This window comes from Pseudomonas phoenicis (assembly GCF_047302395.1).
GTDB lineage: Bacteria > Pseudomonadota > Gammaproteobacteria > Pseudomonadales > Pseudomonadaceae > Aquipseudomonas.
Window position 1 is genome coordinate 4164719 of record NZ_CP154852.1, and the last position, 454370, is coordinate 4619088.

391 protein-coding genes, 6 pseudogenes and 3 riboswitches are annotated in these 454370 nt (G+C 64.0%); of the genes and pseudogenes, 211 read left to right on the forward strand and 186 right to left on the reverse strand.

All coding sequences use genetic code 11. The features are described from left to right. Positions 1–578 precede the first annotated feature (578 nt). The 4 genes from AA0Z93_RS18975 (at position 579) to AA0Z93_RS18990 (ending at position 5128) form a co-directional block, all read left to right on the forward strand. Positions 579–797, forward strand: coding sequence for an antitoxin Xre/MbcA/ParS toxin-binding domain-containing protein (locus AA0Z93_RS18975; protein WP_313739293.1), 219 nt, complete (start codon positions 579–581; stop codon positions 795–797). 532 nt (positions 798–1329) lie between these two features. Next, positions 1330–1767 carry a pyrophosphatase gene (locus AA0Z93_RS18980; RefSeq protein WP_313739292.1) on the forward strand — a complete coding sequence of 146 codons (438 nt, stop codon included), beginning with the start codon at positions 1330–1332 and terminating at the stop codon, positions 1765–1767. Next, on the forward strand, positions 1764–2927 hold the full coding sequence (locus tag AA0Z93_RS18985; protein ID WP_413047437.1) for a hypothetical protein: 1164 nt from the start codon (positions 1764–1766) through the stop codon (positions 2925–2927). Before AA0Z93_RS18980 ends, AA0Z93_RS18985 begins: the two co-directional genes overlap by 4 nt. After that, a complete protein-coding gene (locus AA0Z93_RS18990; protein ID WP_413047436.1) occupies positions 2927–5128 on the forward strand; it encodes a hypothetical protein in 2202 nt (733 codons plus the stop codon). The genes AA0Z93_RS18985 and AA0Z93_RS18990 overlap by 1 nt, the downstream gene beginning before the upstream one ends. Before the next feature lie 857 nt (positions 5129–5985). Here AA0Z93_RS18990 and AA0Z93_RS18995 read toward each other — a convergent pair. From AA0Z93_RS18995 to AA0Z93_RS19005, 3 genes are all read right to left on the reverse strand, one after another. After that, positions 5986–6276, reverse strand: a complete 291-nt coding sequence (locus AA0Z93_RS18995) for a hypothetical protein (RefSeq protein ID WP_413047435.1) — start codon at positions 6274–6276, stop codon at positions 5986–5988. Positions 6277–6552: 276 nt separating this feature from the next. Beyond that, a complete protein-coding gene (locus AA0Z93_RS19000) occupies positions 6553–7884 on the reverse strand; it encodes a tyrosine-type recombinase/integrase (protein WP_413047434.1) in 1332 nt (443 codons plus the stop codon). Positions 7885–9888: 2004 nt separating this feature from the next. Continuing rightward, positions 9889–10293 carry a DUF2251 domain-containing protein gene (locus AA0Z93_RS19005; RefSeq protein WP_413047433.1) on the reverse strand — a complete coding sequence of 135 codons (405 nt, stop codon included), beginning with the start codon at positions 10291–10293 and terminating at the stop codon, positions 9889–9891. 343 nt (positions 10294–10636) lie between these two features. Between AA0Z93_RS19005 and AA0Z93_RS19010 the strand changes: the two genes are divergently transcribed. Beyond that, the gene (locus tag AA0Z93_RS19010) at positions 10637–11545 is read left to right on the forward strand and encodes a LysR family transcriptional regulator (protein ID WP_413047432.1); all 909 of its coding nucleotides are present in this window, start codon (positions 10637–10639) and stop codon (positions 11543–11545) included. Here AA0Z93_RS19010 and AA0Z93_RS19015 read toward each other — a convergent pair. From AA0Z93_RS19015 to AA0Z93_RS19035, 5 genes are all read right to left on the reverse strand, one after another. Then, positions 11531–12310 (reverse strand): substrate-binding domain-containing protein, encoded by a 780-nt coding sequence (locus AA0Z93_RS19015; RefSeq protein ID WP_413047431.1) that lies wholly within the window; start codon positions 12308–12310, stop codon positions 11531–11533. The two genes, AA0Z93_RS19010 and AA0Z93_RS19015, sit on opposite strands and share 15 nt — an antisense overlap. An 18-nt stretch (positions 12311–12328) precedes the next feature. Next, positions 12329–13627: an MFS transporter gene (locus AA0Z93_RS19020; RefSeq protein WP_413047430.1), complete on the reverse strand. Its 1299-nt coding sequence runs from the start codon at positions 13625–13627 to the stop codon at positions 12329–12331. A 562-nt stretch (positions 13628–14189) separates the two neighbouring features. Beyond that, complete coding sequence (locus AA0Z93_RS19025; RefSeq protein ID WP_413047429.1) at positions 14190–14513, reverse strand: DUF6555 family protein; 324 nt, start codon at positions 14511–14513, stop codon at positions 14190–14192. A gap of 143 nt (positions 14514–14656) precedes the next feature. Continuing rightward, positions 14657–15829, reverse strand: coding sequence for a zinc-dependent alcohol dehydrogenase (locus tag AA0Z93_RS19030; protein ID WP_413047428.1), 1173 nt, complete (start codon positions 15827–15829; stop codon positions 14657–14659). A gap of 102 nt (positions 15830–15931) precedes the next feature. Next, the gene (locus AA0Z93_RS19035; RefSeq protein ID WP_413047427.1) at positions 15932–16141 is read right to left on the reverse strand and encodes a general stress protein; all 210 of its coding nucleotides are present in this window, start codon (positions 16139–16141) and stop codon (positions 15932–15934) included. A gap of 312 nt (positions 16142–16453) precedes the next feature. On the opposite strand from AA0Z93_RS19035, the gene AA0Z93_RS19040 reads away from it, so the two are divergent. Then, a complete protein-coding gene (locus tag AA0Z93_RS19040) occupies positions 16454–20584 on the forward strand; it encodes a CheR family methyltransferase (protein WP_413047426.1) in 4131 nt (1376 codons plus the stop codon). A 56-nt stretch (positions 20585–20640) separates the two neighbouring features. Here AA0Z93_RS19040 and AA0Z93_RS19045 read toward each other — a convergent pair whose 3' ends face one another. After that, a complete protein-coding gene (locus AA0Z93_RS19045) occupies positions 20641–21192 on the reverse strand; it encodes an ATP-dependent Clp protease proteolytic subunit (RefSeq protein ID WP_413047425.1) in 552 nt (183 codons plus the stop codon). 344 nt (positions 21193–21536) lie between these two features. Here AA0Z93_RS19045 and AA0Z93_RS19050 point away from each other — a divergent pair, with 344 nt between their 5' ends. The 3 genes from AA0Z93_RS19050 to AA0Z93_RS19060 are packed head-to-tail and all read left to right on the forward strand — an operon-like array spanning position 21537 to position 24504. Beyond that, positions 21537–22322, forward strand: a complete 786-nt coding sequence (locus tag AA0Z93_RS19050; protein WP_413047424.1) for an endonuclease/exonuclease/phosphatase family protein — start codon at positions 21537–21539, stop codon at positions 22320–22322. Then, positions 22319–23542, forward strand: a complete 1224-nt coding sequence (gene clsB, locus AA0Z93_RS19055; RefSeq protein WP_413047423.1) for a cardiolipin synthase ClsB — start codon at positions 22319–22321, stop codon at positions 23540–23542. Before AA0Z93_RS19050 ends, clsB begins: the two co-directional genes overlap by 4 nt. Continuing rightward, positions 23542–24504, forward strand: a complete 963-nt coding sequence (locus AA0Z93_RS19060; protein WP_413047422.1) for a lysylphosphatidylglycerol synthase domain-containing protein — start codon at positions 23542–23544, stop codon at positions 24502–24504. Before clsB ends, AA0Z93_RS19060 begins: the two co-directional genes overlap by 1 nt. Before the next feature lie 27 nt (positions 24505–24531). On the opposite strand, the gene AA0Z93_RS19065 is transcribed toward AA0Z93_RS19060, so the two are convergent. Beyond that, positions 24532–25224: a tRNA (adenine(22)-N(1))-methyltransferase gene (locus tag AA0Z93_RS19065; RefSeq protein WP_413047421.1), complete on the reverse strand. Its 693-nt coding sequence runs from the start codon at positions 25222–25224 to the stop codon at positions 24532–24534. Between the two features lie 150 nt (positions 25225–25374). Here AA0Z93_RS19065 and AA0Z93_RS19070 point away from each other — a divergent pair, with 150 nt between their 5' ends. The 3 genes from AA0Z93_RS19070 to AA0Z93_RS19080 all read left to right on the forward strand — a co-directional run bounded on the left by AA0Z93_RS19070 (position 25375) and on the right by AA0Z93_RS19080 (position 30136). Next, positions 25375–25755, forward strand: coding sequence for a RidA family protein (locus tag AA0Z93_RS19070; RefSeq protein WP_413047420.1), 381 nt, complete (start codon positions 25375–25377; stop codon positions 25753–25755). 98 nt (positions 25756–25853) lie between these two features. Beyond that, a complete protein-coding gene (locus tag AA0Z93_RS19075; protein WP_413047419.1) occupies positions 25854–28001 on the forward strand; it encodes a TonB-dependent receptor domain-containing protein in 2148 nt (715 codons plus the stop codon). A 131-nt stretch (positions 28002–28132) separates the two neighbouring features. Then, a complete protein-coding gene (locus AA0Z93_RS19080) occupies positions 28133–30136 on the forward strand; it encodes a peptidase U32 family protein (protein WP_413047418.1) in 2004 nt (667 codons plus the stop codon). 181 nt (positions 30137–30317) lie between these two features. Here the strand turns inward: AA0Z93_RS19080 and AA0Z93_RS19085 are convergent, their stop codons facing one another. The 3 genes from AA0Z93_RS19085 to AA0Z93_RS19095 form a co-directional block, all read right to left on the reverse strand. Then, positions 30318–31607: an NTP/NDP exchange transporter gene (locus AA0Z93_RS19085; RefSeq protein WP_413047417.1), complete on the reverse strand. Its 1290-nt coding sequence runs from the start codon at positions 31605–31607 to the stop codon at positions 30318–30320. A 4-nt stretch (positions 31608–31611) separates the two neighbouring features. Beyond that, complete coding sequence (locus AA0Z93_RS19090; protein WP_413047416.1) at positions 31612–32523, reverse strand: aldo/keto reductase; 912 nt, start codon at positions 32521–32523, stop codon at positions 31612–31614. A 276-nt stretch (positions 32524–32799) separates the two neighbouring features. Then, complete coding sequence (locus AA0Z93_RS19095) at positions 32800–33258, reverse strand: beta-carotene hydroxylase (protein ID WP_413047415.1); 459 nt, start codon at positions 33256–33258, stop codon at positions 32800–32802. A gap of 402 nt (positions 33259–33660) precedes the next feature. Between AA0Z93_RS19095 and AA0Z93_RS19100 the strand changes: the two genes are divergently transcribed. Then, on the forward strand, positions 33661–34374 hold the full coding sequence (locus AA0Z93_RS19100; protein WP_413047414.1) for an MgtC/SapB family protein: 714 nt from the start codon (positions 33661–33663) through the stop codon (positions 34372–34374). Between the two features lie 101 nt (positions 34375–34475). On the opposite strand, the gene AA0Z93_RS19105 is transcribed toward AA0Z93_RS19100, so the two are convergent. Continuing rightward, positions 34476–36041: a diguanylate cyclase domain-containing protein gene (locus AA0Z93_RS19105; protein ID WP_413047413.1), complete on the reverse strand. Its 1566-nt coding sequence runs from the start codon at positions 36039–36041 to the stop codon at positions 34476–34478. Positions 36042–36261: 220 nt separating this feature from the next. Between AA0Z93_RS19105 and AA0Z93_RS19110 the strand changes: the two genes are divergently transcribed. After that, entirely contained in the window at positions 36262–36528 is a 267-nt protein-coding gene (locus AA0Z93_RS19110) for a hypothetical protein (RefSeq protein WP_413047412.1), read from the forward strand. Between the two features lie 18 nt (positions 36529–36546). Here the strand turns inward: AA0Z93_RS19110 and AA0Z93_RS19115 are convergent, their stop codons facing one another. After that, positions 36547–37575, reverse strand: coding sequence for a DNA-binding protein (locus AA0Z93_RS19115; RefSeq protein ID WP_413047411.1), 1029 nt, complete (start codon positions 37573–37575; stop codon positions 36547–36549). A gap of 377 nt (positions 37576–37952) precedes the next feature. Between AA0Z93_RS19115 and AA0Z93_RS19120 the strand changes: the two genes are divergently transcribed. From AA0Z93_RS19120 to AA0Z93_RS19130, 3 genes are all read left to right on the forward strand, one after another. Beyond that, complete coding sequence (locus AA0Z93_RS19120) at positions 37953–40301, forward strand: putative bifunctional diguanylate cyclase/phosphodiesterase (RefSeq protein WP_413047410.1); 2349 nt, start codon at positions 37953–37955, stop codon at positions 40299–40301. Positions 40302–40367: 66 nt separating this feature from the next. Then, the gene (locus AA0Z93_RS19125; RefSeq protein ID WP_313739265.1) at positions 40368–41318 is read left to right on the forward strand and encodes a site-specific integrase; all 951 of its coding nucleotides are present in this window, start codon (positions 40368–40370) and stop codon (positions 41316–41318) included. 64 nt (positions 41319–41382) lie between these two features. Next, positions 41383–41565, forward strand: coding sequence for a hypothetical protein (locus AA0Z93_RS19130; protein ID WP_413047409.1), 183 nt, complete (start codon positions 41383–41385; stop codon positions 41563–41565). A 72-nt stretch (positions 41566–41637) separates the two neighbouring features. On the opposite strand, the gene AA0Z93_RS19135 is transcribed toward AA0Z93_RS19130, so the two are convergent. The 3 genes from AA0Z93_RS19135 to AA0Z93_RS19145 all read right to left on the reverse strand — a co-directional run bounded on the left by AA0Z93_RS19135 (position 41638) and on the right by AA0Z93_RS19145 (position 44997). Next, positions 41638–42648: an alpha/beta hydrolase family protein gene (locus AA0Z93_RS19135; protein WP_413047408.1), complete on the reverse strand. Its 1011-nt coding sequence runs from the start codon at positions 42646–42648 to the stop codon at positions 41638–41640. Between the two features lie 197 nt (positions 42649–42845). Further along, positions 42846–43454: an FMN-dependent NADH-azoreductase gene (locus AA0Z93_RS19140; RefSeq protein ID WP_413047407.1), complete on the reverse strand. Its 609-nt coding sequence runs from the start codon at positions 43452–43454 to the stop codon at positions 42846–42848. A 199-nt stretch (positions 43455–43653) separates the two neighbouring features. After that, positions 43654–44997, reverse strand: coding sequence for a hypothetical protein (locus AA0Z93_RS19145; RefSeq protein WP_413047406.1), 1344 nt, complete (start codon positions 44995–44997; stop codon positions 43654–43656). 255 nt (positions 44998–45252) lie between these two features. Between AA0Z93_RS19145 and AA0Z93_RS19150 the strand changes: the two genes are divergently transcribed. Further along, positions 45253–46182 carry a LysR substrate-binding domain-containing protein gene (locus AA0Z93_RS19150; RefSeq protein ID WP_413047405.1) on the forward strand — a complete coding sequence of 310 codons (930 nt, stop codon included), beginning with the start codon at positions 45253–45255 and terminating at the stop codon, positions 46180–46182. Between the two features lie 32 nt (positions 46183–46214). Here AA0Z93_RS19150 and AA0Z93_RS19155 read toward each other — a convergent pair whose 3' ends face one another. After that, positions 46215–46562, reverse strand: coding sequence for a DUF1294 domain-containing protein (locus AA0Z93_RS19155; RefSeq protein ID WP_413047404.1), 348 nt, complete (start codon positions 46560–46562; stop codon positions 46215–46217). Between the two features lie 172 nt (positions 46563–46734). Beyond that, positions 46735–47565, reverse strand: a complete 831-nt coding sequence (locus AA0Z93_RS19160) for an undecaprenyl-diphosphate phosphatase (RefSeq protein WP_413047403.1) — start codon at positions 47563–47565, stop codon at positions 46735–46737. 286 nt (positions 47566–47851) lie between these two features. Between AA0Z93_RS19160 and pnuC the strand changes: the two genes are divergently transcribed. The 3 genes from pnuC to AA0Z93_RS19175 all read left to right on the forward strand — a co-directional run bounded on the left by pnuC (position 47852) and on the right by AA0Z93_RS19175 (position 51303). Further along, a complete protein-coding gene (gene pnuC, locus AA0Z93_RS19165; protein WP_413047402.1) occupies positions 47852–48418 on the forward strand; it encodes a nicotinamide riboside transporter PnuC in 567 nt (188 codons plus the stop codon). Continuing rightward, positions 48415–48945, forward strand: coding sequence for an AAA family ATPase (locus AA0Z93_RS19170; protein ID WP_413047401.1), 531 nt, complete (start codon positions 48415–48417; stop codon positions 48943–48945). The genes pnuC and AA0Z93_RS19170 overlap by 4 nt, the downstream gene beginning before the upstream one ends. Before the next feature lie 147 nt (positions 48946–49092). Then, on the forward strand, positions 49093–51303 hold the full coding sequence (locus AA0Z93_RS19175; protein WP_413047400.1) for an LTA synthase family protein: 2211 nt from the start codon (positions 49093–49095) through the stop codon (positions 51301–51303). A 59-nt stretch (positions 51304–51362) separates the two neighbouring features. Here the strand turns inward: AA0Z93_RS19175 and AA0Z93_RS19180 are convergent, their stop codons facing one another. Further along, on the reverse strand, positions 51363–52661 hold the full coding sequence (locus AA0Z93_RS19180; RefSeq protein ID WP_413047399.1) for an ATP-binding protein: 1299 nt from the start codon (positions 52659–52661) through the stop codon (positions 51363–51365). Between the two features lie 6 nt (positions 52662–52667). After that, positions 52668–53369 (reverse strand): response regulator, encoded by a 702-nt coding sequence (locus AA0Z93_RS19185; RefSeq protein WP_413047398.1) that lies wholly within the window; start codon positions 53367–53369, stop codon positions 52668–52670. 158 nt (positions 53370–53527) lie between these two features. On the opposite strand from AA0Z93_RS19185, the gene AA0Z93_RS19190 reads away from it, so the two are divergent. From AA0Z93_RS19190 to mobA, 3 genes are all read left to right on the forward strand, one after another. Beyond that, positions 53528–54703, forward strand: a complete 1176-nt coding sequence (locus tag AA0Z93_RS19190) for an efflux RND transporter periplasmic adaptor subunit (protein ID WP_413047397.1) — start codon at positions 53528–53530, stop codon at positions 54701–54703. 11 nt (positions 54704–54714) lie between these two features. Further along, on the forward strand, positions 54715–57819 hold the full coding sequence (locus tag AA0Z93_RS19195) for a multidrug efflux RND transporter permease subunit (protein WP_413047396.1): 3105 nt from the start codon (positions 54715–54717) through the stop codon (positions 57817–57819). Between the two features lie 81 nt (positions 57820–57900). After that, positions 57901–58470 carry a molybdenum cofactor guanylyltransferase MobA gene (gene mobA, locus AA0Z93_RS19200; protein ID WP_413047395.1) on the forward strand — a complete coding sequence of 190 codons (570 nt, stop codon included), beginning with the start codon at positions 57901–57903 and terminating at the stop codon, positions 58468–58470. 30 nt (positions 58471–58500) lie between these two features. Here mobA and AA0Z93_RS19205 read toward each other — a convergent pair whose 3' ends face one another. Both AA0Z93_RS19205 and AA0Z93_RS19210 read right to left on the reverse strand, forming a co-directional pair. Continuing rightward, positions 58501–59700, reverse strand: coding sequence for an aromatic amino acid transaminase (locus tag AA0Z93_RS19205; protein WP_413047394.1), 1200 nt, complete (start codon positions 59698–59700; stop codon positions 58501–58503). Positions 59701–59817: 117 nt separating this feature from the next. Beyond that, the gene (locus tag AA0Z93_RS19210; protein ID WP_413048401.1) at positions 59818–60810 is read right to left on the reverse strand and encodes an Ldh family oxidoreductase; all 993 of its coding nucleotides are present in this window, start codon (positions 60808–60810) and stop codon (positions 59818–59820) included. Positions 60811–61134: 324 nt separating this feature from the next. Here AA0Z93_RS19210 and AA0Z93_RS19215 point away from each other — a divergent pair, with 324 nt between their 5' ends. The 8 genes from AA0Z93_RS19215 to AA0Z93_RS19250 all read left to right on the forward strand — a co-directional run bounded on the left by AA0Z93_RS19215 (position 61135) and on the right by AA0Z93_RS19250 (position 66719). Then, positions 61135–61548 (forward strand): hypothetical protein, encoded by a 414-nt coding sequence (locus AA0Z93_RS19215; RefSeq protein WP_413047393.1) that lies wholly within the window; start codon positions 61135–61137, stop codon positions 61546–61548. Positions 61549–61924: 376 nt separating this feature from the next. Then, positions 61925–62737: a gamma-glutamyl-gamma-aminobutyrate hydrolase family protein gene (locus tag AA0Z93_RS19220; RefSeq protein WP_413047392.1), complete on the forward strand. Its 813-nt coding sequence runs from the start codon at positions 61925–61927 to the stop codon at positions 62735–62737. Positions 62738–62914: 177 nt separating this feature from the next. Continuing rightward, entirely contained in the window at positions 62915–63253 is a 339-nt protein-coding gene (locus AA0Z93_RS19225; protein ID WP_413047391.1) for a hypothetical protein, read from the forward strand. A 231-nt stretch (positions 63254–63484) separates the two neighbouring features. Continuing rightward, a complete protein-coding gene (locus AA0Z93_RS19230; RefSeq protein ID WP_413047390.1) occupies positions 63485–64369 on the forward strand; it encodes a DMT family transporter in 885 nt (294 codons plus the stop codon). A 198-nt stretch (positions 64370–64567) separates the two neighbouring features. Next, positions 64568–65404 (forward strand): bifunctional allantoicase/(S)-ureidoglycine aminohydrolase, encoded by an 837-nt coding sequence (locus tag AA0Z93_RS19235; RefSeq protein ID WP_413047389.1) that lies wholly within the window; start codon positions 64568–64570, stop codon positions 65402–65404. Positions 65405–65636: 232 nt separating this feature from the next. Continuing rightward, the gene (locus AA0Z93_RS19240) at positions 65637–65846 is read left to right on the forward strand and encodes a hypothetical protein (RefSeq protein WP_413047388.1); all 210 of its coding nucleotides are present in this window, start codon (positions 65637–65639) and stop codon (positions 65844–65846) included. Between the two features lie 161 nt (positions 65847–66007). Then, a complete protein-coding gene (locus AA0Z93_RS19245) occupies positions 66008–66256 on the forward strand; it encodes a cytoplasmic protein (protein ID WP_413047387.1) in 249 nt (82 codons plus the stop codon). A 76-nt stretch (positions 66257–66332) separates the two neighbouring features. Further along, on the forward strand, positions 66333–66719 hold the full coding sequence (locus tag AA0Z93_RS19250) for a VOC family protein (RefSeq protein ID WP_413047386.1): 387 nt from the start codon (positions 66333–66335) through the stop codon (positions 66717–66719). Between the two features lie 11 nt (positions 66720–66730). On the opposite strand, the gene AA0Z93_RS19255 is transcribed toward AA0Z93_RS19250, so the two are convergent. The 3 genes from AA0Z93_RS19255 to ptrR form a co-directional block, all read right to left on the reverse strand. After that, positions 66731–67603 (reverse strand): Ku protein, encoded by an 873-nt coding sequence (locus AA0Z93_RS19255; protein WP_413047385.1) that lies wholly within the window; start codon positions 67601–67603, stop codon positions 66731–66733. 95 nt (positions 67604–67698) lie between these two features. Next, positions 67699–67881 (reverse strand): KGG domain-containing protein, encoded by a 183-nt coding sequence (locus tag AA0Z93_RS19260; protein WP_413047384.1) that lies wholly within the window; start codon positions 67879–67881, stop codon positions 67699–67701. Between the two features lie 159 nt (positions 67882–68040). Next, on the reverse strand, positions 68041–68913 hold the full coding sequence (gene ptrR, locus AA0Z93_RS19265) for a putrescine utilization regulator PtrR (RefSeq protein WP_413048400.1): 873 nt from the start codon (positions 68911–68913) through the stop codon (positions 68041–68043). A gap of 105 nt (positions 68914–69018) precedes the next feature. Between ptrR and AA0Z93_RS19270 the strand changes: the two genes are divergently transcribed. After that, complete coding sequence (locus AA0Z93_RS19270; protein WP_413047383.1) at positions 69019–70404, forward strand: aldehyde dehydrogenase family protein; 1386 nt, start codon at positions 69019–69021, stop codon at positions 70402–70404. A 16-nt stretch (positions 70405–70420) separates the two neighbouring features. On the opposite strand, the gene AA0Z93_RS19275 is transcribed toward AA0Z93_RS19270, so the two are convergent. Together AA0Z93_RS19275 and AA0Z93_RS19280 are read right to left on the reverse strand one after the other, a co-directional pair. Next, positions 70421–72334: a hypothetical protein gene (locus AA0Z93_RS19275; protein ID WP_413047382.1), complete on the reverse strand. Its 1914-nt coding sequence runs from the start codon at positions 72332–72334 to the stop codon at positions 70421–70423. Between the two features lie 88 nt (positions 72335–72422). Further along, positions 72423–74894, reverse strand: a complete 2472-nt coding sequence (locus tag AA0Z93_RS19280) for a UvrD-helicase domain-containing protein (protein WP_413047381.1) — start codon at positions 74892–74894, stop codon at positions 72423–72425. Positions 74895–75115: 221 nt separating this feature from the next. On the opposite strand from AA0Z93_RS19280, the gene AA0Z93_RS19285 reads away from it, so the two are divergent. The 5 genes from AA0Z93_RS19285 (at position 75116) to AA0Z93_RS19305 (ending at position 83115) form a co-directional block, all read left to right on the forward strand. After that, positions 75116–75814, forward strand: a complete 699-nt coding sequence (locus AA0Z93_RS19285) for a pirin family protein (RefSeq protein WP_413047380.1) — start codon at positions 75116–75118, stop codon at positions 75812–75814. A gap of 169 nt (positions 75815–75983) precedes the next feature. Beyond that, on the forward strand, positions 75984–77225 hold the full coding sequence (gene mexE, locus AA0Z93_RS19290; protein WP_413047379.1) for a multidrug efflux RND transporter periplasmic adaptor subunit MexE: 1242 nt from the start codon (positions 75984–75986) through the stop codon (positions 77223–77225). 12 nt (positions 77226–77237) lie between these two features. Then, on the forward strand, positions 77238–80420 hold the full coding sequence (locus tag AA0Z93_RS19295; protein ID WP_413047378.1) for an efflux RND transporter permease subunit: 3183 nt from the start codon (positions 77238–77240) through the stop codon (positions 80418–80420). Beyond that, positions 80417–81832 (forward strand): efflux transporter outer membrane subunit, encoded by a 1416-nt coding sequence (locus AA0Z93_RS19300; RefSeq protein ID WP_413047377.1) that lies wholly within the window; start codon positions 80417–80419, stop codon positions 81830–81832. The genes AA0Z93_RS19295 and AA0Z93_RS19300 overlap by 4 nt, the downstream gene beginning before the upstream one ends. A gap of 278 nt (positions 81833–82110) precedes the next feature. Beyond that, positions 82111–83115: a FecR family protein gene (locus AA0Z93_RS19305; RefSeq protein WP_413047376.1), complete on the forward strand. Its 1005-nt coding sequence runs from the start codon at positions 82111–82113 to the stop codon at positions 83113–83115. Between the two features lie 3 nt (positions 83116–83118). Here AA0Z93_RS19305 and AA0Z93_RS19310 read toward each other — a convergent pair whose 3' ends face one another. Next, on the reverse strand, positions 83119–84438 hold the full coding sequence (locus AA0Z93_RS19310) for a Na+/H+ antiporter family protein (protein ID WP_413047375.1): 1320 nt from the start codon (positions 84436–84438) through the stop codon (positions 83119–83121). A gap of 657 nt (positions 84439–85095) precedes the next feature. Between AA0Z93_RS19310 and AA0Z93_RS19315 the strand changes: the two are divergent. Further along, positions 85096–86115: pseudogene (locus AA0Z93_RS19315) on the forward strand (HAMP domain-containing protein); the annotation flags it as partial. 102 nt (positions 86116–86217) lie between these two features. Then, positions 86218–86973, forward strand: a complete 756-nt coding sequence (locus AA0Z93_RS19320) for a methyl-accepting chemotaxis protein (RefSeq protein ID WP_413048399.1) — start codon at positions 86218–86220, stop codon at positions 86971–86973. A 348-nt stretch (positions 86974–87321) separates the two neighbouring features. Here the strand turns inward: AA0Z93_RS19320 and cysS are convergent, their stop codons facing one another. Then, complete coding sequence (gene cysS / locus AA0Z93_RS19325) at positions 87322–88704, reverse strand: cysteine--tRNA ligase (RefSeq protein ID WP_413047374.1); 1383 nt, start codon at positions 88702–88704, stop codon at positions 87322–87324. Positions 88705–88713: 9 nt separating this feature from the next. Next, a complete protein-coding gene (locus tag AA0Z93_RS19330; protein ID WP_413047373.1) occupies positions 88714–90417 on the reverse strand; it encodes a glutamine--tRNA ligase/YqeY domain fusion protein in 1704 nt (567 codons plus the stop codon). 230 nt (positions 90418–90647) lie between these two features. Between AA0Z93_RS19330 and AA0Z93_RS19335 the strand changes: the two genes are divergently transcribed. Both AA0Z93_RS19335 and lpxH read left to right on the forward strand, forming a co-directional pair. Next, on the forward strand, positions 90648–91148 hold the full coding sequence (locus AA0Z93_RS19335; protein ID WP_413047372.1) for a peptidylprolyl isomerase: 501 nt from the start codon (positions 90648–90650) through the stop codon (positions 91146–91148). Beyond that, entirely contained in the window at positions 91145–91888 is a 744-nt protein-coding gene (gene lpxH / locus AA0Z93_RS19340) for a UDP-2,3-diacylglucosamine diphosphatase (RefSeq protein WP_413047371.1), read from the forward strand. Before AA0Z93_RS19335 ends, lpxH begins: the two co-directional genes overlap by 4 nt. Here lpxH and AA0Z93_RS19345 read toward each other — a convergent pair. Further along, positions 91885–94191: an acylase gene (locus AA0Z93_RS19345; RefSeq protein WP_413047370.1), complete on the reverse strand. Its 2307-nt coding sequence runs from the start codon at positions 94189–94191 to the stop codon at positions 91885–91887. The two genes, lpxH and AA0Z93_RS19345, sit on opposite strands and share 4 nt — an antisense overlap. Positions 94192–94396: 205 nt before the next feature. Here AA0Z93_RS19345 and AA0Z93_RS19350 point away from each other — a divergent pair, with 205 nt between their 5' ends. Continuing rightward, complete coding sequence (locus AA0Z93_RS19350; RefSeq protein WP_413047369.1) at positions 94397–94762, forward strand: fe2+ zn2+ uptake regulation protein; 366 nt, start codon at positions 94397–94399, stop codon at positions 94760–94762. Positions 94763–94799: 37 nt separating this feature from the next. Here the strand turns inward: AA0Z93_RS19350 and AA0Z93_RS19355 are convergent, their stop codons facing one another. Beyond that, positions 94800–94991: a hypothetical protein gene (locus AA0Z93_RS19355; protein WP_413047368.1), complete on the reverse strand. Its 192-nt coding sequence runs from the start codon at positions 94989–94991 to the stop codon at positions 94800–94802. 365 nt (positions 94992–95356) lie between these two features. Between AA0Z93_RS19355 and AA0Z93_RS19360 the strand changes: the two genes are divergently transcribed. Then, the gene (locus AA0Z93_RS19360; RefSeq protein ID WP_413048398.1) at positions 95357–95725 is read left to right on the forward strand and encodes a transcriptional regulator; all 369 of its coding nucleotides are present in this window, start codon (positions 95357–95359) and stop codon (positions 95723–95725) included. A 123-nt stretch (positions 95726–95848) separates the two neighbouring features. On the opposite strand, the gene AA0Z93_RS19365 is transcribed toward AA0Z93_RS19360, so the two are convergent. The 3 genes from AA0Z93_RS19365 to AA0Z93_RS19375 all read right to left on the reverse strand — a co-directional run bounded on the left by AA0Z93_RS19365 (position 95849) and on the right by AA0Z93_RS19375 (position 101970). Then, on the reverse strand, positions 95849–99466 hold the full coding sequence (locus AA0Z93_RS19365; protein WP_413048397.1) for a translocation/assembly module TamB domain-containing protein: 3618 nt from the start codon (positions 99464–99466) through the stop codon (positions 95849–95851). 65 nt (positions 99467–99531) lie between these two features. After that, complete coding sequence (locus AA0Z93_RS19370; protein WP_413047367.1) at positions 99532–101274, reverse strand: autotransporter assembly complex protein TamA; 1743 nt, start codon at positions 101272–101274, stop codon at positions 99532–99534. A gap of 51 nt (positions 101275–101325) precedes the next feature. Then, positions 101326–101970, reverse strand: coding sequence for a GNAT family N-acetyltransferase (locus AA0Z93_RS19375; RefSeq protein ID WP_413047366.1), 645 nt, complete (start codon positions 101968–101970; stop codon positions 101326–101328). Between the two features lie 148 nt (positions 101971–102118). Here AA0Z93_RS19375 and xthA point away from each other — a divergent pair, with 148 nt between their 5' ends. Next, positions 102119–102934, forward strand: a complete 816-nt coding sequence (gene xthA, locus AA0Z93_RS19380; protein WP_413047365.1) for an exodeoxyribonuclease III — start codon at positions 102119–102121, stop codon at positions 102932–102934. A 426-nt stretch (positions 102935–103360) separates the two neighbouring features. On the opposite strand, the gene sodC is transcribed toward xthA, so the two are convergent. The 3 genes from sodC to AA0Z93_RS19395 all read right to left on the reverse strand — a co-directional run bounded on the left by sodC (position 103361) and on the right by AA0Z93_RS19395 (position 105480). Next, entirely contained in the window at positions 103361–103882 is a 522-nt protein-coding gene (gene sodC, locus AA0Z93_RS19385; RefSeq protein ID WP_413047364.1) for a superoxide dismutase [Cu-Zn] SodC, read from the reverse strand. Positions 103883–104020: 138 nt separating this feature from the next. Next, positions 104021–104968, reverse strand: a complete 948-nt coding sequence (locus AA0Z93_RS19390; RefSeq protein ID WP_413047363.1) for a FecR domain-containing protein — start codon at positions 104966–104968, stop codon at positions 104021–104023. Beyond that, positions 104965–105480: a sigma-70 family RNA polymerase sigma factor gene (locus AA0Z93_RS19395; protein ID WP_413047362.1), complete on the reverse strand. Its 516-nt coding sequence runs from the start codon at positions 105478–105480 to the stop codon at positions 104965–104967. The genes AA0Z93_RS19390 and AA0Z93_RS19395 overlap by 4 nt, the downstream gene beginning before the upstream one ends. 81 nt (positions 105481–105561) lie before the next feature. Here AA0Z93_RS19395 and AA0Z93_RS19400 point away from each other — a divergent pair. The 4 genes and pseudogenes from AA0Z93_RS19400 to AA0Z93_RS19415 form a co-directional block, all read left to right on the forward strand. Next, a pseudogene (locus AA0Z93_RS19400) lies at positions 105562–105880 on the forward strand (glyoxalase superfamily protein); the annotation flags it as partial. 170 nt (positions 105881–106050) lie between these two features. Continuing rightward, positions 106051–107628 carry an ATP-binding cassette domain-containing protein gene (locus AA0Z93_RS19405; protein WP_413047361.1) on the forward strand — a complete coding sequence of 526 codons (1578 nt, stop codon included), beginning with the start codon at positions 106051–106053 and terminating at the stop codon, positions 107626–107628. Between the two features lie 169 nt (positions 107629–107797). Beyond that, positions 107798–108247 (forward strand): type II 3-dehydroquinate dehydratase, encoded by a 450-nt coding sequence (aroQ, locus tag AA0Z93_RS19410; RefSeq protein WP_413047360.1) that lies wholly within the window; start codon positions 107798–107800, stop codon positions 108245–108247. A 5-nt stretch (positions 108248–108252) separates the two neighbouring features. Next, positions 108253–109095: a shikimate dehydrogenase gene (locus tag AA0Z93_RS19415; RefSeq protein ID WP_413048396.1), complete on the forward strand. Its 843-nt coding sequence runs from the start codon at positions 108253–108255 to the stop codon at positions 109093–109095. Positions 109096–109136: 41 nt separating this feature from the next. Here the strand turns inward: AA0Z93_RS19415 and AA0Z93_RS19420 are convergent, their stop codons facing one another. Together AA0Z93_RS19420 and quiC are read right to left on the reverse strand one after the other, a co-directional pair. After that, a complete protein-coding gene (locus AA0Z93_RS19420) occupies positions 109137–109808 on the reverse strand; it encodes a TetR/AcrR family transcriptional regulator (protein ID WP_296268170.1) in 672 nt (223 codons plus the stop codon). Between the two features lie 108 nt (positions 109809–109916). Beyond that, on the reverse strand, positions 109917–111824 hold the full coding sequence (gene quiC / locus AA0Z93_RS19425) for a 3-dehydroshikimate dehydratase QuiC (RefSeq protein ID WP_413047359.1): 1908 nt from the start codon (positions 111822–111824) through the stop codon (positions 109917–109919). A 507-nt stretch (positions 111825–112331) separates the two neighbouring features. Between quiC and AA0Z93_RS19430 the strand changes: the two genes are divergently transcribed. Then, a complete protein-coding gene (locus tag AA0Z93_RS19430; RefSeq protein WP_413047358.1) occupies positions 112332–113705 on the forward strand; it encodes an MFS transporter in 1374 nt (457 codons plus the stop codon). An 81-nt stretch (positions 113706–113786) separates the two neighbouring features. On the opposite strand, the gene AA0Z93_RS19435 is transcribed toward AA0Z93_RS19430, so the two are convergent. The 4 genes from AA0Z93_RS19435 to AA0Z93_RS19450 all read right to left on the reverse strand — a co-directional run bounded on the left by AA0Z93_RS19435 (position 113787) and on the right by AA0Z93_RS19450 (position 118685). Further along, positions 113787–114665 carry a DMT family transporter gene (locus tag AA0Z93_RS19435; RefSeq protein ID WP_413047357.1) on the reverse strand — a complete coding sequence of 293 codons (879 nt, stop codon included), beginning with the start codon at positions 114663–114665 and terminating at the stop codon, positions 113787–113789. Between the two features lie 452 nt (positions 114666–115117). After that, complete coding sequence (locus AA0Z93_RS19440; protein WP_413047356.1) at positions 115118–117220, reverse strand: putative bifunctional diguanylate cyclase/phosphodiesterase; 2103 nt, start codon at positions 117218–117220, stop codon at positions 115118–115120. A gap of 194 nt (positions 117221–117414) precedes the next feature. Next, a complete protein-coding gene (locus AA0Z93_RS19445; RefSeq protein WP_413047355.1) occupies positions 117415–118167 on the reverse strand; it encodes an anti-sigma factor family protein in 753 nt (250 codons plus the stop codon). After that, positions 118164–118685, reverse strand: coding sequence for a sigma-70 family RNA polymerase sigma factor (locus tag AA0Z93_RS19450; protein WP_413047354.1), 522 nt, complete (start codon positions 118683–118685; stop codon positions 118164–118166). The genes AA0Z93_RS19445 and AA0Z93_RS19450 overlap by 4 nt, the downstream gene beginning before the upstream one ends. A 125-nt stretch (positions 118686–118810) precedes the next feature. Between AA0Z93_RS19450 and AA0Z93_RS19455 the strand changes: the two genes are divergently transcribed. The 6 genes from AA0Z93_RS19455 (at position 118811) to AA0Z93_RS19480 (ending at position 128429) form a co-directional block, all read left to right on the forward strand. Beyond that, complete coding sequence (locus AA0Z93_RS19455) at positions 118811–119857, forward strand: catalase family peroxidase (protein WP_413047353.1); 1047 nt, start codon at positions 118811–118813, stop codon at positions 119855–119857. Positions 119858–119865: 8 nt separating this feature from the next. Beyond that, complete coding sequence (locus AA0Z93_RS19460) at positions 119866–120396, forward strand: cytochrome b (protein WP_413048395.1); 531 nt, start codon at positions 119866–119868, stop codon at positions 120394–120396. A gap of 144 nt (positions 120397–120540) precedes the next feature. Next, entirely contained in the window at positions 120541–121086 is a 546-nt protein-coding gene (locus tag AA0Z93_RS19465; protein WP_413047352.1) for a cupin domain-containing protein, read from the forward strand. Positions 121087–121129: 43 nt separating this feature from the next. Then, positions 121130–121396, forward strand: a complete 267-nt coding sequence (locus AA0Z93_RS19470) for a hypothetical protein (RefSeq protein WP_413047351.1) — start codon at positions 121130–121132, stop codon at positions 121394–121396. Between the two features lie 112 nt (positions 121397–121508). Continuing rightward, positions 121509–126392: an NEL-type E3 ubiquitin ligase domain-containing protein gene (locus tag AA0Z93_RS19475; protein WP_413047350.1), complete on the forward strand. Its 4884-nt coding sequence runs from the start codon at positions 121509–121511 to the stop codon at positions 126390–126392. Positions 126393–126719: 327 nt separating this feature from the next. Then, complete coding sequence (locus AA0Z93_RS19480; protein WP_413047349.1) at positions 126720–128429, forward strand: amidase; 1710 nt, start codon at positions 126720–126722, stop codon at positions 128427–128429. 170 nt (positions 128430–128599) lie between these two features. On the opposite strand, the gene AA0Z93_RS19485 is transcribed toward AA0Z93_RS19480, so the two are convergent. Continuing rightward, positions 128600–129115 carry a GNAT family N-acetyltransferase gene (locus tag AA0Z93_RS19485; protein WP_413047348.1) on the reverse strand — a complete coding sequence of 172 codons (516 nt, stop codon included), beginning with the start codon at positions 129113–129115 and terminating at the stop codon, positions 128600–128602. 119 nt (positions 129116–129234) lie between these two features. Between AA0Z93_RS19485 and AA0Z93_RS19490 the strand changes: the two genes are divergently transcribed. Next, a complete protein-coding gene (locus AA0Z93_RS19490; RefSeq protein ID WP_413047347.1) occupies positions 129235–129726 on the forward strand; it encodes a hypothetical protein in 492 nt (163 codons plus the stop codon). A 132-nt stretch (positions 129727–129858) separates the two neighbouring features. Here AA0Z93_RS19490 and AA0Z93_RS19495 read toward each other — a convergent pair whose 3' ends face one another. Beyond that, positions 129859–130314: an NUDIX hydrolase gene (locus AA0Z93_RS19495; RefSeq protein ID WP_413047346.1), complete on the reverse strand. Its 456-nt coding sequence runs from the start codon at positions 130312–130314 to the stop codon at positions 129859–129861. Between the two features lie 166 nt (positions 130315–130480). Here AA0Z93_RS19495 and AA0Z93_RS19500 point away from each other — a divergent pair, with 166 nt between their 5' ends. Continuing rightward, complete coding sequence (locus tag AA0Z93_RS19500; RefSeq protein WP_413047345.1) at positions 130481–131506, forward strand: UV damage endonuclease UvsE; 1026 nt, start codon at positions 130481–130483, stop codon at positions 131504–131506. 40 nt (positions 131507–131546) lie between these two features. Continuing rightward, positions 131547–132014, forward strand: coding sequence for a hypothetical protein (locus tag AA0Z93_RS19505; protein WP_413047344.1), 468 nt, complete (start codon positions 131547–131549; stop codon positions 132012–132014). Positions 132015–132068: 54 nt separating this feature from the next. Here AA0Z93_RS19505 and AA0Z93_RS19510 read toward each other — a convergent pair whose 3' ends face one another. Together AA0Z93_RS19510 and AA0Z93_RS19515 are read right to left on the reverse strand one after the other, a co-directional pair. Next, complete coding sequence (locus AA0Z93_RS19510; RefSeq protein WP_413047343.1) at positions 132069–133388, reverse strand: LLM class flavin-dependent oxidoreductase; 1320 nt, start codon at positions 133386–133388, stop codon at positions 132069–132071. Then, complete coding sequence (locus tag AA0Z93_RS19515; RefSeq protein WP_413047342.1) at positions 133385–134368, reverse strand: ABC transporter substrate-binding protein; 984 nt, start codon at positions 134366–134368, stop codon at positions 133385–133387. Before AA0Z93_RS19515 ends, AA0Z93_RS19510 begins: the two co-directional genes overlap by 4 nt. Positions 134369–134656: 288 nt before the next feature. Here AA0Z93_RS19515 and AA0Z93_RS19520 point away from each other — a divergent pair, with 288 nt between their 5' ends. Next, positions 134657–135265: a cysteine dioxygenase gene (locus AA0Z93_RS19520; RefSeq protein ID WP_413047341.1), complete on the forward strand. Its 609-nt coding sequence runs from the start codon at positions 134657–134659 to the stop codon at positions 135263–135265. Beyond that, entirely contained in the window at positions 135262–136845 is a 1584-nt protein-coding gene (locus tag AA0Z93_RS19525) for a rhodanese homology domain-containing protein (protein ID WP_413047340.1), read from the forward strand. The genes AA0Z93_RS19520 and AA0Z93_RS19525 overlap by 4 nt, the downstream gene beginning before the upstream one ends. A gap of 222 nt (positions 136846–137067) precedes the next feature. Here AA0Z93_RS19525 and pgm read toward each other — a convergent pair whose 3' ends face one another. The 3 genes from pgm to AA0Z93_RS19540 form a co-directional block, all read right to left on the reverse strand. Next, entirely contained in the window at positions 137068–138705 is a 1638-nt protein-coding gene (pgm, locus tag AA0Z93_RS19530; RefSeq protein ID WP_413047339.1) for a phosphoglucomutase (alpha-D-glucose-1,6-bisphosphate-dependent), read from the reverse strand. An 82-nt stretch (positions 138706–138787) separates the two neighbouring features. Further along, positions 138788–141049, reverse strand: a complete 2262-nt coding sequence (locus AA0Z93_RS19535; RefSeq protein ID WP_413047338.1) for a helicase C-terminal domain-containing protein — start codon at positions 141047–141049, stop codon at positions 138788–138790. Then, entirely contained in the window at positions 141046–142698 is a 1653-nt protein-coding gene (locus tag AA0Z93_RS19540) for a VRR-NUC domain-containing protein (protein ID WP_413047337.1), read from the reverse strand. Before AA0Z93_RS19540 ends, AA0Z93_RS19535 begins: the two co-directional genes overlap by 4 nt. A 354-nt stretch (positions 142699–143052) precedes the next feature. Between AA0Z93_RS19540 and AA0Z93_RS19545 the strand changes: the two genes are divergently transcribed. Both AA0Z93_RS19545 and AA0Z93_RS19550 read left to right on the forward strand, forming a co-directional pair. After that, the gene (locus AA0Z93_RS19545) at positions 143053–143610 is read left to right on the forward strand and encodes a DUF1523 family protein (protein ID WP_413047336.1); all 558 of its coding nucleotides are present in this window, start codon (positions 143053–143055) and stop codon (positions 143608–143610) included. A gap of 90 nt (positions 143611–143700) precedes the next feature. Further along, entirely contained in the window at positions 143701–144957 is a 1257-nt protein-coding gene (locus AA0Z93_RS19550; protein WP_413047335.1) for a VWA domain-containing protein, read from the forward strand. A gap of 44 nt (positions 144958–145001) precedes the next feature. Here AA0Z93_RS19550 and AA0Z93_RS19555 read toward each other — a convergent pair whose 3' ends face one another. From AA0Z93_RS19555 to AA0Z93_RS19625, 15 genes are all read right to left on the reverse strand, one after another. Further along, the gene (locus AA0Z93_RS19555; RefSeq protein ID WP_413047334.1) at positions 145002–145580 is read right to left on the reverse strand and encodes a TerD family protein; all 579 of its coding nucleotides are present in this window, start codon (positions 145578–145580) and stop codon (positions 145002–145004) included. A 30-nt stretch (positions 145581–145610) separates the two neighbouring features. Then, positions 145611–146186, reverse strand: a complete 576-nt coding sequence (locus AA0Z93_RS19560; protein WP_413047333.1) for a TerD family protein — start codon at positions 146184–146186, stop codon at positions 145611–145613. A 31-nt stretch (positions 146187–146217) separates the two neighbouring features. Beyond that, a complete protein-coding gene (locus AA0Z93_RS19565; RefSeq protein ID WP_296268208.1) occupies positions 146218–147252 on the reverse strand; it encodes a TerC/Alx family metal homeostasis membrane protein in 1035 nt (344 codons plus the stop codon). An 11-nt stretch (positions 147253–147263) separates the two neighbouring features. Continuing rightward, the gene (locus AA0Z93_RS19570) at positions 147264–147713 is read right to left on the reverse strand and encodes a tellurite resistance TerB family protein (protein WP_413047332.1); all 450 of its coding nucleotides are present in this window, start codon (positions 147711–147713) and stop codon (positions 147264–147266) included. A gap of 42 nt (positions 147714–147755) precedes the next feature. Then, a complete protein-coding gene (locus AA0Z93_RS19575) occupies positions 147756–148949 on the reverse strand; it encodes a TerD family protein (protein WP_413047331.1) in 1194 nt (397 codons plus the stop codon). Further along, entirely contained in the window at positions 148946–149533 is a 588-nt protein-coding gene (locus tag AA0Z93_RS19580; RefSeq protein WP_413047330.1) for a TerD family protein, read from the reverse strand. The genes AA0Z93_RS19575 and AA0Z93_RS19580 overlap by 4 nt, the downstream gene beginning before the upstream one ends. Positions 149534–149535: 2 nt before the next feature. After that, complete coding sequence (locus tag AA0Z93_RS19585; protein ID WP_413047329.1) at positions 149536–150291, reverse strand: HAD family hydrolase; 756 nt, start codon at positions 150289–150291, stop codon at positions 149536–149538. After that, entirely contained in the window at positions 150288–151241 is a 954-nt protein-coding gene (locus AA0Z93_RS19590; RefSeq protein ID WP_413047328.1) for an HpcH/HpaI aldolase/citrate lyase family protein, read from the reverse strand. Before AA0Z93_RS19590 ends, AA0Z93_RS19585 begins: the two co-directional genes overlap by 4 nt. Further along, entirely contained in the window at positions 151241–152332 is a 1092-nt protein-coding gene (locus AA0Z93_RS19595; RefSeq protein WP_413047327.1) for a cysteine protease StiP domain-containing protein, read from the reverse strand. The genes AA0Z93_RS19590 and AA0Z93_RS19595 overlap by 1 nt, the downstream gene beginning before the upstream one ends. Beyond that, entirely contained in the window at positions 152325–153083 is a 759-nt protein-coding gene (locus AA0Z93_RS19600) for a trehalose phosphatase (RefSeq protein ID WP_413047326.1), read from the reverse strand. Before AA0Z93_RS19600 ends, AA0Z93_RS19595 begins: the two co-directional genes overlap by 8 nt. Next, positions 153073–154194 (reverse strand): phosphoribosyltransferase domain-containing protein, encoded by a 1122-nt coding sequence (locus tag AA0Z93_RS19605; protein ID WP_413047325.1) that lies wholly within the window; start codon positions 154192–154194, stop codon positions 153073–153075. The genes AA0Z93_RS19600 and AA0Z93_RS19605 overlap by 11 nt, the downstream gene beginning before the upstream one ends. Positions 154195–154258: 64 nt before the next feature. Beyond that, a complete protein-coding gene (locus tag AA0Z93_RS19610) occupies positions 154259–155392 on the reverse strand; it encodes a trypsin-like peptidase domain-containing protein (protein ID WP_413047324.1) in 1134 nt (377 codons plus the stop codon). A 48-nt stretch (positions 155393–155440) separates the two neighbouring features. Next, complete coding sequence (locus AA0Z93_RS19615; protein ID WP_413047323.1) at positions 155441–156460, reverse strand: ATP-grasp domain-containing protein; 1020 nt, start codon at positions 156458–156460, stop codon at positions 155441–155443. A gap of 303 nt (positions 156461–156763) precedes the next feature. Next, a complete protein-coding gene (locus tag AA0Z93_RS19620) occupies positions 156764–158119 on the reverse strand; it encodes a hypothetical protein (protein ID WP_413047322.1) in 1356 nt (451 codons plus the stop codon). Positions 158120–158345: 226 nt separating this feature from the next. Beyond that, a complete protein-coding gene (locus AA0Z93_RS19625; RefSeq protein WP_413047321.1) occupies positions 158346–159371 on the reverse strand; it encodes a zinc-dependent alcohol dehydrogenase family protein in 1026 nt (341 codons plus the stop codon). 210 nt (positions 159372–159581) lie between these two features. Between AA0Z93_RS19625 and AA0Z93_RS19630 the strand changes: the two genes are divergently transcribed. Together AA0Z93_RS19630 and AA0Z93_RS19635 are read left to right on the forward strand one after the other, a co-directional pair. Beyond that, positions 159582–160496, forward strand: coding sequence for a LysR family transcriptional regulator (locus AA0Z93_RS19630; RefSeq protein WP_296268228.1), 915 nt, complete (start codon positions 159582–159584; stop codon positions 160494–160496). Positions 160497–160649: 153 nt separating this feature from the next. Further along, positions 160650–161918 carry a tyrosine-type recombinase/integrase gene (locus tag AA0Z93_RS19635; RefSeq protein ID WP_413047320.1) on the forward strand — a complete coding sequence of 423 codons (1269 nt, stop codon included), beginning with the start codon at positions 160650–160652 and terminating at the stop codon, positions 161916–161918. 429 nt (positions 161919–162347) lie between these two features. On the opposite strand, the gene AA0Z93_RS19640 is transcribed toward AA0Z93_RS19635, so the two are convergent. Further along, positions 162348–163516 (reverse strand): IS3 family transposase gene (locus tag AA0Z93_RS19640; protein ID WP_413047319.1). Its coding sequence is split into 2 segments (ribosomal slippage): positions 162348–163255 and positions 163255–163516, totalling 1170 coding nucleotides; the frame shifts between segments, so codons are not numbered across the junction. Between the two features lie 265 nt (positions 163517–163781). On the opposite strand from AA0Z93_RS19640, the gene AA0Z93_RS19645 reads away from it, so the two are divergent. Both AA0Z93_RS19645 and AA0Z93_RS19650 read left to right on the forward strand, forming a co-directional pair. Next, complete coding sequence (locus AA0Z93_RS19645) at positions 163782–164483, forward strand: glutathione S-transferase family protein (protein WP_208937558.1); 702 nt, start codon at positions 163782–163784, stop codon at positions 164481–164483. Positions 164484–164727: 244 nt separating this feature from the next. Further along, positions 164728–165291 carry a TetR/AcrR family transcriptional regulator gene (locus AA0Z93_RS19650; RefSeq protein ID WP_413047318.1) on the forward strand — a complete coding sequence of 188 codons (564 nt, stop codon included), beginning with the start codon at positions 164728–164730 and terminating at the stop codon, positions 165289–165291. Between the two features lie 234 nt (positions 165292–165525). Here the strand turns inward: AA0Z93_RS19650 and AA0Z93_RS19655 are convergent, their stop codons facing one another. After that, complete coding sequence (locus AA0Z93_RS19655; RefSeq protein ID WP_413047317.1) at positions 165526–166368, reverse strand: LysR family transcriptional regulator; 843 nt, start codon at positions 166366–166368, stop codon at positions 165526–165528. 102 nt (positions 166369–166470) lie between these two features. On the opposite strand from AA0Z93_RS19655, the gene AA0Z93_RS19660 reads away from it, so the two are divergent. After that, positions 166471–166860: a tautomerase family protein gene (locus tag AA0Z93_RS19660; RefSeq protein ID WP_413047316.1), complete on the forward strand. Its 390-nt coding sequence runs from the start codon at positions 166471–166473 to the stop codon at positions 166858–166860. Here the strand turns inward: AA0Z93_RS19660 and tnpC are convergent. From tnpC to tnpA, 3 genes and pseudogenes are all read right to left on the reverse strand, one after another. Further along, a pseudogene (tnpC, locus tag AA0Z93_RS19665) lies at positions 166821–168472 on the reverse strand (IS66 family transposase). The gene AA0Z93_RS19660 and the pseudogene tnpC sit on opposite strands and share 40 nt — an antisense overlap. Positions 168473–168533: 61 nt before the next feature. Next, positions 168534–168869: an IS66 family insertion sequence element accessory protein TnpB gene (tnpB, locus tag AA0Z93_RS19670; protein ID WP_413047315.1), complete on the reverse strand. Its 336-nt coding sequence runs from the start codon at positions 168867–168869 to the stop codon at positions 168534–168536. Beyond that, positions 168866–169198: an IS66-like element accessory protein TnpA gene (tnpA, locus tag AA0Z93_RS19675; protein ID WP_413047314.1), complete on the reverse strand. Its 333-nt coding sequence runs from the start codon at positions 169196–169198 to the stop codon at positions 168866–168868. Before tnpA ends, tnpB begins: the two co-directional genes overlap by 4 nt. A 439-nt stretch (positions 169199–169637) precedes the next feature. On the opposite strand from tnpA, the gene AA0Z93_RS19680 reads away from it, so the two are divergent. After that, the gene (locus tag AA0Z93_RS19680; RefSeq protein WP_413047313.1) at positions 169638–170126 is read left to right on the forward strand and encodes a hypothetical protein; all 489 of its coding nucleotides are present in this window, start codon (positions 169638–169640) and stop codon (positions 170124–170126) included. A gap of 560 nt (positions 170127–170686) precedes the next feature. Here the strand turns inward: AA0Z93_RS19680 and AA0Z93_RS19685 are convergent. Continuing rightward, positions 170687–171823, reverse strand: coding sequence for a hypothetical protein (locus AA0Z93_RS19685; RefSeq protein ID WP_413047312.1), 1137 nt, complete (start codon positions 171821–171823; stop codon positions 170687–170689). Positions 171824–172616: 793 nt separating this feature from the next. Between AA0Z93_RS19685 and AA0Z93_RS19690 the strand changes: the two genes are divergently transcribed. From AA0Z93_RS19690 to AA0Z93_RS19705, 4 genes are all read left to right on the forward strand, one after another. Continuing rightward, a complete protein-coding gene (locus AA0Z93_RS19690; protein WP_413047311.1) occupies positions 172617–173222 on the forward strand; it encodes a DMP19 family protein in 606 nt (201 codons plus the stop codon). A gap of 103 nt (positions 173223–173325) precedes the next feature. After that, a complete protein-coding gene (locus AA0Z93_RS19695; protein ID WP_413047310.1) occupies positions 173326–173817 on the forward strand; it encodes a DUF1543 domain-containing protein in 492 nt (163 codons plus the stop codon). Positions 173818–173921: 104 nt separating this feature from the next. After that, positions 173922–174785 carry a glucose 1-dehydrogenase gene (locus AA0Z93_RS19700; RefSeq protein ID WP_413047309.1) on the forward strand — a complete coding sequence of 288 codons (864 nt, stop codon included), beginning with the start codon at positions 173922–173924 and terminating at the stop codon, positions 174783–174785. A 113-nt stretch (positions 174786–174898) separates the two neighbouring features. After that, a complete protein-coding gene (locus AA0Z93_RS19705; protein WP_413047308.1) occupies positions 174899–175402 on the forward strand; it encodes a CinA family protein in 504 nt (167 codons plus the stop codon). A gap of 53 nt (positions 175403–175455) precedes the next feature. On the opposite strand, the gene AA0Z93_RS19710 is transcribed toward AA0Z93_RS19705, so the two are convergent. After that, positions 175456–175899: a DNA methylase gene (locus AA0Z93_RS19710; RefSeq protein WP_413047307.1), complete on the reverse strand. Its 444-nt coding sequence runs from the start codon at positions 175897–175899 to the stop codon at positions 175456–175458. A 285-nt stretch (positions 175900–176184) separates the two neighbouring features. Between AA0Z93_RS19710 and AA0Z93_RS19715 the strand changes: the two genes are divergently transcribed. Further along, a complete protein-coding gene (locus AA0Z93_RS19715) occupies positions 176185–176694 on the forward strand; it encodes a GNAT family N-acetyltransferase (RefSeq protein ID WP_413047306.1) in 510 nt (169 codons plus the stop codon). A gap of 43 nt (positions 176695–176737) precedes the next feature. Here the strand turns inward: AA0Z93_RS19715 and AA0Z93_RS19720 are convergent, their stop codons facing one another. The 5 genes from AA0Z93_RS19720 to cobW form a co-directional block, all read right to left on the reverse strand. Further along, a complete protein-coding gene (locus AA0Z93_RS19720) occupies positions 176738–177175 on the reverse strand; it encodes a PACE efflux transporter (protein WP_413047305.1) in 438 nt (145 codons plus the stop codon). Positions 177176–177463: 288 nt separating this feature from the next. After that, positions 177464–178069 (reverse strand): vWA domain-containing protein, encoded by a 606-nt coding sequence (locus AA0Z93_RS19725; protein ID WP_413047304.1) that lies wholly within the window; start codon positions 178067–178069, stop codon positions 177464–177466. A gap of 62 nt (positions 178070–178131) precedes the next feature. After that, entirely contained in the window at positions 178132–179133 is a 1002-nt protein-coding gene (locus tag AA0Z93_RS19730) for an ATP-binding protein (RefSeq protein WP_413047303.1), read from the reverse strand. A 1-nt stretch (position 179134) separates the two neighbouring features. Further along, positions 179135–182896 carry a cobaltochelatase subunit CobN gene (gene cobN / locus AA0Z93_RS19735; protein ID WP_413047302.1) on the reverse strand — a complete coding sequence of 1254 codons (3762 nt, stop codon included), beginning with the start codon at positions 182894–182896 and terminating at the stop codon, positions 179135–179137. 3 nt (positions 182897–182899) lie between these two features. Beyond that, positions 182900–183970 carry a cobalamin biosynthesis protein CobW gene (cobW, locus tag AA0Z93_RS19740; RefSeq protein WP_413047301.1) on the reverse strand — a complete coding sequence of 357 codons (1071 nt, stop codon included), beginning with the start codon at positions 183968–183970 and terminating at the stop codon, positions 182900–182902. A 97-nt stretch (positions 183971–184067) separates the two neighbouring features. Beyond that, a riboswitch (cobalamin riboswitch) is annotated at positions 184068–184276 on the reverse strand. Positions 184277–184348: 72 nt separating this feature from the next. After that, a riboswitch (cobalamin riboswitch) is annotated at positions 184349–184579 on the forward strand. Positions 184580–184670: 91 nt separating this feature from the next. Between cobW and AA0Z93_RS19745 the strand changes: the two genes are divergently transcribed. The 7 genes from AA0Z93_RS19745 (at position 184671) to AA0Z93_RS19775 (ending at position 192771) form a co-directional block, all read left to right on the forward strand. Continuing rightward, positions 184671–184856 (forward strand): CbtB domain-containing protein, encoded by a 186-nt coding sequence (locus tag AA0Z93_RS19745; RefSeq protein ID WP_413047300.1) that lies wholly within the window; start codon positions 184671–184673, stop codon positions 184854–184856. 10 nt (positions 184857–184866) lie between these two features. After that, positions 184867–185556, forward strand: coding sequence for a CbtA family protein (locus AA0Z93_RS19750; protein ID WP_413047299.1), 690 nt, complete (start codon positions 184867–184869; stop codon positions 185554–185556). Further along, the gene (locus tag AA0Z93_RS19755; RefSeq protein ID WP_413047298.1) at positions 185549–185950 is read left to right on the forward strand and encodes a cobalamin biosynthesis protein; all 402 of its coding nucleotides are present in this window, start codon (positions 185549–185551) and stop codon (positions 185948–185950) included. The genes AA0Z93_RS19750 and AA0Z93_RS19755 overlap by 8 nt, the downstream gene beginning before the upstream one ends. A gap of 30 nt (positions 185951–185980) precedes the next feature. Continuing rightward, complete coding sequence (gene cobM / locus AA0Z93_RS19760) at positions 185981–186727, forward strand: precorrin-4 C(11)-methyltransferase (RefSeq protein WP_413047297.1); 747 nt, start codon at positions 185981–185983, stop codon at positions 186725–186727. A 238-nt stretch (positions 186728–186965) separates the two neighbouring features. Next, positions 186966–187580, forward strand: coding sequence for a response regulator (locus tag AA0Z93_RS19765; protein ID WP_413047296.1), 615 nt, complete (start codon positions 186966–186968; stop codon positions 187578–187580). A 7-nt stretch (positions 187581–187587) separates the two neighbouring features. Next, positions 187588–190863, forward strand: a complete 3276-nt coding sequence (locus tag AA0Z93_RS19770) for a transporter substrate-binding domain-containing protein (protein WP_413047295.1) — start codon at positions 187588–187590, stop codon at positions 190861–190863. A gap of 357 nt (positions 190864–191220) precedes the next feature. Next, complete coding sequence (locus tag AA0Z93_RS19775; protein ID WP_413047294.1) at positions 191221–192771, forward strand: sensor histidine kinase; 1551 nt, start codon at positions 191221–191223, stop codon at positions 192769–192771. A 129-nt stretch (positions 192772–192900) separates the two neighbouring features. Here AA0Z93_RS19775 and AA0Z93_RS19780 read toward each other — a convergent pair whose 3' ends face one another. After that, a complete protein-coding gene (locus AA0Z93_RS19780; RefSeq protein WP_413047293.1) occupies positions 192901–193920 on the reverse strand; it encodes a LacI family DNA-binding transcriptional regulator in 1020 nt (339 codons plus the stop codon). A 210-nt stretch (positions 193921–194130) separates the two neighbouring features. On the opposite strand from AA0Z93_RS19780, the gene AA0Z93_RS19785 reads away from it, so the two are divergent. The 3 genes from AA0Z93_RS19785 (at position 194131) to AA0Z93_RS19795 (ending at position 196599) form a co-directional block, all read left to right on the forward strand. Continuing rightward, positions 194131–194670 (forward strand): gluconokinase, encoded by a 540-nt coding sequence (locus tag AA0Z93_RS19785; RefSeq protein WP_413047292.1) that lies wholly within the window; start codon positions 194131–194133, stop codon positions 194668–194670. Between the two features lie 106 nt (positions 194671–194776). Then, positions 194777–196129 (forward strand): GntP family permease, encoded by a 1353-nt coding sequence (locus tag AA0Z93_RS19790; RefSeq protein ID WP_413047291.1) that lies wholly within the window; start codon positions 194777–194779, stop codon positions 196127–196129. A gap of 143 nt (positions 196130–196272) precedes the next feature. Further along, positions 196273–196599 carry a hypothetical protein gene (locus tag AA0Z93_RS19795; protein ID WP_413047290.1) on the forward strand — a complete coding sequence of 109 codons (327 nt, stop codon included), beginning with the start codon at positions 196273–196275 and terminating at the stop codon, positions 196597–196599. Positions 196600–196616: 17 nt separating this feature from the next. Here AA0Z93_RS19795 and xerC read toward each other — a convergent pair whose 3' ends face one another. Then, positions 196617–197531, reverse strand: a complete 915-nt coding sequence (gene xerC / locus AA0Z93_RS19800) for a tyrosine recombinase XerC (protein ID WP_413047289.1) — start codon at positions 197529–197531, stop codon at positions 196617–196619. Positions 197532–197969: 438 nt separating this feature from the next. Here xerC and AA0Z93_RS19805 point away from each other — a divergent pair, with 438 nt between their 5' ends. Continuing rightward, positions 197970–198230 (forward strand): DUF1652 domain-containing protein, encoded by a 261-nt coding sequence (locus AA0Z93_RS19805; protein ID WP_296268260.1) that lies wholly within the window; start codon positions 197970–197972, stop codon positions 198228–198230. Between the two features lie 10 nt (positions 198231–198240). Here the strand turns inward: AA0Z93_RS19805 and AA0Z93_RS19810 are convergent, their stop codons facing one another. The 6 genes from AA0Z93_RS19810 to AA0Z93_RS19835 form a co-directional block, all read right to left on the reverse strand. Beyond that, positions 198241–199743: an efflux transporter outer membrane subunit gene (locus tag AA0Z93_RS19810; RefSeq protein WP_413047288.1), complete on the reverse strand. Its 1503-nt coding sequence runs from the start codon at positions 199741–199743 to the stop codon at positions 198241–198243. Beyond that, a complete protein-coding gene (locus tag AA0Z93_RS19815; RefSeq protein WP_413047287.1) occupies positions 199740–202847 on the reverse strand; it encodes an efflux RND transporter permease subunit in 3108 nt (1035 codons plus the stop codon). The genes AA0Z93_RS19810 and AA0Z93_RS19815 overlap by 4 nt, the downstream gene beginning before the upstream one ends. Then, a complete protein-coding gene (locus AA0Z93_RS19820) occupies positions 202844–205942 on the reverse strand; it encodes an MdtB/MuxB family multidrug efflux RND transporter permease subunit (RefSeq protein WP_413047286.1) in 3099 nt (1032 codons plus the stop codon). Before AA0Z93_RS19820 ends, AA0Z93_RS19815 begins: the two co-directional genes overlap by 4 nt. Then, positions 205939–207195: an MdtA/MuxA family multidrug efflux RND transporter periplasmic adaptor subunit gene (locus AA0Z93_RS19825; protein WP_413047285.1), complete on the reverse strand. Its 1257-nt coding sequence runs from the start codon at positions 207193–207195 to the stop codon at positions 205939–205941. The genes AA0Z93_RS19820 and AA0Z93_RS19825 overlap by 4 nt, the downstream gene beginning before the upstream one ends. Before the next feature lie 209 nt (positions 207196–207404). Further along, positions 207405–207905, reverse strand: coding sequence for a thiol peroxidase (gene tpx, locus AA0Z93_RS19830; protein ID WP_413047284.1), 501 nt, complete (start codon positions 207903–207905; stop codon positions 207405–207407). 161 nt (positions 207906–208066) lie between these two features. Continuing rightward, the gene (locus AA0Z93_RS19835; protein WP_413047283.1) at positions 208067–209341 is read right to left on the reverse strand and encodes an HAAAP family serine/threonine permease; all 1275 of its coding nucleotides are present in this window, start codon (positions 209339–209341) and stop codon (positions 208067–208069) included. Positions 209342–209553: 212 nt separating this feature from the next. On the opposite strand from AA0Z93_RS19835, the gene alkB reads away from it, so the two are divergent. The 3 genes from alkB (at position 209554) to AA0Z93_RS19850 (ending at position 212373) form a co-directional block, all read left to right on the forward strand. Continuing rightward, positions 209554–210228 carry a DNA oxidative demethylase AlkB gene (gene alkB / locus AA0Z93_RS19840; protein ID WP_413047282.1) on the forward strand — a complete coding sequence of 225 codons (675 nt, stop codon included), beginning with the start codon at positions 209554–209556 and terminating at the stop codon, positions 210226–210228. A 96-nt stretch (positions 210229–210324) separates the two neighbouring features. Further along, positions 210325–211254, forward strand: coding sequence for a LysR family transcriptional regulator (locus tag AA0Z93_RS19845; RefSeq protein ID WP_413047281.1), 930 nt, complete (start codon positions 210325–210327; stop codon positions 211252–211254). Between the two features lie 63 nt (positions 211255–211317). Further along, the gene (locus AA0Z93_RS19850; protein WP_413047280.1) at positions 211318–212373 is read left to right on the forward strand and encodes a tetratricopeptide repeat protein; all 1056 of its coding nucleotides are present in this window, start codon (positions 211318–211320) and stop codon (positions 212371–212373) included. 60 nt (positions 212374–212433) lie between these two features. On the opposite strand, the gene AA0Z93_RS19855 is transcribed toward AA0Z93_RS19850, so the two are convergent. After that, on the reverse strand, positions 212434–212892 hold the full coding sequence (locus AA0Z93_RS19855; protein WP_413047279.1) for a nucleoside deaminase: 459 nt from the start codon (positions 212890–212892) through the stop codon (positions 212434–212436). 212 nt (positions 212893–213104) lie between these two features. Here AA0Z93_RS19855 and AA0Z93_RS19860 point away from each other — a divergent pair, with 212 nt between their 5' ends. Then, positions 213105–213905 (forward strand): CSS-motif domain-containing protein, encoded by an 801-nt coding sequence (locus AA0Z93_RS19860; protein WP_413047278.1) that lies wholly within the window; start codon positions 213105–213107, stop codon positions 213903–213905. Positions 213906–213927: 22 nt separating this feature from the next. Here AA0Z93_RS19860 and hppD read toward each other — a convergent pair whose 3' ends face one another. Both hppD and AA0Z93_RS19870 read right to left on the reverse strand, forming a co-directional pair. Further along, positions 213928–215004 (reverse strand): 4-hydroxyphenylpyruvate dioxygenase, encoded by a 1077-nt coding sequence (hppD, locus tag AA0Z93_RS19865; protein ID WP_413047277.1) that lies wholly within the window; start codon positions 215002–215004, stop codon positions 213928–213930. Continuing rightward, a complete protein-coding gene (locus tag AA0Z93_RS19870) occupies positions 214997–215143 on the reverse strand; it encodes a hypothetical protein (protein ID WP_413047276.1) in 147 nt (48 codons plus the stop codon). The genes hppD and AA0Z93_RS19870 overlap by 8 nt, the downstream gene beginning before the upstream one ends. A gap of 163 nt (positions 215144–215306) precedes the next feature. Between AA0Z93_RS19870 and AA0Z93_RS19875 the strand changes: the two genes are divergently transcribed. Continuing rightward, on the forward strand, positions 215307–216893 hold the full coding sequence (locus AA0Z93_RS19875) for an EAL domain-containing protein (protein WP_413047275.1): 1587 nt from the start codon (positions 215307–215309) through the stop codon (positions 216891–216893). 30 nt (positions 216894–216923) lie between these two features. Further along, the gene (gene rarD, locus AA0Z93_RS19880; RefSeq protein ID WP_413047274.1) at positions 216924–217808 is read left to right on the forward strand and encodes an EamA family transporter RarD; all 885 of its coding nucleotides are present in this window, start codon (positions 216924–216926) and stop codon (positions 217806–217808) included. Here the strand turns inward: rarD and AA0Z93_RS19885 are convergent. From AA0Z93_RS19885 to AA0Z93_RS19910, 6 genes are all read right to left on the reverse strand, one after another. Then, entirely contained in the window at positions 217774–219342 is a 1569-nt protein-coding gene (locus tag AA0Z93_RS19885; RefSeq protein ID WP_413047273.1) for a TerC family protein, read from the reverse strand. The two genes, rarD and AA0Z93_RS19885, sit on opposite strands and share 35 nt — an antisense overlap. Positions 219343–219603: 261 nt before the next feature. Continuing rightward, on the reverse strand, positions 219604–219981 hold the full coding sequence (locus tag AA0Z93_RS19890) for a response regulator (RefSeq protein WP_413047272.1): 378 nt from the start codon (positions 219979–219981) through the stop codon (positions 219604–219606). Between the two features lie 44 nt (positions 219982–220025). Beyond that, positions 220026–221252, reverse strand: coding sequence for an ATP-binding protein (locus AA0Z93_RS19895; protein WP_413047271.1), 1227 nt, complete (start codon positions 221250–221252; stop codon positions 220026–220028). Next, positions 221246–221821 (reverse strand): chemotaxis protein CheB, encoded by a 576-nt coding sequence (locus tag AA0Z93_RS19900; RefSeq protein ID WP_413047270.1) that lies wholly within the window; start codon positions 221819–221821, stop codon positions 221246–221248. Before AA0Z93_RS19900 ends, AA0Z93_RS19895 begins: the two co-directional genes overlap by 7 nt. Beyond that, positions 221818–222639: a CheR family methyltransferase gene (locus AA0Z93_RS19905; RefSeq protein WP_413047269.1), complete on the reverse strand. Its 822-nt coding sequence runs from the start codon at positions 222637–222639 to the stop codon at positions 221818–221820. The genes AA0Z93_RS19900 and AA0Z93_RS19905 overlap by 4 nt, the downstream gene beginning before the upstream one ends. After that, positions 222636–226109, reverse strand: coding sequence for a response regulator (locus AA0Z93_RS19910; RefSeq protein WP_413047268.1), 3474 nt, complete (start codon positions 226107–226109; stop codon positions 222636–222638). Before AA0Z93_RS19910 ends, AA0Z93_RS19905 begins: the two co-directional genes overlap by 4 nt. Positions 226110–226364: 255 nt before the next feature. On the opposite strand from AA0Z93_RS19910, the gene AA0Z93_RS19915 reads away from it, so the two are divergent. Then, on the forward strand, positions 226365–226718 hold the full coding sequence (locus AA0Z93_RS19915; RefSeq protein WP_413047267.1) for a response regulator: 354 nt from the start codon (positions 226365–226367) through the stop codon (positions 226716–226718). Positions 226719–226724: 6 nt separating this feature from the next. Here the strand turns inward: AA0Z93_RS19915 and cobF are convergent, their stop codons facing one another. Continuing rightward, positions 226725–227474: a precorrin-6A synthase (deacetylating) gene (gene cobF / locus AA0Z93_RS19920; protein WP_413047266.1), complete on the reverse strand. Its 750-nt coding sequence runs from the start codon at positions 227472–227474 to the stop codon at positions 226725–226727. A gap of 284 nt (positions 227475–227758) precedes the next feature. Between cobF and AA0Z93_RS19925 the strand changes: the two genes are divergently transcribed. From AA0Z93_RS19925 to AA0Z93_RS19935, 3 genes are all read left to right on the forward strand, one after another. Next, positions 227759–228121, forward strand: a complete 363-nt coding sequence (locus AA0Z93_RS19925) for a histone-like nucleoid-structuring protein, MvaT/MvaU family (RefSeq protein WP_413047265.1) — start codon at positions 227759–227761, stop codon at positions 228119–228121. 225 nt (positions 228122–228346) lie between these two features. Further along, positions 228347–228868 (forward strand): lactoylglutathione lyase, encoded by a 522-nt coding sequence (gloA, locus tag AA0Z93_RS19930; protein WP_413047264.1) that lies wholly within the window; start codon positions 228347–228349, stop codon positions 228866–228868. 101 nt (positions 228869–228969) lie between these two features. Continuing rightward, positions 228970–229218, forward strand: coding sequence for a hypothetical protein (locus tag AA0Z93_RS19935; RefSeq protein WP_413047263.1), 249 nt, complete (start codon positions 228970–228972; stop codon positions 229216–229218). A 55-nt stretch (positions 229219–229273) separates the two neighbouring features. Here the strand turns inward: AA0Z93_RS19935 and AA0Z93_RS19940 are convergent, their stop codons facing one another. Beyond that, positions 229274–230101, reverse strand: coding sequence for a shikimate 5-dehydrogenase (locus AA0Z93_RS19940; protein ID WP_413047262.1), 828 nt, complete (start codon positions 230099–230101; stop codon positions 229274–229276). A 175-nt stretch (positions 230102–230276) separates the two neighbouring features. On the opposite strand from AA0Z93_RS19940, the gene AA0Z93_RS19945 reads away from it, so the two are divergent. Further along, positions 230277–230669 (forward strand): hypothetical protein, encoded by a 393-nt coding sequence (locus AA0Z93_RS19945; RefSeq protein ID WP_413047261.1) that lies wholly within the window; start codon positions 230277–230279, stop codon positions 230667–230669. A 407-nt stretch (positions 230670–231076) separates the two neighbouring features. Further along, on the forward strand, positions 231077–232006 hold the full coding sequence (pbpG, locus tag AA0Z93_RS19950) for a D-alanyl-D-alanine endopeptidase (RefSeq protein WP_413047260.1): 930 nt from the start codon (positions 231077–231079) through the stop codon (positions 232004–232006). A gap of 66 nt (positions 232007–232072) precedes the next feature. Here the strand turns inward: pbpG and AA0Z93_RS19955 are convergent, their stop codons facing one another. Both AA0Z93_RS19955 and AA0Z93_RS19960 read right to left on the reverse strand, forming a co-directional pair. Then, a complete protein-coding gene (locus AA0Z93_RS19955) occupies positions 232073–232729 on the reverse strand; it encodes a CoA transferase subunit B (protein WP_413047259.1) in 657 nt (218 codons plus the stop codon). Positions 232730–232762: 33 nt separating this feature from the next. Next, positions 232763–233461 (reverse strand): CoA transferase subunit A, encoded by a 699-nt coding sequence (locus AA0Z93_RS19960; RefSeq protein WP_413047258.1) that lies wholly within the window; start codon positions 233459–233461, stop codon positions 232763–232765. A gap of 111 nt (positions 233462–233572) precedes the next feature. On the opposite strand from AA0Z93_RS19960, the gene AA0Z93_RS19965 reads away from it, so the two are divergent. From AA0Z93_RS19965 to AA0Z93_RS19975, 3 genes are all read left to right on the forward strand, one after another. Beyond that, the gene (locus AA0Z93_RS19965) at positions 233573–234478 is read left to right on the forward strand and encodes a LysR family transcriptional regulator (RefSeq protein ID WP_413047257.1); all 906 of its coding nucleotides are present in this window, start codon (positions 233573–233575) and stop codon (positions 234476–234478) included. After that, complete coding sequence (locus tag AA0Z93_RS19970; RefSeq protein WP_413047256.1) at positions 234466–235287, forward strand: aldo/keto reductase; 822 nt, start codon at positions 234466–234468, stop codon at positions 235285–235287. The genes AA0Z93_RS19965 and AA0Z93_RS19970 overlap by 13 nt, the downstream gene beginning before the upstream one ends. Before the next feature lie 92 nt (positions 235288–235379). Then, positions 235380–236042, forward strand: a complete 663-nt coding sequence (locus AA0Z93_RS19975) for an HAD family hydrolase (protein WP_413047255.1) — start codon at positions 235380–235382, stop codon at positions 236040–236042. Between the two features lie 10 nt (positions 236043–236052). Here the strand turns inward: AA0Z93_RS19975 and AA0Z93_RS19980 are convergent, their stop codons facing one another. Further along, positions 236053–238224: a response regulator gene (locus AA0Z93_RS19980; protein ID WP_413047254.1), complete on the reverse strand. Its 2172-nt coding sequence runs from the start codon at positions 238222–238224 to the stop codon at positions 236053–236055. A 192-nt stretch (positions 238225–238416) separates the two neighbouring features. On the opposite strand from AA0Z93_RS19980, the gene AA0Z93_RS19985 reads away from it, so the two are divergent. From AA0Z93_RS19985 to AA0Z93_RS19995, 3 genes are all read left to right on the forward strand, one after another. After that, complete coding sequence (locus AA0Z93_RS19985; protein ID WP_413047253.1) at positions 238417–238812, forward strand: MerR family transcriptional regulator; 396 nt, start codon at positions 238417–238419, stop codon at positions 238810–238812. Positions 238813–238834: 22 nt separating this feature from the next. Further along, entirely contained in the window at positions 238835–239746 is a 912-nt protein-coding gene (locus AA0Z93_RS19990; RefSeq protein ID WP_413047252.1) for a hydroxymethylglutaryl-CoA lyase, read from the forward strand. Positions 239747–239832: 86 nt separating this feature from the next. Next, a complete protein-coding gene (locus tag AA0Z93_RS19995) occupies positions 239833–240108 on the forward strand; it encodes a hypothetical protein (RefSeq protein ID WP_413047251.1) in 276 nt (91 codons plus the stop codon). Positions 240109–240436: 328 nt separating this feature from the next. Here the strand turns inward: AA0Z93_RS19995 and AA0Z93_RS20000 are convergent, their stop codons facing one another. Further along, entirely contained in the window at positions 240437–240964 is a 528-nt protein-coding gene (locus tag AA0Z93_RS20000) for an MgtC/SapB family protein (protein WP_413047250.1), read from the reverse strand. A gap of 146 nt (positions 240965–241110) precedes the next feature. Here AA0Z93_RS20000 and AA0Z93_RS20005 point away from each other — a divergent pair, with 146 nt between their 5' ends. Both AA0Z93_RS20005 and mapR read left to right on the forward strand, forming a co-directional pair. Next, complete coding sequence (locus tag AA0Z93_RS20005) at positions 241111–241350, forward strand: DUF3203 family protein (RefSeq protein WP_413047249.1); 240 nt, start codon at positions 241111–241113, stop codon at positions 241348–241350. Positions 241351–241482: 132 nt separating this feature from the next. Further along, the gene (mapR, locus tag AA0Z93_RS20010; RefSeq protein ID WP_413047248.1) at positions 241483–242892 is read left to right on the forward strand and encodes a GntR family transcriptional regulator MpaR; all 1410 of its coding nucleotides are present in this window, start codon (positions 241483–241485) and stop codon (positions 242890–242892) included. 12 nt (positions 242893–242904) lie between these two features. Here mapR and AA0Z93_RS20015 read toward each other — a convergent pair whose 3' ends face one another. From AA0Z93_RS20015 to AA0Z93_RS20030, 4 genes are all read right to left on the reverse strand, one after another. Then, on the reverse strand, positions 242905–244440 hold the full coding sequence (locus AA0Z93_RS20015) for a DHA2 family efflux MFS transporter permease subunit (protein WP_413047247.1): 1536 nt from the start codon (positions 244438–244440) through the stop codon (positions 242905–242907). Further along, positions 244437–245651: an HlyD family efflux transporter periplasmic adaptor subunit gene (locus tag AA0Z93_RS20020; protein ID WP_413047246.1), complete on the reverse strand. Its 1215-nt coding sequence runs from the start codon at positions 245649–245651 to the stop codon at positions 244437–244439. Before AA0Z93_RS20020 ends, AA0Z93_RS20015 begins: the two co-directional genes overlap by 4 nt. 29 nt (positions 245652–245680) lie before the next feature. Next, positions 245681–246154: a MarR family winged helix-turn-helix transcriptional regulator gene (locus AA0Z93_RS20025; RefSeq protein WP_413047245.1), complete on the reverse strand. Its 474-nt coding sequence runs from the start codon at positions 246152–246154 to the stop codon at positions 245681–245683. 230 nt (positions 246155–246384) lie between these two features. Further along, positions 246385–246816: a hypothetical protein gene (locus AA0Z93_RS20030; protein WP_413047244.1), complete on the reverse strand. Its 432-nt coding sequence runs from the start codon at positions 246814–246816 to the stop codon at positions 246385–246387. Positions 246817–247023: 207 nt separating this feature from the next. Between AA0Z93_RS20030 and AA0Z93_RS20035 the strand changes: the two genes are divergently transcribed. The 14 genes from AA0Z93_RS20035 to AA0Z93_RS20100 all read left to right on the forward strand — a co-directional run bounded on the left by AA0Z93_RS20035 (position 247024) and on the right by AA0Z93_RS20100 (position 260450). Then, positions 247024–248358 (forward strand): lysine N(6)-hydroxylase/L-ornithine N(5)-oxygenase family protein, encoded by a 1335-nt coding sequence (locus AA0Z93_RS20035; protein ID WP_413047243.1) that lies wholly within the window; start codon positions 247024–247026, stop codon positions 248356–248358. Positions 248359–248544: 186 nt separating this feature from the next. Further along, a complete protein-coding gene (locus tag AA0Z93_RS20040) occupies positions 248545–249756 on the forward strand; it encodes a PepSY-associated TM helix domain-containing protein (protein WP_413047242.1) in 1212 nt (403 codons plus the stop codon). Next, positions 249753–250292 (forward strand): thiamine pyrophosphate-binding protein, encoded by a 540-nt coding sequence (locus AA0Z93_RS20045; protein ID WP_413047241.1) that lies wholly within the window; start codon positions 249753–249755, stop codon positions 250290–250292. The genes AA0Z93_RS20040 and AA0Z93_RS20045 overlap by 4 nt, the downstream gene beginning before the upstream one ends. Further along, complete coding sequence (locus AA0Z93_RS20050; RefSeq protein WP_413047240.1) at positions 250289–250609, forward strand: hypothetical protein; 321 nt, start codon at positions 250289–250291, stop codon at positions 250607–250609. The genes AA0Z93_RS20045 and AA0Z93_RS20050 overlap by 4 nt, the downstream gene beginning before the upstream one ends. Beyond that, positions 250606–251175, forward strand: coding sequence for a DUF6162 family protein (locus AA0Z93_RS20055; RefSeq protein WP_413047239.1), 570 nt, complete (start codon positions 250606–250608; stop codon positions 251173–251175). The genes AA0Z93_RS20050 and AA0Z93_RS20055 overlap by 4 nt, the downstream gene beginning before the upstream one ends. Positions 251176–251190: 15 nt before the next feature. Further along, positions 251191–252108, forward strand: a complete 918-nt coding sequence (locus tag AA0Z93_RS20060) for a metal ABC transporter solute-binding protein, Zn/Mn family (protein ID WP_413047238.1) — start codon at positions 251191–251193, stop codon at positions 252106–252108. Beyond that, positions 252105–252851 (forward strand): metal ABC transporter ATP-binding protein, encoded by a 747-nt coding sequence (locus AA0Z93_RS20065; protein ID WP_413047237.1) that lies wholly within the window; start codon positions 252105–252107, stop codon positions 252849–252851. The genes AA0Z93_RS20060 and AA0Z93_RS20065 overlap by 4 nt, the downstream gene beginning before the upstream one ends. After that, entirely contained in the window at positions 252851–253750 is a 900-nt protein-coding gene (locus tag AA0Z93_RS20070; RefSeq protein ID WP_413047236.1) for a metal ABC transporter permease, read from the forward strand. Before AA0Z93_RS20065 ends, AA0Z93_RS20070 begins: the two co-directional genes overlap by 1 nt. A gap of 2 nt (positions 253751–253752) precedes the next feature. Continuing rightward, positions 253753–254694, forward strand: coding sequence for a metal ABC transporter substrate-binding protein (locus AA0Z93_RS20075; RefSeq protein WP_413048394.1), 942 nt, complete (start codon positions 253753–253755; stop codon positions 254692–254694). A gap of 267 nt (positions 254695–254961) precedes the next feature. After that, a complete protein-coding gene (gene lpxO, locus AA0Z93_RS20080; RefSeq protein WP_413047235.1) occupies positions 254962–255861 on the forward strand; it encodes a lipid A hydroxylase LpxO in 900 nt (299 codons plus the stop codon). An 82-nt stretch (positions 255862–255943) separates the two neighbouring features. Further along, complete coding sequence (locus AA0Z93_RS20085; protein ID WP_413047234.1) at positions 255944–256510, forward strand: N-acetyltransferase family protein; 567 nt, start codon at positions 255944–255946, stop codon at positions 256508–256510. Between the two features lie 478 nt (positions 256511–256988). Further along, positions 256989–257927, forward strand: coding sequence for a hypothetical protein (locus AA0Z93_RS20090; protein WP_413047233.1), 939 nt, complete (start codon positions 256989–256991; stop codon positions 257925–257927). Positions 257928–258657: 730 nt separating this feature from the next. Further along, positions 258658–259983: an MFS transporter gene (locus AA0Z93_RS20095; protein WP_413047232.1), complete on the forward strand. Its 1326-nt coding sequence runs from the start codon at positions 258658–258660 to the stop codon at positions 259981–259983. 104 nt (positions 259984–260087) lie between these two features. Next, positions 260088–260450 (forward strand): hypothetical protein, encoded by a 363-nt coding sequence (locus AA0Z93_RS20100; protein ID WP_413047231.1) that lies wholly within the window; start codon positions 260088–260090, stop codon positions 260448–260450. 109 nt (positions 260451–260559) lie between these two features. On the opposite strand, the gene AA0Z93_RS20105 is transcribed toward AA0Z93_RS20100, so the two are convergent. From AA0Z93_RS20105 to AA0Z93_RS20130, 6 genes are all read right to left on the reverse strand, one after another. Next, positions 260560–261660, reverse strand: a complete 1101-nt coding sequence (locus AA0Z93_RS20105) for a DUF1615 domain-containing protein (RefSeq protein WP_413047230.1) — start codon at positions 261658–261660, stop codon at positions 260560–260562. A gap of 140 nt (positions 261661–261800) precedes the next feature. Continuing rightward, the gene (locus AA0Z93_RS20110) at positions 261801–261950 is read right to left on the reverse strand and encodes a hypothetical protein (RefSeq protein WP_413047229.1); all 150 of its coding nucleotides are present in this window, start codon (positions 261948–261950) and stop codon (positions 261801–261803) included. Positions 261951–262020: 70 nt separating this feature from the next. After that, positions 262021–262740 carry a thioesterase II family protein gene (locus AA0Z93_RS20115; RefSeq protein WP_413047228.1) on the reverse strand — a complete coding sequence of 240 codons (720 nt, stop codon included), beginning with the start codon at positions 262738–262740 and terminating at the stop codon, positions 262021–262023. A gap of 9 nt (positions 262741–262749) precedes the next feature. After that, the gene (locus AA0Z93_RS20120) at positions 262750–262971 is read right to left on the reverse strand and encodes an MbtH family protein (RefSeq protein ID WP_296268318.1); all 222 of its coding nucleotides are present in this window, start codon (positions 262969–262971) and stop codon (positions 262750–262752) included. A 129-nt stretch (positions 262972–263100) separates the two neighbouring features. Continuing rightward, entirely contained in the window at positions 263101–263502 is a 402-nt protein-coding gene (locus tag AA0Z93_RS20125; RefSeq protein ID WP_413047227.1) for a hypothetical protein, read from the reverse strand. Positions 263503–263598: 96 nt separating this feature from the next. Continuing rightward, positions 263599–264309 (reverse strand): NUDIX hydrolase, encoded by a 711-nt coding sequence (locus tag AA0Z93_RS20130; protein ID WP_413047226.1) that lies wholly within the window; start codon positions 264307–264309, stop codon positions 263599–263601. A 142-nt stretch (positions 264310–264451) separates the two neighbouring features. On the opposite strand from AA0Z93_RS20130, the gene AA0Z93_RS20135 reads away from it, so the two are divergent. Then, the gene (locus AA0Z93_RS20135) at positions 264452–265102 is read left to right on the forward strand and encodes a nicotinamidase (protein ID WP_413047225.1); all 651 of its coding nucleotides are present in this window, start codon (positions 264452–264454) and stop codon (positions 265100–265102) included. Beyond that, on the forward strand, positions 265099–266310 hold the full coding sequence (gene pncB / locus AA0Z93_RS20140; RefSeq protein ID WP_413047224.1) for a nicotinate phosphoribosyltransferase: 1212 nt from the start codon (positions 265099–265101) through the stop codon (positions 266308–266310). Before AA0Z93_RS20135 ends, pncB begins: the two co-directional genes overlap by 4 nt. 211 nt (positions 266311–266521) lie before the next feature. On the opposite strand, the gene AA0Z93_RS20145 is transcribed toward pncB, so the two are convergent. Beyond that, positions 266522–267457: a LysR substrate-binding domain-containing protein gene (locus AA0Z93_RS20145; protein WP_413047223.1), complete on the reverse strand. Its 936-nt coding sequence runs from the start codon at positions 267455–267457 to the stop codon at positions 266522–266524. A 115-nt stretch (positions 267458–267572) separates the two neighbouring features. Between AA0Z93_RS20145 and AA0Z93_RS20150 the strand changes: the two genes are divergently transcribed. Genes AA0Z93_RS20150 through AA0Z93_RS20165 form a run of 4 tightly spaced genes read left to right on the forward strand, consistent with a single transcriptional unit; the run spans position 267573 to position 271871 of the window. Then, positions 267573–268466, forward strand: a complete 894-nt coding sequence (locus tag AA0Z93_RS20150) for a sugar phosphate isomerase/epimerase family protein (protein WP_413047222.1) — start codon at positions 267573–267575, stop codon at positions 268464–268466. Positions 268467–268468: 2 nt separating this feature from the next. Next, positions 268469–269242 (forward strand): SDR family NAD(P)-dependent oxidoreductase, encoded by a 774-nt coding sequence (locus AA0Z93_RS20155; protein ID WP_413048393.1) that lies wholly within the window; start codon positions 268469–268471, stop codon positions 269240–269242. 55 nt (positions 269243–269297) lie between these two features. Further along, positions 269298–270605: an MFS transporter gene (locus AA0Z93_RS20160; RefSeq protein WP_413047221.1), complete on the forward strand. Its 1308-nt coding sequence runs from the start codon at positions 269298–269300 to the stop codon at positions 270603–270605. A 51-nt stretch (positions 270606–270656) separates the two neighbouring features. After that, entirely contained in the window at positions 270657–271871 is a 1215-nt protein-coding gene (locus AA0Z93_RS20165) for an aldose 1-epimerase family protein (RefSeq protein ID WP_413047220.1), read from the forward strand. Positions 271872–271934: 63 nt separating this feature from the next. Here the strand turns inward: AA0Z93_RS20165 and AA0Z93_RS20170 are convergent, their stop codons facing one another. Next, on the reverse strand, positions 271935–273455 hold the full coding sequence (locus tag AA0Z93_RS20170) for an MFS transporter (RefSeq protein WP_413047219.1): 1521 nt from the start codon (positions 273453–273455) through the stop codon (positions 271935–271937). A gap of 108 nt (positions 273456–273563) precedes the next feature. On the opposite strand from AA0Z93_RS20170, the gene AA0Z93_RS20175 reads away from it, so the two are divergent. Both AA0Z93_RS20175 and AA0Z93_RS20180 read left to right on the forward strand, forming a co-directional pair. Further along, the gene (locus tag AA0Z93_RS20175) at positions 273564–274454 is read left to right on the forward strand and encodes a LysR substrate-binding domain-containing protein (protein WP_413047218.1); all 891 of its coding nucleotides are present in this window, start codon (positions 273564–273566) and stop codon (positions 274452–274454) included. A 376-nt stretch (positions 274455–274830) separates the two neighbouring features. Further along, positions 274831–275157, forward strand: a complete 327-nt coding sequence (locus AA0Z93_RS20180) for an AzlD domain-containing protein (RefSeq protein ID WP_413047217.1) — start codon at positions 274831–274833, stop codon at positions 275155–275157. 83 nt (positions 275158–275240) lie between these two features. On the opposite strand, the gene AA0Z93_RS20185 is transcribed toward AA0Z93_RS20180, so the two are convergent. Next, positions 275241–276653 carry an amino acid permease gene (locus tag AA0Z93_RS20185; protein WP_413047216.1) on the reverse strand — a complete coding sequence of 471 codons (1413 nt, stop codon included), beginning with the start codon at positions 276651–276653 and terminating at the stop codon, positions 275241–275243. A 642-nt stretch (positions 276654–277295) separates the two neighbouring features. Between AA0Z93_RS20185 and AA0Z93_RS20190 the strand changes: the two genes are divergently transcribed. Further along, positions 277296–278720 (forward strand): PLP-dependent aminotransferase family protein, encoded by a 1425-nt coding sequence (locus AA0Z93_RS20190; protein ID WP_413047215.1) that lies wholly within the window; start codon positions 277296–277298, stop codon positions 278718–278720. Between the two features lie 109 nt (positions 278721–278829). Here the strand turns inward: AA0Z93_RS20190 and AA0Z93_RS20195 are convergent, their stop codons facing one another. Continuing rightward, a complete protein-coding gene (locus AA0Z93_RS20195; RefSeq protein ID WP_413047214.1) occupies positions 278830–279321 on the reverse strand; it encodes a hydrolase in 492 nt (163 codons plus the stop codon). A gap of 273 nt (positions 279322–279594) precedes the next feature. On the opposite strand from AA0Z93_RS20195, the gene mrdA reads away from it, so the two are divergent. The 3 genes from mrdA to AA0Z93_RS20210 all read left to right on the forward strand — a co-directional run bounded on the left by mrdA (position 279595) and on the right by AA0Z93_RS20210 (position 284075). Beyond that, positions 279595–281475: a penicillin-binding protein 2 gene (mrdA, locus tag AA0Z93_RS20200; protein ID WP_413047213.1), complete on the forward strand. Its 1881-nt coding sequence runs from the start codon at positions 279595–279597 to the stop codon at positions 281473–281475. A 154-nt stretch (positions 281476–281629) separates the two neighbouring features. Next, a complete protein-coding gene (locus tag AA0Z93_RS20205; RefSeq protein WP_413047212.1) occupies positions 281630–282643 on the forward strand; it encodes an XdhC family protein in 1014 nt (337 codons plus the stop codon). 301 nt (positions 282644–282944) lie between these two features. Further along, positions 282945–284075, forward strand: coding sequence for a GAF domain-containing protein (locus AA0Z93_RS20210; RefSeq protein ID WP_413047211.1), 1131 nt, complete (start codon positions 282945–282947; stop codon positions 284073–284075). Between the two features lie 40 nt (positions 284076–284115). Here the strand turns inward: AA0Z93_RS20210 and AA0Z93_RS20215 are convergent, their stop codons facing one another. Then, positions 284116–284346, reverse strand: a complete 231-nt coding sequence (locus tag AA0Z93_RS20215; RefSeq protein WP_413047210.1) for a hypothetical protein — start codon at positions 284344–284346, stop codon at positions 284116–284118. Between the two features lie 79 nt (positions 284347–284425). Further along, complete coding sequence (locus tag AA0Z93_RS20220; protein ID WP_413047209.1) at positions 284426–284602, reverse strand: hypothetical protein; 177 nt, start codon at positions 284600–284602, stop codon at positions 284426–284428. A 224-nt stretch (positions 284603–284826) separates the two neighbouring features. On the opposite strand from AA0Z93_RS20220, the gene AA0Z93_RS20225 reads away from it, so the two are divergent. Further along, positions 284827–285351, forward strand: coding sequence for a GAF domain-containing protein (locus AA0Z93_RS20225; protein WP_413047208.1), 525 nt, complete (start codon positions 284827–284829; stop codon positions 285349–285351). 79 nt (positions 285352–285430) lie between these two features. On the opposite strand, the gene AA0Z93_RS20230 is transcribed toward AA0Z93_RS20225, so the two are convergent. After that, a complete protein-coding gene (locus tag AA0Z93_RS20230; RefSeq protein WP_413047207.1) occupies positions 285431–285664 on the reverse strand; it encodes a hypothetical protein in 234 nt (77 codons plus the stop codon). Positions 285665–285874: 210 nt separating this feature from the next. On the opposite strand from AA0Z93_RS20230, the gene AA0Z93_RS20235 reads away from it, so the two are divergent. Then, the gene (locus AA0Z93_RS20235) at positions 285875–286198 is read left to right on the forward strand and encodes a hypothetical protein (protein ID WP_413047206.1); all 324 of its coding nucleotides are present in this window, start codon (positions 285875–285877) and stop codon (positions 286196–286198) included. Between the two features lie 66 nt (positions 286199–286264). Here the strand turns inward: AA0Z93_RS20235 and AA0Z93_RS20240 are convergent, their stop codons facing one another. Continuing rightward, a complete protein-coding gene (locus tag AA0Z93_RS20240) occupies positions 286265–286399 on the reverse strand; it encodes a hypothetical protein (RefSeq protein WP_296268336.1) in 135 nt (44 codons plus the stop codon). 112 nt (positions 286400–286511) lie between these two features. Next, on the reverse strand, positions 286512–286754 hold the full coding sequence (locus AA0Z93_RS20245) for a hypothetical protein (protein ID WP_413047205.1): 243 nt from the start codon (positions 286752–286754) through the stop codon (positions 286512–286514). Between the two features lie 347 nt (positions 286755–287101). Between AA0Z93_RS20245 and AA0Z93_RS20250 the strand changes: the two genes are divergently transcribed. After that, positions 287102–287284, forward strand: a complete 183-nt coding sequence (locus AA0Z93_RS20250; protein WP_413047204.1) for a hypothetical protein — start codon at positions 287102–287104, stop codon at positions 287282–287284. 28 nt (positions 287285–287312) lie between these two features. On the opposite strand, the pseudogene AA0Z93_RS20255 reads toward AA0Z93_RS20250, so the two are convergent. Together AA0Z93_RS20255 and AA0Z93_RS20260 are read right to left on the reverse strand one after the other, a co-directional pair. Beyond that, positions 287313–287597 (reverse strand): annotated as a pseudogene (locus AA0Z93_RS20255) (methyl-accepting chemotaxis protein); the annotation flags it as partial. Beyond that, positions 287586–288608, reverse strand: a pseudogene (locus AA0Z93_RS20260) (PAS domain-containing protein); the annotation flags it as partial. The pseudogenes AA0Z93_RS20260 and AA0Z93_RS20255, both read right to left, overlap by 12 nt. 317 nt (positions 288609–288925) lie before the next feature. Here AA0Z93_RS20260 and AA0Z93_RS20265 point away from each other — a divergent pair. Continuing rightward, entirely contained in the window at positions 288926–289435 is a 510-nt protein-coding gene (locus tag AA0Z93_RS20265; RefSeq protein ID WP_413047203.1) for a hypothetical protein, read from the forward strand. 108 nt (positions 289436–289543) lie between these two features. Here AA0Z93_RS20265 and AA0Z93_RS20270 read toward each other — a convergent pair whose 3' ends face one another. Beyond that, positions 289544–290470 carry a LysR substrate-binding domain-containing protein gene (locus tag AA0Z93_RS20270; RefSeq protein WP_413047202.1) on the reverse strand — a complete coding sequence of 309 codons (927 nt, stop codon included), beginning with the start codon at positions 290468–290470 and terminating at the stop codon, positions 289544–289546. Positions 290471–290629: 159 nt separating this feature from the next. Here AA0Z93_RS20270 and AA0Z93_RS20275 point away from each other — a divergent pair, with 159 nt between their 5' ends. Both AA0Z93_RS20275 and AA0Z93_RS20280 read left to right on the forward strand, forming a co-directional pair. Next, on the forward strand, positions 290630–291061 hold the full coding sequence (locus tag AA0Z93_RS20275; RefSeq protein ID WP_413047201.1) for a DMT family transporter: 432 nt from the start codon (positions 290630–290632) through the stop codon (positions 291059–291061). A gap of 10 nt (positions 291062–291071) precedes the next feature. After that, on the forward strand, positions 291072–291548 hold the full coding sequence (locus AA0Z93_RS20280; protein WP_413047200.1) for a DMT family transporter: 477 nt from the start codon (positions 291072–291074) through the stop codon (positions 291546–291548). A gap of 189 nt (positions 291549–291737) precedes the next feature. On the opposite strand, the gene AA0Z93_RS20285 is transcribed toward AA0Z93_RS20280, so the two are convergent. From AA0Z93_RS20285 to glnT, 5 genes are all read right to left on the reverse strand, one after another. After that, a complete protein-coding gene (locus AA0Z93_RS20285; protein WP_413047199.1) occupies positions 291738–293039 on the reverse strand; it encodes an ammonium transporter in 1302 nt (433 codons plus the stop codon). 59 nt (positions 293040–293098) lie between these two features. After that, complete coding sequence (locus AA0Z93_RS20290; RefSeq protein WP_413047198.1) at positions 293099–294424, reverse strand: FMN-binding glutamate synthase family protein; 1326 nt, start codon at positions 294422–294424, stop codon at positions 293099–293101. 15 nt (positions 294425–294439) lie between these two features. Next, positions 294440–295114 (reverse strand): protein glxC, encoded by a 675-nt coding sequence (locus tag AA0Z93_RS20295; protein ID WP_413047197.1) that lies wholly within the window; start codon positions 295112–295114, stop codon positions 294440–294442. A 22-nt stretch (positions 295115–295136) separates the two neighbouring features. Further along, complete coding sequence (locus tag AA0Z93_RS20300; RefSeq protein WP_413047196.1) at positions 295137–296042, reverse strand: class II glutamine amidotransferase; 906 nt, start codon at positions 296040–296042, stop codon at positions 295137–295139. A 111-nt stretch (positions 296043–296153) separates the two neighbouring features. After that, positions 296154–297488 carry a type III glutamate--ammonia ligase gene (gene glnT / locus AA0Z93_RS20305; RefSeq protein WP_413047195.1) on the reverse strand — a complete coding sequence of 445 codons (1335 nt, stop codon included), beginning with the start codon at positions 297486–297488 and terminating at the stop codon, positions 296154–296156. Between the two features lie 258 nt (positions 297489–297746). Here glnT and AA0Z93_RS20310 point away from each other — a divergent pair, with 258 nt between their 5' ends. The 7 genes from AA0Z93_RS20310 (at position 297747) to AA0Z93_RS20340 (ending at position 305361) form a co-directional block, all read left to right on the forward strand. Continuing rightward, positions 297747–298340 (forward strand): helix-turn-helix domain-containing protein, encoded by a 594-nt coding sequence (locus AA0Z93_RS20310; protein ID WP_413047194.1) that lies wholly within the window; start codon positions 297747–297749, stop codon positions 298338–298340. A 212-nt stretch (positions 298341–298552) separates the two neighbouring features. Next, on the forward strand, positions 298553–299419 hold the full coding sequence (gene purU, locus AA0Z93_RS20315) for a formyltetrahydrofolate deformylase (RefSeq protein ID WP_413047193.1): 867 nt from the start codon (positions 298553–298555) through the stop codon (positions 299417–299419). Further along, on the forward strand, positions 299416–300327 hold the full coding sequence (gene folD / locus AA0Z93_RS20320; RefSeq protein WP_413047192.1) for a bifunctional methylenetetrahydrofolate dehydrogenase/methenyltetrahydrofolate cyclohydrolase FolD: 912 nt from the start codon (positions 299416–299418) through the stop codon (positions 300325–300327). Before purU ends, folD begins: the two co-directional genes overlap by 4 nt. After that, the gene (locus AA0Z93_RS20325; protein ID WP_413047191.1) at positions 300309–301550 is read left to right on the forward strand and encodes an FAD-dependent oxidoreductase; all 1242 of its coding nucleotides are present in this window, start codon (positions 300309–300311) and stop codon (positions 301548–301550) included. The genes folD and AA0Z93_RS20325 overlap by 19 nt, the downstream gene beginning before the upstream one ends. Before the next feature lie 15 nt (positions 301551–301565). Then, the gene (locus AA0Z93_RS20330) at positions 301566–301871 is read left to right on the forward strand and encodes a sarcosine oxidase subunit delta (RefSeq protein ID WP_413047190.1); all 306 of its coding nucleotides are present in this window, start codon (positions 301566–301568) and stop codon (positions 301869–301871) included. Next, on the forward strand, positions 301868–304771 hold the full coding sequence (locus tag AA0Z93_RS20335) for a 2Fe-2S iron-sulfur cluster-binding protein (protein WP_413047189.1): 2904 nt from the start codon (positions 301868–301870) through the stop codon (positions 304769–304771). The genes AA0Z93_RS20330 and AA0Z93_RS20335 overlap by 4 nt, the downstream gene beginning before the upstream one ends. Positions 304772–304773: 2 nt before the next feature. Beyond that, positions 304774–305361 carry a sarcosine oxidase gene (locus AA0Z93_RS20340; RefSeq protein ID WP_413047188.1) on the forward strand — a complete coding sequence of 196 codons (588 nt, stop codon included), beginning with the start codon at positions 304774–304776 and terminating at the stop codon, positions 305359–305361. Positions 305362–305806: 445 nt separating this feature from the next. Here the strand turns inward: AA0Z93_RS20340 and AA0Z93_RS20345 are convergent, their stop codons facing one another. The 3 genes from AA0Z93_RS20345 to AA0Z93_RS20355 all read right to left on the reverse strand — a co-directional run bounded on the left by AA0Z93_RS20345 (position 305807) and on the right by AA0Z93_RS20355 (position 308455). After that, positions 305807–306166: a hypothetical protein gene (locus AA0Z93_RS20345; RefSeq protein WP_413047187.1), complete on the reverse strand. Its 360-nt coding sequence runs from the start codon at positions 306164–306166 to the stop codon at positions 305807–305809. Between the two features lie 179 nt (positions 306167–306345). Next, positions 306346–307602: an AGE family epimerase/isomerase gene (locus AA0Z93_RS20350; RefSeq protein WP_413047186.1), complete on the reverse strand. Its 1257-nt coding sequence runs from the start codon at positions 307600–307602 to the stop codon at positions 306346–306348. Beyond that, positions 307595–308455 carry an SDR family oxidoreductase gene (locus tag AA0Z93_RS20355; protein WP_413047185.1) on the reverse strand — a complete coding sequence of 287 codons (861 nt, stop codon included), beginning with the start codon at positions 308453–308455 and terminating at the stop codon, positions 307595–307597. Before AA0Z93_RS20355 ends, AA0Z93_RS20350 begins: the two co-directional genes overlap by 8 nt. Before the next feature lie 242 nt (positions 308456–308697). On the opposite strand from AA0Z93_RS20355, the gene AA0Z93_RS20360 reads away from it, so the two are divergent. Together AA0Z93_RS20360 and AA0Z93_RS20365 are read left to right on the forward strand one after the other, a co-directional pair. Further along, a complete protein-coding gene (locus AA0Z93_RS20360) occupies positions 308698–309840 on the forward strand; it encodes an L-dopachrome tautomerase-related protein (protein ID WP_413047184.1) in 1143 nt (380 codons plus the stop codon). Then, positions 309837–310820 (forward strand): LacI family DNA-binding transcriptional regulator, encoded by a 984-nt coding sequence (locus tag AA0Z93_RS20365; protein ID WP_413047183.1) that lies wholly within the window; start codon positions 309837–309839, stop codon positions 310818–310820. The genes AA0Z93_RS20360 and AA0Z93_RS20365 overlap by 4 nt, the downstream gene beginning before the upstream one ends. Positions 310821–310991: 171 nt before the next feature. Here AA0Z93_RS20365 and alaE read toward each other — a convergent pair whose 3' ends face one another. Next, positions 310992–311432 carry an L-alanine exporter AlaE gene (gene alaE / locus AA0Z93_RS20370; protein WP_413047182.1) on the reverse strand — a complete coding sequence of 147 codons (441 nt, stop codon included), beginning with the start codon at positions 311430–311432 and terminating at the stop codon, positions 310992–310994. A 277-nt stretch (positions 311433–311709) separates the two neighbouring features. Between alaE and AA0Z93_RS20375 the strand changes: the two genes are divergently transcribed. Further along, complete coding sequence (locus AA0Z93_RS20375) at positions 311710–312315, forward strand: DJ-1/PfpI family protein (protein ID WP_413047181.1); 606 nt, start codon at positions 311710–311712, stop codon at positions 312313–312315. Positions 312316–312464: 149 nt separating this feature from the next. Here AA0Z93_RS20375 and AA0Z93_RS20380 read toward each other — a convergent pair whose 3' ends face one another. From AA0Z93_RS20380 to AA0Z93_RS20395, 4 genes are all read right to left on the reverse strand, one after another. After that, positions 312465–313739 (reverse strand): Y-family DNA polymerase, encoded by a 1275-nt coding sequence (locus tag AA0Z93_RS20380; protein ID WP_413047180.1) that lies wholly within the window; start codon positions 313737–313739, stop codon positions 312465–312467. Continuing rightward, positions 313729–314157, reverse strand: coding sequence for a LexA family protein (locus AA0Z93_RS20385; RefSeq protein WP_413047179.1), 429 nt, complete (start codon positions 314155–314157; stop codon positions 313729–313731). Before AA0Z93_RS20385 ends, AA0Z93_RS20380 begins: the two co-directional genes overlap by 11 nt. Positions 314158–314549: 392 nt before the next feature. Then, on the reverse strand, positions 314550–314789 hold the full coding sequence (locus tag AA0Z93_RS20390; protein WP_413047178.1) for a hypothetical protein: 240 nt from the start codon (positions 314787–314789) through the stop codon (positions 314550–314552). 49 nt (positions 314790–314838) lie between these two features. Then, on the reverse strand, positions 314839–315099 hold the full coding sequence (locus AA0Z93_RS20395) for a hypothetical protein (protein ID WP_413048392.1): 261 nt from the start codon (positions 315097–315099) through the stop codon (positions 314839–314841). Between the two features lie 204 nt (positions 315100–315303). Between AA0Z93_RS20395 and AA0Z93_RS20400 the strand changes: the two genes are divergently transcribed. Continuing rightward, on the forward strand, positions 315304–316218 hold the full coding sequence (locus AA0Z93_RS20400; protein WP_413048391.1) for an alpha/beta hydrolase: 915 nt from the start codon (positions 315304–315306) through the stop codon (positions 316216–316218). A 187-nt stretch (positions 316219–316405) separates the two neighbouring features. Here AA0Z93_RS20400 and AA0Z93_RS20405 read toward each other — a convergent pair whose 3' ends face one another. After that, positions 316406–316693: a hypothetical protein gene (locus AA0Z93_RS20405; RefSeq protein WP_413047177.1), complete on the reverse strand. Its 288-nt coding sequence runs from the start codon at positions 316691–316693 to the stop codon at positions 316406–316408. Positions 316694–317088: 395 nt separating this feature from the next. On the opposite strand from AA0Z93_RS20405, the gene AA0Z93_RS20410 reads away from it, so the two are divergent. Then, positions 317089–318675 carry an ABC-F family ATPase gene (locus AA0Z93_RS20410; protein ID WP_413047176.1) on the forward strand — a complete coding sequence of 529 codons (1587 nt, stop codon included), beginning with the start codon at positions 317089–317091 and terminating at the stop codon, positions 318673–318675. Between the two features lie 224 nt (positions 318676–318899). On the opposite strand, the gene AA0Z93_RS20415 is transcribed toward AA0Z93_RS20410, so the two are convergent. Beyond that, complete coding sequence (locus AA0Z93_RS20415) at positions 318900–320276, reverse strand: L-serine ammonia-lyase (RefSeq protein ID WP_413047175.1); 1377 nt, start codon at positions 320274–320276, stop codon at positions 318900–318902. A gap of 146 nt (positions 320277–320422) precedes the next feature. Here AA0Z93_RS20415 and AA0Z93_RS20420 point away from each other — a divergent pair, with 146 nt between their 5' ends. From AA0Z93_RS20420 to AA0Z93_RS20430, 3 genes are all read left to right on the forward strand, one after another. After that, positions 320423–321382 (forward strand): LysR substrate-binding domain-containing protein, encoded by a 960-nt coding sequence (locus AA0Z93_RS20420; RefSeq protein ID WP_413047174.1) that lies wholly within the window; start codon positions 320423–320425, stop codon positions 321380–321382. Positions 321383–321581: 199 nt separating this feature from the next. Next, a complete protein-coding gene (locus AA0Z93_RS20425) occupies positions 321582–322412 on the forward strand; it encodes an AraC family ligand binding domain-containing protein (protein ID WP_413047173.1) in 831 nt (276 codons plus the stop codon). A gap of 50 nt (positions 322413–322462) precedes the next feature. Then, on the forward strand, positions 322463–323044 hold the full coding sequence (locus AA0Z93_RS20430; RefSeq protein WP_413047172.1) for a LysE family translocator: 582 nt from the start codon (positions 322463–322465) through the stop codon (positions 323042–323044). 30 nt (positions 323045–323074) lie between these two features. Here the strand turns inward: AA0Z93_RS20430 and AA0Z93_RS20435 are convergent, their stop codons facing one another. After that, entirely contained in the window at positions 323075–324286 is a 1212-nt protein-coding gene (locus tag AA0Z93_RS20435) for a sugar transporter (RefSeq protein ID WP_413047171.1), read from the reverse strand. A gap of 305 nt (positions 324287–324591) precedes the next feature. Here AA0Z93_RS20435 and AA0Z93_RS20440 point away from each other — a divergent pair, with 305 nt between their 5' ends. From AA0Z93_RS20440 to uvrA, 3 genes are all read left to right on the forward strand, one after another. Then, on the forward strand, positions 324592–326718 hold the full coding sequence (locus AA0Z93_RS20440; RefSeq protein WP_413047170.1) for a TonB-dependent siderophore receptor: 2127 nt from the start codon (positions 324592–324594) through the stop codon (positions 326716–326718). Between the two features lie 276 nt (positions 326719–326994). Next, a complete protein-coding gene (locus tag AA0Z93_RS20445) occupies positions 326995–327534 on the forward strand; it encodes a WYL domain-containing protein (RefSeq protein ID WP_413047169.1) in 540 nt (179 codons plus the stop codon). 178 nt (positions 327535–327712) lie between these two features. Next, positions 327713–330238, forward strand: coding sequence for an excinuclease ABC subunit UvrA (gene uvrA, locus AA0Z93_RS20450; RefSeq protein ID WP_413047168.1), 2526 nt, complete (start codon positions 327713–327715; stop codon positions 330236–330238). 89 nt (positions 330239–330327) lie between these two features. On the opposite strand, the gene AA0Z93_RS20455 is transcribed toward uvrA, so the two are convergent. Next, a complete protein-coding gene (locus AA0Z93_RS20455) occupies positions 330328–330633 on the reverse strand; it encodes a DUF1652 domain-containing protein (protein WP_413047167.1) in 306 nt (101 codons plus the stop codon). A 720-nt stretch (positions 330634–331353) separates the two neighbouring features. Here AA0Z93_RS20455 and AA0Z93_RS20460 point away from each other — a divergent pair. Next, positions 331354–332826, forward strand: coding sequence for a methylenetetrahydrofolate reductase C-terminal domain-containing protein (locus AA0Z93_RS20460; RefSeq protein WP_413047166.1), 1473 nt, complete (start codon positions 331354–331356; stop codon positions 332824–332826). A 74-nt stretch (positions 332827–332900) separates the two neighbouring features. On the opposite strand, the gene AA0Z93_RS20465 is transcribed toward AA0Z93_RS20460, so the two are convergent. The 3 genes from AA0Z93_RS20465 to AA0Z93_RS20475 form a co-directional block, all read right to left on the reverse strand. Then, positions 332901–335288, reverse strand: a complete 2388-nt coding sequence (locus tag AA0Z93_RS20465) for a TonB-dependent siderophore receptor (RefSeq protein WP_413047165.1) — start codon at positions 335286–335288, stop codon at positions 332901–332903. Between the two features lie 112 nt (positions 335289–335400). Continuing rightward, positions 335401–336342 carry a FecR domain-containing protein gene (locus AA0Z93_RS20470; protein ID WP_413047164.1) on the reverse strand — a complete coding sequence of 314 codons (942 nt, stop codon included), beginning with the start codon at positions 336340–336342 and terminating at the stop codon, positions 335401–335403. Then, entirely contained in the window at positions 336339–336803 is a 465-nt protein-coding gene (locus tag AA0Z93_RS20475; RefSeq protein ID WP_413048390.1) for a sigma-70 family RNA polymerase sigma factor, read from the reverse strand. The genes AA0Z93_RS20470 and AA0Z93_RS20475 overlap by 4 nt, the downstream gene beginning before the upstream one ends. Before the next feature lie 613 nt (positions 336804–337416). Here AA0Z93_RS20475 and AA0Z93_RS20480 point away from each other — a divergent pair. Continuing rightward, positions 337417–340377 (forward strand): PAS domain S-box protein, encoded by a 2961-nt coding sequence (locus tag AA0Z93_RS20480; RefSeq protein WP_413047163.1) that lies wholly within the window; start codon positions 337417–337419, stop codon positions 340375–340377. Positions 340378–340413: 36 nt separating this feature from the next. On the opposite strand, the gene AA0Z93_RS20485 is transcribed toward AA0Z93_RS20480, so the two are convergent. Continuing rightward, a complete protein-coding gene (locus AA0Z93_RS20485) occupies positions 340414–341628 on the reverse strand; it encodes an acyl-CoA dehydrogenase (RefSeq protein ID WP_413047162.1) in 1215 nt (404 codons plus the stop codon). A gap of 142 nt (positions 341629–341770) precedes the next feature. Between AA0Z93_RS20485 and AA0Z93_RS20490 the strand changes: the two genes are divergently transcribed. Continuing rightward, positions 341771–342715, forward strand: coding sequence for a LysR family transcriptional regulator (locus AA0Z93_RS20490; RefSeq protein WP_413047161.1), 945 nt, complete (start codon positions 341771–341773; stop codon positions 342713–342715). A 19-nt stretch (positions 342716–342734) separates the two neighbouring features. Here the strand turns inward: AA0Z93_RS20490 and pssA are convergent, their stop codons facing one another. Then, positions 342735–344060 carry a CDP-diacylglycerol--serine O-phosphatidyltransferase gene (pssA, locus tag AA0Z93_RS20495; RefSeq protein ID WP_413047160.1) on the reverse strand — a complete coding sequence of 442 codons (1326 nt, stop codon included), beginning with the start codon at positions 344058–344060 and terminating at the stop codon, positions 342735–342737. Between the two features lie 278 nt (positions 344061–344338). Here pssA and AA0Z93_RS20500 point away from each other — a divergent pair, with 278 nt between their 5' ends. Beyond that, positions 344339–345322: an SMI1/KNR4 family protein gene (locus AA0Z93_RS20500; protein WP_413047159.1), complete on the forward strand. Its 984-nt coding sequence runs from the start codon at positions 344339–344341 to the stop codon at positions 345320–345322. A 321-nt stretch (positions 345323–345643) separates the two neighbouring features. Here AA0Z93_RS20500 and katG read toward each other — a convergent pair whose 3' ends face one another. From katG to tam, 5 genes are all read right to left on the reverse strand, one after another. Further along, positions 345644–347902, reverse strand: coding sequence for a catalase/peroxidase HPI (gene katG, locus AA0Z93_RS20505; RefSeq protein ID WP_413047158.1), 2259 nt, complete (start codon positions 347900–347902; stop codon positions 345644–345646). A gap of 265 nt (positions 347903–348167) precedes the next feature. Then, positions 348168–349580, reverse strand: a complete 1413-nt coding sequence (locus AA0Z93_RS20510) for a DOPA decarboxylase (protein ID WP_413047157.1) — start codon at positions 349578–349580, stop codon at positions 348168–348170. 83 nt (positions 349581–349663) lie between these two features. Continuing rightward, complete coding sequence (locus AA0Z93_RS20515; protein WP_413047156.1) at positions 349664–350608, reverse strand: LysR family transcriptional regulator; 945 nt, start codon at positions 350606–350608, stop codon at positions 349664–349666. 192 nt (positions 350609–350800) lie between these two features. Next, complete coding sequence (locus AA0Z93_RS20520; protein ID WP_413047155.1) at positions 350801–351511, reverse strand: YebC/PmpR family DNA-binding transcriptional regulator; 711 nt, start codon at positions 351509–351511, stop codon at positions 350801–350803. A 114-nt stretch (positions 351512–351625) separates the two neighbouring features. Then, on the reverse strand, positions 351626–352402 hold the full coding sequence (gene tam / locus AA0Z93_RS20525) for a trans-aconitate 2-methyltransferase (RefSeq protein ID WP_413047154.1): 777 nt from the start codon (positions 352400–352402) through the stop codon (positions 351626–351628). Between the two features lie 233 nt (positions 352403–352635). Then, positions 352636–352807, forward strand: a riboswitch (yybP-ykoY riboswitch). Positions 352808–352815: 8 nt separating this feature from the next. Here tam and mntP point away from each other — a divergent pair. The 3 genes from mntP (at position 352816) to AA0Z93_RS20540 (ending at position 355707) form a co-directional block, all read left to right on the forward strand. Further along, the gene (mntP, locus tag AA0Z93_RS20530; protein WP_413047153.1) at positions 352816–353382 is read left to right on the forward strand and encodes a manganese efflux pump MntP; all 567 of its coding nucleotides are present in this window, start codon (positions 352816–352818) and stop codon (positions 353380–353382) included. Positions 353383–353514: 132 nt separating this feature from the next. Beyond that, complete coding sequence (ppnN, locus tag AA0Z93_RS20535) at positions 353515–354888, forward strand: nucleotide 5'-monophosphate nucleosidase PpnN (RefSeq protein WP_413047152.1); 1374 nt, start codon at positions 353515–353517, stop codon at positions 354886–354888. 168 nt (positions 354889–355056) lie between these two features. Continuing rightward, positions 355057–355707 carry a TIGR04211 family SH3 domain-containing protein gene (locus AA0Z93_RS20540; RefSeq protein ID WP_413047151.1) on the forward strand — a complete coding sequence of 217 codons (651 nt, stop codon included), beginning with the start codon at positions 355057–355059 and terminating at the stop codon, positions 355705–355707. An 8-nt stretch (positions 355708–355715) separates the two neighbouring features. On the opposite strand, the gene AA0Z93_RS20545 is transcribed toward AA0Z93_RS20540, so the two are convergent. From AA0Z93_RS20545 to AA0Z93_RS20560, 4 genes and pseudogenes are all read right to left on the reverse strand, one after another. After that, positions 355716–356339: an SMI1/KNR4 family protein gene (locus AA0Z93_RS20545; RefSeq protein ID WP_413047150.1), complete on the reverse strand. Its 624-nt coding sequence runs from the start codon at positions 356337–356339 to the stop codon at positions 355716–355718. Positions 356340–356489: 150 nt separating this feature from the next. Beyond that, a complete protein-coding gene (locus tag AA0Z93_RS20550; RefSeq protein WP_413398601.1) occupies positions 356490–356996 on the reverse strand; it encodes a methyl-accepting chemotaxis protein in 507 nt (168 codons plus the stop codon). A gap of 30 nt (positions 356997–357026) precedes the next feature. Continuing rightward, positions 357027–357803 (reverse strand): annotated as a pseudogene (locus AA0Z93_RS20555) (PAS domain-containing protein); the annotation flags it as partial. 42 nt (positions 357804–357845) lie between these two features. Next, positions 357846–359627 carry an EAL domain-containing protein gene (locus AA0Z93_RS20560; protein WP_413047149.1) on the reverse strand — a complete coding sequence of 594 codons (1782 nt, stop codon included), beginning with the start codon at positions 359625–359627 and terminating at the stop codon, positions 357846–357848. Between the two features lie 26 nt (positions 359628–359653). On the opposite strand from AA0Z93_RS20560, the gene AA0Z93_RS20565 reads away from it, so the two are divergent. Further along, complete coding sequence (locus tag AA0Z93_RS20565) at positions 359654–359932, forward strand: hypothetical protein (protein ID WP_413368412.1); 279 nt, start codon at positions 359654–359656, stop codon at positions 359930–359932. 569 nt (positions 359933–360501) lie between these two features. Here AA0Z93_RS20565 and AA0Z93_RS20570 read toward each other — a convergent pair. Continuing rightward, positions 360502–360888: a termination factor Rho gene (locus AA0Z93_RS20570; RefSeq protein WP_413047148.1), complete on the reverse strand. Its 387-nt coding sequence runs from the start codon at positions 360886–360888 to the stop codon at positions 360502–360504. 200 nt (positions 360889–361088) lie between these two features. Between AA0Z93_RS20570 and yghU the strand changes: the two genes are divergently transcribed. Then, entirely contained in the window at positions 361089–361925 is an 837-nt protein-coding gene (gene yghU / locus AA0Z93_RS20575; protein ID WP_413047147.1) for a glutathione-dependent disulfide-bond oxidoreductase, read from the forward strand. Between the two features lie 262 nt (positions 361926–362187). Here yghU and AA0Z93_RS20580 read toward each other — a convergent pair whose 3' ends face one another. Beyond that, the gene (locus tag AA0Z93_RS20580) at positions 362188–364158 is read right to left on the reverse strand and encodes a BCCT family transporter (protein WP_413047146.1); all 1971 of its coding nucleotides are present in this window, start codon (positions 364156–364158) and stop codon (positions 362188–362190) included. 425 nt (positions 364159–364583) lie between these two features. Between AA0Z93_RS20580 and AA0Z93_RS20585 the strand changes: the two genes are divergently transcribed. Continuing rightward, positions 364584–364916, forward strand: coding sequence for a hypothetical protein (locus AA0Z93_RS20585; protein WP_413047145.1), 333 nt, complete (start codon positions 364584–364586; stop codon positions 364914–364916). Between the two features lie 195 nt (positions 364917–365111). Here AA0Z93_RS20585 and AA0Z93_RS20590 read toward each other — a convergent pair whose 3' ends face one another. The 3 genes from AA0Z93_RS20590 to AA0Z93_RS20600 all read right to left on the reverse strand — a co-directional run bounded on the left by AA0Z93_RS20590 (position 365112) and on the right by AA0Z93_RS20600 (position 366821). Beyond that, complete coding sequence (locus AA0Z93_RS20590; RefSeq protein ID WP_413047144.1) at positions 365112–365411, reverse strand: hypothetical protein; 300 nt, start codon at positions 365409–365411, stop codon at positions 365112–365114. A gap of 140 nt (positions 365412–365551) precedes the next feature. Beyond that, complete coding sequence (locus tag AA0Z93_RS20595) at positions 365552–365872, reverse strand: YbjQ family protein (protein WP_413047143.1); 321 nt, start codon at positions 365870–365872, stop codon at positions 365552–365554. A 55-nt stretch (positions 365873–365927) separates the two neighbouring features. Next, positions 365928–366821 carry an EamA family transporter gene (locus tag AA0Z93_RS20600; RefSeq protein WP_413047142.1) on the reverse strand — a complete coding sequence of 298 codons (894 nt, stop codon included), beginning with the start codon at positions 366819–366821 and terminating at the stop codon, positions 365928–365930. Between the two features lie 179 nt (positions 366822–367000). On the opposite strand from AA0Z93_RS20600, the gene AA0Z93_RS20605 reads away from it, so the two are divergent. After that, entirely contained in the window at positions 367001–368320 is a 1320-nt protein-coding gene (locus tag AA0Z93_RS20605) for a substrate-binding domain-containing protein (RefSeq protein WP_413047141.1), read from the forward strand. A gap of 78 nt (positions 368321–368398) precedes the next feature. On the opposite strand, the gene AA0Z93_RS20610 is transcribed toward AA0Z93_RS20605, so the two are convergent. Further along, positions 368399–368692: a DUF1330 domain-containing protein gene (locus tag AA0Z93_RS20610; RefSeq protein ID WP_413047140.1), complete on the reverse strand. Its 294-nt coding sequence runs from the start codon at positions 368690–368692 to the stop codon at positions 368399–368401. A gap of 71 nt (positions 368693–368763) precedes the next feature. On the opposite strand from AA0Z93_RS20610, the gene ribBA reads away from it, so the two are divergent. The 9 genes from ribBA to AA0Z93_RS20655 all read left to right on the forward strand — a co-directional run bounded on the left by ribBA (position 368764) and on the right by AA0Z93_RS20655 (position 377639). Further along, the gene (gene ribBA / locus AA0Z93_RS20615) at positions 368764–369876 is read left to right on the forward strand and encodes a bifunctional 3,4-dihydroxy-2-butanone-4-phosphate synthase/GTP cyclohydrolase II (RefSeq protein ID WP_413047139.1); all 1113 of its coding nucleotides are present in this window, start codon (positions 368764–368766) and stop codon (positions 369874–369876) included. 309 nt (positions 369877–370185) lie between these two features. Further along, positions 370186–371211 (forward strand): polyamine ABC transporter substrate-binding protein, encoded by a 1026-nt coding sequence (locus AA0Z93_RS20620; RefSeq protein ID WP_413047138.1) that lies wholly within the window; start codon positions 370186–370188, stop codon positions 371209–371211. Continuing rightward, complete coding sequence (locus AA0Z93_RS20625) at positions 371208–372113, forward strand: ABC transporter permease (protein WP_413047137.1); 906 nt, start codon at positions 371208–371210, stop codon at positions 372111–372113. Before AA0Z93_RS20620 ends, AA0Z93_RS20625 begins: the two co-directional genes overlap by 4 nt. Positions 372114–372119: 6 nt before the next feature. Further along, positions 372120–372929, forward strand: coding sequence for an ABC transporter permease (locus tag AA0Z93_RS20630; RefSeq protein ID WP_413047136.1), 810 nt, complete (start codon positions 372120–372122; stop codon positions 372927–372929). Between the two features lie 33 nt (positions 372930–372962). Beyond that, on the forward strand, positions 372963–374111 hold the full coding sequence (locus AA0Z93_RS20635) for an ABC transporter ATP-binding protein (RefSeq protein WP_413047135.1): 1149 nt from the start codon (positions 372963–372965) through the stop codon (positions 374109–374111). Positions 374112–374294: 183 nt separating this feature from the next. Further along, positions 374295–375008 carry a histidine phosphatase family protein gene (locus AA0Z93_RS20640; protein WP_413047134.1) on the forward strand — a complete coding sequence of 238 codons (714 nt, stop codon included), beginning with the start codon at positions 374295–374297 and terminating at the stop codon, positions 375006–375008. 53 nt (positions 375009–375061) lie between these two features. Beyond that, positions 375062–375379, forward strand: a complete 318-nt coding sequence (locus AA0Z93_RS20645) for an SCP2 sterol-binding domain-containing protein (RefSeq protein ID WP_413047133.1) — start codon at positions 375062–375064, stop codon at positions 375377–375379. A 405-nt stretch (positions 375380–375784) separates the two neighbouring features. Beyond that, positions 375785–376852, forward strand: a complete 1068-nt coding sequence (locus AA0Z93_RS20650; protein ID WP_413047132.1) for a phosphotransferase family protein — start codon at positions 375785–375787, stop codon at positions 376850–376852. 19 nt (positions 376853–376871) lie between these two features. Further along, on the forward strand, positions 376872–377639 hold the full coding sequence (locus AA0Z93_RS20655; protein ID WP_413047131.1) for an SDR family oxidoreductase: 768 nt from the start codon (positions 376872–376874) through the stop codon (positions 377637–377639). A gap of 28 nt (positions 377640–377667) precedes the next feature. Here AA0Z93_RS20655 and AA0Z93_RS20660 read toward each other — a convergent pair whose 3' ends face one another. Further along, complete coding sequence (locus tag AA0Z93_RS20660) at positions 377668–378018, reverse strand: hypothetical protein (protein WP_413047130.1); 351 nt, start codon at positions 378016–378018, stop codon at positions 377668–377670. Positions 378019–378129: 111 nt separating this feature from the next. On the opposite strand from AA0Z93_RS20660, the gene AA0Z93_RS20665 reads away from it, so the two are divergent. From AA0Z93_RS20665 to AA0Z93_RS20685, 5 genes are all read left to right on the forward strand, one after another. After that, positions 378130–378438, forward strand: coding sequence for an RcnB family protein (locus AA0Z93_RS20665; RefSeq protein ID WP_296268495.1), 309 nt, complete (start codon positions 378130–378132; stop codon positions 378436–378438). A gap of 337 nt (positions 378439–378775) precedes the next feature. Then, positions 378776–379240 carry a hypothetical protein gene (locus tag AA0Z93_RS20670; RefSeq protein WP_413047129.1) on the forward strand — a complete coding sequence of 155 codons (465 nt, stop codon included), beginning with the start codon at positions 378776–378778 and terminating at the stop codon, positions 379238–379240. 179 nt (positions 379241–379419) lie between these two features. After that, complete coding sequence (locus tag AA0Z93_RS20675) at positions 379420–381249, forward strand: SLC13 family permease (RefSeq protein ID WP_413047128.1); 1830 nt, start codon at positions 379420–379422, stop codon at positions 381247–381249. A 163-nt stretch (positions 381250–381412) separates the two neighbouring features. Further along, on the forward strand, positions 381413–382813 hold the full coding sequence (locus AA0Z93_RS20680; protein WP_413047127.1) for a diguanylate cyclase: 1401 nt from the start codon (positions 381413–381415) through the stop codon (positions 382811–382813). A 212-nt stretch (positions 382814–383025) separates the two neighbouring features. After that, positions 383026–383424 carry a VOC family protein gene (locus tag AA0Z93_RS20685; protein WP_413047126.1) on the forward strand — a complete coding sequence of 133 codons (399 nt, stop codon included), beginning with the start codon at positions 383026–383028 and terminating at the stop codon, positions 383422–383424. A 92-nt stretch (positions 383425–383516) separates the two neighbouring features. Here the strand turns inward: AA0Z93_RS20685 and AA0Z93_RS20690 are convergent, their stop codons facing one another. The 4 genes from AA0Z93_RS20690 to AA0Z93_RS20705 form a co-directional block, all read right to left on the reverse strand. Continuing rightward, on the reverse strand, positions 383517–383807 hold the full coding sequence (locus AA0Z93_RS20690) for a hypothetical protein (protein ID WP_413047125.1): 291 nt from the start codon (positions 383805–383807) through the stop codon (positions 383517–383519). Between the two features lie 221 nt (positions 383808–384028). Further along, complete coding sequence (locus AA0Z93_RS20695; protein WP_413047124.1) at positions 384029–384232, reverse strand: hypothetical protein; 204 nt, start codon at positions 384230–384232, stop codon at positions 384029–384031. Positions 384233–384629: 397 nt separating this feature from the next. After that, positions 384630–385001, reverse strand: a complete 372-nt coding sequence (locus tag AA0Z93_RS20700) for a ligand-binding protein SH3 (protein ID WP_413047123.1) — start codon at positions 384999–385001, stop codon at positions 384630–384632. 89 nt (positions 385002–385090) lie between these two features. Next, positions 385091–385417, reverse strand: coding sequence for a hypothetical protein (locus tag AA0Z93_RS20705; protein WP_413048389.1), 327 nt, complete (start codon positions 385415–385417; stop codon positions 385091–385093). A 660-nt stretch (positions 385418–386077) separates the two neighbouring features. Between AA0Z93_RS20705 and glgA the strand changes: the two genes are divergently transcribed. The 7 genes from glgA to AA0Z93_RS20740 all read left to right on the forward strand — a co-directional run bounded on the left by glgA (position 386078) and on the right by AA0Z93_RS20740 (position 397956). Next, complete coding sequence (glgA, locus tag AA0Z93_RS20710; protein WP_413047122.1) at positions 386078–387637, forward strand: glycogen synthase GlgA; 1560 nt, start codon at positions 386078–386080, stop codon at positions 387635–387637. 15 nt (positions 387638–387652) lie between these two features. Next, a complete protein-coding gene (treZ, locus tag AA0Z93_RS20715) occupies positions 387653–389395 on the forward strand; it encodes a malto-oligosyltrehalose trehalohydrolase (RefSeq protein WP_413047121.1) in 1743 nt (580 codons plus the stop codon). Then, positions 389392–391461, forward strand: a complete 2070-nt coding sequence (malQ, locus tag AA0Z93_RS20720) for a 4-alpha-glucanotransferase (RefSeq protein WP_413047120.1) — start codon at positions 389392–389394, stop codon at positions 391459–391461. Before treZ ends, malQ begins: the two co-directional genes overlap by 4 nt. Next, on the forward strand, positions 391458–394235 hold the full coding sequence (locus AA0Z93_RS20725; protein ID WP_413047119.1) for a malto-oligosyltrehalose synthase: 2778 nt from the start codon (positions 391458–391460) through the stop codon (positions 394233–394235). The genes malQ and AA0Z93_RS20725 overlap by 4 nt, the downstream gene beginning before the upstream one ends. Before the next feature lie 20 nt (positions 394236–394255). Further along, complete coding sequence (locus AA0Z93_RS20730) at positions 394256–394639, forward strand: DUF2934 domain-containing protein (RefSeq protein WP_413047118.1); 384 nt, start codon at positions 394256–394258, stop codon at positions 394637–394639. Positions 394640–394948: 309 nt separating this feature from the next. Next, positions 394949–397096: a glycogen debranching protein GlgX gene (gene glgX, locus AA0Z93_RS20735; protein ID WP_413047117.1), complete on the forward strand. Its 2148-nt coding sequence runs from the start codon at positions 394949–394951 to the stop codon at positions 397094–397096. 65 nt (positions 397097–397161) lie between these two features. After that, a complete protein-coding gene (locus tag AA0Z93_RS20740) occupies positions 397162–397956 on the forward strand; it encodes an endonuclease/exonuclease/phosphatase family protein (RefSeq protein WP_413047116.1) in 795 nt (264 codons plus the stop codon). Positions 397957–398195: 239 nt separating this feature from the next. Here AA0Z93_RS20740 and AA0Z93_RS20745 read toward each other — a convergent pair whose 3' ends face one another. Continuing rightward, positions 398196–399101, reverse strand: a complete 906-nt coding sequence (locus AA0Z93_RS20745; RefSeq protein ID WP_413047115.1) for a LysR family transcriptional regulator — start codon at positions 399099–399101, stop codon at positions 398196–398198. 153 nt (positions 399102–399254) lie between these two features. Between AA0Z93_RS20745 and speB the strand changes: the two genes are divergently transcribed. From speB to AA0Z93_RS20775, 6 genes are all read left to right on the forward strand, one after another. Further along, on the forward strand, positions 399255–400214 hold the full coding sequence (gene speB / locus AA0Z93_RS20750; RefSeq protein WP_413047114.1) for an agmatinase: 960 nt from the start codon (positions 399255–399257) through the stop codon (positions 400212–400214). Further along, entirely contained in the window at positions 400211–400612 is a 402-nt protein-coding gene (locus tag AA0Z93_RS20755) for a YybH family protein (RefSeq protein ID WP_413047113.1), read from the forward strand. The genes speB and AA0Z93_RS20755 overlap by 4 nt, the downstream gene beginning before the upstream one ends. A gap of 170 nt (positions 400613–400782) precedes the next feature. Beyond that, complete coding sequence (locus AA0Z93_RS20760) at positions 400783–402276, forward strand: purine-cytosine permease family protein (protein WP_413047112.1); 1494 nt, start codon at positions 400783–400785, stop codon at positions 402274–402276. A gap of 76 nt (positions 402277–402352) precedes the next feature. Beyond that, positions 402353–403732, forward strand: a complete 1380-nt coding sequence (locus AA0Z93_RS20765; RefSeq protein ID WP_413047111.1) for a sodium:solute symporter — start codon at positions 402353–402355, stop codon at positions 403730–403732. 76 nt (positions 403733–403808) lie between these two features. Next, complete coding sequence (locus AA0Z93_RS20770) at positions 403809–405407, forward strand: 5-guanidino-2-oxopentanoate decarboxylase (protein WP_413047110.1); 1599 nt, start codon at positions 403809–403811, stop codon at positions 405405–405407. Between the two features lie 327 nt (positions 405408–405734). After that, positions 405735–407168 (forward strand): aldehyde dehydrogenase family protein, encoded by a 1434-nt coding sequence (locus AA0Z93_RS20775; RefSeq protein WP_413047109.1) that lies wholly within the window; start codon positions 405735–405737, stop codon positions 407166–407168. 194 nt (positions 407169–407362) lie between these two features. Here the strand turns inward: AA0Z93_RS20775 and AA0Z93_RS20780 are convergent, their stop codons facing one another. From AA0Z93_RS20780 to AA0Z93_RS20790, 3 genes are read right to left on the reverse strand one after another with little or no spacing between them, the layout of a single operon-like run. Then, positions 407363–408280 carry a biotin-dependent carboxyltransferase family protein gene (locus AA0Z93_RS20780; RefSeq protein ID WP_413047108.1) on the reverse strand — a complete coding sequence of 306 codons (918 nt, stop codon included), beginning with the start codon at positions 408278–408280 and terminating at the stop codon, positions 407363–407365. Next, the gene (gene pxpB, locus AA0Z93_RS20785) at positions 408277–408981 is read right to left on the reverse strand and encodes a 5-oxoprolinase subunit PxpB (protein WP_413047107.1); all 705 of its coding nucleotides are present in this window, start codon (positions 408979–408981) and stop codon (positions 408277–408279) included. Before pxpB ends, AA0Z93_RS20780 begins: the two co-directional genes overlap by 4 nt. After that, a complete protein-coding gene (locus AA0Z93_RS20790; RefSeq protein WP_413047106.1) occupies positions 408978–409727 on the reverse strand; it encodes a 5-oxoprolinase subunit PxpA in 750 nt (249 codons plus the stop codon). Before AA0Z93_RS20790 ends, pxpB begins: the two co-directional genes overlap by 4 nt. Positions 409728–409864: 137 nt before the next feature. Between AA0Z93_RS20790 and AA0Z93_RS20795 the strand changes: the two genes are divergently transcribed. The 5 genes from AA0Z93_RS20795 (at position 409865) to AA0Z93_RS20815 (ending at position 414881) form a co-directional block, all read left to right on the forward strand. After that, positions 409865–410770: a LysR family transcriptional regulator gene (locus AA0Z93_RS20795; RefSeq protein ID WP_413047105.1), complete on the forward strand. Its 906-nt coding sequence runs from the start codon at positions 409865–409867 to the stop codon at positions 410768–410770. Between the two features lie 184 nt (positions 410771–410954). Beyond that, complete coding sequence (locus AA0Z93_RS20800) at positions 410955–411797, forward strand: transporter substrate-binding domain-containing protein (RefSeq protein WP_413047104.1); 843 nt, start codon at positions 410955–410957, stop codon at positions 411795–411797. 15 nt (positions 411798–411812) lie between these two features. Next, entirely contained in the window at positions 411813–413315 is a 1503-nt protein-coding gene (locus AA0Z93_RS20805; protein WP_413047103.1) for an amino acid ABC transporter permease/ATP-binding protein, read from the forward strand. Further along, complete coding sequence (locus tag AA0Z93_RS20810; RefSeq protein ID WP_413047102.1) at positions 413312–413977, forward strand: GntR family transcriptional regulator; 666 nt, start codon at positions 413312–413314, stop codon at positions 413975–413977. Before AA0Z93_RS20805 ends, AA0Z93_RS20810 begins: the two co-directional genes overlap by 4 nt. Before the next feature lie 37 nt (positions 413978–414014). Beyond that, positions 414015–414881, forward strand: a complete 867-nt coding sequence (locus AA0Z93_RS20815; RefSeq protein WP_413047101.1) for an urea carboxylase-associated family protein — start codon at positions 414015–414017, stop codon at positions 414879–414881. A 138-nt stretch (positions 414882–415019) separates the two neighbouring features. Here AA0Z93_RS20815 and glgB read toward each other — a convergent pair whose 3' ends face one another. The 4 genes from glgB to AA0Z93_RS20835 form a co-directional block, all read right to left on the reverse strand. Next, positions 415020–417251 (reverse strand): 1,4-alpha-glucan branching protein GlgB, encoded by a 2232-nt coding sequence (gene glgB, locus AA0Z93_RS20820; RefSeq protein WP_413047100.1) that lies wholly within the window; start codon positions 417249–417251, stop codon positions 415020–415022. Then, positions 417248–420562 (reverse strand): maltose alpha-D-glucosyltransferase, encoded by a 3315-nt coding sequence (gene treS, locus AA0Z93_RS20825; protein WP_413047099.1) that lies wholly within the window; start codon positions 420560–420562, stop codon positions 417248–417250. Before treS ends, glgB begins: the two co-directional genes overlap by 4 nt. A 258-nt stretch (positions 420563–420820) precedes the next feature. Beyond that, positions 420821–422839, reverse strand: a complete 2019-nt coding sequence (locus tag AA0Z93_RS20830; RefSeq protein WP_413047098.1) for an alpha-1,4-glucan--maltose-1-phosphate maltosyltransferase — start codon at positions 422837–422839, stop codon at positions 420821–420823. Positions 422840–423355: 516 nt separating this feature from the next. Next, on the reverse strand, positions 423356–425032 hold the full coding sequence (locus tag AA0Z93_RS20835) for an AMP-binding protein (RefSeq protein ID WP_413047097.1): 1677 nt from the start codon (positions 425030–425032) through the stop codon (positions 423356–423358). A 301-nt stretch (positions 425033–425333) separates the two neighbouring features. On the opposite strand from AA0Z93_RS20835, the gene AA0Z93_RS20840 reads away from it, so the two are divergent. From AA0Z93_RS20840 to AA0Z93_RS20855, 4 genes are all read left to right on the forward strand, one after another. Next, positions 425334–426497 (forward strand): isovaleryl-CoA dehydrogenase, encoded by a 1164-nt coding sequence (locus tag AA0Z93_RS20840; RefSeq protein ID WP_413047096.1) that lies wholly within the window; start codon positions 425334–425336, stop codon positions 426495–426497. 161 nt (positions 426498–426658) lie between these two features. Continuing rightward, complete coding sequence (locus AA0Z93_RS20845) at positions 426659–428263, forward strand: carboxyl transferase domain-containing protein (RefSeq protein WP_413047095.1); 1605 nt, start codon at positions 426659–426661, stop codon at positions 428261–428263. 4 nt (positions 428264–428267) lie between these two features. Continuing rightward, positions 428268–429086: a gamma-carboxygeranoyl-CoA hydratase gene (locus tag AA0Z93_RS20850; protein ID WP_413047094.1), complete on the forward strand. Its 819-nt coding sequence runs from the start codon at positions 428268–428270 to the stop codon at positions 429084–429086. Further along, entirely contained in the window at positions 429083–431005 is a 1923-nt protein-coding gene (locus tag AA0Z93_RS20855) for an acetyl/propionyl/methylcrotonyl-CoA carboxylase subunit alpha (RefSeq protein ID WP_413047093.1), read from the forward strand. Before AA0Z93_RS20850 ends, AA0Z93_RS20855 begins: the two co-directional genes overlap by 4 nt. An 86-nt stretch (positions 431006–431091) precedes the next feature. Here AA0Z93_RS20855 and AA0Z93_RS20860 read toward each other — a convergent pair whose 3' ends face one another. Further along, a complete protein-coding gene (locus tag AA0Z93_RS20860) occupies positions 431092–431760 on the reverse strand; it encodes a LexA family protein (protein WP_413047092.1) in 669 nt (222 codons plus the stop codon). Between the two features lie 131 nt (positions 431761–431891). Here AA0Z93_RS20860 and AA0Z93_RS20865 point away from each other — a divergent pair, with 131 nt between their 5' ends. The 6 genes from AA0Z93_RS20865 to AA0Z93_RS20890 all read left to right on the forward strand — a co-directional run bounded on the left by AA0Z93_RS20865 (position 431892) and on the right by AA0Z93_RS20890 (position 439900). Continuing rightward, positions 431892–432200, forward strand: coding sequence for a DUF6124 family protein (locus tag AA0Z93_RS20865; protein WP_413047091.1), 309 nt, complete (start codon positions 431892–431894; stop codon positions 432198–432200). A gap of 420 nt (positions 432201–432620) precedes the next feature. Continuing rightward, the gene (locus AA0Z93_RS20870) at positions 432621–433136 is read left to right on the forward strand and encodes a DUF4880 domain-containing protein (protein WP_413047090.1); all 516 of its coding nucleotides are present in this window, start codon (positions 432621–432623) and stop codon (positions 433134–433136) included. 41 nt (positions 433137–433177) lie between these two features. Next, complete coding sequence (locus AA0Z93_RS20875; protein ID WP_413047089.1) at positions 433178–434356, forward strand: M14-type cytosolic carboxypeptidase; 1179 nt, start codon at positions 433178–433180, stop codon at positions 434354–434356. 404 nt (positions 434357–434760) lie between these two features. Then, positions 434761–437019, forward strand: coding sequence for an ATP-binding protein (locus AA0Z93_RS20880; RefSeq protein ID WP_413048388.1), 2259 nt, complete (start codon positions 434761–434763; stop codon positions 437017–437019). Between the two features lie 15 nt (positions 437020–437034). Next, a complete protein-coding gene (locus AA0Z93_RS20885) occupies positions 437035–437496 on the forward strand; it encodes a response regulator (protein ID WP_296268545.1) in 462 nt (153 codons plus the stop codon). A 10-nt stretch (positions 437497–437506) separates the two neighbouring features. Next, complete coding sequence (locus tag AA0Z93_RS20890) at positions 437507–439900, forward strand: response regulator (protein ID WP_413047088.1); 2394 nt, start codon at positions 437507–437509, stop codon at positions 439898–439900. Between the two features lie 135 nt (positions 439901–440035). On the opposite strand, the gene AA0Z93_RS20895 is transcribed toward AA0Z93_RS20890, so the two are convergent. From AA0Z93_RS20895 to AA0Z93_RS20930, 8 genes are all read right to left on the reverse strand, one after another. Next, complete coding sequence (locus AA0Z93_RS20895) at positions 440036–441184, reverse strand: PQQ-dependent sugar dehydrogenase (RefSeq protein WP_413047087.1); 1149 nt, start codon at positions 441182–441184, stop codon at positions 440036–440038. Positions 441185–441271: 87 nt separating this feature from the next. Then, complete coding sequence (locus AA0Z93_RS20900) at positions 441272–441598, reverse strand: hypothetical protein (RefSeq protein ID WP_413047086.1); 327 nt, start codon at positions 441596–441598, stop codon at positions 441272–441274. A 176-nt stretch (positions 441599–441774) separates the two neighbouring features. Further along, positions 441775–443166 carry a siroheme synthase CysG gene (gene cysG, locus AA0Z93_RS20905; protein ID WP_413047085.1) on the reverse strand — a complete coding sequence of 464 codons (1392 nt, stop codon included), beginning with the start codon at positions 443164–443166 and terminating at the stop codon, positions 441775–441777. Beyond that, positions 443167–444447 (reverse strand): serine--tRNA ligase, encoded by a 1281-nt coding sequence (serS, locus tag AA0Z93_RS20910; RefSeq protein ID WP_413047084.1) that lies wholly within the window; start codon positions 444445–444447, stop codon positions 443167–443169. It abuts the gene before it with no gap. A 29-nt stretch (positions 444448–444476) separates the two neighbouring features. Continuing rightward, on the reverse strand, positions 444477–444851 hold the full coding sequence (gene crcB, locus AA0Z93_RS20915) for a fluoride efflux transporter CrcB (protein WP_413047083.1): 375 nt from the start codon (positions 444849–444851) through the stop codon (positions 444477–444479). Continuing rightward, entirely contained in the window at positions 444848–446173 is a 1326-nt protein-coding gene (locus AA0Z93_RS20920; protein ID WP_413047082.1) for a replication-associated recombination protein A, read from the reverse strand. Before AA0Z93_RS20920 ends, crcB begins: the two co-directional genes overlap by 4 nt. Positions 446174–446185: 12 nt before the next feature. Further along, positions 446186–446809: an outer membrane lipoprotein chaperone LolA gene (gene lolA, locus AA0Z93_RS20925; protein ID WP_313740218.1), complete on the reverse strand. Its 624-nt coding sequence runs from the start codon at positions 446807–446809 to the stop codon at positions 446186–446188. 63 nt (positions 446810–446872) lie between these two features. Then, positions 446873–449389, reverse strand: coding sequence for a DNA translocase FtsK (locus AA0Z93_RS20930; RefSeq protein ID WP_413047081.1), 2517 nt, complete (start codon positions 449387–449389; stop codon positions 446873–446875). 353 nt (positions 449390–449742) lie between these two features. Here AA0Z93_RS20930 and aat point away from each other — a divergent pair, with 353 nt between their 5' ends. The 3 genes from aat to infA all read left to right on the forward strand — a co-directional run bounded on the left by aat (position 449743) and on the right by infA (position 451515). Continuing rightward, complete coding sequence (gene aat, locus AA0Z93_RS20935; protein ID WP_413048387.1) at positions 449743–450435, forward strand: leucyl/phenylalanyl-tRNA--protein transferase; 693 nt, start codon at positions 449743–449745, stop codon at positions 450433–450435. Positions 450436–450485: 50 nt separating this feature from the next. Continuing rightward, entirely contained in the window at positions 450486–451193 is a 708-nt protein-coding gene (locus tag AA0Z93_RS20940; protein ID WP_413047080.1) for an arginyltransferase, read from the forward strand. Positions 451194–451296: 103 nt separating this feature from the next. Further along, positions 451297–451515, forward strand: a complete 219-nt coding sequence (gene infA / locus AA0Z93_RS20945; RefSeq protein WP_002553999.1) for a translation initiation factor IF-1 — start codon at positions 451297–451299, stop codon at positions 451513–451515. A gap of 88 nt (positions 451516–451603) precedes the next feature. On the opposite strand, the gene clpA is transcribed toward infA, so the two are convergent. Both clpA and clpS read right to left on the reverse strand, forming a co-directional pair. Then, positions 451604–453874 carry an ATP-dependent Clp protease ATP-binding subunit ClpA gene (gene clpA, locus AA0Z93_RS20950; protein ID WP_413047079.1) on the reverse strand — a complete coding sequence of 757 codons (2271 nt, stop codon included), beginning with the start codon at positions 453872–453874 and terminating at the stop codon, positions 451604–451606. A gap of 30 nt (positions 453875–453904) precedes the next feature. Next, positions 453905–454267, reverse strand: a complete 363-nt coding sequence (clpS, locus tag AA0Z93_RS20955; protein ID WP_413047078.1) for an ATP-dependent Clp protease adapter ClpS — start codon at positions 454265–454267, stop codon at positions 453905–453907. Positions 454268–454370 lie beyond the last annotated feature (103 nt).

A 454370-nucleotide genomic window follows, 5' to 3' on the forward strand; every position in this document is an offset into this window, starting at 1 on the left:
TGCTGGACTCAGGGGTGGCAATCCGGTTCAAGGGGCTAAATTTGATGCGATGGCCTCAAAGCGGGCAGGGCATTCCAGGCATACTAAGGGATGCGGTGACGGTGGATGTCAGATCATCTGGGGACGCGTCTGCGCGACTCCATGCACCCATGGCTGTCATCTGCGGCTCATCAAGCCCGCCTGATCCGTGCCAGCGGGCTCACGCCACGGGTGGTGCGCTGGAGCTCCCCGTAGTGCCATGTTAGGTTGCTTTTTTGAATGCATGGTCGCCGTTGGATCAATCCGACGCCGATCGACCAGCCGCATACAAGGAGTCGCCGTGACGCCAGACAGACTGCCCGCGCTTCTCACTGACGAAGAATTTGCGTGCATGATGCGAGACTTCGACACTGCAGGCCACTGGATGCGGGAACAGTTGGTATTGAAGCGCGGAACCCCAAGCGCTGCAGCTCAGAAGCAAACCAGCGCTGGGGAATCGCAAATGGCAGCAGACGCTCGCCCAACGGTCGACCATAATCACAGCTCGACGCAGCCACATGCCCGGCGTGAGGCATAGCCAAAGCGGAGCGCGCTTTCACATGAGCACTTTGTCCCCTGATCAACACGACCGTTACCTAGAAGTGCTCGAAGCAGCTATGCGACTGTATAGCGGCGATCATGATGCGGCGATGCGCTGGATGTCTCACCCAGTCAAAGCGCTTGATGGGAAAGCTCCTGCCAGCATGGTCACAACCAGGCTGGAGACCGACACGGTGATTGAGTTCATCACGCGCTTAGAGCATGGGTTTGTCGCCTGAGTGACCTCGAACTGGCCTCTTTTGCCCGCAATGCTGTCTTGGCCGAGGGTTTGGTGCTCATCAAAGGTATACACCAACGCTCAGACTGGATCGGTCACGCGATCGAAATGTCGACCGTTCTCGACTACGGAGGAGGGTAACCGCCAAATTTCCGCAAATGTGGCTCGATGTTCTTCAACTGGCGCCTCTGGATTTTTGGTTTGGCCGCATGCGCACGCTGTTTGTTTAAGGCTCGCCGCTGTTCGAGCTCTCCAGTATGCTTTCGGGATCTTGATTTCTTAACTGGCGTCCTGGGCTAACGGAGTAGTGAGAGACAATGAGTTTTCAATCGCAAATGGATTGCCCAGACGCCCAACCGCTCCCAGCCCATTCCCAGCGTGACCTCTCGGCCTCAATGCCAACCAGGCATCCACGCGCCTGTCCAACTCTCATGTCCCGTCATCGCGACGCTCAAGCCGCTCCTTTGATTTTTTGCGTGTTGCATCATGCAAAGCGGACTCACCACTTTTGACTTATCGAGAAGGAAGCATTCATGAGTAAGCCTTTCAAAGACCGCATTCATGCCATGAATAAAATGTATAAGCTGCCGATCAACAGCGCTCCGACGCTTCTCGCCGATCCTGCGGACAAGCTCAGGAAGTTCAAGGCCACGCTGATGGCTGAAGTCCATGAGATCGATGAAATCGTCGAGAAGATCGAGAAAGGTGAAGCCGAGATCGATATCAAGGTTGCCATTGCCGACCTGCTGGGCGATGTGATGGTTTACTGCCGGTCTGAGGCCCTGAAATACGGGTTGCCATTGGAGGACGTCCTGGACGTCATCATGGACAGCAACGAAAGCAAACTGGGAGCAGATGGAAAGCCTATCTACGACGAGAACGGGAAGTTCCTCAAAGGCCCGAATTACTGGAAGCCAGAGCCCAGGATCAAAACATTGCTTCTTGGCACTGGGGACAAAGCGGACGTTTGATTGGAGAGACAGGCTTGAAACCTATCAACCTCGGCAAGACGCGTACGCTCAAAGACATCGAAGCGGCCATTCGCAAGATCTGCGACAGCCAGGGTGAGAAGTTTCTCATTCAGGCAAACATGCTCAGTGCGCGGCATGGCGCCATGCATGACGCCGCACGCCTGCAACTGATCGTTACCCTGGCCCGGCAGCAGTTGCAGAGCGACTACCTGGATTTCAACCCGCAAGCCGATGCTCAAGCCTTGCTGCACAACCTCGCTAACTGTTCGCCGGGTATTGCAGCCTTGCGCCTTTCCAAGGGTATCCGGCTCGGCGAGCAGACATTCAATCGCCGAGAGGTCTTTCAGGAGTCGGTCGAACGAATGCAGGCTATGGACGCCGGCAGGTACGAGGACGTCGTCAACGGCCGAGTCGTCGATCTGATCTGTGTTGCAGGATCGAAGGTTCAGCACCTGCGACCGCTTTTTAGCGCGGAAGGCAAGGTGAAGCCTGCGTCTGAAATGACCACTGAGATGCGCAGACTCATTGATTTCGTCAACAAGCAGAGCGGGGGTACCAGTGTTCCGGATTCTCTCCTCGAAAGCTTGGGCTTGCTCTGTTCTGAGCTTGTATCCAACACTCAGGAACACGCGACTTCAGACCATTTGGGCCAGCCGTATTTCGCCCACGTAGAAGGCGTCATGGTCGGCTGGAAGCGACTTGAGGACGAGATTTTCGCTGAAGACTTTGACGGCAGTGAGGACTTGCGCCGTTACTGGCAGCGAGAGTCGTCCACCACCGACAACAACAAGACCAGCCTGCGCGCATTGCACATCAGCTTCTTCGACTCAGGCCCCGGATTCGCCTCCAGGTTTAGCGGCAGGGTGGTGCAAGAGATGTCGCTCCAGGAGGAGCGAGACTACCTGCTCAAATGCCTGCAGCCACGCCAGTCCAGCAAGACTTTGGACGCTGCGGGCATCGGCCTGCCTGCCATCCTGAACGAGCTTCGCAAGGTAGGTGGATTGATCCGTATCCGTTCCGGTCGGCTGTGCATCTACAACCAATTCGAAGAGAACGACCAGCACCGTCATCCTGACGATTTCAGGGATTGGGACACCACCGATTTGGCGCCCGTTGCAGGGGCCGTTGTCACCATCATGATTCCATTGAGGGGCATGTAATGGAGCGTTTCTATCAATGGATGTCCGCTGTCAGCGACCCCAGTGGCAGTCATGAAGCGTTGGTCGTCTGCTACAACGATTCCGAGCTCTCGGTTCAGCATGTCTTCACTGACATCGAGGTGGCTCTCAAGGCCCAACGGCATCTACCCGACTGCGTCTACATCCTGGGGACGCCTGATCAGCTATCCGTGTTCAAGAGCGGTTGGGCTGACGACCAAGACCGCCTGGCCAACCTCCTGAAGCGTGGCGAGAAAAACCCGCGCGTATGTGTCCATGAATACGTGTTCTTGGAGTGGAATGGTGCGAGCTTCACCCCTCATGTGCTGGGCGGCAAAGAGCTTGTCTACCGTCATGATCCGAGCGCTCTCTTGAGGGATGGTTTGAGAACGCTGATCGAGAAGAACAACGTCATTCATGCAGCGCCATCCGCGCATTCCTTCAAGCACCCCTCCGGCACACTAAACAACGTGTTCATCCAGACCAGGGAACTGGCGAGCGATGAGGCCGAGGTGTGTGTGGTCGGGTATGCAATTGCACTCGAGTATGGTGCCAGGCTGCGCCAGGCTGGCAAGGTGTACATCGACACCATGGGCATCTATGCATTCGTGAAAAATGCGCTCGCTCGCTTGGACTGCAAGGCTGAAGTCATGAGCTTCCACTCCTACGAACGGCTCAAGACCATCTACCCGCCGGAAGGTGAGTATTTCTGCGTGGTATCAGCCTCCACATCTGGCGGTATGGCCAAGCAGATGGGTGAGCAGGGCTTCGCAGAGGAGTGCGTAGCCACACTGGTCGATCGCACGGCGGATAGCCGATACGGAGGTGTACTGGTCGCTCTGGACGACGTTGACTACCCTCTGCCAGTCAAGGCGGAGGAAGGCTGCACGCTGATTGAGATTATAGGAGAGAACTTCTCGGCGAAGTCCAAGCCACCCAAGTCGATCACGATATCCTTGAAGCATGACCCGAAGCGGCTGGCCAAATTCCACAAGTACTTCGGTATGGGGGGAATTGATGGATTCAACAAGTCGAGCAAGCCCCGCAAGCTGTTGACACTCAATCCTGATGAGTTGCTGGCGGACGCTGCCTTCAGAAAATGGTTGGCCACTGAAATTGACTGGTCGGTCTCCATGGCGACAAACCTGATCGTCTACGCCGACGATGACGGGTCGAAGAAACTTGGCGAGGTGGCCCGTGAGATGCTCAGCGAGAAATGGGGCGCGACCAAATCAATCCGATGCGTGCCTTACAGCGAGCTTGATCAAGTCAATTTCGAAACTGTCTCCGGGGCGCTGGTCGCGACAGTGGTTGCGCGCGATGGCGGTATCCTGAGAGAGATCAGTCGTGATCTGCGGGCCTACATGGAAGCGACCGTGCCGCGCAGGTTCCTTGCACCGATCGGGATTCCACAGAGCGCGAGAGCCTGGACACTTCTCAAAACTTTCCTGATGAAGAACCCCACGCCCCGGGACTATGGCTTCTCTAACTGGCTGTGCCTGCCCATCGGAGATGACGGGAAAGAAAACGCCTGGAGTCGGTTAACCAAGGTTACCTCTGCCGGGCAGGTCGATGACGTCGGCTTTACGCCTGCAGTCTCGGACAAGGTTCGTCATCAGGCTCTTGATGAAGCCGCTGAGCTGGTTATCGCGAACAAGCACAGCTTCCTGCCAAAACATGACGGCAGCGCGCTCGCCTTATCCGATGGATTTCTGTTCTTCGACGCCTCAAGCAATGTGGGCAAAGACTGTCCGAACGTACCGCAAAGCACGGTGTTCTTTACGATTGCTGCCGTCCTGCAGTTCGCTCGGGAGCACGAAGATCATGAGTTGCGCCTGCAGCCGACGGGGTATGAGTCCGTGGTGTTATCTCCGGAGTGCTTCCTCAGGTTTAACGACAACGTCCTGCAGGCGTCATTCCTCCGGGCTTGCCTTCCTTCGGAGCTTGATTACTCAGCAAGCCCGGAGCTGAGCAAGCTGATGAAGGAGTTCATCGCCAAGGTATTTGCCCGCTGGGAGCGGACTTACGGCGATGCCGCCTTGGAGTTTGCCGCCGCACTGGCCACCGGTACGCTGAAGCTCACGCTGGAAGATGCCCGGGCACTGCTCGAGGAGGCTATCGAAAACCGTAGGGACAACGCCTCCAGCCTGCTGGGGTTGCTCCTGCTAACCCAACGGGCGCTGTTCCCTGCCTCTCAAGGGTAGTGAAGAGGCTGTAAACCAATTTTCTATACTGTTAACCGCTGTGGTTTACAGTGCAAAAAGTTGGTTTACAGCTAGCTGTGAGAGGCGTCAGTAACGGGAGTACTCCCTGAAAACTAAGGTTTACCTTAGTGTTTGCAGATTTTTGGGCGGTTGGCTTGAGAAGCTAAGCTTTAGCTTAGTTTTCCCCTGGCTGCGCAAACCGCCGACGCTTGTGCGGAACAGGGCGAGGGCAGGGTGCCCGGTGCAGGCGTGGTCGGCCGAATACTGTATATGCATACATATTTATCTGTAGCCCCAAGAATCTGGCATATGGATGTCCTGATTAACGGTGTCGACCATGGTGGTGATCGCCAGTGGAGAATGGCTACAGCCCTCGTGCCACGGGCTTTTGAGTCTCAACAGAAACCCAGCACGGGGGTAACGGTGCACTTGGGGCCTCAGGGGTGCCGTATTTTCCCCGAACTGTATATAAATACAGTTCGCGATGCCCGGCTGGGCCAAGCAATGCGCTACACAGATGGAACCGCGAAGCAGCGCATGACTCGCAGTGACCCCAGGATGGCCAGGTGGGCTTATCATCGGCGCTGTTCCTGATCCTGAAGACTCAACAATCAGATGAGCAGAGCCGCCCGTTGCACCTCGATTCTATTGTGCGAACTGGAGGGGAATTCGAGGCGATTGGCCTACGAATCTCACGATTTCAAACTGTGCGTGATCAGGTTCGCCCGTGGAGTGATTGGCCAGCCACGCTTGAGCACGGTCTTCCCAGTCGGCTTCGTAGAAACGCATGTCGGGCCAGAAGTTGTGGGCTCCGTCAGCAATCAGTTGCTTGGCAAGCTCTCGCTCGCGCGTACCGATCAAGCACCAAGCCACGAAGAATCTCTCATCCCAGTTAGCAGAGCATATAGATGTATTGGGGCGTCAGTTCCGATGCCCAGTTGATCAACTTCGCGGTCGAAACAAAACATTCCGTTCAATTGATCCAGCAAGGATCCTTCCGCGATGATGTCGACGGCCTTGAAAAACCAACCAATTGCTTGGAATTGGCTAAGCCTTACAAGTTTCTTCTGGGCAACAGATAATGGGCGGGTGCCAAACCATTTTTTGGTTCGAGCGCGAGTGCATGAGATGGACTTTTTGCCGGGCATTTAAATGCCTCCATTATTGTTATTTTACACATATTGACATATTACGTATGGAGCATGCGTACGCGCAACCTGATGATTAGGATGCACTCAACAGTGCTGAATTACGGGTCTATGCACCAATGCCATACCAAGCAGCGCAGCTTATCCCTTAGCAACTTGGCACTGATGTATTCAACTGTTTGAAGTTGGTTAGCACAGTCGCGACTGACTGTGTTCGGCTGATTTAGGCTCCAATGCCGCCTGGTAAAGATAAGTGCTATGGACGCGATGGGATTGTTAACCCCTGTCGCGCATGCCCACGCCACGCACAGAGAGACTACGTTCTTGATCGTGCGAGTGGTAATAGACGTTCTGAGTGGTGCTGAGACTGCTATGGCGCAAGTCCATCTGCAGATCCTTTGGACTCCGCAGCGGCGCGTCAAAAGTTGCAGAAGTATGCCGCAGCCAGTGCGCAGACGCTGCACGCAGGCTATTCATCTCGTGTTCTTCGCGCTCCTCATCGCGCATTCGCGCGACGGCGTTATCGAACACTGATTGGAGGAGGGCGCGTACTTGTCGCCCCGACAGCCCTGAGCGACCTCGAAGAGTAATAAGCAGAGGCGTCTGCTCGTTCCATTCCGGCAACGGCGAAAGGCCAACAAACCGGCGGTAGCGCTTCAGGTACTTGGAGACGTACTCATCCCTGACTGCGACCTTACCGGCCTTGTTGCCTTTCCCGATCACGTGGTACCACCAGTTGCCCTCTGGATCCTGGCGAAAATCACCCATGACCGGGTGCCAGTTCGGCCGGCCAACGATGTCGGAGACCCGGAGATACATGGCAAACAGTGTGGCGACGATGAATAGAGTGCGCTCGTGTCGCTCAGGCTCATCCTGGGCCATCCGTTCAGCGGTCTCCAGCACATAGTCCCACTGCAAGGGCGTCAGGGCGCGATTCGAGCCTTCCTCTTGTGGCGTTCCACGGTTGAGGGTGCGCTTCTTTATCATCCGGAAAGGGTTCGCCGCAGCTGTCCCGTCTTCGATCATGTACTCAAAGAACCGGCTGCAGATCGTGTAGATCTGATTGAGGGTACTCGGAGAAGGCTTGTACCGACTGACGCTCGCAGCCACGCAAGGCTCTGCATCCTTGGAGGTAGCGTCTGGCCCTGACTTCAGCTCATTCAATGAGTCCTTGGATTGCTTCAGGCTGAATGGCCTCCATTTCTTGTTGGGCATGACACGATCACCCCAAGCGGATTCGGTCTGATCGCTGGTCACGAAACGGCCGCGTACGACCGGGCCAATCCAGTCTGCTGGAGGATTACGGCAGAACTCCAGGTAGTCTTCCGCATCCTGGCGTTTGAGCTGGTCAAAAGGCTTCTGCTTGATGATGAGAGCCCACAGCAGCAGCCGCTCAACATGGGTTCTATAAGAAGTGAATGTCAGGCTGTTATCCGAGAACGCTCTCAGAAAGTCACGGGCTGTTAGGTAGCCCTTGATGGCGTCTACTGAAGCTGAAAATTTCTCGATGTATTCACGAACGCAAGCCATACCAGGTGTACGCAAGCTAAAGTCCAAATCAATGAAGATCTCATAGGACTCGAAAAGAGGCATTGGCTGCGTAGACATTGTGTGCGTTACCGTATGGTTTTGCTGTAGTAAGAAACTTCCAGTAATGGAAGTAATTGGAAGTTAGGGCAGGGTGGTTGCATCTGCTTGTGTTTTTGCTTCTGCATTTTTCGGCTCCCCTAACCTAAACTGATTGACATTGATCGATGTTAGCCCTTGATGGTCTTTGTTGCAACTTTCCCTGCTCAACGGCAAGAGTTCCAGTTATCGCTTAACAAATTTTTAGCATGACTATTTGGTCGCATGGTTTTTCCACTAATTATTCTTTGGGTATGGTTTTGGTTTTTTGGTTTTGGGTTCTAGTTTTTGTTTTTTGTTCTTTGGGTTGAGTTAGGCGTTAATTGTCATGCCTCGATCACTGACACTCCGTGTTTTGGGGTTTTGGTCTATATAGGCATTTAAGTAAATATTGGCTATTGCCCGGTTTGGGCCGGCGCTTCGAGCTTGGCAGGGGCTCTGGTATAGCCGGGCTTTCTGGTCGCTGCTTTTTTTGCTGGTTGCTGGAGTGTGTTGAAGTCGCTGGTGGTGCCGGTTCGAGGCACACGCTGAGTACCAATTTTTGGAAAACGCAGGTGAACGTTTGAAGGCCTCACTTGAGAGCACCGATCTAAAGAATGAGTGGAAAATCGCGAATGGTTTTTCCATTCAAAGATTTAAATGGAAAAACCATTTGGAATGTCCACTCATTTCTTTGGATTTTGGGAAGTGCCCGGTTTCCGGAGGCTTCAGGGCTTTCTTGGTGAAATGGGCGTATGGATTTTCCTTTCATTGTTTTAAAGGATGGCCGCAAAAATCTCAGGAAACGCCGATCGGCCGTACGGCGTTCTCGCCTTGATTTGCATTCAATTGAGCGTGATTTGGATCAGCAGGAACGCCGGCGAGCATTGCTGTGCGCAATTAGGTGGATAATGTGCAGGCCAGGAGCCACAGGGGTTTGAGGGGATCTAGCAGCTGCGGATAACTCCGGTTCAGGGCGTTCTGTTTGTTTCTGTCCAGGGCTGCCGATTGCTAGATAGAGCATGTCGGGCGGGTCGGTGTTTTGATGGAATGTCCACTCATTACGTCTCAGGGATTGGTGGGTCGGAATGTCCACTCAAACCTTCAAATTGCCCTGGAACCCTTGTCCTACGCGGGCTCCAGGATTGGTGAGGTTTCGTATCGTCAAAACTGATTCCACTAATTCCTCCTTGGGCAAGGGAGCTATTCCATTTAGAGCGATTTATTGAAAAGTTATATAAATCAGCAGGTTAGGATTTCGTGGTGGAGGAATTTTTCCACTCATTTCGTTGAAAGAACCGGCCAGATCAGAGAGTTGGATGTGCTGAGGCGCCCGGAATGCAAGGGCTTGAGGGTGCTGGAGGGGACTTTCCACTCAAAACGCGATTGGCGCAATTGACGCGGTGTTCGACAGCAAGGCCTAAAACTAAATGACCGGGGAGAAGAACGAAATAATACCCTATTTAACATAATGCACATTATGCGCATCCGGCGATTGTGCTTTAGGCAAGTGTGAGTAGACCGCGTAAACCAGCTATCACCCTTAACCAGACCCAACGCTATAACAGCATCCACCTAACGAAGCTTTGCCTACTCCTGCAGGTGCCCAAGTAATCAGATGCGACGCAGGCCCCAAGATTGATCGCCCCAATCAGAAATCCAACCGTTGCAAAACTTTCAAGGCTTCCTAGCAGAACTCACGCCTCGTTCATCGAGCGAATCCCATCATTCACTGGAGCTCACCATACCTGGCTACGCCAGCAACCATCAGGACCCATCCCCGAACTGAATACATTGGCAGCTGGATTTCAGCGACAAAGCCTCAGGCTCAACCTACAGCGTCAGCCAAGTCATACGAGCAACGTTAGCGCTCGAAAAACTCAAAACCGCCGAGTCTTAACCAACCAATCCTCAATTCAGCCCGCCCAAAGCGCGTCGAAGCCTCTCGTTAGCGTTGGCAATCGAGCCTTCAATCCGCATGCATCCACCAGACGACTGCCGATTGCCTTACTCGAACAAACCCAGTGCCTCATCCGTCCATTGATGTCCCGACCGCGACCACAACGTACCCGACGCCTCCGGAAATCCACTGCGGCAATATCCACGCTTGCTCTCGAAATCGAACACGGCATGGGGATAATCGTTGATCAACAACACTGCTTTACGATGATCCTCCGACCAACCTACACGCAGATTGGAAGGCCTATCCCGATCTGAAATCTGCTGCACATCGTAAATGTGCAAGGCATCTTGGATAGGCTCATTGTCGTTGGTCGCATCGAGCGCATAGAAATAGGCGGTTTCGCCGTCGTCTTCGAATACCACGGCGTTCGGGCCTTCAGTCGCTGGAGCTTCAACCACCAGCGCAGTGCCAGGCAGGAGTTCGTGGTCGGCAGCCAGATAAATGGGCATGAAAAGTATCCTTTACTAACGTTCGTGGCTCGATAAAGGCTGATCGAACCTGTTTGGGCGCGGATCTACAACGGGTCTTGAGCTGGCCTCACTCTCTCCGCCCAACAAGGTATCCACGGCTAACTCGACTAAATATTCATTTAGTCGAATTAACCTGTATGTGCCCAAGGTGCAGTCAATACGTCTCGACGCGTTTAGGCGCATCTACCCTAGCCTTTTATCCAACGTCCCACCACCGCAATACCGTTCGGCACCGACCTGCATTGGCCCACGATGATCAACTCACGTAAAGTCGGCCCCCAACCTCGAGCCCTAGGCTCACTCCCAATTCGTGGGCCCCCTTATGTCCCTCAATTTCGATCTCAACGACCTCCTGGCCTTCCGCGCCGTCGTCGAACACGGCAGCTTCCGCAAGGCCGCCGAAACGATCTCCATCACCCAGCCGGCGCTGAGCCGGCGTATCGAAAAGCTGGAAACCGCCCTGAACGTCAAGCTCCTGGTGCGCACCACGCGCCGGGTCGACCTCACCAGCGTCGGCCGCGCCTTCCTTCCACGCGCCGAGCGCATTCTCGATGAAGTCGACAGCGCCTTGATGACCCTGGGCGACAGCAGCTTCATGATGACCGGCAAGGTCACCATCGCCTGCGTGCCCTCCACCGCCTATTACTTCATGCCGACGGTGATCAGTGCCTTCCACCGCGCCTACCCCAACATCAACGTGCGTGTGTTCGATGCCAGTGCCAACGACGTCAACACGGCCGTGGCCTTCGGCGAGGCGGATTTTGGCTTGAGTTTCACTGGCAACCTGGCGCCGGAGCTCGAGTTCGAACGCCTGCTGCACGAGCGCTATGTGCTGGCCTGCCGCAAGGACCATGCCTTGGCAAGCTACGACAGCGTCACCTGGGAAGAGATGTTCACCCATGACTACATCGGTCTGGACAACACCTCCGGCAACCGCCTGCTGCTCGACCAGGCACTCTCGACCCTGCGCCCTGCCCGCCCCAGCGTGTGCATGACGCGGCACGTCACCACCATGCTGGGCTTGGTCGAAGCGGGTCTTGGCGTTGCGGCAGTGCCATCGATCGCCATGCCCATCGGCGATCACCCGATGCTGGTGAGCGTGCCGCTGGTAGAGCCGCAGGTGTACCGCGATGTGGGAGTGATCAAGCGCCGGGGTCGAACGCTGACCCCGGCGGCATTGGAGCTGGAAACGCGGATCCGTGAGATGCAGCCTACTTCAGTGGGGGACTGAATCCAGGCCGGTGGCTTGCACGGTAGGCTGTACGGCAGGGGACGCCAGGTAATCGAGCAACGCTTTGGCCTGCTTGGGATGGTCGGCGTTGACCGGGATGCCGGCGGCGAAACGGGTCACCGATTGCAGGTCTTCCGGGATCTTGCCCACGAAGGACGCCCCTTCCACCGGAAGCAGTTCCGCGACCTGCTGGAAACCGAGCTGATAGTCGCCCTTCGCGACCACCGAGCCCACAGGCGTACGTTCGATCATCTTGCTCTTGGGCTTGAGTTGCGCCTCGATGCCCAGCTTCTTGAACAGCTCCCTCTCGATGTACACGCCACTGGCACTGTCCGAATAGGCCACCGACTTGGCGCCGAGCAGCACTTGCTTGAGCTCGGCATCCGTGGCGATCGACGGCTTGGGCGCGCCGGCCTTGACCGACATGCCGATGCGCGAATCGGCCAGCTCCACCCGCGACGCGGGGTCGACCTTGCCTTGCTTGATCAACTCGTCCAGCGCATAGCCGACCATGATCACCACGTCGGCGTGCTCGCCACGGGCCAGGCGATTGGGGATCGCCTCGGCGGCCTGGCCCATGGAAGGCCCTGAAATCGTGGTGAGCGTGTCACCCGATTGCTTGGCGTACTGTGGCCCCAGGCGTTGATAGGCGGCAGAGAAACCACCCGAGGTCATGACGTTCAGGGATTCGGCATGCGCCGTTCCGGTAAGGGCTAAGCAGGCCAGGAAGAAGGTGGCCAAAGGTGTTTTACGCAGTGCGTGCATAAATGCTTTTCCTGATGATCAAACGGCGAGACGGGGTTGCGCGGCCAGCCGGCGGTACAGAACCAGCGTGGCGCACAAGGCGCAGGCGGCGGCGAATGTCACCCAATAGGCAGGCGCTGCCTTGTCGCCGGTCAGATGGATCAGCCAGGTCGACATGGCTGGGGTAAAGCCGCCGAACAGTGCGGTCGCCAGGCTATAAGCCAGGGAAAAACCGGCCACCTTCACTTCCGGCGGCATGATCTCGGTGAGTGCCGGAATCATCGCGCCGTTGTACATCGCATACAGGAACGAGAACCACAGCAACACTTCGAGCATGTGCGAGAAACTTGCGGCCTGGGCCAGGTACGACAACGCCGGATACGCGGTGAACACGGTCATCACGGTCATGGCCACCAGCATCGGTTTGCGGCCGAAACGGTCGCTGAGCATGCCGCCGATGGGCAACCAGAAGAAGTTCGAAACGCCGACCAGCAACGTCACCAGCAAAGCATCGGTAGTGCTGAGGTTGAGCACGGTCTTGCCGAAGGTCGGCGCGTATACGGTGATAAGGTAGAACGCGCTGGTGGTCATCGCCACCATCAGCATGCCAGCCAGCACGATGCCCCAGTTGCTGGCGAGAGTGGCCATCACCTGTCTCATGGTCGGGCGATGGGTGCGCTTGGCGAAGGCTTCGGTTTCCTGCAGGTTGCGGCGCAGCAGGAAGATGAACGGAATGATCATGCAGCCTACGGCGAACGGGATACGCCAGCCGCCTTCGCTGATCTGGGTCGGCGTCATCCACTGGTTCAAGCCATAGCCCAACGCGGCGGCGACGATGATCGCCACTTGCTGGCTACCGGACTGCCAACTGGTATAGAAGCCCTTGCGTCCAGGCGTGGCCATTTCCGACAGATAGACCGAGACGCCGCCCAGCTCCGCACCGGCCGAGAAGCCCTGCAGCAGCCGGCCGACCAGGACCAGTGCCGGTGCCCACAGGCCGATGCTGGCATAACCGGGCACCAGCACGATCAGCAGCGTACCGCTGGCCATGATCGACAAGGTCACGATCAACCCTTTGCGCCGGCCGACATCGTCGATATAGGAACCCAGCACCACGGCGCCCAGCGGCCGCATGAGGAACCCTGCACCGAAGACGGCGAAGGTCATCATCAACGAGGCGAACTCGCTGGAAGCTGGAAAGAATGCGTTGGCGATCTGCGTGGCGTAGAAGCCGAACAGAAAGAAGTCGAATTGTTCGAGGAAGTTGCCTGAGGTGACGCGGAACACAGCTGCGGCTCGGGATCGGGCAGAACCCGCAGCGGAAGGTGAAGCATGCATGGTCGTTCTCCAGCGATATTCTTGAAATGCTTGTTACGCTTGATGCTGAAGTATGAATGACACATCTTGAAACGATTAGTGCTAGTTTTTCATGGGTTGATGCATGCTGCTTATCAATTACTGCCTGAGGCTAGCTTTGTTTCCTCTGTTCTCAGCTGCAATTGGGACCACTGCCCTTACCTCCCATTGCCTCTCTTCACCTGCAAAAGCATCGAGGACATGCGCAAATTCAACCTGACAAGCTCGACAGTTGGCTCAGGCCGGCCTTCCGATAGGCTCGAACGCTCGCTGTGTGGAGAAAGTGACGAGCACAACGGTTCCGCGCCTTAACTTGATGCGGCGTGGTTAAGGACCAATCTCATTCGAGCGCAGCGTTCACGCTAAGGCAGGCTGTGGGGTAGCCACAAGATCGTTGTACTGCGTCAGGGCAGAAAAACCGGAAGAGATGAAGAACGATGCACGTAAGACGTTGCGTCAACGGCATCGAGATACTTGAAGCATCAGGCCCCTGCCAAGGCGGAAAATATGCCGGACATGCGCATACCCGCAGAGGCCGGTGACATCAGGCCAGAACGGTCGTTTCGCCGCCGCTCGATACGTCTTCCCCACCACCGCGCTTGTGCGACACAGGGGCTTGACCGCCTGGCTGGGTTTCACGGCTACCGGACAGACGCCAATGCACCTCGGTAATGCCATAGCGCTCGGCCATCGGCCGGCTCACTTTGCGAATCTTCTCACGACCGAACTTGGGGATGATCCCGATCCCGGCGTCACAGCTAGCCCAATGCCACGCCTCTGCATTGTCCATACGCTCAAGACGGATAATGAAACTGCGCTCTTGGTCATGCAGTCGGTAGTCGATGATATAAAGCTGTGGAGCTGGCATCGAAGGGCCCTCCTAATTCTCCATGGATGACGTGTGGTTGATCGACGGAGTTCGGGAAAATTCAAAAGAAATCGACGCGCCTGTACCAAAGGCCTGATGGCGATGTGCCGGTTATCAGGCCGTGGTCTGGATCAGGAGAATGGTCAGCTGCCCAACTGCAGCACCACCTTGCAGCAACCATCGCGTTTTTCGTCGTACATCTCGTAGCCGCGCACGGCATCTTTGAGCGGCAACCGGTTGGTGATCAGCCTCTCGGGATGCAGTTTGCCGGCCAAGAGGTGCTCGCAGAGTTCTGGCAGATGCTTATGGACGTGGGTCTTGCCCATGTGGAACGACAGACCTTTGTCGAACGCCGCCCCCAGTTGCAGGCTGTGCATCAACCCCGAATACATGCCCGCGACACTGACGATGCCGCCACGGCGCACGGCTTCGATACATTGGCGCAGCGCCTTGCCGCTGCTGCCCTCGAAACCGAACATGTTCATCACCGACTCCAGCGTGGTGCCGCTGGCTTCGAAACCCACCGCGTCGATGACGGCGTCGACGCCACGCTCGCCCTCGGTCTGTTTGAGGATGGTCCGCGCGGCATCTTTGTCGTGATAGAAGTTGATCGGAATCACGCCATAGGTATCGGCCGCGAACTTGAGCCGGTAACTGTATTCGTCCACCAGAAAGATCTGCCCTGCGCCCAGCATGCGCGCGCATTCGGCTGCCAACAGGCCGACCGGCCCGGCACCGAAGATGGCCAGCGAAGAGCCTTCGCCGACCCTGGCATTGAGCACGGCCTGCCAGGCGGTCGGCAGGGTGTCGGAGAGCAGCAGTGCCGCCTCGTCGGAGATGCCGTCGGGTACCTTGAAGGCGTTGACGTTGCCCTTGGGCACGCGCACGTATTCGGCCTGTCCGCCTGCCACGCCGCCGTACAGGTGCCCGTAGCCGAACAGCGCGGCCCCGCTGTGGGTGGGGTGCTCGCCGGAAATGATCGTGGGTGTGGGGTTCGTGGTTTCGCAGGCCGCGTACAGCTGTTGCTTGCAGAAGTAGCACTCGCCACAGGCGATGATGAACGGCACCACCACCCGATCGCCCTCGGCCACGGCGGTCACTGCACTGCCGACTTTGACCACGGTGCCCATGAATTCGTGGCCGAGAATGTCGCCTTTCTGAACGCTGGGAATCTTGTCGTGGTACAGGTGCAAATCCGATCCGCAGATACCCGAGAGCGTCACCCGCACCAGCACGTCATCGTCCTGCTGAAGGACGGGGTCCGGCACCGACAGCAACTGCAACTCACCTGCGCCTTGGTAGGTCAATGCGAGCATCGTGATTCTCCTTCAGACGAAAAAGAAACGACCCCACGGGGAAACAGATCCACGTGGGGTCTTCCATCCAGCCTAGCAAAGGCTTGGACGTTGCGTAGGCGACTACTGCGCACCACTGCCCCGATGGCTGTTCTGGCCGCCCTTGCGTCCGGCTTGAGAAGCGCGTTGCGGGTCGTTGGCGAAATTGCCACCCGAGACCTTGCCGCCTTTCTGGCCCGCGCGGGCGGCGCGGTCCGGATCGTTGGCGAAATTGCCGGCATTGGTCTGCTTGGTGCCGCCGCGTTGGCTGGGCTGCTCGGTATCGCGCGCCATGGTGTTCTCCCTACTGGCTATGAGGTCGAAGGCAGCGTCCCGGCTGCGAACGCTGTACACACTGTGAACGCGGTGCGAGCGGGATGATTGCATGACGCCTCAGGTCAGCTGACAAACGGTGCGAAGCTTCTTGCGCAGGCTGGTCGAAACGGGAAATTGCGTGCCCTTTGCCAAGATATCGAGTCCCGGCCAGGTTTGTGGCTGATGTTTACCTTTGACTGTCGTAGATCCGTCCGCAACAGACCTATACTCGCAGTCCTTTTACCTGGTGACTGCTTCCAGGATCTTTTCAGCTCGTCCAAGGCACTGCCGATGACCCCATGCTCCCCAAAGCCCACCGTTGCGGGCCCGAAGAATAAATACCTGAGCCCCAGCCACCTGGACTTTCCAGTGGTGGGCATCGGCGCCTCGGCCGGCGGCCTGAAAGCCATCTGCAGTTTTTTCGAGCACACCCCCCCCGATACCGGCATGGCCTTCGTCGTGGTCCTGCACCTGTCGCCGGACCACCACAGCCAGGCCGATCTGATCATCCAGCGCTGTACGTCGATGCCGGTGCGGCAGGTCACCGAGCCAGTGCCGATTCAAGCGAACCACATCTATGTGATCTCGCCCGCCAACCGCCTCTCCACCAACGATGGTTACCTGCGCGTACGCCGCGCCGAACGGTATGGCAGCACGCACACGGCCATCGATCTGTTCTTCCGCGACCTGGCCGACGTGCACCAGGAACACGCGTTTTGCGTGGTGCTGTCGGGCAATGGCAGTGACGGAGCCGTAGGCCTCTCACGAATAAAGGAACAAGGCGGTGTGACGCTGGTCCAGAGCCCTGACGATGCCGAATTCGAAGGCATGCCGCGTGCTGCGCTGGAAACCGGACAGGTGGACGTGATTTTGCCGGTAGCGCAGATCCCTCAAAAACTCATGGAGCTGTGGCGCACTGCGCGGCAGGTGAACTTGCCCAGAATCGACGACGATCAACGCCCTCCCGCCATGGGGACCGAGCAGGCCGACCCGGAACGCGCCGACCCCCTGCTCGACGACATCCTCGCGCAGTTGCACAACAGCACGGGGCACGACTTCCAACACTATAAGCGCGCCACCGTATTGCGCCGCCTGGAGCGGCGCCTGCACGTTACCGGTCAGACCGACCTGCGTGGCTATCTCAGCTACCTGGAGGGCCAACCCGAGGAAGCCCAGGCCCTGCTGGCCGACATGCTCATCGGCGTGACCAACTTCTTCCGCGACCGTGAAGCCTTCGAAGCGCTCGAGCGGCACGTGCTGCCCGCGCTGGTCAGCGACCGCGACGACCCGCTGGAGCATCACGAGATGCGCATCTGGTCCGCCGGCTGCTCGTCGGGCGAGGAGGCCTACAGTGTGGCCATGATGGTCATCGAGCAACTGGCCGTGGAGCAGCGCAGTGCCAAGGTGCAGGTGTTCGCCACGGACCTCGACGAGCGTGCCATCGCCCAGGGGCGCGCCGGGCTGTATACCGAGTCCATCGCAGCCGACGTCACGCCCGCACGCATTCGCCAGTTCTTCGTCAAGGAAGACCAGCACCTGCGGGTGCGCAAGGAAGTGCGGGAAAAGGTGCTGTTTGCCCGGCACAATCTGCTGTCCGATCCGCCGTTCTCGCACCTGGACCTGGTGGTCTGCCGCAATCTGCTGATCTACCTCGACCGCGACGTGCAGCGCGAAATTCTGCGCATGTTCCATTATGCGCTACGCCCGGGCGGCTACCTGTTCCTTGGCAGTTCCGAATCGGCCGACGTCGCCGCCGAGCTGTTCACACCCATCGACAAGCGCAACCGCATCTTCCGCGCGCGCAAGGTACAGAGCCGTGCGCGGCCTACCAGCCAGCTGCCTGCGTCGAGCGACAGCCCAGTCAGTACCGAGCCGGCCAAGGCCAAGGGCCGGCCGGGGCGCAAGCTGTCCTACGCCGAAATCCACCACCGCGCTCTGGCCCGGCGCACTCCGCCAAGCCTGATCGTCGACCCCGATGGTCATATTCTGCATATGAGCGAGGGCGCCGGGCGCTTCCTGCGGCACATGGGCGGCGAGCTTAGCCGCACCCTGCTCAACCTGGTCCTGGCGCCGCTGCGCCCAGCGCTGCGCAGCACGCTTCTGCAAGCCCAGCACACCGGACAGGCGGTGACCTCGCGCTCGGTCAACCTCGACAGCAGCCAGGTCGATATTCTGGTCCAGCCGCATACCGACGAGCCCAGCGGCAGCGAATGCCTGTTGGTGGTGTTCGAAGAGCGCGAGCCCGACCGTCCGGTAGCGGTGACCACCGGTATTCAGCAAACCGACGACATGATCCTCGCTACCCTCGAAGGTGAGCTGCAACGCACACGTCTGCAGTTGCAGGAAACCATCGAGCAGTCGGAGATTTCCAGCGAGGAATTGACCGCTTCCAACCAGGAAATGCAGGCCGTCAACGAAGAGCTGCGCTCGGCCAGCGAAGAGTTGGAGACCAGCAAAGAAGAGTTGCAGTCGATCAACGAAGAACTGCTCACGGTCAACTATGAGCTCAAGACCAAGGTCGAGGAAACCGACAAGGTCAACGACTACCTGAGCAACCTGATCGCTTCGACCGATATCGCCACGGTGTTCGTCGACCGCAACCTGCACATCCGCTGGTTCACGCCGCGTGCCACCGACATCTTCAGCATGCTACCGGTCGATACCGGACGCTCGCTGCTCGACATCACCCACCGTCTGGAATACCCAGAGCTTGCCGACGACGCACGGGCCGTGGCCGAGCGTGAAACCACCATCGAACGCGAGGTTGTTGGACGTAATCAGCACTGGTATCTGGCGCGCTTGTTGCCTTACCGCTCCAGCGAGCAGCACATCGACGGCACCGTACTGACCTTCATCGACATCAGCCAGAGCCGCGCCGCCGAAGAAAACCTGCGCCTGGGCGAAGAGCGCATGCGTCTGGTGGCCGAAAGCACCCATGAGTTCGCCATCATCCTGCTCGACGAGCACGGTGTGATCACCGATTGGAACACCGGCGCTGCGCTGATTTTCGGTTATGCCAAGGACGAAGTGATCGGTCGCCATTTCGAACTGATCTTCAGTGCGGACGATCGCCGTAACGGCATACCGGAACGCGACCTGCGCCAAGCCAGACACCAAGGCCGGGGCCAGGATGAACGCTGGCACGTGCGCAAGGACGGCAGCCGCTTCTACTGCAGTGGCGAAGTCACGCAGTTGGCCGGCAACCGTCTGGCCTATGTCAAGATCGCCCGCGATCTGACCGGGCACAAGCGCCTGCACGACGAGCAAACCAAACGCCTGGCCGAATCGCAGAACAGCAGCCATCTGAAGGACGAGTTCTTCGCGGTCATGTCCCACGAGCTCAAGCACCCGCTCAATCTGATCCAGCTCAACGCCGAAATCCTGCGCCGCCTGCCACTGTTGAGCGGTGCCAGCGCCGCCAGCAAGGCAGTAGGCGTGATTTGCGAAGCGGTGACCAGCCAGGCGCGGATCATCGACGATCTGCTCGACGTAGCCCGCATCCGCACCGGCAAGCTCAAGCTCAAGACCCAACCCGTGGACCTGTGCGCCATCTTGCGCGGCATCCATGCCGTGGTGCAGAGCGAGCAATACCCGTGCAGCGTCATCCTCGATCTACCGGCCAGCCAAAGCGCTGTGTACATCGACGGCGACAACACGCGCCTCGAGCAGATCATCTGGAACCTGCTCAACAATGCCATGAAATTCAGCCCTGCCCGCAGCGACATCCATATGGTGCTGTCGAGCCGCGACGGCTGGGCGCAGCTGGACGTGATCGATCACGGCATCGGCCTGAACCCGGAGAGTCTGGAGAGCATTTTCGAGCTGTTCAGTCAGGCCGAACCGCCGATCGCGCCGCTCGGACGCGAAGGGCTGGGGATTGGCCTGTCGTTGGTGCGCCAGCTGGTCGAAGCGCACGGAGGCAGCGTGGTGGCCAAGTCCGCAGGGCTAGGCCACGGGTGCACGTTCACCGTACGCCTCGAATGCTGTCAAAACCAACCACAGGCGGATGCACGCACCAGTGACGAGCAAGAGGCCGGGCGTCTGAACGGCGTGCACGTACTCCTGGTAGACGACTCACCCGACGTGCTCGATGTCATGCAGCAACTACTGGAAATGGAAAGCGCCGAGGTCACTGCATTCAGCGATCCGACTCAAGCTTTGGCCGCAGCCGGCACCGGCAACTACGACATCATTCTCTCCGACATCGGCATGCCGGGCATGGATGGTCATGCGTTGATCGGGGCATTGCGCAAGTTGCCACACCTGCGCAATACGCCTGCAATCGCTCTGACTGGCTATGGTGCCAGTGCCGACCAGCATAAATCGCGGCAGTCTGGCTTCGATCGGCATCTGAACAAGCCCGTAGGCTATGACGAGTTGGTCGACACCATAGAGTCACTGAATGCCAGCCAGCCTTACTGAGCCCAAGCGAGGGGCCGCCCGTGCTGCCGTTGGCTTGCAGGCTCTGGCCGAGAGGGTCAGGCATGCACGCTCCACTGCACCGCATCCATTTCGATCGGCAATTCGTCGATCTCGGTGAGCATGCCGCTCGCCAGGCCCTCCTTGGGGCTGAGGATACGTGGGTGGGACATCAGATGGCGGGGCACGTCCAACGGCTCGGCCGCGCCTGCCGTGCGCTCGGCGACGATATCGGCATACAGCCGCAGGTCGTAGTCGAGGCTCATGGCGTATTCGGCCATGCGACCATGGTCGACCGAGCCGTGCAGCGTCCAGTGGAACGGGTGGAAGAGGAACTTGCTGTAGGTGCAGGCCGTACGGCGTTCGCCGGCCAGGAAAAGAATGTTGCCCATCGACTCCACGGTGCCCAGGTTGTGGGTGTGCACCGGGATCGGCAGCGAGCGCAGAAAGTTGTACAGGGTGAAGCCGTAGCTGCACTCGCCACCCATGGTCGCGACGTTGATCTGGATGAGCGTGGCACCTTGCTGTAGCGCCTTGGCACAGGTGTTGATGAGGTTGCCGCAGGTCGATGAGTTGATCGGCCCGGTGTAATGGATGATGTGTCTGGCCATGTGGGCCTCCGTCAGGGCGGGTGGCGGGAACGCGTCTTCGGTGGAATCGCGCGGCTGGGCAAAGTTCCACCGGCCCTGGGGTGCACTGGGCTCGGGCGGAATATTTCGTGGACGCCGCCGCTTGCCTGCGCACTGCCCACGGCGGCTAGCGGTCGACGATGGCTACAGCCGGCAGCTGATTGCGCCGCCTGGTGAACCTCGTGGACCCGGCGCAGGTCGATGCCATATCGACTTCTGGAGACTTTCCGCGTGCGAGAACCCCGCCTTGCCCCCCGCCGCTGCCCATCAGCCACCCCCTGCGTGCGAACGTGGCGGACAGCTACGCATACGCCCGGGGTAGCCCCATGACCGCTCGCAGCGCACAAGCCGACCCCGCTGCGGCCGCCGTTACGGCGGTCAACCGCCTCAATGTGCTGACGCTCAACGTGCACAAGGGCTTCACCCCCTTCAATCGACGCTTCATCCTGCCCGAGCTGCGTGACGCAGCCCGCGCCACGCAAGCCGATCTGGTGTTTCTGCAAGAAGTACACGGCAGCCACCGCGAGCACGCCGAACGCCACCCGACCTGGCCCCAGGCGCCGCAATACGAGTTCCTGGCCGACAGCATGTGGCCGCAGTTCGCCTACGGCCGTAACGCCGTATACCCCCATGGCGACCACGGCAACGCACTGCTGTCGAAATTCCCCATCACCTCCTACGACAACCTCGACGTGTCGGTGCAAGGCAACGAGCAGCGCGGCCTGTTGCACTGTCGCCTGGAAGTGCCGGGCCATGACGAAGTGCATGCCGTGTGCGTGCATCTGGGCCTGCGCGAAGCGCACCGCCAGCGCCAGGTCGGGCTGCTGCTCGAATTGCTCGACAGCCTGCCGTCCAGCGCGCCGGTGATCATCGCCGGCGACTTCAACGACTGGCGGCTCAAGGCCGACGCGGTGCTGTCCGAGCGCTTGATCGAAGCCTTCGGCGAGCGTTATGGCACCCCGGCGCGCAGCTTTCCGGCGCGTTTGCCGCTGCTGCGCCTGGACCGCATCTATCTGCGCAACGCCATGCCGAGCGGCGCGCAGGTGTTGTCCAAATATCCGTGGTCGCATCTGTCGGACCACGCCCCACTCGCTGCGCAGGTACTCCTATGAAACGCCCCTGGGCACCAGGCAACAAAGTCGACCTGCTGATCAACGGCGAGCAATTCTACCCACGTGTGTTCGAGGCGATCGCCCAAGCCCGTGAAGAGGTGCTGCTGGAAACCTTCATCATCTTCGACGACAAGGTCGGCCAGCAGCTGCGCCAGGCGCTGATCGACGCCGCCAGCCGTGGCGTGCGGGTCGAAGTGGCGGTGGACGGCTATGGCTCTGCCTCGCTGAGCGATGCTTTCGTCTCGTCCATGACCCAGGCCGGCGTAGGCTTTCATGCTTTCGACCCGCAACCGCGGGTGGCCGGCATGCGCACCAACCTGTTCCGCCGCCTGCACCGCAAGATCGTGGTGATCGACGGCGTGCGGGCCTTCATCGGTGGGATCAATTTCGGCATCGACCATCTGGGCGAGTTCGGGGCGATGGCCAAACAAGACTATGCGGTGGAGGTCACCGGCCCGGTCGTGACCCAACTGCATTCGGCCAGCAAGCGTCTGATGAGCGCGGTGTTGCAGCCGCCGAGCCAAGTCCACCCCCAGCTCGAGCCTACCGGCGAGGTGACGTGCGTGGTCGCCGAGCGCGACAACGGCATGCACCGCAAGGACATCGAGGCCTACTACATCGAAGGCATCCGCATGGCGCGCGAGCGGATCGTCATCGCCAACGCCTATTTCTTTCCGGGCTACCGCTTGCTGCGCGAACTGCGCAATGCGGCGCAACGTGGCGTAGAGGTCGTCCTGATCCTGCAAGGCCAGCCGGACATGCGCTGGGTGCGTGCGGTATCGCGTCTGCTCTACAACTACCTGCTGCGCCACGGCGTGCACGTCTACGAGTACATCCAGCGCCCGCTGCACGGCAAGGTGGCATTGATCGACGACGAATGGGCGACCGTGGGTTCGAGCAACCTCGACCCGCTCAGCCTGTCGTTGAATCTGGAAGCGAACCTGATGATCCGTGACCGGGCCTTCAACCGACAACTGCATGCGCATTTGCAGGAGCTGCTCGACCAGCACTGCAAGACCGTGACTCTGGAACGCATGATCCGCGGCTACTGGTGGCGCGCGCCGCTGATCTTCATCGGTTTCCACGTCACGCGTTTCTTCCCCCGCGTGGCCGGTTGGCTGCCGGCGCACCGCCAACGCCTGCAATCGTTGCAGCCGGAGGTCCGGCCCAGCACCAATACCCACGCCAACAACACCGACCTGCACGAGGGGCCGACCTGATGCCAGCCAAGCAAACCTGGATGACCTGGGGCAAGCGCGTGCTGACCCTGCTGTTCATCATCCTCATCCCCGCCCTGCTCTATTCCCTGGCACGTAACCTGGATTGGAACGAAGTGCGCGATTCGCTGATGGCCTATAAGCCCAGCACCTTGGCGATCGGCCTGGGCATCGCCGCCTGCAGCTATGCGGTGTTCGCCAGCTATGACCTGCTGGCGCGGGCCTACACCGGGCACAAGCTGCCGGCACGCCAAGTGCTGCCGGTGGCGTTCGTCTGTTACGCCTTCAACCTGAACTTCACCACCTGGGTGGGCGGCGTGGCCCTGCGTTACCGACTGTACGGCCGTCTGGGCCTGGACAACGCCACCATCACGCGCATCCTCACCCTGGGGCTGTTGACCAACTGGATGGGCTACATGCTGGTCGCAGGCAGCGTATTCGCGCTGCGTCAGGTGCAGTTGCCGGACAATTGGGCGGTCGGCGTCACCGGCCTGCAATTGATCGGCATGGCGATGCTGGCGGTGGTCGCGGCCTATCTGCTGGCCTGTGGGCTGGCCAAGCGCCGCGAATGGTCGATACGCGGACACGAGATCACCTTGCCGTCGCTGCGTCTGGCGCTGTGCCAGGTGGCCCTGGGCGGCAGCAACTGGCTGCTCATGGCCGCACTGATCTGGTGGCTGATGCCGCAGGAGGTGTTTTTCCCTTCGGTGTTCGGCGTGTTGATGATCAGCTGCGTGGCCGGCGTAGTGGCGCACATTCCGGCGGGCCTGGGCGTGCTGGAAACGGTGTTCCTCGCGCTGCTGCAAGGCCAGTTGAGCCAGGGCAACCTGGTCGCGGCCCTGCTGGGCTACCGCACCCTGTACTACCTGATCCCGCTGGTGATCGCCGTCATCACTTACCTGGTGTTGGAGAAACGCGCCAAGGCGCTGCGCAAGCAGACCGAAACGCAACCCGCTCGCCCTTGAGCTTGCCTGGATTGGCCTCGACCGAGGTCAGCCCAGCAGCTCGGTGATCCACTGCACCTGTTGCCCCACTTCCTGTCTCTTCGCCTCCGGCACGTCGCGCGCCTTGGGCCAGCTGGCCATCACCCGTCGCTTGCGTTGCAGGTTCAAGCGCCACTTGGCCAGGAACAGCGGGCTGCGCTCGGCCATCAACAGCGGGCCGAAATAGCATTCCTGCGGTGTATAGCGTGGCCCTTCGCCTCGCCGCGCCACGACGATCTCGTAGGTGAAGGCGTTTTCTTCGAGCATCTCCTCGTGGACGATGCGGTAGCCATGCTCGTTCAGCCAGCCACGGGTGACCCATTCGCGCACGTTGGGTTGCAGGACCAGCAGTTCGTTGCCGCTCAGGCGCTGGTGGTCGGCCGCGAGGATGTCGCGAATGGTTTCGCCGCCCATGCCGCACATCGTGATGGCACTGACCGCATCGTCCGGCCGCAGCACGCTCAGGCCGCTGCCCAGGCGTACGTCGATGACATCTTGCAGTTCGTGCTTGCGCACCATGCGCTGCGCCGACTGGAACGGCGTGCGCGCCACTTCGCCGGCAATGGCGCCGACGATGATGCCGCGCAGCTTCAGGGCGATGGGCAGGTAGCCGTGGTCCGAGCCGATATCGGCCAGGCGCGCGCCCTGCGGGACATGGGCAGCGACGCGTTCCAGGCGCTGCGACAATGTGTTCTCGTTCAACCCTGACCTCGGTATGCGCTTCGACTCTGTGGGGGCGCGATTCTGCGGATGCGTGGCGTGCATTACAAGCCATCACAGTCCATGGCCTCGACCGCGCCGGGCCGCTGCAGTAGGCTTGGCGGCTTTCCACTTCAGCCGGCAAGGACTTCCATGGCCCACCACGACATCACCTTCACCCCGGACAGCGATGCCGAGTCGATCTCCTCCGACGTCGCCGAATTCAACGGACTGCTGGTCACCACGCAGATCCCGACCCGCGCCGACGGCAGCCTGGAGCTGGGCGACATCGTCACCCAGTGCGAATGCACCCTGCAGGCGCTCAAGGAGGCTCTGGAGCGTGCCGGCAGTGGTTTGGACCGCGTGCTGCACCTGACCATCTACCTCACCGACATGGCCGACCGCGCGGCTTTCAACGAGGTGTACCAGCGTTTCTTCGCCAGGCCCTGGCCAGTGCGCGCTGCGGTTGGCGTGGCGGCGCTGGCTTTCGACGGCATGCGCGTGGAAGTGACCGCCATGGCTGCCAAAGCTTGACCTCGCGGCAGCCGTAGCGGCGCCAGCCGATGCTACGGCCGCCCTTTCATCGGCGCCCGGTCGCCCCTGTCACACCGCTTTCGCAGGATCCTCTTCGCATGCCCTCTTCTTTCTCCTGGCGCCGTCCGCTCACGGCGCTGCTGCCGGGCCTCGGACTATGCGGCGCCGCCTGGGCGCAGACGCCCGGGACCGTCACCTTGCTCGACCCTCTGGTCGTCACCGGCAGCTACGCGCCCAGCGCCAGTTTCGCCCTGCCGTTTTCGGTCGATACCGTCGAGCGCGAGCAATTCGCCGACGGCCAGTTGGGGGTCAATCTTTCCGAGGCGCTGAACCGGGTGCCGGGCCTGGTGGTGCAGAACCGGCAGAACTACGCCCAGGATCTGCAGATTTCCTCGCGTGGCTATGGCGCCAGGTCGGCCTTCGGCATCCGTGGGTTGAAGCTGATCAGCGACGGTATTCCCGCCAGCACCCCGGACGGTCAGGGTCAGGCCGCCTCGTTGAACCTCGACGTGGCCGAGCGCATCGAGGTCTTGCGTGGCCCGGCGTCGGCCATCTATGGCAGCAATGCCGGCGGGGTGATCCAGATGTTCTCTCGTGACGGCAGCGGCGCACCGAAGGTCGGCGCGGCGACCACGGTGGGCAGCGACGGTTTCGTGAAGAATCGCCTGTACGGCGAAGGCGGCAACGACCAGGCAGGTTTCCTCCTCGACGCCTCGCGCATGAACACCGATGGCTACCGCGACCACAGCGCCGCGCGCCGCGACCAGACCTTCGCCAAGGTGCATGTGCGCCCCGACGAGGATAGCCGTCTGGCGCTGATCGCCAGCACGCTGGAGCAGAACGGCACACAGGATCCGCTCGGACAGAGCTGGGAGGCCTATCGGCACGACCCACGCTCGGTCGCCGCCGTGGCCGAACAATACGACACGCGCAAGAGCATCCATCACCAGCAGTTGGGCATGAACTACGAGCGCGCGTTCGGCGATGCCACCTTGCAGTTCAACCTGTATGGCGGGCAGCGCAGCGTGATCCAGTACCTGTCGATTCCCAGACGCGTCAACGGCAAGCCCAATCCCGGCAACGAACGCGGCGGCGGCGTGGTCGACTTCGACCGCGCCTTCCACGGCGGCACCTTGCGCTGGATCCAACCGATCACCCGCGCGCCCGGCGAGCTGAGCCTGACCACGGGCCTTGACTACGACCAGAGCCGCGACGCGCGCCGCGGCTTCCAGAACTTCAGCGGCGACACCCTGGGCGTCAAAGGCGAACTGCGGCGCAAGGAAACCGACACCGCCACCAGCCTCGACCCTTATCTGCAAGCGCATTGGCAACTCGATCGCTGGACCTTCGACGCCGGCCTGCGCCACAGCAGCATGCGCATGGAGGTGGACGACCGCTTCCTCGACGACGGCGATTCCAGCGGCTCGAAGACCTACCAGCGTACGCTGCCCAGCTTTTCGGCGATGTATGCCTTCACCCCCGAGCTGCAAGGCTACGTCAGCCTGGGCAAAGCGGTAGAAACGCCGACCCAGGCCGAAATGGCTTACGCGTCGGGCGCCGCCGCGTCGGGCGCCGCTGCGTCGGGCGCGGCCGGAGCATTCAATTTCGGATTACAGCCGGCGACCAGCACGCAATACGAGTTGGGCCTCAAGGCCCGCCCCGACGCACAGACGCGTGTGAACCTGGCCGTGTTCGAAATCCGCACTCGCGACGAGATCGTGGTCGACGCGGCCAACAACGGCCGCACCAGTTACCGCAACGCCGGCAAGACCTTGCGCCGGGGCCTGGAGCTGAGCCTGCAGCGCGAGTTGGACCCGCACTGGCAGGCCAACCTGGCCTATACCTTGCTCGACGCCACCTACGATCAAGCCTTCGAGCAGAGCGGCGCGGTGATCGACAAAGGCAACCGGCTGCCCGGTGTGCCGCGCAACAACCTGTTCGCCGAACTGCTGTGGAAACCGCGCCCAAGCATCAGCATGGGCCTGGAAGGCCAGCTGCGCAGCAAGGTGCAGGTCGAGGACAGCAACCAGTCCCATGCGGCGCCAGGCTATGCGGTGTTCAACTGGCGCACGCGCTTCGAGCAGCGCCTCGGGCCATGGACGTTCAACCAGATGGTGCGCCTGGACAACCTGCTGGACCGTCAGTACGTCGGTTCGGTGATCGTCGGCGACCGCAACGGGCGCTTCTACGAAGCGGCGCCGGGACGTTCCTGGTACGCGGGCGCAGGGCTCGAATACCAGTTCTGAACTTCGTTTCACAAGCACGGGCCAGGCGCCGCACGGGGTCCTGGCCTGCAACTGGGCAGCTCGAGGGTGCCCCTGAAGCATTTCGCCGCTACAATCCCCCGCCTCGACCGTGACCAGCCTCTGATAACGATATGTCCCTTCCCAAGCACCACCTCGAACTGCTCAGCCCCGCCCGCGACGTGGCCATCGCCCGCGAAGCGATCCTGCACGGCGCCGACGCCATCTACATCGGCGGCCCCAGCTTCGGCGCGCGGCACAACGCCTGCAACGAGGTCAAAGACATCGCCGAGCTGGTGACCTTCGCCCGTCGCTACCACGCGCGGGTGTTCACCACCATCAACACCATCCTCCACGACAACGAGCTGGAGCCGGCCCGTGCGCTGATCCACCAACTCTACGACGCCGGCGTCGACGCACTGATCGTGCAGGACCTGGGCGTCATGGAGCTGGACATTCCGCCCATCGAGCTGCACGCCAGCACCCAGACCGACATCCGCACCCTGGAGCGCGCACGCTTCCTCGACCAGGCCGGGTTTTCGCAGCTGGTCCTGGCCCGCGAGCTGAACCTGCAACAGATCCGCGAGATCGCCAGCCAGACCGATGCGGCCATCGAGTTCTTCATCCACGGCGCGCTCTGTGTGGCGTTCTCCGGGCAGTGCAACATCTCCCATGCGCAGACCGGGCGCAGCGCCAACCGTGGCGACTGCTCCCAGGCCTGCCGTCTGCCCTACACCCTGAAAGACGACCAGGGCCGGGTGGTGGCGTTCGAGAAGCACCTGCTGTCGATGAAGGACAACAACCAGACCGCCAACCTGCGCGACCTGGTCGATGCCGGCGTGCGCTCGTTCAAGATCGAGGGCCGCTACAAGGACATGGGCTACGTGAAGAACATCACCGCCCACTACCGCCGCGAGCTCGACGCCATCCTCGAAGACTGTCCGGAATTGGCGCGAGCGTCGAGCGGGCGTACCGAACACTTCTTCGTGCCCGACCCGGACAAGACCTTCCACCGTGGCAGCACTGACTATTTCGTCAGCGACCGCAAGATCGACATCGGTGCCTTCGATTCGCCGACCTTCACCGGTTTGCCGGTGGGCGTGGTGGAAAAGGTCGGCAAGCGCGACCTGCATGTGCTGACCGAGGTGCCGCTGAGCAATGGCGACGGCCTCAACGTGCTGGTCAAGCGCGAGGTGGTGGGGTTCCGCACCAACATCGCAGAGCTGCGCTCGACCTCCGAACAGGACGGCGTGACCCAGTACCGCTATCGTGTGGAGCCCAACGAGATGCCGGCCGGGCTGCACGCTTTGCGCCCCAACCACCCGCTGTCGCGCAACCTCGACCACAACTGGCAACAAGCCTTGCAACGCACCTCGGCCGAGCGGCGGGTGGGCGTGAGCTGGCAGGCCGAGTTGCGTGAGTCGCACCTGCAACTGACCGCCATCAGCGAGGAAGGCGTCCGTGTCCAGGTGCGCCTCGACGGCCCGTTCGGCCCGGCCAACAAGCCACAGCAGGCGCTGGAACAGTTGCACGATCTGCTCGGCCAGTTGGGCACCACGCAGTACCACGCCAGCGCCATCGCGCTGGACGCCCCTGAGGCATACTTCATTCCCAACTCGCAGCTCAAGGCCCTGCGCCGCGAAGCGGTCGAGGCGCTGACCGAAGCGCGCGTGCAGGCCCATCCGCGTGGATCGCGCAAGGCCGAGACGGTGCCGGCGCCGGTCTACCCGGAGGCGCACCTGTCGTTCCTGGCCAACGTCTACAACCACAAGGCCCGCGACTTCTACCACCGGCACGGTGTGCAGTTGATCGACGCCGCCTACGAGGCGCACGAGGAGCATGGCGAAGTGCCGGTGATGATCACCAAGCACTGCCTGCGTTTCTCCTTCAATCTGTGCCCCAAGCAGGCCAAGGGCGTGACCGGGGTGCGCACCAAGGTGGCGCCCATGCAGCTGGTGCAGGGCGATGAGGTGTTGACGTTGAAGTTCGATTGCAAGCCGTGCGAGATGCATGTGATCGGCAAGATGAAGGGCCACATCATCGACCTGCCGACGCCCGGCAGCGGTGGCGTGCATCAGGTGGTGGGGCACATCAGCCCCGAAGACCTGCTCAAGACCATTCATCGCGCGCCGCATTGACGGTGGTATCGGCACGGCCAGTTCAGGCACGGCCAGTCTAGGCACGGCCAGTTTTGGTACGGCTATAGGCATCTTGGTTGCCTGCGCCCGCGCCACGATGGCAAGCGCTCGATTGCGGCCCGTCCATGCTCAGTGTGGACAGGTCGAGTCGCGCAATCGGCGGGCAAAAGCTATCGGATGCTTAGCGGGGCTTTTCCTGCGCGGCTTCAAGCGTTCGTTGACGGCGCCCCAACCAGCGACCGGTGAGTCCCCAGCCCAGCGCCAGCCCCGCGCCGATGAGCATGGCGGCTTGCGGGTGGTCACCGAGTACGTCCAGGGCGCGCTTCACCCAGCCGCTGAGCGCATCGCCGCCGCGGTAGACCACGGTGTCGATGAAGTTTTTGGCTTTGTATTTGTCTTCGGCCGGCAGCACGGTGAACAGCATTTCCCGACCCGGACGCACCAGGGCGTACTCGCCGGCGCGCCGGGCGACCATCACCAGCACGAACAGGGTGAAGGTCGGCAACAGTGCCAGCGCCACGAACCCGGCCGCCATCAGCAGCGGCACCCCCATCAGCAACACGCCTACTCCAAGGCGCTTGGCCAGCCGACCGGTGAAGAACAGCTGGGTGAGGATGGCCAGCGTCTGCACCGCGATGTCGATCAGGCCGAACACCTGGGTTTGCCGGGTGCGGTCGGTGAAGGTCTCGCTGACGATGCGCGCCTGTTCGAAATACAGGAAGGTGCTGACGCTGGCCAGCAGCAGCACGAACAACGCGATGCCCAGTAGAAACGGCGACCGCAGTACCGCGCTGGCGCCGGCCCAGGGGTTGCCGCCCAGGGGTCGTGAAGGCGGCTGTTCGCGGTTGGACGGCAGCGGCTGACCCGCACGCCAGCGCTGCAGATACAGCGCCGCGCCGATACTGCCCGACAGCAAAGCCGCCGCCAGCACAAGCAGCCCCGCGTGTCCCAGCGGCGCCACCAGCAGCGTGCCGAGAATCGGTCCGCTCAGGCCGCCGAGGCTGGCACCGGCGGCGAGCACACCGAACAGGCGTTTGCTCTGCTCGCTGGAAAACAGGTCGGCCAATACGCTCCAGGCCAGCGAGATCGCCAGCAAGTTGAACACCGACAACCAGATGTAGAACGCCCTGGCCTGCCCTACGCCATCCGGGTCCTGGCCCAGCAGCCAGGCGAACACCAGCAGGTGGCTGGCGAACAGCCCGTAGGTCCAGGGCAGAATGCGCTGGCGGCGCACCTTCGACACCAACCAGCCGAACAGCGGCAGACACGCCAGCGTGGCAATGAAGGTGCCGGTGAACAGCCATTGCAAGTTGTCGACGCCGCCGGCCACACCCATGGTTTCGCGTACCGGGCGCAGCATGAAGTAGCCGCAGAACAGCAGGTAGAACAAGACAAGCCCGGCGCACACCGGTCGGCCTTCGCCGGGCTTGAGGTTCAGCCAACTGTGCAGGCGTCGACGCAGGGTGCGCATCGGCTCAGGCGAACTGCTTGATCAACGCGAGTCGCTGCGTAGCGTCGAGCATCGGGCCTTGGCCGGCCTTGAGCTGGTCGAGTTGACGGTCGAGCCGTCCCGTAGCGGGAATCACCGCCGTGACCGCCGGGTGGCTGAGGGCGAACTTTAGGAACAGCTGCGACCAACTACCGATGCCCATTTCCACGGCCCAGCCGGGCAGCGCCTGGCCTTTGACCCGGGCGAACAGGCGACCGTCGTCGAAGGCGCGGTTGATCAGCACGGCAACGCCTTTGGCCTGGCACAACGGCAGCAAGGTCTCGGCGGCGTGCGGGGCATTGACGGCATAGTTGATCTGGACGAAGTCCAACGGCTCCTCACGCACGATCCGTTCGACGTCGGCATGGCCGCTGTCGAGATAGTGGGTGATGCCCACGTAGCGCGTTTTGCCCTGGGCTTTGAGTTCGCGGGCATAGGGCAGTTGGCGTTTCCAGTCGCGGAGGTTGTGGATCTGCAACAGCTCGACCTTGTCGGTGCGCAGGCTTTGCAAGGTGCCCGCCCACTGCCGTTCGGCGGCCTCGCGGCTGTCTGCGGCGATCTTGGTGGCCAGGAAGCATTGCGAGCGCCAGCCACCTTCTTGCAGAAGCTGGCCGAGCACGGCGTCGGCGCCGCCATAGTTGGGTGAAGTGTCGATGATCCGTCCGCCGCCGGCGAAGAACGCGGCCACCGCCTGTTGCAGCTGCTGGTAGGCCGGCGAGCCCGGTTCCACTTCGAAACTGCCCGAGGTGCCGGCACCGATGACCGGCAATGCCTCACCGCTGCCGGGGATGCTGCGGGTGAGCAACCCGCTGTGGGTGGACGCCGCCGCTAACCAAGGGCTAGCGGCAAGCAGGCCTAAAGCGGCACCGGTACGTAGGACATCACGGCGTCCATACATGGGAAATCTCCGATAGTGGGGCGGAAATTTCTAAGGCTAGCCGTTGAACATTCAACAAGCTCGCTGCTATGTGTCTGAATGTGTACATAGGTTTGGATTGGATGCAGGCTCTGCCTTTGCTCCTTTGCTGCCTTCCTTTACAGAAGCAGTCAGGCCGGCGTTGCCGGCCATCGCGGCTAAACCGTGACGCCGGCCGGCCGCTCCTACAGTCAAAACAAGCCAACCTTGTGGGAGCGGCTTCAGCCGCGATGGGCCGCGACGCGGCCCCAGGACAGGCTATCTGACCCGCTTGCGCAACTGTCGCCTCAGCACCTTCAAAGGCGGCGCATAGAAAAACCCGAACGACACACTATTCCTGCCCTTGACCGCATGATGCAGACAATGGGCGCGATGCAGACGCTTGAAGTAGCGGTTCAGCGGCTTAGGCGCACGCGGCCAGTGACGGTGAAACAGACCGTCGTGTAGCACCACATACAACACGCCATAGCCAGCTACGCCCCCGCCCACCCATTGCAGCGGCGCATACCCGGCCCGGCCCAGTGCCACCAGTCCGACCGCGATCAACGCCAGCGCCAGCAGGTAGACGTCATTGAGCTCGAGCATGCCGAGCTGGGGTTCGTGGTGGGAGCGGTGCAGCCACCAGCCCCAGCCGTGCATGACGTACTTGTGGGCCAGGGTGCCGACACCCTCCATCGCCAGCAAAGTGCCGAGCAGGACGGCGAGGTTGTACAGCATGGGACGGATCCGCGAAAAGCGAGGGCTGGCAAGGTTACCACTGCGATGGCCGCCCTCGCCAATGCGCTTGTCGTGTAGGACATTTCCGAGTTTGCTCGACAACCCGAGTGGGTCGTTGACCTTCCCTCTGTGGGCCCCTAACGTGCGCCTCGCACTTTCGCATCCCTATACAGGAGTCCTGCATTGGACAGTAGCCCCAGTCATGTGCGACAGGCCCGCAGGGCGCGCTAGTCCGGCAGTGCAATCGCCAGGCTCGGCCCCCCGCGTCGTCCCTGGTATCCCCGGCCCTTGGCCAGGCTTCCCATTCCGTGCCCTTGTGGCCCTGCGCATCTCTGGTTTCGATCCCTGCCGCCCTAGGCGCGGCGACGACGCAGGCGATGGCCTGCACAGAGGTATGTTGTCATGGAATGGAACGTTTTCCTGCTACGCGCGGCTACCGCGCTCATCCTCGGCGCGCTGATCGGCGCCGAACGCCAACTGCGCCAGCGCCTCACCGGCCTGCGCACCAATGCGCTGGTCAGCACTGGCGCCTGTCTGTTCGTGCTCATGACCCAAGCGGTGCCCGGCATGCAACCGACCGATGCCTCGCGGGTGGCTGCCTACGTGGTGTCCGGTATCGGCTTTCTTGGCGGTGGCGTGATCATGCGCGACGGCTTCAACGTCCGCGGCCTCAACACCGCCGCCACGCTGTGGTGTACGGCGGCCGTCGGAGTGTTGTGCAGTCTGGGTCTGCTGCTCGAAGCGGCACTCGGCAGCCTGGTGGTGCTGTGCGCCAACATTCTCCTGCGCGAAGTGGCTCAGCGCCTCGATCGCCAGGGCGTGGTACCCGCCAGTGAAGTGGAGCAGCATTTCGAAGTGCGGGTGATCTGCCGTGCGCAAGATGAGATCCAAGTGCGTAGCCTGATGCTGCACAGCCTCAGCGACCCGGAGCTGCGGTTGCAGTCGTTGCACAGCGAGGACCTGGTCGACAGCGACCGCCTGCAGGTCCGCGCCGAATTGCTGGGTGGCGCACATGCGCCGGTGCAATTGGAAAGAATGGTGAGCCGGGTGAGCTTGGAGAAAGGCGTCAGTTCGGTACGCTGGCAGTTGTTGACACCCACTCTGGCGGTGGATTGAACCACCGCCGAGCCCAGCGGCAAGCCGAAGCGCTATACCCGCAGCGTTGCCAGGGTGGGATGTGCCCTGACGAGCCACCCACCCAAGCCGGCACGGATGGATCAGCCAGAACCGTCTGCAATATCGCAGGTCACGCTCAGTCGGTCGCGGCCCTGCTCCTTGGCGGCATACAGCGCGCCGTCCGCCGCCGCCATCAAGGTCGCCGCCGTCAGGGGCTGCCGCGCCGGGTAGCCCACCGCGATACCGGCGCTGATCGACACGATGCCCAAAGGGCTCTGCGCATGCTCGATGGCCAGGCGGCGCAGGTGGCCGAGGATGTCCTGCACGAAGGCCGTGGCCCCTTCGACGCTGGTATCGGGCAGCAACAGCGTGAATTCCTCGCCGCCATAGCGTACCGCCAGATCCCCAGGCCGCTTGAGCGCCGCCTGCAGCACTTCCCCGACCTTCTGCAAGCATTGGTCGCCGGCTGGATGGCCGTAGTGGTCGTTGTAGCGCTTGAAGTAGTCCAGATCGAGCATCACCACCGCCAGCGAGTAATCCTGGCGTCGTGCTCGACCCAGTTCCGAGTCCAGCACACCGTCGAGTCGGCGACGGTTGCCAAGGCCTGTGAGGGCATCGGTCAACGCCAGGGATTTCAATGTCTGGTGCGCCTGCAACAACGCCCGCTCGATGGCGATACGTTCGCGCAACTGACGCAGCACGATCCAGCCGAAGGCCGACAGGCCGATCAACAGCAACACCAGGACCAGCACGCTCTTGATCATGTCATGGCGCCACGGCTCGACGATCGACTCTCGCGACAGGCCCGCTTCGGCCACCAGCGGATAGGTCGGCAAGGCCTGGTAGCCATAGATGCGCTGGGTACCGTCCACCACTGCCGTGGCCTCGGCCACGCCTTGGTAGGCATGGGGCAGATGCTTGAGAAAGATGTCGCTCTTGGCCAGGCTGGTGCCGATGATCTTCTCGCTGAACGGCCGGCGTACCAGGATCGTCCCGTCGCGCATGGCCAGCACCAGCGCACCGCGCTGGTCGATCTTGAAGTCACCGTAGAACTGCAGGAACCAGTCGACCTTGATGGTCCCCAGCAGCACCCCGGCGAAGCTGCCGTCAGGCGCATCGAGGCGGCGCGAGATGGGGATGATCAGCTCGCTGGTCGAGCGGCTCTTGATCACCGGGCCGATGTGCACGTCGCGCGAGGGATGGGTGCGGTGGAACTCGAAATAGTCGCGGTCGGCGTTGTTGGCGTTGGGCGGTACCGAGGTCTTGTCGGTCACCAGCCAGTAGCCTTGGGCATCGTAGATGAACAGGCCGTGCAACTGCGGCATGATCTGCGCCTGCTGATGCAGCAGACGGTGCAGACGCTTGCGATCGAGATTGAGGATGCCGTCGCCCTCGACCCGCTCGGCCAGCGCGGCGGTGATGGCATCGACCTGGCGAATGGCGTCCTCGGCATGCTGGGCGGTGGCCCGCGCCAGGTTGCTGACCGAGTTCTCGGCATTGACGAAGGCATGCCGGTAATCGCGCCAGATACGCCAACCCTCGACCAGCACGAAGGTGAGCATCACCACCGCCATGAAGCTTGCGACCAGGCGGAACAACGTCGCCGCGCGCGCATCTCCACCAGCGGTGATCAGGCCTTCGTCGTCCTGTGGTTTGCCTGAACGCATTGCGATCCCTGTTGTAGAGCTATCCGGCCGTGACTATAGCGCCCGTGACGCGACCCTGCAGCGCTTGTGTTGCATGGGAACCGCAGGCGGAAGGCCCGGTTCCTTCGCAATGCACCAACGTGGCGCAGAAAAAATTCAAACGTTTGCGCGCCGATGGGCTCAACCGTACTGCACATGGCGGCCATCGCTGTTCAGATGAACCCAATCTCGAGGTAACTACATGAGCAACCAAGCACTGCAATCCGAACTGCTGACGCGTCTTCTGCATGCCCATCCGCAAGGGCTAGGCAAGGAGATCCTCGACAACTACCGTGGCGAAAAGGCCGTGGCCGGTATGCTCAAGACGATGCAGGACCAAGGCCTGATCCACGCTGGCAGCGTGACAGTGGATGAGCACAACGTCAGCGTCAGCTACCCGATCAAGCTGTCCAGTGCCGGTGTGGAATCGGCCAAGGCGGCCGAAGCAGCCAAGAACAGCGAAGACTGATTTCGCCCGGCTCCTCGCCTAGGGCGTGGGGCCTTTTTGTATCTCTTTTGCGGCTCGCAGCTGCTCTTCCAACTGATCCGCGTGCGCCCTGCACGCCTGCCACCCTTCCCTTGCGCCCCGCAATTCCACGCCCAAACGCTCCAGTTGCAGCGTCTGCTCCGTGCAGATCCCTTGGCGCTGCTCCAACGCTTGCGCCTGGCTGCTGACCTGGCGCCGCAGTTCGTCGCTGGCCCCTTGTACCTGCGCGAGCATGGAACGCAGACCGTCGATCTGCGCGTCGCGCTGTTCGAGGTGTTCGTCGCGCACCTTCAGCTGTGCGACGGCCTGGCGCTGTTCGGCGAGCAACCGCTCGTTGTCGCGGTGCAGGCGGGTCAGCTCATCCTGCTTGACGATGACGCTCTGTTGCACCTGACGCAGTTCGACCTGCAGCTGCTGCAGTTGCCCTTCGTGACGGCGCTGGTCCTGCTCGCGCTGCTCGCGAGCGGCCGTGCGGTAGTGCTCCAACGCGTCGCGGGCGTGCCGGTGCTTCTCCTCCAGTGAACGCAGGTGGTCGTCCTTGTCGGCGATGCGCACCTGCAACTCGCTCACGGTCTGGTTGAGGCTGGCGTTGCGCAGTTGTTCGGCTTGCAGGGACGCAGCGGTCTCAAGCAGCCGTTCTGACTCGACAGCCAACGCCTCTGCTTGCACCTGCTGGTGCTGCTGTGCTGTGACGAGCGTCTGCTGAGCCAGATCGAGCTGGGCTTGCAGCTGTTCGCGCTGCTGTTCGAACGCCACTTGCGCGCTGTTGAGTTCCGCCCGCGCTTCATCTTCCACCTGCGCCGCCAACAGCTGAACGAAGTGGGCCAATTGCTCGCTGAGCGCGGGTGCGCCACCGCCAGCAGCCGGGTCTAGCGCTTCAAGCTCCTTCAGATAGCGATGGATTGTGGTTTTCGAGCCCGTGTTGCCCAGCTCGACGCGAATCGCATCGATGCTGGGGTTTTCGCCGCGAGCTATCAGCGCCTGACGCGCCTGTTTGACCACTGCCTTGTTGATGCCGCCTCTGGCCATACGTACTCCGACAATTTCGTACTGTATTACGTACCATGTAATTACATAAGATATTATGCTCCCGTTTTTTGATTTACCAGCCTTTGCTCACATTAAATAATCACGGCTTATCGCATCAGATGTGCCGTTTTGAGCTTGATCCAGGTATGCGCGATAGCGACTAGTACGTAATGGCCGTTTTGAGCCTTGTATCGAGATAGCCAGGAAAAGCGCGCTGCATGGACCTACGGCTGGACCCGTGACAAGGCGAAGGCATTGCGAAAATGGCGAAATCAGTGGACGAGATCAGCCGCAGACAGGCATTTCGCCACTAGTCATTCGGTTGTCATGTGCCTGTCGTACGTTGCCGGCCACCCCCAGGCCGAGATGTTCTCACCGTGACTCGTCGTACGCTTTCCTCCGCCGGTCTGCTTCCACAGCTGCTGCTGACGCTTTGCGCCGTCACCTTGCTGTTTCTCTGGGGGCTGCATTTTTCGCAAAGGGCCGCCTTGCGCGAGCAGGCGCTGCAAGCCAAGGCTAGCGAACACCTGAACCTCGCCAGTGTCGTGGCCCAGAGCCTGCGCCAGGTCGTCGACCGTGCGCAGGCGGTCGGGCGGCTGTCTCGGGTAGGTGCCGATGACCCAGGGCCAGCGTCTTTCAGCCTGGCACTGTTGCTGGCACAGGATCCTGTGTTCGCCCGCATGGCGCTCTACGATCGGCAAGGTTCACTGTTGTCGTCGAGCCAGCCGGATGACCTGGTGCGCCTCCCAGGTACTTGGATGGCGCAGTTGATCCGGCAGGTCGAGCTTGGTGGCTTCGAGCCGCTGCTGATTCACCTCGAGCTACCGGCCGATGTGGCACCCGTCGCGCCGCGCCTGCTGTTCATGCTGCCCCTCGACGCCCCAGCGAGCCGTCACACGGCAAGCGGGCGCGCGAGCGCCATCGACAGCATCCTGCTGGTAGAACTGGATGCGGGTTATCTGGCGGCGCTGTCCCGGCACATCGACCTGGGGCGCAGCGGCCTGGTTCGCGTGCTGCAAGACGACGGTCAGGAGCGACTACGCATCGACCACCAAGGCGTGACGACGATGGGCCAGGTGTTGCTGCCGACACTGCCCGCCGATGCTGGCGACGCCGGGTTGATCACCCAAGCCAACGCGCAAGGTGTCTATCAGAGCCTGTACCGGCGCTTGCCCGACCATGGTTTCAGCGTGGTGGTCAGTCAGTGCCATGAAGAGATCCTCGCCGATGCCAGCGCGGCCACGGCCCGCCAGCTCTGGTTGAACCTGTGCATGACCGCGTTGATCCTCGCGTGTCTGGCCTGGGGCCTGCGTCTGTTGCACAAACGCCAGGACGCGTTCAATGCGCTGGAGCAGGCGCAACGCATCAACCAGCAACTGATCGGTCGCCTGGAAGACGCTCACCGCCTGAGTAGCCACGCTGCGGCCACCGACCATCTGAGCGGTTTGCTCAACCGTCGGCAGTTCGTCGAACAAGCTGGCCAGGCGCTGATCGTGCAGCGCGGTCGACGCCAGTTGCTGGCCATCCTGTTCATCGACATGGACCGCTTCAAGTCGATCAACGACTCGCTCGGGCACAAGGTCGGCGACCTGCTGCTGCAAGCCGTCGCCGGGCGCATCCGCCGGCTGCTGGGCGACACCGACCAGGCCTCGCGTTTTGGCGGCGACGAGTTCGTCGTGCTTCTGGTCGGCGAACGTAGCGAAGAGCAGATCGACGCCTGGGTGCGTACCCTGGTGGAGAAACTTTCGGCCACCTACGCCCTGGACGGACAGGAGGTCAACACCAGCCCCAGCGTGGGCGTGAGCATCTGCCCGCGCGACGGCCAGGACATCGACAGCCTGATCCGCTGCGCGGATGCCGCGATGTATTCGGCCAAGCAGGCCGGGCGGGCCCAATACCGTTTCTTCGATCCGTCGCTGAACCTCTCCGACATCCAGGCGTTCACCTTGGAGCAAGCCTTCGGTAACGCTTTGGCTGAACGCCAATTCGTCCTGCACTACCAGCCACAGGTGCGCCTGGACACGCTGCAGGTCACCGGCTACGAAGCCTTGGTGCGCTGGCAGCATCCGCAGTTCGGACTGCTCTATCCCGACCGTTTCATCGATCTGGCCGAGCGCAGCGGTTTCATCGTCGCGCTGGGCTGGGAAGTGTTGCGCATGGCCTGTGTCGAACTGGTGCGCTGGTCGCAACGCGAGATGGCGACGCGATTGGCGGTGAACGTGTCGGCCCTGCAATTGCGCCAGAGCGATTTCAGCCAGCGGCTGCTGGCCAAGCTGCGCCACCATGGCCTGACACCGTCGCAGCTGGAACTCGAGATCACCGAAACCACCGTGCTCGACGGCGAAGGTCTGGCCCTGGAACACCTGCGCCGGCTGCGCGCCGCCGGCATGGCCATCAGCCTCGACGACTTCGGTTGCGGCTATGCCGGATTCGCCCATTTGCAGGCGCTGCCTTTGAGCAAGCTGAAAATCGACCGCGCCTTGATCGCGCCGCTGTGCAACAGCTATGACGACAGCCCGATCGTGTCCTCGACCATCATCCTGGCCAAGCGCCTGGGCCTGGAAGTGGTGGCCGAAGGCGTGGAAACCCGCGAGCAGCTGGTGTGCCTGAAGCTCGCCGGCTGCGACATCGCCCAGGGCTATCACTTCAGCCGTCCGCTGTGCGCCACGCAACTGGAGCAGTACCCACCCTTTCGCGGCGCCGCGCGCGCGGCATGCAGCCATTGAGCAGGCGCTTGGCCGTGGCCGAACATTGATTTATGGTGGCGGCATTTCCTGCTTGAAGCCGCCACCATGACCGACATCGAGCGCTACGTTCGCGCTGCCACTCGCGACAACACCCGGCGCAGCTATCAGGCGGCCGTGGAGCATTTCGAGGTGCACTGGGGCGGCTTTCTGCCGGCGACTGCCGACAGCATCGCCCGTTACCTGGCCGAGCATGCCGACGTGCATGCGGTCAGCACCTTGCGCCAGCGCCTGGCGGCGCTCAGCCAATGGCATGTCAGCCAGGGTTTTCCAGATCCGACCAAGGCCCCACTGGTGCGCCAGGTGCTGCGCGGTATCCGCACCCTGCATCCGGCGCCGCCGCGCCAGGCCGCGCCGTTGTTGCTGCAACACCTGCAGAGCGCCATCGACTGTTTCGAGCGCGAGGCGGCGCAGGCGCTCGCCGAGCATGACCTGCCCAGCCTGCTGCGCGCCCGTCGTGACGGCGCCTTGCTGCTGCTGGGCTTCTGGCGCGGTTTTCGCGGCGACGAACTGGCACGGCTGCAGGTCGAACACATCCAGGCCCAGGCCGGTGTCGGCATCAGCCTGTATCTGCCGCGCAGCAAGGGCGACCGCGAGGCCCACGGCGTACAGCACCGCACCCCGGCGCTCAAGGCGTTGTGCCCGGTCAACGCCTATCTGCAATGGATCGAAGTCGCAGGCCTGGCCCACGGCCCAGTGTTTCGCAAGCTCGACCGCTGGGGCAACCTGGGCGATGCGCCCCTCAACAGCAACAGCCTGATCGGGCTGCTGCGGCGCATGCTCGAACGTGCGCAGGTGCCTGCGGCTCTGTATACCGGGCACTCGCTGCGGCGTGGCTTCGCCACCTGGGCTACGGCCAATGGTTGGGAGCTGAAGTCGCTGATGAGCTATGTGGGGTGGAAGGATGCCAAATCGGCCCTGCGCTATATCGACGCCGCGCAGCGCTTCGGCGAGTTGGCCATCGCAGCGCCGCCCGTCTTGCTGGCGTCGAAAGACTGAACACCCAGGTCCGCCTGCGGACCTAAGGTTTTGTCGTCAATGCAAAACCTACAGGAGACTGGCCATGGCCGATCCACGCGACGCCGACCCCTACATCGACAACGACCTGCACATTCCAGGCGAACCCAAACACGACAACCCCAATACCGATCCCAACCGTAACGACACCACCTCGGACCAGGACGCCCCACCCGCCCCCGAGTGGCCCGAAGGCCAGGTACCGCCGGAAGATCAGTCCGGCGGTTGACCACCCGCCTGGTCCGCCACCTGCCTGGCTCGCAAGGGCCGGTCGGTGGCCTGAGGCGCCAACCACATCGAGTCAGCGCTGCACCCGCTGTTCGTCGCTCTGCAAAGCCTTCCTGAAAAACCTCGCCGCCTCGCGTTGCAACGCGCGATGGATGCGTTGCCTGTCCACGCCTTCGGCGTCTTCACACAAGACCTTCATGCGCTGCGCCTGCTGCGGATCGCACGGCGCCATGAAAACGAAGTGCCCCGCGCCTTGCAGCAGCTGGTAGTCGGGCGGCTGCGGCAGTTTGCGCGCCAAGGCTTCGGCATTGCGTTCGAGCATGAGCAACCGATCCTGGTCGCCGCTGTAGATCAAGGCCGGTACCTGCACTCGAGCCAGGGACTGGCGCCCGAACAGCAGGCTCAGCGGCGCCATCAACATCACCGCGCCGACCCGTGGGTCGGCCTGTGGCCGCAGCTGCGCATGGTCCACGCGCATCACGCCCTGGTGCTGGCAAGCGTCGGCGTCGTCGGGATATTGCGCGCAGTGCTGTCGCAAGCGGGCCGGGTCCGGCTCGGCGCCCGCCAGGATCAGTGCGGTTTCGCCGCCTGCCGAGTAGCCGATGACGCCTACTTTGCCGTGGTCGAGGGCGGCGCCCAAGTGGCGATCGCTACGCGCCGCAGTGATCGCAGCGCTGACCTGCAACGGTCGGCCATACAGGTTGCTCGTCGCACCCAGACGGCTGTGGTCGCGGCCGTTGTCGCCCGGATGCTCCACCGCCACCACCACGAAACCTCGCCGCGCCAGGGCCGTGGCCAGATCGTGCAGGGCCAGGGGGCTGCCGCTGTTGCCAGGCGACATCACCAGCAACGGAAAACGCCCGATCGCCAACGGCTGTCGCTCGGCGGCCTCGACCCGATAGCCTTCGAGCAAGGTCGAGGCAGGCGCCCCTGAGGACGGATAGAACGCCAGTGCCTGCATCGGCAGGCCGTCCACCGGATCGACCAAATTCAGCGTTTGCAGGCCGGCGCTCGACGCGCTCGCCTGAGCGGGCAGGATCAGCGCGTTCAGGACCATGACGATTGCCAGGCGCAGCGAGCCCATGTCGCGATTCCCATGCAGGGTTGCAGTAAGGTCAGAACGATGTCCTGGGCATCTATCCCGATTGGGTACAGAGGCGTTCGGCGTTGACTGAATAACGCAGAGGCTAGAGCTTGGCGCAGCACATCCAGATGAAATTTCGATGAAAAAAAACCGGCCGACGCAGGAAGCGCCAGCCGGCTTGTGCACATGCATGTCGATCAGGCGGCGAACAGCCCATCGGCGATCTGCGCCTTGGCCGCGGCCATCGCTGTATCGCGTTGCTCAGGCCCGTAGGCCAGGCCCTGGGCGCGTACGATCTGCAAGTCGGTGATACCGATGAAGCCGAAGAAGACTTTGAGGAAATCCTCGTGACCCACGCCGCTCGCCTGCCCTTCGTGCAGACCGCCGGCGGTGGACACCAGCACTACGCGCTTGCCGCCGCACAACCCTTCAGGGCCGGATTCGGTATAGCGGAAGGTCTGCCCGGCGACGGCGATACGGTCGATCCAGGCCTTGAGCTGGGTCGGTACGCTGAAGTTGTACATCGGCGCACCGATCACCACGGCATCGGCAGCGAGAAACTCGGCCAGGGTCTGCGCGCTGAGCTGAGCTTCGAAGGCTTGCGCGGCGTCGCGCGCTTGCTCGGCAGTGCCGGCGGCAAGCAAGGTGGCGGCCGAGAAGTGGCTGATGGCATCGGCAGCCAGGTCGCGGTAGGTGATCTCGACACTGGGGTCGGCCGCTTGCCAGGCCTGCACGACCTGCTGGGTCAATTGGCGCGAGGCGGAATGTTCACCGAGGATGCTCGAGTCGATGTGCAACAGTTTCATGGAACTCTCCTGTAGGGCAAGCAAGTGGCAAGCTGCTATGAATGCTGGCCATCCTACAGGAGGTAACAATGTGTAATAAGTAGGTAAAAATACGCTTGATCGTCCCACCAGTAGAACGATCATTCGCAGGTTGGCCATCGCCCTATGGCGCGCCAATCGCTTTCGATCAAGCGCCGACGGCTATAAGCCCCAGCATCGTTCAGACTTTCAGCGCCAAGATGGCCGGACGGCCACTCACACTGCCTGCAACAAATATCTGGCCTGGTGCAGGATGAGTGCAGATCAATCGTCCATTGGGAGAGAAACTGGCATCGTCCACCGTGGCGAATGCGTATCCGTTGGCAAAAGATGTGTCAGGGCTGCCATCTTCGTTGTACCGCCCCACAACAGGACCAGTGCTTCCCTGACTGCCCCCGGAGCCCACTATCAGCATATTTGCCAACCGGGGAAGTTGTGGCAGCCCCACGTCCCATTTGTCGAAGTCCGAAATGGGATCGAATCGACTGAACACAGGCTCACCCGCGTTGAATTGCCTATCGGGTTGTCCATCGCCGTTCAGGAGGGTGGCCAAACTTTCCGTGACCAAAGCGCCCTCCCTCAAGGTGTCTGCATTCCCTACCAACAGCAGCCGCGTGTCATCCAGCACGCTCAGGCCGGCAATGTTGGAGTAATACCCTTCGACCCACACTTCACTAACGCCGGCGTTGCCGAATTGGCTGCATTTGTCGCCGGCCCTGTCATATTTGATGACGACACCTGCAATCTCCGTATCGGACACGGTCATGCCAAACACGAACAGTCCATCCTGACCAGTCCCGGCTAGACCCTGTGGGTAGACACCCTTCCCATCGTTGGTGATAGGCGCCACGCCTCCGTTTTGAAACCGGGGGTCCAATTTGCCAGCGCTGTCCAGTTTGAGGAGCAGCGCAACACTGGCGTCGCTGGCAGCGACGCCCACATAGATGCCGCCATCGGCCGAGAAGATGCAGGCTTGGTCGGGCATCAGTTGAACCGGGTACTCAAGCCCCAGCGTGTTGATGTCCAGTGACCCACGCTCGCCAAAGTCCAAGTCGGGCTGACCGTCCGCTTTGAGTTTGGAGAGAAAGTACCGCGTGACCAATGAGTTGTCCGACAGCGAGACCGTGTTGCCCCAGACATAAAATCCATCCGCAGTTTCATGGATGCCGCTGATGACCGAAATACCTTCCTGAGCGAAATTCGCATCGATGAACCCTTTGCCATTGGCGAACCCGGGGTCCACTTCGCCGTTAGGTCTCAACCTGACCAGGCGTGCGAGGTAAGCAGGCTGAGGCGATATGATCTTGAGGGTTTCATAGAACCCCACGATGAAAGTAGCCGGGTGCACGAAACTGGGGATGATGCAGCTGGCCCAACCCGTACGATTCTCGAAGGGCAGCATCAGTTTGCCGTCCGTTGCGAAGTTTTCATCGTAGTCCATCGAAGGTAGAGCAGGCCGTGTAGCACGGGCGAGCGAGGCTTGGCGGGCCGTACGTTTTTTTTCGAGCTGTTTGTAGTCGATCATGATGCATGACCCTTCCCTGGCGAAACGTATATTCAAGTGATTAATACGAATGGTGTAGAAAATAGCTATACCCAGGCACCGTATTAGGCCCATTCGCTACTGGCGCAATAGCCAAGAAGCATGACTGGTATGCCCAAGCAGCTTCCCCTGACCATCTGCTTGGGGTGAACATCGTCCCCCGCGCGGTAAAGGGCACTCTATTCGTGCTCACCACGTACTCGTTATGATCACCTCTTTCAGCAATCGGCCAGCGCCATGATCCCAGCCCGCCTGTGCTCACCTCCACGAGACCTCAACGATCTGTTCTATTTCGCCGAGGTGGTAGCCGCCGGCAGCTTCGCCGAAGCCGGCCGGCGCCTGGGCATCCCCAAATCGCGCCTGTCCCGGCGTATCGCAGAACTGGAGCAGCGGCTGGGCACCCGACTGTTGCAACGCACCACGCGCCAGCTCAAGTTGACGGCGGTTGGCGAGCGCTATTTGCAGCATTGCCAGGCGATGCTGCTGGAGGCCGAAGCGGCCGAAGAAGTGGTGGCCAGCATGAGCAGCGAGCCATGCGGGCGGTTGCGGGTGTCGTGCCCGGTGGCGCTGGGTCATGCCTTCCTGCCGGATATCGTGCGTGGCTTTCTGGCGCAGTACCCGCAGGTGCAATTGGACATGGTCCTGGTCAACCGCCGCGTCGACCTGATCGCCGAAGGCATCGACGTGGCCTTGCGCGTCCGCGAACCGGGCGACGAAGACCCGTCACTGGTCACTCGCCGCCTGGCTCCGGCGCAGATGCAACTGGTGGCCGCATCGGGCTTCGCCTCGGGCTTGAGCGAGCCGGCGCAGTTGGCCAGCCTGCCCATACTGGGCGCGGTGGAAGCCGACCGATTGGTGCACCTGCGCTTGCTGCACCAGGATGGCCGTGGGTATGAACTGGCCCTGGAACCACGTCTGGCCGTGGACGACTTCGTCATGCGCAATGCGGCGGTGCGCGCGGGGCTGGGCTTCACCGCGCTGCCCAGCCTTGCCTGCGAGGAAGAACTGGCGCGTGGCGAGCTGGTGCGTCTGTTGCCTGGATGGTCGTTGCCGCTGGCCTGGTTACAAGCGGTCTATCCACATCGACGCGGTCTCCTGCCGGCGGTACGCGCCTGGATCGATCACCTGGCGGCGTCGTTCGAAACCTGCGGGGAGCGTCATGTGTGATTGCCAGCGATCGGCCGGTCAGACGGACGTGATCAGACGCTCAGCCGGGCATTGAGCACAGGCACCAGCCACAGCCCTTGATGAACCGCCACGATCAGCCAGAACACGGCCTGATACGTCAGCTTGCGCGTCTTGTGCCGCCACAGTTGCTGCGCCAAAAGCGCGCCGGGCCAGCCTCCACACAGCTCGAACAGGTGCAGGCAACGCTCGGGGATGCGCTGACCTTGCAGGCGTGCCTGGCGTTTGTCATACCCATACAGCGCCAGGGTCGCGAGGCTGGTCGCCAGGTAAGCGCCCAGCACCCATGGCGCCAGCCAGGCCCATGTACCGGTCGTGGCGGCCAAATGCGCCAGCCCCATACCCGGCAGCCCACAGAGCATGACGAAAACGAGCAGTTTGATCCATGGATGGCGCACACCCGGGGTAGGTTCGGGCGCCTGCCGGCGTCGTGGCGCGGCCCTTTCGGCTGAGGAGCGGTTAGACCGTTCGCTGGCCGCCGTTATGTGCCGGTTAGCGGCCTGGGTCGGCCGCGGGCGTTCTTGATTCGCCATCTCAGGCGCTCGCCGTCGACCAGTCGACCCAACCGAACTGCCAAGTGGCCAGGATCAACAGGCCGAAGACGATGCGGTACCAGGCGAACACGGCGTAGCTGTGGTTGGCGATGAACTTGAGCAGCGCCCGCACCGCGATCATGGCGAACATGAACGACACCACGAATCCGATGGCGAACACCGGCAGATCGCTCGGCTGGAACAGGTCTCGGTATTTGTAGCCCGAGTACACCGCCGCGCCGACCATGGTCGGCATCGCCAGGAAGAACGAAAACTCGGTCGCCGCCTTGCGCGACAAGCCGAACAGCAGGCCGCCGATGATGGTCGAGCCGGAGCGCGAGGTGCCGGGGATCATGGCCAGGCACTGCACGAAGCCGATCTTCAAGGCATGGTGCCAGCACATCTGATCGACGTGCTCGACCTCGATGGAATGTTCGCGCCGTTCGGCCCAGAGCATGATCATGCCGCCTATGACCAAGGCCGCGGCTACGGTGATGGGGTTGAACAGGTACTCATGGATCGTGTCGGCGAAAATCACCCCAAGCGCCACCGCCGGCATGAAGGCGATCAACAGGTTGAGGGTGAAACGCCTGGCGGGGGCGTGGGTGGGCAGGCCCACGACCACCTCGAGAATCTTGCGGCGAAACTCCCAGACCACGGCGAGGATCGCGCCGAGCTGGATGATGATGTTGAACGCCATGGCCCGATCGCCGCGGAAGTCGATCAGATCGGCCACGATGATCTGGTGACCAGTGCTGGAGATCGGCAGGAACTCGGTGAGTCCTTCGACGATGCCCAGAATGATTGCCTGAGCGGCATTCCAAAAATCCATCCATACCTCAGTCGGTGCGAGAGTGGTCGTTGTCGGCCGGCACGAAGGCACGGACACATGAAGGTGGCATGACGCGTCCCTGTCTGCGTGATAACGGTGCAAGCGCGGAGAAACGCGCCTTTTTACAGCGACCCTTGGGACCAATACCAGCAGAAAAGTTCAGCGTCACAAAGGTTTCATCCAATTCCTACGGTATAGGCACAAAGCAGGGTCTGGCGCCTGGACGGTAGCATTGTATGTACGCCGGGTTACAATCGCCGCCCCTCTTCCCGTTACAGGAATGCCGATGTCCGGCCTAGAACTGTTCGCTGCCGCGCTCGGCGTCGTCGCCGTCTGGCTCACGGTCAAACAGAACCCCTGGTGCTGGCCCATCGGGCTGGTCATGGTGGTGCTCTACAGCTGGATCTTCTACGAGGTGAAGCTGTATTCGGACATGCTCCTGCAACTGATCTATGCCGTGCTGCAGCTCTACGGCTGGTGGCAGTGGACCCGTCCAGGCCGCCCCGCCGAGGCCCGTCACGTGACGCGCCTGGCGCTGCCGGCGGTGGGTGCCGGTCTGGCCATAGGCCTGCTCGCCAGCCTGGGCTTGGGCGCGGCCATGGCGCACTGGACCGACGCCGCCCAGCCCTGGCTCGACGCCGCCCTGACCGCCTTCAGCCTGGTGGCGCAGTTGTGGATGGCGCAAAAGCGCCTGCAATGCTGGACGCTGTGGGTGGTGCTCGACGTGATCTTCGTCGGCCTGTTCCTGTACAAGGGCTTGTACCTCACCGCCGGCCTGTATGCCCTGTTCACACTGATCGCCGTGCGCGGGTACCTCGAGTGGCGCCGCGACCCTGCATTGGTGCCGGCATGAAAGTAGTGGTGCTGTGCGGCCCGGAATCGAGCGGCAAGAGCTGGCTGAGCGGCGAACTGCAGCGGGTGTTCGGCGGCGTGGTGGTCGGTGAGTACGTGCGTCATTTCATCGAACGCGAGCAGCGCGACACGTGCTACGCCGACATTCCCGCCATCGCCGAGGGGCAACTGGCCTGGGAAGACCAGGCCCGTGCCCAAGCGCCCGATCTGCTGATTCTCGATACCCACCTGCTCAGCAACATCCTCTGGAGCCGCACGTTGTTCGACGATTGCCCGGCCTGGCTGGAACAGGCATTGCTGGCCCGTCGATACGACCTGCACCTGTTGCTGCGGCCCGAGGGCGTGGAGTGGGTGGGCGATGGCATGCGCTGTCAGCCGGTCCTGAGCGAGCGCCAACGGTTTTTCGACGACAGCCTGCACTGGTTGACCCTGCACCGGCGTCCGGTGCACATCCTTGATGGCGCTTGGGAGCCACGTCGGCAGGCGGCGATCGAGGCGGTGGCGCAGTTGCTGGACCGCTTGGCATGAACGAGCGGGTGTTTCGGCGCTGAAACACTGATGAGGTGCGGCCCGCCTGCGGGACGCATTCAGCCGTTTTGGGCTCGCCCACAACGGTGCCCTGTTATCATCACCCACACATTCGTGACCACCCGATGACAACAAGGACTTTTTCTCGTGAGCCACTCCACCGGCACGCCGCTGCGTTACGGCGCCCGCACCCTCACCCTGATCGCCCTGGTGCTGTTGATTCCGCTGGCCAGCCGCGCATTGCTGGGCTGGTCGAACCCGGCCGGTTATCTGTCGGACCTGGCCATCGGTGGCGCCTTGTTGCTGCTCGTGCAGCGCCGGGTCTGGTGGGTGGCCTTGCCCTTGCTACTGGCGTGGGCCGTGTTGCTGGTGGCTGCGGCCGAGCTGGTCAGCGCCGTCGGGCGGCTGCCGACCAGCGCCGATTTGAGCTATCTGTTCGACAGGCAATTTCTGGAGAACTCCACCGGTGGCGCCCTCGCCCACGGCTGGTTGCCGCTGCTGCTGGGCGCAGGCGTGCTTGCCTGGCTGCTGAGCCGCTGGCGCGCCAAGGGTGCCAGCGAGCGCCCCCTGCCACGGGCCTTGTGGGCGCTGCCCTTGGGAATGCTTGGCGTGCACTGGGCCGGCCAGCATCTGTGGCCGTCCGAGGCCGAACCCTGGCGGCAATACAACCTCGGCCACCAGTTGCTGGCCGCGGGCACCGGCCAGGTGCAACGCGAGGTGAGCCACTGGCTGGGTACCGATACGCTGGCGCCGGCACTGCCTACAGCCGGGCTGACGCAGAGCGATCTGATCGGGGAGCGTCTGTTCGAGGGGCCGGGCCAGGCGCGCAATCTGCTGCTGATCACCCTCGAGGGCATTCCCGGGGCCTACCTGAGGGCCAATCGTGAAGCGCTGCACAGCCGCTTCGACCAGGACCTGATGCCCAACCTCAGCCGCTGGGCCGAGCGCGGTATGAACACCCCCGACTATGTGTTGCACAGCCACCAGACCATTCGCGGCCTGTACGCCATGCTCTGCGGCGATTACGACAAGCTGGCCGACGGCACGCCCAAGGGCGTCGAACTGTTGACCCAGCAGGCGCGCAACCGCGATTGCCTGCCGGCGCAGCTGCGCGAGGCAGGGTTCGCCACCCACTACCTGCAAGCGGCCGGGCTGCGTTTCATGGCCAAGGACCGCATCATGCCGCACATCGGTTTCGATGCTGTGCACGGCCAGGAGTGGTTCGCCAACGACAACTACCTCGAATTTCCCTGGGGCAAGGACGACCGCGCATTCTTCGAGGGTGCGCTGGACTACATCGGGCAATTACGCGACCGGCCGCAACCCTGGATGCTGACCCTGCTCACCGTCGGCACCCATCAACCCTACGCTGCGCCGGACGCCTACCTGGAGCGCTATGGTTCGCCCAAACACGCTGCCGTGGCCCATCTGGACGACGCCCTGGGCCGGTTTATCGATGCCCTGGAGCGTCAAGGTGTGCTCAAGGACACGCTGGTGGTGATCACGTCCGACGAGTCCCACGGCATCGATGGCGTGCGCCTGGCGTCGTCGTGGGGCTTCAATCTGACCTTGGCGCCGGAGCAGGCGCAGTTGCCGCGCATCAAGGCGGGCACCTTCGGCCATGTCGACCTGACCGCCTCGCTGCTCGACTATTTCGCCCTGCCCATCCCGGCCTCGCTCGGCGGACGGTCGTTGTTTCGCAGCTACGACACTGGCCGCGAGATGATCTCGTTCACCAACGGCATGCTGCGTTACCACGACGGCCATGACACCTTCACCGAATGCGATTTCCAACAACGCTGCCGACGCTATGCCAGTCGTGGCTTCATCGCCGACCGCGCGACCTACCTGGGCCAGGCCGACGACAGTCGCGGCCCGCAGATCGCGGGGCTGGCCGAGGCGTTGGACCAGTCGCTGCTGAACACGCCGCTGAACCTGCGCTATCAGTTCGGCGGCCCCAGCGCCATTGCCCTGCAACCGCAGATACGCGACGACTGGGCCGACAACCTGATCGGCGCCCAATATCTGGAAATGCCCGAGGGCAGCCGTACCCGCGTCCACCTGAAAGTGCGCATGCTGGACCCGGCGCACACCGCCTACCTCCAGCTCAAGGCCAAAGAGTACGAACAGGACGTGCAACTCGGCTTTCCGCAAGAAATGCAGGTCACGGCCGAGCAACCGTTGGACATGCAGTTCGACTTCGACAACCCCACCTTGCGCAAGGCATTTTCCTTCCACCTGCTGGGCTACGGCGGCGGCGAAGTGGAAATCAGCGACTTCAGTGTGATCACCGCCTTGCCCGACGAAGCGCTGCCGGTGGACGACCTGCAGGACAGCGCGCTGGCACATTCCAGCTAAGCCCGAGCCGTCAGGCGCAAGGTCTTGGCATCGGCAGGCATTCGAGGCAGCGCCTCGATTCACGCCCCAGGCAGCCTGATCACGAAGCGTGCCCCACCCAGCGGTGACGGCTCGACCGTCAGGCTGCCGCCCTGTCCTTCGATGGCGCGTCGACTGATCGCCAGGCCCAGACCGAAACCGCCGGTGCTGCGGTCGCGGCTGCGGTCCAGGCGGTAGAACGGTTGGAAGATGCGCTCGCGTTGCTCGGGCGGAATGCCGATGCCGTCGTCCTCCACCGTCAGCATGCAGCCGCCCTCGGCCTCCAGGTGCAGGCGCAGCAGCAGGCGTGCGTCGCAGTAGCGCATGGCGTTGCGCACCAGATTCTGTATGGCGCGAGCGGTTAGCCGTGGGTCGAGCACGAATCGCGGCAGGGGCTCGTCGGCGCATACTTCCCAAGCGATGCCGCGGCTGTCGAGTTCCTCGGCGAACCCCCCGAGTACGCTGTCGAGCAGCTCGGCCAGCGACACCTCGACCTGTTCGCGGACCTGCTCGGCATTTTCCAGGCGGCTGTAGGACAGCAGTTCGAGCACCAGCTCGTCCAGTTCGCGCACGTGCCCGACCAGTTCCATCAAACGCTTGCGGCTGGCGGCGGGCACCTCGTCGTAGAGCAACACCAGGCCGAAGTCCAGGCGCGTCAGGGGCGTGCGCAACTCGTGCGAAACCGCGTTGAGCAGCTCGCGCTGCTGGTTCAGGTGGCGCTCCAGGTCGCCGGCCATGGTGTCGAACACCCCGGCCAATTCCCCGATGTTGGAATGCGCCGAGATGTGCGTACGCTCGCCGAGCTGCCCGTGGCCCAGGCGCCGCGCGGTGTCCTTGAGCCGTTCCAGGTCGCGCCAGTGCGGCCAGGCCCAGATCAGGATGCAGCCGAGCAAGGCCGCGCCGATCAGGACCGTCACGCCCCACGACAACAGGTTGATGTCCAGCGGGTCGGGCGGCGTGTAGAGGCGCACCACCCAGATGTCGTCGATGGGCGCCAGGGCCGTGTCGTAAAAGCCCCAGTCGCCCAGGCGTACCACGTTCAAGCCCTGGCTGAGACGCTGACGCTCCTCGTTCGACGGCTTGGTGTCTTCCAGCGTCAGCAGGCTGACCTGCAACGGGGCGAAACGCGCGTCGAGGTCTGCCGCCACGGCCGGCCACTGCGCCTTGGGCGCCTGACGGAACTGCTGTACCAGGAGCGATTGCACGCCCTTGGCCATTTCCAGGTTGTAGGCGGTGTAACGGCTGTTGAAGACGCTGACGATGGTGTCGGGAATGAGCAGGATCGCGCTGGCGTAAGCCACGATGATCAACAGGTACAGGCGAATCAGCAGCTTGAGCATGGCGACTCAGAACTCCCATTCGCTGCGGCTGAACAGGTAGCCCTTGCCCCATACGGTCTTGATCTTGCGCGCCTCGCCTGCGCTGTCGTCGAACTTGCGCCGCAGCTTGGAGATGGCCACGTCCACCGAGCGGTCGGTGCCATTGAACTCGATGCCACGCAGTTGCTGCAGGATGCGGTCGCGGCTGAGCACTTCGCCGGCATTGCGCGCCAGCACCACCAGCAGGTTGTATTCGCCGCTGGACAACTCCACTTCCTCGCCACGCCAGCCGACCCTGCGTTCGGCGAGGTCGATGGAGAGCCCGCCGATCTGGATCAGGTCGTGGTCCAGGCGCGGTTCGTTGACGCTGCTGCGGCGCAGCAAGGTGCGGATGCGCGCCAGCAGCACCCGCGGCTCGCAGGGCTTGTTGACGTAATCGTCGGCGCCCATTTCCAGGCCCAGCACCTGGTCGTGGCTGTCGTCGCGGGCGGTCAGCATCAGGATCGGCAGGCTTTGCGTCTCCTGGCGCAGGCGCCGACACACCTGCAGACCGTCCAGACCGGGCAGCATCAGGTCGAGTACGACCAGATCCGGACGCTCGCGGTGCACCGCTTCGAGCACCTGATCGCCCCGAGCGATGACGTGCACATGAAAATCGTTGCGGCGCAGGTAACTGGCGATCAGCTCGGACAGCGCGCTGTCGTCTTCGACCAGGAGAATATTCGGCATATGAGGTTCGTCGGCGAGGGCAGTTCGGCGCAGGATAAAGAATCCTACGCAAGTAAAGGCCGCTTCTTCACAGTTTTTCACACTCGTCCTACAGAGCTTCACAGCTGGACAGCAAGGCTTGCCGTAGCATACGGCAGGTCAATCTCGGGAAAGTCCGCATGTCCATTTCACGCCCCCTGCTTCCGCGGCGCCTCGCGCTGCTCGCCCTGCTGGGCCTGGCACTGGCCGGCTGCAACGATGCCGCCGACCAGGAACAACCAGCCCCGACGCCCAAGGTGCGCGTCGAAACCCTTGAACCGCGTGCGCTGGCCATCAGCACCGAACTCAGTGGCCGCCTGCTGGCGCCACGGGTGGCCGAGGTGCGCGCCCGGGTCGCGGGCGTGGTGCTCAAACGCGTGTACCGCGAAGGCAGCGACGTGAAGCGAGGCGACGTGCTGTTCCTGATCGACCCGGCGCCGCTCAAGGCCGACCAGGACAGCGCCCGTGCCGCCCTGGCGCGCGCCGAAGCCACGCGCTATCAAACGCGTCTGCAAGACCAACGCTACCGCCAGTTGGTGGATGAAAACGCCATCAGCCGTCAGGAAGCCGACAACGCCCGCGCCGCCGACCTGCAGGCCCAAGCCGCCGTGGCCGAGGCCAAGGCCGCGCTGGAACGGGCGCGGCTGAACCTGGGCTACGCCACGGTCACCGCGCCGATTTCCGGACGCATCGGCCGTGCGTTGGTCACCGAGGGGGCGTTGGTCGGCCAGGGCGAAACCACGCCGCTGGCGACCATCCAGCAGCTGGATCCGATCCATGCCGACGTCACCCAGTCGACCCGCGAGATCAACGCCCTGCGCCGCGCCCTGCGTGCCGGCCAGTTGCAGCAGGTGGGCCAGGACCAGGCCGAAGTCACCCTGATTCAGGACGATGACCAGCCCTACCCGCGCCCCGGCAAGCTGCTGTTCTCCGACATCAGCGTCGATGCCAGCACCAACCAGATCACCCTGCGCAGCGAATTCCCCAACCCCGACCTCGACCTGCTGCCCGGCAGCTATGTGCGCGTGCGCCTGGAGCAAGCGGTGCAGCCCCAGGGCTTGAGCGTGCCGCAGCGCGCCATCAGTCGCGACACCGCGGGTCAGCCCAAAGTGATGGTGGTCGACGACCAGTCGCGCGTCAGCGAACGGTCGATCACCCTGGGCACGGTGCAGGACGACCGCTGGATCGTCACCGCCGGCCTCGAGGCCGGCGAACGCGTGGTGGTCGAAGGGCTGCAACACGTCAAGCCAGGCGACCCGGTGCAGGTCGAGGCTGCCGATACGGCGCCGGACCTCGCCAAGCACAACGACCAGTGAGGCGCTGACACATGCCGCAGTTTTTCATCGACCGGCCCATCTTCGCCTGGGTCGTGGCGCTCTTCATTCTGCTCGCCGGGGCGTTGGCCATTCCCAGGTTGCCGGTGGCGCAGTACCCCAACGTCGCGCCGCCGCAGATCGAAATCTACGCCGTCTACCCCGGTGCTTCGGCCACCACTATCGACGAGACCGTGGTGAGCCTGATCGAGCAGGAGCTCAACGGCGCCGACAACCTGCTGTATTTCGAATCGCAGAGCAGCCTGGGCAGCGCGACCATCACCGCCACGTTCGAGCCCGGCACCCTGCCGGACCTTGCCCAGGTCGACGTGCAGAACCGCCTGAAGGTGGTCGAGTCGCGCTTGCCGCGTGCCGTGACTCAGCAGGGTCTGCAAGTGGAAAAGGTGTCCACCGGCTTTCTGTTGCTCGGCACGCTCACCTCGGTGGACGGCAGCCTTGACGAAACGGCCCTGAGCGACATCCTGGCGCGCAACGTGATGAACGAGATCCGCCGCCTCAAGGGCGTCGGCAAGGCGCAGCTGTACGGCTCGGAGCGGGCCATGCGCATCTGGATCGACCCGCGCAAGCTCGTGGGCTACAACCTCACCCCGGTCGATGTGACCGAGGCCATCGCCGCGCAGAACGCGCAGGTGGCCCCTGGCAGCATCGGCGACCTGCCGGGGCGCAAGACCCAGGAGATCACCGCCAATGTTGTGGTCAACGGCCAACTGAGCACGCCCGAAGCGTTTGCCGCGGTGGTGCTGCGGGCTAACCCCGATGGTTCGGTGGTGACCATCGGCGACGTGGCACGGGTGGAAGTCGGTGCGCAGGAGTACCAGTTCGGTACGCGTCTGAACGGCAAGCCCTCCACTGCTTTTGCCGTGCAACTGTCGCCGGGCGCCAACGCGATGGAGACTGCGACCCTGGTGCGCAACAAGATGGAGGAGCTGGCCAGGTTCTTCCCCGAGGGCACCCAGTACGACATCCCCTACGACACCTCGCCCTTCGTCAAGGTGTCGATCAAGCAGGTGATCACCACGCTGTTCGAGGCCATGCTGCTGGTGTTCGCGGTGATGTTCCTGTTCCTGCAGAACGTGCGCTACACGCTCATCCCCACGCTGGTGGTGCCGGTGGCGCTGGCAGGCACCTTCGCCGTGATGCTGGGCCTGGGCTTTTCCATCAATGTGCTGACCCTGTTCGGCATGGTGCTGGCCATCGGCATCCTGGTCGACGATGCCATCGTGGTGGTGGAGAACGTCGAACGCATCATGGCCGAGGAAGGCTTGTCGCCGCGTGACGCGACGCGCAAGGCCATGGGCCAGATCAGTGGCGCGATCGTCGGCATCACCCTGGTGCTGGTGGCGGTGTTCCTGCCCATGGCCTTCATGAGCGGCTCGGTGGGGGTCATCTACCAGCAGTTCTCGGTGTCGATGGCCGTATCGATCCTGTTTTCGGCCTTCTTGGCCCTGAGCCTGACGCCAGCCTTGTGCGCCACCCTGTTGAAACCGCTGGGCAAAGGCGAGCATCACGAAAAGCGTGGATTCTTCGGCTGGTTCAACCGGCGCTTCGCGCGCATGACCGAAAGCTATGAGGGCTGGGTCGGGCATGCCCTGGCGCGCTCCGGGCGCTACCTGCTGGTGTATGCGGCGCTGGTGGGCGCGCTGGCCTACGGCTTCAGCCAGTTGCCCAGCGACTTCCTGCCGACCGAGGACCAGGGCTACACCATCACCGACATCCAGCTGCCGCCGGGCGCCAGCCGTGCGCGCACCGAGCAGGTAGCGGCGCAGATCGAGGCGCACAACGCGCAAGAACCGGGTGTGGCGGATACCACGGTGATCCTTGGGTTCAGCTTCTCCGGCAGCGGACAGAACGCCGCCTTGACCTTCACCACGCTCAAGGACTGGTCCGAGCGCGGTGGTGACGACAGCGCGCAGTCGATCGCCGATCGCGCCAACGCGGCCTTCAGTCAGATCAAGGATGCGGTGGCCTTTTCCGTGCTGCCGCCACCGATCGACGGGCTGGGCGAATCCACCGGCTTCCAGTTCCGCCTGCAAGACCGCGCAGGGCTTGGCCATGCGCAGCTGATGGCGGCACGCGACGCCCTGCTCGCTGCGGCAGGCGACAGCAAGCTGCTGACCAATGTGCGCGAAGCCTCGCTGGCCGAGAGCCCACAGGTGCAACTGGACATCGACCGGCGTCAGGCCAATGCCTTGGGCGTCTCGTTCGCCGACATCAGCGCGGTGCTCGACACGGCAGTGGGCTCCACCTACGTCAACGACTTCCCCAACCAGGGCCGCATGCAACGCGTGGTAGTGCAGGCCGAGGGCGACCAACGCAGCCAGGTCGAAGACCTGCTGGGCATGCACGTGCGCAATGCCAGCGGCAAGATGGTGCCGCTCGCCGCCTTCGTCAGCGCCCGTTGGGTGACAGGCCCGGTGCAGTTGACCCGCTACAACGGCTACCCGGCCGTGTCGATCTCCGGCGAGCCTGCAGCGGGCTTGAGTTCCGGCGAAGCCATGGACGAGGTGCAGCGGCTGGTCGATCAGCTGCCCACGGGAGTGGGCCTGGAGTGGACCGGGCTGTCGTTGCAGGAACGCTTGTCCGGCAGCCAGGCACCCTTGCTGTTGGTGCTGTCATTGCTGGTAGTATTCCTGTGCCTGGCGGCGCTGTACGAAAGCTGGTCGATCCCGACCGCAGTGCTGTTGGTGGTGCCGCTGGGTGTGTTCGGCGCAGTGCTGGCGGTGATGCTGCGCGGCATGCCCAACGACGTGTTCTTCAAGGTGGGCCTGATCACCCTTATCGGCCTGTCGGCGAAGAACGCCATCCTCATCATCGAGTTCGCCAAGGCCCTCGTGGATCAAGGCCTGGACGCCCGCGACGCCGCCTTGCAGGCCGCGCGCCTGCGCTTGCGGCCCATCGTCATGACCTCGCTGGCGTTCATCCTCGGCGTGGTGCCGTTGGCCATCGCCACGGGTGCGAGCTCGGCCAGCCAGCAGGCGATCGGCACCGGCGTGATCGGGGGCATGCTCAGCGCCACCCTGGCCGTGGTGTTCGTACCGGTGTTCTTCGTGGTGGTGATGCGCCTGGCCAGCCGTCGCGCAGCGACCGATACGCCGTAAGCGGGCGTGGAGCACAACTGACTGGACATAGCGCAGGCCACATGGGAGGGTTCCGGGCGTCATTGCCTGGAGCCCTTTTTCATGTCGGATGTTTCTCGCTGTTCGGTGTTGATCCTGGCTGGAGGGCGTGGTCAGCGCATGGGCGGGCGCGACAAGGGGTTGATCCCTTGGCACGGCGAGCCTTTGATCGCCCACTTGCACGGCGTGGTGCGGCCCTGGACCGATGACCTGATCCTGTCCTGCAACCGCAACGCCGAGTCGTACGGTGCCTACGCCGATCGAGTGGTCAGCGACGAACACGCGGATTTTCCAGGCCCCCTGGCCGGCGTGCTGGCGGGATTGGCGGTGGCGCGCCAACCCTGGGTGGCGGTACTGGCCTGTGATACGCCGCGAATCGACCGGGCTTTGCTGGACGCGCTGCTGGCGCGAGCCCTGGAGGGTGACGGCGCAGCGATGGTACGTCAGGGCGGGTTCTGGCAGCCGATGTTCAGCGTGTTGCCGCGCTCGAGCCTGGGCATGCTGCGCCAGGGCTGGAACGAGGGCGAGCGCAGCTTGCACCGGGCCTTGGCCCGGGGTGCGTTGCTGGCGCTGGAGTGCGACGTGGGCGATCAGCGCCTGGAGAACTTCAACAGCCCGGAGCATTACAGGTAGAGGCGACCGATCGGCCGCCCCTACGGCGGTTCACCCGTGCTGGACGGCAGCGAAGGCTTCGGCGACGCGGCGCAGGTTGTCCTTGCGCAGGCCAGCCATGCACACACGACCGCTGTCGATCAGGTACACACCGAACTCATCGCGCAGGCGCTGCACCTGGGCCACGCTGAAACCGGTGTAGCTGAACATGCCGCGCTGGCGCAACAGGAACTGGAAGTCCTGCCCGGGCAGCAGTTCGCCCAGTTGATCGACCAACCCCTGGCGCATGTCCAATATGCGTTGGCGCATGGCCTCGACCTCGGCCATCCAAGCGGCATTCAGCCCGGCATCGTTCAGCACCCCGGCCACCAGTTGTGCGCCGTGGCACGGTGGGCTCGAATAGTTGCGGCGCACAGTGGCCTTGAGCTGGCCGAGCACGCGCTGGGCGCTGTCGGTATCGTCGCTGACCACCGACAGGCCACCGACGCGCTCGCCATACAGCGAGAAGATCTTCGAGAACGAATTGCTGACCAGGCAGGGTACGCCGGCGCGGGCCATTTCGCGGATGGCGAAGGCGTCCTGCTCCAGGCCTTCGCCGAAGCCTTGGTAAGCGATGTCGAGAAACGCGATCAGCTCGCCCGCCTTGACCACGTCGACCACCTGCTGCCACTGCTGTGGATCGAGGTCGACACCGGTCGGGTTATGGCAGCACGGGTGCAGCAGCACGATGCTGTGCTTGGCCAGCCCTTGCAGGGTGGCGAGCATGCCGGCGAAGTCCAGGCCGCGGGTGTCCGCGTCGAAGTACGGGTAGGTGTTCACGGTGAAGCCCGCGCCTTCGAAGATCGCCCGGTGGTTGTCCCAGGTCGGGTTGCTGACCCACACTTGCGAATCCGGGAAATAGCGCTTGAGGAAGTCTGCGCCCACTTTCAACGCGCCCGAACCACCCACGGTCTGCACCGTGGCGACGCGGCCGGCCTGCAACGCGGGGTGCCCGGCACCGAACAGCAGCGCCTGGGTCGCCTGGCGGTAGGCGGCCAGGCCTTCCATCGGCAGGTACAGCGACGCCTGATGCGGCTGGTCGGCCAGACGCCGCTCCATCTCGGCGACCGCCTCCAGTTGCGGAACCACGCCGCCTTCGTCGTAGTAGAGACCGATGCTCAGATTGACCTTGTCGGCGCGCGGATCGGCCTTGAAGGTTTCCATCAGTGAGAGGATCGGATCGCCCGCATAGGCATCGACATGTTTGAACACAGCGCACAGCTCCTTGGCTCAGGTCGGAGGGAAAAGCTGCCTGAGCATACCCGTCCTGTCGGCCAAGGAACATCACCGTGACGCAATGCGCGCCTGCAACCGCGCAAGCGCCGTCTGTCAGAGCTGGCGCAGGTGGGCCAACTCATCAGCGGTCAGCGCCACGCCCGCTTGCGCTGCGATGGCGCGCTCGCGATGACGGCGCTCACCAGGCAGCCGGCTCAAGCCGGCGCCCTGCATCTGTTCGAGCAGTGCGCGGCTGCGCTGGGCAAATCCCTGACCCTGGGTCTTGCTGGGGTCGATGAGCACAAGCAACTGCCCGGTCCAGGGCGTTTTCGCGCCCGGGTGGCCGGCCCAGTCGAACTCCCAGGAGAAGTGACCGCCGGTGAGTGCGGCGGCGAGCAGTTCGACCATCATCGATAATGCCGAGCCTTTGTGGCCACCGAAGGGCAACAGCGCCCCACCCTCGAGCACCGCCTGCGCGTCCGTGGTCGGCTCACCGGCGGCATCCACGCCCACGTCCGGCGGCAAGGGTTGGCCGGCTCGCGCGGCGAGCTGCACATCGCCATGGGCCATGGCACTGGTGGCCATATCGAAGACGATCGGTGCTTGACCTTCGCAGGGCGCAGCGAAGGCGATCGGGTTGGTGCCGAAGACCGGCTTGCGCGCGCCATGCGGCACCACGCAGGTCATGCTGTTGACCACGCTCAAGGCGATCAGGCCTTGCTCGGCGAACGGCTCGACGTCGGGCCACAAGGCAGCGAAATGGTGGGAGTTGTGGATGGCCAATGCGGCCACCCCGGCCTTGCGCGTCTTGTCGAGCAGCAGCTCGCGAGCCGATGCCAGCGCAGGCTGGGCGAAACCGCCGCAGGCATCGACACTGACCAAGCCTGACGCCACGTCGCTGACGCGCGGTTCGGCCCGGCCGTCGACCCAACCGCTGGCCAGCGTCGACACATACCCCGGCACGCGGAACACGCCATGGCTGTGGGCACCGTCGCGCTGGGCGCTGGCGCAGTTGTGCGCCAGTACGGCTGCCACCCGCTCGCTACAGCCATGACGCTGGAAAATGCCTTGCAACAGCGCTACCAGTTCGGTGAAGGGGATACGCACGCTCGAGACGCAATCGATGACAGACACGGGGGAGCTCCTTCCAGGGGGCGGGACGAGCCAGCATGGCCATGGAGCGGGCGTTGCGCAACCGTTGGGCGCAGCAGGATGAGGTCGACGATGGATCGGTTCGACTCAGCACTGCCCCAAGCGAGTCGAGCAGCCTGAGTAGAACTGCTGTACCCCCGGGGTGTAGACCGGTACTGGGCGTAAGCGCTTGGCCAAGCCAGGTTGGACGCCAGGTAAGCGGTGCGCGTGCGTGGCATCGTGCTAGCATCGCTTCGAATTGCCCTATTCACGGCGGCAACATCAAGGAGTGACATCGGTATGGCTTCGCCTTCTCGCTTTGCGGTCTTGGTTTCGGGCCTGTTAGGCATCGCGTTACTCGCCGGCTGTCAGTCGACGGACGATGCACTGCCGCAGCGCCCCCCGATCCAGGCGCCTGAAGTAGAACCCGCCCCGCCACCCTCCGAACTCTCCGCCGCTCTCCAGATCATGCTGCCGCGGCGCTTGGTCGAGCAGCGCTCGCCGGCGCTCGGTCGGCAGTTGCAGTCATTGGGCGAACAGCTGGCCAGCCATGGCGAATCGAGCCTGGTGACCATCGTCACCACCGATCCTGCGACATTCGACTACTTGCAGAACCTCATCGCCGCCGGCGCCGGAAGCAGTCTTTCGGTGCAGTACGCATTGCAAGAGCGACCGGATGCGCACCAGAGCCTGGTACTGGTCAGCCACCCCTGAGGCCTTGTCTCGACGCGCGTCGGTTCTCGATCCACGAGTGGGTAGCTCAAGGTGCCTCACAATACGCGCGTAAACTCATTGCAGCGGCGCAATGATTGGACTGCACCCGTCAAGTATTGTTGACCCGACCAACTGCCCAAGCCTTGCCGGGCAAGGCCTGCGGCATGGCCAAAGCCTGTTTTTTCGAGCCATGCCGGCAGCTTGCGGCATGGCAGGTCGTTTGACATATCGAACGGCTCTGGCAAGCTGTGGCCACGCCCCGACCGGTTGACAGCGTTTCCCGCTAAACCGGCAGTGCTCGGGGTGTCAGGCGCGTCGAGCCATCCGCTTGCGCCCTGCACGATCATGACGGGCCGCGCCTGTCCCAAGGTGACATATGTCCAACAGCAACATTGGCAATACCCCTTCTTCCCTGCGCAAACCCGTGGTTCTGATGACCATGGGCACGCAAGAGCGCAAAGGTCACGACTATCAGGTCATGACCCACAAATACATCACACCCCTGGTCGAGTTCGGCGGTTGCGTGCCGGTGCTGGTGCCCACCTGCTGCGGCATCGACGAGCTGGAAACCTACCTGTCCATGGCCGATGGCGTGTATCTCACCGGCGCCGGCAGCAACATCGATCCAGGCCTCTATGGGCAGGAGAACCTGACGCCGGGCAAGGCTCAGGACAAACACCGCGATGTGTTCGACATCGCTCTGGTGCAGTTGGCGTTGGCACGCGGCCTGCCGATCTTCGGCATCTGCCGCGGCATGCAGGAAATCAACGTGGCCCTGGGCGGCGACATTTACCAGAAGGTCTACGCCGAGCCCGGCTTCAACGACCATCGGGAAAACCCCGACGACCCTGTGAACGTACAATACGCTGCGGCCCATGGCGTGCAGATCGCCGTGGGCAGCTGGTTGCAAACGGCCCTTGGCACCGACCGTATCCGTGTCAACTCGCTGCATGGTCAGGGCCTGCGCACGCTCGGTCAGGGCCTGGAGGCACTGGCGGTCGCCGATGACGGCCTGGTCGAAGCGATCCATGCTCCGAGCCTGTCGCCTTTCCTGTTCGCAGTGCAATGGCACCCAGAGTGGCAGGCGGCTAGCAATCCGAATTCCATCGCCCTGTTCGAGGCGTTCGGCGACGCATGCCGTGCGCGTGTGCAACAAACCCAAGGCAGTGCCCGAGCCGCCATGGCTTGATGATCGACCCGGTCCTGATCAGATGCCGCGCGACGTGGCGTTTGATCGGGTCTAAAGGCCCCATGGGCACCGCCCGTCGCTACACGTCCCTCCGAGGCCGTTGACAGCATTTTGCTGGCCCCGCGCCATTCTTGCACAAGGCAAAATCCTGCCTCTTCAAGTGCTTAGGACGGCTATATGCGGCTTTTTCTACTCTGCTCTTTCAGCGCCCTCACCTTGCTCGGTAGCCAAGCCCAGGCCCGGGCACTGACCGAACATGACCGTCAGCTGTGCAACTGGGGGGGACAGATCGCTGGCAGCGCCCAACAAGCCAAACTCTCGGGCGTCAACGTGTATACCCAACGCAAGCGACTTCAGCACCACAAGTTCGCCAAGTCGTGGATGCGCATGACGGCCATGGGCATCACGGAGCAGACCTACAACAGCCGCTCGCAGCTGCCAGCGGTTGAAATCAAGAAGACGTATGTAGAACAGTGTCTGCAACACTCGAAAAATAGAAGGCCAATAAAATCATAGGCTTATCTGACATTCTTCATGTCAGATAGTTAAAGTAAATTCTCGAGATGATTTCTTTAGCGTCCCCAAGCGTGTCCGTTCGATCGATTCTGGAGGACACCGATGGGGCGTTACCTTCGAAGACTGCCCCACACTGCCGCCCTAGGTTTATTCACATGACGGTTGGCAAGCATGCTTGCCATCCTTGCACCAGCGCCGTTAGCCTCGCCTGCCCCAGCCCCGGACATTCCCATGCAACCGCGCGATCTTGCTGTCTACCTGTTCCTGGCCATCGCTTGGGGACTGTCTTTTCTGGTGGTGCTGCACACCGAGCACGCATTCGGTTGGGTCGGGGCAGTCAGTTTTCGCGCGCTGTTCGCAGGCTCAACGCTTGTCGTCTTGGGCCTGATGCTAGGGCGCAAGCTGAAGTTTCGGCCAGTACTCAAACCTTTGCTGGTAGTCGGCGCCACCACGGTAGTGGGGCAGTTGGCAGGCATGACCTATGCCACGCCACGCATAGGCACCGCGATGGCCGCCATCTTCGTCACCACCATTCCTTTGCTGTCGATGTTGATCGGTCGGCTGATGGGCCTTGAGACGCTTACCCGGCAAGGGCTGCTCGGCCTGCTGCTGGGACTGGCAGGCATGCTGATGTTGGTAGGGTTTCCGGCCCAAGCGGTCGACACCGACTTCATCCACGGATGCATCGCCTCGATCATCGGCTCGCTGGCGGCCGCTTATGGCAGCAACCATGCCGCGCTGCATCTGCGCCAAAGCGACCCCTGGACCGTTGCAAGCGGCTCTTTTCTGGCCGGTGGTGTGATGCTGTTACCTCTGTTGTGCTGGGTACCGATACCCACGCTGCCCACGCTCGAGGACTGGGGCTACCTGTTCGTCAGCGGTAGCGTGATGAGCGCCACTTGCTATGTGCTTTTCTTCGGTCTGGTGGCGCGTGTCGGCGCTACCCGTGCCATCAGCGTCGAGTTCGTCGTTACGTTGGTGGCGGTGCTGGTCGGTGCGATGTTCCTGGGCGAAGCCTTGAGTCTGCTGCAAGTGCTGGGTGGTGGCGTGATACTGCTGGGCTGCGTGATGGTGCTGGGACTGCTGCCAGGCCGGCGCTCTAGGCTGCCCAGCTAGGGGCACATGCGAGCACGCAGCCCGCTAGGATGAAGCGAGCAAGCGCCCCAATGACATTCAAACAATGAATACCTGGCATTTCGACATTTAATTTGTGGATGTCAGCATGTCGCCCCTATGCTCGCCTTACCTTCCCGGCGGCGCACCGGCCGGTGCGGTCCACGGCACGGGAAGAGAACAACAACGTCGAGACCGTCCATGTCCAAGCACTCCTATTTCGCTCCCCACGGTGGTCATCCGGGTCAAACCGAGCTGCTGACCGACCGCGCCATGTTCACCGAAGCCTACGCCGTCATCCCCAAAGGCGTGATGCGCGACATCGTCACCAGCCATCTGCCCTTCTGGGACAACATGCGCATGTGGGTCATCGCCCGACCGCTGACCGGCTTCGCCGAAACCTTCTCGCAGTACATCGTCGAAGTCGCCCCGCAGGGCGGCAGCGAGCGTCCGGAACTGGACCCCAACGCCGAAGCGGTGCTGTTCATCGTCGAAGGCCAGTTGGACATTACCCTGGACGGCCAGCAGCATACCCTGACCCCAGGCGGCTACGCCTTCATCGCCCCCGGTGCCGAGTGGAGCCTGCGCAACCGCAGCGACCGCAACGTCAGTTTCCATTGGCTGCGCAAGCACTACCAGCGCGTGGAAGGCCTGGATGCACCGACTTCCTTCGTGACCCACCGCGACAATGCCACCGTGATCGAAATGCCCGGTACCGAGGGCTGCTGGATCACCACGCGTTTCGTCGACATGGCCGACATGCGCCACGACATGCACGTCAACATCGTCACCTTCAAGCCAGGTGGTGTGATTCCCTTCGCCGAAACCCACGTGATGGAGCATGGTCTTTACGTGCTCGAAGGCAAAGCGGTGTACCGCCTCAATCAAGATTGGGTGGAGGTCGAGGCCGGTGACTTCATGTGGCTGCGCGCATTCTGCCCGCAGGCATGCTACGCCGGGGGACCTGGCCCGTTCAGCTACCTGCTGTACAAAGACGTCAACCGACACGCGCACCTCACCCTCAACCCCAAACGCTGACGCCGGCGCCGCTGCCCGGCTCACATCGGGCAGCGCCTCAGCGCGCATCGAGGCACTGCCTGGCATTTCTGTCAGTTGCCTGTGCCGGGACGGTCCATAACACTGTCAGCAATATGCCCTGTTCGCGGCTCGCGCATCGAGCCACGTACAGGGCGATTCGAGACGCAGCATGCCGGCCGTGCCTACGGGCCGGAGCCGACGCTGCATACCACGCTGCCAGGAGCCCTCAGCCATGACCCAATCGCGCGTCAGTACACAGTTTTTCTATCAGAACGATCAGTTGATCTCGTTGGTCCAGCCCGGCGCCACTCGCACGGTGTTTCGCGGCGAAGGCGTGCCCTTGGCGGAACTCGCGCCCGACGACCCTTCGAGCAACGCCCAATTGCTGGTGATCGACCAACAGCAGTCGGTGCTCGGTACGAGCGGAGAATCGCAAGACTGATTGCCCAAGGGGCGGTGAGACACCTTACCGCCCTTGCCTCACGCGGAACCTTCCGCCCGTCGCGCCTATCACACAGGCATGCAGCCAGGGCGCCGACGTCGTACCCGTCAACCGGGTCTACCGCGCTTGCGTCCGTCCCTGACCCCTGACGGAGCAGATTCGTGAACCATGACATCCTCAACGCTCACCGCTTTTCTTCGTGGAATCGCGAGCAGCTGCTCACCAGTAAGTACTGCGCCTGCTTCGCCTGTCTGGCCCGCTTTACCCCAGTCAATATCACCGAATGGACCGACGACGAGCAGACCGCGGTATGCCCCGAGTGCCAAGTCGACGCCGTGTTGGGCAGCGCTTGTGGCGTAGATCTGACCGATGAGTTCATGCAGCGCATGCACGAGTATTGGTTCGAGTGAAACGCGAATCCGGACGGCCGATACCGTCCAAAAAGCTTTACCGACAGGAACAATCACAACATTCAAGGAAATGCCCATGAAGATCGTGGTGACTCGGATTTTCGTCGACGACCAAGCCAAAGCCGGCACGTTCTACCACCATATCCTGGGGTTCGAACCCAAACAGGATGTGCCTATGGGGCAGCACCGTTGGCTCACCTTCACTTCACCGGGGGATTCGCACGGTGTGCAGCTATCGTTGGAACCCATCGTGCACCCGGCCGCCGGTGCTTTTCAGGCCGCTCTCAAGGCAGACGAGCTGCCAGCCATCACCTTCGAAGTCAGGAGCGTCGAGGAGGAGTATCTTCGCTTGACCAAAGCGGGTGTGGAGTTCGTGAAAGAGCCCATCCGCGATGAAGGTTTCACCGTGGCCATATTCGACGATACGTGCGGGAACCTTGTACAGCTCGCCCAACGGCATTGACGTCCTGCCGGTCAGGACGCTTTGCGTGAGCGCTTGGCCGGCTTCTTCTCGGCAGACGCCGAGTTCTTCTTCTCGGCAGCTTTCTTGGCGGTGCCTTTGCCTGCCAGACTGCGTTTGAGCAACTCTGTCAGGTCTAGAATGTCCGCGCCTTTGCCAGTGCCACTGGCCTTGGGCTTCTTCACTGCACTGAGCTTGCCCTTGCGCGCCTTTTCCCGCACCAGTTGCATGATGGTGTCGCGGAAAGCGTCATGGTAGTCGTCCGGCGACCAGGGACCGCTCATGTCTTCGACCAAACGTTTCGCCATGTCGCGTTCTTGCTTGGTCAGGGTAGCTTTGGTGACTTTCTGATCCAGCTCGAGGGTGTCCAGGCCACGGACCTCGTCAGGCCAGCGCAGGGTGATCATGACCAAGGCATCGTTCAGCGGTCGCAGCAAGGCCAAGTGCTGGCGGGTATGCAACACCACTGTAGCCAGAGCCACTTTGCCGGAGCTTTCCAACGTTTCGCGCAGCAAGGCATAGACTTTGCCGCCACGCTTGTCGGGGCTCAGGTAATACGGGGTATCGAAGTGCTGCAGGGGGATGTCGGAAGCTTTGACGAAAGAAAAGATATCGATGGTTTGCGTCGCCTCGGGCCGGGCTTTGCGAATTTCATCTTCGCTGATCACCACATAGCGACCCTTTTCATACTCGACGCCTTTGACCACATCGTCCTTGTCGATGTCTTTTCCAGTGCGCTTGTTGATGCGTTTGTAGCCTACGCGATCCATGCTGCGCCTGTCGAGCCAGTCGAAGTCGATGCGCTCGTCGCGTACGGCGGTGTTGAGGCTGACGGGGATGTGGACCAAGCCGAAGCTGATGGCGCCCTTCCAGATCGCTCTCGCCATGGGCGGCTCCTTGTCGATTACGGGGGAATGTTGCGCATGACGGAGGGATGAAAAATCGCAGTGCCAGCCAGGCTGGCACTACGTTGGCGTCGAGGTCAGGAGCGTCCGCCCTTGCCACCGCCCGAACCGGAACTGTTTTTGCTCGTACCGCTGGATGCCTTGCCGCCTTTCTTGCCGGCTTCCGACGCTTTTTGCGGGTCGTCAGCGAAATTGCCGCCGTTGCCCTTGCCGCCGTGGCTACCCGACTTCTCACTCGTCTTGCTGTCTTTCTTGTCCATGATCTTTCACCTATAGGGCTTCAGAAAATGCACGACAACATGCCGTACATAGCCTGGGAGTGCGGCCGGTGAAAAGGATTCGATGATCCGCCCCGCCGCCGGACCGGTGGCGCTAACAGACGCCAGAGGGTTAATTGCGACGCCAAGTAACCGCCTGCGCTAGAGCGTGTGCGAGGCGTTTTCTTCGAGCAGGTGGATGAACGTGCTCAAGCTGCGCGAAACCGTACCGCGTCGCCACACCAGCCAGGTTTTCAAGTAGCGGAAGTCCACGGACATGGGCCAGGCGCTGACCATGCTGCACCCCGGCATGTTGTCGAGCATGCTGCGCGGCAGCATGGCCAGGCCTGCGCCAGCACTGACGCAGGCCAACATGCCGTGGTACGACTCCATCTCATGGATCTTGCCGGGCACGGCATCGTCCTGGACGAACCAGTTGGCGAAGTGGTGACGATACGAGCAGTTGGCGCGGAAGGCGTAGATATTCTCGCCGTTGACGTCCTGGGCACGGTTCACCGGAGCGTGGTTGAGCGGCGCGATGATGACCATCTCCTCCTCGAACACCGGCATGCCTTCGAGCGTGGGATGCAGCACCGGCCCATCGACGAAGGCGGCGACCAGACGCCCGCTCAGCACCCCTTCGAGCATGGTCCCGGACGGGCCGGTCGACAGGTCGAGATCCACTTTCGGATAGCGCTGGTTGTAGGTTGCGAGCAACGCCGGAATACGCACAGCGGCAGTGCTTTCCAGAGAGCCCAGTGCAAAGGTGCCTTGCGGATCTTCACCGGCGACCGTCAACCGCGCCTCGTGCACCAGGTCGAGAATGCGCCGGGCGTACTCGAGGAAATTCCACCCTGCCGGTGACAGGCGCAGGCGGCTTTTTTCGCGGATGAACAGATCGACGCCGAGATCCTCCTCCAACTGCTTGATGCGGGTGGTGAGGTTCGAGGGCACGCGATGGATGTGCTGCGCGGCTGCGCTGATGCTGCCGTGCTCAGCGACGGCCTTGAACATTTCCAGTTGCACCAAATCCACAGCCATTCTCCAAACATGAATGTTTCGCTCATTATTATTCAGTTTTCGGTAGCGAAGTGAACCATTAGTCTGGTCCTACTTACCCATGAGCAGAGGTAGTTCGCCATGACCACGATCAGCAGCCAGACCCACGCCATTTCCGTCGATCCGTTCACCGGCGAACAGATTGGCCACTATCCGTTCGACGATGCCGCCACTCAAGAGGCGTCCCTGCAACGTGCCGCCGATGGCTTCAAGCAGTGGCGCACGACTTCGCTGGCCGAGCGCAGCGAACACCTGGTGCGCTTGGCCGATACCCTTGAAGCCGGTGCCGAGGCCTTCGCGCAAATGATCGCCCGGGAGATCGGCAAGCCGATCAGTCAGGCCCGCGGCGAAGTCCACAAATGCGTGGGCCTGTGCCGCTGGTATGCCGAGCACGGCCCCGCCATGCTCGCCCCCGAAGCCACGCAGATCGCCACCGCGCGCATCGAGTACCGCCCTTTGGGGCCGATCCTGGCGGTGATGCCGTGGAACTTCCCGGTCTGGCAAGTGCTGCGCGGCGCCGTGCCGGCACTGCTGGCCGGCAACACCTACGTGCTCAAGCACGCGCCCAACGTGATGGGCAGCGCCTACCTACTGCTGGAACTGTTCCAACGCGCCGGTGTGCCGCAGGGCGTATTCGAGCTGCTCAACGTCACTCCCGACGGCGTGACCCGTGCGATCAACGATCCGCGCATCGCCGCAGTCACCCTGACCGGCAGCGTGCGCGCCGGCATGGCGATCGGCGCCCAGGCAGGCGCAGCGCTGAAGAAGTGCGTGCTGGAACTCGGCGGTTCCGATCCGTTCATCGTGCTCGCCGATGCCGACCTGGACGCTGCCGTGAAGGCTGCGGTGATCGGCCGCTACCAGAACACCGGCCAGGTCTGCGCCGCCGCCAAGCGCATGATCGTCGAAGAGAGCGTGGTCGAGGCCTTCACCGCCAAGTTCGTCGAGGCGACACGTGCCTTGGCCGTTGGCAACCCGCTGCAAGACGACACCTACATCGGCCCGATGGCGCGTTTCGACCTGCGTGACGAGCTGGACGGCCAAGTCCAGGCCAGCCTCGCCGAAGGCGCTACGTTGCTGTTGGGCGGTCACAAGCTCGAGGGTGTGGGCAACTTCTACGCACCGACCGTGCTGGGCGATGTGACCCGTGACATGACCGCCTTCCAGCAAGAACTGTTCGGCCCCGTTGCCGCGATCATCAGCGCCCGCGACGCCGAACACGCGGTGGAGCTGGCCAACGACAGCGAGTTCGGCCTGGCGGCGACCATTTACACCGCCGACCTGACCCTGGCCGAGCGCATGACCAGCGCCCTGGACACCGGTGGCGTGTTCATCAACGGCTATTGCGCCTCGGACCCCCGCGTAGCCTTCGGCGGCGTGAAGAAAAGCGGCTTCGGGCGCGAGCTGTCGCACTTCGGCGTACGCGAGTTCACCAACGTGCAGACCGTCTGGCTGGACCGCAACTGACCGATGGGGCCGCGCTTCAGCCGCGGCCCTGATCCTTGACCCAATCGAGCATCCCGCCCGGCACGATCAACTCGTGCCGGGCGCGCGAGCAGGCGGTGTACAAACCGGCCAGGGTGCGCGCCCGTTCGTTGCGCCCCCCACCTGCACTCGGCGCGACCATCAGTTCCGGCGAGACCATCACGCGCGAGAATTCGCGGTTCTTCACGTCTTCCACTCGGGCCAGGAACAGCGTCGGCGTCTTGGTCCAGCGGTAGCGGCTCTTGGCTTTGGCGAAGTCTTCGGCGGTGTAGCCTTTGCGCAGCATCTGCGCCACGGCGGCGAAAGCACGGTCGTTGTTCTTGTCCTGCTCCAGGGCTTGCCAGCTGGCATAACGGAACAGCAGGCGGTGGCGTGGCCGGGTGCCGTAGCGGAACAGCTCGATGCAGTCTTCGACGAAAAGCTCGAACTCTTTGCGCGCTTCAGGCAGCAGCACGAACGGCACTCTTTGGTGGCTGAGGCGCTGGAACCAGCCGAACAGGCCCCACTCATCGTCCACCAGCAACACGGTGGGCTGCTCGGGCACAGTCACCGCGTCGTAGAAACTGATCCGCGTGTAATGTTCGGCCGTTCCGGTGAACGCAGCCTGGATACTGGCCGGATGGGCGTCGATCAGCGGATTGAGCACCGCATCCATGGCCGGCCCCGCGCGCAGCGAGCGGTGGATGATGCGTTGGCGGATGAAGCTGCCGTGGTGGGCGCTCAGGCCGTTGAGGTTTTGCAGTTCGTCGCCCAGGGCGATGATCGATTGCGGGCTGCGGTCGAGAATCGCCAGCATCGGCGCCGACAGTTCGTGGGCCTCGTCGACGATGGCATGGCTGAAGCGGCCGTCGATCACCTCGTCGAGCAACGACAGCAGCTTGATGCGGTGGTAGTCGCGGATCGGCAGTTGCACCTCGCGCGCCGAAGGGCGGATCAGTTCCTGCCAGTAACGGCGGGCCATCTCCAGCAACATTTCCTGGTCGAGCGGCGTCAGCCCCGGCCCGACCCACGGCAAGTGGCGCAGTTGCACCTCGTGCTCGCCGCCGTGGCAGAAGCTGCGCACCGCGCCGATACAGACGGCGACCACCTCGCGCGCCGCCAGCGGGCCGACATCGGGGATACCCAGCCACTGCACCACCTTGGCCTCCTGCGGCCGCCAGGACAGCTTGGTGCGGTAACGGTCGCGCACGCGCCAGCCCTGGGCGGTCTGGTCGCGGTCGAGGATCAGGTCGGCCAATTGGCCGAAGGTCAGCGCGGTGAAGGCGTCGGCATTCTTGACCCGTGCCTGCAACGCCCGCAATTGCGCCTCGGTGCGCGCCAGCAGCAAGGTGCGCGGCGGCTCCAGCAGGCGCGCCAGTTGGTGGATGAGAAACGTCTTGCCGGTGCCGGCGAACCCCTGCACCGCCACCGACTCTTCGGCGCCGCAGAGAAATTCGCGCAGCAGCCTTTGCTGCGGGTCGCTCAGTACCAGGTCGCTGGCCAACCCTGGCAGGGGCGCAGGATGCAGGGGGGTGACTTGCTGGCGATAGCGCGGCGAGAAGCCGAAATCCCAGCCACCTTCAGGCGTACGCAGGCTGGCCTTGTCGAGCGCCACCTCGGCATCGAGCAGGCCGATGCCGTTGACACCGAGCAGGCCCAGGCCACTGGCGAAGGTGGCAGCGTCGAAGCGCTGTCGCACCTGTTCCAGGAACCGACCAGGCGCGTTGGCCTCGAGTTCGTCGGCGATCGCCAGCACCTCGGCGAAGCGCCGTTCCAAGGCTTCCACGCCCAGCGCCGCCGCGGTCTGGCGGGGCAGGTTGAGGATGAACAGGATCGCGGCGGCTTGCAGGGCATCGGCCTGTTGCAGCAGTCGGCTATCGGCACCGCAGGCCAAAGCCTCGGCGTCGTCGTGGGTCAGGGGCAGGTAGAACATCGGCACCTCGGCGAGCAATGCCCGGCACCATACCAACAATCGCTGCGCCCTGCCCGGTTGGCGCTACCGCGCCCTCAGGGCCGCGCCCTCAAGGCACACGCTGATCGTCGAAGCAAGGCAGTTGGCCCTGCACCTGGCGAGACGCACGCGGCACCTGCGCCGCATCGGCGGTGGGTTTCTCCACGTGCCAGTAGCAGTGCTGCACTGCGCGGGTCACCGCCACGTACGCCAGGCGTTGCACTTCATCTTTCTGCGCAGTGTCGAACGGCTGCGCATCGCCCGCACGTCCCAGGCCAGCCAGACGATAGACCTGGTTCTTGTAGGGAGAACTGGTCTGATACTGGCAGTCGCCGAGCATGAACACCGCATCGGCCTGCAGCCCCTTGGCGCTGTGGTAAGTCAGTTGGCGCAGGCGCCGCTCGCCGGCGGGCAACCTAGAATCAGCTTTAACTATCGACTCAATATGCTCTGAAATCAGTAATTTATCGCTACCTTTTCGAAACAACATCATCACTGTTTCCCCGGCATCGTAATGCGCTTTGAGGGTCGCTGCCAGGGCTACCTCATCACGATCCATAACGTTGACCGGCGTATTCGGCAACGCCGCCGCCAGGCCGCTCGCCGTGGCCTTCTTGCCAGCGATGGCAGGCGTGCCGCGCACCAGATGCTCGGCCGCATCGATGATCGACTGCTGGCTGCGGTAGTTTTCCACCATCATCACGCGGGTATGGCTTGGCGACAGGAAGGTCTTGGTGAAGGCCATGAAGAAGGTCGGCGAGCTGCCGCGCCAACCGTAGATCGACTGCCAGTCGTCGCCCACGCACAACAGGGACGACTGCTGCGCATGGCGCCCGGCATGCAACTGCGGGCCGCGGCGACGGATTTCCCGCAGGCTGGCCCGCAGCCAGCTGACGATCTGCGGCGAGACGTCCTGGAATTCGTCGACCATCACGTGCGCCAGCGGACGCAGCAGTGCGTCGGGCAGCAGACGCAGGTTTTCCGGGTTGCGCTCGCCGAACAGCGCGAACATGCGGTTGTAAGTCATCACCGGCGGCGACTGTGCCAGCAGGTGGGCTTCCAGGGCGTGATGGTACAGCGCCAGCGCCTCGAAGAAGGCCGCATCGCTGTCCTGCGGTGCGAAGCGCATGCCCGCCACGGCGGCATTGACCTCCAAGCCGAGATTTTCGATGAAGTTGCTGGCGGCAACGAAGGCATCGAGTAGAGGTGCGGCAGCCAGCTCGCCCTTGACCTTGAACTCGAAGCCTGGCCCTGCCACTGCATCCCCGGCCAGCGCCGTCGCCAGACGCTGCGCAGAGGCATAGTTGTCCAGCCATATCAGTGGCTTATCGCAGAAAGCTTGAAACAGCGTGCGCTTCACTGCCCATTCTGCGCGCACGGTCAGTTTGGCACCGGGACGTTGGTATTGGGCACTTTCGCCAGGATCGAACCCCAGCATGACCCAGGCATCCAGCCCTTCCAGGCGACCATGGACGTGGAACCGGCTGCCACGGATCTCGATCGTTTCGCGGCACGGCTCGATGCCCGCGATCGGCCAGGCGCCCGCGGCGAACCACAGGTCTTCGATCACATCGCACAACTCTTCGTCGCGCTGGGCGGCAAGCTGGGTCACCTGCGCACGCTTCTGCACGTCCGGGTGCTCAGGATCCAGCGCCTTCAACTGCAAAGCCTCGCAGCGCATCTGCGCGACCAGTTCGGCGAAGCGCGGGCTGCTGTGCAGCAAGTCGCGATAACACAGGTTCATCTGCTGGCGCTGGGCATCGTTCAAACGCAAGTCGAACGGGTTGCTCTCGGCGTCCTGCTCACGCCCCTGCGCCAGGTCGTTGCCCAGGGTTTCGAAAGCGCGCAATTGGCCGTAGCCCGGCAGGCTGCGGATCCAGGGCAGGATGCGCGAATGGAAGGTGCGCACCAGATCGCGCGCCTGGGCCTGATCCAGAGGTACTTGCCACAGGCCGAACACGTGCAGCAGCCGCTTGATGAAGTCCTTGCGCGATTCGCGGGTAAAGGTCACCACCGTCATGGCGTCGAGTTCGAAGCCCAGGTAGCGGTGCAGCAACAGCAGCCGTAGCACCAGGGACGTCGACTTGCCGGCGCCCGCTCCGGCCACCACGCAGGTGGACGGCGTGTCACTGAAGATCAACTTCCATTGCGCCGCGCTTGGCTGGGCGGTGGCCGGCAGGTGCTCGGCGACATCGGCCTTGAAGCGTTTTTTCAGCTCGGTGGTCAGGGGCAGGCGCCAATCGTCGAACAGGTTCAAGTCCTGTCCAGGCACCGCGGGTGTGGTGTCACGGCTGTCGCGGATCACCAGCACCTGGCGGCCGGCCTCGAAACCTTCGGCATGGCCTCGTTCGAAGCCCTCCCGGCTGCCCTGGCTGTGACCGCTGCGTCGGCCGCTGGCGTGGCCGAGGAACCAGGAGTCGCGGTGCTGCGCTTGCAACCCGCTCAGGCCGCGGCCCAACAGACGAGCCGCAAACCGACGCAACCAGGGCAGTTGTGCGGGAGGGGTCAGCGCCAGGGGCACCTCGGGGAAGTCGTCGGACACGCTCGTTTCCTTGTTCTTCAGATCAACGCGGCATGTTCACCGCATCTGTAGGAAAGCGCCAGTGATTGCTTATAGATCAGGGCATTAGCCGATGAATTGCAGGCAGATATGCAACTCTATACATCTAATAATCAAATATATAAAAGCCAAAATTTACGCTTTTTATCGATGTTTTGCGCGAGCATCATGGAATCATTGCACCTTCAATCCCGGAGCCTCCCATGCTGCAACTGCGCCCTTTCGCCACCCTCGGCCACGCCAACCATGGCTGGCTCGATGCCCACCACCATTTTTCCTTCGCCGAGTACCACGACCCGGCGCGCATGAACTGGGGCAACCTGCGTGTCTGGAACGACGACCTGATCGCCGCCGGTAGCGGCTTTCCTGCCCACCCGCACCGCGACATGGAGATCATCACCTATGTCTGCGAAGGCGCCATCAGCCATGAAGACAGCCTGGGCAACAGGGGCCGGACCGAAGCCGGCGACGTGCAGGTGATGAGTGCGGGTACCGGCATCGTGCACAGCGAATGGAACAGCGAGCCGGTGGATGTACGCCTGTTCCAGATCTGGATCATTCCAGAGCGCCGCGGCGACGCGCCTTCCTGGGGCACCCGGCCCTTCCCGCGCGGCGAGCGCGACGAAGGCTTCGTGACCCTGGCCAGCGGTCGCGACGGCGACGACCAGGCCCTGCGCATCCGTGCCGATGCGCGCCTGGCAGCAGCCACCGTGCGCGCAGGCGAAACCGCGGTGTACACCTTCGAAGCCGGCCGACGCGGGTATCTGGTACCGGCGCGCGGCGTGATCGAGGTCAACGGGCTGCGCGCCAACGCCCGCGACGGCGTGGCGATCGAACAGGAACGCGAAGTGCGGGTGACGGCCATCGAAGACGCGGAGATCGTGCTGGTCGACGTGGCCTGATCGAACGGATAGGCGGTCCTCGCTTGGACCGTCTGCCGCTGTCATCAACCAATAGACATACTTTGCATCATTCAGATCGATAATAACCTTCGCCCCATTCGATTCGTCCGCTTCCTGCCACCCGCGCACACTCCGCCCACTTTCCTATCGGTCACTGGCGGACTCTCCCATGCAACCTTCCTCCTTTCATTTGCGCTTTCCCCTGGCGGCCCTGGCCGTGGTGGTGATCAGCGCTTGCGGCCGCGCGCCCGACGCGGTGCAAGCGCCGGCAGCCCCCAAGGTCACCGTGGCCAAGGTGATCGAACAGCCGATCAACGAATGGGACGAGTTCACCGGCCGCCTGGAAGCGCCGGAAACCGTCGAGGTGCGCCCGCGCGTGTCTGGGCAGATCGACCGCGTGGCCTTTACCGAAGGGGCGCAGGTCAGGCAAGGCGACCTGCTGTTCCAGATCGACCCGCGCCCGTTCCAGGCTGAAGTGCGGCGCCTGGAGGCGCAATTGCAGCAGGCCCGCGCCAACGCCAGCCGCAGTGACAACGAAGCGCAGCGCGGCGCCCGCCTGCGCGACAGCAACGCCATTTCCGCAGAGCTCGCCGAATCGCGCAGCAGCGCTGCGGCCGAGGCAAAGGCCGGGGTGGCGGCGATCCAGGCCCAGCTCGACCTGGCGCGCCTGAACCTGAGCTTCACCCGCGTCACCGCGCCCATCGCCGGCCGTGTGGGCCGTGCACAGTTCACCGCAGGCAACATCGTCAGCGCCGACGTCACGCCACTGACCACGCTGGTGTCCACCGACAAGGTCTACGCCTACTTCGACGCCGACGAGCGCGTCTACCTCAAGTACGCCCAGCTCGCCCGCCAGGGCCAGCGCGGCCAGACCACCCCGGTGTACCTGGGCCTGAGCAACGAGGCCGACACCCCACACCTGGGCCAGATGAACTTCGTCGACAATCAGGTCAACCCGCGCACCGGCACCATTCGCGGGCGCGCCGTGTTCGACAACCGCGACGGGGCGTTCACCCCCGGTTTGTATGCCCGCCTGAAGCTGGTCGGCAGCGCTCAGTACGACGCCGTGCTGATCAACGACGAAGCCGTGGGCACGGACCTGGGCAAGAAGTTCGTGCTGGTGATGGACAAGGACGACACCGCCGACTACCGCAGCGTCGAGCTCGGACCCAAGCTCGAAGGCCTGCGCATCGTGCGCAGCGGCCTGGGCAAGGACGACCGCATCGTCGTCAAGGGCCTGCAACGGGTGCGCCCCGGCAGCAAGGTCACGCCCCAGGAAGCGCCGATGGCCAGCGATGCCACCCTCGCCGCCCTCGCCCGTCAGCGCCAAGCGCTGCAAGCCAGCCAACCGGCTGCCAACGCTGCGGCGGGCGACGCCAAGCTCGCCAGCGTCTCGGCCCCACGCGGTTAAGGACTCAGACCGATGAACTTCTCCCGTTTTTTCATCACCCGGCCGATCTTCGCCGCCGTGCTGTCGCTGATCCTGCTGATCGCCGGCAGCATCGCGCTGTTCCAGCTGCCGATCAGCGAATACCCCGAGGTGGTACCGCCGACCGTGGTGGTGCGCGCCAACTTCCCTGGCGCCAACCCCAAGGTCATCGGTGAAACCGTGGCCTCGCCGTTGGAGCAGGCCATCACAGGGGTCGAGAACATGCTGTACATGTCTTCGCAGTCGACCGCCGACGGCAAGTTGACCCTGACCATCACCTTCGCCCTGGGCACGGATCTGGACAATGCCCAGGTGCAGGTGCAGAACCGCGTGACCCGCACCCAGCCCAAGCTGCCCGAAGAAGTCACGCGCATCGGCATCACCGTCGACAAGGCCTCGCCCGACCTGACCATGGTCGTGCACCTGACCTCGCCCGACCAACGCTACGACATGCTCTACCTGTCCAACTACGCCATCCTCAACGTCAAGGACGAGCTGGCACGGCTGAACGGTATCGGCGACGTGCAGTTGTTCGGCATGGGCGACTATTCGCTGCGGGTCTGGCTCGACCCGAACAAGACCGCGTCGCGCAACCTGACCGCCAGCGACGTGGTCACGGCCATCCGAGAGCAGAACCGCCAGGTCGCAGCCGGCCAGCTCGGTGCGCCGCCCGCCCCCGGCGCCACCAGCTTCCAGCTGTCGGTCAACACCCAGGGCCGCCTGGTCACCGAAGAAGAGTTCGAGAACATCGTCGTGCGCGCCGGCGCCAACGGCGAGATCACGCGCCTCAAAGACGTCGCCAGGGTCGAACTGGGTTCGAGCCAGTACGCCCTGCGTTCGCTGCTGAACAACCAGCCGGCCGTGGCCATTCCGATCTTCCAGCGCCCAGGTTCCAACGCCATCGACATCTCCGACGAGGTGCGGGCGAAAATGGCCGAGTTGAAGAAAGACTTCCCCGAGGGCATGGACTACAGCATCGTCTACGACCCCACGGTGTTCGTACGCGGCTCCATCGAAGCGGTGGTGCACACGCTGTTCGAAGCGCTGATCCTGGTGGTGCTGGTAGTGATCCTGTTCCTGCAGACCTGGCGCGCCTCGATCATTCCGCTGCTGGCGGTACCGGTGTCGCTGATCGGCACCTTCGCGGTCATGCACCTGTTCGGCTTCTCGCTCAATGCGCTGTCGTTGTTCGGCCTGGTGCTGGCCATCGGCATCGTGGTGGACGATGCGATCGTGGTGGTGGAGAACGTCGAGCGCAACATCGGCCTGGGCCTCAAGCCCATGGAGGCCACGCAGAAGGCCATGGGCGAAGTCACAGGGCCCATCGTCGCCACGGCGCTGGTGCTGTGCGCGGTGTTCGTGCCGGCGGCCTTCATCTCCGGGTTGACCGGGCAGTTCTACAAGCAGTTCGCGCTGACCATCGCCATTTCCACGGTGATCTCGGCCTTCAATTCGTTGACCTTGTCGCCGGCCTTGGCCGCCGTGCTGCTCAAGGACCACCATGCACCGAAAGACCGCTTCTCGCGCCTGCTGGAACGCTTGCTGGGCGGCTGGCTGTTCGCGCCGTTCAACCGTTTCTTCGAGCGCGCCTCGCTGCGCTATGTGGCGGGCGTCGGCCGGGTCATCCGTTCCAGTGGCATCGCGCTGTTCGTCTATGCGGGGCTGATGGCCCTGACCTACCTGGGTTTCGCCTCGACACCCACCGGCTTCGTACCCGCGCAGGACAAGCAGTACCTGGTGGCCTTCGCGCAACTGCCGGATGCGGCGAGCCTGGACCGCACGGAAGCGGTGATCAAGCGCATGAGCGAAATCGCCTTGAAGCAACCGGGCGTCTCCGATTCGGTGGCCTTCCCGGGCCTGTCGATCAACGGTTTCACCAACAGCCCCAACAGCGGTGTGGTGTTCACGCCCCTCAAACCCTTCGACGAACGCAAGGACCCGAACCAGTCGGCCGCTGCCATCGCCGCCGCGCTCAACGCCCAGTTCGCCGACATCGAAGACGCCTACATCGCCATCTTCCCGCCACCACCGGTCCAGGGCCTGGGCACCATCGGCGGCTTCCGCCTGCAAATCGAAGACCGCGGTAACCTGGGCTACGAGGCGCTGTACCGCGAAACCCAGAACATCATCACCAAGAGCCATGACGTGCCGGAGCTGGCCGGGCTGTTCACCAGCTACCAGGTCAACGTGCCGCAGGTCGATGCCGCCATCGACCGCGAGAAGGCCAAGACCCACGGCGTAGCCATCAACGACATCTTCGACACCTTGCAGATCTATCTGGGGTCGCTGTACGCCAACGACTTCAACCGTTTCGGCCGCACCTACCAGGTCAACGTCCAGGCCGAGCAGCAGTTCCGTCTCGACGCCGAGCAGATCGGTCAGCTCAAGGTGCGCAACGACCGTGGCGAGATGGTGCCGCTGGCGAGCTTCCTCAAGGTCAGCGACACCTCCGGGCCCGACCGGGTGATGCACTACAATGGCTTCATCACCGCCGAGATCAACGGCGCAGCAGCGCCCGGCTACAGCTCGGGCCAAGCGGAAGCGGCGATCGAGCGGCTGCTCAAGCAGGAATTGCCCAACGGCATGGTGTTCGAATGGACCGACCTGACTTACCAGCAGATCCTCTCGGGCAATACCGCGCTGCTGGTGTTCCCGCTCTGCGTGCTGCTGGCGTTCCTGGTGCTGGCGGCTCAATACGAAAGCTGGAGCCTGCCGCTGGCGGTGATCCTGATCGTGCCGATGACGCTCCTGTCGGCCATCACCGGGGTGATGCTGGCCGGTAGCGACAACAACATCTTCACCCAGATCGGCCTGATCGTGCTGGTGGGCCTGGCGTGCAAGAACGCTATCCTCATCGTCGAGTTCGCCAAGGACAAGCAAGCCGAGGGCCTCGACCCGCTGGCCGCCGTACTGGAGGCCTGCCGTCTGCGTCTGCGACCGATCCTGATGACCTCGATCGCCTTCATCATGGGTGTGGTGCCGTTGGTGTTGTCGTCCGGCGCCGGCGCCGAAATGCGCCATGCCATGGGTGTGGCGGTGTTCTCGGGCATGATCGGCGTGACGCTGTTCGGCCTGTTCCTGACGCCGGTGTTCTTCTTCCTGATCCGCCGTTTCGTCGAAGGTCGCGAGGCGCGCAAGGCCGCCGTTCGCCCTGTCGCCCTGGAGAGCCAGCCATGAACCTGCTCAAACCCCTGACACCGAGCCTGCTGGCACTGGCCCTGGCCGCCTGTGCGGTGGGCCCGGACTACCACGCGCCGCAGACCGCGCCGGCGCAACTGGACGCGCAACTGCAAGGCCAGCGCCTGGACCGCGCGCGCTTCGAGAGCGCCTGGTGGCGGCAGTTCGACGACCCGGTGCTGAACCAGTTGGTCAGTGCCTCGCTGACCGGCAACCGCGACCTGCGCGTGGCGTTCGCCCGCCTCAAGGCCGCGCGCTCGCTGCGCGAAGAGGACAGCCTGGACCGCGTCCCGACCGTCACCAGCCGCGCCAGCGGCGAACTGGGCAAAAGCCAGATTCCGGGGCAGACCGACGATCGGGTGAACATCGAGCGCTATGACCTGGGCCTGGACATGGCTTGGGAGCTCGACCTGTTCGGCCGCATCCAGCGGCAGATCGAAGCCAGCCAGGCCCGTGAGGATGCGGCAGCTGCCGATTTGCAACAGTTGCAAGTCAGTTTGATCGCGGAGCTGGTCGATGCCTATGGCCAGCTGCGCGGTGCCCAACTGCGCGAACGCATCGCCACCGACAACCTCGACAACCAGCGCCAGTCGCGCTCGCTCACCGAGCGGCTGCGCGATGCGGGCGTGGGCAACGAACTGGACGTGATGCGCGCCGAGGCGCGTCTGGCCGGGGTGGAAGCCACGGTGCCGCAGTTGCAGGCGCAGCAGGTTCGGGCGCGCAACCGCATCGCCACCCTGCTCGGCCAGCGCGCCGATGCGCTGAGCGTCGATCTGTCGCCCAAGGCTTTACCGGCGATCGCCAAGGCCCTGCCGGTAGGCGACCCCGGCGAGCTGCTGCGTCGGCGCCCGGACATCCGCCGCGCCGAGCGCGAGCTGGCCGCCGCCACGGCCTCGGTCGGCGTGGCCACCGCCGACCTGTTCCCGCGGGTCAGTCTCAGCGGCTTCCTCGGTTTCACCGCCGGGCGAGGCTCGCAACTGGGCAGCGCCGCGGCCAACGCCTGGGCCTTGGGGCCGAGCATCCAATGGGCGGCGTTCGACCTGGGCAGCGTGCGCGCCCGCCTGCGCGGCGCCAAGGCCGACGCCGAGGGTGCGCTGGCCAGCTACGAACAGCAGGTGTTGCTGGCCCTGGAGGAGTCGGCCAATGCCTTCAGCGACTACGGCAAGCGTCAGCAACGGCTGCGCGCTCTGGTGCGCCAGAGCGAGGCCAGCCGCAAGGCTGCGGATCTCGCCTCGATCCGCTACCGCGAAGGCAGTGTCGATTACCTGGTGCTGCTCGATGCCGAGCGCGAGCGGCTGGCGGCCGAAGATGCGCAGGCCCAGGGCGAGGTCGAGCTGTACCAGGGCATCGTCGATATCTACAAAGCCCTGGGTGGAGGTTGGGAGCCGACGGTGGTGGCCAGCGCCCGTTGAACGCCAAGGTGGCGTCAATGACGACGCCTTGGCGCTGCCAGGTTCGAAAAGCCTTCTGTGTTCGGCGGCCCGACCGACCCGAATGACCGCAAGGACTGCATGTGGCCGTCGCCTGCGCACTGCGCAGGCACCCGCTATTGCATTCGTCATGCGAGGTGGCGCTGAACGGCTACGGGTTTGCGCCTCAGCAGAAAAATCGCATCTGATAGTGGTTCGCCATTATCCCGGTTCTCGCACGGGGGCCGTCGGGGTTAGAATGCGCAAAACCTGGAGCGCCGATGAACCACGAACGCCTGCCCCCAAGCGACCCCGATGCGATCACCGATGCCGCCGCGCACTGGTGCATGCGCCTGCATGCTGACGACTGCACCGAAGCCGAACGTCAGGCGTTCACCCAATGGTTGGCGGCCGACCCTCGGCACGTCGAGGAGTACAAGGCCATCGGTGCGATCTGGCAGAACGTCGAGCATGTGCCGCGCAGCCATGCCCAGCTGGCCTACAACCCGCCCGACCGTCGTCCGCCGCTGCGCTATCGCCTGCGTCGCTTCGCGCCTGCCTTCGCCTGCGCGCTGCTGGCCCTGCCCGTTGCCGGCTGGTTCGGCTGGGAGCAAGGGCTGCTGCCCAACAGCTACCAGCACCTGAGCAGCGGCGATGCCCGGCAGACCGTGCGATTGAGCGACGGCAGCCAGGTGGAGCTGAACCTGCACACCGAGTTGCGCTATTTCAACTTCAAGGACCAGCGCAAGGTGGTCCTGGTCGAAGGCGAAGCCTTCTTCAAGGTCGCCCACGACAGCGAGCACCCGTTCATCGTGCAGGCCGGGCGCGGTCAGACCCGCGTCACCGGCACGCAATTCAACGTGTGGAAATACCAGGATCAGGTCAAGGTCACGCTGGTGCAGGGCTCGGTGCTGGTCAGCAGCGACGGCGACGGCGGCTATCGCCTCAGCCCCGGCATGCAGGCCACCTACCGCAAGGGCGATTTCGAGCCGCAACTGGCGCAGAACGACGACTACGAACGTAGCCTGGCCTGGCGCAGCGGCAAGCTGGTGCTGGACGACCTCAGCCTGCAACAGGCCCTGCCCATCATCAGCCGTTACCTGGACAAGCCGCTGCGCGTCGCCGACGACAGCACCGGCAAGATCCGCATCAGCGGCGTGTACAACACCGCCGAGGTCGAGCGCCTGGTGGCCATGTTGCCCAAGGTGCTGCCGGTCTACCTGACCCGCAGCAAGGATGGCGGCACCGTGCTCAACCGCATCGCCCTGCCGCCACCGCGCGGCTGAGCCTTACAGCACCATCGCCGCCAGCCAGCCGAAGGCCAGCAACGGTAGGTTGTAATGCAGGAAGGTCGGTACCACGGTATCCCAGATGTGATGGTGCTGGCCGTCGACGTTCAGGCCCGAGGTCGGCCCCAGGGTCGAGTCCGACGCTGGTGAGCCGGCGTCGCCCAAGGCCCCTGCCGTACCGACGATGCACACCGTGGCCAGCGGGTCGAAGCCCAGCTGCAGGCACAGCGGCACGAAGATCGCCGCCAGGATCGGCACGGTCGAGAACGACGAGCCGATGCCCATGGTCACCAGCAACCCCACCAACAGCATCAACAGCGCACCAATGCCCTTGCTGTGGTCGATCCACTGTGCCGCGGCCTCGACCAGCGACTTCACCTCGCCGGTGCTTTTGATCACTTCGGCGAAGCCCGACGAGGAAATCAGGATGAAGCCGATCATGGCCATCATCTTCATGCCTTCGGTGAACAGGTCGTCGGTGTCTTTCCAGCGCACGATGCCTGATAGCGAAAAGATCAAAAAGCCGACCATCGCGCCGATGATCATCGAATCCAGCCACAGCTGCACGACGAACGCCGCCAGGATGGCCAGCCCGGCCACCAGCAGGGTCAGCGGGTTGTACTGCACGCTGACCTGCTCGACCTGCTCGATGCGCGCCAGGTCGTAATCGCGCTTGCGTCGGTAGCTGACGAACACCGCCACCAGTAGCCCGAAGAGCATGCCCGCCGCTGGCAAGGCCATGGCGTGGGTGACGTTGATGCCACTGACATCGACCCCGGCGCGGCTGACGCTGGCCAGCAGGATCTGGTTGAGGAAGATGTGACCGAAGCCCACCGGCAGGAAGATGTACGGTGTGATCAAACCGAAGGTGATCACGCAGGCGATCATTCGCCGGTCGATGCGCAGGCGCGTCAGTACGTACAACAGCGGCGGCACCAACAGCGGAATGAACGCGATGTGGATGGGCAGGATGTTCTGCGAAGCCACCGCCACCACCAGCAACAGGCCGATCAACAGCCATTTGACCTTGCCGCCCTCGGCCTGCCGCTGGCGGTCGAACATCGCCAGCGCACGGTCGGCCAGGGCGTGGGCCAGGCCCGATTTGGCGATGGCCACGGCGAACGCCCCGAGCAAAGCGTAGGACAACGCCACCGTCGCGCCGCCGCCCAGACCCGTATTGAAGGCTTGCAGCGTGCCTTCGATGCCCAGACCGCCGACCAGCCCACCGGTCAGGGCGCCGATGATCAACGCGATGACCACGTGCACACGGGACAGGCTCAGGATCAGCATGACGCCGACCGCGGCAATGACTGCATTCATTTCTTCGAGTACCTCGTTGCGACAGACGAAAGCGAGCGCACCGGCGCCAGGCTGCCCACGGCAGGGCCGGTACGAAAGGATGGTCGTTGTTGGAGGGCGCACACTCTGAAGCAGCCCTGCCCGCTTGTCAAAGCGACGCAGCCCACGGCTCGCCTGCTCGCCAGGTTTTTCTCGGACGCTTGGATAAAGAAACACCTGCCAGCGCCGATGCAGTTGCGAGCCCCGGAAACTGACGACAGACCCGCGGGCCGACGCCAGGCCAGGCGGACCGAGCATGCGCTTGCGTAAAGCACCCTCACCCAGGTTGCTTGGGCCGGCCCTCCTGGCCCTGCCACGGGGTGAAGCGGGTCGAGTCGTCCAGAACCTGAACCGATTCCAAGAGAGTGCCCCATGCCGCTGCGTCAATTGTCCATCCAATGGAAGATCACCCTGCTGGCCGGCTTGTGCCTGGCCGGCATCGTCACCTTGCTGGTCGGCCTATCGCTGTACCGCATGAATGCCAGCGCCGGCCTGGTCGAGGCGAGCAGCATGCAGATGCTGGGCAAGGTCGCCCAAGCACGGCTGGAAGCGCAGAGCGAGGCCCAGGGGCTGAACGTGCGACGTCAGTTCATGGATGCCTACCAGTACGGCGCCGGCGTCGCGCGCCAGGTGATGTTCATGCGCGAGCAGGCGCGCAAGCGTCAGTTCGACGCCCGCGACCTGCGTCAGGACCTGACCGCGCAAGTGCAGAAGGCCTTGCAAGGCAACCCCGACCTGCTCGGTTTCTCGCTGGTCTTCGAGCCCAACGCCCTCGATCGCCAAGACAGCCAGTTCGCCGGCCAGGAGGCGCTGGGCAGCAATGCCGACGGCCGCTTCGCGTTGTACTGGTCGCAACCGCGCCCCGGCCAGCTCACGGCCATGGCCCTGCCCGAGCGGGACATGGCCGACACCAGCATCGGCCCTAGCGGCGAGCCGGCCAACACTTGGTGGGTCTGCCCGCGTAGCACCGCCAAGGTGTGCATCAGCGAACCCTATTTCTATGCCATCGACGGCCAACAGGTGCTGATGACCAGCATCGTCTTCCCGCTGATGGAGAACGGCAAAGCCATCGGTACGTTGTCCACCGACATCAACCTCAACAGCCTGCAAGCCATCAGCGAACGTGCCAGCGCCGGCCTCTACGAGGGCCGCACCACGGTCGGCATCCTCAGCCCGGCCGGGTTGCTGGCCGGCTACAGCGCCGATGCCAGTAAGCTCGCACAGCGCTATGAGCAGGTTGACCCGCAGGGCGCGGAGCTGGTGCGCACCCTCGGCCAGAGCCAGGCGCAGCAGGTGGTCGAACACGAGCATCGGCTCAAGGTGCTGACCAGCTTCGAACCGGTGCCCGGCAGCAAACGCTGGGGCGTGTTGCTGGACTTGCCCAAGAGCGTGCTGACCGCACCTGCCGAAAGCCTGAAAAGCGAACTCGACACCCTCAACCGTGAGGGCATGCTGCTGCAATTGGCCCTCGGCGTCGCCGCAGCCATCGCCGGCCTGCTGTTGGTCTGGCTGCTGGCGCGCGGTGTGACTCGGCCGATTCTGGGCGTCGCGGCCATGCTCAAGGACATCGCCAGCGGCGAAGGCGACCTCACCCGCCGCCTGACCTACGACAAGCGCGACGAACTGGGCGAACTGGCCGGCTGGTTCAACCGTTTCCTCGACAAGCTGCAACCGACCATCGCCGAGGTGAAAGCGTCGGTGCAGGCCGCGCGTGGCACCGCCGACCAGTCGGCGGCCATCGCCAGCCAGACCAGCGCCGGCATGGAACAGCAGTACCGCCAGGTCGATCAGGCCGCCACGGCGTCCCACGAAATGAGCGCCACCGCCCAGGACGTCGCCCGCAGCGCGGCCCAGGCGGCGCAAGCGGCACGCGACGCCGACCAGGCCACCCGCGAGGGCTTGACGGTAATCGAGCGCACCACGCAAAGCATCGACCACCTGGCCGCCGACATGAGCACGGCCATGGCTCAAGTGGCGGGATTGGCACAGAACAGCGACAAGATCGGCTCGGTGCTCGAAGTGATCCGCTCGATCGCCGAACAAACCAACCTCCTCGCCCTCAACGCCGCCATCGAAGCGGCCCGTGCGGGCGAAGCGGGTCGCGGCTTCGCCGTGGTGGCCGACGAGGTGCGCAACCTGGCCCGGCGGACCCAGGAGTCGGTGGAAGAAACCCGTCAGGTGATCGAAGCCCTGCAAGCCGGCACCGAAGAGGTGGTCGGCGCCATGCAAGGCGGCCATCAGCAGGCTCAAGGCGGGGTGGAACAGGTGTCTGCCGCTGCGGCTGCGCTGCAACGGATCGGCCATGCGGTGTCGGTCATCACCGACATGAACCTGCAGATCGCCAGCGCTGCGGAAGAGCAAAGCGCCGTGGCCGAGGAGATCAACAGCAACATCGCCACCATCCGTGACGTGACCGAGTCGCTGTCGGGGCAGGCCAACGAATCGGCGCGGGTCAGCCAGTCGTTGAACCAACTGGCCAATCAGCAGCAGGGTTTGATGGATCAGTTCCGGGTGTGACGCAGGAGGACTGCAAGTGGCCTTTCGTGCACGACGAACGGCCATCAGTGCTGGTGCTGCCCTGGCTTCGTCGCCGGATAGCCAGTGACCAAGGACCGCCACGGCATGGAATGTTCTCTGTGGGAGCGACCGGCCGGCGCTCCGGTTCAGTCGCGATGCCCTGCATTGCAGGCCCGGTCCAGCCACCGCGATCCTTCAGGAGAACGTGTTGCCTGGAATAGGCCGGCTGTGCCGGCCATCGCGACTGAACCGGAGCGCCGGCCGGCCGCTCCTACGAACGCAGGCGTATTCCCAGGGATGACGTAGGGAATCGCCTCCGGGACGGTTCCACCGATCGGAAGTTTCCGGTCAGTCCGCCAGGCGCCAGGTCGTGGTGCCCTTACTGTCTTCCAACACCACCCCCATCGCCGTGATCTGGTCGCGAATCCGGTCCGACTCGGCCCAGTTCTTCTCGCTGCGCGCTTGCAGGCGTGCCTGGATCAGCGCTTCCACTTCGGCGGCGTCGACTTTGCCTTCGGCGCCTGCGCGCAGGAAATCGTCGGCTTCGAGCTGCAGCACACCCAGCACGTCGCTCAGCTCGCGCAGACGCCCGGCCAGCCCAGCGGCTGCCTCAGGGTCGCTCTCGCGCAGGCGGTTGATTTCGCGCACCAGGTCGAACAACACGGCGCAGGCTTCGGGCGTGCCGAAATCGTCGTTCATCGCCTGGGTGAAGCGTTCGACGAACGCCTCGCCACCGGCCGGCGCCACCCGCGGTAGCCCGCGCAGCGCGTGGTAGAACCGCTCCAGGGCAGCCTTGGCGTCACGCAGGCTGTCTTCGGAATAGTTGATCGCGCTGCGGTAGTGGCTGGCCACCAGCAGGTAGCGCACCACCTCGGGATGGTACTTGTCGAGCACGTCGCGGATGGTGAAGAAGTTGTTCAGGGACTTGGACATCTTCTCGCCATTGATGCGGATCATGCCGCAGTGCATCCAAGCGTTGGCGTACGGCTTGCCGGTGGCCGCCTCGCTCTGGGCGATCTCGTTCTCGTGGTGCGGGAACTCCAGGTCGCTGCCGCCGCCGTGGATGTCGAAGCTCTCGCCCAGGCAGCAGGTCGACATCACCGAGCACTCGATGTGCCAGCCCGGCCGGCCCGGCCCCCACGGCGAATCCCAGCTCGGCTCGCCAGGCTTGACGCCCTTCCACAGCACGAAATCGAGCGGGTCCTGTTTGGCCTCGCCGACTTCGATGCGCGCGCCGATGCGCAGGTCTTCGACCTTGCGTCGCGACAGCTTGCCGTAGCCGACGAACTTGCCGACACGGTAGTACACGTCGCCGTTGCCCGGTGCGTAGGCATAGCCCTTGTCGATCAGTGTCTGGATCATCGCGTGCATGCCGGGAATATGGTCGGTGGCACGCGGCTCCTGGTCAGGCGGCAGGATGTTGAGGCGCCGTTCGTCCTCGTGCATCGCGTCGATCATGCGCGCGGTCAGCTCATCGAAACGCTCGCCGTACTGGTTGGCGCGGTTGATGATCTTGTCGTCGATGTCGGTGATGTTGCGCACGTAGGTCAGCGCGTAGCCGCTCTTGCGCAGCCAGCGCGTGACAAGGTCGAAGGCCACCATGCTGCGGCCGTGGCCCAGGTGGCAGTAGTCGTACACGGTCATGCCGCACACGTACATGCGCACATTGTTGCCGTCGAGCGGTTTGAAGACTTCTTTCTGCTTGCTCAGGGTGTTGTAGACGGTAAGCACGACGGTTCCTCAGCTGCCCCAGGAGTCACGCAGGGTGACGGTGCGGTTGAACACGGGACGGCCCGGCTGGCTGTCCTTGAGGTCGGCGCAGAAATAGCCTTCGCGCTCGAACTGGAAGCGGTCTTCGGGCTGGGCCTGGGCCAGCGACGGCTCGGCACGGCAGCCGCTGAGCACTTGCAGCGAGTCGGGGTTGATGTTGTCGAGGAAGGTGCCGCCGTCTTCGGTCTTTTCCGGGTTCGGCGAGCGGAACAGGCGATCGTACAGGCGTACCTCGCACTCGACGCTGGCCGCAGCCGGCACCCAATGGATCACGCCTTTGACCTTGCGCCCTTCGGGATTCTTGCCGAGGGTGTCCGGGTCGTATGAGCAGCGCAGTTCGACGATGTTACCGTCGGCGTCCTTGATCGCCTCGTCGGCACGGATCACGTAGCTGCCGCGCAGGCGCACCTCACCGGCCGGCTCCAGGCGCTTGTAGCCCTTGGGCGGGGTTTCCATGTAATCGTCGCGGTCGATGTACAGCTCGCGGGCGAACGGCAGCGTGCGCACGCCCATGTCTTCCTTGGGATGGCGCGCCAGCTCCAGTTGCTCGACCTGGCCTTCGGGGTAGTTGGTGATGACCACTTTCAGCGGGCGCAGCACGCACATGGCGCGCGGTGCAGTGCGGTCGAGGTCGTCGCGGATGCTGAACTCGAGCATCGACATGTCGACCACGCCGTCGGAGCGGTTGGTGCCGATCATGTCGCAGAAGTTGCGGATCGACGCCGGGGTGAAGCCGCGGCGGCGATAGCCCGACAGCGTCGACATACGCGGGTCGTCCCAGCCCTCGACGTGCTTTTCGTCCACCAACTGCTTGAGCTTGCGCTTGGAGGTGATGGTGTAGTTCAGGTTCAGACGGCTGAACTCGTACTGGCGCGGGCGCGCCGGCACCGGCAGGTTGTCCAGGAACCAGTCGTACAGCGGGCGGTGGCCTTCGAACTCCAGGGTGCAGATGGAGTGGGTGATGCCTTCGATGGCGTCGGATTGGCCGTGGGTGAAGTCGTAGTTGGGGTAGATGCACCAGGCGTCGCCCGTCTGGTGATGGTGCGCGTGGCGGATGCGGTAGAGGATCGGATCGCGCAGGTTCATGTTCGGCGAGGCCATGTCGATCTTGGCGCGCAGCACGCGCTCACCGTCCTTGAACTCGCCGGCCTTCATACGCGCGAACAGGTCGAGGTTCTCCTCGACGCTGCGCTCGCGGAACGGGCTGTTCTTGCCCGGTTCGACCAGGTTGCCGCGGTATTCCTTGGCTTGCTCGGGGGTCAGGTCGCACACATAGGCCTTGCCACGCTTGATCAGCTCGACCGCCCACTCGTGCAGTTGGCCGAAGTAGTCGGAGGCGTAGCGCACCTCGCCGGCCCACTGAAAACCCAGCCACTTGACGTCGCGCTGGATGGCGTCGATGTACTCCTGGTCTTCCTTGGCCGGGTTGGTGTCGTCGAAGCGCAGATGGCACGCGCCGCCGAACTCCTCGGCCAGGCCGAAGTTGACGCAGATCGACTTGGCGTGGCCGATGTGCAGGTAACCGTTGGGTTCCGGGGGGAAACGGGTGACGATGCTGGCGTGCTTGCCGGCGTCCAGATCGGCCTGGACGATGGGCCGCAGGAAGTTCGCTGGGGCTACGGGAGCGCCTTTGGCGGCAGCGTTGGGCGCGTGGTCGGCGGTGGGCTTGCTCATAGGATCCTTGAATGCACGTGTCGGGCCGGGTAGGCCGATCGAATCAAAACGCCTATCATAGCCGATGCAGTCAAGGGGCTGACAGCCGAACACCGCAATCCAGTGCGATTTGTCTCGGTTCGGCCCAAGCGCGGCACCTTCGATGTGTCGCGCAGGTCCCATCCCTCGTCAGGTAAGCGCACGCGCCTGGCGCAGCGCCCATTTCCATGCCTCAAACAGCGAGTTCCCGCATGTCCAAAGTCAAACTGAGCACCAACCACGGCGACATCGTCCTGCAACTGAACGCCGAAAAAGCCCCGCAGACCGTCGAGAACTTCGTGCAGTACGTCAAGGAAGGCCACTTCGACGGCACCATCTTCCACCGTGTGATCAAAGGCTTCATGATCCAGGGCGGCGGTTTCTCGGCCGACATGAGCCAGAAGAAAACCCGCACCAGCATCCAGAACGAAGCCGACAACGGCCTGAAGAACCAGAAGTACAGCATCGCCATGGCGCGCACCATGGACCCGCACTCGGCCTCCGCGCAATTCTTCATCAACGCTTCCGACAACGACTTCCTCAACCACAGCGGCAAGAACACCCAGGGCTGGGGCTATGCGGTATTCGGCGAAGTGATCGAAGGCCGTGAAGTGGTCGACGCCATCGAAAAGGTCGCCACCGGTTCCAAAGCGGGCCACCAGGACGTGCCGAAAGACGACGTGATCATCGAGAAAGCCGAGATCGTTGAGTGATACTGCTGATCTCCGATCTGCACCTGCAAGAACAACGCCCGGACATCACCCGGGCGTTTCTCGATCTGCTGGCGGGCCCTGCGCGGCAGGCCAAGGCTCTGTACATCCTGGGCGACTTCTTCGAAGCCTGGATCGGCGACGATGCCATGACGCCCTTCCAGCGCTCGATCTGCCAGGCGCTGCGCCAACTGAGCGACAGCGGCACGCAGGTGCTGCTGATGCACGGCAACCGCGACTTCCTCATCGGCAAGGCCTTCTGCAAAGCGGCCGGCTGTATCTTGTTGCCCGATCCATGCGTGGTGGAGCTGAGCGGCGAACGGGTCCTGCTGATGCACGGCGATACCTTGTGCACGCAAGATGTGGCCTACATGAAGCTGCGCCGCTACCTGCGCAATCCGCTGACCCTCTGGGTGCTGCGCCACCTGCCGTTGTCCACCAGACACAAGCTGGCACGCAAGCTACGCAGCGAAAGCCGCGCGCAAACGCGCATGAAGGCCAGCGACATCGTCGACGTCACCCTCGAGGAAGTGCCACGACAGATGGCGGCGCATGGCGTGCGCACGTTGATCCATGGCCATACCCATCGTCCGGCTGTCCACGACCTGTTGGTCGAAGGTCAGCCGGCACGGCGCATCGTCCTGGGCGACTGGGAACGCAGCGGCTGGGCAGTGCAGGCCGACGAACACGGCCTGCGCCTGTACAGCTTCCCGATCGAGCAGGCGCTTGCAGATCGCGCTTAGCGCGAGCCTTGGGCCGCGTCGCTCTCGCTGATGCTGTAGACCCGGTACTGCGGATCGGCCTCGATCTGCGCCTCGGTGAACGGCAGTGGCGCCAACTGGCGTGCGGCGAAGGCGCGGGTCTGGTCGTCGAAATGCGGCGAAGCCGCTTCGCTGGAGAGCGAGAACGCCAGCAACCCCTGGGCCTGCGGGCCACGTTCGGTGAACGTCACCACTTGCAGATAGCTGGTGCCGCTCACGACACGCCGTTTGCCGGGTGCCACCGGCACGCTGACCATCGAGTTGTAGACGCCAAGGGCCTGCGGCCCTCCCGCCACCGGGGTGCCCGCCGCCGACTGCTGGATCTGCCCCCACTGCGCGTCGTCGGCGATACCCTCCTCCTGCACCTTGCGCAATGACGCCAGCGCCGCTTCGCGCAGATGCGCACGCACCGCCGCCTGCTCCACCGCCAGGCCACGGGGGGTATGCTGCGGGTCGGCGGGGTCGAACGGCACGCGCCACAGTTCGGGATGGCTGGCGAGATCGGCGAACAGATTCTGGAAATGCATCCAGCCCAGCCCGCTGTCGGGATCGGCCTTGCCGTTCCAGGCCTGCAGGCTGGCGCACAGGGCTGCCAGGTCGCTCTGCGCCGTGGCGCACCACCGTTGCAGATCGGGTCGTAGCAGCTGCGCCAGGTACACTTCGTCGTCCAGCACCAGATCGCGCAATGCGCTGGCATCGAGCTTGCCCTGCCCTTGCAGGCGGTCCAGTGCGAAGCGGCTGCGCAGGCCCAGCGGCTGTTCGGCGCGGCTCACCACAGGCGAGAAGCCGGTCAGCGGTTGCGCGGGGTTGGCCATCCAGGCCGAATCGTTCGAGTGCTGCACGAAATCGCGCCGTTGCACGCTGGGCAGTTGCTTGGCCGGGAAGATCCCCGGCTGTGCTGCCTGCGGGTCGACCTTCCATGCGCAGGCCTGGCGCGAACCGTCGAGCACCACCAGTGGCTGACCGGCCGCTGCCGGGTCGCTGCACGTGGCCAACAGCGCTTGGTCGACATAGGGCACCACCGACTGATTCAGGTATAACGCCTCGCCGCCGGCGTCCACGGCCAGGGTGTTGACCCATGGAATCCCCTGGGTTTCACCGATGGAGCGCTTGAGCGCGCCCAGGCTGTCGGCGCGGTTGATCTGGTACCACTGTTGCAGCACACGCGTGTTGGCCAGATTGGCGTCGCGCAGGCTGTAAGCGTACTTGTCATCCCAGTCCAGGCGTCCAGGCCACTGTACGATGGGCCCGAAGACGGAACTGTAAACCTCGCGGCGTACGGGGTTGAGCTGGCCCTGTTCGTCTTTGACGGTGACCGTCAACGTCTGGCGCTGCAAAGGGCGAGACACGCCGTCGAGCAGGTAACGTGTCGGGTCCTTGGGGTCGAGCTGCAAGCGATAGAGGGTGAAGTGCTTGGAACTGTCGACGGTGTGGGTCCAGGCCAGGTGTGGGTTGAAGCCGATGTTGATCAGCGGCAGTCCGGGCAATGCGGCGCCCATGACGTCGAGCCGGCCGGCGATGGTCAGGTGCATCTGATAGAAACGCAGCCCGCCCACCCAGGGAAAGTGCGGATTGGCCAGCAACAGCCCATGACCGTTCGCCGAGCGCTGTGCGCCCACCGCGATGGCGTTGCTGCCACGCTCGCTGGCGAAGCGCTGCTGGCGTGCCAAGGCGCTGGCGAACCGCGAAGCGGCGGGCGCCATGGCAAGGCCCGGTGGCGTGGCGCCGGCCAGCGCTTCGGCGAACTGCCCTACTCCACCTTCGGCAAGCAAGCGGCGGGTCAGCTTGACCAGGTCGCGACTGGTGATCGGCCGCACGCCCGCGCCGTCGCCACATTCGCTGGGCAGGCCCTGGGCGCGGCGCTCGGCCAGCGCACGGTTGTAACCACTGGCATAGCCATCGAGCAATGCGCGTACGGCTGCAGGTTGTGCCTGCAGGAAATCGTCGACCGCAGCCGGAGCGTTGAGCCAGGTGAAAAACAGGTCGCTGTCGAGATTGTTGCGCCGATCGATGGTCGTACCCTGACTACCGTGATAATGCGACCGCTCGCCGTTCACGGTCAGTACCTCGTCGGCCAGCAGACACAGGTTGTCCTGGCCATAGGCGTAACCGATGCCATAGCCCAAGCCACGCTCGTCTTTGGCCAGGATATGCGGCACGCCGAACGTGGTACGGCGAATCTGCGCACTGGCCTCGGAGGGCGTGGCATGGGCTTGCGCAGCGATGGCGGCGAGAACGGCGGCTGACAGGCTGAGGCACGCCAGCGGGCGCGAACGTATGGTCACAGGTGCTCCTGATCGATTCGAGGGTCATCACGATCAAACGAAGCGAAGGGCTGGAAAATTTACCGGGGCAAGTGCACGTCTGAAGAGCGCAGCGCAGCGTGCTGGCAAATTTTTTCAACTCGGGTGCAGATTTTTCGTTCTCGTTCGTCTTACTTCATTGAGGCACACACATTTGGGACCGAAGACGAAAGGGAGCATTCTGCACATGTACAACACGACACCGCGCGCTGAGCCAACCAAGCCGGCGGGCACAGGCCTGACCGGCACCGCGCAGACCGCTCAGGATCGCCTGGGCAACGAACAGATCCGCGAGTTGCTGCGCGTCTATGGCTTGCGCACCAGCCTGATCCGACTGAAGGTGATCGACGCCTTGCACATGGCCGACAGGCAAAGCCGCCGTATCGGTGTGCGGGGCGTACATGCGCAGCTGGAGCAACTGGACATTCCGTTGTCATTCCTGAGCGTGCGCGAAGTGCTCAAACGCTTGTGCGTGGAAGGCGTGCTCACCTTAGGCGATGACAAGTGCTACAGCCTCAACCCGCCCGCATTGGCGGTACTCGAGAAGCGCTGACCGCAGACATGGCCGGGCGCAACGACTGGCCTGTAACTCAGCGCTGCCTGACTTTGCGGCGCAAGACCCCATTGATCACCACGACCACGACCGCGATAGCGATCGCCAGGTATTGGAAAGTCTGCTCGCTGATGGTGCCCTGCTTTTGCAGATGAGACAGGCCCAGCATCAGGCACAGCATGACGACGAGGATCAGAATCGAATATTTGAGGCGCTGCATATGGGTCATCGGATAAATCCTTGGTGCATCGAGTGAAAGGGGAGTCAGGCGCGGCGCGCATCATACCGCGATCTGGCACAGGTTACCGTCTCCGGTAAATGGGCTTACTCACTCGAGGGTAGGGTTAGGCATTTGACCATAACTGACACTTCGCTCCGAAAGGTCGGGCTTGGCGGGCCTGGCAAGTGACACTTCCTACGTCGGCGTACCACGATGCCTGCAAACTTGGCCCCTTCAAGACTACGAGAGGCGGCCCGATTGTCGCCTAGCGACCCCTCAGACGCTGTTCGACAATTCGCCCAGGTTCCGGAGCACGCCGACGTGCCACCAGGTGCCGGATGCCCGTCGTGTTCACCCCATCTGAGGACTTCATCATGGAAATGCCCGATCTGTCCCATATCGACACCCATCAACTACCTGAATCGCTGCAGTCGCTCATCGAATGCATCGGCATCGAAAACGCCTATAAACTGACCCACGCCTACGGCGGGCGACCCAAATACATTCCCAAACACCGCGAACGCACCCGTCTGGTCGATGTGCTGCCCGTCGATGCACTCGATTCGTTGATCAAACGGTTTTCCGGAATGGCCTTGGAAATCCCCAAGGTCGATCACTTCCAGCGCCAGATTCGCAACCTGCAAATCCAGCAAGAAAGTGCCAATGGCTGCTCGCGCAGTCTCTTGGCTGACAAGTACGGTTTGAGTCTGCGACAGATCGGCAACATTCGCCGCCAGCACTGACCCCTTCCCTTTCTGGATACGCTCCAGTCATGAGCCAGACCTATACCAGGATGCCGTGAGCCTGCGCCTCGGGCATCCTGGCGCTAGCGGGTTGCAGCGCCAGACACTTGGAACGCGGCAACTTCAGAAGTCCCTCTTGTAGAAGATGTCCAGCGAACTCGCCACGCCACTGGCAGCTTCCACGTAGACCTTCTTGCTCAGCTTGTAACGCAGCGCGATGGTATTGGCCGGTTCGAACACGCCTACCCCGTAGCGCAGGCTGAGACGCTCCGTCAAATTGCCACTGGCCACCACGCTGGTGCTGTCCCCACTGCCTTCGGTATCGAGCTGGAAGTCCTCGATGCCCAACCGCGTGGCCAAGCCACCGGTGAAGCCTGCGCTACCGGCCAGACCCAGCCCCAACGCGGCCTGTGCGAGCATGTTGTTATCCTCTCCGGTATTGCCTAATGGCCGCCCGAGGACCAGATACGACAGCGCTTGCTCCTGGCTCATGGCCGGCTCGGCGAAGACGGTGGCCGTCGGCTGTTCGGCGTTACCGGTCAGGCGGATCCCTGCGGTCACGTCGTCGACCTGGCGGATCGCTTCGATGTCCAGATAGGGCTGGGCGATGGGCCCGGCGAACAACAGCCGCGCGCGGCGGATCGTCAGGCGCTGGCCATAGGCTCGATAGCGTCCGTCGGCCAGGTTGAGCTCACCGCGCGTATCCATGTTGTCGCCGATGTGCACCCGCCCCTTGAGATTGGCGGTGAGGCCGAAGCCGCTGAAGGCCAGTTTTTCTCGACCCACCTCGACGTCGATATCCATCGCCATGGCCATGGGCGGTTTGCCCTCGGCGGTCTGCTCGCCCACGATCACCGTGTCATCCGACACCTTGACCGTCGATGGCGGCAGTTGGCGGATGGTGATATCGCCTTTGGGCACCTGAACCTTGCCGACGATGGCCAGCTTGTCGTCGATCAAGCGGATGTTCAGGTCAGGCGCCACGTCCAAGGTGGCATAGGGTTCGACGGTGACCGGCAACTGCTGCCCCTGCACACGGACGTCGACGCCCAGCGCCTGTCCCCAGGTGATCTGCCCACCGATCCGTCCTCGCCCCGCTGCGCCACTGCGCCAATTGCCATCGAGCTGCACCTGCTCGCCGGCGATCGCGGCCTGGATCGACAGGTCCTGCAGGCTGAGCGGCAGCTCCGGACCGCTGACCTCGCCACCGCTGAGCGTGACGTTGCCGTTCACCAGGGGCGCCAGCAGCGTGCCGGAAATGCGTCCACTGCCGTTCAGTTGCCCTGCGAGGCGCTCGACCATCGGTGCGAAGGGTCGGGCCACGGCCACGTCCAGCCCGCGCAGATCGAAATCGCCGGACAGCGGTTTGTTCGTAGCGACGGGGTCGATGCGGGCGTTGAGGGTCAGCGCGCCCAAACGGTTGCCCTGGAACCTCAGCTGGGTATCGACCTGACGCGGCGCCAACGTGCTGTCCACACGCAGGGCCTGGTAGGGGAAGTCGATCCAGCGGTCGTTGTCACGCAGGCTCAGAGTGCCGCCGCTGGCATCCACCCGCACAGTGCCTTTCGGGCCGCTGGCTGGCATGTCGAGGTTGACGTCGGCATTGAGCAGGCCCTTCCAGGCGAAGTCCTTGGGCATCCACTGCGCCAGGCTCTGCAAAGGGAACTGCTTGAGGTGGTAGCGGATACGCGGATCGGGCGCCAGGCGCTGGTCGTCGCCGCACAGGCTGGCTTGCCCGGAACGCCAGCAGTGGGCGCCCAGGTCCAGTTGCCCGCTGGCGAGCCGTTTCACGCTCGCAGGGCCTTGCAGGCGCCAGTCCTGACCACCGGCCTGTACCCGACCGCTGGCTAACCGGCCACGCCAGTCACCCTGGGTCAGGGCGCCATCGAGCGCCAGGTCGAGTTTGAGCTGTGGCCCGTCGAGCCCCAGTGTGACGGCCTGTTGAGCGCGGGTGCCCTTGCCGTTGGCGATCAAAGTACCCAGGGCCGTATCGCCGGCGTTGATCTGTGTGAGCTTGAGGTCGACCACGGCGCGCTGGTTCTTGTCCAGGTTGGCGGCGAGGTCCAGACGCTGGATGCGGTTGGCATCCTGGGCCAGCCCCACACCTTGCAGCTTCATCGAACCTTGCGGCGCATCGAGGGTGCCGGCCACATCCAGACGGCCGTTGGCCTGGCCTTGCAAACCCGGCCAGAGCTGGCCCAGACGCGGCAGGTCGAGGTCGATGCGGCCGGCCAGGCGCTGTTCCAGGCTACCGCTCCCTTTGATGGAGTTGGCGCCCAACTGGATGGCCAGCGCACCCAGCGTCCAGCGCTCGCCAGCCCCTTGGGCATCGACCTTGAGCATGGCTGGCTGCCCGCGCAGCCGCCCTTTGAGGTCCAATTGCGCGTCGAGATCCAGGTGCTGGTCTTTCATCTGCCCTTTGCTACGCAGGGGGCCGGCCAGAGTGCCGGGCAGTTCCGCGACCCAGTAGGCCGGATCGAGCGCCGACAGTTGCAGGTCGACGTCCCAGGCCAAAACATCGGCGAAGCCTAGGGCGACGCTGCCTGCCGCCTTGCCTTGTCCAGCGTTGAGCGCCAGCTTGGGCAGGCGGACCTGGGTCAGGTCGCCCTCGAATGGGCTGGCCAGGCTGAAAGCACCCGCCGGCCCGTCCAGATCGCCATCGAACCGACCGCTGTAGTTGCCATCGACATAGTTCACTTGCGCCTTGAAGCGCTTGAGCGCGACCTGTGGCGCCTGTTCGAGCGGGTACAGGCGCAGCCAGGGGAAGTCCAGCCAGTCCAACCGAGCGTCGGCTTTCAGGCCCTCCTGCCAATCGACGTTGGCTTGCAGGTTGAGGCGCTGCTGTTCGCTGGCGGTCAGGTCGAGGGCTTTGAGCTGCGCACCCTTGGCATCGGCCCGGCCCGTGAGGGCGAGGGCAATGGGCCCTTTCTCCGCGGGCAGGCTGGCTGATCCAGCGAGCGCGAAGCCATCTTGCAGATTTCCATGGGCATCGAGTTGCATGTCATTGAATTGCAAGGTATCTGGCAACGCTTGACTGGGTTTGAATGCTTTCGAACGGATTTGCACCGTTGCGGGTAAATGCTCGGCCAGTGCTTGCACTTGGCCGTTCAGTGTCGCCTCGATGTAACCCTGGGTCACCGCCTCTACCGTCAAGGTCTTTTGCAGCTCGCCCTTGACGTCCAATTGCAGTTGCAGCGGCTTGCCGTCCACTGGCGGCAACTGCGCGATGCCGCTCAACTGCAAAGGCCAGTCGCCATTGGGCGTCACCAGGCCTTGCAGTTCGGCATGCAGGTCTTCACGCTGCACGTGCAGGCGGTCGATGCGCAAACCCTGGGCAGTCCAGTGTGCGGCCAGTTGCAGGTCGCCCAACAGGTCGTTGCCGTCCAGGCGCAACTGGCCCACCTGCAGCTCGCCCAGCTCGATGGCCAAGGGCAGGTCCAGGGTCGGCAGCTGCAGCGGGCCGCTGTCCGGTTCGGGCTCACTAGGCGCGAAGGCCATGTCGATGCGCTGCGCTTGCAGGCGATCGATGCACAGCGCCGAGCGCAGCAGGCAAGCCGGCGTCCAGTCCAGCTGCGGCGCTTGCACGACGACGCGATGCTTGCCGTCGTCCCACACCAGTTCACGCGCCTGCCAGTGGCCGCCGAGGCGGCCCTGGAAATCGCTGACCTGCAGGCCAGGCACCCGGTCCAACGCCCAGCGGCTACCGCTTTGGCTACCGAGCACCACGGCCAGGATGACCATCACAATCAGCAGCAGTGCGACGATCACCCATGCGCCGATCTTCAAACCTTTCTTCACCCCTGCCCTCACAGTTCCGGCCCCATCGAGAAGTGCAGGCGGATGCCGCCGTCGTCGTCCAGCGCCTTGGCCAGGTCAAGGCGCAGCGGCCCGATCGGCGACACCCAGCGCACGCCGAAGCCGACACCGGTCTTGAGGTCGGGCAGGTCCAGGGTGTTGAAGGCATTGCCCTGATCGATGAAGGTCGCCACGCGCCATTTCTCCGTCAGCGAATATTGGTATTCGGCACTGGCCGCGACCATGTAGCGTCCGCCGATACGGTCGCCGTCGCTGTTCTTGGGCGACAGCGTCTGGTAGTCGTAACCGCGCACGCTCTGGTCACCACCGGCGAAGAAACGCAACGAGGGCGGTACGTTGTTGCTGTAGCTGTTGGTGGCGCTGCCGCCGAACTGCACGCGACCGAGCAGGCGGTGGTTCTGCGCCACCGTGGTCAAACCCTTGAGGGTGACGTTGCCGTACAGCAGGTTGGTGTCCGAACCCAGTCCTTCCTTGGCCACCTTGGTGTCGAATTGCACGCGGTAGCCGTTGTGTGGATCGATGCGGTTGTCGCTGCGCAGGTAGGCATAGCTGATGCCGGGCATCAGCAGGTTGCTCAGGCCCGAATCGTCGCCGAGCTTGTACTCCTCGCGCTGGTACTTGAGCGAGATGACCCGCTGCCAGCCGCTGGGCAGCTTGCTGTGCCATTCCGGGCCGACGGTGAGCAGCTTGCTGAGGGTGTCTGTGCCGGCGATTTCTTCGTTCTGGTAACCGCCGGCGAAACGCAGCTTGTCGGTGAGCGGCGGATCGAGCGGCACGTCGTACCACAGACCGACGTTCTGTCGGGGCGCCGACAACTCGGTTTCCCATCCGTAGCTGTGCCCTTGCGGGTTGACCCAATGGCGCGTCCAATTGGCCTTGCCGCGCGGCCCGACGTCGGTGGAATACCCCAGGCCCAGGCCCAGGGTACGCGGCTTGCGGGTTTCCAGATTGACCGCCACCGGTACCTGTTCGCCGACGGCCGCCGTGGGCGCGGCGTCCACGCGCACCCCTTCGAAATAGCCGCTGGACTGCAAGTCGTTGGTGAGTTCGGCGATCAGCTCGGAATCGTAGGGCGTACCAGGTTTGAAGCCGACCATGCGCTGCAGCAGGTCGTCGTCCAGCGGCGTGTCGCCATCGAAGGTCACCGCGCCCAGGCGGTAGCGCGGCCCGCTCTGGTACACCAAATCGATGTCGGCGATGCCGGCCCGCGGATCCACCGCCAGGCGCTGTTGGGTAAAGTGGCCGCTGAAGAAGCCATAGCGCGACGCCTGGTTCTCGATCAGTTGCTTGGCGCTTTCGTAGTAGCCATGGTTGAGCGGCTGGCCCGCGTGCAGCAGCTTGCCGTCGGGCACGCGGAAAGCCGCCATTTCGCTGGCAGGACCTTCCACGCGCACATTGACGTTGCGCAGCCGCACCGGCTCACCGGGCACGATCGACAGCACCAGGCGCGGCGATTGCTCGGCCGTGGCCGGCGGCTGCACCTCGGAGGCGATCTGCGCCTGGTAATAGCCCAAAGCCTGTGCGGCCTTGCGCGCCTGCTCCTCGGCGCCGCGACTGAAGCGCAGCAAGGCATCTTCGTCACGATCGCCCAGGCTGCCGACATAACCTTCGACATTGGCCTTGAGCGCCTTGTTGGCCGGTTTGACCCGCACCACCAATTCGCTCTGCCCCCATGCGCTGAAACTGGCGACCCAGATGATCAGGCCCCAGGTAACTCTTCCTGAATACGTCATGCGCGGCATGCTACCAGAGGGAGGTGTCGATGAAAGCGCTTTGCTGTGGATTCATGTCGCTAAGGCCCGTGAAGACGTCGGTGCCGGGTGGAAGAACACCTGCTCGCTGACCGGCCCCACTGCCACTTCGCCCAGCATCTGATAGCCCTGGCTTTGCAGGAACAGCATCGCGTGGGGATTGCTGGTGTTGAGCACCACGCCTTCGGTATTGGGGTCTTCGGCGCACCAGTCGTGCACCACCTGCAGCAGCTCATTGGCGTACCGTTCGCCCTGGTAGTGCGGATGGATGCCCAGCAGCGGCAGCACGTGCACCTGATCGGTGGGCAACCAGGTGGAAAGCGCACCCTGGTAGTCCAGATAGCGCCGTGTGCTGCGCAGCCCCGCACCGAGAATCATGCGCAGGCGCCAGGCCCAGCTGTCGGCCACCCCCAGACGGCGCTGCGGCGGGACGATCAGCGCGACGGCCACCAGACGGTCCTGCTCCAGCAGGCCGATGGCCGGCAAGTTGAAATTGAAGTGCTGACGCACCCATTCCTTGATCACCACGCGCAGCCTGCGCTCGTAACCGGCGCGTTTGGCGTCGAACAGGTAGGTGTAGGTGGGTTCGGGCGCATAGGCTTGGAACAGCAGCGCGCGCACCTCGCGCGCAAAGCCGCTGTCGAGCATGCAAACCTGCGTGGCAGACGGGGTCGTCATGGGTGGTGGAACTCCTGAAATGGGCGTTTAGCCTTGGAGGGGCACCGCTTCGCTTCGTTCACCGCCGACCGCGCCCGAGCGTGCACGCTGGTGATCGCAGGCGCAGTCCGCTAGCATCCGGCTTTTCACCAGGGTCAGCGTTTCCCCCATGAAGATCGTCTGTTTCAACATCAACGGCCTGCGCGCCCGGCCCCACCAGCTGTCGGCGCTGATCGAAAAGCATCGGCCCGACGTCATCGGCCTGCAGGAAACCAAGGTCAGCGACGAGCAGTTTCCCCTGGCCGAAGTACAGGCACTGGGTTACCACGTGCACTACCACGGGCAGAAAGGCCACTATGGCGTGGCCCTGCTCTCGCGCCAGGCGCCGCTGGAGCTGTTCAAAGGCTTCGCTGGCGACGAAGAGGATGCGCAACGGCGCTTCATCTGGGGCACCTTCGCCGACGCCAACGGCACGCCGATCACCATCATGAACGGCTATTTTCCCCAGGGCGAAAGCCGCGACCACCCTACCAAGTTTCCGGCAAAGCAGCGCTTTTACAGCGACCTGCAAGACCTGCTCGAAAGCCGCTTCAGCAACGAGCAACCGCTGGTCCTCATGGGCGACTTGAACATCTCGCCGCAGGATTGCGACATCGGCATCGGCCCGGACAGCATCAAACGTTGGCTCAAGGCCGGCAAATGCAGCTTCCTGCCCGAAGAGCGCGAATGGCTGGCGCGCCTGAAGAACTGGGGCCTGACCGACAGCTTCCGCCATCTGCACCCGGAGGTGGACGATCGCTTCAGCTGGTTCGACTACCGCAGCCGTGGCTTCGAGGACACGCCCAAGCGCGGCCTGCGCATCGACCTGATCATGGCGTCCAATGGCCTGCTGCCACGGGTCAGGGATGCGGGCGTGGACTACGAGCTACGTGCGATGGAGAAACCTTCGGACCATGCGCCGATCTGGTTGGAGTTGGAGGACTGAGTCCGATCGGATGGAAACACTGAAGCGACAGTCAAGCCCTTCGAGGCCACCCCTGCTGGTGCGACCGGCTCGCGCCCCAATTGACCGCGATGGCCTGAGTAGCAGGCCAACAGCCACAATTGATTTTCCGTCAGATGCTCAGCGGTGGTCTGCATGGGTCGCCGTCGCCGCCCATCGCGGCTGATCAAATCGTCGACCCGGCCGAGCTGCGATCGCACCCCCTGTAGGAGCGGCTTCAGCCGCGATGGACGGCGAAGCCGGCCCGGATCAGGTGCTGTGTGTGGGTGCTTTCTGTAACAAGGAAGGGCCATCGGAGCGGCACTGGCGGCTGATCGGGGCGCCAAATCGGCCGCTCCAACACGGGCACACGGGTAAGGTGTGGCTGCGACCGTCGAATCCCCAATGCTGGAGCGCCCATGCAACGCCTTACTTGACCACACCACACGCCACGCGCGCACCGCCACCGCCGAGTTTTTCCGGGTGGTCGCTGTGGTTGTCGCCGCCGGCGTGGACCATGAGCGCGTGGCCTTTGAAGTCGTCGGCTTTCAAACGTGGCGCCAACACCGGATAGGTGGCCTTGCCGTCGGCGCCGACATACAGCGCCGGCAGGTCGCCGCGGTGGCCGCTGTCATCGTAAGGGCCTTTGTGCGCGTTGGTGGTGTCCGGGTCCCAGTGGCCGCCAGCGGCCCCGGCGGGGACGGTCTTGCCGTTGTCCTGGGACGGATCGCAGGAAGCGTTCTGGTGCAGGTGGAAGCCGTGTACGCCGGGTGGCAGATCCTTCAGATCGGGGGTCAGCAATGCGCCGTACTTGTTTTGTTCGATGGTGACGGTGCCGATCGACTTGCCCGCGCCATCGGGACCGGCGAGCTTTAGCTCGACTGTCTGGGCGGCCTGAGCCAGGCCGGCGCTGGTCAGCAATGCGGTCATCAGAAGTGCTTTGGCTTTCATCTGGGTGTCTCCTTGGCATCGAAAAAAGTGGATCGTTCCTGGTACGGCAAGCCGTCGAACCGCCTGTATGTCAGATGGGACTGCATCGGCGCGCTGCGATTCCATCGTGCCACAGCTTGTAATATTTAAGCCGGTACCTCAGGCGGGCTGCTCGCGCACACTCAGGGTCACCCAATAGCGTGTGCGGTACTGCACCCGCAGCGGCAGGCTGGCGGCCAGCAACCCCAGGATCCGGTCGGTGTCGTCGAGCATGAACGTGCCGGTGACCGCCAGCCGCTCGAGGCTCGCCGGCCAGCGCAGCAGGCCCGGACGATAACGCTGCAACTCGCGCAGGAATTGGCCCAACGGTTGGTTGTCGACGATCAGCATGCCTTGCTGCCAGCCCGGCAGTTGCGTATCGAAGGCTCTCACGCCCTCCACGCCGGCCGTGCCCAACCAGGCACGCTCGCCGGCGACCAGACGCCGTTCGTGCCCATGGCGCGGCCGTACACGCAGCTCGCCGCGCTGTACCGATACCAAGCAACGCTCGTCCACATCGTGCACGCACAGGCTGGCGCCCTCGGCATCGAGGTTGCCGTGACGGGTGCGTACGCGCAAAGGCCCGCGGCCATCGAGCGCGATTTCGCCCTGGAGCAGTTCCACTTCGAGCAGGTTCGCGCCGTAGTGGATGTTCACCGCACTGGCCGTGTTGAGTTGCAAGCGGCTGCCATCGGCGAGCGCCAACCCGCGGCGCTCACCGGTGGCAGTGGCAAGGTCGGCGCGCCAGCGCTCGACGGGTAGCTCGCGGTAGGTCAGCAAGGCCAGGGGGGCACAGGCTGCAAGGGTCAGCGCCTGGCCCAGCAGTTTGCGCCGTTGAGGGTCAGGTCGGTCGAGGCAACTGAGGCCGAGCGGTGCCGGCACCTGGGCGAACCGTTGGCGCAACTGCATGGCCCGCTGCCACAGCGCCTCGTGTGCAGCACTGCGCGCGCGCCAGCCTTGCAGTCGGCGCTCGGCGTCGGCGTCCATCTCCCCGGCATCCTGCAATGCCAGCCACTGCGCCGCCTCGCGCGCGAGTTGCCGGGCGTGGCGGTCGACGCTTGCGCTCACAGGTCCACCAGCAGGCAATGCTCATAGGCCTGGGCCATGTAGCGTTTGACGGTGCGCGAAGACACCTGCAAGCGCTCGGCGATGCTGGCGTAGTCGAGCCCTTCGAGCTGTGCCCAGAGAAATGCCCGACGCACCGCCACCGGTAGGCCGTCGAGCAGCTCGTCCAGCGCCTGCAAGGCTTCGAACACCAGCCAGCGCTGTTCGGCCGAAGGTGCCAGTGCTTCGGGCAGGTGTTGCAGCGCCTCAAGATAAGCCCGCTCCAGGCTGCGCCGCTGATAATGGTTGATAAGCAGGCGTTTGCCGACGGTGAGCAGGTAGGCGCGCGGCTCGCGCAAGCTCGGCAAACGGTTGCTGCGCTCAGCGGCCAGCACGCGCATGAAGGTGTCCTGGGTGAGGTCGGCCGCCGCCCAACGGTCGCCAAGCCGCTGGCGCAGCCAGCTTTCCAGCCAGCGGCTGTGGTCGCGATAGAGCGTGCTCAGGCAGGGGGAAGGCGCTGCAACGGAGTCGGTCATACACAGGCACGCCTGGCAAAGGGAAGATGTAAATGCGAGTGATTCTAATTGCTTCATGGCAGGCCGCCAAGCCTGAGCTAGGCACAAGCCTTCTACCTGGACTCCCTAGACTTCACGCTGGACTGGGAATACCGCTTCGCCGCCGATTTACCGCTGTATGCCCAGGTGCATCGCGACGGGCTGATCCTGCACCGCACCGAGCACCATGGATACGCCACCCCCCGGCTCCACCGTCTTCGCCTGGGTCACAGACCTGCACCGACTCGAGCAGCAATTGCAGGCAAAGCGCTATACCCACGCCCGCCCTACCGCAGAGTCTGTCGATTGGGGGTTGCAGATGCAGATCCGTGATCCTTTCGGCAACCTGCTGCGCCTGTGCCAACGAGGTAATCAGGCCTGAACGCCTGATCGGCCTGTCTTTACCCTGATCGCCCAGTCCATTACCCTGGCGATCTTTCCCACGTAACCAGGTGTTCGTCCGATGCGCCATTGATGCCGCCGTCTGCTCGACGGCCAGCCTTCACCCCCCAGCCCTGCCTTGGGGATGTCGCGGCATGAATGGACTGTTCCATGACGAATCCTTCGATCCTGACGCTCGACTGCGTCACCTATGCCCTGCCCAACGGCCGGGTTCTTTTCGACGAGCTTGAAGCCACCTTCGACCGGCGCCCTACTGGCCTGGTCGGCGCCAATGGCGCGGGCAAGAGTCTGCTCGGCCAGTTGCTGGCAGGTGAGCTGCCCCCTACGGCAGGACGTTGCCTGCGACACGGCCAGGTGCATCGCCTCGATCAGCACATTCTCCGGCGTAGCCGTAGCGTCGCCGACCTGGCGCAGATCGCTCCGGTGCTCGATGCCCTAGGCCGCATCGCCCAGGGCAGTGTCGACCCGGCCGATTTCGACACGGTGAGCGAGCGCTGGACGCTGGCCGAGCAGCTATACGCGCTGCTCGACCGACAGGGGCTCGGCGGCCTGGACCTGTACGGCAGCGCCCATCACTTGAGCCCTGGCCAAGCGATGCGCGTGGCGATCAGCGGAGCCTTTCTCGCCCAAGCCGACTACCTGATTCTCGATGAGCCGAGCAACCACCTGGATCGGGACGGCCGCGCCCACTTGCAAGCTCTGATCGAACAATGGCCGCGCGGCCTGTTATTGATCAGCCATGACCGCGCGTTACTCGAACCCTTGCAACGCACACTGGAATTGAGTGCGCTGGGCCTGAGCAGTTATGGCGGCGGCTATAGTGCCTACCGCCAGGCCAAGGCTGGCGAACAGGCCAGTGCGCAACGCGACTTGGACCGGCTCAAACGGCAGCGCCAGCGTGATGCGGTCGATGCGCAGAAACAGCGTGAACGCCAAGCGCAGCAGCAAGCACGAGGCCGCGGTGACGCCCGGCAGGCCAACCAGGCGCAGATCCTGCTCGATCGCCAGCAGCAACGCAGCCAGGCCACGGCCGGCAAGCAACAGCGTTCGCAGTTGAAGGCCAGCCAAGCGCTGCATGCGCAGATCGGCGAAGCCGCCCGCCTCGTCGAACGCACGACGTCGATCAGCGTGCAACCGCCTACCGTGCAGCGCCCCCTCGGCCGCGTCCTGCTCGTCCTGGAACACGTGCAACTGCCGTATGGTCATGCCCAGCCCCTGAACCTGCGCCTGCTGGCCGGCGAACGCCTGGCGGTCACCGGCGCCAACGGCAGTGGTAAATCGACCCTGCTCAAGCTCATCCATGGCGATCTATCGCCACGCGCCGGCTGCGTGCACCTGCATGGCACCGTGGCCCTGCTCGACCAGCAGGCCAGTGCGCTGCCACCTGGGCGCAGTGCCTTCGAGCATCTGCGGGAGGCTAATGCCCGGCTCGATACCGGCACCTTGCGCATGCGCCTTGCCCAAGCGGGGCTGGACGCTGCCCGGGTTGACCTGCCCAGCCGACTGCTCAGCGGAGGTGAGCGGATGAAAGCGGCACTGGTCGCACTGCTCCACCGGCAACGGCCTATCGACCTGCTGCTGCTCGACGAGCCCGGCAACCATTTGGATCTGGCCGCATTGGAAGCGTTAGAACGGATGCTGGCGCAGTTCCACGGTAGCGTGCTGGTGGTGTCCCACGACGAGGTGCTGTTGGATCGACTGGCGCTGATGGGTCGGCTGGAGCTGTGAGTCTGCTCATGGCTAGGAAATGAACCGTTTGCGAAGCCGAAAATGCGCCGAGAAGCTCACCAGTGCGATTACCGCCCACTTTCCCGGCTTACCTGCATTACCCGGTTGACGAATTAACTGCCTGGTACAAAGATCGGCGATATTCAACAACAACAAAGCGATAGCTCCCATGAATCCTCGAATCCTGGTGCTCAACGGCCCCAACCTCAACCTGCTGGGCACCCGCGAGCCCGAACAGTACGGCAGCGAAACGCTTGCCGACATCGCCAACCTGTGTGCCGCGAGCGCCGACCTGCACGGCTTGGCCCTCGAGTTTCGGCAAACCAACCACGAAGGCGAACTGCTCGACTGGATTCACGCCGCCCGCGGCCGCTGCCAGGGCATTCTCATCAACCCAGCCGCCTGGACCCACACCTCGGTGGCCATCCGCGATGCCCTGATCGCCAGCGAGCTGCCGGTGATCGAGGTGCACCTGTCCAACGTGCACAAGCGCGAGCCCTTCCGCCACCGCTCGTTCGTCTCCTCGGTCGCCGTCGGTGTGATCTGCGGTCTGGGCAGCCATGGCTACGCGCTGGCGCTCAGCCATTTCGCCCAACTGCTCAAGGAGCGCGCCCAGTGAGCGAGATGCACGAATCGATTCTCGCCGGCTTGATCGGCCGCGGCATCCAGGCCTCGCGCACGCCTGCCCTGCACGAACGCGAAGGCGACGCGCAGGCGTTGCGCTACCTCTACCGCCTGATCGACGCCGACGTCTTGCAGCTCGAAGACAGCGCCCTCGAAAGCCTGCTGCAAGCGGCCGAACGCACCGGTTTCACCGGCCTCAACATCACCTTCCCGTTCAAACAGGCGATCCTGCCGCTGCTCGATGAACTGTCGAGCGAGGCCCGCGGCATCGGAGCGGTCAACACCGTGGTGCTGCGCGATGGCAAGCGCGTAGGCCATAACACCGATTGCCTGGGCTTCGCCGAAGGCTTGCGGCGCGGCTTGCCTGGTGTGCGCAGGCGTCAGGTCGTGCAGTTGGGTGCAGGCGGCGCTGGTTGCGCCGTGGCCCATGCGCTGCTGGCCGAAGGTGTGGAGCAATTGCTGCTGTTCGAGGTCGACGCCTCGCGCGCGCAAGCCCTTGTGGACAATCTCACCGAACGCTTCGGCGCCGGCCGTGCCGTGCTTGGGCAGGACCTCGCCCAGGCCGTGGCCGGCGCCGACGGCCTGGTCAACACCACCCCCGTGGGCATGGCCAAACTGCCCGGCACGCCCCTGCCGCCCACCCTGCTGCACGCGCAGCTATGGGTCGCCGAAATCATCTATTTCCCGCTGCAGACCCAATTGCTGCAGTATGCCCGCGCGCTTGGCTGCCAGACCCTGGACGGCAGCACCATGGCCGTTTTCCAAGCGGTCAAGGCGTTCGAGCTGTTCAGTGGCCGTGCGGCGGACGCCGAACGCATGCAAGCGCATTTCGCCAGCCTCTGAGGTTGTGCGGGCAAGCGCGGCGGCGCCTGCCCGCGCACGCCTCACGCTTGCATGTAGCGCATGACCACGTCGCAGATCATGTCTTTCTGCCGCTGCTTGATCTGCTCGTTCGACAATTCGATCTGGAACAGCTCGCCGAAGGTATGGCGATTGGAGATGCGGTAGAAACAGAACGAACTCATCAGCATGTGCAGGTCGATGACTTCGATGCCTGGACGGAACACCCCCTCTTCCACGCCGCGGGCCACCGCGCGGCCGAGGATTTCCAGGACCATGCTGCTCATCTCGCGGATGTGCGGGGTCTGCTTGACGTATTCGCCGTAGTGGATGTTCTCGGTGCTGACCATGCGCACGAAGTCGACGTTGCGGTCGTGGTGGTCGAAGGTGAACTCCACCAGCCGGCGGATCGCCTGCACCGGGGGCAGCGACTCGAGATCGAGATCGTGTTCGGTCTTGCGGATGTCGCCGTAGAGCTTGCGCAGGCACTCGACGTAGAGCTGCTCCTTGCTACCGAAGTAGTAATAGATCATGCGCTTGGACGTGGCCATGCGCTCGGCGATGGCGTCTACCCGCGCACCGGCCAGCCCCTGTTGGACGAACTCCTGGATGGCGGCCTTCAGGATGTCTTCGCGGGTCTTCTCGGGGTTGTTCTTGCGCGGCTTGCGGCCCCGCGTGGCGCTGGGCTCGCGGGGGTTGACTTGCACATCACTCATACCGGCTCACAGATTATTGTTGGCGTCGGCCGATTATCCGTGAGGGCGGCAGCCCAGGGAAGCACGATAGACCGCCGGTGGCCCTGCGGCCACCGTCCCTGACCTGGCTCAGCGTACCGACTTGCGGGCAGCGCCGCTGCGCGCCTTGGCCATGGCGGTCAGGCGCACCGTCACGTTGGCCGCGCCATAACCGGCGTAACCGCCCTTGCGCTGGAGGATTTCGAAGAAGAAACGGTCTTCGAAGGCCTCGGTGTACACATGGAACAGCTCGCCCCCTTGCGCGTCGCGGTCGTACAGCACGTTGTAGTAGGCCAACTCGCTGAGGAACTCGTCGTCGAAGTCGAAACGCGCGGCCAGGTCGTCGTAGTAGTTGAGGGGGATTTCCAGCAGTGGCACGCCGGCATCCTTGGCCCGCGCCACTTCGCGGAAGATGTCCTGGCACTCGAAGGCGATGTGGTGCACCCCCGAGCCTCGATAGCTGGACAAGGCATGGGCGATGGCGGTGTTGCGGTTTTCGGAAATGTTCAATGGTAGGCGCAAGGTGCCGCATTGGCTGCGCAAGGCACGGCTTTTGACCAAGCCGTAGGGATCGGGCAGCACCACTTCGTCGTCGGCGGTGAAGTCGAACAGGCTTTTGTAGAACAGCACCCAGGTATCAAGCATCTCCGCTGGCAGGGCCAGGGCCATGTGGTCGATGCGCAGCAGGCCGCCTTCGCCGCCCGTTGCGGTACCCAGCTTGAAGTCTGTGTCGTAGAGGCTCTGACCGCTGTCCGTCGGCTCCACCAGGTAGATCAGGCTGCCGTCGGGCGCGCGCACGGCGGGCACTTCGCGTTCGTTGGGCCCGACCAGGCCGCGGTAGGGCTGGCCGCCATAGGCGGTCGCGCGCTGCAAGGCCGGCGTGGCCCGATCGACGCGCAGCGCCGTGGCGCACAACGATGGGCCATGGGCTTCGAAGAAGTTGTGGGCGAACGAATAGGGCTCGGCGTTGAGCACCAGGTTGATGTCGCCTTGGCGCAGCAGGCGCACGTCCTTGCTGCGGTGTTCGCCGGCCTCGCTGAAGCCCAGACGCTTGAGCCAACCGGCCAGCCGCGCGCCAATGGCTTCGTCGACGGCGAACTCGAGAAACTCCACGCCCTGGTATCGGCTGGCCGGGGCAGGCGCGAACAGCACGCCGGGTTCGACTTCGGTGGCCTCGTCAGCCAGGCGCTGGCGGGTCTTCTCTTCCAGGTACAGCAGCGAGCGCAGACCGTCGACGGCGTTCTGCCGCGGTGGCGCGGCGCGGAAACCATCGTTGAACACTTCCAGCGAGAGCGGCCCGCGATAACCGCTGGCCAGAATCGGCGCGAGGAACCCCGCCAGGTCCATTTCGCCCTGGCCGGGGAAACAGCGGAAATGTCGGCTCCACTCCAGCACGTCCATGGCCAGGATGGGCGCATCGGCCATTTGCACGAAGAAGATCTTGTCCCCCGGTATGTCGCGGATCGCGCTGGGGTCGCCTTTGAGCGACAGCGTATGGAAGCTGTCGAGGATGACGCCGAGCGCCGGATGGTCCGCTTGGCGCACCACATTCCACACCTGCTGGTAGGTGTTGACGTGGCGGCCCCAAGCCAGGCCTTCGTAGCCGATGCGCAGCCCACGCCGGCCGGCATGCTCGGCGAGCAGGCGCAAGTCGTCGACCAGCACAGGTTCGTCGCCCAAGGAATCGGCTTGGGTGTTGCTGCACACCAATACCAGGTCCGTGCCCAGCTCCTGCATCAGGTCGAACTTGCGCTCGGCGCGGTCGAGGTTGCGCTGTAGGCGGTCGCGGCGGCAGCCCTCGAAGTCGCGGAACGGCTGGAACAAGGTGATGGCAACGCCTAAGTCCGCGCACATCTGCCGTACTTCACGCGGGCTGCCGGCGTAGTACAGCAGGTCGTTCTCGAAGATTTCGACGCCGTCGAACCCGGCTGCGGCGATGGCTTCGAGCTTTTCCGGCAAGGTGCCGCTCAAGGACACGGTGGCAATCGAACGTTTCATGCGGCAATTCCTTGTAAAGTAGCGCGCGGCGCGGTCAGCGCGGGCACAGGGCGCGCAACGGGTTTCTTGGCAGGATCGATTATTGGCAGGTAAAGTCGCGCCCACAACGGGATTTGTACGGAATGGTTAGTTTTGCGTTCGATTACCGAACAGAACCGAATCACACGAATTGATTCACTTCATGGCACTGGACAACCATTGCGCTACGCCCACTTCTCACCTTCGGATCGCACTGCCTTGTCGACCGAGGGTTGGACACTGCGAGGGCGCACGTTGCGTCACCAAACAATAATTTCAATAAATCGGGTAACCCCCTATGCACAGCCCTGTCGTCCTTGCCCGCACCCGCACGCCTTGCGCACACCGCTGCCCTTGCATCGTTCGCCCTGCTCGACCGCCGCTCCCGGCACTCATCGCAGGCCTGCCGACGCCCGCCTGAATCTGCCGACCCCGATGCGTTGCCGACATCGCCGCACGCGATGACTAACAAGAACAACGGAGAACACGATGGCCAAATCCAGCTCCCAAGCCAAGAAAGCGACCGCCAGCGGGTGGATCGGCTCGGCCTTGGAATACTACGACTTCTTCATCTACGCCCAGGCTGCGGCGTTGATCTTCCCGCAGATCTTCTTCCCGTCGATGGACCCGAAGATGGCCATCATCGCTTCGCTAGCGACCTACGGCGTGGGCTACCTGGCCCGGCCGCTGGGCGCCTTCGTGCTCGGCCATTGGGGCGATACCCGCGGCCGCAAGAACGTCCTGCTGCTCTGCATGTTCCTCATGGGCCTGTCGACCATGGCCGTTGGCCTGCTGCCCACCTACCATGACATCGGCATTGCCGCGCCGCTGATTCTGGTCCTGCTACGCCTGGTGCAAGGCTTCGCCGTGGCCGGCGAGATTTCCGGCGCCAGCTCGATGATCATGGAGCACGCGCCCTTCGGCCGCCGCGGCTACTACGCCAGCTATACCTTGCAAGGCGTGCAAGCCGGCCAGGTGATGGCTGCCGCAGTGTTCCTGCCCTTGGCCTACTTCATGCCCAGCGAAGCGTTCAACGATTGGGGCTGGCGCATCCCGTTCCTGCTCAGCGCTCTGGTGTTGGTCGCAGGCTTCATCATTCGCAAGGAAGTCCATGAAACGCCGGCCTTCGTCAACGAGGGGAAGCAGGCCGCCGTGGCGAAATCGCCGATCAGCGAGGCTTTCCGCTACAGCTGGAAGCACATGGTGCTGGTGATGTTCATGGCGCTGATGAACGTGATTCCGGTGGTGGCCACCGTGTTCGGCGCCGCCTATGCGGTGCAGCCGGCCTACGGCGTCGGCTTCGACAAGAGCGTGTACCTGTGGATTCCGGTGATCGGCAACATCGTCGCCGTGCTGGTCATCCCCTTCGTGGGCAACCTGTCGGACCGCATCGGCCGTCGCCCGACCATGATCGCCGGCTGCCTGGGTTCTGGCCTGCTGGCGTTCGTCTACCTATACGCGATCAGCATCCATAACGTACCGATGGCGGTGGTCACTTCGATCCTGATGTGGGGCCTGGTGTACCAGGGCTACAACGCCGTGTTCCCAAGCTTCTACCCCGAGCTGTTCCAGACCCGCTACCGCGTCTCGGCCATGGCCATCGCACAGAACATCGGCACCATGCTCACCGCCATGCTCCCGGCACTGTTCGCTGCCGTGGCGCCGCCCGGCTCGGACAACATCCCGCTGGTGGTCGGCGGCCTGGCCTTCTTCATCACCTGCGTGTGCGCCCTGGCCGCCTACCTGGCGCCGGAAACCCACCGCCTGGCGATGGAAGACCTGGGCAAGCCCGATGCCCAGCCCATGGCCAAAGAAGTGTACGAGGCCAGTCGACAAAGCAGCTTGCGCGCCATGAGCCACTGATCCGCCTGCCGTAACTGAAAGGGGCACGTCGCTGGCGACGTGCCCCTTTTTCATGTTCGATCCCGGAGTGTTCAAGGGCGGTCACTTGCGCCGTTGCATCCACGCCGCACCCAGGCCGCTGAAGCAGATGATGGCGATGCCGATCAGGCTGACGCTGTCGGGCATGTGGCCGAAGATCACCAACCCCAGCAAACCGGCGAAGACGATCTGGCAATAGCTGAACGGCGCCAGCAAGGCCGGCGCCGCGAAGCGGAAGGCCTGGGTCAGCAGCAAATGCGCGCTCATGCCGAAACCGCCCAGCGCCAGCATCAGCAGGGCATGGTCCCAGCGCGGTGTGGCCCAGAAGAACGGCACCAGCACGCTCATGACCAGGGTGTTGCACAACCCCGCATAGAAATTGCTGGTGGTCGGGCTGTCGATGGTCGAAAGCTTGCGGGTCAGCAGTTGGTAGAAACAGAACCCCAACGCCGAGCCCAGCGGAAACAGAATCGCCGGCGTGAACATCGCGCCGCCCGGATGCACCATCACCATGACCCCGACGAAGCCCAGCACCACCGCCAGCCATTGACTGCGGGTCACGTGTTCCTTGAGCAGCGGCACCGACAGCGCGGTCACCAGCACCGGCGCCAGGAAGTTCACGGCCGTGGCTTCGGCCAGCGGCAGGTAATGCAGGCCGGTGGTGAACAACAGGCTGGTGCTGAGCAGGCTCAAGGCGCGCAAGGTCTGCAACAGAGGGCGACGGGTACGCAGCACGGCCATGCCGGACTTGGGCAGGAAGATGCCGGCCATCAGCAGCGTATGCACCACATAGCGCGCCCATACAACCATCACGATCGGGTAGATGCCGCCGAGAAATTTCGACAGGGCGTCGTGGCTGGCGAACAGAAAGGTGGCGGTCACCAGCAGGGCCATGCCATGCAGGGGTTGGTTGACGCCGGATAATGGAGTGCTGGAACTCATGCAGGTCTCGTACAGAGACGCCATGGGGACGGCGTCGAGGGGGCGAAAGGTGGTGCGTGCTGCGATTATGGGGTCAAGCGACCGACAAGGCCATGGCACGCGGGCGGCAGGCCAATCATCGGCTGCGACCAGGGTTCACGACCGCCGGGCTGCTGTTTCGATCATTGCAGGGAACGACAGTTCGGGAGCCCGGGTGCAGAGTGAGCGTCTGGTGAAGCCAGACGGGTCGCGCCGCCCATGGCTTACGCTGGGCACGCAAGCGAAGTCTAGAAGAAAGCGAACGCAAAGCCTCGCATCCTGTTCGGTAATCGACCAGTTTCGCAGGTTGGGGCAAAGCCTTGGCTCGCCTCACAAGAGAAGACCTCGGTAGTTGTCGTTCGACGTCCTGCAATCCCGCTGTCCCAGGCCGCCTCGAGGGCCCGCCCGACGTCTACGACTGGGCGTGGAGTACCCTACTCCTCCAGCCGCCGCAATCGCATCAGACGCTCGCTGGCAGGCACTGGCCGGCCATACAGATAGCCCTGCAGATGCGAGCAGCCTTCCGCCTTCAGGCGGCGCATCTGCTCGGTGGATTCCACACCCTCGGCGGTGGTCTTGATCATCAGGCTGTTGGACAGCTCGGTGATGGCACGGATGATCGACATGGCTTCGCGGCTTTCGCACATGTCGTGCACGAACGACTTGTCGATCTTGATCCGGTCGAAGGGGAACGAACGCAAGTAGCCCAGCGAGGAATAACCGGTACCGAAATCGTCCAGCGAAATCGACACACCCAGCGCTTTGAGCGCGCGCAGGGTCTGCAGGTTTTCCTCGCTGTTGCCCAGCAGTACGGATTCGGTGATTTCCAGCTCCAGACGCGCAGCCGCCAAGCCCGAATCGGCCAGGGCCAGGGCCACGACGTTCGGCAGGTTGGCGTCTCTGAACTGCACTGGCGACAGGTTGACCGCCACGGTTTGCTCACCGGGCCAGCTCGCCGCTTCCTGACAGGCCAGGTTCAAGGCGCGGATGCCGATGTCGTGGATCAGACCGGTTTCCTCGGCGATGGGGATGAAATCCATGGGCATGATCATGCCGCGCATCGGGTGTTGCCAGCGCAGCAACGCTTCGTAACCGCTGACGCGGTCGTTGCGGTGGTCGACCACCGGTTGGTAGTGCAACTGCAACTGCCCCAGGTGCAGCGCCGTGCGCAGGTCGGTCTCCACCAGGCGGCGCTGGCGCGCGGCGACGTCGAGTTCGATGTGGAAGCTTTCGAAGCGGTTGCGGCCGTTGCGTTTGGCCTCGTACAGGGCCATGTCGGCGTAGCGCAGCAATTGCTCGGCCTGGGTATGGTCATCGGGCGAGACGGCGATGCCGATGCTCACGCCGATGCTCAATTGGTGGCCTTCGATGCGAAACGCCGGGCCGATCGCGGCGATCAGACGCCGAGCGGTCTGGTAGGCGGCTTCGCGGTTGTCGAGCCGGGTCAGGACCACGGCGAACTCATCACCCCCCAGGCGGGCCAGGGTGTCGTGCTCGCGCAGCTCGCCACGCAGGCGCTTGCCCAGCGCCCGCAGCAGCTTGTCGCCGAAGGCATGGCCGAGGCTGTCATTGATGTTCTTGAAATTGTCCAGGTCCAGGCACAGCGCCGCGACCAGTTTGCCCTGCTCTTCGCCACGCGCCAGCGCCTGCTTGAGCCGCTCACTGAACAGCGTGCGGTTGGGCAGGCCGGTCAGGGCGTCGTGGTGGGCCATGTAGTGGATCTGGGCATGGGCGGCCAACTGTTCGGTGGCATCTTCGGCGACGAACAGCACGTAGTCGGCCCGGCCATCGGAGCGCTCGCAGCGCAACACGCGGCTGCGCAAGGTGCGCATGCCGAGGGCGGTTTCAACACGGGTTTCGTCCGCAAAGGCACGGCTATTGAGCGCGCCACGTTGCAACTGCTGCGCCAGGTAACTGGCCGTGACCTCAGGCAGGCACTGCTCGGGCAGTTGGCCGATCATGCTCGCCGCCTGGCCGCCGAACAGCCGCTCGGCCTGCTGGTTGGCCAGCAGAATCTGGCGGCTGTCGGCGTCCTGCACGATCACGCTGGCCGGAATGTTGGCGATCACCGAATCGAGAAACTGCGACAACCCGGCCATCTCCTGGCTGTGCTGCTCCGCCGCCTCCTTGGCCTGCAACAGGGCCTGCTCGTAGCCGCGCTGTTCGGTCATGTCGCGGGTCACTTTGGAAAAGCCGAGCAGCTCGCCACTGGCTTCATCGTGGATGGCTTCGATCACCACATGGGCGTAGAAGACCGTGCCGTCTTTGCGCAAGCGCCAGCCTTGCTCTTCGAAGTGTCCGGTCTGACGCGCCCGGGCCAGGTTGAGGTCGGGGCAGCCGGCCAACCGCTCGGCTTCGGTGTAGAACAGCGAGTAGTGCCGGCCCACCACTTCCTCGGCGCTGTAGCCCTTGGCGCGCTGGGCACCGGCGTTCCAGTTGGCGACGATGCCCTCGGGGGTGAGCAAGTAGATGGCGTAGTCCACCACGCTTTGGATGAGCAAGCGGTACATGACATCGGAGCTGGCAACAATCGACATGAAAACGGACCTGTGGCATCGGCGTAGAAGGCGCTTGCCCCTGTATCGGGGACAGCCTGGATTTCAGAATGGTGGCATTATGCCTTCCCTGTGTCTGTTTGTGTGCTCGATGCGCGTACGCCAGCCGTCATACCGGACGTTTCTCGTCGACGCTCGGGACCTAACCCAGCGGAACCGGGATTTCACCTTCCGCGCTACAAACTGAGGTCCAAGGCCTGACGCAGTGGCTCACCGCGTACGTCGTCGGCAGCGCTGACCAGGGCGAAGCTATAGGCGCCATGGGACCAATAGCGAGCCGCCAGTTGCCCCTCGGTACGCTCGCCGCTGGGCATGCGCGCATAGCGCTCGCCAGGCGAGCGCAGGAACAGGCTGACGCGCTGGCCCTTGCCGTCTTCGAAGACCAGCAGCGCGGCGGCGCCCTGCTCGTTGCTCAACAACCGCGCGCCCACCGGCAGCAGGCCGTAGCCACTCAGATCGGGCAGTTGCCCGACCCGAGCGAAGTGCTGGTCGAGCCAGGCCTGCAAGTGCTGTGGGTCGCGCGCCTGGATGTCGAGCGAAGCGCTGCCGGCGAACAGGCGGTGGGCCTGCAGCGCATCGGCCATTGGCAACGTCTGCCCAGGCTCGCTGATGCTGCGCGCCTGCCAGCCGCCGACGCCACCCAGGCCCAGCGCCAGCACCAGCACCGCCGCGCTGGCCAGGCGCCGTTGCCGGCGTTGGCGCAGGCGGCTTTGCAGCTGCGCCAGTTGTAGCGGCTCGCCCTGGGGCTGGCCGGCCAGGCCAGCCAAGGCGGCGCGCAGGCGTCGGGCGTCGTGCTGCCAGGCCTGGATGCGCGCAGCCTCTTGTGGGTTTGCATTGAGCCAGGCCTGCACCTCGGCGCGCCGGGCGGGTTCGAGGCGTTCGTCGACGAAGGCATGCAACTCGGCTTCGGTGGGGGTCAGACGGGTCATTTCAGTCTCCGCAAGGCCGGGGGACGCGGCGCGTCTTCGGTCAGGTCGCGCAAGGCTGCGCGGGCTCGCGACAAGCGCGACATCACCGTGCCGATGGGAATGTCCAGGGCCTGGGCGGCTTCTTTGTAGCTCAAGCCTTCGACGCTGACCAACAGCAACAGCGCACGCTGTTCGCTGGGCAGCCGGGCGAAAGCGCGCAGGTCGGCCTGGGCCAGCACACTGGCTTGCGGCTCGTCGGCGGGGCCGTCGTGTTCCGCTTCGCTGCGCCCGAACCAGGCCAGCCAGCGCGCATGCAGGCGCTCCCGGCGTTTACCGTCGAGGAACAGTCGGTATTGGATGGTGAACAGCCAGGCGCGCAGTTGCTCGGGGTCGCGCTGCTGGCTGCGGCGGCTCAAGGCGCGTTCCACGGTGGCCTGCACCAGATCGTCGGCGCTGGCGGCGTGGCGGGTAAGGCCCAAGGCGAAGCGCCGCAGCCGCAGCAGCAAGTCATGCCATTGATGTTCGTCCAGTTCGTGCATAGCCGTGGTGCGCCGCAAGTGGGTATGTGCAGCAGACGCTTTGCCGAGGCAACTATTCCCGGGCGGTGGAATAAAATTGCTTCTGCCCCGTCGTACTCGCTCATCGACTGCTTCGGACCTTCACCATGAACACCCCTCTGCACGGCTCGGCCAAATGGCTGCGTCTGGCCGCCATCGGCGGCGGCCTGGCGGCACTGGCCGGCACCTTCGCCTATGCCGGCGGATGGCTCGGCACCCCGACCTTGACCCCGCAACGCATCATCGACACGTTCGAAGCCCAGGCCGGGCACCACCCAGGCTATCGCAAGAACCACGCCAAGGGGCTGTGCGTGGCGGGTCGTTTCCTGAGCAGTGGCGAGGCGGCGCCGTTATCGACGGCGCGTGTGTTCAGCCAAGCCGAAGTGCCGGTGATCGGCCGCTTCGCCATCGGTGGCGCCAACCCGTTCGCCCCGGACACCGCCGTGCCCACGCGCAGCCTGGCGCTGGACTTGCGCAGCGACGACGGCCAGACCTGGCGCACGGGCATGAACAACCCGCCCGTGCTGGCCGTCAGTACCGCGCAAGGCTTCTACGACCAAGTGCTGGCCAACACGCCCGATCCAGCCACCGGCAAACCCGACCCGGCGCGCCAGCAGGCCTTTTTCGCCGCACACCCGGAAACCGCCGCCTGGCGCCGTTGGGCGGCAAGCTACCGACCCAGTGACAGCTTTGCCAGCACCGCCTACCACAGCATCAACGCATTCGTACTGGTCGATGCCCGCGGCCACACACAACCGGTGCGCTGGCAACTGGTGCCGCAGGCACCCTTCCAACCCGTGCCCGGCCAAGTGGACGACAAACAGTTCCTGCAACACGATTTGCAGCGCCGCCTGGCCCAAGGCCCGCTGCGCTGGACCTTGCGCCTGACCTTGGCCGAGCCCGGCGATGCGGTGGACGATCCGGCCCGGCAATGGCCTGCCGAGCGGCGCAGCATCGACGCCGGCACCCTGCTGATCGAACGTGTAGACGGCCCCGAACAAGGCGCTTGCCGCGACCTCAACTTCGACCCGCTGATTCTGCCCAAGGGCATCGAGGCCTCGGCCGACCCCATCCTGGCCGCTCGTTCGGCCGCCTATGCCGTGTCGTTCGACCGACGCAGCCGCGAAACCCTAAGCCCAGGAGCCAAGCCATGAGCGCGCCTATCCGCCCTGCCACCTTCCATCCCTTGGCGCGCCTGCTGCACTGGCTGATGGCAGTGTTGATCCTGGCCATGCTGTTCATCGGCGTGAGCATGGTCAGCGACCTGTCGCTGCGCCACCCCGTGCTGCTGCAACTGCACAAGGCCACGGGCCTGGCTTTGCTCGCCCTGGTCATCGTGCGCATCGGCGTGCGCCTGGGCATGCCGCACCCACCGCTGCCGGGCGATCTGCCACGCCTGCAACGCTGGGCCGCCGGCGCTTCGCACCTGGTCCTCTATGCGCTGATGTTGGGCATGCCGCTGCTGGGCTGGGCGATGCTGTCGGCCGGGGGCTACCCGCGTCCGCTGCAACTGCCGGCTATCGCGCCGCACGACCTGCAGCTATACGCCGTGCTGCGCCTGACCCATGGCTGGGCCGGCTACGCGCTGTTCGGCGTGGTGCTGCTGCATCTGGGCGCCGCCTTGATGCATGCGCTGGTCAGGCGCGACGGTGTACTGGCGAGCATGTGGCCGAGTCGCCGTCGTCCCGGGTGAGCGGATGCCGTCTATGCACGCCTGCACGCCGTGCCGACCGTCTGGCCCTGCGTTCTCGTCGTATGAGGGCGCAGCGCGCCTCCGGGCGGAGTGTGTTTTAATGTTTCGCCCATTTTTATCGACACCTCTGACAACAAGGCGGCTATGGACACCGGGACTCGACTCAAGCTGGTGCGTGAACGCAACAACCTTTCCCAACGTGAACTGGCCCGCCGTAGCGGCCTGACCAACTCCACCATCTCGCAGATCGAACAGAACCGCGTCAGCCCCTCGGTCAGCTCGCTGAAAAAGCTGCTCGAAGGCATTCCCATGTCCCTCGCCGAATTCTTCAGCTTCGACGAACCCACCCGCGAGGAGCGTTACGTGTTCCGCGCAGGCGACCAACCCGACCTGGGCCGCAATGGCCTGCGCATGCTGCTGGTCGGCGCCAGCGTCGAAGGCCGGCAGATGCGCATGCTGCGCGAGCTGTATGCGCCAGGGGCCGATTCGGGCGAGCCGATCGTGCATGCCGAAGGCGAGGAATGCGGCCTGGTCACGCGTGGCACGGTCGAGCTGTGGATCGACGGCCAGGTCAGCGTGCTCAACGCCGGCGACGGCTATTACATCCCCACTACCCTGCCCCACGCCTTCAAGAACCTGGGCCCCGACGAGGCGGAAATCATCAGTGCCAACACCCCGGCGAACTTCTGATCCCCTGCGAAGCGTGCCGAGCGCGCGCGAGGTGGGCCAGCGGTTGCGCGAGGCCGCCTTGGGCGTCTGCACTTTGCAGGTGGTCGCGCGTCCCGCAGATGGCCAGGTCTGCATCGACATCGAGGGTTGGCGTCTGACCTTGCTGCTCGACAGCGAAGGGCTGGACCGCTGTCTGGCCTGCCGCACACCCTGGAACGTGCATGCCGACCTGAATGACTGGCCGCGCTACGGCACCAACCCCGTCGACTCGCTGAGCGTGTGGGAACGCCAACGTCTGGAAGAGCGACTCGCCAAGCCGTTCGATGGCTGACGACCGACCCTGGGGCGGCGGTCGAGATACTTAGGGGGTGGTATTGCCTGGGTACCACGTCAGACCGTAGCCGATCCGTTTTCATGGCGCTCCCACCACCCAGGAGCTTGTCATGGACACCGCCCAACCCGTGCATCACGCGCAAATCCTGCGCAGCCTACCGCGCTGGAGCCGCCAACTCCCCGCTGCCGTCATCAATGCGTTGATCGAGCAGACGCGCCCGCCCTACCTGGACGCGTCCGGGGCCCCTTACGACTGGTACAGCCAAGCCGACGAGTTCAGTCAGCAGGCATTGGCGCGCGCAGTCGAGAAACGCCAAACCAGTCTTCGCCACCTGCAACGGCTCCTGGCTCCGCTCAAAGAGATCACCGAGTTCTGCGCACCTTTGCTCGAACGACGGCTTGGAATTCCCGTTTCCGTGTTCGAAGCCCAGTACCGCTTTCAAGCCACTGAAGTCGAAGCTCCGACAGGCCTGCCGAGCGGGCCGAACGTAGTGGGCGGACTGCTGCCCGTAGTGCCCAAGGGCAAGCCGCAACTGCGCAGTCTGCTGGAGGCGGCGCTGCACAATTTCGAGGGCCAGCACGACACGACGCGTCTGAGTCAACTGCAGTGCGGCGCGGACGATGCCGAGCCGGTGCCGGGTCTTGGCGTGGCGGCTTTCATCGACCACTGCCGGGCCCTGGACTTGGGCCAGCGTTACCAGGCCCACCTCAGCGAAGTGTTCGATGGCCCGCAGGCAGCCGAGATCCGCGCCGCAGGCATCGCTGCCCGTCGGGATGAAATGCGCGTGCAGGTTCGCGTCGCAGACCTTCAAGGCCGCATCAGCAAGCCTTGGTTCGCAGCGCTGCACGGCTTGTGCAGCGATGGGCCGCTGCCAGCGCCTTTGCGGTGCTGGCAGGTCGCCTTGTTCGGTGTCCCCATCCATGAGTTGTTCCTGGTCAGGAACGCCGATCCGGCGCGCGATCCCAGCGTAGTGATCTATTGGCCGCAAGGTCCCCAACCGCTGCGCGAGTTCCCCTCGTTGAGTGCCGCGTTCACCCACATGCGCACTGGGCTGGCAGACCACGACACGCTCTACCGCTTCCTCACACTCGCACCGCATGCACTTCAGCCCGAATTGCTCGTGCGGCTCAGACGCGCTTTGTTCGAAAACGCCGACGACAAGGACGATCAGCCGTTGGTACGGCGCAACACGGTGCATTTGCAAGCCTCCGAGCAGCCCTTGACCCAACCGCTGTGGAAGCAGTTGGAAGAACAGCACGTACATCGCCTCAAAGGCGATGCGCGCAGCATTGCCGTCCCTACCGCCGACGTCGACAAGGCAGTGCGCCTCAAACAGTTGGCGTATTGGCTGGACCTGGGCCTGACGGTGCTCAATGTGGCGGCTTTTTGTTTCCCGGTGCTCAACCCGCTGATGCTCGCCATCAGTGCCGCGCAAATCACCGACAGCGTGTTCGAGGGCGTTTCGGCCTGGGAAGCGGGCGACAATGCCCAAGCCATGGCGCAACTTGAGTCGATCCTGCTCAACGTGACCCTGTCCGCAGCGGTGGCGGGAGGCGGTGTCGCGTTGAAAGCCTCGGGTTTCGTCGACGCGATGAAGAGCGTCAAGGTCGAGGCCCAAGAGCGCTTGTGGCAGCCGAGCCTGCGCGGTTATGCCAGTGAAACCGAGCTGGGGCTGCTACCGCCACGCAATGCGTTGGGTCAGTACCGGATCGACGGGCGTCCCCATGTGCGCATCGACGGTGCCTTGTACGAGCAGTTCGAAGACAGTGACGGCACTTGGCGGGTGCGCCATCCTCGCGACAGCAACGCCTATGCCCCAGCGCTTGTGCACAATGGCGAGGGCGCTTGGCGATTGGCCTTGGAGAACCCGCTGCAATGGGACTTCGACACCGCCCTCGCACGCTTGCAACAAGTCGATGACTACTTGAGCCTGGAAGACTTGCGCCATGCGTGGCTGACCACGGGGCTGGACGCCGAGGTATTACAGGCACTGCACGAGAACGCCGAACCGCTGCCTGCGCGGGTCAAGGAAGCGATCGCGCAGCTCAAGGCCGACCAGCGTGTGACGCAGATCATCGACCATGTGCGAGCAGGCACGCCTCTGCGGGCATCGGACAACTTCGCCTTGCCTAGCCTGGTGCAGTTGCCCGAATGGCCTCAGGACCATCTCATCGAAGCCTTCGAGGGCCCCGAACGCACCGGTGTTTCCACTCTGTTCGGTCGCCTGCCGCGCGAGCCGGGAGACGTGATCCTACAGATCAGCCGTACCGAGCTGGAGCAAGGTCGTCTGGCCGAAGTCGTCCTGGCGCAGATGGCCGACCCCACGCAGCTCGATGCGCTACCGACCCAGGCCCATGCGCGCAGCGCCGCGCTCCAGGTGCGGCTGGCCGAGCACCTGGCGCTGCAACGCCAAGCGTTGCGCGAGCGGATCTACCATTTGTCGATACCTTCGCTATCGGCAGCAGGTTCCCGGCTCGCAGGACAGTTCCCTGGGCTGCCGGTCAGCGCTGTGCAAGCGATCGTCAGCAAAGCCAGCTACCGCGAGCGCCAGATCATGCAGGCACCGACGGGGCGTATTCCTCTTCGAGTGCTGGAGGAAGCACGGGTCATGCTCGCGCAGACGCGTCTGGATCGGGCTTTGTTGGGGCTGTACCGCCCGACCCTGGCCAACGCCGATACCGCGCGCTTGGTCGAAGGCTTGCACAGCCAATCGCCACGATTGGACGGAACGGCCCTATGGCGCCTGGCCACCCAGGAACGCGACAGGTCGGCCGAGCTGATCGGCCAACAGCCCATCAGGCCACGCTATCGTTCGCCCTTGGCGCTGAGCCATGGCCGACTCGGTTACCCGTTGAGCGGCCGCGGTGTGCCCAGGCGCACGAACGTATTGGCGCTGAGCCAATTGGAGGCCCTCTACCCAGGGCTCAGCGAAGAAGAACTGATGACGATGCGCGAAACACTGGCGCGCAGCGGCAACCTCGGCATGCAGATTCAAGCGCTGCAGAACGAATTGCTGGTGCTGCAACGGGATTTGCAGGAATGGGCCCGCAACAGCGCCGATCCCATTCAGCGCGACGAGCGCCTGCAATGGCGCGAACGGTTCATCGCGGGCTGGCGACGCCTGAGCAACGTACCGCGAACTGCGCTGACCCTGGAGAACCTTCTCATCGGTGAGCTGCCGTCGATCTCCGCGCGTCTGCCCCACATCCGCAGCCTGACGCTGGACGCCCTTGAGTTGCAGCGTTTGGATCGGACCTTCCTGGAATGCTTCCCCAACCTTGAGCGGTTGACGATCAGCCGCAACCCGACGATGGATGCGGCGTCGTTGTTCGCAGCCTTGCGCGCGGTACCGAACCTGCAGGCCTTGGATCTTTCCGGCAACGGCCTGACGCGGCTGGGTGTAGCTGCCGAACTCGCGCTGGTCCGTATGCGCCGCCTGCGAGAACTGACGCTCAGGCGCAACCGATTGACGTTCGACGAGGCCGACATGAGGTTGCTGGGCCGGTTGCCTCTGGATGCATTGAACCTGCAGAGCAATGCCATCACCCTGACTCCCGTCCAGGCCTCGCGTTTCCAAGACTGGATCCACCCTGAACGGCTGTACCTCAGCTTCAACCCGCTGGGCACGCCCCCTGACTTACGCTACATGGCCCGCTTGCAGACGCTGACGATGGCCAACTGCGATTTGGCGAGCTGGCCCGAAAGCCTGATAGGTTTGATGGGCCAAATGCAATACCGCCTGCGCCACATCGACCTGTCGATGAACCGCATCCATACCCTGCCCGACCTCGATGCGCTGCTCGCCACCCCCTTCGTCCGGGATCTGACGGCCGGCCTGGCGGAGCGCTCGTGGCACATGAACTACAACGAAATGGAACCTGCCACACGCTCTCGACTGTTGCAGGCAGGTGCCGTCGTCTATGAGCACGTGCCCCTCGATGAAATGCCGGTCTGGCAGATGCGCTGGCGCGCCGAGGCGACAGCGGAGCAGGACCAACTGTGGAACGCTCTGGTCGCCAACGACGAGAACCAGCCGCTGTTTGGCGTGTTGGAACGTCTGAGCGGCTCGGCCGAGGCCGCCAGCCATGCCGCCAGCCTACGTGCTCGCGTGTGGAACATGCTCGAACGCGCCAGCCAGGACGACGCCCTGCGCCAAGCACTGAACGACGAGGCCCAGACGTTCCCGCCCACCTGCGGCGACGCCGGTGCCGATGCCTTCAGCGCTCTGGAAATTCGCCTGTTGATTCAGGATGCGAGCCTGGCAGCCGATCCGTTGCGCGAGCAATTGCAGGTGTTGAACCGTGTGTACCGTCGCGAGCAAGTCAATACGCTGGCGCAACGCATCGCATGGCGACGCAGCGTGCGCAGGGAGGCCTTGGTCCAGGCCCAGTACACGGGTGACGAAAGCCACCTGCCCCCGCTTGATGAGCTGGACGATGTATCGGCCGTGCCCGACCGGATGCTGATGGATGGGCTGGTCGACGAAATCGAGATCCGTCTGGCGCTGCGACAGATTCTGGCGCCCGAGCTGGACTATCCGGAACCGAGCGTGGGCATGCTGTATTGGCAAGCGGCCCACATCAATGCCCGCATCGTGCTGAACGTAACCACCGAGGTACGCAGGCTCGACCAAGACGCCGTGGCCCGGCGACAGTGGCTGGTAGACCAGCCGCAATGGCAACGAACGCTGCGCGAGCAGAACACCGCGCAGTTCGAGGCCCTCACCGACTTCTGGCGGCAGGGCCTGGACTACCTCGACTACGGTCAGGACGAACAGGCCGAGCCGGTGACGCATCTACCGCCTTCGGTGCGCACGCTCCTCGAAGGGGTGCTAGGCGAATCGCTGCTCGATGCCGACGGCAATCTGCGGCGGGCCACCTTCAATGAGGGTCAATACCTGGAAGCCGTCAGGCGCATTGCGCAGCAACGCGAAGAAACCGAACGAGGCCTGTTCGACAGCCTGACGAAGGCGCTGGAGCAGCGCTCGAGCTGATCTGCCCGTCGCGTTACCCCTCCACACCACCGGCACAGCGGCACGGCAGGCCCCAACGGCCCGCCGTGCCGCTGTGCAAAGGCCGATTGCCAAGCCGCAGGCCTGATTCGCGACGGCGCTTCTTGTACACTCCCGCCACGTCAGGCAGTGGAGCGCTTCGCACTGCACGCGTGCGTCTGCGCCCCCGAGGGCGGCGACGCCGGTCGAAAGGTCTCTGCAAACGTCCCCGATACTGCCCAGCCAGACCAGCGTCGTATATGCGCCCGCCGGCATCTGTCTGCGCCCAACTGACCATCATTCCTCCAGCCTCTCTTTTCAGGTGAACGCATGATCGAGGTAACCGAGCTTTCCATCGCCGACCTGCGCGAGGCCCTTGCCGCTGGCCGCACCTCAGCGGTCGAACTGGTCGAAGCCTACTTGGCGCGAATCGCGGCCTACGATGGCCCGACGACCGCCACCGCCTTGAATGCCGTGGTGGTACACAACCCCGACGCGCTGCGCGAAGCGCAGGCTTCCGATGACCGACGTGCCCGCGGCGAGCTGCTGGGGCCGCTCGACGGCATTCCCTATACCGCCAAAGACAGTTACCTGGTCAAAGGCTTGACCGCCGCCTCCGGCAGCCCGGCGTTCCAGCATCTGGTGGCGCAGCGCGATGCCTTCACCGTCGAGCGCCTGCGCGCCGCCGGTGCCATCTGCCTGGGCAAGACCAACATGCCGCCCATGGCCAACGGCGGCATGCAGCGCGGCGTGTATGGCCGCGCCGAAAGCCCCTACAACGCCGCCTACCTCACCGCGCCTTTCGCTTCCGGCTCGTCCAACGGCGCGGGCACCGCTACGGCCGCCAGCTTCAGCGCCTTCGGCCTGGCCGAGGAAACCTGGTCGAGCGGCCGTGGCCCTGCGTCGAACAACGGCCTGTGCGCTTACACCCCGTCGCGCGGGGTGATTTCGGTCCGTGGCAACTGGCCGCTGACCCCGACCATGGACGTGGTGGTGCCCTACGCGCGGACCATGGCCGATCTGCTGGAAGTGCTCGACGTGGTGGTGGCAGACGACTCCAACCCCCGCGGCGACCTATGGCGGCTGCAACCCTGGATACCGATCCCGGCCGCCAGCAGCGTGCGTCCTGCGTCCTACCCTGCCCTGGCCGAAGGCGCCGACGCTCTGCGCGGCAAGCGCCTGGGTGTGCCGCGCATGTACATCAACGCCGACGACGCGGCCGGCACCTCGGATAAACCCGGCATCGGCGGGCCTACCGGGCAGCGCATCCACACCCGGGCCAGCGTCATCGACCTGTGGCAGGCCGCGCGCCAAGCCCTGGAAGCGGCCGGCGCCGAGGTGGTCGAAGTGGACTTCCCGCTGGTGTCCAACTGCGAGGGCGACCGCCCCGGCGCGCCGACGGTATACAACCGCGGCATCGTCAGCCGTGAATTCCTCCACGATGAGCTGTGGGCATTGTCGGGCTGGGCCTTCGACGACTTCCTGCGGGCCAACGACGACCCGGCCCTCAACCGCCTGGCCGATGTCGACGGGCCACAGATCTTCCCCCACGATCCCGGTACCCTGCCCAACCGCGAAGACGACCTCGCCGCCGGCATGGACGAGTACGTCAACATGGCCAAGCGCGGCCTGAAAACCTGGGACCAGATCGATACCCTGGCCGACGGCCTGCGCGGCCTGGAGCAGACCCGCAAGCAGGACCTGGAAGATTGGATGACGCAGCTCGGGCTCGATGCCGTGTTGTTTCCCACCGTCGCCGACGTGGCGCCGGCCGACGCCGATGTCAATGCGGTCTCGGCCGACATCGCCTGGAGCAACGGCGTGTGGGTGGCCAACGGCAACCTGGCGATCCGCCATCTGGGCGTTCCCACCGTCACGGTACCCATGGGCGTGATGGCCGACATCGGCATGCCGGTGGGCCTGACCTTCGCTGGCAAGGCCTATGACGACTCGGCGCTGCTGCGCTATGCCTGCGCCTTCGAAGCCACCGGCCAACGCCGCCAGGTGCCGCCACGCACCCCGCCGCTGGGCACGCGTTGATTTGCCGGCCGGGCACCGCGATGGTGCTCGGCCCACCTCATTCAAGCTGGTCGTGCACGGCAGCGCCTGGCACGAGGCCGACGCGCTGGTGTTGGTGTGCGGCGGTGCGACGGCGACGCTCGATCAGCTGCGTGTGTGGCGCGAGGCACCACTGGCGGCCTGAGGCTGCCCTAGCTGACCTGCCCCGGTACGACCAGAGGCAGCGCCATGTGCGTCGTCTGCCATACCGGGTCGCTCTCGATGTGCTCGATCACGAAGCCTTGGCGTTGCCAGAAGGTGATGGCGCCTTGCAGGAACGGGTGGGTGTGCAGGTACAGGCATTCCACACCGGCGGCCACCGCCTCGTCGCGCAAGGCTTCGAACAGCGCCGCCGCCAGGCCTGCGCGGCGATACTCGGGTAGCACGAACAGGCGCACCACTTCCACCACGTCCACACCGCGATAATCGAGTTGGCTGAAGCGGTGGTCATAGGGCACGTACCCGATCACGGCGATCAGCCGGCCCTGGTCGCGGGCAGTGAGAAAACGCCCCTGGCCATGCACATAAGTGCGTTCGAAATGCAGCAGGTCCTTGGGGGTAGGCGTGTCGGCGAGCTTGGGAAACAAGCTGGCGCGGGCGCTGTCGACGAAGCGCACGATCTCGTCGGTTTCAGACGCGCAGGCGCGTTGCAAGGTCCAGGTAGGCATGGGTGTCCAGGATCGAGTGGCGAAGACCCGCGGTTCTACCGCAGTCGACGCCTGCCCGCAACCCGGTTGCGCTGCCATGCAGTACACTGGCGCCCCACCTTGGCCCAGGTCGTCCGCGAATGTTGCGTCCCTTTCTTGTCCTGATGGCACTGCTGGCCATGCTTACCGGCTGCGACCAGCCCGCCGACCACCCGACCCGCGAGCAGAGGATCCTCGCCCAGTTGCCGTGGCAAGATGCCTACGCGCACAACATCCAGCGCATGGCCCAATTGCTCGCGCCGCGCTACCCGGCATTGTCCCAAACACAGGTCGAGCAGGTATTGCGCGAGCACCTGACCATGGAAGACCAGCGGCAGGATCTGCTGCGGCTCTACAGCGAGCAGCACTTCAGCGACGCCGAATTCGACCTGGTGCTGGCAGCCACTGCCGACCCGGCCAAGGCCAAGGCCTTGGGCCAGAGCCTGGAAGGTCGGCAGCTCAGCGAAAAGCTCACCCGCCTGATGCGCGAAAGCGCCAACGAACCGGAGGCCAAAGCCCGCGCGACGCAGCGTATGCAACAGATCGAACAGGCCTTGGGCACGATGCAGCGGCAGGCTTTGAAAGCCGGGTGAGGTGTGCTCCGCTTCCTGCTAGGGCCGATGTCTGCGTATTCAGAGGCCAGGTGCCTAAAGCGAGAGCGACGTCAGTGACGGCTATCGGTCGCGATCGAGACGCTTGTGGCGGTCCGCGCCTGGCATGACGGCTTACCCACGCGGGCGGCCGACTTCGGCCAACAAGGCCACCAGATCGTTGGGCCAAACGATATCCTGGGTCTCCAACAGTTCCTGACGGCTCCACCAGCGGTGCGCCGCGAGCACTTCCACCTCGAGCTCCGTCCAGTTGACCTCGGAGACGGTAGCCTCGGCCACCCGCACCACGAAAAACTGCTCGACGGCCTTCACCACCTCGCCACAGGGCAAGGTCATGTCGAAGCGACGCTCGGCCACCGCCTTGCCCACATCGCCGACGTCGATCCCCGTCTCCTCCCACAGCTCACGCCGCGCAGCCTGGGCGAAGCTTTCTCCGACCTCGACCCCTCCGCCGGGCGTGGCCCAGCACGAGGTGCCGGCCAGGGCGCCTTGATGGTGGACGAAATGGAACAGCAGGACCCGCTGCTGCGAATCGAGCACCAGCAACCGGGCCGAGGGACGTTCTCGCATGCTGCGCATCCTGAAAGGTGGGTATCGGATGCCCGATGCGGGCACCTTGCAGGTAAGACCGGCCAACGCATCGCGCGGTTCACCACCTGCACCTTGGCGGACGATGGATCGTTCTGCCTCGGGCCATGGTCCACTGCCTGCCTGTCGCCGAACCTTGGAGTCAACGATGCCCCGCTTGGGCTTTGCCTGTATGTACCGCCACCCCCACCGCAGCCATTCGATCAAGGAACTGGAAACCATCGAGCGGGCCTTCAACACCCGCACCACCACCTTGCGCTGGCTGTCCTCGGCGAGCGTCGAAGCGGCCCGCGACAAGCTGATCGATCTGATCCAGCACAACCTCGAAGCCCAACTGCGCCTGGTCGACTACGTCGCCAGTCTGCCGCCGGCGCTGCACATGCTGCGCCTGTCCAGCGATCTGCTGCCGCTGTACAGCCACCGCGACGTCGCCAGCTTCTATCAGGCGCCCGACATCCAGGCGCTGCTGGCGCCGCGCTTCGCCGCCATCGGCGCGCGTGCACGTGAAGCCGGCATACGGCTGTCGTTCCATCCCGGCCAGTTCTGCGTGCTCGCCTCGGACCGCCCGGAGGTGGTCGAAGCCAGCCTGGCCGAATTCGAGTACCACGCCGACATGATCCGCATGATGGGCTACGGCAAACAGTTCCAGGACTTCAAGTGCAACGTGCACATCGCCGGCCGCCTGGGTGCGGCCGGCATGCGCGCGGTATGGCCGCGACTGTCGGACGTGGCGCGCAACGTCATCACACTGGAAAACGACGAGAAGACCTATGGTGTGGACGACTGCCTGGGCCTGGCCGACCTGGCGCCGGTGGTGCTCGACATCCACCACGCCTGGATCCACGAGAACGACTACGTGGCCCGCGACGATCCACGCCTGCCACGCATCATCGACAGTTGGCGCGGTGTGCGTCCGGTGATGCATTACTCGCAGCCGCCCGAGCGTTTGCAGGACCTGGGTTTTGCCGCCGAGCGCAAGCTGGAGATCCCCGCGTTGCTGGAAGCGGTGAACAAACGCGATCTGTACGGTCATAGCGAGCTGATGTGGAACGACTGGACCAATCGCTACGCGCTGCAATTCGTCGACGCCTTCGACATCATGTTCGAGGCCAAGCACAAGAACCTGGCGACGCTCGACTTCTACCATCGTTACCTGCTCGGCGCGGTCGTTTAGCCGCGCCTGGCCTCATTTCACTCAAGCAAAGGTCACATCCATGCTGCGTTCACCTCGATTCATCCTGCCCCTGCTGCTGGTCGGCGCATTGGCCGCGTGCGGCAAAAACGACCGCGAGGCGCAGATCGACGCGCAATTCCCGCTGCAACAGAACTATCAAGGCACCATCGATAGCATCGTGCCGCCCTTCGCTTCGGCGCACCCCAACCTGCCGGTGGAAAAGATCAAGGAAGTGGTGCGCGACCATTTCACCTTCGACGAGTACCGTGACGACATCCACAAGTTGTACAGCGAAGAGCACTTCAGCGATGCGGAGTTCGAGCAGGTCGCGGCCATGCTCAAAGACCCGGCCAAGGCCCAGCAACTGGGCAAGACGCCAGATACCAAAGTCATCGGCGAGAAGCTCAACAACTACATGATGCAGACCGCCGCCGACCCGAAACTGCGCGAACAGGCCACCGAACGGGTGAAGGACATCAGCGAAGAGCTGGAGAAGATGGACAAGTGATCCCTTCAGGCGCGCCGCGGCGTTCGCCCCGCGCGCCTATCCGGGTCGCACCGCTCAGTGCCGATTGGCGGGAACCCTCAGGCCCAGGCTTTCGCGCAGTGTGGTGCCTTCGTATTCGGTGCGATACAGACCCCGTGCCTGTAGCAGTGGGATCACTTCCTGGGTGAAACGCCTGAACTGCTCCGGGTGGCCGATGTACAGGTTGAAGCCATCCAGCGCCCGCGCCTCGAACCATTCGGCCATGGTCGCGGCCACGGTGTCGGCGCAGCCGACGAAGGCGCCGGGCCGCATCTGCCTGCCGAACTCTACGGCCTGGCGCAAGCTCAAGCCGTTATCGGCAGCGTGCCTGGCAATGCGCTGGGCGTTGGTGAAAAAGCTGCTGCGTGCGTAGTCCAGGCTCTGCTGGGGGAACGGCGCGTCGAGGTCGTACTGGCTGAAGTCGTGCCAGCCGAAATTGCGGCCGAACTCCTTGAGCGCCAGTTCGAAACTGTGGTCGGTGTCGTGATAATGCCGCTCGATCTCACGGGCCTGGGCATCGGTATCGCCCACATGGATCTCGGCCCCCGGCAGCACCAGCAGTTGCTCGGGGTCGCGCCCCAATTGGGCCGCACGGCCCTTCACATCGCGATAGAAGGCCTGCCCCTGCGCGATGCTGGCGGCATGGGTGAAGATCACGTCCGCCGTGGCCGCGCCCAGGGCGCGCCCCTGCTCCGAATCGCCGGCCTGGAAGATCACCGGCTGGCCTTGTGGCGAGCGCTGGATGTTCAGAGGGCCGACCACCTGGAAGTGCTCGCCGCGGTGGTGCAGCGCGTGCAGTTTGGCAGGGTCGAGAAACTGCCCGGTGTCGCGGTCGCGGACCAAGGCGCCGTCCTCGTAGGACTGCCACAGCCCTTGCACGACCTCGACATGCTCCTTGGCGCGGGCGTAACGGGTGTCGTAATCGTAGTGTTCGTCACGCCCGTAGTTGCCGGCCGTGCCGGCATCGCCGCTGGTGACCACGTTCCAGCCCGCGCGACCCTTGCTGATCAGGTCGAGGGATGCCAACCGGCGTGCGACGTTGAAGGGTGCGTTGTAGGAAGTGGTCAGGGTGCCGACCAACCCCAGACGTTTGGTGCTCACCGCCAGCGCCGAGAGCAGCGTCAAGGGCTCCAGGCGGTTGAGGTAGTGCGGCGGCGAGCCATCGGTGATGAACTGGCTGTCGACGATGAAGATCAGGTCGAACAGCGCGGCTTCGGCCTGGCGGGCGATGTCGACGTACCAGTCGATGTTGACGCTGGCGTCGGTCGGCAGCGCCGGGTCGCGCCAGAGGTTGTGCCGACCGGGGCCGCCGCAGCCCATGGTCAGGGCGCCGAGTTTGATCTGCCGCTGGCTCATGGTTGGGTGGCTCCGGCCTGAGGGTTGTCATGGGTGCCGTTGGCCTCGGGCTGCAAGGCGGCGCTGAAGGAGTCATCGAACAAGGTTGCCGCCGAGTAGGCCTTGATCAGTCCCAGGTCGGCGAAGAAAGCCACGGTTTTCTGCGCGTCCTGCACCACCTGTGGATTCAACGGACCTACGTCGGTACGCGCACGGGCGAACCAGGCACGGGCGATGTCGCGGTCGGCACGGGTGCGTTTGGCCCAGGCATCGGCATAGGCCTCGGTGTGCGTCGGGTCGCTCAAGGTCCATACACGGGCCTGCTTCAGGCGGCGCAGGAAGTCTTCGATCTGCGCGCGTTTTTCATCCACCGCTCGGGCGTTGGCGACGACGAAGCTTTGCGCCGGAATCAGTCCGTCGGCCGTGGCGATCACCCGCGCCCCGTGACGTTCGAGTTGGGTCACGTAGGGCTCCCAGGTAGCGATCACATCGACCGAGCCGCCGTCCAGCGCATGGGATGCGTCCAGGGCGCCTAGATAGCTCAACGACACGGCATCGCGCGGCACACCGGCCTTGTCCAGGGCGCTGAGCAGCAATTGCTGGCTCCACGAACCCTTCCACACCGCTGCGCGTTTGCCGCGCAGGTCTTGCAGGCTGTGGATGTCGGAGTCCTTGCGCACGACGATGGCCACGCCGGCGAGGTTCTGCCGGGTCACGGCGATGACCTTGATCGGCGCTCCCAGCGCGCCCAGGAACAGGGGCGGCGCATCGCCCAGCAGGCCCAGGTCGAGGCTGCCGACGTTGAGCGCCTCGGCCACGGGCGAACCTGCGGTGAACTGCTTCCATTCCAGGGTATAGGGCAGATCGTCGAGCACGCCCGCCGCTTCCATCACGGCGCGGGTGTTGAAGCTCTGGTCGCCGACCACCAGGGTCTGGGCGGCCGCGCTAAGACTGAGGGTCGAGGCCAGCGCGAGGGCGGCCCAGCGTTTGAGGTAGCGCACGTTCGTTCTCCATGTGCCATTGAGGCAAGTTGGGCCGATCCGCGCGTGCGGTCTCGAATCGCTCCTGGGAGCTCATGTCCGGGTTGGTGTTTTTTTCATAAGCAATGAATTTTTTATAATCTAAACGTCTTTTTCTGAAGCTGTGAAATTCGCTTTCGGCATAACCTAATGCTTTTTCGATGCTTATTAATAATATTATTTTGCATATTAGCTTATGGCTATTTTGCATTTTAATAATACTTACAAGCTTGTTAGGGTGCTGCCAATCCGTTAGCAAGAGCCGCTTCCATGAGTCAAGACACCCATCCTGAACGTCTGCGCCAGTTTCTCGCCGAACTGACCGAGCTGGTCGATCAGCAGCCGACCGAATCCGCACTGCTGGAACGGGGCCAAGCCCTCCTGGCACGCCTGGTCGCCCATGACGACTGGTTGCCAGCGGAGCTCGCCGAGCCGCATCCGGAGCACTACCAGCAATACCTGCTGCACTGCGATGCGCGTCAGCGCTTCAGTGTGGTCAGCTTCGTCTGGGGGCCGGGCCAGCGCACACCGGTGCACGACCACCGGGTCTGGGGGCTGATCGGCATGCTGCGCGGCGCCGAGGATGCGCAGGCGTACGCGCGTGACAGCGCGGGCGCCCTGGCGCCGCACGGTGCGCCGGTGCGCTTGCGCCCCGGCCAGGTCGAGGCGGTATCGCCGCGCATCGGCGACGTGCATCAGGTCAGCAACGCCTTGTCCGACCAGGTTTCGATCAGCATCCACGTCTATGGCGGCAATATCGGCGCCGTCAAGCGCGCCGTCTACCTTGCCGACGGCAGCGAGAAACCCTTCATTTCCGGTTATTCCAACCGCCACCTGCCCAACCTCTGGGACTTGTCCAAGGAGCGCCCCGCGCCATGACTGCACGCCCTACCCGCCACTTCCAAGACCTCCAGCGCGCGCTGCTCGCCGGAGAGGAACTGGCTTTGATCGATGTCCGCGAGGAACACCCCTTCGCCCAGGCCCACCCCTTGTTCGCCAGCAACATCGCTTTGTCACGGCTGGAACTGGAGGCGTATGCGCGCATTCCACGGCGTGACACGGCCATTACGGTCTACGACGATGGCGAAGGCCTGGCCGAAATCGCCGCCGAGCGCTTGCGCGCGCTGGGCTATGCCGACGTCGCCCTGCTCGAGGGCGGCCTGGCCGGCTGGCGCGAGGCCGGCGGCGAGCTGTTTCGCGACGTCAACGTGCCGAGCAAGGCGTTTGGAGAACTGGTCGAGCACGAGCGGCAAACGCCGTCGCTGTCGGCCGAAGACGTGCAAGCGCTGCTGGATGAAAAAGCCGACGTGGTGGTACTCGACGCGCGTCGCTTCGACGAATACCAGACCATGGGCATTCCCGGTGGCATCAGCGTGCCAGGGGCGGAATTGGTCTTGCGCGTGGCGGACATCGCGCCAGACCCCAACACCCAGGTGATCGTCAACTGCGCCGGGCGCACGCGCAGCATCATCGGTACCCAGTCGTTGCTCAACGCCGGCATCGCCAACCCGGTGGCGGCACTGCGCAACGGCACCATCGGCTGGACGTTGGCCGGCCAGGCGCTGGCCCACGGTCAATCCAGCGTCTTTCCCGACGCCAGTGCCGCACACCGTGAGGCCGCTGCCGAAAAAGCCCGCGCCGTCGCCGATCGCGCCGGCGTGCTGCGCGTGACCGGCGGCGAGCTGGCGCAGTGGCAGGCCGACGTCACACGTACCACCTATGTGTTCGACGTGCGCACGCCGCAGGCCTACAGCGCCGGCCATCTGCCGGGCAGCCGCTCGGTACCGGGTGGGCAATTGGTGCAGGAAACCGATCACGTGGCCAGCGTGCGTGGAGCGCGCATCGTCCTGGTGGACGACGACGGGGTGCGCGCCAACATGACCGCTTCCTGGCTGGCGCAGATGGGTTGGCAGGTGGCGGTGCTCGACGGCTTGGTCGCCGACGACTTCAGCGAGGTCGGCGAAGGCCGGGCCAGTCTGCCGACGCCACCGGCGGTGGACACGATCAGCCCGGCGCAGCTGGCCCAATGGCAAGAAGAGCCCGGCACGGTGCTGCTGGACTTCACCACCAGTGCCAACTACGTGCAACGGCACATTCCCGGCGCGCACTGGGCGATCCGTGCGCAGCTGCCCCAGGCGCTGGAGCGCCTGCCAAGGGCCGAACGTTACGTGCTGACCTGCGGCAGCAGCCTCCTGGCACGCTTCGCCAGCCGGGATTTGCAAGCGCTGACGCAGGTGCCGGTGTACGTGCTCGAAGGCGGCACGGCGCGTTGGATCGCCGAGGAGCGGGCACTGGACAGCGGCGAGCGGCACCTGGCGGTACCGCGCACCGACCGTTACCGCCGCCCTTACGAGGGCACCGACAACCCGCGCGAAGCGATGCAGGGGTATCTGGATTGGGAATTCGGGTTAGTGGCGCAACTGGAGCGCGACGGCACGCATGGTTTCAGGGTGCTGTGAGAAATACAGGCAGTGCTATGCCTGAAACGCCGACCTGATGGCCACCGTCTAGACCGCCGCGGCCCTTGTAGGAGCGGCTTCAGCCGCGATGGCCGGCAACGCCGGCCTGATGGCTGCGACTTCCACCCATGAGGGATAAACGGCGCTTAATGCCAGAGCGGCGCTGCCGACCCGTGAACCGAAGCGCCGGCCGTCACTCCTCATGTCACTCGCCAAGCGCGATCAAGCGATGGCGGTATCCACCAGCACTTGCGCCTCAGCCACCAGACGCTGCAAGTGCGCTTCGTCGACGAAGCTCTCAGCGTAGATCTTGTAGATGTCCTCAGTGCCCGACGGACGTGCGGCGAACCAGCCATTGGCCGTCATCACCTTCAGACCGCCGATGGCCTGGCCATTACCCGGCGCGTGGCTGAGGATCCGCTCGATGGGCTCGCCGGCCAGTTCCTTGGAAGTCACTTGCTCGGGAGCCAACTTGCTCAGCAGGCCTTTCTGCCGTGCGTCGGCCTTGGCCTCGACGCGAGTGGCGTAAGGCTTGCCCAGGGTGGCGGTCAGGTCGGCATAGGCCTGGCTCGGCGTACGGCCGGTACGCGCGGTCATTTCGGCGGCCAGCAAGGCCGGGATCAGCCCGTCCTTATCGGTGCACCAGACCGAACCGTCCAGACGCAGGAACGATGCACCCGCGCTTTCTTCACCGCCAAAGCCCAAAGAACCGTCGAACAGGCCTTGCGCGAAGAACTTGAAGCCCACCGGCACTTCGAACAACTCACGGCCCAGGCGCTGGGTGACGCGGTCGATCATGCCGCTGGAGACCACGGTCTTGCCGACCTTGGCCTGTGGATTCCACTGCGGCCGGTGGCGATACAGGTAATCGATGGCCACGGCCAGGTAGTTGTTCGGTTGCAGCAGGCCATCGGCGGTGACGATGCCGTGGCGGTCGTGGTCCGGGTCGCAGGCGAAAGCCACGTCGAAACGCTCGCGCAGACCGATCAGACCTTGCATGGCGTGGGGCGATGACGGGTCCATGCGGATCTGACCATCCCAGTCGACGCACATGAAGCGGAAAGTCGGATCGACTTCGCTGTTCACCACTTCCAGGTTCAACTGGTAGCGCTCGGCGATGGCAGCCCAGTAACGCACGCCTGCCCCGCCCAACGGATCGACGCCCAGACGCAGGTTGGCCTTGCGGATCACGTCGAAGTCGATGACGTTTTCCAGGTCCGCCACGTAGTGGCTGACATAGTCGTGACGCTGCGTGGTCGGCGCCTGCAGAGCCTGCTCGTGGCTGATGCGCTTGACGCCCGCGAGGTTCGCGGCGAGCAGTTCGTTAGCTTTGGCTTCGATCCACTTGGTGATGTCGCTGTCGGCCGGGCCGCCATTGGTGGGGTTGTACTTGAAGCCGCCGCTCTGCGGTGGGTTGTGCGACGGGGTGATCACCACGCCGTCGGCCAGCCCTTCGCTGCGCCCGCGGTTGTAGCAGAGGATGGCGTGGGAAACCGCCGGGGTGGGCGTGTACTCGTCGTCCTTGGACAACATCACCTGCACGCCGTTGGCCGCCAGCACCTGCAGCGCAGAGGCTGCGGCTGGGGCGGACAACGCATGGGTGTCGGCGCCGATGAACAGCGGCCCGGTGATGCCATTGGCCTCTCGATACAGGCAGATGGCCTGGGAAATGGCCAACACGTGATCTTCGTTGAAGCTCAGTTCCAGGGAGGTGCCGCGGTGGCCCGAGGTGCCGAAGGCCACGCGCTGACCAGCGATGGCCGCGTCTGGATGGCCGGTGTAGTAAGCGGTCAACAGGCGGGGAATATCGACCAACACGCTGGCCGGAGCTGGCTTGCCTGCCAATGGACTGAGCGTCATGCAAAACCTCGAGATCACGGAATGTAGGGGTAAGAGCGCACAGTGTACGAAGAGTTGCAGCATCGGGCGACGAGTACGGCGATTATTGTGTGGCGTAGCGCCACCAACCGGGAAACATCTGTTGCACCCGTGGCTCGGCGAAGCGTTCGTCGATCAGCATCAGCACGCCACGGTCCTGGTCGCCGCGGATCACCCGCCCAGCCGCTTGGATCACCTTGCGCACGCCCGGATACAGATAGGCGTAGTCGAAGCCGGCGCCGTACTGGCGGTGCAGGCGCTGCTTGAACTGCTCGTTGACCGGGTTGACCTGCGGCAGACCCAGGGTCGCGACGAATGCGCCGATCAGACGGGTGCCGGCCAAGTCGACGCCCTCGGCGAAAGCCCCACCCAATACGGCGAAGCCTATTCCCCGACCATCGACCACGAAACGCTCGAGGAAAGCCTCGCGGGCGGCCTCGTCCATGCCGGCGGCCTGGGCCCAGGTGGGAATCTGCGGGTGGCGCTCGGCCAGGTGCCCGGCCACTTGCTGCAAGTATTCGAAGCTGCTGAAGAACGCCAGGTAGTTGCCGGGCTGGCGCTGATACTGCTCGGCGATCAGCGCGACGATGGGCGCCACCGAGGCCTGGCGCTGCTGATAGCGGGTCGACACCTGGCTGACGATGCGCACCTCCAGTTGCTCGGCCTGGAACGGCGCCTGCACTTCCAGCCAGGCGGTGTCGTCGGGCATCCCCAACAGATCGCGGTAGAAGCGCTGCGGGCCAAGGGTGGCGGAAAACAGCGTGACGCTGCGCGCGGCGCGCATGCGCGGGTTCAACAAGCGCGCCGGCACCACGTTGCGCAGGCACAGGGCTGCCAGCTTGCGCTTGCGTGGGCCGTTGCGCAGGGTGATGTCGAACAGGTAGTGCTCGTCGAACAGCTCGGCCACCCGGCTGAACTGCAGGGCATTGAAGTAGAACTGCAGCAGCGCCGGGTCGATCTGCGTCGGGGTCTGCTCAAGGCGTTCCTGCACCTGGCCGAGGAACTGCTGCAACACCCGCAGGAACGCCTCGGGCAACCGCTCGCGGGCCTGGTACGGCGCGACCTGGTCCTTGAACAGGGCGTTCCACTGGCGGTTGAGCTTGTCGAGGGTCTTGTCCAGACCTGCGGGCGGGTTCTGGCGCAGGGCCAGCAGCTGCCCCTGGTCGAAGCTGGCGCTGTACATCTGCCGGCCGCGCTCGACCAGGTTGTGCGCCTCGTCCACCAGCACCGCCACACGCCACTGGTTGGCCTGGCTCAGGCCGAACAGCAAGGCATGGGCGTCGAAATAGTAGTTGTAGTCGGCGACGACCACATCGACCCAACGCGCCATCTCCTGGCCCAGGTAATAGGGGCAGACCCGATGCGCCTGAGCCACTTCGCGCAGACTCGTCTGGTCCAGCACCGGGCGAAGCCCTGCGGCCTCGCGGGCAGCGGGCAGCCGATCGTAGAAACCTTGGGCCAGCGGGCAGGATTCGCCATGGCAGGCGCTGCCCGGATGCTCGCAGGCCTTGTCGCGGGCGATCAGCTCCAGGGTGCGCAGCGCCGGCTGGGTGCTGGCACGCTCGATCTGCTGCAAGGCGTCCAGGGCCAACTTGCGGCCCGGCGTCTTGGCCGTGAGGAAAAACACTTTGTCCAACTGCTGCGGCACCACGGCCTTGAGCAGCGGAAACAGCGTGCCGAGGGTCTTGCCGATACCGGTGCTGGCCTGGGCCAGCAGACAACGCCCGGTGCTGACCGCTTTGTACAAGGTCTCGGCCAACTGGCGCTGGCCCTGACGAAACTGCGGGTAGGGAAAGGCCAGGGTTTGCAGACCTTGGTCGCGCTCCGCCAGGCGGCGCTCCTGGGTTTGCGCCCAGGCCAGGAAGCGCTGGCACTGCAGGTCGAAGAACGCCTTGAGTTCCTCAGCGGTACAGGCCTGATCGATCAGGGTCTGGCGATCGCTGTCGACGTCAAGGTACACGAGCACGACTTCGATGGCGTCCAGTCCACGGCTCTGGCACAGCAGCCAGGCGTAGACCTTGGCCTGGGCCCAGTGCAGTTGCCGATGGTTGTCGGGCTGGCGGGACAGGTCGCCGCGGTGGGTCTTCACCTCTTCCAGACGATTGCGCAGCGGGTCGTAGCCATCGGCCCGGCCGCGCACCTTCAGGCCCGGGTATTCGCCGCTGAGGGGTACTTCGACTTCGTAGTCGGCGCCCCGACTCGCGGCCACGCGGCGATGGCCCTCGATGCCCTCCTGCGCGGTAGGCGACGGCGTGAAGCGCAGATCCAGGTCGCCCACCTTGGCGCTGAACTCGCACAGCGCCCGTACGGCCACGCTGTAGGTCATGCCGCCTCGCGCCAGCGCACGTGGCAAACCTCCACGGGAAGCCCGTGCTGTTCGCAGAAGGCCAGCCAACGCAATTGGTTGTCTTGCAGGCGGTCGCCGGGGCCTTTGACTTCGATCATCCGGTAGCGGCCCTGATCGGGCCAGAACTGGATCAGATCGGGCATCCCGGTGCGATTGTTGCGGATGTCCTGCAACAGGCGCAGGAAGCAGGCCTGCAGATGCGCAGGCGGCAGGCAATGCAGGGCCTGCTCGAGTAGCGCTGGGGTGAGTACCTGCCAGATCACGAAGGGCGACTGCAAACCGTACTTGGCGCTGAAGCGCTCGACGATCACCTGCCGATAGCTGCCGTCGGTCAATTGCTCGATGCAACGGTCGAAATGGGCTTGGCGGCGCAGTTGGAAGTCGGCGTCGTGCAGATCTTGCGGCGCGCTCTGGAACGGGTGGAAAAAGGCACCTGGGATGGGCGCGAACACCGCATCCCAGCACAGCAGGCCGAACAGGCTGTTGAACAGCGTGTTTTCCACGTAGTGCACCTCGCCGCCGGCATCTTCCAGCAGATGCTGACGCACGGCACGCTCGACGCCGAGCGCGGCCATCTCGCGCGGCAGTTCCAGCTCCAGCGTCTGTACCGCGCGAGCGCGGCGGCGCGACTGCGGCGGGCCACCGAGCTTGCGCAGCAGGCGCGGCAGCATGCGCTCGCAGGCCTGGGCTTCCAGCGCGTTGGCAGGCGCCGCCGCCATCTGCGTGGCCAGCTCGAACGCCGCTTGCCACTGTTCGCTGCGCTCATGCACACGAACCTGGCGAATGCGTGCCTCAGCGTGGCTGCAATCCCGATACACCGCCAGCGCCAGCGGCCAGTCGGCCAGCCGTTCGCATTGCTGGCCGACCTGGAACAGCAAACGCGAACGGCGCCGCTCCAGCCAAGGGTTGTCGGCGTGCAGGCCTTGTACGGCAGCGTGCAGTTCGGCGGGCGACGCCCCGGCGTCCAGGCGTTCGGCGCATTGGTGCAATGCCATGGCCAGAGCGACTTCGCTGCGTTGACGCAATGCGCGCGAGTCAGCGCAGAAAGCCACCCGTTCGAAGCGCAACACACCCATGTCGGCCAGGACGAATTCCGACCAGTCCTGGTAGAGGTTGCCGAAGAACAGCAGCCTCAGTCGGTCGCACAGCGGTTGCAGCTGCCAGTGCAGAATGCGCACAGGGAACTGCGGCAACCAGGCAGCCAGCGGCCGGGCAGGCAATTGCAGCTCGGCAAGCTGCAACAGCAACTGCGACTTGGCGGCCCGTGGCCGCGCCAACAGGTGGGCGAAACCCTGCGCCAGCTCGTCCTTGAGCAGCACGGCACCCAACTGCTCCAGGCTCAAAGGCCCGTCGTCACGGACCCAGCCCTGCTCCAGCAGGGGTTGCAAGGCCAGATGGGTATCGCCGATCTCTGCATAGTCGAGCCGGTCGCCGCGGAACAGCTCGCCTTTGCGCATCACCATGCGCACCAGCAACGCCTGGGAGGTATCGGGCAGTTCGACGAATCGTCGGATGAAGGCATGCTCGTCGTCGTCGAGCAGGTCGGCGTAGCGCATCTCGACCCAGGTCAGGACCTGGCGGAAATTATGCAGGTAATAGAACGGGTCTTGGACGGAGTGGGCGATCACAGTGCAAGGGCCGGGCAGCGTAGAAGGGACACTGTTTATACATACAGATCCGTCCAAGTGACAAGCACCGTGGATCGGATGGGCAGTCGCGAGCTGGCCGGTACATTCTGTGAAACCCGTATTTTCTAGGCCATAGCGCGATGCAGTAGATTTCGACCGGACCTGGTGGCTGACGGGCGGCATTTCGAGATGGGATCAGGCGACACAGGTGGCGCTGTTCCAATCCTGAGCGAGCGCTCGGTTTGCCTGGCTGAACGTCGTCCTGGGAAGCGGAAGGATTTTGCAACATTTAAGCGTCACACCCGCTATCGTTTCCCCTGCATATTCGCCCATTTCCAGCAGAGTGAACCCCGTATGCCTTGGTTGAAACGTTTGATCGCGGTGCTGTGCCTGCTCGTGCTCGCAGCCCTGGCGCTGAGCCTGCACTACTACCTGCCCCGCCATGAAGTGGTGCGCGTCACCGGAGTCGAGGTCAAACGCATGGACGCCGATGGGGTGATCAACGCCGAGAACCCGGCCGATGGGCCGACCCGCGACGTCTACTTCATCAACACCGTCACCAACGACGCCACCCGCGACGTCACGGTGTACCGCAACGAAGACACCGGCTGGGGCTTCCCCTGGTACTTCAAGTTCGACAGCGCCGACCTGCAGGCCAAGGCCCAGGACTATTCGCGCGACGCCAACCAACTGGCGGTGATCCGCTACTACGGCTGGCGCTTCCAGATGTTCTCGATGTTCCCCAACATCACCGACATCAAGGCTACCCCTACCGCCAGCACGCCGTTCCCGCTGTTCAACACCCTGTTCTTCGCGGTGTTGCTGCTCATCGTGTTGGGCATCGTGCTGGCGGTGCGCAACCGCTTGCGTCGCCGCCACCGGCCGATGGCGCCGGACATGCCGCCGCGCTGAAGACGGTTGCCGACATCGCCGCTGCGCAAAGGTCAATGATGATGCGCAGCGGCTTCCCTGCCCTGCTTCGCATTCGAACAAGGAGATTCCATGCAACTTACTCAGGGTCAGCGCCTCCCTTTGAGCAGCCTCGGCCTCGACACGCGCGTCAGCGTGGCGGTCAGCATCGAATGTCGGCACGAGATCGACTTCGCCTGCTTTGGCCTCGACAGCCAGGGCAAGCTGTCGGACGACCGCTTCATGGTGTTCTTCAACCAGCCCAGCGCCCCCGCACAAGCCATTCGCTTGCGTGGCCCCGGCCAATTCGATATCGACCTCGCCGCGCTGCCGAACAGCATCGAACGGCTGGTGTTCACCGCTGCCATCGATGGCGACGGCGCGATGAATGCCATTGCGAGCGGACGTTTCACGGTCTCAGGCTTGGGTCAGGCCGCGGCAGCCACTTGCGAGTTCGGGCCGACCATCTTCAGCGCCGAGAAAGCCATCATGGTGCTCGACGTTTACCGTAAAGGCGGCGAATGGCGCGTGCTGGCCAACCTGCAAGGCTTTAGCGAAGGTTTGGCTGCCTTGGTTCGACACTTTGGCGGTGAGGTACAGGATGAGCCGGCACCCGTGCCAGCCCCCCCTACCGTACAGGCCACCTTCTCGCTCGAGAAGAAAGTCGCCGCTGCGGCACCGGCGTTGGTCAGCCTGGCCAAAAAGGCACAAATCAGCCTGGAAAAGAACAAGCTCACCCAGGTCAAGGCCAAGGTGGCCGTGGTGCTGGATGCTTCGGGATCGATGAATGGCCAATACAGCCGTGGCCGGGTACAGGAGGTGCTCGACCGTCTGCTGCCCCTGGCGGTGGCTTTCGACGACGACGGCGAGCTGGACGTGTTCGCCTTCGGCGCCAAACCGGTGCAACTCTCCCCTGCCACGCTACACAATTACCAGCACTACGTGACCACCGATCAAGGCGGCTGGCGTAAGTGGAGCGTCGGCGCACGCATCAACGACGAGCCCAAGGCCATGCGCCTGGTCATGGATTACTACCGCCAGGCGGGCGACAGAACCCCGGTGTACATCCTCTTCGTAAGCGACGGCGGCGTGCACGAGAACCGCGCCATTACCCGCCTGATGATGGAAGCGTCCAACCAGCCTTTCTTCTGGCAGTTCGTCGGCTTGGGCGGGTCCAATTACGGCATACTGGAGAAGCTCGACGACATGGCTGGCCGTGTGGTGGACAACTGCAACTTCTTCGCCCTGGACGATCTGCACGATGTATCCGAAGAAGAGCTGTACGACCGGCTGATGGAGGAGTTCCCAGGCTGGCTGCGGGAAGCGAAGGCTAAAAACATCATCGCCTAGACGAAAAAAACCCCTGCGAGCAGGGGTTTTTTCATGGCGCCGGGTTAGCCGATGCTTACACCATGAGCTTCGGCCAATGGCTTGAGGCCACCCGCGAAGCCCTGGCCAATGGCTTTGAACTTGAACTCGTCGCCATTGCGGTACAGCTCACCGAAGATCATCGCCGTTTCGGTGGAGGCGTCTTCGCTCAGGTCGTAGCGCGCCAGTTCCTTGCCGTCGGCCTTGTTGATGACGCGGATGTAAGCGTTGCTCACCTGGCCGAAGCTTTGCTTACGTGCGTCCGCATCGTGGATGGTCACGGCGAAGACCAGCTTCTTGACGTCCTGGGCCAAGCCGGTCAGCTTCACGTTGACCTGCTCGTCGTCGCCATCGCCCTGGCCCGAGCGGTTGTCGCCCAAGTGTTCGATGGAGCCGTCGGCCGACGTCTTGTTGTTGTAGAAGATGAAGCCGGTATCGTTCAGCACTTTGCCGTTTTCACCCACTACGAACACCGATGCGTCGAGGTCGAACTCTGCGCCGTCGGTGACGCGCGCGTCCCAACCCAGACCGACCGTGACTTCCGCAAGGCCCGGAGCCTCTTTGGACAGGGATACGTTACCGCCTTTGCTCAAGCTGACTGCCATGAGGTGTGTTCCTTCTTCAATGGGTGAAAATCAGAATGCCAGACCGAAGCCAGTCGCAACGGCCTTGAGGCCACCTGCATAACCCTGGCCCACCGCGCGAAACTTCCACTCACCGGCATTGCGGTAGAGCTCGGCGAAGATCATCGCGGTTTCGGTCGAGGCGTCCTCGGCCAGGTCATAGCGCACCACTTCGTTGCCGTTGGTTTCGTTGACGACGCGGATGAAAGCGCCGCCCACTTGACCGAAGTTCTGCTTGCGGGCATCGGCATCGTGGATGGTCACGGTGAACACGACCTTTTCGACGTCGGCCGGCACGCGGCTCAAGTCGACCTTGATCACTTCGTCGTCGCCGTCACCCGCGCCGGTACGGTTGTCACCGGTGTGCTCGACCGAACCGTCGGCGCTCTTGAGCTGGTTGTAGAAGATGAAGTCGGCTTCGCTGCGCACTTTGCCGTCGCCCTTGAGCAGGAAGGCGCTGGCGTCGAGGTCGAATTCTTGGCCATCGGTCGCACGTGGGTCCCAACCCAGGCCCACGATCACCCGAGTCAGAGAGGGATCGGTCTTGGTCAGGCTGAGGTTGCCACCTTTGGAAAGGCTGAGTGCCATTTGACTAACTCCTTGTGTTTTTACCGAGATTTCACTTGGATTCTGCCGATGCGTCGTCCTTTGCGGGGAAGATCACACTGGCGAGGATACCGATGACCAGGGTCACCATGACGATGAGCAAGCTGGTGTTCGGATCGATGGTGTAGCCGTGGTGGAACATGTGGTCGGTGGCGTTGAGCGCCAGTTTCAGAGCGATGAAGAACAGCAGGGCAATGACCGCTTTCTCCAGGTGCACCAGGTAGCGCTTGAGCGCTTCGAGCACGAAGTACATGGTCCGCAGACCGAGAATGGCGAACAGCATGGCCGAATAGACGATCAGAGGCTCACGGCTGACGGCGATCACCGCCGGTACCGAGTCGAAGGCGAACAGCACGTCGGAGACTTCCACCACCACCAGGCAGAGGAACAGCGGCGTGGCGAACAAGGTGCCTTTGGCAGCCAGGCTCATACCCTTGTTCTCGGGCTTGAGCAGCTCCCCTTCGAGTTCCTTGCGGCGAACGAAGAAGTGGTTGCCGTGCAGTTTCGGCCAGACCGGGAACAGCATCTTGGCGAAGCGGTAGGCGATGTGCTTGGAGTAGTCTTCCTCTTCCTCATCGTCCCCGCCGCTTCGCAGCATCATGATCGCCGTCCAGGCGACGATCACCGCGAACACCACCTCCACCCATGGGCCGAAGGCCAGCAGGCCGGTACCGATGGCTACGAACACGCCGCGGAAGACGATGGCGCCGATGATGCCCCAGTACAGGATGCGGTGACGCAGGTTATCAGGCACCTTGAACCAGGCGAAGATGGCCATGAAGACGAACAGGTTGTCGACGCTCAGCACTTTTTCCAGGGCATAGCCCGTCACGAACAGGCTGGCGACCTGTGGGCCGTGATGGATGTAGAGGAAACCTGCGAACGCCAGCGAGATGGCGATCCAGAACACCGACCAGATGGAGGCGTTGGCCAAGGTGATCTGCTTGTCGCCACGGTGCGTGACCATGTCCAGCAGCAGCGCGCCTACCGCGATGCCGATGAAGACCGCCATGGTCAGCGGGGGAAAACCGATATGGGTAGCTTCCACGGTTGTTTACCTTAAAGTTCGAAATCAGCCGGGTTTAGGCCCAGCTCCATGCACATCTGGCGGCAAGCCGCCTTTTCCTTCTCATCGAAGTCACCGTCCGACGCCCCGATGGCGCAGGTCACGCGTACCAGCAGTCGCGCGGCGCTTTCGTTTTCCTTGATCCGGCCAATGACCTTCAGGGCCTCCGCCTGACCGATCTGCGGATCGAACTCGAACTTGGCCACCGCGTCGTTGAACACGGCCAGCACGTCGGTGAGGCTGAACACCTTGAGTTCCGGGGAGGTGTTGAGAAACGCCGCCATCTTCTGCTTTTCTTCGGCACCCGCGCCGTTGCTGGCCATGGCCACCATGGCGCTGGCGTTGGAAATCGCCTCCATGAACTTGCGGTTCTTGTGCTTGGCCACCTCGGTGGTCAGCGTTTCGCGGGCTTTAGCCGCGTTGGTTTTCAGCCATGCCAGCATGGTTACCACCTCTGAAGACGGGCTCGGCCCGCGGATTATGAGTCACTTGGAGCCTGCGCTCCAACGCATGCCCCAGTTGTAAGCCTTGTCCATCGGTTCCTGAGAACGGTGGAAATCGACACGGCGGGTCACCTTGACCGAGCCGCCGTCATTTTCGAGCAGCGCGATGGCGCAGCAGCCCAGGCGGCCGCCCTCTTCGTTCAAACGCACTTCGATCTCCGGTTGCCCTGGGACGAAGATGGTTACCACGCCATCGGTTTGCGCCCAGTTGGGCGCACCGTCGTAGATGAAGGCGTAGACCAGGATACGGCGTACCTCGCTCCAGCGATCGCCGTTGATGTGCAGCCACTCGCCACCGGATACGGAACCGGTGCGGTCGTCGCCCATCAGTTGCACGTACGGCTCGTCGTGCAGCGAACCAAAAGCGTTGCCCAGCGCCTGGACCACGCCTTTGTAGCCATTTTGCAGTTCGAACAGGCAACCGACGTCGAGATCGACCGATTTGCTGCGGCCGAAGAACCCTGTCTTGCCTTTGTTCCAGTTGAGGTTGACGCGAATCTCACCGAAGCCGCCGGCTTTTTTATCGAGGCTGATGGAAGCGCGAGACTTGTCGAGGGTGATCTTGCTCAGGTTGATGCTGGGCTTGGGCGCAGGGGGAGGCACTGGTGCGGCCGCTGGTGCCGGTGGGGGCACGGGGCTCGGCGTCGGTGCAGGATTGGCAGCAGGTTCGGGTGCGGCGATGTCGACCCCGAAATGGGTTGCCAACGGAGCCAACCCGCCTGCGAAACCTTGACCCACACAGCGGAACTTCCAAGCGCCCTGACGGCGATAGAACTCGCCCAGGATCAACGCGGTTTCGTTCATGCCCGCAGTGGGAATCTGCGCATCCACTCCACCTGAAAGGCGGACGCCGAGACTGGAAACACGCGCAAACGCCGCTTTGTTCTCGTGGATGGTGGCAGTCAGCGCGACCTTCTCGATGGCGGCGTCGAGACGGGCCAGGTCGATCGAGAACACTGTACGCCCAGGATTGCTTTCCACCAGCTGTATGGCGCCCGACGACACGCTGGGCTGGCCATAGAAACACATGTCGTCGTCGCTACGCACCTTGCCACTGGCGGCCAGGGCGAAGGCCGACACGTCGATGTCGGCACCGGGAATGGTCGAATAGACCACTTCCACTCGGCTGAGCGCGGTATCGACCGCAGCATTGGCGCCCGGAGTGAGGCTGGTCATGCGCGCACCGCCTGGGCCGCGAGCCCGACCAGATCATCGACCGTCCGCCCGCTGGCGGTCGAACCGATGGTGTGGAACTCCCAGCCCGCCGCGCCGCGCGACAGGCGCGCCATGACCAGACCGGTGTGCGCGCCTTGCTGGGACAGGTTGAAACGTGCCAGCTCGACGTTATTGGCCGGGTTGACGATGCGGCAATAGGCGTTCTGCACGCGTTCGAAGTTTTCCCCGGTAAAGGAATTGACGGTGAACACCAGGTGGGTCACTGCCGCCGGCAGGCCATTGAGATCGACCTCGATGGATTCATCGTCACCGTCGCCCTCGCCGGTCCGGTTGTCGCCGTTGTGCACCACCGATCCGTCGCGGGATTTGAGCTGCCTGAACCAGACAACGTCCATCGACTTGAGGTTGGCGTCGAACAGGATGCACGACGCATCGAGATCGATACCGCCGCCGCCACCGAACAATTTGCCCAGCAGGCCGGCCTTGACCGGGTCCCAACCCAGCCCGAGGGTGACCTTGGACAGGCCGCTACCGGCGGTCTTTTCCAGGGAAATGCTTTGGTTCTTCGAAAGGGTGAGTGCCATGGTTACGCTCCTTGTTGATCGTCATGCTGCCGGGTCGCAGCGGCATTGCCGGTGACCGAGTGCTTCATCACTTCGCCTTCTTGCAACTTGGCGCCGATACGGCGGATCTTCAGCCGCCCCCGTTGCCAGCGCGGGTGGAAATGCCGCCAGTGCGGCTCCTGCGCCGCGGCCAGCAGTTCATGGTCGCCTCGGGTGTCGCCCCAAGCGCGCAAGCGGTACTGCTCGAGCGCACCATAAATGGCCTCCAGGCGCAGCACCTTGTTCTCGCAACGGCAGTTGCTCCCGCTGATGGCGCCGGTGAGGCGGCCATCGACCACTTCCAGTTCGGTGGCGATCAGTTTGATGCCCAGGTGCTCGGCAAAAGGTTTGAGCACGATACGCGGCGAAGCTGAACAGATCGTGACATGCGCGCCGCTGGCGACTTCCGCCGCCACCGAACGTACCCCGGCCGGACGCATCAGGCGTTTCCAGTAGGCGGTTCTGAACTCGCCCGCCTTGCGTTGCACCCACTGCTCTTCCACGCCCGTCAGGAAGGTGGCGATCAGAATCGCCTTGAGTTCGTCGCGGGTCAGGCCTTTGCCGATATAACGCAGGCAATCGGGCAGCATGCGCAAGGCGCGGGCGGCGAATGCGCGCTTGCCGAACGCAAAGAGCAGGAACGGCAAGAAACTGTCGCGATGGGTCAACGTGCCATCGAAGTCGAACACCGACAGAACGTCTGCGCCAGCAGGGCCCGCCTCCATCATTTCCTGGGTCATCGAGCGACCTCCGCTAATCTTACCGGTTCTGCGATCCCGCCTTCGGCGGGCTTCACTCCATGCCATTTGGCGCGTTCCAGAATGTTGGTCGCCCAGCTCTTGTGGGTGGCCGGCTCCAACATCGCATCGTTGTGCCTGAATACCGCAGGTGCGGTGTCATTGAGAATCATGCGGGCGCAATTGAGGTCTTCGATGGACACCCGAAACGCCTCGTTGATCGGCGCGATCTGCGTGGGATGGATCGCGGTCTTGCCGACCAGGCCGTGGGCGATGTCCAGTTGCAGCTCCTCGGCCAGCAACGCCGGCGTCGCCAACTGCTCGAACACCGGGCCTGTCAGCGCGAAACCCTGCGCGCCGAGCACCCCCGCAAGCATCGGAATCACGTAGCCCATCGGAGTCTGATAGAGGGTGGTTGCCGGATTGCGGCGCAGGCCCAGGCAGCTCATCAGGTCGTTACCACCGATGCGCAGTGCCAGCACCCGTTCACCTAGCGCGTCGTGCAGTGCAGCGCCCAAGTCGGCCATGGCGTTGGGGTGAAAGACCTCGCGGGTCTCCAGGGTCGGCATCAGCAGCAGGTCGGGATTGGCCACCGCCAACGCCCACTGGTTGAGGCTGGCCATGCACAGCTTGGGCAATACGAAACCATCGGCGCTGGCGATCTCGGCCCAATCGTTGAGCCGGGCGGCCATGTCGGCATCGCGTGGTCGGATGAACACCAGGGGGCCGCTGTGTGCCTGGTCGTGGCGCGGGCGGGTTTGGCTCAGCGCCAGTACTTCGCGCAGCGACGCCAGTGCGTGGTCGAGATCGGTGGCGGCGACGGCGTCTTCCAGGCAGATCACCAACGAACGCAGGCCGGGCAGTTTCGCGCCCTGCACGACATCGAGAATGTCTGGCCGGGTGGCCGGCATGTACAACGTGGCGCCCAGGGCGAATGGAGAAATGTGTTTCATCAGCTGACCCCCCGAATGATGGTGACCGCTCGATACGGACCGAGTTCATCGCCTACGGCTTGAACCTCGATACCGGCGCGGTCGGTCAGGTGGATGAGCAGTTGCACGTCGGCGTCGTCGCGGTCGCGTACCAACACCTGGTCGGGCACGCGACGCAGCACCGCCCGGGTCGCCTCGGCGATACCGGGCTTGATGCGATTGAAATTGGCGATGCCGAAACGGCTGGCCAGGCCCCGCACGACGGCAAGCGCTTCGTCTTGCAGCGCGGCGGCTTGGACAGGTGTCCAGGGTCGGGCCGGTGCTGCGACCAGCCCTACCCGCGCCGCTTCGATCTGATCGATGAAGCTACGGGTCACGTCATGCTCGCGCAGCGCATCGTAGACCACACAACCATGCAGGCCGCCTTCGACCGGCCAGATCGAGCGGGACACCAACCCCGATACGGTCGCGCCGAGGATGCCCGAGGGGATGATCCAGTCTTCGGCCGAAGCGGCCAGCCAGGCTCGCCCGCACGGATCGGCGAGCACCACCAGGCGCGGCGCCTCGGTGAAGCGCGGGTCTGCGCCCAAGCAACGTTGCAGCTCGCCGGCGATGGCACCCTTGCCGGTCCAACCATCGACGAACAGGATGCTGTCTGCGCCATGGGCGTCGACGATCGCCTCCAGGGCCTCCTGATCGATGCCACGGTCGCGCACGATGCTGATGCCGTAATGCCGCACCTCGCGCCCCAAGTCGCGCAGCGCCCGGCGCAGCAGCACGCCGAGCGGCAGCCCGGCGCGTACGAAGGACACCAACGCCAAGGTCGTGCCAGGCGCGTGTCCAGCGAGCGCCAGCGCCAGGGCCTGCACGTCGGCGGCCATGCGTACGCCATTCTGACGCAAGCTGCGTGCGTACAAGGCCATGTGCGTGGCCGAAGGCGCATGTTCGGCGCTGATCATTTCCGAATAATGCTTTTGCCGGGTCTGGATCAGGCGTTCCTTTTCCAGCACGTCGGTCAGCTCGAGGTTCACCGGGCGTAGCAAAAACTGCACGTCGTCAGGCAGATAGCTGCCGCTACCGACGGTTGCGCAAGGCAGGCGGAGTTCAGGCATCGGCATGCTCCTGCACCAGGCCCGCCAATTGGCTGCCCGCAGGGGTCGCCCAAAAGTCGCACAGGTTCATGAAGCCAAGGTCGGTAATGCTGTCGCCAAAACCCAGCACCGGGCGCTCGCCCCGTTCGCGTCGATCGCGCTCTAGGTAGTGGCGCACCGCGTGGCGTTTGGACAGGCCGGCTGGCAGCAGAGCGAGGTTGTTGCCGTTGCGGTGGCTGTGCATGCCCGCAAGCGAGCCGCGAGCCTCGAGCGCATCGAGCACCCGCAACAGGTCATGATCTTGGCCATCATTGTGTTTGACGACCACGTAATGGCGCTGGTCGGCCTCCTCCACAACCCAGCCGCGCAGGGAAACGCCGAGCTCGTCGGCCAGGCCCAGTGCGCTCTCGCACAGCGCCGGCAGGCGTTGGTGGAAGGGGCTCAGCACTTCGCCCATCGCAGCGTGCCATTGCGCATCCACCCGGCCCTCGGCATCCAGGATCAAACCGCCATGGGCGCAGATCGCGCCGCCGTCGAACCCCAGCTTGACGCGGCCGAACGCCTCGGCGCTGCGAGCCGTCACCGGCACTACGTCGGCGCTGCTCAGCAGCCAATTCAGCAAGGCCCGTTGCACGGGGTTCTGATAACCGCTGACCTCGCCGGCGACGTCATAGGAAGCCGGATACCGGGCACCTGCTGGCGGCATCTTGCGGGCGGTCTGAAACAGCGTGTCGTCCAGGTCGACCAGCACCAGGGGGCGTTCACTCGCCATCGACGATGACCTCCGCATCAAGGGTTTCGATCAGCGAACGCGGCACGGCCTCGGCCGCCGTTTCGCTGCAGATCAGCACACGGTCGAACTGGCCGGGCGCGACGTTGTAAAGAAAATTGACGATGCCCAGGCCGTAGTTGTCGGAGAAGCTCAAGGCATGTTCGATGCAGTGGCCCAAGGCGATGGGTGAGCGGGTGGTGGAACTGAAGCGCACGTCGGCACCGGCCCGTTCCAGGCGTTCGGCCAGGAGAAAAGGTTTCCATACGAATTCGCCGGTACCCAGGACCAAGACCCGCTCACCTGGGCTGACGCGAACATTCGGGCCAAGTGTGTCTTCGATGCCGCAAGTGCCTAGCCGCCCCCAATCGTTGGCCGGATCCACCGGCCAATCGCCGACCGCCACGGTGCCGGTCTCTGGCATCTGCGGCAAGGGTGCGGTGGGGTCTTCGTCGAACCGGTAGCGCCCTTTGAGCAGCGACACCTGCTCTACCGTGGAACCCAAGTGGTTGCCCAAGGCATCGCTCGACCAATCGGTCAGTACGCAGGTGACGACGCGCTCGATATGGTTCAAACCCGCGGCGAGCAACGCACGGTGCACGTTGACGAAGGTCCGCCCGGTCGAGGCTTCGTCGTCGATCAGCACCAGCGAGCGGGCGCTGAGCAGGCGCGCGGCCAATGCCGGATCGCTGGGTTCGTGGATCAGATGGGCGCTGGCGTGGCTGTGCTCTTCCTCGAAGCGGGCGAAGACCCGTTCGCCGACCGGGTGCCGCGTGCTGACCAGGTACATCGTGTCGTCACGCCCGGCGCTGTAGGCGCGGTGCACACCGGCGCCCAGTCCGACGGCTGTCTCGGCCATGCCGAGCATGAGCACCGGGCCTGGCAAGTCGGCAGGAATCTGCGCAGCCAGGGCTCGATAGGACTGCTCCATCAACGCTGGCTCGACGGGAATGTGCTTGCCCAGCACGCGCGAAACGAAAAGGAACGCGCGTTTGGGATTGCGCCGTTCGGCGAAACCGAACAGCGATTGCGCAGGTACGTCGCCGCCCTGTACATCGACTTCGAGCACGCCACGCGTGAGGGTCGCGCTGAGTCGGGTAGGTTGCTGGTTCACTGCACTGTGTTCCCTGTGTGGAAGACGTCCCTGGGAGGACGTCTGTATGAGCTGAGGCAGCGCATCACGGGCGCGCCTCGATTTTCCAAAGCGACGGCTGGGCGATTCGGGCGATCTCGGCGGCACTCTTCAGCGGGCTGTCAGCAGGCGTCAGGAACGGTACGTGGCAGGCTTCGAGAAAGGCTGCCAGCAATTGGCCCTTTACCGCGAAATTCATGCTTTGCGCGTCGGCGACCGTGGAGGTCACCATCCCCACTACCGCACCGCTGGCGTCGAACAACGGGCTGCCGCTGGAGCCGGGCTGGATGGCCGCAGTGAACTGCAACAACGTGGTGTCGTTGCGCAGGCCGAACATGGCTGATACCCCGCCTTGGGTCACGTGCGCGCCTCCGCCGGCCAAACCTGACAGTGGAAACCCCACCGCCGTCACCGGATCGCCCAGGCCACACCCGCCCGCCGCGGCGATGGGCAATGGTTGCAACACGGCACCGTCGACCCGCAGCAAAGCCATGTCATTGATGGAGTCGACCATGATCGGCTCGGCGCGGTGCCGGCCACTGAAGGCATTGATTTCGATCGTTCGCATGCCTTCGATGACGTGCGCGCAGGTCAACAATGTATTGCTCGCGACGGCAAACCCCGTGCCGGTAGCACCGGAGGGGCCGGCGTCGGGGCTGCCGTCGCGCCCTGCAGGACGGTCGGGATGCGCCTCGTCCAGCTCGATGCCCAGCCGCCTGCCGAAGGCCGCGAGGCCATAGGCCGAACCTTCGGCCAGTGCGCGGAATTTCCATAGCCCACCGCGCAGGTAGAACTCACCGAGGATCAAGGCGCTTTCGCCGTGGCCGCTGACGTCGAGGGTGTAGCGAATCCGCTGTTCGATATCGAGGGTGAAAGCGCCCACCGCGCTCAGAGGGCCGAGGTTGTCATAACGGTACACCAGCAGCAGGACACGGTCGCTGCCCGGCGGCAGCGCGTCCAGGCGCAGCGTGCAACCGACGTAGGACGGATCGCCGCGCCAGGTCATCCAGCCCGTCTGTTCGACGTGCAAGAGTGCCGCAGGCCCGGTGGGCACGCGTCGCTCGGTGACCGGCAGCAAGGCCACCGCCACCGACGCGCCGAAGGCATCGGCGAGCGCGGTGGTGAGCACCCAGGCTGTTTCGGGGGCGTCCAGGGCTGTATTGGCGCCAGGTGTCAGCATGTCGCGCTCCATGAGTGACAAAGGCCAGGACCCACAGCGACGGCTGGGTCAGTACGGAACATGCGGCTGCCCATCCAAGGCGGCTACGGCGACGGTGATCGGTTTCACCCTGACGCCCTCTACCCACTCACTGCGCGGTTCAGGCAACCCCAGCCGGCGCGCGGCGAAAATGCCCGGCAGATTGATACCCGTCAGGCGCGTATAGCCGATTCCGCCGGAGTAGCGTGGATTGATTTCCAGAAGCCTGGGTTGGCCGTCGCCATCGTCACGGGTTTGCACGTTGACGATGCCGTCGCATTGGAAATGCTGCGCAGCGGCCAGCGCCAGCCGCGTCGCCGCCGTGTCGCGCTCGAAACGCTGATGCACGCCGGTCTTGCGGCGCCCGACGTAGGCCACCACCCTGCCAGCCTCGCAGACCATGTCGACCGAGCATTCGGCGCCGGGCAGATAAGGCATGACCAGCATCGGCTCGCGCAGCGATTGCGCAGCGTAGGCTTGGAGGTAGGTGGCGAACGCCACTTCCCGGCGGTCGGGATTGGCGAAACAGCGGAATGGGTCGAGGCCCTCGCGCAAGCGCCAGAAGCCTTGCCCGTAGATGCCGACCACCGGTTTGATGCACACCTCCCCGCTGGCGCGACAGGCCTGATAGGCGGCGGCCAGTTCATCGGCATTGGTGACGGTGGTGGCAGGGATGCAAGCGAGCCCGGCAGCTTCGGCGCGGGCGGTGAACACGGCCTTGTCGTCGACCCACTGGAACGTCTGCGCGCTCAGCCCGCCGGTGACGAGTGTCAGCCCAGCGGCTTCGAAAGCATGGCGTTCGGCCTCATAGGCGGCGCCCAAGCGCCCGGCCAGTATGACCTTGACCCCGTGTTCCAAAGCCGTACGGATCACCCATTCCATGCGCTCTCCAGAGGCTTCCGGCTCGTGCAGCGCAAGGTCGGCCACGCCGGTGATTTCCGGTCGATCGCCACGGTGGGAGGCGATTATCCTGACGTGCGCGGGCAACGCTTCGCGAGCACCCAGCAGGATGTCGCGTTGGGACGCCTGCCCTTCCAGAAACCAGATCATGGATTATCCAAGGATGATTGAACCGCGGACACCACAGGGCCGCATCCTGTCAAGCGCGAAGCACCGCACCGGCACGTCACGAAATGGCGTCAGTATGAGCCTGGACACGCTTCGTGCGTAGCCCTCCAAGTCGTTGAAAGTACGGGAATTGTATTGCGACTTGTGAACACGGCGGGCGGGCGGCCATTGTGCCACGTTAGGACTTGGAGCACATAAGATGGTGAAAATTCGCCCGCCGGAACCAGACTTCGCTTACACCTGTATAGCTCAAGACGATACCGATCCGCGAAGAATGGCGCAGCTTCAGCGTGCGGCCGGCTGCACCAGCCGCAAACGGGCGTCGCGCTTGGCCAGATGGCGTTGCAGGCAGAGGGTACGGGCATCCACTCGCAAACCGTAGAGCCTTTGCAGGCGCGGCAACGACACACCGCTGACGTTGACCAGCCAGCGCACCACGGCATCCGGGCACACCCCACCTTGCAGGGCGTGGTGCAAGTAAGGCATGGCTACTTGCATGTTCGGATGGCAACGGCGCACGAACGCTTCCAGCCGAGCACCGCGCTCCACGAAGGGTGCGAACAGCAGGCAGGCGAGCTGCTCCTCGCCCAGACTATAGTCGTTCTCACTGTCCGCGCTCGCCCCACTGGCCGGGTTCGCTCGCCAAGACGGTGCTTGCACGGGCAAGCCCGCCGACTGCCTGGATTCAGGGTCCGAATATCTGGCTTGAAGCTCGCTCAAACGACCGAGCAGCGGTAGATCGGTGAAGGCATGCAGGCCACTGGCATCTGCGTGATGTTCAGAACGGTGGCCCAACAGGCCTTGCAAACGGTCCTGATGCCCGATGTGCTGCAACAGCTCATCGAGGCTCAACAGTTGCAGGTTGCACCCATGGAGAGGCGATCTCGAAACGAGGTCGCAAGGCGACGCGGGCAACTGCGCCATGCGCGTCTGCAGGCGCGCGAGCGCTTCGATCATCGCCCGGGCGCACTGGAACGCCGGCGTCCTGCCGGGTTCGATCAGGCGCAGGCAGCGTCGGCTCCAGGCCAGCAGGCGCAGGCGCTGGGGGTGCGGCATGGCCGTGACCAACGCGCTGGCCCCATTCCGAGCCCGCACCGCAGGGACACAGGCCTGGGCCAACTGCAACCACAATCGACTGCCCAGCAGTCCGCGCGCCGTGCCCTGCTGGGCATGCCCAGACAGCAGCCAGGCCTCGCGCGCCGCAGTTCGGGGCTGCTCGAGCGCAAAAACGTGAGCCTCGTAAGGGCGCAAACCGTCGGCTTCGGCCAGAAGCAACTCGACGCGGCTGTCGTCGTGCAGATACAGCACGTTGAAGCAGTGCAGATGGTGGGCCCGCTCCAGCGCATGCATGCCTGGATGGCACGGAACCACCACGCGCAGGGCGAAGGTCTGCGAAAAACGTTGGGCGAGGGTCAGTTGCGCTGCGCGCAGGCACGCCAGCAGATGGTCACTGGAGCGGTCGTTGCCGTGCAGGACGAGCAAACGGAATTCGCCGATCCGCTCCACCCCTCCTGCGGCGACCAGCAGCCGCTGGATGAGCAGTTGCAGGGAGGCCCGCTGCGCTTGGTTCAGGTGATCGAGCAGGCGTTCGAGCACCTGGCGGAAGATGGCCTGCATGGCCTGGTCGTGCATTTCACTCATCGCATGGTTACCTCATCCCTGAGCAGCTTGGGCGAACGAATAACCGGCCTCCTGCGCCACAGCTCGGAGGAAGCCTTTCCTACTGGTGACGGTAATAATTCACCAAGGATTTAGCGATGAGGGTTTATTCCAGAAATGCGTAGGAAAGGTTGTTTTGCTGCGTAGGAGTTTTCCTAGCGACCACCCGGGAGGGGTGACCCCCATGCCCATGCCCAGGCGGAGACGATCACTCAGCGCTTGCGAGGTCCAGCACCACACGCCCACCACAGGGGCAGTCGTCCATATAGCGATGGGCCTGGACGACCTCCTCGAACGGATACACCTTGACGATCTGTGGCGTCAGCAGGTGCTCGGCGGTGAAACGGTTGATGTCTTCCAAGGCACGCTGCAAGGCCGGCTCGTCCTGGTCGATGCCCAGCTCCGGCTTGCCGGTGAAGTTGCTCACACAGTGCAAATGGAACTGGATGTTCTTCTTGAATGCCGCGCAGGCTGGGAACGGTGTCTGGTTGCCACCTTGCAGGCCATATAGCACCAGGCTGCCACGCGGTGCCAGCACATCGCCCAGCAGCGACATCTGCGGGCCGCCCAAGCCGTCGAGCACCATGTCCACGCCGCGGTTGGCGGTGAACTTGTTGACTTGCAGGAGCAGGTCCTGCTCTTCGGTGACGATGACGTGCTCGGCGCCCAGGCCCAAGAGGTAGTCACGCTGCTCGGCACGTTTGGTCGCCGCCAGCACTTTCAAGCCCAGCGCCTTGCCCAGTTGCACGAAGGCAGGGCCGGCGCAGTGGCTGGCGTCGGTGACCAGCGCAGTCTGCCCGGGTTTGGCCCGGGCCAGGTCCATGTAGGCGAAATAGGCGATCAGCAACGGCGTGTAGTGCACGCTGGCCTCGATGGGCGTGAGTACGTCGGGGTAGCGCGTGAGGGCGCTGCGCGGCAGCACGATCACATCGCCGTAGACCGGATGGTCGTTGGGGCTGGTCGCCGGGAAGCTCGCCACCCGGTCGCCGATAGCCAAATCCTCGACACCCTCGCCCACGGCGCTCACCACACCGGCCATCTCGTGGCCGATACCCGAGGGCAAACGCACCTGGGACAGCGCCAGGTCCTGCCGCCAGAGCACGTCGTACCAGCTCACACCGATGGCTTGCACGCGCACCTGCACCTCGCCCCTGGCCGGCGTGGGCTCGGGTCGTTCCTCGCAGCGCAGCACATCGGCGGCGCCGAACTTGTGGAAACGGATGATGCGGGACATCGCCTACCTCGACTGTGTGACTCTCGTAAGACCGGACTGTATCCGGGGGCCAACGCTTAGGCCATCCGTGGTGATTAATAGTCGACATGCCTGCCATCGATTGGGTTCGAGACGAATTGGCCCATGCCGGCCTGAAAACGGTGCAGGGTAACAGCCTTTGCCCGTAAGATTCACCTCTGCTCCCGCCCAGGCAACAGGCCAAGCCCGCCCATGAACCGTAACGACCTGCGCCGTGTAGACCTCAACCTGCTGATCGTGTTCGAGACTTTGATGCACGAGCGCAGCGTGACCCGCGCCGCCGAAAAGCTGTTCCTCGGCCAACCGGCGATCAGCGCCGCGCTGTCGCGCCTGCGCAACCTGTTCGACGACCCGCTGTTCGTGCGCACCGGGCGCACCATGGAGCCCTCGGCCCGCGCCCAGGAAATCTTCGCCCTGCTCTCCCCGGCCCTGGATTCGATCTCCACCGCCGTCAGCCGCGCCGCCGAGTTCGACCCGGCCACCAGCAACGCAGTGTTCCGCATGGGCCTCTCGGACGATGCCGAGTTCGCCCTGCTGCCGCTGCTGCTCAAGCGCATCCGCGCCGAGGCGCCCGGCATCGTGCTGGTGGTGCGGCGGGTCAACTACCTGCTGATGCCCACCTTGCTGGCCTCAGGCGAAATCTCGGTGGGCGTCAGCTACACCGCCGACCTGCCGGCCAACGCCAAGCGCAAGGTGCTGCGCCGCAGCGCACCGAAGCTGTTGCGCGCGGACACGATGCCTGGGGCGATCTCCCTGGATGATTTCTGCAGCCGGCCCCATGCGCTGGTGTCGTTCGCCGGGGATCTGTCCGGGTTCATCGACGAAGCGCTGGCAGAGCTGGGCCGCAAACGGCAGGTGGTATTGGCCGTGCCGCAGTTCAATGGGTTGGGAAGCCTGCTGGCGGGCACCGACATTCTCGCCACGGTGCCGGACTACACGGCCGATGTGCTGACGGCGGCGGGTGGGTTGCGGGCGGAGGAGTTGCCGTTGCCGGTGCAGCATTTCGAGTTGCACATGGCGTGGCGGGGGGCGCAGGACAACGATCCGGCGGAGCGGTGGTTGCGGTCGCGGATTCAGATGTTTTTTGGGGACCCCGATAGCCTGTAATGGAATTCCACTAAATTCCACAAAGTCGTTATATAACAAATATTTATTGACAATTTCAATCCGCTACCGCCTTTCTAAATCCAATGGATTCCACGACTCATGGGGGCATAATTGGGGGCAAATTTCGGCTCCTTAAAAAGGATGCCCCCACCGATGCCCCCAGATAATGCGGTTGTTTTCAAACGAAAACTCAGCGATGCCTTGATCCGCTCACTGACCGAAACCGGCAAGCACGCCGATGGCGAAGTCCCTGGCCTCTACTTGGAGGTCAGGGCGTCGAGCAAGGTCGGAAAACACCCTTCCAAGGTTTGGCGATTGAAGTATCGGCTGCATGGCAAGGAAAACCGTTTCTCGATCGGTGCCTACCCCGACATCGGTCTGAAGGAAGCACGCGACATTGCCCGCGGCGCACGCCGCGACGTGGTCAACCACATTGCTCCGCTCAAAGCCAAGACCGCAAAGATCGAGGCACAGCTGCTCAACGAAGAGCGCACCTTCGAATATGTGGCCAAGCAATGGCTAGCATTTAAGTCTGCCGAACTGGTCACCAAGTCCATCTCAGGGTTTAGTGGCGCGCTGAGTAACCACATTTTGCCTGCCATCGGCAATAAACCGGTCAGCGAGATCAAGCTGGAACACATCACCACAATCATTACGGAGCTGCGCCGCCAACGCATCATGGCCATGGCTCGGCGCGTACGCACCATCATCCGTTCCATCCTGGGTTTTGCCGAAGGTCGAGGCTGGGTGGAACGCAACGTGGCGCTCAGTAACATCGAGGAGCTGAAGATTCGCCACGTCGTGACGAGCAATCCGGCGATTGAAAGGCCAGCCGACCTGGGCAGATTTCTTTTACGCCTGGATGACTGTAACGACGGTAGTGTTGCCACCGCCATGCGGCTGCTGGTCGTGTTGCCGGTACGCCCTGGCGAACTGGTGCAGATGCGCTGGGAAGACGTCGATCTGGTCGGTGCCGACTGGCGTTATGTGGTGAGCAAGACCAAGCACCTGGACAAGAGCAAACACATCGTGCCGTTGCCTGAGCAAGCCTTGGTTCTGTTACGCGAGCTGCATAAAACCCGCGTCGTGGATGAAGAAGGCAAAGGCTGGGTGTTCGTCTCGCCAGTCTATCCGGGACGCCCCATCAATCCGACCTCCATGCTCAAGTCCTTTCAACGCATCTGGCCAGAGTACGACATCACAGCCCACGGCTTTCGCGCCACCTACATAACCATTACCCACGAGCACTTGGGCATCGACCCCATCGTGCTTGAACTGTCGCTATCCCACCGGATGCCAGGCGCGCTGGGTGCTGTGTATGCGCGCGCGCAATTGCTCGTCCAACGCCGGGAGGCGGCTCAGCAATGGGCCAACTACTTGGACCAGTTGCGGCAAAACGAAGCATTTCACGTGAAAGATTAACCCTTTTGGTGGTACTCATTTGCCTATAAGTGCTCCTCCGACCGATGAAACACTCCGAGCGAAGAGGTGTTTGACAGAACGTTCAAACAAACTGTTAGGCGGACATCGCCTCCGCCATCTTTATACGACAAAGCCCTGATTATTCAGGGCTTTGTCGTTTCTGGCTTTTGGTAAAGTTTCCCAGCCCACACTTCAGCCCACACCCTGGATGGAGCATTGCTTTTCGACCAACGGCTAGTTTTTCGAAAGGTCTTTTGTCCGCATCCCCACCCTGCCGATTGAAAATTGACCCAGGGCGGATTGCTGATTTTTGCCCCAGCAATTATGGATAAGCTTAGCAGTCGTGACCACGAGTCGCCTCTTCGCGCGCGAGATGCCCACGAAGAATGTACAGCGGACTTCATGAGTGTCGTTGCCCCAATGTAGTGGTCAACAATTCCCGGACACAGAATTGAGTTTTTCCTCCGCAACCGCCGGCGGTACGAAGCCGTTGTGCTGATGCGGCCTTATCCAGTTGTACCGCTGCATGAGGTAGCGGCCGATGTCCTGCTCGGCCAATGCTGTCGTCAGGTAACCCACTATCGGCACCCACTCCGTTTTCAGGCTACGAAACAGTCGTTCCATGGGCGAATTGTCGTAACAGTTTCCCCTTCGGCTCATGCTCTGAATCATCCGATAGCGCCAGAGCCGCTGGCGGAAACTACGGCTGCCATATTGGCTGCCCTGGTCGCTGTGAAACAGCACGCCTTGTGGTCTGCCACGCATCTCGTAAGCCCTGTCGAGCGCTTTGACGATCAGTTCCGCATCAGGCTTGGCAGACATCGCCCAACCCACCACTCTGCGGCTGTACAAGTCCAAGACCACCGCCAGATAGCGCCATCGACCCTCTGCCCAGATATACGTGATGTCGCCACACCAGACCTTGTTTGGCGCAGCCACGGTGAATTTGCGATCAAGCACATTGGGGATGTCGGGTCGCTCGACCGTGGCCTTCTTGTACGCATGAGAACCGGGCTGTTTGCTGATCAGTCCTTGTTCCTTCATCAACCTCCTGACTTTGAAACGCCCTGCCTCCACACCTTCATCCCGCAGAATGGCAACTAGACTGCGACTGCCCGCTGAACCACGGCTTTGGTTGAACAGCTCACTCACACGACTGCGTAGGCTCAGTCGACGGGCATCGATATGACGCCGCCGGGCCAAGTGGGCGTAATAACAAGACCGGGGTAGCTCGAAGACTGAACACAACAGTTGAACAGGGTAGTGCTTTGCCAACTGCCGAATCGACTTCAACGTCTGCGCCCGTGTTCCTCGGCCATCAAGAGCGCAGTGGCCTCCTTTAATATTTTCTTCTCAAGCTCCAGGCGGTTGATACGGGCCTGAAGCTCCTGAATGGTCTGCTGCTCCGGCGTGAGCGCCTTGGCAGTGGGCGTGACGCCCCCGCGCTCCAGCTGCAACTGGGCAACCCAGCGGCGCAATAAGCTCTCACCTACATCGAGAGATCTGGCGGCCTCGGGACAGCTATAGCCTTGGTCGAGCACCAGGCTGGCAGCCTCACGTTTGAAAGTCGGGGTGAAGGTACGTCGTTGTCTGCTCATCGAACACCTCTGTATGGCGAGCATTCTCGCCTAAAAAGGTGTCCGGGGTTAGTAGACCACTACAATCTCGCGACGATGCTGGATTGCGCGCCCTTCCCCGGCTCCTCCAATGACTCACCTCAATCGAACCGATGCAGCACGCAAATCCCAATAAAAACCTACCTAACAAATGTTAGTTAGGTGTTGACGTGAACCGAATCGCTCGCTAAGGTCTGCCTACCTAACGGCAGATAGACAAACCAACCACCACTCTGTAGGATCGACCATGACTAACAAACTTCAGCTTTTCACTTCGCCTTCGGCCTTTCCAAACCCGCAGCGTCTGCGTCTGTTCATGCACGAAAAGGGCATCGCCGACCAATTTGCCGAGACCATCTATGACATGTCCCCTTTAGGCGAACAGCGTGGTTGGCGTCATTTGAATATGAATCCGTGGGGCGAAACTCCCACCCTGCAACTGGCAGACGGTAGCTACATTTCCGAAACGGCTGCCATTGTTCGTTATCTTGACCAAGAGTATCCGGGTCGAAAGATCATGGGAGCGACCGCACTGGAACAGGGGTTGGATAACATGTGGGATAACCGGGTGTGGGTGCACATCCTGTACCGCATCGTCACAGCGTTCCATGTTTTGCACACCGGGCTCGGCTTCAAGCTGGAATTGACCAAAAATGAGGCTTGGGGCGAACACTGCCGTAAGGAAGCTTTGGCTCACGCTGCACTGGTTAATCGTCATCTGTCAGACGGCCGCGAATGGCTGCTCGGCGGCGATGCCCCAACCTTCTCGGACATTACTTTGGCAACCGCGATCGCGTTCTCGAAATTCCCGGTCAATGCAACTCCACTGGACGAGCGCTTTGAGTTCCTGGATGCGTACTGGCAGCGCTGGACAAAACGTCCGAGCTTCCAGGCTGCCTACGCTGATCGGAACAGCGGCATTCCTGAGCTGGATTCGCCAGCCCAGTAACATCTCAATGGAAACTACGTCCGCCGAGATCGCCACAGCCCTGGCCTTCTCGGAGACCGTAGTGATCTTGATAGTATCGGCTTGCGATGCCGTTCACTGACATGATGGAACGGCCTCTACTTGAAACCCAAGTCACGTTGAGCTCACGGCTTGCCGCGAACACCCTACCTGTCACACGGTAGGCCTTTGCTGTAAATTAGCTTTCCCAATTTTGAGAGATCGTCCCAAGACGAATGGCACCAAGATGAGCGTCAACTCCAAAGAAGCCATTCTGCTGGCGGCCAAAAAAATTGCCCAATCGCAGGGCTACAATGGTTTAAATTTCCGCGACCTTGCGCAGGATGTTGGTATCAAAGCGGCGAGTATTTACTACCATTTTCCAAGCAAAGCCGATCTGGGTATTGCGGTTGCCAAACGGTATTGGGAAGACGGTGCGCTCGCGCTAGAGGTCATCGAATCAGAAAGCCCATCTCCGATTGACGCTCTGCGTCGCTTTCCTGAAATTTTCCGTAGATCGCTTGAGGCCGACAATCGCCTCTGCCTGGGCAGTTTCATGGGAGCTGAAACCGATACTTTACCGATTGAGATGACAAAAGAAATTCAGACCTTTGCCGATGTCAACATTGCATGGCTTAGCAAGCTTCTGTTAGCTGCGAAGGTGTGCGAATCAAGTGAGAGTGAATCTAGAGCACGTGCAATTTTCGCAGCTATTGTCGGTGCCCAGCTCTTTGCTAGGAGTCGCTCGGATATCTCGCTTTTCGATTCTTTGGTCGACTCATACCGAGCGTTCGGGCCTCTGTCGATTTAGCATCAGACTGCGACTCGGTTCAGCGAGCGGGCGACTTCGTCGCATGTGCGCCAATGCGAAGCGGCAAAGCTGTGTATGCGTCCGGGCAAGGCGTCTTGCACGGCTAAACTGAGCGTCATCTGTGTGCCGGCAGCCCTACAATTCTGCTTGCCCGCTGCGTCGACAGCAGTGTCAGCACATCCTACAGGTAGGCTTATGGATGTGCCTGAAACGTGGATTGTCTTATCTCGAACCTTATGCAAGATAACCCAGCAACAATTGCCGCACATTTTCCACTAGCACAGACTCCCCCTTACGCGGAGGAAGTAGCAGGAACCTGGCTTGCGCCAACGCAGGCAGGCCAGCCCTATAGGGCTCGACACCAAGCGGTATGGCACTCGCGTTTAGGCACGCAATGCCAAGCCCTGCCTTCAATGCCGATTGCAACCCCGCCACCCCTGAGGTCGAGTAAACGATCTCATATCCGACATGGTCGCGTTCCAACACTTGGCAACTGTATTCCGACAATCCGCACCCGCTGATTGCGAGCAGTGGTAGCGGCTGCCCAGGCTCTGGAACCCAGCCAGAAGCAGCTACCCATTGCAGTGGTTCCCGCCTCACCTCAAAGGTGCTGGATCTGAACACGCGTTCGTTGAAACGCATAGCCAAGCCAATGTCCAGGTAGTCACTTGCTTGGTCAATTTCCAGGCTCTTTTTCATCACCACATGAAGTCGAAGCCGTGGATGCCATTCGCGTAGCTTTTTCAGCAGTCCGGCAATGTCGTCAGGGCGGAAGTAATCGGTTATCGCCAAGCGTATCTCACCTTCGAATTGTTCGCCTCGAACATCAGACAGCGCCCGCTCCCCCAGGGTGAGGATCTGCTTGGCGTGGCGCAAAAGTCGTTCACCCGCAGGGGTGGGGTGGACGCCTTGCTTGCTTCGAATGAGCAACTCGACTCCGATAGCATCCTCCAGCTTCCGCAGTTGTTCACTGATGGCGGAGGTCGAGCGAAACAGCGCCGGAGCGGCTGCAGAGATATTGCCTGCGTTACAGACCTCCAAATAGGCGTGGAGCTGGGTAAGATCGAAGTGGTACATGCAGGTTCCGGATAAACAGGAAGATGAGCACTGATTTTCCCGCTTTTCAGGACGATATTCAAAGACTAAGTTACTGGTACATCACTTACGAGGATTACTGAAATGCCTGGTATCACCCTGACCTTATCTGGGGCGCCTGATGCTGCCCTAGCGTCCCAACTCAGCCACGAGCTGACTGAGCTGACTGCACGCGTTCTGGACAAGCAGCCATCTCAAACGATGGTGATCGTTGGGTTCGTTGATCCTAGTTTGTGGTTTATCGACAGTAAATCGCTTGCGAGCTTGGGGCGAAATAGCTTCCGCTTGGAGATCACGATTACCGACGAGACGACCACAGTAGCGCAGAAACGGCGCTATCAGCGTGAGTCGTATGATTTGATCTCAGAACGCGTCGGGAATGTACACCCTCATTCGAACGTCCACATCATAGACGTGCGAGCTACGGCTTATGGCTATGGCGGAGTGCCGCAGGCAGAGAAACTATGGGGGTGAGCCCCCTCCCAGCTACCCTTGCCTAAGCCAGGTACCCACTGATGCGGCAGCAATTGCCCGATCTCACTCGCCCGCTGCGTCGGCAGCCGCGTCAGTACATCTTCGAGGTAGGCATACGGATCATGCCCGTTCATGCGCGCTGACTGGATTAAACTCATGATCGCCGCCGCCCGTTTTCCACTGCGCAACGACCCTGCGAAGAGCCAGTTCTTACGCCCAAGAGCCCAAGGTCGGATCTGGTTCTCTGCCCAATTATTGTCAATGGGTACTGCCCCGTCATCAAGGTAGCGCGACAGTGCTGTCCAGCGTTTCAGGCTGTAATCGAGTGCTCTGCTGATGGCTGAGCCTTCGGGCACAAGATCGCGCTGGGCAATCATCCAGGCATGCAGCTTTTCCATCGCGGGGAGGGCTTTTTCTTGTCGTATTCGGCGTCGCGCATCCGGCTCAAGATCGCGGACTTCGCTCTCGATTTCGTACAACAGCTGGATATAACGCAGGGCTTGCTCAGCCAGCATGCTTTTGTTCGTGGCATGCAGTTCAAAGAACTGACGGCGCGCATGGGCCATGCAGCCGACTTCAGTCACGCCAAGTTCGAAGCTGGCTTTGTAACCGCCAAAATCATCACAGACCAGTTTACCCTTCCAGTCTTGCAGGAAGTTGCGGGCATGCTCTCCAGCACGGCTGAGGCTGAAGTCATAAACCACCGCTGCCACGTCCGAGAACTGGCTGGTGGCATAGGCCCAGACATAGGAACGGTGAGTCTTCTTCGTTCCAGGCATGAGCATCTGCACCGGTGTTTCATCGGCATGAATAACCTGCTGCCCGAGTAGCACTTCGCGTAGCGCATCGACCAACGGCTGCAACTGAACCCCGGTTACGCCCACCCATTTCGCCAGGGTTGAGCGTGGAATCGCCAGGCCCGCTCGACCGAAGATCGATTCCTGACGGTAAAGCGGCAAGTGGTCAGCAAATTTGGCGATCATGACATGGGCTAGCAGCCCGGCGGTCGGGATGCCTTTATCGATGATCTGCGCCGGAACCGGTGCCTGGATCAGTGTTTCGCAGTCATCGCAGACCCATTTGCCACGCACATGGCGTTCAACGGTAAACACGCCAGGCGTGTAGTCCAGTTTCTCGCTGATGTCCTCGCCGATGCGCTTGAGGGCGCAGCCACATGGGCAGTGGGTATTTTCCGGCTCGTGATGGATCAGTATGCGTGGAAATTCTGCCGGCAACGCTTTGCGCTTGGGCGTTTGCTTTTCCTCGGTCGGAGTTATCACGGTCTGCAAGCTCTGAAGCTCAGCCTCAATCGCAGCGATGTCGGTGTCTATCAGACCATCGAGCAGGCTGGCCTGCTCGAGATTCATCTGTTCGCTGCGTTTGGCAAACTTCAGGCGTTTGAGCTGGGCGATCTCAAAGGTCAGCTTCTCGATCAGCGTTTTATCTTGGCCGATCTTCTTGCCCATCGTCTCAACAGTTTTACCCATTGTTTCGACCGTCTTGCTCAGTGTGTCGACCTGTTGGTCGAGCATCTCGACACGCTGCATCAACTGCCCGCAAAGGCGCGCAATTGTTCAGGGGGCAAATGATCGAGATCGGATAGTGAAGTCATGGCGCCGATATAGCCAGAGCAGGCCGTTCGCGGCGATAGAGCGATAGGCTAATGGCAGTCGTTAAAGCAGTGTGATCGAACCTCCAGCACCTACGCGCCGCCATGGCAGACCCAACACCAATGCCTGAAGTTGCTGGGTATCCAGTTCCATTTCAGCACCATGGCGAGTGCCAGGCCAGTGGAACTTGCCTTGGTTCAGGCGGCGTGCCGCCAGCCATATGCCGAAGCCATCATGCACCAGCACTTTCATGCGATTGGCGCGGCGGTTGGCAAACAGATAGGCACAGTGCGGCTGCGCCGTACCGAACACCGCAATGACCTTGGCCAACGCCGTTTCAGTGCCCGCGCGCATGTCCATAGGCTCGGTGGCGAGCCAGATGGCATCGATGCGAATCATCGCAGGAGGTCTCGAAGAAAAGTCGCGCAGGCAGCCGCATTTTCAGTGGGCCAGTTCACTTTGACGGTGCCGCGCGAGTGCTGGATTTCAACGCAGATGTTCGATGCTGCCGGGTGCATGTTTGCGCCGGTCAGCGACACAGGTAATGGAACAAATGCAGATTGCATGGCTGTGGTTTTCTGCGCTTGCAGCCGAATCCATTTGTGGACGAGGTTTGCGTTGAGGCTATGGCTGAGTGCGATGTTGGCGATTGAGACTCCGGGCTGGGCGCACTCTTGGATTATTTGGGCTTTGAAGGATTTGGAATAGGTGCGGCGTGTCGGCTGCATGAGATACCCGCTTAAAAGACTAGAACTGGTGTCCACTTAAATTAGGTGGACACCATGGCCTTCGGCGGTGGCGTTGGGAAGGCGTGTTTGCCGTTCCCTTACAAAGCTGTTGCGAAATTGCAATCCCTGGACTGTCTGATTGCATCTGTACTGAGCGCTTGTTTGACTTGCATTTGAACAAAACCTTTGCATTCGATCTGAGAAGCAAGCTTGGTAACAATGATCGCTTGAGAACCGCTCGGTGTTGTCGGTACCGATAGGCAAAATCGGGTAAAAGCGGTAAGCCATGACAGTTAGCTAACTGCCAAACACGGAAATTCTGAACACTGTTGGTTAAGGTGCAGAGTCATTAGCTCATCTTTACCGGAGCATGGCCTTCTAATCGAGTGCTTATTCCTGCGATGCTTGCTTTTGGATCTTCGTATTCCCAAGGAATGTCATGAAAATCGAAAACGACTACCTGCGAATCAAGGCAGAAATCGAACAAGCCTACAAGCGAACCGTGCGAACGAACCGCAAGCAACATAAGTCTAGTAGAAACTACCGTCTGGGAATTCAATACTTTCGGTTCGCAATGATAAGCCCGTCAGTTCTTGCGGTGCTGCTGGCCATACTCGGTAAGTCGTTCCACGCATATTGGCTTTTCAATATCAGTTGGGTACTGATTGCTGTGTCTTATCTGGCCTTATTTTTCTACCCCGTCATGGGTATGCTCCTATATCGACATTCGCTGAAGAAAGTGCTCGCTGCTCCCTTTGCCTCTCTGTTGGAATGGAACGTTAAAACGGTAATGCAAGTCGACGCACAGTACTTGCCCAAACTTTCGGCACTCTCCCAGGAAACTCTCAAGCTAGGCGCGCTCGAACTCAAAAGCGAGCGCAACGGATTCGAAAAGCGCACCTATATGGTTACTGGGGCGATGGAATAGGTAGGAATTTTTCCTGGCTCGCTCGCCTTGTTTATAGGCATTTCGACTCTGATTAAGACCCTCGACGGCGCTGGCATCAGCGCACGTATGGACTGGGTATTCGCAGTAGCAGTGGCGAATGTCTTTTTCTTCTTCATGTGCGGCTACGTGCAAATGATGATTGTGCAATATGACCGTATGACCGCGCTCGCTGAGCTAGCGATAGAGCTTAAGAAACAAAACCTCGAATCAGAGCAAGCGGTAACGCACTAAGTAACGTTGCCGGCCACCTCCCGGGATGACTCACGGATGTGGTTTGCAGGTGCAGCCAAGCGGCTTTTCTCATGCTCCCTAGACTATACCGATCGGCGGCGGCAGCGCGAGTGATGGGTCGCTATCGGCCAATAGCTGTCAGTGGCGAACGGCAGTAAATGGCCGACTGCTGCTCCCTAATGACAGATAGAATTCGGCCAGAAGCAGATGTGTGATCATTTCCTTCACATCTAAATTTCGACGGATTAAGCTCTGCCTTTTCGCATTACTAATTAACAAGCTGCGGGCGATAGACTCAGTGGAATGGGTCAAAGTGAATGCTGGGCTTTTACCTTGTTCCACACCTCCCCGACCATCAAGCGACTGAGAGTTAAACGGAGACCAGCTGCATCGTTAGTTACCTGTAGAAGTGGCCGCGGGCCCAGATGAAAAATTTTGTGGTGATACCCTTTTTTTCCACTCACAGTGATGGTCGCGTAAACAATCACTTGGTGAATATTCAATGCTTTCGCCAGACCTTTAAAAGGTTCAGTAATTGAGTCGTCCCGCAATTGCGCAATTCGATGACGAGTCAAATCGCCTTGTTCCCATAATAGATCGGCCTGACTCAGACTCATAACTCGGGGGATATTCTCTCGATAGACAAGGGTATTGAGCTCTTCCTCGTCGACGTCACGAAAAGCGATTACAGCACGTGAAAGATAAATATCTGAGCCAACATTATACGTAAATAGCTCACAAACCCTATGCTGCAACCGTTCGGGGGGCGGGCTTGAATCGCTCCAGCCATAACATTTTGGAAGATAAGAAAGCGCGAATAGTCCCCCGGTGGACTTATTGGCGAAATTCGAATTCTCCTTCATATAATCAACAGAGGAGCGGGCTTGCAGAGCCAACGCGTTCACCATGGCAGTGTCAACATATTTTGCGGTGAATTTGTCGAAATCTGCAGGTAGCGACAGCAAATACTTTTCAACGTGATGAATGCTCGTCGTTAGGGGGATCTCGCCGCTACCAATAATCAAAACCCGCCCCAAATACGGGCTCTGATACACACGAGCACCGTGACTCATGTGATGAATGAGCCCATCGACATCTTGGTAAACCACAATAAAACTGGCTTCAAGGCGGTTACTATCAGCCCACAGGGTAACGTCTTCATGATTTTGAATAGTATATGGCTTGTACAAGACCCTCGCACTTACCTCCTTGAGAATCCTCTGTGCATCATCTACCTTGCCTGCGTAGAGCATGTACAAATCGCCGGGGCCATGCCACAACTTCACTGCCATTCCCGTGGGTGTATAGCCTTTGTCGCCTACTCTCGACTCTGCGTCGGTCAGCGCCGTCGTTACAGGCACCGGAGGCGTATAGTTACTGCTGATCAAATGGTCAGTAATGACAATGGGGAACGTTTCGGCAAACAATAATGCGGCAACGGTCATCTTGGCCTCCTGGCTCAAATAGCATTGGATATTACAACGACTCGAAAAAGATTTGGAACCGACCTTAGCTCATGACGCTGCTGGTACCACAGATATCGCTTTCTTCCGAATTTCGCAATTTTCGAAGCGATAGGAATACGATTCAGTACGCTTTAGTAGCACCTTCGATATACTATTGCCTCGCTGCACGCTGCGACTGATTTCTCCCTCTGCTTCTACTTCGCAACTGTAAGGTAGCGGTCCTTTATGAGTGGCCGCTTCTGGCCGAAAGCTGCCTGTCAGTGGAGTCAACCGATAGTCTGCCTACTCCCTGTTGGCGCTGATGCCGAATTGACCCAGTGGCCGATGCCACGCTGACCCAACACGAATCGGATAAAATCCAGCACTGGTAATGGTTCACAAGGTAGGAGCCTGGGTCAGTGAAATTTCGGTAACTGGGCCAATCCTGCGCTGGCGATAACAAACCACTCGATACCAGCTTGGTCTTCTGTCAGAAATCGCCATTCGCGATCGCTCACATATTGGCGGCGACTGGGGGCAAAAATGGGGGCATAACGCACTTTTTTTGACCTGAAACTATCATTCTAGAGCCAAGTCAAGATGTTTTTTGGGGATCCGGATAGCTTGTAATGGCTCGAATCCAGAGTGCTCGAATGCAAACGCCCTTTCCCACCGTCACCCCCAAAATAGGTGCTCCGATATCCCAGTAGCCTGGAGCAATGATGCCCGGCGCTATCGAATAGTCCAGTCGGCCGACAAGGCCTTTCCTAGATAAAAGTCCAGTGGAGAGTCCATGAGCGACAAACAACCCTGCCGCCTTTGCGCAACGCCGATAGCGATATCCACCTTCGTAAAGAACGACGGGCTGTGTATGCCCTGCAAAGGCGGCTACCGAGAAAATATCGAAGCCGGCAAACGCCGGGCCGAAGCGCACAGGCAGTACCTTGCCAGTCCGCAAGCCTTGTATTGGAACGCTTTGGTCAACCGCGTCTACCACACGACCGCAGGTTTCACGGGGCTGAGACTGATAGAGCAGCGCTATTACGCTGTCTGCGTGTTACAAGGCGAGGTGCACAACGGCGGCTTCGACCAATACTTCGGCAACTCCTCGGGCGATCATTACGCGCAGGCGTGCGCGGGTCTTCTTGAACTGGGTGCGACGCAGACGCTGGCCTTGCTTGAAGAGGCCAAACGCGTGCTGTTCGGCGCTGAACCCGTACCCAGCGAGCAAGATGCACGTCAGTTGAACATGCCCTCCTACGCGGACGAGCGGAACCTCGAATGCGAATCTGCGCTTGATGCCCTCGACACCCAGTTCTACCAGGACACCGAGCAACTGCACGAGCGTTTGCTGAGGTATGCCGACGAGCACCAATTGTTTGTAATGGCGGTCGACTGACAGCGATGTTTCGAAGTCGCTCCTTTGCGCACCGTTGAAGTTTCGGTTAAACAGCGCCGAAGCCATTGACCCACCACAGCCGATCTACCCTGGATACCTCACCATGCTCTACATCGTCCTGCTCGGCGGCCGCCACCCCCGTGCCAGCATCGAAGTCCACGACGTGCTGTTCGCCCAGGCCGAGACCTTGGCCGACACCTACCCGCAATTGCGCGCCAACTGGTTCGGCAGCCCCAAAGGCTTGCATGTCGATGCCTGGATGGAAGTCGACGGCATAGACGCCTACCGCATCGAATTCAGCCAAGCCAGCCCGGCGCCCGGTGCCTTGCGATTGTTCTTTCTCAACCTGGGCGGCTATGAACCCGGGGTGTTCGGCGAAGCCCACCGCTATCTGCTGATAGCCGCGCCGGACAAAGCCACGGCCAAACGCTTGGGCAGAAATCGGATGGCCAAGGGTTGGATCAAGGCACACACCGACGCAGTCCTGGACATCGATGACTGCTTGCCCATCGACTTGGTGGGCGGGCGCTATGTGCACCTGGTTGAAGGCGAACACCGCGGCATCCTCCAACGCAGCGACTACTTGATCATCTGACGCCTCGATTGCCGTCCGTCGCCGAATTTCATATCCGCCACAACACGCCTGGATCGCGCCCTTCGAAAGACTCATGAGCATTGTCTTTTACAGGAGCCAGAACCATGCGTGAGTACCCGAAACCGCCCTTCCCGTCCCAGCCCCAGTCCGTGCCTGGTTCGCAAGCGAAGATGGACCCGTACCCCGATTGCGGCGAGCAGACCTACACCGGTCGCGGCCGACTGGAAGGCAAGATCGCGTTGATCACCGGGGGCGACAGCGGCATTGGCCGCGCAGTGGCCATCGCTTATGCCCGTGAAGGTGCCGACGTGGCCATCGCCTACCTGGAAGAGCACGAAGACGCCAAGGAAACCGAGCGCTGGGTGTTGCAAGCGGGCCGCAGGTGCCTGTTGCTGCCGGGCGACCTCGCCGACAAGCAGACCTGCTACGACACGGTCGACAAGACCCTGGCCGAGTTCGGACACATCGACATCCTGGTCAACAATGCTGCCTTCCAGATGTCTCACGACAATCTCGAAGACATTTCGGACGATGAATGGGTCATGACGTTCGACGTCAACATGACAGCTATTTTCCGCATCTGTCAGCGCGCGGTTCCGCATATGAAGAAAAACGGGGGTGGTTCGATCATCAATACCAGCTCCGTCAACTCCGACGACCCTTCACAAGCATTGCTGCCTTATGCAACCACAAAAGGCGCGATTGCCAATTTCACCGCCGGGCTCGCTCAAATGCTCGCCAAAGATAACATCCGTGTGAACAGCGTCGCCCCCGGTCCGATCTGGACGCCGTTGATTCCAGCGACCATGCCCGATGAAGCGGTGAAGAACTTCGGCTCCGGTTACCCGATGGGCCGCCCCGGCCAGCCGGTGGAAGTGGCACCGATCTACGTGCTGTTGGGTTCGGACGAGTCGAGCTATATCTCGGGTTCGCGCTATGCCGTCACCGGCGGCAAGCCGATTCTCTAGGTTCACAGGCGAGGCCCACCACGCCGGGCCTCGCGCTTCCCAACCGATATTTCGCTCGAATCCCGGAATCCCTATACGTCCCACTGCCGTACAGACATAAAGGTAATTCCGCCATGACACGCGACCCCTCCTTGGCCGTTCTGAACTATCTCAAAACCCACGAGCTGCTGCTCACCACCGCCGAGTCCTGTACTGCAGGACGCATGGTGGCGATGCTCGCCGAACACGAAGGTGCGGGCGAAGTGCTCGAAAGCGGCTATGTCGTCTACTCGCCAGAAGCCAAGCAGCGCTTGCTCGGCGTCGATGCTGGCACCATCGAACGCTTCGGCCTGACCAGCGAAGCGGTGGCCTGGGAAATGGCCCGCGGCGCACTGCGCGACAGCCCGGCCAACGTGGCCATCGCCACCACGGGTGTGGCAGGGCCTGCGCCCGCCTCGGGCGTCCTGCCTGGCACTCTGTGTTTCGCCTGGGCCTTTGCCGGCGACACCGACGCTGTCTTCACCGCTACCCAGCGTTTCTTCGGTGAGCGTGCGGATGTGCTGCACAATGCGGCCCTGCATGGCTTGACGCGCTTGGTCCATTACCATGAACGTTGGCTGAGAGGCGAACGAGCCTGACCTACCCGTGGCCCATTCCAGAACGACAGGCTGCGAACCAGCGTTCGCGCAGGTCAGTTCCCTTTGGAAAGCGCGAACAACCCTTGTGCTTCACGCATGAAGATCTCGACCGTTTTCGGACCGATACCCTCGAACTCGAGCAGCCATCGTTCGAAGTCTGCCTGCGTGGTCTTCCCAGCCAGCAAGTCTGCATGTTGGTGGGGCATCTGCGCTGCGAACTTTCGCGCCAAAGCCTGCAGGCGTCGAGCGGTCGATTCGTCATAGCGTCTATAGCCTGCCTCACCGAGTGAGCGCACCAAGGTTGCGTGACTGCACGCCACGAACTTAGCCGGGGAATCCAAACCCTGCCGCTGCACCAGCTGCCGATAGGCCGCAACAGCTACCGGGGCGCGGATACGCTTGCCGATCAGAAAAGCGGCCACCAGCCAGAGGAACGTATCTGGGCCGCACAGGTTGTCGAGATCGAGGGCGAGGTTTTTGGCAGTGATGGGCTGCATAGGCACCGTTCAAGGCAGTTGAGAGAAGAAGCTACCAATCGACAGCGTCTGCCATGGTAGGTTGCCCTGGCCAAGGTCAGCGAGCCGTCGGACCTGGCCAAGCCCCTAGGGTCTGTACGAAAAGCCTTGATACTTGGCCATGCTGCGTTGAAAACAGACTCAAAATGCTCACGTACTACAGTACGCTCCGCTTTTTCGCCTGTTTCCGCCTTGCCTGGCCGGCGTCTCAAGACTTTTCGTACAGACCCTAGCATCCCCGTTGGACATGACCACAAGGATGAGCCTGTGAACAGCGACACCCCCCGCATCGACATCGTCCCCCTTAGCGAAACCCACCTCCCCGGCGTGACCGCGCTGTACCACGAGCCCGCCGTTTGCCGACAAGTGCTACAAATGCCCTACCAGTCCACCGAACTTTGGCGCCAACGGTTGGCGGCGAGCAGTGAACGGCGTCTGCAACTGGTGGCGCTGCACCAGGGCGAAGTCATCGGCAACATCAGCCTGGAGCAGTCACCGCGCATCCGCCAAAGCCATGTCGGCAGCTTGGGCATGAGTGTGGCTGCGGCCTGGCATGGGCGAGGGATCGGATCGCTGTTGTTGCAGACGGCGCTGTCTGTCGCCGATGACTGGATGAACCTGCGACGTGTGGAACTGACGGTATTCGCCGACAACGAACCGGCGTTGGCCTTGTACCGAAAGTTCGGCTTCGAGGTGGAAGGTCGGTTGCGTGACTACGCCGTGCGTGACGGTGTCTATGCGGACGCCTTGAACATGGCACGCCTGCGCGCCCGATGATCCTTTGTACAGGGCGCCGACGGTGCGCCCTGCCCTTGGCCGCTCACCCTCGACACTCTCCCTGCTGCGCCGACAGCGGCACATCGAACACCTTGTCGAAGGCCCACTGGAACACGAACGCGTAGACGAAGAAGAAGGCGAACAGCGCCAGGTTGGTCAGCAGCGCTTGCCACAGGCTGATTTCCAGCCAGAACGCCACCAAGGGCAACAGCAATAGCACCAACCCCCCTTCGAAACCGAGCGCATGCAGAAAACGTCGCCACAGCGTGCGCCGACGCTGGACGCGGCCAGCTTCCCAGCGCTCGAACGCCCAGTTGAAGGCCATGTTCCAGCTCAAGGCGATGCCCGACATCAACAGCGACAGTACGGTGGAATGGGCCATGCCGGCGTCGAACATGAGCGCCAGGGCCGGCGCTACGCAGGCCACGGCAATCACTTCGTAGAGGATGGCCTGGACGATCTTGCGGGCCTTGCCTTGCATCGGAAATTCCTTGGTGATGGGCGTTGAGGTTGTTTCTTGGGGCTGCTTTGTGGACATCTCGGCTGATCAGAGCGCCGAACCGGTCGTTCCAAAAAAATGGCTTGAACCCTGTCTGGAACGATCGGTTCGGCGCCAGGATCAGCCGCGCCAGGTCGCCAGGCGGCCCCGATTGCTCAACTGAAGGGCATCAGAGTACATCCTTCCTGACCCAGCCCAATTCCGATCGAGGCCAAGCCCCTGACGCGTCTCGTACTGCAGGGGACAAACGCCTCTTTCGACCAGAGCACATCATTCGATCCGCCGCAAAGCATCCAAATGCCAATACTCGGCCGCCAGCTCGTCGGCCAACTGCCGCGCCCGCCCCAGCCGCACCGGCGCCCGTTCGATGTCCACCAGCACGCTGGCACACGGCAGCGGTGCCAAGGGCTGCCAGCGTTGCAAACGGCCGTCGGTGAAGACGAAGCAGCGCTGCACTTCGGCCGGATGTTGGCGTGCGCGTGCGACCAGCCACTCGCGGGCTTGCGCCAGCGCCGCCAGCAACGGCGTGCCACCACCGGCGCCGAGCGCCTGCAACCAAGGCTGCAAGGCGGCCGAGGCCTTCAGGCCATGGCGCTGCCAGCGCGGCTCGCGGCCACTGGCGGTCAGCAGGGTAAGCCGCGCGCGTTGCCGATAGGCTTGGTCGAACATCTGTGCCAGCAACCCTTTGCACCCGGCCAGGGCGCCATGGCGACGGGTCGAGCCCGAGGCGTCGACGATCACCAGCCACAGCTCCGGGCCGTGGGCCTGGCGCTGCTGCCAGCACAGATCGCGACGCTGCCTGGGCCGGCCTTTGAGCAAGGTGGACACCCAGGCCACACGGCCCTCACCGGCACTACGCGCCTTGCCTCGGGGCACGCCGACCAAGCGCCCCGGTCGAGGTCGAGCATCCGTCGCAGTGGCGGCACGCGTGCGGATGCTCAGGGCTTTTTTGCCCAGTTCGGCACCTCGCGCCGAGCGCCGCCGCTCACGGCCTGCGGCGGCAGCGCGCCCCAATCGCCGCGTCCGGCCTGCGGCTCGCTGGCCTGGCCGGCAGGCGGCGGCGGTGTGCCCGCCGCCTGCTCGGGCGCCGGTTGCCGGCGTCGGTGACGCAGGGCAAATTCGGCCACCGCCTGGATATCCTCTTCGGCGATCTGACGGGCGCCACGCCAAGCGGCGTGGGCACGGGCCGCGCGCAGCCAGACCAGATCGGCGCGCAGGCCGTCCACGCCCGCAGCGAAGCACTGGGCGGCGATGCTGGCCAGCGACGCGTCGTCCAGCTCGATCTGCGCCAATGCCGTCCGGGCAGCCTGGCAGCGCTCGCGCAACTGCGTCTGCGCCGCTTGCCACTGAGCACTGAAACCTTGCGGGTCGGCGTCGAACGCCAGGCGGCGGCGGATGATCTGCTGACGTGCCTCGGGCGCGGGCGAGCCGTCGAGCAGTACGTTCAAGCCGAAACGGTCGAGCAGTTGCGGGCGCAACTCACCCTCTTCCGGGTTCATGGTGCCGATCAGAACGAAGCGTGCCGCGTGGCGGTGGGAAATCCCGTCGCGCTCGACCTGGTTGACGCCGCTGGCGGCCACGTCCAGCAGCAGGTCCACCAAGGCGTCGGGCAACAGGTTGACTTCGTCGACGTACAACACCCCGCCATCGGCCCGTGCCAATACGCCGGGAGAGAACTGCGCTTTGCCCTGGCCCAAAGCGGCATCCAGGTCGAGGGTGCCGACCAGGCGCTCTTCGCTGGCGCCCAGGGGCAAGGTGACGAAGGGGCCGTCGTCGAGCAACGTCGCCAGGCCCCGGGCCAAGGTGCTCTTGGCCATGCCGCGCGGGCCTTCGATCAGCACGCCACCGATCTGCGGGTCGATGGCGGTCAGGCATAGCGCCAGCTTCAGGTCGTCGGCGCCGACCACGGCGGCCAGCGGGAACTGCACGGGTTCGGTCATGTCAGGCATCTTCCTCGCCTTCGAGCAAATGGGATTCGAGGGCTTCGCGGTACTCGCCCGGTGCTTGCCACAGGCCGCGTTGCTGCGCTTCGAGCAGACGTTCGGTGAGGTCGCGCAGGGCTTCGGGATTGTGTTCGCGCATGAAATCGCGGGTGGCCGGATCGAGCACGTAGGCGTCGGCCAGGGATTGGTAATGATGGTCGTCGATCAGGTGCGTGGTGGCATCGAAGGCGAACAGGTTGTCCACCGTCGCGGCCATCTCGAAGGCGCCTTTGTAGCCGTGCCGCTTCACCCCGTCGATCCACTTGGGGTTGAGCGCGCGCGCGCGGACCACGCGGTTGAGCTCTTCCTTGAGCGTGCGGATGCGTGGTCGGTCGACCTGGCTATGGTCGCCGTGGTAGCTCGCCACCTGAGCTTGTGCCAGGGTTTCCGCAGCGGCCAGCATGCCGCCCTGGAACTGGTAGTAGTCGTTGGAATCGAGCAGGTCGTGCTCGTGGTTGTCCCGGTTCTGCACCACGGCCTGCACCTGGCTCAGACGCTGGGCGAACTGCGCACGCGCCGGGGTGCCTTCGTCCTGGCCGCCGTAGGCGTAGCTGCCGTGGTTGAGGTAGACCTGGGCGAGGTCCTCGCGGCTCTGCCACAGACGCCCGTCGATGGCGTTCTGCACCCCAGCGCCATAGGCGCCGGGCTTGGCGCCGAATACCCTCCAGCCGGCTTCGCGGGCGGCTTGCTCCGGGGCCATGCCCTCGGCCAGCAGCGCACTGCGCTCGGCGCGTACGCGCGCGGCCAGAGGGTTCAAGTCGTCAGGTTCGTCCAGGGCGGCGACGGCCTGCACGGCGGCATCGAACAGGCGGATGAGGTTGCCGAAGGCGTCGCGGAAAAAGCCCGATACGCGCAGGGTCACGTCCACCCGAGGGCGGTCGAGCACGCTGACCGGCAGGATCTCGAAGTCGTCCACCCGCTGCGAGCCGCTGGCCCATACCGGGCGCACGCCCATCAGGGCCATGGCCTGGGCGATGTCGTCGCCGCCGGTGCGCATGGTCGCCGTGCCCCACACCGACAGGCCGAGCTGGCGCAGGTGGTCGCCGTGGTCCTGCAGGTGCCGTTCGAGCAGCAGGCTGGCCGAGGCGAAGCCCAGGCGCCAGGCCGTGGTGGTGGGCAGGTTGCGCACGTCCACGGTGTAGAAATTGCGCCCGGTGGGCAGCACATCCAGGCGCCCGCGGCTCGGCGCACCGCTGGGCCCTGCGGGCACGAAACGCCCGCTCAGGGCGGCCAGCAGGCCTTGCAGCTCGGCCTCGCCACAGCCATCCAGCGCTGGCGCTATGTGTGTCAGCAGACCTTCCAGCACGGCGTGCACCGGCTGCCAGGCAGGTTCGGCCGGCAGGGCCAAGGTGCCAGCCATGGTCGCCTCGATCAGCGCCAGGGCATGCAGTTCCAGACGTTCGCGGGTATCGCCATGGGTACGCCACAGGCTGTCGTCGACCTCTAGCAAGCACGGGGGTTTTACGCCTTGCCAAGGCTCGCCGAGGTCGCAGTCCAACGGATCGAAGCCCAGTGCCAGGGCCTTGGCCAAGGTCCGCAGCAGGCTGGCGTTGGCTCCTTGGCCGTCACCGCGTTCCACGCGCAGCAGCGCCAGCAGGGTATCGCGGCGCAAACGGCCCTCGGGCGATTGGCCGAATACGTGCAGGCCGTCACGGATCTGCGATTCCTTGAGGTCGCACAGGTAGGTGTCCAGACGCGGCAGCCACAGGGCCGCGTCGTCCAGTTGACCTTCGAGCTGCAGCTCGCGGTCGATGTGGTTGGCTTTGACCAGCTCGAGAATCTCGCGCTGCAACTCGCGGGCGCGACGCGGATCGAGCAGTTGCGCTTCGTAGTACTCGTCGGCCAGGCGCTCGAGATGGCGCAGCGGGCCGTAGGTTTCGGCACGGGTCAGCGGCGGCATCAGGTGGTCGATGATCACCGCCTGGGTACGGCGCTTGGCCTGGGCGCCCTCGCCCGGGTCGTTGACGATGAAGGGGTAGACGTTGGGCATCGGCCCGAGCAGCGCATCTGGCCAGCACTCGGCCGACAGCCCTACGCCCTTGCCCGGCAGCCACTCCAGGTTGCCGTGCTTGCCGACATGGATCAGCGCGTCGGCGCCATAGGCATGGCGCAGCCAGAAGTAGAACGCGAGGTAACCGTGCGGCGGCACCAGATCGGGATCGTGGTAGACCGCGCTGGGATCGAGCTGGTAGCCCCGGGCCGGCTGGATGCCGACGAAGGTCAGGCCCAAGCGCAGACCGGCGACCATCATGCGTCCGGCGCGGCACATCGGGTCCTGCTCGGGCGGGCCCCAGCGTTCCAGCACCGCCTGACGGTTGCTCGCCGGCAGACGGGCGAAGGCCTGCCGGTAGTCCTCCAGGCTAAGGCTCTGAGCGCAGGGGCGCTGGTCCAGGTGCTCGAGGTCGTTGGTCACGCCGCCCAGCAGCGTTTGGATCAACGCAGTGCCGGTCTCGGGCAGCGCATCCACCGGATAGCCCTGGTCGGCCAGGGTTTGCAGGATGTTGAGCGCCGCGCCTGGCGTGTCCAGCCCTACGCCGTTGCCGATGCGGCCGTCGCGGGTCGGGTAGTTCGCCAGCACCAGGGCGATGCGCTTCTGCGCGTTGGGCAGGCGCGCCAGGGCCACCCAGCGGCGGGCCAGCTCGGCGACGAAGTCCATGCGCTCGGGATGCGCCCGGTAGCAGACCACATCGGCCTGGCTGCGCTCGCTGCGCCAAGCCAGGTCCTTGAAGCTGATCGGACGGGTGATGATGCGCCCGTCCAGTTCGGGCAGGACGATGTGCATGGCCAGGTCGCGGGCGCCCAGGCCTTGCTCGTTGGCTTCCCAGGCCGGCTGGTTGTCCTGGGCGCAGATCGCTTGCAGTACCGGCACGTCGCGCCGCAACGGGCGCAGGTTGGGCCGTTCCGGGCTGGACAGGGCGAAGCCGGTGGTGTTGATGACCACCTCGGCGCCGACTTCGTCCATCCAGTTCTGCACCTGGGCCAGACACTCCGGTTCCTTGAGGCTGGCGACCGCGATGGGCAGCGGGTTGAGGCCAGCCGCTTGCAGGCGCTCGCAGAACACATCGAGAAACGCGGTGTTGGCCGCCTGCAAGTGCGAGCGGTAGAACAGCAGCGGCGCCACCGGCCATTGCGGTTGCCACTGCGCATACCAGTCCTGCAACGTGGCGCCGGCCACCTGGGGGTGGTAGACGCTGGTGCGCGGCAGGGGCTGCGGTTCCTGCCAGGGGTAGTCGCGGTCCAACCAGGTGCTGGCCAGGCAGTTGAACAGGTTCACGGCGTTGGCCTTGCCGCCCTGGCGCAGGTAGTGCCAGAGCCGCTCGGCGCGGGCGTCGCGTACGCTACCCAGATCGGTCAGCTCGGGATCGGGGCGGTCGTCACCCGGCACCAGGATCAGCTCGACGCCGCGCTCGGCCAGTTGCACCAACTGTTCGATACCGTAACGCCAGTAACCCACGCCCCCGTGCAGCGACAGCAGGACGACCTTGGCGTGGCGCAGCACCTCGTCGACGTACAGGTCGACCGAGGCGTGGTTCTGTACCTGCATGGGGTTGGCCAGGCGCACGCTGGGGAAGTCGGCCGGCAGGTGTTCGAGGGTATCGGCCAACAGCGCCAGATGCGAGTCGCCGCTGCACAGGATCACCAGCTCGGCCGGGGTCTGGCCGAGGTCGGCGATGCTGTCGTCCGGCACGAAGCCGCCGGGCTGGGTGCGCAGCAGGTGCATCGATCAGGCGCCCAGGGCTTGGCGCAGGCGCGCGCCGAGCTGTTCGGCGTCGAGGTCCTGGCCGATCAGCACCAAGCGGGTGATGCGGGCTTCGTCGGCGCGCCACGGGCGGTCGAAGTGCTTGTCGAAGCGGCTGCCCACGCCTTGGATGAGCAGGCGCATGGGTTTGCCGGGAATGGCGGCGAAGCCTTTGATGCGCAGGATGCCGTGCTCGGCCACCAGTTGCGCCAAGGCCTCGAGCAGCAGGCGCTCGTCGGCTTCCGGCAATTCCAGGGAGATGGAGTCGAAGGCGTCATGGTCGTGGTCGTCGTGTTCGCCATCATCGTCATGGTGCGAGTCGTGATGGGTGCGGCGGCCGTCGATGTGCGCTTCGGACTCGGCGCCCACGCCGATCAGCACGTCCAGCGGCAGACGGCCGCTGCTGGCTTCGATGACCTTGACCGCCGGCGGCAATTCTTCCTGCACTTCGGCGCGTACGCGGGCCAGGCCTTCGGCATCGATCAGGTCGGCTTTGTTCAGCACCACCAGGTCGGCGCTGGCCAATTGGTCGGCGAACAGCTCGTGCAGGGGCGATTCGTGGTCGAGGTTGGGGTCGAGCTTGCGCTGGGCATCGACCTGGTCGGGATAGGCGGCGAAGGTGCCGGCCGCGACCGCCGGGCTGTCGACCACGGTGATCACCGCATCGACCGTGCAGGCGTTGCGGATTTCGGGCCACTGGAAGGCTTGCACCAGGGGTTTGGGCAGGGCCAGGCCGCTGGTTTCGATGAGGATGTGGTCCAGGTCGCCGCGGCGCGCCACCAGTTCGCGCATCACCGGGAAGAACTCTTCCTGCACCGTGCAGCACAGGCAGCCGTTGGCCAGCTCGAAGACCCGTCCCACCGCCTCTTCTTCCGTGCAGCCGATGCTGCACTGCTTGAGCAGGTCGCCGTCGATGCCCAGCTCGCCGAACTCGTTGACGATGATCGCGATGCGGCGGCCTTGGGCGTTGTCCAGCATGTGCCGGAGCAAGGTGGTCTTGCCCGAGCCGAGGAAGCCGGTGACGATGGTGACGGGAAGCTTGGCCAGTGTTTTCATGTCTCAGTGCCCTTGGCAGACGGCGCGGGCATGCGGGACGACCGCCCGCAGCCGAGTCGGCCAGGCGTGCTCGCCACCGGATCACCCCGCCCGGTTGATGTCGAAAGCGTACCGAGGCAGGTCTCCTGGCTCGCACCCTGGCCTGCGGGCCGTACCGATGGCGCCTTCCCGCGTGCGCGCAGTGGCTGTGCCGATCGGCTGGGATGCTTACAGTTGCGGGGGCAGCCGCGGCTCTACCGCGTTCCCGTCTTAGCTCAGTGGGCGAGGAAAGCATGCCCCCTGAGAACCTCGAAACGGCAAGGCTACGCAGTGCCCCGCGCGGGGTCAACCGCTGCCGCCGAGGGGCTGACAATTGACGGGAAATACGCCCCATGCTTTGCTAGCGCCCTTGCGTCAGGTGCCCCTCACGGGGTGAAACGGGAAACCGGTGCGTCGCGGTCTGCAACAGCAGGCCAGGCAATGCCGGTGCTGCCCCCGCAACGGTAAGCGAGCCATGCGTCTGCAACACCACTGCGTCGGCGCCAGCCACGTGGGAAGGTCGACGCGCAGTCTGGGGAGTCACGCTCCCGCTCGCGAGCCCGGAGACCGGCCTGGCGTCTCGATCAACCCCCGCGGTGGGCGGGCGCTGTTGCCTGCACTTGGCGTGTCCGCGCTGGGGCGACCGTGCGTGACCTGCCGATTCCCAGCCGAGGAACTCGTCATGCCGATCGTCAGCAGCAAACCCGCCATCAGCCCCTCCACTACGCTCAGTCAACGTCTGGTCGTCGCCATCGGCGCAGGCCTGCTGGGTCTGAGCCTGGTGTATTTCGCCGGCTTCTCGCACATCGATGCGGTACACAACGCCGCGCACGACACGCGCCACAGCGCAGCCTTCCCCTGCCACTGAGGACGCCGGCATGCTCACTCGCATCGCCCGTACCGCGGGCTTCAGCGGCTTGCTCGCCGCGCTGTTGCTGACCCTGCTGCAAAGTTTGTGGGTCGGCCCGTTGATCCTCCAGGCCGAAACCTACGAGAGCGCAGCGCCCGCTGCCCAGGCGCACAGCCATGCCGAGGGCGCTGCCGCCCATGAGCATGCGCCTGAGGCGTGGTCGCCCGAGGACGGCTGGCAACGCGTACTGGCTACCACCGGCGGCAACCTGGTCGTGGCCGTGGGCTTTGCCTTGCTGCTGGCGGCGCTGTACAGCCTGCGCCAACCCAACCGCGTCGCCAGCGGCGCGCTGTGGGGTCTGGCCGGCTTCGCGGTGTTCTGCCTGGCGCCCACTTTGGGCCTGCCGCCCGAACTGCCCGGCACGGCCGCGGCTGACCTGGCCCAGCGGCAGACCTGGTGGATCGGCACCGCAGCCGCCACGGCCTGTGGCCTGGCACTGCTGGCATTCAGCCGCTCCTGGACGTTCAAGCTGCTCGGCGCCATGCTGCTGGTCGTGCCGCACCTGATCGGCGCCCCACAACCTGCGATCCACGAAAGCCTGGCCCCTGAAGCGTTGGCGGCGCAGTTCAAGCTCGCCTCCTTGTTGACCAATGCGGCCTTCTGGGTGGCCTTGGGCCTGCTCAGCGCATGGTTGTACCGCCGCGCCGAACATGCCTGATTCCCCGGCGCTGTATGCCGGGATCGGCTGCCGCAAGGGCTGCGATACCCGGCAGTTGTCGGCGTTGCTGTCGCGAACCCTGGAGCGCCACGGCCTGCCCCTAAGCGCTATACGGGCCCTGGCCAGCATCGCCGGCAAGGCCCGGGAGCCGGGCCTGTTGGCATTGGCCGAGCAGCTGGGCGTGCCGCTGCTGGTCTTCGACGTCGCCAGTCTGGACGGTCTGCAACCCTTGCTCAGTCACCGCTCGGCCATCGCCTTCAGCCACACTGGCTGTTGGGGCGTGGCCGAGAGTACGGCACTGGCTGCCGCACGCCGGATGGAAGGTCGCTGCGCGTTGCGTGTGACGCGGCAAGTGTCGGGCCCGGCTACCCTTGCGCTGGCTTGGCGGGGATAATCGCGGCCCCTCTCCCTGCAAGGACGTTTCATGACGGTCTATTTCATCGGCTCCGGCCCTGGCGATCCGGAGCTGATCACGGTCAAGGGCCAACGCCTGATCCGCCAGTGCCCGGTGATCATCTATGCCGGCTCCCTGGTCCCCGAGGCCGTGCTGGCCGGCCATCGGGCCGTCACGCTGCTCAACAGCGCCGAACTGCACCTGCAGCAGATCGTCGAGGCCATGCTCGACGCCCACCGCCAGGGCCAGGATGTGGCCCGCGTACACAGTGGTGACCCCAGCCTGTACGGCGCCATAGGCGAGCAGATCGCCCAGTTGCGTGCCCATGGTGTGCCCTACCAGATCATCCCCGGGGTCACTGCCACCGCAGCCAGCGCGGCGCTGCTCGGCTGCGAGCTGACCCTGCCCGGGGTAGCGCAGACCGTGATCCTCACCCGCTACGGCGACAGTTCGCCCATGCCCGAAGGTGAGCGCTTGGCCGACCTCGCCCGGCACGGTTGTACGCTGGCCATCCATCTGGGCATCAAGCACCTGTCGCGCATCGTCGACGAGCTTAGGCCGCACTACGGCGGCCAGTGCCCGGTCGCCGTCGTGCACCGTGCCAGCTGGCCGGACCAGGACTGGGTGCTGGGCACGTTGGACGACATTTCAGGGCAGGTCCAGACCAAGGGCTTTCGGCGCACGGCGTTGATCCTGGTCGGCTACGTCCTGGGCGACACACCCTTCGCGGAGTCGGCGTTGTACCGCGCCAGCCACGCCCATCTGTATCGCCCCTGAAACAGGCCAGCAAGCGCTGGCACAGACAGCAGTGCAATCGCAAAGGGATGGCCTAAACTGGGGTCATCCGAAGAGTTTGTAGGAAATTTCCTCAGAATTGTCTTCCTTTTTCAACACTTCAGCCCCGACCGTTATCAAGCCATTCGATTCAACGTATGGTGCGCGTCCTCCGCTGAAGTAGCGGCGTGTTCCTGGGTGATTTCAGGAAACGGACCACATTTCTGATAGGAGTTTCCCCATGACCAGCGTTCTCGTAGTCGATGACCACGCGGCTATCCGGTTCGCCGTCAGCATGTTGCTGGAAAACCAGAAGTTCAACATGCTTGGTGCTGCGAGCGACGGCATCCAGGCGGTCGAAATGGCCCGCAAGCTGTCGCCCGACGTGGTAATCCTCGACATCGCCTTGCCACGTCTGGACGGCATGGAGGTGATCAAGCGCTTGCAGTTGATGGAGCCTGCGCCGAAGATCATGGTCCTCACCGGTCAGCCGGCCGACCTCTACGTGCGACGCTGCCTGGATGCTGGCATCTCGGCTTTCGTCAACAAGGATGAAGACCTCGATGCCCTGGTCTTTGCGCTCAAGGCCATGATCAAGGGCTATTCGACGTTTCCCCAGATGTCGGTCAACAGCAGCTCTCTGGAAAGCGAGGCCACCCGCCTGGGCAGCTTGTCGAACCGCGAGGTCGAAGTGCTGCGCCGGCTTACCCGGGGAGAAAGCAACAAGGCCATCGGTGAGAAAATGAACCTCAGCGCCAAGACCATCAGCACCTACCGCGGGCGCATCATGGACAAGCTCAAAACCGAATCGCTGGTGGAAATGGTCGATCTGGCCAAACGAAACAATGTGAACTGAATCAGGAATGAAGCCGATGCTGCCAACGCTGCTATTGACCGGGCTGTTGGCCCTTTCGGCCAACGCCTTCTCCCAGGTCGACAGCCAGCCCCGCCAATTGCTCGCCCGCTCGCAGAGCGCCTTGCCGCCCATGCGCCTCGACGACCAGGATCGAGGCTGGTTGGAGCGTCGCAAGGCTTTGCTGGTGGGAAGTTCGACACCGGACTACCCACCGTTCGAGATCAATACCAGTCAACACGACTATGAAGGCTTGAGCGCTGACTACGCCGGGCTGATCGGCGAGCAGTTGGGCGTTCCCATCGAGGTGCGGCGCTTCGCGACCCGTACCGAAGCGATCCGGGCGCTGCGCGATGGGCAGATCGACTTGCTCGGCAGCTCCAACGCCTTCGAGGCCGACGATGCCGATCTGACCCTCAGCCAATCCTACGCAGACGACTTCCCGGTCATCGTCACCCAGTCGGGCCGGCGTCTGCGCAGGGATGACGACCTGACCGGCCTGCGCCTGGCCACCGTGGATCACTACCTGCCTACCGCCATCGTGCAGCGCCTTTACCCCAAGGCGCAATTGAGCCTGTACCGCTCGACCCTGGCCGGGTTGGCTGCAGTGGCCCTGAATCAGGCCGATGTCTACCTGGGCGATGCCATCAGCACCGACTACCTGATCGGCATGAGCTATCCGGGGCAACTGAAGATCGACCAGTTCGTCGATCAACCGGTCGGTACCTTCGCCTTCGCTCTGCGCCGCGACAATCCGCGCCTCAAACGCCTGGTCGATCAGGCGCTCGAGCGTGTGTACAACAGTGAGCGGCTGAACATTCTGCGGCGCTGGACCAGCGGCAACACCAGCATTCTGCTTGAGCGCGACCTCGATGCGCTGACCAGCGAAGAGCGCCGCTGGATCGCCCAGCATCCTACGGTGCGGGTGCTGGTCACCGAAAGCCTGGCGCCCTTGACCTTCACCGACGACGACCAGCAACCGCGCGGTGCGACCGTCGACTTGCTCGAACAGATCAGCCTGCGTACGGGCTTGCGCTTCCAGATCGTGCGCAGCGATTCGGTGCAGGAGATGGTCGACCAAGTGGTACGCGGCGATGCCGAGCTGGTCGGTGCGCTGGGCTACGGTAGCGAACGGGCCTCACGCCTGCGCTTCACCCGGCCTTACCTGGTCAGCCCCCGAGTGCTGATCACCCGTAGCGACCAGCCGGCACTCAGTATCGGTCTGCTTGACCGCCAGCGCGTCGCCCTGCTGGCAGGATCGCCCATGCGTGAAGACTTGCACGCCCGCTACCCCCATCTGCGCTTCGTCGAAGTCGCCAACCCACTGCGCATGATGGAGGCCGTCGCCAACGGCGACGCCGATGTGGCCTTCAGCTCCCAGGTCAACGCCACCTATTACATCAACCATGTGTTCAAGGACGTCCTGAAAATCACTTCGGTGCTGGACGAAGCGCCTGCCGTGGCCGCATTCGGTGTGGCACCGCAATTGCCACTGCTGCAAAACATCCTCGACAAGGCATTGCTGAGCATTCCACCCGACGAGTTGGAGCAGCTGATCAACCGCTGGCGCGTCAACGCAGTGGCGAGCGACAGCCCTTGGCGCAATTACCGCACGCTCATGCTGCAACTGGCAGTCTTTTCCCTGGTGCTGTTGGCCGGCGTCGTGTTCTGGAACACCTACTTGCGCAAGCTGATCCACCAGCGCACCGAAGCGCAGCAAGCGCTGCAAGCGCAATTGGCGTTGAGCCGAAGCCTGCTGGAACAGCTCAGCCAGGCGAAGAACGACGCCGAACAGGCCAGCCAAGCGAAAAGCACCTTCCTGGCCACCATGAGCCACGAGATCCGTACCCCCATGAACGCAGTGATCGGCCTGCTCGAACTGGCCCTCGAAGACAGCCGAAGCGGCCACTGCGATATCGTGTCGCTCAAAACCGCGCACGACTCGGCCGTCGGCCTGCTCGAACTGATCGGCGACATCCTCGACATTTCCCGAGTCGAAGCCGGTCACCTGACGTTGCATCCGGCAGCGGTGGACCTGTTGGAGAACGTGCGCGCCACCGTACGCGTATTCGAAGGCAATGCGCGGATCAAGGGGCTGGAGGTTCAGTTGCAGTTGCCCAGCGAACCGGCTTGGGTACTGATCGATGCGGTTCGTTTTCGTCAGGTGCTGTCCAATCTGCTGAGCAACGCCATCAAATTCACCGATCACGGCAAGATCGTGGTTTCGCTGCGCGTGACCCGCTCGACGACCAGCGACAGCCTGTCCGTCGAGCTGCAGGTGCAGGACAGTGGCGTGGGCATCAGTGCCGCCGACCAGAATCGGCTGTTCACCGCCTTCACCCAGCTCGACAGCGGGCAAGCGCGACAGGGCGCCGGCCTGGGGTTGGTGATCAGCCGCACGTTGTGCCATCTGATGGGCGGCGAACTGGAGCTGCAAAGCGTGGAAAGCGTTGGCACCCGTGTCAGCGTCCTCCTCGATCTGCCCAGTGCGCAAGCGGTGGCGCCGGCCCAGCCGACCGGTCACGACACACCGACCCCTGCCTGCTCGCTCGACATTCTGGTGGTCGACGACTACCCCGCCAACTTGCTGCTGATGGACAAGCAACTCACCGCCTTGGGCCATCGGGTGATGCTGGCCGAGCACGGAGTGGCGGCACTCGCACTCTGGCAGGCCCATACCTTCGATCTGGTCATCACCGACTGCAGCATGCCGATGATGGACGGCCATGCCCTGGCTCAGCGTATCCGCGAGCTGGAGCGCCAAGGGCAGCGGCCGGCGTGCGTCATCCTCGGCATCACGGCCAACGCCCAGGTCGAAGAGCGCCAGCGCTGCCTGCAAAATGGCATGGACGACTGCCTGTTCAAACCGGTTGGGTTGCGCACGCTCAAGGCCCACCTGCCCACCCGGAGCAGGCAGCCGCGGACGCTACCCACCCCGGGCAGCGGCTTCGACCTGAACAGCCTGCTGCACCTGACCCAGGGCGACGAACAGCTGGTGCGCCGGCTGCTCGAACAGCTCGCCCACAGCAATGCCGAAGATTTGCAGGCACTGTGCGAGCTGGGTTCGGCACCCACTGCCGAGGCGGTGCAGGCCCTGGTGCATCGAATCAAGGGCGGCGCCAAGATGCTCAAGGTCAAAGCGGTGGTCGAGCACTGCGAAGCGCTGGAACGGGCCTGCGCCACCGGCGAGCCCCTCGAGGCCGCTCGCCAGGCGCTGCAAGCCTGCCTGGAAATGCTCGCAAGCGAACTCACCCATGAACTCGATGCGACTGAGGCGTCGAGCTGATCCGGTCGATCGCCTCTGCCACATCGCGCGTACCCCGCTGGATCTGCATGACCACGGTGCCCGCTTCGTGGCCCGGGCCACGCTCTGACCGCTACGGTCCCAGCCACTGCACAGTATTTGCCAACTTCATCGGGCAGTTCTCACCCAGGGCGAGCATTGGCCGAGGTCGATGGAGCGAAACCAGGTCCGCTTATTTCGACGTACCCGGCCAGTTGCGTAGACGATAGCTACTCCTATCGACGCGATCCGTGTAAATTGCACCGCGTTCTAGCCCCTGACCCGACTCGCACCAAATCGCATGCGCTGCTCTGGTCGCTTGTGTACCGCCCTATCCATCTGCCAACGCTGGACACTTCAATGCCTCACCTGTCACCTGACGAAGTCATCCGCGCCGCGCTGCAGATTTCGCACAACCGCCTGCGCAAACAGCACGAACTGGTGGTGGCTTTTGCCGTAGAGTCGCTGAAAATGGGCTGCCTCGACGAGCTGCTGACCGAGGCCTGCGCCACGGCTGCTCGAGGCATGGACACGCCCTTCGCCAAGGTCCTGCAACCTTGCGCCGAGACGGCGCTGTTTCGCCTGACCCACGGTGTGGGCTGGTCGCCCGAGGATATCGGCACGGCCACCGTGGGCGCAGACGATGCCAGCCCGGCAGGCTACGCCTTCACCAACAACCGCCCGGTCATCTCCAACCACCTGGGCCAGGAGCTGAGGTTCAGGACGCCGTCGCTGTTGCGCGAGTACGGCATCGAGCGGGCGATCAACGTTCCGGTGCGCGGTACTGCGTCCACGTTCGGCGTGCTCGAGGTCGACAGCCGCGACGGTGACGACTTCATAGACAGCGACGTGGTGTTCCTCGAAGGGCTGGCCAACATCATCTCCATGGCCACCGAGCGGCTGGCCGCGCAGCTCGAACGCCACAGCCCTCACGCTTACTCGGAGACGGTGCTCAACGCCAGCCCCGACTGTGTGAAGATTCTGTCGCGCGAGGGTGAGATCGAGTTCTTCAACGAAGCCGGCTTGTGCCGAATGCAGATCGACGACATGCGCGATGTCGCCGGCAAGCACTGGGTCGAGCTGTGGCCGGACAGTGCGAAAGCGGCCATCGAACAAGCCCTGACCCAGGTCAGCCAGGGCGATTCGGTGCGATTCGAGTCGTGCTGCCCCACGGCCAAGGGCGAACCGAAGTGGTGGGACGTCACCGCCGCGCCTATCCTCGGCCGCGGCGGCCAGATCGAAAAGATCATCGCCGTTTCGCGGGACATCACCGAACGCCATGAGCAGGAGCGGCGTCTGACGGCCCTGGTCGAGGCGCAGAACACCCAACTGACCGAGCACGGTCTGCATTTGGAAGAAACCCACCATCGGGTCAAGAACAGCCTGCACCTGGTCAACACCTTGCTGTTGTTGCAAGCCAACCTGTCCACGGAAGACACCGTCAAGGCCCAACTTCGCATCGCCGCCAGCCGTGTGCAGACCATCGCTACCGTACACGAGCATCTGTGTCTGGATGTCCAGGGCGAAGATGTCAGCGCCCGCAAGTACCTGAGCGCATTGCTCACCGACATGAAAGCCGCCTTCGGTGAGCCCGCCATCGAATGGGCGGTGGAAGACTTTCTGCTGCCCGCCGAACGCGTGGCGCCGCTCGGGCTGGTGGTCTCGGAGCTGGTGACCAACGCATTGAAATACGGGCGTGGCACAACCACCGTCGAGGTCGTGCGCCAGGCGCAGGACGCCTTGATCGTAGTGTCCGACGAGGGCGACGGCTTCCCGGAGCAGTACCCCAAGCCGAGCGGGACCGGGCTTGGCATGCGAATGGTCAAGAGCTATTCGCGCTATGGCGAGGATGCCATCAGCCTGGACAACTCCACCGGGCTGAGCACGATCCGGGTTCGTTTCAAGCTCTGAGCGCACCGCCGTGTGCAGCGTTGTGCCGGACCCCTGGCTCGATGTGGCGGCGGATGCATTGCGCTTTGCCACCAAACTGCCCCGCCGCATCGACCTTGCCAGGCGTACGGCCATCGCGCCTCAACAGGTTCAGGTGCTTTCGCGCACCATCAACTCGAAGCCCAAGTCGTGTTGCGGCGTCGCCACCGGCTTGCCGTCGAGTCGCGCGAGCAGGGCCTGAGCCGCCGCGCGACCTACCGCCGCGCGCGGGGTGCGGATCGAGGTCAGGCGCGGAACCATGTGGGCCGAGGCCGGCAGGTCGTTGAAACCGACCATGGCCACCCGTTGCGGCACCGCCACACCTTCGCGCAGGGCTTGCAGGATGGCGCCTTGGGCCAGGTCGTCGTTGCAGAAGAACAGGCCATCGACGTCGCCGGCACGCGCCAGCATCTGGCTGAACAAGGCGCCGCCCAGCGCGATGGAAGAAGGTTCGGGCACCAGCAGCTCCAGCTCCGGCGCGCTCAGGCCAGCCTCCCGCAGGCCCTGACGAAAGCCTTCGGCCCGCTGCATCACCCGTGGGTCGAGTTGCGCGGCGATGAAGCCGAGCCGGCGGCGGCCACGCTCCAGCAAATGCCGTGCGGCGGCGCGTCCGGCCTCGAATTGCGAGAAGCCTACCGCAAGGTCACTGGCCTGCCCGCCCAATTCCATCATGTGCACGCAGGGTATGGCGCTTGCAGCGAGCATGTGCAAGGACGCCTCGCTGCGGTCGAAGCCGGTCAGCAACATGCCGCATGGCTGGTAGGCCAGGTAGTTGCGGATCAGGTTCTCTTCTTCGGCGCTGTCATAGTGGTAGTTGCCGATCAGCACCTCCAGGCCGCGCGGGCGCATGACGGCATGGATCGCTTCCAGGGTGTCGATGAACAGCTGATTGGACAGCGACGGAATCAGCACCACCACCGAATGGCTGCGGGCCGAGGCCAACGCCCGGGCGGCGGAATTGGCGACGTAGCCCAGGGTGGTGGCCGCCGTGCGCACCCTGTCGGCCAGCTCCGGCGCGACCGTGGCCACGCCACGCAGTGCACGGGAGGCGGTGATCGGGGAAACGCCGGAAAGCCGGGCCACTTCGGCGAGGGTGGGACGACCTGTAGTGCGCGAGCCAGAGCGAGTCATGAGATTTGTAATTTTTTACTACTTGCATGGGCTGGGAACGGTCACTAAGGTAGCGCTGTCTCACGCCCCAGGCAACGTATCCTTGCTGGCCGACATTGCCTGAGCGTCCATACTGCGTTCAGCACAAGATCAATAAAACCCGGGAAAGTCACGCGCCGCTGGCTCAGGCCAACTTCAAGACAGCGCTGTCTTGCCCCGCAGGAGGTACTGATGAACCCTTCCCTGTCTGCCCTCGTCGTCATGGGTGTGGCCGGTTGCGGCAAAAGCTGCATCGGCTCTGCCATCGTCGCCACCAGTGGCGGCCGCCTGATCGAAGGCGACGCGTTTCACCCTGCCGAGAATATCCGCAAGATGAGTGCCGGTATCGCTTTGGATGATGCCGACCGCGCCGGTTGGCTGGTGCGTCTGGGCCAAGAGCTGCAAGCGGCCATCGCCGCAGGCGAGCGCCCTGTGCTGACCTGTTCGGCGCTCAAGCGGCGCTATCGGGAAACCCTGCGCGAGGCCGTGCCGGCTCTGGGCTTCGTGTTTCTCGAACTGACGCCCTCGGAAGCGGAGAAGCGTGTGCTGGCCCGCCCCGGCCACTTCATGCCGGCCAGTCTGATCGACAGCCAGTTCGCCGCGCTGGAATCGCCCACCGGCGAGGCGCTGACCCTGACCCTCGATGCCACCCGCCCCATCGTCGCCCTGGCCGAACAGGTCGACGCCTGGCTAAAGCACCCCGGTGAGTCGGGCCTGGCCCGCACGGCCTGAAGGCTGTGCTCCCGGCTCACCGAAGACAGCGCTGTCTGAAGCAACCCTGTTTCGTTAGAAAACGCGGCCCGCAGACACAACAACGATAAAAACGAGGCTTACTCCCATGTTCGGAATGGCTACTGATACCTTCCTGCTGCTCGATGCACTGGTCACCATCGTCGGGCTGATCGTGCTGATCACCCATTTCAAGGTTCACCCCTTCGTCGCGCTGACCCTGGCCGCAGGCTTTCTCGGCCTGACCTCCGGCATGCCGGTGGCCAAAGTGATGAAATCCTTCCAGGACGGCTTTGGCGGCGTGCTGGGCTTCGTCGGCATCGTGCTGGCGCTGGGCACCATGCTCGGCAAGCTGATGGCCGACTCGGGCGGGGCCGACCAGATCGCGCAGACGCTGATCCGCGCGTTCGGCAAGCGCAACGTGCACTGGGCCATGATGTTCTCGGCCTTCCTGGTGGGCATCCCGCTGTTCTTCGAAATCGGCTTCGTGCTGCTGATCCCACTGGTGTTCATCGTCGCGCGCCGCACCGGGGTATCGTTGGTGAAAATCGGCATCCCGTTGCTGGCCGGCCTGTCGGTGGTGCATGGGCTGGTGCCGCCGCACCCGGGTCCGCTGCTGGCCATCGGCATCTTCAAGGCCGACATCGGCAAGACCATCTTCTATGGCCTGCTGGTGGCACTGCCCACTGCGGTGATCGCCGGCCCGCTGTTCGGCACCTTCATCTCGCGCTACATCCCCGGTACGCCGTCCCAAGAGCTGATGGACCAGATCGCCCGCGAATCGCAGGCCCGCGAACTGCCAAGCTTCACCGTCACCTTGGTCACGGTGCTGCTGCCGGTGGCGCTGATGCTGCTCAAGACCTTCGCCGATGTGGTGCTGCCCGCAGAGCACATCGTGCGCCAATGGCTCGACCTGATCGGCCACCCCATCACCGCTCTGCTCGCCGCCCTGCTGCTGGCCTTCTACACCTTCGGCTCGGCGCGCGGCTTCTCGCGCCAGCAGATCATGAAGATGCTCGACCAGAGCCTGGCGCCCACTGCGGCCATCGTGCTGATCGTCGGTGCGGGCGGCGGCTTCAAGCAGATGCTGGTCGATACCGGCGTGGGCAACGTGATCGGGCAGATGGCAGTGCAGGCGGAAATTTCGCCAATCCTGCTGGCCTGGCTGGTGGCGGCGGTGATTCGTGTGGCGACCGGTTCGGCAACCGTGGCGACCATCACCGGTGCCGGCATCGTGGCCCCGGTCGTGGATCTGATCCCCGGCGTCAACCGTGAATTACTGGTGCTGGCCACCGGCGCCGGCTCGCTGATCCTTTCACACGTCAACGACGCAGGCTTCTGGCTGGTCAAGCAGTACTTCAACATGACCGTGACCGAGACCCTGAAGACCTGGACGATGATGGAAACGCTGCTGTCGGTGGTCGGCATCATCTTCATCATGGCGCTGTCGACGGTCGTGTGACCGTTGATCGGGCAGGTCGCACCATCCTCCAGGGCTGATGGCCAAAAGCCCTAGAGGCCATCGCCCCGCCTGCCCGACGCGTCCACTCCCGCGTCCGGCGGGTGGGGCGGCGGCCCTCCCGATCACTGCTGGAGTGCGCCCACATGAAACGATCCCTGCTGTTAGCCGCCCTGCTCGTCTCGCCGTTGACATTCGCTGCCGCTGGCGCGGGTACGGGCACCACGTTCCCTGACGATCCGCATAACCCCGCACCGACTCCAGGTGTGGACAGCACGCTCAATCCGGTGGAAAAGCCGATGCCACGTGACACCGATCCACGTTTGCCGGGCGACGATCAGCGCCTGCCAGGCGAGGATCAGCGTACCCTGACCAATCCCGCCGATGACAAAAGCTTGCCTGGGATGGGCACCGGCGCAGGCACCGACGCCGGCGGCGCTACCATGACCCCTGGGGCCACCCAGCAGCCCTGAGTGGCACACGGCGCTGGTCAGTAGTCGAAGCGATCCACTGCCCTGCGCCGTTCGTTGTCGTCCCTGCGGTCGTAAGCGGCCGTGGTCTGGATGTTGGCGTGGTGCGCCAATTTCTGCGCAATCGACAGATCATGCTCTTCGATCACTCGTGTGATGAAGGCCCGACGAAAATCGTGGGGCATGATCTTGATACCGACCTGTGCCCCCCGCTGGCGCGCGATGTAATAGATGGCGTGTTTGGTGATGCGCGCGCGCGTGATGTGATTGCCACGGCGAATCCGGTTGAACAGAAAACCGTCGTCCGCCACCCCTACCGGCAGTTGCGCCCGCCGCAGCTCGAGCCAGGCCTGCAACTTCTCGAACGCCCAGGGCGGCGCATATTTGAGCAACTGACGGTTGCCCTTGCCGCGCACGCGCAAGCTGCGCTCCTTGAAGTCCACCTGATCGAGATCGATATCCACCGACTCGGACTTGCGCATGCCCGTACCGTAGAGCAAGGCGATGATCGCCGCGTCGCGTACGCCTTGTGGCCGCGGGTCGGCGGCGCAGATCTCCATCAGTTCGCGAATCAGGCTGCGGCGCAGGTTACGCCCCGGTGGCAGGCGCGTGCCGTTGTCCGGTTTGACCTCGCGGATGCGCAGCAGGTGCTCGTGGTCTATCACACCCTGGCGCCAGGCCTCGTTCATCACACCGCGTATGGCGTTGACGTAGAGCGAAGAGGAGTTGGGCGCGTAGCCATCGGCGCGCAGCGCTGCCACCAGACCGATGATGTGCCCCGGTTCCAGACGCTGCCAGGGCACCTCGGTGATGTCCTGGTCTTCGAAGCCGAGCCGGTCTGCAGCGTCTTGCAGCACATAGCGCATGGTCTGCTGGCTGGACGGTGCCAGGCGGGTCAGGTATTGCAGCAGAGGGTTTTGCAGAAAGTCAGACAAAGCGCGAATCCTGTTGCGGGGCGCAGGCGGCGTGAGGCCGTCGTGAGCGCAGGTGATTCAGCCGGCGCGTCCGGTTCGCGGCAGGCAAGCCAGGCCACCGCATGCAGGGTGTGGCGCGGCCGGCGATACAGCGGAGCATGGTAACCCATTCGTCGCACACCTTCGAACCCGACGCCAAACCCGTCCGGATAAGGCACCAGCGCGATCAGCCGACCGTTGGTCCGATGAAAGCTGGCGCACCAACATTTGTAAATTCCCTTCTCACCGCTCTAACTCGCCGTCGCCAGCCATCGACCGAGGTGTGACCGAACGCGCACCGTCATCAAATAATCACCAATCGGGCGGAACCTTCTTCGACATGACTGCTAAGGTAATGATTCCCACAAGGGCGCGCCCAAAGATGCCCCATCACCGGTTCACCTGAATACGGAGGCTGGCATGAACAAGATGACGTTTCCCAACGCTTGCCAAATGATGCGCTGGCATTTCCACCCGCTGGGCTTCGAGGCCAGCATGGATGCGCCGAACAGCATGATCGTGCGTTTGTTCGACCGCGCCAGTGGCGAAACCCTCATGGCCATCGCTGGCATCCCCTGCGCGGCGATCATGGCCCCGGCCGACGTCGAATGGATCATCGAATCGGTCGAGGCGGAAATGGACGCTTTCGTCCCCTACTGCACCCTGCGCAACGCCAGCTGAGGCCGTCCGCTCAGCGCGGCGTCAGCGCCCGGGCATCCGTAGCGGCCTGCTGCTCGTCCCACCCGCCGCCCAGGGCGGCGATCAATTGCACGCTGGCGACCAGCCGGCCTTGCAGCAACGACAGCGCGCTGCGCTCGTTGCTCAGCGCCGTGGCCTGGACGTTGACCACGTCGAGGTAGCCGATCAGCCCGGCACGGTACTGGTTCTGCGTCAGGCGCAAGGATTCCCGCGCAGCTTCGACGGCTTCCTGGCGCACCACCGACTCATCGCCATACACGCGCAACTGCACCAGGTAGTTTTCCACCTCGCGGAAGCTGTCGAGCACGGTCTGCCGGTATTGCGCGGCGGTCTGGTCGTACACCGCCACGGTGCGGTCGACCTCGGCGCTGCGCTGCCCGGCATCGAACAAGGTCATGGCCAACGATGGCCCGACCGACCAGAACCGGTTGGGCAGTTCGATCCAGTTGCGGAAGCTGCTACTGGAGTAACCGCCGTTCATGCTCAGGCTCAGGTCCGGAAAATACGCGGCGCGCGCCACGCCGATACTGGCGTTGGCAGCCATGACCCGACGCTCGGCGGCAGCGACGTCAGGGCGGCGTTCGAGCAGTTGCGAAGGCAATTGCAGAGGGATCGCCGGCAACTGCGGTATCGACGTGCTGACCGGCAAGGAGAAGTCCGCTGGCGCCCTGCCCATCAGCACGGCGATGGCGTTTTCGTACTGGGCGCGCTGCCAGGCCAGGTCGATCAAATCGGCCTCGGTGCTCTTGAGCTGGGTACGGGCCTGGGCCACGGCATCGGGGCCGGAAATACCGGCGCGGTACTGGTTCTCGGTCAGACGCAGCGAGCGCTGATAGGCCGCCACCGTGGCTTCGAGCAGGCGCTTCTGTTCGTCGATGACGCGCAGTTGCAGGTAGTTCTGCACCAGCTCCGATTGCAGGCTCAGGCGGATCGACGCCAGGTCGGCGATGCTGGCCTCGGCGCTGGCCTCATTGGCATTGAGCGTTTCGCGCAGCTTGCCCCACAGGTCGATCTCCCAATTCACGCCCAATTGCGCGTTATAGGTGTCGCGGATGCCGCTGCTGTTGTTCGACAGCCCCGAGTTGCTGCTACCCGCCCCTTGCGCGGCGCGGGTCTTGCCCACGCTCAGATCGAGGCTGGGGAACAGCGCGCCACGGCTGCTGCGCACCAGGGCGGTGGCCTGGCGGTATTGCGCGGCATATTGAGCCACGGTCTGGTTGTTGGCGTTGAGCGCCTCGACCAGGGCATCGAGCTGAGGGTCGTCGTACAGCCGCCACCAGGCGCCACGCGCCACAGCATCGGCAGGCTTGGCCTGGGTCCAGCCCGCGGCATGCTTGAACTGCGTCGGCGCCGCCAGCGCAGGCCGCTCGTAGTCGGGGCTCAGGCTACAGGCACTGAGCAGCGCCAGGCACAGTCCGGCGCCGAGCACACGCGAACCACGGCCGTTGCTCAACCGCTGCAGGGCACGGTGAAGGGAAGTCTGGGCGAAAGTCATAGCGGGGTATCCAGGGCAGCGTCGGTGCGCACGCCGCGCCAACGGTTGAAGCGATGGCGCAGGCGGTCGAGGTACAGGTAGACCACCGGGGTGGTGTATAGCGTAAGAATCTGGCTGATGAACAGGCCGCCGAGAATGGTCAGGCCCAGAGGCTGGCGCATTTCCGCGCCTTCGGCCGCGCTCAGCAGCAACGGCAAGGCGCCGAGCATGGCCGCCAGAGTGGTCATCAGGATCGGCCGCAGACGCAGCAGGCAGGCCTGACGGATCGAGGCTTCCGGGCCCAGGCCATCGTTGCGTTCGAATTGCAGCGCCAAGTCGATCATCAGGATGGCGTTCTTCTTCACCACGCCGATCAGCAGGAACAGCCCGAGCATGGAGATCAGGCTGAACTCGCCGCCGGTCAGGTACAACGCCAGCAAGGCGCCGACCCCGGCAGAAGGCAGTGTGGAAAGGATGGTCAGGGGGTGGATGTAGCTTTCATAGAGCACCCCTAGCACCAGGTACACCAACACCAGCGCACCGAGAATCATGAATGGCTGGCCCTTCTGCGTTTCGGCAAAGGCATCGCCGGTGCCGCCCAACTTGGCGATCACGCTTTCCGGCAGGCCCACGCGAGCGACCGCACGCTCCACGGCGGCCAGCGCTTGATCGGGGCTGTAGCCTTCGGCGATGTCGAAGGCGATGTCGTCGGAGGCGAACTGGTCTTCGTGGCTGACACGGTCGCTGGCCAGGGTGTTTTCGTAGCGGGCGATGGTCGACAGCGGCACCCGCGCGCCGTCTGCGGTGATCACGTAGACCTGTTGCAGGGTGCTCGGGTCCCAGGCATAGCGGGGGTTGATCTCCAGCACCACCTGGTACTGGTTGAGGCTGTCGTAGATGGTCGATATCTGTCGCTGGCTATAGGCGTTGTTCAGCACCGTGGTGACCATCGACATGTCGATGCCCAGGCGCTTGGCCTGGTCGCGGTCGACCACCAGCGTCACCTGTTGGGTGCCGGCGCCGTCGTTGGCGTCGATGGCGGTCAGCTCGGGTAACGCACGCAGCGCCGCAGTGACCTTCGGGTACCACTCGCGCAAAGCCACCAGATCGCCGCTTTGCAAGGTGTAGAGGTATTGCGAAGAACTCTGGTCGCGGCCACCGCCGCCCAGCTGCAGGTCTTGGTCGGCCATCAGGAACAGGCGCCCGCCCGGCACCTTGGGCAGTTCGCGGCGCAGCCGCTCGATGACCTTCTGCGCATCGATCTTGCGCTCGGCGATGGGCTTGAGGCGCACCAGCACCATGGCGTTGTTGGTGCCGCTGTTGCCGCCGATGAAACCGGCCACGCTCTGCACGGCAGGGTCGGCCAGCAAGGCGCGGCGATAGGTTTCCATCTTCGGCTGCATGACCGTGAACGACAGGCCGTCGTCGCCACGGATGAAGCCGATCAGTTGCCCGGTGTCCTGCTGCGGCATCAGCGTCTTGGGCACGATCACGTACAGCGCGACGTTGAGCACAATGGTCGCCAGCAGGCTGAGCAGGGTCAGCCGTCGGTGGCGCAGGGCCCAGCCCAAGCTGCGGTCGTAGGCGGCGACCATACGTACATGCTGGCGGTCGCTCCAACGTTGCAGGCCATTGCGCTCGGCCTGGTGCGGTTTGAGCCAGCGTGCGCAGAGCATCGGCGTCAACGTCAGGGAGACCAGCAGCGAGACCAGGATCGCCGCCGCCAGGGTCACGGAAAACTCCATGAACAGGCCCCGCACGATACCGCCCATGAACAGGATCGAGACGAATACCGCCACCAACGACACGTTCATCGACAGCAACGTGAAGCCCACTTCCTTTGCCCCAAGATAAGCGGCTTGCAAGGGTTTCTCGCCATTCTCGATGTGCCGCGAGATGTTCTCCAGCACGACGATGGCATCGTCCACCACCAGGCCCGTGGCGAGGATCAGCGCCATCAGCGACAGGTTGTTCAACGAGAAACCGCACAGGTACATCACCGCGAAGGTGCCCACCAGCGACACCGGCACCGCCAGGCTCGGAATCAGCGAGGCGCGCAGGTTGCCGAGGAACAGATAGACCACCAGGATCACCAGGCCGACTGCGATCAACAAGGTGTGCTCGGCTTCGGCCAAGGTCGCCTTGATCACCGGCGAGCGGTCCATGGCGAGGTTCAGCTGCACACTGGCCGGCAGCAGCGATTGCAACGCCGGCAGTTGCTGCTTGATCTGCTCGACGGTCTCGATGATGTTGGCGCCGGTCTGGCGGTTGACCACCAGCAGCACGGCGGCCTGGTCGTTGAAGAAACCGCTGTTGTAGCGGTTCTCCACGCCGTCGCTGACCGTGGCCACATCCGACAGCCGCAGAATGGCGCCATCGGTCTGGCGGATCACCAGCGACTCGTAGTCCTTGGCCTTTTCCAGCTGGTCGTTGGCGCGCACCTGCCAGTTGCGCTCGGCGTCTTCGACGAAGCCCATGGGCCGGCGTTGGTTGGCATCGGCTACGGCGGTGCGCACATCGTCCAGGGCCAGGCCGTATTGATTGAGCAACTGCGGTTCGAGGGTGATGCGCACGGCCGGCAGCGAGCTGCCGCCGATCTGCACCTCCCCTACTCCACTGACCTGGGCCAGGCTCTGCGACAGGATGGTGTCGGCCAGATCGTACAACTGGCCTTTCTGCAACACGTCCGAGGTCAGCGACAGCACCATGATCGGCGCTTGCGACGGGTTGATCTTCTTGTAGGTGGGCATGCTGCGCATGCCGCTGGGCAACAGGTTGCGCGCGGCATTGATGGCCGCCTGTACCTCGCGGGCCGCCGCGTCGATGTCGCGGCCCTGGTCGAAGCCGATGATCACCCGCGTCGAGCCCTGGTTGGAGTTACTGGTCAAGGTGCTGACCCCGGCGATGCTGCCGAGCTTGCGCTCCAGCGGCGTAGCCACGGTCGCCGCCATGACCTCAGGGCTCGCGCCCGGGAGGTTGGCCTGCACCACGATCACCGGGAAATCCAGTTGCGGCAGCGGCGAGACCGGCAGCAGGCCGAAACTGACACCGCCCAGCAACATGATCGCCAGGCTCAGCAGCAAGGTCGCCACCGGCCGCCGGATGAAGGGTGCCGAGAGGTTCATGCCTCGGCCTTCCGCGCATCGGCCTGTGGCCGCCAGCGCCGCGCCAAGCGGTCGAAGTACAGATAGATGACGGGCGTGGTGAACAGCGTCAGCACCTGGCTCACCAGCAGGCCACCGACCATCACCAGCCCCAGCGGCTGGCGCAGCTCGGCACCGGAGCCGGTGGCGAGCATCAGCGGCACCGCGCCGAACAGCGCGGCCAGGGTGGTCATCAGGATCGGCCGGAAGCGCAGCAGCGCCGCCTGGTAGATCGCGTCACGCGGGGCCATGCCCTGGTTGCGCTCGGCCTCCAGGGCGAAGTCGATCATCATGATGGCGTTCTTCTTGACGATGCCGATCAGCAGGATGATGCCGATGATGGCGATCATCCCTAAGTCGTTGCCGCTGAGCAGCAAGGCCAGCAAGGCGCCGACCGCGGCCGACGGCAGGGTCGAGAGGATGGTCACGGGGTGCACGTAGCTCTCGTACAGCACCCCCAGCACGATGTACATGGTCACCACGGCAGCGAGGATCAGCAGCAAGGTGCTCGACAGCGAGGCCTGGAAAGCTTCGGCCGCGCCCTGGAAGCGGGTCTGCACGCCGATCGGCAGGCCGATGTCCTGCTCCACCTGTTCGATCACCTTCACCGCTTCGCCCAGCGACACGCCTTCGGCCAGGTTGAACGACATCATCACCGCCGGGAACTGGCCGATATGGGAAATCGCCAGCGCCGCCTGGCGCTGCTCTACCGTGGCCAGGGCCGACAGGCGCACCTGGCCACCGTCGGCGGACTTGACGTGGATCGACTCCAGCGCGCTGATGCCGGCGCTGCTGGCGTTCTGCGATTGCAGCACCACGCGGTACTGGCTGGCCTGGGTATAGATGGTGGAAATCTGCCGCTGGCCGAAGGCGTCGTACAGCGCGCTGGTGATCTGCGCAGCGGTGATGCCCAGGCGGCTGGCCTTGTCGCGGTCGATGGTCAGGTAGACCTGCAAGCCTTGGTCCTGCAGGTCGCTGGCCACATCGGTCAGCTCGCTGCGCTGCTGCAAGGCCCGCACCAGTCGTCCGCTCCATTGCGACAGCAGATCGGCATCGGGCGACGACAGGCTGAACTGGTACTGGGTACGGCTGACCCGGTCTTCGATGGACAGGTCCTGCACCGGTTGCATGTACAGGCGGATGCCCACCAGTTTGTCCAGCTGCGGCTGCAAGCGCTCGATCACCGCGCCCGCGTCATCGTCGCGCTGGCCATGGGGTTTGAGGTTGATCAACATGCGCCCGCTGTTGAGGGTCGCGTTGTCGCCATCCACGCCGATGTAGGACGACAGGCTCTGCACTGCAGGGTCTTGCAGGATGATGTGGCTCAGCGCCTGTTGACGCTCGCTCATGGCGGCGAACGAAGTGGCCTGGGGCGCCTCGGAAATGCCTTGGATGACCCCGGTGTCCTGCACCGGGAAGAAGCCCTTGGGCACGATCAGGTACAGCACCACGGTGAGCGCCAGGCTGGCGACGGCGACCAGCAGCGTCAGCGGCTGATGCCTGAGCACCCAGGTCAGCGCGCTGGAATAGTGCTTGATCAGCCAGTCGATCCACGCCCCGCTGGCGCGGTAGAAGCGCCCCTGCTCGTGCTCCTTGGGCTCGGCCTTGAGCAGGCGTGCGCACATCATCGGTGTCAGGGTCAGCGACACTACCAGGGAAATCAGGATCGCCACCGCGAGTGTGATGGCGAACTCGCGGAACAGGCGCCCCACGACGTCGGCCATGAACAGCAGCGGGATCAGCACGGCGATCAGCGACAGGGTCAGCGACACCAGGGTGAAGCCGATCTGTCGCGCGCCCTTGAGCGCGGCCTGCAACGGCGTCTCGCCCTCTTCGATGTGGCGGGCGATGTTTTCCAGCATGACGATGGCGTCATCGACCACGAAGCCCGTGGCGATGGTCAGCGCCATGAGGGTCAGATTGTTGATCGAGAAGCCGGCGAGGTACATCACGCCGAAGGTGCCGATCAACGACAGCGGCACGGCGATCGACGGAATCAAGGTGGCGCTGACCCGACGCAGGAACACGAAGGTGACCATCACCACCAGCACGATGGCCAGCAGCAGTTCGTGCTGCACATCGGTCACGGCCGCGCGGATGGTCTGGGTGCGGTCGGTGAGCACGCTGACGTCGAGGCCGGCGGGCAGGTTGTCGGTGATCGACGGCAGCATCTGCTTGATCCGGTCCACCACTTCGATGACGTTGGCCCCCGGTTGGCGCTGGATGTTGAGCAGCACTGCCTGGTTCTCGTTGGCCCAGGCCGCCAGCCGTTCGTTCTCGGCACCGTCGACGATCTCGGCGACGTCCTTGAGGCGCAATGGCGCGCCTTCGTTGTAGGTGAGGATGAGGTTGGCGTAGTCCTCGGGCGAGCGCAGCTGGTCGTTGGCGTCGAGCATCGACACCCGCGTCGGGCCATCGAAGTTGCCCTTGGGCTGGTTGACGTTGGAGGCACCGATCAGGGTGCGCACGTCTTCGAGGTTGAGCCCGGCGGCGGCCAGGGCCTCGACGTTGACTTTGATGCGCACCGCCTGGCGCTGGCCGCCGGCGATGCTGACCATGCCGACGCCGCTGATCTGCGCGATTTTCTGCGCGACGCGGGTATCGACCAGGTCGTTGAGTTTGGGCAGCGGCAATACTTTGGAGGAAATCGACAGGGTCAGCACCGGGGTGTCGGCCGGGTTGACCTTGTTGTACACCGGTGGCGCCGGCAGGTCGCTGGGCAACAGGTTGCTGGCGGCGTTGATGGCGGCCTGCACCTGCTGCTCGGCCACGTCCATGTTGACGTCCAGGCTGAAACGCAGGGTCAGCACCGAGGCGCCGCCCGAGCTGGTCGAAGCCATCTGGGTCAGGCCGGGCATCTGCCCGAACTGACGCTCCAGGGGCGCGGTGACCGCACTGGTCATCACCTGAGGGCTGGCACCGGGATAGAGGGTCATCACGCGGATGGTCGGATAATCGACCTGGGGCAAGGCAGACACCGGCAGCAGCGTGTAGGCGATCAGGCCGGCGAGCACGATCGCCAGCATGCTCAGCGTGGTGGCGACCGGCCGCAGGATGAACAGGCGCGAGAGGTTCATGCACCCGCCTTGGCAGGCGCGCTCGGCTCGGCGGTGCCGCCTTTGTCCTGGCCTTGCAGGTGCTGGCCGGGGGTGACGGGGACCTCGGCGCTGTCCTGCACCACCTCGACCAGGCTGCCTTCACGCAGGCGGTCGGTGCCTTCGAGTACCAGGCGATCGCCTGCGGTCAGGCCTTCGAGTATCACGCTGCGCTCACCGTCGCTGGCACCGACCTTGAGCTTGCGCACGTTGACCTTGTTCTCGGCGTTGACCACGTAGGCGAAGGTGCCGTCGTTGCCGAACTGGATCGCGGCAGCGGGCGCCATGACCACCTGCTTGAGGGTGTCGGCCAGCACTCGCACGTTGAGGAACTGATTGGGGAACAGCGCTTGGTCGCGGTTTTCGAAACGCGCCTTGAACTTCAGGGTGCCGGTGGTGGTGTCGATCTGGTTGTCGGGGCTCGCCAACACGCCGACGGCCTGCTGTTTGCTGTCGGTGCGGTCCCAGGCTTCGACCGGCAGGCGGGCACCGCTGCGGTAGCGCTCGAGCACGGTGGACAGTTCGGTCTCCGGCAGGGTGAAGGCGATGTCGATCGGTTGGGTCTGGGTGATCACCGCCAGGGCCGTAGTGTCATTGGCGGCGACCAGGTTGCCCAGGTCCAGCTGACGCAGACCCACACGGCCATTGATCGGCGCGCGGATCTGGGTGAATTCCAGGTTCAGGCGCGCGTCGCTGACAGCGGCCTGGTTGGTCTTGACCAGCCCCTGGAACTGCGCAACCTGCGCCTCGGCGGTGTCGAGGGTCTGCTTGGCGATGCTGTCTTCGGCATACAGGCCTTTATAGCGGGCGACATCGACTTGAGCGTTCTTCAACTGCGCCTGGTTCTGTGCCAGGGTGCCTTCGGCCTGCTGCAAGGCGATGCGGTAACTGCGCGGATCGATCTCGGCGAGCAGATCGCCGGCCTTCACTTGCTGGCCTTCCTCGAAGTGGATCTTCACCAGCTCGCCGGAGACGCGGCTGCGCACATTCACCGTATTGGTGGCGGTGACCGTACCCAGTGCCTTGTAGTAGAGCGGGAAGTCGCCCACCTGGGCCGGCTCGACGCGCACCGGCACGGCCTCGCCCGAGCCGCCAAAGCCTGGCCTGCCACCTTGTTTGGCCGCCGTTTCCTTCGAGGCCCCGGGCCACAGCCACCAGGCCAACGCAGCCAGTAGCAGCACAATCAACAGGCCGATCAGCCAGCGGCGAGGAGAGCGAGAGACGGAAGCTTGCATGGGTTGAACAGACCTTGTTCGCAAAACGGCGGGAGAAAGGAGGTGAACGATAATCATCTGACGGGTTTTAGCAAAGCGCCTTTACCCCGGCTTTACCCAGGGCTGATGTCAGCGGCGCCGCGCACTGTAAATGAAAACGGCCTGGAGCGCTGTCCAGGCCGTTCTTACACCAGCGCTACGAGCCGGCCGCGCAGGCCGGCGGGCGGGGCTTACTTCAAGACCGCCAATGCGGCGTCGTAGTTCGGCTCGTCACCGACTTCGCCGACCAGTTCGCTGTGCAGCACGCGGTCGTTTTCATCCAGTACCACTACGGCACGGGCGGCCAGGCCTTTGAGTGGGCCGTCGGCGATGGCTACGCCGTAGTCCTGGAGGAACTCGACGCCGCGCAGGGTCGACAGGTTCTGGACGTTGTCCAGGCCTTCGGCACCGCAGAAGCGGTCTTGGGCGAACGGCAGGTCGGCCGAGATGCACAGCACCACGGTGTTGCCGAGCTCGTTGGCCTGGGCGTTGAACTTGCGAACCGAGGTGGCGCAGGTCGGCGTGTCGACGCTGGGGAAGATGTTCAGCACTTTGCGCTTGCCGGCGAAGTCGTTCAGCGATTTGTCGGCCAGGCCTTTGCCGACCAGGGAGAAGGCAGGCGCTTGCGCACCGACCTGTGGCAGTTGGCCAGTGACCTGGACCGGGTTGCCTTTGAGCGTGACTTGAGCCATGGAATGCATTCCTCGATGACGGTTGTGGAAAGCCACCGAGTTAACCACGAAGCGCCGGACGTGCCTACGATGGCAAGCGAATTAATGCCCATGCGCCGCTCGCCACGAACAAAAAAGCCCGGGCCGCCAAGCGCGCCCGGGCTGGATCGATCGACCGGCAATCAGCTCAGCAAGCCATACACCACCGAGGTCAGCGCCACCAGGCCGACCAGGGTCACGAACACGTTGGACATCGCCCCGCTGTACTTGCGCATCGACGGGACGCGGCGGATGGCGTACATCGGCATGAGGAACAGCAGCACGGCGATGATCGGTCCGCCGAACGACTCGATCATGCCCAGGATGCTCGGGTTCAAGGTGGCGACGACCCAGCACACCACCAGCATCAGCGCAGCCACCACGCGGTCGAGGGTCTTGGCGCTGGAGCGCACGCCGGTTTTATTGAGCATGCCCTTGAGACCTTCGCTGGCCCCGATGTAGTGGCCCAAAAACGACTTGGCGATGGCCACGAAGGCGATCATCGGCGCGACGAAGCCGATGATCGGGTTGCCCAGGTGGTTGGCCAAGTACGACAGGATCGACAGGTTCTGCGCTTTCGCCTCGGCCAACTGCGCGGTGTCGAGGGTCAGCACGCAACTGAAGACGAAGAACAGCACCATGGCCACCATCAACAGGTGGGCGCGCATCAGGATCTGACCGCTACGCGCATCGGCATGCTCGCCGTAGCGACGTTTCTGGTCCACGGCGAAGGCGGAGATGATCGGCGAATGGTTGAAGGAGAAGACCATCACCGGAATCGCCAACCACAGGGTATGCAGGAAGGCCGAACCTGTCGGCACATGGTGCGCGGTTTCGAGAATGCCACCGGTCCAGTGCGGAATCAGGTACAGGCCCAGCAGCGCCAATGCGACGATGAAGGGGTAGACCAGCAGGCTCATGACCTTGACCGTAGCCGCTTCGCCGCAGCGCACGATGGCCAGCAGACCGAGAATCAGACCGAACGCCAACAGCGCGCGCGGGGGCGCTTCGAGGTGCAGTTGATGCTCCATGAAGCTGGTCACGGTATTGGTCAGCGCCACGCTGTAGATCAGCAGGATCGGGAATATGGCGAAGAAGTACAGCACGGTGATCACTGCGCCGGCCGTGAGGCCGAAATGCTCTTCGACCACGTCGGTGATGTCGCCGCCACGACCCGACAGCACGAAGCGGGTCAGACCGCGGTGGGCGAAGTAGGTCATCGGCAGTGCCAGCAGGGCCAGCACCAGGAGCGGCCAGAAGCCGCCCAGGCCTGCGTTTATCGGCAGGAACAGCGTGCCGGCGCCGATGGCGGTGCCGAACAGGCCGAGCATCCAGGTGGTGTCGTGACGTGACCAGCTGGCCAGGGCTGTCGGGGTCGATTGGTATTGTTGTTCAACGCTTGGGGCCTGCTCATTCATTCCGGGTGCAACTCCACTCGCAAGACTGCAACAGGCTGAGCGCGGCGAAACCCGCGGGTTTTGCCAGCTCAACCGAAAAGAGGGGCGCGATTGTGCACGTAATGGCGGCGCTTGCGAAGCCCTGCCCGAGCAGTGGTTGCACCAAGCGCTACCAGGGTGCCAGCATCAGGTGGCACACGTGGGCGTTGGTCTGTGCGCAGGCCAGGGTTAGAATGATCCTCTGTTCACCCGCGCGTACGGCCATCATGCAGTCCGATCTCGACCTGTTCGGTCGCCAGCCCCAGCGCCTGGCCACTCACACTGTGCTGCTGCCCGGCTTCGTGTTGCCGCGCCTCGAGGCGCTGCTCGATGCGCTGCGTCCGGTACTGCGCGCCGCACCCTTTCGGCACATGGAAACGCCTGGCGGACAGGCCATCGCGGTGGCCCTGAGCAACTGCGGCGACCTGGGCTGGGTCAGCGACCGGCAAGGCTATCGCTACACCACGCACGATCCACTCAGCGGCGCACCTTGGCCCGCCCTCCCCGCACTGCTCGCGCAACTGGCCCATGAGGCCGCGGCCGCCGCCGGCTTCGACGGATTCCACGCCGACACCTGCCTGATCAACCACTACCTGCCAGGCACGCGCCTGTCGCTGCATCAGGATCGCAACGAGCGCGACTTCAGCCACCCCATCGTCTCGATATCGCTGGGCCTGCCGGCGGTGTTCCTGCTGGGCGGCCAGCAACGCGGCGATGCCACGCAAAAAGTGCCGCTCGGCCACGGTGATGTGTTGGTCTGGGGCGGTGACGACCGTTTGCGTTTCCATGGAGTGCAGCCGATCAAGCCGGGCGAGCACCCACGCATGGGCAGCCGGCGCATCAATCTGACCTTGCGGCGCGCCACCTGAGGGCGGCGCACCGCAGATGCCCCGCTAACACCTCGAGCATCAGCCGGATTATGCTAGGCCGGCATCTTTGCTCCTGACACTATGTGAGTGCCGAATATGAAGATCGATGACATGGATGCTTTCGTGGCCGTCATCCGTTGCCAGTCCACCAATCTCGCAGCGCAGGCTCTGCAGCTGACCCAGCCGGCGATCACGCGCCGGGTGCAGCATTTCGAAGACGATCTGGGCGCCATTCTGCTGGACCGCAACACCAAGCCGCTCAAGCCCACGCCCATGGGGCTGCGCGTATACGAACAGTGCAAGGCGATCCTGCGCGAGATCGATGCGTTGCACGAACTGGTGGCCAACGATGGCGCCCCTTCTGGCAGCCTGCGCCTGGGGGTGCCGCAAACCCTCGGCGATGTAGTGTTGCTGGCTGCCCTCGGCGCGCTGCGCGAGCGCTACCCGACACTGCGCACGCAAGTCAGCAGCGGATGGGGCAGCAGCTTGCTGGCCCGGATGGAAAACGGCGAGCTGGACGCGGCCGCAGCGCTGTTCCCACCCGGTAAGATCTTCCCCGAAGGCATCGTCGGGCGCTCTATGCTGCGCCTACCCTTGCAAGTGGTTGCGGCCAGGGGCAGCGTGGCGCGTCGTGCGTGCAAGCTCAAGGATTGCTACGGCCAAGGCTGGGTGCTCAATCCAGACGGCTGCGGCTTTCGCGCTGGCCTGCAGCGCGCCCTGAGCGAACAGGGGCTGAACCTTGCGATCAACCTGGAGACCTTCGGCACCGATCTGCAATTAGGCCTTGTAGCCAATGGCCAAGGGTTGGGACTCGTGCCGGAGCCGCTGTTGCGCAGCAGTGTGCACCGCGAGCGTTTGGAAGTGCTGAGCGTCAGCGACTTCAAGCCACAGGTGGACCTCTGGCTGCTGCATCCACGTTACCTGGGCAACCTCATGGAACCGGTGGCGCTCTTCGGCGAGGTAGCTGCCGCCCGCTTGCAAGGCCGTACCCAGACAGTGCCCGACGCAGACGCTGCCAAGGCCTGAGCCGTTGCAATTGCCCGGCGTCTGTCCCAAGCTCTGACCCTTGCTTTTGCCAAGGACCAGACGATGCCTAGACGCAACCGCCTCCTGACCGCCGCGCTCCTGGCGGCCGTTGGCGTGGGGACGCTCAGCTACCTCTGGCGCGAGCCGATGCCGACACCGAGCGCTGCGCCGCCGGCCAGTTATGCCAAAGCCCTGAGGCTGGCGCACGACGGTCAGCCGGGGGCCGCCCGCCTGCTCTACCAACAGCTGCAACGCCACGACCTGTCGCCCATGCGCCGCGCTGCGCTATACGAAGAACTGCCCAATTACCCTTCTTCCATCGCGCTGAAGCTGGCCAAGCAGGATCTGACCCATGACGACCCACTGGTGCGTCGGGCTGCGGTCATGGGCATCAAGCGCCTGCTGCCGCCAGCGCAACGCAGCATGGCGATCGGGCCTTTGCTCGATGACGACGACCTCAGCGTGCGGCATGCCGTTGTCGATGCGTTGCTGGGCCTGTCACCTGATGCGGTGGGCTTGTATTTCACTCCTTTGCAGGAGGCGCTCGAAGCCTACCAGCAAGTGCTCGAAGGCCAGCCCGACGATGCCGACGCGCAACTGCACCTCGCCCGGCTATACCTGCACGAGCAGGCCTATACGCAGGCCGCCGCCGCCCTACGCCGTTGTTTGACGCTGGACCCGCAAAGCACCGATGCCCTGGCGACCCAGGTGCGTTTGCTGGAGCGTCAAGGCGAGCACGACGCCTCGCGCCAGGTGTTGGCCAAGGCCCTGCTGGAAAATCCGGACTCGGCATTCCTCCAGCACGAGTTGGGCTCGTGGCTGTTGCGCCACGCGCAAACCGAGTACGCCTTGTTGGCCTTTTCCAAAGCCGTAGAACTGGAGCCTGACAATGCCGACTACCGCTATACCTTGGCGACCACGCTGCACAGGCTGGATCAGGTCGATGCAGCGCAGACCCAATTACAGACCCTTCTGGACCAGCACCCGAACGACCGCCGGGCGAGGCTGCTGCTGATTGCCTATTGGAAGGAAACCGGCCAGTTGCAGAACGTACAGGTGCTGTCAGCCGAGCTGGAACGGCAGAATGCCGACGACCCTGCCTTGCAGCAGGGGCTTTGAGCAGGCGGGCAGGTGCCCGCTCTTCGATACCGCGATAGATGTCTGGGCAAGGCCGTGGTGTCAACGGCCGATGTCTTCGTTCCAGATGCTGGGGTATTGCTCAATGAAGCCCTTCATCAGTTGCTGACACTCCTCGTCGCCGACCACATGCACATCGACCCCGCGGCTGCGTAGCAGATCCTCTTCGCCCATGAACGTCCGATTCTCGCCCACCACGACCCGGCCAATGCCATACAACAGAATGGCCCCGCTGCACATGGGGCAGGGTGAGAGCGTGGTGTAAAGCGTCGATTCACGGTAAACGGCAGCGCTCAGGCGGCCCGCATTTTCCAGCGCGTCCATCTCGCCATGCAGAATGGCGCTGCCCTGCTGGATACGGCGGTTATGCCCGCGACCGATGATTTTGCCGTCGTGCACCAGTACAGAACCAATGGGGATGCCGCCTTCGTCGAAGCCTTTGCGCGCCTGGTCTAAAGCCGCTTGCAGGTAGGATTCGTGCGGGTTGTGGGCAAGGGCCATGATGACTCCGGGAGGTGGGTAGGTGCCAAGGCTAGCACACGGCTTGGCGTTGGCCGACCAGGGCTGCGACAAGCCCTACAAGACAGGTCTAAACAGCGCCTCGTTTGCAGGACTTTACCCACCTAGACCTGATGAGCTTTTCCCCTACTCTGCGCTGATTCCCTCGCGCAACCGTTGCGCGTGTACGTCTGCCGCTTGAGGATTTTTACCTGATGACCGCACCTCGCCAGCCTCTGCATACGCTTCGCAGTCTTTTGCTGATCATAGGGATCTGCCTGATCCCCATTTTGTGCGGCACCCTGGTGATCGTCCAGCAAATCGACCGTGCCCTGGACGTCTCTGCCCGAGCCGCAGGGCAACGCGCGCTGTATGTGGTGGACCGGGTGTTCGACGCGGTACGCCAGACCAGCAACATGGCCATGCACGGCTCCCTCCAGCATTGCTCGGGGACGAGCCCGCAGTTGGCCACCCAGGTGCAGTCCAACCCGATGCTGCAAGCCCTGAGCCTGCAATACGACAAGGGCAACATCTGCGCCTCCAGCCGGGTATATCTGCCCACGGCGACGACGTTCGAGCGCCTGGGCGATCAGCACATCACTTTGAACACGCCTGCCCCCGAGGATGCGCTGGACAGCCTGTTGACGTTCTCTTGGCATGCCCAAGACCATACGCTGCTGGCCACCGTGAAGGGTCGGCAGTTGCACAGTCAGCTTTCGCAGTTCACCAACGGAGAAATTCTGCAATTGGATTTCGTGGACCACTCGATCTGGATCACTGAGCACGGCTTCGAACCGAGCAATGCCAAGCTGATCCTCAACCGTGCCAGCAAGCTGTCGACGCAGTACGACTACAGCGTGCACGTGGGGTACGGCCCTGGCACTTTCCGGCGCATGTTCTGGCGCTATGCGCTCGATGCCCTGCCATGGATGATGGTGGTCGGATTGGTGACGGGCATCGGCGCCCACCTGCTCAGGACGCGCAATAAACGCAATACGATGCAGGTGCCGTCTTGACGGCCCCTGCATCGCTTTGCCTTCACTCGGTTTGAAGCACGCCGCGCAGCACTTGATCGCGCTCGATCGATTCGAACAGCGCCTTGAAGTTGCCTTCGCCGAAGCCGTCATCGCCCTTGCGCTGAATGAACTCGAAGAAAACGGGGCCCAGCAGGGTCCCGGAGAAAATCTGCAGCAATAGCCGCCGATCGCCCTGCTCGGACGCGCCGTCCAGAAGAATCCCACGTGCCTGCAGCGCGTCTACCGGCTCACCATGGTTGGGCAGCCGTTCCTCGAGCATTTCGTAATAGGTTTGCGGCGGCGGCGTCATGAACACCATGCCCAGGCCTTTGAGCGCATCCCAGGTCTTGATCAGATCGTCGGTCAGGAAAGCCACGTGCTGGATACCCTCCCCGTTGAACTGCATGAGGAATTCTTCGATCTGCCCGGCACCCTTGGAGGACTCTTCGTTGAGCGGAATGCGGATCATGCCGTCAGGCGCGGTCATGGCTTTGGAGGTCAGCCCGGTGTACTCGCCCTTGATGTCGAAATAGCGAATCTCGCGGAAATTGAACAGCTTCTCGTAGAACCCTGCCCAGTACGCCATACGCCCGCGGTAGACGTTATGGGTCAAGTGGTCGATGATCTTCAGGCCCGCGCCTTGCGGGTGGCGGTCCACGCCTTCGAGGAAGGTGAAGTCGATGTCGTAGATGGAGCTGCCTTCTTCGTAACGGTCGATCAGGTACAACGGCGCGCCGCCAATCCCCTTGATCGCCGGCAAACGCAGTTCCATCGGACCGGTTTCAATCTCGACGGGTTGCGCACCCAGCTCCAGGGCCCGGGCATAGGCCTGATGGGCATTGCGTACGCGAAACGCCATGCCGCATACGGAAGGGCCGTGCTCGGCGGCAAAATACGACGCCACGCTTTTGGGTTCGTTGTTGAGAATCAGATTGATGTCGCCCTGACGATACAGGTGTACCGCCTTGGAGCGGTGGGTAGCGACATGGGTGAAGCCTAGCGCCTTGAACACCGGCTCGAGCACGCCCGGTGTGGGGGCGGCGAGCTCGATGAACTCGAAGCCCATAAGGCCCATGGGGTTGTCGAAGAGGTCAGTCATGGAATTGTCCTTTGTCAACGAAAAAATCAGCGGTCGATGTAACCTTGTTTTTTCGTTGAGCAGGCGGCGAGCACGGCACGCCACGCACGCTGCGGGCGAGGAAGTCACCGATGATCAGCTTGAATCCATAACGCGCCATACCTATTCGGCCTCGACGGATTGCCTTCCGGCGGAAGGCTTATTATTTTATTCGTAAATCGATTCTACAGAGCGTAATAGCGTTTGTCGCCAGCTCATTGTTGCCTCTGGCCGACAAGCGGCTATCCTGTGGCAAAACTTCCCATGCAACAAGGTTAGACTCAATGCCCTTAACGGCTCGCCGCCCCACTCACTGGAGTTGGCGCTCCCTTCTGCCTTGGGCTCTGGTGATACTACCGCTGCTGATCGGCACGCCTGTGTTGCGGTGGCAGGCAGAGCGCGAATTGGAGGCGCAAAGCCATAGCGCAGCCCTTCAGGTATTGCAGCAGGCCGAACGCATCCTCGACCATCTGTCCACTACTGCCCATACCCTGCTGCCCCTGGCCGGCCAGCCCTGCGAACGGGCCAGTCTGGCCCTGCGTGCCGAAGTCACGCGTAACGCTTTCGTGCGCTCTACCGTACTGTTCGACCGAGAGCGGGTGTACTGCACATCGCTGCTGGGCGGTTACGACGAAGCGGTCGATGTCGACGACTACACCGAAGGTACCCTCTGGTTGATGGATGGCAACTCCGTCACCCCCGGTCATCCGCTGATGATCTATCGCTTGGGCGAAGCCCGCCGCGGCGTCCTGGTGACGGTCGATGGCGAACACCTGCTGACCTTCTTGCGCCTTTATGGCGAGCACCTGGCGCTACAGATCCGCGTGGGCGAGCACTGGTTGGGCGCCGACGGCCAAGTGCACACCGGCTTGCCGCCTGCGCCCGCACATGCCCCGACGCAACTGGCTTCGACGCGTTACCCGATCAGTACGCAGGCAGGCTTCAGGAAAGATCTGTCCTCAGCCTTCATGCTCGGCCATTACCCTGCGCTGTTCGCCTCGCTGCTGGGCATCGGTCTGCTCGCCGGTAGCGCATGCCGCTGGCAGATACGCCGGGCCTCCTCGTCTCGCGCCGAGCTGGAACGCGCGCTGCAAGCCGACGAATTCATTCCCTATCTGCAACCGGTGGTGCGTAGCGGCGACTATCGCTGGGCCGGGGTCGAAGTCCTGATGCGTTGGCAGCATCCGCGCGAGGGTTTGGTGCGCCCGGACCTGTTCATCCCCTACGCCGAGCACAGTGGGCAGATCGTGGCTATGACACGTGCGCTGATGGAGCGCACTGCACGCAGCCTGGCACCGTTCGCCGCGCTGCTCGACGACGGGTTCCACATCGCTTTCAACATCACCGCCGATCACTGCCGTGACCTGGCCTTGCTCGACGATTGCGCCCACTTCCTCGCCCAGTTCCCGCCGGGTCGCGTCGCCCTGACGCTGGAACTCACCGAGCGCAGACTGATCGAGCCCAATGCGGCCACCCTCGAACTGTTCGACAAACTGCACGGCATGGGCGTGATGATCGCGCTCGACGATTTCGGCACCGGCCAGTCCAGCCTCAATTACTTGCACCAGTTCAACATCGATTATCTGAAGATCGACCGCAGTTTCGTCGCCATGATCGGCGGCGAGGCGCTGTCGCTGCACATCCTCGACAGCATCATCGAGCTGTGCGAGAAGCTAGGCCTGGGCATCGTCGCCGAAGGGGTGGAGACGCCCGAACAACGCGATTACCTGGCCCGCCACGAAGTCGAATACCAACAAGGCTATCTGTTCGCCAAACCCATGCCTGTGGCCGACTTCCTCACTGCCCTGGCCGCACGGCCAGGGTCGCTGGCCTTGTCCGCCAGGACGTCGCCTGAGATCATTCGCGATTGACCGCAGGTTCATCTCAGGAAAGAGGCAATCGTGTCCAGGGGCATCCTAACTTCGGTATTGGCGTCGTGTCTGTTCGCCGTCATGTACTTCTACACCTCACTGCTCGCGCCATTGGACGGCGAGGAAATCTTCGGTTGGCGGACCTTGCTGACCCTGCCCTGCCTGACGCTGTTCATGCTGGCAACCAAGGACTGGCAGCGGGTCGGTGAGCTGCTGGGGCGTGTGCGCCGTACTCCCGCCCTGCTACTGGGCATGCTCGGCACCTCCTGGCTCATGGGCATCCAGTTGTGGTTGTTCCTCTGGGCGCCACTGCACGGCCGCAGCCTGGAAGTGTCGATGGGCTACTTCCTGCTGCCTTTAGCGATGGTCGCTACGGGGCGTCTGGTATACGGCGAAAGACTGTCTCGCCTGCAATGTATAGCGGTGGGATGCGCGGCCCTGGGTGTGGGCCACGAGTTGTTGCAGCATGGCAGTTTCGCTTGGGAAACCCTGGTGGTCATGTGCGGCTATCCGGTCTATTTCGTGCTGCGCAAGCGCTGCCGCACCGAGCACTTGGGCGGCCTGTGGTGCGACATGTTCCTGCTCCTGCCCTGGGCGGTGTACTTCGTGGTCCAGGGCCCGCTGTCGCCAGCCGGTCTGGCCGAACATGCCAGGCTCTACCTGTTGATTCCACTGCTCGGTGCGATCAGCGCAGGTGCACTGATCGCCTATGTCATGGCCAGCCGCTCGTTGCCGTTCACCCTGTTCGGCCTGCTCAGCTATGTCGAGCCCGTACTGCTGGTGGGCGTAGCGCTGCTGCTGGGCGAGACCATCGGCCCCGACCAGTGGCTGACCTACCTACCGATCTGGGCAGCAGTCTTGGTCTTGGTGCTGGAAGGTCTCAAGCACCTGGCTCGGCAGCGTCGTCGCGGCTGAGGCGCACTTGGCGCACGCGCCGCTCCTCGACCGCCACCACGGTCAACGTCCAGCCGTTGCAGCGCAAACGGTCGCCGATCACTGGCAAGCGGTCGAGCAGGCTCATCACCAGGCCTGCGAGGGTTTGATAGTCCTCGGTGGCGCGTGCGGCGAAGCCGGTACGCGCCTGCACCTGGCTTAGGTTGAGGGCGCCACTGGCAATGAAACCCCGGCCCTCTTCGACGATCTCCGGCCCACCGATCTCGCTGGCATCGGGTAGTTCGCCGGCGATCGATTCGAGGATGTCGGTCATGGTCAACAATCCGGTGAAGTCGCCGAACTCGTTGATCACGAAGGCGATGTGCGTCGATTGCGCGCGCATCTGCTCCAGCGCGTTGAGAATACTGAAGCTTTCCAACAGGTTCAGCGGCACCTGCACCATGCTTTCCAAGTCGGGCTGGCTGCCGGATAGAAGCGCCTTGAGCAGTTCCTTCTTGTGCACATACCCCAGCGGCTCTTCGATATGCCCGGCGCGGATCACCGGCAGACGCGAATAAGGCGAATGGGCCAGGTTCAGCGCGTTGGCCTGGGCGTCGAGCGCCAGGTCGATGGCATCGACCTCCGCGCGCGCGGTCATCACCGTGCGGATCGGCCGCTCGGCCAGGTTCAGCACGCCGCTGATCATCACTCGCTCGCGGCGATCGAACAGCACCTGGGTTTCGCCATCCTCGACCAGGTCGGCGATGTCTTCGCCCACTTCGGCGCTGCTGACGCGACGCCCGCCGAGCAAGCGCAGTACCGCGTGAGCGGTACGTTCACGCAGCGGCAACTGTCCTTGCACGCTGCGCTTGCGCCGTGCAGTGGCCAGTTGGTTGAACAGCTCGATCAGCAGCGAGAAACCGATGGCAGCGTACAGATAACCTTTGGGAATGTGGAAACCCAGGCCTTCGGCGGTCAGGCTGAAGCCGATCATCATCAGGAAACCCAGGCACAGCATGATCACGGTGGGATGGGCATTGACGAAGCGGGTCAGCGGCTTGCTGGCGATGATCATGATGCCGATGGAGAAGATCACCGCGATCATCATCACCGACAAGTGCTCGACCATACCCACCGCAGTGATCACCGCGTCCAGCGAGAACACCGCATCGAGCACCACGATCTGCGCCACGATGGGCCAGAAAGCGGCGTGGCGCAGCGGTCCCTTGTTCTGTGGAGCATGCCCTTCCAAGCGCTCGTGCAACTCCATGGTGGCCTTGAACAACAGGAACACACCACCGAACAGCATGATCAGGTCGCGCCCGGAGAAGCTCTTGCCGAACACCTCGAACAGCGGCGCGGTCAGGGTCACCATCCACGAGATGCTCGCCAGCAGGCCCAGGCGCATGACCAGCGCCAGGGTCAGACCGATGATCCGTGCACGGTCGCGCTGATGAGGCGGCAGTTTGTCGGCGAGGATGGCGATGAACACGAGGTTGTCGATACCGAGCACCAGCTCGAGCACGATCAACGTCAGCAGGCCCAGCCATGCCGTGGGGTCAGCTAGCCATTCCATCAGCGGATACTCACGGCAGGGTCAAAAGAGGCGATCAGGCAGGAGGGTCGTGGCGACCCGAAGCAGGGAGGCTCGGTAAAAGCGCTCATAAGAACCTTGGAAGAAATTGCGGAAGATGATCCTACAATCCAATCGGACAAATCTCACAGCAAGAAACTATTACAAACTGTAGCCAAACTTTCCCTGGATGCACTTGCGCAACGTACTCTCGACACGCGGCCCGCATCCACGCAGGGTAACGGGCTGCCCAGGCACATCCCCTTAGCGCAACAGATCTTTGATCTCTTCATGCAGCGTGTTCAGATCGAACGGCTTGGCCAGAATCGGCGCCTTGCGCGCGATGGAGCTGCCCGATTCGACGATCTCTGCCGGATAGCCGCTGATGAAGATCACCTTCAGATCGGGCCGCAATTTCACCGCAGGCTCGGCGATCTCCACACCAGATACTCCACCCGGCAGACGGAAGTCGGTGACCATGAGATCAAGGTGAGGCTTTGTGGCCAGTATCGCAAAGGCCTCCTGGCTGTCGGCGGCGACCAGGACGTGGTAGCCCATGTGCGACAGATACTCGCTCAAGACCATTCGGATCGCCGGTTCGTCCTCGACCAACAGCACTACATCTTGTGCATCTTCACTCATAAAAAAGCCTTCGAATTCAACAAGTCGCCCCTATGACCTCACGCTCAGACAGAGGTTGCCTGCGCGTGGTCGCTTTGTGCCGCCACTGCAGGTAGCGGCAGGTATACGCTGAACGTGGAGCCTTTACCTTCTTCACTGTGCACTTCGATACGTCCGCCATGGGCCAGTACGATTTGTTCGGAGATATACAAACCCAACCCCAGACCACTGCGCGCATGCTGCGCTGCCACGCGCTCGAACTGCTGGAAAATACGCTTCTGGTTCGGCTCACTGATACCGATGCCTTGGTCCTGCACCTGCACGCAGACCATTTCGCCCTCTTGGTGCATGCGCACATGGACGGTCTTGCGATCACCGTAGCGCAGGGCGTTGGACAACAGGTTGACCAGCACTTGCTCTACCCGGAACTCGTCCCAGTTGCCACACATGGGCCGACAGGGGCTCAGCTCGATGCGCGTTTGCAGCGCTTCTGCCTGAGCGTCGAAACGTTCGACCAGATTGAGCAGCAAAGCGCTCAAATCGAATGGTTTGGGTTTGATCGACAGCTTGCCGGTACGAATCCGCGACACGTCCAGCATGTCTTCGACCAATCGGATCAGGCTATTGATCTGCCGTTCGTCGCGCTCGACCATCGACTGCAGTTTTTCCGGGCTGAAGGCCGCCAGGTTGCCGCGCGCCAGGTTCATCTTGCGCAGCTGGGTTTCGAGAATCAGGCCATTGAGTGGCGTACGCACTTCATGGGACACGATCGACATGAAGTCGTCGCGCATGCGAACCGCATGCTGCAATTCGGTCTGCGTGGCCTGCAACTGATTGAGCAGCAGGGCCTGCTCCTGCCGCCCACGCTCCAGGGCCTCGAGCTGACGATCGAGCACTTCGCGCTGACGGAACAGATCGACGAACACCGAGACTTTGCTCTTCACCGCCAGGGTGTCGAGGGGCTTGTGCAGGAAATCCACCGCGCCGCTTTCGTAGCCTTTGAAGGCGTAGTCCAAGTCGCGGCCCGCGGCGCTGACGAACACAATGGGGATGTGCTTGGTCTTTTCCATGCCGCGCATCAGCTCGGCCAGTTCGAACCCGTTCATACCAGGCATCTGCACATCGAGGATGGCCAAGGCGAAATCGTGTTCGAGCAGCAGCGACAGTGCCTGATCGGCCGACAGCGCCTGATGCACTTCGCGGTCTGCGCCCTGGATCAGGGCCTCCAGCGCCAACAGGTTTTCCGGCAGGTCATCGACGATCAACAGTTTCGCGGTGATGTGGCTTAGCATGCGCTGGTTTCCAGGGTGGCGAGCAACTGCCCGATACCGCTCAGAGAAAGAATGTGGTCGGGCGTGTGCGATGCCAGTGCCGCCTGCGGCATCAGCCCCACCTGTGCGTCATGGGGGTCCTGGACGATGGTCCGGCCGCCCTGTTGTTTGATTCTGGCCAGTCCCTGGGCACCGTCATGATTGGCCCCGGTCAGGACGATGCCGAGCAGGTCGCTGCCATAGGCATCGGCGGCGGACTCGAACAACAGATCGATGGACGGACGCGAATAATGCACCGGGTCCTCCTGGCTCAGGGAAAGGCTCAGGTCCTGCTCGACCGATAAATGATATCCAGGGCCTGCGACGTAGATCATGCCATCGACAATACGTTCCTTATCGCAGGCCTCGCGCACAGGCCGCGCCAGTCGGCGCTGCAGCACCGAGGCCAAATGGCTGGGCCGGTCGGGCGGCAGGTGCAGCACGCAGAGAATCGGTATGCCGAAGGCAAGGGGCAACTGCCCGAGCACCTCGAACAAGGCGGCCACCCCTCCTGCCGAGGCACCGATGACGATGGCACGTGGCACGATCATGATTTGCGAAAGATCCGCTCGGGGCGCACCAGCGCCTCGAAGCGATCGGCATAGGCGGAAAAGTCGATCGACTCTTTGCTGCCCAGTACCAGGAAACCGCGGTGGCACAGCGACTCGTGAAAGAGACCGAAGGCGCGATCCTGCAGCGTTTTGTTGAAGTAGATCATCACGTTGCGGCAAGACACCAGTTGGGTTTCGGAAAACACGCTGTCGGTAGCCAGGCTGTGGTCGGCGAAGGTCACGTTTTCCCGCAAGCTGCTATCCATGATCGCGTTGCCGTAGGCTGCCGTGTAGTACTCGGAAAAGTCCCGACGCCCGCCGGCCTGGCGGTAGTTGTGCTCGTAGGCCTGAATGCTCTGCAACGAATAGATGCCTTGCTTGGCGCGTTCCAGCGAATACGGATTGATGTCGGTGGCGTACAGGATGCTGCGCTCGAGCAAGCCCTCCTCGCGCAGCAGGATGGCCATGGAGTACACCTCCTCGCCCGTACTGCACCCGGCGATCCACAGCTTGATCGACGGCCAGGTGCGCAGCAGCGGCACCACTTCGTTGCGCAGCGCGAGGAAGTGGCTAGGGTCGCGGAACATTTCGCTCACCGGAATCGTCAGGTACTGCAACAATTCCATGAACATGCCGGGGTCGTGCAGCACCCGCTCCTGCAGCGCCGACACCGTACGGCAGTCGAACTGGCGCACGGCGTGAAGGATCCGGCGCTTGATCGAAGCGCCGGAGTAGTCGCGAAAGTCATAGCTGTATTTGAGGTAGATCGCCTCGATCAGCAGCCTGATCTCGATGTCGGTGTCACGGTCGATAGTCAAATGCGCTCCAATTGCGGCAGCCACACGCGAATCAGCGAGAACAGGCGATCGAGGTCGATGGGCTTGGCCAGGTAGTCGTTGGCGCCGGCTTGCAGGCAACGGTGCTGGTCGTCCTTCATGGCCTTGGCGGTCACGGCGATGATCGGCAGCTTGCGCCAGCGCGGTTGCTGACGGATCAGGCGCGTCGCTTCGTAGCCGTCCATCTCCGGCATCATCACGTCCATCAGCACCAGATCGACATCCTGATGCTCTTCGAGGCGCTCGATGGCCTCGCGGCCGTTGCGCCCGATCAACACCACGGCGCCCTTCTGCTCGAGCGCACTGGTCAGGGCGAAGATGTTGCGTACGTCGTCGTCGACCAACAGGATGCGCCGGCCTTCGAACACTCGGTCGCGGCTGCGCGCGGTCTGCAGCATGCGCTGGCGATCGTGGGACAACTGCGACTCGACCTTGTGCAGGAACAGCGTCACTTCGTCGAGCAGCCGCTCGGGCGAGCGTGCGCCTTTGATGATGATCGAACGCGAATATTTGAGCAGTTCGGCCTCTTCTTCACGGGTCAGGTTGCGCCCGGTGTAGACGATCACCGGCGGGAAGGCGCAGATGTCTTCCAAGGTCATGCGCTTGAGCAGCTCGCCGCCCAGCATGTCAGGCAGTTTGAGGTCGATGATCATGCAGTCGTAGACGTTTTCACGCAGCAAATCCAGAGCCTCTTGGGCCATGCCCACGGCAGTGATCTCGATGTCTTCGTCGCCGATCAGCCGAGCGATGCTTTCGCGTTGCAGGTCGTCGTCCTCGACCAGCAAGATGCGCTTGAGTTTTTGCGTGAGCTTGGCCTCCAGACGCCCGAAGACCTCCTTGAGCTCGTCACGGGTGGCGGGCTTGACCGCATAGCCGATGGCGCCCATGTGCAAGGCCGCTTCGACGCGGTCTTCCACGGAGATCACGTGCACCGGAATGTGTCGGGTTTCGGCGCGTTCCTTCAAGCGTTGCAGTACGGTCAGACCGGAGTGGTCGGGCAGGCGCATGTCCAGCAGCACGGCGTCGGGAAGGTAACGGGCGGCGAGTTCGAAGCCTTCGTCGGCACCTTGGGCGTGCAGGCAGTTGTAGCCCAGCTCGTGGGCCAGGTCGTAAAGGATGTGGGCGAAATTCGGTTCGTCTTCGATGACCAGGATGCAGCGATTGGCGAACGGTGCCAGCTCGCGATCGTCGGCGAAGGCCGGCGCCGGCGCAAGGCTCGGCCGGGCGATCGGCGTGTCGGGTGCCGGGGCGGCCGGCAGACGGTCGAGCACCGGGCGCAGGATGGGGGTGTCGTCCACCAGTTCCTCGGCCTCATAACGCTCGGGCAGCACCAGGCTGAACAGGCTGCCCTGCCCCGGCTGGCTCTGCACGGTGATTTCCCCGCCCAGCAACTGGGCCAGGTCGCTGGAAATGGACAGGCCAAGGCCGGTGCCGCCATAGCGGCGGTTGCTGGTGCCGTCGACTTGATGGAACGCGCCGAAGATCGCCTGCTGCTGGTCGTGCGGGATGCCGATACCGCTGTCCTGGACCGCGAAGACGATACCCCGCGCCGGATCATGGCTGACGGTCAGGCTGACCTTGCCCTGTTCGGTGAACTTGATGGCATTGGACAGCAGATTCTTGAGGATCTGCTCCAGGCGCTGGCGATCGGTGTACAGGGTGGCCGGCACCTGGCCTTGCAGATGCACCTCCAGGGCCAGGCCCTTGTCATTGGCCAAGGGCAGGAACATGCCGCGCAGGCCGTCGACCAGCCGCTCCAGCGGCGTGGTCTGCGGGCGTACTTCGAGCTTGCCGGCCTCGACCTTGGCGATGTCGAGAATGTCGTTGATCAGGTTCAGCAGATCGTTGCCGGCCGAGTAGATGGAATCGGCGAACTTGACCTGCTCGGGGGTAAGGTTGCCGCTGGCGTTCTCGCCCAGCAGCTTGGCCAGGATCAGCGAGCTGTTGAGCGGCGTGCGCAGTTCGTGGGACATGTTGGCCAGGAACTCGGACTTGTACTGGCTTGAGCGTTGCAGGTCGTCGGCGCGCGCCTGCAACTCCTGTTGCGCAGTATTGAGCTCGCTGTTCTTGCGGTCCAGCGCATCGGTGCGCTCGGCCAGTTGCTCGTTGGTCTGCTCCAGCTCCGCTTGCTGGGTCTCCAGGTAGGCCTGGGACTCCTTGAGCACACGCGATTGTTCTTCCAACTCCTCGTTGGCGGTCTTCAACTCTTCCTGCTGCACTTGCAGCTCTTCGTTGAGTTGCTGGGTCTCGGCCAGTACTTCTTGCAAGCGCTGGCGGTAGCGCGCGCTCTCGATGGACGTGCCAAGGCTGCCGGCCAGGCGTTCGAGCAGTTCTTCGTCGCGTGGTTGCAGCGGGCGCAGGAAGCCCAGCTCGATCACGCCGTTGGCTTCACCGTCGTGGCTGGCCGGGACCAGCATGGCGCTGCGCGGCAAGCCGCTGCCAAGCCCGGAGCTGAGTTTGTGGAAACCTTCGGGCAGGTCGTCCAGGCGGATGACCTTGCCCTCACGCACCGACTGCCCCAACAGACCGTCATGGGCCTGCAGCCGCTGTTCGCGCGCCTGTTGTTCGACATCCAGGCCATAGCTGGCCACGCGGATCAGTTGCCCATGCTCGTCCCGCGCATAGACTGCGCCCACCACACTGCCCAGGTAGCTGGCGAAGAAGCGCAGGATGCTGTCGCCGAGCTTGGGCAAGGTCAATTGGCCGAGCACTTCACCGGCGAGCTGCGTCTGGCCGTTGCGCAGCCAGGCTTGATGCTCCAGACGTTCCGTGGCGCGTTGCTGCGCCCAGAGGTTCTCGTCATAGCTGGCCGAGAGCGCCAGCAGATCACGTCGGCCCAGGTAGGCCAGCAAGGCGGTGAGGCCCACGATCAGCACGATGAAGGCACTGATGATAAGTGTGGTGACGTCGCTGACCGTTTCGGTGCGCGAAGCACGAAGTTGCTGTTCGTTGTCGATGAAGGTGGCGTATTCCTTGCGCATCTGGTCGGTGATGCGTTTGCCGCGGCCATTGCCGATGGCCTCGCGGTAGCCCTCGCCCTTGCGACGCTGCTCGATCATCTCGGCGCCGAAGTCGTTCCAGGCATGCTGCAGGGCTTTGAGCCGTTGTATGCGGTCGACCTGTTGCGGGTTGTCGCTGACCAGATCGCGCAGTGCGTCGAGGCTGCCGAATATCTGCGGCTTGGCGACTTCGTAGGGATCGAGGAAACGCTCGTCGCCGGTGATGAGAAAACCGCGCATGCCGGTTTCCATGTCGATGGACAGTTTGACGGTTTCGTTGGCGTTGCCGATGACATGATCGGTGTGCTCGACCCACTTCATGGCCGACAACAGGTAACTGACCACCACGACGAACGCCACGGCGCTCAGCAGCCCGACGCCCAAGGGCAGGCCCACGTTGCGGCTGAGCAGTTTGCGGAAACTGCGTTGGTCCATCGAAGCTGCTTGAATCATCAGTTAACGCCCGAACGAAGGAAGTCTGTTGAACGGTGGGGGCAGACGCCGTGCCGATTCTGTCGGCGCCCGCTGTTGCCCTGCGGCAAAAAGGCGCCATTCTACAGCGCTTCGCGCGCGAGGGCAGGCATTTAGCCAGTCTTTGATGGGTGGGGTCATCGAAACGTTCCATCGGCGCGCCCGCGCGCGTATCCTGCGGAACTTCTCATTGCCATCAGGCACTGAGTAGACACACCTTCAGAACAGGATCGATTCATGCAATTACTGGTTGTCGAAGACGACGAAATCGTTCGTATGCTGACGCTCGAAGTGCTCGAAGAACTCGGCTATACCACGCTGGAAGCTGCGGATGCTGGAGAAGCGTTGCGTATTCTCGAGGATTCGGATCAACCATTGGATCTCTTGATGACCGATGTGGGCCTACCAGACATGACGGGGCAGGACCTAGCGATGAAAGCGCGGACGATGCGCCCGCTGCTGCCCGTGCTGTTCGCCAGTGGTTATGCAGAGAGCCTGGTCGTCCCTGAGGGCATGCACATGATCGGAAAACCATTCAGCATCGAAAAACTGCGCGACAAGATCCAATCGATGCTGACCAACGATCAATAATTCTCCTCACGGTGTTCGCCGCAACAAGTACGTGTCCATGATCCAGCCCTTGCGGGCACGTGCCTCCTTCCGCGCTCGCGCGATCCGCTTCTTCACGTCTTGCAACGGGCCTGAGATCAGTATTTCGTCCTCGCTGCCCAGATAGGCGCCCCAGTAGATATATAGGCCTTCGGCGGCAATGTGATCGAATGCATTCCGGCCGTCGAGCATGACCAGCACATTATCGATGCCGGCAAGTTCGCTCAGTCGCCGGCCGGGCACTATCGTCAACGATCCACCCGTATCACTGAGCGGCACTGCGTGACGTGCGGCCAACGCCTGGGCGCTGCTGATGCCGGGAATCACCCGCAGGGCAATTTCGACGCCGAACTGCCTGACCAGGTCGAGCATGCGCAAAGTACTGTCGTACAGACCGGGCTCGCCCCATAACAAAAACGCTCCAACTTCGCCTGCAGCCAGTTCGTATTCGATCAAGCGGGCATACAGAGCCGCACGCTGTTCATGCCAGGCCTGTACTGCCCCCTTGTAATCGCTGGCCTGGGCATCGCGCTGTACGTCGTCGATCTGCACCATGCGGTAACTGCCAGGCTGCGCATGACGCTCGATCAACTGCCGGCGCACCTCGATCAGCTCGCGCCTGACCTCGCCTTTGTCGATCAGAAAGAACACATCGGCCTGCTGCAGTGCTTCGATCGCTTCGAGCGTGATTTGCCGAGGATCGCCCGGGCCGATGCCGATCAAGAGAAGCTGCTTCATCCGTTGACCGCCTTACCGAAGATCGAACACTGCCTGGCCGGGTACGCGCGGCGAGGCCCATGACAACAGAAAAGTTCACTTTGAAGTTGCAACTTGCGGCACGAACTGTTCACTCTTTATCCCCCACTAGTTACAGCATTTTTCATCGAAGTTTGGGTTTACCGAGTTCGTACCGACAACTACACTGGCTTGCATCGGACAGCTTCTCGCGCCTGAAGTGTTAGCTGGCCAGCGCCTGTTCCTAGTCTCAAATCCGGCCCCGTTGTTCTCAAGGAGTAGTGTCCATGTCCAGACTCGCCGAATTCCGCGCTGCGGAAAAAGCCCTGCAAGACCAGATCGCCCAGTTGGAATCGATGAAGAAAGATGCCGGGCTCAAGCGCGAAATCGAGTTCGAGCAAAAGCTGCTGGTTTTGATGAAAGACTATAACAAGGGCTTGCGCGAAATCGTCGCCATCCTTGATCCGAAAACCCCGAGCAAGGCGCCTGCACCGACCAGCAAGCAGCACCGCCGCCCCCGTGTGACCAAGGTCTACGAGAACCCGCACAATGGCGAACTGATTGAAACCAAGGGCGGCAACCATCGCGGTTTGAAAGCGTGGAAAGAGCAATACGGTAGTGACACGGTGGAAACTTGGCTGCGCGCATGAAACTTGAACGAACCGTTCACAGATTTTTCACAGCGACCGCGGCATTATCGAACCAGCTAACGGACTAGCGACCCCATCACGCGCCCGCACACGCGGGCCTCTAATTCCAACGCCTCGCACCTCGTGCGGGGCGTTTTCATTTGTGGGTTCGCATTTCTTCCGTATCATGCACGCCTGTTCGTTTCGCTGGAGCCCCAGGCCCGGCTTTATTCATCTGGAGACCCCATGAGCCTGAACGATCTGCAAAACCTCCCAGGCATCACCGCCCAACCCGATGCCGCCACCAGCAACTTCGTGTTCAACCACACCATGCTGCGGGTCAAGGACATCGAGAAGTCCCTGGACTTCTACACCCGCGTCCTGGGTTTCACCCTGGTCGACAAGCGTGATTTCGCCGAAGCGGGTTTCAGCCTGTACTTCCTGGCCCTGACCGACAAGAGCGTGATCCCGGCGGATGACGACGCACGCCACCAATGGATGAAGTCGATTCCAGGCGTGCTGGAACTGACCCATAACCATGGCACCGAGCACGATGCCGACTTCGCCTACCACGACGGCAACAGCGACCCTCGCGGTTTCGGTCACATCTGCATTTCCGTCCCGGACGTCACCAGCGCCTGCGCGCGCTTCGAAAAACTGGAAGTGCCGTTCCAGAAGCGCTTGAGCGATGGTCGTATGCACCACCTGGCCTTCATCAAGGACCCGGACGGCTATTGGGTCGAAATCATTCAGCCAGCACCGATGTAATCCCTGCCGGCGCCTGCACGTTCGTCGGGCGCCGTCTTCGCTTGGCCTGGCTGTGGTATAGCAAATGAGTACCCATTGCGAACCACAGCGAGGTAAAGACCATGCATACCCTGCATTGTGAATACCGCGAGCACACCATCACCGCCAGCGTGATGGCCCATCCCGATTCCCCCCTGCCCTATGCCGCCGGATGCCTGATCACGGCACCTGATGGGCACGTCAGCAGGCGCCTGTCACTGCCCGTCGAGATGAAGTTCATGGCCGACCTCGAACATGCCCAGCATGCGGCGCTGGCCCATGGTCGTTGGTTGGTGGACCAACAGCTCGATCGACATGCCCAGCGTTTCTGAAACGTTGCGCGGGCGCCTGCGCTCGATAAGCCTCGGTCGATAAAACGTGCGCCCATCAGCCCTCGCGGGCGAACGCCACTGCCTCATCGACCTGGGCAGGCGTGGGCCGGATTCCGGTATACAGCACGAACTGCTCGAGCGCCTGCAAGGCGATGACATCGACGCCGGTAATCACCGACTTGCCCTGCTCGATCGCCCGCGCGACCAATGGCGTGCGTTCGGGCCGGGCGACGACGTCGAATATCCATTGCGCCTCGGCGATGGTCGCTTCATCGAAGGCCAGTTGATCGACCTCCGCACCGCCGAGCATGCCGATGGGTGTGACGTTGATCAGCAGCGGCAGCGGCTCCAGGCCCTGCACGTCAGGTACCCAACGGTAGCCGCAGGTGTCCGCCAGCTTGCGGCCGGCCGCCTCGTTGCGCGCCACGATGGTACCGTCGACGAAACCGCTGTCGCGCAGCGCACAGGCGACGGCCTTGGCCATGCCGCCACTGCCGCGCAACGCGAAGGCCGTCGTCGGATCGACCCGGCGCTGCTCGAGCAGTTGGCGCACAGCGAGGTAATCGGTGTTATAGGCCGTAAGCCGTCCGGCGTCGTTGACCAGTGTGTTGATCGAGTCGATGGCGGCGGCAGAAGGATCGATGGCGTCGACCAAGGCCATGCAGGCTTCCTTGAACGGCATCGACACACCACAGCCACGAATGCCCAGGGCGCGGATGCCTGCAACAGCGGCGGGTAGATCCTGGGTGGTCATGGCCTTGTAGTAGTAATTCAGGCCCAGCTGCCGATACAGGTGGTTGTGAAAGCGCACCCCGAAGGTGCCGGGCCGTCCGGCCAGGGAAATGCACAGGACGGTCGCGGCGTTGGGTGTGATGGGCGTCATTTGAGCTCCTCGTGATGGAATCGACTTGGGCGACGTAAGGGTTATACCCCATAAGGCCGCAGACACACCGCTCGTCCGACCTTACACAACCTTTACGCTGCCGGACGCTGCAATGATCCGAAACAGCGGTCATAGTGCTACGCCCCTGAATCTGGGGTGTTTCGGAGGATTCGTTATGAAGCGTCACCTGCCAGTGATCGCGTTGCTGATCGGGGCCTTGGCCGTGAGTGGCCCGGCCGCTGCCCATGGCTGGCGTGGAGCGGGGCCGATCCTGGGTGCGGCCGTCGTAGGTGCGGTGGTCGGCGCTGCCGTGTCGGGGGGCCAGGACCGCACAGTCTATGTCGACCGCGAACCGACCTACTACGCGCCGCAGCCGGTGTATGTACAGGCACCGCCGCCCGTCTACGTGGAAAGGCCGCCGGTGTACGTGCAAGCGCCGCCCCCGGTCTATTATCAGCAGCCCTACGTAGTGCAGCGCTACGTCCCGGCACCGCCGCCGCCGCCCCACTACCGCCGCTACTATGGCCCGCCACCGGGGTACTACGGCCCGCCACCGCCGCGTTGGTAAGGCCCGCCGAACACGTACCGTTTTCCCAGTATTCATAGCTGTTTCCAGCGTAACGATGTTTATTCAGGCGACTAGGGCTGCTTTGCAGCCCATCGCGGCTGAAGCCGCTCCTACAAAAGATGCGTTTCCAGTTGCAGCGGCCGGTTCGGCGCTCCGATCAGCTGCGATGGGCTGCGGAGCAGCCCTAGCGAACCCTACCCGTCTCAACTAATTATCACTGCGCTTCCAGCGGGCTCTTCATGCGCCTGCTCAGCCTCCAGCCGACGAACGGATGAAGTTTTTGTCATAAGGCCTGGTGGCTTTGACAAGCAATCGACAGCGTCTGGCCCATACTCCACAATGCGCCGGTTTTCGAGAGGGAAATCCTTTCGTAGCCAATGACATACCCACCATTAGTGAGCCTCGACGTGAAAACTTCCCTGTCCATCTTCAGCCTGATGTTGTCGCTCACAGGACCCGCGATGCTTCCCCCTGCCGCCGCTGCCGCGCAAGCCCCGGCCCAGGTACAGCGTGACCCGGCCAAGCTTCACCTGGCCTCCGGCAGTGCCTTGCTGATCGACCTGAATACGCGCAAGGAACTCTATTCGAGCAATGCAGAACGTGTGTTGCCGATCGCCTCGGTCACCAAGTTGATGACCGCCATGGTCGTGCTCGACGCCAAGTTGCCGATGGACGAAATGCTGACCATGACCATCGCCAACAACCCCGACATGAAGGGCATTTACTCGCGTGTTCGCCTGGGCAGCGAGCTGAACCGCCGCGAGACCCTGCTGATCACCTTGATGTCGTCGGAAAACCGCGCCGCCACCAGCCTCGCCAACCACTACCCCGGCGGCTACGGCGCATTCATCAAAGCCATGAACGCCAAAGCGCGCAGCCTGGGCATGAGCCATACCCGCTATGTCGAGCCGACCGGGCTGTCTACGCAGAACGTTTCTACCGCACGCGACCTGGCCAAGCTGCTCATGGCTTCGCGCAGCTACCCCCTGCTCAGCCAGTTGTCGACCACCCGCGAAAAGACCGTGGCGTTCCGCAAGCCCAATTACACTTTGGGCTTTCGCAACACCGACCACTTGGTCAACAAGAGCAATTGGGAAATCGGCCTGACCAAGACTGGCTTCACCAACGAGGCCGGGCACTGCCTGGTGTTGCTGACCAAGATGGACAACCGCCCGGTGGCGATGGTGATTCTCGACGCCTTCGGCAAATACACCCACTTCGCCGATGCCAGCCGCATGCGCCAGTGGCTGGAAACCGGCGCCACCAAGCCCGCGCCGGCCGTGGCCTTGCAGTACAAGGCCGAGCGCCATGCGCGGACTCGCCTGGCGGCCGAGTGATGGGGGACGCGCCCGCCGTCGCGTACGGCGGGCAAACGCAATGCCGGCTGTCGGCCTCTCACTGAGTCAGAACGTCATTTCCTTCACATCGGGCGCCACGATCAGCTTGCCAGCCGTCTTGTCGACGATTTTCTGCACGCTGACCCCCGGCGCCGTTTCTCGCAGGATGAACGCGCCGTCCTCGATTTCCAGATAGGCCAGGTCGGTCAGTACCTTGCGGATGCAACCGGCGCCGGTCAGCGGCAGGCTGCAGCGTTCCAGCAGCTTGGATTCGCCGTCTTTTGAAGCATGGGTCATGGTAACGATGATGTTCTCCGCGCCGGCCACCAGGTCCATGGCGCCGCCCATGCCCTTGACCAGCTTGCCCGGAATCATCCAGGAGGCAATGTTGCCTTGCACGTCCACCTCGAAGGCACCCAGCACGGTGAGGTCCACATGCCCGCCGCGGATCATCGCGAAGGATTGCGCCGAATCGAAGATCGACGCACCGCGGCGGGCAGTGACGGTCTGCTTGCCGGCGTTGATCATGTCGGGATCGAGCTGACTTTCATCAGGAAATTCGCCCATGCCGAGCAGGCCGTTTTCCGATTGCAGCATCACATCCATGTCTGCCGGCACGTAGTTGGCCACCAACGTGGGGATGCCGATGCCGAGGTTGACGTAGTAGCCGTCTTGCAGTTCGCGGGCAACGCGTTGCGCCATTTGTTCGCGGGTCAGGGCCATGGTCGGGTTCTCTTGAGGGAATGAGGCCAGGGCTCAGGCCTTGACGGTACGTTTTTCGATGCGTTTCTCGAACCGGCCGACGATCACCCGATCGACGAAGATGCCCGGCGTATGGATCTCGCTCGGCAACAGCACGCCAGGCTCGACCAGTTCCTCTACCTCCACCACCGTGATGCGTCCGGCCGTGGCTGCCAGCGGGTTGAAGTTCTGTGCGGTGTTGCGGTAGACCACGTTGCCGTAATGGTCGGCCTTCCAGCCTTTGACGATGGCGAAGTCGCCGGTGATGGCCTCTTCGAGGATGTACGAGCGACCGTTGAACGCCCGCACTTCCTTGCCTTCGGCCACCGGTGTGCCAAAACCTGTAGCGGTGAAGAACGCCGGAATGCCCGCCCCACCTGCACGCATCTTTTCCGCCAGGGTGCCTTGAGGGGTGAGTTCCACTTCCAGTTCGCCGCTGAGCAGTTGCCGTTCGAACTCGGCGTTTTCGCCCACGTAGGAGGCGATCATCTTGCGGATCTGGCGGTCTTCGAGCAGCACGCCCAAGCCGAATCCATCCACACCGCAGTTGTTGGACACCACCGTCAGGCCGCGCACGCCCCGACGCTTGATTTCGGCGATGAGGTTCTCCGGGATGCCGCAGAGGCCGAAGCCGCCGGCCAGGACTGTCATACCGTCCGTGAGCCCTTCCAGGGCTTGTTGATAGCTGCTGACGCGTTTGTCGAGTCCGGCCATGGTGGGTTGCCTTGTGCGAGATGGAAGGTAAGGCCATGTTCACGCCTGGCGACTTATTTGTTAATTTTGTTTTCGTGATGGATTGATAAAACTTCCAAAAGAGCCTATCCCATGAATGTCAAGCAGCTACGCGCTTTCGTCAGCGTGGCCAAGTTCCAGAGCTTCGCCCAGGCCGGTGATCACCTGCACATTTCACAACCTGCGCTGAGCCTGACCATCAAGGCGTTGGAGGAGAACCTCGGCGGCGCGCTGTTCACCCGGACCACCCGCAGCGTGAGCCTGACCGCCGAAGGCGAGGTCCTGTTGCCGTTGGCGCGGCGCCTGCTGGCCGAATGGGATGACACCGAACAGCAGCTGCGCCAGCGTTTCACCTTGCAGCTGGGCCGCGTCGCGGTGGCGGCGATGCCGTCGTTCGCCGGCAACCTGTTGCCGCCGGCGCTCAAGGTGTTCCGTCAGCGTTACCCGAAAGTCAATGTCACTGTGCACGACGTCATCAACGAGCAAGTACTGGAACTGGTGCGCCACCGCCGCGTCGAACTAGGCATCGGTTTCGAGCCGGACAGCGGTGAAGGCTTGCACTTCCATCCGCTCTACATGGACCGTTTCGTTGCCGTGGTACCTGCCGACTCGCCTCTGGCGAGCCGTGCGCACCTGGCCTGGCGCGATTTGCTCGACCAGGACTTCATTGCCTTGCAGCGCCCTTCCGCCGTACGCCTGCTGCTCGAAGAACATGCGCCCGTCGCGGCAGGATCGCTGGCCGTGGCGTTCGAAAGCCACCAGTTGTCCACCATCGGTCGTATGGTCGCCAGCGGTCTGGGCGTAAGCGCCGTGCCTGCGTTGTGCATCCGGCAGATGCAGGAGCTGGGCGCCCGCTGCGTACCTCTGGTGGAGCCCAGCGTGGAACGGCGCATCGGCATCATGGCGCTGAGCGAACAGAAACTCTCTACCGCAGCCCAGGCGTTACTCGATGTGCTGCTGGCTCACACACAGATTCCGGAGATGACATGCACTACATGAAATTGGCAGGTTGCGACGTTCCGGTCATCGGTCAAGGCACCTGGTACATGGGCGAGCGCCCCGACCAGCAGGCCGCCGAAGTGGCCGCGCTGCAACAAGGCATCGATTTGGGCCTGACCCTGATCGACAGCGCCGAAATGTACGCCGAGGGCGGCGCCGAACGCGTGGTGGGCAAGGCCATCGCCGGCCGCCGCGACAAGGTCTGCCTGGTCAGCAAGGTGTATCCGCACAACGCCAGCCGGCGCGGCGTGGCCGAGGCCTGCGAGCGCAGCTTGCAGCGCCTGGGCACCGACCACCTCGAGCTGTACTTGCTGCACTGGCGCGGCCAGCGTCCACTGGAGGAAACCATCGAAGCCTTCGAACGCCTGCGCGAACAAGGCAAGATCGGTGCCTGGGGCGTGTCCAATTTCGACCTGGACGACATGCGCCGCCTGCCCTCCCCGGCCTGCGCCGTCAACCAGGTGCTGTACAACCCCAGCCAGCGCGGCATCGAATTCGATCTGCTGCCCTGGAGCCGCGCCGAACGCATGCCGGTCATGGCCTATTGCCCGCTGGCGCAAGCCGGGCGCTTGCTCGGGCACCCCGTGTTGGCCAGGATCGCCGAGGCGCATGGCGCGACCCCGGCCCAGATCAGCCTGGCCTGGGTGGTTCGGGGCGGCGGCGTGTTGGCCATTCCCAAAGCGGTCAAGCCTGAGCATGTGCAGCTGAATGCGGCGGCCGGTGCCCTGCGCCTGACCCCCGAAGACCTGCAGGCCATCGACGATGCCTTTCCTGCGCCGATGCGCAAGCAGCGGCTGGCTATCGTCTGATTGCACCCCGTTGCAGTTCACCCTGACCGGCTCCTCATGCCGTTCAGGGGGCTATGATTGCGGCACATGCCACGCTAACCACTGGACTTCTCATGCTCACCGCCTTGCTGTTCGACCTCGATGGAACCCTCACCGACACCGACACCCTGCACCTGCAAGCTTTTCGCGATCTGCTCTTGGAGCACGACGGTCGCGAGCTGAGCACCGCCGAGTTCGAAACCAAAGTCAGCGGGCGCGCCAACCAGGCCCTGTTCGCCGACCTCTTCCCCGAACGTTCGCCCGCCGAGCGTCAAGCCTTGGCCGAGCGCAAGGAAGCGCTGTTTCGCGAACGCTCGCCGCACTTGCAACCCCTACCCGGTCTGTTGCGTGTGCTCGAGCATGCACGCCGCATGAAGCACGGCCTGTGCGTGGTCACCAATGCGCCGCGGCTCAACGCCGAACACATGTTGCGCGCCATGGGCCTGGAACAGGCGTTCGACCACGTACTGGTCGCCGAAGAATTGAGCCGGGCCAAACCCGACCCCCTGCCCTACCTCACCGGCCTCCAGCGTTTGGGCGCTCGAGCCGCGCAAGCTTTGGCCTTCGAAGACTCGCTGCCTGGGGTCGCGGCGGCGACCGCCGCAGGCATCTTCACGGTGGGCTTGAGCACTACGCAGCCGGCGCAGCGACTGCTGCAAGCCGGTGCACAGCTGGTGATCGAGGACTTCGACGATCCGCGGCTATGGGCTTTGCTGGACAGCCACGGCCAGGCCTGAACGCAACCGCCTAAGCGTGGTTGGATTGAAGTAACCGAGCCAAGCCTTGCGCCAGCTCAGCGCGGCGGAACGGCTTGCGCAGCACCTCGAAACCGTTCAACTCGCTCGGGCTGAGGTTGGCATAGCCGGTGATGATCAGCACAGGCAGCTGGGGCATGCGCTGCCGAACCTCCTGGGCCAACTCGGCACCGGTCACGTCCGGCATCACTTGGTCGGTCAACAGCAGATCGGGCACGAATCCGGTTTCGAGCAGCGCCATGGCTTGGGCCGCGCTCTGCGCCTCGGTCACCTGGTAGCCCAGGTCGCGCAGCTGCAACGCCGTGGCCTGGCGCACGATTTGCTCGTCGTCGACCAGCAGCACATGGCAACCGCTCGGAGTGGGCAGCACTTCGGGGCAGTCGCTCTCGCGACAAGCGACCGGTAAGGCAGTCGCCGGTAGCCACAAGGTCGCCTGGGTGCCTTGGTGCGCTTGCGAATGCACGGTAAATCCCCCGCCCGACTGCAACGCCAAGCCCTGGACCATCGGCAGGCCCAGGCCCACACCCTGGCCAACGGTCTTAGTCGAATAGAAGGGTTCGGTGCAACGTGCCAGGACTGCCTCGGGCATACCGCAGCCATCGTCGGCTACCTGCAGCCAGATCAGCTGCCCGGCGACGATGCCGGGCGGTCGGGCGGTGCAGTCTTCCACCAAGCCTGCGCGGATCTCCAAACGCCCTCCCTGGGGCATCGCATCGCGGGCGTTGATCACCAGATTGAGCAGCGCCAGTTCCAATTGGCTCGGATCGATGACCACGCCTGGCAAACCCGCGTCGATGTCCACCTGCAAGGCGATGGTCGGTCCCAGCGAACGGGCGATCAGTTCGCGCATGCCTTCGATCAGATCGGCCAGCGCCACCACTTCGGGCTTCAAGGTCTGCCGCCGGGCAAAGCTGAGCAGCCGGCCGACCACCGTGCGCGCCCGGTCGGCGGCCAGCAACGCACTGTCGATCAAACGCCCCGAACGTGGATCAGGCACGCGCCGCTGGATCAATTCCAGCGAAGCGATGATGGGGGTGAGCATATTGTTGAAATCGTGCGCGATGCCGCCGGTGAGTTGCCCGATCATTTCCATCTTGCGCGATTCGTGCAGTTGCAACATCGACGCTTCGCGCTGCGCCAGCATGCTCGACACGCGCTCTTCCAGGCTGACGTTCATGGCCAACAGGTTCGCTTCGGCGCGAGCATGCACGATGGCCGTCCAGGCCAGCTTGGCGGTTTCTTCTATCAGCAGACGTTCGTCGTCGGCGAAGGCATGGGGCGTATTGAAGTGCACGGCCAGGGTGGCATCCAAGTGCTCGCCCGTATGCACCGGCACCAGCAGGCTGGCGCGCAGGCCGCCACTGTCCGACGCGGTACAGCCCACAGCCACCGCTTGGCCTTGCGCCAAGCACTCATGGAGGCGCTCGCCGTGGTGCGCATAGGTCTGCTCGCGCTCCAGCGCAGGTACCCCAGCGAGCCATTGCTGCTCGATGTGAAAGCGCTGGCCGTCACCGGCATCGCGGCCGAAAAACACCCGCGATGCCCCCAAGTGTTCGCCAAGGCGACGTGTCGCAACAGCTTCGATCTGGGCGGCGTCCTTGATCTGCGGCAGCGTGCGGCCCAACTCCAGCAAAAAGGCCTGGCGCCGCTCGAACTGCACGCGCGCCGTGGTTTCGGTGACGATACACAGCACGCCGCCGATGGAGCCGTCGACTTCGCGCACAGCCGAATAAGACACATCGAACCAGGCGGTTTCGCCCAACCCGCGCCGTTCGATGTAAAAAGGCCGGTCGGCGGCCGAGAACGTTTCACCGGTCTCGCGCACACCCCGTAGCAACGGCTCGAGATCGTCCCACAGCTCGCTCCAGTTTTCCTGGGCCGGACGCCCCAACGCCTGAGGGTGCTTGGCACCGATGGTCGGCGCATAGGCATCGTTGTACAACGCCACGTACTCGGGGCCCCAGAAGAGCACGATCTGCGCCTTGGCCGGCAAAATGGTCGCCATCAGGGTTTGCAGACTGGGCGGCCAGCTCTGTGCGGCGCCAAGGGGCGAGTTGCGGTGATCCAATGTTCGCAGCAAGGTGCCGATCGTCCCACCTTCGCGCAAAAAGCCCGGGGGTACGGCATGCGGGCGCTCTACGGCGCCGTCGGGGTAAAGATTCATCTCACGTAAGTCATCGGAATCCAAAGAGCCAGGGGTAGGGTTCTGCAACCTATGAGATCAAACGGGCGCAGACGTTCCACCCAAGGTCGGCTGAACCGTCCGGACGGCGATGACAGCGGCTTGCCCAGCTGTAACTTGACGTGCACGTAAAGGCAGATATAGGTTGGTCGCACCTTGCGTCCGAGCCCGATCATGAGCAGCCATACCTACAGCATCTCCGACCTGTCCCGCGAGTTGGACATCACCACACGCGCCATCCGCTTCTATGAGGAACAAGGCTTGCTGACGCCCGAGCGACGTGGCCTGGAGCGTATCTATTCGGCCCGCGACAAAGTCACGCTCAAGCTGATCCTGCGCGGCAAGCGCATCGGCTTCTCACTGGCCGAATGCCGCGAGCTGATCGGCCTGTACGATCCCGCCAGCGGCAACGCTCGGCAGTTGAACGGCATGCTGGCCAAGATCGCCGAGCGTCGCGCCCAGCTCGAACAGCAGATGCTCGACATCCAACAGATGCACCTGGAGCTCGACACCGCCCAGGAGCGCTGCGAGCAGGCACTGGCCAGCACCGGCTCGCCTCGAACCCTCTGATCCGCCATCAAGGAACACGATCATGCTTTTGCCCTCCTCCGTACGCCTGGTCGATGTAGGCCCGCGCGACGGTCTGCAGAACGAAGCCCAGCCCATCAGCGTGGCCGACAAGGTTCGCCTGGTCGACGATCTCACCGCAGCCGGCCTGGCCTACATCGAAGTCGGCAGCTTCGTCTCGCCCAAGTGGGTACCGCAGATGGCCGGCTCCGCCGAGGTGTTCGCCGGCCTCACGCCACGCGCAGGCGTCACCTACGCAGCGCTGGCGCCCAACCTGCGCGGCCTGGAAGATGCGCTGGCCGCCGGCGTCCAGGAAGTGGCCGTGTTCGCGGCCGCTTCCGAAGCGTTCTCCCAGCGCAACATCAACTGCTCGATCGGCGACAGCCTGAAACGCTTCGAACCGCTGATGGCGCTGGCACAGGCCGAGGGCGTACGGGTACGCGGCTACGTGTCCTGTGTCCTGGGCTGCCCCTATGAAGGCACTGTGCGCGCCGAACAGGTGGCGCCGGTGGCGCAGGCCCTGCGCGGCATGGGCTGTTACGAGGTTTCGTTGGGCGACACGCTTGGCACGGGCACGGCCGGCGATACGCGGCGGCTATTCGACGTGGTCGGTCGGAGTGTGCCGCGTGCGCAGTTGGCCGGGCACTTTCACGACACCTACGGCCAGGCCCTGGCCAACGTCTACGCCAGCCTGCTCGAAGGCATCAGCGTGTTCGACAGTTCCGTGGCCGGGCTGGGTGGCTGCCCCTACGCCAAAGGCGCTACCGGTAACGTCGCCACCGAAGACGTGGTGTACCTGATGCAGGGGCTGGGCATCGACACCGGCATCGACCTCGATCTGCTGATAGCAGCCGGGCAGCGCATCAGCGACGTGCTGGGGCGGGCCAACGGTTCTCGGGTGGCAAGGGCACGCAGCGCAGCCATGGCTTCGCAGTGATACAGGTGGGGCGTCGAGTGTTACCGCTCCCACAACGTTCAACAGAAAGTCGGGTAACAGGGAAACAATTCGACAGAATTTCAGGCATGGACGATTCAGCGAAATCAGCTAAGAGCCTGTTTTTAAAAGGCTTTCAAAAGTTGGCACGCCACCTGCTATATCTTTCGTACAACAAGAACAACAAAACGCACCAACCAATAAAAACAACAGACAACGGTTCTGACATAACAAAAACAACACGGCAGAAGCGTAGCAAGCAGATCTTTTTGGAGTCGATGGGTTTTCCGGGGTGTTGCCCCGCACCTGGCACAGAACAACAAAACTACCCTCAGGTAGCGACGGTCAGGCTGGATCAGCAATGATGGACATCGATCAGCGCTCAAAAAAATACGTTTGCTCTTGAGCCCCGTGTGGGGGCCACCGCTCCACCCGGACATGCCGACAAAAACAACAAACGGTACGTCCCGAACAATAAGAAAGAGCAGGCAACATACCTCAAGGGGAGCTTCGGCTCCCCTTAGTGCTTTCTACGGACCAGGGGCTGCGTTCGAACCGCAATCGGTTGCAAGCAGGGCCCTGGCGCACGACGATTCCAGACAGATCGCTGCGGGAACATCGCACTGGGCCGCTGAACGGCTCATCTCAGTTTTTCGAAGCGCGAAGCCTTTCTTTCCAAACCCTGGGTCTGGATCAAGGTTTGGTTTCTTCTTCCTTTTTCTTGTCCTCGCGCTGCCCGCCAATGCGTTCCACCAATGCTGGCATGCTGCTCAGCACCAGCAAGCCCAGCACCGTACTGATCAACGCCGTGGCCTCGCGGCCCATACCCGCCGCCGTGCCGATCGCCGCAGTCATCCACAATCCCGCTGCGGTGGTCAGCCCTTTGACATGGCTGGGGTCGCTGCCGTTGCCCTTGAGGATGGTTCCGGCGCCAAGAAAGCCGATACCCGCCACGATGCCTTGGATCACCCGGCTCATCGCCTGTTCGTCGGCACCGGCCATGCTCGGTGCCAGCACGAACAGCGCGGCGCCCATGGACACCAGCATGTGCGTACGCACACCCGCCGACTTGCCGCGATGCTCGCGCTCGAAACCGAGCACCGCGCCCAGCACCGCCGCCATCATCAGACGCACCAGAATCCGCGCCACTTCCTGCTCGTCCGTCACGTCGGCGAACTCCGCCGCCACGGCCGTCCATACGTTGTCCAGCCAATCGTCCATCGGCGTTCGCTCCTTGGTTCAGCCTAGGGCATTGACCCTGTCTCACCGCCGGAGTGCCCTTGCCCACCGTTCGCCGCTTGCGCGGAGCAATCGATCCGGCGCGCAGTCACAACCTGTGCATACCCACCGAGAGAGAGGAACTCCACATGCCCGTCCACATCGACGAAACCACCCATCGTTGCACGCTGACCGGCGCCGACCTGCGCCTTGAAACCGCCGGCTCCGACATCGAGATCGTCACCGACGAACAGCTACGCATGTCAGTCGCCGTGGCCGCCGGACAGCGCGTGCCGGTCACCGAGGCCGAGGCCGATGCCTTGACCGTGGCAGGCGCCAAGGACGCTCGCAAACACCTCAAGGCGAGCGTACCAGGCTCGATGATCTGACCGCAGCGGCACTCCTGATACGGTTTTAGCAGCGCAAATTGAGGCTGTACTGCAAACAGCGACGCGGCCATAGTGGCGGGCGGTCGACGCCGACCGCCCCGCCCCGCCCACCCGCCTGCCCGCCGAGCTGCCATGAAACGCTACGAACGCTTTGCCGACGACATCGCCGAACTGATCCGCAGCGGGGTGCTCGGCCCCGGCGAGCGGCTGCCGTCGGTACGCTATGCCAGCCAGACCCACGGCGTCAGCCCTTCGACCGTGTTCCAGGCCTATTACCTGTTGGAACGTCGCGGCCTGATCCGCGCCCGTGCGCGCTCGGGCTACTTCGTCAACAGCCACGCCCCGCGCGCCTTCATCGAGCCGCAGACCCTGGCGCCGATCAGCGAATCGACCGATGTCGATGTCAGCGCGCTGGTGTTTTCCATCCTCGACTCGATCAAGGACCCGGCCACCGTCCCCTTCGGCTCGGCCTTCCCCAGCCCCAAGCTGTTCCCGCTGCAACGCCTGGCCCGTTCGCTGGCCAGCGCCGGGCGCAACATGGACCCGCAGGTGGCGGTCACCGACCTGTCGCCGGGCAACCCGCAACTGCGCCGGCAGATTGCCCTGCGTTACATGGTCACCGGGCTGATGCTGCCCATGGAGGAATTGCTGATCACCAACGGCGCTCTGGAAGCGCTCAACCTGTGCCTGCAAGCGGTGACCGAGCCAGGCGACCTGGTGGCGATCGAAGCGCCGGCGTTCTACGCCTGCCTGCAAGTGCTGGAGCGGCTCAAGCTCAAGGCGGTGGAGATTCCGGTGCAGCCGCGCGAAGGCATGGACCTGGCAGTCCTGGCGCAGACCCTGGACAAGCACCCGATCAAGGCCGTGTGGTGCATGACCAACTTCCAGAACCCGATGGGCGCGAGCATGCCGGAGGCCAACAAACAGGCGCTGGTGGCGTTGCTGCGCCAGCATCAAGTGCCGCTGATCGAAGACGACGTCTATGCCGAGCTGTATTACGCCCAGCACGCGCCCAAACCGGCCAAGGCCTTCGACACCGAAGGACTGGTGATGCATTGCAGTTCCTTCGCCAAGAGCCTGGCCCCGGGCTATCGCATCGGCTGGGTCGCCGCTGGGCGCTACGCGCAGAAGGTCGAGCGGCTCAAGCTGATGACCTCGCTGTGCGCCTCGATGCCGGCCCAGGCCGCGATCGCCGACTACCTGCAGCACGGCGGCTACGACCGCCACCTGCGCAAGCTGCGCTATGCCCTGGAAGGCCAGCAGGCCAACATGCTCGCCGCCGTGGCCAAGTACTTTCCGGCACAGACGCGGGTCAGCCGGCCGAGCGGCGGCTATTTCCTGTGGCTGGAGCTGCCCGAGCGCATCGACGCCCTGAAGCTGTTCCACATGGCCCTGGCCCAGGGCATCAGCATCGCGCCGGGGCCGATCTTTTCGCCGACCCGGCGCTTCGGCCACTGCATCCGCCTGAACTACGGCAGCCCCTGGAGCGACACCGCAGAGCAGGCCATGGAAACCCTGGGGCGGATCATTCGCTCGTTCTAGACCGGCGTCGCGTCAGTGCCCACCCGAACCGGGCGGCGCCTTGGCGCTGAACGGCGGCTTGGCGAACCACACCAGCAGGATCAACCCGGCGAAGATCCAGGTCATGAGGGTGAAATAGTCCACCGTCGACATCATGTAGGCCTGGCCGTTGACGATCTGCTCGAGCTGGGCGTAGTTCTGCAGGCTGGCGCCGCCCATCTGCTCCAGGGTATGGCGGGTCGCCAGGTCGTACGGGGTGATGTGCTCGGTCAGATAGGCATGGTGCTGATCGGCGCGGCGAATCCAGATCCAAGTGGTCAGTGACGCTGCGAAACTGCCGCCCAGCGTGCGCAGGAAGGTCGCCAGACCCGAACCGTCGGCGATCTGGTGCGGCGGTAGATCCGAGAGCAGGATGCTCAAGGTCGGCATGAAGAACAGCGCCACGCCGATGCCCATGAACAACTGCACCAGGGCGATGTGCTGGAAGTCCACTTCACTGGTGAAGCCGGCGCGCATGTAGCAGCTCGCGCCAATCGCCAGAAACGCCAGACCTGCCAGCAAGCGCAGGTCGAAACGATGCGCGTACTTGCCCACGAACGGCGACATCAACACCGGCAACAGGCCGATCGGCGCCACCGCCAGGCCCGCCCAAGTCGGGGTGTAGCCCATCTGCGTCTGCAACCACTGCGGCAGGATCAGGTTGATACCGAAGAACCCGGCGTAGCCGCCGACCAGCACGATGGTACCGACACGGAAGTTGCGGTGCACGAACAGGCGCAGGTTCACCACCGGGTGCCGGTCGGTCAGTTCCCAGATGACGAAGATGCACAGGAACACCAGGGAAATCAGGCTGCCGGCCACGATGAACGGCGATTCGAACCAGTCCAGGTCGTTGCCCTTGTCGAGCACCACCTGCAGAGCGCCGACGCCGACGATCAGGGTCAGCAGGCCGATGTAGTCCATGGGCTGGCGACTGGTGTGCACCGGCCGCGCGCGCATTTGCTGGCGCACCACCGCGGCGGCGAACAAGCCGATGGGGATGTTGATGAAGAAGATCCACGGCCAGCTGTAGTTGTCGGTGATGACGCCGCCGAGAATCGGCCCGGCGATGGGCGCCACCACCGTCACCATCGCCAGCAGCGCCAGGGCCATGCCGCGCTTGGCCGGGGGATACACGGCGATCAACAGCGTCTGCGTCATCGGATACAGCGGGCCGGCCACCACCCCTTGCAGCACGCGGAAACCCACCAGTTCGGGCATCGACTGGGCGATGCCGCAGAGGAACGAGGCCAGCACGAACAGCAGGGTCGCCCAGATGAACAGCTTGACCTCGCCGAAGCGCCGGCTCAGCCAGCCGGTCAACGGCAAGGCGATGGCGTTGCTCACGGCGAACGAGGTGATGACCCAGGTGCCCTGCTCGTAACTCACGCCCAGGTTGCCGGAGATGGTCGGCAAGGCCACGTTGGCGATGGTGGTGTCGAGCACTTGCATGAAGGTCGCCAACGACAGGCCGATGGTGGTCAGCAACAGGCTCGGCGGCGTGAACTGGGCAGCGGCCGGCTGGCTCATGGCGTGGCCGTCTTGCCGGCGGCGCTGTTGTCACGGATCAAGCGGGCGATCAACGCATCGGCCTCGCCCAGCTGCTGGTCGTAGACCTGGGTGCTGTAGGTGGCCTGTTGCGGTGGCTGCTGGGCCAGCACAGGGCCGTCCTGGTCGTGCAGATCGACTTCGACCACCGTGGACAAGCCGATGCGCAGCGGATGGCGCTGCAATTGCTCGCGGTCCAGGGCGATGCGCACAGGCACCCGCTGCACGATCTTGATCCAGTTGCCGGTGGCGTTCTGCGCCGGCAGCAGGGCGAAGGCGCTGCCGGTGCCGGCCCCCAGGCTCTGCACGGTGCCGCGGTATTCGATGTCGTCGCCGTAAAGGTCGGCGGTCACGCTCACCGGCTGGCCGATGCGCATGTCGCGCAACTGGGTTTCCTTGAAGTTGGCGTCGATCCACACTTCGTCCAGCGGAATCACCGCCATGGTCGCGGTGCCTGGTTGCAAGCGCTGGCCCAGTTGCACGGTGCGCTTGGCCACATAGCCGGTCACCGGCGCCACCAGGGTGGTGCGCGCATGGTCGAGGTAGGCCTGGCGCAGCTCGGCGGCGGCGGCCATGACCTCGGGGTGCGAGGCGACCTGGGTGTCGTCGACCAGGGCGGTGCTGGTGTTGAGCTGCTGGCGGGCGCTGTCCACGGCGCTTTGCGCAGTGGTCAGATCGTCGCGGGCATGGGACAGCTCTTCGGCGGAAATCGCCCCGCCGTCGGCCAACGCCTTGCGCCGGTTGTAGTTGTCGCGCGCGGTCTTCAACGCCGCCTGGCGCGACTGCACCTGGGCCTTGAGCGCATCGACGTTGCTGTACAGCCCGCGCACCTCGCGCACCGTACGCGCGAGCTTGGCCTGGCTGGCCTGCAAGGCCACCTCGGTGTCGGACGGGTCGAAGCGCAGCAGCACCTGCCCGGCGTGGACCAGATCGCCATCGTCGGCGCCGATGCTGGTGACCGTGCCGGTGACCAAGGGCGTGATCTCCACCACGTTGCCGTTGACGTAGGCATCGTCGGTGTTCTCTTCCCAGCGCCCGACCAGGCTGTACCACGCCCAACCGGCCGCCGCGCCGAGAATCACCAACAGCAGCAAGCCGAGCAGCCAGAGCTTGCGCTTGCGCGAATTGGCAGGCTTGTCGGCGGTTTGGCCAGCGGGCTCGGCGGGAGCGTTGGCGTCGGGGGAAGTGGCCATGGCAGTACCTTGAAAAAAGTCGGAAGGGTTCAACGGTTGCCGAAGCGACGCACCGTCATCGGGTCGCCGGCATCGAGCAGGATCTTGGTCAACAGGCGCTCGAGGGTGCGTAGCTCGTCGGGAGCGAGCACGCCGACCAACTCGTTCATGGCCTTGGCGCCGACCTCGGGCAAGCGGTCGGCCAGGCGTTGACCTTCGCCGGTCAGCACCAGGCGCACCTGGCGACGGTCCTGCGGGCAGCGCTGGCGTTGGATCAGCGCCTTCTGCTCAAGGCGATCGAGCATGCGCGTCATGGACCCGCTGTCCAGGCCCAGGCACCGGCACATTTCGGCGGGCGTATCGAGCTGCAACTGAGTGATGATCACCAGCACCTTGAACTGCGCAGCGGTCACGCCTTCGCTCTCCAAGTGCGCATCGAGGATGCGGTCCTTGAGAATCGCTGCGCGCCCCAACAGCAAACCAAGGCTGCAGTCGGAGAAATTGTCTGGCGTGAAGTGGGGCATGGCGCACACCTGAGCTAAGTGTGTGCAAATGTTACTGCCTAGGCAGTGAATGTCAAAGACTTTATTAGCAGCCTAATTATTGGAATGACCTGCCGCTGCCTTATACATGCCTAAGGCAGGCGGCAACCCCTGCCAGAAAGCAACTCACACGCTATGGGGCCATTCGCAATCTCGGGGCGGACTCGCCCCATCAGCCCGGATCGCCGTCGCGTTCACGAACCTCTGCCCATTCAGGCCTGGGTGCTGACCATGCTCCCGGCACTGCTCTTGTTCGCCTCGGCCAGGGCTGCCAGCAGCTGACTGGTCGCGGTCATCAGGCTGGCATTGATCGTAGCGATGTTGGCTTGCTGGGCGGCCACGGCGGTCTGCTTGGCCTGGTCGCTCATCTGCTGGGCACTGATCGATTCCAATTGGCGCTGCGCTTCGGCCAGCTGTTTCTGCAGATCCTTGATCATCTGCTTGAGCGCCTTGATCGCATCCGACTCAGTGTCTTCGCTGCTGGCGCCGCCTGCCGCCGGTGCCTGGGTCTGCAAGCCTTGATTGAACGCCTTGCCTTGCAGCTGTACGGCCGAGGTCTGCTCGGTGGTGTCGGGAGCCTCTGCAGTGGCAGCAGAGGCAGGAATCGTCGCTGACGGCACGACGAGGTTGGAAAAATTCACCATGGTTCCTCCTGGAATGGGCGCGATGGGGCGTAGCCGCTGTATCGGCAGTTCGTCCAAAAGCTGTAGGCCTCGAGGTCGGCTTTTCTACCCCGCAGCGCAGGCGCCGACGCTAAATTCGCCCGGCACTGGCTCGTTCCCTTGATGTACCCGTGCAGGCGCTGCACCCCTCGGCAGGCATGCCGCTCTCCACTCCTATGGACACCCGCCATGAGCCAGACTTCACCTTCAGCCCCTTTGAAAGACCTGATCGGCGTGGGCTTCGGCCCCTCCAATCTGGCCTTGGCCATCGCCCTGGAAGAACTCGCGCAGACCCACGGTCATGCCCTCGACGCCCTGTTCATCGACAAGCAGACCGATTACCGCTGGCATGGCGAGACCCTGGCCAGCCAGAGCGAGTTGCAGATCTCCTTCCTCAAGGACCTGGTGTCGCTGCGCAACCCCACCAGCCCCTACAGCTTCGTCAACTATCTGCACCAAAAACGGCGCCTGGCCGACTTCATCAACCTCGGCACCTTCTATCCTTGCCGCCTGGAGTACAACGACTACCTGCGCTGGGCCGCCGAGCACTTCGCCACCCAGGCCCAGTATGGCGAGCAAGTGCTGCGTATCGAGCCGGAGGTGCATCAGGGCAGGGTCGAACACCTTCGGGTGGTCTCGCAGGATGGGCAAGGCCGGGAAATCGTCCGCCGTAGCCGCTCGGTGGTGGTCGGTACCGGCGGCACGCCGAAGATTCCGGAGATTTTCCGCAGCCTGAAGGACGACCCGCGGGTATTCCACCATTCCCAGTACCTGAGCAGTGTCGCCAAACTGCCCTGCACCCAGGGCAAGGCCATGCGCATCGCAGTGATCGGTTCGGGACAGAGCGCCGCTGAAGCGTTCATCGACCTCAACGACAGCTACCCGTCGGCGAAGGTCGACATGATCCTGCGTGCCGCCAGCCTCAAACCTGCCGACGACAGCCCCTTCGTCAACGAAATCTTCGCCCCGGACTACACCGATCTGGTGTTCAACCAGCCGGCCGCCGAGCGCGGCAAACTGATCGAGCAGTTCCACAACACCAACTACTCGGTGGTGGACCTGAACCTGCTCGAACGCATCTACGGCATCCTCTACCGGCAGAAAGTGGCGCATCAGTTCCGCCACAACGTGCTGTGCCGACGCCAGGTCGAAACCGTGGTCGCCAACCCGGACGGCATCGAGCTGACCATCACCGACCTTGCCACCGGCCAGCAGCAGACCCACCGTTACGATGCCGTGATCCTGGCCACCGGCTATGCCCGCAGCTCGCACCGTGAGCTGCTCGCACCGCTGGCCGGCTACCTGGACGACTACGCGGTGGATCGCAACTACCGCGTTCTGGCCAGCCCCGGCTTGCAGGCTTCGGTGTACCTGCAAGGCTTCTGCGAAAGCAGCCACGGCCTGAGCGACACCTTGCTCTCGGTGCTGCCGGCGCGGGCGGCGGAGATTGGCGAAGCCCTTTTCGAAGAGCTAGGCTGCCAGCGCGGGCGTATGCCACGCTCGGCGCTGGCCAACAGCGCTTGAAATAGCTACCGCCCACCCCGCCACCCTTCGAAAACCGGCCTGCGCGGCAACCGCACAGGCCGGTTTTCCGCGCTTGAAACAAATTCTTTCAATTAAGTGCGTAGGATTTTTATTCTCATTCGTCCTTACTAGTGCGGCCCATTTAGGCTGGGCGTTCGCTCGACCCCATTTCTAGAAGAACGACTGATGGCTCAATCTCCCAAAAAATCCAAATCCAGGCTGTGGTTCCTGGTCCACAGCTGGCTCGCGTTGCCGATCTGGTTTTTCGTCTTGATCGTCTGCTTCACCGGCATGCTCGCCGTGGTCAGCCATGAAATCGTCTGGCTGGCCGACCCGGACGTGCGCGCCACCGCCCCCTCCTCGGACGCAGAGCGGCTGAGCTATCAGCAGGTGATCGATGCAGTGCACAAAGCCCAACCGGAGCTCGCCGTCGAATGGCTGAACCAGCCCGACGGCTCGCATTTCGCGCTCAACATGGGCGTCACCCGGCCCGACGGCTCCAAGCCCACGCTCTACGTCAACCCCTATACCGGGGCGATCCAGGGCCAGGCGCCGGACTTCAACTTCCAGGCCTTCACCCGTGCCTTGCATGGCTGGTGGCTGGTGCCCTTCACCAGCGGCTACAGCTGGGGCTGGTACCTGGTGTCGCTGCTCGGGCTGCCGATGCTGGCGTCCTTGGTCACGGGCCTGGTGGTCTACAAGAAATTCTGGCGCGGCTTCTTCAAACCCGTGCGCACCGGGCACGGTTCGCGCATTTTCTGGGGCGACTTGCACCGTCTGGCAGGGGTCTGGTCGATCTGGTTCATCGCGGTCATTTCCATCACCGGCACCTGGTTCCTGATCCAGGCGATTCTGGCCGACAACCACATCACCATTTCCAGCGAACCCGCCGTGCCGGTGATCGCCCGCGAGCAAGTGCCGCAGATGCCCGATGGCAGCCCGGCGCCGCGCATCGACCTGGACCAGGCGATGCTCATCGCCCAGCAGCAGATGCCAGGGCTGGACTTCACCTATGTGTTCATGCCGGGCACCGCTTACAGCCACATCTACATGATGGGCCGCGGCTGGTACCCCTTGATGATGCAGACAGCGTCGGTCAACCCCTATACGCAGAAAGTCGACAGCCAGTTCGTGCTCTCGGACCGCACGGCCCTTGAGTTCGTCACCGAATCCATGCGCCCCTTGCACACCGGTGACTTCGGCGGCCTGGCGATCAAGCTGGTGTGGTTCTTCTTCGGCCTGGTGTTGACGCTGATGGTGCTGAGCGGCCTGTTGATCTGGACCAAGCGCACGGCTCAAGCCACCGCCGCGGCCCTCAAACGCAGCGAGCGACCGGCGCGGATGAACGCAGGCATTACGCGCAAAACGCCCGAGCCTGCCGTGGAGGTGCAGCCATGAGCCGCGCACAAGCCCAGCCGACGGTCGGCTTCAGACGCTGGTGGCTGAAGTGGCGTTTCCACCTGAACATCCTGCTGATCCTGATTCCGTTGGCGTTCATGCCCAAGTACTTCGCCGACATGCGCATGTTCCGCGGTGACGACGGCCTGGGCCAGCACATCCAGGCCGACATTCCGGTAGGTCGCTGGAGCGTGAGCCTGGCCGAAATGCTCGACCAGCCGCCGGTGCAAGACGGCCCTGCGGGCTACTTCAAAGTGTTCAACCTCGCCCTGTGCGCCACCTGCGACGAAGGCGTCAAGGCCATCTACCTGCGCATCGGCAAGCCGCGCAGCCTGCGCGCCGCAGGCAGCATCCTGTTCGGCTCGCAGTACCGCATGGCCACTTCGCTGCCGATTCCGCCACGCACTCGGCCCGACGCGCAGGTCTGGATCACCATCGAAGGCTGGGACGGCAAACTGTACCAGGCATCAGTACCCTTGGCCGACGCATCGCCCGCGACCGCGGCCTGGCTCGCCAAACAAGGAGGCAATCCATGAAACACCTGATCCGCAGGCTCGCCCTGCCCTTGCTGGTACTGGCCGCAGGCCCGGCGCTGGCGCACAACCCCATGTGCGAATGCGACGAGAAAGGCAACGGCGAAATCACCTGCAAAGGGGGCTTCTCGGACGGCAGCGGCGCGCCTGGGGTGACCCTCGACGTCATCGGCTACGACGAGCAGGTGCTGGTCGGCGGCAAGCTCGGCGACGACTCGACCCTGACCTTCAAGCGCCCCGACGGCGAGTTCTACGTGCTGTTCGACGCAGGCCCCGGCCACGTGGTGGAAGTCGACCACGCCGACATCGCCGCGCCATGAGCCGCGCCCAAGTCGTGCGCCCGGCCGGTGCCGGGCACGAAACCCTCTACGTACTGCTGGCCGCACTGGTGATCGTGCTGCTGGCCGCGGCCGTGGTCGGTGTTCGCGGCGCCCGGGAAGACGAAGTGGCGCTAGGCGCCCACGAGATCGACGCCCGCCGCGACCTCACGCCAGCCGAGCAAGGCCTGTACACCGACCTGCGCGTGGCCGCCGACGAAATGCGCCTGCTGCGCGAAGACACCGGCAGCAGCCCTGACATCGCCCTGCTGGCCGAAGAGGGGCTGCCGCCGTTCGTGGTCGATGCCAGCAGCGAGAGCCGCGGCCGCCACCAATGGCAGCGCCTGAGCGACGACGCCTACCTGGGCCGTAGCCAGGCCGCAGAAGTGGCTGGGAGCTTCCTGCTGTTGCTGCCTGCCGGGGCCGGTACCGAACCCGTGGTCTGGTTGCGCCGCCAGAACGATGCCACGCCCCCGCCCGACCGATCCGCCACGGCCCTGGCCGACGCCGGTTGGCAGCAGGTCGTCAGCCACTACGACGCTGGGGTCACCCGCCAGCACCGTCACTGAAACAAGGACTCCCCCATGTTCCGCTCCGCCCTGGCGCGTCGCGCCCTTGCCCTGCTGGTCGCCTGCGCCCTGCCCGCCCTGGCCCTGGCCGACGCCGGCAAACCCCTGCGCATCGGTATCACTCTGCATCCCTATTACAGCTATGTGAGCAACATCGTCGGCGACAAGGCCGAAGTGGTGCCGCTGATCCCGGCCGGCTTCAACCCGCATGCCTACGAGCCGCGCGCCGAGGACATCAAGCGCATCGGTACCCTGGACGTGGTGGTGCTCAACGGCGTGGGCCACGACGACTTCGCCGACCGCATGATCGCGGCCAGCGAAAAGCCCGACATCAAGACCATCGAAGCCAACCGCAACGTGCCCCTGCTGGCGGCGACCGGCATCGCTGCGCGCGGCGCCGGCAAGGTGGTCAACCCGCACACCTTCCTGTCGATCAGCACCACCATCGCCCAGGTCAACAACATCGCCCGCCAACTGGGCGAGATCGATCCCGACCACGCGGCGTATTACACCAAGAACGCCCGCGCCTACGCCAAGCGCCTGCGCGGCCTGCGCGCCGCCGCCCTGGCCAAGGTCAGCGCGGCGCCCAACGCCAATTTCCGTGTCGCCACCATCCACGCCGCCTACGACTACCTGCTGCGCGACTTCGGCCTGGAAGTCACTGCCGTGGTGGAGCCGGCCCACGGCATCGAACCGAGCCCGGCGCAGTTGAAGAAGACCATCGACCAGCTCAAGGCGCTGGACGTCAAGGTGATCTTCTCGGAGATGGACTTCCCCTCGGCCTATGTCGACACCATCCAGCGCGAAGCCGGCGTGCGCCTGTATCCGCTGACGCACATCTCCTATGGCGAATACACCAAGGACAAGTACGAGGTGGAGATGCAGCGCAACCTCGATACCGTGGTGCGCGCCATCGAGGAGAACCGCACATGACCGCCGCCGCCAAGCTCGCCGGCGTCGGCGGGCCGCGCATCGAGTTCGCCGGCATCGATCTGACCCTGGGCCGCACGCGGATCCTCGAACAGGTCAGCTTCGACGTCGCCGCCGGCAGCATTCACGCCATCGTCGGCCCCAACGGCGGCGGCAAGAGCTCGCTGATCAAGACCCTGCTTGGGCAGATGCCGCACCAGGGCCGGCTGACCCTGCACTGGCCAGGCTCCAGCGAAGTGGTCGGCTACGTGCCGCAGGCCCTGGAGTTCGATCGCGGCTTGCCGATGACGGTGGACGACTTCATGGCCGCCATGTGCCAGCGTCGCCCGGCTTTTCTCGGCTTGTCGCGCCGCGTGCGGCCGGCCATCGACCAGGCGCTGGAGCGCGTGGGCATGCTCGACAAGCGCAAGCGGCGCATGGGGGCGCTGTCGGGCGGCGAGCGCCAGCGCGTGCTGCTGGCTCAGGGGCTGATCCCGGCGCCGCAACTGCTGGTGCTCGACGAGCCGATGTCGGCCCTCGACGAAGCCGGCATCCAGGTCTTCGAACAACTGCTGCACGCCTGGCGCGCCTCGGGCACCACGGTGCTGTGGATCGAGCACGACTTGCAGGCCGTCTTGCGTCTGGCCGACCGGGTCACCGGGCTGAGCCGCCAGGTGCTGTTCGACGCAGCGCCGGCCGAGGCACTGACCCCGGAGCGTTTGCTCAGCCTGTTCTCCGTCCATCCACGCCGCGAGGGCGCCGCCTGATGAGCTTCGAAGTGTTTCGTCAACTGATTCAAGAGTGGGCCGCCGCCGGATATCTGCCCGAAGCGCTGGCCTATGGTTTCGTCATCAATGCCCTGCTGGCCGGCGCGATGATCGGACCGGTCCTGGGCGGACTGGGTACGTTGGTCGTGGTCAAACGCTTCGCCTTTTTCTCCGAAGCGGTCGGCCATGCCGCGCTGACCGGCGTCGCCATCGGCATCCTGCTCGGCGAACCCTACACCGGCCCTTACGGCAGCTTGTTCGGCTACTGTCTGCTGTTCGGCATCCTGCTCAATTTCCTGCGCAACCGCACCGGGCTGTCGCCCGATACGCTGATCGGCGTGTTCCTCTCCGTGTCGCTGGCCCTGGGCGCCAGCCTGCTGTTGATGCTGGCCGGCAAGATCAACGTGCACATCCTGGAAAACGTGCTGTTCGGCTCGGTGCTGACGGTCAGCCCCGAAGACCTGCTGGTGCTCGGCAGCGTCGCCCTGCTGGTGGTGGCGTTGGCGGTGCCGCTGTACAACCGCATCATGCTCGCCAGCTTCAATCCGCAACTGGCGGCGGTGCGTGGCGTGGCGGTGAAGACCCTCGACTACCTGTTCGTGGTGCTGGTGACCCTGGTCACGGTCGCGGCGGTGAAAGTGATCGGCGCCATTCTGGTCGGCGCGTTGCTGGTGATTCCTGCGGCGGCGGCGCGCCTGGTGAGCCAGTCGCTCAAGGGCTTCTTCTTCGCTTCGGTGCTGATCGCCACCCTCAGCACCCTGGCCGGCATCCTCTTGCCGATCGTCTTCGACCTGCCCATTCCGTCGGGCGCGGCGATCATTCTGGTGGCAGGCGCGTGCTTCGCCCTGGCCGCCCTGGCCCGCGCCCTCGTTCCACGCCTGCAAGGAAACCCGGCATGAACCTGTCCCTCAAGCATCTGACGCTCGCGCTCGCCTTGGCCGGCGTGCCCTCTCTGGGCATGGCCGCGCCTGCCACCGACGCTGGCGCCGCAAGGTCGCCCGCCGCGGGATCGCCCGCCGCGGGATCGCCCGCCGCGTCGATGACCGTCCTGACCACCTTGCCCGTCACCCACAGCCTGGCCGCCGCGCTGCTCGAAGGCACTTCGGTACGGATCGAGCGCGCCGCGCCAGCCAACCTGCCGGCCAGCCGCCAGCCATCGTTCTTCAGCACCCGCGGTGGCGCCGGCCTGGACAAGGCCGCGCGCCAGGCCGATGCCGTGATCGGCTTGCGCTCGATCTGGCGCGACGATCCGCTCTACCCGATGGCCCGACGCAGCAACATCCGCATCGTCGAAATCGACGCCGCGCGGCCGGTGGACGGTGCTCTGCCGGGCATCGCCGTGCAGGGCGACGATGCCTTCGCCGCTTACCCCTGGCTGAATCCGAGCAACCTCGGCCGCATGGCCGATGTGCTGGCCAACGACCTGGAGCGTCTGGCGCCCGCCGACAAGGCGCGCGTGCAGAGCAACCTCGCGGGGCTCAAACGCCAGTTGCTGGCGTTGCAGTCGGCCAGCCAGACGCAACTGGCCGAAATCGACAACCTCAGCGTGGTCAGCCTCTCCGAGCGCCTGAGCTACCTGGCCGGCGGCATGAACCTGGACCTCATCGACCAGCCGCTGCCGGCAGGCGATCAATGGGACGCTGCGGCCCTGAAACTGCTTGGCGACAACCTCAAGGCGAACGACGTGGCCGTGGTGCTGCATCATCGCCAACCCAGCCAGGCCGTGGCCGAAGTCATCAAGGCTTCGGGCGCCGAGCTGGTAGTGCTCGACAGCGATGCCGAAGACACGCTGGCCGGGCTCAAGGCCAGCGTCGACCAAGTGGTGGCGGCCCTGCGCGGTTGACCTGCCGCTGCGCTCCCGGCAAGCAACGGCGCAGGCGCTGCGGCCAGCCGGCGCCAGGCTGCTGGGTAGCTCCAGCTCGACGATGCAGGACCCACATGGGTGGTCGAGGATAGGCCTGGCCAACTCCGGCGGCGGCGCCAGAGGGCCTGCGGCGGGCTGCTACACACTCCGGCAGCTATGTAATGGATTGTACAAAGCAGAAGGCCAATTGCTATGCTGGCGCGCTTGGGCCACACCCCTGGCCGCCTCTATCAGTAAGTACCGTTCATGAAAATCGCCCTCGTCCTGATCTTCGTCCTGTCCATCGGTTACGTGCACCTGCGCGGTCGCGTGCGCCACAAACTGACTCGGCAACTGGGCGACCACTCCAGCTTTCTCGCGCCGATCAACAGCTTCCTCTATCTGTTCTCACGCCACCCCGCCAAACCCTATCTGCCGGTCGAGGCCTTCCCGGAGCTCGCACCCTTGCAGGCGCATTGGCAGGAGATTCGTGAAGAGGCCGTGCAGTTGCTGCACGGCGGCGAGATCAAGAAGTCGGAAAACTACGACGACGTGGGCTTCAACTCGTTCTTCAAGACCGGCTGGAAACGCTTCTATCTCAAATGGTACGGCGAGAGCCACCCATCGGCCCTGACGCTGTGCCCGCGCACCACCGAACTGTTGCAAAGCATCGGTACGGTCAAAGCGGCCATGTTCGCCACGCTGCCACCAGGGGCCAAGCTGGTGCGCCATCGCGACCCCTATGCGGGTTCCTACCGCTACCACTTGGGCCTGGACACCCCCAACGACGACGGCTGCTACATCGACGTCGATGGTGAAAAGTACGCCTGGCGCGACGGTGAGGCGGTGGTGTTCGACGAGACCTACATCCATTACGCCGCCAATACCACCGAACACAACCGCATCATCCTGTTCTGCGACATCGAGCGCCCGCTCAAGTACCGCTGGGCCACTGCGTTCAATCGCTGGTTCAGCCGTAACGTGATGTCCGCAGCGGCCGCGCCCAACGATGCCAACGACAAGACCGGTGCGATCAATCGCCTGTTCACCCGCATCTATCGCATCCGCGAGCGCGGCAAGGCGCTGAAGAAGCGCAACCGCACCCGCTACTACCTGGAAAAGTGGGCCGTGGTGGCCGCGTTGGTCCTGGTGTTCATCTATATCTGAGCCTGTGTTGGGCCACCGGCACTTGCCGGGTGGCCTCGGGCGTCCCACACTGCGCGGTCCGTTCGCACAGGAAAGCCTGCCCATGCACATCCGCCCCATGACCCCGGACGATTTCAAGCGCTTCTGGCCCACCTTCCAGGCCGTGGCCCAGGCGCGCGAGACTTACGCCTACGCCCCGGACATCGACTTCGAGCAGGCGCGTCAGCTCTGGTTGGAACTGCCGTTGCACACACTGGTGGCAGAGCACGAGGGGCAACTGCTGGGTTCCTATTACCTGAAAGCCAATGCCGCCGGCCCCGGCTCACACGTAGGCAATTGCGGCTACATGGTCTGCGAAGCGGCGCGCGGCCGCGGCGTGGCGCGGGCGCTGTGCGAGCACTCGCAGAAGCTCGCCCGCCAGGCTGGCCTGCTGGCGTTGCAGTTCAATTCGGTGGTGGCCACCAACGAAGTGGCGGTGGCGCTGTGGCAGGCCTTGGGCTTCGAGACCGTCGGGCGCCTGCCCAAAGCCTATCGCCATGCCCGTTTCGGCCTAGTGGACTGCCTGGTGATGTACAAATGGCTGGCCGACGAGCCGGTGACGGAGACGCCGCCCCTGCTCATCGGCCGCAAGAACATCGAAGCGCGGGTGTCGCGCCGCCGGGGACGTTGACCTGGAAGGCGGCGGGCGTCCTTGTCGGCTCGAACGTCAGCGCCCTGCGTCACTTCGGTGAGACACGCACGTTGCTCGTTCCGGCCTGCTTGCGCCTCAGGCTCATCGTCCTTACGAGTCGAAGGCTGCTGTGGGCGCAACGCCCGGAGTGTTCGAGGGTCCGAACTGCAACGGTTTTTTCCGCAGTCTTTGCGCTCGCTCACATTCTTGAAGGCTGTACCGGCCAAAGCGGCTCACCAACCGTTCGCTGCGATATCCTAGGCTCTGTCTGAAAAGCCTTGAGACTAGGTCTTGCTGCGTTAAGAACAGCCCGGTGGGACGGCCCCGTCGGAATGCTCATTTACGCCAGTACAGTCGGACGCGACCCCGGCCGTTCCTCGGCTGTTTTCGCGGGGCCGCCATCGGCCTTGCCTAACTTTCGCTCAAGACGTTTCAGACAAAGCCTAGCCAACGTTCTCACTTGTCCGGACTTCGCCCGATGCCTTCCTCACCCGACACCTTGCCATCCGCCGACCCCACCCTGACCTGTGCCTACGATCTGCTGCGCCATCCGCAACGCCTGTTGCCAGCCGCGCAGCGTGGCGCCGAATGGGCCGGGGGTTGGTGTTTGGGACTTCCGCCCGGTATCCGCTCCAGCCAGTGGCCACTCAGCGAAACCTTCGGCCACCCGCTGCGCCACGCCTTCACCCTGCACATTCCGCCGCAGTACCGCACCCAGGGCGAACGACGCGTGGCCCTGAGCCTGTTCGTCGACGATCAGTTCGAGGAACTGACGGCCAACGAAGCGGTGGAAGCTTTCTTTGCCGCCGCGCTGCCTGAAGCCGCCCCGCAAGACCCAGCCCTGCACATGCTCTGGCGGCACGCCAAAGACCGCCATCCCGCACGTTTCGACATGCGCGACATCCTCGGCACGCAATATGCCGGCCTGTGGCTGACCCAGGCCGAGTTCGACGGCCCGCTCTGCCCGGCGCCGCGCCTGCCCTCCAGTGCGCTGCTCGGGCCTGAGCCGACCTGGTACACACAGCCCTACCCGGTCTATTTCCACGACCTGCGCATCCGCGAACCCGATGCGCCGCCGTTGGCGCTGCTGCCCGGCGCAGGCCTGGAAACGGCGCTGCCCATCCATGCGCAGCTCCGCGAGGGCGACCCCAATGTGGGCAAGCCGCCACGGGAGTGGGACGACGAGTGCGTCGAGAGCGGCTATGTGCCCGCTTTCGGTGAATCGGCACAGGGGCTCGACCTGGAACGCTTCTTTGGACGCAACCATCTGGGCGGCACGATGATGCCGGTGCAGGGGTACCCCGAGTTCGGTCCACGCTTTCTGGAATTCGAGGAAGATTTCGGTGGCTTCAATTTCGGCTGCGGGACGGGCCAGGTGGACCTGGCATCGATGCAGTTGGACTGGGCTTGCGGGTAGCTGGAACGAGCCTGGAAAGGACAGTGGAGCCCGGTAGCAGTCAGTCAAGCCCAACCAGGCTGATGTGGGGCTGCTTTACAGCCCATCGCGGCCAATCGGAACACCGCAACCGCCGATTCGACAAGACCACGCACAGTTTTGCAGTGCACTGAACCCTGAAGAAGCGGCCTGTGGGAGCGGCTTTAGCCGCGATGGGCGGCAACGCCGCCCTGGGTCAAGCGCCGCTTACGCTCTGTAGCAAGGCATCGCAGCCATTGGGCCGGCATTGCCGGCCATCGCGGCTGATCGGAACGCCGAACCGGCCACTCCTCCACTGAGCCAGGTGCGTTCGGTAAGGCGCTGCGCTTGACTGCGGGGAGCCGCTAGGCGGCTCTGGAGGTTCGACTGCCCTGCATGAAGGTGCGCCTATCGCTTTCCGGCCATCGACGCTGCGTCATCCTGTCGCAGCAAATTCCTCAGCTTGGCGACTCGCCGGGCCGTAGAATCCGCCCGGCCTTTTCGTCCAGTCGCCACGAACGCTGGCAACCCGTCGCCATGACCCTCTACGCTCCTGCGCCGCCCTGATCGACCAGGAATCTTCCGCCCGCCCGCTCCAACGCGGCCTGCGGTCGCGTCATGCCCTGGTCGCAGACATTCCCTGGCACTTTGCTGCAGCGCCGGCCTCCAAGGCCTGCTCGACCCTGCATGCCTGAAAGGGCGTCCGTCGTTTTCCTACTGATTAGAGGTACGTATGTCCGTGCGTTTGCTGGGCATGGCGCTGGCGCCATTGCTCGGGTTGTTCATCGTTGCGTTGGGCAACGGTTTTCTGTCGTCGCTGACCACCCTGCGTCTGGGCGAGGCCGGTGAGTCGGCCACCATGATCGGTGTGGTGGCGTCCGCCTACTTCCTCGGCCTGACCCTGGGTGCGCTGTTCAACGACCGGCTGATCCTGCGCATCGGCCACATTCGCGCCTATACCTGTTTCGCCTCGCTGATCGCCGCGACCATCCTGCTGCAAGGGCTGTTCGTCGACACCTGGGGCTGGATGGTGCTGCGCCTGATCAACGGCTGGGCCACCGTCGGGGTGTTCCTGGTGATCGAAAGCTGGATGCTGCTGGCCGGCGACGCGAAGATCCGTGGGCGCCTCCTGGCGCTGTACATGATCGCGCTGTACGGCGCCGGTGTGCTGGGCCAGGCGTTTCTGGGCGAGCTGGCTGGTTGGGGCACCACCGCACCGTTCATGGTCGCCGGCATGCTGGCCTCGCTGTCGATCCTGCCCATCGGTGTGCTGCCGCGGGTCTCGCCGTTGCTCGACCAAGTGGAACCGCTCAAGCCGCGCCAGTTGCTCAGCGTGACACCCAGCGGCCTGGTGGGCTGCTTCGGCTCCGGTGTGGCCATCGCTGCGGTGTACTCGCTGCTGCCGCTGTACCTGCAACGCATCGGCCTGGACACCGGCGAAGTGGGCCGCATGATGGCCTGGGTGATCCTCGGCGCGATGCTGCTGCAATACCCGGTGGGGCGCTGGTCCGACCGTACCGACCGGCAGGACGTGCTGATCGTGCTGGGGGCGGTGTGTGTGGCGCTGTCGCTGGGCATTCTGCTGTTGCCGTCGGGTTCTGCGCTGCTGCCTGCGCTGCTGTTCCTGCTCGGCGGCGGAGTGTTCGCGGTGTATCCGGTCGCGGTCAGCCATGCGGCCGACCGGGCGCCGGCCGACGCCATCGTGCCGATGATCCAAGGCATGCTGCTGATCAACTCGCTGGGGTCGGCGATGGCGCCGCTGATGATTTCGCCCGCCATGACCGCCTACGGCGAGGCGGGCCTGTTCTGGGCCTTCGCGGTGGTCAACCTGTGCATGGTCGGATTCTTCCTGTGGCGCCGCGGCAAGCGCCCGGCACCCGAGCATCCGGCACCCTTCGCGCCGTCGGCGACCTTCTCGCCGACCGGTGCCGAACTGCGCGTGACCGAGGAGCTGATCCATGCGGCGCATGAGCACCCCACGATGGCCGATACCCATTCGTATGCTGACGTGGAACCGGCTGGAGACGGTGAGCCGCTGAAGAAAGCGGACGGGGAGTAACATTCGGTAACCTCAAGCGCATGACCGTCTGTCGTCCACCGGGCACTGCTGCCCGATGGGCGCAGCCGAAGCGAATGTAAGGTCCCTTCAATCAGGAGATTCACATGATCAGCATTCGCCCGCTTTCCATCGCACTCGCCCTGAGCCTCGGTCTGGCCTCCGCCGGTAGCTTCGCAGCTACCACTGGTACTCCCACCGGCACCTCGGGCGCTGGCCATTCCACCACCCACGGTACCGGCGCTGACACCAGCACCGGCATGGGCACTCCAGGCAGCAGCACCCCTGGCACCACCGCAGGTGATGGCAGCAGCGTCAACTCCAACGCCAGCGGCATGAAAAACCATTCGGGCACCGGCACCGGCACGGGTACCAATGCCGATTCGGCCGCTGGCATGCCGAAGCCCAAGAACAACGACGGCAGCACCAATTCACTGCCAGGCACCGGCAACACCGCGCCCAAGCAGTGAGGCGCCATCGGCGTTGACCCGTGCTTGCGGGTCACGCCGTTGTCTTCGCCTTCGGCTGTGAGCCGACCGTCACTCGGTGGCTGTCCCGCCTGCCCCCACTCCTCCCTTCTCAACGCTGCATGCAGCGCTGGTAACGTGCGTCCACACGCTGCGCGAACCAGGCCGTGGTCAGCTTGCGCGTGATCTTCGGGCTTTCCAGCACGATACCGGGCAGCACCGCGCGCGGCACCGGTTTGCCAGCCTTGGCATCGGCCAGGGCGAAGACACCGGTGTAGAGCGCGGTCTCTTCGAACGCCAAGCCGTCTTCCTGCTCCAACTGCCGACGGATCTGCGGGTTGCGCAAGCCGAGCTTGCCGCCCAGGGTTCGCGCCGCCTGCTCGGTCTTGCCGGGCATCAGCGCACCGGGATCGATCAGGTCGCCGTCAAGCGCCAACGGAGCGCCTGTCACGCGGCTCAAGGCCGCCTGGAACGCGGCGTCGCGGCTCGAATACCAACCGGCGTTGAAGTCCGCGAAGCGGTACAGCGGCTGGCTGTAGTGGGTGGGGTAGCCCAACAGGTGGGCGATGCCGAAATACAGCCCACCGCGGCGGGTGAACACCTCCTGACGCAAGGTTGCGCTGTAGGTATAGGGATAATCCTGGGCATGTTTCTGGGCGAAATCGACGCTGACCTGCATCGGCCCGCCCGTACGCACCGGATTGAGACCGGCGAACAACGTGCGGCCCAGCGGCAGACTGGCGATGACGTCGTCGTACAGCGCGCTCAGCTCACCTTCGCTGCGCACCGCCAACAGCCGCTGCTGGTAGGTCTTGCCATTGGCCGAGGTGCTGTCGAGCGCGGCGTCGACCAGCAGTCTGGGTATGTGCAAACGCCCTGCCCGCCGATCGATCTCCGCCCGGGCGATGCGGCCCAGGCCCGGCACCTGCGGATCGGCGCTGAAGGTCGACTCCTGCTCGGCCACCGCCAGTACCGCGCACAGGTTGCTGCGGTCGGCGGGCAGGCGCTGTGCGGCCAAGGCGACCTGGATGTCTTCGGCCCAGCCTTTACGGTCGTTCAGGTGCGCAGGTAGCAGACGCAGCAACTGCGCGCGTACCGTGGCAGGATCGTCCCGCGGCTCGGGGGCGGCTGCGCGCTGACCGGTGCAACCCTGCAACAACGCCAGCACCATCAGCCCGGTGCCAGCGCGTAGGCGCCAAGTGCGGGCGGGCATCGTCGGATCGGTCGATGTGTGCACTGCGATGCCAGGGGCCGACCTGAGGTGGGGCGACGTTCCAACCGCTACGCACGCCATGAGAGGGCTGCAAGCGTCACCACCAGATCTGGAGCAGGCGTCTGCGCGCCCTGCCCCGTTCAGGGCTGACCTCCAGCTGTACACATCTGGTTCATAGCGAGTAGCCAGCGGCCTTCGACACGCGGGCTGACCGGGTCGCGCAAGGTGTCGACGGGTTTTTCCTGGGGGTCGGCCACCAGCGGCATGGCTTGAAGCGGATCGATCAACATGCGGACATCCCGTGCCTGTAGTAGCGGGTTAGCCTCCCTCAGGCAGGGAGCTACGTCAATCGAGCCTCGGTCAAGCACGCAGACGATGCGGCTGCAACCGGTTGGTCAGCGCGGCCAGGACCTGATCTTCCTCGGTATGGATGAAGAAATGCCCGCCCGCGAACATCTGCAGGTCGAAGGGCCCCAGGGTCTCCTGCCCCCAGGCCAGCAGCTGCTCCTCACTGGCACGGTCGGCATCTGCGGCCAATACATGCAACGGGCAGCGCAACGGCGGCCGTTGGCGATAGGCATAGCGGCCGCACAACAGGAAATCGGCTCGCAGGATCGGCAGGGTCAGGCTCATCAGTTCTTCGTTGGCCAGCACGTCTTCAGGGGTGCCCTGCAATTCGCGCAGCTCATCGATCAACTGAGGGTCGCTCTTGGGCTCGCGCCAGTCCTTGCCGTCATATTCCTCGCGGCGCGTCGGCGCCGCCGTACCGCAGGCGAACAAGGCCAACGGCGCCGGACAGCCCAGGGCTTGCAGTTCGTGGGCCAGCTCGAACGCCAGCAGCGCTCCCAGGCTGTGCCCCAACAGCGCATACGGCTGGCTGGCGGCCAGCCGCTGCTCGGTGGCCAGCTGCCGGGCCAACGTCTGCATGTCGGTCTGCAACGGTTCGCCGAAGCGCGCGCCACGCCCAGGCAGCTCCACCGGGCGTACGTTGAGCCAGGCGGGCAGCTTGCGCCGCCAGCGCGCGTAGACCATGGCGCTGGCCCCCGAATACGGCAGGCACAACAGGTTCAGTGCGGTCACCGCAGAGCCTCAGGACGCTGCGCTTTCGGCCATCTTCTGGCGCAGGCTTAAGGGCCGCATGTCGGTCCACACCTCATCGATGTAAGCCAGGCACTCCGGTTTGAAGCCGCTCTTGCCCACGGTGCGCCAGCCATTGGGAATGGCCTTGTAGTCGGGCCAGATGGAATATTGCTCTTCGTGGTTGACCACTACTTGGAACACGATGTCGTCGCGGTCGAATACGGAAGTCATTGCCTGTCTCCTTGAAGGTGGGGCCACTGCGTTGAACGCAGGGCAGGTCTTCAAAAGACGTAGGAGCGTTCTGAGAAATTAGTCAGACGAAACCGCAAATTCAGCCCACCGCACGGTGCGCCAGGCGCCTCACGCACCGCCCAGCAAATCGTGGGCGTCGAGCAGGCGGTACAGCACTTCGGGATTGCGCTCCAGCCCACGACGGATGGCGGCGGGAATTTCCCGACGGGTCTTGCGGCACAGACCGGGTTGCGCGTCGATGTCGATCTGTACGCCGCGCCCGCTGCGCACCTCATGGTCGCCAGGGCCGATGTGCAAGCGGATGCCGAGGTTGTCCTGCAGGCGCTGTTGCAGGCGATACAGGTCGGCGAGGTCTTGCAGGTTTTCCAGGCGCTCGAGCAGGCGCCGCTCTTCCTGGCGGGTCAGCAGCAGGATGCGCTGAGCCGGTGATGGGTTTTCGGCCAACCGTTCGCGACCGCAGTCGCAGGCACCGGGTGGGCAGGGTTGGCGCAAGGGCGTGGGTTGGGTCATGGCCTCAGCATAGCCTGTGTGTAGCGGGTTGCAGGCCAGAGCGTGCGAGGCCCTCGGTGCCCATGCCCTGCCCCGACGCCGGGTCGCAGCCGCAGCTCAACTGCCCATGCCCTCGGGCAGCAAACTGCGCTCGAAGGTGAACAGCCGATCGGTCCGAGGCGTGTGTCGGTACAACTGTTGCGGCCGCCCGAGCCGCGGTTGGTTGCGCTCTCCGGTATCGCTCACCCATCCCAGCTCCTTCATGCGCTCCAGACGCTTGCGCAGCGAGGTGTTGTTGACCGCAGCACCCAGGCAGGCCTGGGTGGCGTGCAAGGCGTCGAGCACGGTGAAGCGCTCAGGCGCCAGGTACAGCGGCAAGCTGCTGTACACCGTCTTGGTCGCCAGGCGCTCGCGCGTGAGACCCACCAGCAGGTTGTGGTCGAAGGGCAGCAGCACCTTGCGCTGCAACACGCTGTCTAGTTCGAAGAAGCCGAGGTCGTCACCCGACAGCACGGTATCGGGCGCCAGTAACGCCATGTAGTACGTGCTTAGCGACCACCCGCGCGGATCGCGAAAGGCATTGCCCTCGGTGCCGACCTGCTCCAGGTAACGCGGCTCGACCCGCGCTTTTTCCCGCAGGGCGCGCTCGGCGGCAGTCGCCAGGCTGTTGTCAGGGCTGCGGCCGTTGACGATGACGCCAGGCAGCGCCCAGTCGCCCAGGTGCGGCTCGCGTTCCCTGCGGTGCAGCAGCACTTGCAGAGTGGCGGTGTCTGGGGCCATGCGCAGCGCGACGATGTCGACGCTGGCCAGAACTTCGGCACGGCTCATGGCAAGCTCCTAAAACGAAAAGACGAGATATTCCACTAGAAATGCAATGACAGGCAAGACCTCTGCTGATAGCGACACAGAGCTTGACATACTTATTACACCAGGTGAACTATATAGCCATTCCCGCACAAGGAGTCATGTGATGAAGATCGCCAGTTTCGATGTCGACGCGCAGAACGGCTTCACGAGCAACGCACCGGACGAACTGCCCGTCCCCGGCGGCCACGAAATCGTCCCGGCCTTGCAGGCCATGGCCCAGCGCGCCGACCTGCGCCTGGGCAGCAAGGACGCCCACCCGCGCAATGCCGTGTGGGTGGTGGCCGAGCATGCGCAGATGCTGCAACCGCTCGACCTGCCCAACGCCGACCTGACCTGGGTCAGCCACTGCGTTCCGGGCACGCCCGGCTTCGAACTGCTGCCCGGCCTGCCGGCGCCCATCGACTACGACTACTTCGTCTGGAAAGGCGTGGAGCCCGACCTGCACCCCTACGGTGCTTGCTACCACGACCTGGCCGAGCACCGCTCCACCGGCGCCATCGAATACCTCAAGGCGCAGGGCGTGAGCGTGGTGATCGTCGGCGGCCTGGCCCTGGACTACTGCGTCGCCACCACCGCCCGCCAGTTGCGCGACGCCGGCCTGCAGGTGCTGCTTTACCTGCCGGCCTGCCGCGGGCTGAGCGCGGCGGGCTGCGACAGCGCCTGCGAGGCCATGGCGGCCCGCGGCATCCGCCTGTGCGCCGACGAAGGCGCCCTCGACCAAACCCTCGACGAACTGCGGGAGACCTTGCAATGAGCGAACACATCTTCGGCGACCGTATCGTGCAGAACCTGCTGGACACCGACTTCTACAAGATCACCATGATGCAGGCAGTGCTGCACAACTACCCCAACACCGAAGTGGAGTGGGAATTCCGCTGCCGCAACGGCGAAGACCTCTCCCCTTACCTGGCCGAAATCCGCTATCAGGTCGAGCAGCTGGCCGAGGTTTCGGTCACCCTCGACCAGTTGGCCTACCTGGAAAAGATCCCCTTCATCAAGCCGGACTTCATCCGTTTCCTCAGCCTGTTCCGCTTCAACCTGCGCTACGTGCACATCGGCCTGGACGACAGCGGCCAGTTGGCCATCCGCGTGCGAGGGCCTTGGCTGCACGTGATCCTCTATGAGATTCCGTTGCTGGCGATCGTCTCCGAGGTGCGCAACCGCCAGCGTTACCGCGACGTGCGCCTGGAGCAGGTGGGCGAACGCCTGTACCAGAAGCTCGACTGGCTGCGCCAGGAAGCCAGCGACGCCGAACTCGGCGGCCTGCAACTGGCCGATTTCGGCACCCGCCGGCGCTTCTCCTACCCGGTCCAGGAAGAGGTGGTGCACATCCTCAAGCGCGACTTCCCTGGCCGTTTCGTCGGCACCAGCAACGTGCACCTGGCCCGCGAGCACGAGCTCAAGCCCATCGGCACCATGGCCCACGAGTGGTTCATGGCCCACCAGCAGCTCGGCCCACGGTTGGTCGACAGCCAAGTCGCCGCGCTGGAATGCTGGGTGCGCGAGTACCGCGGCCTGCTGGGCATCGCCCTGACCGACTGCATCACCATGGACGCCTTCATGGGCGACTTCGACCTGTACTTCGCCAAACTGTTCGACGGTTTGCGCCACGACTCGGGCGACCCATTGGCCTGGGCGGAAAAAGCCATCGCCCACTACCAGCGGCTGGGGATAGACACGGCCAGCAAGACGCTGATCTTTTCCGACGGCCTGGATTTCGCCAAGTCGCTGGCGCTGTACCGTGCCCTGCATGGGCGCATCAACGTGAGTTTCGGCATCGGCACCCAGCTGACCTGCGACATCCCAGGCGTGCAACCGATGAACATGGTGATCAAGATGACTGCCTGCAACGGCGCGCCGGTGGCGAAGATCTCCGACAGCCCGGGCAAGACCCTGTGCCGCGACGAGAACTTCGTCAGCTACCTCAAGCATGTGTTCGAGGTCGATCAGCACACTGCGTGAGGCAGGCCGCTGCGGTCGCGAAGCGGCCCAGCTTCGCTCGAACAGAAGGGATACATCACCGACGCCCGCAGCCTAGTCGAAGCCAGGAGCACCATCGCCAGGCAGGCGTTGGTGCCCTAGAGGATCTGCGAGGCGTACCGGTGGGGCTGGAAATGTGCCCCTCCCGGTCCTGCCGACGGCCCGCGTGGATGTCGGTGACACTCAGATCGGGTCAAATCCTCGGCGCAGGCTTGTCTGTCCCCAAACGTTCGCACCACTGCCGCAATAGCCCCTTGAACGCCTGCGCCGCTTCCGACAGGGGGCGGTCGGTGGGCGATGTCAAACCGATCGGCGCCCTGAGCAGCGCACTGGTGAACGGCAATTGCTCGACCACCCCCAAACGCAGGTCGAGGTCGACCACTCCGCGCTGTACGAACCAGACGCCGTCGTAATCGTGCACGTAGACGCGCGAAAACGTCTCGCTCAGCGACTCCTGAACCGTGAAGTCCCCGCTGTAGCCGTGGGTCATCAAAAAGTTGTCGACGCTGATGCGCACCAGCGTGCCCTGCGGCGACACCAGCAGCGTATAGGGCGCCAAGTCGCTCAGCTGAATGCGCTTGAGCCGCGTCAGCGGGTGCCCGCTGCGCACCACCAACAACAGGTCTTCCTCGTACAAGGCCTCGAACTGTACGCCGAGCATGTCGCGGCCGATCAGGCGGCCCACGATCAGATCCAGTTCACGGGTGCGCAGTTTGCCCACCAAGTAGTCGTACACTCCCGAGGCGACCTGAATCTGCACATGGGGAAAGCGCTCGCGCATCTGTGCCACCACGGGGGCGAGCATGAAGCCCGCGGCGGTGGGCAGCGCGCCGACCTTCAGCAGTTCGGGCGCCTGTGGCGCGGTCTGCACTTCCTCGAGCGCGAAGCGAAAGCTGGTCAGCGTCTGCTGCGCGTGCTTGTTGAACGCTTCACCCGCGCGGGTGAGTTGAATGCCTTTTCTGCCCCGTACCAACAGCGGCGACCCCAGCGCTTGTTCGAGCTCTTTCAGGCTCTTCGAAACCGCCGACAGCGTGATATGCAGCAGTTTTGAAGCTGTCGCCAGGCTGCCGGCGTCCACCACAGCGAGGAAGACGCGGAAATGCCTGAGGCTGATGTTCGCTGAAGTCATGATCTCTCCTGGTTGACCTGCAAGTTAACCAAGCGCGGATTTTATATCAATTTAATCAACCCGCCATTTGACCTAGCATTGCTTGCATCCCCAGACAGCGATACAAGGTTCGCCCATGACCCAGCACAGTGAAATACGGCTCGGCGCCTCCAGCGCCTCGCTGCCCAGTCTTGCCCCTGAGGCGCTCGCCGAGCACCTGGCGGCACTGGGCTACACCGGCGTCGAATGGCGTGTGGCCGACACCCAGCAGCTCGACCTGTCGCGCCCCTGGAACGCCCTCGACAACAATCGCTGCACGGTGGCGCCGACCGAGCGGGCGGTGGCCGACATCGCCCGCCGCTGTCAGGCATTGGGTTTGCAGATCTTCGGTCTGAGTCCGTACCTCGACGTGGGCGACGTGGAGCAGGCACGCCACCTCATCGCCTTGGCCGCCCGTGCGGGCGGCGCTCGGCTGCGCCTGTGGGCGCCCGGCTACGCCGATGAACGCTACCCGGCCGCCTACGCCCGCATGCGCCGTTTCCTCGACCAGATCGTCCCGCTGGGCCAAAGTGCCGGTGTCAGGCTGTGCCTCGAAGTGCATCAGCGCACCATCTGCTCCAGCCCATCGCTGGCCATGCGTGTGGCCGAACACTACCCGGCCCCGGACCTGGGGATCATCTACGACATGGGCAATCTGGCCATCGAAGGCCGGGAAGACGTGCAGTTGTCGCTCGACCTGATGGGCACGCACCTGGCGCACGTGCAGGTCAAGAACGTCGCCTATTCGGCACAAGGCCCCGGCCAAGGTTGGCAGTGGCGCTGGTGCGCGCCGGACGCAGGCGTACTGCCATTGCCGACGATGCTCAGGACGCTGCGGCAAAACGGTTTCAGCGACTGGATCTCGGTCGAAGACTTCGACACCCAGTACCCGGACGACGTCAAGCTGCGACGCAACCTGGGTCTGGTTCGCCGCTACCTGGAACCCGACGTATGGGAAACCCCTCTCACCGAAAAGGTGGCCTGCCTGTGAATATGACCAGTGAAACCCGCCGCGTCGCACTGGTGACCGGCGCAGCCGGCGAGTTGGGCCGCGCCATCTGCGCACGCCTGCTGGAGGATGGACTGCACCTCGCTGCCCTGGACATCGACCTGGGCGCTGCGCAGGCCTTGGTCGAGCGGTTGCCCAAGGCACCGGGCCAACGCGCGATCGCCCTCCGGGCCGACCTGGGCGATGCCGCCTCGATCCACTTGGTGGTGCAGCAAGTAGGCCAGTCGTTCGGGCGCATCGACGTGGTCGTCAACAACGCTGCGGTCAACCACCGCGGCTCGCTGTACGACTTCGACCCGGCCCAGTGGGACCACATGATGGCGGTCAACCTGCGCGGGCCCGCCCTGCTCTGCCAACAGGTCGCGCCCTACTGGCAACGCCAGGCCAGCGGCCGGGTGATCAACATCGTATCGCGCTGCTGGGTGGCCGGCGGCCCTCCGGCCTACGTCGCCTGCAAGGCAGGGCTGGTGGGCCTGACGCGCTCGATGGCGCGGGAGCTGGCCGAGCATAACGTCACCGTGAACGCCATCGCCCCCGGCCTGCTGCCCTCGGCGTTCACCCTGGACGGGCGCGATGCCGAGAGCTTCGAGCGCATCGCCCAAGGCTCGATCCGCGACACGCCCCTGCAACGCCTGACCACAGCCGAAGACGTCGCCGGCACCACCTCGTTCCTGGCCTCCAGGGACGCGGCCTTCATCACCGCCGAGGTCATCCACGTCTGCGGTGGCAGCCAACTGGCGCCCTTCGGCAAACGCTGAGCACGACCAGCAACACGCTAGCGCGCACATCACAACTACAAAAAAAGGTGTACCCATGCATTCCCAGGACCGCCACGACCGGCGCATGGCCCGCAGAGCAGCCTTCGGCAGCTTTCTGGGCAGCGTCGTCGAATACTACGACTTCTTCATCTACGGTTCTGCCGCAGCGTTGGTGTTCAGCACGCTGTTCTTCCCCTCGACCGACCCCATGGCCGGTACCCTCGCAGCCCTGGCGACCTTCGGCGTAGGCTACATCGCCCGCCCCATCGGCGCGCTGGTGTGCGGCCACCTGGGCGACCGGCTGGGGCGCAAGCAGGTCCTGATGATGACCTTGCTGCTGATGGGTATCGCGACCTTCAGCATCGGCCTGCTGCCCACCTATGCGAGCATCGGCCCCTGGGCGCCCGCACTGCTGGTGCTGTGCCGCCTGCTGCAAGGGTTCTCGGCCGGTGGCGAACAAGTCGGCGCCAGCCTGCTGACCATGGAACACGCCCCCAGCAAGCACAAGGCGTTCTACACCAGCTGGTTGATCAACGGCGCGTCCATGGGCTCGATCCTGGCGACCTCGGTGTTCATTCCGCTGTCGATGCTCAGCCAGGAACAGCTGCTGGCCTGGGGCTGGCGCATTCCTTTCCTGATCAGCGCAGTCATGGTCGTCGTGACCTGGATGATCCGCCGTGGCGTCGAGGAAAGCCCCGAGTTCACGCGCAGCGAACCCGTCAGCGAGCGCCCGCCCGTGGTCGAGCTGCTGCGCCACGAGCGGCGCGGCTTCGTCACCGTGTTCTGCTGCGCGCTGATTTGCTCGGTGTCGTCGCTGGTGATGATCTTCGGCCTGTCCTGGGCGACCAACAACCAGGGCATCGAGCGCCCGTCCATGCTGACGGCGATCGCGGCCAGCCAGGTGGTGGCGCTGATCTGCCAACCGCTGTTCGGGCTGTTGGCCGACCGCATCGGGCGCAAACGTATCTTCACGGTGGGCGCCTTGGGCAGTTGCGCGGGCGTATTCGTGTTTCTGTGGTCGATCACCACAGGCAACCTGGCGCTGATCTTCGTGAGCACGGTACTGCTCAAAGGCATCCTGTACAGCGCACCCAACGCGCTGTGGCCTTCGTTCTATGCCGAGATGTTCAGCATTCGCGTGCGCTACACCGGGGTCGGGCTGGCCACCCAGCTCAGCTTCATCGTGGCGGGGTTTTCGCCCAGCCTCTGCTATGCGCTGATGGGCGACGCGCACGACTGGCTCCCGGTCGCCTGTTTCATCGGCGGCCTGGCGCTGGTCGCTGCCATGGCGGCGATGGTGGCCAGACCGGCTGCGCAAGCGGATGGCGCTGCAGCGCTGGGCAACGCTCATCGCGCTTGCTGAAACGTTTTTGTGGGGCTATAAAAACGCACAACTCCAATAAAGGCCGTTGCCATGACCCCACTCAAATTCATCGTCGCCCTCGGCGCACTGTCCGCTGCCACTCACGCCTGGGCATGGGATTACGTCCTGCTCGACACCGACAAAGCCGCCCAGCCCTGGCAGATCACCAGCGCGCAACTGGGCGTCAAGACCGACAAGCCGTTCAGCGTCACCCTGCGCACCTTGCACGGCGGGCGGCAGGAAGGTGTCAGCATCGTCGACATCGACAACGGCACGATGAAGCTCTCGGTGGTGCCCACCCGCGGCATGAACGTGCTGCAGGCTTCGGTCGGCGATGTGCGCATGGGCTGGGACTCGCCGGTCAAGGAGGTGGTCAACCCCGCTTTCATCGAGCTCAATGGCCGTAACGGCCTGGGTTGGCTGGAGGGCTTCAACGAGCTGGTGGCCCGCTGCGGCTACGAATGGGTCGGCCATCCGGGCGTCGACAATGGCGAGCTGCTGACCTTGCACGGGCGGGCGGCCAACATCCCGGCGAGCAAAGTCACCCTGCATATCGACGAAAAACCGCCCTATGCCATCACCCTGCGTGGCGAACTCAAGGAGCAGGCGTTCAAGAAGGTCGATTTCTCGGTCGCCACCGAGTTGGTCACCGAACCTGGCAGCGCGGCGTTCTCACTCAACGACACCTTGACCAACGACGGCGACTATCCGAAGGAATATCAAGCGCTGTACCACAGCAACTTCGGCACCCCACTGCTCGAAGAAGGTGCCCGGTTCGTCGCCCCGGTGAAGCAGGTGTCGCCATTCAACGACAAAGCCAAAGGCGATCTGGCCGACTGGCAAACCTACCGCGCGCCCACCAGGGACTACGACGAGACGGTGTACAACGTGGTGCCCTATGCCGACGACAAGGGCGACACCCTGACCGTGCTGCACAACAAGGCCGCCAGCCTGGGCGTCGCCATGGGCTTCAACACGCAGACGCTGCCGGTGTTTTCGCTGTGGAAGAACACCGACACCCAAGGCCAGGGCTATGTCACCGGGCTGGAGCCTGGCACCAGTTTCTCCTACAACCGCCGCTATCAACGGCCGCTGAACCTGGTGCCCACGATCGGGCCCAAGGAACAGCGGCAGTTCCACATCAGCTATCGCTTGTTGGCCGACAAGGCTGCGGTGGAGCAGGCGTTGAAGCGGGTCGGCGACATCCAGGGGGCACGCACGACCGAGGTGCGAGCAACGCCTTTGGTCGATCTGACACAACCTTGATTCGCGCCGCGCCACAGGCGCTCTGCTTCTTGGGCGTTACGGCCGGCGAAAGCCGCAATGGGATCAGGCCTTGCTAACCCGTGCCGGCGGGTCGATCGGGTCGACGCTCGCGTTCGCCCGTTTGTGGCCGAGCAGCAAAAAAGTCAGCAGGGCTATCAGTACCGTGATGCCGCAGAGCACCAACAGTAGGCTGTCGAAGCCCTGCAGATAGGCCGCGCGCAGCAGACATGGATCGATCCCCGAATCGAGGTCGCCCACGATCAGGCGCTGCGCTATCTCGCTGCGGCGCTGGGCGGGCACCCAAGGCTCGAGTGCGTCTGTCACCAATGCCGTCAGCAACGCCAGCGTCGTTGCCAAAGCGACGCCCTCGCCAGCCACACGGGTGGTATTGAAGATGCCGGCTGCCCGTCCAGCCCGCTCCGGCGGTGCCGTGCCAAGCGCCAACCCGTCCATCAAGCCCCATGGAAACGCAGTCCCGACGCCAACCATCAGCATCGCCACCAGCAGAGACGGTCTGGCGCCTGCGTCTACATGGGCCAGCAGAAACAAGCCTGCTGCCGCCAGCAAAAAACCGGCTGCGCAGAGCGCGCCAGCACTGACCCAGCGGGTCAACCAGGCTGCCAACAGGGGCACGATCAACATGGGTGCGGACAGTGCGAGCATGATCAGCCCGCTGTGCAGCGGCGCCAGGCCCTCGACGCCGTTCAAGCGATATGCCAGCAGGACGATCAGGACGATGTAGCAATAACAGGTGCCGACCGGCAGAAGTTGCACACCCAAAAAACGCGGGTACTTGAACAGCGTCAGGTCGAGCATCGGCTGCTCGGCATACAGCTCGATCAACACGAATGCCACCAGGCACGATGCTGCGCCCACCAACAAACTGCAGATCCACGGCGCGGTCCAACCGCTTTGCGGGCCGAGCATGATGGCCAGCGTCAGCAGCACGAGCATGAGGGTGAAGCTGGCGGCACCAGGCAAGTCGATGCGACGCGCTTCCTCGTCACGGCTTTCATGCATCCAGAACCAGGCGCCGAGCAGTGACACTGCCGCCAGCACGGCAGGGATGGCGAACACCGCGCGCCAGCCGCCATGCTCGAGCAGCAGCGCGCCTATCAGCGGACCGAACGCCAGGCCCAGGCCAAACGTGGAGCCCAGCAGGCTGAAGGCCCGTGCCCGTGCCTGGCCTGTGAACACCTGGGCCAAGGCGGCAGAACCACTGGCCAGCGTCGCTGCGCCAGCCACGCCTTGCAGTGCCCTCAGCGCGACCAGCCAAGCGATGCTGGAAGCCATGGCCAGCGACAGACTGGTCAGCGCCAGCGCGGCCAAGCCATAGACGAACAGGCGCCTGCGGCCGTAGATGTCCGCCAAACTGCCAGCCACCATCAGCAAACTGCCGAAGCTGAGCATGAACGCATTGGTGATCCAGCCGAGCCAAGCGGGATTGGCGGCCAAGGCCTTTCCGATCGCAGGGGTGGCGACTGCACCGCCCGTAAAGCTGAACGGCAACGCCAGGGCGGCTAGGCAGATCGCCACCAATACGCAATGGCGGCCTTTGTGCGAAGCAGTCGGAACGACAGACATGATTGGAATCCTTCTGTTAAAAAGAGAAGTGAATCAATCTATAACCGCCGCAATCTTCGAAAAACTGGCCACATCTCCGCTTTTAGCGGACATAAAGGATGCAATCGAATGGAAAGCTTGAACGGCATCCTGGCTTTCGTCAGGACGGCCGAATCCTTGAGCTTCGTCAAAGCGGGCCGGGTGATCGGCATTTCAGCCTCGGCCGTGGGCAAGAACGTCGCGCGACTGGAAGCGTCATTGCAAGTCCGCTTGCTTCAGCGCAACACGCGCAACGTGAGCCTGACGCCCGAGGGGCACCTCTTCTACGAGCGTTGTCGGCACATTCTCGATGATCTTCAAGATGCGCAGGCCATGCTTTCGCATGCCACGCAAGCACCGCGCGGTCGCTTGCGTGTCAGCGTGCCGGCCATCGGCTATCGCTTTCTCGTGCCGGTGCTGGGAGCGTTCCGCCTGCACTACCCGGAAATCGAGCTGGAACTGGATTTCAACGACCACTTGGTCGACTTGGTCGAAGACGGCTTCGATGTGCTCATTCGCAGTCGTGGGCGGGGCGAGTCCAAACTCATGTCACGCCAACTGGGGCCCTTCCAGTACGTGCTCTGCGCGTCGCCCGCTTATCTCGAACGCCGTGGCCGTCCGCGAACGCTCGTCGATCTGGCGCGGCACGATTGCCTGCGTTATCGCTTCGTCACCACCGGCAAGGTCATGCCCTGGGATCTAAGCACCGATGGGTCGACCCAGCCGGTGGACTATGCCGCATCGATGACCTTGAACAACATGGAGGCGCTGTTGATGGCCACGCTGGGGGGCCTGGGCATCGCCTATCTACCGGATTTCCTGGCGCGCGATGCCTTGAATGACGGGTCGCTGCACAGATTGTTGGCAGACCACTGCTCCGATGGGGGTCAGTTCTGGGCCTTGTGGCAACCCAACCGGCATCTTTCGCCAAAGATACGTGTGTTCGTGGACTTCCTCGCCGAACAACTGTTCAAAGCCTGAGTAGAGATCGGCAGACCTGCGCCTGGTCACCACCGCCCGAGCGAGACTTCGCTGCCTGCTTCCTGCCAATACCGCTGGATACGCCCGAAACAAGGACGGCGCCGGTAGCCGGCCCGATTCCTGTCAGCCTCGCGAGCGCCTCGGCCACCGCCGCCACCGCATGATTCTTCGATGGGTGCCAGGGCGGCGGTGAGCTGCGGCAGAAGCGGGCCGATCCATAACTGCGCCAGCGCCGCAGACGTGACGATGTGCACACGCTGCGGCGCAGCCAAGCGGCGCAGTGTGCGTGCGGCCTCCTGACCGGGCTCGTACTGGAACGGCTCAACGGCACTGCGCAGAAAGACACCACGCAGCTGTCCACGCCTCAGGAAGACGCATGAGCGAATCGTCGCAATGGTTGATCTTCGCGGTGATCGGCACAGGCACCTTCGCATTGCGCCTGTCGTTCGTCGAACTGCGCGGTTGGCTACGCCTGCCACCCGGGCTTCGCCGCGCGCTGGCCTACGTACCGGCGGGCGTACTGGCCGCGCTGGTGTTGCCGGCGGTGGTGTTCCAAGGCAAGCCTGCGCACTTCGACTGGGCCAACCCGCAATTGCCGGCGGCGCTGATAGCGGGCGTCGTGGCCTGGACGACCCGCAGCACGCTGTTGACGCTGGCCAGTGGCATGTCGGCGCTCTGGCCGTTCGGGCACTGGCTGGGTTAGAACGCGGCTGAACCTGACCCGGCACCCATAAAAAAACCCGCGCTCACCGATCCAGGCGAGCGCGGGTTTCTTCTGTCCTCAGATCAAGCGCGCTTGGCGCTGCGCATCTGATGCACCACACCCATCACCACCACCACGGCCGCCGCAGCGCCGGTGGAGACCACGAGGATCTGGTAGTCGGGCATGAAGGCCATGACCACCAGGCAGACCACGATGAAGGCGATCACCAGGTAGGTCAGCCAAGGGAACAGCCACATCTTGAGCTGGATCTCCTTGCCTTCGGCGATCAGCTTGCGGCGCATGCGCAGCTGCGAGAAGGCGATCACCAGGTACACCAGCAAGGCGATCATGCCGGTGGTGTTCATCAGAGTTTCCAGCACGTCTTGCGGACGCAGGGTTTCGCTGAAGTTGATCAGCGCGCAGAACACCGCCACCAGGCACGAGCCGATGATGGCCAATACGGGCACACCGCTGTTGCCGCGGGTGCGCTTGAACAACGCCGGTGCGTCGCCGCGCTTGGCCAGGGAGAAGAGCATGCGCGAAGCGGTGTAGTGGCCCGAGATCAGGCAGCTGCTCACCGAGGTCAGCACCACGAAGTTCATCAGCAGTTCGGCGTACGGCACGCCCAGCAGCTCCAGGGTGCGGCGGTAGGCGCCGTAGCCGGAGATACCCAGGTGCGGGTCGTTCCACGGCACCAGGCAGACGATCAGGAAGATCGAACCGACGTAGAACAGGCACACGCGCCATACCACGGAGTTGGTGGCTTTGACGATCTGGCGCGCCGGGTCCTTGGATTCGGAGGCCGCGATGGTGACGATTTCCGCGCCCAGGAAGGCGAACATCACCCCCAGCAACGCGCCGACCACCGTGGTGATGCCATTGGGCATGAAGCCTTCGGCGGTCAGGTGGGTGATGCCGCGCACTTCACCGAACTGCCAGATGTTCAATACCGCTGCGGTACAGACGATCAGGAAGCAACAGATCGCCACCACTTTGATCAACGCGAACCAGAATTCGAACTCGCCATAGTGTTTGACGTTGAAGAAATTCACGGTGATCAGGATCAGCGTGGTCGCCAGCACGAACACATTGACGCTCACGTCGGGGAAGAAGCCGTGCAGGATCTTGCCTGCCACGTAGGCTTCCCAGGCCATGAGGATCACCCAGTACCACCAGTACAGCCAGCCGATGGTAAAGCCTGCCCAACGGCCGATGGCGCGGTCGGCATAGGTGGAGAACGAACCGGTGTCGGGCGATGAGGTGGCCATTTCGCCGAGCATGCGCATGATCAGCACGACCAGGATGCCGCCGGCCAGGTAGGCCAGTACCGAAGCGGGCCCGGCGCTGTGGATCACGCTGCCGGAACCGACGAACAAGGCGCCGCCGATGACGCCGGCGATCGACATCATGGTCAGGTGGCGCGGCTTGAGCGAAGCGCTGAGCTTGCTCTCGTTCTCCACGGTCGCGGAAGTGGTGGAGGTGGATGTTGCGTCCATCAGTGGTGTACCCCGTGCTTCTTTTTATCCAAGGAATTTGAGTGAAGCCCCGATGGGCAGCGGCCTCACCTGTACAGCATTTGCAGACATCGAACCAAACGGGGCGGATCGGGTCACACCACGGCATGCGTGGCAGCCTCGCATTGGCAAGTATGAAGGGTTCGACCGGACGCGACCGTGCGCCCTGCTCCCGCTCCGCCTTGCCAAACCCCAGGCCCATTTCGTGCGGCGACGCCGCACACAGGCGTTCAGGCCTTCCTTGGCGGCCTGCTGGCAAGTCGCCAACATCGTCGGCAGCCCCACCAAAACGTAAAAAAGCCGAACACCGGCTAGACTCCAGCGCGTTCGGCCTCTACCGGCCTGCCGCCCGAGGGCTGCCGCTGCCGGTTGCTGCTGTGTTCAAGCGCCGGATGGGCAGTGGGCAGAGCATCCACTGCATCGGCGCTCGACTGCCCAGCACAATGGATGAACGCCCGGGAAAGGTCATTTCGGCCATTGTGTGGCGCTATCTGATCCCTAATGTAAAAATGTCTGACACATTGAGCCATGCACAGCGCGATGAAATCCGCACTGCACTGTACAGGCCGTCGATGCAATACACCGCTCGTCACCCGGCACCTCCGCACTCGCCAAGGCCCCAACATGCTCGAATTACGTCCAGACTCCGCCACGCCGCTGGTGAACCAGATCATCGACGGCCTGCGCGAGCTGATCGACGCACAGACCCTCAAGCCGGGTGCCAAGGTGCCCTCGATCCGAGCGTTCGCGGCGACCTATTCGGTCAGTACCTTCACCGTGGTCGAGGCCTATGACCGCCTGGTGGCACAGGGTGTGCTGATCAGCCGAGGCAACGCCGGCTTCTTCGTCAGCCGGGTCAGCGGCGAGCGCCTCGACGGCCCCGTGCGCGACAGCGACGCCGTGCGCCCTTCGTTCAACGCCGAGTGGTACCTGCAACAGATCTTCGAAACCCGCCAGCTGCCGTTCAAACCCGGCTGCGGCTGGCTGCCCAACGACTGGATGTACGAAGACGGCCTGCGCCGCGGTCTGCGCCAGGTGGCCGGCAGCCCCCTGGAGCTGTCGGGCTATGGCGATCCCCTGGGGCTGCCGGAACTGCGCGCCCTGACCGCGCAGAACCTGCAACAGGAACTGTCGATCGTCGCCAACCCGGCGCAGTTGCTGCTCACCCACGGTGCCAGCCAGGCGCTGGACCTGGCCGTGCGCACGCTGGTCCGCCCAGGCGATGTGGTGCTGGTGGACGACCCTGGTTACCCCAACCTGATGAGCATCCTGCGCTTCCAGGGCGCCACGCTGGTCGGCGTGCCGCGCACGCCCAACGGCTACGACCTCGACCAGCTCGAACGGCTGCTGGCCGTGCACCGGCCCACGGCCTTCTTCACCCAACCGCACCTGCACAGCCCGACCTGCTCGCGCACGCCGTTGGCGCAACTGCACCGGCTACTGCAATTGGCCAGCCAGCACAGCTTCCGGTTGATCGAGAACAACCTCTACGCCGACATGATCGCCGAGCCGCAACCCTGCCTGACCAGCCTCGACCACTTGCAGCAGGTGGTGTACGTGGGCAGCTATTCCAAGAGCATCTCGCCCAACGTGCGTGTGGGCTACCTGTTGGCCAACCCGCAGCTGATCCAGCAGTTGCTGACCCTGAAGATGCGCTCGGGGCTGACCACCTCGCAGGTGATGGAACGCGTGGTCTACGCCGCGATCATCGACGGGCGCTGGCGCAAGCACCTCAAGCGCTTGCGCCAGCGGTTGGCGCAGGCGCACCAGGACGTCGGCGCACGCCTGCAACGGCTGGGCTTCGAGCTGTTCGTCGAGTCCGACGAGGGCATGTACATCTGGACCCGTCACCCCGACTTGCCCGACAGCGCGGTGCTGCTCGACGAGGCCTTGAGCCAGGGCATCATGCTCGGGCCGGGGCAACTGTTCATGGTCGACGCCCAGGCCACGGGCTGGATGCGCTTCAACGTGGCGTTCAGCACGGCGCCGGAGCTGTGGGAGATGTTCGAAAGGTTGCTGGCCAGGCATGTGCGTTTGCCTGGGCGTTGAAGACCGGGGTCGAAGCATTGTGCGTTCACGCGCAAGCACGACCGATCAGGCTTGCCGAGGCAGCGCAAGCATCGGGCTCTGGTGCTGGGATCGCTCCAGCAACCCGTGCTCAAACGGGCAAAGGCGCAGGCAAGCCCGCCAACACCTCGGCCCGGGTGGTGACCTGCCGCAGGTGCTCTGCCCACAGCGTCTGGCCCGTCCGCCCCGAGCGATCCAGCCAGGAGCCGATGCTCAGGTCGGTGACCAGCGTCGGCGTCAGTCCGGCATCGAACAAGGCGAAACCCGCCGCCAGCAGACCGCTGTCGGACCCCACTCCGCACACCAGCACGCGCTCGGGGGCCAGCTCGCGAAGGTAGTCCAGCGCCTCGATCGGCAGGCCATAGCCGTGCTTGACGAACACCCGGTCCGCTTCGTGCAGGCTTTCGTCGCTGCGCGCCGGATGCCAGCCCGCTTGCCGCTGGAATGGCGTGCGTGCCTCGTCGTGCAAGGTCAGCGTGGCTACCGTCAGCAGCCGCGCCGAGAACGCCCGCACACCATCGACCAACCATTCGGGCGGTTCGAAGGTGGCCTGGACGTCATTGATCAGCAGCACCTGGCGCATGCGCCCTCCCCGTGCGACGGCAAAAAGCGCGCAGTATAGCCAGCCGACCGCCGCCCCTGCACGGTGCCTGAGCGATTTCGTGCATCCCGCGCCTGCGCCCATGAAACCTGCCCCCATGAAACATTGTTCATGGGCCTGCGACGCCCTGGCTGCGGGGTCCGAGGCGCCGGCCGGTGACTGCGCGCAGCCGGCGGCTTGAGCCCTGGGGGCGGCTTGCGTAGCATCCGCACGCTCGCGTCCCCAGGCGCTGCCGCCCGCTACTCAGAGCCCGTCATGCCCCAGCCCATCCCCCTCAAGGACCACGAACGCGAAAAATCGCTGGTCAACCGCCGCTTGCTGGTGTGCGCAGGGCTGACCGTGGCCTTGGTCGGCGCCTTGGTCGGGCGCTTGTACGTGCTGCAGGTGATCCAGCACGACAAGCAGAGCGCCGTGTCGGAAAACAACCGCGTGCACCTGCTGCCGATCCCGCCCGAGCGCGGCCTGATCTACGACCGCAACGGCGTGGTCCTGGCCGACAACCGCCCCAGCTTCAACCTGACCATGACCCGCGAGCGCGCAGGCAACGTGGCCCAGGTGCTGGACCAGCTCACCGAAGTGCTGGGCCTGGACGCCGAAGACCGCCAGCAGTTCGACAAGGACCTGCGCCGCGGCCGCAAGCCGTTCGAGCCGGTGACCCTGATGGTGGGGCTGAGCGAGCAGCAGATCGCCCACATCGCGGTGAACCAGTTCCGCCTGCCGGGCCTGGAGGTGGAACCGCAGTTCATCCGCGAATACCCGCTGGCCGAACATTTCGCCCACTCGGTGGGCTATGTGGGGCGGATCAACGAGCGCGAAGCCAAGACCCTCGACCCTACCGAATACCGCGGCACCGAGTCGATCGGCAAGACCGGTATCGAGCACTTCTACGAAGACCGTCTGCACGGCCATGTCGGCTACGAAGAAGTGGAAACCAACGCCCAGGGCCGGGTGATGCGCGTGCTCAACCACCGCGACCCGACGCCGGGCGAGGACATCGTGCTGAGCCTGGACGCGCATCTGCAACAGGCCGCCGAACGGGCCCTGGGCGATCGCCGTGGCGCGGTGGTGGCACTGGATCCGGCCAACGGCGATATCCTGGCGATGGTCAGCAACCCCAGCTTCGACCCCAACCTGTTCGTCAAGGGCATCAGCTTCAAGCAGTACGCCGCCCTGCGCGATTCCATCGATCGCCCGCTGTTCAACCGTGTGCTGCGCGGGCTCTATGCACCGGGCTCGACGATCAAGCCCGAGGTCGCCATCGCGGGCCTGGACAGCGGCGTGATCAACCCCTCCAGCCGGGTATTCGACCCCGGCTATTACGAACTGCCCAACTACGCGCACAAGTACCGCAACTGGAACCGCAGCGGCGACGGCTGGGTGGATCTCTCGGCCGCGATCATGCGTTCCAACGACACCTTCTTCTACGACCTGGCGCACAAGCTGGGCATCGACCGCCTGCACGACTACATGGCCGAATTCGGCCTGGGCCAGAAGGTGTCGCTCGACCTGTTCGAAGAAGCGGCCGGGCTCATGCCTTCGGCGCAGTGGAAGCGCGCCACCCGGCGCCAGGCCTGGTTCCCGGGCGAAACGCTGATCCTCGGCATCGGCCAGGGCTACATGCAGGTCACGCCGCTGCAACTGGCCCAGGCCACCAGCCTGCTGGCCAGCAAGGGCGTGTGGCACCGGCCGCACCTGGCGATGAGCGTGGGCGGCCAGACGCCGGTCGACCCCAACCCCATGCCCGATATCGTGTTGCGCGATGCCCATGCCTGGGACGAGGTCAACCAGGGCATGCAGCGGGTGATGCACGACCCGCGCGGCATCGCCCGTGCTTCCGCAGCCGGTGCCCAGTACCGCATCGCGGGCAAGAGCGGTACCGCGCAGGTGGTGGCGATCCGTCAGGGCGAGCGCTATAACCGCGAGAAGACCCTCGAGCGTCACCGCGACAATGCGCTGTTCGTCGGCTTCGCGCCGGCCGAGGCGCCGCGCATCGTGGTCGCGGTGATGATCGAGAACGGCGAGGCCGGCGGGCGCGTGGCGGGCCCGGTGGTGCGCGAGGTGATGGACGCCTGGCTGTTGGACGACCAGGGCCATCTCAAAGCGGCCACGACTGCGGCCAAACCGCCGCACGCGTGAACCTGGACGGCGGTCTGGCGGCGGTCGCTGAGCGCTGGGTCAGCACATCGCTCGAAACTTGCCATCGAAAAGGAATGCTCCCGCGCACGCCGTGGTCCAAGCGCCATAGGGGCACTGTCGCCCGCGCTATGGCGTTCACGCGCGAAGGATTTTCATGGAAAGCATCGATCTGTTGGTTCTACGCACTGCCTGCGACTGGCTGGCCAGCGGCGAACGGGTGCTGCTGGCGACCGTCGCTGGCACCTGGGGCTCGTCACCGCGGCCCGTGGGCTCGATGATGGCGCTGCGCGCCGACGGCCGCGTGGTGGGCAGCGTCTCCGGCGGCTGTATCGAAGACGACCTGATCCAACGCTACACCCATGCACACGGCGGCCCCGGCATGCCGGAGCGGGTCACCGAGGTGGTGCGCTATGGCGTCAGCGCCGACGAGGCGCACCGCTTCGGCCTGCCCTGTGGCGGCACCTTGGAACTGGTGCTGGAATTCGCACCCGAACTCGAAGCGCTACGGGCGCTGCTCGCCGAGCTGGACGCAGGCCAACTGGTGCAACGCCGGCTCGAGCTCGGCAGCGGCAAGGTCGCCCTGACCGTCACCGACCAACCTGCCGTGTCCGGCCTTCAGGGCCAGGTGATGCACACCACGCTAGGCCCGGGCTACCGCCTGCTCTTGATCGGTGCCGGCGCGCTGGCCGAGTACCTGGCGACCATGGCCCTGTTCAACGGTTTCAAGGTGTCGCTGTGCGATCCGCGCAGCGAATACCGCAGTACCTGGTCGGTGGCCGGCGTCGAGCACTTGCAGGGCATGCCGGACGACGTGGTGCGTGCGTTCGGCGCCGACCAGCGCAGCGCCATCGTCGCGCTCAGCCACGATCCGCGTCTGGACGACCTGGCCCTGCTGGAAGCCCTGCAGGGCCCGGCGTTCTACATCGGCGCCATTGGCTCGCGACGCAATTCGCAAAGCCGTCGCGAGCGGTTGATCGAACACTTCGGCCAGACCGAAGCCTCGTTGCAGCGCCTGCACGGCCCCATAGGCCTGCACATCGGCAGCAAGACCCCTGCGGAGATCGCCGTCAGCGTCATGGCCGAACTGCTGGCGGAAAAGAACGGCGTGGCTCTGCCAGGCGCCGTGCGGGTGGCGGTGGGCAAGCAGATCGAAGAATGCGCGGCCTAGGCTCATCGCCGGTCTGTCGAGCGATCGGGTCCCCTCGCAGGTAATCAGAGCGCCGACCCGGTCGCTGCCACAGGTCACAATGCACCGTTTGATGAATGCACGTCCCTGTAGGAGCGGCTTCAGCCGCGATGGGCTGCAACGCAGCCCCAACTGGCCCTGCTCCGTCTCAACTGGCTAGCATCAGGCCCAGCCACGCTCGACACGAACTTGCACGGATAATGTCGACATTAGCGTCCACACAAGTGGAACAGTGGCAATTTGGGTGCAATACTCTCGCACCTGATTGCCAGAGACATCACCGATGCGTGCATTCCTTAGTCGCTTTCGAGACCGCGCATTGGAAGTGATGGCCTCGGGCACTTCCATCCAGGGCCTGCTCGGCGAATTCGCACTGGCCCTGCAGGTTGAGATTCCCGATGCCGTGGTCGGCATCCTGGTGCTGGACACGCCCGGCAATACGTTTCGTCACGCCGTATTCCCCGCCATGCCCGCAACCTTCGCCACCGCGCTGATCGGCAACCCGATCAGCGCGGGCCGGGGCTCCTGCAGCCATGCCGTACGCACCGGCAAGATCGTCGAAGTGCCGGATGTAGCGTCGGACGAGCGCTTTTCCGAGCAATGGCGCGAAGAGTTTCGCAAGCACGATCTGACTTCGTTGATTTCGGTACCGGCCATCGGCACGGACGGCGAGGTGCATGGGTCGCTTGCAGTCATTCACCCCATGGACACCGGCCTGACCAAGGAGCAGCGGGTGTTCCTGTCGGGCGCTGCAGGCCTGTGTGCGCTGTTCTGCCGCTACAGCCGCACCCAGGAGTCGCAATCTTTGCTGATCGGCGAGCTCGAACACCGCATGCGCAATCTGTTCTCGACGCTCTCCGGGGTGGCGGTGTTGACCCTCAGAAACTACCCACAGCCCGATCAGTTCCGTTACATGCTCGATCAGCGCATGGTGATGATGCAACGCGCCCACGCCCTGGCCCTGTCCCCGGCGGAAATGCCCCTGGCGTCGCTGCTCAGCGAGGTGCTGTCTCCCTACAGCGATCGCTATCCGATCCGTTTCGACGGCCCTGCCATTCTGTTGGCCAAGGAGGCAGCGGCAGCGTTCGCCATGGTGGTCCATGAGCTCGGAACCAACGCTGCGAAATACGGCGCGCTTTTGCAACCGGGGGGTGAGCTGCACATCAGCTGGCAAACCGAACAACGTTCGGCCGACGACGCGCATGACGGTTTCAGCTTGAACTGGCAGGAACTCAATGGCCCCGTGGTACTGGCGCCGTCGCGCAAAGGCTATGGAACGCTGATGGTCAACGGGGCGCTACGCAATGCGTTCAACGGTTCGGCGGCCTTCACCTACGAGGCGCCAGGCTTCAATTGTCTGATCAGCGCGCCGTTCAACGAGCGCCTCGGGCGGGCAGAGCCACATCACGACTGATCTGGCGCTGGCCCGCGCTTCTTTCATGGGCGACGGCAGATCAAGCGCGTGGAGGATTCAGCGCGTCCGTCAGGGGCATATCGTCGCCCCTTGGGCGATCCGGCCGCTGGTCCCAACCGTCCTTGTCAGGATCGGTGATCAACGGATCGTCGCCGGGCACCTCAGGGCGCCCTGGATCGGGCATGGCCGGGTCGAGCGTGTCGCGGCTCGGATCCGGCGTGCTTGGGTCGTCAGGTGAGGGGAAGCCGGGGTCTCTTGGATCGGTGCTCATGGCGAGGTACCTCATGCAGAGAATGGGTGTGGCACTGTGGTGCGAATGACCGCTCAGCAGCCTCGCAGCGGCTTGCCGCTCACTGATCGACGGGATGCTCGGGCGTCACTGAATCGTTGACCTCGACGTCCGGCATCGCTTCGTCGAGACCTGGGTCATCGTCGTGGATGTCGGGGGCCTGCTCGGTTACGTGGTCTTGCGGTGCGGCGGGATCTTGCGGTGCAGGATCGCGTGGCACGGTTGGGTGGTTGTCCATCGCCGGATCTCCTAACCGACGGGCGAAGTGCCCGTACGTATAGCTGTGAGGGGCATCTGACTCGGCAGTGCCCAGCACCGGACCGACGGCGGCGCCACCTCTTGATTAATCACATGGTAGGGCAAGGAACGTGGGAACGTTTTTCGCCGCGAATTGACAGCTTGCGCGAACCGCTGCAATCCCATCACACTGCCGCATCCACCGTTCACCGAGGCTTTCAGCGCATGTCGCCTTATTCTTCGCAGCACCAGTACTACCTTTCAGGCGCGGAACGCTCGGCGATCGCGGAAATCGAGGGTACGACCAACATTCTCAAGCTGGTCTTGAAGTACACGTCCATGCCGTTCGCGGCCATCGCCAAATTCAACGACGACGAATGGGTCATCTGTTCAGCCTTGGACAAGGGCGACTTCGGCCTGGAACAAGGCGATGCCTTTCCGCTGGAACGCACTGTCTGCAGCGAATTCCTGCGCGCGCCGGAAGCCTTGCTGGTGCCCTCCCTGACTCAGGATTCGCGCTTCGCTTTACGCCCGATCGTCAACCAGTTGGGCATCGACAGTTACGCAGGGGTGCCCATTTTCCTGCCCAATGGCGACCTGTACGGCGCTTTGTGCGCGCTCGATACCCGCGAAGCCTATTTCGACGACCCGGACCTGGCCGAAGTGCTGTCTCTGTTCGCACGCCTGGTGGGGTGCATTCTGTATGCGTGCATCGAAGATCAGACTGTGGAGCCAGTCGCATCGGTTTAATCGATCCTGGCGTTTGCATGACCTCTAACGACAAAGCCCAGCATCGATGCTGGGCTTTGTCGTTGAAGCGCCGACCGGGTCAGTCGGTCTTGGCGGTACCGTTGTCGCGGGGCACCTGCGAGTCCTGGTCCGAGCCTGGATTGCCGGCCGGCGGGTTCCAGTCTTCGGGCTTTTTGCCTTCCTGGGAACCGACACCCTGCTTCGGCTCGGACGGCGTTTGCTCAAGACCCGAACCGTGGCCTTCACCCGTATCTGGAGTGTCGCCGCTCGGGCCTGGGTAGGGTGCTGCGGGTCCATTGTTGTCTTTGATCATGATCGTTCTCCGCTGGGGCGACGCAGGCCATCTGCATCTGAAACATTGGAAGAACAGCATTGGCCGAAGTGCGACGGCATTGACGAACGGCAATCACACGCATGCCGCCCTACCCCTTTGACGAGCCGAACTGGTAGGGTTGCATCCGTATTCGCGGCACGCACGCGTGCTCGATCGAGTCGACGTCATTCGTTCAATAAGGAAGTACCGATGAAACGCTATCTGGCCCTGGCTACCTTCGCTGCCCTCGTTGGCTGCAGCCATGACACTCCAGTCCCGAACACGCCGAACCTGGAAGGCAAATGCGACGAAGTAGCAACCTTCGATCTGACGTTTTCACGCTTCGACGAAGTCGCACAGGACATTGGCAACGACAGTGGCTGCACCATCAAATCCGATCTGAACAGCACCGGCGCGGTGAAACCCAATGCGGTGAAAGGCGAGATGACCCGCCGCCAAGCCATCCAGGCGGCCATTCAGAGCACTGGCCTGCAGATCGTCAATCACCAGCCCGACCAGGTCACGGTACAGTAACGACGCAGGCCGGTCGTCGCGCTCGCCAGCCTCGCTCGACGGCAAGCGCGCGATGGTTCGCAAGGCTCAGCAGTAACCGGGCGGGATACCGTCCTTGTTCTTGTCCTTGAGGCGCTCGCGCTCTTCTTCCGTGGCGTGCGCTGGCACGTCGTCCTGCTGGGCGGGAGTGGGCTTGGGTTGCTCTTGCTTGGGATCGGTCATGTGCAACGTCCTCGATTGGAAAGTGACGGACGTTGGGCAGCGATGGACGGGCATATGTTCAGTCGGACCGATGGCGCCCCGCATCACTGCGAGGCACCGCCGGAAAGCAGGGTCATTTGCGTGTCTTGGGTTGGATCACCTGGGTGTAGAGGAAATAGCCACCGGCGATTTCGACGACGGCGAGCACGCCGTGCAACGGTCCGAACATGAAGGACGAGGCGATGAACGCCACGGCGACGATACCGGCGAAGATCTGTAGCATCTGCACCGTTTTGGGCGACACAGCGACCTTGCCATTGACCACGTAACCGGCGGCCAGGCCGATCAAGATACCGATGATGATGCGTGTGAACATTGCAGCTCCTTACTCGGGCGGGACGCCGACGTCGTTGATCGTGCGGGCGGGGAAAGTAGACGGGCGCGAAAGCGCGCGCCGACCCATCTTACACATCCGCAGTGGCGCAGTAGAGGCGCGGACATGACCAACGGCCATGTCAACACGTCTCGCCCCTCTGCGCTGCTCGCCAGACGAACTCGAGACCACCATCGACGACAATCGAAGATCGGACGGGAGCTTGCGCGCACGCTGCGGTCCAAGCCTTCAGCGGGCCCTGCTCCGACCTGGACGGCGGTGCCGCGCCACCTGACATCCCAGGTGCGCACACCCTTCGCTCTGCCCACGATCCACTTTGGAGAACAGCCATGCCAGTGACCGTCAAGAAACTCGAGGGCGATGACATTCCCCCAGACCACCGCCAAGAAGGCGTGACCCAGATATTTCGCGTGACGGACGACGACGGTGTCGAGCATTTCGTCGACTCCGACGAGGCGGCCGCCAAACTGGCGGTCAGCTTCAGTGAGCTCAGCCGAGACGAACGGGCTTAACCTCACGCCTCGCCCGCAATCAGCGGGCGATCATGCTGGCGGCCTGCTCGGTCGCCTCGGTGGTGCGCGTCGCCAGCTTGCGCACCTCGTCGGCCACCACGGCAAAACCGCGCCCCGCTTCGCCAGCACGTGCCGCTTCGATGGCCGCGTTCAAGGCCAGCAGGTTGGTCTGGCTGGCAATGCTCTGGATGGTCGCGACGATGCTCGACAACTGCGCGATGTTGGCTTCCAGAGTCTTCTGATAGTCGGCCTGGGATTGGCGCATGGTGCGCTGCTCGTGCTGCAGATGGACGTCCACCAACGCGCCGACCACCCGCAGCGGCAGGCCCTCGGCGTTGCGCCGCGTCTGGCCGCGGGCGCGGAACCAGCGGTATTCGCCCGAGCGGTGTTTGAGACGGTACTCGATGTCGAATGGGGTCTTGCCGCTACGGTCGGTCAGGTGGGCAGCGAAGGCCGACAGGCTGCGCTCCTTGTCTTCCGGATGCAGGCGCGAGGCCCAGCTGTCGAGCACGTCCGGGAACTCCTCGACCGTCTCGAAGCCCAGCAGGCGACGGAACTGCGGCGACCACCAGAAGGGATTGCGCGGGTTGACCGGATCGCCCGCGATCACTTCCATGTCCCATAAACCGTCGGACAACATCTCCCGGGCCAGTTCGAAGCGGGTGATGATCACTTCATGCTCACGGTCGCGCTCCAACTGATCGTGGATATCGCGCAGCGAGCCGGCCACGCGCAGAGGCGCGCCTTTGCCGTCGCGCAGGGTTTCGCCTTGGGCATAGAACCAGCGGTAGCTGCCGTCCTTCATGGCCAGACGGTTCTTGACCCGGTAGGGGGTGCTGCCCGAGCGGTCGTTCAGGTGGCGTGCGAAGGCGTCGAGGGTGGCCTGCTTGTCTTGCGGGTGCAGGCGATCGGCCCAGCTCGACAGCACGTTCGGGAAGTCATGTTCGCCCTGGAAACCCAACATCTGGCGCAGTTGCTGCGACCACCAGAACACGTTGTGCGGATTGACCGGGTCGCCAGCGACCACCTCCATGTCCCACAGGCCTTCGCTGGACGCACGGTTGACCAGATCGAAACGCACCTGATGGCGTTGCGCTGCGGCGCTGGCCTGGGCCAGCTCCGCCTCGGTAGCAGCCAGTTGCTGCTCGGCCTCGGCACGTGCCCGAAGCTGCGTCTGCTCGCGTGTTTGCAGGGTTTGCCAGGCTTGCAGCACGGGTTGATTGTGCAGGCGCTGTTCGAGCTGAGGGGGTTGCAGCGTAGTGACGGCCTTGACCAACTCGTGCAAAGCCTTGCGATCGCGCCGCGGCGCCAGGAAGGAAAACATTTGGGTAACCTCTTATGGAAAAGGCCTGATCCCTGGCGTCATCCACCTGCATCGGCGGCGCTTGGCGTTTCTGTAGCATGTTGCTTCATTTATTTGGACAAAAGTTGCGCGGTGTACAACTTTTGCCATCGGCGTTGGTGCTTGCCTGCCCCAGACCTGGTCGTTTTGCAAATAGCGCCCCTGCCCTACGCCATTTGACGATCAGGCTGGGAGCGGGCAGTTTGCGCACAGCACAGCCATCTACTTTTTCGACTTCAAGGCATCGGGAGTCTTCATGCCCAACTCATTTACCCGCTCGTTCAAGCGCACACGTACTCATGAACACCTCTGAGCAAGTCACAGTGAAGTGCCCCCGCTGCGGCGCCTGTGCCCAGTTCCATGAGCCGTTCGCGTTCCTGCGGGCAGCGCCCACCGGCCAGACGGCCATCGCCTGGGGCGGCTGGTTCGTGGTCGAGCGCTACCCCGACGTACTGCCCTGGCAGGCGCCGAAGGGTCGTTCGGGCCAGTACCTGGTGTATGGCGGCGACGATGGCCGAGGCTATGCGGTGCTACATCGCGGCGTGGTCGATTGCCGGGCATGCATGGCGCGCTTCGTCCATGAGCTGGCCTGGCCCGACGACCTGTGGTGGCAATGGTCGATTCGCGGCCATCTGTTATGGGCCTGCGACCGAGCCCAGGCTCTGCAGATCCTCGACTACGTGCGGGCCACCGACCGACCGGCCCGCTCCCTGCACGGGCCGATCGGCAGCCTGCCAAGCGTGTTTCTCTCGGCCAAGATGCGCGATGCCGTGGTCAAGGCCATGGAAAAAACCTTGGCCGTAGGCTGAGGCTCATGCCAACGCCGTGGTCTGTGGCACGCGTTTGCCGCTGGCCATGACGAGGTTGCGGGAAGGACTCAGGGTTGGCGCGTCGCGCAACCATCCGCTCCTCCAGGCTCAGGCCAGCTCGTCCCAATAAGGCGGCTCGCCGATGGCCTCGATCAGATACCGGGTCACGGCGCTGACCTTGCGCGAGCGCAGGCGGCTCTGCGGCGACAGCACGTGGATCGCACCCGGATCGGCCTCGACGGCGGCCGTCCAGTCCGGCAGCAGCCGCACCATGTGCCCGCTGGCGAAGGCATGCTTGTCGTACAGCCAGGTCGGGAACAGCACGATGCCACGGCCTGCCTGGGCGGCGGCCACCAGGACCTGCGCATCGTTGCTGCGCAGCGGCCCCTGCACGTCGATGACCTGCGGCGTCGATTGCGGCGCCTGCCAGAAGAACCAGCGCTGCGCACCCGCCAGGCCCTTGTAGACCAGGCAGCGGTGCTTGGCCAATTCCTGCGGGCAAGCGAGGGCGCCGAACCGCTCGACGTAGGCCGCGCTGGCCGCCAGCACGTACTTCTGCTCGGCCACCTGGCGGCCGATCAGGCCCGACGGCTCGAGGTGCCCGACGCGCAAGGTGATGTCGGCCCCCTCCTGGACCGGATCGATGAAGGCGTCGGTCAAGGTCAACTCGATGGTGATGTCGGGGTAGGTGTCGGCCATGCGGTTGAGCAGGCCGGCGATCTGCAACTTGCCCAAGGCCACCGGCGCATTGATGCGCACCAGCCCCTGTACGGCATCGGGCCTACCCTGCAGCGACTCGTCGGCGGCATCGAGCAGCTCGAGCACTTCGCGCAGTTGGTAGTAGTAGCGCTCCCCCGCTTCGGTCAGCCGCACGCCACGGGTATTGCGATAGAGCAATTGCTGCCCGAGGCTTTTCTCCAACGCGGCGATGAACCGCGAGACCGATGAAGCCGGCACCTGGAAGTGCCGGGCCGTGGCGACGAAGCTGCCGGTCACGGCGACCATGACGAAGAAGCGATGGGCTTTGAGTTGCATGTCGGTCCTTGGAACGGATGAGCCGGTGGCGGTCGGCAAAGGCCCGTGAGAGGGACTTGAGCATTGCGATTACAGCAATGGTGTTTTGCTACGAGCCGCAATTGTGGCGATTAGCGCACCGAAATACCATGCCGCCCTCGATTCAGGAGATCCACCGTCATGCAACAACTCTGGACAGTACCCCTCGTCGTGCTCGCCGGCATGGGGCTTTCCGTCGAAGCCGGGCTGCTCGGCCCGTTGGGCGAAACCGTCGGCCACGGCTGGGCGGTGTTCGGCATCTTCGGCCTGGGCTCGCTGCTGCTGACCTTCGGCCTGATCTTCGGCCGGCCGAAGCTGGCGGCGATGTTCGCCAAGCCGCGCTGGATGCTGGCTGGCGGCCTACTGGGCCCGCTCTATGTCGGCGCCCTGACCCTGGCCACGCCGCACATCGGTGTCGGCCTGACCATGGTCGGCATCTTGTTCGGCCAGGTGGGGGCCAGCCTGGTCATCGACCATTTCGGTTGGCTGGGCGCAGACAAGAAACCGGTCGACGGCTACCGCCTGGGCGCCCTGGTGGCGATCCTCGGCGCGCTGTGGCTGATCAATTCGTAAGGGGAAATCGATGCTGTTCATCATGCTGGTGATCGTAGTACTGGGCGGCGCGGTGCTGTGCGCGCAGTCCGCCATCAATGGGCGCCTGGGGCATCAGGTAGGCGTGCTGGAAAGCGCCTGGCTGACGTTCGTGATGGGTGCGATGGTGAGTTTTCTGTATGCCTTCCTGTTCGAACCGCAACACGCGACGAACCTGTTCAGCGTGCCGCGTTGGCAGGTGACCGGTGCGTTCTTCGGGGTGGTGTACATGCTGGTGATCGTCTTCGCCGTGCCGCGTATCGGCACCGCGGCGGCGACGGTGGCGGTGATCAGCGGGCAGCTGTTGATGAGCCTGCTGATCGACGACTTCGGCTGGTTCGGCAATGCGGTGATCGAACTGGACACCTCGCGCAAGGTCGCCATCGCCCTGCTGGCGGTGGCACTGGTGTTGATCTACAAGAGCAATACGGCCGCGCGGGCCGCCGGCGCGACACGCGCCTCGGCCTAGCGCCACACCGCTCGCGTCGACCCAAGCCAGGCCAGCCCCTAATGCCGATCAGTCAAGCAATCGGGGCCGCTAAGCGGCCCCAAGTGACACCACTCCGGCTCAACTGACTGGCATCAGGCCAGCCCCTGGCTCGGACGCTCGCCATCCACAGGCGCCGGCGCGGCAGGCCGTGCCACCCGGCGGTTCTACCTACAGGTTGTAGGCCCGTTCATTGTGCGTCGTCAGGTCCAGCCCTTCTTCCTCGTCTTCACGGTCGACACGCAAACCGATGGCCAGTTTGAGCACCGCGAGGATCGCCAGGCTCACCACCAGGCAGTAGACGAAGGTGAAACCCACTCCTTGCAACTGCGCCAGCACTTGCCGCCCCGGCGTGATGCCTTCCACATAGCCACCCAGCGACGGCGCCGCAAACACACCGGTCAGCACCGCCCCGATCATCCCGCCTACCCCATGCAAGCCGAACACGTCCAGGCTGTCGTCATAACCCAGTGCCCGCTTCAGCCGAGTCACGGCGAAGAAACAGCCCACGCCGGTGAGGATGCCGATCGCCAGCGCACCGAGCGACCCGACGAAGGCGCACGCCGGGGTGATGCCGACCAGCCCGGCCAACGCACCGGACGCTGCACCCAGCGCCGTGGGCCGACCGTCCACTAGGTACTCGGTGAGCAGCCAACCGACGATGCCCGCGCAGGCCGCCACCATGGTCGCCAGCATCACCACGCCCGCGCCCTGGTTGGCGGCAAGGCCCGAACCCACGTTGAAGGCGAACCAGCCGACCCAGATCAACCCCGCGCCCACCAGGGTCAGGCCCAGGTTGTGCGGTGGCATCGCCACGTGCGGGTAGCCTTTGCGCTTGCCGAGCATGTATGCCGCTGCCAGCGCAGCGACGCCCGAATTGATGTGCACGGCGGTGCCGCCGGCGAAATCCAGCACGCCCCAATCGACCATCAAGGCGCCAGGCCCGCCCCACACCATGTGGGCGATGGGCGCATAGACCAGCACGAACCACAGCGCCATGAACAGCAAGGCCGCAGCGAACTTCATGCGCTCGGCGAAGCCGCCGGCGATCAGCGCCGGGGTGATGATGGCGAAGGTCAGCTGGAACACCGCGTACACCCCTTCCGGAATGCTGCCCACCAGGCTGTCGTGGCCGATGTCCAGCATCAGCGCCTTGTCCAGGCCGCCGATGAAACTGTTGAGGGTCAACTGCCCGGCCGCCATGCCCTGGGTGCTGACCACCAGGCTGTAGCCGAACAGCACCCAGAGCACACCGATCACGCCTGCCACGGCGAACAGCTGGGTGAATACCGATAGGAAGTTCTTCGCCCGCACCATGCCGCCGTAGAACAGCGCCAGGCCCGGCAAGCACATCAGCAGCACGAACATCGCCGCGCAGATCATCCAGGCCGTGTTGCCGGTGTCCAGGCCCGGCTCGGCCGCCTGGGCCAGCGGCGCGACGGTCAACGCGAATACGCCAAGGGCACGCTTCATGGGTCCGCTCCTGTACGAATGAACACCGCCGGCCTGCGGGCCGGCGGTATGAGCGTGGGTCAGTACCGGACTTGCCCCGGTACCCAGGCGGTGCCCGCCAACGGCACGCGGGCCATGGCGGCGGCCTCCACGGTCAGCGCCACCAGATCCTCCGGGTCGAGGTTGTGCAGGTGCGACTTGCCGCAGGCCCGGGCCATGGTCTGCGCCTCGAGCACCAGCACCCGCAGGTAGTTGGCCAGGCGCCGGCCGGCCTCCTCGGGATGCAGACGCTTGGCCAGCTCCGGGTCCTGGGTGGTGATGCCGGCCGGATCGCGGCCGTTCTGCCAGTCGTCGTAATACCCTGCGGCCGAGCCGATTTCGCGCAGTTGCGCGTCCAGCCGCGGGTGGTTGTCGCCCAGCGCCACCAGCGCAGCGGTGCCGATGGCCACCGCATCGGCGCCCAGGGCCATGGCCTTGGCCACGTCGGCGCCGTTGCGGATGCCACCGGAGACGACCAATTGCACCTGACGGTGCATGCCCATCTCCTGCAAGGCCTGCACCGCTTGCGGGATGGCCGGCAGGATGGGAATGCCGACGTGCTCGATGAACACCTCCTGGGTCGCCGCCGTGCCGCCCTGCATGCCGTCGAGCACGATCACGTCGGCTCCGGCCTTGACCGCCAGCTTGACGTCGTAATACGGACGGCTGGCGCCGATCTTCACGTAGATCGGTTTCTCCCAGTCGGTGATCTCGCGCAGTTCGGCGATCTTGATCGCCAGGTCGTCCGGGCCGGTCCAGTCGGGGTGGCGGCAGGCGCTGCGCTGGTCGACGCCGATCGGCAGCGTGCGCATGCCGGCCACCCGTTCGGTGACCTTCATTCCAAGCAGCATGCCACCGCCACCCGGCTTGGCGCCCTGCCCCAGGACGATCTCGATGGCGTCGGCCTTGCGCAGGTCGTCGGGGTTCATGCCGTAGCGCGACGGCAGGTACTGGTACACCAGATGCTGCGACTGACCGCGTTCTTCCGGGGTCATGCCGCCGTCGCCGGTGGTGGTGCTGGTGCCGGCGATGGTGGCGCCGCGGCCCAGGGCTTCCTTGGCATTGGCGGACAGCGCACCGAAGCTCATGCCGGCGATGGTCACCGGAATCTTCAGGTGGATCGGTTTTTTCGCGAAGCGCGTGCCCAGCACCACGTCGGTGCCGCACTTCTCGCGATAGCCTTCCAGCGGGTAGCGCGAGACGCTGGCGCCCAGCAGCAGCAAGTCGTCGAAGTGCGGCAGGCGGCGTTTGGTGCCGCCGCCGCGGATGTCGTAGATGCCGGTCTCGGCGGCGCGCTGGATCTCCTGGATGGTCAGCCGGTCGAAGGTGGCCGATTCGCGCAGCACGGGGGGAAATTGTTCGCTCATGGGTAGGCTCCTGGCTCAGTACGCGCTGGCGTTGTCGACTTTGAAGTTGTACAGCTCACGGGCCGAGCCGTAGCGTTTGAAATCGGTGGCCCGGTGCGCCAGGCCCGCCTGGTCGAGCAAGGCTTGCAGCTCTTTCAGGTGCTCGGCGCGCATGGCCTTTTCGATGCAGTCCGAACCCAGCGACTGCACCGAGCCCTTGACGTAGATGCGCACCTCGTACAGCGAGTCGCCCAGGGCGTCGCCGGCGTCGCCGCACACCACCAGGCGCCCGGCCTGGCCCATGAAGCAGCTCATGTGGCCGATGCTGCCGCCGACCACGATGTCCACGCCCTTCATGGAAATGCCGCAGCGGGCGCCGGCATCGCCTTCGATCACCAGCAGCCCGCCATGGGCAGTGGCGCCGGCCGCCTGGGATGCGCTGCCTTTGACGCGCACCGAACCGGACATCATGTTCTCGGCCACGCCCACGCCGACGTTGCCGTGCACGGTGATGTCGGCCCGCTGGTTCATGCCGGCGCAGTAGTAGCCGGCGTGGCCATCGATATCCACCGAAATCGCCTGGTCGATGCCCACGGCCAGGTTGTGCTTGCCGGCCGGGTGGCTGACGCGCCATTCGCGGTCTTGCACGTCGCCGTGCAGGGCCTGGTTGAGGTCGCGCACCGAGGCGCTGGAAAGGTCGATCGTTTTCATGGCTGTCTCCAGTGATTCGGGCTCAGGCGCTTTCGCGCTCCCAGACGTACAGGGTGGCCGGTGCCGGCTCCCAGACCTTGGCCTTGTCGATGCCCGGCAGACTGGCCAGGGCCTGGTACTCCGAGGCCATGGCCACGTAGTCGTCGGTTTCGGCCAGCACCGCAGGCTTGCAGGCGATCGGGTCGCGGATCACGGCAAAACCGTTGCGCGTGCCGATGGCGAAGGTGAAGAAGCCGTCCAGGTCTTGCAGCGCACCGTCCAGGGCCTGGGCCAGGGTGTCGCCTTGTTGCAGACGCCAGGTCAGGTAGCCGGCCGCGACTTCGGTGTCGTTGTCGGTTTCGAAACTGATGCCCTGGGCCTTGAGCACCTGGCGCAGGCGAAAGTGGTTGGACAGCGAGCCGTTGTGCACCAGGCACAGGTCGGCACCGGTGGAGAACGGATGGCTGCCTTCCATGGTCACGGCGCTCTCGGTGGCCATGCGGGTGTGGCCGATGATGTGGCTACCCTGCATGCCAGCCAGGCCGAAGCGGCTGGAAATCTCGGCCGGCAGGCCCATGCCCTTGAGGATCTCGATGCTCTGCCCGGCGCTCATGATGCGCACCTCGTCGGCGAACTCGGCCAGCGCCGCACGCGCCGCCGCCTCGCTCGTCTGCACCTTGAGCACGGCGGCGCTGGCGTTCTGGAACCAGTCCAGCGAGCAGGCCAGGCGCGCTTCCAGCTGGCCCATCAGGGCTGCCCAGGGGTAGTCGGCACGGGTGGCTTGCAGGGTCAGCTTGAGCCAACCGTCGGCCACCTCATCGCCATAGATGGCGAACCCCGCGCTGTCGGGACCGCGGTCGGTCATCGCCTGCAGCATGGGTTCGAACAACCGGCCGAGCTGGGCTTCGAGCTCGGGTTTCTTCAAGTACAGACCTACGATTCCGCACATAAGCGCCTCACTTTCGTTGGGCAGCGCGCGGCGAGCGGCACGCTGCAAGGTGTCCGTGGTGAACGGCAAAGGGTGTGGGGTGGCGGCCGGGCGTCGCCTGGCGCGCGCTGTTCAGAAAAATTCGGTGTAGCGCTGGATTTCCCAGTCCGAGACGTGGCGGCTGTACTCCACCCATTCCATGCGCTTGAGCTTGATGAATTCGTCGACGATCTCGGCGCCCAGCACCTCGCGGAACAAGGGGTCGGCCTCCAGCGCGTCGGCCGCTTCCTTGAGCGACTGTGGCAAGGTGGCGATGCCGCGCGCGGCGATGGCGTCCAGGCCGAGGCTGTAGAGGTTCTCGTTGCACATCGGCGCAGGCTCCAGCTGGCGGTCGATGCCATCCAGGCCGGCGGCGATGATCGCGGCGGTGACCAGGTACGGGTTGCAGCCGGCGTCGGGCAGGCGGAACTCCAGGCGGCCGTAAGGGATGCGCACCATCGCCGAGCGGTTGTTGGCACCCCAGGCGACGAAGGCCGGCGCCCAGGTCGAGCCGGACAACGAGCGGCCGACGACCAGGCGCTTGTACGAGTTCACCGTAGGCGCGGCGAAGGCGCATAGCGCAGGACCATGGGCCATCAACCCGGCGGCGAAGTGGTAGGCGAGCCTGGACAGGCCCATGCCACTGCTGTCGCTGTCGTCGTGGAACAGGTTGGGATTGCTGTCGCTGGCCAGCGACAGGTGGAAGTGCATGCCGTTGCCGGCGCGCTTGGGGTCGGGCTTGGGCATGAACGAGCAGATCATCCCCAGATCGTTGGCGATCTCGCCGGCGGCCATGCGGAAGAAGGTGAAGCGGTCGGCCGACTCCATGGCGTCGCTGAAGGTGTAGTTGATCTCGAACTGGCCGTTGGCGTCTTCGTGGTCGATCTGATAGATGTCGAAGCCCACCGGTTGCAGGGCCTCGGTCAGGCGCTCGAGGAACAGCCGCGAGCGCGACAGGCCCTTGTAGTCGTAGCAGGGCTTGTCGAGGTTGTCGGAGGCGTCCACCAGTTGCAGCTTGCCCTGCTCGTCACGGCGGAACAGGCTGAATTCCGGTTCCAGGCCGGTGTTGAGCGTCCAGCCCTTGTCGGCCAGGCGTTGCACCTGCTGCTGCAACACGTAGCGTGGGTCGTACGGCCAGGGTTGGCCATTGACATGGCCTACGCAGACCACGCGGCCGTAGCCAGGCTGCCAAGGCACCGGCGTCAACGTGGACAGATCGCCGCGCGCCATGAAGTCGGGGCCGTGCGGCTCCATGCCCATGCCACAGATGGCGAAGCCGGCGAAACCGGCGCCTTGCTCGGCGACCATCTTCAAGCCCGAGACCGGCACCGATTTGGTCTTCGCCGAGCCATGGATGTCGACGAATTGCGCCAGCACGTACTTGATGCCGAACTGGTCGAGGATGCGCTGGGTGTCTGCTGGCAACATGGGTTGATCACTCCTGGATGAGGGCACGGCGAGGTGGGCCAGTGGGTATTTCCAATCAGGAAATTTACTTTCATCACAGGAATGCAACGGGCTTGCCAACTTTGCTGGCTGGGCTCGAAATCGCGGAAAACGCGCTTTTTCCTCTGTCTATATGGGAAACTTCTTTTCACCGGAAGAAACCTGGCAGTGGGCCAGGGTTTCGTGCTAATTCCTGGTGCGAAAATAATATTCTTGAGCCGAAAACGTGCAGGAGCCTACATGTCCACCGAGACCGAACCCCGACTGCGCCTCGAGCAGTTCCTCGGCTTGCAACTCAAGCGTGAACGTCAGGCGCAGGCCTTGAAACTGGCCGATGTGGCGCGCATCGCCGGCATCAGCCAGGGCATGTTGAGCAAGATCGAAAACGCTCAGGTGTCGACCAGCCTGGATAGCCTCAGCCGCTTGTGCGACGTGCTGGGGATGCCCATGTCCAAGCTGTTCGCGCAATACGACCAGCCCGACGGCAACGCGCTGCTGGTCAAGGCCGGCGAAGGCATGGAGGTGGTGCGCCGCGGTACCGAGAAGGGACATACCTACCAATTGCTCAACCACACTCGCGGCCCGAGGAAGAGTTTCGAGGCGTACATGGTGAGCATGGACGATGCCAGCGAGGAATTTCCGACCTTCTCCCATCCCGGCACCGAGCTGCTTCACTTGTTGGAAGGCGAGCTGGTGTACCGACACGGCAACCAGCTGTACCGGATGCAAGCTGGCGACAGCCTGAGCTTCGATGGGGAAACACCCCATGGGCCGGAGGAACTGGTGCAAGTGCCGATTCGGATGCTGTCGGTCATCAACTACGGCGCCGAATGACGATGATCCGCTGAACGGAGCGGTCGTCGCACTGACCACCCCTCACAATCTTTCCTAGCAAGATAATAAATTTCATCCCAGGTATAGACCTGGCCATCGACTTCGCCTATAAAACCGCAAAAGGAAATTAATATTCCTGAGAAGAATTATTTTGCACCACCCCTTTTCGCCCTTGTGCCCGACCTGCCCCACTTCATCACGAGGACCCGAGCATGCACCCCGCTCCCGACCACTTCATCCTGCGCGTCAGTTGCCCGGCGGTGTCCGGCATCGTCGCGGCAGTGACCACGTACCTCGCCGAGCAAGGTTGCTACATCAGCGAAATGGCGCAGTTCGACGACGAGGACAATGGCCGCTTCTTCATGCGTGCGGTGTTCCGCTACGACGCCGACGCCAGTGCCGATACGGCGCAGCTGGAAGCGGGTTTCGGCGATGTCGCCAGTCGTTTCGACATGGCCTGGAGCCTGCATTGCAGCGCGCGGCCGACCCGCGTGCTGCTGATGGTCAGCAAGTTCGACCACTGTTTGGCCGACCTGCTCTATCGCCATGCCAAGGGCGAACTGGACATGCACATCACCGCTGTGGTTTCCAACCACCTCGACCTGCGGGCCATGGCCGAACGCCAGGGCATACGTTTCATCTACCTGCCGGTGAGCAAGGACACCAAGCAGGCGCAGGAAGCCGCCCTGATGCGCATCGTCGAAGAGACCGGCACCGAGCTGGTGGTGCTGGCGCGCTACATGCAGATCCTCTCCGACGACCTGTGCCGCCAGCTGAGCGGCAAAGCGATCAACATCCACCATTCCTTCCTGCCCGGCTTCAAGGGTGCCAAGCCCTACCACCAGGCCTACCAGCGCGGCGTCAAGTTGATCGGTGCCACGGCGCACTACGTCACCAGCGACCTGGACGAAGGCCCGATCATCGAGCAGGAAGTGCAACGCGTGGACCATGCCTACAACCCCGAAGACCTGGTCGCCATCGGCCGCGACACCGAGACCATCGCGTTGTCCCGTGCGGTCAAGTACCACCTCGAACACCGAGTGTTCCTCAACCACGACCGCACGGTGATCTTCAAATGAACGCCATGCCCAGCGTCAAGTTGATCGACGGCAAGGCCAGCGCGACGCGCGTGTTGGCCGAAGTGCGCGAGCAGGTGCATGCGCTGCGCCAGCACGGTGCGCAACCGGGCCTGGCCGTGGTGCTGGTGGGGACGGATGCGGCCAGCCAGGTGTACGTGCGCAACAAAGTGCTGCGCGCCGACGAAGTAGGCATCCGTTCGCTGGAACACCGTTTGCCTGCAAGCATCCGCCAAGCCGAGCTGCTGGGCCTGATCGAACGGCTCAACCAAGATCCAGAGGTGCATGGCATCCTGGTGCAGTTGCCGTTGCCGGCGCACATCGACGAACACCGCGTCCTGCAGGCGGTCAGCCCGCTCAAGGACGTCGACGGCTTTCACAGCGAGAACGTCGGCGGTCTGGCCCAGGGCCGCGAAGTGCTGACCCCCTGCACCCCCAGCGGCTGCATGCGCCTGCTGCGCGAAGCCTGTGGCGAGCTGCGCGGCAAGCACGCCGTGGTAGTGGGCCGCTCGAACATCGTCGGCAAACCCATGGCCGCCCTACTGCTGCAAGCCGACTGCACGGTGACCACGGTGCACTCGCGCAGCCGCGACTTGCCGGCGCTGTGCCGCCAGGCCGACATCCTCGTGGCGGCGGTGGGCAAGCCGCGCCTGATCGGTGCCGACTGGCTCAAGCCCGGCGCGGTGGTGATCGATGTCGGCATCAACCGCATCGACGAAGACGGTCGTAGCCGCCTGGTCGGCGACGTCGACTTCGCCGCCGCCCTGCCCCAGGTCGCGGCCATCACACCCGTACCTGGCGGCGTCGGCCCGATGACCATCGCCTACCTGCTGAAAAACACGCTGCTGGCCTACGCGCTGCAGCAACAGGCCACTCGCCAGGAGCGCACCCCATGCCCTTCGCCCTGCTGAAACACGGCCTGAGCGCCGACTATCCCGTCGAAGTCGACCTGCCACCGCCCTGCGAGCTCAAGCCACGCTATGACGTGGTGATCGTCGGCGGCGGCGGCCATGGCCTGGCCATCGCCTACTACCTGGCCAAGTACCACGGCATCAGCAACGTCGCGGTGCTGGAAAAGGCCTACCTGGGCGGCGGCAACACCGCGCGCAACACGGCGGTGATCCGTTCCAACTACCTGACCAGCGAGGGCGTGCGCTTCTACGCCGAATCGGTGCGGATGTTCCAGAACCTGTCCAACGAGTTCGACTTCAACATCATGTATTCCGAACGCGGCCAGCTTACCCTCGCCCACACCGACGCCACCGTGCGTGCCTTCCGCCAACGCGCCGAGGTCAACAAGCATTTCGGTGGCCGCACCGAAATGATCGACCGCCAACAGATCCGCGAACTGGTGCCCAGCCTGAACCTCGACCCCGGCCATCTGCCGGTGCTGGCTGGGCTCTGGCACATCGACGGCGCCACCGCACGGCACGATGCGGTGGCCTGGGGCTACGCCAAGCAGGCGGCCAAGCGCGGTGTGGAGATCCATCAGCTCACCGACGTGCAGGACCTGGTGATCCGCAACGGCCGCATCGAAGCGGTCAAGACCAACCGCGGCACCGTGCAGTGCGGCTGTGTGGTGCAGGCGGTGGCTGGCGCCAGTTCGCTGTTGATGAACAAGGCCGGCATCCGCGCACCGATCCAGACCTACCCGCTGCAAGCCATGGTCACCCAGCCCTTCAAGCCGTTCCTCGACCCGCTGGTCAGTTCTTCGGCCTTGCACTGCTACGTGCAGCAGACCAGCCGTGGCGAAATCGTCTTTGGCGGTGGTTCGGACCCCTATCCGCTGTACGGCAGCCGCTCGACCCTGGACCTCAAGGAAAGCCTGCTGGCCCATGCCATCGAAATGTTTCCGTTCATGGCCAACGCCAAGCTGATGCGCCAATGGGCCGGCAGCACCGACATGACCCCCGACTACAGCCCGATCATGGGCCTGTCGCCGGTCGAGAACTATTACCTGGACGCCGGCTGGGGCACCTGGGGCTTCAAGGCCACGCCCATCTGCGGCAAGAGCATGGCCGAACTGGTGGCCAGCGGCGGCAAGGTGCCCGAGCTGATCGCCCCCTTCGCCCTGGAGCGCTTCAGCCGCTTCCAGCAAGTCAACGAAATGGGCGCCACGGCCGCGAGCCACTGACAGGAGCACGAGACGATGAAGATTCTGACCTGCCCCTTGAACGGGCCACGCAACATCAGCGAATTCTCCTACGGCGGCGAGCTCAAACCCATGCCCGACCCGGCCACCTGCAGCGACCTCGAATGGGCCGACTACGTGTTCAACAGCGCCAACCAGGCCGGTGTGGTCACCGAATGGTGGCTGCACAACGCGTCGAGCTACTGGTTCCTGGCCGAGCGCCATACCGTCAGTGACCAAGTGCTGCGCACCTTCGACCCCAAGGAACTGTTCGACCGCCGCGTCGACTTCACGCCCGCCGCCACCCCGGAGATCGCCGGATGAACAGCCCTGTACGCCTACCCGCCCCCATGGGCCTGCTGATCGACCGCGCCCAGCCCGTGCGTTTCCATTTCGATGGCCAACCCTGTGACGGGTTCGCCGGCGACACCATCGCCAGCGCGCTGCTGGGCAACGGCCGCTGGTTGCTGTCGCGCTCGTTCAAGTACCACCGCCCGCGCGGCCCCTTGAGCATGGCCGGGCAAGACGCCAACACCCTGGTGCAGTTGCCCGACGAGCCCAACGTGCTGGCCGACCTGGAGCATGCCCGCGACGGCCTGAACGTCGAAGGGCAGAACTACAACGGCAGCCTGAACGGCGACCGCGACGCCTACCTCGGCACGTTCTCGCGCTTCATGCCGGTGGGCTTCTACTACCGCGCCTTCTACAAGCCCAAGGGCATGTGGAAGCGCTGGGAGCCGCTGATCCGCAAGAAAGCCGGTCTGGGCGTGCTCAACCTCGACTTCAAGCCGCGCTACTACGACAAAGCCTATCTGTTCGTCGATCTGGCCATCGTCGGCGCCGGCCCCGCCGGTCTGCGCGCCGCACTGGAAGCCGCCAACGCCGGGGCCAAGGTGCTGCTGATCGAACAGCAACCGGTGCTCGGCGGCTCGCTCACCTACGCCCGCTTCGACATCGCCGGCACCCGCGCCACCGCTCTGCGTGAGGAACTGCTCGCCGCCATCGACGGCCATCCCAACATCCAGGTGCTGCTGCAAGCCACCTGCAACGGCTGGTTCACCGACAACTACCTGCCGGTGATCCAGCACCAGCGCATGTACAAGGTGCGTGCCACGCGCTGCCTGGTGACCGCCGGCGCCTTCGACCAGCCCGTGGTGTTTCGCAACAACGACCTGCCCGGCGTGATGCTGACCAGCGCCGCGCAGCGTCTGATGAAGCTGTACGCGGTCAAGCCCGGCCAGCGCGCGGTGGTGCTCACCGGCCACGACGACGGCTACCTCGCCGCCCTCGACCTGCAAGAGCAAGGCGTGGCCGTGGCGGCCGTGGTGGACATGCGCGCCACCCCACTCGACCCCGACCTGGCCGCCGAACTGCAACGTCGTGCCATCCCCCTGCACCTGGGCAGCACCGTCTATGAAGCCTTGCACGAAGCGGGCATGCGCCATGTCAGTGGCGCGGACATTCGCCCCATCGTCGGCCAGGGCAAGGTCGGTGCCCAAGGCGTGCGCGTGGCCTGCGACCTGCTGTGCATGTCGGCCGGCTACATGCCGGTGTATCAATTGCTGTGCCAGGCCGGCGGCAAGCTGGCCTACGATGTCGAGCGCGACGCCTTCGTCATCGACCAGTTGCCCGCCGGGTTGGACATCGCCGGCTCGGTCAACGGCCGCCACCACCTCGACAACGTGCTGGCCGACGCCACTCGCAGCGCCGGCCAAGCCTTGCTCGCGCTGGGCCTGCCGGCGCCAGCGCTGCCTGATTCGGTACTCGAAGCCAAGGTCAACTTCCCCTGGCCGATCTTTCCCCACCCCAAGGGCAAGGATTTCGTCGACTTCGACGAAGACCTGCAAGTGCGCGACATCGTCAATGCCACCCGCAGCGGCTACCGCGACATCCAACTGGTCAAGCGCTTCTCCACGGTCGGCATGGGGCCTTCGCAGGGCCGTCACTCGGCATTGCCCACCGCCCGCCTGGTGGCCCAGGCCACCGGCCGCAGCATCGGCGAAACCGGCGTGACCACCGCCCGCCCGCCCTTCCAGGCGGAGAAACTCGCCCACGTCGCCGGCCGCGCTTTCGACCCTTATCGGCAAACGCCGATGCACCGCCGCCATGTGCAGGCCGGGGCCAAGATGATGCCCGCCGGCGCCTGGCAGCGCCCGGCCTACTACGGCTCGCCCGAGCAGCGCGATCAGTGCATGCAGGCCGAGGCCCGGCACGTGCGCGAGAAGGTCGGCCTGATCGACGTCTCCACCCTGGGCGGCCTGGACGTGCGCGGCCCGGACGCGGCCGAACTGCTCGAACGGCTGTACACCTTCGGCTTCGCCAAGCTGGCCATCGGCCGCACCCGTTACGCCCTGATGACCAACGAGCACGGCGTGGTGATCGACGACGGCGTCTGCGCGCGCCTGAGCGAACGGCATTTCTATGTCACCGCGACCACCAGCGGGGTCGATCGCATCTATCAGCAGATGCTCAAGTGGAACGCCCAATGGCGTCTGGACGTGGACATCACCAACGTCACCGCTGCCCTGGCCGCGGTGAACCTGGCCGGGCCGCTGTCGCGCCAGGTGCTGGAGCAGGTCTGCGACGACGTCGACCTGTCTGCCCAGGCTTTCCCCTATTTGGGCGTACGGCTGGGCAAGGTGGCGGGCATCGCCGCGCGGATTCTGCGGGTCGGCTTCGTCGGCGAGCTGGGTTATGAAGTGCACGTCCCGGCGCGCCACGCCGAACGTTTGTGGGACGCGCTGATGCAAGCCGGTGCCGGCCTGGGTATCCGCCCGTTCGGGGTCGAGACGCAGCGCTTGCTGCGCTTGGAAAAGGGCCACGTGATCATCGGCCAGGACACCGACGGCATGACCCACCCCGGCGAAATCGACATGCACTGGGCGATCGGCCGCAAGAAACCCTTCTTCGTCGGCAAGCGCTCGATCGAGATCCTCGAAGCCCAGCCGCTCAAGCGCAAACTGGTCGGTTTCACCTTGCCGCACGGCAGCCCGCAGCCGTTGGAAGGCCACTTGGTGCTCGATGGCGCGGACATCAGCGGCAACGTCACGTCCTGCGAGTACTCGCAGACTTTGCACCAGATCATTGGCCTGGCCTACGCCGGCGCCCACCAGGCCACGCCCGGCATGCACATCCCGATCCGCGTCGAAGGCGGTGCGCTGGTGCATGCCACGGTAGTGCCCCTGCCTTTCCACGACCCCGACAATCTGCGCCAGGAGCTTTGACCATGACCAGCCTGAACACCCACGCCCCTAGCCGCGGGTCCATGCCGGCAGACGCAGCGGTCTGCAGCCTCAGCGACCTCACCGAGCTACCGCGCTTCGGTCTGCGCGGCAGCGACAGCGCAGACGCGCTGCAAGCCCTCGGCTACCGCTTGCCCGAGCGACCCAACCAGGCCGTGCGCCAGACCGACGGCAGTTGGGTGGCGCGCCTGTCGGCGACCGAGTACCTGCTCTTGGGCAGTGGCGACGACCAAGGCGCACGCGTTGCGGCGCAAGAAGCCGAGTGGGTCCAGGATGAACGGCGCAGCTACCTGCTGCCACGCCAGGACAGCCATGCCTGGTTGCAGCTGTCCGGCATCCAGTGCAGCGCCGTGATGGCCAAGCTCTGTGGCGTCGACCTGCGTGCCGATGCCTTCGCGGTCGGTGCGGTGGCGCAGACCTCGGCGGCGCGGATCAACGTGATCGCGGTCAACGTCGGAGATGAGCGGGGACCTGCACTGGCACTGCTCTTCGATCGCGCATCGTTGAGTTACTTCACGGGCGCCGTGCTCGATGCCATGGCGGAGTTCGTGGCGGGTGCGCCTGCCGGTTGAAGGCGCCTGAGGCGATATCCGTCGGTCAAGCGCCGATCGCCTGTGGAGCTGTCACGCCATGCAAGGCTGATTGAGTGGCAGCCTCGAAGGCACTCAACCGGTGGGAGCAGCCAGTGCGCAATTCCAGATGACCACGATGGCCGGCACGTTTGGGCCAGTTCAGGGGATGAACGACCTGTAGCAGTGAGGTGATGCCATCGGGGCGGCTTCGCCGCCCATCGCGGCTGAAGCCGATCCAACAGGAGCACGCCCACTACGGCTGTAACGCTTGTTGGAGCGGCTTCAGCCGCGATGGACGGCGAACCCGGCCCAGCTCGGGCGATGCGTGTGGAGCTGCTGTAGCAAGGTGGGCCACCAGAGCGGCGCTGTCGCCCATCGCAGCTGATCAGCGCGACCAGTAACGAAAAGCCCGGCGCAAGCTTGGTACGCACGCTGAGGTCGGGCTCTACTGCGCATCGCCGGCCTGCCCACGGGCTGCCTGGAGCCTCATCACCTCATAAGCGAGCGCGTCGCAGGCAGGTCGCGTCAAAATGCCCTGCTGCTGGATTTCCAGGGCGGCTTGTTGGCGCTCTTCCTGCAATCTGGCTGGATCGTAGTCGAAGTCGGCCACCCGTTCCTTGAGCATCCGGCTGCTCGCGGCGGCCAGGTCGGCGTCCATCATCCCCGCCGCCGCGCACTGCTCGCTGAGCGTGGAGGACAGGGCTATCGCACGGTACTGGGCAGCCTGCATGACCAGTTTTTCGGGTTGGGCAGCGCAGCCTGACAAGACGACGGCGGCGGCGAGCGCGCAGATGGGGCTTTTCACTGGATCACCTCGTGCGATGGGTAAGATTCGACCGGTCAGGCCAGGCGGTGCGCGGCAGGCGTGAGCTGGCCCGAGAGGCCAACCAGCCCGCCGCCTCGCAAGGCACGGTGAGCACCTGCCCTTCGCCAGGATAGCGCCGACGGTCGTCCTTTACCGACCGCTACAGGGCATCCGTCGTTCTAAACGCTTTGCAGTGCCTGGGCCCGCTGCCCACGGACGAGCGCGGTGGCAACGGAACGGTGCAACGGCACCACTGCGGTCAAGGTGGCCTGGTACGCATGGTACAGGTCGGCCTTGCCCTGATAGACGCGAGAGGACGGCCTGTTCGAAGCGTCGACCTCATGGTGCCAACCGCCCTTGATCCGATCGATCAGATACAGATCCGTGTAATCCCAAAAGCGTCCGTACCAATCGGCGTAGGCCCCTTCTGCGGTGCGCAGGAAAAGTGCGTGAGCCGCCTTGATGGCTTCGGCCATGACCCAATGCGGCCGGTTGTGCACCACGGGCCGGTCCTGCCAGTCGACGGTGTAGACCATGCCTGGCGCCCCGTCCACCGACCAGCCGATGCGAGTACCGGTCTCGAACAGCCTGGTCGCACTCTCCAACAACCAGCCAGGTGCCGAACCGTCTTGCGCCTCCAGCGCGGCCTCGAGCTTGAGCAGCAGGAAGGACCACTCCAGGAAATGGCCAGGGGTCAAGCCGTAGGGCCGCAGGTCGTCGGCGGGTCGGTCTTGGTGGTAGTCGGGCAGCGGCCGCCATTGCCGGTCGAAGTGCTCGGCCAGACGGTAATCCTGCGCGCGTGCCAATTGCGCCACGAAGCGCGTGGCGATGCGCAGTGCGCGCGAGCGCCAGAGCGGTGCGTCCAATGCATCGGCCACGGCCAGGGCCATTTCCAGGCTGTGCATGTTGCTGTTGGCACCGCGGTAGTCCTCCTCACTGCTCCAGTCGGCGGCGAAGCTCTCGCTCATCACGCCCTCCTCTTCCGACCAGAAATACCGCTCGATCGGGGCCAGCGCGCGTTCCAGCAACGCCGTCGCACCCGGCAGCCCGGTGACGACCGCCGTCGATGCGGCCAAGGCCACGAACGCATGCACATACGCCTGCTTGCGCCCGGCCCGGTCGCCAGCGGCGGGCAACCAGCCGCCATGCTCGGCGTCGTGCAGCGTTTCCATCAACGCGGTCACACCGTGCACGGCCAAGGGACGGCAGCCGGGCAGGCCGCGGGCGAAGGCCAAGGCATAGGCATGCGTCATGCGGGCGGTGATGAGCGTCTGCGCCGAGCCGTCGGACACCCGACCCGCATCGTCGAGCGCGGCGAAGCCGCCCTCGACACGCGCACGTTTGGAGAAATCCAACAGCCACTGGCCCTGATCGTCGAGCCATCGACGGTGCGAGGGGCTGCTCAGCCAGTCGAGACGTGCAGGGGACCTATCCATTGACCGGCATCCCCCCATTCACATGGATCGTCTGGCCGGTGACGTAGGACGCATCCTCACTGGCCAGGTACACATAGGCCGGCGCTACCTCGCTGGGTTGGCCAATGCGCCCCAGCGGAACGGACTTGCCCATGTCAGCGACCAACTGCGGATCGATCGGACCGAAGCCGGCAGGTTGGATCGACGTCCAGATCGGCCCCGGTGCGACTTCGTTGACACGAATCCCGCGGCTCGCCAGCTGTAGCGCCAACGCACGGGTGAAGCCCACTTGCGCACCCTTGGTGCTGGAATACGCCACCAGGCTGTCATTGCCCACGTAAGCGTTGACCGAGGTGGTGTTGATGATGGAAGCGCCCGGCCCGAAGTGCGGCAGCGCCGCGCGGCTGAGCCTGAACATGGGGTGCACGTTGGTATCGAAATGCCATGCCCAATCTTCGTCGCTGACGGCCGTCAGGTCGTCGGCCACTTTCTGGATGCCCGCGTTGTTCACCAGGATGTCCAAGCCACCCAAGGCCGCAACCGCCTCGTCGATGACCTGGCGGCAGAACGCCGGATCGCGCAAATCGCCGACGATCGCCAGCGATCGCACGCCTTCGGCCTCCAGCAACGACAGCGTCTGCTGGCCGTCCTCGGCTTCCATGGGCAGGTGGACGATCGCGACGTCGGCGCCCTCGCGTGCAAAGTGCAAGGCGACAGCGCGGCCGATACCGCTGTCGCCGCCGGTGACGACGGCCCGTTTGCCGGCCAGACGCCCACTGCCGCGGTAGTTCGGGCGTATGTGCTGGGCCGGCGGATTGAGTTCGGACTCGCGACCTGGCATGCGATCTTGCGACTGGGGTAAGGGTGTGAACATGGTCGTTTTTCCTGAGTAGGGGGGGTGGGCTGGCGCGCAGTGCCGAGACCCGTTCGCGCCATTGGATCTCCTCGTGAAGACGCCATGCCAAAGGTCGACGCCCTCACATTGCATACAGAGCGAGCCGAAAACATTTCGTTGCATCGCGATTCAAAAAAATTGCATCGCGATGCAAAATCCTTTGAAACCGGATCCCATCGGTGTCTATGATCGGGCCTGACTTCATTTTGGATGGCCCTCCCATGCGTGTATTCGCCTGTATCGCCCTGTCGTTGATCAGCACCGCGACCCTGGCCAGTAGCCCCTTGTTCCTCGATGTCCACGAAGCGAACCAGACCCACCCGCGCACGGCCAACGTGGAGATCGTCGCCCGCCTCGCGGACCTCGACCCCTCGGGCGTGGCGGTGATCGGCGAGCGGTTGTTCCTGAGCTTTCCGAAACACGACGCCGACCACCCAGGCCCCGTGCTCGGAGAATGGAAGGACGGTCGCCTGATGCCGTTTCCCGATGCTGCGATGGCCAGCAGCACAAGCGGTGATCCTGCGCAGAGGTTGGTGTCCGTCCACGGCATCACGACCGATACGCAAGGCCGGCTGTGGGTGATCGACGACGGCAAGGTCAAAGGCCAGGCCATCGTGCCTGGGGGCGCCAAGCTCGTGGGCTTCGATCCTGCCACGGGGCACGTCGTGGCCAAGGTCCTGATCCAGTCGGCCTTGCTGGCGGACAGCCACCTGAACGATCTGCGTATCGACCTGAGCCATGGCGAGCAAGGCACCGCCTACATCGCCGACAGTTCGTTCGACGGCCACCCGGCGCTGGTGGTGGTCGACATCGCCAGCGCGAAACAGCGCCGGGTGCTGGCGGACGATGCGCGGATCAAGACCGACCCCGGCTACCAGACGGTGCTGGAAGGCCGTGTGCTGCGACAATCCGCCAAGCCCTCCGCCTTTCCAGGCGGCGGCGTGGACGGCGTAGCGTTGTCGCCTGACGACGGCACGCTGTATTTCGCGGCGTTGTCCAGCCGCAGACTCTATGCGTTGCCCACCGCCCTGTTGGCCGACTTTACCCAGAGCGACGCCGCGTTGGCCGATGCGATCGTCGATTTAGGCGAGAAAGGTGCGGCGGATGGAATGGCGACCGACCCTTGGGGGCGCCTGTATACTACTGCGGCCGATCACGACGCCGTCTTTCGCCGCAACCTGGATGGCAGTTTCGAAACGATCGCCCAAGATCCCCGCTTCATATGGCCCGATGGAATTTTTGCTGATGAGCACTATGTGTATGTCGTACTCGGGCAGTGGACCCGCCTGCCGCAGTTCCACGCAGGCGTCGACCGCCGCCAACCGCCCTACCTCGTCGCCCGCGTGCCGATCAGCCCACCATGAGTGAGCGCCCGCCCACCTCACACGATGTCGCGCGCGAAGCGGGCGTTTCCCAATCGGCGGTCTCGCGCGTGTTCGCCGAAGGGGCGAGCGTGTCGCCGGCCATGCGCGCCCGCGTCGAGGCGGCTGCCGCACGCCTGGGCTATCGTCCGAGCCGCCTGCCGGCCATCATGCGCTCGGGCAAGAGCGACATCGTCGCCGTGGTCATCGGCGGGCTTTACAACCCTTTCCACACGATGACGCTGGAGTCCTTCACCCAAGCGCTGGCCGCGGCCAGTAAGCAGACGTTGGTGGTCAGGGTCGACAACGACCGCGACCTCGACGAAGCCTTGGGCGGGCTAGTGTCGTTGAAGGTCGATGGGGTACTCAGCGCCCTCTCCGTTTCCTCGGCCCTGGCGGCACAGGAACTCGATCGCTATCGCCTGCCCATCGTCACGCTGAACTCGTCCGTACAAAGCCGTTGGATCTGTGCGGTCAACTCCGACAACGCCGAGGCCGGCCGTCAGGCTGCGCAGTTGCTGCACGCCTCCGGCAGCAGGCATTTCGCGGGTATTCTGGGCCCGGCGGATACGTTGAGCCATAGCGCCCGCGCACTCGGCTTCGCCAGCACGGTGCAGGGGTTCGGCGACGCGTCCTTGCAGGTCAGCCACGGCGGCTACGACTACGAATGGGGCAGGCAGGAAGGCGCGCGGCTGCTCGACTTGGCCGAGCGCCCCGACGGTATCTTCTGCGGCAACGACCTCATCGCCTTCGGCCTGGTCGATCGCTGGGCCGAGGCCGGGCTGTACGCGCCACGGGACTTTCGCATCATCGGCTACGACAACATGCCTTCGGCAGCGTGGTCGCGCTTCGCGTTGACCAGCTACGACCAGAACACCGATCTGATGGCACGGTCGGCCATCGAGTTGCTTCTGCGGTTCGACGAATGTGCGCCTTGCACCCGGGTCATCGAACCTCGACTGGTGCGGCGTACGAGCTGCTGAACAGGCGCCGGATACGCCAGCGCGAATGCACGATGGGCGACGTATCGACGCGGGCTATCTTGTTTCCAGCTGCGGTTTGCGCAGTCGATCGCTTTTTTTTCTGGCGCGAGCCGCGCAGCCGTGTTCGCAAAGGCGCAGACGCCCGGAGCGTTTGGAACGCTGTAGTCGGCTTCACTCCCCCAACGACATTGGCTTGGTGCCGCCCGGCGGCAGACCGAACAGCTTGCGCACCCCGTTCAGAAAGGCGCCATACGGGCGGCCCAGCAACAACATGATGAATGCCGCGCTGATCACCCCGCGCACCAGCCCCTCACCTTCGGCGCCACTGGCGGCGATAATGCCCGCATAGATCGGCACCTGGAAAGTGACGAGCGCCAGGCTGTCCCACATCAGTCGGGACATCACCGTGTCCGCGGCGCGCTTCATCAGAACGTCGCGCCAGAGGCCATAGGGCCTGGCAACGGGGATCATCAACGCGGCACCGATGAGCCGGGCGTGCAGCACTTGCTCCCAGGTCATTCCCGCAACGAACCGTTCGTTCAAAGCGCCGGTGGCCGTGAAGAAAATGATCAACGCCGTCGTATCGGCGATGAAGGGCAGGTGTTTGTTCATGGCGCTTCCGTGTGGGTGGGGGTTCGACGCCCGATAAAAGGCGGTCGGCCATGCGATCAAGGTGCAAAGTGGCGCGCAGCGCGTAAGTGGCACCGTCGAACGCTCAATCGACCCATGCCCGTTCGGCTCGACTTGACCTCCGACCTCGCTGGAGCAGAGAAGTCGCCGTCCGCTTGGCAATGCTCGCCGCATGACGGATATTTCCACGCACCGCCCCACTCGTTCGTTTGCAATAGAGCAAATACACCTCGCTCGCGCACATCGCTGGAGTTCTGCCATGCCGCTCAACATCGGAATCTATGTATTCGACGAAGTCGAAGTGTTGGACTTTGCCGGGCCCTACGAGGTATTCACGACCGCCGCTCGCCTGCATCGCCGCGACGGCAACACGGACGCTGCGCTGTTCGATGTCTTCACCGTCGGGCGCACGCTCGGTTCGATCCGTGCTCGAGCCGGCCTCAAGGTCGATCCCGACCATGACCTCCACACCCATCCCAAGCTCGATTGCCTCATCGTACCTGGCGGCGTCGTCACGGCAGAGCTGGGCAAAGCGGATGTCATCGAATGGATCGACCGCCATTTGCTGGCAGGCCATTTGGTGGCTTCGGTCTGCACCGGCGCGTTCCTCTTGGCCAAGACCGGCAAGCTGGACGGTCGGCAGGCCACTACCCATTGGGAAGACCTCGACGATTTGAAGGAGATGTTTCCCGCAGTGGAGGTATCCAGCGCTGTGCGGTGGGTCGACCTGGGGAACATCGTCACGTCCGCGGGCATTTCGGCCGGTATCGACATGAGCCTGCATGTGGTGGAGCGGCTGCATGGCCGGGCGTTGGCGGAGCGTACCGCGCGGCAGATGGATTTCGATTGGACGCAGGATCCATAGGGCGGTGGAGGCCTAGGTGGGACGCAACCCAGCGTTTCGCTGCAACCGAGGGGGTCGCATCCAGCGTCGCAGCGCGACGATCCGGACCGACCCGCCACCGCTTTTGGCCTACTGCCTCGGCCTGCCGGGTCGCCTGACCGCCTGAAGACTCATCCGCGGATCGTCCACAGCTGATCCACTCGAGTGGTGTACGCCTGGCTGATCATGTCCCGCCGCATTGCCCAGTCCGGCGACGCCGGCACACTGGCGGCCCTTACCGTTCCCCTCCCCCAGCGCCTGTTGATCGTATCCACCACCTGCATCAGCCGATCGCACTCGACCGGCTGGGCGGGCGCGAACAGATCGCCCGAAAACTCGCCCGCCTTGCGCAAGTCCATGAGCAGAACCTCGGCCTTGCTGTAGCGATAGCCTTCGCGGAAGACCAGGCCCACCGCTTCGGTGGCCAGGCGGGTCAGCAGCAACGTGTCGTTGGTTGGATAGGGCAATTCGACCAGCGCACCCTGGGCATGATGCGGCTCACCCACGCTGTGCATGCCCGTGCGGATGCTCACGCGCATGCGCTTGCACATCGAACCTTGCGCGCGCAGCTTTTCCGCCGCGCGGGCGACGTAAGTGGCCACCGCCTGCTCGATGGGCGCCAGTTCGCTCAGGCGCATGCCGAACATTCTGCTCGAGCATATCTCCTGCTTGTCGGGCTCGGTTTCGTCCAGCTCCAGGCAGGGAACACCGTTCAGCTCCCGTGCCGTCTTCTCCACCACGACGCTGAACTTCTCGCGCAGCGTTCTTGCGTCCGCATTGGCCAGGTCCATCGCCGTCCGTATGCCCATCTCCGCCAAATGGCCGGTCATGCGCCGGCCAATGCCCCACACTTCGCTGACTTGGGTGTTGCGCAGCACCCAATCGCGCTTGAAGGGATCACAGATATCGACCACGCCGCCCGTATGCGCCAACAGCCGCTTGGCGGTGTGGTTGGCGAGCTTGGCCAGAGTCTTGGTGGCAGCGATGCCCACGCCCACCGGAAGTCCGGTGTATAGGTAGATGCGGCTGCGAATGGTCCGACCCAAACCGGTCAGGTCCTCGCGAATTCCAGTGAGATCGGCGAAACACTCGTCGATGCTATAGACCTCGACCTCCGGCACCATGCTTTCGATGATGCTCATGACGCGCTCGCTCATGTCGCCGTACAGCGCATAGTTGCTGCTGAACGCTTTGACGCCATGCTGGCGCAACTTGTCCCGGACCTTGAAGTAAGGATCCCCCATCTTCACAAACGGCTTGGCATCGTATGACCGGGCAATGACACAGCCGTCGTTGTTCGAGAGCACCACGATCGGCGTTTTGGCCAGATCCGGTCTGAACACGCGCTCGCAACTCGCATAGAACGAGTTGCAGTCGATCAGCGCGAATACCTGCTCACTGCGCATGGTCGCGCACGCTATACCGAACCACGCCCCAAATGGACAGTTCGTCGCCTTCCATGACGTAGCGCGGCGGATAGGAGCGGTTTTCCGATTTGAGTATGACCACCCCGTCGCGACGGTGAAGCCGTTTGCACACCGGTTCGCCGTTGATGGCTGCGATCACGATGTCGCCATGCTCGGCCTCACGTCCTCGGTCGACGATCACCAGGTCACCGGAGTAGATCCCTGCGCCCTGCATGCTGTCGCCTTCGATCTTGGCCAGGTACACCTGGGGCGCACGGAGCTCGAACAGCTCGTCCAGCGAGATATGCCGCTCGATATGGTCGGCTGCTGGCGAAGGGAAGCCTGCTGGGATGAGGAAGGCGTAAACCGGATGACGTTCGGAGCCGTCGATGGGCGTACCCAGGTAGGTGATTGACATGGTTGGAGGGCCTGAGGGTTATCTGTATGTATATACAGTTAATCCAGCCGTTGGTGATTGGTCAATGTCGATGCAGGATTTTTCGGATCAGCGAGCGGCACGGCGTGTTTGGATGGTACTGGGCCAATACGTCGATAGAGCAACATCTTCGGCTATTGTGTTGGCATCCGACCTGTAAAGAAGCCGTAACCAGTACGATTAAGCATTTCATCTCATCGCACGAGCGTGGGCAATCATATTGGGCTTTCTTGCTCTGGACCGACCCTCTATCTACTGATCCCGATACCAGGCCGTTGGCCAGACTGGTCGCTTGGCAATCGTGTTCAACGTGTATGTTCGATCTCAGAAAGCGAAAAAGCCCAGCTTTGAGCTGGGCTCTTTCAGTTTCGAGCCTATCCGGCTTTTTGATGAGAAAGGGCTTTATTGGCCTGATCGGCGCATTTTTTGTAATCGCCGGAGGCATGCGCTTCTTTAGCCTGCTGGTGCTCATGGTGCCCGGTTTTAGTGAAGTCTGCCTCGGTGGCAGATTTGAGCTTGTCCAGAGCAGCCTCGCACTCGTGATGGTCGTCCTTGGCGGCGGCAAAACCTGGGGCGAGAAAAGCGCAGAAGGCCAGTGCAGTCATGTATTTCATGCAAAATGCTCTCGATCCGATACGGTCTGTTGGGCTTCACGAATTCTTTTCAGAGGTGCTTTTTCACCTCGCCGTCTATGTGCTTGTCTTCTTTGTGCCGTTCCTTGTCCAGATGATCTGCGCCTTTGTCGATTTCCTTGTCATCGTGCTCGATCCCTTTGTCGACTTCCTTGGCATCATGATCAACGCCTTTGTCAACCTCTCGGACATCGTGCCGCACGCCCTTCCCCAGTTCGCCTTCGGCATGCGCCACCTGCACATTCAAAAGGGCGCCGAGGGCCAGCCCGGCAACAGTGAGCGTCATCTTCATCATCGAGTGTTTCTCCATTGGTTTTACTGAATTCCATTTGTGTAGAACAGAACTGTAGTTGAACGCCAATGCGTCTGCGCAGGGTCACGATTGACTTGCAACTGCGAGTGCAGCCAAGCGGTCAACCTATGCATCTGCACTACCGGAGATCACACCGTGTTGAACCGTCAGACCGTTGGTGGCACCGACCAGGAACTCGCGCACATGCGCCGGCTCAATAAAGTCCTGGCTCGGCTGCCGCGCTTTCGCATTCCTCATAAATTTGTCCTGCAAGGCATTCAGGGGCTGCTCAAACTGAGCCAATTGCGGGGCGCCAAGCTCGTTCGGCATGGGGTACGTGCCGAGCGCAAGGTGGTCGGCGTAGAAGACGCGACGGTTCCGGTACGCATCCTGTACCCCAAGAATGCGCCCAAGGTGGTAGTGCTCGACGTTCACGGTGGCGGCTGGGTGATCGGTAGTCCGAGCATGAACGATGCGCTGAACCTGGGGTTCATCGATGCCTGCGACGCGGCGGTGGTGTCTGTCGACTACCGTCTTGCGCCAAGTGCGTCCATCGAAGAACAGATGCAGGACTGCCTCATGGCTGCACGCTGGTTGCTCGATCCTTGCAACCCCACCTTCCAGGGGCTGCCGGTGATCGTGGTGGGTGAGTCGGCCGGGGGGCATCTTGCCGCTGCCTGCCTGCTAGGCCTCAAGGCATGGCCCGAGCTGCTGCGCCGCATCCAGGGTGCGGTGCTCTACTACGGTGTGTACGACCTCGCCGGCACCCCAAGCGTGCACGCTGCGGGTCCCGATACTCTAGTGCTGGATGGGCCAGGGATGGCGAGCGCGATGCGTCGATTGACCCCAGGGCTGAGCGATGAACAACGTCGGATGCCGCCACTGTCACCGCTGTATGCGGATCTGGATGGCCTGCCGCCCGCGTTACTGGTAGTTGGGGAGCGCGACCCTTTGCTGGACGACACGCTTCAGATGGCGACGCGCTGGGCAGAGGTTGCGGCGGTTGACCTGTGGGTGGTGCGAGAGGCGCCGCATGGTTTCGTGCACTTTGGGGTGGGTCAGGCGGTTATCGAGGGGGTATGGCGGTGGGTGCTTGCTAGGCAAAAAAACTACGGTTGACCCAGTTGGGTGTACTCGCCACTTCCTGGCACATAGTGTGATTACCACAACCGGCAGTCTACAAAGAGGGACGACTTATGCCGGAACATGGCGTCATCTGCGCCACAGTCGTTCAATGGTGCATGGAGCGCCGGCACCAACGCGTTGAATGAGCGTTGGTGCCAAGGCATCTGCCGCTTACATCACATCAATTGGCCAAGGCCGCAGGGTGAAAACCCCAACTTTCGGGTGGGGTTCCTGCCGATACTTTCCAGCCATTTTCGATCAACCAGCGGGCGGTGATCTTGTTGGCGAAAAAGGCTACGACAAAACCCGCCAAGCCCCAGGTCAGAAGACACAGCACGGCCGTGAGCCCGAACCAGCCCCATTGCCCTCTGAACGCAAACGGAAATGCACCAAAGAAAAAAACGGTCCAAGAAAATCCAGCTTTGACCTCTCGAGATATGCCGTTTTTCTGAAAGTGAACGTGTGCCAATTACTGATACTCCCTGTCAGTGAGATTGATAGCAAGATGATTCTACTGCATTCTGCAGCCGCTCTTCCATTGCCCGATCAGGCGGGCATATGGACGGTGGGTTCGCTTACGACGGGCCGGGAATTGTGTCGCAGCGCATTGGCAGCGATGACGACGATCATCCATCTACAACCCATATAACTACCGCCATACCTATGCGACAATGCGCCCACTGTCCGGTCTCAACCCCGCACTCATCACCCAACAGCCAAGTCACGGCGCATTTCGCTGCTGGTGACGCACGTCTGTTGCCACTACCCAAGCTCCGACGGGAGCAAGCTGGAACGTCTCAGGTTCGGCGCCGCCTTGGCACCCAACGGCTTTCCAGCGTCGTTAGCGACTGATAGGTAAACGCTTTGATCTCCACCGCCAACATCACCATGCAGTTCGGCTCCAAGCCCCTGTTCGAAAACGTCTCGGTCAAATTCAACAACGGCAACCGCTATGGCCTGATCGGTGCCAACGGCTGCGGCAAGTCCACCTTCATGAAGATCCTCGGCGGCGACCTGGAGCCCAGCGGCGGCCAGGTCATGCTTGAGCCCAACACCCGCCTGGGCAAGCTGCGCCAGGATCAGTTCGCCTATGAAGAATTTAATGTCGTCGACACGGTGATCATGGGCAACGGCCCGCTGTGGAAGGTCAAGGCCGAGCGCGAGCGCATCTACTCATTGGCGGAAATGACCGAGGAAGACGGCATGGCCGTCGCCGAACTGGAAACCGAGTTCGCCGAAATGGACGGCTACACCGCCGAATCCCGTGCCGGCGAACTGCTGCTGGGCCTGGGCATTCCACTGGAACAGCACTTCGGCCCGATGAGCGAAGTGGCGCCGGGCTGGAAGCTGCGTGTGCTGCTGGCCCAGGCGCTGTTCTCGGACCCGGACGTGCTGCTGCTCGACGAGCCGACCAACCACCTGGACATCAACACCATCCGTTGGCTGGAAACGATTCTGACGGTGCGTAACAGCACCATGATCATCATTTCCCACGACCGGCACTTCCTCAACAGCGTCTGCACGCACATGGCCGACCTGGACTACGGCGAGTTGCGCCTGTTCCCAGGCAACTACGACGAGTACATGACCGCCGCGACCCAATCGCGCGAGCAGTTGCTGTCGGACAACGCCAAGAAGAAAGCGCAGATCGCCGAGCTGCAGACCTTCGTCAGCCGCTTCTCGGCCAACGCCTCGAAAGCCAAGCAGGCCACTTCGCGCGCCAAGCAGATCGACAAGATCCAGCTGGCCGAGGTCAAGCCGTCGAGCCGGGTCAGCCCGTTCATCCGCTTCGAGCAGACCAAGAAGCTGCACCGCCAGGCCGTGGTGGTGGAGAAGATGGCCAAGTCGTTCGACGACAAAGTGCTGTTCAAGGACTTCAGCTTCACCGTCGAAGCCGGCGAGCGCGTGGCGATCATCGGCCCCAACGGCATCGGCAAGACCACCCTGCTGCGCACCCTGGTCGGTGAACTGAAGCCGGACGCGGGCGACGTGAAGTGGACCGACAGCGCCGAGGTCGGGTACTACGCGCAGGACCATGCGCACGACTTCGAAGACGACGTGACGCTGTTCGACTGGATGGGCCAATGGGTCAGCGGTGAGCAGGTCATCCGCGGCACCTTGGGGCGCATGCTGTTCTCCAACGACGAGATTCTCAAGTCGGTGAAGGTCATCTCCGGTGGTGAACAGGGCCGCATGCTGTTCGGCAAGCTGATCCTGCAGAAGCCCAACGTGCTGGTGATGGACGAACCGACCAACCACTTGGACATGGAGTCGATCGAGGCGCTGAACCTGGCGCTGGAGAACTACCCCGGCACGTTGCTGTTCGTCAGCCACGACCGTGAGTTCGTCTCCTCGCTGGCGACTCGGATCGTCGAGTTGACGCCCGAAGGCGTGGTCGATTTCAGCGGCACCTACGACGACTACCTGCGCAGTCAGGGCGTGGTGGTCTGATTCCACCGGTTGCACAAAAACGGCGCTCAGGCCAATGCCGGTCAGTTAAGTCGGAATAGTATTGATTAGGGCCGCCCTGCAGCCCATCGCGGCTAAAGCCGCTCCAACAGAGGACGCATATTCTGTTGGAGCGGCTTTAGCCGCGATGGGCCGCAGGGCGGCCCCAGTCGCTTACAAGGAAAAACATTGGCGCTTAAGCGCCATTTTTCATCGCAGCCGATCGCTCAACACTCGACGAACGCCACCGCCAAACCACCCCGCGAGGTTTCCTTGTAGTTGGCGTGCATGTCGGCGCCGGTGTCGCGCATGGTGCGGATCACCCGATCCAGAGAGATGAAGTGCTCGCCGTCGCCGCGCAGCGCCATCTGCACGGCGTTGATGGCTTTGACGGCGGCGATGGCGTTGCGCTCGATGCACGGTACCTGCACCAGGCCGCCGACCGGGTCGCAGGTCAGGCCCAGGTTGTGCTCCAAGGCGATCTCGGCGGCGTTCTCGACTTGCGCCGGCGTGCCGCCGAGGATGTCGGCCAGGCCGGCGGCGGCCATGGAGCAGGCCGAACCCACCTCTCCCTGGCAGCCCACTTCGGCCCCGGAGATTGAGGCGTTCTTTTTGCACAGAATGCCCACTGCGGCCGCCGCCAGCAGGAAGTCGACCACATCGTCGTCGCAGGCGCCGGGGTTGAACTTCATGTAGTAGTGCAACACCGCCGGGATGATACCGGCCGCGCCGTTGGTGGGCGCGGTGACCATGCGTCCGCCGGCGGCGTTCTCTTCGTTGACGGCCAGGGCGAACAGGTTCACCCATTCCATGGCGCTCAAGGTCGAGCCGATGACGTTGGGTTTGCCGATCTCCTGCAGGCTGCGGTGCAGCTTGGCGGCGCGGCGCTTGACCTTGAGCCCGCCAGGCAGGATGCCTTCATTGTGCAGGCCGTTCTCAACACACTGCTGCATGGCTGCCCAGATCTTCAACAGGCCGGAACGTATTTCTTCCTCGCAACGCCAGGCACGCTCGTTGGCCATCATCAGCTGGCTGACGCTCAGGTGGTAGGTCTTGCACAAGGCCAGCAACTCGGCGCCGGAGGAAAACTCATAGGGCAGCTCGACCTGGTCGTCGGTGCTGGCCGGCGCATCGATCTCGCTTTCTTCGACGATGAAACCGCCGCCGACCGAGTAATAGGTCTGGCTCAGCAGGCTCCGCTCGCCCTGCCATGCCTCGATCGTCATGGCATTGGGGTGGTACGGCAGGCTTTCGTCGAGCAGGCGCATGTCGCGGGCATAGTCGAAATCCACCGGCTGACTGCCGTCGAGCATCAGGCAGCGTTCTTCGTGCAACTGCGCGATGCGCGGCTCGATGCTGTGCGGATCGATCTGATCGGGCCACTGCCCCATCAGGCCGAGCAGGCAGGCGCGGTCGGTCGCGTGGCCGATGCCTGTGGCCGACAGCGAGCCATACAAGCGCACTTCGACCCGTGTCACCTGCTCCAGCAGGTTGGCGGTGCGCAACGCCCGAGCAAAGGTGGCGGCGGCCCGCATCGGCCCCACGGTGTGGGAACTGGAGGGACCGATGCCGATCTTGAACAGGTCGAATACACTGATAGCCATGCTAATACCTCGCGGTGCGACACCCTAGGGGTGGCGCACGGAACCTGCGGAACGTAGATGTTTACTGCTGTTGAAGCGTATGGTGTTCCGCAGCGCCTACAATGACCAACGAAACTTCCTAACCAAGCCTTTAGCAGGACTAAACCATGAAAGGGCAGCTGAATGGCCAGGTGTACGTCTGGCTGCACGTATTCGCCTGTGCCGCCCGGCACCTGTCGTTCACCCGTTGCGCACAAGAGCTGCACATCACGCCCGGTGCCGTCAGCCAGCAGATGCGCCTGCTCGAAGAGCGCCTGGGCTTTCGACTGTTCGTGCGCCGTGCCCGTGGCGTGGAGCTCACCGCCGAAGGCCAGCGCCTGGCGCAGACCGTCAGCGATGCCTACGGCAGCATCGAGGCCGAGCTGTTGCGCCTGGACGCCGGGGAGATCCGCGGCACCTTGCGTTTGCGCTCGATCCCCTCGTTCCTGGCGAAATGGCTGACGCCGCGCTTGCCGCGCTTCCAGCAACGCTACCCGGACATCGAATTGCGCCTGGTGGCCGAAGACAGCAGCCAGGCGCTGCACCAAGACGAGTTCGACCTGGCCATCGACCTCAACGACGGCAGCTATCCGGGCATGCTCTCCACGCCGCTGCTCGACGAACAGATCTTCCCGGTCTGCTCCCCGGCCCTGTTGCGCGGCCGCCCGCCCCTGCATGGCCCGGCGGACCTGATGCACTACCCCTTGCTGCACGACATCACCGCCTGGCGCGGCAGCTCGGAATACGCCGAATGGGAGTTCTATCTGGACGGCATCGGTGCGGGCGGGCTCGACGTGCGCCGCGGCCATACCTTCAACCGCAACCACCTGAGCATCGAGGCCGCCATCGCTGGTGTCGGCGTGGCCATCGCCCGGCGTACGCTGCTCAACGACGAATTGGAGCGTGGCGCGCTGATCGTGCCGTTCGGCGTGCCGATCCCCAACCACAAACGCTATGTGCTGCTCTACTCCCAAGCCGGTCTCTTGCAGCCAGGCGCGCGGGCGGTGCACGACTGGCTGGTGGAGGAAGCGCAGAATTTCCGCATGCTGCACCCGCTGACGTTGGTCGACGGGGGTGGGCTGCAATGAAAGAGGAGGTTCGGGATTGCACAGACGTTCCAGACGCCGCCGGCCGACGAGGGTTAGGCTGTGAGCGCGGTCTGGCCACGCGCAGCCCATCGGACCTCAGGCGTTGTCCGCGCGTTTGCCTGCCAACGCTGAAGTGGCACCCGGACCCGCACCTGGCGAATGCTGACTTCCTTCCGAACCCGGCGCCCTGGAGACGCCCATGAGCAACTGGATCGACCTCAACCAAGACGCCGACACCGGTATCGAGTCGGTTCGCGCGCACTTCGTCGGGCATGCCTATGACCCGCATTTCCATGACAGCTTTCTGGTTGGCGTCACCGAACAAGGCGTGCAGCAGTTCAATTGCCGCCACGTGCGCCACCAGAGCACCCCCGGCCAGGTGTTCCTGCTCGAACCCGGCGAGCTGCATGACGGCCACGCGCCAACGGCCGACGGCTTCACCTACTCGATGCTCTACCTCGACCCGCAATGGCTGGAGCGTGAGCTGCACGCGGTGTTCGAGCAGGTGCCGCAACATGCCTTGCCAGGTTTCGCCGATACCCTGTGCCAGGACACACTGCTGGCCGGCGCCACCCTGCACGCGTTCCAGGCGCTGCATGGCCAGGAACTGCGCATCGTGCGCCAGACCGCCAGCGACGAACTGCTGGCCGCCCTCACCCGCCACTTGCAGTGGCGCAAGCGTCTGCACCCCGATCCACGCCTGCCGCTGACCGCGCAGCGCGCGCGGGAATACCTGCACGCCCACGCCCATCAGGACATCGGCCTGGATGCGCTGGCCGTCGCTTGTGGCACCGACCGCTACCGGCTGACCCGCGCGTTCAAAGCCGCCTACGGCATCGCGCCGCACGCCTACCTGATCCAATTGCGCCTGTCGCAAGCGCGCGGGCTGCTGGCCCGCGGCCATACCCCGGTCGATGTCGCCGCGCGTCTGGGTTTCGCCGACCAGAGCCATCTGGGCCGCTGGTTCCGCCGCGCCTACCGGCTGACGCCGGCCGACTACCGCAAACGCTGCACAAAGCTTCCAGACTAAGGCGGCGCCCGTACGCCAGGCTGGGTTCGCATTCATCTGGAGCCCTGCCCATGTCACACGCTTTGTTGCCCTTCGCCTTGTTCGCCTTCGCCGCCAGCATCAGCCCCGGACCGACCAACCTGCTGATCCTGGCCCATGCCGCCCGGTGCGGTTGGCGCGCCAGCCTGGCGCCGGTGCTGGCCGCCTGCGTAGCGGCGGCAGGCATCGTGCTAGCGGTGGGTCTGGGCCTGGGCGATTGGCTGTTGGGCCAGCCGCAGGTGCAGCGCTGGCTGGCTTGGCTGGGAGTGGCCTGGTTGAGTTGGCTGGCGCTGCAGATGCTGCGCAGCGCCGGCGCACCGCTGCAACAGACCCAGGCTGGAACGTTCGGCCCGGGCGCTGCGGCGGGCTTGCAGTTGCTCAACCCCAAGGTGTGGTGGATGGCGGTGGCGGTGATCGGTGTGTTCGCCAGCCCGACATTGCCGGTTGGGTTGCTGGCAATGGTGTTTCTGCTGGTCGCGCTGCCGTGCATGGCCGCCTGGGCCTGGCTGGGCGCCAGCAGCGCGCGCTGGTTGCAGGCCCCAGGCGCGCTGCGCTGGTTCAACCGAGGCCTGGCGGCGCTGCTGTTGGCCTCGGCCTGGTTCAGCCTGTGGTGAGTGGTACGTAGTGAGCGATCGACCGACGGGTCACTGCCCTTGGCGGGTCACGTCGGTCTGGATCAACCGGCGCGTGCTGAGCACCGCGATCAGCAACCCCAGCAGCGCCACGCTACCGCCCACCAGCCCGATGTTGGCCACGCCCAGCTGGCTGCTGACGATGCTGCCCAGCAAAGCGCCGCCGCCGATGCCGATGTTGTAGATGCCCGAGAACAGCGCCATGGCCACGTCGGTGGCATCGCTGGCCAGTTTCAGGGTCTTGGCCTGCAGCGACAGGCTGAAGCTGAGAATGGCGATGCCCCACAGCATGCTCAGCCCTGCAAATGCGTAGAAGCTGCCCGACAGCGGCAGCAGCGACAGCAGACACGCCCCCAGCAAACCGATGGCGCCCAGCAGGAAGCCGTGGGGGAAGCGCTCGCTGTAACGGCTGAACAGCACCGAACCGAACAGACCGGCACCGCCGAACAGCAGCAACACCAAGGTGGTGCGCTCACCACCGATCTTCGCGACGTCCAGCGCGAACGGCTCGATGTAGCTGTAGGCGGTGAACTGCGCAGTGATCACCAAGGCGACCAGCAGATAGGTGATGACCAGCGCCGGGCGCTTGAACAGGATCGGCAAGCTGCGCAGCGAACCCGAGTTCTGGCTGGGCAGCAACGGCAGCGACTTGAACAGGCACAGCAAGGTGCCCAGCGCCACGGCGGCGATGCCGAGGAAGGTCATGCGCCAGCCCAGGGCCTCGCCCACCACCCGTCCCAGCGGAATGCCCAGCACCATGGCCAGGGTGGTGCCGGTCGCCAGCAACCCCAGCGCCTTGGCCTGCTGCCCCGGCGGCGCCACACGTACCGCCAGCGAAGCGGTGATGGCCCAGAACACGGCATGGGCCAGCGCGATGCCGATGCGGCTGACCAGCAGCATGGCGAAGCTCTGTGCCAGCCACGACAGCACATGGCTGACGATGAACACCACGAACACCACCGTCAGCAGGCGCCGGCGCTCGACGTTGCGGGTCATGAGCATCATCGGCAGCGAGGCCAGTGCCACCACCCAGGCGTAGATGGTCAGCATCAACCCCACCTGGGCCGGAGTCATGGCGAAGCTGCGGCCGATGTCGCTGAGCAGGGCCACCGGCACGAATTCGGTGGTGTTGAAGATGAACGCGGCCAAGGCCAGCGCAATGACGCTGAGCCAGCTGCCGCCGCCCACCGGAGCAGGGATCGAGGTAGGGATTGGACCGTTCATGGGCGAGGTGGAGTTCTCCGAAACGCAGCAATGGGCAATACGCCATCCGCCCATGGGGCGCCGGCGAGAAACTGTTATTGGAAGGATTGCCAGGCATGGTACGCGTCGGAAGAAGGAGCATCAACCGCTCGAAAACATGCAGATCGAAGCAAGAACGCTGTAGCGACGGTGCCTGCCGACCTTGCGCGGAGGATGGCGCAGCGGTATCTGGTACACCAAACAGCTTGTAACTGGTAAAGATTCTCACATAAGATCGCGTCGCATTTTTATTTCACCCTTTTTCCACTGCTTCAGGACCTCACTCGATGCGCCGTTCGTTCGTCACGCTGTGCCTGCTTCCCGCCGCGCCTACCTTGCTCTGGGCTGCGCAAGCGCCGGTCGAGGCCGGCAACATTCAGCTCGATGCCGTGAGCATCAGCGCCGACAGCGATTACGAACGTGCCGATGGCCCGGTACAGGGCTACAAGGCCAGCCGCTCCGCCAGTGCCACGCGCACCGATACCGCGCTGCACGAAACCGCGCAGTCGGTCAGCGTGGTGCCCGGAGACGTGGTCGAAGACACCGCGTCCACCCGCCTGCAAGACGCCTTGGACTACGCCGGCGGCGTTGGCCGGGCCAACAATTTCGGCGGCCAAGGCCTGACCACCGTGACCGTGCGCGGCTTCACCACCGGCGAGTACTACCGCAACGGTTTTCCCATCAACCGTGGCTACCCCAACGCCCCTGACGCCAACACCGTCGAGCGCCTGGAAGTGTTGCGTGGCCCGGCCAGCGCCCTATACGGCCGTGGCGATCCCGGCGGCACCTTCAACGTGGTCAGCAAGCAGCCGCAGGCCGCGCCCAAGGTCACCCTGGGCAGCCAGATCGACGATCAGGGCATGCATCGCGCCACCCTCGACGCCACCGGCGCGCTGAACCAGGACGGCAGCCTGGCCTACCGCCTGAACCTGCTGGGCGAAGGCGGCGAGAGCTTTCGCGACGACGTCGAGACCGAACGCTACGACGTCGCGCCGGTGCTCAGCTGGCAGGTCAACGACAGCACCAAGATCGTGTTCGAAGGCGACTTCATGCGCAACAACCACCCGCTCGACCGCGGCCTGACCCGCTACACCCGCCAATCCGGCAGCGCCTCGCGCGATACGTACATCTGGGAAAAGGGCAGCGACAACCTACTGCACAACGACAACGACATGGCCCAGTTGCGCTTCGAGCATCGCCTCAACGACGACTGGACCCTGGGCGGCGGCCTGCAATGGCTCGACGGCACGCTCAAGGGCAATGCCGTGGAGGCCAACGGCTTGCAAGCCGACGACCGCACCCTGGGGCGCAACTTCAATTACCGCAAGCTGGAGTGGAGCGACCGCGACTACCAGCTGAACCTGACCGGCCATTTCGACACCGGCTCGTTTTCCCATACGCTGCTGACCGGCGTGGAATACGAAGACTACGACTACAAGTCGATCATCATGCGTTCGTCCGGGTCGCTCACGGCTTACCCCATCGATCTCTACAATCCGGTGCTCGGCCAGCCGCGCCCTGCGCTGACGCGCACGCCGGCCCATGACAAGTCCAACCTCAAGACCTGGGCGTTCTTCGTCCAGGATCAAGTGGCCCTCACCGAGCGCCTCAAGGCTCTGGCGGCGCTGCGCGTGGAACGCTTCGAGAACGAAAACGAGGACTACGCACTGGCCAGCCGCTCCTTCGAAAAGAGCGACAACGCCGTCACCCCACGGCTGGGCCTAATCTACGACCTGACCGATAGCCTGGCGGTCTATGCCAACACCGCACGTTCCTTCAAGCCCAACACGGGCGCGGCACGCGAAGGCGGCGGCTTCGATCCGGAGCAAGGCAAGTCCTATGAACTGGGTATGAAGTGGGAGGCGCTGGACGGGCAGTTGAGCGTCGACGCCGCGCTCTACCATATCGTCAAGGAAAACGTGCTGACCCTCGACCCGGTCGACAGCGCATTCCAGACCGCCGCAGGCGAGGTGCGCAGCCGCGGTCTGGACATCAACGTCGCCGGCAACATCACCCCCGAGTGGCGCATGATCGGCGGTTATGCCTATGTCGACGCGCAAGTGACCCAGGACAACCGCCTGCCCACCGGCACACGCCTGGCCAACATTCCGCGCAACAGCTTCAGCCTGCTCAACACCTACGAGTTCCAGGACGGCGTGGCCAAGGGCTTGGGTCTGGGCGTAGGGCTCAAGTACGTGGACGACCGCAAGGGCCAGACCGAGGCGCTGACCTACACCATGCAGCGCTACAGCGTGGTCGACCTGCTCAGCTACTACAAGGTCGACGAACACGTGCGCCTGAACCTGGACGTGAAGAACCTCTTCAACAAAGGTTATGACGAAGGCGCGTTCAACACCTATGCCTACCCTGGCGCTCCACGCACGGTTCAGGCAGGGGTGTCGTACACCTTCTAGAACTTCGTCTGAACAGGTCTGAGACGAGGCTAGGCAAGGCCGAAGCGCCCTAGCTAGGCGCCCCCACCAGCTCTCAACGCAGCCCAGATGAGTACCACGGCATTCCAGACAGGGCCAAAGCCGGCACGCCGGGTCTCTGTGGCCCTGGCGCACCGGCTCTACTCCGGGCCTTTGCAGTTTCCGTCCAACACTCTCCATTGGCGACGCGAGGCTTGGCGCCGTGAGCGACGCAGGCTATGCTGGCAAATATAGCCATGTGCCATTACGGACTCGACCTTGCCCAGCAACTCCACTCGACAGACCATCGCCCGCCAATGGCGACTGCTCAAGCTGTTGCCCACCCAGCACCCCGGGACCACTTCGACCCATCTGCACCGCGCCCTCACCGAGGCAGGCCACAGCACCAGCAAGCGCACCATAGAGCGCGACCTCAACGAGTTGGCGGCTTTGTTTCCGCTGCGTTGCAACGACAAGGGCACGCCGTTCGGTTGGTACCTGCGGCCCGACCCCACCGTGCATGGCCATGTGCCCATCATCCTCGACGATTGCGCACCGCGTTCGCGCGAAATCGAACTGTGCCTGTGGGTAGATGCCGCCCTGGCCGAGCAACTGCTCGATGCGCCCTTGGCTGACGACATGCAACTGCGTCGCGATAGCCAAGGCGGCGCTCATGTGGCAGCCACGGTGAGCGACGAACCCCAGCTCATGGCCTGGCTGCTGGCCCACGCCGGTTCGCTACGGGTCAAGCGTCCCCATGCACTGCGCGCAGCCATGCGCGAGCGCTTGCAGCACGCCCTTACCTTGAACCACGCCTGAACTCGTACCGCGCGGTCGTTGTGCTGTGCGGACCACCGCTGGCGCTTCGAACCGCCAGCGGCGGCTACGGTCCATACCTAGGCGCTGTGCGGCAGCGGCGAGCCCTGGCATCGAACCACCGGGCCGACCCAGGACATGCCCGCCACAGCCAGCCCTCCAGCCGTTACAGGACCGCCCAATGCCCGCCAAACCGCCCTCACCCTTCACCCCTACCGGTTTCGTCAACGTGCGCGGTGCCCGTGAGCACAACTTGCAGAACGTCGATGTGCAGATTCCCCGCGACGCCCTGGTGGTCTTCACCGGCGTCTCGGGTTCGGGCAAATCGTCGCTGGCCTTTTCCACGGTCTATGCCGAAGCCCAGCGGCGCTACTTCGAGTCGGTGGCGCCCTACGCGCGGCGCCTGATCGACCAGGCCGGCGTACCGGACGTCGATGCCATCGAAGGGCTGCCGCCGGCGGTTGCCCTGCAGCAGCAGCGCGGCACGCCCAGCGCGCGCTCGTCGGTGGGCAGCGTCACCACGCTGTCGAGCTCGATCCGTATGCTCTACTCGCGCGCCGGCCACTACCCCGACGGCCAAGCGATGCTCTATGCCGAAGATTTTTCCGCCAACACCCCGCAAGGCGCCTGCCCCGAATGCCATGGCCTGGGCCGGGTCTACGAGGTCACCGAGCAGACCCTGGTGCCCGACCCTTCGCTGAGCATCCGTCAGCGCGCCGTGGCCGCCTGGCCCCCGGCCTGGCAAGGGCAGAACCTGCGCGACATCCTCGTGACGCTGGGCCACGACGTGGATATCCCCTGGCGCGACCTGCCACAGAAAACCCGTGACTGGATCCTGTTCACCGATGAAACCCCGACCGTACCGGTGTACGCGGGCCTGACCCCGGCGCAGACCCGCGCGGCCCTGTCGCGCAAGCTCGAACCCAGTTACCAAGGCACGTTCAGCGGTGCGCGGCGCTATGTGCTGCATACCTTCATGCATTCGCAGAGCGCGCAGATGCGTCAGCGTGTGTCGCAGTTCATGCGCCCTGGGCCGTGCCCGGCCTGCCATGGCAAGCGGCTCAAGCGCGAGGCATTGAGCGTGACCTTCGATGGCCTGGACATCGCCGAGCTGTCGCAGCTGACCCTCGACGAGCTAGGCGAGGTGCTGCAGCGGGTCGCCGCCGGTAACGACGAGGCCTCGGGCAAGCCGGCCCTGTCTGCGGAAAAGCGCTTGGCCGCTCAGCGCATCGCCGAAGAGCTGCTGGCTCGTCTGCAAAGCCTGCTCGACCTGGGCCTGGGCTACCTGTCGCTGGGGCGCAGCACGCCGAGTCTGTCGTCGGGCGAATTGCAGCGCCTGCGCCTGGCGACCCAGCTCAATGCGCAGTTGTTCGGCGTCATCTATGTGCTGGACGAACCTTCGGCCGGCTTGCACCCGGCCGACAGCGAAGCCTTGTACAGCGCCTTGCAGCGTCTCAAGGAAGCCGGCAACTCGGTGTACGTGGTCGAGCACGACGTCGAAACCATGCGCCGTGCCGATTGGCTGGTCGATGTCGGCCCCGATGCCGGCGAACGCGGTGGGCGGGTACTGTACAGCGGCCCACCTGCGGGGCTGGCCGACATCACCGAATCGCGCACCCGCGCCTACGTGTTCGACGAACACACGCACACGCCACGCGCACCACGCCAGCCCGAGCAGTGGCTGCACCTGCAAGGCATCACCCGCAACAACCTGCAGCATGTCAGCGTCGCCGTACCGCTGGGCTGCTTCACCTCGGTGACCGGCATCAGCGGTTCGGGCAAATCCAGCCTGATCAGCCAGGCGCTGCTGGAGCTGGTCGGCGCGCAACTGGGCCGCGGCCAAGTGGTGAACGAGGGCGAAACGCCGAGCCTGGAGGACGATGCCCAATTGCCCAGCACCGGTGAAATCACCCAGGGCCTCGAGCACCTCAAGCGCCTGGTGGACGTGGACCAGAAACCCATCGGCCGCACCCCGCGCTCGAACCTGGCCACTTACACCGGGTTGTTCGACGCGGTGCGCAAGCTGTTCGCCAACACCGAGCAGGCCAAGGCCCAGGGCTTCGACGCCGGGCGCTTCTCCTTCAACGTAGCCAAGGGTCGCTGCCCGCAATGCGAAGGCGAGGGGTTCGTCAGCGTCGAGCTGCTGTTCATGCCCAGCGTCTACGCGCCCTGCCCGACCTGCCACGGCGCGCGCTACAACACGGAAACGCTGGCCGTGACCTGGCAAGGCCTGAACATCGCCGATGTGCTGCAACTGACCGTCGCCGAGGCGCTGGAGGTGTTCGCCGAACAAGCGGCCATCCGTCGCAGCCTGCAAGTACTGGCCGACATTGGCTTGGGCTACCTGCGCCTGGGCCAACCGGCCACCGAACTGTCGGGAGGCGAAGCGCAACGCATCAAGTTGGCGACCGAGCTGCAGCGCCAGGCGCGTGGCGCGACCCTGTACGTGCTCGACGAGCCCACCACAGGGTTGCACCCCGAAGACGTCGACCGCCTGCTGGTGCAGCTCAACCGCCTGGTCGATGCCGGCCACAGCGTATTGGTGGTGGAACACGACATGCGCGTAGTGGCGCAAAGCGACTGGGTGATCGACATCGGGCCGGGTGCCGGGACTCAAGGCGGCCGTGTGGTCGCAACGGGCACGCCCGAGGAGGTCGCGGCCTGCGAAGACAGCCGTACTGCGCGCTTCCTGGCGCAGTGCCTATGAAAAGAGCCAGCGACCCGAGCAGGTGCGAAAGACTGCGCTGGCCGCTACCCCAAGCTGGGGCATGACATCCGGGTCTGCGGTACGGAAAGTCACCTCAATCGTTGCCACGAGCCGGGGCATTGCGCCCCGACCTCATGGATGCGGGCCACCGTAGCGGCGCCTTGCGGGCGCCGCTGTGCGCGCAGTTGACCGACCAGCGCCAGCACGTCACGGCAGCTGTTCAGGCTGTCGATCGGTACGCCGGTGAGGGTCACGCAATCGTCGAGGGTCGTACCCTGGCCCAGACGCAGCGTCAGGAAGCCCCCATCCGAGCAGGAGACTTCGCAGCGGTCGGGCAGGCAGGCCTGCTCGATCATCTGCCGCAGTTCCAGTGTTGAAACGCCTATCAAGGACATGTCGCCAACCTCGCTGTAGCCAGTGCGCCGCGGGATGAACGCCTGGGTTGGGCACGGCGTACAGCGAGTGCGACACCGCGCTTGCTGAAAGCCTGGGCGCATTTACCGCGCCATGACCTGTCGCCGCGCTGCGCGGTATCGGCCTGGCCCCGCAGCACTGGCATGTGCATGGGTGCCGACAGGTGTTCGGCGCAGCTGTATCCACCATAGTGGAAGAACGCCCTCGACCCACGACCGTCCGGCCGACTGATGATGACGGGCGACCGGTGGTCTTGGCGTTTCCGAGTAGACCTTCGAACAGCGGGCTGGAACAGAGTCAAGCACCTCAGCCAAACGCTCCTGGCCAGCAAGCCGGCTGCTCGGGCCTTGTCCAGGCACCGCGCTTTGCCGAGAAAACCCCGGTGGATTGAGTTGGGCCGGCGAGGCCGGCCATCGCGGCTGAACGAAGCGCCCGATCATCGCGCTCATATGGCTCTGGTCGCCTGAAAACTTGGCTGCGTGCATGAGCTCTACCGAGAAAATGGATCACAGTCGATGTCGGGTTCAGCAATGCAGCCTGCGCGGCAGGACAACGCGCCGCGGCGCAATGCGTCACACTAGACGCCGTGAGCGGCGAATCAGCGTTAAGGATGCCTGCCGCAACGCACCGCCAATGCACCCCCGCCGGGTGCTTCGACGCCTTCCCATTGGTTCAGCGCTGCATCGTCCGAGAGACCTGCCATGTCCACCCTCAAGACCGCCCTGCGGCAAGGCCGCTTCGCCTGCATCCTGGAGTTCGTGCCAAAACCCTCGGCTGCGCGCTTCGACGCATTGGCCAGCATGATGGGCCGTGGTGAGCTGTGCGGTTGGCCGATGACGGTGTCGATCGGCGACCGGGTCGGTAGCCGCCTGGACCTGTCGCCGCTCGAGGCCCATGCCAGCCTGAAGCACCCCGTGCCGACCCTGCTGCACTTTTCCGGCAAGGACCGCGAGCGCCAGGACCTGCTGGCCCAGCTCGAACGCATGGACGCCGCTGGCCTCGACCAACTGCTGGTGCTGACCGGCGACCGTCTGCAAGGCCACGAGCCCGGCGCCCACCCGGTGCGCTACCTGGAGTCGGTCGCAGCCTTGGCCATCGTCCGTCAGGCCCGTCCGGACTGGCTGCTAGGTGCGGCGTTGAACCCGTTCAAGTACCACGAGGAAGAAGGCGGCGCACAGTATTTCAAAGCGGCCAAGAAGCTGCGTGCCGGCGCGGACTTTCTCGACCTGCAACTGGGTTTCGACATGACCAAACACGTCGAAGCCTGGCAGTGGATGCAGGACCAACCCACCCCCAAGCCGCTGATCGCCTGTCTGATCGCCGTCACCCACGGCCGCGCCAAGATGCTTCAGCACGTGGCCGGGGTCACGGTATCGGCCTCGATGCTGCGCATGCTCGAAGCCGAAGCCGGGGTGTCCAAGGCGTTCGCGCAGCGCCGCAGCCTGCGCCGCCTGGCATTGCAAGTGACGCAGCTGCAACGCATCGGCTATGCCGGGGTGCATTTGTCGGGCATGCATGAGCCGGAGCAGTTGACCGCTTTGGAGGCGGCCATCGACGCCTGTCGGGCCGAGGTCGGCGACCAGGCTCAGTGGCAGACGGCCTGGGCCGAGGCCTGGCACATGCCCGGCGTGGCGCCGGTCGATTTTCGCCCCGAGCGTGCCCAGTGGGCGCTGGGGCAAGCGCAGGTGGCACCGTCGTTCAAGGAAACGGCGCGGCTTCGACTGCTCTCGGCGCTGCACCATCAGGTGTTCGGCGGCACGACCGCACTGAGCCGAGCATTCGCCTGGATCGTGCGCCGGCCGCTGTGGCAAGGCGCTCGCGGCGGGCGCTGGTTGCATCGCCTGGAACGCGCGGCGAAACGGCCGTTGGTGGGTTGCGACACCTGCGGACGCTGCCGCCTGGAGCAAACCCTGTACGTGTGCCCGGAAACCTGCCCCAAGGGGCTGGCCAACGGCCCGTGCGGCGGCACGCGCCTGAACCGCTGCGAGTTCGGCGACCGCGAATGCATCCACAGTGTGCGCTATCGCATGGCCAAGGCGGACCGTATGGCGGCATTGGCCAGCGAGGCGTTGATCGACTGCGTGGAGGTGGGCAGCCGGCACCGTAGCTCCTGGCCCGGGTGGTTCGCGGCGGCGCCGGACCCTGCCGCCGCCCCACTACGGCACCCGCATTGATCTGTGGCGCGCCCGCTGCCGAGCGGGTCGCGGCGGACTGTTCGGTTCGTCGAAGACGATATACGTCAGAATCCTTACCACTGATAACTGACCGACCCGATGACACTGCGCTCGTCGCCATAACGGCATGAGGTGGTGCACGACAGGTAGGACGCGTTGGTCAGGTTCTGTGCCTTGGCAGCCAACTGCCAATGCTCGTCGACGTCGTAGCTGATGCGCGCATCGAAGCGCGTATAGGCTGGAATCTTGCGGTCGGTGGCGGTCGGCGTGGTACGCGTGGTACCGGTATAGAGCGCACCCATACCCACCTTGAGTTGCGGCAAGCCGAATGCCGCCAGGCGGTAATCGGTCCACAGCGAAGCATTGTGGTACGGCACTCCTTCGAGGCGCTTGCCGACGTTGCTGAGCACATTGTCCTGCAGCACGTGGGCGTCGGTATAGCTGTAGCCGGCGGTCAGGCTGAGGTCATCGGCAAGGTCGGTCTTGGCTTCGAGCTCCAGTCCTTTGGAGCGGCTCTTACCGTACTGCTCGTACTGTCCGCTGAGGGCGTCGTAGGTGATGGCATTGGTCTGCGTCAACTGATACACCGCCGCGCTGAGCATCGTATCGCTGCCAGGCGGCTGGTAGCGGATACCCACCTCGTACTGCTCGCCCTCGATGGGATCGAACGTCTGCGCCACGCCCGGGTTGGCGACATCGGCAGGCTGGAACGACTGGCTGTAGCTGACATAGGGCGCAATGCCGTTGTCGAACAGATACAGCAGGGCCACACGGCCGGTAGGCTTGCGATCGCTGCGTGGCGTGCGGCTACCTGTGACGTAGGAGTAGTTGCGGCTCTCGGCCCAGTCCTGGCGCCCGCCCAGCAGGACGACCCAGCGTTCGTCGAAGGTGATTTGGTCTTGCAGGTACACGCCTACCTGACGGCTGTGGATGTCCCAGCCCGATTCTGCGGCCGTGTTATTGCCGACACCGGTATAGGCGAAGGTCGAGAGGTCGAGACTGGGGGCCAGCTGCGCCACCGTGGCACTGATGTGGCGATGGGTGTCGTAAGTCTTGTGGTAGTAGTCGATGCCGGCCAATACGCGGTGCTGCCAGCGACCGCTGTCGAGTGTCCATTCCACGTTGTTGTCGGTGGTCCAGCCAGTGGAACGCTCTTGGCGCTCGCTGTAGCGGCGATTGAGCCGGTTGCCGCTGATGCTGAACGGCAGCAGGTAGCTCCACGACACGTTGGACTGGTAATAGCGCAAGGCGTGACGCAGCTTGAGATCGTCGCTGACCTGATGCTCGACGATATACCCGAGTGTGTCGATACGGCTGTTGAAATGGTCGTAGCCAGGCTCGCCGACGAAGTCGTCGCGGCCGATCTTGCGCCCCGGATTGGGGCTGAACGTGGTCATGGCGTAGTTCAAGGGCGGCGTCAGCCCCGTCAGGGCTTCGGTGTGGCTGGCAAGCAGGGTGAGCGAGGTGCTGTCGTTGGGTTTCCACATCAGCGACGGCGCGATGTAGCGCTTGTCATCGCCGATGTGATCCACCTGGGTATCGGCGTCGCGCCACAAGCCGTCGAGGCGGTAGGAAAACTCGCCCTGCTCGTCCAGCGGCCCGCCGAGGTCGAACGTGTACTGCCGGCGGTTATGGCTGCCGTACTCGGCACTGACCCGGTGCAAGGGCGTATCCGTGGGGCGCTTACTCACCGCGTTGATCAATCCGCCCGGCGACAACTGGCCATACAGCACCGAAGACGCACCTTTGAGCACCTCGACACGCTCCAGCCCGAAAGGCTCGATACCGCCGTCGTAGACGCTGGACTGCAATTTCATGCCGTCGAGCAGCATGCCCCCGGTGCCTGAACCCACGTTGAAACCGCGCAAGGTGTAGTCGTCGGCCACCCGGCTGAAGCCATTGGGCTGACTGACGAATCCGGGGGTGTAACCCAGGGCGTCGGCCAAAGTGTCGCTTTTGCGGTCGTCCATTTCGGCGCGGGTCACCACCGACACCGACTGCGGCGTCTCGATCAGCGGCGTATCGGTCTTGGTCGCGCTGGCCCCGCGCTTGGCCACATAGCCGTAGACCGGCGCGTAGGCCGATTCGCGGTCGGCACTGGCATTGATGTCCGAGACGCCCAAAGTCAAGGCATCGGTGTGCGGCTGCACCAGCAGCGCGCCATTGCCGCTGATCGACAGCGACAGACCGCTACCCTGCAACGCCTGCTGCGCGGCCTGCTCGGCGGTCAGCTGACCGGACACCGCGTGGGCCTGGCGCCCGCGCACATCGTCGGGCAGGAACGCGACCTGCCGACCGCTGCGCTGGCCGATGGCGATCAGCGTCGTCTCCAGCGGGCCTGCGGGCAAGGCATAGGTCTGGCGCGCGGAGGCGCTGGAGGCCGGGGCTGCGAAAGCGGGTGCCATAGGCGCGGCGACAATGCTGACGGCGATGGCCAGCGGACAGAAAAACAGGGGGCGCATGGGTGGATGACTCTCCGGTGTCTGGACAGATCAGCTGCTAAGCGCAGCACTGCCTTCCTTGTGCGATGAGCCAACGAAAAGTTAAGGGGCCGGCGAAGATTTTTTCAATGCCTCAGGCCAAGGTCACCCGGGTCCACAGCCCCAGCACGCGTTCGACCCGCAGTGGCAGGAGGTCGGCGATCGTGGCCAGGGCATCGTCGCTGCGCTCGAGGCTGAACACGCCGGATATCTTCAGCCGCCCCGCCTCGGGGCTGACCGTGAGCACGCCGCGGCGATAGGGTCGCAGTGCTTGGATGACAGCCTCCAGACGCAGTTCGTGCGCTTGGAGCATGCCCTGCGACCAGGCCGCCGCACTGTTTGCCGACACGGCCAGCGGTTCGATGCCGGTAGCCGTCAGGCGCACGCCCTGCCCCTGCGCGAGCAGCAGGCTGGCGCCATTGAGGTGCGTTACGTGCAGCTCGCCGAGTTGCGCCCATACCTGGGTCTGCTCCGCGAAACGCATCATCACGCAGCGCCCTTCGGCCATGCTCGCCATGCCCAGGCTGCAACGCAGCCGCAATGCATCGCGCCCGCTGGCGCGCACCTCGACGATGACGCCGCCCTCGAGCAACTCGATATCGCGCCTCGCACCATCGAAATCCAGGTTCACCGCGCTCCTGGCATTGAGTGTCAGCGAGGATCCATCGGGCAAGGACAACCGTCGGCGCTGTGCGGTGCCGGTACTCAGATCAGCGCGCCAGCCGGCGAACTGCCAACCAGGCTGCGTCAGACAGTAACTGCCGGCCGCCAGTGCGCCCAGCCCCAGCGCACCCCGCAGCAAGGCGCGGCGGCGTACCGGCCGCTCCTGGATCAACATGCGCCCCGAAACCCCGTCGACACCGGCGAAGGTAGCCTGCACCTTGCGTTGCAAAAGGTTCCAGGCCTCCTGATGCTGCAGGTCCGCCGCCAACCAGCGCTCGAACGCCAGTTGCTGGCGCGCATCGAAACTGCCGGAGCGCTGGGCAGCCATCCAGTCGATGGCCTCCAACAGGGTCTTCGAGAGCGCGGAGCTCACGAACGCGCTTCCAAGCAACAGCGCAGCCCTTGAGCCACGTATTGATGAACCCGTGGTGCGGAGACACCCAGTTCGCGTGCGATATCAGCGTAGGTCAGTCCATCGAGCTGGCTGTACAAGAAGGCCGCGCGAGCGCGCGAGGACAACCCCTGCAACAAGCGGTCGATTTCGATCAGCGTTTCGATGGCCAGCATCTGCTCTTCCGCCGACGGGGCGAAGTGTTCGGGCTCGCTGGCCAAGGCTTCCAGGTAGGCGCGCTCCAGGTCGCGGCGACGCCAGCTGGCGTACATCAAGCGCTTGGCGATCGTGGTCAACAGCGCACGGGGCTCGCGAATCGCCTGAGGGTCGTGCAATGCCACCACGTGTGCGAACGTTTCCGAGGCCATGTCCGCCGCGTCGCAAGCGCATCCCAAACGTGCCCGCAAGCGGCCCAGGAGCCACCCATGATGGTCGCCGAACAGCTGATGGAGCAGCTTCTGGCGAGCATCTGGACGCGCGCGTGCAAAGCTCGAATGGGCAGCCATCGCAAGGCTCATCAATGAAAATAGTTCTCAACTGTAATAAATTCTTACAGCCATGGCAATCCACTCGCATCTTCCGAGGCGCGTGCCGTGCTTACGGCCGGCGACTCCTCGCATCCGTCGCGTGTCGTTGGCCGGATGGATCACCCGATTGGCCGGCCTCGGCTTCAGCGATGGCCAATCCGGTGGCAACCCACTAGTCCTGCGGCAATAACCCTGCGAATAAGGCATACTGCACGCCGGCCCGGCGACCGCTGCCATGCAGAAAAATGTGCCCGCAGCCTAATGCCGGTCAGTTAAGCAATTGGGGCCGCTTGTGAGCACTTGGGGCCGTTTGGCGCCCCATCGCGGCTGGAGCCGCTCCAACAGAATATGCGCCTTCTGTTGGAGCGGCTTCAGCCGCGATGGGCTGCGAAGCAGCCCTGATGAACACTACTCCGGCTCAACTGACTGGCATCAGGCCCGTGGTCGCACTTCATGCAACCTCTGCATACACCTGCCGGTCAAAGCCTTGCCCATTGCACCCTCTCCGCTGCCAGCGTGACCTGAGACCATGACCGCCCATCACCCATCGCCCCCCATTGCGTGCGATTCCGAACAGCGCCTGCACGCCGAAGTCCTGCGCTTGCGCGGACTACTCGAAGCCGCCGGAATCGAGCCTGATCCCACCGGCCCCACCACCGACGCAGCCATCGCCGAACAGGCGCGGCGCGCACGCACGGCCGCGCGGCACTGGGCGGTGTTCGAAAGCGCCGTGGACTTCGCCATCGTGCTCAGCGACCACCATGGCCTGGTCACCGACTGGAACACCGGCGCGACCCACATTATGGGTTGGAGCGCCGAACAGATGTGCGGCGAAAGCATCGAGCGCTTCTTCACCGACGAAGACTGCGCCATCGGCCGTCCCTTCGAAGAAATGCGCCTGGCCCTGCGCGACGGCCGGGTGTCCGACGAGCGCTGGCACGTACGCCAGGACGGCACGCGCTTCTGGGCGTCGGGCGAGCTGATGCCGCTGCATGGCGAGCGCGGCGAGCACCTGGGTTTCATGAAGATCCTGCGCGACCGCACCCATGAGCACCTGGCCGGGCGCAGCATCGTCGAGGCCCAGGAGCGCCACCGCTTGGTGGCCAAGGCCACCAACGATGCCATCTGGGACTGGGACATGGCCAGCGGCCAGGTGCAATGGAACGACGCGCTCAACGAAGCCTACGGCCATAGCCTCGACCACGGCCAGATGGGCTACCAGTGGTGGGTCGCGCACATCCATCCGGAAGACCGCGACCGCGTGTACACCTCGATACGTGCGGTGATCGACGGGGTCGGCACTACCTGGAGCGATGGCTATCGCTTCCAGAGGGCCGACGGCTCCTACGCCGAAGTGCTCGACCGCGGCTATGTCAGCCGCGATCTCGACGGCCACGCCGTGCGCATGATCGGTGCCATGCTCGACTTGACCCGCATGCGTTCGGCCGAAGCTGCGCTGCGCAAGAGCGAAGAGCGCTTTCGCACCATGCTCGAAATCATCGAAACCGCCTTTGCCATCGTAGAAGTGAAGTTCGATGAAGACGACCAGCCGATCGACTACCGCTTCCTCGAGGTCAATCCAGCGTTCGAGCGCCAGTCGGGGGTGAACCTGCAAGGCAAGTGGGTGACCGAATACGCACCCGATCTCGAGCCCTTCTGGTTCCAGACCTACGGGCACGTGGCCAAGACCGGCGAATCGACGCAGTTCGAAAACTACGCCGAGTCGTTTTCCCGCTGGTTCGACGTGCGCGCGGTGCGCGTCGGCGATCCAGAGGAGCGGCAGATCGGCATCTTCTTCAACGACGTCACCGAACGACGCAACGCTGAGGACCGTCTGCGCGTCAGCGAGCAACTGGCGCGGGAGAATGTCGAGCGTGTGCAACTGGCTCTGGCAGCCGGGGCCATCATCGGTACCTGGCACTGGGACCTGGTGCATGACCGTTTCACGGTGGACGAAGCCTTCGCTACCTCCTTTGGCCTGGACCCGGCCCTTGGTCGGGTGGGCCTGAGCCTGGAGCAGGTGGTCGCCACCGTGCACCCCGAAGACCGCAACGGGCTGATCGCCGCCATCGACGAGGCCTGCCAACGCGGCGGCGCCTATGCGCATCAGTACCGGGTCAAGCGCGTCGACGGCAATTACTACTGGATCGAAGCCAACGGCCGCGTCGACCATGCCGCCGACGGCACGCCCATGGACTTCCCCGGCGTGCTGATCGACGTCGGCGAACGCCGCGCCGTCCGTGAGCAGCGCGACCATGCCCTGAATGCGCTGCGCCACCTTACCGAGACCTTGGAACAGCGGGTGGCCGAGCGCACCCTGGAGCTGGTGCAATCCGAAGAGAAGCTGCGCCAGTCGCAGAAGATGGAAGCGGTCGGCCAGCTCACCGGCGGCTTGGCCCATGACTTCAACAACCTGCTGGCCGGCATTTCCGGTTCGCTGGAGCTGATGAAACTGCGCCTGTCGCAGAACCGCCTGAACGACATCGACAAATACATGACCGCCGCCCAGGGCGCGGCCAAGCGCGCGGCCGGCCTGACCCACCGTTTGCTGGCCTTCTCGCGGCGCCAGACCCTCGACCCGCAGCCGATCGACGTGGTCAAGCTGATCGAAGGGCTCAGCGACCTGATCCAGCGCAGCGTCGGCCCGAGCATCGTCATCGAAACGTTCTCGGTCGGCGGCAAATGGCGGGCCCGCGCCGATGCCAGCCAGCTGGAAAACGCCCTGCTCAACCTGTGCATCAATGCCCGCGATGCCATGCCCGAGGGGGGGCGCATCATCATCGAGACGGCCAACCGCTGGATCGGCGTGGACGCGGCCAAGCTGCTCGACGTGCCTACGGGGCAGTACCTGTCGCTCAGCGTTACCGACACCGGCACGGGAATGCCGCCTGAGGTGCTGGCCAAGGCCTTCGATCCGTTCTTCACCACCAAGCCGATCGGCCAGGGCACCGGGCTGGGACTGTCGATGATCTATGGCTTCGCCAAACAGTCCGGCGGCCAGGCGCGGATCTTCTCGGAGCTGGGCAAGGGCACCACGGTGACCATCTACCTGCCGCGTGCGCAGGGCGACACCGTCGAACAGCGCAGCGAGCCGAGCGCCACCAGCGCGCTGCGCAACCAGGCGGGCAAGACCGTGTTGATCGTCGACGACGAGCCGACCGTGCGCCTGTTGCTCGACGATGTGCTCAACGACCTGGGCTATACCGTGATCGATGCGGCCGACAGCGTCGCGGGGCTGACGGTATTGCGTTCGAACACGGCCATCGACCTGCTGGTCACCGACGTCGGTCTGCCCGGCGGGCTGAATGGCCGGCAACTGGCCGATGCCGGGCGGGTGCTGCGCCCGCACCTCAAGACCCTGTTCATCACCGGCTATGCCGAAAGCGCGGCGATCGGCAACGGACAGTTGGAGCCGGGCATGTTGATTCTGACCAAGCCGTTCGCGGTGGAAGCGCTGGTGGCGCGGGTCAGGGAGTTGATGGAGATGTGACAGGCCTGCTCGCCTGATCGGCGAGCGGGCCTCCCTTCACGACCGAACAGGTTCGTACCGGCTCAATTCATACTTGGCGATGGCTGCGCGGTGTACTTCGTCGGGCCCATCGGCCAGGCGCAGGGTGCGCTGCATGGCGTACATGTAGGCCAAGGGAAAATCGTCGCTGACCCCTGCCCCGCCGTGCAACTGGATGGCGCGGTCGATCACCTGCAACGCCACATTGGGCGCCACCACCTTGATCTGGGCGATTTCGCTGCGCGCGACCTTGTTGCCGACGCTGTCCATCATGTGCGCGGCCTTGAGCGTCAACAGCCGGGCCATTTCGATCTGCATGCGCGACTCGGCGATCTTGTCGAGGTTGCCGCCCAACTGCGCCAGCGGTTTACCGAAAGCGTGACGGCGGGTGGCGCGGCGGCACATCAGCTCCAGGGCGCGCTCGGCCATGCCCACCGAGCGCATGCAATGGTGGATGCGCCCAGGGCCTAACCGCCCCTGGGCGATCTCGAAGCCGCGACCGGGGCCGAGGATGACGTTCGCCAACGGCACGCGCACGTCGTCGAAGGTCACTTCGGCGTGGCCATGGGGGGCATCGTCGTAGCCGAATACCGGCAAGGGCCGCACGATCTTCAGTCCCGGCGTGTCGGTGGGCACGAGGATCATCGAGTGCTGGCGATGGCGCGGTGCCTGGGGATCGCTCAGGCCCATGAAGATCAGCACCTTGCAGCGCGGGTCGCAGGCGCCGGAGGTCCACCACTTGCGTCCGTTGATGACCCAGTGCTCGCCCTGGCGCATGGCGGTAGCGGCCATGTTGGTGGCGTCGGAGGATGCCACGTCCGGTTCGGTCATGGCGAAGGCCGACCGGATCTCGCCCCTGAGCAAGGGTTCGAGCCAGCGGCGCTTTTGCTCGGCCGTGCCATAGCGCACCAGCACTTCCATGTTGCCGGTGTCCGGCGCCGAACAGTTGAAGGGTTCGGGGCCAAGCAACGACCGGCCCATGATCTCGGCCAACGGCGCATATTCGAGGTTGCTCAGCCCGGCGCCCAGCGCCGATTCGGGCAGGAAGAGGTTCCACAGACCGGCGTCCTGCGCCTGGCGCTTGAGGGTTTCGACGATGGCGGTGGGCTGCCAGCGATCGCCTTCGGCGACTTGCCGGGCGAACACCGCTTCGGCGGGATAGACATGCTCGTCCATGAAGGCGGTGACGCGTTCGCGCAGGGCTTGCACCTTGGGCGTGTAGGCAAAATCCATGGGCGCGCTTTCCTGATGATCGGCGGGTGTGAGCGCAGAGCCTAGGCCAGGGGCGGCCAATCCATCCAGTGTATTTTTTACGTGTATTGACATTCATAAGCGTTATACGATCGGGCGTAATGTCCGTCAGCGAGCAGCGCACATGAGCCTTAGCAAGGTCGACCTCAACCTGTTCATCGTTTTCGATGCGATCTACACCGAAGCCAACCTGACCCGCGCCGGGCAGATCGTCGGCATCACCCAGCCGGCGGTGTCCAACGCCCTGTCGCGCCTGCGCGAAACCTTCAACGATCCGCTGTTCGTACGCACCGCACAGGGCATGGTGCCCACGCCCATGGCACAGAACATCATCGGTCCGGTGCGCAACGCGCTGACGTTGCTGCGGGTGTCGGTGCAGGAAAGCCGGCTGTTCAATCCCTCGGAAGCGAGCAAGACCTTCCGCATCAGCATGACCGACCTGATCGAGGCGGTGATCCTGCCGCCCCTGTTCCAGCGCCTGCGCCGGTTGGCGCCTGGGGTGACGATCGACAGCTTTCCCAGCAAGCGTCGCGAAACCACCAAGGAACTGGCCGCCGGCCGCCTGGATTTCGCCGTGGACGCACCGCTCAATACCGACCCCCAGGTGCGCCACGTCAAGCTGTTGCAAGACCGCTTCGTCTGCGCCCTGCGCCAGGGCCATCCACTGGCCGACACCCGTCTGACCCTCGACGGCTACTTGAGCATGGCGCACATCCATATCTCCAGCCGGCGTAACGGTCTGGGCTACGTAGACCTCGCGCTGGGCCGCATGGGCGTGCAGCGCAAGGTGGTCCTGCGCTCGCAGCATTACCTGATGGCCTGCCAGGTCCTGCAACAGTCCGACCTGGTGATGACCGTGCCGGAACGCTTCGCCCGTCGCCACCAACTGCGCTACCTGCCCTTGCCGATCGACGTGGCACCGCTGGAGACCCACCTGTACTGGCACGAAAGCACCGACCAGGACCCGGCCAACCGTTGGATGCGTGAGCAGATCATCGAGCTGTGCCAACGGGTGGCGGCGCAGGACGAGGCGCCGCCAGGGCCGGACGGCCAGCGCCAGGCGCTCTGAGCGCTAGAGCCCGGCGCGTCTACAGCATCCGCTTGATCAGCGGCTCCAGGCGGGTATAGCGCAGGCGGCGCAGCAAGGTGCGGACTTTCTTCGGATGGTCGCCCTTCTCGCCCAGGTCGCTGGCGTGGCCGACCCGTTCGGTATGCCGGCGGATGCCCTCGAGTTCGGCCTGCCGCGGCGCCAGCCACTCGCCGTCGGGGTCGTCGATGAGCAAGGCGTTTTCCAGGTCGAGGTTGAAGCCGCGCGGGTTGAAGTTGTTGCCGGTCAACAGGCTGTAGCGCTGGTCCACCCACAGGCCTTTGGCGTGGAAGGTGTGGCCCGGATCGTTCCACATGCGTATGTGCAGTTGGCCACTGGCCAACGCGCGCTGCTGACGGCGCGCGAACGCGCGCAGGTTGTCTTCATAGAGATAAGGCAGCGCAGCACTGGCGCTGAAAGGCTCTTCGGGCGCGACATAGAAATCGTTGGCGGTGCGGTGGCCGACGATCAGCTCGACTTGCACACCACGGGCGAGCGCCAGACGGATCTCGCGCATCAGCATGCGCGGCGGGTTGAAGTACGGCGTGCAGACCACCAGTTCGCCACGGGCGGCGCGGACTAGGGCACAGAGCGTGTGGTTGAGGCTGTTGCCGCGGCCGATGCCGAGCAGCGGAACGACGCGCAGCCCTTCGCTCGCGGGCGAGGCGATCGGGTACTGCAACTGCCGCATGCGCTCGCGCAGACGCCGGATCTTGCCGCGCAGGCTGCGGCTGTCGGGCACATCGGGCTGGTCGAGGCGTGGCGTGGCGTCACCGTCGACGATCTGGCGCACCACCTGCGCCATGCTGTCGGCCAGCGCAGGGCTGCGCAGCAGGTGGTAACGGTCCAGGCGGTAGCGATCGAAGCGATGCAGGTAGACGTTATTGAAGCTGGCGCCGGTATAGAGCACGCAGTCGTCGATCACGCTGCCTTTGAGGTGCAGCACGCCGAACAGCTCGCGGGTTTGCACCGGTACTCCATGGATCGCCACGTCCAGACCCTGCAAGCGACGCTGGGCCTGGTACCAGGCCGCGTTGCCGGGCTGCTTGCCGGCGCCGAGCAAGCCGCGCTGGGCGCGGAACAGGTCGACGACCACGGTGATGTCCAGTTCGGGTCGCGCAGCCTTGGCCCGGTACAGCGCATCGAGCACTTCCTGACCGGCTTCGTCTTCTTGCAGATACAGCGCGACCAGGACGATGCGCCGGGTTGCGCCTTGGATCAGGTCGAACAGGGCGCGGCGGTAGCTGGCGGCGTCCGCCAGGACTTCGATGGCGTCGGGGGCGATGGCGATGCCGGGCAGGCGGGCGAGCGGGGAATCGAACGTCACGAAAAGGCAACCTCCTGGCTGGCAGCGGCTGACGCGCTGCTGCGGTAGTCGATGGATGGGTGCCAGTGTAGGGCCTGGAGCGTGGATGGCCCAAACTAAATGCCGGTGACTCCGCTTCGACCCGCATTGCTTGCAATGCACGCCTTGAACGACGAACTTCCCGATTGCCCGTGAGTCTGACGGGCCAACACGATCATCGTTCGCACAAAGGACGCAACCATGAACAGCACCGCACCCGTCACCGACCCTCGGCCCTTTCTCGCGCAGGTGGCCTTGGCATGAGCGGCTTTCCCCACGACCTCGACCTGGACACCTTCTGGGACGATTGCGACTACGCCCGCAAGGAATACACCGACGTCCCGCCCAGCGATGCCTGCGTCGCAGAAGTCGAAGCCGAACTGGGCTACCGTTTGCCGGCGTCCTATATCGCGTTCATGCGCAGGCACAACGGCGGCCTGCCGCACGACACCTGCTTCCCCACTGAAGAATCGACCTCGTGGGCCGGGGACCACGCCGCCATCAGCGGTTTCCTGAGCATCGGGCGGCAGAAGCTGTACTCGCTGTGCGGCGAGTTCGGCAGCCGCTTCATGATCGAGGAGTGGGGCTATCCGGACATCGGTGTGTACATCTGCGACACGCCGAGCGCCGGGCACGACATGGTCGCCCTCGACTACCGTGCCTGTGGCCCGGAAGGCGAACCCCAGGTGGTGCACGTCGACCAGGAAGGCGACTACCAGATCACCGTGCTGGCCAAGGACTTCGAGACGTTCGTGCGCGGGCTGGTCAACGAAGAGGTATACGACAATTCCGAGGAAATATTCGAGGACGAACGGTATCGGGTCACAGAAGGCGAGTTTTCGCAGATGCTCGCGCCCTTGCTAACGGACTTCGCGCCGTTTCCGCGCATCGGCGAGGCCGTGCGTGCGGTCAGCCTGCGAATACTCGAAGAGAAACGCTGCTTCGCCCTGCACGCCGACCCGTTGTCCTACCTGCTGTACGACGTGCAGTTCTGGGTGTATCAGCACCGCCATCGGGTGGAGCGCCGACAGCAGTACCTCGACGTCTATTCGGGGATGGTCGCGTTCGGGGGCAAAGGGTTCAGCACCGGAGGCTATGCGCCAGGCTTTGTGCAGGATTGGTTCGAGGCACGTGTGGCGGCTGGAGCGTTGGTCGAGACCGATCAGGGTTTCGTCCTCAGCGAGGCGCACATCGCGCAGATGATCGAACAGCTACAGCATGCGATCGAGGACGTTGGGCGATGACAGCGCCCCGGCCTGCAACCCTCCGCTCGCGTTCAAGCTGGAATGCTTGAAGACGCTTCCGAAAAAGAAGCACGCATCAGGTTGGTACCGGCCCGTTAAGCAATCGGGGTCGCTTAGCGGCCCAATGGCCTCAATCTGTTGCCCACAGGATGAACACGTTTGCCTGGATCAGGGCCGCGTCGCGGCCCATCGCGGCTGAAGCCGCCCCTACAGAATATGCGTCATGTAGGAGCGGCTTCAGCCGCGATAGACTGCAAAGCAGCCCCAAGTAGCCCTGCTGCGGCTTGGCCGGCTGGCATGTTGCGCATCAGGGCCTGTTGGCTATACCTCGCGGTGCAGATCGAAGCGATCCAGCTCCATCACTTTCACCCACGCCGCCGCGAAGTCCTGCACGAACCGGGCCTCGCCGTCGCTGCTGCCATACACCTCGGCCAACGCCCGCAACTGCGCGTGTGAGCCGAACACCAGATCGACCCGGCTGCCGGTCCAGCGCGCCTGTCCGGTGTTGCGGTCGCGCCCTTCGAAGGCATCGTTGTGCGAAGAGGTCGGCTTCCACTCCACGCCCATGTCGAGCAAGTGGCGGAAGAAGTCGTTGCTGAGCACCCCGACCCGGTCGGTGAACACGCCCTGGGCATTGCCATCATGGTTCGCGCCCAACACCCGCAGACCACCGATCAACACGGTCAGCTCCGGCGCGGTCAGGGTCAGCAATTGTGCGCGGTCGAGCAGCAGACGCTCGGCGCCGACGCTGTAACGCGCCTTGGTGAAATTACGGAAACCGTCATGCAGCGGCTCCATCACCGCGAACGATTCGACGTCGGTCTGTTCCTGCGACGCATCGCTGCGGCCGCCGTGGAACGCCACCTGCAAGGGATGCCCGCCCGCCTTGGCCGCCTGCTCCACGGCGGCAGTGCCGCCCAGCACGATGAGGTCGGCCAGGGAAACGTCCCGACCCTCGGCCTTGCATTGCGCCTGCACCTGTTCCAGCACGTCCAGTACCTTGCGCAACTGCTCGGGCTGGTTCACCGCCCAGTCTTTCTGCGGCGCCAGACGAATGCGCGCACCGTTGGCCCCACCGCGCTTGTCCGAGCCACGGAAGGTCGACGCCGAGGCCCAGGCAGTGGTCACCAGTTCGCTCACGCTCAAGCCGGACGTGAGCAGGCGCCGTTTGAGCGCCTCGACGTCTGCGCTGGACAACGGCGTCGGCGCTTCGGGCAGCGGGTCTTGCCAGAGCAGCTCTTCCTGCGGCAGCTCCGGCCCGAGGTAGCGCGACAGCGGGCCCATGTCGCGGTGGATCAACTTGTACCAGGCGCGGGCGAAGGCGTCGGCCAACTGTTCCGGGTGCTCTTTGAAGCGGCGCGCGATGGGCTCGTAGATCGGGTCGAAACGCAGCGCCAGATCGGAGGTGAGCATCGACGGCGCGTGGCGTTTGCCGGCATCGAAAGCGTCCGGCACCTGCCCTGCACCCTGCCCCTGGGTGGGCCGCCACTGGTGCGCACCGGCTGGGCTCTTGAACAGTTCCCACTCGAAGTTGAAGAGGTTTTCCAGGTATTCGTTGCTCCAGCGCGTCGGGGTGGAGGTCCAGGTGACTTCCAGGCCGCTGGTGATGGCGTCGGGGCCGACACCGCTGCGGTAGCGGTTGTGCCAGCCCAGGCCCTGGGCCTCCAGACCGGCCGCTTCCGGCTCGGCGCCGACGTTGTCGGCTGGCGCGGCACCGTGGGTCTTGCCGAAGGCGTGGCCACCGGCGATCAGGGCCACGGTTTCTTCGTCGTTCATGGCCATGCGGCCGAAGGTTTCGCGGATGTCACGGCCGGAGGCGACCGGATCGGGGTGACCGTCCGGGCCTTCCGGGTTGACGTAGATCAGGCCCATCTGCACCGCGGCCAAGGGGTTTTCCAGGTTGCGGTCGTGGCTCAGGTCGCGGCTCTGTTCTTCGCCGTGCTTGTCGGGTTCGGCCACCAGGTCGCCCTGGCCAGGGGTTTGCGCCTTGCCATAGCGGGTATCGCCACCAAGCCAGACTTTTTCCGAGCCCCAGTACACGTCCTGATCGGGTTCCCACACGTCAGGCCGGCCACCGGAAAAGCCGAAGGTCTTGAAGCCCATCGACTCCAACGCGACGTTACCGGTCAACACGATCAGGTCGGCCCAGGAGATGCTTTGCCCATACTTCTGCTTGATCGGCCAGAGCAGGCGCCGGGCCTTGTCGAGGCTGACGTTGTCGGGCCAGCTGTTGAGCGGCGCGAAACGCTGCTGGCCCGAGCCGGCGCCGCCGCGCCCGTCGGCGATGCGGTAGGTGCCGGCGCTGTGCCAGGCCATACGCACGAACAGCGGGCCGTAGTGGCCGAAGTCGGCAGGCCACCAGGGCTGGGAGTCGGTCATCAGGGCATGCAGGTCAGCCTTGAGCGCCTGAAAATCCAGTTGGCGAAAGGCGCTGGCATAGTCGAAGTCGGGCTGCAACGGGTTGGATTGCGCCGAGTGCTGGTGCAGCACGGCGAGGTTCAGCTGGTCGGGCCACCAGTCGCGGTTGCTGGTGCCGCTGCCGGCGGTGTGGTGGAACGGGCATTTCGATTCGGTGGACATGGCTATCTCCCTACGGCTCGGGTCTGTTCGCGGTTGCGCGTTACGTCGGATGAGGTCGGCCGCGTCAAAAGTGCGCGATCTGGTGTGGGGTCGGCAGGGTCGCCGGGCGCTGGCGACCCGAAGCGGCGCCCGACCAAGTCGGGCAACCCCTCGAAACAGCGTAGACGAGCCTCAGGACAGTTCTAATAGACCCGCTCTAGCGGATCGATAGCCTGCTACCGCGCTCTGGCGACCGGACGGGCCTTTCGCCGCATTAGGCAAGGGTTCAGCCTCTGACCACCTCGCGCAGCGCATCCCACAGCGCTTGCACATGAGCGCGCTCGGTAGGCAACGCGCCGATGGAAACGCGCACCATCCACTGCCCTTGCAACTGCGCCGGCGTCACATAGGCCAAACCACTGGCATTGAGCCGCGCGGCCCACGCTTGCGTGTGGGCTTGCAGCGCATTGCCATCGAGCCCTGCCGGGCAATGGCGCAGGCACAGCGTCTGCAAATGCACGGGCGCCAGCAGCTGCCAATCCGCTTCGGCGTCGACCTGGGCCGCCAGCCAACGGGCGTTGTCCAGATCGCGCCTCAGCCGCTGCTGCAAAGCGTCCAGGCCTTCGCTGCGCAACATGAACCACAGCTTCAAGGCGCGGAACCGGCGACCCAGCGGAATGCCCCAGTCGCGCAGGTTCTTCACCTGAGCGTCGACGCTCGATTGCAGATAGCTGGGGTTGGTGCTCATCACCCGGATCAGGTGCTGCGGGTCGCGCACGTAGTACAGCGAGCAGTCGAAGGCTACGCCCAGCCACTTGTGCGCGTTGACCACCAGCGAGTCGGCACGCTCGATGCCCTGCCACATCCAACGGCATTCCGGCAGAATCATCGCCGAGCCGGCCATGGCGGCGTCGACGTGCAGCCACAGCCCGTGGGCCTGGGCGATGGTGCCGATGGCCTCCAGTGGGTCGAGGGCGGTGGTGGCCGTGGTACCGGTGGTGGCGACGACGGCGCAAGGTTGCAGGCCGTCGGCCAGGTCCTTGTCGATGGCCGCCTGCAAGGCCTCAGGGCGCAAGGCGTAATGGGCATCGGTAGGTATCAGGCGAATGTTGTCACGGCCAAAACCTGCCAGCAGCGCGGCTTTGTCCACCGAGCTGTGGGCCTGGGCGCTGACGTAGACGATCAGCGGCTTGGCCTGGGCTTGCAGGCCGCCTGCTGTCAAGGCATAGCCGCTGGTGCGTTCGCGGGCGCAGATCAGGGCCACTAGGGTGCTGGTCGATGCCGTGTCCTGAATCACCCCGCTCCACTGCCCTGACAGGCCCAGCGCCTGGCGCAGCCAATCGAGCGTGGTTTCTTCCAGTTCACTGAGTGCCGGGCTGGATTGCCACGACAGACCGAGCACGCCCAGGCCTGTGCTGAGAAAGTCGCCCAGCACCGACGACAACGTGCCGTTGGACGGGAAATAGCCGTAGAACTGCGGGTGCTGCCAATGGGACAGACCCGGCATCAGCAGGCGCTGGACGTCTTCGAGCATGGCCTCGAAAGGCTCGCCCTGCCGTGGGGCGGCTTGGGGCAGCGCGGCTTTCAGGTAGCCGGGCTCGACTTGGGCCATGACCGGCCGTTCGGCCACGCTCTGGCGGTAGTCGGCGATCAGGTCGATGAGCTGGTGGCCGTACTGGCGAAACTGTTCGGGGGTCATGCGGCGGGCTCCTGGGCACAGTGAACGAGGCGCCAGTGTAGGCTCGGAGCACTGCACCGGGTACCGCGCCGGGCGCATAGCTGCTATGGCGAAAGCGGTGAGCTGCCCTGCACGCTGAACTGCGATTCGCACCACAACGCAAAGACCCGTTCGCGCAACCAGCGGTGTTCGGGGGAGCCCTGCCAACGTTGGTGCCACACCACCCAGTAGCGTTGCGTGTGCTCGACGAAATCCAGTGCCCGCCAGGTCAAGGGGTGGCGCAGGCACAACTGACGCGCGATGTGTTCGGGCAAGGTGGCCAGGTAATGGGTGCTGGCCAGCACCTGCACGGTAGCGGTGAAGAACGGCACATCCAGGGCGATGCGGCGCTGCAGGCCCTGCTCGCGCAGGTGGCGGTCGACGAAGCTGTCCTTGTCGCCACCGGCGCAGATGCGCACGTGGCCGTAGGCCAGGTAATCGGCCTGGTTCAAACGATCGGCAGCGGCCAGAGGATGGTCCTGGTGCATCAGGCAGACCACGCGGTCCTCGCCCAATACCCGGCCATGCAGGTTGGGCGGCGAGTCGTCGAACAGCGTAGTGGCCAGGTCTATCTCACCGTTGGCCAGCAAGGGGTAATCGCCCGCCTGCCAGGTGCGAAAACCCAAGGACACGCCTGGCGCTTCCTGCGCCAGGGCGGCGACCAGCAACGGCAGCATGTGCTCGGCCACGTAGTCCGAGGCGGCCAGGCAAAAGCGCCGGGTGCAGCGTGCGGGGTCGAAGGTGGCCGGTCGTGGCAAGGCGCTGAGCGAATGCAGCACGGCCTGCAGAGGCGCGCGCAACTGTTCGGCCTGCTCGCTGAGCACGTAGCCGCGGCCTTGGCGTACCAACAGCGGGTCGTCGAAGGCTTGGCGCAGGTGCGCCAATTGCCGGCTCAACGCCGATTGGCTGCAACCCAGGCGCTGGGCAGCGTGGCTGAGGTTCTTCAGCTGCAAGATGCAGTCGAGGGTGCGCAGGTGGGCGAGGCTCAGGGCGGCGAACGCGGCGTTCATGGGCGGGGCCTAAACGGTGTAAGAAGCTTGCAGATCGCCTGCCAGGCTGACAGCGACCGTGGCAGGCTGCGCAGCGTTTGGGCGTTGAAAAGCGCTCGATACTGCCAGAGGCCGCTAGGCTGCGGGCGAGCGCCAACCGCGTCTATTGCGGTTCGGGTTGCCGGAGCCACGAGCGGGCCCCGGCGCGTTCGGTCACTCGGTGAGGCCGACGTAGACGTTCTGCACGTCGTCGTGATGGTCGATGGCTTCGAGGAAGGCTTCCACTTCGGCCAGGGCCTCGGCGCTGAGGCTGGCGGCGCTGATCGGGTTCTTCGGGGTGTAGCCGATCTTGGCCGAGGTGACGGTGAAGCCGTGCTCGGGCAGGGTTTTCTGCACAGCGCCCAGATCGCCGGTGTCGGTGATGAACAGGGTCGAACCCGGCTCTTCGCCTTCTTCGAAATCCTGCGCGCCGGCTTCGATGGCGGCCATTTCCGGGTCGGCATCGCCTTGCGGAGTGGCTTCGATCAGGCCGACGTGGTTGAAGTCCCACGATACCGAGCCGCTGGCGCCCAGCTGGCCCTTGCGGAAGGCCACGCGGATTTCGGCGACGGTACGGTTGACGTTGTCGGTCAGGCATTCGACGATCAGCGGCACTTGGTGCGGCGCGAAGCCTTCGTAGGTGACGGCGGTGTATTGCACGGTGTCGCCGTCCAGGCCTGCACCTTTACGGATGGCGCGTTCCAAGGTCTCGCGGGTCATCGAGGCCTTCTTGGCCTGTTCCACGGCCAGGCGCAGGCGCGGGTTCATGTCCGGATCGGCACCCGACTTGGCGGCGATCTGAATCTCCTTGGCCAATTTGCCCATGACCTTGCCTTTGGCGTTGGCCGCGGCTTCTTTATGTTTGGCTTTCCACTGTGCGCCCATGACGACTCTCTAGATTTCGCTGGCCGATTCAGGAAGCGACCGGCCAAGGTGGGGTGCAGTTTATACGCCCTCGGCCAGGTCTCGACAACTCTGCGCACCCCACGGCTGCGCGCTTTAGCGCGTGGCAACCACGAACAGCCTCGGAAAGGCCAACAGCACCTGGGCGTCGTCGGCGCCCGGGTAGTCGGCGCACAGGGCCTCGCGGTACTGGGCCAGGAACGCCGTCTGCCCGGCCGGGTCGAGGCGCGCCAGATAAGGCCGCAACGCCGAGCCCTTGAACCACTCGACCACCGCATCGACACCGCCGGCCAGGGGGTGGTGGTAGGTGGTGCACCAGACGTCGACCTGCTCGCACAGCGGCGCCAGCAACTCGAAGTAGAACGGCGCGGCGTGGCGCGGCGGCAGGCTGAAGTCGGCGAACATAGCGGCCCATTCGCCGCTGCCGGCGACTTCGCGCAGCCGGCGGTGCGCGGGTTCGTCGAGGTTGTCGGGCGTTTGCACGGCCAGGCTGCCACCTTCACTGAGTTGCGCGACCAGGTGCGGGTAGAGCGTGTGGTGTGCGGGCACCCACTGCAAGGATGCGTTGGCCAGAATCAGATCTTGCGGCTGCGGGGCGCTCCACTGGGCGATGTCGGCCTGCTCGAGATGCACCCGCGGCACGTTCAGGCGTGGACGCTGACGGGCCTGGTCGAGCATGTCCCGGTCGCTGTCCAGGGCGGTCACCTGGCTGTCGGGGCAGCGCTGCAGCAGCACCTCGGTGGAGTTGCCCGGCCCGCAGCCGAGATCCGTGGCATGGCGCACGGGGCGCGGCGCCACGGCCGCGAGCAGATCGCGCACCGGGCGCGTGCGTTGGTCTTCGAAACGGACGTATTGGCTGGCGGACCAGGACATGGGCGACTCCTTGGAGGGGATGGGCAACAGCATAAGGCAGCTGATCGCGATTGCCAGCCGGACCGTCTGTGGGTGGGGCCACCCTCGGGCCCTGTGGGCGCGCGGTCAGTGTGCCGGTAGCTGAACCGATACGCGTTGACCTGCCGGCACGCGCAGCGGCCGATCGCGAATCGAGCGCGAGGACGAACCTTGCGAAACAAGCATTCCGTTTATCGGAACCAACGGGCATAATGCCCGCCCTCGTTGGGGAGTAGCCTGCGCTGGCGGCCTTGGGCACAGCGCGTTCACGTCAACATTCTCGGCAGCGGCCGTGGCGTGGACATCTTCGGATTGGCGAGACCAACGACGCATCCATGCCTAAGGTCGGGCGTGTGGTCGCGTCGTTGACTCATAGCCCGACCGGATTACCGACCGTGAATCCCATTTCCCTCTTCTTCCTGGCCCTGGCCATGTCCACCGACGCCTTCGCGGCGGCCATCGGCAAAGGCGCCACCCTGCACCGTCCGCGCCTGAGCGAAGCCCTGCGCACCGGTTTGATCTTCGGCGTCATCGAAGGCCTCACGCCTCTGATCGGCTGGGCCATCGGTCAGGCCGCCAGCGGTTACGTGCAAGCCTGGGACCACTGGATCGCCTTCACCCTCCTGCTGCTGCTCGGTCTGCACATGATCCACAACGGCCTGCAGGCCGACCACGACGAAGCAGAAAAACCCGCCCAGCACGGTTTCGCCATGCTCGCCCTGACCGCCTTCGCCACCAGCATCGACGCGCTGGCCGTGGGCATCGGCCTGGCCTTCATCGATGTCAACATCCTGGTAGCGGCCGCTGCCATCGGCTGTGCGACGCTGGTCATGGTCACCCTTGGGGTGATGCTCGGCCGGGTGCTCGGCACCCTGGTGGGCAAGCGTGCGGAAATCCTCGGTGGCGTGGTGCTGATGCTGATCGGCGCGACTATCCTCTACGAGCACCTGTCGGCGCAGTGACGCACCGATGCGCCCGGTCAGGGGTGTCTGGACCGGGCGCCCCAGGCTTTTCGCCTGCCCCCTCGTTGCCGCCCGGATTTGTCGGTATGGTGGCGACAGAGAAGGATGTTCTACCTGCACAGGAAAGACCCAATGCCCACACGCAACGTCATCAACGCCTCCGTCAGCCCCAAAGGCAGCCTGGAGACGCTGTCGCAACGTGAAGTTCAGCAACTCAGCGAAGCCGGTTCCGGCACCCTCTACACCCTGTTCCGCCAGTGCGCCCTGGCCATCCTCAACACCGGTGCCCACGTCGATAACGCCAAGACCATTCTCGAGGCCTACCAAGACTTCGAAGTACGCATTCACCAGCAAGACCGCGGCGTGCGCCTGGAACTGCTGAACGCGCCGGCCGACGCCTTCGTCGACGGCGAAATGATCGCCAGCACCCGCGAAATGCTGTTCAGCGCCCTGCGCGACATCGTCTATACCGAAAGCGAGCTGGCCAGCCAGCGGATCGACCTGGAAAGCTCCCAGGGCATCACCGATTACGTCTTCCACCTTCTGCGCAACGCCCGCACCCTGCGCCCCGGCGTGGAGCCGAAGATGGTGGTGTGCTGGGGCGGCCATTCGATCAGCAGCGAGGAATACCAGTACACCAAGAAAGTCGGCCACGAACTGGGCCTGCGCAAACTCGACATCTGCACCGGCTGCGGCCCTGGCGTGATGAAGGGCCCGATGAAGGGCGCGACCATCGCCCACGCCAAACAGCGCATGGCCGGCAGCCGCTACCTGGGCCTGACCGAGCCGGGCATCATCGCCGCCGAAGCGCCCAACCCGATCGTCAACGAACTGGTGATCCTGCCCGACATCGAAAAACGCCTGGAAGCCTTCGTGCGCGTGGGCCACGGCATCATCATCTTCCCTGGCGGCGCCGGCACGGCAGAAGAGTTCCTCTACCTGCTGGGCATCCTCATGCACCCGGACAACGCCTCGCTGCCCTTCCCGGTCGTGCTCACCGGCCCGCGCAGCGCCGAAGCCTTCCTGATGCAGCTGCACGCCTTCGTCGGCGCCACCCTGGGCGAGCAGGCGCAACGGCACTACCAGATCATCATCGACGACCCGGCTGCCGTGGCCCGGCACATGGTCGAAGGGCTCAAAGCGGTCAAACAGTTCCGCCGCGAGCGTAACGACGCCTTCCATTTCAACTGGTTGCTGAAAATCGACGAGGGCTTCCAGCACCCGTTCGATCCCACCCACGAGAACATGGCCAACCTCAGCCTGCGCCGCGACCTGCCGCCGCACCAGCTGGCCGCCAACCTGCGCCGGGCGTTTTCCGGGATCGTCGCGGGCAACGTCAAGGACAACGGCATCCGCCTGATCGAGCGACACGGGCCGTACCAGATCCACGGTGACAGTGCAGTGATGGACCCGCTGGGCAAACTGCTGCAGGCCTTCGTCGACCAGCACCGGATGAAGCTGCCGGGCGGCGCTGCCTATGTACCGTGCTACCAAGTGGTGAGCTGAACAGCGTCGGAGCGGCCGCTTGGTCGCTCCGACATCCGCCGTCTTTTCCTACCCCCATCGGTGAACCTGCCGCTATAAAAATGGTCTTTGGCTGACGGTCAACCCACCCGACCGAATCACGGCCCGCTGCTTGGGGCCTTCATTCGTCCCGTTCCAGCGAAGATCGATATGTCTGATTCCCGCCTCGCCCTCCCCGCCCTCGCCGTCCTGCGCGGCAGCCTGTTCGCCGCCCTGGCCGCGCTTGCCGCGCCGGCCCACGCCGAGACCCAGGCCAACGATGCCCGTTGGGTCAGCGACAGCCTGAGCACCTACGTGCGCAGCGGCCCTACGGACGGTCATCGCATCGTCGGCAACCTCAAATCCGGACAAAAAGTCACGCTGCTGACCACGCAGGGCAATTACAGCCAGATCCGTGGTGAAAACGGTGACCAGGTGTGGATCCTCAGCAGCGACCTGCAGAACGTCCCCGCACCGGTCGAGCGTGTTCCGCAGCTCGAGGCCCAGGTCAACGAGCTGTCGGGTCAGCTCAAGACTATCGATGACAGCTGGAAGAACCGCGTGCAAGGCATGCAGGAGACCCTGGACTCGCGCAAATCCCTGGTCGATGAGCTGCAAGCGCGCAACACCACCCTCAGCGAGCAGCTCGACGAAAGCCAGTCGGCCCTCAGAGACGCCCAGGCGCGCCTGGGCGATGAAAACAAGCAAGTGATGATGCGCTACATGGTCTATGGCGGCAGCATCGCCGGCGCCGGGCTTCTGGCCGGTCTGATCCTGCCGGCCCTGACCCGCGGCCGCAAACGCAATGACCGCTGGTTCTGATTCGACCGCTAGATCGGCGCATCTGCGATGCGCGCGTTCCACTGCCCGCGGAAGCGTTCGCGCCACCCCGGGCTGCCACTGTCGAACCACTCGAGGGTGGCGGCGATGCTGTCGGGGGTGACGATGAAGCGCTCGATATGGCTGGCCACGGTCGCGTCCGACAGGTGCAGCAGCGCCAGGTAGGCGTCGAAGGACTCGGCCAGCACCACGTACTCGTCGCCCTGTTGGCGCCGCCCGGTCCAGGCCGGTAACCCAGCGACCATGGCTGCCACCTGCTGACGGCCATCGCGCAGATCCAGCAGCAGTACGCTGGCGCCACCGTCGCGGCCGATGGGCAACAACCCACTCGCTGGAAAATCTTCTGTTTCGCGCATCCGCGCCAACTCGAACGGGTTGGCGCCCCACTCGCTGTGCGCATCGAGGCCGTACAGCGTGAAGCCCAGCACTTCCCGCTCGCCGTTGGCCAGGGTCGCGACCACATCGTAGTCGAGCTCGGCGCCGTTGACGCTGCGCAAGAACGCGCGGTAGTCGTCGGGCAAGCGTGCGCCCAGCTGTGCCTCCAGCGCGGCAACGGCTTCTTCGCTGGCCGGCGGGTTGGTGTCTTCCAGCAAGAGTCCGCGGTATTGGGTCATGGATCGCTCCGGTACGCTTTGTAGGTCGGGGGCGCCTGAGCGCTGCCAGCTCAGGCGGGGATGTCGTCGCTCGATGCAGGCCGGGCGATCGAACCCCAGGGTCTCGATCGCCGCGCTTGCTCGCCTCGAGGCCGCATTGTAGCCCGTGCCTCAAGACAGATCCTGGTTCACCTGGCTGATCGCCTGCACCACACGCCTGGCCCCCGCTTTGATGTCGCTGATCGAAGTGCCGGCCTGGGAGGCGAACGACAAACCGAGCGCAGCGCTGCTCTGGCTGCTCTCGATCTCCACGATGGCTTGGCTGGCCAGGGTCTGGTTCTGCGCGACCACGCCCACGATCTCTTCGGTGGCCTTGCTGGTACGCGCCGCCAGCTGCCGCACCTCATCGGCCACCACGGCGAAACCGCGGCCCTGGTCGCCGGCGCGCGCCGCCTCGATGGCGGCGTTGAGCGCCAGCAGGTTGGTTTGCGAAGCGATGCCACCGATGGTCTGCACGATCGAGCTGATCACCACCGACTGCTTGCCCAGCGCCTCGATGGTGACGGCGGCCGACTGCATCTGCTGCGACACGCTCTGCATGGTCGATACCGCCTGGTCCACCACCGACGCGCCTTCGCTGGCGCTCAGGTCGGTGCTCGTGGAGACTTCGAGCGCCATCTGCGCCGCTTGCTTGACCTCGTTCTCGCGCTGCACCTGGTCGGTTACGACCGAAGCGAACTTGACCACCCGCACCAGGTTGCCCTCGGCGTCGTTGACCGGGTTGTAGCTGGCTTCCAGCCAGACCTCGCGACCGCGGCTGTCCAGGCGCTTGAAACGTCCACTGACGTACTGCCCGGCGTTGAGCGTGCGCCAGAATTCAGTGTAGGCCGGGCTGGCGGCGTATTCGGGATCGCAGAACAGGCGATGGTGCTGGCCCAGCACTTGGTTGAGCGTATAGCCCATGGCACCGAGGAACTGTTCGTTGGCGCCCAACACGGTGCCGTTCAAGTCGAACTGGATAGCGGCGGTCGAACGCAGCAGCGCGTCCAGTAGCGCCTGGTTCTCCCGCGCCAGGCTGACTTCGCCAGACACATCGCACCCATAGCCAACGATCTGCTGCAGCGCCCCCTGCGCATCGCGCATCGGGTGCCAGGTCAAGCGCAACCACGCCAGGCTGCCGTTGGCACGCAGGAAGCGATAGTCGTCGCGCACCGGAACGCCCGCCGCGACGGCCTTGGCATAGGCCTGGAAGCACGGCAGCTTGGACACGTAGCCAGGCACCAGCTGCGACAGCTTCTGGCCGAGAATCTGCGCATCGGCATAGCCTAAAGCCTGGGTGAAGGCGGCGTTGCATTCGATGACACGGTTGTCGGCATCCAGCCTCACGACGATACCGGCCTGATCCATCAGGCTCAGCAACTGCACGGCGCGCGCAAGTTCGGCTTCGCGCTCGGCCAACGTGGCTTTCAGGTGCCGGTTGAACATGATCAAGACCTACTGTGGAGGGAAAGGAAGGTGGCGGTGGGTTCAGGCAAGCGCCTGCTCCGTACCTGCCGCGCGCAACCATGCTTCGAAAGCAATGCTGGGCATGGGTCGGGCGATCAGAAAACCTTGCGCCTCGTGACAACCCAGCGCGCGCACATGTGACAACTGTTCGAGCGTTTCGACGCCCTCGGCGGTCACGCGGTATCCCAGTTCGATGGACAGCTCGACGATGGTTCTGACCAGGATGCGTTCGCGCGAGCAGGCCGCCGACTGCTGGATCAGCGAACGGTCGAGCTTGACCACCGAAGCCGGGATGCGGCTGAGGTAGGCCCAATTGCTGTAGCCGGTGCCGAAATCGTCGATGGCGATATCGATGTTGGCCGCGCGCGCCCGCGTCAGTTGCCGCTGGACCATTTCGAGGTGCTCCACCAACAGGCTTTCGGTGAACTCCAACTGCACCCGCGTGCTGCTCAGACCGTGACGTTCGAGGCCCGCCAGCAACGCGTCCATGAAGGCGGGGCTTTCCAGGTCGCCGGCGCTGACGTTCATGCTCACGCTGAAATCCTGCCCGCGTGTGCGCAGCAGGATCGCGAACACCTCGTTCATCACCCAATGGCTGAGCAATGGCATCAAGGCGGTTTTCTCGACCAGAGGAATGAACTCGGCCGGCGAAATGGCACCAAGCTCGGGGTGCTGCCAGCGCAACAACGCCTCGGCGGAGCAACAGGTACCGCTGAGCAGATCGATGCGCGGCTGCAGGTACAACTGCAACTGATCGTGGCCGAGCAGCGCCGTACTCAACGACGACAACAGGATGAAGGCACGCCTTTGCGCCGCGTCGGCTTCCGGTTGGTAGCCGGCATAGCGCATGGGATTGCGCCGCGCGGCATCGGCGGCGGCCACTACGCGGCGCAACCACTCAAGGTCGGCACCGTCGCCATCGCCTTCACCGATGTGACCAACGCCTACCCCCACCTCCAAGGGCACCGGGATGCCGTGGCACTCGATGGGTGCTTGCAACGTTTCGACCATGCGCGCAGCCAGGGCCTCGACGTCGTACTGGGCGGGCACCAGCGTGCCGAAACGTGTGGGGCTGATGCGGTAAAGCTGAAGGTCGGGACCGACCTGGTGCACCAGGCGCTCCTTGATCTGCAAGGTCAGGTCATGGGCGAAGTTGTATCCCAGGGCCTTGACCACCTCATTGAGCGTCGACGCCTGGATCACGTCGAAGGCCATCAGGCTGAAACGCTCGCGCCGCGCCAGGCGGTCCCTGACGTCGCATTCGAGCTTGATGCGGTTGAGCAGCCCAGTGGGGTGGTCCAGGAAATTGCGCTGGCGGATACCGTCGATGATGCGCAGGGCGCACTCGGCGAAGGTCGCCAGCATGGCCCGGTCGGTGGCATTCATGGCAGGGCGCGCGGCGGTGTCGATGATGCAGAAGCTGCCGATGGCGAACGCCTGCTCGACCATCAGTGGCATGCCGCAGTAATAGCGGATGCCCGGCTCGCCGGTTACCAGCGGGTTGGTCGCGAAACGCGGGTCAACCAGCGCATCGACCACCTCGAACGGCTGCGTGTGCAGGATGGTATGGGCGCAGAACGAAACGTCGCGGTCCGTGCCGTCGACGGCCAGGCCGGTTTTGGCCATGAACCACTGCTGGCGCTCGCTGACGATCGAGACCAGGCAGATGGGCGCCTTGAAATAAGCGCTGGCCAGCTCCACCAGGGGCCGCAACTCGCCGCGAGCGTCGTCGTGCATGACGCACAACCCGACGAGCTTGGCCAGACGCTGTTGTTCGTTGAAAGGGACGGGCACGCCGTTCATTGCACCCTCGTTGAATGGGTCGCGGTTTGCGTAAAGGCAGCATCACAAAAAATCGAAAACAACGCCATCATTTTGCCATTAATGTTTTCAATGATCGGTTCAGGTCGATCGCAGCATTCAAGGTGATTAAGAAAGAGCTTGAACGCACCGATAATCAACAGGATCGTGACGACCCAACGACAGTCGACCGAAGCCCCAAGCGCCTGGAATATGTGAAGAAGGTATCGATCCATGGCAATGAGCCATCAAGCAGACAGGCGCCTTACTCGATCGTTCCACCTCGCTCAGAAGGTTCAGCAAATTAAAAGCAATTGACCATCGCCGAATAAATGCCGCCATTAGTATGACGGCCGAATGATTTTCAATTAACGACGACACTTGCATATATATCCAGATATCGACTGTTCAACAAAAATCTGTAACCGCTTTGTCTCCGCAATTTCAAAATGCTTCAGTCAACGAGAACGGCGATACCGGGTCGTATATTTTTAATGACACCCAAGGATTAACACCTAAGGTGTGCACGAAAAGTCTTGAGAGGTTGGCCAGGCAAAACCGATGGCGACCTTGTGAAAATAGGTGGGGGCGCCTAGCCGGGGGCGCCTAGCCAGGGCGCGCCCCCGACTGCTTTCAGCGCACGCAGCATGGCCAACCATCAAGGCTTTGCGTACAGAGCCCAGGCTGAGCCGGCGCAATGAAGAGGCGTTGGATCCGCCAACCGATCGCGCGCTGTCGTGCATTGGCCGATCGGTCGAGAAGCGAAATCCGCCAACGGGCACGCGATGTGCGCTGGAACTCGAAACGCATCAAGCTTCCGACACGCTGGTGGGCATTCGGACCCTGGCTTTGCACACAGGGCCCTACCTCGGACACATCAGCCCTTGGCGTGATGCTGCAATGCGACAATCAACTCGGCCTTGCTCATGCTCGACCGTCCTTTGATGTCCTGGGTACGCGCTTGCTTGAGCAAGCTCTCCTTGGTCTGTGATTCCAGCGACGCCTTGGACATACGATCGTGCCCTTCGCGGGACTTGGCCCCGCATTTGGCCGAATCCGAACGTGCAGTGGCCTTTGCGCTGCAGGACGTCTTGCGCCCCGAGCCGCCAGCCTTGTCGCCGCCGCCCGATTGCTTGTTGACCGTGGCCCAGGCCCGGGCCTGTGCTTGTTCGGCCGACAGACCCTCGTTCTGGTATTGCTGCTCGATGTGTTCGGCCTTGCGTTTCTGCTTGGCGGTATATTTGGTTTTGTCACCTTGAGGCATGGGGTTCGCTCCTGAGGGTTGGGTCCGAGCTGTAGAATGGCCGAGCCCGCGAGGAGTGCCTGGCATTGGACCAGCGGTGCGGGGCTTGGCCAGCGCCAGACACGCTGGCAGGACACGCCTTCGCCGACCGCGTTCGAACCCCGCCCACCCTCACCGGTCCACTCCAGGACGCATCATCTTTTCCATAGCGAGGAGCCTTCATGAGCAATGCCTACGTCCCCCCCAAGGTCTGGCGCAACGACGCCGCCTCCGGTGGCAAGTTCGCCAGCACCAATCGCCCGGTCGCCGGCCCTACCCACGACAAGGAACTGCCGGTCGGCAAACAGCCATTGCAGCTGTATTCGCTGGCGACGCCCAACGGCGTCAAGGTCACCATCCTGCTCGAAGAGCTGCTTGCCCTGGGCCACACAGGCGCCGAATACGATGCGTGGCTGATCCGCATCGGTGAAGGCGATCAGTTCTCCAGCGGCTTCGTCGACGTGAACCCCAACTCGAAGATTCCCGCTCTGCTCGACCTCAGTGTCGAACCGCCGCAGCGGGTGTTCGAGTCCGGCTCGATTCTGCTGTATCTGGCGGAAAAGTTCGGCGCCCTGCTGCCCACCGAGCCCATGGCGCGCACCGAAACGCTCAACTGGCTGTTCTGGCAGATGGGCGCGGCGCCCTACCTGGGCGGCGGTTTCGGTCACTTCTACGTGTATGCGCCGGAGAAGATCGAATACGCCATCAACCGCTTCACCATGGAAGCCAAGCGCCAGCTCGATGTGCTCAACCGACGCCTGGAAGAAAGTCCGTACCTGGGCGGCAACGACTACAGCATCGCCGATATCGCGGTCTGGTCGTGGTATGGCCAACTGGTCAAGGGCACGGTGTACAACGCGGCCGAATTTCTGGCCGTCGAGGAGTATCCGCATGTGCTGAGCTGGGCCGAGAAAATCGCCGCGCGGCCGGCCGTGCAACGTGGCCTGCGGGTCAATCGCCCCTGGGGCGATGAGCGGACCCAGGTGCCAGAGCGTCACAGCGCGGCTGATCTGGACTGAGCCACTGCCAGGGATGCGCAATGCAGGCGACGTCCTGTACGGAAAAGGGTGTAATGCCTGTCAGTTGTGCCGAAAGGGTGTTGGTTGGGGCTGCCTTGCAGCCCATCGCGGCTGAAGCCGCTCCTACAGAGGATGCAGTCTGTAGGGGCGGCTTCTACAGAAAACGCAATCTGTAGGAGCGGCTTTAGCCGCGATGGGCCGCAAAGCGGCCCCAATCGCTCAACCAGCCGACTTTGGCCGCATTCGCAGCTCTTTTTTCACCTCACCCCACCAGATGCAGGAAATGCAGATGCCGCTCGTAGTGATCGAGGATGTCGCCGATCACCTCGTCCTTGGACCAGCCCATCACATCGTGGTCCTGACCGCCTTCGCGTAAATGCACTTCGGCACGGAAATACTTGCGCTCTTCACCATCGGTGTCGCTGGTGACGAAGCTGGGCATCGCATAGGCCTGCGGACGGATCTGGTAGACGAAGGTGTCTTCGCTCGGCCCGACCTTGAGCGTCACATCGCCCTCCTCGCCCTGCTCGACTAGGCACTCATAGCCTTGGCGGCGCCATTCTTCGGCGACCGACTGGCACGCCGGCAGCCCGACGTCGCTGATGAAGCGCAACACATGGGAACGCCGCGGGAACATCGCCAAGGTGCGCAAGCGACGTTGCCAATTGCTCGCCCCGCGCGAGGCGGTCGGCGAAATCGCCAATGCCTGGTGGCGTAGCCCGCGCTTGGTGGCATCGAGCTTCAGGGCCTTGAGCAACCCGCGCATGCTGAACAGCAACGCGATGGTGAACGGCAAGGCGCTGGCGATGGTGGCGGTCTGCAACGCCGTCAGGCCGTCGGCGAGCAACAGCGCGATGGCCACCAGGCCCATGCTCGACGCCCAGAAGATGCGCTGGCGGACCGGCGTGTTTTGCTGCCCGCCCGAGGCCAGCATATCGACCACCATGGCGCCGGAATCGGCCGAGGTGACGAAGAACACCACCACCATCACGATGGCCAAAGTGCTGATCACGCCGGAGAACGGAAAGTGTTCGAGGAAGGCGAACAAGGCCAGTGACGTGTCGCGGTTCACCGCCTCGGCCAAGTCGGTGAAGCCCTGGTCGAGGATCATGTGGATGGCGGTGTTGCCGAACACGGTCATCCACAGCAGGGTGAACCCGGTCGGCACCAACAACACGCCCGTGACGAATTCGCGGATGGTGCGACCGCGGGAAATGCGTGCGATGAACAGGCCTACGAAAGGCGACCAGGCCAACCACCAGCCCCAGTAGAAGAGCGTCCAGCCGCCGATCCAATCGGTAGGCCGGTAAGCGTTGAGGTTCAAGGTGCGGCTGACGATTTCGCTCAGGTAGCCACCGGTGTTCTGCACGAACGTCTGCAGGATGAGCACGGTCGGCCCCAGGACTATCACCATCAGCAGCAACAGCACCGCCAGGCCCAGGTTGAGCTCGGACAGTCGGCGAACGCCTTTGTCCAGGCCCGACACAACCGACAGAGTGGCGAGAAGGGTCGTGCCGATGATCAACGCGATCTGCACCGGAATCGACACCGGGACGCCGAACAGCGCGTTGAGGCCGGTGTTGATCTGCAACACGCCAAAGCCCAGCGAGGTGGCGACGCCCAGCACTGTGCCGATGATGGCGAAGATGTCCACGGCATGCCCGATGGGGCCATGGATGCGCTCGCCGATCAACGGGTAGAGCGCCGAACGCAAGGTCAGCGGCAAGCCGTGGCGGAAACTGAAGTAGGCCAGGATCAGCGCCACGATGGCGTAGATCGCCCAGGCATGCAGGCCCCAGTGGAAGAAGGTGATGCGCATGGCTTCGCCCGCCGCCTGCACCGTACCGCCGTCGCCGAAGGGCGGCTTGGCGAAGTGCATGACCGGTTCGGCGACGCCGAAGAACATCAGGCCGATGCCCATGCCGGCCGAGAACAGCATGGCGAACCAGGTGGCACTGCTGTAGTCGGGCGTGCTGTGGTCGGGGCCCAGCTTGATGTCGCCGTAGCGGCTGACCCCAAGAAAGACCACGGTGCCGAGCACGATCGCCACCGCAAGGATGTAGAACCAGCTGACGTTGCTGATGATCCAGCCCTGGATATGGCCGAACAGCGCTTGCGCGTGGGTTTGGAAGACACTGGCGTAGACCACCAGTACGAGCAGCAATAGCGCTGATATCCAAAAGACGGGAGGGTTGATGCTGGATTTGTGTTCAGGGTCAGACTTTGTCGGCATGCGGGGACAGCTCCTGCTATGGCGTTTTGACGACGCTTTTATGAATGCGGCTTTTTCCTGACCCCTTTCCTCGGGCAGGGTTCGTCTCGACCGTGATATCGGCGTCGAAACGATCGAGCGTGCGACACCCTACACGACGAAGGCGATTGTTCGACAATATGTAGTGGTTAAAAATATTCACTACAAAATTATTGACGGCCTTCCAGATGTTTGGGCATGATCGAGCCGTCTCCCTGATCGGGGACACTGGCACGGGTATTCCAGGCGGCCTGCGCGGTAACGCAGACCGTCCCTGGAGCGGGAACTGTCCAAAAGACAGCGTGAGAAAGCCCCTGTTGCAATGCTGCGGTAGCAGCTTTGGTAGTGCGCTACAAACCTGTGGCGAACACTCGGAACGACACCAGACAATGGGTAATGGGGGCTTTATGATGAACCTGAACGACAAACCGACCATCGATCAATTGGCCCAGCTGTTCGCCGCGCGCAAAGACAGCTTCGACGACCACTTGCTGTGGCTCAGCCAGACCGGCGAGGTTCGCCTCGACCGCCTGCCGCCCAACTCCCACGAAGAACAGTTCGAGGCACACCTGCCGAACATGCGCGCGCGCTTCAAGGTGTACCGCCGCGGCCAGGGCTTCGTGGGCCGCAAGGCGGCAGCCGACACCGAATTCGTGGCGCGGGTGCTGCAAACACTGCAGCAGGAATGGCCCGCCGCCCGCGAGCGCGATGCGGTGAAAGTGATCGAATCGGTGGAGTGACGCCGTCCCTGCTGCACCTGGGCTCGACCTGCGGTCGTAAGCCTGTTTGGTCAAGCTAAGTTGGTATCTCTGGGTCCGCCCTGCGGCCCCGCAACTAATCGGTTCGGCGCATCGATCAGTCGCGGGGCCACAGGGCGGACCTAGTCGTTCAGCGAACGGGAATCACGCCCCTGTCCGGACATTCCTGGGACCGCGTCAGGCCTTACGTGCAGCTAACGGTGCAAGTGTGACGGCGCCGGTCGCCAGGGCTCGCGCACGGTCCACACCCCAGACCATGGCGCGGGTCATGGTTTCTCCAGGTCGCTGGCGATAATACTCTTCGCGGATCGCCGCACCCTCGCGGTCGTACAGGCCCAGAAACAACTGCGTGGCCCCCAGCCGCGACAAGCGCACCTGGACCTCGAACGATGTGCCGTCGCTGAGTGCCTCGTCATGGCACCGGCTGTGCAGATTGGCATCGGCCCACTGCCAGTAGGTATCTTCCCTGACTCTCATACGGTTCCTCCGATGAACATTGTTGAAATGTCCGACAGAAAAACACACCTGGGCAGGCATCACGACCGCGATGTGCCAATCCCCTGCCCAGGGTCAATGAATTGATCGAAAACACGCGCCGTTGAGCCGATTGCGCCGCTTCACGCCAGGCGTACCGCCGTACCGCTGGCGAACATCACCACCATGCCGCCCTGCGCGCCGGGCATGCTGATCTCGAAATTCACGCCGACGACCGCGTTCGCCCCCAATTGCTTGGCATGCCGCTGCAACTCGTCGGTGGCCTGCTCACGCGCCGTGCGCAACGCGCTTTCGAGGGTTTGCGAGCGACCACCGAAAACGTCGCGAAAGCGCGCGAAGAAATCGCGCACGAAGTTGACGCCCTGCACCGATTGGGCGCTGACCAGGCCGAGGTACTGAGCGACCGGGCGACCGTCGATCTGTGGCGTAGTGGTGACGATCATGCTGAGCCTCCAAAAGGTTCGAAAACACCGATGCTAGCAGATCGCCCCGTTCGTCTCAGGCGGTGCCATTACGGCGTGTCATCAAGCGTTGTGCGAGCCGCGTACCGAACACATTGATCAGCAGCCCCAACATCACCAGCCCCCCGCCCCAACACTGCAATGCGGTCAGCCGCTCACCCAGCAACCAGGCCGACGAACTCAACCCGATGACTGGCACCAACAAGGAAAACGGCGCCACCTTGCCCGCCGGGTGCCGCGACAGCAAACCGCTCCACAGGCTGTAGCCGACCATGGTGGCGATGAATGCCAGATACCCCAGGGCCAACAGCGAATTCAGCGAGATGTTCAGCAGCGCATGGCTGATCGCTTCAGGCCCTTCCAGCCACCAGGACAGCGCCAGGAACGGCAGCGGCGGAATCAAACCGCCCCAGATCACCAGGGCCACCAGGTCCACCGAGCCGAAGCGTCGGGTAATGATGTTGCCCATCCCCCACATCGCGCCCCCGCACAAGGTCAGCAGCAAGGCAATCAGCGGCACGTGGGCGCGGTCTTCGCTGCCGATCACCGCCAGCCCTGCGGCCGCCACCAATAGCCCCAGCACACTCGCCGGGCGCAACCGCTCACCGAGAAACAGCGCAGCGAAACCGAGGGTGAAGAACGCCTGCGATTGCAGCACCAACGACGCCAGTCCAGGCGGCATGCCGCTGTACATGGCCTGGAAGAGAAAGGCGAACTGCCCCAATGAAATGGTCGCGCCATAGGCCACCAGCCAGCGCCACGGCAGCTTGGGCCGTTTGACCAGCAGCACAGCGGGAAACGCCACCAGCAAAAAGCGCAGCGCGCCAAGCAGCATTGGCGGCAAGCCATCGAGGCCGACCTTGATGACGACGAAGTTGACACCCCACGCGACGATCACCACCAGGGCGATCAGTAGGTCCTTGAGCGGCACGGCTGACTTCCTTATGCAGACTTTTTATAGAAACATCTCGAAACAGCATAACGCGGCAGTGCCGCAACCGTGCGGCACAGATGGCTCTGGAGAAAGCCATACAGTCCTGCGCGTCTGTCATGCGCCGGACATGCCACCGTCGTAATCTGCAGCGCATCGCCCTCCAGAGCCTGCATGGTATGTCGCGTCTCATCGCCCTCCTCTGCCTGTTGCCGGCGCTGGCCTGGGCGGGCCCCAGCCAATTGCGCATCCAGGGCTCCAACACCCTGGGCAGCGCCTTGGTACCGGCCTTGGTCAAAGGCATGTTGCAGGCGCGTGGCGCGACCGCCATCGAGCAGCGGCCCGGTGAGTTCGACAACGAATGGGTGATTCGCGCGCGAGACGCGCAGGGCGCCCCGGTACGTATCGACATCGCCGCCCACGGCACGCGCACCGGCTTCGCCGCGCTCGGCGAAGGCCACGCGGACCTCGCCAGTGCATCGCGCATGATCGACGCCGACGAACGCAAGCGCTTGAGCGGCCTCGGCGACCTGCGCAGCGCAGCCAGCGAGCAGGTGGTCGCGCTCGACGGCGTGGCGATCGTCACGCATCCGGACAACCCGCTGCGGCAGTTGACGCTCGAACAACTGGCGCAGATCTTTTCTGGTCAGGTGACGCGCTGGGAACAACTGGGCGTGGCAGGCGGCGACATCCATCTGTATGCCCGCGATGCGCGTTCGGGCACGTTCGAGACCTTCGACAGCCTGGTGCTGCGGCCACAGCGCCTGCACTTGTCGGTCCGGGCCAAGCGCTTCGAGTCGGCCGATGCGTTGGTGGCACGGGTGTTGGCCGACCCGCAGGCGATCGGCTTCAGCGGTTTGGGCACGCTGCACGCGGCACGTGCGCTGGCGATCGCCGCCGGCGACGGACCGGCCCTGCAACCCAGTCGAGCGCTGGTGGCCAGCGAGGACTATCCCTTGTCACGGCGTCTGTACTTCTATCTACCCGCGCAGCCCACGCCTTATGCCCAGAGCCTCGCGGCGTTCGCGCAAAGCAGCGCGGGCCAGGCCATCGTCGCCGCGCAAGGTTTCGTCGCGCAGCAGATCGTGCCCGTCGCCGTGGCGCCACTGTCCGACCAGCCGCCGACCTATCGGCGTCTGGCCGGTAGCGCCGAGCGCCTGAACGTGAGCTTTCGCTTTCAACCCGACAGTGCCCTGCTCGACACCAAGGCCCTGCGCGACCTGCAGCGGGTGGCCGGCTATCTCAGAGCGGCGGGCAAGCTGAGCGGCAGCGTGGTGCTGGTGGGCTTGAGCGACCGCAAGGATACGCCAGGCCGCGCGGCCCTGCTCTCGCGCCTGCGCGCACTGGCGGTGCGCCGCGAACTGGCGCGCCAGGGCGTGCAGGTGCGCCAGGTGCTGGGCCTGGGCGATGCGTTGCCGGTGGCGGGCAACGCGCAGTGGCAAGAGCGTCTGCGCAATCGCCGGGTGGAGGTGTGGGTCGACCGATCCGCTGCCGGTTGAAGGCGACCAACGACTGCGCAGGCTGGCACAGAATCCCTCCCGGCCGATCGCGTCAGCCCTGCGCTGACGCCGCAGGGCTCAAGGCGCAAACCCTTCTACAATGATCACTTCGGCCTTGGCCGCGCCCTGGCGATGGCCGCAGGCTTCTTGATATTCGGCCGAACGGTAGCAGGCCAACGCCTGCTCGTAGGAATCGAACTCGATCACCACGCTGCGTTGTGGCGTGGGGCGGCCTTCCAGCGCTTCGCTACGGCCACCGCGGGCCAGGAAACGTCCGCCGTAGGCCTGGAACGCCGCCGGCGCGCGTTGGGTGTACTGCTGGTAATGCTCGGCGTCGCTGACGTCGACATGGGCGATCCAATAGGCTTTCATGCACTGCGCTCCGCAAGAGGGTGTGTGTATGATGGTATACCACAACCTTTTACAAGAAGTGAGCGTAGCGCATGGCTTTCAACAGCATCGAAGAACTCCTCGAAGACTACCGCCAAGGCAAGATGGTCCTGCTGGTGGACGACGAAGACCGGGAAAACGAAGGTGACCTGCTCATCGCCGCCGAGCGCTGCGACGCTACCGCCATCAACTTCATGGCCCGCCATGCCCGTGGGCTGATCTGCCTGACCCTGACCGACGAGCACTGCCAGCGCCTGGGTCTGGAACAGATGGTGCCCGCTAACGGCAGCGCCTTCAGCACTGCCTTCACCGTCTCCATCGAGGCCGCCAGCGGCGTCACCACCGGCATTTCCGCAGCCGACCGCGCGCGCACCGTCGCCGCGGCCATGGCCGCCGACGCTCGCCCCGAAGACATCGTGCAACCTGGCCATATCTTCCCCCTGCGCGCCCGCGAAGGCGGCGTGCTCAACCGTGCCGGGCACACCGAAGCCGGCTGCGACATGGCGCGCCTGGCCGGCTTCGCCCCGGCCTCGGTGATCGTCGAGGTGCTCAACGACGACGGCACCATGGCCCGCCGCCCCGACCTGGAAGTGTTCGCCGCGCAGCACGGCATCAAGATCGGCACCATCGCCGACCTCATCCACTATCGCCTGAGCACCGAGCACACGGTCAAACGCATCGGCGAACGCGAACTGCCCACCGTGCACGGCACCTTCCGCCTGGTCAGCTACGAAGACCGTATCGAGGGCGGCGTGCACATGGCCATGGTGATGGGCGAGATCCACCGCGAGCGCCCGACCCTGGTGCGCGTGCACGTGATCGACCCCTTGCGCGATCTGGTGGGTGCCGAGTATGCCGGCCCCGCCAACTGGACGCTGTGGGCGGCGCTGGAAAAGGTCGCCCAGGAAGGCGCCGGCGTGGTGGTGGTCCTGGCCAACCACGAATCCTCCCAAGCGTTGCTCGAGCGCATTCCACAGCTCACCCAACCGCAACGCCCGTACCGGCGTGGGCAGTCGCGGGTGTACTCGGAAGTCGGTACCGGGGCGCAGATCTTGCAGGACCTGGGCGTCGGCAAGCTCAATCACCTCGGCCCGCCGCTCAAATACGCAGGCCTGGCCGGTTATGAGCTGGAAGTGGTGCAGAGCATTCCTTTCGAGCCCGTCTGAGCGCACACGGCAGGCGAGACCCCATGCGGGAAATCGCCCGCATGGGGCCGGGAAACCGCACAGAGCGCAGGCGTCCCACTCCGCTCAAGAAGCTTGTGTCCGGGGATGGAAAACAAGTGATGGCCGGTAGCCTTCAATCACTTGCCAAAATCTTGGAATACCATAATATGACATTCCGTAGACCTTGATATTCGTCTGCTGCATCCAGACCCAACGTCGTCGCTTCACCCAGTACAAAGCTGCTCCCCGAACATGATTGGCGGGTGCACTTGACCCGCCTCGAATAACAAAAGTAACGAGGGCGTAACCATGCTGTTGAGCAAACGTGTAAGCGCAGTGCTGTCCGCCAGCCTGCTGACCCTGGCTTGCCAGGCGGCCGTGGCCGCCGAGAGCGTCAACTTCGTCAGCTGGGGTGGCACCACCCAGGATGCGCAGAAAGAAGCTTGGGCCATCCCCTTCAGCAAACAGACCGACATCAAGGTGGTGCAGGACGGCCCGACCGACTACGGCAAGCTCAAAGCCATGGTCGAAAGCGGCAACGTGCAGTGGGACGTGGTCGACGTCGAAGCCGATTTCGCCCTGCGCGCCGCCAGCGAAGGCCTGCTCGAACCGCTGGACTTCAACACCATCCAACGCGACAAGATCGACCCGCGCTTCGTCTCCGACCACGGCGTCGGCTCGTTCTTCTTCTCCTTCGTGCTCGGTTACAACGAAGGCAAGCTCGGCGCCAGAAAGCCGGTCGACTGGAGCGCGCTGTTCGACACCAAAACCTACCCCGGCAAACGCGCCCTCTACAAATGGCCGAGCCCAGGCGTGCTGGAACTGGCTCTGCTGGCAGACGGCGTAGCGCCCGACAAGCTCTACCCCCTGGACCTGGACCGCGCCTTCAAGAAACTCGACACCATCAAGCAGGACATCGTCTGGTGGGGCGGTGGTGCGCAATCCCAGCAACTGCTGGCCTCGGGCGAAGCCTCGCTCGGCCAGTTCTGGAACGGCCGCGTCTACGCCCTGCAGCAAGACGGCGCGCCGGTCGGCGTGAGCTGGAAGCAGAACCTGGTCATGGCCGACTTCCTGGTCGTACCCAAAGGCGCCAAGAACAAGGACGCGGCCATGAAGTTCCTGGCCAACGCCAGCAGCGCGCAAGGCCAAGCCGACTTCGCCAACAAGACCGCCTACGCGCCGGTGAACGTCGACAGCGTCGCCAAACTCGACAGCGACCTGGCGAAAAACCTGCCGACGGCCTACGCCGCAGACCAGGTGACCCTGGACTTCGCCTACTGGGCCAAGAACGGCCAGGCCATCGCCGCCCGCTGGAACGAGTGGCTGGTCAAATGAAAGTCGCCATCAACGCCTTGCAAAACGCCCAGGGGCCAGGCGCCGGTGCCGCCCCCGTGCGACGCCCGAGCCTGGGCCAGCGCTGGAAAGGCAGCCGCAACCTGCTGCCGGCCCTGCTGTTCCTCGGCGTGTTCTTCTTCGCACCGCTGATCGGCCTGCTCTTGCGCGGCGTGCTGGAGCCCGAGCCGGGCCTGGGCAACTACGCGCAACTGTTCGCCAACTCGGCCTACACCCGGGTCCTGATCAATACCTTCTCGGTGGCGGGGCTGGTGACGCTGATCAGCGTACTGCTCGGTTTCCCGCTGGCCTGGGCGATCACCCTGGTGCCCAAGGGCTGGGGCCGCTGGCTGCTGAACATCGTGCTGCTGTCGATGTGGACCAGCCTGCTGGCACGCACCTACTCCTGGCTGGTGCTGCTGCAGAGTTCGGGCGTGATCAACAAGGCGTTGATGGCCATGGGCATCATCGATACCCCCATCGAAATGGTGCACAACCTCACCGGGGTGGTGATCGGCATGAGCTACATCATGATTCCGTTCATCGTGCTGCCGCTGCAGGCGACCATGCACGCCATCGACCCGATGGTGCTGCAGGCAGGTTCGATCTGCGGCGCCAGCCCCTGGACCAACTTCTGGAAGGTGTTCCTGCCGTTGTGCCGCTCGGGGCTGTTCTCCGGGGCATTGATGGTCTTCGTCATGTCGCTCGGCTACTACGTCACCCCGGCGCTGCTGGGCGGGGCACAGAACATGATGCTGCCCGAGTTCATCATCCAGCAGGTGCAGTCGTTCCTCAACTGGGGCCTGGCCAGCGCCGCCGCGGCACTGTTGGTGGCGATCACCCTGGTGCTCTTCTACCTGTACCTGAAGCTGCAGCCGGAATCTCCGGTCGGCAACCCGAGGTAATCCGCCATGCTTCTGTCCCCCAATGCCATGGGTCGCCCGCTGCGTACGGGCCTGTACCTGACCACCGGCGCCATCGCAGCGTTCCTGCTGCTGCCGGTGGTGTTCATCGTGCTGCTGTCGTTCGGTTCGTCGCAGTGGCTGGTGTTCCCGCCGCCTGGCTGGACCGTCAAGTGGTACGCGCAGTTCTTTTCCAACCCCGAGTGGATGGACGCCGCCCTCGCCAGCCTCAAGGTCGCCGTACTGACCACCGTCGCCGCCGTCGCCTTGGGCCTGCCCACCGCGTTCGCCCTGGTGCGTGGGCGTTTCCCCGGTCGGGAAATGCTCTACGGTCTGTTCACCATGCCGATGATCGTGCCGCTGGTGATCATCGCCGTGGCGGTGTATGCGTTGTTCCTGAACCTGGGCTATACCGGCACGCTGTTCGCCTTCGTGGTCAGCCACGTGATCGTCGCCCTGCCCTTCACCATCATCTCGATCATCAACTCGCTGAAGCTGTTCGACCAGTCCATCGAGGATGCGGCGGTGATCTGCGGCGCCTCGCGCCTGCAAGCCATCTACAAGGTGACCTTCCCGGCCATTCGCCCAGGCATGATCGCCGGCGGTCTGTTCGCCTTCCTCGTCTCGTGGGACGAAGTGGTGCTCAGCGTGATGATGGCAAGCCCTGACCTGCAGACGCTGCCGGTGAAGATGTGGACCACCCTGCGCCAGGACCTCAGCCCCGTCATCGCCGTCGCCTCGACGCTGCTGATCGGCCTGTCGCTGCTGGTCATGTTGATTGCCGCCGCCTTGCGCCGGCGTACCGAAGCCAATGCGTAAGCGTGTGAAAAGCCGTCTGCGGAGAGAATAAAAATGAGTGCAGTGATCCAAGACAAAGCGCCCGGCAAGACCCTGGTCAGCCTGCGCGGCCTGAACAAGCACTATGGCGACTTCACCGCCGTGGACAACCTCGACCTGGAGATCCAGGACGGTGAATTCCTCACCTTCCTCGGCTCCAGCGGCTCGGGCAAATCCACCACCCTGTCGATGCTGGCCGGTTTCGAAACCCCGAGCAGCGGCGAAATCCTGGTCGAGGGCCAATCCCTGGTGCAGGTGCCGCCGCACAAGCGCGACATCGGCATGGTGTTCCAGCGCTACTCGCTGTTCCCGCACCTGAACGTGCGCGACAACATCGCCTTCCCCCTGGCGATCCGCAAGCTCAGCGCCACCGAGACCACCAAGCGCGTGGACGCCATGCTCAAGCTGGTGCAGCTCGAACCCTTCGCCCACCGCAAGCCGTCGCAGATGTCGGGCGGTCAGCAGCAGCGCGTGGCCATCGCCCGCGCCCTGGTGTACGAACCGCGCATCCTGCTGATGGACGAGCCGCTCGGCGCGCTGGACAAGAAGCTGCGCGAAGACCTGCAGGACGAACTGCGCCAGCTGCACCGGCGCCTGGGCATCACCATCGTCTATGTGACCCACGACCAGGAAGAGGCGATGCGCCTGTCGCAGCGCATCGCCATCTTCAGCCACGGCAAGATCGTCGGGCTGGGCACCGGCTACGACCTCTACCAGAACCCGCCGAACGCGTTCGTAGCCTCGTTCCTGGGCAACTCCAACTTCCTGCGCATCAAGGCCCAGAGCAATGCGGCGGGGACGTTCGAGGGCCAACCGCTGGCCATCCGTCTGACCCCGGGCCTTGTCGCCGAACAAGACGCGCTGGTGATGGTGCGCCCGGAAAAGGCCCTGGCCCTGAGCGTCGAGCAGGCTGCGCGCGAGCCGCTGCCGGCCGGCTGGAACGAAGTCGACGCCAAGGTGGCCGAAGTGCTGTTCCTCGGTGAAAGCCAGACCTGCCACGTACTCACGGCGGGCGGCACCGAGCTGACGGTCAAGGCGCTGTCGGCGGCCGGCATGCCGATGCAGCCGGGCGATACGGTCAAAGTGCGTTGGGCGGTCGCCGATGCTTGCATCTACACCGAGTGGGCCGAAAGCGACCTGAGCAAATCGGCCGGCGCGCACTGAAACCGACCGCGCGCCTGCAACGGGCGCGCGGTTCGACGGCGATGGATCGATGGCTGGGCCATCGCATTGCGGAACTGAGCGGTAACATTCAAACGACCTTTTCAAACGCTTGTATGCTTTTTCGTTGACAGCCTGTTGCCCGCATCCTAACCTCGCTGCACTCCCAATGCGTGCAGGCATCCCGTGGGCAATCTCTATCTGATCCGACATGGCCAGGCTTCGTTCGGCGCCAGTGACTATGACGTACTGTCCAAACTGGGCGTGCGCCAGAGCCAAGCCCTCGGCGAACACTTCGCCCAGCTGGGGCTGCATCTGGACCGTTGCATCGCCGGCACCCTGCGCCGCCAGCAAGACACTGCGCGCATTGCCCTGGACGCCTTGCAGGCCCATGATCAAGCGATTCCCACCCTGGACACCGACCCCGACTTCAACGAATTCGACGCCGAAGGCGTGATCCGCACCCTGCTGCCCGATCTGCTGCCCCACGAACCCCATGCGCTCGACGTGATGCGCAACGCGCGCGAGCAGCGCAGCGAATTCCAGCGCCTGTTCGCCCTGATGGTGCAGCGCTGGCACGAGGGCGAGCACACCGCCGACGATGGCCTGGAAACCTGGCAGGCCTTCACCGCGCGTATCGACCGAGGGTTGCAGCGCCTGCTGGATCAAGCCCAGGAAGGCCAGAACATTGCCGTGTTCACCTCAGGCGGCAGCATCGCCGCCCTGCTGCACCGCGTGACGGGCATGACCCCTGCCCAGGCCTTCACGCTGAACTGGCAGATCGTCAACACCTCGTTCAGCCACCTGAAATTCCAGGGCCACGCCGTGAGCCTCAGTACCTTCAACAGCCAGGCGCACTTGCGTCTGCTCAGAGCGCCGGAACTGATCACCTACCGCTGACCGACCCGTTTCCACCCTGTATTCCGTCACCCACAACCGATAAGGAACACGCCATGACCTCCGTAGCCGATGCCGTGAAGAAGATGCAAGAGAAGTTCGACCCGTCCGCCGCTGCCGGCCTGGACCTGGTCTACGGCTTCAACATCACCGACGAAGACAAGCACTACGCACTGATCATCAAGGATGGCACCTGCGAGCTGCAGGAAGGCGAGAACCCTGACGCCAACTGCACCCTGGTGCTCGACAGCGACACCCTCAAGGGCATCGTCAGCGGCGATACCGATGGCATGCAGGCCTTCATGAGCGGCAAGCTGCGCGTCGAAGGCGACATGATGCTGTCGATGAAACTCAGCGAGCTGTTCCCCTCCTGAGTCCGTCAGCGCGGCGTCCGCCACGCCCGGACGCCGCGCGCGGATTCGGAAATCGAGGCCTGTTGGTTCGATGACCGTCAGTTGAGTCGAAAGAGTGTTCGTTGGGGCTGCTTCGCAGCCCATCGCGGCTGAACCGGAGCGCCGGCCGGCCGCTCCTACAGGATATGCGGTTTTTGTAGGAGCGGCTTCAGCCGCGATGGGCCGCAGGGCGGCCCCAATCGCTTGAATGAACAGCGCTGGCCACTGGCCTCGGCTTTTCTGGACCACACCCGCCCTACCTCACCTCGCATCACAGCCACTGATCGAACGCCAACACCCCGGTCTATCGAAGCCTGGATCGCTTGTCGCCGGCCGGTGCGCTGATTACCGTGGCCAGGTGGGTCGAGAACACTACAAGGAAGACCGATGTCGTCTACAGATCGCACCATCGACGTTCGCAGCGGCGAAGCCTTCGACGTGACGGCGGTCGACACCTACCTCAAGACCCATCTACCAGGTTTGAGCGCAAGCCCCGAGGTGCGCCAGTTTCCAGGCGGAGCCTCCAACCTCACCTACCTGCTGCGCTACCCCGAGCGCGACCTGGTGCTACGCCGCCCGCCCTTCGGCCACAAAGCCAAGAGCGCCCACGATATGGGCCGCGAATTTCGCATCCTCAACCAGCTCAACGCCGGTTTCCCCTACTGCCCCAAGGCTTATCTGCACTGCACCGACACCACGCTGATCGGCAGCGAGTTCTATGTGATGGAGCGGGTCGAAGGCATCATCCTGCGCGCCGATCTGCCGCCAGCACTGGGCCTGGAGCCGGCCGCGACCCAGGCGCTGTGCGAAAGCTTCATCGACCGCTTGGCCGAGTTGCACCAAGTGGATTACACAACCTGCGGCCTGGCCGACCTGGGCAAGCCCGAGGGCTACGTGCAGCGCCAGATCGAGGGCTGGGCAACGCGTTATGAACAGGCGCTGACCCCCGACGCACCGCGCTGGGAACAGGCGATCGCCTGGTTGCGCGCGCACCTGCCCGCCGACCATCCGCGCCCGGCGATCCTGCACAACGATTACCGCCTGGACAACGTCATCCTCGACCCGGCCGACCCAGCGCGGATCATCGGCGTGCTCGACTGGGAAATGGCCACACTGGGCGACCCGCTGATGGACCTGGGCAATAGCCTGGCCTACTGGATCGAAGCCGACGATCCCGCACCGATTCAGCAGTTGCGGCGCCAACCGAGCAACGCGCCGGGCATGCTCAGCCGCCGGCAGTTCGTCGCGCGCTATGCCGAGCGCAGCGGGTTGCGCTTGGACAACGTCGATTTCTATCACGTGTATGGGCTGTTCCGGCTGGCCGGCATCGTCCAGCAGATCTACTACCGCTATTTCCATCGCCAGACCCAGGACGCCCGTTTCGCCAGCTTCATTCGGATGAACCATTTGCTCGAGCAGATGACTCTGCGCGTCATTGCCCGCTCGCCCCTCTGAACCGTTTCAGGAGCGCCCCATGCCCAAAACGCAATTGTTCGACCTCGACGGCAAGATCGCCCTCGTTTCCGGCGCCAGCCGCGGCATCGGCGCGGCCATCGCTCAGCTCCTGGCGCAACAGGGCGCCCATGTGGTGGTGACCAGCCGCAAGCTCGACGGCTGCCAACAGGTGGTCGACACCATCGTCGCGGCAGGTGGCCAAGCCACGGCCATGGCTTGTCACATCGGCGACCTGGGGCAGATAGACAGCACCTTCGACGCGGTTCGCGAGCGCTTCGGACGGCTCGACATCCTGGTCAACAACGCAGCGACGAACCCGCAGTTCTGCAACATTCTCGACACCGACCCCAGTGCCTTCCAGAAGACCGTGGACGTCAACATTCGCGGTTATTTCTTCATGTCGGTGGCGGCCGGCAAACTGATGCGCGAGCACGGCGGCGGCAGCATCATCAACGTGGCTTCGATCAATGGCGTGACGCCAGGGCATTTCCAGGGCATCTATTCGGTGACCAAGGCGGCAGTGATCAACATGACCCAGGCCTTCGCCAAGGAGTGCGCGCCGTTCGGCATCCGTTGCAACGCTCTGCTGCCGGGGTTGACCGACACGCAGTTCGCCGCGGCGCTGGTGAAAAACCAGGCGATCCTCGACACCGCCCTGCAACGCATCCCCCTCAAGCGCGTGGCCGAACCAGGCGAGATGGCCGGGGCGGTGCTGTACCTGGCCAGCGCGGCGTCGAGCTACACCACCGGCGCAGCGCTGGCCGTCGACGGTGGCTATCTGGCCTGAGCGTGCAGCCGTCGCCGGGCTGTCGAGCTTACAGGCAGGTGGCGGCGGCGGCCTTACGTTGCAACGCCACACCTTCGTGCTGCGCGGCGTAGAAATCCACATGGGTGCCACCGCCTTGCGGGTAGACGTCCACGAACGCCTGCGCCTCGCGGGTGTAGACGGTGAAGCCGCCCGCCTTGCGCGTCTCCAGGTAACCGCTGGCATCGACCCCGAACACCTTTTCGTCCTGCCAGGCGTATTGGATGCACTGGGCGACCAGGTCGGCGTTCTTGCGCGAATCGAGCTGGGCGTTGGGCGCGCCGGTACGGGCGGCGTCCATGGTCGATGAGGCGCAGCCGACCATCAGCAGCGCAGCGGTCATCGGCAGTAGTGCTCGCATGTTCATTCCTCGAAAAAAGAACGTGACTCTAGCATCAGGCCAACACGCAAAGTGAATTGTCGTCGCGCCGGGGTGTCGGATTTTGCACACACGTCCATAAGGAATACCGGTATGAAAGCCAACTCCCTGCTCTGCGCCCTGCTCTTCTCCGGCACCCTGGTCGGCGTGCCGATGGTGGTACAGGCCGCCGAATCGACGCAGGAAAGCGTCAAGTCCAACGAAACGCGCAACCGCGAACTGGAAGTCGGCGACAAAGCGCCCGACCAGTACAAGCGCGACGAAGCGGCCGTCAAGGATTGGCAGTCCAAGGGCCTGCCAGCACCGGAAAAAGAAAGTCATTGGGTGAAGATGGCCGGTCGGTATGTACTGGTGCAGACCACCAACGGCGTGATTCTGGCCATCCACTCGGGCAAGAAATGAGTCTGGGCTGATTCGACCGGCATCCAGCGCGGCCACAGCCTGCATCGTGGCCGCCTGAGCTCGCCTGGTTCAGCGCTGCGTTCGCACCCATGCGGCGGCTTTGGGTTCCAGGCAAGCGCTTTCATGCAAGGAAGTACCTTGTGCAGCAAACATTGAAATGCTCCCGCACCCACCGCTCTTACAATCTTCCCCCAGCACTCAATGCGACAATGCATTGCAGCACTTTGACCTTCGCATATCGGTCATGGAACGGGCGGCCCGAACATCCTCCTTTACAATCTGTCGCCCATTGCGAAATTGTCATCCGGCAGGCTCCATCTTTCTCAGCGCATAAATCATGAATGGCTTCATTGACGAAAGATTGATCAAATTGGCGTCAGTTTCGGCGTTCGTGAGTGGTGTCCTCGGTTCATTGCTAATGGTGATCTATCTCGCCTGGCATAAAAGCGACGCCTCCGGAGCCGACATGCTGACGCTGGTTTTCATGTATATGCTCATCACTCCAGCCAGCATCATAGGCGCTTGGGTGGGTTCTTTAGCGGTCGGCGTTCCATTGGCGGTGATTGCAGAAAGAGCCTATCCCGATGCCTCGTTCAAAGGCAGCGTGTTCATGGTAGGTGCTGCGCTCTTCATTTGGCTGGCTGCCCTGGCATGGCCGGTAATGGAGATCTTCGACATCCCATATGCGGATATCCTGCTGTTGACCCCTTACGTATTCTGTTCGGCAGCCGCAATGGCTTACTGGATGTACCGTGACACACGCACCTGGCTCCCCTTCGGCCTGGGCCCCAAGCGCCGCTGAAAGCTTACGCACGCGGTTTCCTGCGTCGAAGCGCAACGGCGTAGCTCGCTCCGATCGCAGATTGCCTGTAACACATCAATGCACCCACCAGCGAACACCTGCACAGTCTGGGGTCAGACATGGCGCAACCCTGCATCATGTGCGTCTCTTGCTTTCTCACGTGAAGGATCACTCGCTGCATGAATCTTCAACTGCTCTGGGTACTCGGCCTATTGACCACCGCCGTCGTGCTGTTCATCCGCAATCGCCTACGCATGGACGTGGTCGCCTTGCTGGTGATCCTCGCCCTGCCGCTGTCCGGTGTCTTGACCATCGAACAGGCCCTGGCCGGCTTCAGCGACCCCAACGTGGTGTTGATCGCCGCGCTGTTCGTGATCGGCGAAGGCCTGGTGCGCACCGGCATCGCCTATCGCCTCGGCGAATGGCTCAGCGACACGGCGGGCCACAGCGAAGTGCGCCTGCTGCTGCTGTTGATGGTGTCGGTGGCGGGCTTGGGCTCGGTGATGAGTTCCACGGGCGTGGTGGCGATCTTCATTCCCATCGTGCTGAGCATCGCCACGCGTCTGCACATCGCGCCCAGCCGGTTGATGATGCCGCTGAGCTTCGCCGGCCTGATCAGCGGCATGCTCAGCTTGGTGGCCACCCCGCCCAACGTGGTGGTGCATGGCGAGTTGCTGCGCCACGGCGTCGAAGGGTTCGGCTTCTTCAGCTTCACGCCGTTCGGCTTGGTGGTGCTGGTGCTGGGCATCGGCTACATGCTGCTGACCCGTCGCTGGCTGAAAGGCGAAGCGCGCACCGAGGGCCGCAGCCAGGCATGTCCGACCCTGCATGACTTGGTGCAGGACTACAAGCTCAGTGGTCGCGAGCGACGCTTGCGAGTCCGCCCTCACTCGCCTCTGATCGGCCATTCGCTGGGCGAGCTGGCGCTGCGCACGGTCCATGGCGCCAATGTGGTGGGCATCGAGCGCCAGCACACATTCACCACGCGGGTGATCGCCGCCGATTCGGCGACCGTGCTGCAGGCGGGCGACGTGCTGCTGCTCGATCTGTTCGACAAGGGCAACGACCTGCGCGGCCTGTGCCAGTCGATGCAACTCGAACCCCTGCGTTTCAAGGCCGCCTATTTCATCGACCAGTCCCAGGATCTGGGCATGGCCGAGGTGTCGTTGCCACCCGGCTCGAGCCTGTTGGGCAAGACTGTGCTGGGCCTGGCCTTGCGCACACGCCTGGGCCTCAACGTCATGGGCCTGCGCCGCGAGCAGCAAGCCATCGAAGACGGCCTGCTGGAAACCTCGCTGCGCATGGGCGACACCCTGCTGGTGGTCGGCCCATGGAAGGCCATCCGCCGACTGCAGACCCACCCGCACGACTTCATCGTGCTCAGCCTGCCGGCCGAAATCGACCAGGTCGCTCCGGCACGCCGCCGCGCGCCGCAAGCCTTGGCCAGCCTGGCGGTGATGGTGGCGCTGATGGTCAGCGGGCTGGTGCCCAATGTGGTGGCGGCACTGATCGGTTGTCTATTGATGGGCGCCGGGCGCTGCATCGACATGGACAGTGCCTACCGCGCCATCCATTGGCAGAGCCTGGTGCTGATCGTCGGCATGTTGCCCTTCGCTCTGGCGTTGCAACAGACCGGCGGCATCGCCCTGGCGGTCGACGGCCTGGTCGGCCTGCTCGGCGGTGCCGGCCCTCGGATGATGCTGGCGTGCCTGTTCGTCCTGACGGCGGTGATCGGCCTGTTCATCTCCAACACCGCCACCGCGGTGCTGATGGCGCCAGTGGCGATCAGCATGGCCAGCGAACTGGGCCTCTCGCCCTACCCGTTCGCCATGACCGTGGCCTTGGCCGCGTCGGCGGCCTTCATGACGCCGGTGTCTTCGCCGGTCAACACCTTGGTGCTGGGGCCAGGGCAATACCGTTTTGCCGACTTCGTCAAAGTCGGCGTACCGTTCACGGTGTTGGTGATGCTGGTGACGGTGGTCATGGTGCCGTGGCTTTTTCCTTTGTAAGCGGGGCATTTGCCCCCTTGTCGTGCAGCCGATCGCCAACGGATCGGCCACGATGATATCCGTTTGACATCAATTACTCGCATGAACCACACTTCCCGCGTCGTCACCGAGCCTGACCTCGAAGCTCGGTCTTTCCTCCTCACCGCGCATGTGGTCCACGTTCATGGTGTTTTCAGCACGGTCGCGTCTGGTGATCTACCTGGCCTTGTTCAGCCTGACGCTGGTGTTGACGCTGGCCGGCATCCTCGCACGCCCCTTCGCTTCGCTGTCCTTGTTCTGGCCGGTGAATGCGGTCCTGGCCGGTCTGCTGCTACGCCATCCCCGCAGGGCCAGCCCGGTGGGCTGGTGCCTGGTCTACCTGGCCATGGTCACGGCCGACATGGCATGCGGCAGCGAGTGGCGCCCGGCGCTGTGGTTCAACCTGTGCAACCTCAGTGTGGTATTGACCCTGTGGCTGTTGATGGCGCGTCTGTCGCGCAACGACCGGCGCCTGCACACACCTTACGGCGTGTTGTGCCTGCTCGGCGCCAGTGCCAGCGCCGCAGTGGTGGCGGCAAGCCTGGCCTGCCTGGTGGCCGCGCCCTGGTTCAACGAGTCGGTGCGCGCCACCTGGCTGGCTTGGTTCAGCGAGCAGTTTTCCACCAGTGTGCTGGTGCTGCCCGTGGTCCTCAGCGCCCCCTCGGTACGCGGCCTGCTGCGCAGTAACAGCCAGCCGATCCCCATCGCACCGCTCTGGGTGCTGCTCGGCTCGCTGGGCCTGGGCCTGGCGGTGGGAGGACCGGGCGCCATCGCGTTCCCCATCGCCGCGCTGGTGTGGTGCGCGCTGAGTTACTCGCCGTTCCTGCTCTCGCTGTTGACGCTGGGCGCCGGCAGTACGCTGATCGTCGCCGTGGCGCAAAACGTCATGCACTTCAGCCTGCCGCAAACCGAAACGGCGGTCACCGCGCTGATGTCGGCGCGCCTGGGCATCGCCATGCTAGTGCTCGGGCCGCTGGTGGTGGCCTGCGTCAGCCACGCCAACCGGCAACTGCTCGCCCGCCTGGCGCACCAAGCGGCGGTCGACCACCTGACCGGTGCCCTCAGCCGCAGCGCCTTCACGCACCAGGCCGGCGCCTTGTTGCACAGCTGCCGCCAGCCGGGGCTACCGATCACGCTGATGATGCTCGACATCGACCACTTCAAGTCCATCAATGACCGCCACGGCCATGCCGTGGGCGACCAAGTGCTGCGCCAGTTCGCGCGCAGCGTGCAGGAGCAGTTGGGCAAAGGCGCTTTGTTCGCCCGTTTGGGCGGCGAAGAGTTCGCCATCGTGGTGCCTGGCCTGGCCCCTCAGCAAGCCGGCTTCCTTGCCGAGCGGCTGCGTCGGGCGGTCGAGTCGCTCACGCTGCAAGGCTACGGCCAGGCCCTGCGCATCAGCGTCAGCATTGGCTTGGCCGGCGGCGTCGCAGCGCCGAGCGAGGACCTGGACAGCCTGCTGATCCAGGCCGATCAGGCGCTGTACCGGGCCAAGGCGCAAGGCCGCAATCGCGTCGTGCAGCATTCGACGCAGCGGGAAGTGAGTTAGGCGCACTGCACCTGAGGATCACACCGTGGCTTGGATCTGGAGCGTCCGGTGATCGCAGGCACATGCACGCGGCTTGCCTTGGTAGACGCGATCGTGGAAGCCGACGTATTGCATCAGTGTTTTTGCCGACTGTCCGCCATCGGCCCTCACATGACCTGCCGGCAGCGGGAAACTGCCCCTCCAACCACACCTGCCCCCTGGAGAAACGCCGCATGTTCAGCCACATACAGCTAGGTGCCTGCGACTTGCCACGCATGATCGCGTTCTATGAGGCCGTCTTGGCATGCCTGGGCCTGGTTCGCCTGCCCGAGGTCGACGATCAGGGGCCTGAAGGGGCCGGTTGGCAAACCCCGAACGCCGAATGGCCGCAGTTCTACGTGCAACGGCCCTTCAACGGTCGTCCGGCCAGTGCGGGCAATGGCACCCAGGTCAGCTTCGCGGCGCAGGATCGGGAACAGGTACAGACCGCATGGCATACAGCCTTGCGACACGGCGGCAGCGACGAGGGCGCTCCGGGACTGCGCCCGCACTATGGAGAAGGCTTCTACGCGGCCTATTGTCGTGATCCTGAAGGCAACAAGTTGTGTTTCGTGCATGCACAGGACTGGTGATCCAGCGAGGGCTGGAGCATAGGCCATCACGAGCGTACAAACTTCACCCAATCGATCGGGCGCCAGCGTGCACCGCCAATGGTGTGGAATGCTCAGAGCTCGTGGACCGCGATCGAGCGCTCGACCATCCCCAAGTCTGCGTGGATCAGCCCAATGAGCTGCCTGGCGTTGCCGGCGTACACCTGCAGCAGCACGCCTTTTGGATCAACCGACACTTCGATGTCCACACCCCACGCAGCGTCGCTGCCGGCGTGTACGAACCCTGCGTAGTGCGCCTGTGAAGCAACGCGCTGGTAGCAGCCAGACGCACTCAGCGCCGAGACGATACGTTCGAACAACTCCACTGCAGGCTGCTCGCTGTTCAGTCGATACTGTCTGCCCATGTAGATCTCTCAAACGGTCGATGCGCAGGATGGAGCCAAACCTCCGGCTATCCACTCGCAGCGTTGGGTAAAGCCTAGACAAAAACGCCCTGGATGAAACACCTCAGGGCGATGGCGAACATAATTTGTACAAATTCTGCGCAATCCAACCAGAGCCTTTAAAGCCAAGCCCTTGCGCGCGTTATCCACAGACCTACCCACGGTTTCTGTGGACAAATTTCCTACTCAGCTTGATCGATCTTCAACAAAGCCCGGTTGGCCTGCTTGACCAGTTCGATCCATTCGCCGGTGCTGATGGCGCCTGCCTGCTCAAGCACCTGTGCCTGCAACAGCGCACGCGCGTAGTCGTCTTCGTGGAATGAGGTGTGATCGAGAAAATGCGTGCGCCACCGCCCCATTGCAGCTGCACCCTTATGTGTTTGCATCGTTGCGGGCCTCCATGAATCGGGACGCTGCGCAGGGTACAGCAAGCATTGTGAAGGGATCATGACCTGCCACCCTTGACAGAGTAGACATGGCTGGCAAACGTAACCTAGTTAGGGGCCCGTCCAGAGGCAGAACAGGTCAGACGCCGACGATCAGGGGGGTGGAATGGTTCCCAGCAGGCCGATACAGAGGGTCAGTAATAGAAATCCTCCAAGAAACCATGCGAGCTTGCCCATTGAAACCTCTCAGTGCGTTAACGAAGCGGCCTGGCTGACGAGCGCCGTTGGCATGGCGTGCAGCCGGCCCAGCGCAGGCCGGGCTGCTCGGCTGGGATGGCGCTATGATCGCGCTACAACTGATACGGTTACAGATCCAGGTTGGCGAAAAAAAAGCAGATCAGATGCCGTTGGCATCCCGCCCCGCAAGCCTCAGCACCTCTGACGGCAACCAGCCCAGCTCGCCATCGCTCAGGCGTTTGCACCAGTACCAACCATTCAGAAAGCGTAAAGCCTCGATGATCTGACCGGGCTCGACATCCAGTTCGTGGGCGCAATAGGTCTCCCGCGCACGACCATGGCCTATGCCCAGGACTTCGATCAATTGTGCGGGCACCCAACCGGGCAGTTGACCGGCGCAGGTGCAGAGGTACCAGTCCTCCCAGCCTTCGCTACCTTCATAGCGCTGACCAATGCTCAAGGGTTGGCCGGCCACGAGACGAATGGGTTGCGGGTACTCGCTGCGATGGATCTTGATCACGACGGATTTCATGCGCCACTCCCTGGCTGCGGTGAACCGTCGATGCTAGCAGAGGCCGGCGTCAGAACATGACGCGCTGCGCATGCCGTCTAGGAGCGCTTTCAGCAGCTACCGGTGGCCTGTCGGGAGTCCTGTGGCATGGCGGGCAAGCGCGCCACAGTGGCCGATTGCGCAGCGACCTCCCTGGCACGCGCCACGCCCCAGGCAAGGGCACGGGTCATCGATTCTCCAGGGCGCGACCCATAGGCTTCTTCATGCAACGCCAGGCCCGAGTCGCCATAGACGCCCAGGAACAACTGGGTCGACCCGGTTCGCGACAGACGCACCTGAACGTCGAGTGACGCGCCACCAGGCAGGGTCTCGTCGTGTCGACGGTGGTGCAAGGTGGGATCAGCCCACGACCAGAACGAATCTCCACGAATGCGCAGCATGTCAGGCTCCTGCTAAGACTAAAGGCGTATTGATTGATAGCGCTTTGCCAACACTAGCCCAAGCGAAGCGGGAAGCAAGGCATCTGACACAAATTGTCGGACAATCTCCTAGCCAAGCAGACGCGGGCCAACAGCCTGGACTTTGCCCGGATGCGGCGATTCCACGGCGCACCTTTCAGCCAGGCGGCGACACCTGCCCTATTGGTGCGCAGCCTGAGGAAACAGCGCCCCCTCACAGTGCGCCAACTCCGTTTATCCAGTGGAGACGGCACGCTCAAAAGCGGTTTTTTCGTAGGGCGCGATCCTTGCAATACGACTTTCGGGCTGAACGATCGTGACCGGCGGGTCACATTTTTCCAAAGTGTCTCCTACACTCGAAATTCGGAGCCTAGACCGTTCAGAACTATCCCTTGAAATGGGTAGAACTTTCCGCTCGACGCACTGGTCAGCACTTAAGCAGGCCGCAGCATAGAGTCATTCTTCTCACGGCCTGCCCACCCCAAAGCGCATTCACGCTTGCGGCCCGGACGGCCCAAGCGTTTCCAAGGTTGCACAGAATTCGGGGCATGGACTGCAAGACGCTTCACCAGTACAGAGAAGAGAGCCAGCACGATGTAACGCCAAGGCCAGAGGGCCAATTTAGGGATGGAGAGTACGATGATCAGCGCCGCTGTCGAGCCACATGCAGACACGTTCAAAACGGAACACCGCGGACCTCAGGTCCCAGGCTTCACCACGGCTGGCAGATCACCCGGCGCCAAGCGCCAGCAGAACCCGAACAAACGCAAAGTACTCTTCGTCACCTCGGAGATCGCCGATCTGGTGAAGACCGGCGGCTTGGGCGACGTTTCCGCGGCACTGCCGCGCGCCCTCTCCGACCTGCATGACGTGCGCGTGCTGATCCCTGGCTATCCGCAGGTGATGGACAGCGACAACCCGATCCACATCGTCGGCCAATTGGGCGGCCACGCTGCGCTGCCGCCGTGCAAGATCGGCCGGATGGACTTGCCCGACGGGCTGGTCATCTACGTGCTGATCTGCCCCGAGCTGTATCAGCGCGAAGGCACCCCATACGGTGACAACGAGGGTCGTGACTGGGCCGACAACCATATCCGCTTCGCTCGCCTGGGCCTGGCCGCAGCCGAGATCGCCGCAGGCGAAGGCCTGGCGCACTGGACGCCGGAACTGGTGCATGCCCATGACTGGCCCGCAGGCCTGGCACCGGCCTACATGCACTGGCGCGGCCTGAGCACCCCGACCCTCTTCACCATCCACAACCTGGCCTACCAGGGTGTGTACAGCCTGGCCTGCTGCCCGGAGCTCGCCATTCCTGAGCACGCCCTGCAACAGGAAGGCATGGAGTTCTACGGCAAGCTGTCGTTCCTCAAGGCGGGTTTGGCCTACTCCAGTCACATCACCACCGTCAGCGCCACCTACGCCCAGGAAATCACCACGCCGGCGTTCGGCTGCGGTCTGGACGGCTTCCTTGCCAGCAAAGCTCAACAGGGGTTGCTCAGCGGCATCCCCAACGGCATCGACGAAAGCTGGGACTCGGCCACCGACGAGCACCTGCAGCACAACTTCAGCCTCAACGACTGGGAAGGCAAAGCGCGCAACACTCAGGAAGTGCGCCGCCTGTTCGGCCTGGACGAGAGCGAAGGCCCACTGTTCGCCGTGGTCTCGCGCCTGGTGTACCAGAAGGGTCTGGACCTGACCCTGGCGGTCGCCGACTTCATCGTCGAGCAAGGTGGCCAGATCGCGATCATCGGTCGTGGCGAGCCCGCTGAAGAGCAGGCCATGCGCGAACTCGCCCTGCGCCATCCCGGCCGCATCGGCGTGCGCATCGGCTTCAACGAAACCGATGCGCGGCGCATGTTCGCCGGCAGCGATTTCCTGCTCATGCCGTCGCGTTACGAGCCTTGCGGCTTGAGCCAGATGTACGCGCAGCGCTTCGGTTCCCTGCCAGTGGCGCGCAACACGGGCGGCTTGGCCGACACCATCGAGAATGGTGTCACCGGCTTCCTGTTCGACGAGTCCACGCCCGAAAGCTACCGCGAGGCGCTGAGCCGAGCGTTCCATGTCTACGACCAGCCCGACCTGCTCGATGCCATGCGCTGCCTGTCGATGACCCAACCGTTCAACTGGTGCCAGGCGGTGACTCCCTACGCCCGGCTGTTCGAAGACCTCGTCAAACAAGCACACGTCGCTCATTACTGATCCGGAGATTCGAAGATGCACAGACATGGCGCACACTTGCTGGACGCCACGTCCGCGCGCTTCGCCCTCTGGGCGCCAGACGCGCGTCACGTGAACGTAGTGCTCGAAGGGCAGACGCCTTTCGAGCTCACAGCCGAAGAAGACGGCTGGTTTGCAGGCACCGTGCCTTGCACTGCCGGCCAGCGTTATCGTTACCAGATCGACCATGACCTGACCGTCGCCGACCCGGCGTCGCGTTACCAACCCGAAGGCGTCACCGGCCCCAGCGCGATCGTCGATCCTCAGGCCTACCCCTGGCAGCACCCGTATCCGAACCGTCCTTGGCACAGCGCAGTCATCCAGGAAGTGCATGTGGGCGTACTGGGCGGTTATCGTGGTGTGGGCGAGCATTTGGAGCGCCTGGCCAAGCTCGGCATCACCGCGATCGAGCTGATGCCGCTCGGTCAGTTCCCCGGCGATCGCAACTGGGGCTATGACGGCGTGTTGCCTTTCGCCGCCCAGCACAGTTACGGCACGCCCGACGAGCTGCGTGCGCTGGTCGACAAGGCCCACGGTCTGGGCATCAGCGTCATGCTCGATGTGGTCTACAACCACTTCGGCCCAGACGGCAATTTCCTGCACGAATACGCCGGCGCCTTCTTCAACGAAGCGAAGAAGACCCCATGGGGTGCGGCCATCGATTTCCGCCAACCGGCGGTGCGCGAGTTCTTCATCCAGAACGCCCTGATGTGGTTGCAGGACTACCGCATCGACGGCCTGCGCCTGGATGCGGTCCACGCCATCGACTGCCCGGACTTCCTCAAGGAGCTGGCCCAGCGCGTACGCAGTGAGACACAAGGCGATCGTCAGGTATGGCTGGTGCTGGAAAACGAACACAACCAGGCCTTCCTGCTCGAGGAACACTTCGACGCGCAGTGGAACGACGATGGCCACAACGCCCTGCACGTGCTGCTCACCGGCGAGACCGAAGGCTATTACGCCGACTACAAGGACGCGCCGAACCAGCAGTTGGCCCGTTGTTTGTCGGAAGGTTTCGTGTTCCAGGGCCAGGCCAACCGCCATGGCGAACCCCGCGGCGAGCCGAGCGGCCATCTGCGTCCCAGCGCCTTCGTGCTGTTCCTGCAAAACCACGACCAGATCGGCAACCGTGCCCTGGGCGAACGCCTGACCCGGCTGACCCCGCCCGCTGCACTGCGCGCCGCCACCGGCTTGCTGCTGCTGTCGCCGATGATCCCGTTGCTGTTCATGGGCGACGAACAGGGCAGCCGCGCGCCATTCCTGTTCTTCACCGATTTCCACGACGAGCTGGCCGATGCGGTGCGCGAGGGCCGGCGCGGCGAGTTCGAACATTTCGCCGCATTCGCCGACCCGGACACGCGGGAGAAGATCCCCGACCCGAACGCCGTCGGTACCTTCAAGGCCTCCAATCCAGCCGGCCAAGACGTCATCGCCGGTTGGCCGGGTCTCTATCAGCAGTTGCTGGAACTGCGCCAGCGCCTGCTCGTGCCGCATCTGCCGGGCACCACCTCGCTCGGTTGCAGCGTCCTGGCCGACAAGGCGGTCAGTGCGCGCTGGCGCTTGGGTAACGGCCAAGAACTGCGCATCGACCTCAACCTGGGCAAGCACGCCGTCGCTGTCGAATTGCCTGGGCCGGCCATGCGCCTGTTCGACAGCGGCGACACCACGCATCCCGATTCGACGCTGGCAGCCTACAGCTGCGTCGTCAGTCTGCTCCCTACCGCTTCGGAGACCGCATGAGCGACAACGCCCTGCATCAACTGGCCGCACGGGTCGGCATCGCCCGGGACTGGACCGATGCCAACGACCGCCCCCAGCAAGTCAGCGACGAAGTCTTGCGCGGTGTGCTCAACGCCCTGGGACACCCGGCGCAAGACATCGCCGACGTGAACGAAAGCCTGGCGGCGCTGGAACGGCAACAAGACCTTCAGGAACTGCCCAAGCTGCTCACCTGTGAGGTCGGCCATGCCCTGCCCTTGCAGCCCTGGTTCCCTGCCGGCAGTACGGCGCGCTGCACCGACGAGCAGGGTGAGGTGCGTGAGTACACCCTTGGCGATCAGGCCGAATTGCCTGAAGACCTGCCGCTCGGTTACCACCGGGTCGAGGTCGACGGCCGCTCGCTGACGGTGGCCATCGCACCCGCGCGCTGTTACAGCCTGGACGATGCCGTCGAGGAGACGCCTGCTCGTTGCTGGGGCCTGGCGGCTCAGCTCTATAGCCTGCGTCGTCCCGGCGACGGCGGTTATGGCGACTGCCTGGCGCTCGAACAACTGGCGCGCAGCGCTGCCGAGCGCGGTGCCGACGCGCTGGCGATCAGCCCTATCCATGCGTTGTCGGCCTTCGAGCAGGAGCATTACAGCCCCTATTCCCCTTCGAGCCGTCTGCTGCTCAACACCCTCTACGCCAGCCCCGCTGCCTTGCTGGGCGAACGAGAGGTGCGCGCTGCCATCGAAGCCGAAGGGCTGACGGACGCACTGCACGACCTAGAACAGCAACCCTTGGTCGACTGGCCCCGCGCGGCCGAAATGCGCCAGCGCCTGCTGCAGGCGTTGTACAAGGATTTCAGCCAAGGCCAGCACCCGCTACGCGCGGATTTCGACAGCTTCCGTGCCGCGGGTGGCGAAGCGTTGGAACATCATTGCCGTTTCGAAGTGCTGCAAGCCGAGGCTGTCGATCAAGGCTTGGGGGCCGACTGGCGGCGCTGGCCGAAAACCTGGCACGACCCCTACCACGCCGAAGTCGAAGCCTTCGCCAACACCTACCCGGCGCGCGTCGAGTTCCAGGCATTTTGCCAATGGCTCGCTGACCGCAGCCTGCAACGTGCCCAGCAAGCGGCGCGGGCAAATGGCATGAAAGTCGGCCTGATCGCCGACTTGGCGGTAGGCGCCGACGGTGCCGGCAGCCAAGCCTGGAGCCGCCAGGACGAATTGCTCGCCGACCTCACCGTCGGTGCCCCGCCCGACATCATCAACCGCTCCGGGCAAGACTGGGGCATCTGCGGTTTCTCGCCCGAAGGCCTGAAACGCAACGGTTTCCGTGCGTTCATCGAGATGCTGCGCGCCAACCTGGCCCACGCTGGCGGCCTGCGCATCGACCACGTGATGGGCTTGCGCCGGCTGTGGCTGATCCCACGCGGGGCTTCGCCGCGCGAAGGCGCCTACGTGCATTACCCGTTCGAAGACATGCTGCGCCTGCTGGCGCTGGAATCGGTGCGTCACCAGGCGATCATGCTCGGCGAAGACCTGGGCACGGTGCCGGACGGCTTGCGCGAGCAACTGGCCGACAAGGCCGTGTTGGGCATGCGCGTGCTGCCCTTCGAACAGAACGGTCCTGGCCGCTTCACTGCGCAGCAGGACTGGCCGGACAACGCGCTGGCCACCACCGGCACCCATGACCTGGCGCCGCTGGCCGGCTGGCTGCAAAGCCGCGACATCGACTGGCAAAGCCGCCTTGGCCTGATCGACGAGGATGCCCAAGCGCAGTGGCGCGAAGACCGCGCCAAGGAATGCGCAGGCCTGCGCCAATTGCTGGAGGCCGAATACGGCCCCCTGGCCGACGACAAAGCGCTGATCGACGCTGCCATCCAGTTCGTCGGCGAAACCCGCGCACCCTTGGTGCTGCTGCCGCTCGAAGACCTGCTCGGCGTCGACGAACAACCCAACCTGCCCGGCACTACCGAAGGCCACCCCAACTGGCGCCGGCGCTTTGCTCTGCCTACCGAACAACTGCTGGACGATGATGACGCCTTCCGGCGTCTGCAACTGCTGGCGAAGGCCCGCAACAACGCGTGGGAGCGCGACCGATGAAGCCCTTGACTGCGACCGTACGCCTGCAATTTCACAGCGATTTCACCCTCGACCATGCCGTCCCCCTGGTGCCCTATTTCGCTCAGCTGGGCATCAGCCACCTCTACGCCTCCCCCATCCTCAAGGCCCGTGCCGGTTCCCGGCACGGCTACGACGTGGTCGACCCGACCCAGGTCAACCCGGAATTGGGCGGCGAAGCGGCCCTGGAGCGGCTGGTGGCGGCCATGCGCCAACACGGCATGGGCCTGATCCTCGACACCGTGTCCAACCACATGGCCGTGGGCGGTGCCGACAACCCTTGGTGGCAGAGCTTGCTGGCCTGGGGCCGCCGCAGCCCTTATGCCGAGTTCTTCGACATCCAGTGGAACTCCAACGACCCGCTGCTGGCCGGGCAACTGCTCTTGCCGTTCCTGGGTAACGACTACGGTGTGGCGCTCAAGGAAGGCGAACTGCCGCTGACCTTCGACGCCGAGCACGGCCGCCTGGAAGTGGCGCACCACGAACACCGCTTCCCGATCTGCCCGCTCGACTATGGCCAGGTGCTCAAGCACAGCGAAGCGAGCGAACTGCAAGCACTGGGCGAACGCTTCGACGCCTTGCGCCAGGTCCAGGATCCGCTTGAGGCGGCCAAGCTACTGCAAGCGCAGTTGTCGCAACTGCATGCCGACGGCGCGCGCCTGGACCCTGTGCTGCGCCTGTTCGACGCACGCAGCGAAGCCGGCTTGCAACGCCTGCACGCGCTGCTGGAGCGCCAGTCCTACCGCCTTGCCAGCTGGCGCACCGCCGCCGACGACATCAACTGGCGGCGCTTTTTCGACATCAACGAACTGGGTGGTCTGCGCGTCGAGCGCGCCAGCGTGTTCGAAGCCACCCACGCCAAACTCTTCGAGCTGATCGAGCGCGGCCTGGTGGATGGCCTGCGCATCGACCACATCGACGGCCTGGCCGATCCCCGCGGCTACTGCCGCAAGCTGCGCCGTCGGGTCAACGGCCTGCTCGCCGCCCGCCCGGTACAGACGGCGGTCGAGCACTTCCCCATTTACGTGGAGAAGATCCTCGGCACCGGCGAACACCTGCACCGCGACTGGAACACCGACGGCACCACCGGTTACGAATTCATGAACCAGGTTTCGCTGGCCCAGCACGACCCTGCTGGCGAAGCGCCGTTGACCGAGCTGTGGCAGCGCGTCAGCGAACGCCCCGAGTTCCCTGAGGAAGTGCGCCAGGCGCGCCGCCTGGTGCTCAACGCAAGCCTGGCCGGCGATTTCGAATCGGTTGCCCAGGCCTTGCTGCAGGTCGCCCGCAACGACCTGATGACTCGCGACCTTACCCTTGGCGCCATCCGCCGTGGCGTGCAGGCGCTGGTCGAGCACTATTCGGTGTACCGCACCTACATCAACGCCTGTGGCCGCCCGAGCGAAGACGAGGCGTTCTTCCAGCAGGCGCTGAACGATGCGCGCCAGACGTTGCCCGAAGCCGATTGGCCGGTGCTCGGCCATCTCGAACAGTGGCTCGGCGGCCAGCGCTGGCGCTCGCTGCCGGTGGGCAAGGCGCGCAAGCAGTTGCGCCACGCCTGCGTGCGCTTCCAGCAGTTGACCGCCCCGAGCGCCGCCAAGGCTGTGGAAGACACCGCCTTCTACCGCTCCGCGCGCCTGCTTTCGCGCAACGATGTGGGCTTCGAAGCCGAACGCTTCAGCGCGCCGATCGACGAATTCCACGAAGAAGCACAGCGCCGTTTGCGCGACTTCCCCGACAACCTGCTGGCCACCGCCACCCACGACCACAAACGCGGCGAAGATGTGCGTGCACGCCTGGCCGTGCTGAGCGAGCGTGGCCCGTGGCTGGCCGAGCGGATCGAACACTGGCGCAGCCTGGCCAGTGGGCTGCGCAAGGAAGACGCCGAGGGCACGGTGCCAAGCTCGGGCGACGAAATGATGCTGTTCCAACTGCTGCTGGGCAGTTGGCCATTGGACCTTGACCTCGACGACAGCACGGCGGTGTCAGGCTACATCGAACGCCTCCAGCAGTGGCAGCAGAAGGCCCTGCGCGAAGCCAAGCTGCGCAGCAGCTGGAACGCGCCCAACGAAGACTATGAAAAGGCGTGTACCGGCTACACCGAGCAACTGTTGCAAGGCCGTGAGCACGGCGAGTTGCGCCAGTCGCTGGCACAGGCCGCACAGGCCCTGGCCAGCCCCGGCGCGCTGAACGGCCTGACGCAGACCCTGCTGCGCATGACCGTACCCGGCATCCCGGACCTCTACCAAGGCAACGAGTACTGGGATTTGACCCTGGTCGACCCGGACAACCGCCGTCCTGTGGACTACACCGCCCGCCGCGCCAGCCTGGACGACAGCGCCGCGCTGTCCGAGCTGGTCGAGCACTGGCGTGACGGGCGCATCAAGCAAGCGCTGATCGCGCGCGTGCTCGATTGCCGCCGTGCACACCCCGAGCTGTTCCGCCGCGGCGAATACCAGCCGTTGCCGGTCGAAGGCAAGCACGCCGACAAGGTCATGGCATTCGCCCGTATCGGTGAAGGCGAGCGCGCCGTCGTGGTGCTGCCGCGCCTGGCGGCGAGCCTGTTGGGCGAGCACGCCGACACGCCGCTGATCCCTGCCCATGCCTGGGAAGACACGCGGGTGATTCTGCCGTTCGCCTTGTCATCCACCACTTGCTCGGGACTTTTCGGAAACAGCGCTGTCAGCCCTACTAAGGAGCTGAAGTTGAGCGCCGTTCTAGCCGAGTTTCCGGTCAATCTGTTGATCGAACATGATTAAGCGCAGCCAGGAGCATCGTGATGAGTGTTGAAGACAAACGTATCCGCGAGTTCGCCTACCAGATCTGGGAGTCCGAGGGTAAGCCCGACGGCGAAGACGAGCGCCACTGGAAGATGGCCCGCAAGCTGGCAGAAGCCGAGGCGGTAGCGCCCAAGGCCAAGCCGCGCAAGGGCGCCAGTGCCAAAGGCAAGGCCGCTGCCGACGCGGACAAGGAGCCAAAGGCCTCGGACAAGGCCGCTAGCGTCGCCAAGAGCGCTGCCCTGCCAGGTGCCGAAAGCACAGCTTCCGGCAAGGCACCTGCGGCAAAATCGTCGGCTGCCAAGTCTTCGGCCAGCAAACCTGCCCCTGCGAAAGCGTCAGCTGCGAAGAAGCCTCGCGCAGCGAAGAAACCTTCTGCCGGGTGATCGCCCGACAGTCCCCGGCAATGCACGCAACGTCGCACAGCGGCGGTCAGGCCAAGCGGTAAACAGGTCAGGAGCGACAGGAGTCGCGTTTCATCGCCAGGACTAGACGTCTGGCCTGTTCACCCCCCAGCACGATCATCTCCCGCACGTTCCGTGCAAAGCCAAGCGGTGCCGGTCCACGGTCCCGTCCCGCGACACCCCGGTATAGGCATCACCCGCGAAACGGTCCGACTCCCTTGAGAACGGGCCCATCGGCGTGGAGGCCAGTAGCGCTGCTCCGTCACTTTTTTTGGCCATCCGAGACCTGACATGACCCAACGTACTCCGAAGAAAAACCGCTCCGTCGCCCCTTCGCGCATCCGTGAAGGCATGCCCTTTCCGCTCGGTGCCACCTGGGACGGCCTGGGCGTCAACTTCGCCCTGTTCTCGGCCAATGCCACCAAGGTCGAGCTGTGCATCTTCGACTCGACCGGCGAAAACGAACTCGAGCGCATCGAACTGCCCGAATACACCGACGAGATCTACCACGGCTACCTGGCCGACGCCCACCCGGGCATGGTCTACGGCTACCGCGTATACGGCCCGTACGAGCCGCAGAACGGCCACCGCTTCAACCACAACAAACTGCTGATCGACCCCTATGCCAAGCAATTGGTCGGCGAGCTGAAATGGGACCCGGCCTTGTTCGGCTATGTCCTGGGCGAGGAAGACACCACCTTCGACGAACGCGACAGCGCGCCTTTCGTGCCCAAGTGCAAGGTCATCGACCCGGCCTTCACCTGGGGCCGCGACGAGCGCGTGCAGGTGCCGTGGGAAAGCACCGTGTTCTACGAAGCCCACACCCGTGGCATCAGCATGCAGCACCCCTCGGTGCCCGAGAAACTGCGCGGCACCTTCGGCGGCCTGGCCAACGACGACCTGCTGCAGCACATCAAGGACCTGGGCGTCTCCAGCATCGAACTGCTGCCGATCCACGCCTTCGTCAACGACCAGCACCTGCTCGACAAGGGCCTGAACAACTACTGGGGCTACAACAGCATCGCCTTCTTCGCCCCGCACCCGACGTACCTGGCCAACGGCAAGATCGCCGAGTTCAAGGAGATGGTCGCGCACCTGCACAACAAGGGCCTGGAGCTGATCCTCGACGTGGTCTACAACCACACCGCCGAAGGCAACGAAAAGGGCCCGACCCTGTCGATGCGCGGGATCGACAACGCCTCGTACTACCGTCTGATGCCTGACGACAAGCGCTACTACATCAACGATTCGGGCACTGGCAACACCCTCGACCTCAGCCACCCCTGCGTGCTGCAACTGGTCACCGACTCGCTGCGCTACTGGGCCGGCGAAATGCATGTCGACGGCTTCCGTTTCGACCTGGCGACCATTCTCGGCCGCTATCACGACGGCTACGACGAACGCCACAGCTTCCTCGTGGCCTGCCGCCAGGATCCGCTGTTGAGCCAGGTCAAGCTGATCGCCGAACCTTGGGACTGCGGCCCTGGCGGCTACCAGGTAGGCAACTTCGCGCCTGGCTGGGCCGAATGGAACGACAAGTTCCGCGACACCGTGCGCTCGTTCTGGAAAGGCGACGAGGGCCAGTTGGCCGACTTCGCCGCACGCATCACCGCCTCGGGCGACCTGTTCAACAACCGCGGCCGTCGCCCATACGCTTCGGTCAACTTCATCACCGCCCACGATGGCTTCACCCTGCGCGACCTGGTGTCGTACAACGAGAAGCACAACGAGGCCAACGAGGAAAACAACCAGGACGGCAGCAGCAACAACATGTCCTGGAACTGCGGCGAAGAAGGCCCGACCGAGAACCCGGAAATCAAAGAACTGCGCATGCGTCAGATGCGCAACTTCTTCGCCACCCTCCTGCTCTCGCAGGGCACGCCGATGATCGTCGCCGGTGACGAGTTCAGCCGCACCCAGCACGGCAACAACAACGCCTACTGCCAAGACAGCGAAATCGGCTGGATCAACTGGGATCTGGACGAAGAAGGTCAAGACCTGTTGGCGTTCGTCAAGCGTCTCAACCGCGTGCGCATCGCCTATCCGGTGCTGCGCCGTTCCCGTTTCCTGGTGGGCGACTACAACGAGGCGCTTGGAGTCAAGGACGCCACCTGGTTGGCGCCCGACGGCAACGAGATGAGCGTCGAGCAATGGGAAGACGCCAATGGCCGTTGCGTGGGCTTGCTGATGGACGGCCGTGCGCAGGTGAGCGGCATCGAACGCCCGGGTGATGACGCTACGGTGCTGCTGATCGTCAATGCGCACCACGACACCGTCAACTTCAAACTGCCCTCCGTGCCCCAGGGCGAGCACTGGACCTGCCTGATCGATACCGATCAGCCGAAGCTGCGCAAGGGCAAGCCGCTGCAATTCGAAACCGAGTTCGAAGTGACGGGTCGTTCGCTGGTGCTGTTCGCCCTGCAGCGCGAGGAAGACTGAACCCCGTGGGGGCGGTCAGGTCCGAACCTGTACCTGCCCGCCCCCACGGCAGTTCAGGAGGACGTGTGAACCACGAAGCCGATGTCACGGGTTTCGCCTCTCCCGATCAGACCCCAGCCGTGCACCGGCTGCGGGTCCTGACGGTCAACACCCACAAGGGTTTTACCGCTTTCAACCGGCGTTTCATCTTGCCGGAGCTGCGCGAAGCGGTACGCAGCACCCAAGCCGACCTGGTGTTTCTCCAGGAAGTGCTCGGCAGCCATGAGCGGCACGCTGCGCGCCATCCGGGCTGGCCGACCACCTCGCAATACGAATTCCTCGCCGACAGCATGTGGAGCGACTTTGCTTACGGGCGCAACGCCGTCTACCCCGATGGCCACCACGGCAACGCGCTGCTGTCCAAATACCCGATTCTCGAACACCGCAACCTCGACGTGTCGATCACCGGCCCCGAACGTCGTGGCCTGCTGCATTGCGTGCTCGACGTACCCGGCCCGCAGCCGGTGCATGCCATCTGTGTGCACCTGTCGTTGCTCGAAAGCCACCGGCAGAAGCAGCTCAAACTTCTGCGCACCCTGCTCGATTCGCTGCCGCCCGACGCGCCGGTGATCGTCGCCGGCGACTTCAACGACTGGCAGTTACGCGGCAACCGCACCCTGCATTTGCAGCGCGACCTGCACGAGGCCTTCGAGCGCCACCACGGCCATCTGGCACGCACCTACCCTGCGCGCTTGCCGATGCTGCGTCTGGATCGGGTCTACCTGCGAAACGCGCAGAGCCATGCGCCGAAGATCCTCGGCCACCGACCCTGGACGCATTTGTCGGATCACTTGCCGTTGACGGTGGAAGTGCAGTTCTAGGGTGTGTGGTGCTAATGGTTGAAGTGCAGCTCTAGGGTGTGTAGTGCTCACAGTTGAAGAGCATTTCAAAGTCGCCATACCCACCCTGACCCAATGCATCGTCTGGATCAGGGCCGCGCTGCGGCCCATCGCGGCTAATCGGAGCGCCAAACCGGCCTGTCCTGCAGGTTTTTGCAATTCACAGTGGAGCGGCCGACTCGCATCGGGTGAAAGCTTGACCACGAACACAAGAACAGTTTCTACAGCGCTGCCACGTCCTTCCCCGACTGCGCCTTGATCCGATCGCGAAAGCTCTGGATCAGCGGTTCTCGCGAACGGCCACGGCGTATCGCCGTGGTGAAGGGCGCCTGGTAGCCGAAGGTATTGGGCAGCAACACCTTCAGGCGCGTTTGCTCCACCCAAGGCTGGGCATGATGCTCGGGCAAGTAACCGATGTACGCCCCCGACAACACCAGAATCAGTTGCGCCTCCATCGACTCGACAGTGGCGGCACTGTGCTTGAAGCCGTGCCGTGCCAACTCGGTCTGGCTCCAGTAGCCGCGCCCGACCATGCGCTGCTGGGCGATCACCTCGGCCGGAATGCGCGTCTGCGCGTAGAGCGGATGCCGGTCGCTGCAGTACAGCCAGTGCTGTTCCCTGTACAACGCCTGGTACACCAACCCGCTGGTGCGCACCGAAAAGGCGCCGATGGCCAAGTCCAGACGGTTTTCCAGCAGCCCCAGTTGCAGCTCGGCCGGGCTCAGCACGGCCAAGTGCAGATGCACGGCCGGGTGCTCCTGGGTGTAGGCGCCGATGATCTCGGCCAGCGGCAGCGCCGGGTCACTGACGGTGGAGTCGAGCACACCAAGGTTGAGCGTGCCACGCAGCTCGCCCTTCAACGAGGCGGCGTAGCGCTCGAACTCATGCAGCTCGGCAAGCATGCGCAAGGTCTCCTGATGGAACAGCTCGCCCTTGCCGGTCAGGCTGAAACCGCCGCGTCCGCGGTGGCACAGGGCGACGCCGAGCAGCGTTTCCAATTGGCTCATGTAAGTGCTGATCGCCGAGGTGGACAGATTCAATTCCTGCTGGGCGGCGGCGAAGCCCTGGTTGCGCACCACGCTGGCGAAGATGCGCAACAGTTTCAGGTCGGGTAATGCCGATGACATGGGCGTGTTCCTGTCAGCAATCACGAAAGGCGGCATTCTAGCGCCCGATAGTTTAGAAATCTCTGAACTGATTATTTGCTCGCAGCGATTTGTCGCACCCTGCGCAGTCCCCAGAATCGGCCCACGACAACCATAAAATCTGTGAGGCCCACCGTGGAAGACTCCCTCCACCAACCCCTGGGCGGCAACGAGATGCCGCGTTTCGGCGGCATCGCCACCATGCTGCGCCTGCCCCACGTGCAGGCACCCGACGAACTCGCCCGGCTCGACGCCGCCTTCGTCGGCATCCCCCTCGACATCGGCACTTCGCTGCGCTCCGGCACCCGCTTCGGCCCACGGCAGATCCGCGCCGAATCGGTGATGATCCGCCCCTACAACATGGCTACCGGGGCCGCGCCCTTCGACTCGCTGAACGTGGCCGACATCGGCGACGTGGCACTCAACACCTTCAACCTGCTCGACACCGTGCGCATCATCGAGCAGCACTACGACGGCATTCTCGAACACGGCATCATCCCCCTGACCCTGGGCGGCGACCACACCCTGACCCTGCCGATCCTGCGCGCGATGAAGAAGAAGTACGGCAAGGTCGGCCTGGTGCACATCGACGCCCATGCGGACGTGAACGACCACATGTTCGGCGAGAAGATCGCCCACGGCACCACCTTCCGCCGCGCCCAGGAGGAAGGCCTGCTCGACAGCGAGCGCGTAGTGCAGATCGGCCTGCGTGCCCAGGGCTACACCGCCGACGATTTCAACTGGAGCCGCAACCAGGGCTTCCGCGTGGTCCAGGCCGAGGAGTGCTGGCACCAGTCGCTGATCCCTTTGATGGAAGAAGTGCGGGCCAAGGTCGATGGCGGCCCGGTGTACCTGTCGTTCGACATCGATGGCATCGACCCGGCCTGGGCACCGGGAACCGGCACCCCGGAAGTCGGTGGGCTGACCACCATCCAGGCGCTGGAAATCATCCGCGGCTGCCAAGGGCTGAACCTGGTCGGTTGCGACCTGGTGGAGGTCTCGCCGCCCTACGACACCACCGGCAATACGGCGCTGCTCGGTGCCAACCTGCTGTACGAAATGCTCTGTGTGCTGCCCGGCGTGGTGCGGCGATGAGCGCTGCATCGCGCGACGTCGTGGCCGAGGTGCAGGCTGCGGCTGCGGCGCTAGTGCAGGCCTTCGCCAGCAACGACACGGCGCGCTACTTCGCCTGTTTCAGCGAAGACGCCACGTTCGTCTTCCATACCCAGCCACGGACGCTCTCCCTCGCCGAGTACAAGGCCATGTGGCAGCGATGGCAGGCCGAAGGTTTCGCCGTATTGGGCTGTCGCTCCAGCGAAGCGCAGATCAGCCTGCAGGGCGAGGTGGCGATCTTCATCCACGACGTCGCCACCCGCCTGTACCTGGATGGTCAGGAACACGCTTTGCAAGAGCGCGAAACCATCGTTTTCCGCCATCGGGCCGGGCAATGGCTGGCATGCCATGAGCACTTGTCCGCGCCAAGCCTGAGCTGAACACCGGCGCGCGCAGGGTTACCCTCCCCGCGCGCGCTGTGGCCCCATACCCGGGGGCCTTGCCGCACTGCCGTAACACCGCCCACCGGCACGACGCCGGGGGTGAATAACAAAGGCCGGTGAGCCTGAGCCGGCCTTACAAGAACCGTGACAGGCACCGGAGACACACCATGAGTACGGGTATCGAAACCTTCGGCGTCGAGCAGATCCCTGACGCCCAGCGAGATGCATCCCCCACCGACCTGTTCCGCCTGATCTTCGGCGGCGCCAACACCTTCGCCACGGCGGTACTGGGCAGCTTTCCGGTGCTGTTCGGCCTGTCGTTCCAGGCCGGTGCCTGGGCCATCGTCCTGGGCGTTGCCGTGGGCGCGCTGATCCTCGCACCCATGGGCCTGTTCGGCGCGCTCAACGGCACCAACAACGCGGTCTCGTCCGGTGCGCACTTCGGCGTGCACGGGCGCATCGTCGGCTCCTTCCTCTCCCTGCTCACCGCCGTGGCGTTCTTCTCGCTGTCGGTGTGGAGTTCGGGCGATGCGCTGATCGGCGGCGCCAAGCGCCTGGTCGGCCTGCCCGAAAACGACCTGACCCTGGGCCTGGCCTATGGCGTGTTCGCCGTGCTGGTGCTGGCGGTGTGCATCTATGGGTTTCGTATCATGCTGTGGGTCAACAAGGTCGCGGTGTGGGCGTCGAGCTTGCTGTTCCTGCTGGGTGTGATGGCTTTCGCCGGGCCGTTCGACGTGCACTATGCCGGCACCCTGGCTGCCGGTCAGGGCGGGTTCTGGGCGGCGTTCATCGGTGCGGCGCTGCTGGCGATGAGCAATCCGGTGTCGTTCGGCGCCTTCCTCGGCGACTGGTCGCGCTACATCCCGCGCCAGACCCCCAAGCGCCGGATCATGCTGGCGGTGGTCGCGGCCCAGGCCGGCACGTTGATTCCCTTCCTGTTCGGCCTGTGCACCGCCACCTTGGTGGCGACCCAGGCGCCGCAGTATATCGAGGCGAGCAACTACGTCGGTGGCCTGTTGGCGATTTCGCCGAGCTGGTTCTTCCTGCCGGTGTGCCTGATCGCGCTGATCGGCGGCATGTCCACCGGCACCACCGCGCTGTACGGCACGGGCCTGGACATGTCGAGCATGTTCCCAAGGCTGCTGAGCCGCGCGGTGGCCACGCTGCTGATCGGCGTGGCGGCGATCGCCTTCATCTTCATCGGCCGCTTCGCCTTCAATCTGGTGCAGAGCGTGTCGACCTTCGCCGTGCTCATCGTCACCTGCACCAGCCCGTGGATGGTGATCATGATCCTCGGCCTGATCGTGCGCCGCGGCCACTACCATGCCGACGACCTGCAAGTGTTCACCCGCGGCGAGCGCGGCGGGCGCTACTGGTTCCAGCAGGGCTGGAACTGGCGCGGCCTGGGCGCGTGGATTCCGAGCGCGGCGCTGGGCTTGTGCTTCGTCAACCTGCCCGGCCAGTTCGTCGGCCCTTTGGGCGATCTGGCCGGTGGTATCGACATCAGCCTGCCGATCACCTTGGGCATGGCGGCACTGCTGTATCTGGCGCTGCTCAACCTGTTCCCGGAGCCGGCCGAGGTCTACGGCCCGCTCGGCCCGCGCTGGGTGCGGCAGAAAAGCCCCGTCGCCTTGAGGTTCGAGGGCACCGGGATCGCCTGAGCGCGTCCGCGACCTTCCGTGCACCGGGCGTGCGACGCCCGGCGTCCTTTCCTTCCAGAACAATGAGAACAACACCATGCTCCTGGATATCTCCGTAGTGATCCTTTACGCCGCCGGCATGCTGCTGCTCGGCTGGTACGGCATGCGCCGCGCCCGCACCCAGGAAGATTACCTGGTGGCCGGGCGCAACCTCGGGCCGGCCTTCTATCTCGGCACCATGGCCGCCACCGTGCTGGGCGGCGCGGCGACCGTCGGCACCGTGCGCCTGGGTTACGTGCACGGCATTTCCGGGTTCTGGCTGTGCGCCGCGCTGGGCGCAGGGATCATCGTGCTCAACCTGTTCCTGGCCAAACCCCTGCTCAAGCTGCGCATCAGCACCGTCACGCAGATTCTCGAGCGCCGTTACACGCCCATGGCGCGCCAGGCCAGCGCGGTGGTGATGTTCGCCTACGCGCTGATGATCGCCGTGGTCTCCACCCTGGCCAGCGGTACCGTGCTGCAAGTGCTGTTCGATCTGCCTTTCGTCACCGCCATTCTGCTGGCCGGTGGCGTGGTGGTGGTGTATTCGAGCATCGGCGGCATGTGGTCGCTGACCCTGACCGACATCGTGCAGTTCGTGATCAAGACCGTTGGCCTGATGTTCGTGCTGTTGCCGATCTGCCTCTGGCGCGTCGGCGGTTGGGACGCCTTGCAGGCCAAGCTGCCGGACACCGCGTTCAGCTTCACCACCATTGGCTACGACACCATCCTCACCTACTTCCTGATCTACTTCTTCGGCATCCTCATCGGCCAGGACATCTGGCAGCGCGTGTTCACCGCGCGCAGCGAAGGCGTGGCGCGGGTGGCCGGCAGTCTGGCCGGGGTGTACTGCATGGTCTACGGCCTGGTCGGCGCGCTGATCGGCATGTGCGCCAAGGTGCTGCTGCCGGACCTAGCCAACGCCAACAACGCCTTCGCCTCGATCGTGCAGAGCGCCCTGCCCGACGGCATCCGTGGGCTGGTGATCGCCGCCGCGCTGGCGGCGATGATGTCCACCGCCAGCGCCGGCCTGCTGGCCGCCTCGACCACCATCACCGAAGACCTGCTGCCCAAACTGCGCAACGGCCGCGCCTCGACCCTGGGCATGGCCCGCGCCTTCACCTTCCTCACCGGCATGGTGGTGCTGGGCGTGGCGCTGGTGGTCAGCGACGTGATCGGCGCCCTGACCCTGGCCTACAACCTGCTGGTCGGCGGCATCCTGATTCCGATGCTCGGCGCCATCTACTGGAAGCGCGCCACCACCACCGGAGCGATCCTGAGCATGGCGCTGGGCTGCGGCACGGCGCTGGTGTTCATGTTCCGCGACGGGTTGGAGGCCAATACGCCGATCTACTACAGCCTGGCCGTCGGTCTGCTGGCGTTCGTCGCAGGCAGCCTGCTGACCCGGCCGCAGGTGCACGCCACAAGGGTCGCCTGAGGGCGGTGTCGATCGCTGCATGCGGTGCCGGCCGGTAGACGCCGGTACCGCGTTCCACTTCGAAAGGAGAACCGCAATGACCACCTGTGGAGAATTTCTCGTCCAGCAGCTCCAGGCCTGGGGCGTGGACACCGTGTTCGGCATTCCCGGCGTGCACACCGTGGAGCTGTACCGCGGCCTGCCCGGCAGCGGCATCCGCCACGTCACTCCGCGCCATGAGCAGGGTGCGGGCTTCATGGCCGACGGCTACGCGCGGGTCAGCGGCAAGCCTGGCGTGTGTTTCATCATCACCGGGCCCGGGATGACCAACATCATCACCGCCATGGGCCAGGCCTATGCCGACTCGATCCCCATGCTGGTGATCTCCAGCGTCAACGAGCGCGAGCGCCTGGGCCTGGGCAAGGGCTACCTGCACGAGCTGCCCGACCAGCGTGCGCTGGTGGCCGGTGTCGCTGCGTTCAGCCATACCGTGATGACCGTCGAGGCGCTGCCCGAGGTGCTGGCACGGGCATTCGCGGTGTTCGACGGCCAGCGGCCGCGGCCGGTGCACATCGAGCTGCCGCTGGACGTCATCACCGCAGCGGCCGACCATCTGCCCCTGCAACCGCGTGCGCACACCGCCCCTCCAGCACCGCTGCCGGCGCTCATCGAGCAGGCGGCGCAACGCTTGCGCGAAGCGCACACCCCTCTGCTGCTGATCGGCGGCGGCTGTGTGGCGCAGCCCGCGCTGGTGCGCCGGCTGGCCGAAGCCCTCGATGCACCGACGGCGCTGACCATCAACGCCAAAGGCCTGTTGCCGCCGCAACATCCGTTGCTGCTGGGCAGCAACCAGTCGCTGGAGCCGGTGCGGCAACTGGCACGGCACGCGGATGTGGTGCTGGCGATCGGCACCGAGCTGGGCGAAACCGACTACGACGTGGTGTTCGACGGCGGTTTCGAGATCGGCGGTGCGCTGATCCGGATCGATATCGACATCGAGCAACTGACCCGCAACCATCGACCCGCGCTGGCCATCCAGGGCGACGCAGGGCTGGCCATCGAGGCGCTGCTCGCCGCGCTGCCGGCGCACGCGTCGCCCGGTCGGGACGGTGCAGCACGCGCCGACGCAGCGCGCCGGCAACTGGCCGAAGATTTCAGCGGCTGCGCGCACTATCGACAGCTGTTCGAGGCCCTCCTCGAGGTGCTGCCCTCGGCGCGTTTCGTCGGCGATTCCACGCAAACGGTGTACAGCGGCAATCACTTGGTGGAACTGGACGGCCCGCGTCGCTGGTTCAACTCCTCGACCGGCTACGGCACCTTGGGCTACGGCCTGCCGGCGGCGATCGGCGCCAAACTCGCCGAGCCGACACGCCCGGTGATCAGCCTGGTGGGCGACGGCGGCATCCAGTTCACCCTGGCGGAGCTCGCCAGCGCCGTGGAAGCGCGGGTAGGGATCATCGTGCTGCTGTGGAACAACCAGGGTTATGGCGAGATAAAGCGCTATATGGAGCGGCGCGACATCACCCCCGTGGGCGTCGACATCCACACACCGGATTTCATCGCCATCGCCCGTGGCTTCGGCTGCCTGGCCGAACGCGCCCGTGACCCTGCGCATCTTCAGGCGTTGCTCCGCGAGGCGCCGGACGACCGGCCGATGTTGATCGAACTGGCCGAGGCGCCGCCGTTTGCGCCTTGAGATCCGTTGGGCCGGCGTTGCCGGCCATCGCGGCCGATCGGAACACCGAACCGGCCGCTCCCACAGAGGCCCCATGGGAGCAGCTATCACAGCCTCCTGTGGGAGTCTGGGCTGTTGGGCCGGCGGTGCCGGCCATCGCGGCTGAAGCCGCTCCTACAGACCTCCGGTGGCAGCGGCTAGCGCAAGCCCCTGTAGGAGCGGCTAGCGCAAGCCCCTGTAGGAGCGGCTTCAGCCGCGATGGGCTGCGCAGCAGCCCTATAGGCGCGCGCATCATTCCACAGTCAATCCTCTCTCACCGCGCCTGGTACAGGCCACTGGAGCACCCGCATGGACACCCCCCACTACATCGCTGGCCGCTGGCTACCCGGCGAAGGCGCTGATGTATTCAGCGCGTTCGAACCCGCTACAGCCCAGGCCTATGCCGAACTGCGCGCGGCCAGCGTCGATCAAGTCGACCAAGCCGTCGCCGCAGCGCGCCAGGCACTGCCGGCGTGGAAGACCACCGCCTCTCGCGAGCGCGCGCGTTACCTGCGCGGATTCGCCGAGGCCCTGGGCACACGGCGCAGCGCGCTGGTCGAGGCGCAAATGCGCAACAACGGCAAACCGCGCCACGAAGCCGAAGTCGACCTCGACGACGCCGTGGCGACCTTCGCCTACTACGCCGAGCTGGCCGAAGGCTTGAGCGATCGGCAGAACCGTCCGGTGGCGCTGGCCGCGCCCGGTTTCAGTGCGCACACACGCCTGGAGGCCATCGGCGTGGTAGGCCTGATCGTGCCGTGGAACTTCCCGCTGGTGACCAGCGCCTGGAAGATCGCTCCGGCGCTGGCGGCGGGCTGCACGGTGGTGCTCAAACCCTCGGAAGTCACGCCCCTGATCGAGCTTGCCTATGCCGAGATCGCCGACGCGATCGGTCTGCCCGCCGGCGTGCTCAACATCGTCGGCGGCAAGGCCGAAGTGGGCGCGGCGCTCAGTGCCCATCCCGGCCTGGACAAACTCTCCTTCACCGGCAGCAACGCCGTCGGCAGCCGCGTCATGCACAGCGCCGCCGAGCACTGCCGGCCGCTGACCCTGGAGCTGGGCGGCAAGTCGGCGATCCTGGTGTTCGACGACTGCGACGTCGATCAGGCCATCGAATGGATCGTCGCCGGCATCGCCTGGAACGCCGGCCAGATGTGTTCGGCCACCTCGCGTCTGCTGGTGCAGGACGGCATCGCCGAAGCGTTGCTGCCGCGCCTGGCCGAGGCGCTCGACGCGCTGCGGATCGGCAATCCGCTGGAGCGGGACATCGACATGGGCCCGCTGACCAGCCAAGCCCAATGGCACAAGGTGGGCGAATACTTCGCGGTGGCCGAGCACGAGGGATTGCGCTGCCTGGCAGGGGGACGACAACTGGGCGGACCGGGCTGGTTCGTCGCCCCGACGCTGTACGTCGATGTGCCCGGCGACAGCCGTCTATGGATCGAAGAAATCTTCGGCCCGGTCCTCTGCGCCCGACGCTTCAGCCAGGAAGACGAAGCCATCGCCCTGGCCAACGACAGCCGCTTCGGTCTGGTCGCCACCGTCGCCAGCGCCGACTTGGAACGTGCCGAGCGGGTGGCGGCGGCGCTGGAGGTGGGGCATGTGTGGATCAACTCGGTGCAAGCGGTGTTCGTGGAAACGTCGTGGGGCGGCACCAAAGGCAGCGGCATCGGCCGCGAGCTGGGGCCGTGGGGGTTGGGCGCGTACCAGTCGGTCAAGCATGTGACCCGGTGTTTGGGGTGATTCGCAAGGCAGGTATGCTTGGACTTGGCAGACCCGACTGCACGTGTCATGTCTTGCGCGGTGGCTGTGTCAGGGCGACGTTGCCGCCCTCGCGGCTGAAGCCGCTCCAACACTGGAGCCAGGCATGTGTGGGAGCGGCTTCAGCCGCGAGGGGCCGCGACGGCTGCCTCCAGAGGCGTATAGCCCGTCGGTGTTCAAGCCGATCCCACATTTACCTGGCGGTGGCGCGCCTGCGCCGCATAGGCCACCTGCGGCCACAGATGAACCGTCTCCCCCGGCAGGCACTGCGCCAACCGCGCCACCGCCAACGGGCTCAACGCGCCCAGCCGTGGATAGCCGCCGATGGTCTGGCGGTCGTTGAGCAGGATGATCGGCTGACCATCGGGGGGCACCTGCACCGCGCCCAGCGGGATGCCTTCGGAAATCAGGCCAGGGCCGGTGTAGTGCAGTGGCTCGCCGGTCAAGCGCAGGCCCATGCGGTCGCTGCGCGCATCCACCGTCCAGGCTCGGTTGAAGGCATCGAACAGGCTTTGCCCGGTGAAGCCACCGGCCTGGGCACCGAGGATCAGTTCGAGGCGCGCCGGGCCGAGCAGGTCGGGAATGCGCGCCGCAGGCACGGCGCGCACGGCAGTCGGTTCGGCATTACAGGCCAGCCGGTCGCCCGCGCGCAAGGCATCGCCCCGCCCATCCAGGCCCCCTACTCCTTCGCGCTGTACCGTGGCGCAACTGCCGGCCACCAGCGGCGCCTGCACGCCACCCGGGAAGGCCAGATAGGCACGTGCGCCCAGACGCGGGCTGGCAAAACGCACCTTTTGCCCGGCAGCGACCTTGAACGGGCGCCACACCTGCAATGGCTGGTCGTCCAGGGTCGCGCCGAGGTCCGCGCCGGCCAACGCCAACCACCCCTCACCTTGACACTCCAAGTGCAGCCCGCCGAGGGTGACTTCCACCACGGCGGCGTCGAGGGCGTTGCCCAGCATCCAGTTGGCCCAGTGCTGCGCCAGCCAGTCGAGTGCGCCACCCTGGGTCAGGCCCAGGTGCCGCACTCCGGTGCGGCCGCTGTCTTGCACGGTGGCGTGCGGGCCGGCTTTTTCCACGATCAGTGCCGTCATGGCTGCGCCTCCATCGGCGTTGCATCGCCGCCCAGGCGAAGGAATTCGTCACGTTCGATCGGCACGAAGCGCACCCGGTCCCCAGGCCGCAGCAGGCTGAAGCCCTCCAGCGCCGGGTCGAACAAGCGTGCAGGGCTGCGCCCTACCAGGTTCCAGCCGCCGGGCGAGACGGCCGGGTAGATCGCCGTCTGCCGCTCGGCGATGCCCACGCTGCCGGCGGCCACCGCCTTGCGCGGCGTGGCCAGACGCGGACTGGCCAGGCGTGGATCGACCAGGCCCATGAAGCCGAAGCCGGGCGCAAAACCCAAGGCGAACACCGAATAGGCGCGGTCGCTGTGCAGGGCGACCAGTTGGTCCACGGCCATGCCGCGCTGGCGGGCCAGAGGCTCCAGGTCGGGGCCGACGCTCGGGTGGTACCACACCGGCAACGACACTTCGCGGCCCTGCTCGGCCGGCGCGGGGGCGAGCCCGGTCAAGGCTTGCCGGCACAGGGTACGGGCCTGGACATCGTCCAGTTGCGCCAGGTCGTAGTGCAGCATCAACGTGGTGTACGACGGCACCAGGTCCACCAGCGCCGCACCGAAGGTGTCCCGGAGTCGCTCGGCGGCGGCCAGCAGCCAGGGCACGTTGGCTTCGTCGATGGCGTCGAACAGGCGCAAGGTCAGGCAGTCGATGGCGGCGACTTCGAGGCGCAGGTTCATGTCGGCAGACCGTCCAGCGCCTGGCGGATCTGCCGCACCGCCGCCACCGACGCCGGGTTGTCGCCATGCACGCAGAGGGTATCGACCTGCAAACGCAAGGCGCTGCCGTCGCGGGTGATCAAGGGCTCGCCGCGGGCAAGGCCCAAGGCCTGCGCCACCACCTGTGCCGGCTCGTGGTGCACCGCACCTGGCAGGCGTCGGCTGACCAGCTGCCCGTCAGGCTCGTAGGCACGGTCGGCGAAGGCTTCGAACCATAGGCTCAGGCCATGTTCGGCAGCCAATGCGCGGCTGGCGGTGGTGTCGGCGGTGGCCATCAGCATCAGCGGCAAGCGCGCGTCATAGGCACGCACGGCACGCATCACCGCCGTCAGGCGTTGCGGGTCGGCCATCATGTCGTTGTACAGCGCGCCATGGGGCTTGACGTAACGCACCTGGGTACCTTCCGCGCGGCACATCGCCTCCAGCGCGCCCAATTGATACAGCACCAGGTCTTCGATCTCCTGCGCCGAGCAGGCCATGCTGCGCCGGCCGAAGCCTGCCAGATCCGGATAGGCCGGATGCGCGCCGATACGCACGTCATGGCGCACGGCCAGGGCCACGGTACGGCGCATGGTGCCAGGGTCGCCGGCGTGGAAGCCGCAGGCGATGTTGGCGCAGTCGATCAGGGGCATGACCTCTGCGTCCAGCCCCATGGACCAGGCGCCGAAGCTTTCTCCGATGTCGCAGTTGAGCAGCGGGCGTTTCATGGGCGTCTCCAGATGAGCGATGCCTCGGATGGTCGTGTCAGGTTCACACACACGTCCAACGGGTTATTTCGGCCAGGGGTGAACAGTAAAGTCGATCACCCTATGATGGAGGCCTTTCCCTGGCACAGGCCTGCGACATGAATCTCAAGTTTCTGGAAACCTTCGTCTGGGTCGCGCGCCTGGGCAGCTTTCGGCTGGCGGCGCAGAAGCTGTTCAGCACCCAGGCGGCCGTGTCCAACCGCATCGCCGCGCTGGAACAGGATCTGGGCGTGCGCCTGTTCGAGCGCGACGCCCGCGGCGCGACCCTGACGCCGCGCGGCCAGGCGCTGCTCGGCCATGCCGAACAGGTGCTCGACAGCAGCCACGCGCTGCGCCAGGCCGCAGCCGCCGAGCAGCCGGGGCGCGTGCGCGTGGGGGTGATGGAAAGTGTGATCCATACCTGGCTGGCGCCCTTCATCCAGCGCGTCGGGAGCCTGTACCCGGCCCTGGAGCTCGACCTGCAGGCCGACACCGCGCGCCATCTGGCCGAGCAATTGCGCCGTGGCCAGCTGGACCTGATCCTGCAAACCGACCCACTGCCCGACGAGGGCCTGCGCAACGCACACCTAGCGAGCTATCCCATGGCCTGGCTGGCACGTCCGGCGAGTGCCTGGGCCGCTGCGGACCTTGCGCAGATTTCACAACAACGCCTGATCACCTTTTCCCGCCATTCGCGCCCGCACCAGGATCTGCTCGGCCTGCTCCACGCCCATGGCTTGCGCGCGCCGCGCTTGTGTTGCATCAATTCGGTGGCAGCCATCGAGCGGCTGCTGGCCGAAGATTTCGGCATTGCCGCGCTGCCGCCTGCGCTGGTCGACGGCGCCTTACGCCAAGGCCGTTTGTGCCAATTGAGCCTGCGGCCATTGCCTGCGGACTTGGAGATGTTCGCCACCTGGCGCGTGGGCGCTGGCCTGGAGAGGGTCGAGAATCTGGTCGATGCGGCGCGTGCCGCTGCTGCGGCCCATGCTGCCGGACTACCCCAAGGGCATGCCCGTGTGCACTGAAGACGCACCACGAAGTAACACCTTGCCCGGCCAACGCCTCAAAACCGGGCGAGGTCGTAACGGGCATGGCGCTGGACGAAGCGCCCAAGGCCTTCTGCAAACATGACACACGCAGTGATTGGCACGGCAATTGATGAGTCAACGGATAACGATTGTTGAACAATCCACTTTCCGGAGCCATTCCATGTCTCGACGCGCCAGCCCTGCCCTTTCCCTGCTTGTCGCCACCCTGCTCGCCAGCGCCGGCGCCCATGCCGCCGACGCGACCCTGCAACCGCAGCGTCTGAGCATCGGCTCCGACCTCACCTATCCGCCCTATGCCTACCTCGAGCAAGGCAAGCCCGCCGGCTTCGACCCCACCTTCATGGCCCTGCTGGGCAAGCAGCTGAAGCTGGAGCCGGCATTCCTCGACACCCGCTTCGCCAACCTGGTGATGGGCGTCAACGCCCGTCGTTTCGATCTGGTCGCCTCGGCGCTGTACGTCACCCCGGAACGCGCAGCGCAGGTGGATTTCCTGCCCTACCTGAAAAGCGGCGCATCGCTGATGGTGCGCGCCGACGACAGCTTCCGCCCGCAGCGCCCGGAAGACCTGTGCGGCAAGCGGGTCGGTTCGATCAAGGGCGGCTCGTGGATTCCCAAGCTGAGCAAACTGTCGAAGGACTACTGCCAGGCCAACGGTCAGGCACCGATCGACTCGCGCGAATACCCCACCTCGCCGGAGGCAGCCCAGGCCCTGCTGGCCAAAGCGGTCGACGTGCAATTCGAAGACGCCGCCGTGGCGCGCATCATCAGCGACAAGCTCAAGGGCCGTGTCACCCTCAGTTCCGACAGCCTGATCTACCCGGTGGTCATCGGCCTGGCCGTGCGCAAGGGCAACGACGCGCTGCTCGGCGAGCTGCGTGGAGGCTTCGACGCCCTCAAGGCCAGCGGCGAGTACCAGACCCTGCTAACCCAGTACAACCTGGCCGAACCCAGTGCCGGCGACATCGCCCAGGCCTTGGGCCAGCCCACTCCCGCCGCGCAGTAGACCGGAGCCTTCCCCATGCAATTCGATTGGCATTACGCCGTCGGCCTGTTGGCCAACGGTGACTTCTGGAAAGCCGTGGGCACGGTGGTCGAGCTGAGCCTGGAAACCTGGGTGCTGGGTATCGTGCTGGGCTTTCTCCTGGCCTTGGCCCGGCAGTCGCCCAAGCGCCTGCTCAACCGCGCCGCGGCGTTGTACATCTGGTTCTTCCGCAGCCTGCCGCTGCTGGTGCTGTTGATCTTCGTCTACAACCTGCCGCAGGTGTTCCCTTCCACCAGCCTGGTGCTGTCCAACCCCTATGCGGCAGGGTTGATCGCGCTGGTGCTGAGCGAAGCGGCCTACATCGCCGAGATCCACCGCGGCGGCCTGCTGGCCGTGGCCAAAGGCCAACTGGAGGCCGGCAAGGCCTTGGGCATCGGCTACAGCGGCGTGCAACGGCTGATCGTGATTCCCCAGGCCCTGCGCGTGGCCTTGCCGACGCTGGCCAACGAATACATCACCATCGTCAAGCTGACCTCGCTGGTGTCGGTGATCTCGCTGGCCGAAATCCTGCTGGTCGGCCAACAGCTGTACACACAGAACTTCCTGGTCATGGAGACCATGCTGGCGGTGGCGTTCTACTACGTGCTGATCGTCACCGTGTTCAGCTTCCTGTTGCAGCGCCTGGAGCGGTACCTGGACGTCAGCCAACGCAAGCCGCGCGCGGTGGCCGACAGTCCCGCCACGGTGGCAGCGCCGGCACCGCACAGCGTGACGCAGGACGGGCTGGCGCTCAGCGTGCGCGGGGCGCGCAAGCACTACGGCCTGTTGGAAGTGCTCAAGGGCATCGACCTGGACGTGCGCTTCGGCGAAGTGGTGTCGATCATCGGCCCGTCCGGCTCGGGCAAGACCACCCTGATCCGCACCCTCAACGGCCTGGAAAGCCTGGACCGCGGCAGTGTCGAGCTGTGCGGGCAAGCCTTCCTGCGCGGCACGCGCGAGCCCGGCGGCACGCTGGGTACGCGCGTGCACATGGACGGCATCGTGCAAGTGGGCATGGTGTTCCAGGGCTTCAACCTGTTCCCGCACAAGACCGTGCTCGACAACGTGTTGCTCGCCCCGCGCCATCACGGCCATGCCGACACCGAACAATTGCGTGCCTTGGGGCTATCGCTGCTGGCCAAGGTCGGCCTGCGCGAGCACGCCGGCAAATACCCGCATCAGTTGTCCGGCGGGCAGCAGCAGCGTGTGGCGATCGCCCGTGCCCTGGCCATGCGGCCGAAGGTGATGCTGTTCGACGAACCGACCTCGGCCCTGGACCCAGAGCTGGTGGGCGATGTGCTCAAGGTGATCGAGGACCTGGCCCGCGAGGGCATGACCATGATCATCGTCACCCACGAAATGAAATTCGCGTTCCAGGTCTCCGACCGCGTGGTGTTCATGGAAAGCGGGCAGATCGTCCAGGCCGGCTCGCCGCGCCAGTTGCTGGACAACCGCAGCGAGCGCATGGGGCGTTTTCTCAAGGACGTGCAACTGGCATGAAGACATCGACCCAAGGCGGCCTGTCCCTGGCCGACCAAGTGGCCTGCGAGCTGCGCGAAGACATCATCGGCGGGCGCCTGCTGTCGGGCATGGCGCTGGTCGAGGCGGAGCTGGTGAACCGCTACAACGCCTCGCGCAACACCGTGCGCGAAGCCCTGCACCAGCTCGGTCGCGAAGGCCTGGCGACCTATGTGCGCAACAAAGGTGTGGTGGTCAGACGCGTCGGCACGGCCGAGGTGCGCGACCTGTTCCTGGTGCGGCGTACGCTGGAGATCCAGGCCATCCTGGGCAGCAAGCCGCTGCGCGAGTACCAGTCCGACCGCATGCTCGAAGCCATCGAGGCGGCGGAACTGGCCCGCGACCGCGAAGACTGGCAAGCCTTCGGTACCCACAGCCTGCGTTTCCACCAGCACATCGTCGGCTTGCTGCGTAGCCCCTTGCTGGACGACTTCTTCACCAACATTGCGGCGCAGATGCGCCTGGTGTTCGCGGTGGCGCCCGACGAAGAGAACTTCCAACGCCCGTGGCTCGAGCGCGACCACGAAATCCACGACCTGCTCGCCGCCGGCCAACGCCAGGCGGCGGCCGAAGCCATGCACCGTTACCTCGACGACTCCGAGCACGCCCTGCTCGATCTGTTGAGCCACCCTGCCCGCGCCTAGCCCAGCCTCCGTGCTGGCCGGCTTATGGAGATGCCCCATGAAACCCGTTGCCCTGACCCAAGCCCCCGCCGACGCTGCGCAGCGCAAGGCCATCGCGCCCGTGCTCTGCTACCCGGTGGAAACCCTGCCGCGGCCCGACATCGAGGCCTATCGCGCGGTGCGCGACGGGCTCAGGCTCGTCGAAACCGTTGTGGTGCCGGCCCGCGACGCCGCCACTTTCCGCGTGCCTGCCGGCGGCTTCTTCCGCATCGTCTCGACCGAAGGTCCGCAGGTCGGCGACCTCAACCTGTTCAACCAGCACGACCTCAGCGAGCGCTTCTACACCGGCAAGACCCGCGCTTTGAACGGCACCCACCTGGGCGTCGGCGACCAGTTGTTCTCCAGCTTCCCCAGTCTGCGGCCGATGGCGACCATTACCCACGACACCCTCGACTGGTACGGCTTCGACGCCTTCGGCGGCTCGGTCCACGATGTCATCGGCACCCGCTGCGACCCCTACACCCATAACCTGCTCAGCAACGGCGGCCAGTACCACCATTGCTGCCACTCCAACCTGACCCGCGCGCTGTCGGCCTCCACCGGCCTCACGCCGCACCAGGCCGAGCCGCACGTGCACGATGTGCTCAACGTGTTCATGTGCACGGGCTTCACCCGTGACACCGGGCAGTACTTCATGAAGGCCAGCCCCGTGCGGCCGGGGGACTTCCTGGAATTCTTCGCCGAGATCGATCTGTTGGGCTGTCTGTCGGCATGTCCGGGTGGGGATTGCTCGGCCGAGCATTCGTCCGACAGCGCGAAATGCTACCCGCTGCTGGTGGAGATCTACGCAGCCACGCAGCGGCCTGAGGGATGGGTCGCGCCCCGTGTCAATGGCTATGACCGCTGCCATGGCGTCGCAGGTTGAGAGCCACCCATGACCTGCCGCTGCCGCTCGAGCAAGCGAGCGGCCATCGTGGGGCAAAGGGGTATGACGAAGACGCCGGACCGACCCTCGGCCGAGGGCCGTTTCCGCAGAGAGGGGCCGCGAGACGGCCCCGACTTCTCAAAAACGCGCCAGAGGCGCTTCGACCTGCATCACCAGCACGCCCAGCGGCGGTAGGTTCAGCGACAACGAATACGCCTGGCCATGGCTGGGCAGATGCTCGGCGTTCACACCACCGCCGTTGCCGAAATTGCTCCCGGCATAGCGCTCGGCATCGCTGTTGAGCAACTCACGCCATTGGCCTTCGAACGGCACACCCACTCGGTAGCCGTCGTGCGGCACTGGCGTGAAGTTGGCCACCACCAACACCGCCTCGCCCTGACTGCTCCAACGCAGCCAGGCGTACACGCTGTTCTGCGCGTCGTCGCCGATCAACCACTGGAAGCCCGTAGGCTGGCAGTCCAACTCGTGCAGCGCCGGCAATGCGCGATAGAGACGGTTCAGGTCGCCGACCAGATCCTGCACGCCTTTGTGGTTGGAGTACTGCAGCAGGTACCAGTCGAGCTGGGCGTCGTGGTTCCACTCGCGCCACTGGCCGAACTCGCAGCCCATGAACAGCAGTTTCTTGCCGGGGTGCAGCCACATGAAGGCCAGGTACGCGCGCAGGTTGGCGAACTGCTGCCACTGGTCGCCCGGCATTTTCTGGATCAGCGAGCCTTTGCCGTGCACCACTTCGTCGTGGGAGATGGGCAGCACGAAGCGTTCCGAGTACGCATAGACCAGACCGAAGCTCAATTCGTTGTGGTGATGGGCACGGTAGATCGGGTCGTTCTGGATGTAATGCAGCGTGTCGTGCATCCAGCCCATGTTCCATTTGTAGGTGAAGCCTAAGCCACCTTGCGCGGTGGGATGGCTGACGCCCGGCCAGGAGGTGGACTCCTCGGCGATGATCAACGCGCCTGGTGCTTCCTGGCCAGCGATGTCGTTGAGCTGGCGCAGGAATTCGATGGCTTCGAGGTTCTCGCGACCGCCGTGCACGTTGGGCACCCATTCCCCCGCTTTGCGCGAGTAGTCGCGATACAGCATCGAGGCCACTGCGTCGACCCGCAGGCCGTCGATGTGGAAGCGATCGAGCCAATGCACCGCCGAAGCCAGCATGAAGCCCCGTACCTCGTTGCGGCCGAGGTTGTAGATCAGGGTGTTCCAATCCTGGTGGAAACCTTCGTGGGGGTTGGCGTACTCGTACAGGGCGGTGCCATCGAATTGCGCCAGACCGTGTTCGTCGGTCGGGAAGTGCGCCGGCACCCAATCGAGGATCACGCCGATGTCGTTTTGGTGACATTGGTCGATGAAGGCGGCGAAGTCTTCCGGCGTGCCGTAACGCGAGGTCGGCGCGAACATCGACAGCGGCTGGTAGCCCCACGAGCCGCCGAACGGGTGCTCCATGATCGGCAACAGTTCGATGTGGGTGAAGCCCAATTCCTTGACGTAGGGGATCAGACGTTCGCCCAGTTCGCGCCAGTTGTAGACGTGCGAGACGGCGCCGCCATCGTCCATTTCGCACTGCCAGGAGCCGGCGTGCAATTCGTAGATGGACAGTGGCGCATGAATGTCGTGGCGCCGCTCGCGCTCGCTCATCCAGCGCTCGTCGTTCCAGGTATGGGCCAAAGGCCCGGCGACCTTGGACGAGGTGCTCGGCGGTAGCTCGGTGGCACGCGCCAGCGGGTCGGCCTTGAGTGGCAACACTGCGCCATCTCTACCGAGCACTTCGAATTTGTACGATTCACCCGCATTCAAGCGCGGCACGAACAGCTCCCACACGCCCGATTCGCAGCGCAGACGCATGGGGTGGCGTCGGCCGTCCCAGCCATTGAAGGCCCCGACCACCGAAACGCGGCGGGCGTTGGGCGCCCAGACGGAGAAGCACACGCCGTCCACGCCATCGACTTGGGTCAATTGTGCGCCGAAGCGCTCGGCCAGTTTACGGTGCGTGCCTTCGGCGAACAGGTGCATGTCGATCTCACCCAGCACGGCGCCGAAGCTGTAAGGGTCTTCGGTGATCTGTTCGCCGCCGGCCCAACCGATCTGCAAGCGATAAGGCTGTTGCGCCTCGAGATGGGCGAAGAACAAGCCCGGCAGGCTGCCCTGCTGCATCTCGGCCAGCACGCGATCGTCTTCGCGAGCCAGCACTCGGGCACTGAGCGCCGAGGGCAGGAAGGCGCGAATCGTCACACCACCGTCAGGATCGGCGTGGGCGCCCAGGATGGCGAACGGATCGGCGTGCTCGGCACGCGCCAGCGCATCCAGGTCGCGCTGGCGCAAGCCGCCGTTTTCACGCGTTGTAGCATTCATTCTGTCTCTCCCCAGGTACTGATCAGTCCGTGTAGGCCGTGCAGAGGCACGGCAAGCCAGGCAGGACGATTTTCGGCTTCATAAGTGATTTCGTAGGCGGCCTTCTCCAGGCAGAACAGCTCCAGCGCAGCCCGCTCGCCATCGCTCTGCTCCCAGGCGTGGGGCATGGCGGCGGTGGCGAGACCATAGGCTTCGACGAAGGCATGTCGTGACTGATGCAGATACTGCCGGGCCACCCGTTGCCGGGCTTGCAGCTCCGGCTCGGAAAGGTCTGCGGCAGAGGCGCTGCGCAAGATCATCGCGGCAGCATAGTCGAAAGAGCGCAGCACGCCGCTGACATCCTTGTACGGGCTGTGCTTGGCACGGCGCTCCTGCAAAGGACGCGAGGGTTCGCCTTCGAAGTCGATCAGGTAGGCGTCGCCTTGCACCACCAGCACTTGCCCCAGATGCAAGTCGCCGTGCACGCGGATCAGCAACCCGCCTTGGGCTTGCTCGGCCAAGCGGGCGACGTGTTGGGCCAGCCCCTCGCGTTGCTGTTGCAGATCGTCGACCAGGGCTTGGCTATCGACATCCAGCGCGTCACGGTGCTGGGCCAACAAGTCCAGCGCATGGTTCAGCTCGGCACCGATCTGCTGCGCCCAGCGCTGGCTGTCGTCTTGGCCGCTGACCTGGGGCGCGAACGCGGAGTCCTCGGTGGGTGCGGCCAGGTGCAGGTGCATTTCGCCCAGACGCTGGCCGAACAGTGCGGCGAACTCGGCCAGTTCGGTTTGCGCGTCGGCATGGCCCTGTTCGGTGCCCTGCTGCGCTTCCAGTTCGTCGCGGATCGCCCGCTCCAGAGTGTTCTGAGTCCAGGCCCAGGCATCGCCCTGGTTGCTCAGGTAACCCTGGGCGATCATCAGCAGGTGCGGTTGCGCCTGCTCGTCGACGCGGCTGACCCAGGCCAGCAACGGCGAGATGTTGGCGAAACCGGCTTGGGTCAGGTAGGCGCTCATCTCCAGTTCCGGGTGCACGCCACCATTGACCCGGCGGATCATCTTGAGCACCAGATGCTCGCCGACCACTACGGAGCTGTTGGACTGCTCGGCGCTGAGATAGCGCACCGAGGTGTCGTCGCTGAGCTCGAAGCCTTGCAGATGCTCGGTGCGGTGGAATTGCAACTCGCCGTGTTCCAGCGGCAGGCGCCGCTCTTCCTGGCACGCACGCAGCACATGGCGAATGAACGGCTCGAGCACGAAGGCGTCGGTGATCAGGCCCACCTCGCGGTTGCGGCGTACCCGCGACAGCGCCAATTGCTGCGGCAAGGCAGTGCTGATGTGCTCTTCGCGCAACAGGCCGAAGGGCAGTTGGTAGCGGCTGGCGACACCGTTGCTCAGCACTTCGATTTCGGTGAGCAACGCAGGATGCTCGTCGCTGCCGAAACGCACGCCGTAGCTCAAGCTGATGCTATCGAGCGGGCCTTCCTTGCCGGCGAACCAGCGGCGCTTGGGCAGGTATTGCGGCAGGATGGTGCCCTCGAGCTCGTCGCGGGCGGGGGGTTGCAGCAGTTCTTCGAGACGTCGACGTAAGACCAAGGTAGTCAGCTCCGGTAGGGCCTCGGCCGGCTGCTGGTGCCAGCTGGGCATGCGCTCGTGGCTGGCCAGCTGGAACCAATAGAAGCCATAGGGCGCGAGAGTAAGCAGGAAAGGCAATTGGCCGATGGGCGGGAACGCGCTGCCGCCGAGCATCTCAACCGGCACCTTGTCGGCGTACTGCGACAGGTCGAGTTCGGCGGCCTGGGCCGTGCGCGAGACGTTGGCCACGCACAGGATGATTTCGTGGTTGCCGGCCTGGTCGGTGTACTCGCGCACGTAGGCCAGAATGCGCCGATTGCTCGGCGTCAACGTCTTCAGGGTGCCGCGGCCGAAGGCTTTTTGCTGGTTGCGCACGGCGATCAGACGGCGGTTCCAGTTGAGCAGCGAGTGCGGGTCGTGGGCCTGCGCTTCGACGTTGACCGTCTGGAAGCCGTACAGCGGGTCCATCACCGGCGGCAGGACTAGGCGCTGCGGGTCGGCACGCGAGAAGCCGCCGTTGCGGTCGGGCGACCACTGCATCGGCGTACGCACGCCGTCGCGGTCGCCCAGGTAGATGTTGTCGCCCATGCCCAATTCGTCGCCGTAGTACAAGGTCGGCGTGCCGGGCATGGACAGCAGCAGGCTGGTCAGCAGTTCGATACGCCGGCGGTCACGTTGCAGCAGCGGCGCCAGACGGCGGCGGATGCCGAGGTTGATGCGCGCGCGGCGGTCTTCGGCGTAGTGGTTCCAAAGATAGTCGCGCTCACGGTCGGTGACCATTTCCAGGGTCAGCTCATCGTGGTTGCGCAGGAAGATCGCCCATTGGCACTTGGCGGGGATTTCCGGGGTCTGGCGCAGGATGTCGGTGATCGGGAAGCGGTCCTCCATGGCCAGGGCCATGTACATGCGCGGCATCAACGGAAAGTGGAAGGCCATGTGGCATTCGTCGCCCTCGCCTTCGCCGAAATACGGGCGCGTGTCCTCAGGCCATTGGTTGGCCTCGGCCAGCAGCATGCGGTCCGGGTAATGGGCATCGATCTCGGCGCGGATGGCCTTGAGTACCGCGTGGGTCTCGGGCAGGTTTTCGTTGTTGGTGCCGTCACGCTCGATCAGATACGGGATGGCGTCCAGACGCAAGCCGTCGACGCCCAGGTCGAGCCAGAAGCGCATCACCCCGAGCACCGCCTTCATCACCTGCGGATTGTCGAAGTTGAGGTCCGGCTGGTGCGAATAGAAGCGGTGCCAGAAGTACTGGCCGGCAACCGGGTCCCACGTCCAGTTGGACTTTTCCGTGTCGAGGAAAATGATACGCGTGCCGTCGTACTTCTGCTCGCTGTCGGACCACACGTAGAAGTTGCGCGCCTTGCTGCCGGGTTTGGCATGCCGTGCGCGTTGGAACCAGGGGTGCTGGTCGGAGGTGTGGTTGATGACCAGCTCGGTGATGATGCGCAGGCCGCGTTTGTGTGCCTCGGCGATGAAACGCTTGGCGTCGGCGAGGGTGCCGTAGTCAGGGTGCACGGCATTGTATTCGGCGATGTCGTAGCCGTCGTCGCGCCGTGGCGACGGATAGAATGGCAGCAACCAGAGGGTGTTGACGCCGAGGTCGGCAATGTAGTCGAGCTTGCCGATCAGCCCGGCGAAGTCGCCGATGCCATCACCGTTGGCGTCGAAGAACGATTTGACGTGAAGCTGGTAGATCACCGCGTCCTTGTACCACAGAGGGTCGTCGATGAAGGCTGCCGGGCGCGAACGTTTGGCCATGTGCAACTCCCTTGAAGTCGGTGGTAAACCCATCGCCCCGCCAGTCTCGCGCCTGTTAGAGCCTAGCGCCTGTAGGAGCGGCTTAAGCCGCGATGGGCCGCAAGGCGGCCCCAAATGAAACACCGTATACCCCCGACCTAGACCTACGGCCGACTGCTGGCGCCTATCGCCTATGGACCTGCTCCGGCAAAAGCCGGGTCTGCCGCACCAAACGCCAGGCGCGCAGATCCACCGGCAGGCCAACTGCGACAGTCCAGATCACTCACTACGGCTGATCCGCCAGATGCCGAACGGCTGGTAATTCGGATCGATGCGCATCCACTGCGTCTTGCCATGCCAAGTCCAGCGGTGCCCGTTCATCAAGTCTTCCCCCTGAGTATCGGCATGGTCTTCCAGGCCCAGCTCCCACAGCGGCAGCTCGAAATGCGCCTCCTGCACGTTGTGCGGGTCGAGGCTGACGGCCACCAGGATGTAGTTGTCGCGCTCCGGCGTACGTTTGGCGAAGTACAGGATGTTGTCGTTCCAGCAGGTCAGCATCGTCACGCCCAAGTGGGTCTGCAACGCGCGGTTCTGCCGACGGATGCGGTTGAGCTGGGCGATCTCGGCGATGATGTTGCCGGGTGCGGTGAAGTTGCGCGGACGGATCTCGTACTTCTCGGAGTCCAGGTACTCTTCCTTGCCCGGCAAAGCGGCGGCCTCGCACAGCTCGAACCCCGAGTACATGCCCCACAGGCCCGAACCCATGGTCGCCAGCGCCGCGCGGATCAGGAAGCCCGGGCGGCCGCACTGTTGCAGGAAGAACGGGTTGATGTCCGGCGTGTTGACGAAGAAGTTCGGCCGGTAGCAATCGCGCCACGGCGCCTGGTTCAACTGCTGGAAGTACTCGCTCAGTTCTTCCTTGGTGTTGCGCCAGGTGAAGTAGGTGTAGCTCTGCGCATAGCCGACCTTGCCCAGGCGCGCCATCATCGCCGGCTTGGTGAAGGCCTCGGCGAGGAACAGTACCTCGGGGTACTGGCTGCGCACGTTGGCGATCAGCCATTGCCAGAACGGCAGGGGTTTGGTGTGCGGATTGTCGACGCGGAAGGTTTTCACGCCCTCCTCGACCCAGCCGATCACCACGTCACGCAGGGCGATCCACAGGTCGGGTACGGCGTCGGCCGCATAGAAGTCGACGTTGACGATGTCCTGATATTTCTTCGGTGGGTTCTCGGCGTAACGGATGGTGCCGTCGGGGCGCCAGCTGAACCAACCGGGATGCTCCTGCAACCAGGGGTGGTCCTGGGAGCACTGGATGGCGAAGTCCAGGGCGATTTCCAGGCCATGTTCGGCGGCGGCGGCCACCAACTTGCGGAAGTCTTCGCGGCTGCCCAATTGTGGGTGGATGGCGTCGTGCCCGCCGTCGGCGCTACCGATGGCGTAAGGGCTGCCGACATCGTCGGGGCCTGCATTCAGGGAATTGTTCGGGCCTTTGCGGTGCTGGCGGCCGATGGGGTGGATGGGCGGGAAGTACAGCACATCGAAGCCCATGTCCCGGATCATCGGCAGGCGCGCGTGCACATCGTTGAACGTGCCATGGCGTGCCGGGTCGTCGGTGATCGAACGGGGGAACAGCTCGTACCAGCTGGCGAACAGCGCCGCCTGGCGGTCGACGTCCAACGGCAGCAGGTGGCTTTGGGTCAGGTAGCTGCGGTGTTCGGCTTCGGTCATCAACAGGGAGGTTTGCGGCTCCAGCAGCGTCGCCACCTGTTCATGGGTGGACAGACCACCCAGCTGGTCGCGTACGTGCTGCAAGCGGCCTTGCAACTCGGGCTGGCAACGATCGGCGGCCTGGCCCAGCAGCATCTGCCCTTCGCGCAGTTCGAGGCTGACGTCGACGCCGGCCTGGTATTTCTTCTCGAGGTCGTAGCAGTACGTCGCGAACGGGTCGATCCAGGCCTCGATGCGGAACTGGTGCGGGCCGAGCGCCTCGGGGGTGAACTCGCCCTGCCACAAGTCGTTGCCCATGTCGATCAGGCTGGTGCTGTGCCAGGCATCGTCTGTGGCGGCGCGCCAGTGCAGCACCACGGCCAGGCGGTCATGGCCGTCGCTGTAGACCTTGGCGCTGACCGCGACCGGCTGGCCGACCACGGCCTTGGCAGCGAAGGCGCCGCCGTCCAGGGTCGGCTGGATGTCTTCGATCACGATGCGCGGCGCCATCAACGCCTGGGCAAGGCTGATCGCCTGCTGCGGGTGATCGTTGGCCATGGGCACGCTTTCATAAGGCTCGTTACGTGACATCTGAGCTTGCTCCCTGAGACTGAGGCGGTGAAGGTTCAGAGCCGCCGTGAGGCGCCAGGGTTCAAAAACAATTGAGCCAAGCCGGCCTGGCAGCGGTCGCACTTAGGGCCAACAGCCCAACTTACGTTGCGAGGTGACACCATGCCCCTGCCCATGCCCGGAAGAACACCCGACCCGAACATCGACCAACCGGAGTTGCCGAATCCAGTGCCCGAGCAAGAGCCCCATGATCCTGCCGAAGAGCCGACCCCGGTGGGCGATCCGCCAGCGGAGGAGCCGCCCATCAAAGCAGGACGTTGATGTTGCTGAGCACGTCCACGCTCAATGCATATAGCGCGGCTCGCTCCCTCGGGCGGCCGTGGCTATGTTGGGTCATGGAGTTCGGCGTCCTGTCTTTGATGATGCGGCGTACGGTGAGTCCGCAACCTGGACTCCAGGCATCAATGGCACCGTCTTGACGGACCTATGCCGATTCCCGACGCATGGCCTTCAACTACCTGATCGATCAGACTTATCTCAACCCCTCGATTCGAGTTCCTCCAGGCTGATCTCACGCATCCTGTACTTCTGCACCTTACCGGTCACCGTGGTGGGAAACTGCTCCACGAACCGGTAATGCCGCGGCACTTTGAAATGCGCAATACGTGCTTTGCACCAGTCACGCAGCCCCTCGGCCTCCAGTACCTGCCCAGCACGCAACCTCACCCAGGCCACCACCTGCTCCCCATAGCGGTCGCACGGCACCCCCACCACCTGCGCTTCGGCGATCGCCGGATGGGTATGGAGAAACTCCTCCAGCTCGCGCGGGTAGATGTTCTCGCCGCCGCGAATGATCATGTCCTTGCCGCGCCCGACGATGCGCACATAGCCCTCTTCATCCATCACCGCCATATCCCCGCTGTGCATCCAGCCTTCGCCGTCGATGGCCTCGGCGGTGGCCTGCGGGTTGTCCCAATAGCCCAGCATCACGCTGTAACCACGGGTGCACAGCTCGCCGATTTCGCCACGCGCCACCACCGCGCCGTGCATGTCGACCAGTTGGGTTTCCAGGTGCGGCTGGGTACGGCCCACGGTGGTGACGCGCCGTTCCAGCTCATCGCCGGCGCCGGTCTGCAGCGAGACCGGGCTGGTTTCGGTCATGCCGTAGGCAATCTGCACCTCGGCCATGTGCAACTGGTCGATGACCCGGCGCATCACCTCGATCGGGCAGGTGGCGCCAGCCATGATGCCGCTGCGCAAGCTCGAAAGATCGAGTTGCGCGCGTGCCGGATGGTCGAGCATCGCGATGAACATGGTGGGCACGCCGTACAGGACGCTGGCGCGCTCTTCGGCCACGCAGCGCAAGGTCAGCTCAGGGTCGAAGGCGTCGCTGGGGTAGATCAGGGTGCTGCCGTGGGTGATGCAACCCAGGTTGCCCATGACCATGCCGAAGCAGTGGTACAACGGCACCGGCAGCACCAGGCGGTCGTGCTCGGTCAGGCCCAGGCTGTGGCCGACCATCAAGCCGTTGTTGAGGATGTTGCTGTGGCTCAATGTGGCGCCCTTGGGCGCGCCGGTGGTGCCGGAGGTGTACTGGATGTTCACCGGTTGGTCGCAGCGCAACTTGGCCTGGCGGGCACAGTAGGCCGGCCACGACACCTGCCCTGCCCGCACGGCCAGATCCGCCCAGGCGACGAAGCCCTGCGGTGGCTGTGCGGCCAGGCTGACGACACCGCGCAACGCCGGCAGCGTGTCGCTGCGCCAGTGGCCTGGCGCGTGGGTCGCCAGTCTCGGGATCAGCTCGATGAGCATGGCGTGGTAGTCAGAGGTCTTGAATGCATCGGCGCAGACCAGCCAGCGGCAGCCCGACTGGCGCAGCACGTAGTCCAGTTCGCTGACCCGATAGGCTGGGTTGATGGTGACCAGCACCGCGCCGACCTTGGCGCTGGCGATCTGCAGGATGCACCACTCGGCGCAGTTGGGCGCCCAGATGCCGATCCGCTCGCCGGGCTCGATGCCCAGCGCCATCAAAGCCCGCGCATGGGTGTCGACCGCCTCGGCCAATTGCCGCCAACTGTAGCGGAGCCTTTGATGACGCACGACCAACGCTTCGCGGTCGGCGTGGCGGGTGACGCAGGCATCGAATGCCTGACCCAGGGTTTGAGTGAGCAGCGGTGGGTCCTGTCGGCCACGGCTGTAGCTGGGTTGAGTCATGGGCGTCCCTTCTTGTGATTGTTCTAGGTACCAACGAGCCGCCAATACTCTGGACCAGGATTACGCTTACGTAAAGGTGAATGGTGGATTGACAGCCTCGAGCGCCATGTTTACGTTAACGTAAAGGTGAAAAGCCAGACGTTCGAGTTAGATTTTGCTGTAAGGGCCTGCGCTCAGCAGACCGACAAGATCATCCGCCCCTTATGGCCAATGCAACCGAAATCCTGGTCCGCAAGACCCTGCCCTGCCGACCAGGCCGTCGAACACCACTGCCGTATCCCAAGAACAACAAGGTGCCGCCATGTACTACACCACGCTCAACTTCGCCCTAGGCGAAACCCTCGACATGCTCCGCGACCAGGTGCGCGCCTTCGTTGCCGCCGAAATCGCCCCACGCGCCGCACAGATCGACCAGGACAACCTCTTCCCCGCCGACCTGTGGCGCAAGTTCGGCGACATGGGCCTGCTGGGCGTGACCGTGCCGGAAGCTTATGGCGGTGCGGGCCTGGGCTATCTGGCCCACGTGCTGGTAATGGAGGAGATCAGCCGCGGTTCGGCCTCGGTCGCGCTGTCGTACGGCGCGCATTCGAACCTGTGCGTGAACCAGATCAACCGCAACGGCAGCGAAGCGCAAAAACGCCAGTACCTGCCCAAGCTGATCAGCGGCGAACACGTCGGGGCGCTGGCCATGAGCGAGCCCAATGCCGGCTCCGACGTGGTGTCGATGAAGCTGCGCGCCGACAAGCGCGGCGACCGTTACGTGCTCAACGGCAGCAAGACCTGGATAACCAACGGCCCGGATGCCAACACCTACGTGATCTATGCCAAGACCGATCTGGAGCGCGGCGCCCATGGCATCACCGCGTTCATCGTCGAGCGCGACTTCAAGGGGTTCAGCCGCAGCCAGAAGTTCGACAAGCTGGGCATGCGCGGCTCCAACACCTGCGAGCTGTTCTTCGACGATGTCGAGGTGCCGCAGGAAAACATCCTCGGCCAGCTCGACGGCGGCGTACGCGTGCTGATGAGCGGGTTGGACTACGAACGCGTGGTGCTGGCCGGCGGCCCGACCGGGATCATGCAGGCCTGCATGGACCTGGTGGTGCCCTACATCCACGACCGCAAGCAGTTCGGCCAGAGCATCGGCGAGTTCCAGCTGATCCAGGGCAAGGTCGCCGACCTCTACACCCAACTCAATGCCAGCCGCGCCTACCTGTACGCCGTGGCCCAGGCTTGCGACCGCGGCGAGACCACACGCAAGGACGCGGCTGGCGTGATCCTCTACACCGCCGAGCGCGCCACACAGATGGCCCTGGAGGCGATCCAGATTCTCGGGGGCAACGGCTACATCAACGAATTCCCCGCCGGGCGTCTGCTGCGTGACGCCAAGCTGTACGAAATCGGCGCGGGCACCAGCGAGATACGTCGCATGCTGATTGGGCGCGAGTTGTTCAACGAAACGCGGTGATGCATGCGCTTGCGTCGCTTGCTTTCGCGGACGTGGCTGGCCGGCGTTGAGCCCGACCTGCAATGGCCGGCACGCCGGCGCAAGGGCGAAGCGGTCGTCCGCACGCTTCCTGCGCATCAGCCGTCCGCCCTCCAACGACTCGCTGCCCAAAGAGGCTCACGATGATTCTCAAAACCCAGCTCAACCCGCATTCGCCCGAGTTCGCCCGCAATCGCCAGGCGATGCTGGCCCAGGTCGAAGCGCTCTACGCCCTGCTGGCCCAAGTCAGCCAGGGCGGCGGTACCCAGGCCCAAGCCCGGCACACCGCGCGCGGCAAACTGCTGCCGCGCGAGCGCATCGACCGCCTGCTCGACCCAGGCTCGCCTTTCCTCGAAATCGGCCAGTTGGCCGCCTATCAGGTGTATGACGAAGACGTGCCCGCCGCTGGGCTGGTGGCCGGTATCGGCCGGGTCGAAGGGGTCGAGTGCGTGATCCTGGCCAACGACGCCACGGTCAAAGGAGGCTCCTACTATCCGCTGACGGTGAAAAAACACCTGCGCGCCCAGGCCATCGCCCAAGAGAATCGGCTGCCCTGCCTCTATCTGGTGGATTCGGGCGGTGCCAACCTGCCGCGTCAGGACAAAGTGTTCCCCGACCGCGAGCATTTCGGGCGGATCTTCTTCAACCAGGCCAACCTGAGCGCCCAGGGCATCCCGCAGATCGCCGTGGTGATGGGCTCGTGCACGGCGGGCGGCGCCTATGTGCCGGCCATGGCCGACGAAGCGATCATGGTGCGTCAGCAGGCGACCATCTTCCTCGCCGGCCCCCCTCTGGTGAAGGCCGCTACGGGCGAGGTGGTGAGCGCCGAAGATCTGGGCGGCGCCGATGTGCACTGCCGCACCAGTGGCGTGGCCGACCACTATGCCGAGGACGACGAGCACGCCTTGGCGCTGGCGCGCCGCTGCGTGGCCAATCTCAACTGGCGCAAGCACGGCCAGTTGCAGTGCCAACCGGTCAGCGCGCCGCTGTACGAGGCCGACCAGCTGTACGGCGTGGTGCCGGCCGACGCCAAGCAGCCGTTCGACGTGCGCGAGGTGATCGCACGGCTGGTGGACGGTTCGCAGTTCGACGAATTCAAGGCCCTGTTCGGCACGACGCTGGTGTGTGGCTTCGCCCACCTGCACGGCTATCCGGTGGCGATCCTGGCCAACAACGGCATTCTCTTCGCGGAGGCGGCGCAAAAAGGTGCGCACTTCATCGAGCTGGCCTGCCAGCGCGGCATTCCCCTGCTCTTTCTGCAGAACATCACAGGCTTCATGGTCGGCAAGAAATACGAAGAAGGCGGCATCGCCAAGCACGGCGCCAAGCTGGTCACCGCAGTGGCCTGTGCGCAAGTGCCGAAATTCACCGTGATCATCGGCGGCAGCTTCGGCGCCGGCAACTATGGCATGTGCGGCCGCGCCTACGACCCGCGCTTTCTGTGGATGTGGCCCAACGCACGGATCGGGGTGATGGGCGCCGAGCAGGCGGCCGGCGTACTGGTGCAGGTCAAGCGCGAACAGAGCCTGCGCAGTGGCGAGCCGTTCGAGGCCGAGGCCGAGGCACGCCTGCGCCAGCCGATCCTCGACCAGTACGAACGCCAGGGCCACCCCTATTATTCCAGCGCGCGGCTGTGGGACGACGGTGTCATCGACCCGGCGCAGACCCGCGACGTGCTGGGCCTGGCCCTGAGCGCCGCCCTCAACGCGCCCATCGCGTCCAGCCGTTTCGGCATCTTCCGGATGTAACGCCATGAAGCCTTTCGATACCCTCGAAGTGATCCACGACCCTCGCGGCTTCGCCACCCTGTGGCTGGACCGTGCGGCCAAGAACAATGCGTTCGACGCGCAGATGATCGACGAGTTGTCGAGTGCGCTCACCCTGCTGGGCGAGGACGTCGACCTGCGTTTCGTGCTGCTGCGCGGACGCGGCCGGCATTTCAGCGCCGGCGCCGACCTGCATTGGATGCAGCAATCGGCGCAACTGGACCTGGCGCAGAACCTCCGCGACGCCCAAGCGCTGGGCGAGCTGATGTACCGTCTGCACGCGCTGCCCATGCCGACCCTGGCCGTGGTGCAAGGCGCGGCATTCGGCGGCGCGCTGGGTCTGATCAGTTGCTGCGACATGGCCATCGGTGCGCAGGATGCGCAGTTGTGCCTGTCGGAGGTCCGCATCGGCCTGGCGCCGGCGGTAATCAGCCCGTTCGTGGTACAGGCCATCGGTGCCCGTGCCGCACGGCGCTACGCGTTGACCGCGCAGCGCTTCAGCGGTGTGCAGGCGCAACGGCTGGGCTTGCTGGCCGAGACCTACCCGCCGGCAGAGCTCGATACGCAGGTCGACAGCTGGATCGAAACACTGCTGCTCAACAGCCCCCAGGCGATGCGCGCCAGCAAGGCGCTGCTGCGCCAGGTCGACGGTAGCGCTCTCTCGGATGCGCTGCGCGAGGCGTGCGAGCGATGCATCGCGCAGATCCGCGTCAGCGCCGAAGGCCAGGAGGGCTTGCAGGCCTTCCTGCACAAGCGCCTGCCTGCCTGGCAGGCCACTCCCCGCGAGCAGGAGCCGCGCCCATGACTTCACCCACCCTGAATACCTTGCTCATCGCCAACCGCGGCGAGATCGCCTGCCGCATCGTGCGCACCGCCAAGGCCATGGGCCTGACCACGGTGGCCGTGCACAGCGCCGTCGATCGCCAGGCACGGCACGTGCGCGAGGCCGACCTCAGCGTCGATCTGGGCGGCGCCAAGGCGGCCGACAGCTATCTGGACATCGACAAGCTGCTGGCCGCAGCGCACGCCAGCGGCGCCCAGGCGGTGCATCCAGGCTACGGCTTCCTTTCCGAGAATGCGGCGTTCGCCCAGGCCATCGAAGACGCCGGCCTGATCTTCCTCGGCCCACCGGCGCGGGCCATCGAAGCCATGGGCAGCAAATCGGCGGCCAAGGCCTTGATGGAACACGCCGGGGTGCCGTTGGTGCCGGGTTACCACGGCCAAGCGCAAGACCTCGATACCTTCCGCGAGGCCGCCGCACGCATCGGGTACCCGGTGCTGCTCAAGGCCAGCGCGGGGGGTGGCGGCAAAGGCATGAAGGTAGTCGAGCACGAGGCGCAACTGGCCGAGGCCCTGGCTTCGGCGCAGCGCGAGGCGCAGGCGTCGTTCGGCGACGCGCGCATGCTGGTGGAGAAATACGTGCTGCAACCGCGGCATGTGGAGATTCAGGTGTTCGCCGACCGCCACGGCCATTGCCTGTACCTCAACGAACGCGACTGCTCGATCCAGCGCCGCCATCAGAAGGTCGTCGAAGAAGCGCCGGCCCCGGGCCTCTCCCCGGCCTTGCGCCAGGCCATGGGCGAGGCGGCGGTGCGCGCCGCGCAGGCGATCGCCTATGTGGGCGCCGGTACGGTGGAATTTCTGCTCGATGCCCGTGGCGATTTCTTCTTCATGGAAATGAACACGCGTCTGCAAGTCGAGCATCCGGTCACCGAGGCCATCACCGGGCTGGACTTGGTGGCCTGGCAGATTCGTGTGGCGCGCGGCGAAGCGCTGCCCCTGACCCAGGCCGAGGTGCCATTGCGCGGGCATGCGATCGAAGTGCGTCTGTATGCCGAAGACCCGGCACAGGATTTCCTGCCGGCCACCGGCGCCTTGGCGCTCTACCGCGAGCCTGCGCTGGGCGTCGGCCAGCGTATCGACAGCGGGGTTTGCGAAGGCGACACGGTCTCGCCCTATTACGACCCGATGCTGGGCAAGCTGATCGCTTGGGGCGAAGACCGCGAACAGGCGCGGCAACGCCTGCTGGAGCTGGTGATGGGCATGGCCATCGGCGGTGTGAAGACCAACCTGGCGTTCCTGCAGCGTATCCTCGCCCACCCCGCGTTCGCAGCGGCGGAACTGGACACCGGCTTCATCGCCCGCCATCAGGCTGTGCTGCTCCCCCCTTCAGACGTCTTGTCCGAAGCGTTCTGGCAGCGTGCGGCGCAGGTCTGGTTGCACGAGATGGGCAGCCGGCGCCGCGACGACGATCTCCAATCGCCCTGGTCGCGTACCCACGGCTGGCGCTTGGGCCTGCCGGCGCGACGCTTGGTAGCGTTGCAGTGTGACGGCGTGGATCGCGTCGTCGCGCTGGAGGATACGCCCTGCACGGGAATTGCACTGGAAGCGACAGCGTCGCCCGCTACGCCTGCCATACGCCGTGGCGACACGCTGTATCTGCGCTGGCAGCAGCAATGGCACGGCCTGCGCGCCTACGAGCCGGCCAGTGCCGCCCCAGGCGGCGCAGCACTGGCCGGTGGGCTCAGCGCGCCGATGAACGGCAGCATCGTACGGGTCCTGGTCACACCCGGCCAGGCCGTGGAGGCAGGCGCTGCGTTGGTGGTCCTGGAGGCGATGAAAATGGAACACAGCATTCGCGCGCCCGAAGCGGGAGTGGTGAGCGCATTGCTGTGCGCCGAAGGCGAGATGGTCAGCGAAGGTACGCTGTTGGTGGCTTTGTGAAAACGGGCGGCTGGCGTGCGAGTGGGTTGGCTTAAGCCCGGTCGCCCTGCCGCGCGTCGTGCTTGCCATGGCGGCATGTCGCCGCCTCAGTGCACTCCATGCGAGCGCACCACTACCCCGATCACCTCGAACCCCGTACCGCACAACAGTTTGGGATACGTGGGGTTGAGCGGTTTGAGGAAACGCTGGCCGCCATCTTCCACCAACTGCCGAAACATGGCCGTGGTGCCTTGTTGGCGAGCGATCACCAACTTTCCGGGAGCGGCGGGCACGCCGGGGTCGACCAGCACCAGCATATGTTCCGGCACGCTGGGACCGGTGGCCGAGCTCATCAGGTCGCCCTCGACGCGCAGCCAGAACGCCTTGCCTTGGGCGCAGTAATCGGTCTGTTCGGTGACGATGCTGGAGGTTGGCAGCGGACCGTCCAGCTCCGCCCAAGCCAGAACCGGGTAGCGAAAACACAAGATGTATTGAGATATGTCTGCTTCGGCGTCCGTGTCTGAACCGTCCTGCGTCCGGTAGCGGCTCGCACGCTCGGCGACAGCGTTCACCGGCGCGATGCTCAGGGAGACGTGCAAGTGCGGCATACCCAAGGCCACCAGAACCTTGTTCATCATGTCGACTTTCGGCGTGCGCGTACCGCGTAGCCAATGACCGACGCCGCCTTGGGTGACGCCGACGCGCTCGGCCAGCTGCTCTTGGGAGAGGCCGAGTTCGCGTAGTTTTAGCTTTACCAATGCGATCCATTTATCCATCGCCCGCACGATACGTCCTGTCCCGTTGCGCTCAATACACAAATGGTATTATTTGTAATGGCCTGAGCTAATACTCCATGTACTATAGTAGGAAAACATTCCCTTCCCGCTCATCACAATTTGGTAACAGGATGAAACCTACGACATATTCAGACAAAGAACTCGACAGCGAAGCCGCCCGCCGTGCGTTGGACTACTACCTCAACCCTACCGCAGCCAGCACCTCGGTCGATCGTACACCCTGGACCGTGCGCGACGACGTCAGCCCCGACATGGTCGACGCCCACGTCATGAACCTGTTGCGCAGCGCTGCCGCCACCGCATGCGAAAGCGCCAGCCACCAGCAGGGCAATGTGCGTGAAGTGATGTACGCCTTGATGCACATGATCAACATGGCCAGATCGCTGCTGGAGCAACGGCCTTCGCAAGAAGGGGTATGAAGGAACTGGAGACAGAAGACTGGCTGAAACCGCGATCAGGAAGTGCTCAGGCTTTTTTCGCCACATCGCTAAAAATCATTTGACTGCCAAATGATAACGATTATTATTGCACTCAGCAGGTCGAGAGACTCGCTGGATAATCCGAAAGCCCTAAGGTCGGGCGTTCAGTTTATCTCCTCATCAGGCTAATCACGGTTTTTGACCCAGCTTTTTGCTGGGTCTTTTTTTTTGGTGCTCTTCAGGCTAATGAAGAAGGGTTGCCGCTTAGGTGGCCGAATAATAGCAAGCTGAAGACCGCGAGAACACAAGCGCGCGAAGGTTTTACCAATCAGCACTTGAGAATCAATCTCGTTAATACTAAGCTCACGCAGCGTTACGGAAGACGCCCCCTATCCCCCGCCGCTACGCAAGGAGCTGCCCATGAGCCGTGTATCGCTGCCCCCGATGCAACCTGCGTGTGACGCCGAGCAGCCGCTGCGAAACGCCATGCCGCAACGCTTCGAACGTCTGCCGCGCCGCGCTCAGCAGGTCTTTCTGCTCAGCCGCCTGGATGGGCTCGACCTCACCCAAATCGGTCAGCGCCTCGACCTGCGCATCGAGTGCGTCGAGCGCCTGTTGGCCCAAGCGCTCCACGCGACCCTGCCGCCACCGGACGCCGTCGCCGCTCAGGCCTGTCGCTGGTACGTCAGGCTGCAAAACCCGACCACCACCGCCTGCGAACGCATCGACTTTCGTCGCTGGCTCGATGCCTCGCCTGCGCACCTGCAGGCGTTTCACGCCATCGAACTGCACTGGCGCAGCCTATTGGCTCCAGCTCGAGCGCTGGGCGAGCGCGGCAGCTACCGCCAGGGGCGCGCGGCATTCTCGCTGGGCGGCTGTGTGCTGGCGGTGGGCCTGGGCGTGGCGGCGGTCCTGGCTTTCGGCCTCGGAGCCTGAGGGGTAAAGTGACGGCACAATAACGCCAGAGGAGCTTGGCAATGGCCGTGACGCAATCCCCGCTGCACATCGACTGCGATTTCGATTCAGGCAACATCGAAATCGTGGATGCTTCCCAGCCCAGCCACGTACGTTTGGCCTTGCGGCCCGACAGCCATAGCGGCCACTTCCAGTGGTTCCACTTCCGCGCCGCAGGCCTGACCCCAGGCCAGCGCCATCGCTTCAGCCTGGACAACGCCAGCCAATCCTCCTATCCCAACGCGTGGACGGGCTACCACGCAGTCGCCTCCTACGACCGGCAGTCTTGGTTCCGCGTGCCCAGTCAGTTCGACGGCGCCGCCTTGCACATCGACCTCGATGCCGAACAGCCACAGGTGTGGCTGGCTTATTTCGAACCTTACCCGCGCGCGCGGCACAACCAACTGATCGAACGCGCGCAAGGCATTGCCGGTATAGAACTGCTGGCCAGCGGACGCAGCGTGCAGGGCCGCGACATTCCCCTGTTGCGCGCCAGCCACGGTGTGTCCGCCGATGGCGTCCCCGGCGATGGCGCCCCCGGCAAACGCAAGCTGTGGCTGATCGCCCAGCAGCATCCCGGTGAGCACATGGCCGAATGGTTCATGGAGGGCGTCATCGACCGCCTCGAGCAGAACGATGCCAAGGTCCAGGCATTGCTGGCCGTCGCCGACCTCTACCTGATCTGCAACATGAACCCTGACGGCGCCTACCTCGGCCACCTGCGCACCAACTTCAAGGGCCAGGACCTCAACCGCGCCTGGCAGAGCGCTAGCGTCGAGCTCAGCCCCGAGGTGTTCTTCGCCCAGACGCAGATGCAGCGCCATGGCGTAGACGCGTTCATCGACGTGCACGGCGACGAAGAGATCCCGCACGTGTTCACCGCCGCCTGCGAGGGCAACCCGAACTACAGCCCGCGCCTGGCCGCTCTGGAGCAGCGCTTTCGCGACACGCTGTGCAGGCTTACCGAGGACTTCCAGCAAGTTCACGGCTATACCCGCGACGCGCCCGGCCAGGCCAACATGGCCTTGGCTTGCAACGCCGTCGGCCAGGCCTACGATTGCCTGTCGCTGACCTTGGAAATGCCGTTCAAGGACCACGATGACGCGCCCAATCCGCACACCGGTTGGTCGGGCGCGCGCGCCAAAGCGCTGGCGGGGGCCGTTCTGGACACCTTGCTCGACTTGACCGCCGAGCTGCGCTGAGTCGTACCAAGTCCTTGCCCTGGCTAGCCCAGGGCAAAGGCGCTTACAGGACGGGGCTTGGCAGGCATTCGTCTGCGCTTGGGGCCGTCCGCCCGCCAGCGCGATGCCGCCCCTGCTCAATACCGGTGCGGTGTTCGAATGGGTCTAGCCCTTGGCGGTGTAAACGAGCGTCTGACTGTGATCGAACGCCGTTACCGGCCTGACCCCTCCACGACGCAAGGCCGTTTTGGCGATGAACGGTCACCCCAGCTAAAAACCTGTACAAAAACCCCATCGGCGTAGAACCTACTGCCCAACCTGGCCTCAAATGGCCACTTTCCGACGCTCAATTCGTACTTTTCTGATACCGTGGGCGCACTAATTTCCCTTTCTTTTTCACCTGCTTGCGGCCTCGCCCCGTGGCCATGAACGGAGAGTGTTTCTTGACAACCGCCCAGAACGCTTTTGACGAAGCGGTCGAACGCTGCGCCCAGGAGCCCATTCAGGTTCCGGGCAGCATCCAGCCCCAAGGCTTCATGCTGGTCCTCGACGAACGCGACTTGCGCATCGTCCAGGCCAGCGAGAACGTACGTCAGTGGCTGGGCATCAGCGCACAGGACGTGCTCGAACGCCCGTTCGCGGCGTTGTTCGACGGCTTCGATCTGCATGCACACCTGCCCCAGGTGCCGGAAGACGATGTGTTCCCCTTCCATTTGGCCGATGTCCGCCTGAATGCCGACGCCATCTGGCAGGAGCCGCTACGCCTGTTGGTGCACCGTCACGACCACGTATTGATCGCCGAATTCGAACCCTGCGGCAGCACCCCGCGCGCTGACTACCACCCCCTGGTGCGCGGTTTCGTCGGCAGCCTCAACCAGGCGGCCGATCTCGAAGCGCTGCTCGATCAGTCGGTGCAACAGATCAAGCGCTTGACTGGCTTCGGACGGGTCAAAGCGTATCGCTTCGACGCCGAGGGCAATGGCCTGGTCATCGCCGAAGCCGTCGATCCGGGCTATCCGCGTTACCTGGGCTTGTGCTTCCCAGGTTCGGATATTCCGCGCCAGGCCCGCGAGCTGTACCGGATCAACCGCATCCGCCTGATCCAGGACGCCACCTACGAGCCCTCGGCGCTGCTGCCGACGCTCAACCCCCTGACCGGCAAGCCACTGGACATGAGCTTTGCGTCCTTGCGCAGCGTGTCGCCGGTGCACCTGCAATACATGCGCAACATGGGCACCCTGGCGTCGATGTCGCTGTCGATCGTGGTGGACGACAAACTGTGGGGGTTGATTTCCTGTCACCACGCCGAACCCCGCGCCGTCGACTTCCAGACCCGTACCGCCTGCGAGCTGCTGGCCAGCGTTCTGTCGTTGCAGATCGAAGCGCGCGAGTCGCACACCAACACCCGCCAGTTGCTCGATCTGCGCCGCCACATCGTGCGCATGCTTTCGTCCATGGCCGACCGCGACAGCGTCAGCGAGGGTTTGCTGGCCTTGCCCGAGGTGATGCTGGATTTCGCCGCCGCCAAGGGCGTGGCCATCATCAGCGCCGAGCAGTGCGACCTGATCGGCGACACCCCGAGCGAGGCGCAAGTGCTGGCGCTGGTGCATTGGCTGGGGCAGCGCGACGAGGAAGGCGTGTTCCACACCGACAACATCCGTCGCGACATCCCGCTGCTGCCCGAACTGGCCGACCATGCTGGCGGCGTGCTGGCCGTGGCGATCTCGCAGATCCACTCGCACTACCTGCTGTGGTTCCGCCCAGAACAGGTGCGCACCGTGCACTGGGCCGGGCGTCCGGACAAACACATCGACGACGCCACCGGCCGCCTCAGTCCGCGGCATAGCTTCGAACGTTGGAATGAAGAAATTCGCGGTTTCTCGCAACCCTGGGACCCGCTCATCGTCGAAGGCGTGCTGGAACTGCGCATCGCCGTACTTGGCATCGTCCTGCGCAAAGCCGAGGAACTGGCGCAACTGGCCGGTGAACTCAAGCGTTCCAACAAGGAACTCGAAGCGTTTTCCTACAGCGTGTCCCACGACCTGCGTGCGCCACTGCGACACATCGCCGGCTACAGCGAGCTGCTCAGCGAGTTCGAAGGCCAAGGGCTGTCCGAACGTGGCAAGCGCTTCTTGCAGCACATCGAGGAAGCGGCGCAGTTCGCCGGAACGCTGGTGGACAACCTGCTCAACTTCTCGCAGATGGGCCGCTCGGCCCTGCGCATGTCGGACGTCAACCTCAACGCTTTGATCGACACCATCCGTACCGAATCGGCGCCCGACTACGCCGGACGGGAAATCGTCTGGGACGTCGCCCGCCTGCCCAAGGTGATCGCCGACCCTGCGTTCATCAACCTGGTCTTGCAGAATCTGATCTCCAACGCCATCAAGTACACGCGCGAGCGCAATCCGGCACGTATCGAGATCGGCTCGCGTGAGAACGACGAGGAAATCGAGATCTACGTACGCGACAACGGTGTCGGTTTCGACATGGCCTACGCTAACAAACTGTTTGGGGTGTTCCAGCGCTTGCACCGCATGGAAGACTTCGAAGGCACCGGCATCGGCCTGGCCAGTGTGCGCCGCATCATCGAGCGCCACGACGGACGTGTCTGGGCCGAAGGCGCGCTCGACCAGGGCGCCTCGTTCCACTTCGCCCTTCCCCTCCACCCCCAACACGCTTGAGGGACCGTACCGAACATGCTCAAACCCATCCTGTTGGTCGAAGACAACCCCAGAGACCTGGAGTTGACCCTCGTGGCGCTGGAACGCAGCCAGCTGGCCAATGAAGTCATCGTCATGCGCGATGGCGCCGATGCCTTGGATTATCTGATGCGTCGCAATGCCTACAGCGACCGTGACGACGGCAATCCCGCCGTGCTGTTGCTGGACTTGAAACTGCCCAAGGTCGATGGCCTGGAAGTCCTCAAGGAAGTGCGCTCCACCCCCGAGCTACGCAGCATTCCTACGGTGATGCTGACCTCGTCGCGCGAAGAGCCCGATCTACTGCGCGCCTACGAGCTGGGCGTCAATGCCTACGTGGTCAAACCTGTGGAATTCAAAGAGTTCGTCACAGCCATCTCTGATCTGGGGGTGTTCTGGGCTGTGCTCAACGAGCCGCCACCCGGCTCGCTGCGTCTGCCCCGCCGCGGCATTACCTGAGGCGTACTGGATGCAGCAGATGTCGCTGAAATTGCTGATGGTCGAAGACAGCTCGATGGACGCCGAGCTGACCCTGCTACGCCTGGAGCGTAACGGCCTGCACATGCAGGCCAAGGTGGTGTTCGACCATGTCGGCGTCGAGAACGCCCTGCTCGAAGAAGACTTCGACCTGATCCTGTGCGACTGCGTGTTGCCCAGTTCGTCGGGCACCCAAGTGCTGGCCATCGCCCAGCAGTTGGCCCCGACCACGCCGTTCATCTTCCTCTCCGGCATCTATGGCGAAGAACATGCGGTGGAGATGATCCGCCTGGGCGCCACCGATTACGTCCTGAAGAAAAACCTGTCGCTGCTGCCCAAGGCCGTACGCCGTGCGTTGACCGAGATCCAGGAACGCCAGCGGCGGCGCACGGCCGAGGAAGCGCTGGCCGACGTCGAGGCGCGCGCGCGCATCGCCATCGACGCTGCTGGCATGGGCACCTGGGATTTCCGACCGATCGAAGGCGTACTGCGCTGGGACGCACGCGCCAAAGTGTTGTTCGGTCTGGAACCGGACACCGAGCCGACGCTGCAATTGTTCTACGACGGCATCTACCCCGAAGACCTGGAACAGGTCCGCGCTGCCGTGGACCTGGCCATGCAACCCGGCAACGACGGCCAGTACCGCGCCGAATTCCGCATCGAACGGCCTCACCACCACGAGCCGCACTGGCTGCTCAGCAGCGGCCAGGCGCGCTTCGTCGATGGCGAATGCGTGCGCTTTTCCGGGGTGATGCAGGACATCCACCAGCAACGCCAGGCCACTCAGGGCCTCAAGCACCTCAACGAGATGCTCGGCGAGCGCGTCGAGCGGCGTACCCGCGAGCGTGACAGGGCTTGGGAACTGTCCCAGGATCTGTTGGCCGTGCTTAGCAACGATCTCACACCCGTGGCCCTCAACCCCGCGTGGGAGGCCACCTTGGGCATCAGCCGCGAGCGTCTCAGCCAGAGCTCGCTGCTAGGCGTCATTCCCTACCCCGAACAACAGGCTTTCGTCGACGCGCTGGCCGCCTTGGACCAAGGCAGTACCAGCGCTCGCTTCGTCGGGCGGGTACAGCATGTCAGCGGCGATCAGCGCTGGTTGTCATGGGTGGTGGTGCGTGAAGACAACATGCTCTATGTCGTGGCCCGCGACATCACCAGCGAACGCGAGTCGGCCCTCGGCCTGGTCGAGGCCAACAGCCGCTTGCGCGAACAGATCGCCGAGCGGGAGCGTATCGAGGCCGCCTTGCAGCAGATGCAGCGCCTGGAGGCGGTCGGCCAGCTCACCGCAGGCGTGGCCCACGACTTCAACAACCTGCTGACCGTGATCATCACCGGTTCGAGCTTCCTCGAGCGCGACCTGAATCGTGAAGACCTGGCCAAGGCACGCTCGCGGCTGCAACACATCCGCGAAGCCGGCGAGCGCGGGGCCAAGCTTACGGCGCAGCTGCTGGCATTCTCTCGCCGTCAGCGCCTGGACCCTGTCGCGCTCAACCTCAACCGCACGCTGGACGGCGTCGAAGAGCTGCTGCAACGCTCGCTGGGTGGCAACATTTCCGTGCGCCTTGACCTCGACCCGGCGCTGTGGCAGGCGATGACCGACCCGACCCAGACCGAGATGATCATTCTCAACCTGGCGATCAATGCCCGCGACGCCATGCCGGCCGGCGGCCAACTGGTGCTGATGACCCGCAACACCACCGTGCACGAGCCGGCCCGGCGTCCCGAAGACCCGGAACCGGGCGAGTACGTGATGCTGGCGATCCGCGACACGGGCTTCGGCATGAGCGAAGAGGTGGTGGCCAAGGTCTTCGAACCCTTCTTCACCACCAAGGACATCGGCAAGGGTTCGGGCTTGGGACTGGCCCAGGTGTTCGGTTTCGCCAAACAGTCCGGCGGTGGCGTGCGCATCGATACCGCGCCGGGTAAAGGCACTCAGGTCAGTGTCTACCTGCCGGCCGTGCGCGAGCTGCCGGTGGCGGAGCCGACGCTGAACATGCCACTGTCGAGCGATCTGGAAGACAGCGGTCAGGACCGCACCGTGCTGTTGGTGGACGACGACCATCTGGTGCGCGATCTGCTTGGCGATGTCCTGCGCCAATATGGCTACCGCGTGCGTCAGGCGCACAGCGGCGAGCAGGCGCTGGCGCTGCTGGACGATCAGATCGACGTGCTGCTGACCGACTTCGCCATGCCGGAATTCAACGGTGGCCAACTGGCCAGTGCCGTGCGCGAACGCTTCCCCTCGCTGCCGGTGGTGTTCCTGACCGGCTACCCCGAGCTGGAAGGTCTTGATCTACCCACCAGCCTGGTCATGCAGAAACCGGTGCAACCGCAGGTACTGGCCCAGGCACTCAAGGATCTGCTGGCGGTGCCGGTGCTTTGATGGCCGACAACGTTGGCGCATTGACGTTTTTTCCGTAGACCGACAGTTCAGCCGGCGACGCCATGGGGGGGACTGGGACGCCATCCGCCTGGCATTGCAGCGAGGCGGATGCAGTCCGATAGTCAAGCCGACGTCTTACTGCGCCCCCAGGCCTACCTTGAGCAACGCCCCATCCTTGGCGTCGGTCAGCACGTATAGGTATCCGTCAGGCCCCACTCGCACGTCGCGAATGCGCGCCTTCAGCTCACCGAGCATGCGCTCTTCGTGCACCACCTTGTCGCCATCGAGTTGCAAGCGGATCAGCTCCTCGGTGGCCAATGCACCGATGAACAGATTGTGGTCCCAGGCTTTCCTGAAAGTCGGGCTGTCGTAGAACGCCATACCGCTGATGCCGGGAGACTTTTCCCAGACGTGGTGCGGGTCTTCCATGCCGTCGACATGTTTGCCCTGCGCTTCCGGAATGGGGGTCATCGAATAGTTGATGCCATGGGTCGCGATCGGCCAGCCGTAATTCTTGCCCGCTTCGGGAATGTTGATTTCGTCGCCTCCACGCGGACCGTGCTCGTTGATCCAGACCTGGTCGGTCCAAGGGTTGAGCGCAGCGCCCTGGGGGTTGCGATGGCCGAAGGACCATATCTGGGGCTTGACGCCCTTCTGCCCCGCGAAAGGATTGTCTTTGGGCACCTCGCCGTCCGGCAGGATCCGCACCACTTTGCCCTGCAGCTTGTCCAGGTCCTGGGCCGTAGGCCGCTGGTTGTTCTCGCCCAAAGCGATGAACAGGTAACCCTTACGGTCGAAGACCAAGCGCGAGCCGAAGTGGTTGCCTTCGGACAGCTTCGGCGTCTGGCGGAAGATCACGTTGAAATTTTCCAGGCGGGCGCGGTCTTGCGACAACTGGCCGCGACCCACGGCGGTGCCGGCTTTGCCGTCTTCACCGACCTCGGCGAACGACAGGTAGACCGTGCGATCTTTGGGAAAACTCGGCGACAGCACCACATCCAGCAACCCGCCCTGCCCCTCGTACCAGACTTTCGGTACGCCGGAAATGGCCGGTCCCACTTGGCCATCGGCATTGACGATGCGCAGGTTGCCAGGCCGTTCGGTCACCAGCATGTCCTTGCCGCCGGGCAAGAAGGCCAGCGCCCAGGGTTGGCGCAGGCCTTCGGCGACGGTGTCGATGGTCAGCTCGCCTTCTTCGCTGGGCAGGCGCTGCTGGTCGGCCGCCTGTGCCAGCAAGGGAAACAGAGCGGCAGCGGTCAGAGTGAGTAAGAAGCGTGAGGGCATGTCGGGTTCCTTCCAGTAATCGAATGGCCGATGGCCGACCCGGGCGATAGCCGCAGCGGTCGAGCATCGAAACGAGCGAGCGTTCAATCAAGGTGCGCGTGGGGTATCGCGTGGCGGGCGCGAGGGTTCGAGATTGGGCGTCTGTTGCTGGCGACGCAGGTTGTCGCCATTGCCGATACCGCGGTTTTCCAGCGTGGGCGGCGCAAAGCGCGGCACGGTGGATGGGCCCCGTACTGGCGGCGTGGCGGGCACACTGCCCTGATGGCTGTTGGGATTGGCACGCTGGATTGGGCTGTTGTATGGATTGACGGTCGGTGCCTGGGTGCGTGGGGCGGTCACGGTAGCGGTGTGCGCCAGGACCGGCGCGCCCAGCAATAGACTGACCAGTAAGGCTGAAAGTGCTGTAGGACGCATACTCCACCTCATGTACGAAGGTTCGTGCTCAAGGCTTGGAGGGCTGGAACGGCGTCAGGTTCGTTACGAAAGATTCGGTGTGCCAACCGCGATGATTCGCGATGTTTCCAAGAACGCTGACCGAGACGCCCTTGCCGCCTTGTCGAAGCATTGCCAGCAAGGGCTACGGACATCGTCTAGGGCTGCTCGGCCCCCTCGAACCAGGCCAGCTTCTCACGAAGTTTGACCACCTCGCCGACGATCACCAGGGTCGGCGCATGCACTTCATGGCGCGCGACCAACGCCGGCAAATCCGCCAGGGTGCCGGTGAACACCCGCTGGTTGCGCGTGGTGCCCTGCTGCACCAGCGCCGCCGGGGTGTCGGCGGCGCGACCGTGGGCGATCAGCTCGGCGCATATGGCCGGTAGCCCCACCAGGCCCATGTAGAACACCAGGGTCTGGTTGGGCGCGACCAGGTCGCGCCATGGCAAGTTGCTGCTGCCATCTTTCAGGTGGCCGGTGACGAAACGCACGGACTGGGCATGGTCACGGTGGGTCAGCGGAATCCCGGCATAGGTCGAACAGCCGCTGGCGGCGGTAATGCCCGGCACGACCTGAAAAGGAATGCCGTGCTCGGCCAGCTCTTCGATCTCCTCGCCACCCCGGCCGAAGATGAACGGGTCACCGCCCTTCAGGCGCAAGACGCGCTTGCCCTGGCTGGCCAGCTCGACCAACAGGCGGTTGATCTGGTCCTGCGGCACGGCATGCTCGGCACGGCGTTTGCCGACGTAGATGCGCTCGGCGTCGCGCCGGCACATGTCGATGATCGCTGGCGCCACCAGACGGTCGTACAGCACTACGTCGGCCTGCTGCATCAGGCGCAAGGCACGGAAAGTCAGCAGGTCGGGGTCGCCAGGGCCGGCGCCCACCAGATACACCTCGCCACCCTGCTGGGCCGGGGCGCCTTCGACCTTGTCGCGCAGCATGCGCTCGGCCTCGGCGCCCTGCCCGGCCAGTTGCCGCTCGGCGATCGGGCCTTGGAAGACCTCCTCCCAGAATCCACGGCGCTGGTTGACGTCTGGATACAGTGCCTTGACGCGGTGGCGGAAGCGCGCCGCGAGCCCGGCCAGTTCGCCGTAGGCCGCTGGAATCCAGGTTTCCAGCTTGGCACGGATCAGGCGAGCCAATACCGGCGCGTCGCCACCACTGGACACCGCCACCACCAGGGGCGAGCGGTCGACGATGGCAGGAAAGATCACGGTGCACAGGGCCGGCGCGTCCACCACGTTGACCGGCAGGCTCAGCGCCTGGGCGTCATGGGACACCTGAGCGTTGAGCTGCGTGTCGTCGGTGGCGGCGATCACCAACCGGCAACCGTGCAGGTCGTCGGCCGCATAACCGCGCAGACGGATTTCGCCGCCACCGGTATCGACCATCTCGCGCAACTGCGCGTCGACCACAGGAGCGACCACGCGCAGCTCGGCACCGGCGTCGGCCAGCAGGCGCGCCTTGCGCAAGGCGATCTCGCCACCGCCGACGACCAGTACACGCCCGCCCTGCAGCTTGTGGAACAGCGGCAGGTAATCCATTTAGCGGATGACCTCGACACCTGCCATGTACGGCTTGAGCACCTCGGGTACGCGGATCGAGCCGTCGGCCTGCTGATAATTCTCCAGGACCGCAACCAGGGTACGGCCCACGGCCAGGCCCGAACCGTTGAGGGTATGCACCAGCTCCGGCTTGCCGGTTTCCGGGTTACGCCAGCGCGCGCCCATGCGCCGGGCCTGGAAGTCGCCGCAGTTGGAACAGGAGCTGATTTCGCGGTACTTGCCCTGGCTCGGCACCCACACTTCCAGGTCGTAGGTTTTCACGGCGCTGAAGCCCATGTCGCCCGTGCACAGGGCCAGCACGCGGTACGGCAACTCCAGGGCCTGCAGCACACGCTCGGCGTTGGCGGTCAGGTTTTCCAGCGCTTCCATGGACGTGGCGGGGGCGACCACCTGAACCATTTCGACCTTGTCGAACTGGTGCTGACGGATCATGCCGCGGGTATCGCGGCCCGAAGCGCCGGCCTCGCTGCGGAAGCACGGCGTGTGCGCGACGAACTTGAGCGGCAGTTGCTTGGCATCGAGGATTTCCCCGGCCACCAGGTTGGTCAATGACACTTCGGCGGTGGGAATCAGGTAGAAATCGGCCTCGCCCTCACGGCTGATCTTGAACAGGTCTTCTTCGAACTTGGGCAACTGACCGGTGCCCTGCAACGCCGGGGCTTGCACCAGATAGGGCGTGTAGGCCTCTTCATAGCCGTGCTCGCTGGTGTGCAGGTTGATCATGAACTGCGCCAGGGCACGGTGCAGGCGGGCGATCGGCCCGCGCAACACGGCGAAGCGAGCGCCGGACAGCTTGGCAGCGGCTTCGAAATCCAGACCACCGCTGACTTCGCCCAGGGCGACATGGTCCTTGACGTCGAAATCGAACTGGGCCGGGGTGCCCCAGCGGCGCACTTCAACGTTGTCGTCTTCGTCAGCGCCGACCGGCACGCTGGCGTCGGGCAGGTTGGGCATGGTGAGCAGCAGGCTGTCGAGCTCGGCCTGGATGCCGTCCAGCTCGGCCTTGCCTTCGGCCAGCTCCGCGGCCATGCGCTCGACGTCAGCCATCAGCGGCGCGATGTCTTCGCCCTTGGCCTTGGCGTGGCCGATGGACTTGGAACGCGCGTTGCGCTCGGCCTGCAGTTGTTCGGTGCGGGTCTGCACCGACTTGCGGCGCTCTTCCAGCGATTCGATGCGCGCGACATCCAGGCTGAAGCCACGGGTGGACAGGCGGTCCGCCACGTCCTGGAGTTGGCCGCGTAACAGTTTGGCATCGAGCATAGCGTTCTCTCGTTATCTAATAGGTTGGTTCAGATTCGGGTCAGGGCCAGGCCGGCCCAGGTGGCGAGCAGCCCACCCAGCACGCTGAGGCCGGCATAGCCCAGCGCCAGGGGGACTTGCCCGCTTTCCAGCAAACGTACGGTGTCCAGCGAAAAAGACGAAAAAGTCGTCAGGCCACCGAGAAAACCGACGATCAGGCCGGCACGCAACTCCACCGGTACCGATGGCTTGAGCAGAAACAGGCCGTACAGCAGGCCGATCAGCAGGCAACCCACCAGGTTGACCGCCAACGTACCCAGGTAAAAATGACGCGGCCAATTGGCCAGCACCCATTGACCGGTCGCGAAGCGCAACAGTGTACCGGCGATACCGCCCGCCGTAACGGCTGCGATGAGTGTGATCATGGTTTTCTCCGCTGACGGGGGCTGGCGCGGTCGAGATCGGCGAGGTGGCGCAGCTTCTCGCCGATCTTCAGTTCCAGGCCACGGGGCACAGGCTGGTAGTAAGGCCGCGGCGGTAACTGCTCGGGGAAATAGTCTTCACCGGCGGCGTAGGCATCCGGTTCGTCGTGGGCGTAACGGTACTCGTCGCCGTAACCGAGCTGTTTCATCAGCTTGGTCGGTGCATTGCGCAGGTGCAGCGGCACTTCCAGCGAGCCATGCTCGGCAGCCTCGCGCAGGGCGCTCTTGAAGCCGCTGTACACGGCGTTGCTCTTGGGCGCGCAGGCCAGGTAGGTGATGGCCTGCGCCACCGCCAACTCGCCCTCGGGGCTACCCAGGCGCTCCTGCACATCCCAGGCCGCCAGGCACAGGCTCAAGGCTCGGGGGTCGGCGTTGCCGATGTCTTCGCTGGCCATGCGCACCACACGCCGAGCGATGTAGAGCGGGTCGCAGCCGCCGTCGAGCATGCGCGCATACCAGTACAGCGAGGCGTCGGGGTTGGAGCCACGCACCGACTTGTGCAGGGCGGAAATCTGGTCGTAGAACGCCTCGCCGCCCTTGTCGAAGCGGCGCCGGCTGTCGCCCAGCAGGCTCTGCAGCATCTCGACGTCGATGCTTTCGCCGTCCTCGGCCAGGTCCGCGGCGTTCTCGAGGAAATTGAGCATGCGCCGGCCATCGCCGTCGGCGGCGGCCAGGAGCATCTGAAACGCCTCGTCGCTGACGCTGAGACGACGCTTGCCCAAGCCGCGCTCCTCGTTCAAGGCGCGGTCGACCAATTGGCGCAGGGCGGTTTCGTCGAGGCTCTTGAGCACGTACACCCGAGCCCGCGACAGCAGCGCGTTGTTCAGCTCGAACGAGGGGTTTTCGGTGGTGGCGCCGATGAAGATCAGCGTGCCGTCTTCGACGAAGGGCAGGAAGGCATCCTGCTGGGACTTGTTGAAGCGGTGCACTTCATCGACGAACAGGATCGTGCGCCGGCCGTACTGGGCCGCCTGCTGGCGGGCCACTTCGACGGCTTGGCGAATCTCCCTGACCCCGGCCAGCACGGCGGAAACCGTCTCGAAATGCGCGTCGCAAAACTGTGCGAGCAGCCGCGCCAGGGTGGTTTTGCCCACCCCGGGCGGCCCCCAGAAGATCATCGAATGCAAGGCGCCCTGCTCCAGGGCTTCGCGCAACGGCTTGCCCCGCGCCAGCAGGTGCGCTTGTCCGACATACTCGTCCAGGTTGGTCGCGCGCATGCGCGCGGCCAGGGGCTGGGCGACGGGTTCGCTTCGAAACAGGTCCATGGCGGGATCAGTTCACTCCTGGATGATGTCCGCGCCTTTCGGGACATCGAAACGGAAGCGGCTGTCGGGCACCGGCTGGTTGGCCTTGACGCCATTGAAGAGGATGTTGGTGCGCTGGCCGACGCTGTCGATCAGCTGCATGTCGTTGATCAGCCCTTTGCGGAACGATACGCGCAGCGAGTCGAACAAGGTGTCCTTGGTCTTGGGCTTGAGGGTGAAGTCCATCACTTCGCCCTGCTCCTTCGAGGTGATGTCGAAGCTCTGGCTGATCTTGGAGACGTCACCGGACAGCAACAACGCCGGCGTCTGGTTCAGGCGCACGTCGAGCTTCTTGATCGTGGCCTGCTCCAGGTCCGGATCCCACAGGGTGACTTTCTGGCCATCGGAAACCACGACCTGCTCCTGCGGCGCATCGGTATGCCAGTAGAACAGGCCGGGACGTTTGACCGTCATCTTGCCCGTGGTCTCCTGCAAGCTCGTGCCGCTGGCGTCGAGGGTCAGTTGGGAAAAGGTGGCGTCGATGGTCTGCGACTTCTCCAGCAACTGGGTCAGGCGGGCGACGTCCTGCTCGGCAGCCAGGGCAGGCAGAGCGGCGGCGGTCAGGGCAGAAACCAACAGCATGCGAATCGCGCGCATGGAAATCCTCGTCAAACAGTGAATGGGCCTGGCATCCATGACAGGTGCCAGGCAGGTTGATCATCAATCGCGCGGGCCGCCTGGCGCAATCACTTCCCGCGAACCGTTGCTGTTCATGGGCGTGACCACACCGGCCATCTCCATGGATTCGATCATACGCGCGGCACGGTTGTAACCGATCTTGAGCTTGCGCTGCACGGCGGAAATCGAAGCGCGGCGGCTTTCCAGCACGAACTGTACGGCTTCGTCGTAGAGCGCGTCGGTTTCGGCATCGTCGTCGCTGCTGCCGCCACCGCCGTCGAAGCCGCTGCCGGCCTCTTCGACGCCGTTGAGAATGTCGTCGTTGTAGTCCGGGGCGCCGCGCAGTTTCCAGGCCTCTACCACACGGTGCACTTCATCGTCGGAGACGAAGGCACCGTGCACACGGATCGGCAGGCTGGTGCCTGGCGGCATGTAAAGCATGTCGCCGTGGCCGAGCAATTGTTCGGCGCCGCCCTGGTCGATGATGGTGCGCGAGTCGATCTTGCTGGAGACCTGGAAGGCCATGCGGGTGGGGATGTTGGCCTTGATCAGGCCGGTGATCACATCCACCGATGGCCGCTGGGTAGCGAGAATCAGGTGGATGCCGGCGGCACGCGCTTTCTGCGCGATGCGGGCGATCAGTTCTTCGACCTTCTTGCCGACGATCATCATCATGTCGGCGAATTCGTCGACCACCACCACGATGGTCGGCAGTGTGCTCAGGCTCGGCGGCTCATCGTCCATGCTCTCGCGACGGTACAACGGGTCATGGATGACCTCGCCGGCGGCTTCGGCGTCCTTGATCTTGCGGTTGAAACCGGCCAGGTTGCGCACGCCCATGGCCGCCATCAGCTTGTAGCGCCGCTCCATTTCCGCAACGCTCCAGCGCAGGGCGTTGGCGGCGTCCTTCATGTCGGTGACCACCGGGCACAGCAGGTGCGGAATGCCTTCGTAGATCGACAGTTCGAGCATCTTCGGATCGATCATGATCAGCCGCGCATCTTCCGGCCCGGACTTGAACAGGATCGACAGGATCATGGCGTTCACCCCCACCGACTTACCGGAACCGGTGGTACCGGCGACCAGCAGGTGCGGCATCTTGGCCAGGTCGGTGATGACCGGCTTGCCGCCGATGTCATGCCCGAGCGCCAGGGCTACCGGAGAAGTGGACTCGTCGAACTGGGCCGCCGACAGCACTTCGGAGAAGCGCACCATCTGCCGGTTGTCGTTGGGAATCTCGATGCCGACGGTGGTCTTGCCGGGAATGACCTCGACCACGCGCACGCTGGTCACGGCCAGCGAGCGCGCCAAGTCTTTGGCCAGGTTGGCGATGCGACTGACCTTGACGCCAGCCGCAGGTTGAATCTCGTAGCGGGTGATCACCGGGCCCGGATGGATGGAGTCGACGGTGACCTCCACGCCGAATTCCTTGAGCTTGACCTCCAGCAGGTTTCCGACGCCGGCCAGGGATTCGGGCGAATACTCGATCTTCTTCTCTTCGGCCGGGTCGAGGATCGAGATGGGCGGCAGCGTGCCCTGGACGGCGCTGTCGACGAACTGCTGGGCAGGTTTCTCCGGTACATGGCGCTTGACCGTTTCAGGCGCCCTGGCCGGCTCTTTGGCGGCCGGCGGCATGATGACCGGCGCTGGCCGGGTTTCACGGGGTGCGATGGGTTCGGGCAACGCGGCAGGCTTGGCGGGCGCTGGGAGCGGTGCGGATGCGGCAGTTGGTGCAGGCGAAGCGGTGGCAGATGCAGCGGCCGGCGCTGGCGCCGCAAAGGATGAAGCCAGTGCCGGCTCGCGCTCGACCACACGCTCGCGGGCCTTCACCGGCTCGCGTTTGGCTGGTGGGGCGGTCAATTCAGGCTCATCGACCTCGCGCAATTGCGCGACCAGGCGTTTGCGCTCGTTGCGCGCTTCCCACCACCGGTTGGCAGCGCCTTGCACCAGCTCGAACAGGTCGAGGGTGAGTTTGCCCGTCATGTCCATCACCTTGAACCACGACAGATCGGTGAACACGGTCAGGCCGAACAGGAACAGGGCGATGAACACCAGCGTACTGCCCTGCACGTTGAGCAGGCTGCGCGCCAGCTCGCCCAATCCTTCACCCAGCGCACCCCCGGCTGCGAACGGCAGGCTGGCCGAAGGATGGAAGTGGATGTGCGCAAGCGCCGCGCCCGACAGCACGAGGAACACCAGACCGATCAGACGCCAGGACACCAGCCAGCCGCTCCACTGCCAGGGCTGATGGCGCTCGCGGAAGATCTGCCAGGTCTTGATCGCCAGCAGCAAGGGGAAGATGTAGGCGAAGTACCCCAAGACCATGAACATCACGTCGGCCAGGTATGCCCCGGCTCGGCCGGCAGCGTTCTGCACCTGATCGACGGTGCTGGTATGGGTGAAGCCTGGATCGGCCGCATCGAAGGTCAGCAGCGCCATCCACAGGTAGAGGCACAGCGCGCCGACGGCGATCAGCGCACCTTCCTTGAGCCGGTAATGCATTTGCTGGCGCCACTCGGGCACGGGCAAGGGGGTCGGGGTTGCGGTGGTCTTTTTCAAAACGCCTGTATCCTGCGCGTACTGCGCGTCCGATAGTGTTCAGCCGGACACTGGCCAAGAGTCACTACGTTTAACGTTCAACATGACCGCTCCACGGCTGCCGTGACGGGTTGCCTCGGGAGCAGGCACGTGGGAACGGTTTCCAATGCGCCAATTTGAGCACGCATTGCTTTGCGTGACAAAGGCTTATGCTGTGTTTTTGCACAGGTGTGACAGCAAATGTGCCCAATGGTGCCAGTTGCCCCCTCCGTGTAGGAAAAAACCGCGTCACAGAGCCTTGCGCGCAACCGTTGACCGCTTCGCCCGACCTCGCCATGCTGGGCCTCCTCCCCTCCCCTGCCGTTGCCACCACCATGCTGACCTGGCTCGACCGCGACACCCTGACCTTCCCGGCGCTGCCCAAGGCGCTGCGCGAACCCAATGGTTTATTGGCCGCTGGCGGCGACCTCAGCCCCGAACGCCTGATCGCCGCCTACCGCCACGGCTGCTTCCCCTGGTACCAGGACGGCCAACCGATCCTCTGGTGGTCGCCGGACCCGCGCACCGTGCTGCTGCCCGACGAACTACGGATTTCGCGCTCACTGGCCAAGCTGATGCGCCAGGGCCGCTATCGAGTGTCGTACGACACCGATTTCGCCGCAGTCATAAACGCGTGCGCGGCACCCCGCACCTATGCCGACGGCACCTGGATCACCGAACCGATGCAGACCGCCTATCGTGAGCTGCACGCGCGCGGCATCGCCCACTCGGTGGAAGTGCGTGCCGAAGGCGAATTGGTGGGAGGGCTCTATGGCCTGGCGATCGGCAAGCTGTTTTTCGGCGAGTCGATGTTCAGCCGCGCCGACAATGCCTCCAAGGTAGGCTTCGCCACCTTGGTGCAGCACTTGCGCGCGGCGGGTTTCGTGCTGATCGACTGCCAGATGCCATCACAACACTTGCACAGCTTTGGCGCCCGCGCCATCACGCGGCACCGATTCGCCGAATACCTCGACCGATACCTCGACCAGCCTAATGGAATGCGCTGGCTTGACGCTGCGCGGACTTGACGGCTGGCGTACACTGACAGGCAATACGCCATAACCGGAAGGGGTTGATCATGACCGAGCTGGCACGCCTGAGGTTCTATGCCACTCAGCCGCACGCCTGCAGCTACCTGCCGGACGAACAGGCCACGACGCTGTTTCTCGACCCAAGCCAGCCGATGGACCTGGACGTCTACGCCGACCTGTCCGAGATGGGCTTCAGGCGCAGCGGCGATCATCTCTACCGGCCCCATTGCCAGCAGTGCAACGCGTGCGTTCCGGCGCGCATTCCAGCGGCACGCTTCATTCCCAACCGGCAGCAGCGGCGCATCCTGACGCGCAATCAGGATCTGCGTGTCACCGCCGTGCGGCCTACCTTCAGCGAAGAATATTTCGATCTTTACCGGCGCTACATCGAGCAGCGCCATGCCGACGGCGACATGTTTCCCCCCAGCCGCGAACAGTTTTCCACTTTCCTGGTACGCGACCTGCCGTTTTGCTGCTTCTACGAATTCCGCCTCGACGAACGCTTGTTGGCCATCGCCGTTTGCGACCTGCTGCCCAATGGCCTGTCGGCCGTCTACACCTTCTACGAGCCGAACGAAGAGCGGCGCAGCCTGGGCCGTTACGCCATTCTCTGGCAAATCGGCGAAACGCTGCGCCAGGGCCTGGATGCGGTGTATTTGGGCTACTGGATCAAGAACTGCAAGAAAATGAACTACAAGACGCAGTATCGGCCCATTGAACTGCTGATCAACCAGCGCTGGGTCACGCTGAATTGAAAGCAGTGGCCGCACCCACACTTTTGCGGCATAATCCACGCCACTTTTTTGCCCGCCGCCTGTGCGCGTCGAGCGTTTCACTGAATACCGAGGGCTTTACTGAATGTCGAAAGAAGACAGCTTCGAAATGGAAGGTACTGTCGTCGACACCCTGCCCAACACCATGTTCCGCGTGGAGTTGGAAAACGGGCACGTCGTGACCGCACACATCTCCGGAAAGATGCGCAAAAACTACATCCGCATCCTGACGGGTGACAAAGTGCGGGTCGAACTGACTCCGTACGATCTGAGCAAGGGCCGCATCACCTACCGCGCCCGCTAAGCTCCAGACACGAAAAAGCCCGGCCATTGCGCCGGGCTTTTTCATAGACGAGCGTCCGGGGTCGGATCACCGACCCCGGATGACGACCTTATGCGACTTCCGCCGTGGTCTCGAAATCGAAGACCAGTTCGCCGTCGCGCAACTCTACATGCACCACGCCACCGTGCTCGGACAGCTCGCCGAACAGGATCTCCTCGGCCAACGGCCGTTTGATCTTGTCCTGGATGAGACGGGCCATGGGGCGTGCGCCCATCTGTACGTCGTAACCCGCACTGGCCAGCCAGCCACGCGCTTCGTCGCTGACCTCCAGCAACACCCGCTTGTCTTCCAATTGCGCCTGAAGCTCAATGAGGAACTTGTCGACGATGCTCTTGATCGTCTCGTGGGAGAGACGACCGAACTGGATGATGGTGTCCAGACGGTTGCGGAACTCGGGCGTGAAGCTCTTGCGGATCACTTCCATGGCATCTGAAGCGTGGTCCTGATGCGTGAAGCCGATCGAGGCACGCGCTGCCGTTTCGGCGCCAGCGTTGGTGGTCATGATCAGGATCACGTTGCGGAAGTCCGCCTTGCGCCCGTTGTTGTCGGTCAAGGTGCCATGGTCCATGACTTGCAACAGCAGGTTGAAGACTTCCGGGTGCGCCTTCTCGATTTCGTCGAGGAGCAATACGCAGTGCGGTTGCTTGGTGATGGCCTCGGTCAACAGGCCGCCCTGATCGAAACCGACGTACCCGGGAGGCGCGCCGATCAGGCGCGAAACGGTATGCCGCTCCATGTATTCGGACATGTCGAAGCGTACCAGATCGACCCCGAGCGCCTTGGACAGTTGACGTGCCGCCTCGGTTTTGCCGACACCGGTGGGGCCGGCAAACAAGAAGGAACCGACGGGCTTGTCAGGCGCCTTGAGCCCTGCGCGTGACAGTTTGATCGCTGTTGCCAAGGCATCGATGGCAGCGTCCTGGCCGAACACGGTGAGCTTGAGGTCGCGCTCCAGGTTGCGCAGCAGCTCTTTATCAGAACTGGTGACGTGTTTTGGCGGAATCCGCGCGATCTTGGCCACGATGTCTTCGACCTGCGGCACATCGATGCGTTTGAGGCGATTGCCTTCGGGCTGCAGGCGCTGATAGGCGCCCGCCTCGTCGATCACGTCGATGGCCTTGTCCGGCATGTGCCGATCGTTGATGTAACGGGCAGCCAGCTCAGCGGCTGCACGCAATGCCTCGTCGCTGTATTCGATGTTGTGATGGCTCTCGAAACGGCCTTTCAAGCCGCGCAGGATGCCCACCGTGTCTTCGACCGAGGGCTCGGAGACATCGACCTTCTGGAAGCGTCGCGCCAAGGCACGATCCTTCTCGAAGATGCCACGAAACTCTTGGAACGTCGTCGAGCCGATGCAGCGGATTTCGCCCGAAGAGAGGAGTGGCTTGAGCAGGTTCGAGGCGTCCATCACACCGCCGGACGCAGCACCGGCGCCGATGATGGTGTGGATTTCATCAATGAACAGAATCGCCTGCGGGCGCTTCTTCAGCTCGCCGAGCAGCGCTTTGAAGCGTTTCTCGAAGTCGCCGCGGTATTTGGTACCGGCCAGCAGCGCACCCAGGTCGAGCGAGTACACCACGCTTTGCGCCAACAGATCGGGCACCTGACCGTCGACGATGCGTTTGGCCAGGCCTTCGGCGATGGCGGTCTTGCCGACGCCAGCCTCGCCCACCAGCAGCGGGTTGTTCTTGCGCCTGCGCGCCAGGATCTGCGCCACGCGCTCGACTTCCGACTCGCGCCCGACCAGAGGGTCTATACGGCCCTGGCGGGCTTGCTCGTTCAAGTTGCTGGCATAGGCGTCGAGCGGGTTGCTCGAGCCGTTGGTTTCACCGCCCTCTTCGTCCGACATGTCTTGCTCGCCCTCGGTGCTCGGGCCGTGGCCGGGTACTTTGGAAATGCCATGGGCAATGAAGTTGACCACATCGATGCGCGCCACGCTCTGCTGCTTGAGCAGGAACACGGCTTGGCTTTCCTGCTCGCTGAAGATCGCGACCAGTACGTTGGCGCCGGTCACTTCGCGCTTGCCGGAGCTCTGCACATGGAACACCGCGCGCTGCAGCACGCGCTGGAAGCCCAGCGTCGGTTGCGTTTCGCGATCCTCGTCGTGCACAGGAATCAGTGGGGTGGTTGAGTCGATGAACTCTTGCAGGTCGTGCTTGAGTTTGTCGAGGTTGGCGCCGCAGGCGCGCAGAACGGTTGCAGCGGCTTCATTGTCAAGCAACGCCAACAACAGGTGCTCGACGGTCATGAATTCATGACGCTTCGAACGAGCCTCCTTGAAGGCGAGGTTGAGGGTGACTTCGAGCTCGCGGTTTAACATAGCTTCACCTCATACCCAAGTGGTCGGCGATTAACCGTCCTTCTCGATTTCACAGAGTAGCGGATGCTGGCTTTCCCGAGCGTACTGGTTGACCTGCATGGCCTTGGTTTCGGCAATGTCGCGGGTAAACAGGCCGCAGACTGCTCGTCCTTCTGTATGGACGGTCAGCATGATCTTGGTCGCCAACTCTCGGTTCAGGTTGAAAAACGTCTCGAGTACCTCGACGACGAAATCCATGGGCGTGTAGTCATCGTTGAACAAAACCACCTTGTACATCGGTGGTGCCTGCAGGGCGGGCTTGGCTTCCTCGACGGCGACACCGGAAGCGTGGTCCTCCTGCTCGTGTGGGGGATCCTGATTGAATGTTAGACGAATCTGACTGTGTGCATGCATGGAAAGAAATTCATCACATCTGCAGGTTTAAATGGAGGGTCGACCGCCCAAACAGCCCGCTTACGCGCCGCTGAAGCGTCCTTGACTAATGGCTAAACGGTGT

What these genes read in the sequence shown, in the direction of transcription:
- AA0Z93_RS18975 (WP_313739293.1), top strand. Translation starts at nt 579, where the DNA reads ATGAGCACTTTGTCCCCTGATCAACACGACCGTTACCTAGAAGTGCTC.
- AA0Z93_RS18980 (WP_313739292.1), top strand. Translation starts at nt 1,330, where the DNA reads ATGAGTAAGCCTTTCAAAGACCGCATTCATGCCATGAATAAAATGTAT.
- AA0Z93_RS18990 (WP_413047436.1), top strand. Translation starts at nt 2,927, where the DNA reads ATGGAGCGTTTCTATCAATGGATGTCCGCTGTCAGCGACCCCAGTGGC.
- AA0Z93_RS18995 (WP_413047435.1), bottom strand. Translation starts at nt 6,276, where the DNA reads ATGCCCGGCAAAAAGTCCATCTCATGCACTCGCGCTCGAACCAAAAAA.
- AA0Z93_RS19000 (WP_413047434.1), bottom strand. Translation starts at nt 7,884, where the DNA reads ATGTCTACGCAGCCAATGCCTCTTTTCGAGTCCTATGAGATCTTCATT.
- AA0Z93_RS19005 (WP_413047433.1), bottom strand. Translation starts at nt 10,293, where the DNA reads ATGCCCATTTATCTGGCTGCCGACCACGAACTCCTGCCTGGCACTGCG.
- AA0Z93_RS19010 (WP_413047432.1), top strand. Translation starts at nt 10,637, where the DNA reads ATGTCCCTCAATTTCGATCTCAACGACCTCCTGGCCTTCCGCGCCGTC.
- AA0Z93_RS19015 (WP_413047431.1), bottom strand. Translation starts at nt 12,310, where the DNA reads ATGCACGCACTGCGTAAAACACCTTTGGCCACCTTCTTCCTGGCCTGC.
- AA0Z93_RS19020 (WP_413047430.1), bottom strand. Translation starts at nt 13,627, where the DNA reads ATGCATGCTTCACCTTCCGCTGCGGGTTCTGCCCGATCCCGAGCCGCA.
- AA0Z93_RS19025 (WP_413047429.1), bottom strand. Translation starts at nt 14,513, where the DNA reads ATGCCAGCTCCACAGCTTTATATCATCGACTACCGACTGCATGACCAA.
- AA0Z93_RS19030 (WP_413047428.1), bottom strand. Translation starts at nt 15,829, where the DNA reads ATGCTCGCATTGACCTACCAAGGCGCAGGTGAGTTGCAGTTGCTGTCG.
- AA0Z93_RS19035 (WP_413047427.1), bottom strand. Translation starts at nt 16,141, where the DNA reads ATGGCGCGCGATACCGAGCAGCCCAGCCAACGCGGCGGCACCAAGCAG.
- AA0Z93_RS19040 (WP_413047426.1), top strand. Translation starts at nt 16,454, where the DNA reads ATGACCCCATGCTCCCCAAAGCCCACCGTTGCGGGCCCGAAGAATAAA.
- AA0Z93_RS19045 (WP_413047425.1), bottom strand. Translation starts at nt 21,192, where the DNA reads ATGGCCAGACACATCATCCATTACACCGGGCCGATCAACTCATCGACC.
- AA0Z93_RS19050 (WP_413047424.1), top strand. Translation starts at nt 21,537, where the DNA reads ATGACCGCTCGCAGCGCACAAGCCGACCCCGCTGCGGCCGCCGTTACG.
- clsB (WP_413047423.1), top strand. Translation starts at nt 22,319, where the DNA reads ATGAAACGCCCCTGGGCACCAGGCAACAAAGTCGACCTGCTGATCAAC.
- AA0Z93_RS19060 (WP_413047422.1), top strand. Translation starts at nt 23,542, where the DNA reads ATGCCAGCCAAGCAAACCTGGATGACCTGGGGCAAGCGCGTGCTGACC.
- AA0Z93_RS19070 (WP_413047420.1), top strand. Translation starts at nt 25,375, where the DNA reads ATGGCCCACCACGACATCACCTTCACCCCGGACAGCGATGCCGAGTCG.
- AA0Z93_RS19075 (WP_413047419.1), top strand. Translation starts at nt 25,854, where the DNA reads ATGCCCTCTTCTTTCTCCTGGCGCCGTCCGCTCACGGCGCTGCTGCCG.
- AA0Z93_RS19080 (WP_413047418.1), top strand. Translation starts at nt 28,133, where the DNA reads ATGTCCCTTCCCAAGCACCACCTCGAACTGCTCAGCCCCGCCCGCGAC.
- AA0Z93_RS19085 (WP_413047417.1), bottom strand. Translation starts at nt 31,607, where the DNA reads ATGCGCACCCTGCGTCGACGCCTGCACAGTTGGCTGAACCTCAAGCCC.
- AA0Z93_RS19090 (WP_413047416.1), bottom strand. Translation starts at nt 32,523, where the DNA reads ATGTATGGACGCCGTGATGTCCTACGTACCGGTGCCGCTTTAGGCCTG.
- AA0Z93_RS19095 (WP_413047415.1), bottom strand. Translation starts at nt 33,258, where the DNA reads ATGCTGTACAACCTCGCCGTCCTGCTCGGCACTTTGCTGGCGATGGAG.
- AA0Z93_RS19100 (WP_413047414.1), top strand. Translation starts at nt 33,661, where the DNA reads ATGGAATGGAACGTTTTCCTGCTACGCGCGGCTACCGCGCTCATCCTC.
- AA0Z93_RS19105 (WP_413047413.1), bottom strand. Translation starts at nt 36,041, where the DNA reads ATGCGTTCAGGCAAACCACAGGACGACGAAGGCCTGATCACCGCTGGT.
- AA0Z93_RS19110 (WP_413047412.1), top strand. Translation starts at nt 36,262, where the DNA reads ATGAGCAACCAAGCACTGCAATCCGAACTGCTGACGCGTCTTCTGCAT.
- AA0Z93_RS19115 (WP_413047411.1), bottom strand. Translation starts at nt 37,575, where the DNA reads ATGGCCAGAGGCGGCATCAACAAGGCAGTGGTCAAACAGGCGCGTCAG.
- AA0Z93_RS19125 (WP_313739265.1), top strand. Translation starts at nt 40,368, where the DNA reads ATGACCGACATCGAGCGCTACGTTCGCGCTGCCACTCGCGACAACACC.
- AA0Z93_RS19130 (WP_413047409.1), top strand. Translation starts at nt 41,383, where the DNA reads ATGGCCGATCCACGCGACGCCGACCCCTACATCGACAACGACCTGCAC.
- AA0Z93_RS19135 (WP_413047408.1), bottom strand. Translation starts at nt 42,648, where the DNA reads ATGGGCTCGCTGCGCCTGGCAATCGTCATGGTCCTGAACGCGCTGATC.
- AA0Z93_RS19140 (WP_413047407.1), bottom strand. Translation starts at nt 43,454, where the DNA reads ATGAAACTGTTGCACATCGACTCGAGCATCCTCGGTGAACATTCCGCC.
- AA0Z93_RS19145 (WP_413047406.1), bottom strand. Translation starts at nt 44,997, where the DNA reads ATGATCGACTACAAACAGCTCGAAAAAAAACGTACGGCCCGCCAAGCC.
- AA0Z93_RS19150 (WP_413047405.1), top strand. Translation starts at nt 45,253, where the DNA reads ATGATCCCAGCCCGCCTGTGCTCACCTCCACGAGACCTCAACGATCTG.
- AA0Z93_RS19155 (WP_413047404.1), bottom strand. Translation starts at nt 46,562, where the DNA reads ATGCTCTGTGGGCTGCCGGGTATGGGGCTGGCGCATTTGGCCGCCACG.
- AA0Z93_RS19160 (WP_413047403.1), bottom strand. Translation starts at nt 47,565, where the DNA reads ATGGATTTTTGGAATGCCGCTCAGGCAATCATTCTGGGCATCGTCGAA.
- pnuC (WP_413047402.1), top strand. Translation starts at nt 47,852, where the DNA reads ATGTCCGGCCTAGAACTGTTCGCTGCCGCGCTCGGCGTCGTCGCCGTC.
- AA0Z93_RS19170 (WP_413047401.1), top strand. Translation starts at nt 48,415, where the DNA reads ATGAAAGTAGTGGTGCTGTGCGGCCCGGAATCGAGCGGCAAGAGCTGG.
- AA0Z93_RS19180 (WP_413047399.1), bottom strand. Translation starts at nt 52,661, where the DNA reads ATGCTCAAGCTGCTGATTCGCCTGTACCTGTTGATCATCGTGGCTTAC.
- AA0Z93_RS19185 (WP_413047398.1), bottom strand. Translation starts at nt 53,369, where the DNA reads ATGCCGAATATTCTCCTGGTCGAAGACGACAGCGCGCTGTCCGAGCTG.
- AA0Z93_RS19190 (WP_413047397.1), top strand. Translation starts at nt 53,528, where the DNA reads ATGTCCATTTCACGCCCCCTGCTTCCGCGGCGCCTCGCGCTGCTCGCC.
- AA0Z93_RS19195 (WP_413047396.1), top strand. Translation starts at nt 54,715, where the DNA reads ATGCCGCAGTTTTTCATCGACCGGCCCATCTTCGCCTGGGTCGTGGCG.
- mobA (WP_413047395.1), top strand. Translation starts at nt 57,901, where the DNA reads ATGTCGGATGTTTCTCGCTGTTCGGTGTTGATCCTGGCTGGAGGGCGT.
- AA0Z93_RS19215 (WP_413047393.1), top strand. Translation starts at nt 61,135, where the DNA reads ATGGCTTCGCCTTCTCGCTTTGCGGTCTTGGTTTCGGGCCTGTTAGGC.
- AA0Z93_RS19220 (WP_413047392.1), top strand. Translation starts at nt 61,925, where the DNA reads ATGTCCAACAGCAACATTGGCAATACCCCTTCTTCCCTGCGCAAACCC.
- AA0Z93_RS19225 (WP_413047391.1), top strand. Translation starts at nt 62,915, where the DNA reads ATGCGGCTTTTTCTACTCTGCTCTTTCAGCGCCCTCACCTTGCTCGGT.
- AA0Z93_RS19230 (WP_413047390.1), top strand. Translation starts at nt 63,485, where the DNA reads ATGCAACCGCGCGATCTTGCTGTCTACCTGTTCCTGGCCATCGCTTGG.
- AA0Z93_RS19235 (WP_413047389.1), top strand. Translation starts at nt 64,568, where the DNA reads ATGTCCAAGCACTCCTATTTCGCTCCCCACGGTGGTCATCCGGGTCAA.
- AA0Z93_RS19240 (WP_413047388.1), top strand. Translation starts at nt 65,637, where the DNA reads ATGACCCAATCGCGCGTCAGTACACAGTTTTTCTATCAGAACGATCAG.
- AA0Z93_RS19250 (WP_413047386.1), top strand. Translation starts at nt 66,333, where the DNA reads ATGAAGATCGTGGTGACTCGGATTTTCGTCGACGACCAAGCCAAAGCC.
- AA0Z93_RS19255 (WP_413047385.1), bottom strand. Translation starts at nt 67,603, where the DNA reads ATGGCGAGAGCGATCTGGAAGGGCGCCATCAGCTTCGGCTTGGTCCAC.
- AA0Z93_RS19260 (WP_413047384.1), bottom strand. Translation starts at nt 67,881, where the DNA reads ATGGACAAGAAAGACAGCAAGACGAGTGAGAAGTCGGGTAGCCACGGC.
- AA0Z93_RS19270 (WP_413047383.1), top strand. Translation starts at nt 69,019, where the DNA reads ATGACCACGATCAGCAGCCAGACCCACGCCATTTCCGTCGATCCGTTC.
- AA0Z93_RS19275 (WP_413047382.1), bottom strand. Translation starts at nt 72,334, where the DNA reads ATGTTCTACCTGCCCCTGACCCACGACGACGCCGAGGCTTTGGCCTGC.
- AA0Z93_RS19285 (WP_413047380.1), top strand. Translation starts at nt 75,116, where the DNA reads ATGCTGCAACTGCGCCCTTTCGCCACCCTCGGCCACGCCAACCATGGC.
- mexE (WP_413047379.1), top strand. Translation starts at nt 75,984, where the DNA reads ATGCAACCTTCCTCCTTTCATTTGCGCTTTCCCCTGGCGGCCCTGGCC.
- AA0Z93_RS19295 (WP_413047378.1), top strand. Translation starts at nt 77,238, where the DNA reads ATGAACTTCTCCCGTTTTTTCATCACCCGGCCGATCTTCGCCGCCGTG.
- AA0Z93_RS19300 (WP_413047377.1), top strand. Translation starts at nt 80,417, where the DNA reads ATGAACCTGCTCAAACCCCTGACACCGAGCCTGCTGGCACTGGCCCTG.
- AA0Z93_RS19305 (WP_413047376.1), top strand. Translation starts at nt 82,111, where the DNA reads ATGAACCACGAACGCCTGCCCCCAAGCGACCCCGATGCGATCACCGAT.
- AA0Z93_RS19310 (WP_413047375.1), bottom strand. Translation starts at nt 84,438, where the DNA reads ATGAATGCAGTCATTGCCGCGGTCGGCGTCATGCTGATCCTGAGCCTG.
- AA0Z93_RS19320 (WP_413048399.1), top strand. Translation starts at nt 86,218, where the DNA reads ATGGAACAGCAGTACCGCCAGGTCGATCAGGCCGCCACGGCGTCCCAC.
- AA0Z93_RS19330 (WP_413047373.1), bottom strand. Translation starts at nt 90,417, where the DNA reads ATGAGCAAGCCCACCGCCGACCACGCGCCCAACGCTGCCGCCAAAGGC.
- AA0Z93_RS19335 (WP_413047372.1), top strand. Translation starts at nt 90,648, where the DNA reads ATGTCCAAAGTCAAACTGAGCACCAACCACGGCGACATCGTCCTGCAA.
- AA0Z93_RS19350 (WP_413047369.1), top strand. Translation starts at nt 94,397, where the DNA reads ATGTACAACACGACACCGCGCGCTGAGCCAACCAAGCCGGCGGGCACA.
- AA0Z93_RS19355 (WP_413047368.1), bottom strand. Translation starts at nt 94,991, where the DNA reads ATGACCCATATGCAGCGCCTCAAATATTCGATTCTGATCCTCGTCGTC.
- AA0Z93_RS19360 (WP_413048398.1), top strand. Translation starts at nt 95,357, where the DNA reads ATGGAAATGCCCGATCTGTCCCATATCGACACCCATCAACTACCTGAA.
- AA0Z93_RS19365 (WP_413048397.1), bottom strand. Translation starts at nt 99,466, where the DNA reads ATGGTCATCCTGGCCGTGGTGCTCGGTAGCCAAAGCGGTAGCCGCTGG.
- AA0Z93_RS19370 (WP_413047367.1), bottom strand. Translation starts at nt 101,274, where the DNA reads ATGACGTATTCAGGAAGAGTTACCTGGGGCCTGATCATCTGGGTCGCC.
- AA0Z93_RS19375 (WP_413047366.1), bottom strand. Translation starts at nt 101,970, where the DNA reads ATGACGACCCCGTCTGCCACGCAGGTTTGCATGCTCGACAGCGGCTTT.
- xthA (WP_413047365.1), top strand. Translation starts at nt 102,119, where the DNA reads ATGAAGATCGTCTGTTTCAACATCAACGGCCTGCGCGCCCGGCCCCAC.
- sodC (WP_413047364.1), bottom strand. Translation starts at nt 103,882, where the DNA reads ATGAAAGCCAAAGCACTTCTGATGACCGCATTGCTGACCAGCGCCGGC.
- AA0Z93_RS19395 (WP_413047362.1), bottom strand. Translation starts at nt 105,480, where the DNA reads ATGACCGACTCCGTTGCAGCGCCTTCCCCCTGCCTGAGCACGCTCTAT.
- AA0Z93_RS19405 (WP_413047361.1), top strand. Translation starts at nt 106,051, where the DNA reads ATGACGAATCCTTCGATCCTGACGCTCGACTGCGTCACCTATGCCCTG.
- aroQ (WP_413047360.1), top strand. Translation starts at nt 107,798, where the DNA reads ATGAATCCTCGAATCCTGGTGCTCAACGGCCCCAACCTCAACCTGCTG.
- AA0Z93_RS19415 (WP_413048396.1), top strand. Translation starts at nt 108,253, where the DNA reads ATGCACGAATCGATTCTCGCCGGCTTGATCGGCCGCGGCATCCAGGCC.
- AA0Z93_RS19420 (WP_296268170.1), bottom strand. Translation starts at nt 109,808, where the DNA reads ATGAGTGATGTGCAAGTCAACCCCCGCGAGCCCAGCGCCACGCGGGGC.
- quiC (WP_413047359.1), bottom strand. Translation starts at nt 111,824, where the DNA reads ATGAAACGTTCGATTGCCACCGTGTCCTTGAGCGGCACCTTGCCGGAA.
- AA0Z93_RS19430 (WP_413047358.1), top strand. Translation starts at nt 112,332, where the DNA reads ATGGCCAAATCCAGCTCCCAAGCCAAGAAAGCGACCGCCAGCGGGTGG.
- AA0Z93_RS19435 (WP_413047357.1), bottom strand. Translation starts at nt 114,665, where the DNA reads ATGAGTTCCAGCACTCCATTATCCGGCGTCAACCAACCCCTGCATGGC.
- AA0Z93_RS19440 (WP_413047356.1), bottom strand. Translation starts at nt 117,220, where the DNA reads ATGTCGATTGTTGCCAGCTCCGATGTCATGTACCGCTTGCTCATCCAA.
- AA0Z93_RS19445 (WP_413047355.1), bottom strand. Translation starts at nt 118,167, where the DNA reads ATGACCCGTCTGACCCCCACCGAAGCCGAGTTGCATGCCTTCGTCGAC.
- AA0Z93_RS19450 (WP_413047354.1), bottom strand. Translation starts at nt 118,685, where the DNA reads ATGCACGAACTGGACGAACATCAATGGCATGACTTGCTGCTGCGGCTG.
- AA0Z93_RS19455 (WP_413047353.1), top strand. Translation starts at nt 118,811, where the DNA reads ATGAACACCCCTCTGCACGGCTCGGCCAAATGGCTGCGTCTGGCCGCC.
- AA0Z93_RS19465 (WP_413047352.1), top strand. Translation starts at nt 120,541, where the DNA reads ATGGACACCGGGACTCGACTCAAGCTGGTGCGTGAACGCAACAACCTT.
- AA0Z93_RS19475 (WP_413047350.1), top strand. Translation starts at nt 121,509, where the DNA reads ATGGACACCGCCCAACCCGTGCATCACGCGCAAATCCTGCGCAGCCTA.
- AA0Z93_RS19480 (WP_413047349.1), top strand. Translation starts at nt 126,720, where the DNA reads ATGATCGAGGTAACCGAGCTTTCCATCGCCGACCTGCGCGAGGCCCTT.
- AA0Z93_RS19485 (WP_413047348.1), bottom strand. Translation starts at nt 129,115, where the DNA reads ATGCCTACCTGGACCTTGCAACGCGCCTGCGCGTCTGAAACCGACGAG.
- AA0Z93_RS19490 (WP_413047347.1), top strand. Translation starts at nt 129,235, where the DNA reads ATGTTGCGTCCCTTTCTTGTCCTGATGGCACTGCTGGCCATGCTTACC.
- AA0Z93_RS19495 (WP_413047346.1), bottom strand. Translation starts at nt 130,314, where the DNA reads ATGCGAGAACGTCCCTCGGCCCGGTTGCTGGTGCTCGATTCGCAGCAG.
- AA0Z93_RS19500 (WP_413047345.1), top strand. Translation starts at nt 130,481, where the DNA reads ATGCCCCGCTTGGGCTTTGCCTGTATGTACCGCCACCCCCACCGCAGC.
- AA0Z93_RS19505 (WP_413047344.1), top strand. Translation starts at nt 131,547, where the DNA reads ATGCTGCGTTCACCTCGATTCATCCTGCCCCTGCTGCTGGTCGGCGCA.
- AA0Z93_RS19510 (WP_413047343.1), bottom strand. Translation starts at nt 133,388, where the DNA reads ATGAGCCAGCGGCAGATCAAACTCGGCGCCCTGACCATGGGCTGCGGC.
- AA0Z93_RS19520 (WP_413047341.1), top strand. Translation starts at nt 134,657, where the DNA reads ATGAGTCAAGACACCCATCCTGAACGTCTGCGCCAGTTTCTCGCCGAA.
- AA0Z93_RS19525 (WP_413047340.1), top strand. Translation starts at nt 135,262, where the DNA reads ATGACTGCACGCCCTACCCGCCACTTCCAAGACCTCCAGCGCGCGCTG.
- pgm (WP_413047339.1), bottom strand. Translation starts at nt 138,705, where the DNA reads ATGACGCTCAGTCCATTGGCAGGCAAGCCAGCTCCGGCCAGCGTGTTG.
- AA0Z93_RS19535 (WP_413047338.1), bottom strand. Translation starts at nt 141,049, where the DNA reads ATGACCTACAGCGTGGCCGTACGGGCGCTGTGCGAGTTCAGCGCCAAG.
- AA0Z93_RS19545 (WP_413047336.1), top strand. Translation starts at nt 143,053, where the DNA reads ATGCCTTGGTTGAAACGTTTGATCGCGGTGCTGTGCCTGCTCGTGCTC.
- AA0Z93_RS19550 (WP_413047335.1), top strand. Translation starts at nt 143,701, where the DNA reads ATGCAACTTACTCAGGGTCAGCGCCTCCCTTTGAGCAGCCTCGGCCTC.
- AA0Z93_RS19555 (WP_413047334.1), bottom strand. Translation starts at nt 145,580, where the DNA reads ATGGCAGTCAGCTTGAGCAAAGGCGGTAACGTATCCCTGTCCAAAGAG.
- AA0Z93_RS19560 (WP_413047333.1), bottom strand. Translation starts at nt 146,186, where the DNA reads ATGGCACTCAGCCTTTCCAAAGGTGGCAACCTCAGCCTGACCAAGACC.
- AA0Z93_RS19570 (WP_413047332.1), bottom strand. Translation starts at nt 147,713, where the DNA reads ATGCTGGCATGGCTGAAAACCAACGCGGCTAAAGCCCGCGAAACGCTG.
- AA0Z93_RS19575 (WP_413047331.1), bottom strand. Translation starts at nt 148,949, where the DNA reads ATGACCAGCCTCACTCCGGGCGCCAATGCTGCGGTCGATACCGCGCTC.
- AA0Z93_RS19580 (WP_413047330.1), bottom strand. Translation starts at nt 149,533, where the DNA reads ATGGCACTCACCCTTTCGAAGAACCAAAGCATTTCCCTGGAAAAGACC.
- AA0Z93_RS19585 (WP_413047329.1), bottom strand. Translation starts at nt 150,291, where the DNA reads ATGACCCAGGAAATGATGGAGGCGGGCCCTGCTGGCGCAGACGTTCTG.
- AA0Z93_RS19590 (WP_413047328.1), bottom strand. Translation starts at nt 151,241, where the DNA reads ATGAAACACATTTCTCCATTCGCCCTGGGCGCCACGTTGTACATGCCG.
- AA0Z93_RS19595 (WP_413047327.1), bottom strand. Translation starts at nt 152,332, where the DNA reads ATGCCTGAACTCCGCCTGCCTTGCGCAACCGTCGGTAGCGGCAGCTAT.
- AA0Z93_RS19600 (WP_413047326.1), bottom strand. Translation starts at nt 153,083, where the DNA reads ATGGCGAGTGAACGCCCCCTGGTGCTGGTCGACCTGGACGACACGCTG.
- AA0Z93_RS19610 (WP_413047324.1), bottom strand. Translation starts at nt 155,392, where the DNA reads ATGCTGACACCTGGCGCCAATACAGCCCTGGACGCCCCCGAAACAGCC.
- AA0Z93_RS19615 (WP_413047323.1), bottom strand. Translation starts at nt 156,460, where the DNA reads ATGATCTGGTTTCTGGAAGGGCAGGCGTCCCAACGCGACATCCTGCTG.
- AA0Z93_RS19620 (WP_413047322.1), bottom strand. Translation starts at nt 158,119, where the DNA reads ATGAGTGAAATGCACGACCAGGCCATGCAGGCCATCTTCCGCCAGGTG.
- AA0Z93_RS19625 (WP_413047321.1), bottom strand. Translation starts at nt 159,371, where the DNA reads ATGTCCCGCATCATCCGTTTCCACAAGTTCGGCGCCGCCGATGTGCTG.
- AA0Z93_RS19630 (WP_296268228.1), top strand. Translation starts at nt 159,582, where the DNA reads ATGAACCGTAACGACCTGCGCCGTGTAGACCTCAACCTGCTGATCGTG.
- AA0Z93_RS19635 (WP_413047320.1), top strand. Translation starts at nt 160,650, where the DNA reads ATGCCCCCAGATAATGCGGTTGTTTTCAAACGAAAACTCAGCGATGCC.
- AA0Z93_RS19645 (WP_208937558.1), top strand. Translation starts at nt 163,782, where the DNA reads ATGACTAACAAACTTCAGCTTTTCACTTCGCCTTCGGCCTTTCCAAAC.
- AA0Z93_RS19650 (WP_413047318.1), top strand. Translation starts at nt 164,728, where the DNA reads ATGAGCGTCAACTCCAAAGAAGCCATTCTGCTGGCGGCCAAAAAAATT.
- AA0Z93_RS19655 (WP_413047317.1), bottom strand. Translation starts at nt 166,368, where the DNA reads ATGTACCACTTCGATCTTACCCAGCTCCACGCCTATTTGGAGGTCTGT.
- AA0Z93_RS19660 (WP_413047316.1), top strand. Translation starts at nt 166,471, where the DNA reads ATGCCTGGTATCACCCTGACCTTATCTGGGGCGCCTGATGCTGCCCTA.
- tnpB (WP_413047315.1), bottom strand. Translation starts at nt 168,869, where the DNA reads ATGATTCGCATCGATGCCATCTGGCTCGCCACCGAGCCTATGGACATG.
- tnpA (WP_413047314.1), bottom strand. Translation starts at nt 169,198, where the DNA reads ATGCAGCCGACACGCCGCACCTATTCCAAATCCTTCAAAGCCCAAATA.
- AA0Z93_RS19680 (WP_413047313.1), top strand. Translation starts at nt 169,638, where the DNA reads ATGAAAATCGAAAACGACTACCTGCGAATCAAGGCAGAAATCGAACAA.
- AA0Z93_RS19685 (WP_413047312.1), bottom strand. Translation starts at nt 171,823, where the DNA reads ATGACCGTTGCCGCATTATTGTTTGCCGAAACGTTCCCCATTGTCATT.
- AA0Z93_RS19690 (WP_413047311.1), top strand. Translation starts at nt 172,617, where the DNA reads ATGAGCGACAAACAACCCTGCCGCCTTTGCGCAACGCCGATAGCGATA.
- AA0Z93_RS19695 (WP_413047310.1), top strand. Translation starts at nt 173,326, where the DNA reads ATGCTCTACATCGTCCTGCTCGGCGGCCGCCACCCCCGTGCCAGCATC.
- AA0Z93_RS19700 (WP_413047309.1), top strand. Translation starts at nt 173,922, where the DNA reads ATGCGTGAGTACCCGAAACCGCCCTTCCCGTCCCAGCCCCAGTCCGTG.
- AA0Z93_RS19705 (WP_413047308.1), top strand. Translation starts at nt 174,899, where the DNA reads ATGACACGCGACCCCTCCTTGGCCGTTCTGAACTATCTCAAAACCCAC.
- AA0Z93_RS19710 (WP_413047307.1), bottom strand. Translation starts at nt 175,899, where the DNA reads ATGCAGCCCATCACTGCCAAAAACCTCGCCCTCGATCTCGACAACCTG.
- AA0Z93_RS19720 (WP_413047305.1), bottom strand. Translation starts at nt 177,175, where the DNA reads ATGCAAGGCAAGGCCCGCAAGATCGTCCAGGCCATCCTCTACGAAGTG.
- AA0Z93_RS19730 (WP_413047303.1), bottom strand. Translation starts at nt 179,133, where the DNA reads ATGACCGAACCCGTGCAGTTCCCGCTGGCCGCCGTGGTCGGCGCCGAC.
- cobN (WP_413047302.1), bottom strand. Translation starts at nt 182,896, where the DNA reads ATGCACCTGCTGCGCACCCAGCCCGGCGGCTTCGTGCCGGACGACAGC.
- cobW (WP_413047301.1), bottom strand. Translation starts at nt 183,970, where the DNA reads ATGAAAACACTGGCCAAGCTTCCCGTCACCATCGTCACCGGCTTCCTC.
- AA0Z93_RS19745 (WP_413047300.1), top strand. Translation starts at nt 184,671, where the DNA reads ATGCCGATCGTCAGCAGCAAACCCGCCATCAGCCCCTCCACTACGCTC.
- AA0Z93_RS19750 (WP_413047299.1), top strand. Translation starts at nt 184,867, where the DNA reads ATGCTCACTCGCATCGCCCGTACCGCGGGCTTCAGCGGCTTGCTCGCC.
- AA0Z93_RS19755 (WP_413047298.1), top strand. Translation starts at nt 185,549, where the DNA reads ATGCCTGATTCCCCGGCGCTGTATGCCGGGATCGGCTGCCGCAAGGGC.
- cobM (WP_413047297.1), top strand. Translation starts at nt 185,981, where the DNA reads ATGACGGTCTATTTCATCGGCTCCGGCCCTGGCGATCCGGAGCTGATC.
- AA0Z93_RS19765 (WP_413047296.1), top strand. Translation starts at nt 186,966, where the DNA reads ATGACCAGCGTTCTCGTAGTCGATGACCACGCGGCTATCCGGTTCGCC.
- AA0Z93_RS19770 (WP_413047295.1), top strand. Translation starts at nt 187,588, where the DNA reads ATGAAGCCGATGCTGCCAACGCTGCTATTGACCGGGCTGTTGGCCCTT.
- AA0Z93_RS19775 (WP_413047294.1), top strand. Translation starts at nt 191,221, where the DNA reads ATGCCTCACCTGTCACCTGACGAAGTCATCCGCGCCGCGCTGCAGATT.
- AA0Z93_RS19780 (WP_413047293.1), bottom strand. Translation starts at nt 193,920, where the DNA reads ATGACTCGCTCTGGCTCGCGCACTACAGGTCGTCCCACCCTCGCCGAA.
- AA0Z93_RS19785 (WP_413047292.1), top strand. Translation starts at nt 194,131, where the DNA reads ATGAACCCTTCCCTGTCTGCCCTCGTCGTCATGGGTGTGGCCGGTTGC.
- AA0Z93_RS19790 (WP_413047291.1), top strand. Translation starts at nt 194,777, where the DNA reads ATGTTCGGAATGGCTACTGATACCTTCCTGCTGCTCGATGCACTGGTC.
- AA0Z93_RS19795 (WP_413047290.1), top strand. Translation starts at nt 196,273, where the DNA reads ATGAAACGATCCCTGCTGTTAGCCGCCCTGCTCGTCTCGCCGTTGACA.
- AA0Z93_RS19805 (WP_296268260.1), top strand. Translation starts at nt 197,970, where the DNA reads ATGAACAAGATGACGTTTCCCAACGCTTGCCAAATGATGCGCTGGCAT.
- AA0Z93_RS19810 (WP_413047288.1), bottom strand. Translation starts at nt 199,743, where the DNA reads ATGACTTTCGCCCAGACTTCCCTTCACCGTGCCCTGCAGCGGTTGAGC.
- AA0Z93_RS19815 (WP_413047287.1), bottom strand. Translation starts at nt 202,847, where the DNA reads ATGAACCTCTCGGCACCCTTCATCCGGCGGCCGGTGGCGACCTTGCTG.
- AA0Z93_RS19820 (WP_413047286.1), bottom strand. Translation starts at nt 205,942, where the DNA reads ATGAACCTCTCGCGCCTGTTCATCCTGCGGCCGGTCGCCACCACGCTG.
- AA0Z93_RS19825 (WP_413047285.1), bottom strand. Translation starts at nt 207,195, where the DNA reads ATGCAAGCTTCCGTCTCTCGCTCTCCTCGCCGCTGGCTGATCGGCCTG.
- tpx (WP_413047284.1), bottom strand. Translation starts at nt 207,905, where the DNA reads ATGGCTCAAGTCACGCTCAAAGGCAACCCGGTCCAGGTCACTGGCCAA.
- AA0Z93_RS19835 (WP_413047283.1), bottom strand. Translation starts at nt 209,341, where the DNA reads ATGAATGAGCAGGCCCCAAGCGTTGAACAACAATACCAATCGACCCCG.
- alkB (WP_413047282.1), top strand. Translation starts at nt 209,554, where the DNA reads ATGATCCTCTGTTCACCCGCGCGTACGGCCATCATGCAGTCCGATCTC.
- AA0Z93_RS19845 (WP_413047281.1), top strand. Translation starts at nt 210,325, where the DNA reads ATGAAGATCGATGACATGGATGCTTTCGTGGCCGTCATCCGTTGCCAG.
- AA0Z93_RS19850 (WP_413047280.1), top strand. Translation starts at nt 211,318, where the DNA reads ATGCCTAGACGCAACCGCCTCCTGACCGCCGCGCTCCTGGCGGCCGTT.
- AA0Z93_RS19855 (WP_413047279.1), bottom strand. Translation starts at nt 212,892, where the DNA reads ATGGCCCTTGCCCACAACCCGCACGAATCCTACCTGCAAGCGGCTTTA.
- AA0Z93_RS19860 (WP_413047278.1), top strand. Translation starts at nt 213,105, where the DNA reads ATGACCGCACCTCGCCAGCCTCTGCATACGCTTCGCAGTCTTTTGCTG.
- hppD (WP_413047277.1), bottom strand. Translation starts at nt 215,004, where the DNA reads ATGACTGACCTCTTCGACAACCCCATGGGCCTTATGGGCTTCGAGTTC.
- AA0Z93_RS19870 (WP_413047276.1), bottom strand. Translation starts at nt 215,143, where the DNA reads ATGGCGCGTTATGGATTCAAGCTGATCATCGGTGACTTCCTCGCCCGC.
- AA0Z93_RS19875 (WP_413047275.1), top strand. Translation starts at nt 215,307, where the DNA reads ATGCCCTTAACGGCTCGCCGCCCCACTCACTGGAGTTGGCGCTCCCTT.
- AA0Z93_RS19885 (WP_413047273.1), bottom strand. Translation starts at nt 219,342, where the DNA reads ATGGAATGGCTAGCTGACCCCACGGCATGGCTGGGCCTGCTGACGTTG.
- AA0Z93_RS19890 (WP_413047272.1), bottom strand. Translation starts at nt 219,981, where the DNA reads ATGAGTGAAGATGCACAAGATGTAGTGCTGTTGGTCGAGGACGAACCG.
- AA0Z93_RS19895 (WP_413047271.1), bottom strand. Translation starts at nt 221,252, where the DNA reads ATGCTAAGCCACATCACCGCGAAACTGTTGATCGTCGATGACCTGCCG.
- AA0Z93_RS19900 (WP_413047270.1), bottom strand. Translation starts at nt 221,821, where the DNA reads ATGATCGTGCCACGTGCCATCGTCATCGGTGCCTCGGCAGGAGGGGTG.
- AA0Z93_RS19910 (WP_413047268.1), bottom strand. Translation starts at nt 226,109, where the DNA reads ATGATTCAAGCAGCTTCGATGGACCAACGCAGTTTCCGCAAACTGCTC.
- AA0Z93_RS19915 (WP_413047267.1), top strand. Translation starts at nt 226,365, where the DNA reads ATGCAATTACTGGTTGTCGAAGACGACGAAATCGTTCGTATGCTGACG.
- cobF (WP_413047266.1), bottom strand. Translation starts at nt 227,474, where the DNA reads ATGAAGCAGCTTCTCTTGATCGGCATCGGCCCGGGCGATCCTCGGCAA.
- AA0Z93_RS19925 (WP_413047265.1), top strand. Translation starts at nt 227,759, where the DNA reads ATGTCCAGACTCGCCGAATTCCGCGCTGCGGAAAAAGCCCTGCAAGAC.
- gloA (WP_413047264.1), top strand. Translation starts at nt 228,347, where the DNA reads ATGAGCCTGAACGATCTGCAAAACCTCCCAGGCATCACCGCCCAACCC.
- AA0Z93_RS19935 (WP_413047263.1), top strand. Translation starts at nt 228,970, where the DNA reads ATGCATACCCTGCATTGTGAATACCGCGAGCACACCATCACCGCCAGC.
- AA0Z93_RS19940 (WP_413047262.1), bottom strand. Translation starts at nt 230,101, where the DNA reads ATGACGCCCATCACACCCAACGCCGCGACCGTCCTGTGCATTTCCCTG.
- AA0Z93_RS19945 (WP_413047261.1), top strand. Translation starts at nt 230,277, where the DNA reads ATGAAGCGTCACCTGCCAGTGATCGCGTTGCTGATCGGGGCCTTGGCC.
- AA0Z93_RS19955 (WP_413047259.1), bottom strand. Translation starts at nt 232,729, where the DNA reads ATGGCCCTGACCCGCGAACAAATGGCGCAACGCGTTGCCCGCGAACTG.
- AA0Z93_RS19960 (WP_413047258.1), bottom strand. Translation starts at nt 233,461, where the DNA reads ATGGCCGGACTCGACAAACGCGTCAGCAGCTATCAACAAGCCCTGGAA.
- AA0Z93_RS19965 (WP_413047257.1), top strand. Translation starts at nt 233,573, where the DNA reads ATGAATGTCAAGCAGCTACGCGCTTTCGTCAGCGTGGCCAAGTTCCAG.
- AA0Z93_RS19970 (WP_413047256.1), top strand. Translation starts at nt 234,466, where the DNA reads ATGCACTACATGAAATTGGCAGGTTGCGACGTTCCGGTCATCGGTCAA.
- AA0Z93_RS19975 (WP_413047255.1), top strand. Translation starts at nt 235,380, where the DNA reads ATGCTCACCGCCTTGCTGTTCGACCTCGATGGAACCCTCACCGACACC.
- AA0Z93_RS19980 (WP_413047254.1), bottom strand. Translation starts at nt 238,224, where the DNA reads ATGAATCTTTACCCCGACGGCGCCGTAGAGCGCCCGCATGCCGTACCC.
- AA0Z93_RS19985 (WP_413047253.1), top strand. Translation starts at nt 238,417, where the DNA reads ATGAGCAGCCATACCTACAGCATCTCCGACCTGTCCCGCGAGTTGGAC.
- AA0Z93_RS19990 (WP_413047252.1), top strand. Translation starts at nt 238,835, where the DNA reads ATGCTTTTGCCCTCCTCCGTACGCCTGGTCGATGTAGGCCCGCGCGAC.
- AA0Z93_RS19995 (WP_413047251.1), top strand. Translation starts at nt 239,833, where the DNA reads ATGGACGATTCAGCGAAATCAGCTAAGAGCCTGTTTTTAAAAGGCTTT.
- AA0Z93_RS20000 (WP_413047250.1), bottom strand. Translation starts at nt 240,964, where the DNA reads ATGGACGATTGGCTGGACAACGTATGGACGGCCGTGGCGGCGGAGTTC.
- AA0Z93_RS20005 (WP_413047249.1), top strand. Translation starts at nt 241,111, where the DNA reads ATGCCCGTCCACATCGACGAAACCACCCATCGTTGCACGCTGACCGGC.
- mapR (WP_413047248.1), top strand. Translation starts at nt 241,483, where the DNA reads ATGAAACGCTACGAACGCTTTGCCGACGACATCGCCGAACTGATCCGC.
- AA0Z93_RS20015 (WP_413047247.1), bottom strand. Translation starts at nt 244,440, where the DNA reads ATGAGCCAGCCGGCCGCTGCCCAGTTCACGCCGCCGAGCCTGTTGCTG.
- AA0Z93_RS20020 (WP_413047246.1), bottom strand. Translation starts at nt 245,651, where the DNA reads ATGGCCACTTCCCCCGACGCCAACGCTCCCGCCGAGCCCGCTGGCCAA.
- AA0Z93_RS20025 (WP_413047245.1), bottom strand. Translation starts at nt 246,154, where the DNA reads ATGCCCCACTTCACGCCAGACAATTTCTCCGACTGCAGCCTTGGTTTG.
- AA0Z93_RS20030 (WP_413047244.1), bottom strand. Translation starts at nt 246,816, where the DNA reads ATGGTGAATTTTTCCAACCTCGTCGTGCCGTCAGCGACGATTCCTGCC.
- AA0Z93_RS20035 (WP_413047243.1), top strand. Translation starts at nt 247,024, where the DNA reads ATGAGCCAGACTTCACCTTCAGCCCCTTTGAAAGACCTGATCGGCGTG.
- AA0Z93_RS20040 (WP_413047242.1), top strand. Translation starts at nt 248,545, where the DNA reads ATGGCTCAATCTCCCAAAAAATCCAAATCCAGGCTGTGGTTCCTGGTC.
- AA0Z93_RS20045 (WP_413047241.1), top strand. Translation starts at nt 249,753, where the DNA reads ATGAGCCGCGCACAAGCCCAGCCGACGGTCGGCTTCAGACGCTGGTGG.
- AA0Z93_RS20050 (WP_413047240.1), top strand. Translation starts at nt 250,289, where the DNA reads ATGAAACACCTGATCCGCAGGCTCGCCCTGCCCTTGCTGGTACTGGCC.
- AA0Z93_RS20055 (WP_413047239.1), top strand. Translation starts at nt 250,606, where the DNA reads ATGAGCCGCGCCCAAGTCGTGCGCCCGGCCGGTGCCGGGCACGAAACC.
- AA0Z93_RS20060 (WP_413047238.1), top strand. Translation starts at nt 251,191, where the DNA reads ATGTTCCGCTCCGCCCTGGCGCGTCGCGCCCTTGCCCTGCTGGTCGCC.
- AA0Z93_RS20065 (WP_413047237.1), top strand. Translation starts at nt 252,105, where the DNA reads ATGACCGCCGCCGCCAAGCTCGCCGGCGTCGGCGGGCCGCGCATCGAG.
- AA0Z93_RS20070 (WP_413047236.1), top strand. Translation starts at nt 252,851, where the DNA reads ATGAGCTTCGAAGTGTTTCGTCAACTGATTCAAGAGTGGGCCGCCGCC.
- lpxO (WP_413047235.1), top strand. Translation starts at nt 254,962, where the DNA reads ATGAAAATCGCCCTCGTCCTGATCTTCGTCCTGTCCATCGGTTACGTG.
- AA0Z93_RS20085 (WP_413047234.1), top strand. Translation starts at nt 255,944, where the DNA reads ATGCACATCCGCCCCATGACCCCGGACGATTTCAAGCGCTTCTGGCCC.
- AA0Z93_RS20090 (WP_413047233.1), top strand. Translation starts at nt 256,989, where the DNA reads ATGCCTTCCTCACCCGACACCTTGCCATCCGCCGACCCCACCCTGACC.
- AA0Z93_RS20095 (WP_413047232.1), top strand. Translation starts at nt 258,658, where the DNA reads ATGTCCGTGCGTTTGCTGGGCATGGCGCTGGCGCCATTGCTCGGGTTG.
- AA0Z93_RS20100 (WP_413047231.1), top strand. Translation starts at nt 260,088, where the DNA reads ATGATCAGCATTCGCCCGCTTTCCATCGCACTCGCCCTGAGCCTCGGT.
- AA0Z93_RS20105 (WP_413047230.1), bottom strand. Translation starts at nt 261,660, where the DNA reads ATGCCCGCCCGCACTTGGCGCCTACGCGCTGGCACCGGGCTGATGGTG.
- AA0Z93_RS20110 (WP_413047229.1), bottom strand. Translation starts at nt 261,950, where the DNA reads ATGTTGATCGATCCGCTTCAAGCCATGCCGCTGGTGGCCGACCCCCAG.
- AA0Z93_RS20120 (WP_296268318.1), bottom strand. Translation starts at nt 262,971, where the DNA reads ATGACTTCCGTATTCGACCGCGACGACATCGTGTTCCAAGTAGTGGTC.
- AA0Z93_RS20125 (WP_413047227.1), bottom strand. Translation starts at nt 263,502, where the DNA reads ATGACCCAACCCACGCCCTTGCGCCAACCCTGCCCACCCGGTGCCTGC.
- AA0Z93_RS20130 (WP_413047226.1), bottom strand. Translation starts at nt 264,309, where the DNA reads ATGAGCCGTGCCGAAGTTCTGGCCAGCGTCGACATCGTCGCGCTGCGC.
- AA0Z93_RS20135 (WP_413047225.1), top strand. Translation starts at nt 264,452, where the DNA reads ATGAAGATCGCCAGTTTCGATGTCGACGCGCAGAACGGCTTCACGAGC.
- pncB (WP_413047224.1), top strand. Translation starts at nt 265,099, where the DNA reads ATGAGCGAACACATCTTCGGCGACCGTATCGTGCAGAACCTGCTGGAC.
- AA0Z93_RS20145 (WP_413047223.1), bottom strand. Translation starts at nt 267,457, where the DNA reads ATGACTTCAGCGAACATCAGCCTCAGGCATTTCCGCGTCTTCCTCGCT.
- AA0Z93_RS20150 (WP_413047222.1), top strand. Translation starts at nt 267,573, where the DNA reads ATGACCCAGCACAGTGAAATACGGCTCGGCGCCTCCAGCGCCTCGCTG.
- AA0Z93_RS20155 (WP_413048393.1), top strand. Translation starts at nt 268,469, where the DNA reads ATGACCAGTGAAACCCGCCGCGTCGCACTGGTGACCGGCGCAGCCGGC.
- AA0Z93_RS20160 (WP_413047221.1), top strand. Translation starts at nt 269,298, where the DNA reads ATGCATTCCCAGGACCGCCACGACCGGCGCATGGCCCGCAGAGCAGCC.
- AA0Z93_RS20165 (WP_413047220.1), top strand. Translation starts at nt 270,657, where the DNA reads ATGACCCCACTCAAATTCATCGTCGCCCTCGGCGCACTGTCCGCTGCC.
- AA0Z93_RS20170 (WP_413047219.1), bottom strand. Translation starts at nt 273,455, where the DNA reads ATGTCTGTCGTTCCGACTGCTTCGCACAAAGGCCGCCATTGCGTATTG.
- AA0Z93_RS20175 (WP_413047218.1), top strand. Translation starts at nt 273,564, where the DNA reads ATGGAAAGCTTGAACGGCATCCTGGCTTTCGTCAGGACGGCCGAATCC.
- AA0Z93_RS20180 (WP_413047217.1), top strand. Translation starts at nt 274,831, where the DNA reads ATGAGCGAATCGTCGCAATGGTTGATCTTCGCGGTGATCGGCACAGGC.
- AA0Z93_RS20185 (WP_413047216.1), bottom strand. Translation starts at nt 276,653, where the DNA reads ATGGACGCAACATCCACCTCCACCACTTCCGCGACCGTGGAGAACGAG.
- AA0Z93_RS20190 (WP_413047215.1), top strand. Translation starts at nt 277,296, where the DNA reads ATGCTCGAATTACGTCCAGACTCCGCCACGCCGCTGGTGAACCAGATC.
- AA0Z93_RS20195 (WP_413047214.1), bottom strand. Translation starts at nt 279,321, where the DNA reads ATGCGCCAGGTGCTGCTGATCAATGACGTCCAGGCCACCTTCGAACCG.
- mrdA (WP_413047213.1), top strand. Translation starts at nt 279,595, where the DNA reads ATGCCCCAGCCCATCCCCCTCAAGGACCACGAACGCGAAAAATCGCTG.
- AA0Z93_RS20205 (WP_413047212.1), top strand. Translation starts at nt 281,630, where the DNA reads ATGGAAAGCATCGATCTGTTGGTTCTACGCACTGCCTGCGACTGGCTG.
- AA0Z93_RS20210 (WP_413047211.1), top strand. Translation starts at nt 282,945, where the DNA reads ATGCGTGCATTCCTTAGTCGCTTTCGAGACCGCGCATTGGAAGTGATG.
- AA0Z93_RS20215 (WP_413047210.1), bottom strand. Translation starts at nt 284,346, where the DNA reads ATGAGCACCGATCCAAGAGACCCCGGCTTCCCCTCACCTGACGACCCA.
- AA0Z93_RS20220 (WP_413047209.1), bottom strand. Translation starts at nt 284,602, where the DNA reads ATGGACAACCACCCAACCGTGCCACGCGATCCTGCACCGCAAGATCCC.
- AA0Z93_RS20225 (WP_413047208.1), top strand. Translation starts at nt 284,827, where the DNA reads ATGTCGCCTTATTCTTCGCAGCACCAGTACTACCTTTCAGGCGCGGAA.
- AA0Z93_RS20230 (WP_413047207.1), bottom strand. Translation starts at nt 285,664, where the DNA reads ATGATCAAAGACAACAATGGACCCGCAGCACCCTACCCAGGCCCGAGC.
- AA0Z93_RS20235 (WP_413047206.1), top strand. Translation starts at nt 285,875, where the DNA reads ATGAAACGCTATCTGGCCCTGGCTACCTTCGCTGCCCTCGTTGGCTGC.
- AA0Z93_RS20240 (WP_296268336.1), bottom strand. Translation starts at nt 286,399, where the DNA reads ATGACCGATCCCAAGCAAGAGCAACCCAAGCCCACTCCCGCCCAGCAG.
- AA0Z93_RS20245 (WP_413047205.1), bottom strand. Translation starts at nt 286,754, where the DNA reads ATGTTCACACGCATCATCATCGGTATCTTGATCGGCCTGGCCGCCGGT.
- AA0Z93_RS20250 (WP_413047204.1), top strand. Translation starts at nt 287,102, where the DNA reads ATGCCAGTGACCGTCAAGAAACTCGAGGGCGATGACATTCCCCCAGAC.
- AA0Z93_RS20265 (WP_413047203.1), top strand. Translation starts at nt 288,926, where the DNA reads ATGAACACCTCTGAGCAAGTCACAGTGAAGTGCCCCCGCTGCGGCGCC.
- AA0Z93_RS20270 (WP_413047202.1), bottom strand. Translation starts at nt 290,470, where the DNA reads ATGCAACTCAAAGCCCATCGCTTCTTCGTCATGGTCGCCGTGACCGGC.
- AA0Z93_RS20275 (WP_413047201.1), top strand. Translation starts at nt 290,630, where the DNA reads ATGCAACAACTCTGGACAGTACCCCTCGTCGTGCTCGCCGGCATGGGG.
- AA0Z93_RS20280 (WP_413047200.1), top strand. Translation starts at nt 291,072, where the DNA reads ATGCTGTTCATCATGCTGGTGATCGTAGTACTGGGCGGCGCGGTGCTG.
- AA0Z93_RS20285 (WP_413047199.1), bottom strand. Translation starts at nt 293,039, where the DNA reads ATGAAGCGTGCCCTTGGCGTATTCGCGTTGACCGTCGCGCCGCTGGCC.
- AA0Z93_RS20290 (WP_413047198.1), bottom strand. Translation starts at nt 294,424, where the DNA reads ATGAGCGAACAATTTCCCCCCGTGCTGCGCGAATCGGCCACCTTCGAC.
- AA0Z93_RS20295 (WP_413047197.1), bottom strand. Translation starts at nt 295,114, where the DNA reads ATGAAAACGATCGACCTTTCCAGCGCCTCGGTGCGCGACCTCAACCAG.
- AA0Z93_RS20300 (WP_413047196.1), bottom strand. Translation starts at nt 296,042, where the DNA reads ATGTGCGGAATCGTAGGTCTGTACTTGAAGAAACCCGAGCTCGAAGCC.
- glnT (WP_413047195.1), bottom strand. Translation starts at nt 297,488, where the DNA reads ATGTTGCCAGCAGACACCCAGCGCATCCTCGACCAGTTCGGCATCAAG.
- AA0Z93_RS20310 (WP_413047194.1), top strand. Translation starts at nt 297,747, where the DNA reads ATGTCCACCGAGACCGAACCCCGACTGCGCCTCGAGCAGTTCCTCGGC.
- purU (WP_413047193.1), top strand. Translation starts at nt 298,553, where the DNA reads ATGCACCCCGCTCCCGACCACTTCATCCTGCGCGTCAGTTGCCCGGCG.
- folD (WP_413047192.1), top strand. Translation starts at nt 299,416, where the DNA reads ATGAACGCCATGCCCAGCGTCAAGTTGATCGACGGCAAGGCCAGCGCG.
- AA0Z93_RS20325 (WP_413047191.1), top strand. Translation starts at nt 300,309, where the DNA reads ATGCCCTTCGCCCTGCTGAAACACGGCCTGAGCGCCGACTATCCCGTC.
- AA0Z93_RS20330 (WP_413047190.1), top strand. Translation starts at nt 301,566, where the DNA reads ATGAAGATTCTGACCTGCCCCTTGAACGGGCCACGCAACATCAGCGAA.
- AA0Z93_RS20335 (WP_413047189.1), top strand. Translation starts at nt 301,868, where the DNA reads ATGAACAGCCCTGTACGCCTACCCGCCCCCATGGGCCTGCTGATCGAC.
- AA0Z93_RS20340 (WP_413047188.1), top strand. Translation starts at nt 304,774, where the DNA reads ATGACCAGCCTGAACACCCACGCCCCTAGCCGCGGGTCCATGCCGGCA.
- AA0Z93_RS20350 (WP_413047186.1), bottom strand. Translation starts at nt 307,602, where the DNA reads ATGGATAGGTCCCCTGCACGTCTCGACTGGCTGAGCAGCCCCTCGCAC.
- AA0Z93_RS20355 (WP_413047185.1), bottom strand. Translation starts at nt 308,455, where the DNA reads ATGTTCACACCCTTACCCCAGTCGCAAGATCGCATGCCAGGTCGCGAG.
- AA0Z93_RS20360 (WP_413047184.1), top strand. Translation starts at nt 308,698, where the DNA reads ATGCGTGTATTCGCCTGTATCGCCCTGTCGTTGATCAGCACCGCGACC.
- AA0Z93_RS20365 (WP_413047183.1), top strand. Translation starts at nt 309,837, where the DNA reads ATGAGTGAGCGCCCGCCCACCTCACACGATGTCGCGCGCGAAGCGGGC.
- alaE (WP_413047182.1), bottom strand. Translation starts at nt 311,432, where the DNA reads ATGAACAAACACCTGCCCTTCATCGCCGATACGACGGCGTTGATCATT.
- AA0Z93_RS20375 (WP_413047181.1), top strand. Translation starts at nt 311,710, where the DNA reads ATGCCGCTCAACATCGGAATCTATGTATTCGACGAAGTCGAAGTGTTG.
- AA0Z93_RS20380 (WP_413047180.1), bottom strand. Translation starts at nt 313,739, where the DNA reads ATGCGCAGTGAGCAGGTATTCGCGCTGATCGACTGCAACTCGTTCTAT.
- AA0Z93_RS20385 (WP_413047179.1), bottom strand. Translation starts at nt 314,157, where the DNA reads ATGTCAATCACCTACCTGGGTACGCCCATCGACGGCTCCGAACGTCAT.
- AA0Z93_RS20390 (WP_413047178.1), bottom strand. Translation starts at nt 314,789, where the DNA reads ATGAAATACATGACTGCACTGGCCTTCTGCGCTTTTCTCGCCCCAGGT.
- AA0Z93_RS20395 (WP_413048392.1), bottom strand. Translation starts at nt 315,099, where the DNA reads ATGAAGATGACGCTCACTGTTGCCGGGCTGGCCCTCGGCGCCCTTTTG.
- AA0Z93_RS20400 (WP_413048391.1), top strand. Translation starts at nt 315,304, where the DNA reads ATGCGCCGGCTCAATAAAGTCCTGGCTCGGCTGCCGCGCTTTCGCATT.
- AA0Z93_RS20415 (WP_413047175.1), bottom strand. Translation starts at nt 320,276, where the DNA reads ATGGCTATCAGTGTATTCGACCTGTTCAAGATCGGCATCGGTCCCTCC.
- AA0Z93_RS20420 (WP_413047174.1), top strand. Translation starts at nt 320,423, where the DNA reads ATGAAAGGGCAGCTGAATGGCCAGGTGTACGTCTGGCTGCACGTATTC.
- AA0Z93_RS20425 (WP_413047173.1), top strand. Translation starts at nt 321,582, where the DNA reads ATGAGCAACTGGATCGACCTCAACCAAGACGCCGACACCGGTATCGAG.
- AA0Z93_RS20430 (WP_413047172.1), top strand. Translation starts at nt 322,463, where the DNA reads ATGTCACACGCTTTGTTGCCCTTCGCCTTGTTCGCCTTCGCCGCCAGC.
- AA0Z93_RS20435 (WP_413047171.1), bottom strand. Translation starts at nt 324,286, where the DNA reads ATGAACGGTCCAATCCCTACCTCGATCCCTGCTCCGGTGGGCGGCGGC.
- AA0Z93_RS20440 (WP_413047170.1), top strand. Translation starts at nt 324,592, where the DNA reads ATGCGCCGTTCGTTCGTCACGCTGTGCCTGCTTCCCGCCGCGCCTACC.
- uvrA (WP_413047168.1), top strand. Translation starts at nt 327,713, where the DNA reads ATGCCCGCCAAACCGCCCTCACCCTTCACCCCTACCGGTTTCGTCAAC.
- AA0Z93_RS20455 (WP_413047167.1), bottom strand. Translation starts at nt 330,633, where the DNA reads ATGTCCTTGATAGGCGTTTCAACACTGGAACTGCGGCAGATGATCGAG.
- AA0Z93_RS20460 (WP_413047166.1), top strand. Translation starts at nt 331,354, where the DNA reads ATGTCCACCCTCAAGACCGCCCTGCGGCAAGGCCGCTTCGCCTGCATC.
- AA0Z93_RS20465 (WP_413047165.1), bottom strand. Translation starts at nt 335,288, where the DNA reads ATGCGCCCCCTGTTTTTCTGTCCGCTGGCCATCGCCGTCAGCATTGTC.
- AA0Z93_RS20480 (WP_413047163.1), top strand. Translation starts at nt 337,417, where the DNA reads ATGACCGCCCATCACCCATCGCCCCCCATTGCGTGCGATTCCGAACAG.
- AA0Z93_RS20485 (WP_413047162.1), bottom strand. Translation starts at nt 341,628, where the DNA reads ATGGATTTTGCCTACACGCCCAAGGTGCAAGCCCTGCGCGAACGCGTC.
- AA0Z93_RS20490 (WP_413047161.1), top strand. Translation starts at nt 341,771, where the DNA reads ATGAGCCTTAGCAAGGTCGACCTCAACCTGTTCATCGTTTTCGATGCG.
- AA0Z93_RS20500 (WP_413047159.1), top strand. Translation starts at nt 344,339, where the DNA reads ATGAGCGGCTTTCCCCACGACCTCGACCTGGACACCTTCTGGGACGAT.
- katG (WP_413047158.1), bottom strand. Translation starts at nt 347,902, where the DNA reads ATGTCCACCGAATCGAAATGCCCGTTCCACCACACCGCCGGCAGCGGC.
- AA0Z93_RS20510 (WP_413047157.1), bottom strand. Translation starts at nt 349,580, where the DNA reads ATGACCCCCGAACAGTTTCGCCAGTACGGCCACCAGCTCATCGACCTG.
- AA0Z93_RS20515 (WP_413047156.1), bottom strand. Translation starts at nt 350,608, where the DNA reads ATGAACGCCGCGTTCGCCGCCCTGAGCCTCGCCCACCTGCGCACCCTC.
- AA0Z93_RS20520 (WP_413047155.1), bottom strand. Translation starts at nt 351,511, where the DNA reads ATGGGCGCACAGTGGAAAGCCAAACATAAAGAAGCCGCGGCCAACGCC.
- tam (WP_413047154.1), bottom strand. Translation starts at nt 352,402, where the DNA reads ATGTCCTGGTCCGCCAGCCAATACGTCCGTTTCGAAGACCAACGCACG.
- ppnN (WP_413047152.1), top strand. Translation starts at nt 353,515, where the DNA reads ATGCCCACACGCAACGTCATCAACGCCTCCGTCAGCCCCAAAGGCAGC.
- AA0Z93_RS20540 (WP_413047151.1), top strand. Translation starts at nt 355,057, where the DNA reads ATGTCTGATTCCCGCCTCGCCCTCCCCGCCCTCGCCGTCCTGCGCGGC.
- AA0Z93_RS20545 (WP_413047150.1), bottom strand. Translation starts at nt 356,339, where the DNA reads ATGACCCAATACCGCGGACTCTTGCTGGAAGACACCAACCCGCCGGCC.
- AA0Z93_RS20550 (WP_413398601.1), bottom strand. Translation starts at nt 356,996, where the DNA reads ATGGCGCTCGAAGTCTCCACGAGCACCGACCTGAGCGCCAGCGAAGGC.
- AA0Z93_RS20560 (WP_413047149.1), bottom strand. Translation starts at nt 359,627, where the DNA reads ATGAACGGCGTGCCCGTCCCTTTCAACGAACAACAGCGTCTGGCCAAG.
- AA0Z93_RS20570 (WP_413047148.1), bottom strand. Translation starts at nt 360,888, where the DNA reads ATGCCTCAAGGTGACAAAACCAAATATACCGCCAAGCAGAAACGCAAG.
- yghU (WP_413047147.1), top strand. Translation starts at nt 361,089, where the DNA reads ATGAGCAATGCCTACGTCCCCCCCAAGGTCTGGCGCAACGACGCCGCC.
- AA0Z93_RS20580 (WP_413047146.1), bottom strand. Translation starts at nt 364,158, where the DNA reads ATGCCGACAAAGTCTGACCCTGAACACAAATCCAGCATCAACCCTCCC.
- AA0Z93_RS20585 (WP_413047145.1), top strand. Translation starts at nt 364,584, where the DNA reads ATGATGAACCTGAACGACAAACCGACCATCGATCAATTGGCCCAGCTG.
- AA0Z93_RS20590 (WP_413047144.1), bottom strand. Translation starts at nt 365,411, where the DNA reads ATGAGAGTCAGGGAAGATACCTACTGGCAGTGGGCCGATGCCAATCTG.
- AA0Z93_RS20595 (WP_413047143.1), bottom strand. Translation starts at nt 365,872, where the DNA reads ATGATCGTCACCACTACGCCACAGATCGACGGTCGCCCGGTCGCTCAG.
- AA0Z93_RS20605 (WP_413047141.1), top strand. Translation starts at nt 367,001, where the DNA reads ATGTCGCGTCTCATCGCCCTCCTCTGCCTGTTGCCGGCGCTGGCCTGG.
- AA0Z93_RS20610 (WP_413047140.1), bottom strand. Translation starts at nt 368,692, where the DNA reads ATGAAAGCCTATTGGATCGCCCATGTCGACGTCAGCGACGCCGAGCAT.
- ribBA (WP_413047139.1), top strand. Translation starts at nt 368,764, where the DNA reads ATGGCTTTCAACAGCATCGAAGAACTCCTCGAAGACTACCGCCAAGGC.
- AA0Z93_RS20620 (WP_413047138.1), top strand. Translation starts at nt 370,186, where the DNA reads ATGCTGTTGAGCAAACGTGTAAGCGCAGTGCTGTCCGCCAGCCTGCTG.
- AA0Z93_RS20625 (WP_413047137.1), top strand. Translation starts at nt 371,208, where the DNA reads ATGAAAGTCGCCATCAACGCCTTGCAAAACGCCCAGGGGCCAGGCGCC.
- AA0Z93_RS20630 (WP_413047136.1), top strand. Translation starts at nt 372,120, where the DNA reads ATGCTTCTGTCCCCCAATGCCATGGGTCGCCCGCTGCGTACGGGCCTG.
- AA0Z93_RS20635 (WP_413047135.1), top strand. Translation starts at nt 372,963, where the DNA reads ATGAGTGCAGTGATCCAAGACAAAGCGCCCGGCAAGACCCTGGTCAGC.
- AA0Z93_RS20645 (WP_413047133.1), top strand. Translation starts at nt 375,062, where the DNA reads ATGACCTCCGTAGCCGATGCCGTGAAGAAGATGCAAGAGAAGTTCGAC.
- AA0Z93_RS20650 (WP_413047132.1), top strand. Translation starts at nt 375,785, where the DNA reads ATGTCGTCTACAGATCGCACCATCGACGTTCGCAGCGGCGAAGCCTTC.
- AA0Z93_RS20655 (WP_413047131.1), top strand. Translation starts at nt 376,872, where the DNA reads ATGCCCAAAACGCAATTGTTCGACCTCGACGGCAAGATCGCCCTCGTT.
- AA0Z93_RS20660 (WP_413047130.1), bottom strand. Translation starts at nt 378,018, where the DNA reads ATGCGAGCACTACTGCCGATGACCGCTGCGCTGCTGATGGTCGGCTGC.
- AA0Z93_RS20665 (WP_296268495.1), top strand. Translation starts at nt 378,130, where the DNA reads ATGAAAGCCAACTCCCTGCTCTGCGCCCTGCTCTTCTCCGGCACCCTG.
- AA0Z93_RS20670 (WP_413047129.1), top strand. Translation starts at nt 378,776, where the DNA reads ATGAATGGCTTCATTGACGAAAGATTGATCAAATTGGCGTCAGTTTCG.
- AA0Z93_RS20675 (WP_413047128.1), top strand. Translation starts at nt 379,420, where the DNA reads ATGAATCTTCAACTGCTCTGGGTACTCGGCCTATTGACCACCGCCGTC.
- AA0Z93_RS20680 (WP_413047127.1), top strand. Translation starts at nt 381,413, where the DNA reads ATGGTGTTTTCAGCACGGTCGCGTCTGGTGATCTACCTGGCCTTGTTC.
- AA0Z93_RS20685 (WP_413047126.1), top strand. Translation starts at nt 383,026, where the DNA reads ATGTTCAGCCACATACAGCTAGGTGCCTGCGACTTGCCACGCATGATC.
- AA0Z93_RS20690 (WP_413047125.1), bottom strand. Translation starts at nt 383,807, where the DNA reads ATGGGCAGACAGTATCGACTGAACAGCGAGCAGCCTGCAGTGGAGTTG.
- AA0Z93_RS20695 (WP_413047124.1), bottom strand. Translation starts at nt 384,232, where the DNA reads ATGCAAACACATAAGGGTGCAGCTGCAATGGGGCGGTGGCGCACGCAT.
- AA0Z93_RS20700 (WP_413047123.1), bottom strand. Translation starts at nt 385,001, where the DNA reads ATGAAATCCGTCGTGATCAAGATCCATCGCAGCGAGTACCCGCAACCC.
- glgA (WP_413047122.1), top strand. Translation starts at nt 386,078, where the DNA reads ATGATCAGCGCCGCTGTCGAGCCACATGCAGACACGTTCAAAACGGAA.
- treZ (WP_413047121.1), top strand. Translation starts at nt 387,653, where the DNA reads ATGCACAGACATGGCGCACACTTGCTGGACGCCACGTCCGCGCGCTTC.
- malQ (WP_413047120.1), top strand. Translation starts at nt 389,392, where the DNA reads ATGAGCGACAACGCCCTGCATCAACTGGCCGCACGGGTCGGCATCGCC.
- AA0Z93_RS20725 (WP_413047119.1), top strand. Translation starts at nt 391,458, where the DNA reads ATGAAGCCCTTGACTGCGACCGTACGCCTGCAATTTCACAGCGATTTC.
- AA0Z93_RS20730 (WP_413047118.1), top strand. Translation starts at nt 394,256, where the DNA reads ATGAGTGTTGAAGACAAACGTATCCGCGAGTTCGCCTACCAGATCTGG.
- glgX (WP_413047117.1), top strand. Translation starts at nt 394,949, where the DNA reads ATGACCCAACGTACTCCGAAGAAAAACCGCTCCGTCGCCCCTTCGCGC.
- AA0Z93_RS20745 (WP_413047115.1), bottom strand. Translation starts at nt 399,101, where the DNA reads ATGTCATCGGCATTACCCGACCTGAAACTGTTGCGCATCTTCGCCAGC.
- AA0Z93_RS20755 (WP_413047113.1), top strand. Translation starts at nt 400,211, where the DNA reads ATGAGCGCTGCATCGCGCGACGTCGTGGCCGAGGTGCAGGCTGCGGCT.
- AA0Z93_RS20760 (WP_413047112.1), top strand. Translation starts at nt 400,783, where the DNA reads ATGAGTACGGGTATCGAAACCTTCGGCGTCGAGCAGATCCCTGACGCC.
- AA0Z93_RS20765 (WP_413047111.1), top strand. Translation starts at nt 402,353, where the DNA reads ATGCTCCTGGATATCTCCGTAGTGATCCTTTACGCCGCCGGCATGCTG.
- AA0Z93_RS20770 (WP_413047110.1), top strand. Translation starts at nt 403,809, where the DNA reads ATGACCACCTGTGGAGAATTTCTCGTCCAGCAGCTCCAGGCCTGGGGC.
- AA0Z93_RS20775 (WP_413047109.1), top strand. Translation starts at nt 405,735, where the DNA reads ATGGACACCCCCCACTACATCGCTGGCCGCTGGCTACCCGGCGAAGGC.
- AA0Z93_RS20780 (WP_413047108.1), bottom strand. Translation starts at nt 408,280, where the DNA reads ATGACGGCACTGATCGTGGAAAAAGCCGGCCCGCACGCCACCGTGCAA.
- pxpB (WP_413047107.1), bottom strand. Translation starts at nt 408,981, where the DNA reads ATGAACCTGCGCCTCGAAGTCGCCGCCATCGACTGCCTGACCTTGCGC.
- AA0Z93_RS20790 (WP_413047106.1), bottom strand. Translation starts at nt 409,727, where the DNA reads ATGAAACGCCCGCTGCTCAACTGCGACATCGGAGAAAGCTTCGGCGCC.
- AA0Z93_RS20795 (WP_413047105.1), top strand. Translation starts at nt 409,865, where the DNA reads ATGAATCTCAAGTTTCTGGAAACCTTCGTCTGGGTCGCGCGCCTGGGC.
- AA0Z93_RS20800 (WP_413047104.1), top strand. Translation starts at nt 410,955, where the DNA reads ATGTCTCGACGCGCCAGCCCTGCCCTTTCCCTGCTTGTCGCCACCCTG.
- AA0Z93_RS20805 (WP_413047103.1), top strand. Translation starts at nt 411,813, where the DNA reads ATGCAATTCGATTGGCATTACGCCGTCGGCCTGTTGGCCAACGGTGAC.
- AA0Z93_RS20810 (WP_413047102.1), top strand. Translation starts at nt 413,312, where the DNA reads ATGAAGACATCGACCCAAGGCGGCCTGTCCCTGGCCGACCAAGTGGCC.
- AA0Z93_RS20815 (WP_413047101.1), top strand. Translation starts at nt 414,015, where the DNA reads ATGAAACCCGTTGCCCTGACCCAAGCCCCCGCCGACGCTGCGCAGCGC.
- glgB (WP_413047100.1), bottom strand. Translation starts at nt 417,251, where the DNA reads ATGAATGCTACAACGCGTGAAAACGGCGGCTTGCGCCAGCGCGACCTG.
- treS (WP_413047099.1), bottom strand. Translation starts at nt 420,562, where the DNA reads ATGGCCAAACGTTCGCGCCCGGCAGCCTTCATCGACGACCCTCTGTGG.
- AA0Z93_RS20830 (WP_413047098.1), bottom strand. Translation starts at nt 422,839, where the DNA reads ATGTCACGTAACGAGCCTTATGAAAGCGTGCCCATGGCCAACGATCAC.
- AA0Z93_RS20835 (WP_413047097.1), bottom strand. Translation starts at nt 425,032, where the DNA reads ATGACTCAACCCAGCTACAGCCGTGGCCGACAGGACCCACCGCTGCTC.
- AA0Z93_RS20840 (WP_413047096.1), top strand. Translation starts at nt 425,334, where the DNA reads ATGTACTACACCACGCTCAACTTCGCCCTAGGCGAAACCCTCGACATG.
- AA0Z93_RS20845 (WP_413047095.1), top strand. Translation starts at nt 426,659, where the DNA reads ATGATTCTCAAAACCCAGCTCAACCCGCATTCGCCCGAGTTCGCCCGC.
- AA0Z93_RS20850 (WP_413047094.1), top strand. Translation starts at nt 428,268, where the DNA reads ATGAAGCCTTTCGATACCCTCGAAGTGATCCACGACCCTCGCGGCTTC.
- AA0Z93_RS20855 (WP_413047093.1), top strand. Translation starts at nt 429,083, where the DNA reads ATGACTTCACCCACCCTGAATACCTTGCTCATCGCCAACCGCGGCGAG.
- AA0Z93_RS20860 (WP_413047092.1), bottom strand. Translation starts at nt 431,760, where the DNA reads ATGGATAAATGGATCGCATTGGTAAAGCTAAAACTACGCGAACTCGGC.
- AA0Z93_RS20865 (WP_413047091.1), top strand. Translation starts at nt 431,892, where the DNA reads ATGAAACCTACGACATATTCAGACAAAGAACTCGACAGCGAAGCCGCC.
- AA0Z93_RS20870 (WP_413047090.1), top strand. Translation starts at nt 432,621, where the DNA reads ATGAGCCGTGTATCGCTGCCCCCGATGCAACCTGCGTGTGACGCCGAG.
- AA0Z93_RS20875 (WP_413047089.1), top strand. Translation starts at nt 433,178, where the DNA reads ATGGCCGTGACGCAATCCCCGCTGCACATCGACTGCGATTTCGATTCA.
- AA0Z93_RS20880 (WP_413048388.1), top strand. Translation starts at nt 434,761, where the DNA reads ATGAACGGAGAGTGTTTCTTGACAACCGCCCAGAACGCTTTTGACGAA.
- AA0Z93_RS20885 (WP_296268545.1), top strand. Translation starts at nt 437,035, where the DNA reads ATGCTCAAACCCATCCTGTTGGTCGAAGACAACCCCAGAGACCTGGAG.
- AA0Z93_RS20890 (WP_413047088.1), top strand. Translation starts at nt 437,507, where the DNA reads ATGCAGCAGATGTCGCTGAAATTGCTGATGGTCGAAGACAGCTCGATG.
- AA0Z93_RS20895 (WP_413047087.1), bottom strand. Translation starts at nt 441,184, where the DNA reads ATGCCCTCACGCTTCTTACTCACTCTGACCGCTGCCGCTCTGTTTCCC.
- AA0Z93_RS20900 (WP_413047086.1), bottom strand. Translation starts at nt 441,598, where the DNA reads ATGCGTCCTACAGCACTTTCAGCCTTACTGGTCAGTCTATTGCTGGGC.
- cysG (WP_413047085.1), bottom strand. Translation starts at nt 443,166, where the DNA reads ATGGATTACCTGCCGCTGTTCCACAAGCTGCAGGGCGGGCGTGTACTG.
- serS (WP_413047084.1), bottom strand. Translation starts at nt 444,447, where the DNA reads ATGCTCGATGCCAAACTGTTACGCGGCCAACTCCAGGACGTGGCGGAC.
- crcB (WP_413047083.1), bottom strand. Translation starts at nt 444,851, where the DNA reads ATGATCACACTCATCGCAGCCGTTACGGCGGGCGGTATCGCCGGTACA.
- AA0Z93_RS20920 (WP_413047082.1), bottom strand. Translation starts at nt 446,173, where the DNA reads ATGGACCTGTTTCGAAGCGAACCCGTCGCCCAGCCCCTGGCCGCGCGC.
- lolA (WP_313740218.1), bottom strand. Translation starts at nt 446,809, where the DNA reads ATGCGCGCGATTCGCATGCTGTTGGTTTCTGCCCTGACCGCCGCCGCT.
- aat (WP_413048387.1), top strand. Translation starts at nt 449,743, where the DNA reads ATGCTGACCTGGCTCGACCGCGACACCCTGACCTTCCCGGCGCTGCCC.
- AA0Z93_RS20940 (WP_413047080.1), top strand. Translation starts at nt 450,486, where the DNA reads ATGACCGAGCTGGCACGCCTGAGGTTCTATGCCACTCAGCCGCACGCC.
- infA (WP_002553999.1), top strand. Translation starts at nt 451,297, where the DNA reads ATGTCGAAAGAAGACAGCTTCGAAATGGAAGGTACTGTCGTCGACACC.
- clpA (WP_413047079.1), bottom strand. Translation starts at nt 453,874, where the DNA reads ATGTTAAACCGCGAGCTCGAAGTCACCCTCAACCTCGCCTTCAAGGAG.
- clpS (WP_413047078.1), bottom strand. Translation starts at nt 454,267, where the DNA reads ATGCATGCACACAGTCAGATTCGTCTAACATTCAATCAGGATCCCCCA.